The organism is Methylacidimicrobium sp. AP8 (genome assembly GCF_903064525.1).
Taxonomy (GTDB): Bacteria; Verrucomicrobiota; Verrucomicrobiia; order Methylacidiphilales; family Methylacidiphilaceae; genus Methylacidimicrobium.
On sequence record NZ_LR797830.1, the window covers coordinates 1,459,561 to 1,908,872 of the forward strand.

400 protein-coding genes, 9 tRNA genes, 2 other RNA genes, 19 pseudogenes and 2 riboswitches (2 of these 432 only partly in view) are annotated in these 449,312 nt (G+C 65.8%); of the genes and pseudogenes, 209 read left to right on the top strand and 221 right to left on the bottom strand.

The window, feature by feature from the left end; all coding sequences use genetic code 11:
- Positions 1 to 506: the final stretch of a molybdopterin-dependent oxidoreductase gene (locus MTHMO_RS06830; protein ID WP_202214114.1), read on the top strand. 808 nt of this gene lie to the left of the window's left edge; 506 of the gene's 1,314 nt are visible here — the last part of the coding sequence; the start codon falls outside the window, past its left edge; its stop codon occupies positions 504 to 506.
- On the top strand, positions 503 to 970 hold the full coding sequence (locus MTHMO_RS06835; protein WP_202214115.1) for a cytochrome C: 468 nt from the start codon (positions 503 to 505) through the stop codon (positions 968 to 970). The genes MTHMO_RS06830 and MTHMO_RS06835 overlap by 4 nt, the downstream gene beginning before the upstream one ends.
- Before the next feature lie 66 nt (positions 971 to 1,036).
- Here the strand turns inward: MTHMO_RS06835 and ahcY are convergent, their stop codons facing one another.
- Both ahcY and metK read right to left on the bottom strand, forming a co-directional pair.
- Positions 1,037 to 2,383, bottom strand: a complete 1,347-nt coding sequence (ahcY, locus tag MTHMO_RS06840) for an adenosylhomocysteinase (RefSeq protein ID WP_202214116.1) — start codon at positions 2,381 to 2,383, stop codon at positions 1,037 to 1,039.
- A 30-nt stretch (positions 2,384 to 2,413) separates the two neighbouring features.
- Positions 2,414 to 3,592 (bottom strand): methionine adenosyltransferase, encoded by a 1,179-nt coding sequence (gene metK / locus MTHMO_RS06845; RefSeq protein WP_202214117.1) that lies wholly within the window; start codon positions 3,590 to 3,592, stop codon positions 2,414 to 2,416.
- A 65-nt stretch (positions 3,593 to 3,657) separates the two neighbouring features.
- On the opposite strand from metK, the gene MTHMO_RS06850 reads away from it, so the two are divergent.
- Positions 3,658 to 4,701, top strand: coding sequence for a metalloregulator ArsR/SmtB family transcription factor (locus MTHMO_RS06850; protein ID WP_202214118.1), 1,044 nt, complete (start codon positions 3,658 to 3,660; stop codon positions 4,699 to 4,701).
- On the opposite strand, the gene MTHMO_RS06855 is transcribed toward MTHMO_RS06850, so the two are convergent.
- From MTHMO_RS06855 to MTHMO_RS06930, 16 genes are all read right to left on the bottom strand, one after another.
- On the bottom strand, positions 4,691 to 5,152 hold the full coding sequence (locus MTHMO_RS06855; RefSeq protein ID WP_202214119.1) for an acetolactate synthase: 462 nt from the start codon (positions 5,150 to 5,152) through the stop codon (positions 4,691 to 4,693). The two genes, MTHMO_RS06850 and MTHMO_RS06855, sit on opposite strands and share 11 nt — an antisense overlap.
- 131 nt (positions 5,153 to 5,283) lie before the next feature.
- Positions 5,284 to 6,540 carry an aminotransferase class I/II-fold pyridoxal phosphate-dependent enzyme gene (locus MTHMO_RS06860; RefSeq protein ID WP_202214120.1) on the bottom strand — a complete coding sequence of 419 codons (1,257 nt, stop codon included), beginning with the start codon at positions 6,538 to 6,540 and terminating at the stop codon, positions 5,284 to 5,286.
- 11 nt (positions 6,541 to 6,551) lie between these two features.
- Positions 6,552 to 7,052: an Lrp/AsnC family transcriptional regulator gene (locus MTHMO_RS06865; RefSeq protein ID WP_202214121.1), complete on the bottom strand. Its 501-nt coding sequence runs from the start codon at positions 7,050 to 7,052 to the stop codon at positions 6,552 to 6,554.
- Positions 7,049 to 8,020, bottom strand: a complete 972-nt coding sequence (locus tag MTHMO_RS06870) for a ribose-phosphate pyrophosphokinase (protein ID WP_202214122.1) — start codon at positions 8,018 to 8,020, stop codon at positions 7,049 to 7,051. The genes MTHMO_RS06865 and MTHMO_RS06870 overlap by 4 nt, the downstream gene beginning before the upstream one ends.
- A gap of 93 nt (positions 8,021 to 8,113) precedes the next feature.
- A complete protein-coding gene (locus MTHMO_RS06875; protein ID WP_202214123.1) occupies positions 8,114 to 8,272 on the bottom strand; it encodes a hypothetical protein in 159 nt (52 codons plus the stop codon).
- Positions 8,273 to 8,349: 77 nt separating this feature from the next.
- Positions 8,350 to 8,907, bottom strand: coding sequence for an elongation factor P (efp, locus tag MTHMO_RS06880; RefSeq protein WP_202214124.1), 558 nt, complete (start codon positions 8,905 to 8,907; stop codon positions 8,350 to 8,352).
- Between the two features lie 28 nt (positions 8,908 to 8,935).
- Positions 8,936 to 9,907, bottom strand: coding sequence for an SIS domain-containing protein (locus MTHMO_RS06885; protein ID WP_202214125.1), 972 nt, complete (start codon positions 9,905 to 9,907; stop codon positions 8,936 to 8,938).
- A 53-nt stretch (positions 9,908 to 9,960) separates the two neighbouring features.
- A complete protein-coding gene (gene mgtA / locus MTHMO_RS06890; RefSeq protein WP_202214126.1) occupies positions 9,961 to 12,723 on the bottom strand; it encodes a magnesium-translocating P-type ATPase in 2,763 nt (920 codons plus the stop codon).
- 145 nt (positions 12,724 to 12,868) lie between these two features.
- Positions 12,869 to 14,932, bottom strand: a complete 2,064-nt coding sequence (locus MTHMO_RS06895; protein WP_202214127.1) for an NAD(+) synthase — start codon at positions 14,930 to 14,932, stop codon at positions 12,869 to 12,871.
- A gap of 719 nt (positions 14,933 to 15,651) precedes the next feature.
- Positions 15,652 to 16,821: a FecR family protein gene (locus MTHMO_RS06900; protein ID WP_202214128.1), complete on the bottom strand. Its 1,170-nt coding sequence runs from the start codon at positions 16,819 to 16,821 to the stop codon at positions 15,652 to 15,654.
- Positions 16,822 to 16,952: 131 nt separating this feature from the next.
- Positions 16,953 to 17,810, bottom strand: a complete 858-nt coding sequence (locus MTHMO_RS06905; RefSeq protein ID WP_202214129.1) for a hypothetical protein — start codon at positions 17,808 to 17,810, stop codon at positions 16,953 to 16,955.
- A gap of 6 nt (positions 17,811 to 17,816) precedes the next feature.
- Positions 17,817 to 18,626, bottom strand: coding sequence for a hypothetical protein (locus MTHMO_RS06910; protein ID WP_202214130.1), 810 nt, complete (start codon positions 18,624 to 18,626; stop codon positions 17,817 to 17,819).
- Between the two features lie 80 nt (positions 18,627 to 18,706).
- Positions 18,707 to 20,341 (bottom strand): hypothetical protein, encoded by a 1,635-nt coding sequence (locus tag MTHMO_RS06915; RefSeq protein ID WP_202214131.1) that lies wholly within the window; start codon positions 20,339 to 20,341, stop codon positions 18,707 to 18,709.
- Between the two features lie 28 nt (positions 20,342 to 20,369).
- Positions 20,370 to 22,736: a site-specific DNA-methyltransferase gene (locus tag MTHMO_RS06920; RefSeq protein WP_202214132.1), complete on the bottom strand. Its 2,367-nt coding sequence runs from the start codon at positions 22,734 to 22,736 to the stop codon at positions 20,370 to 20,372.
- 940 nt (positions 22,737 to 23,676) lie between these two features.
- Positions 23,677 to 23,757, bottom strand: a tRNA-Leu gene (locus MTHMO_RS06925).
- Positions 23,728 to 23,865 carry a hypothetical protein gene (locus MTHMO_RS06930; protein ID WP_202214133.1) on the bottom strand — a complete coding sequence of 46 codons (138 nt, stop codon included), beginning with the start codon at positions 23,863 to 23,865 and terminating at the stop codon, positions 23,728 to 23,730. The genes MTHMO_RS06925 and MTHMO_RS06930 overlap by 30 nt, the downstream gene beginning before the upstream one ends.
- A gap of 120 nt (positions 23,866 to 23,985) precedes the next feature.
- Between MTHMO_RS06930 and MTHMO_RS06935 the strand changes: the two genes are divergently transcribed.
- On the top strand, positions 23,986 to 26,442 hold the full coding sequence (locus tag MTHMO_RS06935) for a glycogen/starch/alpha-glucan phosphorylase (protein WP_202214134.1): 2,457 nt from the start codon (positions 23,986 to 23,988) through the stop codon (positions 26,440 to 26,442).
- Here MTHMO_RS06935 and MTHMO_RS06940 read toward each other — a convergent pair.
- Genes MTHMO_RS06940 through MTHMO_RS06950 form a run of 3 tightly spaced genes read right to left on the bottom strand, consistent with a single transcriptional unit; the run spans position 26,439 to position 30,412 of the window.
- Positions 26,439 to 27,965, bottom strand: a complete 1,527-nt coding sequence (locus MTHMO_RS06940) for an MFS transporter (RefSeq protein WP_202214135.1) — start codon at positions 27,963 to 27,965, stop codon at positions 26,439 to 26,441. The genes MTHMO_RS06935 and MTHMO_RS06940 overlap by 4 nt on opposite strands.
- 12 nt (positions 27,966 to 27,977) lie before the next feature.
- Positions 27,978 to 29,273 carry an HlyD family secretion protein gene (locus tag MTHMO_RS06945; RefSeq protein ID WP_202214136.1) on the bottom strand — a complete coding sequence of 432 codons (1,296 nt, stop codon included), beginning with the start codon at positions 29,271 to 29,273 and terminating at the stop codon, positions 27,978 to 27,980.
- On the bottom strand, positions 29,270 to 30,412 hold the full coding sequence (locus MTHMO_RS06950) for a TolC family protein (protein WP_237394813.1): 1,143 nt from the start codon (positions 30,410 to 30,412) through the stop codon (positions 29,270 to 29,272). The genes MTHMO_RS06945 and MTHMO_RS06950 overlap by 4 nt, the downstream gene beginning before the upstream one ends.
- 102 nt (positions 30,413 to 30,514) lie before the next feature.
- Here MTHMO_RS06950 and MTHMO_RS10960 point away from each other — a divergent pair, with 102 nt between their 5' ends.
- Positions 30,515 to 30,688 carry a hypothetical protein gene (locus MTHMO_RS10960; RefSeq protein ID WP_237394814.1) on the top strand — a complete coding sequence of 58 codons (174 nt, stop codon included), beginning with the start codon at positions 30,515 to 30,517 and terminating at the stop codon, positions 30,686 to 30,688.
- Positions 30,689 to 31,156: 468 nt separating this feature from the next.
- Here MTHMO_RS10960 and MTHMO_RS06955 read toward each other — a convergent pair whose 3' ends face one another.
- The 4 genes from MTHMO_RS06955 to moeB form a co-directional block, all read right to left on the bottom strand.
- Positions 31,157 to 31,894, bottom strand: a complete 738-nt coding sequence (locus MTHMO_RS06955; RefSeq protein ID WP_202214137.1) for an alpha/beta hydrolase — start codon at positions 31,892 to 31,894, stop codon at positions 31,157 to 31,159.
- 108 nt (positions 31,895 to 32,002) lie between these two features.
- Positions 32,003 to 32,521 (bottom strand): DUF2017 family protein, encoded by a 519-nt coding sequence (locus tag MTHMO_RS06960; RefSeq protein WP_202214138.1) that lies wholly within the window; start codon positions 32,519 to 32,521, stop codon positions 32,003 to 32,005.
- Complete coding sequence (gene clpS, locus MTHMO_RS06965; RefSeq protein ID WP_202214139.1) at positions 32,518 to 32,817, bottom strand: ATP-dependent Clp protease adapter ClpS; 300 nt, start codon at positions 32,815 to 32,817, stop codon at positions 32,518 to 32,520. Before clpS ends, MTHMO_RS06960 begins: the two co-directional genes overlap by 4 nt.
- A gap of 194 nt (positions 32,818 to 33,011) precedes the next feature.
- A complete protein-coding gene (moeB, locus tag MTHMO_RS06970; protein WP_202214140.1) occupies positions 33,012 to 34,187 on the bottom strand; it encodes a molybdopterin-synthase adenylyltransferase MoeB in 1,176 nt (391 codons plus the stop codon).
- Positions 34,188 to 34,329: 142 nt separating this feature from the next.
- Here moeB and MTHMO_RS06975 point away from each other — a divergent pair, with 142 nt between their 5' ends.
- From MTHMO_RS06975 to MTHMO_RS06990, 4 genes are all read left to right on the top strand, one after another.
- Positions 34,330 to 35,472, top strand: a complete 1,143-nt coding sequence (locus tag MTHMO_RS06975) for a ribonuclease D (RefSeq protein ID WP_202214141.1) — start codon at positions 34,330 to 34,332, stop codon at positions 35,470 to 35,472.
- A 110-nt stretch (positions 35,473 to 35,582) separates the two neighbouring features.
- Positions 35,583 to 36,350 carry a YebC/PmpR family DNA-binding transcriptional regulator gene (locus MTHMO_RS06980; protein ID WP_202214142.1) on the top strand — a complete coding sequence of 256 codons (768 nt, stop codon included), beginning with the start codon at positions 35,583 to 35,585 and terminating at the stop codon, positions 36,348 to 36,350.
- 8 nt (positions 36,351 to 36,358) lie between these two features.
- A complete protein-coding gene (alaS, locus tag MTHMO_RS06985) occupies positions 36,359 to 39,103 on the top strand; it encodes an alanine--tRNA ligase (protein WP_202214143.1) in 2,745 nt (914 codons plus the stop codon).
- 11 nt (positions 39,104 to 39,114) lie between these two features.
- Positions 39,115 to 39,327 carry a DUF2905 domain-containing protein gene (locus MTHMO_RS06990; RefSeq protein WP_202214144.1) on the top strand — a complete coding sequence of 71 codons (213 nt, stop codon included), beginning with the start codon at positions 39,115 to 39,117 and terminating at the stop codon, positions 39,325 to 39,327.
- Between the two features lie 81 nt (positions 39,328 to 39,408).
- On the opposite strand, the gene MTHMO_RS06995 is transcribed toward MTHMO_RS06990, so the two are convergent.
- Together MTHMO_RS06995 and pdxH are read right to left on the bottom strand one after the other, a co-directional pair.
- Complete coding sequence (locus tag MTHMO_RS06995; RefSeq protein WP_202214145.1) at positions 39,409 to 39,936, bottom strand: cytochrome c; 528 nt, start codon at positions 39,934 to 39,936, stop codon at positions 39,409 to 39,411.
- 77 nt (positions 39,937 to 40,013) lie between these two features.
- A complete protein-coding gene (pdxH, locus tag MTHMO_RS07000; protein ID WP_202214146.1) occupies positions 40,014 to 40,658 on the bottom strand; it encodes a pyridoxamine 5'-phosphate oxidase in 645 nt (214 codons plus the stop codon).
- Between the two features lie 169 nt (positions 40,659 to 40,827).
- Here pdxH and MTHMO_RS07005 point away from each other — a divergent pair, with 169 nt between their 5' ends.
- Positions 40,828 to 41,820: an N-acetylmuramoyl-L-alanine amidase-like domain-containing protein gene (locus MTHMO_RS07005; protein WP_202214147.1), complete on the top strand. Its 993-nt coding sequence runs from the start codon at positions 40,828 to 40,830 to the stop codon at positions 41,818 to 41,820.
- 37 nt (positions 41,821 to 41,857) lie between these two features.
- Here the strand turns inward: MTHMO_RS07005 and bioD are convergent, their stop codons facing one another.
- Positions 41,858 to 42,505 carry a dethiobiotin synthase gene (gene bioD, locus MTHMO_RS07010; RefSeq protein WP_202214148.1) on the bottom strand — a complete coding sequence of 216 codons (648 nt, stop codon included), beginning with the start codon at positions 42,503 to 42,505 and terminating at the stop codon, positions 41,858 to 41,860.
- A gap of 119 nt (positions 42,506 to 42,624) precedes the next feature.
- On the opposite strand from bioD, the gene MTHMO_RS07015 reads away from it, so the two are divergent.
- The 8 genes and pseudogenes from MTHMO_RS07015 to MTHMO_RS07050 all read left to right on the top strand — a co-directional run bounded on the left by MTHMO_RS07015 (position 42,625) and on the right by MTHMO_RS07050 (position 50,163).
- Positions 42,625 to 42,903 carry a ferredoxin gene (locus MTHMO_RS07015; RefSeq protein ID WP_202214149.1) on the top strand — a complete coding sequence of 93 codons (279 nt, stop codon included), beginning with the start codon at positions 42,625 to 42,627 and terminating at the stop codon, positions 42,901 to 42,903.
- Positions 42,904 to 43,126: 223 nt separating this feature from the next.
- On the top strand, positions 43,127 to 44,038 hold the full coding sequence (locus MTHMO_RS07020) for an RluA family pseudouridine synthase (protein ID WP_237394815.1): 912 nt from the start codon (positions 43,127 to 43,129) through the stop codon (positions 44,036 to 44,038).
- Between the two features lie 282 nt (positions 44,039 to 44,320).
- Positions 44,321 to 44,908 (top strand): uracil-DNA glycosylase, encoded by a 588-nt coding sequence (locus MTHMO_RS07025; protein WP_202214151.1) that lies wholly within the window; start codon positions 44,321 to 44,323, stop codon positions 44,906 to 44,908.
- 77 nt (positions 44,909 to 44,985) lie between these two features.
- On the top strand, positions 44,986 to 46,920 hold the full coding sequence (gene ftsH / locus MTHMO_RS07030) for an ATP-dependent zinc metalloprotease FtsH (RefSeq protein WP_370568275.1): 1,935 nt from the start codon (positions 44,986 to 44,988) through the stop codon (positions 46,918 to 46,920).
- 891 nt (positions 46,921 to 47,811) lie between these two features.
- A complete protein-coding gene (locus MTHMO_RS07035) occupies positions 47,812 to 48,075 on the top strand; it encodes a hypothetical protein (RefSeq protein WP_202214152.1) in 264 nt (87 codons plus the stop codon).
- A 37-nt stretch (positions 48,076 to 48,112) separates the two neighbouring features.
- Positions 48,113 to 48,451, top strand: a pseudogene (gene trxA / locus MTHMO_RS07040) (thioredoxin); the annotation flags it as partial.
- Positions 48,452 to 48,549: 98 nt separating this feature from the next.
- Positions 48,550 to 48,626: transfer RNA gene (locus MTHMO_RS07045), tRNA-Met, on the top strand.
- Between the two features lie 148 nt (positions 48,627 to 48,774).
- Positions 48,775 to 50,163: a dihydrolipoyl dehydrogenase gene (locus tag MTHMO_RS07050; protein WP_202214154.1), complete on the top strand. Its 1,389-nt coding sequence runs from the start codon at positions 48,775 to 48,777 to the stop codon at positions 50,161 to 50,163.
- A 39-nt stretch (positions 50,164 to 50,202) separates the two neighbouring features.
- Here the strand turns inward: MTHMO_RS07050 and MTHMO_RS07055 are convergent, their stop codons facing one another.
- Together MTHMO_RS07055 and MTHMO_RS07060 are read right to left on the bottom strand one after the other, a co-directional pair.
- Positions 50,203 to 51,171 carry a hypothetical protein gene (locus MTHMO_RS07055; RefSeq protein ID WP_202214155.1) on the bottom strand — a complete coding sequence of 323 codons (969 nt, stop codon included), beginning with the start codon at positions 51,169 to 51,171 and terminating at the stop codon, positions 50,203 to 50,205.
- Positions 51,172 to 51,338: 167 nt separating this feature from the next.
- The gene (locus MTHMO_RS07060) at positions 51,339 to 52,292 is read right to left on the bottom strand and encodes a PDZ domain-containing protein (RefSeq protein WP_202214156.1); all 954 of its coding nucleotides are present in this window, start codon (positions 52,290 to 52,292) and stop codon (positions 51,339 to 51,341) included.
- A gap of 233 nt (positions 52,293 to 52,525) precedes the next feature.
- Here MTHMO_RS07060 and MTHMO_RS07065 point away from each other — a divergent pair, with 233 nt between their 5' ends.
- The 3 genes from MTHMO_RS07065 to MTHMO_RS10965 all read left to right on the top strand — a co-directional run bounded on the left by MTHMO_RS07065 (position 52,526) and on the right by MTHMO_RS10965 (position 55,921).
- The gene (locus tag MTHMO_RS07065) at positions 52,526 to 53,308 is read left to right on the top strand and encodes a class I SAM-dependent methyltransferase (protein WP_202214157.1); all 783 of its coding nucleotides are present in this window, start codon (positions 52,526 to 52,528) and stop codon (positions 53,306 to 53,308) included.
- Positions 53,309 to 53,435: 127 nt separating this feature from the next.
- Entirely contained in the window at positions 53,436 to 55,115 is a 1,680-nt protein-coding gene (locus MTHMO_RS07070; protein ID WP_237394816.1) for a TonB-dependent receptor plug domain-containing protein, read from the top strand.
- A gap of 32 nt (positions 55,116 to 55,147) precedes the next feature.
- Positions 55,148 to 55,921 carry a hypothetical protein gene (locus MTHMO_RS10965; RefSeq protein WP_237394817.1) on the top strand — a complete coding sequence of 258 codons (774 nt, stop codon included), beginning with the start codon at positions 55,148 to 55,150 and terminating at the stop codon, positions 55,919 to 55,921.
- Here MTHMO_RS10965 and MTHMO_RS11140 read toward each other — a convergent pair.
- The 5 genes and pseudogenes from MTHMO_RS11140 to MTHMO_RS07095 form a co-directional block, all read right to left on the bottom strand.
- Positions 55,918 to 56,148, bottom strand: a complete 231-nt coding sequence (locus MTHMO_RS11140) for a dienelactone hydrolase family protein (protein WP_202214158.1) — start codon at positions 56,146 to 56,148, stop codon at positions 55,918 to 55,920. The genes MTHMO_RS10965 and MTHMO_RS11140 overlap by 4 nt on opposite strands.
- Positions 56,149 to 56,197: 49 nt before the next feature.
- A pseudogene (locus tag MTHMO_RS11250) lies at positions 56,198 to 56,623 on the bottom strand (dienelactone hydrolase family protein); the annotation flags it as partial.
- A 38-nt stretch (positions 56,624 to 56,661) separates the two neighbouring features.
- Positions 56,662 to 57,462, bottom strand: coding sequence for a class I SAM-dependent methyltransferase (locus MTHMO_RS07085; protein ID WP_202214159.1), 801 nt, complete (start codon positions 57,460 to 57,462; stop codon positions 56,662 to 56,664).
- A 127-nt stretch (positions 57,463 to 57,589) separates the two neighbouring features.
- Entirely contained in the window at positions 57,590 to 58,573 is a 984-nt protein-coding gene (locus MTHMO_RS07090) for an NAD-dependent epimerase/dehydratase family protein (protein ID WP_202214160.1), read from the bottom strand.
- A gap of 59 nt (positions 58,574 to 58,632) precedes the next feature.
- On the bottom strand, positions 58,633 to 59,919 hold the full coding sequence (locus MTHMO_RS07095; RefSeq protein WP_237394818.1) for a WcaI family glycosyltransferase: 1,287 nt from the start codon (positions 59,917 to 59,919) through the stop codon (positions 58,633 to 58,635).
- 766 nt (positions 59,920 to 60,685) lie between these two features.
- Here MTHMO_RS07095 and MTHMO_RS07100 point away from each other — a divergent pair.
- From MTHMO_RS07100 to MTHMO_RS07115, 4 genes are all read left to right on the top strand, one after another.
- A complete protein-coding gene (locus tag MTHMO_RS07100; protein ID WP_202214161.1) occupies positions 60,686 to 60,952 on the top strand; it encodes a hypothetical protein in 267 nt (88 codons plus the stop codon).
- Between the two features lie 288 nt (positions 60,953 to 61,240).
- Complete coding sequence (locus MTHMO_RS07105) at positions 61,241 to 61,549, top strand: hypothetical protein (RefSeq protein ID WP_202214933.1); 309 nt, start codon at positions 61,241 to 61,243, stop codon at positions 61,547 to 61,549.
- 288 nt (positions 61,550 to 61,837) lie between these two features.
- Positions 61,838 to 62,167: a hypothetical protein gene (locus MTHMO_RS10975; protein WP_237394819.1), complete on the top strand. Its 330-nt coding sequence runs from the start codon at positions 61,838 to 61,840 to the stop codon at positions 62,165 to 62,167.
- A 287-nt stretch (positions 62,168 to 62,454) separates the two neighbouring features.
- Positions 62,455 to 62,847 (top strand): hypothetical protein, encoded by a 393-nt coding sequence (locus tag MTHMO_RS07115; protein WP_202214934.1) that lies wholly within the window; start codon positions 62,455 to 62,457, stop codon positions 62,845 to 62,847.
- 843 nt (positions 62,848 to 63,690) lie between these two features.
- Here MTHMO_RS07115 and MTHMO_RS07120 read toward each other — a convergent pair.
- From MTHMO_RS07120 to MTHMO_RS07130, 3 genes and pseudogenes are all read right to left on the bottom strand, one after another.
- Positions 63,691 to 65,310, bottom strand: a complete 1,620-nt coding sequence (locus tag MTHMO_RS07120) for an IS1634 family transposase (RefSeq protein ID WP_202214162.1) — start codon at positions 65,308 to 65,310, stop codon at positions 63,691 to 63,693.
- Positions 65,311 to 65,423: 113 nt separating this feature from the next.
- Positions 65,424 to 66,665, bottom strand: a complete 1,242-nt coding sequence (locus MTHMO_RS07125; RefSeq protein ID WP_202214163.1) for a transposase — start codon at positions 66,663 to 66,665, stop codon at positions 65,424 to 65,426.
- Between the two features lie 28 nt (positions 66,666 to 66,693).
- Positions 66,694 to 67,255: pseudogene (locus tag MTHMO_RS07130) on the bottom strand (IS607 family transposase).
- 204 nt (positions 67,256 to 67,459) lie between these two features.
- Between MTHMO_RS07130 and MTHMO_RS07135 the strand changes: the two are divergent.
- Positions 67,460 to 67,732 carry an AbrB/MazE/SpoVT family DNA-binding domain-containing protein gene (locus MTHMO_RS07135; protein ID WP_202214164.1) on the top strand — a complete coding sequence of 91 codons (273 nt, stop codon included), beginning with the start codon at positions 67,460 to 67,462 and terminating at the stop codon, positions 67,730 to 67,732.
- On the top strand, positions 67,729 to 68,154 hold the full coding sequence (locus MTHMO_RS07140) for a PIN domain-containing protein (RefSeq protein ID WP_202214165.1): 426 nt from the start codon (positions 67,729 to 67,731) through the stop codon (positions 68,152 to 68,154). Before MTHMO_RS07135 ends, MTHMO_RS07140 begins: the two co-directional genes overlap by 4 nt.
- 64 nt (positions 68,155 to 68,218) lie before the next feature.
- Here the strand turns inward: MTHMO_RS07140 and MTHMO_RS07145 are convergent, their stop codons facing one another.
- From MTHMO_RS07145 to MTHMO_RS10990, 5 genes are all read right to left on the bottom strand, one after another.
- Positions 68,219 to 68,950, bottom strand: coding sequence for an FkbM family methyltransferase (locus tag MTHMO_RS07145; protein WP_237394820.1), 732 nt, complete (start codon positions 68,948 to 68,950; stop codon positions 68,219 to 68,221).
- 69 nt (positions 68,951 to 69,019) lie between these two features.
- The gene (locus MTHMO_RS10980; RefSeq protein ID WP_237394821.1) at positions 69,020 to 69,433 is read right to left on the bottom strand and encodes a hypothetical protein; all 414 of its coding nucleotides are present in this window, start codon (positions 69,431 to 69,433) and stop codon (positions 69,020 to 69,022) included.
- 30 nt (positions 69,434 to 69,463) lie between these two features.
- Positions 69,464 to 70,672 carry a transposase gene (locus MTHMO_RS07150; RefSeq protein WP_237394822.1) on the bottom strand — a complete coding sequence of 403 codons (1,209 nt, stop codon included), beginning with the start codon at positions 70,670 to 70,672 and terminating at the stop codon, positions 69,464 to 69,466.
- A complete protein-coding gene (locus MTHMO_RS10985; RefSeq protein WP_237394823.1) occupies positions 70,665 to 71,024 on the bottom strand; it encodes a recombinase family protein in 360 nt (119 codons plus the stop codon). The genes MTHMO_RS07150 and MTHMO_RS10985 overlap by 8 nt, the downstream gene beginning before the upstream one ends.
- Positions 71,012 to 71,230 carry a hypothetical protein gene (locus MTHMO_RS10990; RefSeq protein ID WP_237394824.1) on the bottom strand — a complete coding sequence of 73 codons (219 nt, stop codon included), beginning with the start codon at positions 71,228 to 71,230 and terminating at the stop codon, positions 71,012 to 71,014. The genes MTHMO_RS10985 and MTHMO_RS10990 overlap by 13 nt, the downstream gene beginning before the upstream one ends.
- A gap of 212 nt (positions 71,231 to 71,442) precedes the next feature.
- Here MTHMO_RS10990 and MTHMO_RS07160 point away from each other — a divergent pair, with 212 nt between their 5' ends.
- From MTHMO_RS07160 to MTHMO_RS07170, 3 genes are all read left to right on the top strand, one after another.
- A complete protein-coding gene (locus MTHMO_RS07160) occupies positions 71,443 to 72,069 on the top strand; it encodes a GNAT family N-acetyltransferase (RefSeq protein WP_237394825.1) in 627 nt (208 codons plus the stop codon).
- Positions 72,070 to 72,277: 208 nt separating this feature from the next.
- The gene (locus MTHMO_RS07165) at positions 72,278 to 72,739 is read left to right on the top strand and encodes a hypothetical protein (protein ID WP_202214166.1); all 462 of its coding nucleotides are present in this window, start codon (positions 72,278 to 72,280) and stop codon (positions 72,737 to 72,739) included.
- Positions 72,736 to 72,933 (top strand): hypothetical protein, encoded by a 198-nt coding sequence (locus tag MTHMO_RS07170; protein WP_202214167.1) that lies wholly within the window; start codon positions 72,736 to 72,738, stop codon positions 72,931 to 72,933. The genes MTHMO_RS07165 and MTHMO_RS07170 overlap by 4 nt, the downstream gene beginning before the upstream one ends.
- Before the next feature lie 69 nt (positions 72,934 to 73,002).
- Here MTHMO_RS07170 and MTHMO_RS07175 read toward each other — a convergent pair whose 3' ends face one another.
- Entirely contained in the window at positions 73,003 to 74,076 is a 1,074-nt protein-coding gene (locus tag MTHMO_RS07175; protein ID WP_237394826.1) for an IS1634 family transposase, read from the bottom strand.
- On the opposite strand from MTHMO_RS07175, the pseudogene MTHMO_RS11255 reads away from it, so the two are divergent.
- Positions 74,077 to 74,298 (top strand): annotated as a pseudogene (locus MTHMO_RS11255) (transposase); the annotation flags it as partial.
- Positions 74,299 to 74,326: 28 nt separating this feature from the next.
- Positions 74,327 to 75,223 (top strand): annotated as a pseudogene (locus tag MTHMO_RS10995) (IS3 family transposase); the annotation flags it as partial.
- 26 nt (positions 75,224 to 75,249) lie between these two features.
- Here MTHMO_RS10995 and MTHMO_RS11000 read toward each other — a convergent pair.
- The 3 genes from MTHMO_RS11000 to MTHMO_RS07200 form a co-directional block, all read right to left on the bottom strand.
- Complete coding sequence (locus MTHMO_RS11000) at positions 75,250 to 75,432, bottom strand: hypothetical protein (RefSeq protein WP_237394922.1); 183 nt, start codon at positions 75,430 to 75,432, stop codon at positions 75,250 to 75,252.
- 937 nt (positions 75,433 to 76,369) lie between these two features.
- Positions 76,370 to 77,491: a YCF48-related protein gene (locus MTHMO_RS07195; protein WP_202214170.1), complete on the bottom strand. Its 1,122-nt coding sequence runs from the start codon at positions 77,489 to 77,491 to the stop codon at positions 76,370 to 76,372.
- Entirely contained in the window at positions 77,488 to 78,297 is an 810-nt protein-coding gene (locus tag MTHMO_RS07200; RefSeq protein WP_202214171.1) for a hypothetical protein, read from the bottom strand. The genes MTHMO_RS07195 and MTHMO_RS07200 overlap by 4 nt, the downstream gene beginning before the upstream one ends.
- 336 nt (positions 78,298 to 78,633) lie before the next feature.
- On the opposite strand from MTHMO_RS07200, the gene rmuC reads away from it, so the two are divergent.
- A complete protein-coding gene (gene rmuC, locus MTHMO_RS07205; protein WP_202214172.1) occupies positions 78,634 to 80,118 on the top strand; it encodes a DNA recombination protein RmuC in 1,485 nt (494 codons plus the stop codon).
- A gap of 884 nt (positions 80,119 to 81,002) precedes the next feature.
- Here the strand turns inward: rmuC and MTHMO_RS07210 are convergent.
- Positions 81,003 to 81,413, bottom strand: a complete 411-nt coding sequence (locus MTHMO_RS07210) for a hypothetical protein (RefSeq protein ID WP_202214173.1) — start codon at positions 81,411 to 81,413, stop codon at positions 81,003 to 81,005.
- A gap of 82 nt (positions 81,414 to 81,495) precedes the next feature.
- Between MTHMO_RS07210 and MTHMO_RS07215 the strand changes: the two genes are divergently transcribed.
- Positions 81,496 to 82,257, top strand: a complete 762-nt coding sequence (locus MTHMO_RS07215) for a C40 family peptidase (protein WP_202214174.1) — start codon at positions 81,496 to 81,498, stop codon at positions 82,255 to 82,257.
- Positions 82,258 to 82,477: 220 nt separating this feature from the next.
- On the top strand, positions 82,478 to 84,028 hold the full coding sequence (locus tag MTHMO_RS07220; RefSeq protein ID WP_370568278.1) for an IS1182 family transposase: 1,551 nt from the start codon (positions 82,478 to 82,480) through the stop codon (positions 84,026 to 84,028).
- Here MTHMO_RS07220 and MTHMO_RS07225 read toward each other — a convergent pair.
- A complete protein-coding gene (locus MTHMO_RS07225; protein WP_202214175.1) occupies positions 84,025 to 84,420 on the bottom strand; it encodes a hypothetical protein in 396 nt (131 codons plus the stop codon). The two genes, MTHMO_RS07220 and MTHMO_RS07225, sit on opposite strands and share 4 nt — an antisense overlap.
- On the opposite strand from MTHMO_RS07225, the gene MTHMO_RS07230 reads away from it, so the two are divergent.
- Positions 84,404 to 84,847 carry a hypothetical protein gene (locus tag MTHMO_RS07230; protein ID WP_202214176.1) on the top strand — a complete coding sequence of 148 codons (444 nt, stop codon included), beginning with the start codon at positions 84,404 to 84,406 and terminating at the stop codon, positions 84,845 to 84,847. The genes MTHMO_RS07225 and MTHMO_RS07230 overlap by 17 nt on opposite strands.
- Here MTHMO_RS07230 and MTHMO_RS07235 read toward each other — a convergent pair.
- Entirely contained in the window at positions 84,844 to 85,038 is a 195-nt protein-coding gene (locus tag MTHMO_RS07235; protein ID WP_202214177.1) for a hypothetical protein, read from the bottom strand. The two genes, MTHMO_RS07230 and MTHMO_RS07235, sit on opposite strands and share 4 nt — an antisense overlap.
- Before the next feature lie 45 nt (positions 85,039 to 85,083).
- Positions 85,084 to 86,319 (bottom strand): cation:proton antiporter, encoded by a 1,236-nt coding sequence (locus MTHMO_RS07240; protein ID WP_202214178.1) that lies wholly within the window; start codon positions 86,317 to 86,319, stop codon positions 85,084 to 85,086.
- 121 nt (positions 86,320 to 86,440) lie between these two features.
- Positions 86,441 to 86,502, bottom strand: a riboswitch (Fluoride riboswitch).
- A 252-nt stretch (positions 86,503 to 86,754) separates the two neighbouring features.
- On the opposite strand from MTHMO_RS07240, the gene MTHMO_RS07245 reads away from it, so the two are divergent.
- Positions 86,755 to 87,648, top strand: a complete 894-nt coding sequence (locus MTHMO_RS07245) for a carbohydrate kinase family protein (RefSeq protein ID WP_202214179.1) — start codon at positions 86,755 to 86,757, stop codon at positions 87,646 to 87,648.
- A gap of 145 nt (positions 87,649 to 87,793) precedes the next feature.
- Here the strand turns inward: MTHMO_RS07245 and MTHMO_RS07250 are convergent, their stop codons facing one another.
- The 5 genes and pseudogenes from MTHMO_RS07250 to MTHMO_RS07270 form a co-directional block, all read right to left on the bottom strand.
- Complete coding sequence (locus tag MTHMO_RS07250) at positions 87,794 to 89,311, bottom strand: efflux transporter outer membrane subunit (protein WP_202214180.1); 1,518 nt, start codon at positions 89,309 to 89,311, stop codon at positions 87,794 to 87,796.
- Positions 89,312 to 89,349: 38 nt separating this feature from the next.
- Positions 89,350 to 89,769, bottom strand: a complete 420-nt coding sequence (locus tag MTHMO_RS07255; RefSeq protein WP_202214181.1) for a universal stress protein — start codon at positions 89,767 to 89,769, stop codon at positions 89,350 to 89,352.
- 78 nt (positions 89,770 to 89,847) lie between these two features.
- Complete coding sequence (locus tag MTHMO_RS07260) at positions 89,848 to 90,993, bottom strand: efflux RND transporter periplasmic adaptor subunit (protein WP_370568363.1); 1,146 nt, start codon at positions 90,991 to 90,993, stop codon at positions 89,848 to 89,850.
- Between the two features lie 201 nt (positions 90,994 to 91,194).
- Positions 91,195 to 92,794, bottom strand: a pseudogene (locus tag MTHMO_RS07265) (MFS transporter).
- A gap of 105 nt (positions 92,795 to 92,899) precedes the next feature.
- Positions 92,900 to 92,971: riboswitch (Fluoride riboswitch) on the bottom strand.
- A gap of 137 nt (positions 92,972 to 93,108) precedes the next feature.
- Positions 93,109 to 93,501, bottom strand: a complete 393-nt coding sequence (locus MTHMO_RS07270; RefSeq protein ID WP_202214182.1) for a DUF302 domain-containing protein — start codon at positions 93,499 to 93,501, stop codon at positions 93,109 to 93,111.
- 204 nt (positions 93,502 to 93,705) lie between these two features.
- Between MTHMO_RS07270 and MTHMO_RS07275 the strand changes: the two genes are divergently transcribed.
- The gene (locus tag MTHMO_RS07275; protein WP_202214183.1) at positions 93,706 to 95,127 is read left to right on the top strand and encodes an alkaline phosphatase; all 1,422 of its coding nucleotides are present in this window, start codon (positions 93,706 to 93,708) and stop codon (positions 95,125 to 95,127) included.
- A gap of 148 nt (positions 95,128 to 95,275) precedes the next feature.
- On the opposite strand, the gene MTHMO_RS07280 is transcribed toward MTHMO_RS07275, so the two are convergent.
- Together MTHMO_RS07280 and MTHMO_RS07285 are read right to left on the bottom strand one after the other, a co-directional pair.
- Positions 95,276 to 96,151 carry a phosphoribulokinase gene (locus MTHMO_RS07280; protein ID WP_202214184.1) on the bottom strand — a complete coding sequence of 292 codons (876 nt, stop codon included), beginning with the start codon at positions 96,149 to 96,151 and terminating at the stop codon, positions 95,276 to 95,278.
- Between the two features lie 16 nt (positions 96,152 to 96,167).
- Positions 96,168 to 97,232: a class 1 fructose-bisphosphatase gene (locus MTHMO_RS07285; RefSeq protein WP_202214185.1), complete on the bottom strand. Its 1,065-nt coding sequence runs from the start codon at positions 97,230 to 97,232 to the stop codon at positions 96,168 to 96,170.
- A gap of 253 nt (positions 97,233 to 97,485) precedes the next feature.
- Between MTHMO_RS07285 and MTHMO_RS07290 the strand changes: the two genes are divergently transcribed.
- The 3 genes from MTHMO_RS07290 to MTHMO_RS07300 are packed head-to-tail and all read left to right on the top strand — an operon-like array spanning position 97,486 to position 99,628.
- The gene (locus MTHMO_RS07290) at positions 97,486 to 98,166 is read left to right on the top strand and encodes a LemA family protein (RefSeq protein ID WP_202214186.1); all 681 of its coding nucleotides are present in this window, start codon (positions 97,486 to 97,488) and stop codon (positions 98,164 to 98,166) included.
- Positions 98,163 to 99,080: a YgcG family protein gene (locus tag MTHMO_RS07295; RefSeq protein WP_202214187.1), complete on the top strand. Its 918-nt coding sequence runs from the start codon at positions 98,163 to 98,165 to the stop codon at positions 99,078 to 99,080. Before MTHMO_RS07290 ends, MTHMO_RS07295 begins: the two co-directional genes overlap by 4 nt.
- The gene (locus MTHMO_RS07300) at positions 99,080 to 99,628 is read left to right on the top strand and encodes a TPM domain-containing protein (RefSeq protein WP_202214188.1); all 549 of its coding nucleotides are present in this window, start codon (positions 99,080 to 99,082) and stop codon (positions 99,626 to 99,628) included. Before MTHMO_RS07295 ends, MTHMO_RS07300 begins: the two co-directional genes overlap by 1 nt.
- A 191-nt stretch (positions 99,629 to 99,819) precedes the next feature.
- Here MTHMO_RS07300 and MTHMO_RS07305 read toward each other — a convergent pair whose 3' ends face one another.
- Complete coding sequence (locus tag MTHMO_RS07305) at positions 99,820 to 100,890, bottom strand: hypothetical protein (RefSeq protein ID WP_202214189.1); 1,071 nt, start codon at positions 100,888 to 100,890, stop codon at positions 99,820 to 99,822.
- 124 nt (positions 100,891 to 101,014) lie between these two features.
- Here MTHMO_RS07305 and MTHMO_RS07310 point away from each other — a divergent pair, with 124 nt between their 5' ends.
- Together MTHMO_RS07310 and MTHMO_RS07315 are read left to right on the top strand one after the other, a co-directional pair.
- Positions 101,015 to 102,169 carry a hypothetical protein gene (locus MTHMO_RS07310; protein ID WP_202214190.1) on the top strand — a complete coding sequence of 385 codons (1,155 nt, stop codon included), beginning with the start codon at positions 101,015 to 101,017 and terminating at the stop codon, positions 102,167 to 102,169.
- The gene (locus MTHMO_RS07315) at positions 102,166 to 102,900 is read left to right on the top strand and encodes a methyltransferase (RefSeq protein WP_202214191.1); all 735 of its coding nucleotides are present in this window, start codon (positions 102,166 to 102,168) and stop codon (positions 102,898 to 102,900) included. Before MTHMO_RS07310 ends, MTHMO_RS07315 begins: the two co-directional genes overlap by 4 nt.
- Before the next feature lie 12 nt (positions 102,901 to 102,912).
- Here MTHMO_RS07315 and MTHMO_RS07320 read toward each other — a convergent pair whose 3' ends face one another.
- Positions 102,913 to 104,247: a hypothetical protein gene (locus MTHMO_RS07320; RefSeq protein ID WP_202214192.1), complete on the bottom strand. Its 1,335-nt coding sequence runs from the start codon at positions 104,245 to 104,247 to the stop codon at positions 102,913 to 102,915.
- Positions 104,248 to 104,417: 170 nt separating this feature from the next.
- On the opposite strand from MTHMO_RS07320, the gene MTHMO_RS07325 reads away from it, so the two are divergent.
- Positions 104,418 to 104,490, top strand: a tRNA-Arg gene (locus MTHMO_RS07325).
- A gap of 559 nt (positions 104,491 to 105,049) precedes the next feature.
- Positions 105,050 to 106,399, top strand: a pseudogene (locus MTHMO_RS07330) (IS1380 family transposase).
- Positions 106,400 to 106,626: 227 nt separating this feature from the next.
- Here MTHMO_RS07330 and MTHMO_RS07335 read toward each other — a convergent pair.
- The 5 genes from MTHMO_RS07335 to MTHMO_RS07355 all read right to left on the bottom strand — a co-directional run bounded on the left by MTHMO_RS07335 (position 106,627) and on the right by MTHMO_RS07355 (position 109,450).
- The gene (locus tag MTHMO_RS07335) at positions 106,627 to 106,932 is read right to left on the bottom strand and encodes an IS3 family transposase (RefSeq protein WP_202214193.1); all 306 of its coding nucleotides are present in this window, start codon (positions 106,930 to 106,932) and stop codon (positions 106,627 to 106,629) included.
- Between the two features lie 27 nt (positions 106,933 to 106,959).
- Positions 106,960 to 107,484: an IS3 family transposase gene (locus MTHMO_RS07340; RefSeq protein ID WP_202214194.1), complete on the bottom strand. Its 525-nt coding sequence runs from the start codon at positions 107,482 to 107,484 to the stop codon at positions 106,960 to 106,962.
- Positions 107,481 to 108,689, bottom strand: coding sequence for an ISL3 family transposase (locus MTHMO_RS07345; RefSeq protein WP_202214195.1), 1,209 nt, complete (start codon positions 108,687 to 108,689; stop codon positions 107,481 to 107,483). Before MTHMO_RS07345 ends, MTHMO_RS07340 begins: the two co-directional genes overlap by 4 nt.
- A gap of 93 nt (positions 108,690 to 108,782) precedes the next feature.
- Complete coding sequence (locus MTHMO_RS07350; protein ID WP_202214196.1) at positions 108,783 to 109,226, bottom strand: transposase; 444 nt, start codon at positions 109,224 to 109,226, stop codon at positions 108,783 to 108,785.
- Complete coding sequence (locus tag MTHMO_RS07355) at positions 109,223 to 109,450, bottom strand: DUF302 domain-containing protein (protein WP_237394831.1); 228 nt, start codon at positions 109,448 to 109,450, stop codon at positions 109,223 to 109,225. The genes MTHMO_RS07350 and MTHMO_RS07355 overlap by 4 nt, the downstream gene beginning before the upstream one ends.
- Positions 109,451 to 110,105: 655 nt before the next feature.
- Between MTHMO_RS07355 and MTHMO_RS07360 the strand changes: the two genes are divergently transcribed.
- On the top strand, positions 110,106 to 112,811 hold the full coding sequence (locus MTHMO_RS07360) for a TonB-dependent receptor domain-containing protein (RefSeq protein ID WP_202214197.1): 2,706 nt from the start codon (positions 110,106 to 110,108) through the stop codon (positions 112,809 to 112,811).
- Between the two features lie 418 nt (positions 112,812 to 113,229).
- Here MTHMO_RS07360 and MTHMO_RS07365 read toward each other — a convergent pair.
- The 3 genes and pseudogenes from MTHMO_RS07365 to MTHMO_RS07375 all read right to left on the bottom strand — a co-directional run.
- Positions 113,230 to 114,579: pseudogene (locus tag MTHMO_RS07365) on the bottom strand (IS1380 family transposase).
- 73 nt (positions 114,580 to 114,652) lie between these two features.
- The gene (locus tag MTHMO_RS07370; RefSeq protein ID WP_202214198.1) at positions 114,653 to 114,940 is read right to left on the bottom strand and encodes a hypothetical protein; all 288 of its coding nucleotides are present in this window, start codon (positions 114,938 to 114,940) and stop codon (positions 114,653 to 114,655) included.
- A gap of 130 nt (positions 114,941 to 115,070) precedes the next feature.
- Positions 115,071 to 115,358, bottom strand: a pseudogene (locus tag MTHMO_RS07375) (transposase); the annotation flags it as partial.
- Between the two features lie 190 nt (positions 115,359 to 115,548).
- Here MTHMO_RS07375 and MTHMO_RS07380 point away from each other — a divergent pair.
- A complete protein-coding gene (locus MTHMO_RS07380) occupies positions 115,549 to 116,757 on the top strand; it encodes an ISL3 family transposase (protein ID WP_202214199.1) in 1,209 nt (402 codons plus the stop codon).
- 12 nt (positions 116,758 to 116,769) lie between these two features.
- Here the strand turns inward: MTHMO_RS07380 and MTHMO_RS11005 are convergent.
- From MTHMO_RS11005 to MTHMO_RS07450, 13 genes and pseudogenes are all read right to left on the bottom strand, one after another.
- Positions 116,770 to 117,555, bottom strand: a pseudogene (locus tag MTHMO_RS11005) (IS3 family transposase); the annotation flags it as partial.
- The gene (locus MTHMO_RS07395) at positions 117,534 to 118,568 is read right to left on the bottom strand and encodes an IS481 family transposase (RefSeq protein ID WP_237394832.1); all 1,035 of its coding nucleotides are present in this window, start codon (positions 118,566 to 118,568) and stop codon (positions 117,534 to 117,536) included. The pseudogene MTHMO_RS11005 and the gene MTHMO_RS07395, both read right to left, overlap by 22 nt.
- A 176-nt stretch (positions 118,569 to 118,744) precedes the next feature.
- Positions 118,745 to 119,637 (bottom strand): annotated as a pseudogene (locus tag MTHMO_RS07400) (IS3 family transposase); the annotation flags it as partial.
- A gap of 257 nt (positions 119,638 to 119,894) precedes the next feature.
- The gene (locus MTHMO_RS07405) at positions 119,895 to 121,448 is read right to left on the bottom strand and encodes a transposase (protein WP_202214202.1); all 1,554 of its coding nucleotides are present in this window, start codon (positions 121,446 to 121,448) and stop codon (positions 119,895 to 119,897) included.
- Between the two features lie 39 nt (positions 121,449 to 121,487).
- Entirely contained in the window at positions 121,488 to 123,014 is a 1,527-nt protein-coding gene (locus MTHMO_RS07410) for an IS1182 family transposase (protein WP_202214203.1), read from the bottom strand.
- Between the two features lie 70 nt (positions 123,015 to 123,084).
- The gene (locus MTHMO_RS07415; protein WP_202214204.1) at positions 123,085 to 123,645 is read right to left on the bottom strand and encodes an IS607 family transposase; all 561 of its coding nucleotides are present in this window, start codon (positions 123,643 to 123,645) and stop codon (positions 123,085 to 123,087) included.
- A gap of 184 nt (positions 123,646 to 123,829) precedes the next feature.
- Positions 123,830 to 124,876: a VWA domain-containing protein gene (locus MTHMO_RS07420; protein WP_202214205.1), complete on the bottom strand. Its 1,047-nt coding sequence runs from the start codon at positions 124,874 to 124,876 to the stop codon at positions 123,830 to 123,832.
- Positions 124,873 to 125,685: a hypothetical protein gene (locus tag MTHMO_RS07425; RefSeq protein ID WP_202214206.1), complete on the bottom strand. Its 813-nt coding sequence runs from the start codon at positions 125,683 to 125,685 to the stop codon at positions 124,873 to 124,875. Before MTHMO_RS07425 ends, MTHMO_RS07420 begins: the two co-directional genes overlap by 4 nt.
- A gap of 24 nt (positions 125,686 to 125,709) precedes the next feature.
- Positions 125,710 to 126,786 carry a vWA domain-containing protein gene (locus tag MTHMO_RS07430; protein ID WP_202214207.1) on the bottom strand — a complete coding sequence of 359 codons (1,077 nt, stop codon included), beginning with the start codon at positions 126,784 to 126,786 and terminating at the stop codon, positions 125,710 to 125,712.
- A complete protein-coding gene (locus MTHMO_RS07435) occupies positions 126,783 to 127,076 on the bottom strand; it encodes a hypothetical protein (RefSeq protein WP_202214208.1) in 294 nt (97 codons plus the stop codon). The genes MTHMO_RS07430 and MTHMO_RS07435 overlap by 4 nt, the downstream gene beginning before the upstream one ends.
- A complete protein-coding gene (locus MTHMO_RS07440; RefSeq protein WP_202214209.1) occupies positions 127,043 to 128,299 on the bottom strand; it encodes a hypothetical protein in 1,257 nt (418 codons plus the stop codon). Before MTHMO_RS07440 ends, MTHMO_RS07435 begins: the two co-directional genes overlap by 34 nt.
- On the bottom strand, positions 128,296 to 129,177 hold the full coding sequence (locus MTHMO_RS07445; protein WP_202214210.1) for a DUF58 domain-containing protein: 882 nt from the start codon (positions 129,175 to 129,177) through the stop codon (positions 128,296 to 128,298). The genes MTHMO_RS07440 and MTHMO_RS07445 overlap by 4 nt, the downstream gene beginning before the upstream one ends.
- Positions 129,178 to 129,186: 9 nt before the next feature.
- The gene (locus MTHMO_RS07450) at positions 129,187 to 130,419 is read right to left on the bottom strand and encodes a MoxR family ATPase (RefSeq protein WP_202214211.1); all 1,233 of its coding nucleotides are present in this window, start codon (positions 130,417 to 130,419) and stop codon (positions 129,187 to 129,189) included.
- A 329-nt stretch (positions 130,420 to 130,748) separates the two neighbouring features.
- On the opposite strand from MTHMO_RS07450, the gene MTHMO_RS07455 reads away from it, so the two are divergent.
- The 4 genes from MTHMO_RS07455 (at position 130,749) to MTHMO_RS07470 (ending at position 135,355) form a co-directional block, all read left to right on the top strand.
- Complete coding sequence (locus MTHMO_RS07455) at positions 130,749 to 132,059, top strand: DEAD/DEAH box helicase (protein ID WP_202214212.1); 1,311 nt, start codon at positions 130,749 to 130,751, stop codon at positions 132,057 to 132,059.
- Positions 132,060 to 132,291: 232 nt separating this feature from the next.
- Positions 132,292 to 133,314: a phosphogluconate dehydrogenase (NAD(+)-dependent, decarboxylating) gene (gene gnd, locus MTHMO_RS07460; protein ID WP_202214213.1), complete on the top strand. Its 1,023-nt coding sequence runs from the start codon at positions 132,292 to 132,294 to the stop codon at positions 133,312 to 133,314.
- Between the two features lie 88 nt (positions 133,315 to 133,402).
- Positions 133,403 to 134,356, top strand: coding sequence for a sugar phosphate nucleotidyltransferase (locus MTHMO_RS07465; protein WP_202214214.1), 954 nt, complete (start codon positions 133,403 to 133,405; stop codon positions 134,354 to 134,356).
- A 3-nt stretch (positions 134,357 to 134,359) separates the two neighbouring features.
- Complete coding sequence (locus MTHMO_RS07470; protein WP_202214215.1) at positions 134,360 to 135,355, top strand: aminoglycoside phosphotransferase family protein; 996 nt, start codon at positions 134,360 to 134,362, stop codon at positions 135,353 to 135,355.
- A 37-nt stretch (positions 135,356 to 135,392) separates the two neighbouring features.
- On the opposite strand, the gene MTHMO_RS07475 is transcribed toward MTHMO_RS07470, so the two are convergent.
- Positions 135,393 to 135,782: a hypothetical protein gene (locus MTHMO_RS07475; protein WP_202214216.1), complete on the bottom strand. Its 390-nt coding sequence runs from the start codon at positions 135,780 to 135,782 to the stop codon at positions 135,393 to 135,395.
- 33 nt (positions 135,783 to 135,815) lie between these two features.
- Entirely contained in the window at positions 135,816 to 136,181 is a 366-nt protein-coding gene (locus MTHMO_RS07480) for a hypothetical protein (RefSeq protein ID WP_202214217.1), read from the bottom strand.
- A gap of 121 nt (positions 136,182 to 136,302) precedes the next feature.
- Between MTHMO_RS07480 and MTHMO_RS07485 the strand changes: the two genes are divergently transcribed.
- Positions 136,303 to 137,124, top strand: a complete 822-nt coding sequence (locus tag MTHMO_RS07485; protein ID WP_202214218.1) for an alpha/beta fold hydrolase — start codon at positions 136,303 to 136,305, stop codon at positions 137,122 to 137,124.
- A gap of 70 nt (positions 137,125 to 137,194) precedes the next feature.
- Here the strand turns inward: MTHMO_RS07485 and MTHMO_RS07490 are convergent, their stop codons facing one another.
- The 3 genes from MTHMO_RS07490 to MTHMO_RS07500 form a co-directional block, all read right to left on the bottom strand.
- The gene (locus MTHMO_RS07490; RefSeq protein ID WP_202214219.1) at positions 137,195 to 138,538 is read right to left on the bottom strand and encodes a sigma-54 dependent transcriptional regulator; all 1,344 of its coding nucleotides are present in this window, start codon (positions 138,536 to 138,538) and stop codon (positions 137,195 to 137,197) included.
- Positions 138,523 to 140,010 carry a HAMP domain-containing sensor histidine kinase gene (locus MTHMO_RS07495; protein ID WP_237394833.1) on the bottom strand — a complete coding sequence of 496 codons (1,488 nt, stop codon included), beginning with the start codon at positions 140,008 to 140,010 and terminating at the stop codon, positions 138,523 to 138,525. The genes MTHMO_RS07490 and MTHMO_RS07495 overlap by 16 nt, the downstream gene beginning before the upstream one ends.
- 126 nt (positions 140,011 to 140,136) lie before the next feature.
- Positions 140,137 to 140,289, bottom strand: a complete 153-nt coding sequence (locus tag MTHMO_RS07500; RefSeq protein WP_202214220.1) for a hypothetical protein — start codon at positions 140,287 to 140,289, stop codon at positions 140,137 to 140,139.
- A 1,454-nt stretch (positions 140,290 to 141,743) separates the two neighbouring features.
- On the opposite strand from MTHMO_RS07500, the pseudogene MTHMO_RS11260 reads away from it, so the two are divergent.
- A pseudogene (locus tag MTHMO_RS11260) lies at positions 141,744 to 141,965 on the top strand (TIM barrel protein); the annotation flags it as partial.
- A 116-nt stretch (positions 141,966 to 142,081) separates the two neighbouring features.
- Here the strand turns inward: MTHMO_RS11260 and MTHMO_RS11145 are convergent.
- Entirely contained in the window at positions 142,082 to 142,210 is a 129-nt protein-coding gene (locus MTHMO_RS11145) for a hypothetical protein (RefSeq protein ID WP_255535371.1), read from the bottom strand.
- Here MTHMO_RS11145 and MTHMO_RS07510 point away from each other — a divergent pair.
- A complete protein-coding gene (locus MTHMO_RS07510; RefSeq protein ID WP_237394923.1) occupies positions 142,195 to 142,434 on the top strand; it encodes a cation transporting ATPase C-terminal domain-containing protein in 240 nt (79 codons plus the stop codon). The two genes, MTHMO_RS11145 and MTHMO_RS07510, sit on opposite strands and share 16 nt — an antisense overlap.
- On the opposite strand, the gene MTHMO_RS07515 is transcribed toward MTHMO_RS07510, so the two are convergent.
- From MTHMO_RS07515 to MTHMO_RS07530, 4 genes are all read right to left on the bottom strand, one after another.
- On the bottom strand, positions 142,431 to 143,084 hold the full coding sequence (locus MTHMO_RS07515; protein ID WP_202214222.1) for a hypothetical protein: 654 nt from the start codon (positions 143,082 to 143,084) through the stop codon (positions 142,431 to 142,433). The genes MTHMO_RS07510 and MTHMO_RS07515 overlap by 4 nt on opposite strands.
- Complete coding sequence (locus MTHMO_RS07520; protein WP_202214223.1) at positions 143,081 to 143,752, bottom strand: hypothetical protein; 672 nt, start codon at positions 143,750 to 143,752, stop codon at positions 143,081 to 143,083. The genes MTHMO_RS07515 and MTHMO_RS07520 overlap by 4 nt, the downstream gene beginning before the upstream one ends.
- A 326-nt stretch (positions 143,753 to 144,078) precedes the next feature.
- A complete protein-coding gene (locus MTHMO_RS07525; protein WP_202214224.1) occupies positions 144,079 to 144,639 on the bottom strand; it encodes an IS607 family transposase in 561 nt (186 codons plus the stop codon).
- A complete protein-coding gene (locus MTHMO_RS07530) occupies positions 144,636 to 145,100 on the bottom strand; it encodes an efflux RND transporter permease subunit (protein WP_255535451.1) in 465 nt (154 codons plus the stop codon). Before MTHMO_RS07530 ends, MTHMO_RS07525 begins: the two co-directional genes overlap by 4 nt.
- A gap of 117 nt (positions 145,101 to 145,217) precedes the next feature.
- On the opposite strand from MTHMO_RS07530, the gene MTHMO_RS07535 reads away from it, so the two are divergent.
- From MTHMO_RS07535 to glgB, 6 genes are all read left to right on the top strand, one after another.
- On the top strand, positions 145,218 to 145,934 hold the full coding sequence (locus MTHMO_RS07535) for a 4'-phosphopantetheinyl transferase superfamily protein (protein ID WP_202214225.1): 717 nt from the start codon (positions 145,218 to 145,220) through the stop codon (positions 145,932 to 145,934).
- Positions 145,935 to 145,957: 23 nt separating this feature from the next.
- Positions 145,958 to 146,719, top strand: a complete 762-nt coding sequence (locus MTHMO_RS07540) for a metal-dependent transcriptional regulator (protein ID WP_202214226.1) — start codon at positions 145,958 to 145,960, stop codon at positions 146,717 to 146,719.
- A complete protein-coding gene (locus tag MTHMO_RS07545) occupies positions 146,709 to 148,064 on the top strand; it encodes an Nramp family divalent metal transporter (RefSeq protein ID WP_202214227.1) in 1,356 nt (451 codons plus the stop codon). Before MTHMO_RS07540 ends, MTHMO_RS07545 begins: the two co-directional genes overlap by 11 nt.
- A 43-nt stretch (positions 148,065 to 148,107) precedes the next feature.
- Positions 148,108 to 150,096: an alpha-1,4-glucan--maltose-1-phosphate maltosyltransferase gene (locus MTHMO_RS07550; protein WP_202214228.1), complete on the top strand. Its 1,989-nt coding sequence runs from the start codon at positions 148,108 to 148,110 to the stop codon at positions 150,094 to 150,096.
- Positions 150,097 to 150,168: 72 nt separating this feature from the next.
- Complete coding sequence (locus MTHMO_RS07555; protein ID WP_202214229.1) at positions 150,169 to 151,728, top strand: hypothetical protein; 1,560 nt, start codon at positions 150,169 to 150,171, stop codon at positions 151,726 to 151,728.
- Positions 151,725 to 153,704: a 1,4-alpha-glucan branching protein GlgB gene (gene glgB / locus MTHMO_RS07560; protein WP_202214230.1), complete on the top strand. Its 1,980-nt coding sequence runs from the start codon at positions 151,725 to 151,727 to the stop codon at positions 153,702 to 153,704. The genes MTHMO_RS07555 and glgB overlap by 4 nt, the downstream gene beginning before the upstream one ends.
- Here the strand turns inward: glgB and MTHMO_RS07565 are convergent.
- Complete coding sequence (locus MTHMO_RS07565; protein ID WP_202214231.1) at positions 153,701 to 154,264, bottom strand: hypothetical protein; 564 nt, start codon at positions 154,262 to 154,264, stop codon at positions 153,701 to 153,703. The two genes, glgB and MTHMO_RS07565, sit on opposite strands and share 4 nt — an antisense overlap.
- A gap of 173 nt (positions 154,265 to 154,437) precedes the next feature.
- Here MTHMO_RS07565 and MTHMO_RS07570 point away from each other — a divergent pair, with 173 nt between their 5' ends.
- The 7 genes from MTHMO_RS07570 (at position 154,438) to MTHMO_RS07600 (ending at position 164,909) form a co-directional block, all read left to right on the top strand.
- The gene (locus MTHMO_RS07570; protein ID WP_237394834.1) at positions 154,438 to 156,996 is read left to right on the top strand and encodes a TonB-dependent receptor; all 2,559 of its coding nucleotides are present in this window, start codon (positions 154,438 to 154,440) and stop codon (positions 156,994 to 156,996) included.
- Between the two features lie 69 nt (positions 156,997 to 157,065).
- On the top strand, positions 157,066 to 158,517 hold the full coding sequence (locus MTHMO_RS07575) for an ATP-binding protein (RefSeq protein ID WP_202214232.1): 1,452 nt from the start codon (positions 157,066 to 157,068) through the stop codon (positions 158,515 to 158,517).
- Positions 158,507 to 159,898: a sigma-54 dependent transcriptional regulator gene (locus MTHMO_RS07580; RefSeq protein ID WP_202214233.1), complete on the top strand. Its 1,392-nt coding sequence runs from the start codon at positions 158,507 to 158,509 to the stop codon at positions 159,896 to 159,898. Before MTHMO_RS07575 ends, MTHMO_RS07580 begins: the two co-directional genes overlap by 11 nt.
- Positions 159,899 to 160,074: 176 nt before the next feature.
- Positions 160,075 to 161,937 (top strand): methanol/ethanol family PQQ-dependent dehydrogenase, encoded by a 1,863-nt coding sequence (locus MTHMO_RS07585; protein ID WP_202214234.1) that lies wholly within the window; start codon positions 160,075 to 160,077, stop codon positions 161,935 to 161,937.
- A gap of 21 nt (positions 161,938 to 161,958) precedes the next feature.
- Positions 161,959 to 163,575 (top strand): quinoprotein dehydrogenase-associated putative ABC transporter substrate-binding protein, encoded by a 1,617-nt coding sequence (locus tag MTHMO_RS07590; protein ID WP_202214235.1) that lies wholly within the window; start codon positions 161,959 to 161,961, stop codon positions 163,573 to 163,575.
- 37 nt (positions 163,576 to 163,612) lie between these two features.
- The gene (locus tag MTHMO_RS07595) at positions 163,613 to 164,089 is read left to right on the top strand and encodes a c-type cytochrome (RefSeq protein ID WP_237394835.1); all 477 of its coding nucleotides are present in this window, start codon (positions 163,613 to 163,615) and stop codon (positions 164,087 to 164,089) included.
- Between the two features lie 133 nt (positions 164,090 to 164,222).
- Positions 164,223 to 164,909, top strand: a complete 687-nt coding sequence (locus tag MTHMO_RS07600) for a hypothetical protein (protein ID WP_202214236.1) — start codon at positions 164,223 to 164,225, stop codon at positions 164,907 to 164,909.
- Positions 164,910 to 165,118: 209 nt separating this feature from the next.
- Here the strand turns inward: MTHMO_RS07600 and MTHMO_RS07605 are convergent, their stop codons facing one another.
- Entirely contained in the window at positions 165,119 to 166,216 is a 1,098-nt protein-coding gene (locus MTHMO_RS07605) for a beta-propeller fold lactonase family protein (protein WP_202214237.1), read from the bottom strand.
- Between the two features lie 134 nt (positions 166,217 to 166,350).
- On the opposite strand from MTHMO_RS07605, the gene MTHMO_RS07610 reads away from it, so the two are divergent.
- Both MTHMO_RS07610 and cynS read left to right on the top strand, forming a co-directional pair.
- A tRNA-Leu gene (locus MTHMO_RS07610) sits at positions 166,351 to 166,432 on the top strand.
- A 35-nt stretch (positions 166,433 to 166,467) separates the two neighbouring features.
- Positions 166,468 to 166,911 carry a cyanase gene (gene cynS / locus MTHMO_RS07615; protein ID WP_202214238.1) on the top strand — a complete coding sequence of 148 codons (444 nt, stop codon included), beginning with the start codon at positions 166,468 to 166,470 and terminating at the stop codon, positions 166,909 to 166,911.
- 35 nt (positions 166,912 to 166,946) lie between these two features.
- Here the strand turns inward: cynS and MTHMO_RS07620 are convergent, their stop codons facing one another.
- A complete protein-coding gene (locus tag MTHMO_RS07620; protein ID WP_202214239.1) occupies positions 166,947 to 167,153 on the bottom strand; it encodes a dodecin in 207 nt (68 codons plus the stop codon).
- A gap of 131 nt (positions 167,154 to 167,284) precedes the next feature.
- Between MTHMO_RS07620 and sixA the strand changes: the two genes are divergently transcribed.
- A complete protein-coding gene (gene sixA, locus MTHMO_RS07625; protein ID WP_202214240.1) occupies positions 167,285 to 167,770 on the top strand; it encodes a phosphohistidine phosphatase SixA in 486 nt (161 codons plus the stop codon).
- Positions 167,771 to 167,949: 179 nt separating this feature from the next.
- Here the strand turns inward: sixA and MTHMO_RS07630 are convergent, their stop codons facing one another.
- Positions 167,950 to 169,305, bottom strand: a complete 1,356-nt coding sequence (locus MTHMO_RS07630) for an aminotransferase class III-fold pyridoxal phosphate-dependent enzyme (RefSeq protein WP_202214241.1) — start codon at positions 169,303 to 169,305, stop codon at positions 167,950 to 167,952.
- A gap of 5 nt (positions 169,306 to 169,310) precedes the next feature.
- Positions 169,311 to 170,315, bottom strand: a complete 1,005-nt coding sequence (locus tag MTHMO_RS07635; protein WP_202214242.1) for a trans-aconitate 2-methyltransferase — start codon at positions 170,313 to 170,315, stop codon at positions 169,311 to 169,313.
- A 193-nt stretch (positions 170,316 to 170,508) separates the two neighbouring features.
- Between MTHMO_RS07635 and MTHMO_RS07640 the strand changes: the two genes are divergently transcribed.
- Complete coding sequence (locus MTHMO_RS07640; RefSeq protein WP_202214243.1) at positions 170,509 to 171,132, top strand: gamma-glutamyl-gamma-aminobutyrate hydrolase family protein; 624 nt, start codon at positions 170,509 to 170,511, stop codon at positions 171,130 to 171,132.
- On the opposite strand, the gene MTHMO_RS07645 is transcribed toward MTHMO_RS07640, so the two are convergent.
- On the bottom strand, positions 171,102 to 172,712 hold the full coding sequence (locus tag MTHMO_RS07645; RefSeq protein WP_202214244.1) for a hydantoinase B/oxoprolinase family protein: 1,611 nt from the start codon (positions 172,710 to 172,712) through the stop codon (positions 171,102 to 171,104). The two genes, MTHMO_RS07640 and MTHMO_RS07645, sit on opposite strands and share 31 nt — an antisense overlap.
- A gap of 68 nt (positions 172,713 to 172,780) precedes the next feature.
- Positions 172,781 to 173,530, bottom strand: coding sequence for a 2,3-diphosphoglycerate-dependent phosphoglycerate mutase (gene gpmA, locus MTHMO_RS07650; protein ID WP_202214245.1), 750 nt, complete (start codon positions 173,528 to 173,530; stop codon positions 172,781 to 172,783).
- Positions 173,531 to 173,660: 130 nt separating this feature from the next.
- Between gpmA and MTHMO_RS07655 the strand changes: the two genes are divergently transcribed.
- The 8 genes from MTHMO_RS07655 to treZ all read left to right on the top strand — a co-directional run bounded on the left by MTHMO_RS07655 (position 173,661) and on the right by treZ (position 191,290).
- On the top strand, positions 173,661 to 174,992 hold the full coding sequence (locus MTHMO_RS07655; protein ID WP_202214246.1) for a TolC family protein: 1,332 nt from the start codon (positions 173,661 to 173,663) through the stop codon (positions 174,990 to 174,992).
- A 3-nt stretch (positions 174,993 to 174,995) separates the two neighbouring features.
- Entirely contained in the window at positions 174,996 to 176,258 is a 1,263-nt protein-coding gene (locus MTHMO_RS07660; RefSeq protein WP_237394836.1) for a TolC family protein, read from the top strand.
- 33 nt (positions 176,259 to 176,291) lie between these two features.
- Positions 176,292 to 177,131, top strand: a complete 840-nt coding sequence (locus tag MTHMO_RS07665; RefSeq protein WP_202214248.1) for a hypothetical protein — start codon at positions 176,292 to 176,294, stop codon at positions 177,129 to 177,131.
- Between the two features lie 49 nt (positions 177,132 to 177,180).
- Complete coding sequence (locus MTHMO_RS07670) at positions 177,181 to 180,369, top strand: efflux RND transporter permease subunit (RefSeq protein ID WP_202214249.1); 3,189 nt, start codon at positions 177,181 to 177,183, stop codon at positions 180,367 to 180,369.
- Between the two features lie 73 nt (positions 180,370 to 180,442).
- Complete coding sequence (locus MTHMO_RS07675; protein WP_202214250.1) at positions 180,443 to 183,664, top strand: efflux RND transporter permease subunit; 3,222 nt, start codon at positions 180,443 to 180,445, stop codon at positions 183,662 to 183,664.
- Positions 183,665 to 183,842: 178 nt separating this feature from the next.
- Entirely contained in the window at positions 183,843 to 187,241 is a 3,399-nt protein-coding gene (treS, locus tag MTHMO_RS07680; RefSeq protein ID WP_202214251.1) for a maltose alpha-D-glucosyltransferase, read from the top strand.
- Entirely contained in the window at positions 187,234 to 189,405 is a 2,172-nt protein-coding gene (gene glgX / locus MTHMO_RS07685; protein ID WP_202214252.1) for a glycogen debranching protein GlgX, read from the top strand. The genes treS and glgX overlap by 8 nt, the downstream gene beginning before the upstream one ends.
- Before the next feature lie 64 nt (positions 189,406 to 189,469).
- Positions 189,470 to 191,290, top strand: coding sequence for a malto-oligosyltrehalose trehalohydrolase (treZ, locus tag MTHMO_RS07690; protein WP_202214253.1), 1,821 nt, complete (start codon positions 189,470 to 189,472; stop codon positions 191,288 to 191,290).
- Positions 191,291 to 191,365: 75 nt separating this feature from the next.
- Here the strand turns inward: treZ and treY are convergent, their stop codons facing one another.
- A complete protein-coding gene (gene treY / locus MTHMO_RS07695; protein ID WP_202214254.1) occupies positions 191,366 to 194,158 on the bottom strand; it encodes a malto-oligosyltrehalose synthase in 2,793 nt (930 codons plus the stop codon).
- A gap of 339 nt (positions 194,159 to 194,497) precedes the next feature.
- On the opposite strand from treY, the gene pgi reads away from it, so the two are divergent.
- On the top strand, positions 194,498 to 196,144 hold the full coding sequence (pgi, locus tag MTHMO_RS07700) for a glucose-6-phosphate isomerase (protein ID WP_202214255.1): 1,647 nt from the start codon (positions 194,498 to 194,500) through the stop codon (positions 196,142 to 196,144).
- A gap of 96 nt (positions 196,145 to 196,240) precedes the next feature.
- On the opposite strand, the pseudogene MTHMO_RS07705 reads toward pgi, so the two are convergent.
- Positions 196,241 to 197,094 (bottom strand): annotated as a pseudogene (locus MTHMO_RS07705) (ROK family protein); the annotation flags it as partial.
- 232 nt (positions 197,095 to 197,326) lie between these two features.
- Here MTHMO_RS07705 and MTHMO_RS07710 point away from each other — a divergent pair.
- The 3 genes from MTHMO_RS07710 to MTHMO_RS07720 are packed head-to-tail and all read left to right on the top strand — an operon-like array spanning position 197,327 to position 200,169.
- Positions 197,327 to 197,938, top strand: coding sequence for a DUF123 domain-containing protein (locus MTHMO_RS07710; protein WP_202214256.1), 612 nt, complete (start codon positions 197,327 to 197,329; stop codon positions 197,936 to 197,938).
- Positions 197,928 to 199,373: an NAD-dependent malic enzyme gene (locus MTHMO_RS07715; RefSeq protein WP_237394838.1), complete on the top strand. Its 1,446-nt coding sequence runs from the start codon at positions 197,928 to 197,930 to the stop codon at positions 199,371 to 199,373. The genes MTHMO_RS07710 and MTHMO_RS07715 overlap by 11 nt, the downstream gene beginning before the upstream one ends.
- Before the next feature lie 43 nt (positions 199,374 to 199,416).
- The gene (locus MTHMO_RS07720) at positions 199,417 to 200,169 is read left to right on the top strand and encodes a hypothetical protein (protein WP_202214257.1); all 753 of its coding nucleotides are present in this window, start codon (positions 199,417 to 199,419) and stop codon (positions 200,167 to 200,169) included.
- On the opposite strand, the gene MTHMO_RS07725 is transcribed toward MTHMO_RS07720, so the two are convergent.
- Both MTHMO_RS07725 and MTHMO_RS07730 read right to left on the bottom strand, forming a co-directional pair.
- Positions 200,094 to 203,381 (bottom strand): exodeoxyribonuclease V subunit beta, encoded by a 3,288-nt coding sequence (locus tag MTHMO_RS07725; protein WP_202214258.1) that lies wholly within the window; start codon positions 203,379 to 203,381, stop codon positions 200,094 to 200,096. The genes MTHMO_RS07720 and MTHMO_RS07725 overlap by 76 nt on opposite strands.
- 11 nt (positions 203,382 to 203,392) lie before the next feature.
- A complete protein-coding gene (locus tag MTHMO_RS07730; RefSeq protein WP_202214259.1) occupies positions 203,393 to 206,134 on the bottom strand; it encodes a PD-(D/E)XK nuclease family protein in 2,742 nt (913 codons plus the stop codon).
- A 254-nt stretch (positions 206,135 to 206,388) separates the two neighbouring features.
- Between MTHMO_RS07730 and MTHMO_RS07735 the strand changes: the two genes are divergently transcribed.
- From MTHMO_RS07735 to MTHMO_RS07755, 5 genes are all read left to right on the top strand, one after another.
- On the top strand, positions 206,389 to 207,060 hold the full coding sequence (locus tag MTHMO_RS07735) for a TraR/DksA C4-type zinc finger protein (protein WP_237394839.1): 672 nt from the start codon (positions 206,389 to 206,391) through the stop codon (positions 207,058 to 207,060).
- Positions 207,061 to 207,082: 22 nt separating this feature from the next.
- Positions 207,083 to 207,313: a 30S ribosomal protein S18 gene (gene rpsR, locus MTHMO_RS07740; RefSeq protein ID WP_202214261.1), complete on the top strand. Its 231-nt coding sequence runs from the start codon at positions 207,083 to 207,085 to the stop codon at positions 207,311 to 207,313.
- Positions 207,314 to 207,327: 14 nt separating this feature from the next.
- Positions 207,328 to 207,594: a 50S ribosomal protein L28 gene (rpmB, locus tag MTHMO_RS07745; protein WP_202214262.1), complete on the top strand. Its 267-nt coding sequence runs from the start codon at positions 207,328 to 207,330 to the stop codon at positions 207,592 to 207,594.
- A gap of 66 nt (positions 207,595 to 207,660) precedes the next feature.
- Complete coding sequence (locus tag MTHMO_RS07750; protein WP_202214263.1) at positions 207,661 to 207,864, top strand: hypothetical protein; 204 nt, start codon at positions 207,661 to 207,663, stop codon at positions 207,862 to 207,864.
- Positions 207,865 to 207,923: 59 nt separating this feature from the next.
- Complete coding sequence (locus MTHMO_RS07755; RefSeq protein WP_202214264.1) at positions 207,924 to 208,814, top strand: Kdo hydroxylase family protein; 891 nt, start codon at positions 207,924 to 207,926, stop codon at positions 208,812 to 208,814.
- Positions 208,815 to 208,885: 71 nt separating this feature from the next.
- On the opposite strand, the gene MTHMO_RS07760 is transcribed toward MTHMO_RS07755, so the two are convergent.
- Entirely contained in the window at positions 208,886 to 209,563 is a 678-nt protein-coding gene (locus tag MTHMO_RS07760) for a polymer-forming cytoskeletal protein (protein WP_202214265.1), read from the bottom strand.
- Positions 209,564 to 209,693: 130 nt separating this feature from the next.
- Between MTHMO_RS07760 and MTHMO_RS07765 the strand changes: the two genes are divergently transcribed.
- Positions 209,694 to 210,005 carry a Dabb family protein gene (locus tag MTHMO_RS07765; protein ID WP_202214266.1) on the top strand — a complete coding sequence of 104 codons (312 nt, stop codon included), beginning with the start codon at positions 209,694 to 209,696 and terminating at the stop codon, positions 210,003 to 210,005.
- Positions 210,006 to 210,317: 312 nt separating this feature from the next.
- Here the strand turns inward: MTHMO_RS07765 and MTHMO_RS11010 are convergent, their stop codons facing one another.
- From MTHMO_RS11010 to MTHMO_RS11025, 4 genes are read right to left on the bottom strand one after another with little or no spacing between them, the layout of a single operon-like run.
- Positions 210,318 to 210,716 (bottom strand): ATP/GTP-binding protein, encoded by a 399-nt coding sequence (locus MTHMO_RS11010; protein ID WP_370568364.1) that lies wholly within the window; start codon positions 210,714 to 210,716, stop codon positions 210,318 to 210,320.
- A 57-nt stretch (positions 210,717 to 210,773) separates the two neighbouring features.
- Positions 210,774 to 211,118: a hypothetical protein gene (locus MTHMO_RS11015; protein WP_237394840.1), complete on the bottom strand. Its 345-nt coding sequence runs from the start codon at positions 211,116 to 211,118 to the stop codon at positions 210,774 to 210,776.
- 20 nt (positions 211,119 to 211,138) lie between these two features.
- Entirely contained in the window at positions 211,139 to 211,558 is a 420-nt protein-coding gene (locus MTHMO_RS11020; RefSeq protein WP_237394841.1) for an ATP/GTP-binding protein, read from the bottom strand.
- A 12-nt stretch (positions 211,559 to 211,570) separates the two neighbouring features.
- Complete coding sequence (locus MTHMO_RS11025) at positions 211,571 to 211,744, bottom strand: hypothetical protein (protein ID WP_237394842.1); 174 nt, start codon at positions 211,742 to 211,744, stop codon at positions 211,571 to 211,573.
- A 262-nt stretch (positions 211,745 to 212,006) separates the two neighbouring features.
- Here MTHMO_RS11025 and MTHMO_RS11265 point away from each other — a divergent pair.
- Positions 212,007 to 212,336, top strand: a pseudogene (locus MTHMO_RS11265) (ATP-binding protein); the annotation flags it as partial.
- Positions 212,337 to 212,468: 132 nt separating this feature from the next.
- Here the strand turns inward: MTHMO_RS11265 and MTHMO_RS07775 are convergent.
- Positions 212,469 to 213,833, bottom strand: a complete 1,365-nt coding sequence (locus MTHMO_RS07775; protein ID WP_202214267.1) for an aspartate aminotransferase family protein — start codon at positions 213,831 to 213,833, stop codon at positions 212,469 to 212,471.
- 137 nt (positions 213,834 to 213,970) lie between these two features.
- Between MTHMO_RS07775 and pdhA the strand changes: the two genes are divergently transcribed.
- The 3 genes from pdhA to nth are packed head-to-tail and all read left to right on the top strand — an operon-like array spanning position 213,971 to position 216,700.
- Positions 213,971 to 215,023: a pyruvate dehydrogenase (acetyl-transferring) E1 component subunit alpha gene (gene pdhA / locus MTHMO_RS07780; protein WP_237394843.1), complete on the top strand. Its 1,053-nt coding sequence runs from the start codon at positions 213,971 to 213,973 to the stop codon at positions 215,021 to 215,023.
- Between the two features lie 9 nt (positions 215,024 to 215,032).
- Positions 215,033 to 216,007, top strand: coding sequence for an alpha-ketoacid dehydrogenase subunit beta (locus MTHMO_RS07785; RefSeq protein WP_202214269.1), 975 nt, complete (start codon positions 215,033 to 215,035; stop codon positions 216,005 to 216,007).
- 33 nt (positions 216,008 to 216,040) lie between these two features.
- Positions 216,041 to 216,700: an endonuclease III gene (nth, locus tag MTHMO_RS07790; RefSeq protein ID WP_202214270.1), complete on the top strand. Its 660-nt coding sequence runs from the start codon at positions 216,041 to 216,043 to the stop codon at positions 216,698 to 216,700.
- A 22-nt stretch (positions 216,701 to 216,722) separates the two neighbouring features.
- Here the strand turns inward: nth and MTHMO_RS07795 are convergent, their stop codons facing one another.
- On the bottom strand, positions 216,723 to 217,070 hold the full coding sequence (locus MTHMO_RS07795; protein ID WP_202214271.1) for a DUF3088 family protein: 348 nt from the start codon (positions 217,068 to 217,070) through the stop codon (positions 216,723 to 216,725).
- Between the two features lie 140 nt (positions 217,071 to 217,210).
- Between MTHMO_RS07795 and MTHMO_RS07800 the strand changes: the two genes are divergently transcribed.
- A complete protein-coding gene (locus tag MTHMO_RS07800; protein ID WP_202214272.1) occupies positions 217,211 to 220,783 on the top strand; it encodes a DUF6537 domain-containing protein in 3,573 nt (1,190 codons plus the stop codon).
- A 20-nt stretch (positions 220,784 to 220,803) separates the two neighbouring features.
- On the opposite strand, the gene MTHMO_RS07805 is transcribed toward MTHMO_RS07800, so the two are convergent.
- Both MTHMO_RS07805 and MTHMO_RS07810 read right to left on the bottom strand, forming a co-directional pair.
- Complete coding sequence (locus tag MTHMO_RS07805; RefSeq protein ID WP_202214273.1) at positions 220,804 to 221,538, bottom strand: tetratricopeptide repeat protein; 735 nt, start codon at positions 221,536 to 221,538, stop codon at positions 220,804 to 220,806.
- Entirely contained in the window at positions 221,531 to 222,373 is an 843-nt protein-coding gene (locus MTHMO_RS07810) for a hypothetical protein (protein WP_202214274.1), read from the bottom strand. The genes MTHMO_RS07805 and MTHMO_RS07810 overlap by 8 nt, the downstream gene beginning before the upstream one ends.
- A gap of 287 nt (positions 222,374 to 222,660) precedes the next feature.
- Here MTHMO_RS07810 and MTHMO_RS07815 point away from each other — a divergent pair, with 287 nt between their 5' ends.
- The 3 genes from MTHMO_RS07815 to MTHMO_RS07825 all read left to right on the top strand — a co-directional run bounded on the left by MTHMO_RS07815 (position 222,661) and on the right by MTHMO_RS07825 (position 226,596).
- On the top strand, positions 222,661 to 223,917 hold the full coding sequence (locus MTHMO_RS07815; RefSeq protein ID WP_202214883.1) for a pyruvate dehydrogenase complex dihydrolipoamide acetyltransferase: 1,257 nt from the start codon (positions 222,661 to 222,663) through the stop codon (positions 223,915 to 223,917).
- Between the two features lie 21 nt (positions 223,918 to 223,938).
- Complete coding sequence (lpdA, locus tag MTHMO_RS07820) at positions 223,939 to 225,327, top strand: dihydrolipoyl dehydrogenase (RefSeq protein ID WP_202214275.1); 1,389 nt, start codon at positions 223,939 to 223,941, stop codon at positions 225,325 to 225,327.
- Positions 225,328 to 225,453: 126 nt separating this feature from the next.
- On the top strand, positions 225,454 to 226,596 hold the full coding sequence (locus MTHMO_RS07825) for an NAD(P)-dependent oxidoreductase (protein ID WP_255535373.1): 1,143 nt from the start codon (positions 225,454 to 225,456) through the stop codon (positions 226,594 to 226,596).
- Positions 226,597 to 226,695: 99 nt separating this feature from the next.
- On the opposite strand, the gene MTHMO_RS07830 is transcribed toward MTHMO_RS07825, so the two are convergent.
- On the bottom strand, positions 226,696 to 227,067 hold the full coding sequence (locus tag MTHMO_RS07830; protein ID WP_202214277.1) for a 4a-hydroxytetrahydrobiopterin dehydratase: 372 nt from the start codon (positions 227,065 to 227,067) through the stop codon (positions 226,696 to 226,698).
- Positions 227,068 to 227,124: 57 nt separating this feature from the next.
- Positions 227,125 to 228,972: a PQQ-dependent dehydrogenase, methanol/ethanol family gene (locus tag MTHMO_RS07835; RefSeq protein WP_202214278.1), complete on the bottom strand. Its 1,848-nt coding sequence runs from the start codon at positions 228,970 to 228,972 to the stop codon at positions 227,125 to 227,127.
- Between the two features lie 157 nt (positions 228,973 to 229,129).
- Between MTHMO_RS07835 and MTHMO_RS07840 the strand changes: the two genes are divergently transcribed.
- The 3 genes from MTHMO_RS07840 to rnpB all read left to right on the top strand — a co-directional run bounded on the left by MTHMO_RS07840 (position 229,130) and on the right by rnpB (position 231,534).
- On the top strand, positions 229,130 to 230,359 hold the full coding sequence (locus tag MTHMO_RS07840; protein WP_202214279.1) for an MFS transporter: 1,230 nt from the start codon (positions 229,130 to 229,132) through the stop codon (positions 230,357 to 230,359).
- 67 nt (positions 230,360 to 230,426) lie between these two features.
- The gene (locus MTHMO_RS07845) at positions 230,427 to 231,053 is read left to right on the top strand and encodes an HAD family phosphatase (protein WP_202214280.1); all 627 of its coding nucleotides are present in this window, start codon (positions 230,427 to 230,429) and stop codon (positions 231,051 to 231,053) included.
- Positions 231,054 to 231,097: 44 nt separating this feature from the next.
- Positions 231,098 to 231,534: RNase P RNA component class A (rnpB, locus tag MTHMO_RS07850), an RNA gene on the top strand.
- A 24-nt stretch (positions 231,535 to 231,558) separates the two neighbouring features.
- Here rnpB and MTHMO_RS07855 read toward each other — a convergent pair.
- The 3 genes from MTHMO_RS07855 to modA form a co-directional block, all read right to left on the bottom strand.
- Positions 231,559 to 232,596 carry a molybdenum ABC transporter ATP-binding protein gene (locus MTHMO_RS07855; RefSeq protein ID WP_237394844.1) on the bottom strand — a complete coding sequence of 346 codons (1,038 nt, stop codon included), beginning with the start codon at positions 232,594 to 232,596 and terminating at the stop codon, positions 231,559 to 231,561.
- A gap of 131 nt (positions 232,597 to 232,727) precedes the next feature.
- On the bottom strand, positions 232,728 to 233,393 hold the full coding sequence (modB, locus tag MTHMO_RS07860; protein ID WP_202214281.1) for a molybdate ABC transporter permease subunit: 666 nt from the start codon (positions 233,391 to 233,393) through the stop codon (positions 232,728 to 232,730).
- A 24-nt stretch (positions 233,394 to 233,417) separates the two neighbouring features.
- Entirely contained in the window at positions 233,418 to 234,209 is a 792-nt protein-coding gene (modA, locus tag MTHMO_RS07865; protein ID WP_202214282.1) for a molybdate ABC transporter substrate-binding protein, read from the bottom strand.
- A 119-nt stretch (positions 234,210 to 234,328) separates the two neighbouring features.
- Here modA and fdhD point away from each other — a divergent pair, with 119 nt between their 5' ends.
- Genes fdhD through MTHMO_RS07880 form a run of 3 tightly spaced genes read left to right on the top strand, consistent with a single transcriptional unit; the run spans position 234,329 to position 237,737 of the window.
- Positions 234,329 to 235,210, top strand: coding sequence for a formate dehydrogenase accessory sulfurtransferase FdhD (gene fdhD, locus MTHMO_RS07870; protein ID WP_202214283.1), 882 nt, complete (start codon positions 234,329 to 234,331; stop codon positions 235,208 to 235,210).
- A gap of 26 nt (positions 235,211 to 235,236) precedes the next feature.
- Entirely contained in the window at positions 235,237 to 236,778 is a 1,542-nt protein-coding gene (locus MTHMO_RS07875; protein WP_202214284.1) for a hypothetical protein, read from the top strand.
- On the top strand, positions 236,778 to 237,737 hold the full coding sequence (locus tag MTHMO_RS07880) for a hypothetical protein (RefSeq protein ID WP_202214285.1): 960 nt from the start codon (positions 236,778 to 236,780) through the stop codon (positions 237,735 to 237,737). The genes MTHMO_RS07875 and MTHMO_RS07880 overlap by 1 nt, the downstream gene beginning before the upstream one ends.
- A 16-nt stretch (positions 237,738 to 237,753) precedes the next feature.
- Here MTHMO_RS07880 and MTHMO_RS07885 read toward each other — a convergent pair whose 3' ends face one another.
- Positions 237,754 to 238,176, bottom strand: coding sequence for a hypothetical protein (locus MTHMO_RS07885; RefSeq protein WP_202214286.1), 423 nt, complete (start codon positions 238,174 to 238,176; stop codon positions 237,754 to 237,756).
- A gap of 32 nt (positions 238,177 to 238,208) precedes the next feature.
- Entirely contained in the window at positions 238,209 to 239,198 is a 990-nt protein-coding gene (locus tag MTHMO_RS07890) for a hypothetical protein (protein ID WP_202214287.1), read from the bottom strand.
- Between the two features lie 246 nt (positions 239,199 to 239,444).
- Between MTHMO_RS07890 and MTHMO_RS07895 the strand changes: the two genes are divergently transcribed.
- Entirely contained in the window at positions 239,445 to 239,882 is a 438-nt protein-coding gene (locus MTHMO_RS07895; RefSeq protein WP_237394845.1) for a peroxiredoxin, read from the top strand.
- A gap of 209 nt (positions 239,883 to 240,091) precedes the next feature.
- Here MTHMO_RS07895 and MTHMO_RS07900 read toward each other — a convergent pair.
- A tRNA-Pro gene (locus MTHMO_RS07900) sits at positions 240,092 to 240,165 on the bottom strand.
- A gap of 74 nt (positions 240,166 to 240,239) precedes the next feature.
- Between MTHMO_RS07900 and nadD the strand changes: the two genes are divergently transcribed.
- The 8 genes from nadD to MTHMO_RS07940 all read left to right on the top strand — a co-directional run bounded on the left by nadD (position 240,240) and on the right by MTHMO_RS07940 (position 247,427).
- Complete coding sequence (gene nadD / locus MTHMO_RS07905) at positions 240,240 to 240,845, top strand: nicotinate-nucleotide adenylyltransferase (RefSeq protein ID WP_202214289.1); 606 nt, start codon at positions 240,240 to 240,242, stop codon at positions 240,843 to 240,845.
- The gene (gene rsfS, locus MTHMO_RS07910; RefSeq protein ID WP_202214290.1) at positions 240,842 to 241,195 is read left to right on the top strand and encodes a ribosome silencing factor; all 354 of its coding nucleotides are present in this window, start codon (positions 240,842 to 240,844) and stop codon (positions 241,193 to 241,195) included. Before nadD ends, rsfS begins: the two co-directional genes overlap by 4 nt.
- Before the next feature lie 64 nt (positions 241,196 to 241,259).
- On the top strand, positions 241,260 to 242,336 hold the full coding sequence (locus tag MTHMO_RS07915) for a TrkA family potassium uptake protein (RefSeq protein WP_202214291.1): 1,077 nt from the start codon (positions 241,260 to 241,262) through the stop codon (positions 242,334 to 242,336).
- Positions 242,337 to 242,424: 88 nt separating this feature from the next.
- The gene (locus MTHMO_RS07920; protein WP_202214292.1) at positions 242,425 to 243,453 is read left to right on the top strand and encodes a UDP-glucuronic acid decarboxylase family protein; all 1,029 of its coding nucleotides are present in this window, start codon (positions 242,425 to 242,427) and stop codon (positions 243,451 to 243,453) included.
- Positions 243,450 to 244,514: a tRNA (adenosine(37)-N6)-threonylcarbamoyltransferase complex transferase subunit TsaD gene (tsaD, locus tag MTHMO_RS07925; protein WP_202214293.1), complete on the top strand. Its 1,065-nt coding sequence runs from the start codon at positions 243,450 to 243,452 to the stop codon at positions 244,512 to 244,514. Before MTHMO_RS07920 ends, tsaD begins: the two co-directional genes overlap by 4 nt.
- A gap of 82 nt (positions 244,515 to 244,596) precedes the next feature.
- The gene (locus tag MTHMO_RS07930) at positions 244,597 to 245,766 is read left to right on the top strand and encodes a nucleoside-diphosphate kinase (RefSeq protein ID WP_202214294.1); all 1,170 of its coding nucleotides are present in this window, start codon (positions 244,597 to 244,599) and stop codon (positions 245,764 to 245,766) included.
- Between the two features lie 36 nt (positions 245,767 to 245,802).
- Positions 245,803 to 246,966 carry a pyridoxal phosphate-dependent aminotransferase gene (locus tag MTHMO_RS07935; protein WP_202214295.1) on the top strand — a complete coding sequence of 388 codons (1,164 nt, stop codon included), beginning with the start codon at positions 245,803 to 245,805 and terminating at the stop codon, positions 246,964 to 246,966.
- A gap of 89 nt (positions 246,967 to 247,055) precedes the next feature.
- Positions 247,056 to 247,427: a YidH family protein gene (locus MTHMO_RS07940; protein WP_202214296.1), complete on the top strand. Its 372-nt coding sequence runs from the start codon at positions 247,056 to 247,058 to the stop codon at positions 247,425 to 247,427.
- 192 nt (positions 247,428 to 247,619) lie between these two features.
- Here the strand turns inward: MTHMO_RS07940 and MTHMO_RS07945 are convergent, their stop codons facing one another.
- Positions 247,620 to 249,794 carry a hydantoinase/oxoprolinase family protein gene (locus MTHMO_RS07945; RefSeq protein WP_202214297.1) on the bottom strand — a complete coding sequence of 725 codons (2,175 nt, stop codon included), beginning with the start codon at positions 249,792 to 249,794 and terminating at the stop codon, positions 247,620 to 247,622.
- A gap of 54 nt (positions 249,795 to 249,848) precedes the next feature.
- Between MTHMO_RS07945 and MTHMO_RS07950 the strand changes: the two genes are divergently transcribed.
- Together MTHMO_RS07950 and MTHMO_RS07955 are read left to right on the top strand one after the other, a co-directional pair.
- Positions 249,849 to 251,468, top strand: a complete 1,620-nt coding sequence (locus MTHMO_RS07950; protein ID WP_202214298.1) for an AAA family ATPase — start codon at positions 249,849 to 249,851, stop codon at positions 251,466 to 251,468.
- A 245-nt stretch (positions 251,469 to 251,713) separates the two neighbouring features.
- Positions 251,714 to 252,025, top strand: a complete 312-nt coding sequence (locus MTHMO_RS07955) for an AbrB/MazE/SpoVT family DNA-binding domain-containing protein (RefSeq protein ID WP_202214299.1) — start codon at positions 251,714 to 251,716, stop codon at positions 252,023 to 252,025.
- Positions 252,026 to 252,245: 220 nt separating this feature from the next.
- Here the strand turns inward: MTHMO_RS07955 and MTHMO_RS11150 are convergent, their stop codons facing one another.
- The 3 genes and pseudogenes from MTHMO_RS11150 to MTHMO_RS07970 form a co-directional block, all read right to left on the bottom strand.
- The gene (locus MTHMO_RS11150) at positions 252,246 to 252,632 is read right to left on the bottom strand and encodes an ATP-binding protein (RefSeq protein ID WP_305061168.1); all 387 of its coding nucleotides are present in this window, start codon (positions 252,630 to 252,632) and stop codon (positions 252,246 to 252,248) included.
- Between the two features lie 337 nt (positions 252,633 to 252,969).
- A pseudogene (locus tag MTHMO_RS07965) lies at positions 252,970 to 254,323 on the bottom strand (IS1380 family transposase).
- Between the two features lie 562 nt (positions 254,324 to 254,885).
- Positions 254,886 to 255,152, bottom strand: a complete 267-nt coding sequence (locus MTHMO_RS07970) for an AbrB/MazE/SpoVT family DNA-binding domain-containing protein (protein ID WP_202214300.1) — start codon at positions 255,150 to 255,152, stop codon at positions 254,886 to 254,888.
- Between the two features lie 178 nt (positions 255,153 to 255,330).
- On the opposite strand from MTHMO_RS07970, the gene MTHMO_RS07975 reads away from it, so the two are divergent.
- From MTHMO_RS07975 to MTHMO_RS08025, 11 genes are all read left to right on the top strand, one after another.
- Positions 255,331 to 256,248: an ISNCY family transposase gene (locus tag MTHMO_RS07975; RefSeq protein WP_202214301.1), complete on the top strand. Its 918-nt coding sequence runs from the start codon at positions 255,331 to 255,333 to the stop codon at positions 256,246 to 256,248.
- Positions 256,249 to 256,659: 411 nt separating this feature from the next.
- Positions 256,660 to 257,121, top strand: coding sequence for a hypothetical protein (locus MTHMO_RS07980; protein WP_202214302.1), 462 nt, complete (start codon positions 256,660 to 256,662; stop codon positions 257,119 to 257,121).
- Positions 257,122 to 257,145: 24 nt separating this feature from the next.
- Complete coding sequence (locus MTHMO_RS07985) at positions 257,146 to 258,633, top strand: DNA polymerase Y family protein (RefSeq protein ID WP_202214303.1); 1,488 nt, start codon at positions 257,146 to 257,148, stop codon at positions 258,631 to 258,633.
- A gap of 144 nt (positions 258,634 to 258,777) precedes the next feature.
- Complete coding sequence (locus MTHMO_RS07990; RefSeq protein WP_237394846.1) at positions 258,778 to 259,176, top strand: Uma2 family endonuclease; 399 nt, start codon at positions 258,778 to 258,780, stop codon at positions 259,174 to 259,176.
- 121 nt (positions 259,177 to 259,297) lie between these two features.
- Complete coding sequence (locus tag MTHMO_RS07995; protein WP_202214304.1) at positions 259,298 to 262,393, top strand: DNA polymerase III subunit alpha; 3,096 nt, start codon at positions 259,298 to 259,300, stop codon at positions 262,391 to 262,393.
- Between the two features lie 128 nt (positions 262,394 to 262,521).
- Positions 262,522 to 264,708, top strand: coding sequence for a polyphosphate kinase 1 (gene ppk1, locus MTHMO_RS08000; RefSeq protein WP_202214305.1), 2,187 nt, complete (start codon positions 262,522 to 262,524; stop codon positions 264,706 to 264,708).
- Positions 264,709 to 264,840: 132 nt separating this feature from the next.
- A complete protein-coding gene (locus tag MTHMO_RS08005; RefSeq protein WP_202214306.1) occupies positions 264,841 to 265,416 on the top strand; it encodes a c-type cytochrome in 576 nt (191 codons plus the stop codon).
- A gap of 7 nt (positions 265,417 to 265,423) precedes the next feature.
- Complete coding sequence (locus MTHMO_RS08010) at positions 265,424 to 266,836, top strand: cbb3-type cytochrome c oxidase subunit I (RefSeq protein WP_202214307.1); 1,413 nt, start codon at positions 265,424 to 265,426, stop codon at positions 266,834 to 266,836.
- A complete protein-coding gene (locus MTHMO_RS08015; protein ID WP_202214308.1) occupies positions 266,833 to 267,135 on the top strand; it encodes a hypothetical protein in 303 nt (100 codons plus the stop codon). The genes MTHMO_RS08010 and MTHMO_RS08015 overlap by 4 nt, the downstream gene beginning before the upstream one ends.
- The gene (locus MTHMO_RS08020; RefSeq protein WP_202214309.1) at positions 267,132 to 267,485 is read left to right on the top strand and encodes a hypothetical protein; all 354 of its coding nucleotides are present in this window, start codon (positions 267,132 to 267,134) and stop codon (positions 267,483 to 267,485) included. The genes MTHMO_RS08015 and MTHMO_RS08020 overlap by 4 nt, the downstream gene beginning before the upstream one ends.
- Positions 267,486 to 267,534: 49 nt before the next feature.
- The gene (locus tag MTHMO_RS08025) at positions 267,535 to 268,755 is read left to right on the top strand and encodes an NnrS family protein (protein ID WP_202214310.1); all 1,221 of its coding nucleotides are present in this window, start codon (positions 267,535 to 267,537) and stop codon (positions 268,753 to 268,755) included.
- 46 nt (positions 268,756 to 268,801) lie between these two features.
- Here the strand turns inward: MTHMO_RS08025 and MTHMO_RS08030 are convergent, their stop codons facing one another.
- The 3 genes from MTHMO_RS08030 to MTHMO_RS08040 form a co-directional block, all read right to left on the bottom strand.
- The gene (locus MTHMO_RS08030) at positions 268,802 to 269,113 is read right to left on the bottom strand and encodes an FmdB family zinc ribbon protein (protein WP_202214311.1); all 312 of its coding nucleotides are present in this window, start codon (positions 269,111 to 269,113) and stop codon (positions 268,802 to 268,804) included.
- A 23-nt stretch (positions 269,114 to 269,136) separates the two neighbouring features.
- Positions 269,137 to 270,933 carry a GreA/GreB family elongation factor gene (locus tag MTHMO_RS08035; RefSeq protein WP_202214312.1) on the bottom strand — a complete coding sequence of 599 codons (1,797 nt, stop codon included), beginning with the start codon at positions 270,931 to 270,933 and terminating at the stop codon, positions 269,137 to 269,139.
- Positions 270,934 to 271,029: 96 nt separating this feature from the next.
- A complete protein-coding gene (locus MTHMO_RS08040; RefSeq protein WP_202214313.1) occupies positions 271,030 to 271,773 on the bottom strand; it encodes a metalloregulator ArsR/SmtB family transcription factor in 744 nt (247 codons plus the stop codon).
- Positions 271,774 to 272,004: 231 nt separating this feature from the next.
- Between MTHMO_RS08040 and serA the strand changes: the two genes are divergently transcribed.
- From serA to MTHMO_RS08055, 3 genes are all read left to right on the top strand, one after another.
- Entirely contained in the window at positions 272,005 to 273,600 is a 1,596-nt protein-coding gene (serA, locus tag MTHMO_RS08045; protein ID WP_202214314.1) for a phosphoglycerate dehydrogenase, read from the top strand.
- A gap of 108 nt (positions 273,601 to 273,708) precedes the next feature.
- Entirely contained in the window at positions 273,709 to 274,095 is a 387-nt protein-coding gene (locus MTHMO_RS08050; protein WP_202214315.1) for a hypothetical protein, read from the top strand.
- 5 nt (positions 274,096 to 274,100) lie between these two features.
- The gene (locus tag MTHMO_RS08055; RefSeq protein WP_202214316.1) at positions 274,101 to 274,487 is read left to right on the top strand and encodes a DUF488 domain-containing protein; all 387 of its coding nucleotides are present in this window, start codon (positions 274,101 to 274,103) and stop codon (positions 274,485 to 274,487) included.
- Here the strand turns inward: MTHMO_RS08055 and MTHMO_RS08060 are convergent.
- From MTHMO_RS08060 to MTHMO_RS08085, 6 genes are all read right to left on the bottom strand, one after another.
- Positions 274,484 to 275,179: an HAD family hydrolase gene (locus tag MTHMO_RS08060; RefSeq protein ID WP_202214317.1), complete on the bottom strand. Its 696-nt coding sequence runs from the start codon at positions 275,177 to 275,179 to the stop codon at positions 274,484 to 274,486. The genes MTHMO_RS08055 and MTHMO_RS08060 overlap by 4 nt on opposite strands.
- Before the next feature lie 5 nt (positions 275,180 to 275,184).
- Entirely contained in the window at positions 275,185 to 275,829 is a 645-nt protein-coding gene (locus tag MTHMO_RS08065) for a histidine phosphatase family protein (RefSeq protein WP_237394847.1), read from the bottom strand.
- Between the two features lie 3 nt (positions 275,830 to 275,832).
- Entirely contained in the window at positions 275,833 to 277,890 is a 2,058-nt protein-coding gene (tkt, locus tag MTHMO_RS08070) for a transketolase (RefSeq protein WP_202214318.1), read from the bottom strand.
- Positions 277,891 to 278,140: 250 nt separating this feature from the next.
- Positions 278,141 to 279,097 carry an AAA family ATPase gene (locus MTHMO_RS08075; protein WP_202214319.1) on the bottom strand — a complete coding sequence of 319 codons (957 nt, stop codon included), beginning with the start codon at positions 279,095 to 279,097 and terminating at the stop codon, positions 278,141 to 278,143.
- Positions 279,098 to 279,120: 23 nt separating this feature from the next.
- Positions 279,121 to 279,540 (bottom strand): ribulose bisphosphate carboxylase small subunit, encoded by a 420-nt coding sequence (locus tag MTHMO_RS08080; protein WP_202214320.1) that lies wholly within the window; start codon positions 279,538 to 279,540, stop codon positions 279,121 to 279,123.
- Positions 279,541 to 279,563: 23 nt separating this feature from the next.
- Entirely contained in the window at positions 279,564 to 281,018 is a 1,455-nt protein-coding gene (locus MTHMO_RS08085) for a form I ribulose bisphosphate carboxylase large subunit (RefSeq protein WP_202214886.1), read from the bottom strand.
- A gap of 434 nt (positions 281,019 to 281,452) precedes the next feature.
- On the opposite strand from MTHMO_RS08085, the gene rplU reads away from it, so the two are divergent.
- The 4 genes from rplU (at position 281,453) to MTHMO_RS08105 (ending at position 283,545) form a co-directional block, all read left to right on the top strand.
- Positions 281,453 to 281,782: a 50S ribosomal protein L21 gene (gene rplU, locus MTHMO_RS08090; RefSeq protein ID WP_202214321.1), complete on the top strand. Its 330-nt coding sequence runs from the start codon at positions 281,453 to 281,455 to the stop codon at positions 281,780 to 281,782.
- A gap of 8 nt (positions 281,783 to 281,790) precedes the next feature.
- The gene (gene rpmA / locus MTHMO_RS08095; RefSeq protein WP_202214322.1) at positions 281,791 to 282,045 is read left to right on the top strand and encodes a 50S ribosomal protein L27; all 255 of its coding nucleotides are present in this window, start codon (positions 281,791 to 281,793) and stop codon (positions 282,043 to 282,045) included.
- Positions 282,046 to 282,109: 64 nt separating this feature from the next.
- Complete coding sequence (gene obgE / locus MTHMO_RS08100) at positions 282,110 to 283,195, top strand: GTPase ObgE (protein WP_202214323.1); 1,086 nt, start codon at positions 282,110 to 282,112, stop codon at positions 283,193 to 283,195.
- On the top strand, positions 283,192 to 283,545 hold the full coding sequence (locus MTHMO_RS08105) for a hypothetical protein (RefSeq protein WP_202214324.1): 354 nt from the start codon (positions 283,192 to 283,194) through the stop codon (positions 283,543 to 283,545). The genes obgE and MTHMO_RS08105 overlap by 4 nt, the downstream gene beginning before the upstream one ends.
- Before the next feature lie 23 nt (positions 283,546 to 283,568).
- Here MTHMO_RS08105 and MTHMO_RS08110 read toward each other — a convergent pair whose 3' ends face one another.
- The 13 genes from MTHMO_RS08110 to pyrF form a co-directional block, all read right to left on the bottom strand.
- Positions 283,569 to 283,985 (bottom strand): YraN family protein, encoded by a 417-nt coding sequence (locus MTHMO_RS08110; RefSeq protein ID WP_237394848.1) that lies wholly within the window; start codon positions 283,983 to 283,985, stop codon positions 283,569 to 283,571.
- Positions 283,967 to 284,584 (bottom strand): ribonuclease HII, encoded by a 618-nt coding sequence (locus MTHMO_RS08115; protein WP_202214325.1) that lies wholly within the window; start codon positions 284,582 to 284,584, stop codon positions 283,967 to 283,969. The genes MTHMO_RS08110 and MTHMO_RS08115 overlap by 19 nt, the downstream gene beginning before the upstream one ends.
- 157 nt (positions 284,585 to 284,741) lie before the next feature.
- Positions 284,742 to 285,080, bottom strand: coding sequence for a 50S ribosomal protein L19 (rplS, locus tag MTHMO_RS08120; protein WP_202214326.1), 339 nt, complete (start codon positions 285,078 to 285,080; stop codon positions 284,742 to 284,744).
- Positions 285,058 to 285,804, bottom strand: coding sequence for a tRNA (guanosine(37)-N1)-methyltransferase TrmD (gene trmD, locus MTHMO_RS08125; protein WP_237394849.1), 747 nt, complete (start codon positions 285,802 to 285,804; stop codon positions 285,058 to 285,060). Before trmD ends, rplS begins: the two co-directional genes overlap by 23 nt.
- Positions 285,801 to 286,079 carry a 30S ribosomal protein S16 gene (gene rpsP, locus MTHMO_RS08130; protein ID WP_202214327.1) on the bottom strand — a complete coding sequence of 93 codons (279 nt, stop codon included), beginning with the start codon at positions 286,077 to 286,079 and terminating at the stop codon, positions 285,801 to 285,803. Before rpsP ends, trmD begins: the two co-directional genes overlap by 4 nt.
- A 24-nt stretch (positions 286,080 to 286,103) precedes the next feature.
- Positions 286,104 to 287,432 (bottom strand): signal recognition particle protein, encoded by a 1,329-nt coding sequence (gene ffh, locus MTHMO_RS08135; protein WP_202214328.1) that lies wholly within the window; start codon positions 287,430 to 287,432, stop codon positions 286,104 to 286,106.
- Between the two features lie 24 nt (positions 287,433 to 287,456).
- The gene (locus MTHMO_RS08140) at positions 287,457 to 288,866 is read right to left on the bottom strand and encodes a proteasome accessory factor PafA2 family protein (RefSeq protein ID WP_202214329.1); all 1,410 of its coding nucleotides are present in this window, start codon (positions 288,864 to 288,866) and stop codon (positions 287,457 to 287,459) included.
- Between the two features lie 3 nt (positions 288,867 to 288,869).
- Positions 288,870 to 289,649, bottom strand: a complete 780-nt coding sequence (locus tag MTHMO_RS08145) for a proteasome subunit alpha (protein ID WP_202214330.1) — start codon at positions 289,647 to 289,649, stop codon at positions 288,870 to 288,872.
- Positions 289,650 to 289,837: 188 nt separating this feature from the next.
- The gene (locus MTHMO_RS08150; RefSeq protein WP_202214331.1) at positions 289,838 to 290,632 is read right to left on the bottom strand and encodes a proteasome subunit alpha; all 795 of its coding nucleotides are present in this window, start codon (positions 290,630 to 290,632) and stop codon (positions 289,838 to 289,840) included.
- Between the two features lie 4 nt (positions 290,633 to 290,636).
- Positions 290,637 to 290,813: a ubiquitin-like protein UBact gene (locus tag MTHMO_RS08155; RefSeq protein WP_202214332.1), complete on the bottom strand. Its 177-nt coding sequence runs from the start codon at positions 290,811 to 290,813 to the stop codon at positions 290,637 to 290,639.
- A gap of 32 nt (positions 290,814 to 290,845) precedes the next feature.
- The gene (locus MTHMO_RS08160; RefSeq protein WP_202214333.1) at positions 290,846 to 292,396 is read right to left on the bottom strand and encodes a proteasome accessory factor PafA2 family protein; all 1,551 of its coding nucleotides are present in this window, start codon (positions 292,394 to 292,396) and stop codon (positions 290,846 to 290,848) included.
- A gap of 38 nt (positions 292,397 to 292,434) precedes the next feature.
- Positions 292,435 to 294,084, bottom strand: a complete 1,650-nt coding sequence (locus MTHMO_RS08165) for an AAA family ATPase (protein ID WP_237394850.1) — start codon at positions 294,082 to 294,084, stop codon at positions 292,435 to 292,437.
- A 95-nt stretch (positions 294,085 to 294,179) separates the two neighbouring features.
- Complete coding sequence (gene pyrF, locus MTHMO_RS08170) at positions 294,180 to 294,878, bottom strand: orotidine-5'-phosphate decarboxylase (protein WP_237394851.1); 699 nt, start codon at positions 294,876 to 294,878, stop codon at positions 294,180 to 294,182.
- Here pyrF and ispE point away from each other — a divergent pair.
- From ispE to MTHMO_RS08185, 3 genes are all read left to right on the top strand, one after another.
- The gene (gene ispE / locus MTHMO_RS08175; protein ID WP_202214335.1) at positions 294,877 to 295,755 is read left to right on the top strand and encodes a 4-(cytidine 5'-diphospho)-2-C-methyl-D-erythritol kinase; all 879 of its coding nucleotides are present in this window, start codon (positions 294,877 to 294,879) and stop codon (positions 295,753 to 295,755) included. The two genes, pyrF and ispE, sit on opposite strands and share 2 nt — an antisense overlap.
- A gap of 120 nt (positions 295,756 to 295,875) precedes the next feature.
- Positions 295,876 to 297,051 carry an NAD(P)/FAD-dependent oxidoreductase gene (locus MTHMO_RS08180; RefSeq protein ID WP_202214336.1) on the top strand — a complete coding sequence of 392 codons (1,176 nt, stop codon included), beginning with the start codon at positions 295,876 to 295,878 and terminating at the stop codon, positions 297,049 to 297,051.
- A gap of 14 nt (positions 297,052 to 297,065) precedes the next feature.
- On the top strand, positions 297,066 to 297,746 hold the full coding sequence (locus MTHMO_RS08185; RefSeq protein WP_202214337.1) for a radical SAM protein: 681 nt from the start codon (positions 297,066 to 297,068) through the stop codon (positions 297,744 to 297,746).
- A 19-nt stretch (positions 297,747 to 297,765) separates the two neighbouring features.
- Here MTHMO_RS08185 and MTHMO_RS08190 read toward each other — a convergent pair whose 3' ends face one another.
- The 5 genes from MTHMO_RS08190 to MTHMO_RS08210 form a co-directional block, all read right to left on the bottom strand.
- Complete coding sequence (locus MTHMO_RS08190; protein ID WP_202214338.1) at positions 297,766 to 297,990, bottom strand: hypothetical protein; 225 nt, start codon at positions 297,988 to 297,990, stop codon at positions 297,766 to 297,768.
- Between the two features lie 111 nt (positions 297,991 to 298,101).
- Complete coding sequence (locus MTHMO_RS08195) at positions 298,102 to 298,842, bottom strand: hypothetical protein (protein ID WP_202214339.1); 741 nt, start codon at positions 298,840 to 298,842, stop codon at positions 298,102 to 298,104.
- Positions 298,843 to 298,946: 104 nt separating this feature from the next.
- Positions 298,947 to 299,774, bottom strand: a complete 828-nt coding sequence (locus MTHMO_RS08200) for a PDZ domain-containing protein (RefSeq protein ID WP_202214340.1) — start codon at positions 299,772 to 299,774, stop codon at positions 298,947 to 298,949.
- The gene (locus tag MTHMO_RS08205; RefSeq protein WP_202214341.1) at positions 299,771 to 300,118 is read right to left on the bottom strand and encodes a DUF167 domain-containing protein; all 348 of its coding nucleotides are present in this window, start codon (positions 300,116 to 300,118) and stop codon (positions 299,771 to 299,773) included. Before MTHMO_RS08205 ends, MTHMO_RS08200 begins: the two co-directional genes overlap by 4 nt.
- Positions 300,115 to 301,041, bottom strand: a complete 927-nt coding sequence (locus MTHMO_RS08210) for an aldo/keto reductase (RefSeq protein WP_202214342.1) — start codon at positions 301,039 to 301,041, stop codon at positions 300,115 to 300,117. The genes MTHMO_RS08205 and MTHMO_RS08210 overlap by 4 nt, the downstream gene beginning before the upstream one ends.
- A gap of 220 nt (positions 301,042 to 301,261) precedes the next feature.
- On the opposite strand from MTHMO_RS08210, the gene queD reads away from it, so the two are divergent.
- The 4 genes from queD to MTHMO_RS08230 all read left to right on the top strand — a co-directional run bounded on the left by queD (position 301,262) and on the right by MTHMO_RS08230 (position 303,847).
- On the top strand, positions 301,262 to 301,633 hold the full coding sequence (queD, locus tag MTHMO_RS08215; protein ID WP_202214343.1) for a 6-carboxytetrahydropterin synthase QueD: 372 nt from the start codon (positions 301,262 to 301,264) through the stop codon (positions 301,631 to 301,633).
- 9 nt (positions 301,634 to 301,642) lie between these two features.
- Entirely contained in the window at positions 301,643 to 303,097 is a 1,455-nt protein-coding gene (gene lysS, locus MTHMO_RS08220) for a lysine--tRNA ligase (protein ID WP_202214344.1), read from the top strand.
- Between the two features lie 89 nt (positions 303,098 to 303,186).
- Positions 303,187 to 303,259, top strand: a tRNA-Ala gene (locus MTHMO_RS08225).
- Between the two features lie 45 nt (positions 303,260 to 303,304).
- A complete protein-coding gene (locus MTHMO_RS08230; RefSeq protein ID WP_202214345.1) occupies positions 303,305 to 303,847 on the top strand; it encodes an O-acetyl-ADP-ribose deacetylase in 543 nt (180 codons plus the stop codon).
- A 31-nt stretch (positions 303,848 to 303,878) separates the two neighbouring features.
- Here MTHMO_RS08230 and MTHMO_RS08235 read toward each other — a convergent pair.
- The 4 genes from MTHMO_RS08235 to MTHMO_RS08250 form a co-directional block, all read right to left on the bottom strand.
- Positions 303,879 to 303,951: transfer RNA gene (locus tag MTHMO_RS08235), tRNA-Ala, on the bottom strand.
- Positions 303,952 to 304,042: 91 nt separating this feature from the next.
- Entirely contained in the window at positions 304,043 to 304,396 is a 354-nt protein-coding gene (locus MTHMO_RS08240; protein ID WP_202214346.1) for a tetratricopeptide repeat protein, read from the bottom strand.
- 49 nt (positions 304,397 to 304,445) lie between these two features.
- Complete coding sequence (locus MTHMO_RS08245; protein ID WP_305061212.1) at positions 304,446 to 305,510, bottom strand: 3-deoxy-7-phosphoheptulonate synthase; 1,065 nt, start codon at positions 305,508 to 305,510, stop codon at positions 304,446 to 304,448.
- A gap of 16 nt (positions 305,511 to 305,526) precedes the next feature.
- Positions 305,527 to 306,585: an A/G-specific adenine glycosylase gene (locus tag MTHMO_RS08250; RefSeq protein ID WP_202214348.1), complete on the bottom strand. Its 1,059-nt coding sequence runs from the start codon at positions 306,583 to 306,585 to the stop codon at positions 305,527 to 305,529.
- 22 nt (positions 306,586 to 306,607) lie between these two features.
- Here MTHMO_RS08250 and rnhC point away from each other — a divergent pair, with 22 nt between their 5' ends.
- The 9 genes from rnhC (at position 306,608) to MTHMO_RS08295 (ending at position 316,303) form a co-directional block, all read left to right on the top strand.
- Positions 306,608 to 307,684 carry a ribonuclease HIII gene (gene rnhC / locus MTHMO_RS08255; protein WP_202214349.1) on the top strand — a complete coding sequence of 359 codons (1,077 nt, stop codon included), beginning with the start codon at positions 306,608 to 306,610 and terminating at the stop codon, positions 307,682 to 307,684.
- 238 nt (positions 307,685 to 307,922) lie between these two features.
- Positions 307,923 to 309,458 carry a trypsin-like peptidase domain-containing protein gene (locus tag MTHMO_RS08260; protein WP_237394852.1) on the top strand — a complete coding sequence of 512 codons (1,536 nt, stop codon included), beginning with the start codon at positions 307,923 to 307,925 and terminating at the stop codon, positions 309,456 to 309,458.
- A 99-nt stretch (positions 309,459 to 309,557) separates the two neighbouring features.
- On the top strand, positions 309,558 to 310,394 hold the full coding sequence (locus MTHMO_RS08265; RefSeq protein ID WP_202214351.1) for a rhomboid family intramembrane serine protease: 837 nt from the start codon (positions 309,558 to 309,560) through the stop codon (positions 310,392 to 310,394).
- Positions 310,395 to 310,487: 93 nt separating this feature from the next.
- Positions 310,488 to 311,261 carry an ROK family protein gene (locus MTHMO_RS08270; protein WP_202214352.1) on the top strand — a complete coding sequence of 258 codons (774 nt, stop codon included), beginning with the start codon at positions 310,488 to 310,490 and terminating at the stop codon, positions 311,259 to 311,261.
- A 31-nt stretch (positions 311,262 to 311,292) separates the two neighbouring features.
- Positions 311,293 to 312,366 (top strand): DNA polymerase IV, encoded by a 1,074-nt coding sequence (dinB, locus tag MTHMO_RS08275; protein ID WP_202214353.1) that lies wholly within the window; start codon positions 311,293 to 311,295, stop codon positions 312,364 to 312,366.
- Positions 312,367 to 312,426: 60 nt separating this feature from the next.
- Positions 312,427 to 313,062, top strand: coding sequence for a Slp family lipoprotein (locus MTHMO_RS08280; RefSeq protein WP_202214354.1), 636 nt, complete (start codon positions 312,427 to 312,429; stop codon positions 313,060 to 313,062).
- A 47-nt stretch (positions 313,063 to 313,109) separates the two neighbouring features.
- Entirely contained in the window at positions 313,110 to 315,137 is a 2,028-nt protein-coding gene (gene ligA / locus MTHMO_RS08285; RefSeq protein WP_202214355.1) for an NAD-dependent DNA ligase LigA, read from the top strand.
- 145 nt (positions 315,138 to 315,282) lie between these two features.
- Positions 315,283 to 315,753 (top strand): LysM domain-containing protein, encoded by a 471-nt coding sequence (locus MTHMO_RS08290; protein ID WP_202214356.1) that lies wholly within the window; start codon positions 315,283 to 315,285, stop codon positions 315,751 to 315,753.
- 64 nt (positions 315,754 to 315,817) lie between these two features.
- Positions 315,818 to 316,303, top strand: a complete 486-nt coding sequence (locus MTHMO_RS08295) for a YajQ family cyclic di-GMP-binding protein (RefSeq protein ID WP_202214357.1) — start codon at positions 315,818 to 315,820, stop codon at positions 316,301 to 316,303.
- Positions 316,304 to 316,575: 272 nt separating this feature from the next.
- Here the strand turns inward: MTHMO_RS08295 and MTHMO_RS08300 are convergent, their stop codons facing one another.
- The 3 genes from MTHMO_RS08300 to MTHMO_RS08310 are packed head-to-tail and all read right to left on the bottom strand — an operon-like array spanning position 316,576 to position 319,498.
- Entirely contained in the window at positions 316,576 to 317,409 is an 834-nt protein-coding gene (locus MTHMO_RS08300) for a type III pantothenate kinase (protein WP_202214358.1), read from the bottom strand.
- Between the two features lie 6 nt (positions 317,410 to 317,415).
- Complete coding sequence (locus MTHMO_RS08305) at positions 317,416 to 317,916, bottom strand: 3-hydroxyacyl-ACP dehydratase FabZ family protein (RefSeq protein ID WP_202214359.1); 501 nt, start codon at positions 317,914 to 317,916, stop codon at positions 317,416 to 317,418.
- 22 nt (positions 317,917 to 317,938) lie between these two features.
- On the bottom strand, positions 317,939 to 319,498 hold the full coding sequence (locus tag MTHMO_RS08310) for a Do family serine endopeptidase (protein WP_202214360.1): 1,560 nt from the start codon (positions 319,496 to 319,498) through the stop codon (positions 317,939 to 317,941).
- A 296-nt stretch (positions 319,499 to 319,794) separates the two neighbouring features.
- On the opposite strand from MTHMO_RS08310, the gene MTHMO_RS08315 reads away from it, so the two are divergent.
- The 4 genes from MTHMO_RS08315 (at position 319,795) to MTHMO_RS08330 (ending at position 323,818) form a co-directional block, all read left to right on the top strand.
- The gene (locus tag MTHMO_RS08315) at positions 319,795 to 320,277 is read left to right on the top strand and encodes an NYN domain-containing protein (protein WP_202214361.1); all 483 of its coding nucleotides are present in this window, start codon (positions 319,795 to 319,797) and stop codon (positions 320,275 to 320,277) included.
- 105 nt (positions 320,278 to 320,382) lie between these two features.
- The gene (trpS, locus tag MTHMO_RS08320) at positions 320,383 to 321,345 is read left to right on the top strand and encodes a tryptophan--tRNA ligase (RefSeq protein WP_202214362.1); all 963 of its coding nucleotides are present in this window, start codon (positions 320,383 to 320,385) and stop codon (positions 321,343 to 321,345) included.
- A 141-nt stretch (positions 321,346 to 321,486) separates the two neighbouring features.
- A complete protein-coding gene (locus tag MTHMO_RS08325) occupies positions 321,487 to 322,371 on the top strand; it encodes a chorismate mutase (protein ID WP_202214363.1) in 885 nt (294 codons plus the stop codon).
- A complete protein-coding gene (locus tag MTHMO_RS08330; RefSeq protein ID WP_202214364.1) occupies positions 322,349 to 323,818 on the top strand; it encodes a hypothetical protein in 1,470 nt (489 codons plus the stop codon). Before MTHMO_RS08325 ends, MTHMO_RS08330 begins: the two co-directional genes overlap by 23 nt.
- 334 nt (positions 323,819 to 324,152) lie before the next feature.
- On the opposite strand, the gene MTHMO_RS08335 is transcribed toward MTHMO_RS08330, so the two are convergent.
- On the bottom strand, positions 324,153 to 324,908 hold the full coding sequence (locus tag MTHMO_RS08335) for a type I 3-dehydroquinate dehydratase (RefSeq protein WP_202214365.1): 756 nt from the start codon (positions 324,906 to 324,908) through the stop codon (positions 324,153 to 324,155).
- Between the two features lie 242 nt (positions 324,909 to 325,150).
- On the opposite strand from MTHMO_RS08335, the gene MTHMO_RS08340 reads away from it, so the two are divergent.
- The 14 genes from MTHMO_RS08340 to htpX all read left to right on the top strand — a co-directional run bounded on the left by MTHMO_RS08340 (position 325,151) and on the right by htpX (position 340,800).
- Positions 325,151 to 326,185 (top strand): rod shape-determining protein, encoded by a 1,035-nt coding sequence (locus MTHMO_RS08340; protein WP_202214890.1) that lies wholly within the window; start codon positions 325,151 to 325,153, stop codon positions 326,183 to 326,185.
- 55 nt (positions 326,186 to 326,240) lie between these two features.
- Positions 326,241 to 327,134 carry a rod shape-determining protein MreC gene (gene mreC, locus MTHMO_RS08345; protein ID WP_237394853.1) on the top strand — a complete coding sequence of 298 codons (894 nt, stop codon included), beginning with the start codon at positions 326,241 to 326,243 and terminating at the stop codon, positions 327,132 to 327,134.
- Between the two features lie 88 nt (positions 327,135 to 327,222).
- The gene (gene mreD, locus MTHMO_RS08350) at positions 327,223 to 327,798 is read left to right on the top strand and encodes a rod shape-determining protein MreD (protein ID WP_202214366.1); all 576 of its coding nucleotides are present in this window, start codon (positions 327,223 to 327,225) and stop codon (positions 327,796 to 327,798) included.
- Positions 327,789 to 329,846 (top strand): penicillin-binding protein 2, encoded by a 2,058-nt coding sequence (gene mrdA, locus MTHMO_RS08355; RefSeq protein ID WP_237394854.1) that lies wholly within the window; start codon positions 327,789 to 327,791, stop codon positions 329,844 to 329,846. The genes mreD and mrdA overlap by 10 nt, the downstream gene beginning before the upstream one ends.
- 13 nt (positions 329,847 to 329,859) lie before the next feature.
- Positions 329,860 to 331,029, top strand: a complete 1,170-nt coding sequence (rodA, locus tag MTHMO_RS08360) for a rod shape-determining protein RodA (RefSeq protein WP_202214367.1) — start codon at positions 329,860 to 329,862, stop codon at positions 331,027 to 331,029.
- 204 nt (positions 331,030 to 331,233) lie between these two features.
- Positions 331,234 to 332,805, top strand: a complete 1,572-nt coding sequence (locus MTHMO_RS08365) for an Rne/Rng family ribonuclease (protein WP_202214368.1) — start codon at positions 331,234 to 331,236, stop codon at positions 332,803 to 332,805.
- An 18-nt stretch (positions 332,806 to 332,823) separates the two neighbouring features.
- On the top strand, positions 332,824 to 334,095 hold the full coding sequence (serS, locus tag MTHMO_RS08370) for a serine--tRNA ligase (RefSeq protein WP_202214369.1): 1,272 nt from the start codon (positions 332,824 to 332,826) through the stop codon (positions 334,093 to 334,095).
- Positions 334,092 to 336,254 (top strand): carboxy terminal-processing peptidase, encoded by a 2,163-nt coding sequence (locus MTHMO_RS08375; protein WP_202214370.1) that lies wholly within the window; start codon positions 334,092 to 334,094, stop codon positions 336,252 to 336,254. Before serS ends, MTHMO_RS08375 begins: the two co-directional genes overlap by 4 nt.
- Positions 336,255 to 336,281: 27 nt before the next feature.
- The gene (gene infA, locus MTHMO_RS08380) at positions 336,282 to 336,569 is read left to right on the top strand and encodes a translation initiation factor IF-1 (RefSeq protein WP_202214371.1); all 288 of its coding nucleotides are present in this window, start codon (positions 336,282 to 336,284) and stop codon (positions 336,567 to 336,569) included.
- A 30-nt stretch (positions 336,570 to 336,599) separates the two neighbouring features.
- Positions 336,600 to 337,469: an MBL fold metallo-hydrolase gene (locus tag MTHMO_RS08385; protein WP_202214372.1), complete on the top strand. Its 870-nt coding sequence runs from the start codon at positions 336,600 to 336,602 to the stop codon at positions 337,467 to 337,469.
- Positions 337,470 to 337,653: 184 nt separating this feature from the next.
- Positions 337,654 to 337,727 (top strand) — tRNA-Asp (locus tag MTHMO_RS08390).
- Between the two features lie 12 nt (positions 337,728 to 337,739).
- Positions 337,740 to 338,552: an MBL fold metallo-hydrolase gene (locus MTHMO_RS08395; RefSeq protein ID WP_202214373.1), complete on the top strand. Its 813-nt coding sequence runs from the start codon at positions 337,740 to 337,742 to the stop codon at positions 338,550 to 338,552.
- The gene (gene purD / locus MTHMO_RS08400) at positions 338,549 to 339,877 is read left to right on the top strand and encodes a phosphoribosylamine--glycine ligase (RefSeq protein ID WP_202214374.1); all 1,329 of its coding nucleotides are present in this window, start codon (positions 338,549 to 338,551) and stop codon (positions 339,875 to 339,877) included. The genes MTHMO_RS08395 and purD overlap by 4 nt, the downstream gene beginning before the upstream one ends.
- A gap of 14 nt (positions 339,878 to 339,891) precedes the next feature.
- Positions 339,892 to 340,800, top strand: coding sequence for a protease HtpX (htpX, locus tag MTHMO_RS08405; protein ID WP_202214375.1), 909 nt, complete (start codon positions 339,892 to 339,894; stop codon positions 340,798 to 340,800).
- Here the strand turns inward: htpX and MTHMO_RS11035 are convergent.
- Positions 340,797 to 341,135 (bottom strand): zinc-binding dehydrogenase, encoded by a 339-nt coding sequence (locus tag MTHMO_RS11035; RefSeq protein WP_237394926.1) that lies wholly within the window; start codon positions 341,133 to 341,135, stop codon positions 340,797 to 340,799. The genes htpX and MTHMO_RS11035 overlap by 4 nt on opposite strands.
- Positions 341,136 to 341,760: 625 nt before the next feature.
- Between MTHMO_RS11035 and MTHMO_RS08415 the strand changes: the two genes are divergently transcribed.
- On the top strand, positions 341,761 to 342,189 hold the full coding sequence (locus tag MTHMO_RS08415; protein WP_202214376.1) for a molybdopterin-binding protein: 429 nt from the start codon (positions 341,761 to 341,763) through the stop codon (positions 342,187 to 342,189).
- 15 nt (positions 342,190 to 342,204) lie between these two features.
- Here MTHMO_RS08415 and thiE read toward each other — a convergent pair whose 3' ends face one another.
- The 4 genes from thiE to rpsB form a co-directional block, all read right to left on the bottom strand.
- Positions 342,205 to 342,882, bottom strand: coding sequence for a thiamine phosphate synthase (thiE, locus tag MTHMO_RS08420; RefSeq protein WP_202214377.1), 678 nt, complete (start codon positions 342,880 to 342,882; stop codon positions 342,205 to 342,207).
- A complete protein-coding gene (gene accC / locus MTHMO_RS08425; RefSeq protein ID WP_202214378.1) occupies positions 342,879 to 344,249 on the bottom strand; it encodes an acetyl-CoA carboxylase biotin carboxylase subunit in 1,371 nt (456 codons plus the stop codon). The genes thiE and accC overlap by 4 nt, the downstream gene beginning before the upstream one ends.
- 145 nt (positions 344,250 to 344,394) lie before the next feature.
- The gene (gene tsf / locus MTHMO_RS08430; RefSeq protein ID WP_202214379.1) at positions 344,395 to 344,997 is read right to left on the bottom strand and encodes a translation elongation factor Ts; all 603 of its coding nucleotides are present in this window, start codon (positions 344,995 to 344,997) and stop codon (positions 344,395 to 344,397) included.
- Positions 344,998 to 345,077: 80 nt separating this feature from the next.
- Positions 345,078 to 345,842 carry a 30S ribosomal protein S2 gene (gene rpsB, locus MTHMO_RS08435; protein WP_202214380.1) on the bottom strand — a complete coding sequence of 255 codons (765 nt, stop codon included), beginning with the start codon at positions 345,840 to 345,842 and terminating at the stop codon, positions 345,078 to 345,080.
- 303 nt (positions 345,843 to 346,145) lie between these two features.
- On the opposite strand from rpsB, the gene MTHMO_RS08440 reads away from it, so the two are divergent.
- From MTHMO_RS08440 to MTHMO_RS08450, 3 genes are all read left to right on the top strand, one after another.
- Positions 346,146 to 346,928 carry a hypothetical protein gene (locus tag MTHMO_RS08440; protein WP_237394855.1) on the top strand — a complete coding sequence of 261 codons (783 nt, stop codon included), beginning with the start codon at positions 346,146 to 346,148 and terminating at the stop codon, positions 346,926 to 346,928.
- A gap of 186 nt (positions 346,929 to 347,114) precedes the next feature.
- On the top strand, positions 347,115 to 347,660 hold the full coding sequence (locus MTHMO_RS08445) for a ribonuclease H-like domain-containing protein (protein ID WP_202214381.1): 546 nt from the start codon (positions 347,115 to 347,117) through the stop codon (positions 347,658 to 347,660).
- A 19-nt stretch (positions 347,661 to 347,679) separates the two neighbouring features.
- Entirely contained in the window at positions 347,680 to 348,054 is a 375-nt protein-coding gene (locus MTHMO_RS08450; RefSeq protein WP_202214382.1) for a Fur family transcriptional regulator, read from the top strand.
- On the opposite strand, the gene MTHMO_RS08455 is transcribed toward MTHMO_RS08450, so the two are convergent.
- Positions 348,051 to 349,517: a sigma-54 dependent transcriptional regulator gene (locus MTHMO_RS08455; RefSeq protein WP_202214383.1), complete on the bottom strand. Its 1,467-nt coding sequence runs from the start codon at positions 349,515 to 349,517 to the stop codon at positions 348,051 to 348,053. The two genes, MTHMO_RS08450 and MTHMO_RS08455, sit on opposite strands and share 4 nt — an antisense overlap.
- Before the next feature lie 122 nt (positions 349,518 to 349,639).
- Here MTHMO_RS08455 and MTHMO_RS08460 point away from each other — a divergent pair, with 122 nt between their 5' ends.
- Positions 349,640 to 350,131 carry a thioredoxin family protein gene (locus tag MTHMO_RS08460; protein WP_202214384.1) on the top strand — a complete coding sequence of 164 codons (492 nt, stop codon included), beginning with the start codon at positions 349,640 to 349,642 and terminating at the stop codon, positions 350,129 to 350,131.
- 104 nt (positions 350,132 to 350,235) lie between these two features.
- Complete coding sequence (locus MTHMO_RS08465; RefSeq protein ID WP_202214385.1) at positions 350,236 to 350,604, top strand: hypothetical protein; 369 nt, start codon at positions 350,236 to 350,238, stop codon at positions 350,602 to 350,604.
- 126 nt (positions 350,605 to 350,730) lie between these two features.
- On the opposite strand, the gene MTHMO_RS08470 is transcribed toward MTHMO_RS08465, so the two are convergent.
- The 5 genes from MTHMO_RS08470 to MTHMO_RS08490 form a co-directional block, all read right to left on the bottom strand.
- Positions 350,731 to 351,048 carry a hypothetical protein gene (locus MTHMO_RS08470; RefSeq protein ID WP_202214386.1) on the bottom strand — a complete coding sequence of 106 codons (318 nt, stop codon included), beginning with the start codon at positions 351,046 to 351,048 and terminating at the stop codon, positions 350,731 to 350,733.
- Between the two features lie 329 nt (positions 351,049 to 351,377).
- A complete protein-coding gene (locus MTHMO_RS08475) occupies positions 351,378 to 351,620 on the bottom strand; it encodes a hypothetical protein (RefSeq protein ID WP_202214387.1) in 243 nt (80 codons plus the stop codon).
- An 84-nt stretch (positions 351,621 to 351,704) separates the two neighbouring features.
- Positions 351,705 to 353,546 (bottom strand): cbb3-type cytochrome c oxidase subunit I, encoded by a 1,842-nt coding sequence (locus tag MTHMO_RS08480; protein ID WP_202214388.1) that lies wholly within the window; start codon positions 353,544 to 353,546, stop codon positions 351,705 to 351,707.
- A 259-nt stretch (positions 353,547 to 353,805) separates the two neighbouring features.
- On the bottom strand, positions 353,806 to 354,618 hold the full coding sequence (locus MTHMO_RS08485) for a glycosyltransferase family 2 protein (RefSeq protein ID WP_202214389.1): 813 nt from the start codon (positions 354,616 to 354,618) through the stop codon (positions 353,806 to 353,808).
- Between the two features lie 34 nt (positions 354,619 to 354,652).
- Positions 354,653 to 355,426, bottom strand: coding sequence for a polysaccharide deacetylase family protein (locus MTHMO_RS08490; protein ID WP_202214390.1), 774 nt, complete (start codon positions 355,424 to 355,426; stop codon positions 354,653 to 354,655).
- Positions 355,427 to 355,496: 70 nt separating this feature from the next.
- On the opposite strand from MTHMO_RS08490, the gene MTHMO_RS08495 reads away from it, so the two are divergent.
- The gene (locus tag MTHMO_RS08495; RefSeq protein ID WP_237394856.1) at positions 355,497 to 356,519 is read left to right on the top strand and encodes a glycosyltransferase family 2 protein; all 1,023 of its coding nucleotides are present in this window, start codon (positions 355,497 to 355,499) and stop codon (positions 356,517 to 356,519) included.
- Entirely contained in the window at positions 356,512 to 357,699 is a 1,188-nt protein-coding gene (locus tag MTHMO_RS08500) for a glycosyltransferase (protein WP_202214392.1), read from the top strand. The genes MTHMO_RS08495 and MTHMO_RS08500 overlap by 8 nt, the downstream gene beginning before the upstream one ends.
- On the opposite strand, the gene MTHMO_RS08505 is transcribed toward MTHMO_RS08500, so the two are convergent.
- From MTHMO_RS08505 to folK, 4 genes are all read right to left on the bottom strand, one after another.
- Positions 357,689 to 358,951 (bottom strand): FIST signal transduction protein, encoded by a 1,263-nt coding sequence (locus MTHMO_RS08505; protein ID WP_202214393.1) that lies wholly within the window; start codon positions 358,949 to 358,951, stop codon positions 357,689 to 357,691. The two genes, MTHMO_RS08500 and MTHMO_RS08505, sit on opposite strands and share 11 nt — an antisense overlap.
- 70 nt (positions 358,952 to 359,021) lie before the next feature.
- A complete protein-coding gene (locus MTHMO_RS08510; protein ID WP_202214394.1) occupies positions 359,022 to 359,816 on the bottom strand; it encodes a hypothetical protein in 795 nt (264 codons plus the stop codon).
- Positions 359,817 to 359,912: 96 nt separating this feature from the next.
- Positions 359,913 to 360,698: a 3-methyl-2-oxobutanoate hydroxymethyltransferase gene (gene panB, locus MTHMO_RS08515; RefSeq protein ID WP_202214395.1), complete on the bottom strand. Its 786-nt coding sequence runs from the start codon at positions 360,696 to 360,698 to the stop codon at positions 359,913 to 359,915.
- Positions 360,658 to 361,149 (bottom strand): 2-amino-4-hydroxy-6-hydroxymethyldihydropteridine diphosphokinase, encoded by a 492-nt coding sequence (gene folK / locus MTHMO_RS08520; RefSeq protein ID WP_202214396.1) that lies wholly within the window; start codon positions 361,147 to 361,149, stop codon positions 360,658 to 360,660. Before folK ends, panB begins: the two co-directional genes overlap by 41 nt.
- 90 nt (positions 361,150 to 361,239) lie before the next feature.
- Between folK and MTHMO_RS08525 the strand changes: the two genes are divergently transcribed.
- Entirely contained in the window at positions 361,240 to 361,872 is a 633-nt protein-coding gene (locus MTHMO_RS08525; protein WP_237394857.1) for an SIS domain-containing protein, read from the top strand.
- A gap of 45 nt (positions 361,873 to 361,917) precedes the next feature.
- On the opposite strand, the gene MTHMO_RS08530 is transcribed toward MTHMO_RS08525, so the two are convergent.
- Both MTHMO_RS08530 and MTHMO_RS08535 read right to left on the bottom strand, forming a co-directional pair.
- Positions 361,918 to 361,993 (bottom strand) — tRNA-Phe (locus tag MTHMO_RS08530).
- Between the two features lie 67 nt (positions 361,994 to 362,060).
- Entirely contained in the window at positions 362,061 to 362,819 is a 759-nt protein-coding gene (locus MTHMO_RS08535; protein WP_202214397.1) for a polysaccharide deacetylase family protein, read from the bottom strand.
- A gap of 185 nt (positions 362,820 to 363,004) precedes the next feature.
- Between MTHMO_RS08535 and MTHMO_RS08540 the strand changes: the two genes are divergently transcribed.
- Both MTHMO_RS08540 and MTHMO_RS08545 read left to right on the top strand, forming a co-directional pair.
- Positions 363,005 to 364,144: a citrate/2-methylcitrate synthase gene (locus MTHMO_RS08540; protein ID WP_202214398.1), complete on the top strand. Its 1,140-nt coding sequence runs from the start codon at positions 363,005 to 363,007 to the stop codon at positions 364,142 to 364,144.
- 100 nt (positions 364,145 to 364,244) lie between these two features.
- Positions 364,245 to 366,254 carry a hypothetical protein gene (locus MTHMO_RS08545; protein WP_202214399.1) on the top strand — a complete coding sequence of 670 codons (2,010 nt, stop codon included), beginning with the start codon at positions 364,245 to 364,247 and terminating at the stop codon, positions 366,252 to 366,254.
- 240 nt (positions 366,255 to 366,494) lie between these two features.
- On the opposite strand, the pseudogene MTHMO_RS08550 reads toward MTHMO_RS08545, so the two are convergent.
- A pseudogene (locus MTHMO_RS08550) lies at positions 366,495 to 367,247 on the bottom strand (IS1380 family transposase); the annotation flags it as partial.
- Between the two features lie 14 nt (positions 367,248 to 367,261).
- On the opposite strand from MTHMO_RS08550, the pseudogene MTHMO_RS08555 reads away from it, so the two are divergent.
- Positions 367,262 to 367,930 (top strand): annotated as a pseudogene (locus MTHMO_RS08555) (transposase); the annotation flags it as partial.
- Here MTHMO_RS08555 and MTHMO_RS08560 read toward each other — a convergent pair.
- The 4 genes and pseudogenes from MTHMO_RS08560 to MTHMO_RS08575 all read right to left on the bottom strand — a co-directional run bounded on the left by MTHMO_RS08560 (position 367,927) and on the right by MTHMO_RS08575 (position 374,250).
- Positions 367,927 to 369,453, bottom strand: a complete 1,527-nt coding sequence (locus MTHMO_RS08560; RefSeq protein WP_202214400.1) for a tol-pal system YbgF family protein — start codon at positions 369,451 to 369,453, stop codon at positions 367,927 to 367,929. The pseudogene MTHMO_RS08555 and the gene MTHMO_RS08560 overlap by 4 nt on opposite strands.
- Positions 369,450 to 370,460 carry a tetratricopeptide repeat protein gene (locus MTHMO_RS08565; RefSeq protein ID WP_202214401.1) on the bottom strand — a complete coding sequence of 337 codons (1,011 nt, stop codon included), beginning with the start codon at positions 370,458 to 370,460 and terminating at the stop codon, positions 369,450 to 369,452. Before MTHMO_RS08565 ends, MTHMO_RS08560 begins: the two co-directional genes overlap by 4 nt.
- A pseudogene (uvrA, locus tag MTHMO_RS08570) lies at positions 370,457 to 373,311 on the bottom strand (excinuclease ABC subunit UvrA). Before uvrA ends, MTHMO_RS08565 begins: the two are co-directional and overlap by 4 nt.
- A gap of 108 nt (positions 373,312 to 373,419) precedes the next feature.
- Positions 373,420 to 374,250: a TlyA family RNA methyltransferase gene (locus MTHMO_RS08575; RefSeq protein WP_202214402.1), complete on the bottom strand. Its 831-nt coding sequence runs from the start codon at positions 374,248 to 374,250 to the stop codon at positions 373,420 to 373,422.
- A 100-nt stretch (positions 374,251 to 374,350) separates the two neighbouring features.
- On the opposite strand from MTHMO_RS08575, the gene MTHMO_RS08580 reads away from it, so the two are divergent.
- Positions 374,351 to 376,375: a quinol:electron acceptor oxidoreductase subunit ActD gene (locus MTHMO_RS08580; protein ID WP_237394858.1), complete on the top strand. Its 2,025-nt coding sequence runs from the start codon at positions 374,351 to 374,353 to the stop codon at positions 376,373 to 376,375.
- Here the strand turns inward: MTHMO_RS08580 and MTHMO_RS08585 are convergent.
- The 6 genes from MTHMO_RS08585 to MTHMO_RS08610 form a co-directional block, all read right to left on the bottom strand.
- Positions 376,356 to 376,823 (bottom strand): hypothetical protein, encoded by a 468-nt coding sequence (locus tag MTHMO_RS08585; protein ID WP_202214403.1) that lies wholly within the window; start codon positions 376,821 to 376,823, stop codon positions 376,356 to 376,358. The genes MTHMO_RS08580 and MTHMO_RS08585 overlap by 20 nt on opposite strands.
- Before the next feature lie 58 nt (positions 376,824 to 376,881).
- Positions 376,882 to 377,352 carry a hypothetical protein gene (locus tag MTHMO_RS08590; protein WP_202214404.1) on the bottom strand — a complete coding sequence of 157 codons (471 nt, stop codon included), beginning with the start codon at positions 377,350 to 377,352 and terminating at the stop codon, positions 376,882 to 376,884.
- A gap of 399 nt (positions 377,353 to 377,751) precedes the next feature.
- Positions 377,752 to 378,648, bottom strand: a complete 897-nt coding sequence (locus MTHMO_RS08595; RefSeq protein ID WP_202214405.1) for a DUF72 domain-containing protein — start codon at positions 378,646 to 378,648, stop codon at positions 377,752 to 377,754.
- 19 nt (positions 378,649 to 378,667) lie between these two features.
- Positions 378,668 to 379,690 carry an NAD-dependent epimerase/dehydratase family protein gene (locus MTHMO_RS08600; protein ID WP_202214406.1) on the bottom strand — a complete coding sequence of 341 codons (1,023 nt, stop codon included), beginning with the start codon at positions 379,688 to 379,690 and terminating at the stop codon, positions 378,668 to 378,670.
- Positions 379,687 to 381,171, bottom strand: coding sequence for a menaquinone biosynthesis decarboxylase (locus MTHMO_RS08605; protein ID WP_202214407.1), 1,485 nt, complete (start codon positions 381,169 to 381,171; stop codon positions 379,687 to 379,689). Before MTHMO_RS08605 ends, MTHMO_RS08600 begins: the two co-directional genes overlap by 4 nt.
- Before the next feature lie 88 nt (positions 381,172 to 381,259).
- The gene (locus MTHMO_RS08610) at positions 381,260 to 382,042 is read right to left on the bottom strand and encodes a phosphoadenylyl-sulfate reductase (protein WP_202214408.1); all 783 of its coding nucleotides are present in this window, start codon (positions 382,040 to 382,042) and stop codon (positions 381,260 to 381,262) included.
- A 23-nt stretch (positions 382,043 to 382,065) separates the two neighbouring features.
- On the opposite strand from MTHMO_RS08610, the gene cysD reads away from it, so the two are divergent.
- Positions 382,066 to 382,872, top strand: a complete 807-nt coding sequence (gene cysD, locus MTHMO_RS08615) for a sulfate adenylyltransferase subunit CysD (protein ID WP_202214409.1) — start codon at positions 382,066 to 382,068, stop codon at positions 382,870 to 382,872.
- A gap of 16 nt (positions 382,873 to 382,888) precedes the next feature.
- Positions 382,889 to 384,802 (top strand): adenylyl-sulfate kinase, encoded by a 1,914-nt coding sequence (cysC, locus tag MTHMO_RS08620; RefSeq protein ID WP_202214410.1) that lies wholly within the window; start codon positions 382,889 to 382,891, stop codon positions 384,800 to 384,802.
- 426 nt (positions 384,803 to 385,228) lie between these two features.
- Here the strand turns inward: cysC and MTHMO_RS08625 are convergent, their stop codons facing one another.
- Genes MTHMO_RS08625 through MTHMO_RS08655 form a run of 7 tightly spaced genes read right to left on the bottom strand, consistent with a single transcriptional unit; the run spans position 385,229 to position 390,667 of the window.
- Positions 385,229 to 385,651 (bottom strand): molybdenum cofactor biosynthesis protein MoaE, encoded by a 423-nt coding sequence (locus tag MTHMO_RS08625; protein ID WP_202214411.1) that lies wholly within the window; start codon positions 385,649 to 385,651, stop codon positions 385,229 to 385,231.
- A 3-nt stretch (positions 385,652 to 385,654) separates the two neighbouring features.
- Complete coding sequence (locus MTHMO_RS08630; protein WP_202214412.1) at positions 385,655 to 385,900, bottom strand: MoaD/ThiS family protein; 246 nt, start codon at positions 385,898 to 385,900, stop codon at positions 385,655 to 385,657.
- A gap of 4 nt (positions 385,901 to 385,904) precedes the next feature.
- On the bottom strand, positions 385,905 to 386,885 hold the full coding sequence (moaA, locus tag MTHMO_RS08635; RefSeq protein WP_202214413.1) for a GTP 3',8-cyclase MoaA: 981 nt from the start codon (positions 386,883 to 386,885) through the stop codon (positions 385,905 to 385,907).
- Between the two features lie 42 nt (positions 386,886 to 386,927).
- On the bottom strand, positions 386,928 to 387,314 hold the full coding sequence (locus tag MTHMO_RS08640; RefSeq protein ID WP_202214414.1) for a DUF1844 domain-containing protein: 387 nt from the start codon (positions 387,312 to 387,314) through the stop codon (positions 386,928 to 386,930).
- Between the two features lie 47 nt (positions 387,315 to 387,361).
- Positions 387,362 to 389,917 (bottom strand): pitrilysin family protein, encoded by a 2,556-nt coding sequence (locus MTHMO_RS08645; protein ID WP_202214415.1) that lies wholly within the window; start codon positions 389,915 to 389,917, stop codon positions 387,362 to 387,364.
- Positions 389,918 to 389,975: 58 nt separating this feature from the next.
- Positions 389,976 to 390,443 carry a Minf_1886 family protein gene (locus tag MTHMO_RS08650; protein WP_202214416.1) on the bottom strand — a complete coding sequence of 156 codons (468 nt, stop codon included), beginning with the start codon at positions 390,441 to 390,443 and terminating at the stop codon, positions 389,976 to 389,978.
- 11 nt (positions 390,444 to 390,454) lie between these two features.
- Positions 390,455 to 390,667, bottom strand: coding sequence for a hypothetical protein (locus tag MTHMO_RS08655; protein ID WP_202214417.1), 213 nt, complete (start codon positions 390,665 to 390,667; stop codon positions 390,455 to 390,457).
- A gap of 119 nt (positions 390,668 to 390,786) precedes the next feature.
- Between MTHMO_RS08655 and MTHMO_RS08660 the strand changes: the two genes are divergently transcribed.
- The 6 genes from MTHMO_RS08660 (at position 390,787) to MTHMO_RS08685 (ending at position 397,309) form a co-directional block, all read left to right on the top strand.
- On the top strand, positions 390,787 to 391,647 hold the full coding sequence (locus tag MTHMO_RS08660) for a hypothetical protein (protein WP_202214418.1): 861 nt from the start codon (positions 390,787 to 390,789) through the stop codon (positions 391,645 to 391,647).
- Between the two features lie 76 nt (positions 391,648 to 391,723).
- Positions 391,724 to 392,977 carry a tetraacyldisaccharide 4'-kinase gene (lpxK, locus tag MTHMO_RS08665; RefSeq protein ID WP_202214419.1) on the top strand — a complete coding sequence of 418 codons (1,254 nt, stop codon included), beginning with the start codon at positions 391,724 to 391,726 and terminating at the stop codon, positions 392,975 to 392,977.
- A complete protein-coding gene (gene waaF / locus MTHMO_RS08670; RefSeq protein ID WP_202214420.1) occupies positions 392,974 to 393,960 on the top strand; it encodes a lipopolysaccharide heptosyltransferase II in 987 nt (328 codons plus the stop codon). Before lpxK ends, waaF begins: the two co-directional genes overlap by 4 nt.
- Positions 393,957 to 395,648: a murein biosynthesis integral membrane protein MurJ gene (gene murJ / locus MTHMO_RS08675; RefSeq protein WP_237394859.1), complete on the top strand. Its 1,692-nt coding sequence runs from the start codon at positions 393,957 to 393,959 to the stop codon at positions 395,646 to 395,648. The genes waaF and murJ overlap by 4 nt, the downstream gene beginning before the upstream one ends.
- Before the next feature lie 39 nt (positions 395,649 to 395,687).
- A complete protein-coding gene (locus MTHMO_RS08680) occupies positions 395,688 to 396,497 on the top strand; it encodes a BtpA/SgcQ family protein (protein WP_202214421.1) in 810 nt (269 codons plus the stop codon).
- Complete coding sequence (locus MTHMO_RS08685) at positions 396,494 to 397,309, top strand: L,D-transpeptidase (RefSeq protein WP_202214422.1); 816 nt, start codon at positions 396,494 to 396,496, stop codon at positions 397,307 to 397,309. Before MTHMO_RS08680 ends, MTHMO_RS08685 begins: the two co-directional genes overlap by 4 nt.
- 12 nt (positions 397,310 to 397,321) lie before the next feature.
- On the opposite strand, the gene MTHMO_RS08690 is transcribed toward MTHMO_RS08685, so the two are convergent.
- From MTHMO_RS08690 to nuoB, 7 genes are all read right to left on the bottom strand, one after another.
- Positions 397,322 to 398,452 carry a complex I subunit 1 family protein gene (locus MTHMO_RS08690; RefSeq protein ID WP_202214423.1) on the bottom strand — a complete coding sequence of 377 codons (1,131 nt, stop codon included), beginning with the start codon at positions 398,450 to 398,452 and terminating at the stop codon, positions 397,322 to 397,324.
- A 9-nt stretch (positions 398,453 to 398,461) separates the two neighbouring features.
- Positions 398,462 to 400,144: a molybdopterin-dependent oxidoreductase gene (locus tag MTHMO_RS08695; RefSeq protein WP_202214424.1), complete on the bottom strand. Its 1,683-nt coding sequence runs from the start codon at positions 400,142 to 400,144 to the stop codon at positions 398,462 to 398,464.
- 25 nt (positions 400,145 to 400,169) lie between these two features.
- A complete protein-coding gene (nuoF, locus tag MTHMO_RS08700) occupies positions 400,170 to 401,561 on the bottom strand; it encodes an NADH-quinone oxidoreductase subunit NuoF (RefSeq protein WP_202214425.1) in 1,392 nt (463 codons plus the stop codon).
- An 11-nt stretch (positions 401,562 to 401,572) separates the two neighbouring features.
- The gene (locus MTHMO_RS08705) at positions 401,573 to 402,130 is read right to left on the bottom strand and encodes an NAD(P)H-dependent oxidoreductase subunit E (RefSeq protein WP_202214426.1); all 558 of its coding nucleotides are present in this window, start codon (positions 402,128 to 402,130) and stop codon (positions 401,573 to 401,575) included.
- Positions 402,131 to 402,149: 19 nt separating this feature from the next.
- On the bottom strand, positions 402,150 to 403,382 hold the full coding sequence (gene nuoD / locus MTHMO_RS08710) for an NADH dehydrogenase (quinone) subunit D (protein ID WP_202214427.1): 1,233 nt from the start codon (positions 403,380 to 403,382) through the stop codon (positions 402,150 to 402,152).
- Complete coding sequence (locus MTHMO_RS08715) at positions 403,379 to 403,966, bottom strand: NADH-quinone oxidoreductase subunit C (RefSeq protein ID WP_202214428.1); 588 nt, start codon at positions 403,964 to 403,966, stop codon at positions 403,379 to 403,381. Before MTHMO_RS08715 ends, nuoD begins: the two co-directional genes overlap by 4 nt.
- 64 nt (positions 403,967 to 404,030) lie before the next feature.
- Positions 404,031 to 404,540: an NADH-quinone oxidoreductase subunit NuoB gene (nuoB, locus tag MTHMO_RS08720; protein WP_202214429.1), complete on the bottom strand. Its 510-nt coding sequence runs from the start codon at positions 404,538 to 404,540 to the stop codon at positions 404,031 to 404,033.
- 415 nt (positions 404,541 to 404,955) lie between these two features.
- Here nuoB and hisC point away from each other — a divergent pair, with 415 nt between their 5' ends.
- From hisC to acs, 8 genes are all read left to right on the top strand, one after another.
- Positions 404,956 to 406,086, top strand: coding sequence for a histidinol-phosphate transaminase (gene hisC / locus MTHMO_RS08725; RefSeq protein WP_202214430.1), 1,131 nt, complete (start codon positions 404,956 to 404,958; stop codon positions 406,084 to 406,086).
- Positions 406,083 to 406,943, top strand: coding sequence for a prephenate dehydrogenase/arogenate dehydrogenase family protein (locus tag MTHMO_RS08730; RefSeq protein WP_202214431.1), 861 nt, complete (start codon positions 406,083 to 406,085; stop codon positions 406,941 to 406,943). The genes hisC and MTHMO_RS08730 overlap by 4 nt, the downstream gene beginning before the upstream one ends.
- Positions 406,940 to 408,232 (top strand): ABC transporter permease, encoded by a 1,293-nt coding sequence (locus MTHMO_RS08735; protein WP_237394860.1) that lies wholly within the window; start codon positions 406,940 to 406,942, stop codon positions 408,230 to 408,232. The genes MTHMO_RS08730 and MTHMO_RS08735 overlap by 4 nt, the downstream gene beginning before the upstream one ends.
- The gene (locus MTHMO_RS08740; RefSeq protein WP_202214432.1) at positions 408,225 to 409,037 is read left to right on the top strand and encodes an ABC transporter ATP-binding protein; all 813 of its coding nucleotides are present in this window, start codon (positions 408,225 to 408,227) and stop codon (positions 409,035 to 409,037) included. Before MTHMO_RS08735 ends, MTHMO_RS08740 begins: the two co-directional genes overlap by 8 nt.
- 44 nt (positions 409,038 to 409,081) lie before the next feature.
- Entirely contained in the window at positions 409,082 to 410,011 is a 930-nt protein-coding gene (gene ilvE / locus MTHMO_RS08745; RefSeq protein ID WP_237394861.1) for a branched-chain-amino-acid transaminase, read from the top strand.
- Positions 410,008 to 410,496 carry a UvrB/UvrC motif-containing protein gene (locus tag MTHMO_RS08750; protein ID WP_202214434.1) on the top strand — a complete coding sequence of 163 codons (489 nt, stop codon included), beginning with the start codon at positions 410,008 to 410,010 and terminating at the stop codon, positions 410,494 to 410,496. Before ilvE ends, MTHMO_RS08750 begins: the two co-directional genes overlap by 4 nt.
- A gap of 68 nt (positions 410,497 to 410,564) precedes the next feature.
- Positions 410,565 to 411,008, top strand: a complete 444-nt coding sequence (locus MTHMO_RS08755; RefSeq protein ID WP_202214435.1) for a ribose-5-phosphate isomerase — start codon at positions 410,565 to 410,567, stop codon at positions 411,006 to 411,008.
- Between the two features lie 151 nt (positions 411,009 to 411,159).
- The gene (gene acs, locus MTHMO_RS08760; RefSeq protein ID WP_202214436.1) at positions 411,160 to 413,154 is read left to right on the top strand and encodes an acetate--CoA ligase; all 1,995 of its coding nucleotides are present in this window, start codon (positions 411,160 to 411,162) and stop codon (positions 413,152 to 413,154) included.
- Here acs and lpxA read toward each other — a convergent pair.
- From lpxA to miaA, 4 genes are read right to left on the bottom strand one after another with little or no spacing between them, the layout of a single operon-like run.
- Positions 413,151 to 413,972 carry an acyl-ACP--UDP-N-acetylglucosamine O-acyltransferase gene (gene lpxA, locus MTHMO_RS08765; RefSeq protein ID WP_202214437.1) on the bottom strand — a complete coding sequence of 274 codons (822 nt, stop codon included), beginning with the start codon at positions 413,970 to 413,972 and terminating at the stop codon, positions 413,151 to 413,153. The two genes, acs and lpxA, sit on opposite strands and share 4 nt — an antisense overlap.
- On the bottom strand, positions 413,969 to 414,610 hold the full coding sequence (gene radC, locus MTHMO_RS08770) for a DNA repair protein RadC (RefSeq protein ID WP_202214438.1): 642 nt from the start codon (positions 414,608 to 414,610) through the stop codon (positions 413,969 to 413,971). The genes lpxA and radC overlap by 4 nt, the downstream gene beginning before the upstream one ends.
- Positions 414,543 to 415,928: a GTPase HflX gene (gene hflX, locus MTHMO_RS08775; RefSeq protein ID WP_202214439.1), complete on the bottom strand. Its 1,386-nt coding sequence runs from the start codon at positions 415,926 to 415,928 to the stop codon at positions 414,543 to 414,545. The genes radC and hflX overlap by 68 nt, the downstream gene beginning before the upstream one ends.
- Positions 415,929 to 415,958: 30 nt before the next feature.
- Positions 415,959 to 416,885, bottom strand: a complete 927-nt coding sequence (miaA, locus tag MTHMO_RS08780; RefSeq protein ID WP_237394862.1) for a tRNA (adenosine(37)-N6)-dimethylallyltransferase MiaA — start codon at positions 416,883 to 416,885, stop codon at positions 415,959 to 415,961.
- A gap of 6 nt (positions 416,886 to 416,891) precedes the next feature.
- Between miaA and MTHMO_RS08785 the strand changes: the two genes are divergently transcribed.
- Positions 416,892 to 417,242, top strand: a complete 351-nt coding sequence (locus MTHMO_RS08785; RefSeq protein WP_237394863.1) for a sulfite exporter TauE/SafE family protein — start codon at positions 416,892 to 416,894, stop codon at positions 417,240 to 417,242.
- A 30-nt stretch (positions 417,243 to 417,272) separates the two neighbouring features.
- Here MTHMO_RS08785 and MTHMO_RS08790 read toward each other — a convergent pair whose 3' ends face one another.
- The gene (locus tag MTHMO_RS08790; protein WP_202214442.1) at positions 417,273 to 418,043 is read right to left on the bottom strand and encodes a hypothetical protein; all 771 of its coding nucleotides are present in this window, start codon (positions 418,041 to 418,043) and stop codon (positions 417,273 to 417,275) included.
- 192 nt (positions 418,044 to 418,235) lie between these two features.
- On the opposite strand from MTHMO_RS08790, the gene MTHMO_RS08795 reads away from it, so the two are divergent.
- The 3 genes from MTHMO_RS08795 (at position 418,236) to MTHMO_RS08805 (ending at position 422,298) form a co-directional block, all read left to right on the top strand.
- Positions 418,236 to 419,477 carry an LL-diaminopimelate aminotransferase gene (locus MTHMO_RS08795; RefSeq protein WP_202214443.1) on the top strand — a complete coding sequence of 414 codons (1,242 nt, stop codon included), beginning with the start codon at positions 418,236 to 418,238 and terminating at the stop codon, positions 419,475 to 419,477.
- Positions 419,478 to 419,632: 155 nt separating this feature from the next.
- Positions 419,633 to 421,513 (top strand): ATP-dependent DNA helicase, encoded by a 1,881-nt coding sequence (locus MTHMO_RS08800; protein WP_202214444.1) that lies wholly within the window; start codon positions 419,633 to 419,635, stop codon positions 421,511 to 421,513.
- 29 nt (positions 421,514 to 421,542) lie between these two features.
- Complete coding sequence (locus MTHMO_RS08805) at positions 421,543 to 422,298, top strand: RluA family pseudouridine synthase (RefSeq protein WP_202214445.1); 756 nt, start codon at positions 421,543 to 421,545, stop codon at positions 422,296 to 422,298.
- 30 nt (positions 422,299 to 422,328) lie between these two features.
- Here the strand turns inward: MTHMO_RS08805 and dnaJ are convergent, their stop codons facing one another.
- From dnaJ to MTHMO_RS08825, 4 genes are all read right to left on the bottom strand, one after another.
- A complete protein-coding gene (gene dnaJ, locus MTHMO_RS08810) occupies positions 422,329 to 423,492 on the bottom strand; it encodes a molecular chaperone DnaJ (RefSeq protein ID WP_202214446.1) in 1,164 nt (387 codons plus the stop codon).
- The gene (locus MTHMO_RS08815) at positions 423,489 to 424,091 is read right to left on the bottom strand and encodes a nucleotide exchange factor GrpE (protein WP_202214447.1); all 603 of its coding nucleotides are present in this window, start codon (positions 424,089 to 424,091) and stop codon (positions 423,489 to 423,491) included. Before MTHMO_RS08815 ends, dnaJ begins: the two co-directional genes overlap by 4 nt.
- Before the next feature lie 15 nt (positions 424,092 to 424,106).
- Positions 424,107 to 425,303, bottom strand: a complete 1,197-nt coding sequence (locus MTHMO_RS08820) for a PP2C family protein-serine/threonine phosphatase (RefSeq protein ID WP_202214448.1) — start codon at positions 425,301 to 425,303, stop codon at positions 424,107 to 424,109.
- Positions 425,304 to 425,390: 87 nt separating this feature from the next.
- Positions 425,391 to 425,897, bottom strand: coding sequence for an STAS domain-containing protein (locus MTHMO_RS08825; protein ID WP_202214449.1), 507 nt, complete (start codon positions 425,895 to 425,897; stop codon positions 425,391 to 425,393).
- Between the two features lie 159 nt (positions 425,898 to 426,056).
- On the opposite strand from MTHMO_RS08825, the gene MTHMO_RS08830 reads away from it, so the two are divergent.
- From MTHMO_RS08830 to MTHMO_RS08850, 5 genes and pseudogenes are all read left to right on the top strand, one after another.
- Positions 426,057 to 426,857: an MBL fold metallo-hydrolase gene (locus MTHMO_RS08830; RefSeq protein ID WP_237394864.1), complete on the top strand. Its 801-nt coding sequence runs from the start codon at positions 426,057 to 426,059 to the stop codon at positions 426,855 to 426,857.
- Positions 426,858 to 426,859: 2 nt separating this feature from the next.
- Positions 426,860 to 427,645 (top strand): TatD family hydrolase, encoded by a 786-nt coding sequence (locus MTHMO_RS08835; RefSeq protein ID WP_202214450.1) that lies wholly within the window; start codon positions 426,860 to 426,862, stop codon positions 427,643 to 427,645.
- 35 nt (positions 427,646 to 427,680) lie between these two features.
- A complete protein-coding gene (ilvD, locus tag MTHMO_RS08840; protein ID WP_202214451.1) occupies positions 427,681 to 429,429 on the top strand; it encodes a dihydroxy-acid dehydratase in 1,749 nt (582 codons plus the stop codon).
- A gap of 135 nt (positions 429,430 to 429,564) precedes the next feature.
- On the top strand, positions 429,565 to 431,184 hold the full coding sequence (locus MTHMO_RS08845; protein ID WP_202214452.1) for an IS1634 family transposase: 1,620 nt from the start codon (positions 429,565 to 429,567) through the stop codon (positions 431,182 to 431,184).
- Between the two features lie 154 nt (positions 431,185 to 431,338).
- Positions 431,339 to 432,688, top strand: a pseudogene (locus tag MTHMO_RS08850) (IS1380 family transposase).
- A gap of 1,240 nt (positions 432,689 to 433,928) precedes the next feature.
- Here the strand turns inward: MTHMO_RS08850 and ssrS are convergent.
- From ssrS to MTHMO_RS08875, 5 genes are all read right to left on the bottom strand, one after another.
- Positions 433,929 to 434,113: non-coding RNA, 6S RNA (gene ssrS, locus MTHMO_RS08855), on the bottom strand.
- A 92-nt stretch (positions 434,114 to 434,205) separates the two neighbouring features.
- Complete coding sequence (gene pheT, locus MTHMO_RS08860) at positions 434,206 to 436,509, bottom strand: phenylalanine--tRNA ligase subunit beta (protein ID WP_202214453.1); 2,304 nt, start codon at positions 436,507 to 436,509, stop codon at positions 434,206 to 434,208.
- Complete coding sequence (locus MTHMO_RS08865; RefSeq protein ID WP_202214454.1) at positions 436,506 to 437,150, bottom strand: tRNA (guanosine(46)-N(7))-methyltransferase TrmB; 645 nt, start codon at positions 437,148 to 437,150, stop codon at positions 436,506 to 436,508. The genes pheT and MTHMO_RS08865 overlap by 4 nt, the downstream gene beginning before the upstream one ends.
- Positions 437,143 to 437,523 (bottom strand): dUTPase, encoded by a 381-nt coding sequence (locus MTHMO_RS08870; RefSeq protein WP_202214455.1) that lies wholly within the window; start codon positions 437,521 to 437,523, stop codon positions 437,143 to 437,145. The genes MTHMO_RS08865 and MTHMO_RS08870 overlap by 8 nt, the downstream gene beginning before the upstream one ends.
- Before the next feature lie 78 nt (positions 437,524 to 437,601).
- Positions 437,602 to 438,036, bottom strand: a complete 435-nt coding sequence (locus MTHMO_RS08875) for a thiol-disulfide oxidoreductase DCC family protein (RefSeq protein WP_202214456.1) — start codon at positions 438,034 to 438,036, stop codon at positions 437,602 to 437,604.
- Positions 438,037 to 438,143: 107 nt separating this feature from the next.
- On the opposite strand from MTHMO_RS08875, the gene lexA reads away from it, so the two are divergent.
- From lexA to MTHMO_RS08895, 4 genes are all read left to right on the top strand, one after another.
- Complete coding sequence (lexA, locus tag MTHMO_RS08880) at positions 438,144 to 438,752, top strand: transcriptional repressor LexA (RefSeq protein ID WP_202214457.1); 609 nt, start codon at positions 438,144 to 438,146, stop codon at positions 438,750 to 438,752.
- 203 nt (positions 438,753 to 438,955) lie between these two features.
- Positions 438,956 to 439,696: a glycosyltransferase gene (locus MTHMO_RS08885; RefSeq protein ID WP_202214458.1), complete on the top strand. Its 741-nt coding sequence runs from the start codon at positions 438,956 to 438,958 to the stop codon at positions 439,694 to 439,696.
- Positions 439,671 to 440,450, top strand: a complete 780-nt coding sequence (locus tag MTHMO_RS08890; protein ID WP_202214459.1) for a polysaccharide deacetylase family protein — start codon at positions 439,671 to 439,673, stop codon at positions 440,448 to 440,450. The genes MTHMO_RS08885 and MTHMO_RS08890 overlap by 26 nt, the downstream gene beginning before the upstream one ends.
- Positions 440,447 to 441,616: a glycosyltransferase family 87 protein gene (locus MTHMO_RS08895; RefSeq protein ID WP_202214460.1), complete on the top strand. Its 1,170-nt coding sequence runs from the start codon at positions 440,447 to 440,449 to the stop codon at positions 441,614 to 441,616. Before MTHMO_RS08890 ends, MTHMO_RS08895 begins: the two co-directional genes overlap by 4 nt.
- An 81-nt stretch (positions 441,617 to 441,697) precedes the next feature.
- Here the strand turns inward: MTHMO_RS08895 and MTHMO_RS08900 are convergent, their stop codons facing one another.
- The 7 genes from MTHMO_RS08900 to trpA all read right to left on the bottom strand — a co-directional run bounded on the left by MTHMO_RS08900 (position 441,698) and on the right by trpA (position 447,322).
- Positions 441,698 to 442,939: an aspartyl protease family protein gene (locus tag MTHMO_RS08900; RefSeq protein WP_202214461.1), complete on the bottom strand. Its 1,242-nt coding sequence runs from the start codon at positions 442,937 to 442,939 to the stop codon at positions 441,698 to 441,700.
- Positions 442,940 to 442,997: 58 nt separating this feature from the next.
- Positions 442,998 to 443,771, bottom strand: a complete 774-nt coding sequence (hisF, locus tag MTHMO_RS08905; protein WP_202214462.1) for an imidazole glycerol phosphate synthase subunit HisF — start codon at positions 443,769 to 443,771, stop codon at positions 442,998 to 443,000.
- Entirely contained in the window at positions 443,761 to 444,267 is a 507-nt protein-coding gene (locus MTHMO_RS08910) for a tRNA (cytidine(34)-2'-O)-methyltransferase (RefSeq protein WP_202214463.1), read from the bottom strand. The genes hisF and MTHMO_RS08910 overlap by 11 nt, the downstream gene beginning before the upstream one ends.
- Positions 444,268 to 444,269: 2 nt before the next feature.
- On the bottom strand, positions 444,270 to 445,148 hold the full coding sequence (gene truA / locus MTHMO_RS08915) for a tRNA pseudouridine(38-40) synthase TruA (protein WP_237394865.1): 879 nt from the start codon (positions 445,146 to 445,148) through the stop codon (positions 444,270 to 444,272).
- A 134-nt stretch (positions 445,149 to 445,282) separates the two neighbouring features.
- Positions 445,283 to 445,981 carry an acyloxyacyl hydrolase gene (locus MTHMO_RS08920; RefSeq protein WP_202214464.1) on the bottom strand — a complete coding sequence of 233 codons (699 nt, stop codon included), beginning with the start codon at positions 445,979 to 445,981 and terminating at the stop codon, positions 445,283 to 445,285.
- A 62-nt stretch (positions 445,982 to 446,043) separates the two neighbouring features.
- On the bottom strand, positions 446,044 to 446,466 hold the full coding sequence (gene ruvX / locus MTHMO_RS08925) for a Holliday junction resolvase RuvX (RefSeq protein ID WP_202214465.1): 423 nt from the start codon (positions 446,464 to 446,466) through the stop codon (positions 446,044 to 446,046).
- The gene (trpA, locus tag MTHMO_RS08930) at positions 446,447 to 447,322 is read right to left on the bottom strand and encodes a tryptophan synthase subunit alpha (RefSeq protein ID WP_202214466.1); all 876 of its coding nucleotides are present in this window, start codon (positions 447,320 to 447,322) and stop codon (positions 446,447 to 446,449) included. The genes ruvX and trpA overlap by 20 nt, the downstream gene beginning before the upstream one ends.
- Positions 447,323 to 447,535: 213 nt before the next feature.
- On the opposite strand from trpA, the gene gltB reads away from it, so the two are divergent.
- Positions 447,536 to 449,312, top strand: partial view of a glutamate synthase large subunit gene (gltB, locus tag MTHMO_RS08935; protein ID WP_202214467.1) — the start only. The gene runs 2,789 nt beyond the window's last position; 1,777 of the gene's 4,566 nt are visible here — the first part of the coding sequence; its start codon is at positions 447,536 to 447,538; its stop codon lies off the right edge, out of view.

The following is a 449,312-nucleotide window of genomic DNA, read 5'->3' on the forward strand; positions in this document are numbered from 1 at the left end:
ATCTGAGCTCGATCGAAGCCCTTTCCGAACCCGATCGGAGCCACTGGATGGTGGACGCCTATCGGCTTCCCGACAATCCGCTCCATACCACGACCCCGGCCGAGGTCGCCGCCGGAAAGCTCCTCACCATCGCGGCCACCAGCACGCCGATGCCCGTCCGCTCGTTTTTCGTCCGGCCGGACGGCTCGTCCAAGCTGGTGGCTCGCCTCCCGATCGAGATAAAGGGGATTGCGTTCAGCGGCTGCGGCGGCATCCGGTCGGTCGAGGTCTCGACCGACCGCGGGCGGAGCTGGCGGACCGCCCGTCTCGATTCGGAGCTGGGCCCCTACTCCTTTCGCGGCTGGCGCCTTTCCTGGACCCCGCCGCGGCCGGGGGTCTACGAGCTCCGATGCCGGGCGACCGATAACCAAGGGCAGACGCAGCCGGCGGAGCCGATCTGGAATCCCGGGGGATACGCATGGAATGCGATCGAGACACAAACCGTTTACGTGGGGGAGGCCGCATGAGCCGGCGCCGGATTTTGGCGTCCGCGGCGGTGCTCCCGCTCCTTTGGTGCTTGTCGGCCGGCGCCGACTCCGGCCCCGCAGGCGGAAACGGGCTTTCCGAAGCCGGGGTCTACACCCTCGATTCCAGCGGGCTGATCGCTCCGATCTGCCCGTATCCGGGGAATACGGGTCCGACCTACTCGGTGGGGGCTTATCCCCTGGCGCCCACCCCCTTGCGGCGCGGGAAAGGGCAGGAGCTGGTCGAAAGCTACTGCTCCATCTGCCACAGCGTCACTCTTATCAGCGCCCAGCCCCGCTTCCCGGCCGAAATTTGGAAGAAGGAGGTCGAGAAGATGATCCACCTGGGGGCTCCGATTCCCCCGGAGCTGGCCGCGCAGATCGTCGATTATCTCCAGCAGAACTACGGGCTAATGCCGAATAAGGAGGATCCTCCGCGGGATCCTGCGACGAAGCCGGCTCCCTGAATCCCTCGGCCGATCCCGATCGGCGGACCGCGACGCGGTTCGGGTCGGCTCCCGTCGCCCTCCCGCTTAGTACCGGTAGAAATCCGGCTTGTACGGCCCGTCGACGGGGACGCCCAGATATTCGGCCTGCTCTTCGGTCAAGCGGGTGAGCTTGATCCCCAAGTGCTCGAGGTGGAGCCGCGCAACGCGCTCGTCGAGGTTCTTGGGAAGCACGTAGAGGCGGCCCCGCGCATAGCGCCCGCTCTCCCGTTCCCTCCAGAGCTCCATCTGGGCCAGCACCTGATTAGTAAAGCTCGCGCTCATCACGAAGCTCGGATGGCCCGTGGCGCAGCCGAGGTTCACGAGCCGCCCTTCGGCCAGGACGAAAAGCCGCTTGCCGTTCGGCCAGACGAAGAGATCCACTTGCGGCTTGATCTCGACCCGCCGGAGGGTCGGATCGCCGTAGAGGGTAGCCACGTCGATTTCGCTGTCGAAGTGGCCGATGTTGCAGACGATCGCTCCGCTTTTCATCCGGTCCATGTGCTCCCGCCGGATCACGTGGATGCAGCCGGTCGCGGTGACGAAGATGTCCCCGGTCGACACGATGTCCTCGAGCACGGTCACCTCGTATCCTTCCATCGCCGCCTGCAAGGCGTTGATCGGGTCGATCTCGGTGACGACGACCCGCGCCCCCATCCCCCGGGCGGACCGGGCGCACCCCTTGCCGACGTCGCCGAACCCGCAGACGACGACCGTCTTCCCCGCGATCATCACGTCGGTCGCCCTCTTGATCCCGTCGAGGAACGACTCCCGGCAGCCGTAGAGATTGTCGAACTTGCTCTTGGTGCAAGAGTCGTTCACGTTGAACGCCGCAGTACCCAGGGTCCCCTTGGCCGCGCGCCGGGCCAAGCGGTGGACTCCGGTCGTGGTCTCCTCGGAGATGCCATAGATGCCCGGCAGCAGCTCGGGATGCTTCTCGTGCACCAGCTCGGTCAGATCCCCTCCGTCATCGAGAATCATGTTGAGCTGCGAGCCGTCCGGCCAGCGCAGCGTCTGCTCGATGCACCAGTAGTATTCTTCCTCGGTCTCGCCTTTCCAGGCGAACACGGGGATCCCTCGGGCCGCGAGCGCGGCCGCCGCGTGATCCTGCGTCGAGAAGATGTTGCAGGAGCTCCAACGCACCTCCGCGCCGAGAGCGATCAAGGTTTCCACGAGCACCGCAGTCTCCACCGTCATGTGGAGGCAGCCGGCGATGCGCGCGCCGCGCAGGGGCTGGGCCGGGCCGAACTCCTTGCGAAGAGCCATCAGCCCCGGCATCTCCGTTTCGGCCACCTCGATTTCCTTCCGGCCGAAGTCGGCCAATCCGATGTCCTTGACTCGGAAATCCCCGGCGCGGGAGAGCTGCTTTTCCTTCGTTTCCACGGTTGTCGTCATGGCAAATCCTTTCTTCGCTTCTTCCGTTGTCTAGAGGTTGAGCCGCTTTTGGAGGATCACGGCACGATCAGTCCGCTCCCAGGTGAACGTATCCAGCTCGTCCACGCGCCCGAAGTGGCCGTAGTTGGTCGTCCGCCGGTAGATCGGCCGCAGTAAGGCGAGCTCCTCGATGATTTCCGCCGGCTTGAGCCGAAACGTCTCCCGGACCGCGTCGACGATCTTCTGCTCGTCCACCTTCCCGGTCCCGAACGTATCGACGGCGATCGAAACCGGATCCGGATGGCCGATAGCGTAAGCTAGCTGCACCTCGGCGCGATCGGCCGCTCCCGACGCCACCACGTTCTTGGCGATGTATCGCGCCATGTAGGCCGCGCTCCGGTCGACTTTGGAGGGGTCCTTCCCGCTGAAGGCCCCGCCGCCGTGGCGACCCATCCCGCCGTAGGTGTCGACAATGATCTTCCTTCCCGTCAAGCCGCTGTCGGCCTCCGGCCCGCCGATCACGAACCTCCCGGTCGGATTAATGAAATAGCGGGTCGATCGATCCAGGAGATCGGGCGGGATCGCCTTGGCGATCACCTCGGAGAGGATGACATCGCGAATCGTGTCCTGTCCGACCTCCCGGGCATGTTGGGTCGAGACGACTACCGTCTCGACACGGATCGGCCGATAGCCTTCGTAGAGGAGGGAAACCTGGGCCTTCCCGTCGGGGCGGAGCCAGGGCACCACCCCCCGATGGCGAAGCTCGGAGAGCCGGCGGCAGAGGCGGTGGGCGAAGATAATGGGAGCGGGCATCAGCTCGGGCGTCTCGCGGCAGGCAAAGCCGAACATCATTCCCTGATCGCCCGCCCCCTGTATGCCGGGAGTCGCGGTGTGGGTGCCGTCCACCCCCTGGGCGATGTCCGGGCTCTGTTGCGTGAGCGCGTAGACGATCTGGAGCTTGTCGGCGTGGAAGATCTCGGCCGGCTCGTCATAGCCGATCTCCCGGACCCGCTCCCGGGCGATCCGGACATAGTCGAGCTTCGCCCGCGTAGTGACCTCCCCGGCCAGAACCAGGAGATTGCTCTTGACAAGCGTCTCGCAGGCGACCCGGCTGTCCGGGTCTTGCTCCAGGCAGGCATCCAGGACGGAATCCGAAACGGCATCGCAGACCTTGTCGGGATGCCCTTCGGTCACCGATTCCGAAGCGAATACGTGTTTTCGAAAAGTCACGCCGCCACTCCTACAAAGAAAGGGAAAGGTTGGCAAGCCATTTATTGATTGATAAGCATATTCCGATGCATGACAAATCCTATCCTGCGCCCGCCGGTCGCGGCGACCGTCTTCGCCGCCTCTGGTCGCTGCTCGGGGATCTCACCCGACTGCGCATCCTGGCCCTCTTGCAGAAGCAGGAACTTTCGGTGGCCGAGCTGTGCGAAATCCTCCAGGCGAGCCAGCCGGCCGTCTCCGGCCATCTCGCGCTGCTGCGCGCCGAAGGCCTGGTCCGGGTCCGCAAGCAAGGCCGAAAGGCTTTCTATTCCCTCCCGGCCGAACGGAGAGAGGATGAAGCCCGCCTCTCCGCGACCGCCCTCCTGCTGCTGGAGGAGTCGGAGGAGGCCGGCCGCGATCCCGAGCGGCTGCGCAAGGTGATCGAAAGGCGCAAGCGGCAAACCCGCGCCCATTTCAACCGGATGGCGGGACGCTTGGGCGGAGCCGGCGGCTGCCCCGGCCGAGGATGGGCGGCCGTGGGCCCCCTCCTCGCCCGCCTCCTTCCTCCTGCAGTAATCGCCGATCTCGGCTGCGGGGAAGGATGGCTTTCGCAGCTGCTCGCCGAGCGGGCGAAACGGGTGATCGCGGTCGACATTTCCCCGCGGATGGTGGCTTTCGCTACCCGGGAAGCCAAGAAGAGGAGCTTTACGAACCTCGAGTTCCGCCTCGGGGATCTCCAAGACCCTCCCATCCCGCCCTCGAGTGTCGATGTCGCCGTCCTCAGCCAGGCGCTCCATCATGCCCCGAGCCCCGATCAAGCCGTGGCGGCGGCGTTCCGCATTTTGCGGCCGGGGGGCATCCTCGCCGTTCTCGACCTCTGCGAGCACTCCTTCGAAGATGCCCGCACGCTCTACGGCGACTACTGGCTCGGCTTCGCGGAGAGCGACTTGGAAAAGTGGTTGCTCGCCGCTGGGTTTACCGAAATCCGCATCCAGCCCCTCGAGCCCGACGCCGACCCTCCGCACCTCCGCGCCCTCTTGGCGAGCGCGACGAAGCCGAGCCTCCTCCCTGCGGAGGCCGGCGGTCGGCCACCGCAGCAGGTCGGCGAAAACAGCCGAGGCATCAGCGGCTGATGTCCTTTTGCGAAAGCACCCGGAACTGATTGCGGATCAGAACCGAGGTGGCCAGCTCGTCGTCTTCCACCCGTAGCGCCAGAACCGCCTTCCCGTAGGGGCGCGTCATCAGCGGATAGCTGAAGTAGATGTTGATCTCCGCCTGCAGGAGGGTCGCCAGCAGCTTCCGCAAGTCTTCCGCGCTTTGGGGAAGCTCGACGGCGACCAGGGTCGACTCGTTGAAGGCGATAGTATGCTCCTGCAGAAGCGAGCGGGCATTGGTGGGATCGTCGACGACCAGCCGGATCACCGCGGCGTCGATCGAATCGAGGATCGTGAAGCCGACGATGTCGACTCCGCCGCCGGTCAGGATGCGCACCAGATCGAGCAACCGACCCGCCTTGTTTTCGACATAGACAGAGAATTGGGTGATTTTCTCCCTCTCTCCTTCCCGAGCCGTTTGCAATCCCACAGCTGTCCCTCTCCGTTACCGCTCCTCTCGCCGGCCTATCCCGGACTCTTCGAACCGGAACGGGAGGCGGAAGTGCCTCTTTTGGAAGCTAGTATGCAAGGCACTGATCCCCAAGGCAAGCAGCGCCGCTTCTATCCCGTTCCTCCCCGATCCTCCGCGGCCAGGCTCTTCCTCGGGAAGTTCTTCCGCATCCACCAGGACATCCTTCCGACAGCCTCCTCCAGATCCTCCATCCGCGGGCTGAAGCTGCACCGGAGATACCCTTCACCGGAAGGTCCGAAAGCCGTCCCGGGAACCACAGCGACCCGCGCCTCGCGCAGGAGGCGCAGGGAGAACTCCTGGGAAGAGAGGCCGAAAGGAAAGACCGCCGGGAAGAGATAGAACGCTCCTTCCGGACAATGGCAGGGGAAGCCCAAGGAAGTGAGGGCGCGCCGGAGGTAATTCCTCTTGCGCCGGTAGGCCCGGCGCATCGCTTCGACTTCCCCCGCCCCGCGCTCCAGCGCCTCGATGCCGGCCTCTTGGCTCACGATCGGCGCGCAAAGCATCGCATATTGATGAATCTTGACCATCGCGGCGATCAAGTGGGCCGGGCCGCAGGCCCAGCCGAGACGAAAGCCGGTCATCGCGAAAGCCTTGGACAACCCGTTGAGCACGATCGTCCGGTCCTTCATTCCCGGAAGGGCGGCCACGGAACGATGGCTCTTCTCATAGGTCAACTCGGCATAGATCTCATCCGAGAGAACCACCCAATTCTCCTTCCGGGCGATCGCCGCAATCTTCTCGAGGTCGTCCGCTTCGACGATCGACCCCGTAGGATTCGCCGGAGAATTGAGCAGCAACGCTTTGACTCCGGGTGCCGCCTTCTCCGCCACCTGTTCCGCCCGCAGCCGGAACCCGTCTTCGAACTGTGTCGGAATCCCGACGGGCACCCCGTGGGAGAGCACGATGCCGGGGGAGTAGGCGACGTAGCCGGGCTCGGCGAAAAGAACCCTTTCCCCCGGGTTGAGGATCGCGCGCAAGGCGCAGTCGAGGGCTTCGGAGACTCCGACCGTCACCAGGATTTCCGCTTCCGGATCGTAGCGCACCCCGGTCAGCCGCTCCATGTAGGTGCTGATGGCCCTCCGCAGGCGAAGCAGGCCGAGATTGGAGGTGTAGCCGGTCTTTCCCGACTCGAGGGCGAAGATCGCCTGCTCGCGGATGCTCCAAGGGGTCGCCTCCCCCGGCTCTCCGATCCCGAGCGAGACAACGTCTTCCATTGACTGCACAAGGTCGAAAAAGTCGCGGATTCCGGAGCGAGGAAGATCGCGCACATGCCGCGCCACCAGCTGCTCCCCGCTGGGGAGGAACGGGAGGATGTTTTCCCCGCGGGCTTCAGGGGCTGGTCGCATCAGGTTTCCCTTCACGGGCTGACCGGCAGCCGCTCCGGGTTCGGGGAGTCCCCAACGAGCACTCCCTGCTCCTTATAGGTCCGCAACATGAAATGCGTCGCCGTGGAGGTCACTCCGCGCAGGGTCGCCAGCTTCTCCGAAACGAAGAGCGCGATATTCTGCAAGGTCGAACCTTCCAGGAAGACCAGCAGATCGTATCCCCCGCTCATCAGAAAGCAAGACGTGACCTCCGGATAGCGGGCAATCCTCCGGGCTAGCCGATCGAATCCTCCTCCCCGCTCCGGAACGACCTTGACCTCGATCACGGCCTTCACCGTCCGGCGCTGCGCCTTCTCATCGTCGACGATCGCCTTGTAACCGAGGATCACCTTTTCTCTTTCCAGCCGGGCGATCTCCTCCCCGACGGCGGCCGGCTCGCAGTCCAAGAGCTTCGCCAAGGCTTCCGGCGAGCGCAGAGGGTTTTCCTCGAGCAGGCCGAGCAGCTCGGCCGAAAAGGAAGGGGCCTTGCTCATAGGAACACCATCTTTCCGTCCACACGGAAGAGCGAAGAAACCGATTGACCGTTGTGGATCCGCTTGATCGCCTCGCCCAGCAGGGGAGCGACGTCGAGAACCGTCACCTTCAGCCCTTCGACCGGATGAATCGGCACGGTGTTGGTGGTAATGAGCTCCTCCAGGCAGGATTCTTGCAGCCGCTTGATTCCCAGCGGGTTGAGAACCGCGTGGGAGATGCCGGCGAAGATGCGCCTGGCCCCCCTCTCCTTGAGGATCCGCGCCGCCGCGGTCACCGTCCCGGCCGTCTCCGTCAGGTCGTCCACGATGAGCACATCCCGGCCCTCCACCTCACCCACCAGGAATTGCGCCTCGGTATGCTCCGCGTCGACGCGGCGCTTGACGACCAGCGCCAGCCCGGCTCCCAGCAGCTCCGCGTAGCTCGACGCCAGCTTGATCCCGCCCACGTCGGGAGAGACGACGACCAGGTTGGACAGGCCCTTGGCCGCTAAGTACCGGTAGAGCACGGGCGCCGCGTAGAGGTGATCGACCGGGATATCGAAAAACCCCTGAATCTGCTGGGCGTGCAGATCGACGGTCAGCACGCGATTGACCCCGGCGGCGACCAGCAGATTGGCTACCAGCTTCGCGGTGATCGGCACCCGCGGGCGGTCCTTGCGATCCTGCCGGGCGTAGCCGTAGAACGGGATGACCGCCGTGACCCGGGCCGCGCTGGCTCTCCGGGCCGCATCGATCATGATCAGCAGTTCCATGATGTTGTGGTTGGTCGGCGGGCAGGTCGGCTGCACCAGGAAAACATCCCGCCCCCGGATGTTTTCGTCGATCTTCACGAATGTCTCCCCGTCGGGAAACGAGGAGATCGTGGCCACCCCTAACGGGATGCCGATCGACTCCACGATCCGTTCCGCCAGCGGCCGGTTGGCGCTTCCCGAAAAGACCAGGAGCGGATTCCCTTTTTCTCCGTTCATCGGTGACCGGGCCTCATTGTGCCGAGGTACGTCGGGGGCTTTTCCCCGAGACCCGGGTCATGACATCCAGCCGGAGAAGCAAAGGCCCGGGGCTCATGGCCGGCCGTTCTCCTCGGTTACGCCGGCGAAGGGAGAAAAATGCTCGACTACGGCGAAAAAAGCCGTGCGGGCCTTCCCCCGGCCGGCCGGCCGCTTGCCCGTCCCTCCCATGCCGATCCGAGCGGCTTCCAGGATCTTGACCCATTCGGGCATAGGCGCCTGCATGATTGTTGGCCGGTCGCCGCTTTCCGGGGGCTTCCGGGCTGTTCGGACGTGCCCGAGGACCTCCTCTACGCGCGGCTCAAGTACTTCCCCTCGGCCGTGCTCACCTTGATCTTCTCCCCCTCCTTGATAAAGAGGGGAACCTGGACGCTCAAGCCGGTTTCGACCTCGGCCACCTTCATCACATTGGTCGCCGAATCCCCGCGGACCCCTTCCGGAGAGCTGACCACCTTCAAGGTCACCGTGGGCGGCAGCTCGACGGCGGCCACCGCATCGTCGGTGAAGAGGAGATCGACCACCTGGTTTTCGGTCAGATAGTCTTTCGCCCTCCCGACCAGCTCCTCCGGAACCGATATGCTCTCATAGGTCTCCGGATCCATGAAGACGTAATCCTTGCCTTCGCGGTAGCTGTATTCGCACTTCTTCCGCGTCACCGTGACCAGCTCGACCTTGTCCGAGGAGCTGAACCGCTCCACCGAGGACCTTCCGGTCTTCAGGTTGCGCAAGGTCATCTGGACAAAAGCGCGCAGATTCCCCGGAGTCCGGTGCTGGGTTTCCAACACGAGGCAGACCGCACCGTTGTGCCGGATCGCCTGCCCCTTGCTGACATCGCTTGCGTTCGTCATATGCGATCTTTTTTCTACGATCTTTTCTCTACATCAACTTGTGCATGGCCAGATCCCGGGAATCGACCATCCCTACCGGCCGATTCTCCGCGTCGACCACGATCAGATCGTCAATGCGATGGGCTTCGAAAAGATTGAGCACTTCCACCGCAAGCTTGTCAACCCGCACCGTGACCGGATGTCGGGTGATCACCGCCGAAAGCGGCAGATCCCCCACTCGGGGATCCCGCTCGTACCCGCGCACGAAATCTCCGTGCGTGAAGATCCCGGCCAGCACTCCGGCTCCGTCGACGACGACGGCCGCCCCCGCCCTCTTGCGATTCCACTGGTGCAACGCTTCCTTCACCGAGGCCCCCTCGGACAGCACCACGATCTCCTCGCGCGAACGCATGATATCGCCGACGCGGAGCAAGAGATGGCGCCCCAAGGTTCCGCCCGGATGCAGGCGGGCGAAGTCTTCCTTTTGAAACCCCCGCTTTTCCAGAAGGACCATCGCCAGCGCGTCGCCGAGCGCCAACATCGCCGTCGTGCTCGACGTCGGCGCCAGATTGTGGGGACAGGCTTCCTTCTCGATCCGGACGTCGAGCACGGTGTCTGCGTTCTGCGCCAGAGTCGAGCGCAGATTGCCGGTAATCGCGATCACCGAAACCTTCATCCGCTTCAGATAGGGAAGCAGGCGGACCAGCTCCTCGGTCTCGCCGCTGTAGCTCAGGGCCAAGGCGGCGTCGCCTTCGCAGGCGATGCCCAAGTCCCCATGAAAGGCGTCTACGGCGTTGAGCACCACGCTCGGCGCTCCCGTGCTCGCCAAGGTCGCCGCGATCTTCTGGCCGATATGGCCCGATTTGCCGACTCCCACCACGATGATCTTGCGGTTGGCCGCCACCGCGTCGCACAGGCGCTGCACGGCCTCGGCAAAAGAGGCGCTCAGCTTCTTTTCCACCAGCCGGAGGGCGTCGATTTCGATTTCGAACACCCTCCTTCCCATCGCTACCAGGTCCATGAAGGGGCTTGATCGTACGGCCTGGCGGCCGGAAACACAACGGCCAATTCCGCTCAAAGCCACTCGCCGAAGCGGCGCACGTACCAGTTCTTCACAATTTGGGTCAGCACGCAGTAGGAGAGGAGAATGGCCCAGAGCCAGAAGTAGAAGGAGATCGGCAGCGGCACCAGCCCCGCCGCCGCGCCGAACGGAGTGACCAGGATCAGTTGCCCGAGAATAAAGACGAGGATCGTCGCCACGACCAGCGGCCAGGCGGCCACGCTTTGGAGAAAGGGAATCTTTCGTGTCCGGATCATGTGGACGATCAAGCTCTGGGAAAGGAGGCTCTCGACAAACCAACCGGATTGAAAAAGGGCTTGGCGCTCGGGGGAGTTCGCCTGGAAGACGAACCAGAGGACCGCAAAGGTGACGTAGTCGAAGATCGAGCTGATCGGCCCGATGAAGGCCATGAAGCGGCCGATGCTTTCGGCTTCCCATTTCCGCGGCTTGGCGAGGAACTCGTCGTCCATCCGGTCCCAGGGAATGAGCGTCTGCGACAGGTCGTAGATCAGGTTGATGATGAGAAGCTGAAGCGGCTTCATCGGAAGGAAGGGAAGGAGCAGCCCGGATCCGAGGACGCTCAAGACGTTGCCGAAGTTCGAGCTGGTCGTCATCTTGATATACTTGATGATATTGCCGAACATCCTCCGGCCCTCGATCACCGCCTCTTCGAGAATCAGGAGGCTCTTCTCCAAGAGGATGATGTCGGCCGACTCCTTGGCGATATCGACGGCGGTGTCGACGGAAATGCCGACGTCCGCCTCGCGGAGGGCCGGAGCGTCGTTGATGCCGTCCCCGAGAAAGCCGACGGCATGTCCGCCCGCCCGAAGCGCCCGGATCACCCGGGCTTTCTGCAGTGGAGCCATCTTCACGAAAGCCGTCGTCTTTTCGGAGGCGGCGATCAACTCCTCGTCGGAAAGCTTCTCGATTTCGAAGCCGCGGAGGATCCCTTTGATCTCCAGCCCCACCCAATCGCAGATGCGGGAGGTTACGATCTCGTTGTCCCCCGTGATCACTTTTACCTCGACCCCCGACTTTTGCAGCGCCCGGATCGCCGGTCCCGCATCGTGCTTCGGCGGGTCGAGAAAGGCGATGAAACCGCAGAAGGTAAGGTCCTTTTCGTCGGCGGCCGTGACCGTCGCGCTGTGCGCCGGCAGCTCCTTGTAGGCGACCGCGACCACCCGCATCCCGTCGCTGTTGAGCTCGTCCCGCATCGCCAAGGCACGGCGCTTCATCTCCTTGGAAAACGGGATGACCTCCCGCCCCTTTTTCACGTGGCTGCAGATCCGAATCATCTCCTCCACCGCCCCTTTGGTGATCAGCCAGTCCACTCCGGTAGAGACCTGCCTGGCCACGACCGACATGCGGCGGCGCTCGAAATCGAACGGGATCTCGTCGACCTTCTGGAAATGCGAGACGAGGCGCAGCCCGACTTCGCGCTGCTCGAGCACGGCCGCGTCGAGAAGGTTGCGCAGGCCGCTCTGATAGTAGCTGTTCAGGTAGGCGTACTCGAGCACCTCCGGGCTCTCCTCCCCGTCCACATCGAGGAATCGCTCCAGGATGATCTTGTCATGAGTCAAGGTGCCCGTCTTGTCCGTGCAGAGCACGTCGATCGCTCCGATGTTCTGGATCGCGTTGAGCCGCTTGGTGATCACCTTCCGGCGCGAAAGGCTGATCGCGCCCTTGGCCAAGGCTCCGGTGACGATCATCGGCAGCATCGCCGGTGTCAGACCGACGCCGATGGCCAGGGCGAAAAGAAAGGCCTCGGTCCAGTTCCCCTTCGTCAGCCCGTTGAGCAACAAGACGATCGGTATCATGGTCCCGATCACCTTCACCAGAAGCCAGCTCACGCGGCTGACGCTCTGATCGAAGCTCGTCGTCGCCCGATAGCCGCGAACCCCCTTGGCAAGAGCCCCGAAATAGCTCGAGGAGCCGGTTCGCAAGGCTACGGCGGTCGCGGTGCCGGAGATCACGTTGGTTCCCAGGAATGCGATATTCGGCAGGCTGAAGACATCGACGGGGCCCTCGGCTCCGCCGCCGGGCGCCATCGGAGAGTCGAATTTCTCCACCGGGAAGGCCTCTCCGGAAAGGGCTGCTTGGCTGACGAAAAGATCGCGGGTCGAGAGGAGCCTGACGTCGGCGGGGATCATGTCCCCGGCGGACAGATAAATGATGTCCCCGGGGACGATCATCCGGAGCGGAATTTCCCGGCCCCGGGCCATTTCCGGCGCCGGCAGATCGCTTTCCGTCTCTGTCCACCGCCGCCGGACCATCGCGGTCGTGCGAACCATCGCCTTGAGCTTTTCCACCGCTCGGCTCGACTCGAACTCCTGGAAGAAGCGGAGCAGAACACTGACCCCGATCATCATGGACATGATGAAGACCCCGTACCACTCTCCCAGCCACCCGGCCATGACGGCCATGACCGAGAGAAGGACGGCGAACGGGTTGAGGTAGCTCCAGAGAAGCATCTGCGCCCAGCTCGGGGGCTTCTCGGAATGGACCTCGTTGTACCCGATCTCTTCCAGCCGCCTCTCCGCTTCCTCCTCCTCGAGCCCGGCCTCGGATGTGCCTAATTCCTGCAGGAGTTCGGGGATCGGAAGGCAGCTCAAGCGCCAGAGATCCCGGGCGATCGCCTTTTCGGTCTCCCGCAGGGCGGATTCCCTGGCACGCTCCTTACTTTTCCTCCGCTCGAGCACCCAGCGCCAGAGCCCCAGCGGGAAGCCGGCGAGGCTCCTGTAGAGCGAATCGGTGGTGTTGGCCGGGGATCTGCTCATGGGTTCCCTTCCGTTCCCCCGGCTCGCCGTGCGCCGCGGCACCCGCTCATCCCGTCCCGTCGCGGAGCCGCCAGGGGAGGCCGCAGAAGCACCCCTCTTATCCAATCCCGCCCCGGGAGGAAAGCAAAAGTCTTCTTCCCGCGCCTCAATCCAGGCAGGAAGAGGAAGGCTCCCGCTCCGGGATCGCGTCGCAAGCGGCCAGCCAGACCGTGGCCGGACTGTCGCTCGGCGCTCGGTAATCCCCGCGGGGAGAGAGGGAACCGCCGGTGCCGACCTTGGGAGCATTCGCGATGCAGCTGCGCTTGAACTGGCTCTCCGCGAAGAAGCGGCGCAGGAAGAGGCGCAGCCACTTCTTGATCTCCGCGATCGAATACTGCGCCCGCGGCTCCCCCCGCGGCCATTCCCCCTGCGTGCAATCGTGCCAGGCCGTCCAAGCCAGGAAGGCGACCTTCGCCGGCTCGTACCCGAAGCGGAGAATGTAATAGAGGTGGAAGTCTTGCAGGGAAAAGGGCCCCACGACGTCTTCGGTCCGCTGCGCCGGCTGGCCGTCGGTCCTTCCGGGAATCAGCTCGGGGCTGATCTCCGTGGCCAGGATCTCCCGCAGCAGCGCGCTCGTCTCCTCCCCCAGCGCCTCCCGCTCGGCTTCGGAGGCGATCAGATGCCGGATCAGGGTCTTGGGGACGCTCGCGTTGACATGATAATGCGCCATCTGGTCTCCCACGCCGTACGTGCACCAGCCCAGGGCCAGCTCGCTCAAGTCGCTCGTTCCCACCACCAGCGCGCCGTTGGCGTTGGCCAGCCGGAAAAGGTGGCTGGTCCTCTCCCCGGCCTGGACATTCTCGAATGTCGTATCGTAGACCGCCGCCCCCTGCGCGGCCGGATGGCCGATGTCCCGGAGCATCTGCCGACAGCTCGGCCGGATATCGATCTGGTGCGCCGTGCAGCCCAGGGCCTTCATCAGCCGGTGCGCCTGCGCCAGGGTGCGCTCGCTCGTCCCGAAAGCGGGCATCGTGTAGGCCAGGACGTTGCTCCGGGGCAGCCGGAGCTGATCCATCGCCCGACAGGCAACCAGAAGCGCTTGCGTCGAATCGAGGCCGCCCGAAATCCCCAAAACCGCCTTTTGGAGACCAGCGGCCTGAAGGCGCGTGGCCAGACCCTGGACCTGGATGCGGTAGATCTCCCGGCAACGCTCTTCGTTTTTGCGCAGGTCGCTGGGCACGTAAGGGAAGCGGTCGTAGCGGCGCGCAAGGAGCAGAACCCCGTCCCGGGCGAGCTCCGCCCGGAAGGAAATGCTCCGAAAAACCTCGATCTGGGCCAGATGCTGCAAGCGGCACTGGGTGAAGCTCCCTTGGCGACGGCGATCGGCCGCCAGCCGCTCGAGGTCGACCTCGGCGGTGACAAGCTGGTCCCGGTCGAGGAAACGCTCCGTTTCGACCAGCCGCGTGCCGTTTTCGTAGATCATCCCGTGCCCGTCCCAAGCGAGGTCGGTGGTCGATTCGCCCCAGCCGGCCGCGGTGTAGACGTAGGCGGCCAGACAGCGGGCCGACTGGTTGCCCACCAGCTCCCGGCGATATTCTTCCTTTCCTACCGTAATGTTGGAGGCCGAGAGGTTGACCAGCACGGTGGCTCCGGCCAGCGCCGCGTAGCACGACGGGGGAATGGGAACCCAGAGATCCTCGCAGATCTCCACCGCAAACGCAAAGAGCGGCTCGTCCGAAGCGGCGAAAAGCAGGCGGCTTCCGAACGGGACCGTCTCTCCGCCCAGGAGAATCTCCCGTTCGTGCGCGCACTCACCCGAAGCGAACTGCCGCAGCTCGTAGAACTCCCGGTAATTCGGCAGATAGGTCTTGGGGACCACCCCGAGGATCCGGCCGCGATGGACCACCGCGGCGCAATTGTAGAGGGCCCCATCGAGCTCCAGCGGCAGCCCGACGACGGCCACCACGGGCAAGCCGGCGGACGCCTCCCGAACGCGCAGGAGCGCTTCGCGAGCGGCCCGAAGAAGAGCGGATTGAGCAAAGAGATCCTCGCACGAGTAGCCGCAGAGGCCGAGTTCGGGGAACGCCGCCAAGGCGACCCGCCGGGCCGCCGCCTCTTTTAAAAGCTCGATCGTCCGCTCCGCATTCGCAGCCGGATCCGCGATGCGCACCACCGGAATTCCGACGGCGAGGCGGACGAACCCGTGGTTGTAGAAATTAAAAAATTCCACGCTTCCTCGGAAGGAGGAAACATGGCAAAGGAGCGAGCCGGGCGAAAGCGATTTTTCCCCGAGCGGCGGCCGATTCGGTCCCAGGCCTACCGGCGGCCGCCGCCGTGGAATCCGCCGCCGTGGAATCCGCCGCGGAATCCGCCGAATTGGCCGCCGCGGAATCCGCCGCCATAGGCACCCCGGAAGCCGCCCCTCGGAAGCCCCGGTTCCCGATCGGTGCGCCGTGGAAGGTCCCGCCCCAACCGCGCATCCCTCCGGCCCGCCCACCTGCGCCTCCGCGCCACGTACGGCCGCCCGCTCCGGCGAACCCGCGCCCGGCCGTGCCGTGGAAATGGGAAACCCTCCCCGCCCGGACCACCCCGCCAGGAGCCCGATTCGCTGCGAAAGCCGGCGGCGCCGAACCGGCTCCAGGAACCGGCCCGGGCTCCCGAGAAGCTTCCTCCCTCGGCCCGGCTTCCCGCGCCGCCCCCAAAATGCCTCCAGCCCCCATTCCCGCTTCCCGCAGCTCCCGCGAACGAGCGCGAAGCCCCGCCGTTCCGGCGGCTCCGGCCACCCCGCCGAAGTGCCTCCATCCTCCCGCAGCCCCGCCTCCGGCATGGTCGGCGGCTCCCGGCCCGTGCCCGGTTCCGACCGCGGCTCCCGTGCCGCTCCCCGCATGACCGCCGGCCGCGGGGTGGCTCCCAAGCGGGAGGCTTCGCGGGCGCCGCCGGCGGTCGCTTTCACCCCGGAGCGCCGCCGGGTCCGGCAGCCCCGCCGTGGATGCCGGCGACATGTCCGGCCGCCGCCGACCCGCTTCGGCTCATGACATTCCGCATGTTGTTGATATTGTTGATATTGTTTATATTGCTTATGTTATTTATATTTGTGATGTTCGTCCGGTTATAGAATGCCATTCCGCCCCAGCCCCAGCCGAACAAGGGCCAGCCGAAACCGAAACCAAACAGCGGCCAGCCGAAACCAAACAGCGGCCAGCCTATACCGATACCGATCCCGATGCCGGGCCAGCCGAAACCGAAACCCAAGCCGAAGCCCAAGCCCCAGCCCCACGGGTAGCCCCAGCCCCAGGGGCCCCAAAACGGGTAGTAAGGCATGAAGGGGGCGGCCGCATAGTAGCCCAATCCCACGCCAGGCCAGCCGGCGTAGCCGTAGGACCACGGGGGCACGGTGGCTCCCACGAAGATGTTGGTCACGTTACGGCCGACGTCGTCGGAATAGCCGTGGTAGACCGGGTAGTCATCCCACAAGGCGGAAGAAGGAGTCGCCTCCGTCTTCGCGGCCGCCATCTCGTCCGCGTCGCGCTTCTGGTTCCACCGGTCCCACGCATCCGTCGCCGGAGCATCCAGGATTTGATATTCCGGATCGGTCGTTCCCTGAATCACCATCATCTTTCCCGCCGGCAGGTCCTCCGATCCCTGGGCGGAGACGACCCGCGCATCCCCCTTGCGCACGATCGCCGTCGCGGTCTCGCCCTCCACCTTCACCCGGTAGTCCCCTTCCTGAACGGGCTGGACGCTCGCCCCGGGCGTCCGGATGGCGATGTCGCGCCGGTTGCCGCTGAAAACCGAATAGGTCGCCGTCCCCCGGACCAACTCCACCTGGATGGCGGAAGGACTCAGGTTGCCGATTCGCAGCTCGCCCTCCTCTCCCAGCCGGACGAAGTTGTTGGAGTCGATGCGCACTTCGGCCCGTGAACCGGGTCCGGTCCGAATGCGATCGCCGGGATGGAGCACCTCGCGGGGGGAACCCGGTTCCCAGCGCTCCGATCCCGCCTTCTGCACCGAGAGGGAACCCTGGTAATAGGAAAGCCGGGCGGTCTCCGAGGAGGGCGCGCCGGCGAGGGATAGGCTCGATACGGCTAAGAGTATGCCGACCAGCGGCAGGCGCTTCATAGCACTCTCCTTTGCCCTCCAGAGGGTATCAGGCTGCCGCCGATTGCAAAGAGAAATACGCTTTCCCCAGGGAGCAATCCGGCGGGCGCGATCCGGTCTCTCCCCTCTTCCGGTTCCCCATCCGAAGGCGATCAGTCGATCCGGAGAGGCGTCTTTTTCCAGACCAGGTGAATCAGGCCGAAGAGCTCCCATCCGAATGGCGGATATCCCAAGTAGCCCGGCAGCGGCATGGCGAAGAGGTGCCAGAAGTCCAAGAAGGGGATATGATACACCCAGCGGGGATTCGATCGGCTGTTCCAGAGCTCCCAGAAGAAGCCGCAGAAGAGCGCGGCCAAGCCGAAGACCACGATCGGCCGCCAGTCCCCCCTCCCTATCGCGACCAACAGCGACGGTCTCTTCCTGCCGGCGTTGAGGGGATCGATCAGGCAGACGAGCGATGTCCAGAGAAACGGAAAGAAGATCCCCGGAAAGAGGAGGAAGAGAGCGAGCATCGCGACACCCCCGAAAAAGACCGCCGGCAGCCACCGGTCGACCCGGAACCCGGCTCCTCTGCTGCGGAAGCGGCGGAGCCAGGAAAAGCTCCCGATCCATTCCGCCGTGACCAGGACGGCGGGCAGCACGGTCGAAAAGCTCAGGGAAGAGCAGAGGAAGTAGAGCCAGGGGGGGAAACCCTCCAATCCGACGTATTCCCAATTCCGGCCGCGGAGGTTGAGGAGCTCGAAGAGCCACCAGATTGCGGCGGATAGGGGGAAGAGTGCCGCGAACCAGCGCCGGTCGCGGGCGAGTAGCGAGCTGCCGGTCCTCCGGTGGACCAGTCCGTCCATCGCCAGGATATAGCCGAACCAGAGCGGAAAGAAGAGCCAAGCGGTCCGGGCTCCCGGCAGCGACCAGTCCAGAGGCCAAAACACGCCGATCAAGAGCAGGCCGACCGCCAGCTCCCTGCGTCCGATCGCCGCCGGCCCACCTTGCGTCCCCCTGCGCTCCTCCATTTCCGCCTATCGCGGCCCGCTCTTCCGGTGATGACTCCTTTTCCGGCCGGCACGCGCCGACGGGAAGCTTGCCTGCTCGCTGGGTGCCCCGTCCTTCGCCTTGATCGCCTGGTAGAGGATGGCCTCTTCCAAGTAGGTGATCCATGGGCCCGGGGGGACGTCCCGCCGGTCGACGAAGCGCCAGTTGACCTTGTCCCGGCCCCGCAAGCCCAGATACTCCTTGACCGCCGGAGAAACATCGATGCCCGCGGAAGCCCGCGGCCGTTGGTTTCCGAAGACGTAGGCCGCATCGTCGGTGACGAACGGCCCTGCGTCCATCCATTGGGCGAAGATCCGCTTTCCGTTCGGTCCCTCGATCTCGACCCAGCGCCCTTGGCAGCGGGATTTCCCGTCCGGAGCTTCCGAATCGTTCCAGGGAACCCACCTCCTGGCCAGCCCCGGATGGGCTAAGTCGTTGAAAGGCAGGGCTACATAAAAAGGATTCAGGGTCGCCGCATGCGTGCCGGGCAACAGCCCCGCCCGCGCCTCCGGGCTGTCCTCCCCCCCGTAATGGCGCACCCAGTGGGCGTCCCAGGAGCTCCGGAAATTTCCGCTGGGGCTCTGCGGCGCCCAGTCCGTTCCGATCCAAAACACGGTCGCGATGATGCCGCGGTGCCACGGATAGCCCGAAGGACGCCGGGACACCTCCTTTTCCGGTCCCTTTCCGGCGTGCGCCGGCTGGGCCGTCTCCGTTGCGCAGAGAAGCAGAAGGCTCCAGAAAAGGACAACAGCTCCTTTCGGCCACCGCGGCGCCGGCTTGATTCGTTTCGGACTCATGGAAAAAGGAGCTTTTTCCCCTGGGAAAAAGCCGCGGAGGACGGGCTAAACGACCCGGGAGCCGCGCTCCGGCCGACGTTTCATCCGCCGATCAAGTTCGCAATCTGCCGGCGCACGCGATGGATCCCCCGAATCACCTCTTCCTCGACAGAGGAGCCGCCGCGCCGGTGACGGACCGCCTTTCTTTTTCCCTCGACCGTCTTGTTTGTGCCGCTTCCCCGATTCCGGGCGGCCGTTGCCGGCCGCTCATCCGGTTGCTCTTCGGCGGTCTCCTCCGGTGCCGGATTGAACGGCTCCTCCGTGGCCGGAGCATGGCCTGTGGAAGCGGTCCAGGCCGTCCGGCTGCTCGGAGGCGGTTCCGCCTCCTCCCGGGCCGCCGCTCGTCCGCCGGCCCCCGCTCCGGCGGAAGCCGGCTGCGTCGATCGGCTCCGGTTCATCTCCGCCTGCAGGTCCGCCACCCGGGCCTGCAGATCGTTGCGCTGGCTCGTCACGGAGGTCAACAGCCGCTCCTCCCGTTGCCTCGTCCGGGCCAGCTCGTCCTCGAGCTTCCGGACCCGGTCCTTGAGGGCCGCCACTTCCGAGCTGTTTGCCGTGGTCGTGGTCTCCAAGCGGCGAATCTCCTTTTTCGCTTGCAGCCGCGTCAGCTCCGCCTGCAGGCGCTCCATTTGGGAACGGAGCTGCGCCACCTCCTGGAACTGCGCGACCTGCGGGCTTTCCGCCTGGAGTTGGCGCTGCTCTTTCTGAGCCTGGGCCAACTGGCTCTCCAGCCGCTGGACCGTCGCCTCGAGCTGAATGACCCGCTCGGCTCCCTGCCCACCGCCCCCGGCCGCCTGGGCGGCCGCCTCCTGAGCGGCCTTCACCCGGGACAGCTCCGCCTGCAGCGTGACCACCTGCCCGCCTAGCTCCTTCATCTTCTCTTCGACCGCCCTCCGCTCCTTCGCCTTCTCTTGGGCCGTCCTCGCTCGGGCCAGCTGTCCCTCGAGATCCTCCAGCCTCTTTTGCAGCCGGGCGCTCTCCTCCCGGTTCTTGCCTTCCTTGTTGAGCTCGGCGAGCTGCGCGCGCAGCGCGGCGACCTCCCCCGAGAGCGAGCCGATCTTCGCAATCTCGGCTTGGATGGCCGCATCCTCGGCGAGCTGCTTGGCCCGGGCCGCCTTCAGCTCGGAAAGCTCTCCCTGGAGGTTCCGCAAGAGATCGCGAAGCTCGAAGAGCTGCCGGTTCACCGCGGCCTTGTCGGCGATGTTTTCCTGGCTCGCCTCGAGCTTCGCCAGCTTGTCCTCCAGCTCCTGGAGACGTCCCTCCACGGGCGAACCCGGCGGGTTGGCGGAAGCGGCGGGCCCCCCCGCCATCCGCTTCTCCACCTCGGCGAGCTGCTTGCGCACGTATCCCAAGCGATACTCCACGATCTGCCTTTCCCAGTTCGGATACGCCTCCTGGAGCTTCTCCAGCGCCGCCTGCGCCTCCCGGTATTGTTGCGCCGCCTTCGTATAGTACCCCTGCCCGGCGGCGCGGTCGGCGTTTTGGATCTCCACGTAAATCTGCAAAAAGCGATCCTGCGGCGAGTTGCCGGCCGTCGCGGGCAGAGCCCTCAGCGGCCATACGGCCGCGAAGCCGGCGGCGCCGAAAATTACCAACAGGCTCCCGAAACGCCGTCCCTGCTGCCTCATGTGGCGACCGATCCCGCTCCCTTTGCCCATCGTCGTCTCCCCGGCAAACATTACTTTAACGATCCGGAGCCATCCTTGGCTATGCCCGAGGCGCATCCGATCCTACCGTTTTTCGTGGCATTGCGGAATCCGTGGCTGCGCCTGGCCGCCGCGGGCCCCTCTCCGGAAGGCGCCGCACGGTCAGGAGCTCGGTTCCCCGCTCGTCGATCGTCTTGACCGCGATCCGCCGATGCGTTCCCGGCTCGAAGAAGGCGCTCCGCCTCGCCTCCGGACCCTCCTGCCGCTCGGCCTCCGCCGTTTTCCGCAGCAGACGCCGCACCTCCGCCCACGCATCCGTCCGCGGAAAGACCGCCTCCCCCGGCCGGAAGCAGACCCCGTCGTAGTCGGCGTCGAGGAACCACGCAGGCAACTGTTCGCCCCGGCAAATCTCGCATGCGCCCGTCAGCGGGTCGATCCGTTTCATGCCGAGCAGATCGACTCTCCACCTCTCCGGATCACCCGCTCGCGGGGCGCGCCGCAGCCGGATCTCGGGGACCCCGCTCAAGCTGAAGAGCTGGCTGGCGCGCGTCGCCTTGAGCCGCCCGCCCATGAGCAGATCGAGGCTCGCCTGCACGTAGGAGAGCCGCCGTCTTCCCCGGCTCTCCTTCCGCAGCCGCTCCAAACCGCCGGCGTCGATCGCAAATCCTACCAGGAAGAGAATCCGGTATCCTTTTCGCGCCGCTTCCCGCGCGGCGTCCCGCACCAAAGCCTCCCCGACCGGGTCCTTTTCCGTCCCGAAGGCGATCCCCACCCGCTCGCCCGCCAGCTCGGCCTCTGCTCCCAAAACCGAGGGCCGGTCGGGGGCGCGGATCTTTTCCAGAACGATTCTCTTCCGGCCGGCAGCCTCGAAGACCGGGGAGCGGCGGAGCGCCTCCCGCATCTGTTCGGCAAACAAGCGGTCCGCTCCGGTCGGCTCCCGGCACGGCGCGCTCGCCGGCAGGATCCCCTCCACCGAAAACGGTCCGGAGAGCCGGATTCCGGACGCCCGCTCCGGCCGGTCGACCAGCAGCTCCTCCGCCGCCGGCCGGCCCTTGGCGAGCGCTCCCAAGGTCAGGTGGGGCACGATTCCGCCGACCTCCTCCCCTTCCGGTTCCGCCGCCGCGCGTAGACGAATCCCCGCCGGCCCCCGCTCGGGCAGGCGCAGCGCGTAGTCCGGATGGGCGGCCGTCAGCAGGCGCATCCGGATGAGCGCGATGGAAACCGGAGCCGCGTCGATGCAGATCCAGCGCCGTCCCCAGCGCTCGGCGACCAGCGCCGCCGTCCCGCCGCCGCCGGTCGGATCGAGAAGAAGATCTCCGGGGTCGCTCGTCATGAGCAGGCAGCGTTCCACCACCCTTGCGACCGTCTCCACGACGTAGCCGCGGTTCCGCTGAAAGCTCGGCCGCACATCCGACCAGTGATTGGTCAGGCCCGCCATCGGGAAATCAGACAGATAGCGCTTGTACATGAGCGTCCGGCCGCTCACTACGAGCCGCCCCATTTCCGCCAGCCGCTCCATCCCTTCCCGCGTCGTCTTCCAATGGCTGTTCGGGTAGGGCCGGAACGTCCGGCCGGCGAAGGAGAACGCGAAGCTCCCCCGCTCGCTGGCTCCGGCGCTCCGCAAGTCGCCGAGGGCGAACACCTTTGCTCCCGGCGGCAGGAGTCCGGGATGGGCCTCCTCGGCCGGGGAGAGCTTGCGGTGGCTTCCGTCGGGCAGCTCCACCCAGCGGTAGTGCAAGGCCCCTTCGGCCCCTGGTCGCTTTGCCCGGTACAGGGGGCGGTATTTGACCAGCTCCTTCCGCTTCGCATACCAGAGCAGATAATCCGACACCCCGGGCAGAAGGTTTCCGGGGAAGGCCGAGGTCTTCCGAAACGAGATGAGGCTCACAAAGTTCTTCTCGCCGAAGACTCCGTCCAGCACGAACCGCACGTGGTGGAGATTCTCCTCGCCGATCTGGAGAAAGAGGCTGCCCGTCGGGTGGAGCAGATCCCGACAGAGAAGGAGCCGTTCCCGCAGGTGGTCCAAATAGGAGGAAAGTCCGTATTGCCACGCATCGCGGTAGGCCTTCACCCGCTCCGGGCCGCGCTCGGCTTCCCCGTCTTTCCGGGCAAACGGCTCGAAGCAGGAAGAGAAGTTCACCCCGTACGGAGGATCGAAATAGATCGTCTGCACCTCACCTTTTCGCCCCTCGCGCAGGAGAAGGGATTCCATGACGCGCGCCGAGTCCCCCCAGATCAGCCGGTTCTCCCAGCCGCCGGGAAACCGGTAGCTTCGGAGGGCCGGGCGCGATCCCTCGGCAGCCCCTCCCCGGAACCGGCCCGCCACGATCCGCTCGGCGGAGATCCGTTCCCGGCAAAAGAGGGGGCAGGACTCTCCAGGGCCGCAGCCGATCGGCGGCCGCACGACAGGAAGAACATCGCTCTGCATCCCGGCTCGTCTCTGGCTGCCTACTCCCTCGGCAGCCGGGGAGCAACGTTTTTCGTTAGGATTGTCGTAAGCAGACCAGGCGAAGACCGCGAGGAGGGGTGAGGCTATCGCTGGCGCTGCCCGGCCGCGGTGCCGAACCGCCGGCCGATCCTCCCCCTCGCCGGTCGACTCCCCGTCGGGGGGCGGCCCGGCGGACCGCTTCTTCCCCAGGCGCCGCTCCCGGTCCGTCCCGAGGGAAAGCAGGGGTTGGGCTTCGCGAGGCCCCGAGCAGGCCTGAATCGCTTCCGACCGCCCGATCCCGGGATACCGGGCGGGGGACGGAAGGAGCGGCGCGCTGCCTCAAGCCTCGGAAGCTTTCCCGGCAGGCGAATCCCCGAGCGCTTCAGGGTGAGGGGGCGTCGGCGGGGAGTCCGCCCTCCCTCGATCCGCAGACGGCTTCCCGGCCAATCGCATTCGGTGCCGAAACGGGGGAGGGGTCGGCGGGGACCACCGGATCGCCGCATAAGAGACGACGCCGACGTACCGGATGCGGTAGGGCGTCGCGAGAGCCACCGCTTCCGTTCTCGGCGAGCCGAAACCGCCGCTGCGGGCAGAAATCAGCCCGACTACCTTTACTAGGGCTTGGCGGGGGCGGTGCGGGAAACCGCCATCCCTTTTCCCATGCAGTCCTCACCGGAGCCCGCCTTTCCTTCCGTCGGCTACCGGAGCGGTTGCCGGATGGCTCCGACAGCGGCCGCGCCGGGCGTCCCGGCAACCGCCCCGCATGCCGCCGGAAGCGCGAGGAGCGCGCCATTCCGGAGGGCCATAAATTGGCGCGGCCTTGATCGCCCACCAAGAATCGGGCCGCGAATCGGCGGAATGCTTTCTTGTTTTCTAGGCATTCGACGTGCCGGCGGAAAAGGCGTCTGGCTTGCCGGGACGGAGCGGATCGTTCTCCGGGTGCGCTCGAGAGGATTTGAACCTCCACGGGTTGCCCCACTAGAACCTGAATCTAGCGCGTCTGCCGTTCCGCCACGAGCGCGAAGCTGAAAGATAGCTTGGCGCGGAAGAGAGCCTCCGTCAACCCTTTCTCGGGCGCCTTTTCCCGGTCGCTTCCGGCATGAGTCCTGCTATCCGATGCCCAGACCATGTGCGTCCCAACAGCGAGGGCGATCCGGCATGGGAGGCCGAAGGAGCTTCCGTTCGGCCGACGCGCCGCCCTCGATTGGGGCTTGACCGCCCGCGGTTGCCGCCAAAGATTTCTCCTTTCATGACCTCCTGTCCCGGATCCTTCCGTTTCGTCAAGGAAACCACCCCGGACGCGATCCGCGAATGCGCCATCGCCCACCTACGCTTCACCCTGGCCCGCTTCCCCAAGAGCGCGACGCCGCGGGACTGGTGGCTGGCCACTTCGCTCATGGCGCGCGATTTCCTGGTGGAACGCCTGCTCGCGACGCAGGAAGCGCACAGGGCGAGCGGCGTCCGCCGGGTCTACTACCTCTCGCTCGAATACTTCCTAGGCCGCCTGCTGCGCCAGAATCTGCTCAACTTGGGCCTCTGGGACCTCACCTCCGAGGCGCTCCGGCCGGTCGGCGTCGACCTCGAGGAGATCTGCCAGGAGGAGGCGGAGATGGGGCTCGGGAACGGCGGCTTGGGCCGGCTCGCCGCCTGCTTCCTCGAGTCGCTGGCCACCCTGGGGCTGCCCGCGATCGGCTACGGGATCCATTACGAGTTCGGTCTCTTCCAGCAGGACTTTCAACGGGGCTACCAGATCGAACGGCCGGATGATTGGCACCGGTTCGGGACTCCGTGGGAAATCCTCCATCCGGAGCTCTCCCAGACGGTCCACCTCTACGGGAGGACCGAACACCGGGAGGGAGGCTGTTATTGGACCGACTACCGCGACATCCTGGGCCTTCCCTTCGACATTCCGATCGTCGGCTACGGGGGAAAGACGGTCAACTTCCTCCGCCTCTGGAGCGCCAAGTCGACCAAGGAGTTCGACCTCGAAGCATTCAACCGGGGAGGCTACTTCGAGGCGGTCGAGGAAAAGAGCTTCGCCGAATCGATCACCAAGGTCCTCTACCCGAACGACAAGACCGAGAACGGCAAGGCGCTGCGCCTGGTCCAGCAATACTTCTTCGTCGCCTGCTCCCTTCGGGACATTCTGCGGCGGTTCGAAGCGGAGCATCGCGACGGGACTCTTCTTCCGGACAAGGTTGTGATCCACCTCAACGACACCCATCCGGCCCTCGCCATCGTCGAGCTGATGCGGATCCTGATCGACGAGAAGCGGATGGCATGGGAGAAGGCGTGGGATTGGGTCACCCGGATCTTCGCCTACACCAACCACACGCTGCTTCCGGAAGCGCTCGAAACCTGGCCGGTCCCCCTCTTCCACCGAGTCCTTCCCCGCCATCTCGAGATTCTCTACGAGATCAACCGGCGGCTGCTCGACACCGTTTCGGAGACGGGCGAAGCCGCGGACGCCCGGCGCCGGGCGATCTCGCTCTTCGAGGAGAGCCATCCCAAGGCGGTCCGGATGGCCCATCTAGCCGTGGTCGGAAGCTTTTCGGTCAACGGCGTCTCGGCTCTCCACTCGGAGCTCCTCCGGAGCCGCCTCTTCCCCGAGTTCGCGGCTCTCTTTCCCGGCAAGTTTCGGAATGTGACCAACGGGATCACCCCTCGGGTCTGGCTCCTGGGGGCCAACCCGGGGCTGGCCTCCCTCTTGACGGAGACCCTGGGAGAGGGGTGGATCACCGATCTCTCGCGCCTCGAGGGGCTGCGGACGTTCCTTGACGACGCCTCCTTCCGGGAGCGGTACGCCGCGATCAAGCGGGCAAACAAGCTCCGGCTCGCCGACCGCCTGCGCGACTGGTGCGGCCTCGACGCCGACCCGAACGCGCTCTTCGATGTGCAGGTCAAGCGGATCCATGAATACAAGCGGCAGCACCTCAACCTCCTCCACATTCTCTGGCTCTATCGGAGGATCCTCGAGAACCCCAGGGAGGAGTTTCCGCCCCGCTTATTCCTCTTCGCCGGCAAGGCCGCCCCCGGCTACGACCTGGCCAAGTGCATCATCAAGGCGATCCACGCGGTGGCGGACCGGATCAACGGCGACCCCTTAGCGTTCGGACGGCTGCAAGTCGCCTTCGTCCCGAACTACGGCGTCTGGCGCGCCTCCCTCATCATCCCCGCCGCCGACCTTTCCGAGCAGATCTCGACTGCGGGCAAGGAAGCCTCCGGCACCGGCAACATGAAGCTGGCCCTCAACGGAGCGGTCACGATCGGCACCTTGGACGGAGCCAACGTCGAGATCCGGGAAGCGGTCGGCCCGGAGAACATCTTCATCTTCGGGCTAACGGCCGAAGAGGTCGCCGACCGGGTACAAAAGGGGTACAACCCCTGGGAGATCTACGAGGCTGATCCGGAAATCCGGGCGATTCTCGACTGGATCGGCTCTGGCGACCTGACCCCAGGGGAGCCGGCCTCGGTGCTGGCCCCTCTCCGATCGAGCCTCCTCGAGGGGGGGGACCCCTTCCTGGTGCTCGCCGATTTCGCGGCCTACCTGGCCGCCCAGCGTCAGGCCGAGCGCGCCTACCGCGATAAGTCCCGGTGGCTCTCGATGGCCGTGCAGAACACCGCTTCGGTCGGGCGGTTTTCGAGCGACCGCGCCATTCGCGAGTACGCGGAAGGCATCTGGCGGATCGCCCCGGCGGCCGGTTAAGAGGACGGGGGGCGCTTCTTGGCGAGCGGGGTGCAGACCAGGATCGCCAGGCCGAGGAAGCACCAGGAGCAGAACCGGAAAACGTCCTCGGTGGCCAGGATTGCGGCATGGCTCGCGGCATAGCGGCCCAGGAGCCCGATCGCCTGCAGCGGGGAGGCCCCCGTCTGAAGAAGCCGGTCGGCCGCCCAGCCGAAGGCGGGGTCGCCCCAGGGCGCGGTTTCGACCAGGCGGGTCTGCTGGAAGGCCGTCCTATGGGTCAACAGGGCTCCCAGGAGGCCGGGCCCCCAGCTCATCGCGTACGTGCGCACCAGGACCAAGGTTTGGCTCGCCGCGCTTTCCCGGTGGCGAGGAGTGCCTTGCAGGGCGACCGCGGTCAGGGTGGCGACCCCTCCTAGACAGAACCCCTGCAGGACCTGCGATCCCAGCAGGTAGGTATACCAAGATCTCCTTCCGAAGTAGTCATAGGTGCTCACCCAGTAGGCGTAGGCGGCGAAGCCGGCGAGATAGAACGCCGAAGGCCAGCGCGGATCGACGTGGCGGTTGAGATAGGTGGCGAGAATCCAGCCGGCGGGAGCTAAAAGGAACACGGAGAGCATCGAACGGGCGGCCAGATCCGGGGTATAGCCTTCGAGGGTCTGGAGATTGCCCAGGAGCAACGAGAGCATGCCGAAGGCGAGCAGGAGCAGGGTCGAGCCAGCCAAGACACCGATCGTGTAGTGCGGCTGCAGGAAGATCCGGACGTCGATGAGCGGCTCCTTCTCCCCCAGCTCCCAGATCGCGAAGGCGACCAGGGAAAGCACGCCCGCCGCGGCCAGCGCGACCACGAAGGTCGAGTTGTACCAGTCTTCGTCCTGCCCCCGGACGATCAGGGTTTGGAGGGAGAGCATCGAGATGAGCAGCAGCCCGAGTCCCACCCCATCGAACCGGTAGGGGACGGGCTCCTCCCGGCGCCGGGGCAGAACCGCCCAGAGAAGGCCGCCGAGGAAAAGATGGAGAAGCGCCGCGATGAAGAAGAACCCGCGCCAGCCCACCGCTTCCTCCAAAACGCCGCCGACGTTGGGGCCGAAGGCGAAGGTGCTCCCCAAGAGCAGGCCGAAGCCCGTGATCACGTTGGGCCACCGTTCGGGGGGATGGAAGCGCAACGTGAGGAACTGGGCGAGGATCATCGCCGTTCCGGAAAAAAAGCCGAGCACCAGCCGGAGCACGAGAAAGAGGTAGAAATCGCCGGTCAGCCCGCAGAGGAAGGAGACCGCGCTGAGGCCGTAGCAGGAGGCCAGGAGCGACGGAACGCTCCGGAAGCGGCGGGAGACAAAGGGCGCCAGGAACATCCCCAAGCCCCTTCCGGCGAAGAAGACCGCCGAGGTCCAGGTCGCATGGCTCGGGCTCTGCCCCATATCGCCCACCGTGTAGAGGGTGAACGCCGCATAGGAGGAGGAGCCGTAAAGGGCGAGGAGGAACTCCAAGGGGAGGACGAGATGAACGGCCCAGAAGCGCCATCCGCGCAGAGGGATTTCGGGCTTCATCGAACCGGCGTCTTATGGTCTTCCTTGCGGCGCCGCCGCGGGAGCCGGCGTGCCGGAAGGTTCCCTGTTCTCCCGAATGCCTTCGGCCGAAGGATGGGCTGCGTGCCGGTTGGCGGCGATGATCCGCGCGATCCTCTCCTCGGCTCCCTGCAGCTCCTGTTCGTAAAAGGGGGCTTCGTATTTTTCCTTGGGAAACTCGGTGAGCGACGCAAGCACCGGGCTGCCCCGTTCGCTCACGTGGATCGCGGTGACGGCGGAGAGCCCCGGGCGCAGCGGATGGGCGCGCAGCTCGTTTTCGGAGATCCGGATTCGGACCGGCACCCGTTCGACGATGTGGATGTAATTTCCGGTCGCGTTTTCCGGCGGGAGCAGCGCGAAGACGCTCCCGGTCCCCGCGCCGATACCCTCGACCACGCCGTGATAGCGGAGGCGGCGGCCGTAGAGATCGATCGAAATACCCACGCTTTGGCCGGGCCGGACCCGCCGGAGCTCCCTCTCCCGGTAATTGGCTTCCACCCAGAGGTAGTCTAGCGGCACGACGGCCATGAGCGCCGTGTCCGGGTGAACCTCGTCTCCGGGCTGCACGCGGCGGTTGGCGATGAACCCGGTGACCGGAGCCCGAACTTCCCGGCGGACGAAATCGAGATAGGCCTTCTTGAGGACGCTCGCCGCTTCGAGCACTTCCGGATGCGTCTCGACGGTGGTTCGGCTGATTTGGGCTTCGGCCGACTGGAGATCCGCCTCGGCTTCCCGGACGCTCGCCTCGAGTTCCCGGACCTGACACTCGGTGTCATCGACCAGCTGAGCCGGGATCGCCCCGTAGGGAGCCACCTGCCGGTATCGCTCCAGGTCGTGGCGGAGCCGTTCCAGCCGCGCCTTCTGGGCCAAGATGCGCTGCCGGTCCAGAGCCGCCTGGCTGAAAAGCGTCTCTACCCGCCGGACCGCCTCCCCGAGTCTCGCTTCGGCTCCCTCCAAGGCTACCCGGGAATCGAGGCCGTCGAGCCGGACGAGCACGGCCCCTTGCCGGACGAACTGCGTGTTCTCGTAGCGCACCTCGACGACCCTGCCGTTGACTTGGGACTTCACCGGCACGAGATTGCCGGTCACATAGGCGTCGTTGGTCACCACCCACCGGCTGGCGAAAAGCCACCACCACAGGAAGAGGACTACCGAACCCAAGGCCGCGAAGCCCCCGAAGAGAAAGAGCCGCCGGTTCCGGAGCACCCGCCGCCGGAAGCGCGGGGGCGTGCTGGAGAGCAGCCGGCGGGAGAAGGCCCTTTCCCACCGTTCCCAAAGCATGCCGCTCATAACCGCTTGTCCGGGAACTCCGGCGTCAAGGGGGGCTCGAAGCCTCCGCCCAGAGCGACCAGAAGAGAAACGGCGGCATCCACGTGCTGGGCGCGGCGCGTGCTGAGCCGGCTCTCCTCTTCGGCCAACCGGTACTCCATCTCGAGCAGATCCTGGCGCATGTTGAGCCCGGAGCCGAAGAGCCGGCGGGAAAGCTCGAGGTTGGCGGCGGCGGCCGCCACCGCCCTCTCCTGCGCTTCCAGGTCCTGGATCGCTTCCTGCCAGTAGGCGAGCGCGTCGGCGACCTGCTGCAGCGCCGAGAGGAGGACGCTGTTATACCGTTCCACGGCGATATGATACTCTTCGGTAACGGCCTCGAGCTGGGCCGTCAGCCGCCCGCCTTCGAAGATCGGCAGCGTGAGCGCGGGCCCGGCCATGTACATGAGCGGGACTCCAGGGGAAAGGAAGAGCGTCGGAAAATTGAGGGTCTGGAAGCCGAACCAGGCGACCAGGTTGAGATTCGGGTAGAAGGCGGTCTTGGCCACCTTCACCCGGTTGGCGGCCGCCTGCGCCCGCCATCGGGCGACGGCGACGTCGGGCCGATGGCCCAGCACATCGAAGGCGATCCGCTCCGGCAGGGGAAAGCGTCGGGGAAAGCTCGCCTCGGCCACCGCCAGCGACCGGCCCCAGTCCGGTCCCTGTCCGGCGAGCCGGGCGATCTCATTCCGCAGGCTTAGGCTCTCCCGCTCGAGCCCGGCCGCCTCCTGGCGCGCCGCCTCCACCCTTTCCTCCGCCGTATGCACCGGAATGAGGCTGTCGATTCCCCGGCCGCCGCGCACCCGCGAGAGGGAGAGCAGCTCTCCGGCGATCGCCTCGCGCCGCCGCGCCAGCCGGAGCTCGTCTTCGACCGCGGCAAGACGAATGAAGCGGCGGGCGACGGTCGCGGCGAGGAGCAGCCGGGCCACGGCGACTTCGGACTCCGCCGCGCGCGCCTCCCCGCGGCCGCGCGGATCCGGGCCCGATCCTCTCCCCAGAGATCGACGTGATAGCTCGTGAACATGGGGAGGATATCCCAAAAGAAGAACGAGTTCTCGCCGAAGGGGCCGAAGAAGCTCGAGCCCGGAAAGCCCCAGACCCCGAAGATCGAATTGGCTAGCCACGGGCGCACCTGCGCCGAGGGAAGATAGCGGCTGCGCTCGCCCGCGGCCATCACCCACGCCTGGTGGACCCGGTCGAGGGCGGCCCGGAGATCCGGGTTGCTCGTGAGCGCCAGCTGCATGATCCGATCGAGCTCCGAACATTCGAGCTTGCGCCACCAGAAGTTCCGCGGCCACCCGTCCGCGACGGAAACCGCCTCCGGGGCTACGGAGGCGACGGTCTTGGCCATCGCGGGCGGGTCGATCGGGGTCGCGGGCCGGCTATCTTTCGGCAGGTAGGCGCAGCCGGCCGGCAAAAGAGAAGCTACCCCGACCCAGAGGGCACGGGGGAATCGGCACGCCCGCGGCCGCGCGCGTCCCCCGCCGCTTCGACGGCGGCGCCGCACCCCTTTGGTCCTCTCCCGCTCTCCCCGACTTTCGATCGGAGCCCCGAAAAGGGCGCGCACGGATCGCGGCCACGCCAGCTGACAACAAACCGCCATTTGCGCACGATGCGCACTTACGGAAAGTATGCGCTTACTTATCCAACGGTGCTCTCTATTACCTTCCCCGCTTCTCTCCGCAATCCGCTCCCCTTGTGACCCATTTCTGCACTGCGCGGTAGCGCAATCTCGGGGCGCGGCCGCAAAAGTCAAGCGAGCGCAAGAGAGCCGCGAAGGCAGAGCCCTTGCGCTTCTCCAGGGCGGCCCCGGGCCAGGGCGCGGCCCGAGGCCGCCCCAAAGGCGGAATTCCTCTCGCCCGGCCGGGCTAGGGCTTCACTTCCTCGAGCCACGCGGCGACCGCATTCGCCATGGTCGTGGCGTGGGCATCCGGGAAGAGGTGATCCGCCTCCGGAATTTCGACAAGCCGCTTCGGTCCGGATGCGACCGCGTAGAGATCCCGGGAATCCTGCGGCGGAACCACGTCGTCGGCCAGGCCATGGACGAAAAGCCAGGGCACACGGATCTTCCGCGCGGTCTCCACGACATTGTCGATCCGGTTCATGTCCTCGATGAACGCCCGCGAGAGCGGAAACTGCGGCATATCCCACATACAGCCCTCTCCCGGCGTCACCCCGCCGAACTCGCGCTTGGCAAAGGCGGCCGAATGGGCCATCCCGGCGATCGAAATCAGGAAGCGGATCCGCGGATCCTCGCTGGCGCGCAGGACGCCGACGAGCGCGCCTAGGCTATGCCCGGCATAGCCCACGTGCCAGTCCCCGAGCGTGTCGAGAACCGCGCCGAGATCCTCCACTTCTTTGTGCGGCGTCGATTCCTCGAATTTCCCCTCCGAGGCCCCGTTGCCGGAAAAGGAAAAGCGCAGAGTATGGATGCCGTGACGGAAGAGCACGTTGGCCAGTTCGATCAGCATCGGCCGGTCCTTGTGGGCGGTGATCCCGTGGCCGATGACGACCAGCACCGGATTGTCGGCCGAGCCCCCTTGGTAGGCGAAGTTGAGTCGTTCCCCTCGGGCATTGCGAATTTCGTTCGGAATGGATCGTTTCATGCCATGGGTTTACCATGGCCGGAGGGGTTACCGCAACCACCGGCCTTCGGATTCCGGGCGCGCACGCAAGCGGGGGCGGAACGCCGGGAAAGCCGGACGAAGCGCTTTCTACTCCTCCAGGAGCGCCGAGATGCAGCTTTCCTGGAGATAGGCCAGAAAATGGATTTCCCAGAGCGATCGCTGGAGGTCGCGCGACTTGACCATCAGCGGATTCCACTCCATCTGCTCATCGGTAATCCCCTGAGCGATCGCGAGCGTGAGCCTCCGGTCGTTGAGCATCGAAAGAAATTCGTCGATCTCTCCTCGACTCAGCCGCAGGGAGGGATCCAAAGGATTGTGGAGGGAACTCTCCGGAGCCAGCCACCGGTTGAGCAGCGCAACCCGCTCCGGGCGCCAGCTGAGTCGCTCGGCCTCCAGCACATCGGCCCCGTCGGCCATCTCCTCGTCATCCTCGATCCCCTCGCTGCGGGTCAGCACACCCCGCCAGTACTGCTGCAGCGGCTCCGACAGCTGGGAAACGTCGGTCTGGTAGTGCTTGCGCAGCTCCAGGAGAGAAGATACGAGGATCTCCCGCTCCCCCGGATCGAAATGGAGCACGGCAGCATCCGGATGCCGTTCGATCTTCACCCGCGTTCCATGGTCGCCTGCAACCCGAATCGCTGCAGCTGATGTACGAGAAATTCGGCGCGCTCCCGGGTTTCCTGGGCGACCACACTCCTCCCGTTATGGTGGACCTCCAGCATATGCCGGGTTGCCTCCTGCTTGCTCATCTTGAGCACGCGCTGGAAAACATAGACCACATAACTCATGAGGTTGACCGGATCATTCCAGACGACCACACCCCAGCGACGCTCAAAGGCGTCGCGGACTTTTTCGTCGACAACCTCCTCGTGGATCGTCTCCGGGAACGCTACCTGCTGCATCGTATCCGTAACTCCTAACGTTTCCGGGGTTGAGCCCACTTTGCAAGCAAGGAAATATAGCATCGGCGGCGCAGTCCACAACTCCGAAAGCATCCCCTTCTTTCCGCCGGCCGGAAGCCCCGGGGAGCGAAGGAAAGCGGCCCAGCCCGGCTTTCGGTACACACTCCGTGCCGGCCGGCGGCCGGAGAGGCGGGCTAGTAACGCGGCACCGACGGATCGATCTCCAGGCTCCACGCATCGATTCCGCCCGCGAGGTTCTGCACCTTTCGGAACCCCGCGTCCAAGAGCAGCCGGCAGGCCTTCGCGGAGCGGATGCCGGCCTTGCAGTGGACCACGATCTCCCGCGACGGGTCGAGCTCGTGCATGCGCCGGGGGAACTCCGAAAGGGGGATCATCTTGGCCCCGGGAATCCTCGCGATCTGCTGCTCGTGGGGCTCGCGCACGTCGATCAGGTCGAAGTCCGCCATCTGGTCAAGCCGCCGCTTGAGCTCCTGGACGCTCAGCTCCGGCAGCCCCTCGGAGACGGCGGGAGCCGTCATCCCGCAAAAGGCCTCGTAGTCAATCAGCTCCCGGATCGTCCGCTCGGCTCCGCAGATCGGGCACGCCGGATCCTTCCGCAGCCGGAACTCGCGGAACTCCATGCCGAGGGCCTCGAAGAGGAGCAGCCTTCCGATCAGGGGGTCGCCGAGACCCAGGATCAGCTTCACGGTCTCGATCGCCTGCACTATGCCGATGAGTCCCGGCAGAACGCCGAGCACGCCCCCTTCGGCGCAGCTCGGTACCATGCCTGGATCGGGGGGTTCCGGGTAGAGGCAACGATAGCAAGGCCCCTTTTCCGCCCAGAAAACCGTCGCCTGCCCCTCGAAGCGGAAGATGCTCCCGTAGACATTCGGCTTGCCCAAGAGGACGCAGGCGTCGTTGACCAGGTAGCGCGTGGGAAAATTGTCGGTGCCGTCGACGATGACGTCGTAGTCCCGGAGGATCTCGAGCGCGTTTTCCGAGCGGAGAGCCGTCGGATAGGGCACGACCTCCACGTTGGGATTGAGATCACGGATCGCCTCGATCGCCGACTCGATCTTCGGTTTGCCGACGTTGCGGGTCTTGTGGATGATCTGGCGCTGCAGGTTCGAATCGTCGACCGTGTCGAAATCGACGATGCCGAGCCTCCCCACGCCGGCCGCGGCGAGGTAGAGGAGCAGGGGCGAGCCGAGCCCTCCGGTCCCGACGGCGAGCACGCGCGCGGCCTTGAGCTTCTTCTGCCCGTCGAGGGTGACCTCGGGCATGATCAGGTGCCGGCCGTAGCGCCGGATCTCCTCGCGGGAAAAGCCCGCGGCGGGGAATACCTTATCGATACGCGGCAAATAACTCATCCATCCTCTCCTGTTCTCTCGCTTTCCGGGCTTGCGGCCGTGCGGACTCCCGCCCCTTCTGCGGGCCTCCTCCACCTCTTTTTGACCCTTTTCTACCTCCTAAGGCTTGCGAAAGAGAAATTCTACTCATCTACTGCACGCAATGACGTTTCGCAAGTTTCTCCTTGGAAGGTCCGAAACGACCTCCCGAGCGGCACCGCAGGCCGTGGCCTGGATCGATTCGGTTCCGGAACTCTCCGCCTTTTCGAAAAAGCTTCGGCCGGGCCTCCCGATCGCGATCGATGCCGAATCGGCCTCCTTCCATCACTACCAGGCTCGACTCTGCGTCCTCTCGATCCGGCAGGGCGAGGTCGCGGCCGTGGTCGACACGCTCCGGCTCGACCCCGCGCCCTTGTGGGAGCCGCTTTCCCGATCGCCCTGGATCCTCCACGGGATGGATTTCGATCGGAGGCTCCTGCGGGAGGCAGGCGCGCCCGATCCCCCCTCGGTCTTCGATACGATGATCGCCGCGCAGCTTTGCGGCCTTCCCGCCATCGGCTACGCGGCCTTGGTCCAGCGGTTCTTCGGTGTGGAGATCGCCAAGCAGAGCCAGAAAGCCGACTGGGCCAGGCGCCCCCTTTCTCCGGCGATGCTCGACTACGCCGCCCAGGATGTCCGCTACCTCGAATCCCTCCAAGAACGGCTCACGGGCGAGCTCGACCGGTTGGGACGGCGCGAATGGCACCGGGAGAGCTGCGCCCGCCTCTTGCGCAAGACGGGCGAAGCCGCGGCGGAGAAGTCGGGCGCTTGGCGGATCCGGGGATGGCGCGACCTTCCTCCCGAGGCGCTTCCGTTTCTCCGCTCTCTCTGGGAATGGCGGGAAGAGGAGGCCGCCCGCCGCGACCTGGCTCCGTTCCGGCTGGTCCCTCCGGAGCTGCTGCTCCGATTGGCGGCTTGGGCGGCCGCCCGCAGGGGGCCCCTCCCGGGCAGATGGCTGCCGCGCCACCTGGGCGAGGCGGAGCGCTCCCGGTTGGCCGAGGCGCTCTCCCATCCGAAGGGAACGCCCGAGGAGCTCCTGCCCCCGGCGAAGCCGAGGCTGCGGCTGACCGCGGAAGCGAAGCGGCGGCTGGAGGCCCTTACGGCGACCCGCTCCCGCCTGGCCGCGCGGCTGGGGATCGATCCGGGAGTCCTGGCCCCCAAGCCGATCCTTCTTGATCTGGCTCAAGATCCGCAAGGCGCGCCGGAACGGCTCGTGGCCGAAGGGCGCTGGTGCCGCTGGCAACGCGACCTCTTCGTCGGCGTGTGAAGTGGCAATCCGGAGCCGGGGCCCCTGCGCGCGGAAGGACCTCCGTAGGGCGTCCGCAGGGTTGACTTTGTCCGGTCTCTCCCGCCAATTGATACAGGAAGGGAGGCGGGATGGCGGGACATAGCCACTGGGCGAAGGTGCGGCACCAAAAAGGGGTGACCGACGCGCGGAAAGGGAAGCTCTTTAGCAAGCTGGCGCGGGAGATCGCGCTGGCCGCCAAGCTCGGCGGCGGGGATCCCGACTTTAATCCCCGCCTCCGGCGCGCCATCGAGGCCGCCAAGAGCGAGGGGGTGAGCGCCGAAAGCATCGGAAGGGCCATCCAGCGGGGCACGGGCGAGGTCGCCGGCCAAGCCTACGAAGAGATCCTCTACGAGGGCTACGCCCCCGGCGGCGTCGCGGTCCTGGTCGAAGCGGCCACGGACAACCGCAACCGAACGGCCGCCGAGATCCGCAGCCTCTTCACCCGCCACGGGGGGAACCTGGCCGGATCCGGCAGCGTTTCCTGGCTTTTCCAGCGGAAGGGCGTCATCCGCGTCGACGCGAGCCGGGCCTCCTTCGACCGCGTCTTCGAGATCGCCCTGGAAGCTTCGGCCGACGAGGTCGAGCCCGCCGACGGATCGATCGAGATCTTCTCCGCCCCCGACCGGCTGGAGGAGATCGTCAAGAGCTTGGAAGCCGCGAAGGTCCCCGTCCAGTCGGCCGCCCTCGCCTACGTGCCGCAGACCCTCGTCCCGGTCCAGGACGTGGAGGTGGCCCGCTCGCTGCTTCGCCTGCTCGAGGCGCTGGAGGAGCACGACGACGTCCAGCACCTCTTCGCCAACTTCGAAATGACGCCGGAAACGATGGCCGTTGCGGAAGCCTCGGTCCCGGGGAAATAAGAGAGGCGATGACCTCGTCGGAAATTCGCGAGAGCTTTCTCCGCTTCTTCCGGGAACGGGGTCACACGATCGTCCCCTCGGCCCCGCTCCTGCCCGATTCGCCCAACCTGCTCTTCACCAACGCGGGGATGAACCAGTTCGTGCCGATCTTCCTCGGCCTCCGTCCCGCTCCCTATTCCCCGCCCCGCGCCGCGGATACCCAGAAGTGCATCCGGGCCGGGGGGAAGCACAACGACCTCGAAGAGGTGGGATTCGACACCTACCATCACACCTTCTTCGAGATGCTGGGCAACTGGTCCTTCGGCGACTACTTCAAGAAGGAAGCCATTTCCTGGGCCTGGGAGCTGCTCACGGGTTGGTGGGCCTTCCCCCCGGCCAGGCTCTACGCCACGGTCTACGCGCCCGGCCCGGGCGATCCGGGCGAGTTCGACGCCGAATCCTACGAGATATGGGCGGCTCTCTTCGCGAAGGCTGGCTGCGACCCGGCGATCCACGTCGCGAAGTTCGGCAAGCGCGACAATTTCTGGATGATGGGCGACACCGGCCCCTGCGGCCCCTGCTCGGAAATCCATGTCGATCTCACCCCGGAAGGGAAGAGCCTCGGGCGGCTGCTCAACCGGGGAGACCCGCGCTGCCTCGAGGTCTGGAACCTCGTCTTCATCCAGTACGATGCGCGCGGCGACGGCTCCCTCTCCCTCCTGCCGGCCCGGCACGTCGACACGGGCATGGGGCTCGAGAGAATCGCCTCGATCCTGCAGGGAACGGCGGGCTTCCGCAACTTCCCCGAACGGATCTCCAACTACGACACCGATCTCTTCCGCCCCCTCCTCCGGACCCTCGAAAAGCTTTCCGGGCTCCCCTATCGGGGTACCGTGCCCGAGCCCGGCGGCCGCGCAGAGCCGAGCGATATCGCCTTCCGCGTCATCGCCGACCACTTCCGGGCGCTCGCCTTCGCGATCGCCGACGGCATCCTCCCCGGCAACGTCGGGCGGGGCTACGTCCTGCGCCGGATCCTCCGCCGGGCGACCCGCTTCGGCCGCAGCCTGGGCCTTCAGCCCCCTTTCCTCCCCGAGCTTCTGCCCGCCCTGCTCTCCGCGATGGGGGACGCCTTTCCGGAGCTGGCCGCGCAGGAGTCGCGGATCGCCGCTGTTCTCGCGGCTGAGGAGAGCCTCTTCGCCCGGACCTTGGAGAGAGGACTCTCCCTCTTCGAGGACCTCGTCGCGAAGGCCGCCGGACGCCCGGAGCGGAAGATCACCGGAGAGGAAGCTTTTCTCCTGTACGACACCTACGGCTTTCCGCTCGATCTGACCGAGCTGATGGCGCGCGAGCAGGGTCTTTCGGTCGATGCGGAAGGCTTCGCCCAATGCATGGAAGCGCAGCGGAGCCGCTCGGCGGCGGCCCGGGAGGACGACCTCCTGAGCGTCGCGGCCCGAACTGATTTCGTCGGCTACGAGGAGCTGGAGGCCGAGGGGGAGGTCGTCCTCCTTCTGGCCGGGAACCGCGCGGTCTTCGACCGGACGCCGTTTTACGCCGAGATGGGAGGCCAGGTCGGCGACACCGGCACGGTGGAGCTGCCGCTGGAGGGGCGCCGCCTTCCGGTCCTCGATACCGTCCGTTCGGCCGGCGGCGCGCACCTCCACCGGTTGGCGGAGCTCGACGGGCTGGAGCCGGGCTGCCGGGCGGTCCTCCGGGTCGATCGGGAGCGCCGGAAGCGGATCGCCATCCATCACACGGCGACCCATCTTCTCCACTGGGCCCTCCGCGAGGTTCTCGGCCCGCAAACCGTCCAGCGGGGCAGCTACGTCGGCCCCGATCGCCTCCGTTTCGACTTTTCCCGCACAGGCCCGCTCTCCCCCGACCAGATCGCGTGCGTGGAGCGGCTCGTCCAGGAACGCATCGCCGCGGACGAGCCGGTCCGCTGGGAAGAGCGCCCCTACTCGGAGGTTAAGAACGACCCCCGCATCCTCCAGCTCTTCGGCGAAAAATACGGCGAGCGCGTCCGGGTCGTCTCCATCGGAGACTTTTCACAGGAACTCTGCGGGGGGACCCACATCCGCCGCACGGGCGAGATCGGCTTCTGGAAGATCCTGACCGAAACTGGGGTGGCCGCGGGCATCCGTCGGATCGAGGCTGCGGGCGGCGCCGCTCTCCTCGACTTCCTGCGCGACCAGGCGGAAGCTCAGGAAAAGGCGTGGGAAGGCCTGCGGCGAAAGGATCCGGCCCTTCCCCCGCTCCCGCCCTTTTCCGTCGAAGGGGAGCCCGCGCTGGCGACCGATCGGCTGGCGCAGCGGCGCCAGACGCTGCGGGAGCTGGAGCAGCGGGTGCGCGAGGCCGAAAAGCAAGCGGCTAAGAGAGCCGAAGAAGCATTGCGGGCCCGCGCCGACCGGGACGCCGAAGCAGCTCGGAGCGCCGCCGAGCGCTACGGCTCTCTTCCGGTTCTTGTTTTCGACTGCGGCTCCGCGCCTGCGGCGTACCTCCCGCTCCTTTGGCAGGCCCTTCGCGCCCGTTGGGGAGGAGTTGCGGTCCTCGCCTGCCGCGACCAAGGACGGGCGGCCTTCCTGGTCGGGGTCTCCCCTTCCCGCGCTTCCCGGGTCGACGCCGCCCGGCTCCTCCGGGAGATCCTCGCGCCGATCGCGGGCAAAGGCGGAGGCCGCCCCGAGCTCGCGCAAGGAGGAAGCGGGCGGCCGGAGAGCATACCGGCGGCCTTGGCGCACGCCCGGGAGCTTCTCCGGGCGATCGGCGGGGCCCTCTAGACACCCTTGTTATGCAACCGATCGGACGCTTTCTGGTGATCGCCGGCCTTCTGCTCGCCGGAATCGGGCTGCTGATCAGCCTCGGAGTCGGCACCAAGTGGATCGGGAGGCTGCCGGGGGATATCCGGATCGAGAAGGGCGACGTCCACTTCTACTTCCCGATCACCACCTGCCTGCTTGCCAGCCTCCTGCTGAGCGCGATTCTCTGGCTTTTCCGGCGCTGACCCGGATACGGGATCCCCCTTCCCCGGCGGGAGCTCCGCCGGAAAGCCGGGATCCCGCCGGGGCCGACGACGACAAGCCGGCTACGGCTTGATGTCTTCGTCCGGAATCGCGTTGAGGTCGGCCTCCGTCAAGGGGGTGGTGCGCTGGGCGTACTCCGCACGGGCCGCCTTCACCTGCTCCGGGGTCACCGGGGTTCCCTTGTTGCCCCAGGCCTGCCGGGCGTAGGTCAAGATCGCTGCGATCTTCTCGTCCGAGAGGATCGCTTTCCAGGGCTGCATCGGCCCGTTGAACTGCATCCCGTTGACCGTGATCGGGCCCTGCAAGCCGTTGAGGACGATCGCCACCGCCCGCTTGGAGCCGCCCGTCATCAGGGGGGAGCCGGCCAGCGGCGGATAGACGGCCGGGATCCCGGCGCCGTTCGGCTGGTGGCAGGCGGCGCAGTTCATCATGTAAAGCTGCTCGCCCTGCTTCACGTCCTGGGCGGAGACGGCCAGCGGAGCCAGCAGCAGCGCTCCGCCCGCGAGGGCGAGCCGCCGGCTTCGCCGGGCTGCTTCCGGAGAAAGAAACGGGAGACGAAAGCCAATCCGATCGGGCAAGGGTGTCTTCATCGTAACCCACTGATGAGTCGGTTCGTTATGCCTTTTGTCAATCCCAAAGCGCCGATGCGCTTTATTTCCCCGACGGCCTACGGCGCCAGCCGCTGGATCTTCCATCCCCCGGTCGGCGCGCGCAGGTACTGGAAGCGGTCGTGCAGGCGGTTGCTCCGGCCTTGCCAAAATTCGATCTCGTCGGGCAGCAGGCGGTAGCCCCCCCAATGGGGAGGAAGGGGAATCTCGCCGGAGGCGAACCGTTCCTCCATCTCCCGAAAGCGCCTCTCCAAGAATGCGCGCTCGGGGGGGATCGGCTCGCTCTGCGGGGATGCCCAAGCGGAGAGGCGGCTCGCCACCGGCCGGCTTTGAAAATAGCGCGCCGACTCCTCCGCGCTCGTCTTTTCCACGGCGCCGCGGGCGCACACCTGCCGCCGGGAAGCCGGCCAGAAGCAGGTGAAGGCCGCCTGGGGATTCTCCTCGAGATCCCTCCCCTTGCGGCTGCGGTAATTCGTAAAAAAAATAAAGCCCCGGTCGTCGACCGCCTTGAGCAGCACCATCCGGTTCCGCACTCTCCCCTCCCGGGACGCGGTGGCCAGCGCGGCCGCGGAGGGATCGCCCGCCTCGAGGCGCCGCGCCTCCTCGTACCAGGAAAGAAACTGCCGCAAGGGGTCGTCGTCGAGATCCGCCCGTTCCAGCGGGGGCCCCGCCAGCTCCTTGCCCGAACCCTCGAGATACCTCATCGCCGTTTCTCCTTTCTTCCCGCCGAGTCCCGCGGCCCGCGCAAGGCTATCCCGCCTCCTTCGGAGCGGCAAGAAAGGGTTGCGATCGCGACGCGGGTTGCCGTCCCGGAGGAGATCGGCGCGCAATCTCCTTTCCCCCCGAGCGGTGATAACGTATTCTCGGTCCTGCATGGCAAGCCGATCCGCCTTTCCGCTGCTGTTGCTCCTGCCGCTGCTTCCGGTTTCCGCCCGGGCTGCCCAGGACGGCTCCGGCCCGTCACTGCCGCGCTCAATCGTTTTCCGGGGGGAGGAAATCTTCCTGCGCCTGGTTTCGGAAGCGGAAAGGGGCGGCTGGCGGGCGCTCCCGATCGGCGACCGGACGGCTCGGGTCGGGTTGGCGCTGGTGGGAACCCCCTACAAGAACTGGACGCTGGAGATCGACGACCATATCGAAGCCCCTTCGGTCGATCTTTACGAGATGGACTGCTGGACCTTCTTTGAGATCGCGCTCGGCTTCGCCCGGATGCTGCGGCAAAAGGCGGACGGCTACCGGCCCGAAGACCTCCTCCGGATGATCGAGCTCGACCGGTATCGCGGGGGGCATTGCGACGGAACCTACTACTCCCGTTTGCACCACCTCGAGGACTGGATCCGGGACAATGCTCGCCGGGGCCTGGTCATCGACCTGACCCGGCGGCTGGGCGGAGTTCCGATGACCGGCCACTCCCTCCATTACATGGGCGAGCACTGGCAGGAGTTCCGTTATCTCCGCCACAACCCCGATCTCATTCCTCGTTTCCGCGAGCTCGAAAGACGGATCTCCTCCCAGCCGGTCTACTACGTCCCCAAGGACCGGGTGCCGCCGATCGAGCCGGAGCTCCGGAACGGGGATGTGATCTGCATCGCAAGCGCCTGGCCGGACACCTTCACCTCGCACGTCGGGTTGGCCTACCGCGACCCCCGGGGCGTCCTCCATTTCCTCCATGCCACCTCGGTCCGGGCCGAGCGGCGCGTCGTGATCGGTCCCCGGCTCAGCGACTACCTTTTCGCCCACCCGAAGGCGGCGGGCATCCTGGTCGCCCGTCCGCTCGATCTTCCCGCCCCGGGCTCTCCGCAGCCGCCGGCCGAGGCGGCGGGAAAGCGGCCCTCCGGCGCGGAAGCCCCCTCCGGCCTCGGCTCCTGAACCCAGGGGAGCTTGGGCCCCGGCAGCCGGGAAGCGATCACCTCCGCCCTTCCGAACGGCGGAAGGGCGGCAGGAGCCAGTCCGGGGGATCGGCGGCGAGCGCGTCCGCGTCGGGAAAGCCCGCCACCGGCAGCCCCGTGAGCCGCCGCAATAACGCGGCGGTTTCCGCGAGGGTCTCGGGCGAGGTCTCCGGGAAGCCGTTGAGAAGGATTCCGGCCGTGCGCAAGCCGGCCGCGCGGATGCTCTCCACGGTCAGCAGCGCATGATTTAAGACCCCGAGCCGGCATCGGGCGACGACCACCACGGGAAGCCCGAGGCGCGCAGCCAGGTCGGATACCGCCTCGGCGGAGGTCAACGGAGTTTTCCATCCCCCGACTCCCTCGACGATCGCGCAGGAAAAGCGGGCGAGCAGCGGCCGGAGCCGGGCTTCGACCTCCGGAAGGGCCAGCTCCCGCCCCTCGGCCTCGGCGGCGAGGGCCGGAGCCGCTGGACGGCGAAAGAAAAAAGGATTAATTTCCGATAGGGACAGAGGAGTTCGGGCCGCTTCCTGCAGGCGGAGGGCGTCGGCCCGGGAACCGGTCGCAATCGGCTTGAGGCCGATCGCCGGCAGCCCCGAAAGGCGCCAGGCGGCAAGCAGCGCGGCGCCGAATCGGGTCTTGCCGACGTCGGTGTCCGTGCCGGTCATGAAGAGATGGAGTCGATTTTCGATTTGCAAACCCCGAGACGCTCCGTAAGCTTACTCGATCGATCCGGGAGGCGGTAGAACGGGATCCTTCCGGAAAGCAAATGGAAACACAAGCGAATATGGCTGATCTCACCAATCGATACCCCGACAACGTTCCCGGAAAGTACTACGTAGATTCCCAGTGCATCGACTGCGACCTATGCCGGGAAACCGCCCCGTCGAACTTCAAGAGGAACGACGACGGCGGGCATTCCTACGTCTACAAGCAGCCGGAGACCCCCGAAGAAGAGGAGCAGTGCCGCGAGGCTAAGGAAGGATGCCCGGTGGAAGCGATCGGAGATGACGGGGACCTGGCCGCCGAGGTAGGGACGCAGACGGCGGGAGCGCGGCAGGACTGACGATTCCGGTTGGCGCCCAGGCTGCGGCCGACGACGGCCGGAAGAGCCGCGATGGCCTATTGCGATCGGCGGTGCGCATTTGCGATCCGTCCGCTCCCCGCCGCCCGGCACCGTACGCAATCGGCGGGAGGAGACGCTGATGCCAGCCCCGGTGGGAGCAGCTTGCAGCTCGAGCGGTGCGCCGGAACCCCTTTGCGGGAATCCCGCATTTTCTCGGGAACCGGTGGTTCTCCGCCCGGACCGCTCCGGACAGCGGCTTGACCGCTACCTAGCGGCATCCCTCGGCCTGTCGCGGGCGGCCGTGCAGCGCCGACTCCGGTCCGCGGCCGTCCGCATCCGGGGACTCGCAGCGATCCCCTCGGCTTCCTACCGGCTTCGGGGAGACGAAGAGATCGAGGTCGATCTCTCCGCGCGGGCATCCCGCCCGGAGGAGCTTCCGCCCGCGGCGGAACCGATCCCGCTGGCGGTGGTCTACGAGGACGACGATCTCCTCCTGATCGACAAGCCTTGGGGGCTGGTCGTCCATCCGGCCTACGGCCACCGGACCGGAACCCTCGTCAACGCCCTGCTCGACCGTCTCCCGCGGCTGCCCGGAGCGGAAACGATCCGGCCCGGCATCGTCCACCGGCTCGATCGGGAAACCAGCGGGCTTCTGGTCGTGGCGAAGACCGAGGCTGCGCGCAGGAGCCTGCTCGATCAGTTCGCCGCGCGCACGGTCGAGAAACGGTATGAGGCGGTGGTCGAGGGCGTCTTTCCCCCGAATCCGATCTCCTGCTCTGGGAACATCGGCCGCGATCCGCGCAACCGCCGCCGGATGGCGGTCCTCGCCCGCGGGGGGCGGCCCGCGCTCACCGAGTTCCGCCTGCTCGCGCAGCATCGGGACGCCGCCCGGATCGAATGCCTCCCGCGGACCGGGCGGATGCACCAGATCCGCGTGCACCTGGCTTCGCTCGGCCATCCGGTCGTCGGCGACCCGCTCTACGGGAGGAGGCAGCGGCCCGCCCCGCGACTGCTCCTCCACGCCTGCAGCCTGGGCTTCCTGCATCCGCGCTCGGGGAGGAGGGTCCGCTTCGAGAGCCCCCTCCCGGAAGAGTTCCTAACGTGGCTACGGAGGAAGGATGCGGAAGGACCCTGAGGCCTTGCGCGCGGCCCTCCTCGCCTATCTCGAGGCCCTGCGGCGCACCGGCCGACGCTCGATCCGCCTGCCTTCGGGCTGGCAACGGGCCCTGGGCCCAAGCCCACCGCCGAATGTCGCCCCCGGACGGCCGCCGGCCGCTTCCCTCCGCAGCCGCCCACGACCTCGCCCTCTCCGCGGCCTCCGGCGCCCCCGGCCGCGACTCCGCCGGCGGCCGGAGCCGAGGCGGCCGCCGCGCGGGAAGATCGCGCCGCGCGGCTCGCAGCGCTCCGCGCCCAGACAATGGGCTGCCGCCGCTGCGCGCACCTCGCCGCGTTCCGCTCCCAGGTGGTCTTCGGCGTCGGCAATCCGCATGCCCGCCTGCTTTTTGCCGGCGAAGCGCCGGGAGCCGAGGAAGACCGGCTGGGGGAGCCGTTCGTCGGGCCGGCCGGAAGGCTCTTGACCCGCATGATCGAGGCGATGGGGCTGACAAGAGAAGAAGTGTATATCGCCAACGTCCTCAAGTGCCGCCCCGACCTTCCCCCGGGAGCTCCGGGCAACCGGAAACCCACTCCGGAAGAGATGGAGACCTGCCTCCCCTATCTCCGCAGCCAGATCGAAATCATCCAGCCGGAGGTCATCGTCGCATTGGGGACGACCGCTCTCGAAGGATTGACCGGGCTGCGGAGGGGTATTAGCACCCTGCGGGGCACCTTTCTCGACTTTCAAGGGATCCCGCTTCTCCCGACCTTCCATCCCAGCTATCTGCTCCACAATCCGAGCTTGCATCTCAAGCGGAAGGTCTGGGAAGATCTTCTTCTGGTGATGGAGCGGCTCCGGCTCCCGATCAGCGAGCGCCAGCGCGGCTTTTTCCTGCCGAAGAAGGGCTAGCGGTGGCGGTGCACGAGAGCCTTCGATGTCTTTTTTTTCGACAATCGGTCTTCGGGACGGAAAGCTTCTTTATATTGATGATGAGGATCCCCCCCTCGGCGGGAAAGCCGCTTCCTCCCCGCAAGGACGGCCCGGATAAGAAGCAGCCGGAGAGCTTCTTGGGCGCTCCCTGGCAGATTCTCATCCAAGTCTTGGTCGCCCTCCTGCTCGTCTGGCTCTGGCAGGAGAGCCTCCAGCGGGCGACGGTCACGACGATTCCCTACAGCACCTTCCTCGACAAGCTCGCCAAGAAGGAAATCCTCGAGTGCACCATCACCCCCGACGAGATCCTCGGAAAGATGGCCGTTCCCGGCACGGCGAAGCCGGGAGAAAGGGCCAAGCCTGCGCCGAAGACGGCCCTCTTCCGGACGGTCCGGGTTGAGGATCCCAACCTGGTCGCCGAGCTGCAGAGCGCCGGCACCGTCTATGCCAGCGTCCGGCCGAGCCTCCTCTCGCAGCTGATCTTTTCCTGGATCCTTCCCATCGGCATCTTTTTCTTGATCTGGGTGGGCCTGAGCCGCTGGATGACGCGCGGAACGGGCTACTCCCTCCTTAACATAGGCAAGAGCCGCGCCCGGCTCGTCGCCGAGGAGGGCACCGGCGTCACCTTCGCCGATGTCGCCGGATGCGAGGAAGCGAAGGTCGAGCTGCAAGAAGTCGTCGATTTCCTCCGGAGCCCCGGCCGGTACCGGGCGCTCGGCGCCAAGATCCCCAAGGGGGTACTGCTCATCGGCCCTCCGGGCACCGGCAAAACCCTTCTGGCCCGCGCGGTCGCCGGAGAGGCGCACGTGCCCTTCTTTTCCCTCAGCGGGAGCGAGTTCGTCGAGATGTTCGTGGGCGTGGGCGCCTCCCGGGTGCGCGACCTCTTTGCGCAAGCGAAGGGGCGGGCACCCTGCATCATCTTCATCGACGAGATCGATGCGATCGGACGCCAGCGGGGGATGCGGATCGCCATGGGACACGACGAACAGGAGCAGACGCTCAACCAGCTTTTGGTGGAGATGGACGGCTTCGATCCGAACGAGGGGATCATCCTTCTGGCCGCCACCAACCGTCCCGACATCCTCGACCGGGCCCTCCTGCGCCCGGGGCGCTTCGACCGGCACGTCGTGGTCGATCTCCCGGACGCCCAGGGCCGGGAGGCGATCCTCGCGGTCCACGCCCGCGGAAAGCCCCTGGCGCCGACGGTGAACCTCTCCGAAATCGCGCATGCCACCTCCGGATTCTCGGGCGCCGATCTGGCCAACGTGATGAACGAGGCGGCCCTTCTGGCCGCCCGGCGGAAGGCGCAGCAAATCGAGCAGTCCGATCTTCTCGAGGCCTTGGAGAAGGTGGTCGCGGGCCCCGAACGCCGCAGCCTGCGCCTCGCGGAAGCCGAAAAGCGGCGGGTCGCCTACCATGAGGTCGGCCACGCCCTGGTGGCCGCCTTCACTCCGGGGGCGGATCCGGTCCGCAAGGTCAGCATTATCCCCCGCGGCCGAGGGGCCTTGGGCTACACCCTCCAGCTCCCTCCTGCCCAGCAGTACCTCATGACCCGCACCCAGCTGCTCGCCAAGATCCGGTGCGCCATGGGAGGGAGGGCGGCCGAAGAAGTGGTGTACGGGGAGGTGAGCACCGGCGCCGAAAACGACCTGGAGGTGGCGACCACCCTGGCGCGCCAAATGGTCTGCCTCTACGGCATGAGCGAGTCGGTCGGCTTGGCCCACCTGATTCCGAGCCGCCCCGGGATGCCGGAGATGCCGGGGGTCAACGGTCGCGTCGAATATAGCGGAGAGACCGCGCGGCTGGTCGACCAGGAAGTCCGGCGCCTGCTGGAGACCGCCTACCGGGAAGCCAAGGCGATTCTCCAAGAGGAGCGCCCGACGCTGGAGGCGGTGACCGCCGAGCTCCTTCGGAAGGAGACGCTGGACGCCGCGGAGTTCTTCGCCTTTCTGCCCGACTCTGCAAAGAAATCCTTAACCACTCCTCCATAGCATCTTAGCAGGCATTTTTCATTTCCGATTGACCTGCTTGCCGACTCTCCCTTATCTTTCCGGACCGGATGAGTGCCCTTCCGCCAGAGTCCGACGCGGGTCAGGTTCCCCCGTTCCCGGGGAATCCACAGGCTTGGCCCCCGCCGGAGGAGGAAGCGGCTCGGCACGAGAACGGCGGACCGCAGCCTTCCGCGGAATCGACGCCGGCGCCGACCTCCCCCTGGCCTCCGCCGTTTTTCCTCCGCCCGAATCCTCCCGGCCCGCAGGCTGAGCGTCCTCAGCCGGCACCGCCTCCGCCGGGCACCCGTCCGTCCTCCTATCCGCCGGTGGATCGGGCGGCTCCGCCGCAGAACGGCGGGAACGGCCATCCGCCCCCCTGGAAGCTTTCTTCCCCGACCCGGGAGGGGCATGCGCAATCGTGGCGGCGCCCCGTGCCCGTCGCCTCTCCGGTTCCTCCGCATCCGGGACCCGCCCGGCAGCCGGGGGCCTACTCCCCGCCGCCGCAACCCGGACCCCAGCTTCCTCCCCCAGGTTCCTGCCCCGCAAGCGTTCCGGCCCTCTCCGGCGCAGGAGCGCCCGGCACCGGCGCCGCAGGCCTACGCGCCCCCGCCGCCGCCATACCCGCCGCCCGTCCCGCGGCCGAGCGCCTATCCCCTCCTCCCGCGCCCGTGCATGCGGCGGTCCCGCCGCCTCCCGAGCGCCCGGCATCCCCGCCTCCGCCCTATCCGGCACACCCCGCGCATCCGGCGCCCGCCCGGCAGCCGGGGCCTACTCCCCGCCGCCGCAACCCGGACCCCAACCCCTTCGCAGGCCGCGGCGCCCCTGCACCCGAATCACCGCTCCGCACCGGCGCAAGGAGCGTCCGCCGCTCATCCCAACGGAACCCAGCCCGTGAGCCCCCCTTCTCCAAGCCGGGGTTCGATCGCCTCTGCTAGGGGCTCGGAGCCTCCGCCCTACGCGGTGCGGCCGCCCGCGCGCACGGGGGAGAAGTCCGCCACGACCCGCGAACGCGCAAAACCGAAAACCCCGGACCTGGAAGAGGCGGGCGGCGGGTCCAAAGGGAGGTTCGGCGACGTTGCGCTCGCGCTGGCCGCCGCGCTGATTAGCACCCTTACCGCGATATATCTTGCCCTCGTCTACGCCGACGTGTTCTAAACCATAAAGCGCCGCCAAGCGGCAGCGAACCCGACTCTGGAGGTTGCATATGACCGGTTCCGTACAAGAAATCACCCAAGCCGATTTTGACCGCGAGGTCCTCCAATCCCCCATTCCCGTCGTTCTCGATTTCTGGGCGGAATGGTGCGGGCCCTGCCGCATGGTGGCACCGGTCATCGACGAGCTCGCCAAGGAGTTCTCCGGAAAGGTGAAGTTCGGCAAGGTCAACGTCGACCAAGAGCAGGAGCTCGCCCGGCGCTTTTCGATCCAGTCGATCCCGACCCTTTTGATCCTGAAAAACGGCGAGGTCAAAGGCCGTCAAGTAGGAGCGGCCTCCAAAAGCCACATCCTTGCCAAGATCCAACAGGCCCTCTAGCCGCCGTTCCCGCCAAGGGCGTCCCAAAGGCGGCTTGAGCTGTTTTTTTTTGCTTGCGGAGCGCCGGCTCCTATCGCAAATTCAGCTGCGCACGACACCGCGGGGTGGAGCAGCCCGGTAGCTCGTCAGGCTCATAACCTGAAGGTCGGAGGTTCAAATCCTCCCCCCGCCACCAATTTCTCCCGCAACCGTCTGCCGGAATTCCCAAGCGTCTCCCGTAGCGGCCGACCTTCCGGGCTTTCTCCAATCGGGTAGACATCACAAGTCCGGGCATGGTAGCTTCGTCGCCGGCGCGGGCTTGCCCGCCCGCCGGAGGAACTGCCATGGCCGTGGAATTCAATGTCGATGTGATGATCCTCGGGGCGGGCGGAGGCGGATATCCGGCCGCCTTTCGTCTGGCCGCCGCCGGGCGGTCGGTCGTCATGGCCGACCCGATCGGGAATCTCGGCGGGGACTGCCTGGCGGAGGGCTGCGTCCCTTCCAAGACCGTCCGGGAGGCCTCCCTCGCCCGCACCTGGCCGGATAAGTATCCCCTCTTCGGCTTGCGGGGGTCGAAGCCGGAGGCCGACTGGCGCGCCGTCCTCGCGCACAAGGACCGGGTCCAATCGCTCCGGTACGCCCAACACCGCAAGCAGATCGAGGAATCGCCGCTGGTCTTCCACAAAGGGACCGGCCGCATCGTCGACGAGCGGACGGTGGAGGTAGCCGCCGAGGGCGGGGAGCTCTACCGCTACCATGCCAAGCACCTGATTCTGGCCACGGGCTCCCGGCCCCATATCCTTCCGATCCCGGGCGCGGAGCTCGCCGTCACCTCCCACCATTTTTTCCGGCTCGGCGCCGATCTCCCCTTTCCGCGCCGGCTGGTGGCGATCGGCGGAGGCTACATCGGCCTGGAAACCGCCTCCATGCTGCAGAACCTCGGCGCCGAAGCCACCGTCCTGGAGGCCACGGGGGAAATCCTCCCCGGGGTCGACCTCGCGATCGCCCGTTTCCTCCACCAGGCCCTCGCCCGGCGGCTCCGCATCCTGGTCCACGCCAAGGTGACGGCGATCGAGCGGGGGGCGGCCGGCGATCTTGTCGTCCGGTACGAGCAGGCGGGGGAGCCGAAGTCGATCGAGGCCGACTGCGTCCTGATGGCGACGGGGCGCGAGCCGGTCCTCCCCGAAGGGTGCTCCCTCCTCGGCCTTCCGACCCAGGGGAAGATCGAGGTCGACGACCGGCTCCGCACCAAGCACGCGCACATCTATGCCCCGGGCGACGTCAACGGCCGGAGCATGCTCTTCCACTCCGCGGTCTACCAGAGCCTGGTCGCGGCCGACGACATCCTCCGCGAGGGGCGCGGCCATCAGGCGATGGACTTCCGGTCGGTCCCCTTCACCGTCTTCACCGAACCCGAGGCCGCCTGGGTCGGGCTCACCGAGGCCGAAGCCGAGCGGGAGGGCCTGGAGACCTTCGGGGCGACCTATCCGTACCGGTCGGATACGCGGGCCCAGATCTTCGACGAGGACGGCTTCCTCAAGCTGCTCTTCGAAAGGAAGACCGGCCGGCTGATCGGCGCGCAGATTGCGGGGATGGACGCCGCGCAGCTGATTGCACCCCTGGCCCTTGCGGTCCGGCAGGGAGCGACCGCGGAAACCCTCAGCTACATGGCGTTCCCGCACCCGATGCTCAGCGAAGGGATCAACCACGCCGCCCGGGCCGTCGGTTTGTGAGGCGATCGAGCCGGGCCGCCGGCTTCCCGCCCCCGCCGCTCAGGGGGAAAAGAGCCGCACCAGCGGCGAAAAGAAGTCCTTGGCGCCGTTCTCCCCCCCAGGGGGTTCGATCTTGGGCCTTTCTTCGAGATCGAGCCGCACCAGCAGCCCTCCGGCCGGCACGATTTCCCGGACCGGAGCCGGATGCTCCTTGTCGATTTCGATCACCGCCTTCCGTTCGATCCGCAAGCCCGAAAGATGCGAGGAGAAGATGGCGGTATCGAAGCGCTCGCCGAAGGGGAAGATCGCCGCGCTGGCGAGCAATCCTTCGATTGTCCGCCGCGTCGCCAAGCCCGCTTCATGGGCGATGAAGAGTCCTCCTTTCGCATCGGTATCGACGAAGAACCGGCCATAGACCCAGGTCTGGGCCGGATGGCTTCCCCGTTCCTTCCAGACGCGCGCGATGTCGGAGAAATGCAGGAGGATCGGGTGGTTCGCAGGGCCGGCCTTCCCCGGCCTCCGGCGACGATCGGCGCTTTCCTCCGGTTCGGCTCTTTCGGCTGCCGACTCCGCTCCCGCCTCTTTCCCGTTGCACTTCCAGAGCGGTTCGGGCGGCGCCGAAAGCCGGAGCCGCGCATAAAAGGACCTTCCCTGCAACATCTCCAGGACCTGGGCCGGCGCGTCCCGCGCGATGGCGAAACGCCTCCCTTCCTGGAGCCCGGGGATCGGAAACTCCGTTTCGCAAATGACGATTTGCACGATGGGCTCTGTCGGCAGGACGGAGAACGACGAGATCTTTTGCAGCACGGTGTAGCTCAAGAGCCGAGGAAAACTGGCGGCAAAGACCCCTTCCCGGACGGGCCCCCAGGCGGTGAACTCGCCGTAGGTCCAAAGATTGCGCGGCCGGTTGCCGAACTTCGCGATTTTTTTGTGGAGCTCGGGGAAGGGCAGCACGGCATCCTGGGCGCCGTGGGCAGGGGCGCCGGAAAGGACCGGCCAGCCGAGCAGCGCGAAGGCGAGCCAGGCCATGGCCGGCCCGCCTCTTCTCTTTCCGCCGGAAGTCCTTCGCGTCCCGTGCATTCGAACCTTTGCGCAGAAGGTTGTATCAAGATTCGGCTAAGAACACATTCCTTTTTCCGGCAGGCCGCCGGCCGCGTCCCGCCCGGGCACCCGCATCCCCCCGCATCCGGCCGGCCCTACCGCTCCGGCCCGTCGAGGAGACTCCCCTTTGACACGGGAGGCAGAGGCACGGTCAAGGAAACCGGGGCGGGATTCCCCGCCCGCGCGACGGCCAGGGTCAGCTCCGTTCTCCCGGCGGCCCTCTCCCGCCGATAGAGGGCCAAAAAGGCCGAGAGCTTCCGGGGGCAAGGCTTCCCGTCCAGGGAAACGATTCGATCCTGCGCCCGGAGACCCGCCTGCTGCCCGGCGCTCCCGGCTTCGACCGCGAGCACGGTCGGAGCCCCCCGGCGCTCAGCCAGGAGCAAGCCGAGCGGGAGCGCCAGCGGCTCGTCGCGGACCCGCCTCCTCCCCTTCCGCCGGTCCTTGCCGGGCGTGCTTCCCCTTTCCGCCGCCTTTCCCGGATGCTGCGGCGCCGCGGCGGGAAGGGAGAAGACCAGCCGCAGATCGGAGCCGTCCAGCCGGTCCAACGCCTCTCGGAAAGCTGCGGCGGAAGTCCAGGCCTCGGTCCCTCCGGCCCCGCCCTTTCCGTTCCCGTTCCGGCCCGTTCCCCGCATCCCGGCGGTGATGCCCATCGGCAGCCCCCCGAGCCGGATGCCCCCGAGCGGCATCGGCAGGCGCCGGGGCGCCTTCCCCGTCCGGTCTTCCCCGTCGGAATCCCGGGCGTCCTTCGGTCTCGCATACAGGCGGTGCAGCCGGGCCTCGGGAGGAACGACGGTCCGTTCGTTGACGGCTAGGGGATAGCGCACGCGGACCTCGGGCCCCCGTTGCACGAGCGGAAAGGCGGCGGAGAGCGGAGGGACGGTTTTGAGCGGAGCGGTTTCCTGGGCCGGAACCGAGGAAACGGTCCACCAGCCGGAAAGGAAGAACGCCGCCATGGCGGCCGCCGCCCGGCGGACGGCACCGCCCGGCAAGCAGGGCCTCTTCTCCGGCCGCCGCATCCGCCATCGCTGCATCCGGCACCTCAAAGGCATCCCCATCGCGACCTCACAACCTAGCCGGCCGGTTGCGCCAAAGAGCAAATCTCTTGCCACGGTCGCTTCGCTCCGGGCAAAACCTTTCTTGCGCGAGACGGATCAAGATGGCCTGTATCGGCCGATCGATGCAACCGCCGCGATCGTCCTTCCCGAAGAGCCGGTTCCGGCTGCTCCCGGCCTTCACCTTTTCCTTGTTCCTTTTCGCGAACGCAGCGGCGCCGGGCAAGCCCGTGGTCTGGGATTCCCCCCGCCTCGCGCGGGAGTACGAACGGAAGAGCGGGGCGCAATACGAAATGGGCATCCGGCTCGTCGCCCTCCTGGGGATTTCCCCGGGCAGCTCCGTTCTCGACCTGGGCTGCGGCACGGGGGAACTCGCCTCCGCCGTCGCCCGGATCGTCGGGCCCCGGGGCAAGGTCCTCGGCATGGATCCTTCCCCCTACCGGATCGCCCTCGCCGAGCGGCGGGCGCGGAAGGGCCTCGCCTTCGCCGTGGGCGGCTCCGAGGATCTCCGCTCCTTGCCTTCTCGATCGTTCGATGTCGTCTACCTCAATTACGTCTTGCACTGGATCGACGACCGGCGCCGGACGCTCCGAGAGATCCACCGGATCCTCAAGCCCGGGGGCAAGCTCGGGATCAGCTTCGAGGACACCAGCCGGCCCTCGGAGATCGATGCGATCATCGAGCGGTCGGCCAAGGAGGCCCTGGGCACGCTTCCTTCCGGCCTCTTCCTGGCCACGGCTCCTTTAGGCCGCGCGCAGCTCGAGGAAATGCTGCGGGAGGCCGGCTTCCGGCTCCTTCGGATCCAGGCCGTCCAATCGGAAGATTGCGCCCGGACGCCCGCGGAGCTGCTCGCCTTTTGGCGGGCGAGCAGCGCAGGGAGGTTCCTCTCGGGCGTCTCCCGGGAGGAGCGCCGGCGGATCGAAGCCCGGATCTCCGAGCGGCTGGCGGCCTTGGCCGGCTCCGAGATCCGCATCACGAGCGAAACGTTTCTCCTCGTGGCCGAGCGAGAGTAAGCCGGCAGACGGCTCGGCTCCGGCCTTCGGAAAAGAAGGCAAGCGCGCGCTAAAAATTGGCAAGCCGCCGTTAGCGGCCGGGCGGAGGGCTCCGCTATTCTCTCCCATCCGCAGTCCCCCAAGGAAGATGGTTCGAAAATACAGCGCCGCCTGCTGGGCCTGCCTCAGCCTCCTGGCCTCCGTGGGCTTCGCGGAAGCTCGGGACTCCGCGTCCGACCTGAGCTCCTCTCCGCCCTATGCCGAACCGACCCGGCTTCCCGAGGTGACGGTCAGCGCCGTCCAGGAACAACCCCCCGCTCCCGCCCGGGAAGCGACCTCGGTCTACGGGCCCGACCTCTCCATTATGGATACTCCCCGCGACGTTCTCCCGGTCTCCCGGGAGGAGCTCGATACCGTGATGGCCCAGCAGGTCAATGACCTGGTCGCCTTCAGCCCCTCGGTCAACCCCACCGAGGCGACGGGAAACGTCGTGAGCGAGCCCGTGGTCCGCGGGCTCCCCGCGACAGCCTTCCGGAACGGGATGCTCGTCGGCTTCTCCAGCGGAGGGAACTGGGGACCGCTCCTCAACATCAACGCCGACGATTCGCTCGACGTCGTCACGGGGCCGGTGAGCATCGTCTTCGGCCCCCAGGAGTTCGCCGGAGGGTATGTCAATGAGGTGACCAAGCAGCCGTTTTTCGACCGCTTCCGGGGCGACGCTTACTACAGCTTGGGGATGTACGACACCAACCTATGGAACATCGATATCGGCGGCCCCGTCGGGAAGGACAAAAAGCTCGCCTACCGCTTCGACTACTTCGGCCAGGAAGGCTATGCGCCTTACAACTATTACGATGGTTCCTACTTGGACCGGGAGTGCGCCTACCTCGCCCTTTCCTGGAAGCCGACCGAGGAGGTTCAGGTCGACTGGAACGGAGAGATCGACCGGAATTCCTTTCTCCCCTACGCCGGGGTCAATCGACCGACCCAGGCCCTGATCGACAGCGGCCTCTACCAGAGCGGACCCTGGATCGGCTACTACACCCCTCCGGCGACCGCGGCGCAGCCCTTCGGCCGGTTTCATCCCGGCCGGGGGACTCCCCCTCCGGGCTCCGGATATGCTGTCGCCTGGGGACCCGAGGTTCCGATCGGCGGCCGCGCCAACCTTTTCGACACCTCGCTCGACTCCTCGCGTCAGCTCTACGCCGTGAGCCAGGCAATCGCCACGATCCGGCTCAATGAGCGGTTGACCCTCGTGAACAACACGCTTTTTGAGTATTTCCAAGCGAACGCCGCCCAGCCGGTCCCCGACCCGACCTGGGTCGTCCTGCCCTACGGGGTCGATCTGGCCGACCGGCTCGAAATCCGCTGGGAACCCGAACAAAAGAGTTCCTGGTTCTCGCAAAGCGTGGACGGCGGCCTCGCCTTCCGCTTTCTGAGCGACGAGGAGTATTCGGGAAGCTGGCACCCGACGAGCAACCAGGCCGACATGAGCAAGCCGATCACGGCAAGCGACGCCTCGCTCCCCGTTCCTTACTCCCTGGCGATCAGTCCCGCCTACGACAACCCGTTCCTCACCGACATCCCGATTCCGGGCTATCCGGGAGAATATTACAACGTCGACAACTTCGCCTCGACCCGGTGCAACTTCCAGGAGATCTCGCCCTTCCTCCAGGACATCCTCCATTTCGGAGAAAAGGCGACTCTCTTCCTCGGAGCCCGGCTTGACGCCTACTTCGTCGACGCCCGCCCCCGTCCGGCACCCCCGCCCTGCTCATCGGCCCCGCCTATGACGCCACCGCGACGAGCGCCCTCCTGCCGCAGCTGACCGCCAGCCCCACCTACCGGATCTTTCCCTGGATGTCCTGGTATGCGACCTACTATTTCGGGCAGACGACCGCCCAGTCGATCTTCGGCTCCTTCGCGCCCGAGTTCACCAGCACCTACTACCATCAGACCCAGACCCTCTACGAAACCGGCCTCAAGTTCTCCCTCCTCCGGGACACCCTCTTCCTCGCCCTCTCGGCCTACGCCCAATCGGGCTTCATCCCGGCCTTCGTCCTCCCCGGAGGCGCCACTCCGACCGTGTCGGCCAACGTCCAAGGAGTCCAACTCGAGGGGAGCTACCGGCCGAGCCGCCGTTTTTGGGCGAACTTCGGCTTCAACTACATGCAAGGATACGAAAACTGGACCAACACCGACGGCGTCGGCCCCACCACCTTCACCCCCTATCCGGCCGACGTGGCCGCGCAGTACGGCCTTCCGGTCAGCCAGATCGTCTCCCTCGCCCCGGGCATCTATCCCTTCATCGGCTTCCCCAAGGAGTACGGCAACCTGATGCTCACCTACAAGACCGACGCGGGCTTCGGTGCCTCCTTCTGGGCGATCGGGCAGGGCGGCCAGTTCCTCTCCTACGACTACGCGGTCCGGGCTCCGGCCTGGTACACCCTGAACGCGAGCCTCTTTTATGCCGCCGAGCACTGGGAGGCGCGGATCTGGCTCTACAACCTCACCGACAACCACTACTGGATCGCCGGGGCGCCGGGCTTTACCCCCGCCCGGACCGCGAACCTCGAATATGCCGCGCTCCAAATGCCCTTTTGGGTCCAGGCCATGATCCGCGTCTCCTTCTAGCGGAGGCGATGGCCGAAAAACTCCAGGAGGAGCAGCCAGGACATCCGCGCCGCCTCGGGCTCGTAGCTGCCCCGATCCTCGCAAAAGAATCCGTGGCCCGCCTCCGAAAAGCTCACCTCGATGAAGCTCTTCCCCGCCGCCCGAAGCGCGTCGGCGGTCGCGCGCGCATCCGCCGGCGGCACGTGCTGGTCGCGCCCTCCCCAGAAAAGCAGAAGCGGCGCCTGCACATCCTTCGCCCGCCCCAGGAGCCCCGGCGCGATCCCCGCCGTAAAAGGAGCAGGCGGCGCGCAGGGGAGCGACCGTGCTGCTCAGAAAGGCGACCCGGCCCCCGAAGCAGAAGCCGACCGCCCCGACCGCTCCGCTCCCGTTGACGCTCAGCCACCGGTAGCCGCCTTGCACGTCGGCGGAAAGCTGCTCGAGGGTAACCTGCCGGAGATGGGCGAGCGCTTGCGGAAAGTCCTCGTAGCTCCCCTCCCACCGCGGAGCGCTCCGGTGGTAGAGATCCGGGGCGAGCGCCAGATAGCCCTCTCCGGCGATCCGCTCGGTGACGTTCCGGATGTGGTGGTTGACCCCGAAGGCCTCCATGAAGACGAGCACACCCGGATAGGCTCCGGGAGCGGAGGGCCGCGCCAGGAAACCCGAAAACCGGCTCCCGTCGGCGGCTTCAAGATCCACCCAATGCGAATCGACTTCGGTTTTCATCGCCGCGCCCTTCCCTTAGGTTTTTCCAAAAGCCGCGCTTAGTCCTTACGCTCGGCGACCAACAGCAGCCGCCGGAATCTTCTCTCGATCCCTCGTGCCGTCCGGAGCTTTTCGAGCTCTCGGCGGATTCTTCCCGTGACTGCCGCCCGGCGCTCGGCGGGAACTAGGGCCAAAAAGTTTCCGAAGCTGCTCGCTTGAAAGAATTCGAGGAGATCGTCCACGCGATCCACAAAGTCGCTGTGGAGGGTAGACTCCACCTCGACGAACGGAAAGCCCGCCGCGAGGACCAGCGCGCGCAGCTCCTCGGCCGAAAGCAGGAAGGGAGAGATCCGCGCGCCCTCCGGAATCCCGCCCATGACCGAAGCGATCGCCTCCCGGATGATCGCAGAAAAGGGATTGGGCTGCTCCTTGTCTCCGGTCGCGATCCCGAGCCTCCCGCCCGGCCGGAGAATCCGGCGGATCTCCCGCAGCGCCTCCTCCTTCCGTTCGATCCAGTGGAAGACGCTGTTGAGGCAGACGGCATCCCACGACCGGTCGGCGAAGCGGGGGAGATCGTCGCTCCCCCCGAGCGCGAAGGAGAGGCCCGGCCGGGCCCGCTTCCGGGCGATCTCGAGGCGAAAGGGGAGCGGGTCGATCCCGAGGACCTCTCCGGAAGGGCCGACCCGCTGCGCCAGATGCTCCGCCAGCCGGCCCGTGCCGCAACCGACGTCGAGCACCCGTTGCCCCGGCCGGATCCCCAAGCGGTCGACCAAGAGCGTCCCGAAGCGGAACTGCGTGTCGCTCAAGCGATCGTAGCTTTCGGCAAGCTCCCGCGTATCCAAGTCGAATTGGGTCGTCATCCCGCCCAATGTATGTACGCCTCCGCGGGCGGCCGGGCGAATGCAAAGGGCCGGATCGGGCCTCCCCGTCGCGGAGGATCGGGGCGGCCGGCCGGCGCCCAAAGGAAATCCCGGGGAGCGCGACGCCCTACCGGGCGGACTTTTTCCTTTCCCGATCCCGCGCCACCTGCTCGGAGATCCAGGCGTAGGTGCGCGCGATCCCCTTTTCCAACGGCTCCGAGGGCGCCCAGCCGAGCTTTTCCCGGATCAGCCGGTTGTCCGAGTTCCTTCCCCGGACTCCCAAGGGGCCGGGAATATTCCGGATCGAAATGCTCTTGCCGGCCACCCGGGCGATCAGCCGGGCCAAGTCGTTGATCCGGATCATCTCCTCGGAGCCGACGTTGACCGGTCCGGGGAAATCCGACCGCATCAGCCGGCGGGTGGCCTCCACGCATTCGTCGATGTAGAGGAAGGAGCGGGTCTGCCGGCCGTCCCCCCAAACCTCGATCTCCCCCCCGTCGGGGACCTCCGCGATCTTCCGGCAGAGGGCGGCCGGAGCCTTCTCCCCCCCCTTCCAGGTCCCCTCCGGCCCGAAGATGTTGTGGTAGCGCGCCACCCGCACCTCCATCCCGTAGTTCCGGGCGAAGGAGAGGTAGAGGCGCTCGCTGAAGAGCTTTTCCCAGCCGTACTCGCTGTCGGGCGCGGCGGGGTAGGCGCTCTCCTCGGCGCAGAGGGGATTCTCGGGGTCTTCCTGGTTGTAGGCCGGATAGATGCAGGCCGAGGAGGAGTAGAAGATCCGCTTGACCCGCCTCCTCCGGCAGGCGTCGAGCATGTTCAGGTTGATGGTCGCCGAATTGTGGAGGATGTCGGCGTCGTGCTCGCCGGTGAACACAAATCCCGCCCCCCCCATGTCGGCCGCAAGCTGGTAGACCTCGTCGAACCCCCGGTCGACCACGAGCCGGCAGAAATCCTGGTCCCGCAGATCCCCCTGCACGAAATCATCGGCCTCGGTCGGGGAGAACTCGGGGAACTTGAGATCGACCCCCCGGACCCAATAGCCCTCTCTCTTGAGCCTCCGAACCAAGTGGCTCCCGATGAACCCTCCCGCTCCGCAAACCAGCGCATCCGGCATAATTCCTCCTTGTCGGCCCGCCTCCGCTCCTCCTCTTCTGCGGCGCAAAGGCCCTCCGGTCAAGCCCGGCGAACTCCGGACCCTTCCCGGGGATCGGGCGCTATCCGGCTCCTTTCCGGGAGGCCAGCTCCGCGAGCGCCCGCTCCATCCGGAAGAGAGCGGCCTCCCGCGACCAGCGGGCCTCGGCATAGCTCCGGCCCGCCGCCCCCATCCGCCGCCGTCGCTCGGGATCCCGCCGGAGGTTCGCAAACCGCCTCGGCCAGCGCCCCGCCGTCCTCCGCCGGGACGCGCACCCCCGCACCCGCTTCCTCGGCCACGCGCGCCACCTCGCTCCCCGGGCTCACCGAGACGACCAGCGGCCTGCCGGCCGCCAAAAGGGTCATCACCTTCGAGGGGAAGACGATATCACCCACCTCGCGCTTCTGGGTGACCAGGCAGAGATCCGCCGCAGCCAGCATCCGATGGAACTCCTCGCGCGGCAGGAGGGGCAAGAACGCCAGATTCGCCAGCCCCAGCGCGCGCGCCCGCTCCTCGAGAGCCGGCCGCGCCGCCCCGTCTCCGACGAGCAGGTAGAGAATTCCGGGATCGTCCACCGTAGCCCGGGCGGCCGCGAGCACGACCTCCAGCCCCTGTTTGACTCCCATGTTGCCCGAGTGGACGACCAGGAAACGACCCTGCCACCCTCTCTCCTCGCGGAAGGCGCCGCCCCCGCCCTCCAAGGGGATGGCAAAGAGGCTCGGATCGGCCCAATCGGGAAGGAGCAGAACCTTATCCGGGGCCAAGCCTTTCCCGAGGATTCGCCGCCGCATCCCCTCGGTCAGGGTGCCTACCCTTCCGGCCCCCGTGTAGGCCGCCTTCTCGATCCCGTAGAGCAAGGAGAGGAACAGCCCCGGCCGGAGCATCCCCAAATCGCGGGCGGCGTCCGGCTGGAGGTCGGCGACGTGGAAGAGATAAGGCGCTCCCCAAAGCCGGGAGAGGAGCCGCGCCGCCAGGCCCAGGGCCAAGGGGGGCGAGGCCACCCAAAGGACCTCCGGCTTCCCGGAGCCGAGGGCCCGCAGCGTCGCCGAGGCGACGAAGCTGGCCTCGTGGAGGATCCGCTTCTTGGCGTCGACCCGCTCGGGCACGTAGAGGGGAGCGCGGAGGATGCGGACTCCGTTCCGCTCTTCGGAAACCAAGCCCCTGCCCCGGTACCCTTCGGCCACCTTCCACCGGGGGTAGTAGGGGAGGCCCGTGACCATCGTCACCTCGTGGCCCCGGCCCGCCAGATATTCGCAGCGGCCGGTGTTGAAGACCGCGATCCCGGTCTCCTCCGGCCAGTAGTTGATGCCCAGGAAAAGAATCCGCATGGCTCGCCGATCCGCCGGCCACGCGGCGGACGCCGGCCGCGACCTCCGGCAGAGGATACAAGCCCCCGCCCCGTTTGACGAGACGTATCGGAAAGCCGGCTCCCGCCCGGACCTCCTCCTGCCGCGGGGGAAGCCGGACCTGCCGGCCGATTCTCGGGGCAGCCGGATCTTTTTTGAACGCCGCCGCCCCATTCCGCGTCTCAACCACCAGAAACCTCGAAGAATCGTTTTCCTCCTCAAACGATTCCCGAAAAGAGCGGCGCGGCGCAAAACCGCGCCGCTTCTTTTTTTCCGCAGGACGACCGCGCACGGCCGCAGCCCGGGGCGGTTGCGGCCTTCCGCGGGCTCCTCCCTTCCTTGGGCGCTACAAATAATAAGGAACGGACCGGCCGCCAACCCTCACCCTCCTCGGCGGCCCAGCCCCCCTTCTCCGGAGCCTTTTCCATTCGTCCGGCAAGCGCTTCGAGCGGGTCGACAAGAGAATGGGCGGCTTGCGGGCCGTCCCCGCGAAGCTGCTGCCGGAGGCTCTCGGAAGGAACGCCGGCAGCCGCGGGGCTGAGCGGACAAAGATTTTTTGAACCTCTCCGCACCGAGCCGCGTCTCAACCGGCAGAAGCTTCCAACGAATCGTTTTCCTCCTCTTGACGATTCCCGGAAGGACGGCGCGGCGCAAAACCGCGCCGTTCTTTTTTCTCTCGAGTCCTTGCGCACGGCGGGCTTTGTTCCGGTTGCCCTCCCCCCCCTTCCGCGCTAAAAAGAAGTAAGACATGGATTGGCCCCAAACCCTCACCCTCCTCGGCGGCCTAGCCGCCATCCTGTTCAGCCTCTTCCATCAGTTCGACAAGCGCTTCGAACAGGTGGACAAGCGCTTCGAGCAGGTCGATAAGAGAATTGACGACCTTCGCCTCGAAATGGTGCAGCGCTTCGCGCAGGTCGACAAGAGGATCGACGACTTGCGCGCCGATACGACCGGCCGCCTCGATCGGATCGAGCGGCTCCTCGAGCGCCTCCTCAAGCCGGAATTGAAGCCCTGAAGATCCGGCCCGGGCCGCCTCCGCAAAGGTTCTTCTCCCGGGGCCCTTGCGGCGGTACCGGGGCGGCCGTGAGAGAGGCGGGCGCGCGAAGAAATTTTGAACCTCTCCGCACCGAGCCGCGTCTCAACCGGCAGAAGCTTCCAACGAATCGTTTTCCTCCTCTTGACGATTCCCGGAAGGACGGCGCGGCGCAAAACCGCGCCGTTCTTTTTTCTCTCGAGTCCTTGCGCACGGCGGGCTTTGTTCCGGTTGCCCTTCCCCCCCTTCCGCGCTAAAAAGAAGTAAGACATGGATTGGCCCCAAACCCTCACCCTCCTCGGCGGCCTAGCCGCCATCCTGTTCAGCCTCTTCCATCAGTTCGACAAGCGCTTCGAACAGGTGGACAAGCGCTTCGAGCAGGTGGACAAGCGCTTCGAACAGGTGGACAAGCGCTTCGAGCAGGTCGATAAGAGAATTGACGACCTTCGCCTCGAAATGGTGCAGCGCTTCGCGCAGGTCGACAAGAGGATCGACGACTTGCGCGCCGATACGACCGGCCGCCTCGATCGGATCGAGCGGCTCCTCGAGCGCCTCCTCAAGCCGGAATTGAAGCCCTGAAGATCCGGCCCGGGCCGCCTCCGCAAAGGTTCTTCTCCCGGGGCCCTTGCGGCGGTACCGGGGCGGCCGTGAGAGAGGCGGGCGCGCGAAGAAATTTTGAACCTCTCCGCACCGAGCCGCGTCTCAACCGGCAGAAGCTTCCAACGAATCGTTTTCCTCCTCTTGACGATTCCCGGAAGGACGGCGCGGCGCAAAACCGCGCCGTTCTTTTTTCTCTCGAGTCCTTGCGCACGGCGGGCTTTGTTCCGGTTGCCCTCCCCCCCCTTCCGCGCTAAAAAGAAGTAAGACATGGATTGGCCCCAAACCCTCACCCTCCTCGGCGGCCTAGCCGCCATCCTGTTCAGCCTTTTCCATCAGTTCGACAAGCGCTTCGAACAGGTGGACAAGCGCTTCGAACAGGTGGACAAACGCTTCGAACAGGTCGACAAACGCTTCGAACAGGTCGACAAACGCTTCGAACAGGTCGATAAGAGAATTGACGACCTTCGCCTCGAAATGGTGCAGCGCTTCGCGCAGGTCGACAAGAGGATCGACGACTTGCGCGCCGATACGACCGGCCGCCTCGATCGGATCGAGCGGCTCCTCGAGCGCCTCCTCAAGCCGGAATTGAAGCCCTGAAGATCCGGCCCGGGCCGCCTCCGCAAAGGTTCTTCTCCCGGGGCCCTTGCGGCGGTACCGGGGCGGCCGTGAGAGAGGCGGGCGCGCGAAGAAATTTTGAACATCGTCGCCGGCAGCTGCGTTTCAATGGTTAGAAGCCTCGAACGAATCGTTTTCCTCCTCAAACGATTCCCGGAAGGACGGCGCGGCGCAAAACCGCGCCGTTCTTTTTTCTCTCGAGTCCTTGCGCACGGCGGGCTCCGTTCCGGTTGCCCTTCCCCGCCTTCCGCGCTAAAAAGAAGTAAGACATGGATTGGCCCCAAACCCTCACCCTCCTCGGCGGCCTAGCCGCCATCCTGTTCAGCCTTTTCCATCAGTTCGACAAGCGCTTCGAACAGGTCGACAAACGCTTCGAGCAGTTCGACAAGCGCTTCGAACAGGTCGACAAGCGCTTCGAACAGGTGGACAAGCGCTTCGAACAGGTGGACAAGCGCTTCGAACAGGTCGACAAACGCTTCGAACAGGTCGATAAACGCTTCGAGCAGGTCGATAAGAGAATTGACGACCTTCGCCTCGAAATGGTGCAGCGCTTCGCGCAGGTCGACAAGAGGATCGACGACTTGCGCGCCGATACGACCGGCCGCCTCGATCGGATCGAGCGGCTCCTCGAGCGCCTCCTCAAGCCGGAATTGAAGCCCTGAAGATCCGGCCCGGGCCGCCTCCGCAAAGGTTCTTCTCCCGGGGTCCTTGCGGCGGTACCGGGGCGGCCGTGAGAGAGGCGGGCGCGCGAAGAAATTTTGAACATCGTCGCCGGCAGCTGCGTTTCAATGGTTAGAAGCCTCGAACGAATCGTTTTCCTCCTCAAACGATTCCCGGAAGAGCGGCGCGGCGCAAAACTGCGCTGTTCTTTTTTTCCGGAAGCCGCCATCCTTGCGGCGCCGCTCCTCTCACCTCCTTTCGGCCGGCGGGTTCCCTTCCGGTTGCTCCTCGCTCCCTTTTCCGGCGACAAGGAAGCAAGCCCGGGAACGGGCGCAAAACCTCGGCTTGCCCGCTGCGGCGGCTGTCCTCTTCGGCCTTTTCCGTCGGTGCCGCAAGCGCTTCGCGCAGGTCGACAAGAGGATCGACGACTTGCGCGCCGATACGGCCGGCCATCTCGATCGGATCGAGCGGCTCCCCAAGCCGGACGGGAAGCCCCGAGGATCCGGCGCGGGCCGCCTCCGGAGGGATTCCACCCCCGACTCCGCGGAAACCGGCAGCTTCGCAAGGCGGGCGGGGAACGAAACTTTGAACGTCGCCGCCGGAAGCGGCGTCTCACTCATTAGAAGCCTCGAACGAATCGTTTTCCTCCTCTCAACGATTCCCGGAAGAGCGGCGCGGCAAAACCGTGCCGCTCTTTTTTGCAGAGCTTGCCCGGCGAGGAAGGCGCCCCGGTCGACTCTTTCGGCTCGGGGCCCCTTCCCACGCTCCGGGCAAAACGGAACCGAACTTCCGCTGTGTAGTGTCGCAAGTGATTGTAGCAGAACGTTAAGACTTTTTCGTTCTGCCTACATGGCCCATTTGGGCGGGCGAGCAAAGAGGGGGAGCAGGTCGAGCTTTTGGAGCAGTGCGTTGATGTCGGCGGGGATCTTGGAGAAGAACCCGATCAAAGGCCGTCCGTTTGGGGCAAGCCGGATCAAGCGGATCGCCTGAAGGCGGCGGAGCACCTTGGGCACCTCTTCGGTAAACCCTTTGGCCACCCATTCGGTCCTGAGGCGGGCATTCATCCAGAAAGCCAAGAAGCAGATTCTCACGTGGTTGCGGACCCGATCGGGCCGCCAATGATAGACCGGACGGACTTCGAGGTAGCTCTTGAGTTCTGAAAAAGCGGCCTCGACCTCTGCGAGCCGCTTGTAGTGGGTCAGCACCTCCTGAGGAGAAGCCTTGGCGGACGGGAGGTTGGTCTCCAAAAGATACCAGCCGCCCTTCGCCTCTTCTTCTTTGACCCGCTCTTGGTCAAGCTTCCACCAGAACCGGCCCTTGGCGTCGACTCCATACTGAAAGTACTTATGGGCCTGGATCCGCTGGAGCGCCCGGCCGATCCGGCTGCCGAGCTCGACCGGGTCTGCCCCCTTGCGCGTTGCCTTGGCAATCTGGCGCAGCTCTTCCTCTCCTCGGGCGATGCGGCTCTGCCGCCGCTCCCGATCGCGCATCGCGCGCCACTCCCCTCCGGCAACGACGTAGCGAACCCCTTGGTGCTCGATCTCCATCACCCGGGTTCGATCCGTCAGCCAGAGCTGCCGATCTTTGGGAAGTCGCCGAACGATCTCCTGGAGCTTGGTCCCAGTTGATCGGGTCACGTACTCAAGCTCCATGCCGGTGAGCATCTCCAGATTCCACCGGCTCTTCATCCCGCCATCGAAGACGAAGGTAGCCTCTCGGATCCCGAGTCGGCGTCTGAGAGTCACCAAGAGCCCCGTCAGCGTCGTGCTCTCCGCCCGGTTCCCCCGCAGGACCTCCACATGGATCGGGATCCCCCGGGCATCGGTGGCGACCGCAAGAAGCACCTGCCGCCGATCTTGCCGGTGATCCCGGCTGTAGCCGTACTGCGCCAATCCCTCGGGGCCGTCCCCCTCGAAGTAGACACTCGAAAGGTCATAGAGCACCAAGCTCGCTCCCTCTGGTTGGGCTTCCCGGTAAAGCTTCTTCTCGATCCCGCTCCAAACGCCGTTGAGCCCATCCATCGCCCGGTAGAGATCGTCTTCTTCCAGGTCCTTCTCCTCCAGCCCGCATACCTTAGCCAAAAGCGTCCCGCCTGCTTCCTCCCGAAGGGCGAGCTTGGAAGAGGAAAAGAGAATCCGTCCAAAGATCATCGCTTTCAAAAGCCGCCCCTTCCGCTCCGAACCCACCCCGGAAAGAACCTGATCGAGTCCAAATCGCTGCCACGCTTGCTCGAGGACCGCGATTCCTCCGTAATCCAGAGCTTCCTGCCCGTCCAGTCCGTCCAGGGGCACCAGCTTCTTCCCCTGCAGCAGCGCTCGGACCGCCTGCTGGACCTCCACCGGCATCCGGGTCAGATTGGACAGGATCCTCGTCTTGACCTGCTTGCCCACCCGATACGACTCCCGGACAAGAACGGATCGGTAGACTTTGCCCCTCTGGCAAGTGCGCACCTCTTGCACGTACATGCCTACAATATGCCAAGAGCATGATGCTTATGCAAACAAATGTTATTCACATTGTATTCGCATTACACGTCCTACATTATTTTGCGTAAGTCCTTCATCTGCCGAAACAATCCTCAAAATTGTGCGGAAGATGGGTTGACCGCGCCGATCACGGAAGTGTAGGCCGGGTCGACTTCGATCCGTTTGACTCCGGCACGAAAGGAAGCCGCCTTGAGCATGGAGATCGTCTTGGCGTAGGCGAAGGATGAGAGCGAGCGAGCCCGGACGCAATCGACCGCCTCCAGCTCGGCCCTCCGCTTGCGAAGATCCAATCGCTCGATCACGAGCGGCTTGCCCGATTCGGCGCAGGCCCGGGCGATCTGCCGGCACGCATCGCCGATCGCGGCTTTCGCCTGCTCCTCGCTCTTCCCATAGAGATGCAATCCGATCCGGCGCATTTCCACGAGATTCCCGAAGCGATCCGTTTCGGCCAAGGCAAGATGATCCGGGTTGCTGTCAACGCCGATTGCTCCGGCAAGGCGGCGTGTCACCAGGGCAACCGGTTGCGCCTCGACGCTTGCGAACAGCCGCCAGCCCTTCCGGTCCCGCACGAAGCGGTAGCTCACGGCAGCTCCCTCCCGCTTGCGGAAGAGCTTCCCCGTCTTGGTTTGTGCGGTCACGACCCGGCCGGCGGAGAGGGCCTGGAGGATTTCCTCCTGGCCGTAGGCCAAGCGCACGCCCTCGAGCACCAGGTGTTTGCTCGTGCTTCCCCATCCGTACGGCAGCCGCAACCGCAGCCGCAGGCTGCCCTCCGGAGCGACTGCGGCTTGGCAGGACTGGTTGCCCGAGGCCTCGTCCTTCGATCCGAGCACGAAGAACTGGCTGCTCCGCTCTGCCTGCCAATCCTTCTTCCATGCGGCATGGTCCGCATAGCCGTTCTTTTCCCGGGCAAAGTGCTTGCGGAAGAGGCGTCGGGAACCGAAACAGAGCCGGACCCGGCCGGACTCCTGATCGGCCAGAAGCGCCTCGAGCTTCGCCCGCAGGACGGCAAGCCGCCGCTTTTTCTGGTGCACGACATCCGATCCCGGATGCTTCTTCTCCAGCCGGCCGACCGCCTCTTCCGCTTTCTGGATCCGCCATTTGGCTTCCTCTATCAACTCGGGCCGCCTTTCCCGGATCGAGGCGATCTTGCCTTCGAGCTCGACCCGAATGGCGTTGAACTGCCGGGCGGTGAGGCCGAACCGGCGCAGAAACGACCGCTTGAGCTCGTTTATGGGAACGCCCGCCCGCATCCTGGCCAAAAGAGTCCGCTGCGCCCGCCCGTAGAGCGCCGCATAGGCGTCAAGACACGAAGTCTGCTCATGCGTCAACCTCAACCGGGTCTAGTAGGTGAAAACAGGGAGCTTACTCATGGATCGCTTTGAGCGCCTTCTCGGCGCGGTCCTGAGCGGATCGCTTCCCGTAAAGCCTGGCACACATCGAAACGATGACCTCATGCAGGTCGCCCACGATGTCATCAGTCCTGTCGTCCGACTTCACCACCAGGACCGATCGGCTCTGCGCGGCCAATGCCGCTTCCACGTACTCCAAGCCGAAGCGCATCAGCCGGTCGCGATGCTCGACCAGGATGACGCCGATATTCGGATCACGGAGCAGCTCGATCAGGCCCTTCCGATGGCCGTTCATTCCGGAGCCGACCTCCTTGACGGCCTTGACGATCGGCAACCGTTTGCTTGAGCGCAAATTCGGTCAGCCGAGCCAATTGCCGGTCCAGATCCGCTTTCTGATCGGAGCTCGATACCCGTGCGTAAAGGGCGACCCCATTGGGTTGTGAGGGCTCCGCATGCACGATCACCGTTCCGGTCGGCAACTGCTCAGCCGGGACGGGCAAACGCCCTTCCTTCCACATCCGCCAAGCCGTCTTGTAGCAAATGCCCTGCCGCTTGGCCCAGACACTCAACTTCACTCGGACATACTGCCATTAAACTGGCTATGTGTCCATATATTGTTTAGCTGCTGGCAGCCCCTCTTCCGCGATCCTCGCCTGAAGCCGATTTCCCGATTCGATCCGAACCCGTCCCCAAAAACCCGATGCTCCACCTCCGAAGACGGCCTCCCGCATGCGAGACTTGGCAAAGATCCTTATCTTATGGTAAAGCAATTGCCAATCATGAGTACCAGAATCACTTTGGACAAGTTGGGCCGGATCGTGATTCCGAAGCCCGTTCGCGAGGAGCTGCAGCTCTCTCCGGGTGACCAGCTGGAGTTGGAGAAGCTCGACGAGCAGATCCTCCTTCGTCCGTTACGCGGCACAGCGCCGCTGCGGAAAAAGCACGGCATCTGGGTCTTCCGTTCCGGAGAACCGCTCTCCGCCGAGACGGTCGAGAGAACGATCGCGGCGGTACGCCGGGACCGAGACAGCCAGAACCTGGGGACCCATTGAGGGCTCTTTTCGATACATCGGTCCTGATTCCCGTCTTCCTGGAGGATCACGAGCATCACGAACCGAGCCTGCAAGCCTTTCTCGACGCCGAGAAGAGCCTCGACTGCTGCGCAGCGCACAGCCTGGCCGAGGTCTACTCCGTGATGACCCGCTTCCCTGGCCGGCACCGGCTCAGCGGCGAGCAAGTTCTTCTCTTCCTCGCACAGATCCGCGAGCGGCTAACCCTTGTTGCTCTTAGTCCGGAGGAATATTACACGGCCGTCGAGCGGGCCGCCGACGCGGGGATCGTGGGCGGAACGGTCTACGATGGACTGATCGTGCACTGCGCCCGGAAGGCGAAGGCGGAGGCAATCTACACCTGGAACAAGAGGAACTTTGCGCGCTTCGGCCCCGAGATCGAGGCACGCCTCCGGATTCCCTGACGCCGATCCGCGCGCTCTCAGCCGGTCGAAGTTCGGAGATCCGGCCCGATGCGCCTCCGCTCTCTTATCGGGACCGGCGCACGAAGAAGAAATCCCCCTGGATCGCCCTTCCGTCCGGGGCATAAGCAAGGTTGTAGACACCCTCCAGCCGCCACCCCCTCTCCCGCAAGAACGAGACGACCTGGTCCGCAAGCTCCTGGCCTTGGTAGAGTTCGACGAACGACGCCTCGACATAGACGTAAGCAAAACGCTCCAGGAGCCCTTCACAACCGCGCAGGACTTCCGCTTCGAATCCCTGGACGTCGATCTTGAGAAAAGCCGGGCTCTCGATCTCCTTGGCCGAAAGCCACTCCCCCAGGGGACCCACTTCGACGTCCACCCGACCGGCCTCCTCGGTTCCGGGGAAGAACTCGGCCTGGGCACCGATCGGCAAAAGAGAGGAGGAGTCCTCCTTCCGGGAGAGATGGATGGTGCGGCGCTCCCGCTCGGGCGCGATCCCCGCCGGGAAGAGACGGACCCGGGAGTCCCCGGCGAAGAGCTTCCGGAAGCGCCGGCAAGGCTCCGCCAAGGGCTCAAAGGAGTAGATCCGGGCCTCGGGCCAAGCGCGCCGCGCGACAAGCGCAAACTGCCCCCGGTTGGCTCCGACATCGACCAGTGTGGAGCAGGAATGGCACGCTAAAAGCCGCTCATGCTCGATCCCGGCCGCGACCCCGAACCGGAGCCCCCGCCGGTAGAGCGGCTCCTGCAAGAGGGCCGCAAGCTTAATCCCCTTCCGGATCAGCTCCCGGCCCCTCACCGCCGCTCCCCCTTCCCGCTCCCGCGGCCTCCGGCACAATTTCCTCCCATGGTCCTCGGCACGCCGTTCCTAAAACCATAGACAACCATTCCCCCACCAGGGGAGATCGTCCACGACGTCGGCCGAACAGTGCTGCCGGCGGTTCGCGTGCCGGGGTTTCGCCGGCAAAGTCCGGGTAGCGCCCAATGCTCGCGCTTTCGGGGACAGAGGCGCGGGAGGCAAGCGGTTGCCTCCCGACCGGGCATGCGCTGCATGCGCGGCTTTGAGCCCCTTTCGAACGGCCGCCCAGAACGACCATAGATGCTTCGCCCGATTCGTCGCGGGTAGGGCGAAGGTGAGATGGCCGCCATTGCGGGTCGGCACGACCGCCTCCCGCACGGACGGGCGCTCGGATAGGCCCAATCCTCTCCGGGCGACGGCGTAGGCCGCGCCCTGGTGAGAACCGATGCCATGACGGCGCGCGTGGTTGACCGCGCCGATCACGGAAGTGTAGGCCGGGTCGACTTCGATCCGTTAGACTCCGGCACGAAAGGAAGCCGCCTTGAGCATGGAGATCGTCTTGGCGTAGGCGAAGGAAGAGAGCGAGCGAGCCCGGACACCATCGACCGCCTCGAGCTCGGCCCCCCGCTTGCGAAGATCCAATCGCTCGATCACGAGCGGCTTGCCCGATTCGGCGCAGGCCCGGGCGATCTGCCGGCACGCATCGCCGATCGCGGCTTTCGCCTGCTCCTCGCTCTTCCCATAGAGATGCAATCCGATCCGGCGGATTTCCACGAGATTCCCGAAGCGATCCGTTTCGGCCAAGGCAAGATGATCCGGGTTGCTGTCAACGCCGATCGCTCCGGCAAGGCGGCGTGTCACCAGGGCAACCGGTTGCGCCTCGACGCTTGCGAACAGCCGCCAGCCCTTCCGGTCCCGCACGAAGCGGTAGCTCACGGCAGCTCCCTCCCGCTTGCGGAAGAGCTTCCCCGTCTTGGTTTGTGCGGTCACGACCCGGCCGGCGGAGAGGGCCTGGAGGATTTCCTCCTGGCCGTAGGCCAAGCGCACGCCCTCGAGCACCAGGTGTTTGCTCGTGCTTCCCCATCCGTACGGCAGCCGCAACCGCAGCCGCAGGCTGCCGTCCGGAGCGACTGCGGCTTGGCAGGACTGGTTGCCCGAGGCCTCGTCCTTCGATCCGAGCACGAAGAACTGGCTGCTCCGCTCCGCCTGCCAATCCTTCTTCCATGCGGCATGGTCCGCATAGCCGTTCTCTTCCCGGGAAAACTGCTTGCGGAAGAGGCGTCGGGAACCGAAACAGAGCCGGACCCGGCCGGACTCCTGATCGGCCAGAAGCGCCTCGAGCTTCGCCCGCAGGACGGCAAGCCGCCGCTTTTTCTGGTGCACGACATTCGATCCCGGATGCTTCTTCTCCAGCCGGCCGACCGCCTCTTCCGCTTTCCGGATCCGCCATTTGGCTTCCTCGATCAACTCGGGCCGCCTTTCCCGGATCGAGGCGATCTTCCCCCCAAGCTCGACCCGAATGGCGTTGAACTGCCGGGCGGTGAGGCCGAATCGGCGCAGGAACGACCGCTTGAGCTCGTTCAGGGGAACGCCCGCCCGCATCCTGGCGAAAAGAGTCCGCTGCGCCCGCCCGTAGAGCGCCGCATAGGCGTCAAGACACGAAGTCTGCTCATGCGTCAACCTCAACCGGGTCTGGTAGGTGAAAACAGGGAGCTTACTCATGGATCGCTATCAGCGCCTTCTCGGCGCGGTCCTGGGCGGATCGCTTCCCGTAAAGCCTGGCACACATCGAAACGATGACCTCATGCAGGTCGCCCACGATGTCATCAGTCCTGTCGTCCGACTCCACCACCAGGACCGATCGGCTCTGCGCGGCCAATGCCGCTTCCACGTACTCCAAGCCGAAGCGCATCAGCCGGTCGCGATGCTCGACCAGGATGACGCCGATATTGGGATCACGGAGCAGCCCGATCATGCCCTCTTCCGATGGCCGTTCATTCCGGAGCCGACCTCCTTGACGGCCTTGACGATCGGCAACCGTTTGCTTGAGCGCAAATTCGGTCAGCCGAGCCAATTGCCGGTCCAGATCCCCGCTTTTTGATCGGAGCTGGATACCCGTGCGTAAAGGGCGACCCCATTGGGTTGTGAGGGCTCCGCATGCACGATCACCGTTCCGGTCGGCAACTGCTCAGCCGGGACGGGCAAACGCCCTTCCTTCCACATCCGCCAAGCCGTCTTGTAGCAAATGCCCTGCCGCTTGGCCCAGACACTCAACTTCACTCGGACATACTGCCATTACACTTGCTATGTGTCCATATATTGTTTAGCTGCTGGCAACCCTCTTCTCCCGCGCGCCCGCGCGGCCTCCCCGGACTCCGCATCCATGAAGGAACTCTGTCGGGATGTCGAGGGGAGAGTGGGCGCCGGCGGCTCGGCCCCGGATCCCCCGAAGCCGGATTGCCAACCGCCCCGGCTTGCCCGATGCTTGCGGCATGGAAGCCGACGCCGCCTCGCCGGATCCCGGGCCGCCCTCCCCTGCGGCGGCGATCCCCCCTCTGCCGGGAGACTTCCCCATCCTCCTCGACCGGATCCTCCTGCGGCCGCTGGAAGAGGGCGACAAGGAGAGCGTCCGCGCCTTCGCGGGCGATCCGGAGATCTCCCGCTTCACCCGCTCGCTCACCTATCCGGAAGATCCCGAGAAAGCCGCCGCCTGGGTGGAGGAGCACATCGCCATGACCCGAAGCGGCCGGACCGTGAGCGCCGCCATCCTCGAGAAGGAGCCCCGCCGGTTTGCGGGCGCCGGGATCCTTTTCCTAGAGCCCAACCACCGCCGCGCGGAAATCGGCCTCTGGCTGGGGAGGCCCTTCTGGGCCCGAGGCTATGGGCCGGAGGCCTCCCGCGGCCTCATCGATTATGCGTTCGCGGTCCTCGGGCTCCGCAAGATCTGCGCCTACTGCCTGGCGAGCAACCTCCGTTCCCGCCGGCTCATCCAGAAGCTCGGCTTCCGGTGGGAAGGCACCCAGCGAAAGCAGCTCCTGGTCCGGGGCGTCTTCGAAGACCTGCTGCTCTTCGGCCTGCTGGCCGAGGAATGGGCTCCTCTCTCCCACCGGAAGGGCTGACCGCTTCTTCTGCTGCCCGCGGGGAGCAACCGTTTCCACGGCGCAGGAAGAATCGCGGCTACCGTCGCGAGCCGTCGGTGCGTTGTCTAGTCTCTCCGCCGGAAGGATTGGCTAGAGTCGATCCTTTGCGCTAAAACCCGGCGGAGGGGGAAAAAGCGAGGCCGGAAGAGGAAGCGCAAGCGGAATTGAGACATCGGCAATCCGTATCATGAGCTTCCGATACCGCTCTGATCAGATCATCGAAATCGTGCGGGCGGAAAAGGTCTTCCGGCATGGTCAGACCGAATTGACGTTTACGCGTTATGGAGAAAAAGGACGTCGATTTGACGCGGATCTCGATCTTAAGGAAGGTATCCTTGTCGACTTGCGGTTGCACGTGCGGGGAGGGGTGGTGGACGAGCCGGCGACCTACGAAGCCGCGCTGCTCCCCGCGGGCGTGCGGGTCCGAGGAATCGGCTACTCGCCAACGCGGCGGCGAAGATTCCACAAGGACTACGTCCCGAAGGGATGGCATGAAAACCGGATCGATCCGAGCTTATCGGGTCGAGATGCGGGGCGCAACCGGCACGAGCCTCTCGCCGATTTTGCTCCGACTGACTTGATAGATTTCTTCCGAAAGGTCTGCCATCACTGGCGCATTCAGTCGATTCCGGAGGGAGAGCTGTTATGAAAAGTTTCGAAAGCTTGCTGACCGTGGATCGATGCCGTGAGACGCTTCTCCGCTTTTGGACCGAGCAGACCGACGTGGACCAGGCAGGCGAAGGGCTCGCCATCGCGCTCCCTCTCCTCTATCCGGATGGATGGCAGGTCCAGGTCTTCGTGGAGCCGATCTCCCCAGCCCATGTTTGGGGGAAGGTCTCGTAAGTCGTTGCGAGACAGTATCCGTTATTTCCAATTGGCACTACAGGGCCCATTTTTGCCCTTTGCGGTCGGCTACGGCTCCCGGGCAGAGATGCGTAAGGTAGAGAGGATTTGCCGGGCCTGATGATTCCCGGCGGTGACCCCACGACGTTTTTCACTCCCGAAGGCGAACTCCACCAGATGGATGGTTCGGAGGGCAACCCAAGCTTGCTCGCTGGAGAAGGGCAGATTGGCCGCCTTGAGTTTCTTCTCCAGGAGCCGGTCGAGCAGGAAGGCCAAGGCGGCGACGAAGACGTGCGCCCGCACCCGTTGGGGATTGTGGTGGTAGATCGGACGAAGCTCCAGGACGTCCTTGAGCTTCCGGAAGGCTCTTTCCACCTCGGAGAGCTCCTTGTAGGCCCGGACCGCCTCGAGCGGGGAGAGATCCTTTTCCTCGGTGAGGATCACGTACTTCCCCTCCAGAAGCTTTTCGGTCTCCACCGGCTCTTCGGACACTTGGAGCTTGCCTGCCCGCAGACTCCAGCGGAAGTAGCGGTGGCCGCGATGGAGAGAGAGGATTCGGGCGACGGAGCTGCCGATCTCTTCCCGATTCCGAAGCTCTCCTTTTTCGATACGCTTGGCGAGTTTGCCCAACTCTTCCCGGGTCTTCGTGACATCCCTCTCCCGCATGGCCTGCTCGTAGGCCAGCCGCTCGGCGCTTTCGACCACGAAGATCCGCTGCCCGGGAAGCGCTCCCTCGACTTCGCAGACCCGATCCTTTTCCTCCGGAGAGCAGGGCTGCCAGGAACCGCTCTGGGCCTTGCGGACATACTCCAAGACCTCCGGGCTCCTTCGTCGGCGTAAGCCGAACAAAAACCCATGCCCCTGGCTCCACAGGAAGCCCAAGTTGGCCGTGCTCACCATCCCCCGGTCCCCGACGAAGACGATCCGACGCAACCCGAAGCCTTTCTCCAAATCGGCGACGATCGGCAGAACTGTTTCCGAATCGTGCCGATTGCCCCGGAAGACATGGTGGGCAATCGGCCAGCCATTGGCCATGACGACCCCCAAGAGGATCTGCCGGTTTCCCTCCCGCTGATCCCGGCTGTATGAAGTTTCTTCGATTTTGCGGACAGGGGCTTTGGGGGTTAGAAAGGAAAACTCCAAATGAACAACGGAAAGAGCAGCAGCAAGTTCGCGCGGCGTTATGACCGCGAGTTTAACGAGAATGCGGTGGCCCTGGTGCGAGGGGGGCGTTCGATTCACGAGGTAGCTCGCGATCTGGGCGTTTCCCATTGGTCGCTGAATCTGTGGGTCAAGGAAGCCCAAGGCGGTCGGGCTTTCAGCGATCCCAAGACGTTGGCGGCCGAATCGCCCGAGCAGCGCGAGCTGCGGAGGTTGCGCCAGGAAAACGACTATCTGCGCCGTCAGCGCGACATTTTACAAAAAGCATTGGGTCGGCCGAGATGCCTGCCAGCGATATGCGGTGATGCAAAAAATGACCAAAGATTATTGCCTCACCGAATTGGCCGAAGCTCTGGAGGTTTCCCGGAGCGGCTTCCATGCTCACCGGCACAAGGACCGGGGAAGCCGTCGGCAACGGGACAAGCAACTGCTTGCGGCCATCCATCCAGTTTTCCTGGAAAGCCGGAGAACCTATGGCAGCCCGCGCATCACCTGGGCACTGCGTAAGGCCGGAGAGCCTTGCGGCAAAAATCGGGTGGCCCGCTTAATGCGGGAGCTCGGTCTGCGCGCGAAACAAAAACGCCGCTTCCGTCCCCAAACCACCGATAGCGCTCATCGCCTTCCGGTCGCCGACAACTGGCTGGCCCGGATGCCCGCGCCGGATCGCCCCAACCAGATCTGGATCGGTGACATCACCTCCATCCTCACCGCCGAGGGCTGGCTTTCTCTTTCCGCCATCCTCGATGGTGGTTCCCGCCGGTGTGTCGGCTGGCATGCCGAGGACTCGCTCTCTACGTCTTTGGTGACAAGAGCCTGGAAGAAGGCCTGGAAAAGCCGGCGCCCTGACCCAGGGCTCTTGCACCATTCCGACCGCGGCGTCCAGTATGCCAGCGGAGAGTTCAACGCACTACTGCACTCCTGCGGTGCCGTCGCCTCCATGAGCCGCAAGGGACAGTGTTATGACAATGCCATGATGGAATCCTTCTGGGCCACGCTCAAAACCGAGTGCTTCGGCTCCTTCCTCCCGAAAACAAAACAAGAGGCCAAGATCATGATCTTCGATTACATTGAATGCTTCTACAACCGCCGCCGCCTTCATAGCGGCCTCCATTACCAATCCCCGCTGGACTTCGAAAATAATGCCTCCTCGCTGTTTCATGTGGCCAAGGCGGGAATATCCAACCTCAGCTTTCCGGCTTTGAGGAAAGCGGCGATTCGCAAGCACCGGAAGCTTCGGAAGCTTCCGGTCATCCTTTTGGCAAGCTGGATAAGGCCGCATGTCGCCTCGATGAGGCCATTGGTCACCCGGCTCTGGAGGAGACCAAGGACACCGTCCATGTGCTCTTTGATCGTCTTGGAAAGTTTTCGGAAGGGAGCAAAGCAAGACCGCTGCGGTCGGCCCACTGGAGACAAGAGCTTCGCTCTTGGACATTCGCATGGATAAGCATCTTTTGCCGAGCCGCCCGTAGCCCATGCCAGTCGCGGGTAGGCGGCGGAGATGAAAGTTCGCGGACTCTTCTGCTCTCCGCTCCGCGTCCATTCGTTGCCTCACGAAGCCCAGAGGCTTCCCTTCTGCGGCAGGCCCTGACGCGCGAGCTCATTGCGCACCTGGTCGACGGTCTCTCCCGCCATCGGCATGCGGGAGAAGCGGTCAAAAAAAAGACCTCCGCCCTAAGGAAGCGCTCCTTGGCTCCGAAAATGTAGGAGGTACCCATGTCCATGGAGATGCGCTCGATCGGCTCGGCATCCGCTCCGTGCTCGCGCATCCCCTTGGCCGATGCCTGCAAAGTCTCCTTCCCTTCGCCCTTCGCCAAGAAGAGGAGCTTCCGGCTCTCTGCGGCGGTACGGCGGCACCTTCCGGTGGTCACCTTTCGTTCCGGACTCAACGGTAAGGTCATTGCAGAAAGCTTGTCCGCCTGCCTGCCCAAAGCATCGGAAAAGGCCCCGAGCTTGGTCATCCGCCGTCAAGGAGGATCGACGAAGTCGAAGTGTCCTTCGGCGAATCGCCTAGACGCAAAATCCCGCATAGACGGATGGCAAGAACACCGTTTCTTGCCATCCCTCATTGGCAAATCTGCCCCCTCCATCCACTCCACACAGCGAAGAGCTCTTTTCTCGTTCGCCGTCCGCTCTCGAACCATCCCATGCCCGTTCCATGACGAACCGTGCTTCTCCACAGCTCCTCCGCAGCAATCCTAAGAGGCCACGCCGGCAGCTTCCCAAAACCGCTTCCGCTCTCCCTACCGGCGGCCAAAGTGCACCGGCTACCCTTCTCTCACCGCTCGAAAAAGACCACCAGATCATTCCCGACATAGCCCGGCACGCTTCCCACCCCCCAGACCGAATCCGGCCCCAGCGAAAAGAAGGCATTGACGTTTTTTGCGCCGTCCAGCAGTCCTCGCCACGTTTGCCCGCCGTCCGAAGTAGCGAACACGGCCGTGCCGAGCCGCCCAAGCTGGGAATTCTCCACAGCCGCATAGCCGCGGCCCAAGGAATCGAACCAGAGCGCTTGGATCGCACGCCTCTCGGGAAAAGGCAGCCTCCGCCAGCTCTCTCCTCCATCCTTGGTAGCTAAGAGCACCCCGTCCTCCAATCCGATCCATCCCTCTAGGCTCGTGGAGAAAAAAATCGTCCGCGGCCAGGGAAGCCCTTGGAACAAGACCAACTCTTTCCACGACCGGCCCGAATCGGTGCTCTTGAAGACTTGGGGTGCGCGCGGTTGCTGTGGGCCGCCGGCACAAAGGACATATGCAATGAATCCCGCTTCCGGCCGGACGTCCCCGGGGACGGCCGCCCGGATCACTCCGGTGAAAGGGAGCGGTTTCCAGGTCTCCCCCCGATCAAGGCTCCAAAAGCTCGTGAAGTCCCCGCAGAGAACCGCTCTCAGATTGCCTCTGCAGACAAGGTCGCTGGCGCTCCGGAGCTTTCCCGGTAAAACTTCACTCCACGACCTGCCGTCGTCCGTCGAATGCCAGAGCCAGGCTTGGGGTTGCCCGTGGACCCCTTCGAGCAGCCAGATCTCCCGGGGGCCGGTCATCTGCAGATGATACCATCCACCCCGGGGCTTTTTTCGAATCCAGTGCCAGCCGCCGTCCCGCGTTTGAAAGACCCCGCCAAAGCCACAGGCCCAGCCGATCTCCCGGTTCCAAAAAAAGACATCCCAGAGATGATCGTGAACCGGTTCGGATTCCGACCCTTTGCCCCCGGTATTGGTATTGGTGATCCAATAATGAAGTGGGCGCGCCGATGACGCCGCGGCAGCCTCTGCCTCCTCCATGCCCTGCCACTGGCCCTGCCCATAGCCTGACTCCGCCGCCAGCCAGACGCCAAGCGCGATCAGCAGAGCCCATGGCCTGTGCCGTAGCGGAAGAGTCGATCGGGATTCGGCCGGATTCATCGCTCGATCGAGAAAAGCCCCCATTGGGAGGGATCTATCGCCGCCTCGGTGGCCAGGTCGCTGACCATGCCTGTCCGGCGGTTGGCCCAGAACATCCGCAACTGGTCGCCGGTTCCCGTGGGATCGGAGTAGATGACGCCAAAATCCCCCCGATAGACGCTGCCGGGAACCGGATGCACCCCGAGGGCGGCAAGAGGGATGGCCGCATAGAGGGAGTACCCGCCGCCCTCCCGCTCCCACTCGACGCGTGCTTCGGCGATTCGCTCGACCCGGTCGATCCGCGTGACCCCGATGGGAGAGGCAAACTCGACGGGCTCCCGGACTCCGGGTTCCCGATACCGGTAGAGGACCGCAATCGGCTTCCCCTGGTAGACGCTCAAAAGGAGGCGCAGATCCCCTTCCTGGAAGGTGGACGTCTCCCCGGAGCGGCTCCTTCCAAGCTCGAAGACCAGGCAGTCCCCGGTTTTGAAGAGCCGGGTCGGATCCTTGCCCAGATTGATCATGGGCGTGGAATCCTTGACCGATCGAAAGCCAAGGTAAAGGAAGCGGTCGTCAAAGGTCCAACTTGCCGAGGCGCAGTGGCTTGGGTCAAAGGCCCAGCGGGCAACCCGGGCGGGGGAGGACCAGTCAAAGAGCCCTGAACCCGGAACGCCTCCCGCCGGATTCTTTAGGGGAACGATCGAAAGACGCGGCCGCTCGCTCTCTCCGCTGCTTGTCTGAGCCGCTGCCGGGGGCGCCTCCGCCAGATGAATGGACCGGGTCGGCAGCCGATGAATGCTCTCCAGCCCGCGGACCCGGGCGATCACGGAGCACTCCCGCGCCTCGGAAACCGGCCCGCAAAGGTTCTTCTTCTTGCGCCCGCGTTTTTCTCTGGCGGGGAAAGACGCCCGCCGGCCTTCCCGAACCCGACTCCCGGCTGCCGACCCGGTGCGACCGGGAGGCTCGCCGCCGCGGCCGTCCGTGCAGAGGACACCCCGCCTCTTCGGGGATCCTCCGCCGGCGGGCCCGGGACCCTTTCCCGGAAGCCGGGCCGAACAGGCGGCCCGGCGCCGTTGCCTTTGCCCGTCCCCCGGGCACGAGGATCGTTTCGGGTTTTCCGTTGACCGGTACGGATCTTGGGGAGACTCTGCCGGAGAGCGGCTATGGACGGCTGGTGGATAGGCTTGGCGGGGGCGGCGGCCGGGGCGGCGGCGGCCTGGCTCTGGGCGCGGGGCGGCCGGACGGCCCTGCGAACCCGGATCGCGGAGGAGGAGCGGAGCCGGGCCCGGTTGGAAGCCGACCTTGCGGAAAGCCGGCGGGCCGGGGAGGAGGCTGCGGAGGCGCTGCGGCGGGAGACCGAACGGCGGGCGGCGGCCGAGGCGAAGGCGGGCCGGCTGGCGGAAATCGAAGCGGAGCTTGCGGAAGCCCGAAGGGAGCTCGGGGAGGCGCGGGCGCGGCTGGCCGAGCTGGCGAGCCGGCTGGCCGAGTCGGAAAAGGCGGCCCGGGAAAAGCTCCAGCTCCTCGAGGAGGCCCGGGCCCGGCTGGGCGAGGCCTTCCGCGGCCTCTCGGCGGAGGCGCTCCGGCAGAACAACGAGGCGTTCCTGGCGCTCGCCCGGGAGAACTTCGCCCGGTGGCAGGAAGGGGCGCAGGCCGAGCTCGAGGCCCGCAGGAAGGCGGTCGAGGCCCTGACCGAGCCGATCCGCGAATCGCTCCAGAAGGTCGACGGGAAGCTCGGGGAGATCGAGCGGAGCCGGATCGGGGCCTACAGCGCGATCCACGAGCAGCTCAAGGCCTTGGTGGAGACCCATCTGCCCCAGCTCCGCAGCGAGACCGCCAGCCTGGTCAAGGCCCTCCGGCAGCCGGTGGCGCGCGGCCGGTGGGGCGAGATGCAGCTCCGCCGGGTCGTCGAGATGGCGGGGATGGTCGAGCGGTGCGACTTCCTCGAGCAGGCGAGCGTGGAGGCGGAAGCGGGCCGGCTGCGGCCCGACCTGGTCGTCCGGCTTCCCGGGGGAAAGCAGATCGTCGTCGACGCGAAGGCGCCGGTCGCCGCCTACCTGGAAGCGGCCGAGGCTCCCGACGAGCCGACGCGGCTCGCCCGGCTGGCCGACCACGCCCGGCAGGTCCGGGAGCATATCGCCAACCTGAGCAAGAAGGCCTACTGGGAGCAGTTCGCGCCGACGCCCGAGTTCGTCGTCCTCTTCCTGCCGGGGGAGATGTTCTTCTCGGCGGCCCTCCAGCAGGACCCTGGGCTCCTCGACTACGGGGTCGGCAAGCGGGTGATCCCGGCCACGCCGACGACCTTGATCGCGCTTCTGCAGGCGGTCGCCTACGGCTGGCAGCAGGAAGCGCTCGCCGAGAACGCCCGGGCGATCAGCGAGCTGGGCCGGACCCTCTACAAGCGGATCGCGACGCTGGCCGGCCATTGGGCCGGGGTCGGCAAGGGGATCGAGCAGGCGATCAAGGCCTACAACAAGGCGACGGCGACCCTCGAATCGCGGGTGCTCGTGACGGCGCGGCGGTTGACCGGGCTCCAGGCGGCCCCGGAAGGGGAGGTGATCGAGACCCCGGAGCCGGTCGACCACTCCGCCCGGCTGCTGCAGGAGCCGGAGCTGCGGGAGGAAGGCCCGGGGAACGGAGGGGCCGGATAGTCCGGCGCGCGGGCGGGTTCCGATCCCGCTCCGGCTTCTCTTGCGGAGAGCCGGCAAGCGCACACGATTCCGCCGGAGGGAGAACAGTTCTCTGCGGGGCCAGCATGCCTCGCCACCTCAACCATCGGGGCTACACGCCTGCCGCCATTGGCGACCGGATTGCGCGCGGCCGCCGTCCCGGCCGATCCTTCTCTCCTGGACGTCGTCGAGCGGGTCTGCCGCGCGTGCACCGCGGATCCCCGGGCGCAACGCTGCCGCTTTTGGATGCGCTCTGTCGAAGAACACCGCTCCCTTGCCTGAGCGGGAGAGGGTCTTGTCGCCGGCGGGAAAACCGCTCGAGTGCGGCGTCCGGTCCCAATCCAGGCCGTCTCGACGGGATCGAAACCGGAGCGCGCCGGCTCATCCGGGAGGAACCGCCGGAAACGACCGCGGTAGACTATCGCGGGGAGCAGATCACCATCCCGGCGGAAGCGGAGATTCCGCGGATCGAGACTGCGTGGATTCTTTGGCGGAATGCGACGCGAGACTGCATCGACTTCCTCGCGTTCGCGGATCGCATGGGTGCGGAGCGCGTCGCGGAGGCGATCTTCGATCGGATCTCCGATTGGGAGATCGCCACCCGGCTGCCGCTGCCGCGGCCAAGCCGGGATGCTGATCCGGCTTTGGAATCGGGCGAGCGCCGACGGATGGGGACGCGCATGAGCGGGCCGTTGCTTCGCGAATCCGGCAAGGCAATCCGCCCCCCTCCGCTCCCGCCGCCGGCCGGCTCGGGCGGTTGCGGCAGGGAATCGCCCCGGCTCCCCGCGCGGCGGAGCCGGCGGAGCCCCCGCGCCGACTTGGCGGGGCGGCCGGACACAAAGCGCCCGCGCCGCCCCCGGACCGGCTTATTTTTTGTTCACCGAGTACATCTCGGCCAGCAGGTCGATGTAGGCGTTGGCCGCCTCCGCCAGCTTATGGGTGTAGGCCATTTCCCGGCTCTCCCCCTGCCCCTGCTTGTGGAGCTCGGCCATCGCCTTGCTCTCCATCACCTTTTTGACCAACGCCTTGGCTTCGCGGATCGCCCCTTTTCCGTGCTCGGCCGCCAGCTCGTCGGTCCCGGGGGCCATCCGCATTTCGCCGAGCATCACCAGGTTGGAGCCTTCGGCCGCCATCTCGACCGCATGGTTGATCACCGCATGCATGTGATGGAGGGCCATCGCGTTGTCGGCACGGGTCTCCTGGGCACGGAGGGCGGGGGCCGCCGCTCCGATGCCCAAGAGCAGGGACAAAGCCAAGAGAAGGGTCGGTCTGTTCATGGTCTGCGTTCTCCTTGTTTTTTTGCGGGTTGTTCCGGGAAAGGAATGTTTTCCTCCCGGCGATAGCCTATCGTAGCGGCCGGTGAATCCCAAGCCGCAACCGCAACCGCCGCGGCTTCCCCGTCCCGGCCCGCGGACCGGAGCGGGCCCCCTGCTCCTCGCCCTGCTCCTGAGCGTGGCGCCCGCCGGGGCGCAGGAGAGAGAGCCGGCGGCCGGCGAGGAGAAGCGCCCCGCGGGGATGGCGCCCGACGCCTCCCTGCGGCCCGAGGATCTCGCCGACTTCGACCGGCAGCCGGCGCCGGTCCGGGAGCTGATCCGGCAAGCGCTACTCTTGACGGGGATGGATCTTACCTACCGGTACGGCTCGGCCGATCCGGCGACGGGCGGGATCGACTGCTCGGGCTTCGTCTACTTCGTGCTCCGCCGGTGCGGAATCCGGGATGTCCCCCGGACCGCGAGCGGCCAGTACGCCTGGGTCCGGAAGGCCGGCAACTTCCGGGCGGTCCTCAGCCCGAATCCCGACTCTTTCGAGATGGACGAGCTGCGGCCGGGAGACCTGCTCTTCTGGGAAGGGACCTACGCGACCAAGAACGATCCTCCGGTCAGCCACTCGATGATCTACCTCGGCCGGGAAAAGGCGACCGGGGAGCGGGTGATGGCCGGGGCGAGCGACGGCCGGACCTACCACGGAAAGCCGCGATGGGGGGCGAGCGTCTTCGACTTCCGGCCGAAGTTTCCGGGACCGGAGGAGGCTCCGGGCGGCAGCCGGTTCGTGGGCTACGGGAAGATTCCGGGATTGGAGAGCGGAAACGGGCTGCGGGGACCGGAAGAGAGGGAGGAGTAGCGGGTTGCGGGGCGGCCGGGTTTCTCGAGCCGCCGGTTCCCGGGTCAGGATGCGGTTCCCGCGCTCCCGAGGCTCGCGCTCGGGAGCCGTTCCCGCCCCGGGCCGGGCCGGCCCGCGCCCGGTCCGCGGGGGAGCGACTCGGCGCCGGCGGAGCGGATCGCGACTCCCCTAGCAGCCTGTCGGACTTTCCTTTTCCCTCCGGAATATGGTAAAAGAGGGCATGGCTGAGCGATTTGTGACAGTGGATCGGATGACGCCGATGCTTTTGCCCGAGGACCTGCGGAATTGGGTGGATGAGGACGACTTGGTGCATTTTGTCATCGAGGCGGTGGAGAGGATGGATCTGCGGGGATTTCGAGTGAACGTGCGCGGGACCGGAGACGCGCAGTATCCGCCCTCGATGATGCTCTCGCTTTTGATTTATTGCTACGCCAACGGGATCTTTTCGAGTCGACGGATCGAGGCGGCGACGCGGCGGGATGTGGCGGTCCGTTACCTTTGTGCGAATACCCATCCGGATCACGATACGATCTGCCGGTTCCGGCGGGAGAACTTTGCTGCGGTGGCCGACTGTTTTTTGAAGGTCTTGGAGCTGGCGCGGGAGATGAAGCTTTTGAAGGTGGGGGTGGTGAGTGTCGACGGGACCAAGATTCGGGCCAACGCCAGCAAGCATCGCAATGTGACCTACGAACGGGCCGGAGAACTGGTGGAGCTTCTGCGGGCGGATGTAGCTGAGCTCTTGGAGCAGGCGGAGGAAGCGGACCGGAGAGAGGAAGCGGATCCGGGCAAGCTGCCCGAGGAGATCGGTCGGCGGCAACGGCTCAAGGAAAAGCTGGAGGAAGCGCAACGCCGGCTGGAGGAGCGGGCCAAGGAGCGAGCGGAGCGGGAGCGAGCGGAGTACGAGCGGAAGGTAAAAGAACGGGAAGCGCGCAAGGGAAGTGCCAAAGGCCGGCACATCCAGCCTCCGGAGGAGAAGCCTGGGGCGGAGGAGCAAGCCAACCTGACCGATCCCGAGAGCCGGCTGATGCGCAGGAGCCGAAACGAAGCCTTTGAACAGAGCTACAATGCGCAGGCGGCTGTCGATGCGGACGGGAGTGCCTTGGTGCTTTCGGCTCGGGTGAGCGTCTGCGCCAACGACATCGGCGAGTTGGAAGCCGACGTGCGGGCCATTCCTACGGAAGCCGGTCGGGTCCGTGCAGTGCTGGTGGACACCGGTTATGCCAATGGCGAACAGGTCGAGGCTCTGCAGGCGGAGGGAATCGAAGTCTACTGTGCGATGAGGGCCGAAGCTCTGGAATGTCGTCGGCGATACGAGTTCCGACCCGCCGATCGTCGTCGGGAGAAGCCTGTTGAATATACCGCCCCGTGGAGACGGAAGATGATCGAAAAGCTCGCCAGCCCGGACGGCCGCCGCCTTTATGCTCGACGCAAGCAGACCGTCGAACCAGTCTTCGGCATCATTAAATCGGTGATGGGCTTCCGAGCGTTTCGGCTCCGCGGGCAAGCCAAAGTCCAGGGCGAATGGTCGTTGGTCTGCTTGGCGTACAACTTCAAGCGCCTTTGGAAGCTTATGGGAGGACGCCGAATCGGGCCTAGCCAAGGAGGGATTACCGGATCTCCCAGCATCGCCTCGCTCTCCACCCTCCTCGGCGCGCTGGTTGCGGTCTCGACTTCTGCGCTTTTGGGCTTCGGCAGGAAAATTCTTGCCACCCCGGAAGGGAGGTTTCGCAACCATTGCGGCTCTCTCGCATTAACCCCGACAAGCTGCTAGCGGCCATTTCTCACAAATTTCGTAGCCGAGGCGCCGCAAATGGGCTTGGGTGCGAGGCGGGCGCAGGTTTTCCACCGGAGCTGTATGAAGACATACTGCGAGGATGGAAAACCAAGCGGGAGCGAAGCAGACGAGCCCGTTTTGCAAGCCGTAGGAGAAAGCTTGTGAGAAATGGCCGCTAGGCCGACTTCCTCCCCTTTTTCGTAGAGATAGCCCACCTGCATCAAGACAACCTCGTCGGCCCCCAGCTTGGCCGCCTCCTTGGCGAGCCGCTCGGCCGCGCCCTTGAGGCTGTCGGCCCGGCCGACGACGATGCCCAGCTCCGCCGCCCCGACGTGCGAACGGGAGGCCGCCGCACGGAGTATGTAAGGTAAGATGAAGCCGCGGGCCATCCCGCCGGGGAGAATCATCAAGACCCGCATCCAGATCGAGGCCTCCCGGGAGGCGGTCCGGAGCGAGCCGGCGGACTTCCCCTCCTATCCCGACTGGAATCCGTTTTTCTCTGCGGTCTGGGGCGAGCCGCTCCCCGGAGCCGACCTCCGCGTCTCCCCTCCCGGATCCCGGCCCGTCACGCTCCGCGCCGAGCTGCGCCGGGTCGTCCCTTGCCAGGAACTCCGCCGGTTCGGCTCCTGGGTATCTCCGGGACTGGTCGACTGGGACCACCGCTTTCTTTTAGAACCGCGCGGGCCGAAGGCGGAATCCGTGCCCAGCAGGGCCGCCGGGAGATGGACATTGCGTGCGCTCGACCGGGGCGGGAATTCCCGCGTCCAGGGGGCGCCCGAAGAACGAAGCCTCCCGGGAAAAGCCGAGCCGGGCTAGGAAGAGCGGTCGCTCCCCTTCTCACTTGCGCTTCCTTTTTCGCAGGAGCCCTTCTTCTTGCCGCACTTTGCTTTGCCGGAGGCCTCCGAGCACCCATGGCCCGAGCAGGCGGGCGCGGCCCCGGCGGGCAGCGCGTAGGAGAATCCGGCGGCGAGCAGCAGGCAACAGAGGGCGAGCTTCTTGATGGTCATGAACGCAAAGATACTCCCGGGCCCCTTCCCGTGGCCAGCCCGATTTCACGAAGGGCTCGATTCCTTCTTCGCGCCCGGGCCGCCCGAAGCCCCCTTCGGCTTCTCTGCGGGGTGCGGATCGCCCGCCTCCGGCTTCGGCAGGAGATGGCGCGGGAGGAAGAAGGTGTTGGCGATCACCGTCGGGATGATCGCGGTGCCGATGATCGCGGCCACCAGGGTCGAATACTGCCCCTTGTCGATGATCCCGTTGGAGAGCCCGTAGAGCGAGGCGATCGTCCCGAAGGTGAGCCCGGAGGACATCAGGAGGGTGGTGTACATCGCCTCCTTGTGGGTCGACCCGTAGAACTTCGCGACCGGATAGACGCTGCCGATCTTGGCGATGCCTTCGGCCAGGAGGAAGAAGAGGACGCCGGCCGGGGCGGCGATCACGGCCGGAATCGAGACGAGGTAGCCGGCGCGGGTGAAGTAGAACGGGGTGAGGAGCCCGATCGTCACCGTGCGCAGCCGCCGGATCAGCAGGTGGTCGCGTCCGACGCTGCCCGCCAGCGTCATCCCGATCAGATAGGCCGGCAGGACCGCTTCGCTCCCGGCCCAGGAAGCCAGCGCCCCCATCCCGAGCAGGCAGAGGAGCAGGAACTTGGCCTCGAGCTCCGAGGGCTTCTCCCCGTAGCGCCGGAAGAGCTGCCGGGTGATCCAGGGGAGCCCCACGAACACGGCCGCCAAGGCGGCCACGAAGATCAGCGTCTTGCGCGTGAACGGGGCGAAGACTAGCCCGAGGGTCACGACCGTGCCCAGATCGGTGACGAAGCAGGCGGCCAGGATCGTCTTCCCGAAGTCGGTTCGATTGAAGCCGAACTCCATCATCACGGTGTAGACGACCGCGACCGAGGTCGCCGCGAGGGCGATGCCGGCGAGGATGCTCGGCATGAGCTTCCAGCCGAGAAGGTAATGGCCGGCGGCCGCGCAGCCGAGCGAGGGGAGCAGGAAGCTCGCCAGGCCCACCGCCGCCGCCTCCTTCCACTTCCGCCGGAAGACGTGGGGATCGATCTCGGCACCCGCCAGGAAGGTGAGCAGGATCGCCCCGACGCCGGCGAAGACCTTGATCCAAGGCTCGTTGGGCCGGAGCGCGTCGGGGCCGACGGTCGCGCCGAAAAGGATCGAGGCGGCCATCCCGACCATGATTTCGGCGAGAGCCGTCGAAATCCGGAGCCAGTTCGCCAAGAGGCTCGCGACCAGGGCCAAGCCGAACCAGAATGCCGCAAGCGCCCAGATCGCCGTCACAGCCGCCCCCCCTCCCGGAGGGAAACGCGGCCGGCTCCCGGGCCCGCGCAAGAGCCCGGCGTCCCGATCGGCCCAGCCGCCACCCGCCGCATGACCATAGCTACTCCTTTTCCTGCAAGCGCAACCGGTAGGAGTTATCAGCCGAGGCGGCGGTTTGCGGGGAACTCCATCCCCTTGGCGCAGACATCCTAAAGGGGAGCCGGTCCCTGTCAAGGGGCAAACGCGGCGTGTCGTCAGCAAGTGAAGGGACCGCTTCGGCGTCGAAGCGGGGTAGCCGGGCGCGCGGGAGTGGCTTGCGGCCGGCAAGAGCACGACCGCGCTGCGAGCCGCCGGTTGACGAATCGGAGGCCCGGAGGCAGCATGGCCGCCGGTTCCTGCGGGCGCCGATCCGGCCCGGGACGCCGGCGGCCGGCGGGAACCGGAGGGGAAGCGGCGATGGATGTCGATGTGCTCTGCGTCGGCCATGCGTGCTACGACCTCGCGCTTTCGGTCCCCCGCCACCCCGGTCCGGACGAAAAGCTCTTCGCCGAGCGGCTCGCCCTCGGCGGCGGCGGTCCCGCGGCCAACGCCGCCGTCGCGGTCCGCCGGCTCGGCGGGTCGGCCTCCTTCCTGGGCTATCTCGGGAACGACGATTGGGGGGAGCGCCACGCCCGGGAGCTGGCGGCGGAGGGCGTCGACACCTCGCTCCTCGTCCGCGGCGACGCCCCCACCCCTCTGGCTGTCAGCTTGGTCAAGCCGGACGGGGCGCGCAGCGTGGTCAACCACAGCGCGGCGACTCCGAAGCTCGAGGCCGAGCCCGCCGGCCGGCTCCGGCCGGCGGCCCGGGCCGTCCTCTTCGACGGCCACGAGCCGAAGGTCTCCCCGCCGATCGCCGCCGAGGCCCGCCGGCGCGGGATCCCCACGGTCCTCGACGCCGGCTCCTGCCACGAGGGGACCCGGACGCTCGCCGGGATGGTCGACTACCTCGTCGCCTCGGAACGGTTCGCGGCGCAAGCCGCCGGCGCGAGCGACCCGGAGGAAGCCCTCCGCCGGCTCGGCGCCTCCCACCCCTGCGTCGTCGTCACGCTCGGCGAGCGGGGGCTGCTCTGGTCCTTCCGGGGCGAGCGGGGCCGGCTCCCCGCCTACCGGGTCCGCTGCCTCGATTCGACCGGCGCCGGCGATGCCTTTCACGGGGCGTTTGCGCTCGGGGTCGCCCGCCGGATGGATTGGGAGTCTCTCCTCCGCTTCGCGTCCGCCGCCGGGGCGCTCGCCTGCACCCGCTTCGGAGCGCGGCAGGGGTTGCCCTCGGCCGAGGAGGTCGCCGGGCTGCTCGGGCGGGCGGGCCGGTAGGCGGACCTCCGGCTACTCCTCCCGTCGTCGTCGGAGGAGGAGGGCTCCCGGCAACGATCTTTCGCTCGGGCTTGCGGAAGAACTGGCCCGAGTGGGGATCGGAGGTCGCGTCGGCCTCCGGGCCCGGATTTTCAACCCGGTGGGCCTACCGCGGCGCCGGGGCGGGCTCCCCGAGGGCGGCCGTCCGGACCGCCCCGCCCGGCTCCGGAGCGCTCCCTCCCAGCGGCGCCGCCTTGGGCGGCAGGGGACCGAAGGAGGCGTCCTCCCATCCCCCGCCGAGCCCTTTGACGAGCAGCGCGGTTAGCACGAACCGCTTGCCCAGGGTCTGGGCGTCGTCCCGCTGGCTGGTCAGCCACTCCTTGTTGGCCTGGACGATCTCGAAGTAGTTGGCCAGCCCCCGCCGGTAGCGGTCCATCGTCATCTCGACCTGCCGGCTCGAGGCCCGGACGGCCGCGCCGAAACGCCGCTGCTGCTCCGCAAGGATCCGGATCCCCGAGAGATAGTCCTCCACCTCCTGGAAGGCGGCGAGAACCTCCTTCCGGTACGCCTGGACCGTCGCCCAGTAGCTCGCCTTGGCCGCATTCAAGCCGGCGATCAGCCGCCCGCCTTCGAAGATCGGCACGTCGAGCAGCGGGCCGGCGGCCCAGTAGGCGTTGTGCAGCGTCAGCAGCGTGTTGAAGAAGAGGCTTTGAAAGCCGCCGAATCCCGCAAGGTAGAAGGAGGGGTAGAAGGCGGCCCGGGCCACGCCGATCTGCTGGTTGGCGGCCGCCATCAGCCGCTCCGCCCGCGCGACATCGGGTCTCCTTTCCAGCAGGTCGGAGGGCAGGCCCGGAGGCACCTCCGGCGGCTCGCCGGAGAGCGGACGCGGCCGGAGGTGGAAGCTGGAGGCGGATTGGCCCGTGAGGGCCGCCAGCCCGTTCTCGACCTTCGCCCGGCTCCACCGGATGCCCTCTCGCTCCCCCTCGACCTGCTCGAGCTGGCTTCGCGCCCGCTGCACGTCGAGCTGCTGGCCGAGGCCGAGCTTGGTCCGCTCTTCGGTCAGGCGCAGGTCGGTCCGGAAGACCTCGATGATGTGGTCGAGAATCGAGAGCTCCAGGTCGATCTGCCGCAACAGATAGTAGTTCTGGGCGACTTCCGAGGTGAGCGAAAGCCGGATCGCCTCGAAGGCCGCCTGGACCGCCTTGGCCTGCTCCTTGGCGGCCTGGAGCTGCGGCAGCTGGCGCCAGAGGGAAAATTCATAGTTGGTGTCGCCCACCACCGCCCAAGGGTCGAGCTGGCGGGGGAACGGGGGAACCGGCCATTGGCCCTGCGCCGCGTTGGAGACCGACTTTAGCCAGGGCGTGAAGTCGAGCGTCGGGTAGAACATCGCCTTCACCCCGAGGACTTCGGCCCGCGCCTGGATCATCCGGGCGAAGGCTTCGGCCAAGGTCGGGTTGGCCGTCAGCGCCGCCGTCTCCAGCCGGTCGAGCTCCGGATCCCGGTACATCTTCCACCAGTCCCCCTTTCCGATCAGGTGCTCCCGCGGCTCGGCCACCTTCCACGCGGGCCCGGGCGGACCGTTTACCGGCTTGGCCGGCGGCGCCCACTTGTAGTGCGGCGCGGTCGGCACCGGCGGCCGCTCGAAGGCGGGGGTCAGGCAGCCGGCGAGCAGGAGCGGAGGCAAGGCCGCCAGAAGCCACCGGAGGCTGCGAGCCGGCTCGGCTAGGCGGAAGGCTCGACCACGAGGACCGGGCAGGGCGAATGGCGAATCACCTGCTCGGAGACCGAGCCGAGGATCCAATAGACCGGGCGGGCGAGCTTCCGCCGGCCGACGACAAGCAGGTCGTATCGGCCACGCCGGGCCGCCTCGAGAATCCGCTGGGCCGGGTCTCCGGTCTCGATCCGCTCGGAAAACGGCACCTTCTTTTCCCGGGCGCGCTCGGCGCACCGTTCCAGCGGCTCCCGCAGCAGCGCCCGCTCCTCGGCGGCCGCCAGGTCCCAGTCGGTCACCGAGGGAGGGAGGACCGCCAGCAGATCCACGGACGCCCCGAAGCGGGCGGCGATCTCGAGGGCCAGCCCGAAAGCCGCTTCGGCCCCCTTCGAGCCGTCGAACCCGACGAGAATCCGCTGGAACCCCGGCATCCGTCTCCCCCGTTCTCCATCGTAAGGAAAGCCGGAGCCGCCACAAGCCCCAATCCGATCGCTTCCCCCCGCCTCTCCTCATGGGCCGCTCCTCCCTCCGGCCGGCGGCGCCGGCGCGTCTCCCTTCCGGTTCCGGTTCGCCTCGATGATCTTTCGAATCCGCCCCTCGATGGCGGTCAGCTCCTGGAGATAGATTTTCGACTCGTAGTCGGCCTCCCGGGCCTTCCGGGGCACCTCGGTGATCGGCGAGCGGATCGACCGGTCCACCCGGGTCAGGTGGACGGAGGTCACCATGGTGAGGCCGAGAACCAGGGGATGGCGCTCGAGCTCCTTCGGATCGAGCCTGATCCGAACCGGAACCCGCTCGACGATATGGACGTAGTTGCCCGTCGCGTTGTCGGGCGGAAGGAGGGAGAAGACGCTGCCCGATCCCGGCTCGAGCCCTTCGACGACGCCGTGGTAGCGGACGCCCCAGCCGTAGAGGTCCGACTTGAGCACGACCGGCTGGCCGGGGCGCATCCGCCCGAGCTCCCTCTCCCGGAAGTTGGCGACCACCCAGATGTAGTCGAGCGGCACCACGGTCATCAGCAGCTTTTCCGGAGTGATCTGGTCTCCGGGCTGGACGGTCCGCCGGGCCACGTAGCCGGTCACCGGGGAGGGGACGTTGCGCCGGTACCAGTCGAGCCAAGCGTCGCGGACCGCCTGCGCGGCCTGGAGCACCAGCGGGTTGGTCTCGACGGTGGTTCCTTGGACAAGCGCCTCGTTCCCGCGCAGCTCCGCCTCGAGCGCGGCGATCGCCTGCTCCGTTTCCTGGACCTTCCACTGCGCGTCGACCGACTGCTGTTCGGAAATCACGCCGGTGGCGGTGCCGCCGCGGTAGAGGCCCAGGTCGTACCGGTAGCGCCCGAGGGCCGCCTTCTCCTCCTCGATCCGGTGGCGGAGCCGGCTGACCTGGCTGAAGAGGTTCTCGACCCGGCGGACCGCGGCCGCCAGGTCGGCTTCCGCCTTGCGAAGCGCCACCCAGGACTTGAGGCCGTCGAGCCGGACCAGCGTCTGCCCCTTCTCCACCCGCTCGGTCTCCTCGACGCAGACCTCGACCACCGTCCCGGCGACCTGGGATTTGACGGGGGCGACGTTCCCGGTCACGTAGGCGTCGTTGGTCACGACCCAGTTGCGCAGGAAGAGGGCCCAGAAGAGGACTCCGAAGGCGACCAGCCCGAGGATCCAGCGCCGGGCCGCCCCCGGGCCGCGCGGCCGCTTCCCCCCCCCCGCCGCCGGCCTGGAGCGAGCGGATCAGCCGCCCCCAGATTCTCTCCGGAGCCAGCCGCAGCGCCCGCGGCGGCCGGACGCGCGGCTCCCGCAGATCCCAGGAGCCCTCCCCGCCGACCTCGGGCTCGGGAGTCGGCCATTCCCATCCTCCGCTCCTCATCCTCCTCCCCTCCCCGCATCCGCGAGCCGGTCCGGGCCGGGACCGGGTCCCGGGGAAGCGGGAGGCCCCGGGCAGAAGAAGGCCAGAGCCGCCAGGAAAAGGAAGGCCCAAGCGGCGACCCGGAAGAGATCCTCGAAGGCGAGGACCTGCGCATGGGCGAGGGCGTCCCGGTCGAGAAGCCGCAGGCCGACTTCCCAGCCGATCCCCTCCTCCCGCAGGCGGGCGCGCAACGGATCGAGCAGCGGGTGGGCGGGCGGCATCCACTCGACCAGCCGCCTCTTGTGAAAGGCGGCCTTGTGGTAGAGGACCGTTCCGAGCAGCAGCGACGCCCACCCTTGCGCGGCGACCCGGAAGCTCCCGGCCAGCTCAATGGCCATCGCCTGGTTTTTCGGAGAGAGGCCGTGCGAGAGGAAGTTGGTCGCCGGGGCCAGGAAGATCCCCAGAGCGACCCCCTCCACCAGCTGCGGTCCCACGAATTCGAGCCAGAGGTTCCTCTTGCGGTGGATGTCGTAATAGCTCGTCCAGAGCGCGAAGCCCGCGAAGAGGAGGAGGCTGGCGACCAGCAGAAGCCGGTTGCGGCCCCAGGCGACGACGCGCGCGCTCAGGAGCGCGAAGGGGATCGCCCCCGCCGCCAGCGAGAGCATGACCAGGCCGCCGAGCCACGGGCCGTAGCCCCAGACCGATTGGAGGCGGACCAGGAGCAGGCTCCAGAGGCCGTAGAAGAGGAGGAAGCCGCCGCAGAGGCAGGTCATCCCCACGACGAACCGGGGGCGGAGGAAGAGGGTCAGGCGGACCAGCGGCTCCCGGAACCGGAGCTCCCAGCCGAGGAAGGCGAGCAGGGCCAGGAAGGCGATCCCCATCAGGACGTCGAGAAGGGAAGAGTTGTACCAGTCGTAGTCGTCCCCCATGTCGATCGCGGTCTGGAAGGCGAAGAAGACAGTCGCCAGCAGGCCGAGCCCCACCCAGTCGAAGGGGCTTCCCGGGCGGACCGGAGGCCGGGGGGCCAGGAGCCGGGAAGCCTCCGCCGTGCAGAGCAGGACGGCCAGCCCGTCGACCAGGAACCAGAGCCGCCAGCTCGCCGCTTCCCTCCCCCACCGCTCCTCGAGCCAGCCGCCGAAGAGCGGGCCGAACACAAAGGGGACGACCGCGACCACGGCCCAGAGCACCGGGGCGAGGCCGCGCAGGCTCGGCCGGTACTCCTCGAGGAGAAGCACCGGAGCCAGGAGGATCAAGACCCCTCCCCGCCCCCAGCAGGATCCGCGCCAGCAGGAAGAGCACGAAGCCCGGCGCGCCGGCGCAGAGGAAGCCGCCCAAGGCCGTCAGCCAGCCGGCCGCAAGGAAGAGGCGGAGGGCCCCGACCCGCTCCGCCAGCGGGTTGGCCAGGAGCATGCCGAGCGCCTGGGCCGCGAAGAACTCTCCGTTCATCCAGGCCCCATGGCTCTGGTGCTGGCCGAGCTCGGCCACGCTGTAGGGGATGATGCCCGTGAAGGCCCCGGTGTTGAGCAGCGAAAAGAGGCTCGCGCCGACCAGCGCCAGGTGCAGCCGCGCGAACCGCCCGGACGGATCCCGGGCGCCGGAGGCGTCGGCGGGGCTCACGGCTCTCCTCCCGCCGAAAAGGGGGCGCCGCGCACGCGCCCCGACCGCTCACCCTTCTTCGCCATGCTCCCGCTTCCCCTTGCAAAAGGCCATAGCCCTTCCGAACCTGAAGTAGGAGCTATCAGCTCGGGCTATGCGAGCGGTCTTTTCCGGGCGAGCCCCATCACCTGGAGAAGGGCAATTACCGATTCTCCCGACGCCCTGTCAAGGCTTTCCGGCAAGGGATCGTGCGCAAAAAAAAGCGCGGCCGGGCCTCGGGGTTTCCCCGGTCGCCCGGAGGCGCCGGCGGAGAGGAGAAGAGGGAGGCGGCTCCACTAGAGGGAATCGAGCACCCGCTGGAGGCGCGCCTTGGCCTCCGCGGCCAGCGGCTTGACCGCTTCCTGGGGCAGCATGGTCGACATCACCTCCGGGTCCATCACCTCGACGTGGACCTTGCCCGCCGCGTCCTGCCGGACGACCGCGTTGCACGGCATGAGCAGCCCCACGGTCGGCTCGATCTCGAGCACCTGGTGAGCCAGCTGCGGATGGCAGGCTCCCAGGATCCGGTAAGGAGGCATCTCCTTCCCGAGCCGCTTCTTCAAGGTCGCGGCCACATCGATGTCGCTCAGAATGCCGAATCCTTCCCGCTGGAGGGCCTCCACCACCCTGGGCACCGTCTCCTCGAACGAGGTCGAGACTTCCTTGCCGAATCCATACGCGTTCTTCATTCGATCCTCCCTGGCCTGGTCTTCTGCCGGCCCCGGCTTCGCAACGCCTCGCGCCGGAAGCGGCGCCGCCCTGTTATAACAGCATAGTAGCCGGCCGGGGGAGGCCGGGCAAGCGGGACCATCCGGCGCCCGATTGCGGCTCCCGCCCGAAACGGTTCGGATTGGCTTCGGGCGCCGCATCGCCTACCCTCGGCTCCGGCTTCCATGGTCTTCCGCCCGGCTCCCGCTTCCGGCGCTCCGCTCCTGGCCGCCCTTCTTCTGGCTCTCCTCCCGGCCGCGTCCGGCCGCGCCGCCGACCCCTTCTTCCCCTACGGGGTGGCCTCCGGCGATCCCGAGACCCATTCGGTCATCCTCTGGACCCGGATCGAGAGCGGCAAGCCGAGCGTCTCCCTCCGCTATGAAGTGGCCACCGACCCCGACTTCCGCCGGGTCGTCGCCTCGGGAGAGGTGGAGACCGGCCCGGCGCGCGACTACACCGCCAAGGCGGACGTCACCGGGCTCGAGCCGGGCACCCGGTATTTCTACCGGTGGAGCGGCGAAGGGCACCGGAGCCCCACAGGCCGGACCGAGACACTTCCGGAACGGGCCGACCGCTTCCGGATCGCCGTGGCGAGCTGCCAGCACTACGGAGCCGGCTTCTACACCGCCTACCGCTCGATCGCCGCGGACCAGCCCGACCTTCTGGTCCATCTAGGCGACTGGATCTATGAGTTCCCCACCTACGGAGCGGCCGCGGCCCGCCCGGACCCGGTCGGCGTCGCCGAAGACCTCTCTTCCTACCGGGCCAAGCACCGCCTCTACCGGAGCGATCCCGATTTCCAGCGGGCCCTCCAGTCGGTGCCCGTGGCCGCCATCTGGGATGATCACGAGGTCCAGAACGACTATTCGGGCAAGGCCGCCCGCTTTTACGCGCCCCGGCGGCTCCAGGCCGCCTACCAAGCCTACTTCGAGTACGTGCCTATCCGGCCGCAGGAGGAGTTCCGGATCTACCGCAGCTTCCGGATCGGCGACCTGGCAGAGCTCTTTCTTACCGACGGCCGGCAGTACCGGGACGAGGACGTTTGGCACCCGGCCTTCTTCCCCCCGCCCGACGCCGCCCGGCAAGCGCTCGCCCCCGGCCGGTCGATGCTCGGCGCCGCCCAGCGCGACTGGCTCTTGACCGGCCTTTCCCGGAGCCCTGCCCTCTGGAAGCTGATCGGCAGCGGCGACCTCATGATGGACCTGCGGCTCCACGGGCTTCCGGTCAGCGTCGACTCCTGGGACGGGTTTGCCTGGGAAAAGGAGCAGATCCTGGCGGCGATTGCCGCGAAGCAGATCCGCAACGTACTTGTGCTGAGCGGCGACACCCACGTCTTTTCCTACGGGGAGCTCCGCTACCAGGGAAAGCCCGTCGCACTCGAGGTGGGGACTGCGGGGATCTCTTCGCCGGCCGGCAAGCTCGAACGGGCCGCGGAGGTCGAGGCGGCCAATCCCCACATCCTCTTCTCCGACCGCGACCACCGGGGCTACGTCCTCCTCGACATCGGCCGCGAGGCGATCGAGGTCTCCTTCTACGGCTTCTCGACGGTGTTGGAACCCGACGGCCGACGCATCCTGCTGCGGCGATTCCGGATCCCGCGCTCCTGAGGCGTGCGGTAGCCGCCTTTTTTTCCCGGAAAAAGACGGCTTTCGCCTTTCCCTTCCCCCGCCCGGCGCCGGATCCGCTGCCGCGAAAGCCGAATCGGCGCCCTTCCTCCACGATCTACGGGAGCGCCGGCGCGGCACGGGCTCCTTCTCAGCGGATCTGCCGTTTCTGGTGCACCAGCTTCCAGATCATCGGGGTCAAGATCAGCTCCATCGCCAGCGGCATCTTGCCTCCGGGACAGACGATCGTGTTCGGCCGGGACATGAACGAGCCGTGCAGCATGGAAAGGAGGTAGGGGAAATCGATCTCCTTCGGGTTCCGGAAGCGGATCACGAGCATGCTCTCGTCCGGGGTGGGGATATCCCGCGCGATAAAGGGATTCGAGGTATCCACGGTCGGCACCCGCTGGAAATTGACGTGGGTACGGGAAAACTGCGGGCAGATGTAATGGACGTAATCAGGCATCCGCCGGAGGATCGTGTGGACGATCGCTTCCTGGGAGTAGCCCCGCTCCTTCTTGTCCCGGTGGATCTTCTGGATCCACTCGAGGTTGATGATCGGCACCACCCCGATCAGCAGGTCGGCGTATCGCGCCACGTTGGCTTTGTCGGTGACGACAGCGCCGTGCAGCCCCTCGTAAAGCAGGAGGTCGGTCCCTTCGGGAATATCCTCCCATGGCGTGAACATTCCCGGCTGAAGGTGGTAAGGGGCGGCTTCCTCCTCGTTGTGGAGGTACTTCCGGACCTTGCCGGTCCCGGTCTCCCCATAGGTGCGAAAGAGCTCTTCGAGCTCTTCGAAGAGGTTCGCCTCCGGTCCGAAGTGGCTGAAATGGCGGTTGCCCTTCTTCTCCGCCTCTTCCATCCGGGCCTTCATCTCGGCCCGGTCGTACCGGTGAAAGGCGTCTCCCTCGACGATCCAGGCGTTGATCCCCTCCCGGCGGAAGATGTGCTGGAAGGCGGTCTTGACGGTCGTGGTGCCGGCTCCGGACGAGCCGGTGACGGCGACAACAGGATGCTTGGCGGACATGCGATGAATCCTCTGGTTAGCTTTTATAGATCGATCGGCTGGCGAAGAGCGGAGACTTGAACGAAAGGTCCTCTCCCCGATCGTAGGCTTGGTGATAGCGGACCAGCCGCTCCACCTCGTTGCGCGAGCCCAGGATGACGGGGATTCGCTGGTGCAGCTCGGTCGGCTGGACCTCGAGGATCCTCTCCCGCCCCGTCGAGGAAGCCCCGCCCGCCTGCTCGACGATCAGGCTCATCGGATTGGCCTCGTAGAGCAGCCGCAACCGGCCTCCCTTGCTCGGATCCTTCGTATCCCGCGGATAGAGGAAGACGCCTCCGCGGATTAGGATCCGGAAGACCTCGGCGACCATGGAGGCGACCCAGCGCATGTTGAAGTCGACGCCGCGCGGCCCGCTCTTTCCCAGCTTGCACTCCTCCACGTAATGGCGGACCGGGGGCTCCCAGAACCGCTCGTTGGAGGCGTTGATCGCAAACTCCCGGGTATCCTCCGGGATGCGCAGGTCGGGATGCGTGAGGAAGAAGGTGCCCACCTCGCGATCGAGGGTGAACCCGTGGACGCCGCGACCGAGGGTCAGGACCAGCATCACGCTCGGCCCATAGAGGGAAAAGGCGGCCGCCACCTGGGAGACGCCCGGCTGGAGGAAATGCTCGGGCTTGAGCTCCTTGACCCCTTCCGGGGCCCGGAGCACCGAAAAGATCGAGCCGACGGTCACGTTCAGATCGAGGTTGGACGAGCCGTCGAGGGGGTCGTAGACCAGCAGATAGCGCCCGTCGCGGCTCTCCGGGATCGGATAGGGACCCTCCAGCTCCTCGGAAACCACCCCGAGGAGATGCTCGCAGGACTCGCAGGTCTGCAGGACTAGCTCATTGGCGATGACGTCAAGGGGCTTCTGCTCCTCGCCCTGGATGTTGATCCGGGTGCTCGCCTTCGCCTCGGCCAGCTTGCCGCGCGAGACCGCCGCGGCGATGTACTTGCAGGCGACCTCGATATCCTTGATCAAGCCCGCCAGCGCCGGATCGAGCGCGGGCGTCTTCCGCCGTTCGTTCAACAAGAACGCGCTCAATGTGACTCGATGGGCCATCGCTTCTCCTCCCTTTCTACTTCCCCTGCGGGGCGACCGTTTCCATCCCGAAATCGTAAATCGCAATCTCTCCGGGGACGCAAGCTTTACTCCCCCCGCCCTCGGAGAAAAAGGACACGCGCATCAATTAGCGCGCTTTTGCTCCGCTCTGGCAATCGCCTTTTTTACCCGGGGGTACGATTCCCGGACCGGACCGGGAAGACCGATCCGGATGGCTTGCTTCTCGGTCTTATCCGGACTATGTAGCGGCAGCATGCATCCCCGGCAACGGTTTGCGCTTCTCTTCGGCGTGGCGGCGGCGCGGCTCCGGGCCCGCCGGCTTCTCGGGCTGCTGGTCCTTCCGCTCCTGCTGGGCGGCTGCGGATACAACCGGATCCAGGAGGAGGATGAGCAGGTCAAGGCCGCTTGGGCGGAGGTCGTCAACCAGTACAAGCGGCGGGCCGACCTCGTCCCCAACCTGGTGGCGGTTGTCAAGGGATATGCCGCCCACGAGAAGGAGGTTCTCACGCAAGTGACCGAGGCCCGCGCGCGGGCGGGCGCGCTCACGGCCGGCCCCGAGCTCCTCCAAAACGAGGAGGCGATGCGCCGATTCGCCGCGGCGCAGGGCGAGCTCGGCACGGCCTTGAGCCGGCTGATGGCGGTCGCCGAAAGCTATCCCCAGTTGAAAGCCGACTCCGTCTTTCGGGACTTGCAGGCCCAGCTCGAAGGGACCGAAAACCGGATCGCCGTGGCGCGCCGCCGCTACATCCAGAGCGTGCAAGCCTACAACACCCTGATCCGCTCCTTCCCCACCAATCTCACCGCGCTCGTCTTCCACTATTCGGTCAAGCCGACCTTCTCGGTCGAAGACGAGGCGCAGATCGCCCGGCCCCCTTCGGTCGATTTCCCGGGAGCCGCTCCGGGTTCCTCCGTCCCCGGCTCCTCGCCGCGATGAACGCGCCCCGCCTCGGATGGGTCCTCGGGCTGCTGTTCGCCCTCTTCTGGTTGGACGCCGGTCCCCTCGCGGCCCGAGAGGAGAGCGAGGAGCCCCAGGTCGCGCCGATCCCTCCCTTTGAGAGCTATGTCGTCGATCGGGCCCGGCTGCTTTCCGCCCGCGAGCGCGCCTCCCTCGACCGGAGGTTGCGCCTCTTCGCCAAGCGCAAGGGGAGCCAGGTGGCCGTCCTGATCGTCCCCTCGACCCGGCCCGAGTCGCCCGAGAGCTACGCGATCCGCGTCGTGGAAAAGTGGAAGCTCGGTCGCAAGGGGATCGACGACGGCGTCCTCCTCCTGATCGTGACCCAGGAGCGGGTCGTCCGCCTCGAGGTCGGCTACGGCCTGGAAGGGGCGATTCCGGACGCGGAAGCCAAGCGGATCATCGAGGAGCGGATCCTCCCGTTCTTTAAGAAGGATCTCTTCTTCACCGGGATCTCGGTCGGGCTCGACGCGATCTGCGCCAAAATCGCCGGGGAGCCGCTCCCGCCCCTTAAGCCGCCGCCGGAGGCCCCGGCGCGGGCGGCCGAGCGCGGGGACCGGAGCGGAGTCCTCGGCGGGCTCTTCGTCCTGGTCTTGATCGTGAGCAGCCTCTTCGGGCCCTTCCTCGGCGCCGCCCTCGCCGGGGGCCTCGGCCTCCTGGCGGGATGGCTCTTTCTGGGCGGGTTCTGGACGGGGCTGCTCCTGGGCTTGCTGGCCGCCGGGGCCGCCCTCTTCCTGGCCGGCTTTCTCCGGGGCCGAGCCGGCCCGGTCGTCTGGCGGGACGGCACCGACCTCTCCGGCTGGGGCTATTGGACCGGATTCGGCGGAGAATCGGGCGGCTTCCGCGGCGGAGGGGGCGGTCAATTCGGAGGCGGCGGCGCCTCCGGGAGGTGGTAATGGACTGGAGGGAAACCCTGGGCCGGTTCTTCCGCCACTGGCGCGCGGGCACGCGCTTCGGCCACCGGCCCTTCCCGCCGGGCGCCCTCGAGCGGATCGAGGCGGCCGTCACGCAAGCGGAGCAGCGCTACGACGGGGAAATCTGCTTTGTCGTGGAATACGCGCTCGACTGGCCGAGGCTCTGGCGCGGGATGACCGCGGCCGAGCGGGCCCGCGAGCTCTTCGCGCAGCTCGGCGTCTGGGACACCGAAAAGAACAACGGGGTGCTTCTCTACGTCCTGGTTCCCGACCGGAGCATCGAGATCGTCGCCGACCGGGCGATCCACCAGGCCGTCGGGGAGGCCGAGTGGAAGGCGATCTGCGCCCGGATGGAGGCGGAGTTCCGGAAGGGCCGATTTCTGGAAGGAAGCCTCGAGGCGATCCGCACCGTGGCGGACCATCTCGGCCGCCATTTCCCCAGGCGCGAGGGGAAGAGCAACGAGCTTCCCGACCCTCCTACCGTCCTCGATCGGGGCAATCCCGTAGCCGAGGGGGAGGGGGGATACTAGCGGCCATTTCTCACAAGCTTTCTCCTACGGCTTGCAAAACGGGCTCGTCTGCTTCGCTCCCGCTTGGTTTTCCATCCTCGCAGTATGTCTTCATACAGCTCCGGTGGAAAACCTGCGCCCGCCTCGCACCCAAGCCCATTTGCGGCGCCTCGGCTACGAAATTTGTGAGAAATGGCCGCTAGCGGCCCTGCTCACTTGTGGGCGATGACGAAGAGCAGGGCCGTGTCGAGCACCATCCAGGCGAAGGAGAGCATGAGGAGGATCTCCACCGCGATGAAGAAGTTGGTGGAGATGAAATTCTGCGCCGAGCTGTAGCACTGCTCGATCCGGTCGAGCTTCGCGTTGACCGCCTTCGAAAGGTCTCCGATGTCGAAGACCTGCTCGACGTAGCGGTAGATCGTCCGCAGGTGCCAGTCCGAGTCGATCCTCAGCACATTGCCGAACACCTGGTAGATCGACTCGACGATCGCCAGCTTGTCGCGAACGAAGTCCATCGCCTCGCTCGAGAAGCGCTCGTACCAGCGCGGCATCACCCAGAACTTGTGCCAGGGCGGAAGGTGGGCCACGAGGGTCCGGGCGCGCCCGATCTCCCGGTCGAGCAAGGAGTTGTACGACCGCAGGTTCCAGTAGACGGCATAGGCGAGCCGGATCATATCGAGGATCGTTTCGGCCTCGAAGGAGGAGATCACCGCGCCGAACCGCTTGATGAGGATCAACTCGTTTTCGTAGTAGCCGAAGTTGACCAGCTTCTCCTGCTCGAGGACGAAGGAGGAGAGCATGTCGTAGCTCGGCTCCCCCGAGACCATTCCGTATAAGGTCTTCCGGTTCTCGCGGAGAAAGACCTCGGCGTCCCCGATGACCCCCGGCTCCAGGGAAAGGATCGGGAAGACCTGGATCTCCTCCAGCCGGACCTCGTACTGGTAGGTGGCGAACTGCTTCGCCTCCCCGAGCACCTCGCCAACGGTCGCCCGTGCCCACTCGGCGATCGGAGCCGAACCGACCCGGAGCAGATCGATTCGCGAGGCGAGGTTGGCGTAGAAATCGAGATCCACCTGGACAAAGAAGGAAACCTGGAGGAGGCCCACCCCGAAGTTGTAGATCCGGGCCACGGCGTCGCCTTCGGCCAGGGGCGTTCCCCGGAACGAGATCGGCTCGGTCCTCGGCCGGGCGAACTGCTTCATCAGACCCTTGGTCACCGGCTCCCGGAAGTCGAGCTCCAGCCCCATGTCGAAGGGGATCAGAAAGAACACCTGCGCTTTCATCGGTCTTGCATTTGTCTATCTTATCACTTCTCCTGGTTTCTTCCAGTTTCCGGCTGCCCGTCCTCGCTTTTTCGGCCGGCAACCTCTTCTTGCCCGAGGCGGGGTTCTCCCGTTTACTGGAGCGATGCATCCGGCTCCGAGCGCCTTTCCCCGGTTCGACCTCTCGCGGCTCCTTCGGACCGTCTTCGCCCCGCGCCGCGCAGAGCGGATCGCCCTCCTCATCGATCTACCGGATCCGCGGCGGGTTCGCGGCTTCGCCTTCCTGGACGACCCGTCCCTCTCGGTGCAGCGGCTCGCCTACGAGGTCTTTTTCGAAGGGCTGCGACACGGGGTCCGGGACGAGCTGGGCCTGGCCGGCGGCGACCTCTTCGCCTATGCGGAGACCGGGGGCAGCAACCTCGACCTGCCCTGCGAAGCCTTCGACGTCTCCGGCAACCGGCTCCTCTTCGACCGGGACCTCTACCCCCGCTTCGATCTCTTCCTCTGCTTCTCCCGCTTCTCGGCGACCGCCCCCCTGACCGCCAAGGCCAAGGCCTTCGGCTTCCGCGGAGCGACCCTCCACGGGCTTAACCGGACGATCCTGGCCAGCGGCCTCTCGGTCGACTACGAGGCGGTGAGCCGGCAGGCGGAGATCCTCCGTTCCGGCCTCTCCGGGGCCGATCGCTTCCGCATCGACTACCGGATCGAGGGCGTCCCGCTCTCGCTGACCCTGGAGACCGCCGGTGCGGAGGCGCAGAAGAGCCACGGCCTCTGCCGGGGGGAAAAGCCGGATATCGTCAACCTGCCGGCCGGGGAAGTCTACTTTGTCCCTACCGGAGCCGAAGGCGCGTTCCCTTATCGCTGGGAGGACGGAACCATCGCGATCGTCGAGGTCTTCGGCGGACGAGCCCGCAGGGCGCGCCTGCTCCGCGGCGATCCCGCCCGGGTCGAGCTCTACAACCGCCGCCTGGCCGAGGATCCGGCCGCCGGGGAGGTGGGCGAGCTCGGCTTCGGCACCCAGGAGCTGCCGCCCGCCGGCGCGGACATCCAGGACGAGAAGATCCTCGGCACCTTCCACATCGCAACCGGGCGGTCCGACCACCTGGGAGGCCCGCTGGGCCCCTCGGCCTTCCGCCAGCCCCGGAACGCGACCCACGACGACATTCTCTTCGCCCCATTCCAGACTCCCTACGTCGAGGCCCCCCAGGTGCGGATGGAGCGAGGGGCCGAGACCCGGATTCTTCTCGAGGAGTACCGGCCCGGGCCCTATTTCCGCCAGCTGCTGGGCCGCCGGGAATGAGCTCCTCCTTTTACGAAACGGAGCGGGCCCTCGCGCAATACATGATCCTCCACTACGGGGCGCCCGAGTGGCAGCTGCCGAGCGGCGCCCCGCCGGAGCTGGCCGACTTCCCCGTCCGCTGCGTGCAGGAGGGTTTCCGCTGGGAGGAGCTCCCCCCCGATCCTACCGCCCTCGAGCTCGGCTGCGCGGTCGGGCGCTCCTGCTTCGAGCTCTCCCGGCGCTGCCGCCGCGTCCTCGGGGTCGACCGTTCCGCAACCTTCATCCGGGCCGCACTCCGCCTCCAGGCGGAGGGGTCGCTCCGCTGCCCGGTCCCCGGGGAAGGAGAAGAGGCTTCCGAGCAGCGCTTCTCCCTTCCGCCACGCGTCCGCCCGGAACGGGTGGTTTTTGCGGTCGGCGACGCCCTGTCGGCCGGCCGGGACGAGCCGTTCGATCTTCTCCTCGCCGCCAACCTCCTCGACCGGCTTGCCGATCCGGCGGCCTTCCTCGACCGGCTTCCTTCCCTCGTCCGCCCCGGCGGACAGCTTCTCCTCACCTCCCCCTACAGCTGGCTCCCGGAATACACGCCGCGGGAACGTTGGCTTGTTCCAGGCTCCAAACGGGTCGCCTCGCTGCTGGAGAGGAGGTTCACCCTCCTGCGCCGGTGGGAGCTGCCGCTTGTTCTCCGCGAGCATCCCCGGAAGTTCCAGTGGTGCCTCCCGGAGGCCACGCTCTGGCGCAGGAACTGGGACTAGCGGCTCGGGCCTTCAGGGGCGCTTGGGCACCGCCCGCCGGAGGATGCGCTCCCCCTTCCGCTCGATCGGCGTCGGCACGCTTTTTTTGAGCGCCCAATCGATTCTCGGCGTCAGGTCCTCCTGTACATTGTCGCTGGTGCCCGAAAGCCGCACCGTCGTCCAAAAATAGCCTCCCGGCCCCGGCTGGAAGAGCCCGACGTCGACCCGAGGCGCCAGCTGCGCCAGATCGGACCGGACCCCGACGTTGAGAACCCCGGACACCCGCTTCCCCACGACCTCGGCCCAGCCGTTGAGAGCCATCGCATCCCCCGATTGCACGTCGATGTCGGTGATGCGCAGCCAGTCTCCCTTCCCCTCGACGTGGCATTGCGCCCGGCTCAGCGTCAGATCCTGGAGCGCGGACACGCGCAAAAGGGAGTCGATGGCGATCAGGAAAGGAATGCCGTGCAAAGAACCGTCATCGAGAAAGAGGTCCCCCCTGGCCTCGGCCGGCTCCGCCCCTTTGGCCACCACCTTGCCGAAGCCGTGAATCGTGCCCGTCACCCGGTGTTGCCACGGGCCGGGGAGAACGGCCTTGGTGGGCACCGCGCGGATCTGCCAGGAAAGGTCGGTCGACTCCGTAGGGAAGAGCGCCAGCTTCCCGGTTCCCGCAATCAGCGCCTCGGGCGCGCTCCGAAGGTGGAGTTCGGCCGACTCTACCCGTACCGTCCTTCCCGCCAAAAGACCATGCGCCTCGGTTAGCACCAGCTCCGGCAGCTCCGCCACCCGGACATGCCCGCCACGGGCCCGCAGCGCGATGCCCTCTTCGCTCCGCTCTCCGCGCAGATCGATCTCGTCGGCCATCCCGCCGCCGCCGAGCTCCGCCGGCCACCTGACGCTCAGGTGGGAGACGCGGAACCGCTGGGGCAGCACGCTCGCCACCTCCCTCCCGATCCCTCCCGGCGAGCCCGGAGCCGCCGCCTCCTCGGCGGAGGCCTTCTGCAATAGGATCTTGAGCCTGACGATCGAGGCCCGGCGCACCTCCAAGGAAAGGCGGAGCAAGGCGAGCGGATCGATCTCGATCCGGATGTTTTTGGCCTGGATCGAGGCGAAATGGGAGCCCGGCGCACCTTTCCCCTGATATCCCTTGGTGGCCAATCCGAAACCGGCAAAGGCAAAGGGCTCGAAAGTCCCCTGGCAGCCGGTCGCCCGCTCGATCAGATCCGCGGCATAGCCGGCGAACCGCTTCCCCCGGACGAAGCCGTTGAGCCAGAGTGCTCCCGTCCCCCCCGCTCCCAGGAGGACGACCAGCAGAGTCAGCGCTGCAATCCGGAGCCAGCAAAAGCAGCGTTCTTTGGAAATGGCCATGCGGCTCCATCCTATCCAATTGCAGCCGGAAGCATAGCCAACGGGTGCTTCCCGCCCGATGCTTTTTTGGCCTTTCCTACCAGGAAAATGCGGCCGCTCTTGCCAAAATCGGGAAAATCCCTTCTCTTCTCCCCCGGAGCGCCCGCCGTGCCGCCGGCTTCCCGCGTCAGGCACCCGTAGCTCAGGGGATAGAGCAGCGGATTTCTAATCCGTTGGTCGCAGGTTCGAATCCTGCCGGGTGCGACTAGATTAAAATCGACTTCCGAAAGCTATTTCCTCTGGAATCGCAAGCATAAGCCGATTTTGCCATAGGCGCACTTGTATAACCCAAAGAGACCCAAAAACACCCATACGCGCTCCCCAAAAGTGGCGAGAAAATGGCGAGAAGATTGGCGGGAGAGGACAGCGGTTCAGCCCCAACACTGTCCTCTCCAGCTCCCCATTCCACCAGCCTTCGAGGGGTGCTCCTATACGCGCGTACACTATTTTCGGATCTGCGTCGGGCGGGATGCTTCCCGCCCCTACGTCAAGCCCCGGCGGTGCGGTGGCCTTGCCGAGAGGATGCCTCCTCCGCTGCCAAATGGCTGTGACGCCGACGCCAGCGGCTTCGGCCCGGGACGGCGGGTGATCTTTCTTCGAAAACGTGGACGGGGCTTCGGAGGGTTTAGCCCCGATATCTCACCAATAGCGGGCATAGCGGAGGGCAAAAAAGCCGACAAAAGGGCATAGGAAAGGCCGTCTTTCCCTGGTATAAGTGCGTTAAGAAGACGTTACTACAACCAGAAAAAAGAAACGGCCTTCCATGACAGAGTGTAGCCAAGAGACTTTTGCGTTTACAGATCATTTTTCGCGACGGGTGGAAGCGGGATTTACCGCGGGTCGGATCTCCAGCGATGGGGGCGCAATTCTGTTGCGGGAAGCGGATCGGAAGATCGGTTTGTTAAGACGGTTAGAGGGTTGCTTCGTGGATCGACGCCATCCGAAACGCATTGTGCATCGGGTACGGGAGATGCTTGCCCAGCGCATTTTCGGGATTGCGATGGGCTACGAAGACCTCGACGACCATGAGCAGTTGCGGACCGATCCGCTGGTTGCTCTCCTGAGCGGGAAAAGCGATCTGGAAGAGGATCTGGCGGGCAAGAGCACCCTCAACCGGCTGGAGCTGGTGGGTCGAAGCGAGCGCTACCACAAGATCGACTACTCGGCCGAAGCGATCGACCGTCTTCTGGTCGATCTCTACCTCCAATCGCATCCCCAGCCCCCTGAGGAGGTGGTGCTCGATCTGGATGCGACCGACATCCCCCTTTACGGACATCAGCCGGAGCGCTTCTTCCATGGTTACTAGGACTCCTACTGCTATTTGCCGCTCTACATCTTTGCTGGCGATCAACTCCTTGGCGTCCGGCTTCGGCCATCGAACCAGGATGCGTCGGCGGGCTCCCTTACGGAGGTGAGCCGGATCGTGGAACAACTCCGTACCCGTTGGCCCGGAGTCCGGATCGTGCTCCGGGCCGATTCGGGCTTCTGCCGGGAAGAGATCATGGCTTGGTGCGAAGCCAATCAAGTCGACTACCTCTTCGGCTTGGCCCGCAACGAGCGCTTGTGCCGGACCATTCAGGGGTCGATGGAGCAAGCCCGTCGTCTGCACGAGTCGAGTGGCAAGCCGGCCCGCTTCTTTACCGAGTTTGCCTACCGCACCTTGAGCAGCTGGTCGAGGGAGCGCCGGGTGGTCGCCAAAGCCGAGTACCTGGAAAGAGGGGAGAATCCGCGCTTTGTCGTGACCTCTCTCTCCACCGAGGAGTGGCCCGCCCAAAACCTTTACGAGAAGCTCTACTGTGCTCGTGGCGACATGGAGAATCGGATTAAGGAACAACTCTACCTCTTTGCCGACCGGCTCTCGACCGCGCAAATGGCCAGCAACCAACTTCGCCTCTACTTCTCGGCTCTCGCTTACACCCTGGTCGAAGCGCTGCGACGGCTCGGTCTGCGAGGAACGGACTGGGCCGAGGCCCAGGTCGACACCCTCCGGCTCAAGCTCTTTAAGATCGGCACGCTGGTCCGAGTCAGCGTCCGCCGCGTCTTCCTCTCGATGAGTAGCGCCTATCCTTGGAAGAGCCTCTTTACCCACGTCTTCCGAGTGCTGCGTTGTTGAGCAGGTATCAAAACCCCACCTTCTTCTCCTTCCGCAAAGCCTACGATCGGGCGGAGCCTTGCTCCACAACCGGCTTTTTGCGCTTTGCAGCGCTCGCGTTAAGGCAAATCGAATGAAAATCTTGCTCGATCCTGCCTCACGAAGAGCTCTGCGCGGCCGGAACTGCTCGCAAGCGACTCGATCGGCACCTCTCTCGCCCGAAAGCTCGTACTGGTGAGAAATGGGGGTTAGTTGTTTAGGTTAGCGAGATTATTTTCGAAGTCCAGCGGGGATTGGTAATGGAGGCCGCTATGAAGGCGGCGGCGGTTGTAGAAGCATTCGATGTAATCGAAGATCATGATCTTGGCCTCTTGTTTTGTTTTCGGGAGGAAGCAGCCGAAGCACTCGGTTTTGAGCGTGGCCCAGAAGGATTCCATCATGGCATTGTCATAACACTGTCCCTTGCGGCTCATGGAGGCGACGGCACCGCAGGAGTGCAGTAGCGCGTTGAACTCTCCGCTGGCATACTGGACGCCGCGATCGGAATGGTGCAAGAGCCCTGGGTCGGGGCGTCGGCTTTTTCAGGCCTTCTTCCAGGCTCTTGTCACCAAAGAGGTAGAGAGCGAGTCCTCGGCATGCCAGCCGACAGACCGGCGGGAACCACCATCGAGGATGGCGGAAAGAGAAAGCCAGCCCTCGGCGGTGAGGATGGAGGTGATGTCACCGATCCAGATCTGGTTGGGGCGATCCGGCGCGGGCATCCGGGCCAGCCAGTTGTCGGCGACCGGAAGGCGATGGGCGCTATCGGTGGTTTGGGGACGGAAGCGGCGTTTTTGTTTCGCGCGCAGACCGAGCTCCCGCATTAAGCGGGCCACCCGATTTTTGCCGCAAGGCTCTCCGGCCTTACGCAGTGCCCAGGTGATGCGCGGGCTGCCATAGCTTCTCCGGCTTTCCAGGAAAACTGGATGGATGGCCGCAAGCAGTTGCTTGTCCCGTTGTAGACGGCTTCCCCGGTCCTTGTGCCGGTGAGCATGGAAGCCGCTCCGGGAAACCTCCAGAGCTTCGGCCAATTCGGTGAGGCAATAATCGCCTCCTCGCTGTTTCATGTGGCCAAGGCGGGAATATCCAACCTCAGCTTTCCGGCTTTGAGGAAAGCGGCGATCCGTAAGCACCGAAAGCTTCGGAAGCCTCTGGCCATCCTTTTGGCAAGCTGGATGAGTCCGTTGATCGCCTCGATGAGACCATTGGTCACCCGGCTCTGGAGGAAAGCAAGGACGCCGTCCAGATGGTCTTTGATCGTCTTGGAAAGCTTTCGGAAGGGAGCAAGCCGGCTGCGGTCGGCCCACTGGAACCACCAGCGGAGCTCTTGGGGATCCTCTTGGGCGAGGATCTCTTGCAGAGCCTCCCGCAACCCAATGGCTCTTCCCAGTCGGGGGTAGGCTGCACAAAGGGAAGCACGCAGACTCTTCTGCTCCCTGCTTCGCGTCCATTCGTTGCCTCGCAGCGCCCAGAGGCTTCCCTTCGGCAGCAGCCCCTGACGCACGAACTCCTTGCGTACTTGGTCGACCGCCTCTCCCGCCATCTGCATGAGGTGGAAGCGGTCAAAGACGATCTGCGCCTTGGGGAAGTGCTCCTTGGCTCCGCAAATGTAGGAAGGGCTCATGTCCATGCAGATTAGCTCGATCTGCTCGGAACTCGCTCCATGCTCGCGCATCTCCTTGGCAAATGCCTCCAAGGCCTCCTTCCCTTTGCCTTCCGCCAGGAAGAGGAGCTTCCGGCTCTCCGCGTCGGTAACGGCGGTCACGTAGCGGTGACCCCGCTTGCTGCTGGTCTCGTCGACCAAGATCCGCTTCACCCCGCTCCAATCCTCCTTCCGATAGGCCTTTTCCACGTAATGCTCCAAGATTCTCCACAGCCGGGTGTCCTGCTCCTTGAGCATCTTGGCCACCTGGGAAACCGGCATCTCCTGGGAAAGCATCAGGATGACCGCCTCCATCATCAAGGTAAACCCGCTCCCCGGTCTGGCCCAGGGAACTTCCGCCAACCGCACTCCGTGCTCCGGACAGTCCACCCGAGGAACCCGCGCCACCAGCTCGGTCTTGTACTGCCAGAAGTTCATGTGCCTCCACCGCTTCTCCACCGTGTCGTGCGCAGGAGAAGGACGCCCGCATTCCGGACAGGGGAACCGATGGCCCTCGCGAAAATCGAGCCAGATCTTCAAGGTGTGATCCACCGCAGACAGTTCGCTTCGAGTCACCTTCCATTCCGGACCCAACTGTAAGGCCATCCCAAAAAGCTTGTTCGCATCCATGCCCGAAGAATCGGAAAACGAGGCGAGCTTGGCAATCCGCCGTCAAGGAGGATCGACGAAGTCGAAGTGTCCTTGACGGCAATTCGCCCGGACTCAAAATCCGTCGAAGACGGATGGCAAGAACACCGTTTCTTGCCATCCCTCAATGGCAAATCTGCCTCCTCCGCCCATTCCATTCAGCGAAGAGCCCAATAATCTTTGGTCATTTTTTGCATCACCGCATATCGCTGGCAGGCATCTCGGCCGACCCAATGCTTTTTGTAAAATGTCGCGCTGAGGGCGCAGATAGTCGTTTTCCTGGCGCAACCTCCGCAGCTCGCGCTGCTCGGGCGATTCGGCCGCCAACGTCTTGGGATCGCTGAAAGCCCGACCGCCTTGGTCTTCCTTGACCCACAGATTCAGCGACCAATGGGAAACGCCCAGATCGCGAGCTACCTCGTGAATCGAACGCCCCCCTCGCACCAGGGCCACCGCATTCTCTTTACACTCGCGGTCATAACGCCGCGCGAACTTGCTGCTGCTCTTTCCGTTGTTCATTTGGAGTTTTCCTTTCTAACCCCCAAAGCCCCTGTCCGCAAAATCGAAGAAACTTCAATGCGATACGGGGGCATCTCCTTGCCCAACTTGCTCCTGAGGGTCGCCGCCACATCGATTTCGCAGAGGATGCCAAATCCCTCCTTGCGCAGAGCCTCTACCACCTTGGGGACGGTTTCCTCGAACGAGGTGGCCACTTCCTTCCCAAATCCATGCGAGGTCTTCATCTCACGCTCCCGTTTTCGGCTCGCGCCGCATCCTGCTTCCGAAGGGAAGCGTCCGGCGACCCAGCCTACTTGTCATGACAGTATCCTCTTCCCTTTCGGGAAAGAGCGCAAGGGGATTCGTTGGAGCTGCTGCGGCGCCGGTCCCGTGCCTATTCCGCGCTCGAAAGTACTCCATTCTTCCGGCGATTCACTTCCCATCCGCAAAGAATCAACGGTGAAAACCGCGCGGTTATGCGAGCGACTCCGCAGTTGCCGATTCGTCTTCCCTTTCCCGGCTCCACGGGCCGCTCGACTCGTCTCTTCGCCGCAAAGCCGCTCGCGGAAGCTTTCCCTAGAGAGGCCTGGCATTGATTCATTAGAAGACTACCTACGGCCAATTAGCCTACTTCATCGTCCTCCGCTCGTCCGCGCGATGCCACACAACCGTCACAAGATCGCCATACAACCGTAACATTTCCGTAACCATCGCGTCACTTCTCCGTCCCGTTCCAGTCACTTTCATGACATAGTTCTGTCATATAGTCGTAACATATTTGTAACACTATTTTCCTTGCTCACAATTCTTAACGTACCTATTGTGCAGGTCATTTCTTGCGCCTAGTTGACATAGACATGGATGGAACTTGCGCAGACAGTAGGAGGACCAGATTCAGATATGAGTGCCGAAGAGTTGTTGGATACGATTCATGCTTGGAGATGGCCCGCTGCCCGATCCTTCTGCCTGCTCTTCCTCGCTTTTCTGCTGAGCATGCAAGAGACGCGAGCCAACGACCCCGGAATCCCGAAAGTGAACGACAGCCTCTCGGGACCGCAGGAAAGCACAGGCGAACCCATCGCTCTGGGCGGGGGTCCGGACTCCTGGGATGCCGCTCCGACTGCCTCCACCGGGCCCTCCTCCGTCTACGGCGCCAGACCTCCCGGATCGGATCTAGCCGATATTCAGCCTCTTCTCGCCGCCAACTCCCCCAGCCCGAGCGCCTCCTCCGGAGCAGAGAGCGAACCGAGCGCGCCGGACAGCAACGGCGGCGCCATCCAGATGCCCACCACCGAAGTTACGGCGGGCCCCGACAACCCTCTTCTCGACGCGCCCACCGACCTCGTGCCGGGAGCATCGCAAGCGCCGACCCAGGAACAGATCTTCCGGTCCGGGGCAACCACCCGCGTGATCGACAAGAACATGGCGGCCAGCGCCGGTCCGGTGGCCGGCGCGGCCCAGGTGCTCCAGTTTTCACCGGGCGTGAACGTCAACGGCTACGGAAACACCGGGGCCACCAAGTACACCGTCTCGATCAATGGAATCGGGAACGGCTGGAGCGGCTTCGGGGGGTATACGGGCGGGGCCTCGATCATGATGACGCTCGACGGGGTGCCGATGAACAATGTTTCGACCGGCCTCTGGCAGTCGCCGTCGGTCCCGATCATGCAGATGATCTCGAGCACCACCGTCACCTACGGCCCGGCAACGGCGGCCGGCCGCTGGTATGACAATGTCGGCGGCATGGTGGAGTTCACCCCGATCCAGCCGACCGAGCATTCGGGCGCCGATCTCAACATCATCTACGGAAGCTTCAACCAGAAGTTGCTGACCGCCGACTACCGGACCGGAAACATCCACGGCTGGTCGACGGTGATCTCCGGTGGAGTCGGCGACGGAAACAACTTCCGGATGTCCCCGGACGGATTCCGAAGCCCGAGCTACCAGTACGCGGCCTACGTAAAGACGATCAAGAACTTCAACCATGGCGACATCAGCTTCGGTGCCTGGTATGCGGATGCGGGCGGCTACCGGCCCACCATTATTCCCGTCGGCGCCAACCCCTACGTGACGGTCAACGGCCAGAGCGCGAGCGGCATGCCGATTGCCGGAACCCCCTACAGCCAGGCGACCAGCGGCTACTATAGCAATCTCAACTACGATACTTGGCGCAAGTTCGACAGCCAATCGACCCAAATCGCCTATGCCAAGCAGAACATCTACCTCGACGACGACAAGAAGACGACCCTTCACAACATGCTTTTCTACAACGGTTCCAACCGTATCCACAGCCGTTATTACAACTTCTTCGAAAATGCCGCCAACGCGTATGAGTACAACAATCCGTCCGAATCGGACTTCGGGGACCAGATCGGATTGACCAAGATCCTCCCCTACAACACGGTCGACGTCGGAGGATATTACATCTCCTCGACCTACAACAGCCGCAATGCCTTCTACAATCCGAACTACTTCCTTCCCGGAACGACGATTCCCGGCGGGGAGCTGACCCCGAACAACCTCTATCGGAACGATTACTGGGACCAGACCGATATCGCGGTCTATCTCCAGGATACGATCGAGCCGATCAAGGCGCTTCAGATCGTTCCAAGCATCCGCTACGACGTCTTCACGACTGCTTATTCGATGAACGCCCAGGAGCAGTTCCCGTTGGCGTTTCAATACAACCCCGGAAACAATCAAGGAAAGTTGCCGAACGCCACACGCCACCTCGGCGGCCTTGAGCCTTCGATTCTTCTCAACCTGGAGGTGACTCGTTGGCTTGCCCTTTACGGCAGCTACTCGGAAACTTACGAGACCGACACGGTCGGAGGCGGGGGCGGTATCTTTCAAGCCATTCCCGCCTCCTACTACGGGCTGTCGCTGGCGCAGTACGCGATTGCGGGCGCCAAGACTCATTTCGAGAAGCTGCCCGGACTCAACAATATGCTTTTCGGCGCCAACTACTTCTGGCTTCGATTCGCCGAACAGGCGATCGACATGGTCAACTTCGTCGGTAAGCCGATCACCGGGCTCGGGACCTCGATCTACCAGGGAGCGGACTTCTTCCTCGATGACAACCCGATCGGCACCTTTCACCTCTACATGAATGGTGCGGTCGAGAACGCCACCTACAGGAGCTACGTCGTGAATTCGAGCCCCACGCAGAAAATTAACTACGATGGCCGCCATATCCCCTATGTGCCCAGCGTCATGCTCACCGGAGGCATCTATCAGATCCAGCAGATCGGCAAGGTCTCCCTGCGCCTCAGCCTCTGGTTCATCTTCAACGGGGAGCAGTACGTCTTCAACAACGAGATCGGGGCGCCGAGCAATCAGACGATGCCCCAGTATTACACCCTCAACGCCTCGATCAACGCGGCGGTCCCGATGCGCCTCTTCGAGCGGGAGAGGATGATCAACTTCAACCTGACCCTGATGAACATCACCGACCTCAACTACAACGGCTACGAATACATCACCAGCGGCGGCTACTACGGGACCGCGGGAAACGCCAACGTGCCCTCTGCCTATCAGTCGGGCTACATGCTCGGCTATCCGGGAGCACCCTTCACGCTCTACGGGAGCATCGGTGCCAGCTTTTGAGCCGCCCATGCCCAAGAAGCCCATGACAACACCCAGGATCTCCCGACTCGGCAGACGGTCTCTTTCGCGCAGCCTGCGCCTCCTCTGCCTTCTCCTTCCGCTCTTCCGCGCACTGGCCGCAGGCGCCGCGCTGCTGCCTCCCACCGAGGCGCCCGTCGACCACTTCATCCTTCTCTTCCAGGAAAACCATAGCCCCCATTTCTCACCAGTACGAGCTTTCGCGCGAGAGAGGTGCCGGTTGAGTCGCTTGCGAGCAGTTCCGGCCGCGCAGAGCTCTTCATGAGGCAGGATCGAGCAAGATTTTCGTTCGATTTGCCTTAACGCAAGCGCTGCAAAGCGCAAAAAGCCGGTTGTGGAGCAAGGCTCCGCCCGATCGTAGGCTTTGCGGAAGGAGAAGAGGTGGGGTTTTGATACCTGCTCAACAACGCAGCACTCGGAAGACGTGAGTAAAGAGGCTCTTCCAAGGATAGGCGCTACTCATCGAGAGGAAGACGCGGCGGACGCTGACTCGGACCAGCGTGCCGATCTTAAAGAGCTTGAGCCGTAGGGTGTCGACCTGGGCCTCGGCCCAGTCCGTTCCTCGCAGACCGAGCCGTCGCAGCGCTTCGACCAGGGTGTAAGCGAGAGCCGAGAAGTAGAGGCGAAGTTGGTTGCTGGCCATTTGCGCGGTCGAGAGCTGGTCGGCAAAGAGGTGGAGTTGTTCCTTGATCCGATTCTCCATGTCGCCACGAGCACAGTAGAGCTTCTCGTAAAGGTTTTGGGCGGGCCACTCCTCGGTGGAGAGAGAGGTCACGACAAAGCGCGGATTCTCCCCTCTTTCCAGGTACTCGGCTTTGGCGACCACCCGGCGCTCCCTCGACCAGCTGCTCAAGGTGCGGTAGGCAAACTCGGTAAAGAAGCGGGCCGGCTTGCCACTCGACTCGTGCAGACGACGGGCTTGCTCCATCGACCCCTGAATGGTCCGGCACAAGCGCTCGTTGCGCGCCAAGCCGAAGAGGTAGTCGACTTGATGGGCTTCGCACCAAGCCATGATCTCTTCCCGGCAGAAGCCCGAATCGGCCCGGAGCACGATCCGGACTCCGGGCCAACGGGTACGGAGTTGTTCCACGATCCGGCTCACCTCCGTAAGGGAGCCCGCCGACGCATCCTGGTTCGATGGCCGAAGCCGGACGCCAAGGAGTTGATCGCCAGCAAAGATGTAGAGCGGCAAATAGCAGTAGGAGTCGTAGTAACCATGGAAGAAGCGCTCCGGCTGATGTCCGTAAAGGGGGATGTCGGTCGCATCCAGATCGAGCACCACCTCCTCAGGGGGCTGGGGATGCGATTGGAGGTAGAGATCGACCAGAAGACGGTCGATCGCTTCGGCCGAGTAGTCGATCTTGTGGTAGCGCTCGCTTCGACCCACCAGCTCCAGCCGGTTGAGCGTGCTCTTGCCGGCCAGATCCTCTTCCAGATCGCTTTTCCCGCTCAGGAGAGCAACCAACGGATCGGTCCGCAACTGCTCATGGTCGTTGAGGTCTTCGTAGCCCATCGCAATCCCGAAGATGCGCTAGGCAAGCATCTCCCGTACCCGATGCACAATGCGTTTCGGATGGCGTCGATCCACGAAGCAACCCTCTAACCGTCGTAACAAACCGATCTTCCGATCCGCTTCCCGCAACAGAATTGCGCCCCCATCGCTGGAGATCCGACCCGCGGTAAATCCCGCTTCCACCCGTCGCGAAAAATGCGCTGTAAACGCAAAAGTCTCTTGGCTACACTCTGTCATGGAAGGCCGTTTCTTTTTTCTGGTTGTAGTAATGTCTTGCTAACGCACTTATACCAGGGAAAGACGGCCTTTCCTATGCCCTTTTGCCGGCTTTTTTGCCTTCCGCTATGCCCGCTATTGGTGAGATATCGGGGATAGCTTCGACAACCTCCTGGGCGAGTTCCCGGGTTGAAGTTTCTTCGATTTTGCGGACAGGGGCTTTGGGGGTTAGAAAGGAAAACTCCAAATGAACAACGGAAAGAGCAGCAGCAAGTTCGCGCGGCGTTATGACCGCGAGTTTAAAGAGAATGCGGTGGCCCTGGTGCGAGGGGTTCAGTGGACCCCGATGGCAAGACAGATTTCCTCTGAATTTAAGCTGCATCTATTCCTTCAGTCGCAGCGGAACAGCGCTGCCCTGTTGTTGCGCGGGGAGAATCCCCTGCGCAGCGTAGCGGAGCAGGGCGTTCTCCCCGCGTTCCGCCGAAATGATCCGGGATGCTGGCCCCTCCTCCATTGCCATCCGCATAAACGGCGTTCGGTGTTCGGTAGCCCAGCGACTGGTGCGGACGCTCGCCGTTGTAGAAGGCAAAATACTCCTCCAGCCCGAGCGTCAACTCGGCCACCGTGCCGTACCCCTTCAGATACACATCCTCATGCTTGAGGCTGCGCCAGAGCCGTTCGACAAAAATATTGTCCAACGCTCGACCCCGTCCATCCATGCTAATCGCAATGCCTGCGCCCTTGAGCATGCCCGTGAACGTAGCGCTGGTGAACTGGGAGCCCTGATCGCTACTGAAGATCGGCTCTTCGCTGAATGGAATGGGCGGAGGAGGCAGATTTGCCATTGAGGGATGGCAAGAAACGGTGTTCTTGCCATCCGTCTTCGACGGATTTTGCGTCCGGGCGAATTGCCGTCAAGGACACTTCGACTTCGTCGATCCTCCTTGACGGCGGATTGCCAAGCTCGCCTCGTTTTCCGATTCTTCGGGCATGGATGCGAACAAGCTTTTTGGGATGGCCTTACAGTTGGGTCCGGAATGGAAGGTGACTCGAAGCGAACTGTCTGCGGTGGATCACACCTTGAAGATCTGGCTCGATTTTCGCGAGGGCCATCGGTTCCCCTGTCCGGAATGCGGGCGTCCTTCTCCTGCGCACGACACGGTGGAGAAGCGGTGGAGGCACATGAACTTCTGGCAGTACAAGACCGAGCTGGTGGCGCGGGTTCCTCGGGTGGACTGTCCGGAGCACGGAGTGCGGTTGGCGGAAGTTCCCTGGGCCAGACCGGGGAGCGGGTTTACCCTGATGATGGAGGCGGTCATCCTGATGCTTTCCCAGGAGATGCCGGTTTCCCAGGTGGCCAAGATGCTCAAGGAGCAGGACACCCGGCTGTGGAGAATCTTGGAGCATTACGTGGAAAAGGCCTATCGGAAGGAGGATTGGAGCGGGGTGAAGCGGATCTTGGTCGACGAGACCAGCAGCAAGCGGGGTCACCGCTACGTGACCGCCGTTACCGACGCGGAGAGCCGGAAGCTCCTCTTCCTGGCGGAAGGCAAAGGGAAGGAGGCCTTGGAGGCATTTGCCAAGGAGATGCGCGAGCATGGAGCGAGTCCCGAGCAGATCGAGCTAATCTGCATGGACATGAGCCCTTCCTACATTTGCGGAGCCAAGGAGCACTTCCCCAAGGCGCAGATCGTCTTTGACCGCTTCCACCTCATGCAGATGGCGGGGGAGGCGGTCGACCAGGTGCGTAAGGAGTTCGTGCGTCAGGGGCTGCTGCCGAAGGGAAGCCTCTGGGCACTGCGAGGCAACGAATGGACGCGAAGCGAGGGGCAGAAGAGTCTGCGCGCTTCCCTTTGCGCCGCCTACCCCCGACTGGGAAGAGCCATTGGGCTCCGGGAGGCTCTGCAAGAGATCCTCGGCCAGGAGGATCCCCAAGAGCTCCGCTGGTGGCTACAGTGGGCCGATCGCAGCCGGCTTGCTCCCTTCCGAAGGCTTTCCAAGACGCTCAAAGAGCACCTGGACGGCGTCCTTGCTTTCTTCCAGAGCCGGGTGACCAATGGTCTCATCGAGGCGATCAACGGACTCATCCAGCTTGCCAAAAGGATGGCGAGAGGGTTTCGAAGCTTCCGGTGCTTGCGGATCGCCGCTTTCCTCAAAGCCGGAAAGCTGAGGTTGGATGTTCCCGCCTTGGCCACATGAAACAGCGAGGAGGCTGAAGATCTCCGGCTTCCCGTACAGAGCCAGCGCATCCTCCAGGCAGTCGACGCAGAACGAGCTGTCCAGGCTGTTGCTGATCCGCCAGCCCAGTACCCGCCGCGAGTACCAGTCGATGATCGCCACCAGATAAACAAAACCTCGCAGGAGTTGAATGTACGTAATGTCGGAGCTCCAAACCTGATCGGGCCGGCTGACCTCCACGCCGCGCAGCAGGTAGGGATAAACAGCCTGCTCGGGATGTCCCACGCTCGTCGAAGGCCCCGGCGCCATCCCAGCCAACCCCATATGGCGCATCAACCGCTGCACCCGCTTGCGGTTTGCAACATATCCCAGTCGCCCCAGAAAAACCACCATCCGCCGGCTGCCGTAAAACGGCCGCCGCGTGTATTCCTCATCCATCAGCCGGCACAGCAGCAAATCCTCCTCGCTTTGCTCGCCAGACGCCCCCCCGCCCGTAGAACGTAGCCCGCGCCACCCCTGCCAGTTCGCATTGCCGCACCACCGCCAGTTCCGCCTCTCGCTCTATCCAGCCTATCCGTGCCTCGCTGCTCATAGTCCGGACTTTTTTTTAAGCCAGTCCAGCTCCATCTTCAGCCGACCAATCTCCCCATACAGCCGATCTTCATCCGCATGCGCAGCCGGCTTCGGCCCTCGCTTTCCTTCAAAAATCGTCGCCACCCGCTCCAGGAGCTCTTTCTTCCAATGCCCGACCACGACTGGATGCACCCCGTACTGCTGCGCAATCTCGTTGAGCGTCTTCAACCCCCGGATCGCTTCCATTCCCACCTTCGCCTTGAACTCCGCGCTATGTGCCTTGCGCTTCCTGCCTTCGTGTCAGGTCCCGCATGATTGCGTACTGCTTTTTGGAAGAGATGCGGATGGGATTGTTGCCATGTTTTTAGGGCCTGAAGTGGGGTTTGGTGATTGAGCGATTTTTGAGGGTGGTGTTCGTTGTAGAGCCAGGCGTAGCGGTGGAGCGTGGTTTTCAGGTCGAGGGAGCTTTGGAAGTGATGAGTACGGAGGATCTGCGCCAGTCTTCCGTTGAAGCGCTCCACCATGCCATTGGTGCGAGGCGACTTTGGCTTGGTCAGGCGGTGCTCGATTCCCAATGCTTGGCAGAGCGCGTCGAACTCATGGGCTCCGGTAGCATCCTTGGCTGCTTGGCCGAAGACGCGATCGGTGAACTCCTTGCCGTTATCGGTGAGGATGGTTCGGATTTTCACGGGTGCCGCCTTGGCCAGCGCCTGGAGAAAGCTGCGGGCGGCCGCTGGGGTCTTTGCACGCTTGACCGCCAAGAAGACCCAACGGGTGGCTCGATCGATGGCGACGAAGACATAACGGCGAGACGTCTCGTCGGCCATCTGGGGCAGGTATTTGAGGTCCACATGAAAGTAGCCCGGCAGGTAAACTTTAAAGGGTTGAGTGGGATTGGCCGGTTTTTCCGGTTGAGGCAGCCGGGAGTGGCCTCGGCGCCGCAGGAGCCGGCCCAAGGCCGAGCGGGTCATGGAGGGTTCGATAAATTCGCGGATGACGGCCAGCAGATCGTCCAGCGGCAGCCGGAGCTGCGTGCGCAAGTAGATCACCAGCTCTTCCTGTCCCGGATTGAGTGTCGTCGGAAGATGATGCGGGGTGTGGCTGGCATCCTCGACAAAATCCCGCTTCCGCCACCGACGAATCGTCTCCCGAGTCACGCGAAACTGCCTCGCCAACTCGTAATCGCTGCCCTTCGCCCGTTGAATCGCCGTGCGGATCGCCGGCGTAGTCGTCGCATTTTTGTGCAGGGTGATTCTCATATCTTTACCTCGGCTTTCCAGCTTGCCACAACCTCCCGAAGCACCGCACGCCCGATCAGCAACGGACGGCGATTTTCTAGAAGGTAATCATGCGAACCCCAACACCTTCGCTCATGCCATCACCCTCCCAAGATGGCAGCTTAAATCCCTCTCTCAAAATCGGGGTCCACTATACCCTTGAGCATGCCCGTGAACGTAGCGCTGGTGAACTGGGAGCCCTGATCGCTATTGAAGATCTCCGGCTTCCCGTGCAGAGCCAACGCATCCTCCAGGCAGTCGACGCAAAACGAGCTGTCCAGGCTGTTGCTGATCCGCCAGCCCAGTACCCGCCGCGAGTACCAGTCGATGATCGCCACCAGATAAACAAAACCTCGCAGGAGTTGAATGTACGTAATGTCGGAGCTCCAAACCTGATCGGGCCGGCTGACCTCCACGCCGCGCAGCAGGTAGGGATAAACAGCCTGCTCGGGATGTCCCACGCTCGTCGAAGGCCCCGGCGCCATCCCAGCCAACCCCATATGGCGCATCAACCGCTGCACCCGCTTGCGGTTTGCAACATATCCCAGTCGCCCCAGAAAAACCACCATCCGCCGGCTGCCGTAAAACGGCCGCCGCGTGTATTCCTCATCCATCAGCCGGCACAGCAGCAAATCCTCCTCGCTTTGCTCGCCAGACGCCCCCCGCCCGTAGAACGTAGCCCGCGCCACCCCTGCCAGTTCGCATTGCCGCACCACCGCCAGTTCCGCCTCTCGCTCTATCCAGCCTATCCGTGCCTCGCTGCTCATAGTCCGGACTTTTTTTTAAGCCAGTCCAGCTCCATCTTCAGCCGACCAATCTCCCCATACAGCCGATCTTCATCCGCATGCGCAGCCGGCTTCGGCCCTCGCTTTCCTTCAAAAATCGTCGCCACCCGCTCCAGGAGCTCTTTCTTCCAATGCCCGACCACGACTGGATGCACCCCGTACTGCTGCCCAATCTCGTTGAGCGTCTTCAACCCCCGGATCGCTTCCATTCCCACCTTCGCCTTGAACTCCGCGCTATGTGCCTTGCGCTTCCTGCCTTCGCTCATGCCATCACCCTCCCAAGATGGCAGCTTAAATCCCTCTCTCAAAATCGGGGTCCACCATATGGTACTGTATCGCAACGACTTACGAGATCTTCTTCCAAACATGGGTTGGCGTCGACTCCGTGCGGAACGTACTTATGGGCCTGGATCCGCTGGAGCGGCCGGCCGACCCGGCCGCCGCTCCCGATTCCGCATCGCGCGCCGCTCCCCTCCCGCAATGACGCAGCGAACCGTTCCTAAAACTATAGACAACCATTCCATTACCAGGGAAGATCGTCCAGGACGTCGGCCGAACAGTGCTGCCGACGGTTCGCGTGCCGGGGTTTCGCCGGCAAAGCCCGGGTAGCGCCCAATGCCCACGATTTCGGGGACAGAGGCGCGGGAGACAAGCGATTGCCTCCCGACCGGGCATGCGCTGCATGCGCCGCTTTGAGCCCCTTCCGAACGTCCGCCCAGAACGACCATACATGCTTCGCCCGATTCCTCGCGGGTAGGGCGAAGGTGAGATGGCCGCCATTGCGGGTCGGCACGACAGCCTCCCGCACGGACGGGCGCTCGGATAGGCCCAATCCTCTCCGGGCGACGGCGTAGGCCGCGCCCTGGTGAGAACCGATGCCATGACGGCGCGCGTGGTTGACCGCGCCGATCACGGAAGTGTAGGCCGGGTCGACTTCGATCCATTTGACTCCGGCACGAAAGGAAGCCGCCTTGAGCATGGAGTTCGTCTTGGCGTAGGCGAAGGATGAGAGCGAGCGAGCCCGGACGCAATCGACCGCCTCCAGCTCGGCCCTCCGCTTGCGAAGATCCAATCGCTCGATCACGAGCGGCTTGCCCGATTCGGCGCAGGCCCGGGCGATCTGCCGGCACGCATCGCCGATCGCGGCTTTCGCCTGCTCCTCGCTCTTCCCATAGAGATGCAATCCGATCCGGCGGATTTCCACGAGATTCCCGAAGCGATCCGTTTCGGCCAAGGCAAGATGATCCGGGTTGCTGTCAACGCCGATCGCTCCGGCAAGGCGGCGTGTCACCAGGGCAACCGGTTGCGCCTCGACGCTTGCGAATACCCGCCACCCCTTCCAGTCCCGCACGAAGCGGTAGCTCACGGCAGCTCCCTCCCGCTTGCGGAAGAGCTTCCCCGTCTTGGTTTGTGCGGTCACGACCCGGCCGGCGGAGAGGGCCTGGAGGATTTCCTCCTGGCCGTAGGCCAAGCGCACGCCCTCGAGCACCAGGTGTTTGCTCGTGCTTCCCCATCCGTACGGCAGCCGCAACCGCAGCCGCAGGCTGCCGTCCGGAGCGACTGCGGCTTGGCAGGACTGGTTGCCCGAGGCCTCGTCCTTCGATCCGAGCACAAAGAACTGGCTGCTCCGCTCCGCCTGCCAATCCTTCTTCCATGCGGCATGGTCCGCATAGCCGTTCTCTTCCCGGGAAAACTGCTTGCGGAAGAGGCGTCGGGAACCGAAACAGAGCCGGACCCGGCCGGACTCCTGATCGGCCAGAAGCGCCTCGAGCTTCGCCCGCAGGACGGCAAGCCGCCGCTTTTTCTGGTGCACGACATCCGATCCCGGATGCTTCTTCTCCAGCCGGCCGACCGCCTCTTCCGCTTTCCGGATCCGCCATTTGGCTTCCTCGATCAACTCGGGCCGCCTTTCCCGGATCGAGGCGATCTTGCCTTCGAGCTCGACCCGAATGGCGTTGAACTGCCGGGCGGTGAGGCCGAACCGGCGCCGAAACGACCGCTTGAGCTCGTTTAGGGGAACGCCCGCCCGCATCCTGGCGAAAAGAGTCCGCTGCGCCCGCCTCGCACCCAAGCCCATTTGCGGCGCCTCGGCTACGAAACTTGTGAGAAATGGCCGCTAGCAGCCTGTCGGCCTTAGTACGAGAGTTTGCCACGATGCGGCGACGGTCCGATGCGGCATGGGGAGCGATTGTCTCGGGAATCCTAAAAACCAAGACAATGCGACGACCGTTTTTCCGGCGGAGAGCGACCATAGGGATCCAATCGGAAGGGAACCGAGCTTGCGGGCTCCCCCAAGCTTCCAAAGTCGCTTGAAGTTGTACGCCAAGCAGACCAACGACCATTCGCCCTGGACTTTGGCTTGCCCGCGGAGCCGAAATGCTCGGAAGCCCATTACCGATTTGATGATGCCGAAGACCGGTTCGACCGTCTGCTTGCGTCGAGCATAGAGGCGGCGGCCTTCCGGACTGGCGAGCTTCTCAACCATCTTGCGTCTCCACGGGGCGGTATATTCCACGGGCTTCTCCCGTCGACGATCGGTGGGCCGGAACTCGTATCGCCGGCGGCATTCCAGAGCTTCAGCCCTCATCGGACAGTAGACTTCGATTCCTTCCGCCTGCAGAGCCTCGACCTGTTCGCCATTGGCATACCCCGTGTCTACCAGCACCGCACGGACCCGACCGGCTTCCGTAGGAATGGCCCGCACGTCGGCTTCCAACTCGCCGGCATCGTTGGCGCACACACTCACCCGAGCCGAAAGCACCAAGGCACTCCCTTCCGCATCCACGGCCGCCTGCGCATTGTAGCTCTGTTCAAAGGCTTCGTTGCGGCTCTTGCGCATCAGCCGGCTCTCGGGATCGGTCAGGTTGCTTTGCTCCTCCGCCCCAGGCTTCTCCTCCGGAGGGTGGATATGCCGCCCTTTGGCACTCCCCTTGCGAGCTTCCCGTTCTTTTACCTTCCGCTCGTAATCCGCACGCTCCCGCTCCGCTCGCTCCTTGGCCCGTTCCTCCAGCCGGCGTTGCGCTTCCTCTAGCTTTGCCTGGAGCCGCTCCCGCCGACCAATCTCCTCAGGTAGCTTGCCCGGATCCGCTTCCTCTCTCCGGTCCGCTTCCTCCGCCCTCTTCAAGAGATCTGCCACATCCGCCCGCAAAAGCTCCACCAGTTCTCCGGCCCGCTCGTAGGTCACATTCCGATGCTTGCTCGCGTTGGCCCGAATCTTCGTCCCGTCGACACTCACCACCCCGACCTTCAAAAGCTTCATCTCCCGGGCCAACTCCAAGACCTTCAAAAAGCAGTCCGCCACCGCAGCAAAGTTCTCCCGCCGAAACCGGCAGATCGTGTCGTGATCCGGATGGGTGTTCGCACAAAGATAACGCACCGCCACGTCCCGCCGCGTCGCTGCCTCAATCCTCCGACTCGAAAAGATTCCGTTGGCGTAGCAATAAATCAAAAGCGAGAGCATCATCGACGGCGGATACTGTGCGTCCCCAGTCCCGCGTACGTTCACCCGAAAGCCCCGCAGATCCATCCTCTCCACCGCCTCGATGACAAAATGCACCAAGTCGTCCTCCTCCACCCAATCTCGCAGGTCCTCGGGCAAAAGCATCGGCGTCATCCGATCCACCGTCACAAATCGCTCAGCCATGCCCTCTTTTACCATATTCCAGAAGGAAAAGGAAAGTCCGACAGGCTGCTAGTAGGTGAAAACAGGGAGCTTACTCATGGATCGCTTTGAGCGCCTTCTCGGCGCGGTTCCGGGCGGATCGCTTCCCGTAAAGCCTGGCACACATCGAAACGATGACCTCATGCAGGTCGCCCACGATGTCATCAGTCCTGTCGTCCGACTCCACCACCAGGACCGATCGGCTCTGCGCGGCCAATGCCGCTTCCACGTACTCCAAGCCGAAGCGCATCAGCCGGTCGCGATGCTCGACCAGGATGACGCCGATATTGGGATCACGGAGCAGCTCGATCAGGCCCTTCCGATGGCCGTTCATTCCGGAGCCGACCTCCTTGACGGCCTTGACGATCGGCAACCGTTTGCTCAGCGCGAACTCGGTCAGCCGAGCCAATTGCCGGTCCAGATCCGCTTCCTGATCGGAGCTCGATACCCGTGCGTAAAGGGCGACCCCATTGGGTTGTGAGGGCTCCGCATGCACGATCACCGTTCCGGTCGGCAACTGCTCGGCCGGGACGGGCAAACGCCCTTCCTTCCACATCCGCCAAGCCGTCTTGTAGCAAATGCCCTGCCGCTTGGCCCAGACACTCAACTTCACTCAGACATACTGCCATTAAACTTGCTATGTGTCCATATATTTTTTAGCTGCTGGCAACCCCTTGGTGCTCGATCTCCATGAGGTGCTCCGAGTACGTCCGGCCGGCGGAAGCGGTTTTGGGCAGGCAGGTCCCGCTGTCCGCAAAAAAGGGGGAAGGTCCCCGCTTCCCGCGGCAGGACCGCCCTCACCGGCGGCTCCAGAGCGTGGTCAGCAAGGCCAGGATCCCCAGCCCGGCCGCCGCCCAGACCCGTCCCGCTTCGGCTCCGCCCGAGCCGGGCTCCCATTCGGGGCGGATCCCGTGCTTCTCCAGCCGCTGGGCGACGGCGCGGCCGATCTCTTCCGGGGAGCTCTCCTTCGCCCGGAAGAAGAGGCCGCCTGTGGTTTCGGAGACCGCCTCCAGAGGAGGATCGAAGCGCGCGGTCCGCAGCGGTCCCTTCGCGGGCTCCCCCTCCGAGGAGGGCTCCTCCGGAGCCGATTCGTCGGGCACGGCCGTCTCGCGGTCCCCGCCGACGGCGACGCACACGAAAAGCACGCGGGGAGCGGCGGCCTGCACCTCCTTGGCGGCCTCGCCGATTTCGGCGATCGGAACTTCTCTCCCCTCCTCCCTGCCCCCGTCGGAAAGCAACACCGCCACCGGCATGGGGGACTCGGGGGGATTTTGGCTCCACTCGGCCGCCAGCGCCCGCAGAGGCTCGACAAGGTCGGTCCCCCGCGATTTCGGCACCGCCGCCGCGCTCCGGAGGTAGTAGGTAAAGGCATTGTGGTCGCTACTCGGCAGCAGCAGCACCGACGCGTCGCCCGCGAAGGGGACGATCCCGAACCGGGCGCCCGGGAAGCCCGAGAACAGATACGAGCAGAGGCGTTGGGCCCATTCCAGGCGCGAGAGGGAGCCGCTCCGCCCCCCGGCCGCATCCTCCGCCCGCATGGAAAGGGAGGTATCAAGGAGGAGCCAGAAGTCGCAGCGGCGCCACCGTGCCGCCGGCGCTCCCCAATCCCAGCGCAAGCCGGCCATGCCGGCGGCGGTCGCCAGCAGGGCCAGGCAGAGGAGCAGGGTCTCTCCCCGGCTCCCCTGCTTCGGCCCATGGTGCGCCTCCGGCCCCCCGTCCAGCGCGGCCCGCTCTTGGGCAAGGGAGCGCCGCCGGCTTCGCTGCCAGATCACGATCAGCGGCAACAGGCCGACGGGAAGGAGGCCCCAAGCGCTTTCCGGCTTCAGGTAGAGCGACCCGATCACATCTTCCCCTTGGGAACCGACGGGGCGTGCCCTTGCCGCTCGGGGAGAGGCGGGGCTTCCTCCGGCTTTTGGACATCTTTTTTCCCCGGCTTCTCTCCCCCGCCCTGCACCTGGGCGTGGCTGAGGGTCGGGCGGAAGGTCGAGCCGAGCACCTCGAGGTTTTCCATGGTCCAAGGATCCTCCGGCGCTTCCTTGAGCGCGGCTGCGCTCTCCGAGACCGCGGCAAGCCAAGACTCTACCTGCCGCTGGGCATCGGGCTCCAAACCGGCGATCCAGGCATCCAAAAGCCCTTTGGCGTAAAAGATCTTGTGCCGGCATTGCGCCGCGTCGGGAACGCCGGAGGGGGGCAGGCCCGCGGCGAGCAGCGGGAAGGCTTGCGTCCGCAAGGCCCGCAGCCGGAGGAGCAGCTCGGCCAGGTGGGGGTGGTCGGGCTCCTCCCGGCGGTAGACCGCCGCCTCCGCGGAAAGGACGGAAGCCTGCCGGAGGAGGACCCAGGCGGCTTCCCGCGCGATCCCTCTGCGGATCTCCTCGGGGAGCGAGAGCTCTTCGAGGCGATCTTGCAATCGGCGGCCCGCCTCGGAAAGCTCCTCGCCCCGCTCCGCGGCGCTCTGCAGCCGTGCGACGGCGGCGCGGGCTTCCGCCGCCTTGGCCTCGAGCGAGATCCGCGCCGCGATCGCTTGCCTTGCCCGCCGGTCCTCGGCTCCCCGCCAAGCGGCGCCGGCCGAAAGAAAGACGACCCCTAAGCTCACGAGCAGCCAGCCGAGCCGGCTCCGACTCTTACTCTTCCCTCTTGCCTCCGTTTCTTTCATGAGACGGCCTTCTCCTCCGGAATGTCAAGGCCCCCGGGGGATCGCCCGATTCCGAACCCAGGCGGAACCGGCGACGCACGCGCAGGCGAGCGCAAAGAGGCCCCGCTCCCAAGGGTTCTGCTCGGCGACCTTCCACTCCATCCGGGGACGGGTCTCCTTGCGGGCGATCTCCTCATACAAGCTCTGGAAGGCTTCCTCATTTTCCGGATCGATCCGCGTCATCGTCCGGTAGGCGTTCGTCGCGACTTCCGCCGGAAGGTCCTCCACGCTCAAGCAATAGACACGCACCTCGAGCGCGCGGGCGAATTCCAGGACCCGGGCGGTGGGGAGGCTCTCGTTGCGGACCATGCCGTCGGTGAAGGCGACAATCGCCGCATCCGCATGGCTGCCGAAGATCCGGCGGAGCGCGGCTCCGTCCGGAAGGGGCGCGCCCCGCCCCAGCGCCTCCTGCGCTTCCCGCCAGCGGCGCCGGAGAACGGCGTCCTCCCACCGGCCCGCGCGCACGATCGCCTCCAACCCGGCCCAGATGCCCAGCCCCAGCTCGGTGCCCATGCCCATCCCGGGATCCTTGGTGGACACCGACCGGACGACGCGTTGGAGCCGGGCGGCCGGCTCCGGACCCCCGCCCTCCGGAGCGAGCGGCACCAGCGGCAGCCGGACGGCGGCGCTGCCGGAGAACTCGATCAGCCCGAGGCGGACCCGGCCCGCGGCGGGCCCGCGGACGGCGGCCAGAAAACGGAGATTGGCCCGGCGCAAGCTTTCCTCCTTTTTCCCCTGCATGCTTCCGGAAAGATCGTCGACCAGGACGAGCCTCCTCTCCCAGTCGGATGCCGGAGCCGGCTCGCGGCGCGCGCCGAGATGCCCGACCACCGCAAGGAGCGCGGCCCAAGCCAGCCAGAGTAGGAGAAGCGGAGCGAGGTCGGCGAGCAGCAGGAGCGCCCGCGCCCGCCCGGGAAGCGCGCGCAGCGTTTCGGCGTAGAGGGAGAGGCCCCCGTGACGGCTCCAAGCCGCCGGCCGCCTGCGGCTCCGCGCCCACAACCCGAGCCAAAAGGCGGCCGGCCCCAAGAGCGCCGCGCAGTACCCGAGCGATTCCCCGCTCATGCTCCGCCCTCTTGCCCCGCCTCGCGCTCGAGCCGGCGCAAAAGCTCGCCTACCCGGCTCTCCGCGGCGCCGCCGACGGCTGCCGTGCCGGCCCCGTCGGCAAAAAGCACCTCGCTCTGCGCCAAAAGAGAGCGGCAAAGCTCTTCGGCCGGCGCGGAGAGCTCTCCCGACCGGCGCTTCTCCAGCAGCCGCCAGGCGAACCTGCGCACGGATGCCAGGTCCCGCTCCCGCTCCCAGCTCTCCCTGGCTTGCCGGATCAGCAGCGGGGCGGCCGCCTCCGCGGCCGGCATTGCACCCGCCGGCGCACGCTTGCCGGTCCGGTGCGCCCAGGCGAGGCAAGCGGCTCCGGCAGCCGCCAGGAAAGCCCCCAGCCCGAGCAGCAGTCGCGGCCCCGGGGATTCGGCCCGGCCGGCCGGGGCTGGCGGTTCCACCCAGCCGGGGGGGGTTTGAGGGGATGGAGGCTGCCAGCACCGCCCGACAAGCCGATCACCCGCAGGGTCAGGGGCGGAGCTTGGACCGACCGAATCGGATGGTCCGCCTCCCGGTAGGCGACGCCGCCCGGCTCGATCCGAAACTCCCCGGTCCGATAGAATCGCAGCGGCAGCCGAACCTCCCGGCTGGGCCCCCCGCCCTCTTCCTGCGGCTCGCCCCGTTCGAGAAAGGCCGGAAGAAGAGCCTCGCCGCTCACCGGGCGGATGCTCAGCTCGGAGAGGCTCCGCGAGGCCGCATCGGGTTCGACGCGCGCAGTGGGACCCACCCGCACCGCCACCCGGAGGGTAATCAGGTTCCCCAGGAGGACGGTCATGCTCTCCCCCTCTTCTCCGCCGGGCCGCACCAGAGCCGCCCTCACCTCGACCGGGCTGCGGAGCGGATCGAGCACGGGAACGGCCCACCGGATTCCCTTCGCCTGGGAAAGGGCCAGCCGGCGGGCCACAAGAATGGGGTCGGGAACCTCGACCGCCGTCCCCTTGCCCTCCGCCAGCTTCTCCACCCGGCCGGACCAGCCGGCTCCGAAAAGGTCGAGAAGCTCTCGGTGGATCTCCCGGCAGATTTCGTCTTTTTCCTGCTCCGAAAGCCGCGGGTCGAAAGCGAACTCCACGCGGGGGAGAGGCACGCAGGGGCCCGCGACGGTTTCCACCAGAGGATAGACAAACCGGATCGACTCCCGGCTCCGCAAGGAGGCCGCCGACGCGAAGATCTCTTCGGGAGGCGTGTCGGCGGGAAGGCTCACCAGAACGCCGGCGCCGCGGGCCTCGACGCTCTCCGCCCATAACGGGCCCAGCGCGGCTTTCCAGGCCTCCGTCCAGTCGCGCGAGCCGGCGGGGAGGACGCGCCGGATCTCTACGTAGAGGCGCGGCAGCGGGGTCGCGACGCAGAAACGGAGCTCCCGGTCATAGAAGAAGAGAGCCCGGTCCTTCCGCGGCTCTCCCCGGGCCGTGTCGACGCCGAGCGGGAGCTGCCCGACGGCGATCCCCAGCAAAAGGCCGAGCCCGGCGGCCCACAGCAGCTTCATGCCGGCACCCTCCGTCGAAAGGCGGCCATCCGCCCGATCCGCTCCCTCAGGGAGTCCCCTTCCTCGACGATCTCCCACTCCACGCCGCGCCGAAATCCCCAAAACGCGAGCCGGCTCGCCAGCTCCCGCAACCGCCGGCCGGCGTGCGCGCAAAAGGCTTCCCGGAACCGCCGCGAGCCGAGCGGGGCGCGCAGGCAGAGCCCGGAGGGATCGCGGAACGCCCAGAACGCCCGGGGGGAAGGCAACCGCAATTCCCAACGGCCGGCCAGCGCGAAAAGAAGCACCTCCCGGCCCGGAGCCCGCAACCGGGCCAAGGGCCGCGCGAAGCCCGGGTCTCGGAAAAGGCGGCCGACCGGCACCAGGACAACGACCGCGGAAGCCGAGGGGAGCCACGGCCGCGCCGCGGCCAGCAGCCGGGGAAGCTCCTCCTCCCCGTCCCCCGCTTCCGACGACAACCGCCGGAGCTTCCCCAGGATCCGATCTTTCCAGGCCGGTCCGGCGTGCAGGGGCTCCCGGACCAGCGCCGGGCGCCGGCCGGCGACGGCTCCGATCCGGCTTTCCGGGTCCGAGGCCGCGATCTCCTCCCACAAGAGCTCCGCCAGATCGCAGGCGATGCCCCCGAGCGGGGACGCCTTGCGGCAACAGCCCGCATCGACCAGAAGGAGCCCCGGCGCGCGCGACTCCTCGGCCAGCCGGACCAGCTTCTCTCCCCATCGCCGCGACTGGATCCAATCGATCCAGCGGACGTCCTCTCCCGCCCGGGCCTCCCGGAAGGCCTCGAACTCCAATCCCCCCGGCATCGGATCGGCCGGCCACGCGCCGGGGATCGGCGAGGCGATCCGCCGCCGGGGGAAAAAGCCGCAAGGGAGGGAGGCCATGAGGAGAGGCTACTCGAGGTCCGGGACCCGATAGAGGACCTCCTGCAACAGGTAGCGGACGACGACCTCCCGCGGCAAGAGGGCGGCGAGGCTCGAAAAGCTGCGGCGGTCCTCCTCCGACAATTTTTCCAGCAGATGCGGGGCGAGCTTCGGGCAGAGCACCTCCAGCTCTTCGGAAAGCCGGATGCGGTGGTTCATGACGTCCGGGTAGATTTCCCGGACGTCGGAGGGGGCCACCCAAAGCCGGGGGATCCCGTCCGCGGGCCCGACTCCGCTCCCCCGCAGGAAAGCCACCACCTTCGAGGCGCCGAGCAGCCCCAAGGCGGGCCGTTCGGCCAAATAGCCGGAAAATAGGGCGGAAAGAGGAACGCCCGCCAGATCCTCCAACTGCCGCCGGACGGGCGCCAGCCTCGCCTCCAGCTGCTCCACCTCGGTCAGGCGAACCAGATACTCCTTGAGCAGCCGGCTCGCCGCCACTTCGGTCCAGATGAAGGAGCGGATCTCCTCGAACTCGCCGGGGGTAAGCGGCTCTTCGGCGCCGTCCTCGGCCGCCTCGCCGTCGAGAAAGCCTTCCGCCCGCTCCAAAAGCCGAATCCGCTCCTCCGGCCGCAGGGGCGCAAAAAAGATCTGGAAGAGCGAGCGATCCCGATCCGCGTCTCCGATCTGGTAGAGGCCGGAGACCTCCATGGGGTTGAGCGTCATGAAAATGATGTTCGGCCGAGGGAGGGGAAAGGCGCGTTCCTCCCCGAAGGTGACCGAGACGAACCCCTCGATCTTCGCCTGCAGCACGCCGCTGCGCGCTTTTTCGGGCGCCCGGTTGTATTCGTCGCAGAGGACGACGTTGGCGAAGAGGGGGCCTCTTTCGAAGACGAGGCTCCCCTCCTTTTCCACAAAGCTCCCGGTGAAATCCCTGGGCAGAAGGTCGGCCGTGCACTGAATCCGGCTGAAGGTGCCGCCGATCGCCCGTGCGAGAACCGACGCCATCGTGCTCTTGCCGGTTCCGGGCAGGCCGATGAACGTGCAATGCCCGTTGGCCGGAAATCCGCCTACATTGGGTTGAAAGACCGAGAGGGAGCCTACCAGCCCGCGGAAGACGGCCGCTTCCTGGCCGACGATCACGCCGGCTACCTTCCGCCAGATCGTCGCTATCCTCCGCTGGTAGTGGAGGTGCCTCTCCCGGATTTCCGCAGCCCCCCGCTCCTCCGCACGATGCGCTTCCCCGCCTCGGCTCGCCGGTCCCACGGCTCCAAAGAAGCCTGTGGGAAAAAAAACGCAACGAGAATTCCTTCCCGGCCGGCCTCTGCGGCCGCCCGCGCCCCGTCTCCCGGGCCCTCCCGCCCCGCTGCCCGAGCGGCCGCTCCTTTGCTTCCAACAAAAGGAACGAATTTTCTTGCCGGCGGGAAGCCGGCGGCCTTAGGGTTCGGGCCAGCTCTGTGAAGGATCGCGCGTTGCCATCCTTTCGGGAATGGCAACATTCATAACTAACCAACCACCTCCGCGTTCGGAGGTTTCCTCTTCTGTAAGCCGCCTTCCGGCCCACCAAGGGGATAGCGCAGGGCCGATGGGTCATTATGTCGTCTTCTCTCTCCTTTCGTAGCTTCCCCTTGGGAACCAAAATCTGGCAGGCGGTCGAAGAGGCCGGGTACGCCCGGCCCACTCCGATCCAAGCGGCGGCGATTCCCCTCATTCTCCAAGGCCGCGACCTGATCGGCATCGCCCAGACGGGAACCGGAAAGACCGCGGCCTTCACCCTGCCGATTCTCGCCAAGCTCTGCCCGGAGGGGAACATCCCCGCCCGCAGCGGCACCCGTGCGCTGATCTTAAGCCCGACCCGGGAGCTGGCGGCGCAGATCGAGCAAAACGCCCGGACCTACGGGAAGCACCTGCCCCTGCGCATTGCAAGCGTGCACGGAGGCGTGAGGGAACGGCCCCAAGTGGCGGCGCTCCGTTCCGGCGTCGACCTGGTCGTCGCCTGTCCCGGCCGGCTGCTCGACCTGCTGGAGCAGCAGCACGGCAACCTTGCCCGGCTCGAGTTCCTGGTCTTCGACGAGGCGGACCGGATGCTCGACATGGGCTTTCTGCCCTCGATCCGGCAGATCATGCGGTGGGTCTCCCGCAAGCGGCAGACCCTGCTCTTTTCGGCCACCTGCTCGCCGGAGATCGAAACGCTGGCCCGCGACTTCCTCTCCGCGCCGCAGATCGTCCGGATCGGCCGCCGGGCCGATCCCGCCCAGGCGGTGGTCCAGTCGGTCTACGAGGTGGCGCGGGAGCAGAAGGCGGAGCTGCTCTGCCGCCTCCTCCAAGCCGAGGAGCTCCGGAGCGTGCTCGTCTTTTCCCGGACCAAGCACGGGGCGGACCGGATCGGGCGGGTCTTGGAGCGGGCGGGGATCCCGACGGCGACCATGCATGCGGACCGTTCGCAGGGCCAGCGGACCCGCGCCTTGGAGGCCTTCAAGGCGGGGGCCGTCCGCGTGCTTGTCGCGACCGATATCGCCGCCCGCGGCATCGACGTCGACGGCATCTCCCATGTCATCAACTACGATTTCCCGGCGACGCCCGAGGATTACGTCCACCGGATCGGGCGAACGGGCCGCGCTGAGGCCACCGGGGATGCGATCAGCTTCGTCGCCCGGGAGGAGCTCGGAGCGCTCCGGGCGCTGGAACGGTTGCTCGGGCGGACCATCGAGCGGAAGCAGATCGCCGGCTTTGCGCCGGAGGGATGCTCCGGGGGGTCCTCCGCCGGGGGGCAGCAGAGCCCCGCTTCTCCCGAACACCGTCCCGCCGGAAGGAGCCGGGCCTCCCGCGCCGACCGGAGAGGCCGTTATCGAAGCGGCGGCCGCGGAAGCAGCCGGCACGAGCCGCGCTCCTTCCGGCCGGCATAGCCCCCGCCCCGCAACGGGCTCTCCCCTCGCCGTCCGCGTTCCTCCTGCAAGGGCGCCGGCCGCAAGGCGGCGCGGCCTGCGGGGGAGGCGCCAATTTTCCCTTTCCGGGTCGCGGGCCGGCCGGTAGGCTCTACCGGAGAAGGCGGAGGGGCGGCCTGTGGAGCCGCCCGGTCGGGCGGAGCGGGCGCGGCCGGGAGAATCGCGAACGAACGATCGGGAAGGAGGAAGAGCCATGGAAATCGGTGTCATCGGGTTGGGGCGGATGGGAGCCAACATGGTCAGGCGGTGGCAGAAGAAGGGTCACCGCTGCGTGGTCTACGACCTCCATCCGGAGGCCGTCGAAGCGTTGGTGCGGGAGGGGGCGACGGGAGCTTCCTCGCCGGCGGACCTGGCGCAGAAGCTGAGCAAGCCCCGGGCGGTCTGGCTAATGGTGCCCGCGGGGGCCGTCGATTCGATGCTCAACGAGACGGCCGCGCACCTGGAGCCGGGAGACATCCTGCTGGACGGGGGAAACTCCTTCTACCAGGACGACATCCGGCGCGCCAAGGAATTGCAGGCGCGCGGGCTCCACTACGTCGACGTCGGCACCAGCGGAGGCGTCTGGGGGCTCGAGCGGGGCTACTGCCTCATGATCGGGGGAGAAAAGGAGATCGTCGAGCACCTCGACCCGCTTTTTGCCGCGCTGGCGCCGGGCAAGGAGGCGGCCGAGCCGACGCCTGGACGGGAAAATAAGCCGGGGACCGCGGAAGCGGGGTACCTCCACTGCGGCCCCAGCGGAGCCGGGCATCTGGTCAAGATGGTCCATAACGGGATCGAGTACGGCCTCATGGCCGCCTACGTGGAGGGCCTCAACATTCTCCGCCACGCCGGCGAGGGCAAAGCGGGCCGGGCCGTCGACGCGGAGACCACCCCGCTGCGCAACCCGGAACACTACCAGTACGATATCGACCTGACCGAAGTCGCCGAGGTCTGGCGCCGGGGCAGCGTCATCCGATCCTGGCTCTTGGACCTGATCGCCCGAGCGCTGCTCGAAGATCCCAACCTCGACCGCTTCTCCGGCCGGGTTTCGGATTCCGGCGAAGGCCGCTGGACGGTGGAAGCGGCGGTCGACCTGGGCGTTCCCGCGCCGGTGATCAGCAGTGCGCTCTTCGCGCGCTTCGGCTCGCGCCGTCACGACGAATTCGCCAACAAGCTTCTCTCCGCGATGCGCTACGAGTTCGGAGGCCATTTGGAAAGGAAAGAAGGGGCCTCCTAGGAGGCTCCCGCACGAAGGAACGGCCGGCGACGGCACCCGGGGAGATCGGCCTCCTTTCGCGCCGTCCCCTTCCGCCGCCGACGCGGTCATGGCACCGTTTCCCTCTCTGGCCGCCGAAGCGTTCGTGCTGGGCGCCGGGCTCGGCACGCGGCTGCGGCCGCTGACCGACGAGCGGCCCAAGCCGCTCATTCCGATCGCGAACAAGCCCTTGCTCACCTTCGTCTTCGATCGGCTGATCGAGGTAGGGATCGAAGGATTTATCGTCAACACGCACCACCGGCCCGAGGCCTACGCGAAGGCATTCCCGGAGGCGAGCTACCGGGGCCGGCCGATCCGTTGGAGCCACGAGCCGATCCTGCTCGATACCGGAGGGGGGATCCGCAAGGTCGGCGGATGGTTCGGGGATCGGCCGTTCCTGGTCCACAACGGGGACATCCTTACCGACCTGCCGATCGCGGAGGCGGTTCGGCAGCATCTGGCGGGCGACGATCTGGCCACCCTCGTCCTCCGATCCGGCGGCCCGGCGCTCCACGTCGGCTTCGACCCGATGGAGCGGAAAGTCGTCGACATCCGCGGCATCCTGGGAAGGGAGGATGCGCCCCGGTTCCTCTACACCGGCATCGCCGTCCTCTCCCCCGGCTTCCTCCGCTGGATCCCGGAGGGCGGCCCGGTCTCGCTGATCCCCGCCTTCCTCGACGCCATCCGCCGATCGGGCAGGGTCGGGGGAATCGTCCTCGACCAGGGCCGGTGGTTCGACCTGGGGACCCGCGAAGCCTATCTCTCGGTCCACCGGGAGCTGGCCCGGGATCCGGGCCCCTGGGCCCCTCTCTGCTGGATCGACCCTTCCGCCCGCCTGGCTCCGGACGCCGTGCTCGAAGGAGCCACCGCGATCGGGCCGCGATGCCGGGTCGGGTCCGGGGCGCTTCTGCGCGACTCTATCCTTTGGGAAGACGCCGAGGCCGCACCCGGCAGCCGGCTCGAGCGCTGCGTCGTCCGGGACTCCCGTCTTGCCAACGGGAGCCTCGCGGACGCAGATATTTGAGCCGTGCTTCCCGACCAGCTTCTGGAGGAAACCGCCCGCCGCTTGCCCTTCGGCCGGTTGGACCGGGCCTCGATTACCAAGCTGGAAAAGGGGGGTTCGGACCGGAGCTTCTACCGGATCCGGATCGATCCGAAGGATTCGCTGATCCTGGTCCGCTACGGGGAGAGTCGGCCCGAAAACGCGCGATACGGCCTCCTGGGCAACTTTCTCCGCTCCTTGGGAGTTCGTTGTCCCCGGATCTACGGCCAGGACCCGGAGCGCGGGCTCCTCTGGCTGGAGGACCTGGGAGACGCCGATCTGTGGAGCTATCGCCATGCCCCTTGGGAGGAGCTGGCCCCCCTTTATCACTCGGCCTTGCGGGAGATCTTCCTCCTCCACTCCCGCGGCGCCGAACGGCTCGACGGGCTAGCGACCGAGCCGCCGTTCACCCGCGAACTCTACGTCTGGGAGCAAGGTTATTTTTTCCAGAACTGCCTCGGGCGCTTCTTCCGCCTGGAAGCGGACACGATCTCCCGCCTCTCCGCCCTTCCGAGGCTCGCGCAGGTCGCCGAGATCCTTTCCGCCTTCCCGCGCCGGCTCATCCACCGGGACTTCCAATCCCAAAATATCCTGATCCGTGCGGGGCAAGCCTATCTCATCGACTTCCAAGGCATGCGGCTCGGGCTGGCCTCCTACGACCTGGCCTCGCTCCTCTACGATCCCTACGTCGCCCTCGACGCGGGGCGGAGGGAAGAGCTCCGGAGCTACTACCGCTCGCTCTGGCGCGAGGCCCTCCTCCCTCCCCCGGAGGATCTCGAAGAAGCCTTCGAATGGGCGGCCCTCCAGCGGCTGATGCAGGCGCTGGGCGCCTACGGCTATCTCGGATTGGTCAAGAAAAGAGAGGAGTTCCTCGGCCACATTCCCGTCGCGTTGCGCCTCCTGGTCGAGGTGCTCCGGCGGATCCCCGGCCTCGAGCCGCTCCGGGAACGGGCCGAGCTCTGCCTCGGCGCGGCGCGCTAGGCGACCTCCGGCGGAAGCGGGAGGCGCGTCCGGCTGCCTACCGATAGCACCAGACCCAAAGCTGGTCGGAGAGATCTCCCGGCACCGGAGAGTAGCGCTTCTTCTCCGCCGGGGTGAACAGGATCAGCCCGCGGGCCCCGTGCGCGACTGCCACCCGTTCGACCGGACGCCAAGTCGAGTCGATGAGCCGGGTCTCGTCGATGTAGATCGCCCCTATGATGTGGTAGCGGGCCGGCGTGCCGCGGAGATAGATCGGGATGCCGGGCTCCTCGTCGAACTCGGGGCCGATCTGCTTGATGACCGGACCCTTGGCGGCGGCGCGGGAGACCTCGATCTCATACCAGTACGCCTTGGACGCCCATGCCGAAGGAATCAGCAGCAGCCAGATCGCCGCAATCGCAACCGCATGGCTCCGCCGGAGTTGCATGGACTCCTATCGAATGAGGATCGCGAGCAAAGGTCAAGCCCGGAACGGCGGCGGACGCGGTCTTAGGCCGCACGGGGAAACGGCCGGCACGAGAGCCGGAAGGCTTGCGCACGGGCCGGAAACCGCCCGCGGGAACCCTCGGGCGTAAAGAAAGCCGTTCTTCCGGACCAGGAGATTCTTATCGAGCAGGAGCGGATGGAAATAGGCCCGGCCGACGCGGACCGCGTAGTCCTTCAGGCGGCTGTTCATTTGGCGCTCCAAGTAGGCCCGCAGGGTTTCGCTGCCGAGGAAGTGGGAGAGGATGGCCGTCAGGAGGAGGAGGAGGAGGAGGACGGCGGCGAGCGCCGCGATCAGCGCAAGAAGAGGAACCCGGTGTTTGGACAAGGAAGGAAATCGCATCGGCCCATCGGAGCTTTTATTAAGATTGTGTTAATCAGGCGCCCCGTCAAGGAACCCGGACCGGCTCATGGCTCCCCGCGATGTCTCGAATCCCCCGGCCCTACGCGGTAGGATTCCGCTCATGACCTTCTCCTCCCGCGACGCCGATCTTTTTTTCACCGTCCTGGGCGAGGGCACCCCGCTGGTGCTGCTCCACCCCACGCCGGTCGACCACCGCTTCTGGCTGCCGGTCGCCCGCCTCCTGGCCTCCGAGCATCGCGTCATCCTCCCGGATCTGCGCGGCCACGGACGATCGCAAGCCGGCGCGGGACCGATCACGGTAGAAAAGCTCGCCGAGGATGCCGCCGCGCTGCTGGATTTCCTAGGCATCGAGAAGGCCTTCTTCGGAGGATGTTCGATCGGAGGATACGCCCTCTTTGCAATCTGGCGCCGAACGCCCGGCCGCGTCCTCGGCCTGGCTTTCTGCTGCTCGCGCCCGCAGGCGGACGACGACGCGGTCCGCTCCCGCCGTCAACGGAACATCGGGTTGATCCGCGCCGGGCAGGCGTCGGCCTTCGTCGAGGAGCAGCTCCGGACTCTCTTCGGGCCGACGGCCCGCCGCCGTGCCCCCCAAGCGGTCGAGCAAGCCCGGGAGATGATGGCGGCCGCTTCCCCGGAAGCCCTCGTCGCGGTTCAGGAGGGCCTGGCCGCCCGGCCCGACTCGATCGCCACCGCCCGGACGATCCGGGTGCCCTGCTGCGTAATCGCCGGCGGGGAGGACACCGCGAGCCCTCCCGACGCCATGCGCCTCCTGGCGGACGAGATCCGGCGCGGCGGAGGCATCGTGGAGTATTCCGAAATTCCGGATGCGGGCCATTACGCTCCCTTCGAGCAGCCGGAGCGCGTAGCCGCCATCCTCCGGCGCTGGCTCGACGGCTCCTCCCGCATCCGCGCCGGAGCCTGAAAGCCGCCCCGGCGAAGCGGAGGCCCGGGAAGGAGGCATCGCAACCGCCTCCGGCCGGCTCTTCGGCCTCCTACCCGTCTTCGAAGGGGTGTCCCGGCCTGCCGTCGGCGGGAAGGAGGCCGTAGCGCCGCATCTTGGTGTAGAGGAGCTGGCGGTGGATGCCGAGGGCGCGGGCCGCCTCAGCCCGGTTGCCGCGGCTGCGCGCCAGCGCCCGGCGGATCAGCAGCTCCTCGAGGCGCGCGATGGCCGAAGGCAGATCCTCGTCGGGCCAGTCGAACCGAGCCGGGCTCTCCGCCTCCGGGGCGAGCGCCAGGTCGGAAGCGGCGATCCTCTCGCCGCGCGCGAGCACCGCCGCTCTCTCAAGGACGTTGCGCAGCTCCCGGACGTTGCCCGGCCACGGATACCGGATGAGGAGCGCCGCCGCATCAGCAGCGAGCGACTTGCCGGAACGGGCCAGGAAATGCTCCGCCAGCGGGAGGATGTCGGCGATCCGCGCCCGGAGGGGAGGCAGCTCGATGGGCACGACGTGGAGCCGGTAAAAGAGATCTTGCCGAAAGGCGCCTTCGCGCACGCGCTCGGCGAGGTCGCGATTGGTGGCGGAGATGACGCGGACGTCGACCGGGACCGGCTTGCCGCCGATCGGAGTAATCACCCGCTCCTGGAGGGCGCGGAGGAGCTTCGGCTGCATCGAGAGCGGCATTTCGCCGACCTCGTCCAAAAAGAGGGTTCCCCCGTCGGCTTCCAGGAATGCGCCCTTCCGGTCGGCATGGGCGCCCGTGAAGGCGCCGCGGAGATAGCCGAAGAGCTCGCTCTCCCATAGGTCGGCGGGAACGGCCGCGCAGTTGACCGCGACGAACGGCTTGTCGCGGCGACGGCCGTGGTCGTGGATCGCCCGGGCGACCAGCTCCTTGCCTGTTCCGGTCTCTCCGAGAATGAGGACCGTGGCGTCGCTGTCCGCCACCCTGCCGATCGTCTTTTGGACCTTTCGCATCGCTTCGCTCGAGCCGATGAACTCCGCGGGCCGGGCTTCGGACCGGGCGGCCTCGAACCGGACGCTGGCCGTCTCCATCTCCCGGAGGAGCCGCGCCAAGTCGGCCCGGCCGATCGGCTTGGTCAAGTGGTCGAAGGCCCCCAGCCGCATCGCCTCGATCGTATTGGCCGCGGTGGCGTGGGCGGTCAGCACCGCGACGGGCGGCGCTTCGGGCAGCCGCCGGATGCGCGCCAGCACCTCGAGGCCGTCCATCCCCGGCAGCCGGAGGTCGAGCAGGACCCCGTCGATCGGTTCCGACCCCAAGGCGGCCAGCGCTTCCGCCCCGGATCCGGCGGTCCGGGCCTGGTGGCCGAGGCTGCGGACCGTTTCGGCCAGCGCTTCGGATAGCGCGTCGTCGTCGTCGACGATCAGGATGCGGCCCATGGCAGAACCAGCTCGAAGGTGGTGCCCGGCCCTTCGTCGAGAAGGCGTGCCGTCCCCCCGTGCGCGGCGGCCGCCTCCCGGACGATCGAGAGCCCGAGGCCGGTTCCCCCCGCCCGCCCGGAGACGAAGGGCTCGAAGAGGTGCGCGCGGATCGAGGCGGGCGGACCGCTCCCCTCGTCGTGCACCGAAAAGCGCACACCCTCCGGAAGCGCCTGCGCCCGCAATCGGACCTCCGTTCCTTCCGGCGCGGCTTCGATCGCGTTGCGCAAGAGGTTGTCGAGGGCGCGGCGGATCTGCGCCGGATCGAAGGACGCTTCCTTCAGGTCCGCGGTGGCTACCAAGGAGACGCCCTTGGCCTTCGCCAGCTCGGCAAGCGTCGAAGCGCAGGAAGCCAGAAAAGGCTCGAGCTCCACCTCTTCGCGCCGAACCCGCTCCCTCTCGCTCACCGACAGGAGGCGGCGGAGGAGCGCGTCGAGGCGGTCGACCTGGCTTAGGATCATGCGCAAAGCGCCGTTCTTGGCCGCCTCGTCGCCGTGCAGCGCGTTTTCGGCCTTAAGCCGCATGGCGGCGATCGGGTTGCGGATCTCGTGGGCGATCCCCGCCGAGACGCGTCCGATCGCCGCCAGCCGCTCGCCGGCCGCCATCTGCCGCGCCAGCCGGTCCGCTTTTCTTCTCGCCTCGGAGAGGCGCGCCCCGGCCTCGTTGAGGGCGGAGACGATCCGGTCGAGCTCCCGCTCCCCGGTCGGGGGCAAGACGGGCAAGTCGGGGATATCGTGGGCCTGGAGGGCGCTTTCGATCCGCCGCAGATGGCGCGACCAGATCAAGGTAAAGCGCGAGAGCAGAAGGGAGGCGAGGAAGACGTTCGCGAAGAGGATCGCCAGGCCGGCCATCAAGAGCCGATAGCTCCGGCCGGCAAAAGGGAAGATGCGGGTCATCGTCCAGGCCGTCCACCCCGGCACGGGGCCCCGGAGAGGAGTGGCCGTGACCAGCAGGATCTGGGAAGCCGCGGCATAGCGCACGGCGACCGGGCGGTTCTCGGAGAGCGCGGCATGGGTGACCCTTTCGATCCGGGGCAGCTCGGCCTCCGGCACGTCGGTCTTCGGCCTTTCGCCCGGATAGGTGGGGTAGGCATAGGCGAGCGAGCCCCTCCCCTCCTCCCAGATGCCTCCTTCGATCCCCGGCCGGTCGTGCAGCGCGGCGCGGACCGCCTCGGCGAGCCGGGCACGGACCTCCGGTCGCACCGCCTCGGAAGAAGATTTCGGGAGCAGCGCCCCCAGGCTCCGGATGCCCTCGGCGATGTCTTCGGCGGCCCGGCTGCTTTCGGCCTGGGCCTGGGCGGCCCGGGCGGAAGCCGATTGGCCGAATAGGCCGATCATCAGCATGGCCGCGGAGGCCGTCGCGCCGATGAGCAAGAGCAAGAGGACGATCAGCCGTCCCCGCATGGAGCAGAACATAGGAAAGATCGGCGGCATGCTCGCCTGGGCCCCGGTATTTTACGCAAACTTTGCTCTCCGAGGCGAGCTTCCGATCGTTCCGCCCCTTCCCCGCGTTCCCGGAGGAACGCGCGCGGGCTCGCGCGCACGGCGTCCGAACCGCCTTCAGCTCTTGTGGTCGAGCGGCTGGTAGGTCGGAGCGGGCGTCGGCTGCGCCGGCTGGGGCTTGGGCTTTTCCGAGCAGGCGACGACGGCCAGGAGCGAGGCGGCGGCCAGGATCCTGCCTAGGACCGTGAGAAGAGAGACCCGGGTATTCATGCTCGAAGAGCATGCCCGTTCCCGGCAGGCGGCGCCACCAAATTTCGCGGCGCGTCGCATTTTTATGTTTCTTGAACGAAGCGACTTACGCGCGCCGGCGGCGGCCGGGGCGCTTCGGGCCCGTAGTCCGGATTTCCGCGCCACCCCGTCGGCCAAGGATCGATTCGCTCCTTTCGCGACGCAGCGAATGGAGGCAGCTTACCTTACGATGACGACACGCGCCGCCCGGGAGTACTACGCCCACGCTCCGGTGCGCCGGAGGATCGCCGAATATTGCGGCGGAGTCCCGGAGGATCCGGGATCCTTTTCCTGCGTCTACCTCGTCGGTTACGGCGCCGCCATGGGCCGACGGCCTTCGGCCGAGCCTCATGCTTCGGTGGAGAAGCGGAACTTTCCCGACCTGCTGGAGGCCGGGGTGGATATCCTCCGCTCGGTCTGGGATCGGAACGCGCTCTTGGGGATCCTCGACATCGAATACGTCAACTGGGACTACCCGGCCGAAGTCTTCTTCCGGCCGCCGGAGGTCTTTTCCCGGGTCGAGCCGCTCTACCGGGTGATCCGCCGCTCCTTCGGCGCCTACGGGATCGAGCCGCTGACCATCTTGACCGGCCAGGGGTACCATTTCGTCTTGCGGATTCCCAAGGATTCGAAGGCCTTCCCGCTGCTGGCCGCCCGCGGCTCGGCTTCTCCCCGCCTGCTCGAATGGGGCGACCGCTTCGCGGCCCGCTTCGGGCGCTCCCTGCCTTCCCCGGAAGCGGCGGCCTACGAGACGTTGGGCCGACTTCTCGAGCACTTGGTCCACCGGATCCTCCGTGAATACGAGTCGCTCCCTCCGGCCGGGAGCGAGCCGCTCCCGGCCGTTCCGACCGACGCCGCCGTCGGGCGGATCGGCTCCAGAGGCTGTCGCGAGGCGGTTTCCCTCGACCTCTCCCTCTTCGGCGATCCGCTGCCCCGGCGGGCGACCCGCTGCCCCTTTTCGGCCTATCAGAAACACCGTGTCCTCCGGGAAAAGTACGGGGAACGGGCCGGCCGGCAGCTCCCCGTTCCGCTTCTTCTGCCGCGATTCCCCGGCTCCCGGCTCGAAGATCTCCTCGAGGCCCGGACCGATGGGGAACGGGCCGCGCGGTTGGCCGAGGACTGCTCGGTCGCCATCCCCGATGCCGCCCCGTCGATCCCCGCGTGGCTTGCGGACTACGAGGGATCCGCGCTGGCCGAGGTCCATCGGGAAATCCGGGAGATCCGGCGCGACCGGACCGCCCCGCCGCCCGGGCTGCCGCCCTGCGTCGTCCACTGCCTGCGCGACCCCAACCCCCACCTCCTGAAACCGACCAACCTGCAAGCGCTCACCCGCGTGCTGCTCGCCCTCGGTTGGGAGCCCGCGCAAATCGCCGGTCTGGTCTGCGCGCTACGAGGAGGAGCACGGATGGGGAGATCTCTGGGACAAGTACGAGGCGGTGACCCGCGCCCAGAGCGTCGCCATCGCCCTCGAAACCCTCCTGCCGCACCTTTTTACCGCCGATCCGGGTCTCCTGCGCGAGCTGGTCGAGCCTTTCCCCAAGGAGGAGGTGGGGATCTGCTTCGACACGGGGCATTGCTTCTTGTGGCGCTCCCGGCCGCTCGAACCGGCTTACGAGCTTCTCGCCGACCGGGTGATCGCCCTCCATGTCAACGACAACCGAGGGGTGACCGATGACCACCTCGCCCCCGGCCAAGGGAAGATCGACCGGCCCCGCTGGGTCTCCTTCCGGATCGCCTCCGCAGGCCTCTCCCTTTTTGCATGGATCCGGACCGCTCACCAGGCCACCTTCGCCGAGGCGAGAACGGTGACCGCCGACGCCGTGGTGGCGATGGACGCCTTCTCCCTCTTCTCCTGCCGTTCGCTCACCCGGCCCCTCCCTGCGGGCCATCGCCGCCAACCCATGGGTTCTCGGGGGAGCGCTCGCGACGGCCCTCCTCCAACTCGCCTTCACCTACCATCCCGTCATGAACCGGATCTTCGGCACCGAGCCGATCCACCCGGCCTACTGGGTCTATCCGGTTCTCTGCGGCCTCGGATCGGCGCTCCTCGTCGAGGCCGAAAAACGGCTGCGGCCCTGTGCGCGGGCGGAGCGGCACGGGTCTCCTTCCGGAAGGAGCTCCGGCTAGCCGTTCCTAAAACCATAGACAACCGTTCCCCTACCAGGGAAGATCGTCCACGACGTCAGCCGAACAGTGTTGCCGACGGTTCGCGTGCCGGGGTTTCGCCGGCAAAGTCCGGGTAGCGCCCAATGCCCGCGATTTCGGGAGCAGAGGCGCGGGAGGCAGATGGTTGCCTCCCGACCGGGCATGCGCTGCATGCGCCGCTTTGAGCCCCTTCCGAACGTCCGCCCAGAACGACTCGTCCGATTCCTCGCGGGTAGGGCGAAGGTGAGATGGCCGCCATTGCGGGTCGGCACGACCGCCTCCCGCACGGACGGGCGCTCGGATAGGCCCCATCCTCTCCGGGCGACGGCGTAGGCCGCGCCCTGGTGAGAACCGATGCCATGACGGCGCGCGTGGTTGACCGCGCCGATCACGGAAGTGTAGGCCGGGTCGACTTCGATCCGTTTGACTCCGGCACGAAAGGAAGCCGCCTTGAGCATGGAGTTCGTCTTGGCGTAGGCGAAGGATGAGAGCGAGCGAGCCCGGACGCCATCGACCGCCTCCAGCTCGGCCCTCCGCTTGCGAAGATCCAATCGCTCGATCACGAGCGGCTTGCCCGATTCGGCGCAGGCCCGGGCGATCTCCCGGCACGCATCGCCGATCGCGGCTTTCACTTGCTCCTCGCTCTTCCCATAGAGAGATGCAATCCGATCCGGCGGCTTCCCACGAGATTCCCGAAGCGATCCGTTTCGGCCAAGGCAAGATAATCCGGGTTGCTGTCAACGCCGATCGCTCCGGCAAGGCGGCGTGTCACCAGGGCAACCGGTTGCGCCTCGACGCTTGCGAATACCCGCCACCCCTTCCGGTCCCGCACGAAGCGGTAGCTTACGGCAGCTCCCTCCCGCTTGCGGAAGAGCTTCCCCGTCTTGGTTGCTCCGATCACGACCCGGCCGGCGGAGAGGGCCTGGAGGATTTCCTCCTGGCCGTAGGCCAAGCGCACGCCCTCAAGCACCAGGTGTTTGCTCGTGCTTCCCCATCCGTTCGGCAGCCGCAACCGCAGCCGCAGGCTGCCGTCCGGAGCGACTGCGGCTTGGCAGGACTGGTTGCCCGAGGCCTCGTCCTTCGATCCGAGCACGAAGAACTGGCTGCTCCGCTCCGCCTGCCAATCCTTCTTCCATGCGGCATGGTCCGCATAGCCGTTCTCTTCCCGGGAAAACTGCTTGCGGAAGAGGCGTCGGGAACCGAAACAGAGCCGGACCCGGCCGGACTCCTGATCGGTCAGAAGCGCCTCGAGCTTCGCCCGCAGGACGGCAAGCCGCCGCTTTTTTTTGGTGCACGACATCCGATCCCGGATGCTTCTCCTCCAGCCGGCCGACCGCCTCTTCTGCTCTCTTGATCCGCCCTTTGGCTTCCTCGATCAACTCAGGCCGCCTTTCCCGGATCGAGGCGATCTTGCCTTCGAGCTCGACCCGAATGGCGTTGAACTGCCGGGCGGTGAGGCCGAACCGGCGCCGAAACGACCGCTTGAGTTCGTTTATGGAAACGCCCGCCCGCATCCTGGCCAAAAGAGTCCGCTGCGCCCGCCCGTAGAGCGCCGCATAGGCGTCAAGACACGAAGTCTGCTCATGCGTTAACCTCAACCGGGTCTGGTAGGTGAAAACAGGGAGCTTACTCATGGATCGCTTTGAGCGCCTTCTCGGCGCGGTCCTGAGCGGATCGCTTCCCGTAAAGCCGGGCACACATCGAAACGATGACCTCATGCAGGTCGCCCACGATGTCATCGGTCCTCTCGTCCGACTCCACCACCAGGACCGATCGGCTCTGCGCGGCCAATGCCGCTTCCACGTACTCCAAGCCGAAGCGCATCAGCCGGTCGCGATGCTCGACCAGGATGACGCCGATATTGGGATCACGGAGCAGCCCGATCAGGCCCTTCCGATGGCCGTTCATTCCGGAGCCGACCTCCTTGACGGCCTTGACGATCGGCAACCGTTTGCTCAGCGCAAATTCGGTCAGCCGAGCCAATTGCCGGTCCAGATCCGCTTTCTGATCGGAGCTCGATACCCGTGCGTAAAGGGCGACCCCATTGGGTTGCGAGGGCTCCGCATGCACGATCACCGTTCCGGTCGGCAACTGCTCGGCCGGGACGGGCAAACGCCCTTCCTTCCACATCCGCCAAGCTGTCTTGTAGCAAATGCCCTGCCGCTTGGCCCAGACACTCAACTTCACTCGTACATACTGCCATTAAACTGGCTATGTGTCCATATATTTTTTAGCTGCTGGCAACCCGTCGCAATCGGCGCGAGCGCCGGGGAAAGACCGGGCGGGATCTGATCCGCCGCGCGAAGCAGCCGCTCGCTGACCAGCTGGCGGCTGCGGTAGATGTCCGTTCCGTCGCGAAAGATGAGCGTGACCTGGGAGAGGCCGAACTTGCTGATCGACCGCACCTCCTCCAGGTGCGGCAGCGCGGAGAGCTCCCGCTCCATCGGCATCGTGACCAGCTTCTCGATCTCCTCGGGGGCGAGCGAGGGGACGACCGTGTTCACCTGGACCTGGACGGTCGAGATGTCGGGAACGGCGTCGATCGGCAGGCGGAGGGCGGCCCAGATCCCGAAGCCGATGAGGGCTCCGACCGCCAGCAGCACGCCCGATCGATGCCGTAGGGAAAAGGCGAAGATTCGTTCGAGCACCAAGCCGGCCCTGACTCTTAGGGGAGTGGAGGAAGCGTCCCAGACGGGAAAGGATCCTGCAAGCCAATCCCGCAAAAGCGCTTGCCTCGGGCCGGCAGGGGAAGGAATGGTGGGAGGATGGCGACGGCCGACCGCATCGTCCCTTCCGCGGTCCGGATCTTCGCCGCCCGGCTTTCCGGGTTTCCGCCGCCGGATGCGGGCAGCGGAGCGCTCCCGGGGCGCGTCCGGGCCGGGCGCAGCGAGGAGCTCTTGCGCCGCCTCCTCTCCCGCTTCACCGGCATCGCCCCCGAGCGGCTTCCCATCGGGAGAGGGTGCTGGGGAAAGCCGCTCCTCCCGGAATCGTTCGGCCTCTGGTTCAACCTCTCGCACTCCGCGGACCGCTGCCTCGTGGCCGTCGCCCGCTTCCCCGTCGGCATCGACCTGGAGGCCGACGTGCCTAGGAGAGATCCTGTCGGGCTCGCCCGGCGATTTCTCCCGGCCGAGGAGGCGGCCGTGGCCGCGGCCGCTCCCCCGGCGGAGCGCACCTTGAGCTTCCTGCGGGCTTGGACCAAGCGGGAGGCTTTTCTCAAGGGATGCGGAACGGGCCTCTTCCGCTCCCCCCGCTCTTTCCGCCTCGTCCGGCGCGACGGATCCCCCTGGGAAGAGGTCGACCCCCCGGAACCGGAGGGCGCCCGCTGGGCGGTCCGAAGCCTAGACTGCGGAGCCGGTTTTGTCGGCGCTCTGGCCGTCTCGCACCGGTCACCCGATGCGGTGGTTCCGACCATCGAGGAGATTTCCGCGGCCGATCTGGCTTTCGACCCGGTGCCGACGCTTTCCGTTGACGCGAAGGATTAGGAGAGGCTAAATTTTTTGTCGAAATGAAGCAGGGCCTGGAGGAAGCGGAAGGCAGAAAAGGCTCGCCCGTCCCCAGCCAAGCCCAGCAGGACTACCTCAAGCAGATCCTTCTTTTGGACGAGAACCCCCGGGGGGCAACCACCCAGCTTCTGGCGGACCGGATCGGAGTCCGCCCCGCTTCGGTCACGGGGATGCTCAAGAAGCTCGCCGAAGAGGGGCTGGTGGAGCGGGCGCCCTATCGCAGAGTCCGGCTGACCGAGGCGGGCCGGCGGATCGCGGTCGAGATCGTCCGGCACCACCGGCTCTTGGAAGTCTTTCTCTTCCGGATGCTCGGCTACCGGTGGGACGAGGTGCACGAGGAAGCCGAGGCGCTCGAGCATGTGATCAGCGAACGCTTCGAGCAGAGGGTGGCCGAGGTTCTTTCCCACCCCGAGCGGGATCCGCACGGAGACCCGATTCCCACCCCGGAGCTGGCCCTGGGGGAGGATCGACATCTGGTCCCGCTCGCCCGCCTCGGCCGGGCGAGCCGGGCGATTATCCGCCGGGTGACCCTGCAGGACCAGGATGCTCTCAACCTGGTGGAAAGGCTCGGCCTCCTTCCGGGAACGGAGGTCGAGGTGGCCGACAGCCACCCGGACGGAGTCTCCCTCCTTGTCGCCGGCAGCCGCTTTCTGGTTCCCAGGCTTCTCGCCTCCCATCTGCTGGCCGAGACCCTCTCCGGCTCGGCTTCCTCCGATCCGCCGCCCGGAAGAAAGGCGGGACGGCCCGGGATCCATGAGCGCTGACCCCTCCAGCCATCCGGCGGGGACGCGAACGAAGCTCGAGCCGGCGGTCGCCGCCTCCGCGGACGGGTGGGACGCCCGGGTGCGGGAGCGGGCGGCAACCGTCCTCGGCGGCGAGGCGACGGGAAAAGCCGACCGATTCCTTCCGTTTCTCGGGCCCGCATTCATCGCGGCCATCGCCTATGTCGACCCGGGCAACTACGCGACCGACATCGAGAGCGGAACCCGCTACGGCTACCAGCTCCTCTGGGTGGTGCTCTGGGCGAACCTAATCGCCCTTTTCGCGCAAGGCCTCTCCGCCAAGCTCGGCATCGCGACCGGAAAAAATCTTCCCGAATGCATCCGGGAGGCTCTCCCCCACCCGCTCTTGCGCATCGCCTACTGGCTCCAAGCCGAGCTGATGGCGGTCGCGACCGATCTGGCCGAGTTCCTAGGGGCCGCCCTCGGATTGCAGATCCTCTTCGGGATCCCGCTCGGAATCGGAGCCGTCCTCACCGGCGCCCTTTCTTTCCTGATGCTCGGGCTGCGGCCCAAGGGCTTCCGCTCTCTCGAGCTCCTTCTCACCGCCTTCGTGGGCTTCATCGCCGCCTGCTACGCCTTCGAGCTCTTCTGGATCCATCCCTCGCCCTCGGCGTGCCTCCGCGGCCTCCTCGTTCCCTCTCTTCCCGGGACCGAAGGCGCCTACCTGGCCGCCGGCATCCTGGGAGCGACCGTGATGCCGCACGCAATCTATCTCCATTCGGCTCTCACCCAGGGGAGGATTCCGGCCCGGCGGGTCGAGGAGAAGCGGAAGCTGATCCGCCTCTCCTTTCTCGACGTCTCCCTGGCCATGGCGATCGCCGGGCTCATCAACCTGGCGATGCTCGCCGTGTCGGCGGCAGCCTTCGCGGGCTCCGCGCCCGCCGGAGGCAACACGATCCTCCAGGCGTACCGGGCGCTCTCGCCCATGCTGGGCACGCTGGCCGCCGGCGCGTTCGCGCTTTCGCTGCTCGCCTCCGGCCTCTCGTCCTCGGCGGTGGGGACGCTCGCCGGGCAGGTCATCATGCAAGGGTTCGTCGGCTTTCGCATTCCCATCTGGGTCCGGCGGCTGGTGACGATGGCGCCGGCGGTCCTGCTGATCGCCTTGGGCATCGACGCGACCAAGATCCTCATCGCTTCCCAGGTGATCCTCAGCTTCGGCATCGGCTTCGCGCTCGTCCCCCTCCTGCTCTTCACCCAGAGCCGCCGCCGGATGGGGCCCCTGCGCAACTCTCCCGGGACGACGATCGCCGGATGGCTCGTCTGCGCCGCCGTCATCGGGCTCAACGCTTTTCTGCTTGCCCGGTTCTTTGGCTTCCTCTCCCAATAGGACAGGAGCCGTCCGGAAGGCGCCCGGACCCTTCCCTGCGATCATGGAAGCTTCCCACCTTCGCCTCTGGCCGTCCGACGGGAGGCGGCGTGTGGTCATCAGCCGCATCCTGCCGGAGATCGACGACCCCCGGTTTCCCGTGAAGCGAGGGCTCGGCGACACGCTCGCGATCCAAGCACACGTCTTTGCCGACGGTCACGACCGGATCGAGGTCCGCCTCCGCTATCGGCACCAGGATGATTCCGACTGGCGAGAGGTGGCGATGCGGGAGCTCGGGAACGACGAGTGGCAGGCCGAAATCCGGCTCGAGAAGCTCGGCTTTTACGAATGCCGGGTGCATGCCTGGATCGACCACTTTCTCACCTGGCTCGAAGGCTTCCACAAGAAGGCCGACGGGGGCGAACAGATCGAGGTCGAGCTCCAGATCGGCGCCGACCTGCTCGACGCGGCGGCAGGGCGGGCTCCCGAGCCGGAGCGCAAAGAGCTTGCGGAATGGGCCGCGCTCCTCCGGAACCGCTCCCTGCCGATCGGCGAGCGCGCGCTCGTGGCGCGGAATCCCGCGCTGGCGGAGCTGGCGCGAAGGTTTCCCGACCGGAGCCTGGAAAGCGTCTCGCCCTTTGCGCGGAAGGTCCTCGTCGACCCTCCCCGCGCGCTCTTCAGCTCCTGGTACGAGCTTTTCCCCCGGTCGTGGGCTCCCGAGCCGGGCCGCCACGGGACCTTCGCGGACTGCCTGCGGCTCCTCCCGGAAATCGCCGCGCTCGGCTTCGACGTCCTCTATCTCCCGCCCATCCATCCGATCGGCTCGCATTTCCGGAAAGGAAAAAACAACAGCGTCGTCTGCGGCCCCGATGACGTGGGCAGCCCGTGGGCGATCGGCTCGGAGGAGGGCGGCCACAAGGCGATCCATCCGGCGCTCGGCGGCTGGGAAGACTTCCACCGCCTGCAGGCCCGTGCCCGGGACTTCGGCTTGGAGATCGCGCTCGACATCGCCCTCCAGTGCAGCCCCGACCACCCCTATGTCCGCGAGCATCCCGAATGGTTTCGCTGGCGGCCGGACGGGACCGTCCAGTACGCCGAAAACCCGCCCAAAAAGTACCAGGACATCATCCCCTTCGACTTCGAGTGCGCCGAATGGCGATCGCTCTGGGAGGAGCTTCGGAGCATCTTCGTCTTTTGGATCGAGCGCGGCGTCCGGATCTTCCGCGTCGACAACCCCCACACCAAGCCGATGGCGTTCTGGGAGTGGCTGATCGCCGAACTCAAGGCGGACTACCCCGAGGTGATCCTCCTCGCAGAGGCGTTCACCCGCCCCAAGATTCTCTACCATCTGGCCAAGTGCGGCTTCTCCCAAGGCTACACCTACTTCACCTGGCGGTCGACGCCCGCGGAGCTGCGGGAATACCTGACCGAGCTGACGAGTCCGCCCGTCCGGGAGTTCTTCCGGCCCAACTTCTGGCCCAACACCCCGGACATCCTTCCGGTCTACCTGCAGCAGGGAGACCGCTCGACCTTCCTGCAGCGGCTCATCCTGGCCGCGACCCTCTCCGCCAACTACGGCATCTACGGACCGGCCTTCGAGCTCTGCGTCCGGGAGGCCCTGGTTCCCGGGCAGGAGGAATATCTCGACTCGGAAAAGTACCAGCTCCGCCGCTGGGACTGGAACGCGCCCGGAAACATCAAGGCCGAGATCGCCCGCGTCAACCACATCCGCAAAACCCACCGCGCCCTCCAGGAAACCAACAACCTCCGCTTCTGCGACACCGACAACCCCTGCCTGCTCGCCTATGCCAAGGCGAGCGCCGACCGCGGGGACCTGATCCTGGTTGTCGTCAACATGGATGCCCGCCCGCAATCGGGCTGGGTCCGTTTCCCGGCGGGCGACTTCGGCATCGATCCCCGGAAGCCCTTTCAGGTCAACGACCTGCTCGCCGACACGAGCTATACCTGGCACGACGGGAGCAACTACGTCCGCCTGGATCCGGCGGTCAGCCCCGCGCACCTCTTCTGGGTGACCCAGTATGCGCCGGATTAGCCGTAGCCGGCCGCCGGGGGAAGGCGCGCGGGCCGTCTTGCCGAGCGACTCCGGCTTTGGCAAGCATAGGGAATGTCTTCGGACCCCGATCCGCTGGCCGAGAAGTTCTGGTTCTCCCCCGCCGGAGGGCGTCTAGCGGCAAACCTCTTCCCATCCTTCCTTCTCGGCCGGCGCTGGTTCGCGGGAAAGGCCCGGGGCCTCGAGGAGGTCTGGGTGGCCGACGCGTTTCGCCTCGGCCGCCGGGAGGAGGGGCTGCGGCTGCTCCTCCTCCAGGCCCGCTTCGCCGCGGGCGAGACGGCCCTCTTCTCGCTGCCGGTCCGGATGGCCGGGGATCATCCGCCGGCCGGCTTGGCGGAGGGGGACCGGATCGGTCCGCTCTCCCCCGCCTCGCCGCAGTGCCTTTGGGAGGCGACCGGGGACCCGCTTTTCGGCCAGGCCCTGCTCGATCTGCTGGCCGAGGAGAAGGAGGTGTTGGGGCCGCAAGGCCTCCTGCGGGGAAGAAGGGGACCCCTGCTGGCCGAGCTCGGCGCCTCGGGCGACCTTCCGAAAGATTGCCGGCTGCTCGGCCGGGAACAGAGCAACAGCTCCCTCCTCTTCGGAAGCCGCCTTTTTCTAAAGCTCTACCGGAAGCTCGAGGGAGGCCCGAACCCCGACGCCGAGGTCCACGAGCGCCTCTCGGGCGTCCTCGGTTTTCCGCACGTGCCCCGCTACGGAGGCAGGCTCGACTACGAGCCGCAAAGCGGCGCTCCGATCCTGCTCGGGCTGCTCACCGAGGCGGTCCCCCACCGGTCGGACGCCTGGACTCTCGCCCTGGCCGAGGCGACCGGGTCGCTGGACTCCTCGGGCGCCCCTCCTCCTCTTCCGGACTCTTCCCGGCCGAGCTGGGAGCTGCTGGGCAGGCGCACCGCCGAGTTCCATCTGGCGATGGCGGGGTCGACGGATGATCCGGCCTTCGCCCCCGAGCCCCTGGCCGCGGAGGAGATTCCCCTCGTTTTCGCGGAAGCCCTCGAGCTGCTTCGCCGCTCCTTCGGGATGCCGCACGGCCCCCCGGCCGTGCCGTCGAGCCCCGAAGAGGAGCGGCTGGCGTACCTCTTTCCGCGGATCGAATCCCGCTTCCGCTCGATCCTCGACCTGCCGGCCGATCTGGTGAAGATCCGGATCCACGGCGACTACCATCTCGGCCAAGTCCTGGCCACCGAAGACGATTTCGTGCTGATCGACTTCGAAGGAGAGCCGGAGCGGTCGCTGGCCGAAAGGCGGCGCAAGGCCTTGGCGCTCCGCGACGTCGCGGGGATGGTCCGCTCCTTCCACTACGCCGCGCTCGCCCCCGTCTTCCTGCCCGGGGACGCGGGAGAGGAGCGAGGCCGGCGGCTGGCCGCCGCCGACGGTTGGCGGCGGCGGGCGACCCGGCGGTTCCTCGAAGGCTACTTCGCGGCTGCCGGCCCGGCACCCTTCCTGCCGGCAACACCGGCCGGATGCCGGACCCTCCTCGAGTTCTTCGTGCTCGAGAAGGCGGTCTACGAGGTGGGCTACGAGCGGAACAACCGGCCGGCCTGGGAGGAAATTCCGCTGCGGGGCGTCGAAGAACTCCTGGAAAGCGGCCGGAGTTCCGAGGAGAATGGGAGTCTATGAGGGAGAGAGAAACCGATCCGAAGGCCGCCGCAACCGAACCGGGGCGCATCGCAACGGCTCCGGCCCCCGGCCGGAAGCTTCCCGAGGTTTGGGGGGAGACCGACACCTACCTCTTCCGGCAAGGCAGCCATACCCGGCTCTATGAAAAGCTCGGCGGCCGCCTGCTCACCTGGAACGGGGAAAAGGGCGGCTATTTCGCCGTCTGGGCTCCCAACGCGGAGGCGGTCTCCGTGGTCGGCGACTTCAACGGCTGGGATCCGGACGCCTCTCCGCTCACGCTGCGCGGGGATCAAACCGGCGTCTGGGAGGGGTTCGTCCCCGGGCTCGGAAGCGGAACCCTCTACAAATACTGCATCCGCTCCAAACACCACGGCTCGCCGCTGCTGAAGAGCGACCCCTACGCCTTTCTCTGGGAGGTTCCGCCCCGGAGCGCCACGATTCTCTGGGACATCTCCTACGAATGGAACGATCGCCGCTGGATGGAAGAGCGCGCGGCCCGCAACGCGATCAATGCCCCCTGGTCGATCTACGAGGTGCACTTAGGCTCGTGGCGACGGGTTCCCGAGGAGGGCCACCGGCCGCTCTCCTACCGGGAGATCGCCCCGCAGCTGGCCGCCCACGTCAAGGCGATGGGCTTCACCCACGTCGAGCTCCTGCCGATCATGGAGCATCCTTTCTCGGGCTCCTGGGGTTACCAGACGATCGGCTACTTCGCGCCGACCAGCCGCTACGGCACGCCGCAGGATTTCATGTATTTGATCGACTATCTCCACCGGGAGGGGATCGGAGTGATCCTCGACTGGGTCCCCTCCCACTTTGCCACCGACGGCCACGGGCTGGGGCTCTTCGACGGCACCCATCTCTACGAGCACGCCGATCCTCGCCAGGGGTATCATCCCGATTGGGGCAGTTACATCTTCAACTACGGCCGCAACGAAGTCCGCGCCTTTCTGCTCAGCAGCGCCCGCTTCTGGCTCGAGAAGTACCACGCGGACGGCCTCCGGGTCGACGCGGTCGCCTCGATGCTCTATCTCGACTACTCCCGCCGGCCCGGGGAATGGATCCCCAACCAGTACGGGGGCAAGGAAAACCTCGAGGCGATCCGCTTTCTGCGCACCTTGAGCGAGCAGCTCTACCAGGACTTTTCCGGCATCCAGCTCATCGCCGAGGAGTCGACCTCCTACCCGATGGTGAGCCGCCCGACCTACATGGGAGGCTTGGGCTTCGGGTTCAAGTGGAACATGGGGTGGATGCATGACACCCTCTACTACTTCTCCCGCGACCCGATCTACCGGAAGTATCACCAGCACTGCCTCACCTTCAGCGCCTGGTACGCCTGGCAGGAAAACTTCATCCTCCCCCTCTCCCACGACGAGGTCGTCCATGGGAAGGGTTCGCTGATCGCCAAGATGCCGGGGGACGACTGGCAGAAGTTCGCCAACCTGCGGGCGCTCTTCGGCTACATGTTCTTTTTCGTCGGCCACAAGCTGCTCTTCATGGGCGGAGAGTTCGGGCAGCGCAACGAGTGGTGCCATGAGGCCAGCCTCGACTGGCACCTGGCCTCCGAAGGAAGGCACAACCAGCTGCTCCAGTGGGTCCGCTCCCTCAACCACCTCTACGCGGGGGAGCGCGCGCTCCACGAGGACAACTTCACCGGCCAGGGCTTCTCCTGGATCGACTTCAGCGATGCGGAGAAGAGCGTCCTTAGCTTCCTCCGCAAGTCGAAGGACGGGCGGGAGCTGATCCTTTGCGTCTTCAACCTCACTCCGGTCCCCCGCATCGGATACCGGGTGGGCGCTCCCTTCGCCGGCTACTGGCGGGAGATCGCCAACAGCGACGCCGTCGAGTTCGGAGGCAGCGGAATGGGGAACCTGGGCGGCCTCGAGGCCGACCAGCTTCCCTGGCAGGGGCAGCCCTGCTCGCTCAACCTCACTCTCCCCCCCCTGTCGGCGCTCGCCTTCAAGAAGGTCCTCTAGCGTGCTCTCTCTTTGCCCCGCTCCCCGGGTTTCCGGCCTTCCGGGGAAAGGTGGACGCTTAGCGCGCCGGCCGCCCGCGCCCCGAGCGCGCCGAGAAACGTCCCGCCGGCCCAGGCCGCGACCGCAGCACCCGGTCCCGCTTCGGCACCGAGCATCCCTCCGACCACCGTGCCCAGCCCCAGCGAGCCGACCCGCAGGCCCGCTTGGACCAGGTGGATCGCGGAATCCCGGAACCGCTCTTCGGCCAAGGCCCGTACCGCCTTCTGCCACTCTTCCGATTGGAGAAGCTCCGAGGCCCATCCGAAGCGCCCGGAATGGCGAAAGAACTCCCGGCGCCACCGCCGCAGCCTCTCGGAAGAGGAACCGGCGGTCTTTTCTTCCCTCCCTCCCGGCTTTTCGCCGCCCCGCCGGGCGCGGCGGAAGGCCTCCGCCTTGGCCTGCTCGATGGTGCGGCCGCCCGCCCGCGAGGGTTTTTCCCCCCGGCCGGCGCTACCGGAGATCCATCGGGCCGCCTCCGCGACTACCTGCCGAGCCCGCCCGGCTAGATCCGCAAAGCTCATCCTGACCGTGCTTTTCCCGCTCGATTGTCTGTCCATGGTTCGCGGTGGGGCGATCGACCCGGCCCGCGCAACCCCTTTCCGCCCTCCGAGCCGCCGGCTTCCGGGCGAAAATCGAGCCCCTTCCCCCTTCCTTGGGCGAAGTTTCACCCGGTTCCGAGTCGGCTGCCCCGGCGATGGGAGTACTCCTGCGGTCCGGTTCCCGCCGCGCCCCGCTTCCCGGACCTGGAAGCGACGGTTTGCCCAAGACCGTCTCCTCTTTCGGCCTATTTCCTGCTCGCCTCACCCTCGCCATGCTACGGACAAAGTCGCCACGCTTCCCGCTCGGTGCTCTTGTCGCCCTCTTCTTCGCTCTCCTCTCCCTAGGACACGCCGATCCGCCGGCCGACCCGCCCGCCGACTCCTCCGGCCCATCCGGCGAAGCGCCGTCGCTCGCAGGAGACACCGCCGGCGACCGCAAGCTCCGCAGCGCCCTCCAGCAGCCGAAGCATCCGGAGACCGGCCGATCCGACCTGGAAAAAGCGATATCGCAGCTGCCGGAAGTAGAGGTGGTCGCCGTCACCCCGCTGCCGGGAATGGGCCAGCCTCTGCAAAACCTGCCCGGCGATTACCAGATCCAGCAGGGGAAGACCTGGCTGCAACAGGAGGAGTTCAGCCTGCCCGAGTTCCTGGAACGGAACATGGCGAGCGTGAACGAGGTCAACATAAACGGGAATCCGTTCCTTCCGAACATCAACTACCGGGGCTTCGCCGCCTCCCCCGTCCCCGGCACCCCCGTCGGGATCTCCGTCTTCCTGGACGGTGTCCGGATGAACGAGCCCTTCACCAACAACGTGCTCTGGGATTACATCCCGCAGCTTGCCGTGCAAAGCATGGAGGTGGTGCCGGGCTCCAACCCGATCTACGGCCAGAATACCCTAGGCGGGGCCCTTGTCCTGCAGACCAAGAGCGGCCGCACCAACCCGGGCTCGATGATTCAGGACTATGCGGGGGACTGGGGCACCAACGACCTCGAGTTCCAGCACGGCGGCTACAAGGGACACTGGGATTGGTTCTTGAGCGGCAACTGGATGAGCATGGAGGGCTGGCGCCAGCAGAGCTCGAGCTACGTCAAGCAGCTCTTCGCCAAGGTCGGATACCATATGGAGGAGACCGACGTGCACCTGGAATACCTGGGCGCCGACAACCTGCTGAACATCCTGGGGCCCACGCCGGCGGACATGCTCGGGGGAGCCTTCGGAAACTCGATGATCTACACCGGGCCGAATCCCCAATACGACAATCTCCAGATGATCAACCTGCTCGCCTCGCAAAAGCTCACCGACGAGCTCACCCTGGGAGGCAACGCCTACTTCCGCGAGTCCAACTACTCCTTCAACAACGGCAATATCGCCAACGACGTCTACCAGTTCCTGGGCTTCAACTATCCTCTGAACGGGCAGGCGTTGAATGCCGAAGGGATGCCCATTCCGGCGGGAGAGTGGGATTTCGGAACGATCGACCAGACCGGCGCGGGAGCCCGGCTCCAGCTCCAGTGGGAGAAGAGCTTTGCCGGCATGGAAAACTACGCGGTGGCGGGGGCCAGCTTCGATTGGGCGCAGTCTTTTTTCGACTCGGGCTTCTACCCGGCCGCGATGGGCCCCAACTACAACAACATCACGATTCCGGGGTATCCCTTCGAGAACCAGTTCGCCGTGCCGACCTTCACCGACTACGTCGGCCTCTACCTGACCGACACCTTTTCGCCCACGCCCTGGTTCCACCTGACGGGCGCCTTGAGGGATAACTACGCGCAGATGGTGATCGGCGGCACGGGGGTGGAAACCAGCGGGGAGATGGTCTCCCTGGCGGCGGCCGAACGCTTCCAGCAGGTCACCCCGGCCGCGGGCTTTACGTTCCAGCCGCTGGCCGCCTTCGGAGTCGCCGATCCGAACCTCAAGGATCTCACCTTCTTCTTCAACTACAGCGAGAGCTTCCGGCCGCCCATGCCGGGCGAGATCACGGGGGCGAACCCCGCCATCCCGGTGATCCTGCCGGTCGCCCAGCTGGGCGATCCGGTCCTCTCCCCGGTGCTGGCGCAGACCTTCGAGAGCGGCTTCCGCGGCTCGCTTGCTCCGGGGAACGTCGACTGGGCGTTGTCCTTTTATCGGACCGGCATCTCCAACAACATCATGTTCGAGCAGACCGGCCATTCGGCCGCCGGCTTTTTCCAGAACATCGGCGAAGAGCAAAATCAGGGGGTTGAAATCACCATCCAGGGGAGCTACAAGAAGCTCACCTGGTTCGCGAACTGGTCCTTCCTCGAGGCGACCTTCCAAAGCCCGCTGGTCCTCCAGAATGCCGTAAGCTCCGCTGTGCCTGTCCAACCCGGGAACCGGCAGCCGAACCTGCCCGAGCAGATGGTCAAGGCGGGGATCACCTACCAGATCCTGCCGCAATGGCAGGTCTCGATGGACTTCCAGTACTATTCGAGCCGGGTCCTCTACGGAGACTGGTCGAACATCTACCCGATGCTCACCGGCTTCGCCGTGCTCAACGTGCAAACCTATTATACGCTCAATAAGCACTGCCAGATTTTCGCCTATGCGACCAACGTCTACGACGAGCACTATGCGAGTGCGGGCCTCATCAGCCAAAACGTCTTCACGGGAGCCCCCAACGGCGGAACCATCATTCCCTTCCTCACGCCGGGATCTCCCTTCGGCGTCTGGGGCGGCGTCCGCCTCCAGTTTTGATCGCTCCGCCGATCTCCTCCGGCGCCGGCCCGAGGAAGGAAGCGCCGCTCTGCGGCAAAACCGGCCGCTATGAAGATCGCGACACGGATCCGCCTCGTCTCGGCCGCCTTCTTCCTCCTGGTGGGCGCGCTCTCGGTCGAGGCGGCCTGGATTGCCCTGCGCGGCCAGAAGCGGGTCGAGCAGGTGGGCGAGGAGTTAGCCCAGCTTTCGCGGCTAAGCGATCTGGAGCTCTTCGCGCAGCGTGAGGTCGCCGAGGTGGCCGATGCTCTCGGGGGCAAGGATCCCAAGGCCCGCGCCCAGTTCCTCTCTTTCGCCGGAGAGATGCGCGGGCTCCTCGGCCGCTGCCGCCCCCTCGCCCGCGGGGCGGAGGAAAGGGAAGCTCTCGACGCCGTCGAGCGAAACGCGCTCCTGCTCGAAAGGCGGGGCCGGGAGCTTCTCGACCGGCCCCCTCCTCCCGGCGGCGAAGGTTCGTTCGCCGGTGTCGACGCGCTGGAAGCCTTTCTCGACGGTCCGTTGCGCCAATCGGTCCAAACTCTGGAGCGGCTTTTCCACCAAGGGGCGATCGAGCGGGCGCGGGAGAAGGCCCGCCTGCTCAAGGAGACCGCCGCGCTGCTGGTTCCCCTCTGCTTCCTTGCCGGTCTCGGCCTGGCGGGGCTCGTCTCGCTCTGGCTCGCACAAGGAATCGGGCGCCCCTTGCGCAGTCTGGTCGAATCCGCCCAGCGGATCGGCCGCGGCGAGCTCGAGGCCATTCCGGAGATTTCCGCCTCGGGGGATCTCCGCGAGCTCGCCTCCGCCTTCCGCCAGATGGCCGGCGAGCTTAAGACCTCGCAGGAGAAGATCGTCCAAACCGAGCGGATGGCCTCCATCGGGGCGACGGCCGCCGCCGTCGCGCACGGAATCCGCAACCCGCTGGCGAGTATCCGGGCGCTGGCGCAAGTCGCTCTTCTGAAGCCCGCCCCCTCCGCCGCGACCGCGGATACCCTCGCGGAGATCATCCGCGAAACCGACCGGCTCGATCGGAGAATCCGCCAGCTGTTGAACTTCGCCAAGCCGCTCTCGCCCAGGCCGATGATCGGCAGCCTCAATGCGCTCGCCCAAACCGTCGTGCCGTCTCTGGCCAAAGGAAAGGATGTCGCCATCGACCTCTCCCTCGACCCCGGGCTCCCGCCCGTCCGTTTCGATCCGGCCCAAATGGAGCAGGTCCTGCTCGAAGTTTTGGAGAATTCCCTGGCGGCTGTCGGAGACGGCGGCCGGATCCGGCTGAGCTCGGGGGTCCGGCCGGACGGCCGTGTCTTCCTGGAAATCGAAGACGACGGGGAAGGGATTGCCGAGGAGAACCTGCCTCGGGTGACCGAGCCCTTTTTCACGACACGGCCCGAAGGTTCCGGCTTGGGTCTGGCCATCGCGGAACGCTACGTTAGAGGAAACGGAGGCGAGATGCGGGCCGAAAGCCGGCTCGGCCGGGGAACGCGGATCACCCTGCTCTTCCCCGCCGCCTCGGAAGGGGGCAATGGGGCTTAACATCCTCCTGGTCGAAGACGAACGGAACCTCGCGCGGTCGATCGGCGAGCTTCTCACGGCCCAAGGCCATGAGGTGGCCCTGGCCTTCGACGGCAACGAAGGGCTCCGGCAAGCCGAACTCTCCGCTCCCGACCTGCTCCTCCTCGATGCCCGCCTGCCGGGCCTTCCGGGACCCGAGCTCCTCCGCCGAGCGCGGGCGATGCACCCCGCCCTGCCGGCGGTGGTCTTCACCGCCTACGCCTCCGTCGAGGACGCGGTCGCCGTGATGAAGCTCGGCGCTTTCGAATATCTGCAAAAGCCCCTCGACCTCGATCGGCTGCGCATGCTGGTCGACCGGGTCGAGGAGACCGTCCGCCTCAGGCAAGAGCTCGCCTATTACCGGAGCCTCGACGAGCCGGTCCTGCTCGGGGAGTCGACGGCGATCCGGTCGCTGCGCGAAAAGATCGACCAGCTGGGCCGGCTCGACGGCGGCCGGGGGCTTCCTACCGTTTTGCTCTCCGGCGAGACCGGAACCGGAAAGGATGTCGTCGCCCGGCTCCTCCATCACCGGAGCTCGCGCCGGAACGAGGCCTTCCTGTCGATCAACTGCGTGGCGCTGCCCGAGAGCTTGGTCGAAGCCGAGCTCTTCGGCTACGAGCGGGGAGCGTTCACCGGCGCTTCGTTCGCCAAGCTCGGCCTGATGGAGGCGGCGGACAAGGGCACCCTCTTCCTCGACGAAATCGGGGACCTTCCCCTCGCCCTGCAAGGGAAGCTCCTGACGGCGATCGAACGCAAGACGGTGCGGCGCCTGGGAAGCGTTCGCGATCGCAAGGTCGATCCCTGGATCCTCGCCGCCACCAACCGATCCCTGGAAAGCTTGGTCCGGGAAGGAGCCTTCCGCGCCGACCTCTACTACCGACTCCGCGTCGTCCATCTCGAGCTGCCTCCCTTGCGGGAGAGGACCGAAGACATCCCTCTTCTGGCAAATCACTTCCTCCGCGTCCACGGCAGCCGCTACGGAAAGGGGAACCGCACGCTCGCCCCGGATGCCGTGGCGGCCCTGCAAAAATATCCCTGGCCCGGCAACGTCCGCGAGCTTTCGCACGCGGTCGAGCAGGCGGTTCTCTGGTCCAAGGGAGAAATCCTGGGCGCCGCCGACTTCGCTTGGCCGGGGCCGCCCGCCCCCGCCCGCCGCGAGCCTCCGAGGAGCTGCGAGGAGGCGATCGGTTGGCTCCTGCGGGAGGGGCTCCCCTTTTCCGAAATCGAAAAACGGCTGCTCCAGCAGGCGCTGGAAGCCACGCGGCAGAACGTCTCCCAAGCCGCCCGCCAATTAGGCATGACCCGGGACATCCTCCGCTACCGGATGGAAAAGCACGGCATCGCCGTAGGAGAGCGTTCCTGACGGAGGCGTGTCCGGAGAGCGCCACGACGCATTCCCTCCTCCTCTATCTATTTTGCTCCTCGGCGCCATTTTTGCGCTTGACCGTCAACCGCAAAGAAGTTATCGCGTCCCTTGCAGCTTGAGGAGAAGTGCCCTCCCGGCACCTCTCCCGCAACCCAAACGGAGGAGGTTACCAAATGAGGTTCCTGAAACGTAAGAAAAGTCTCTCTGCCGGGATGCTCCTGGCACTGGCGGTCGGGTCCGCGGCGTCGATCCCGTCAGCCTATTCCAACGACGATGTGTTGAAGCTCACGGAGAATCCCAAGAATTGGGCGGCTCCGGGCAAGGATTACGCCAACACGCGCCACTCGCCCCTCAAACAGATCAACACGCAGAACGTCAAGGGCCTGCACATGGCCTGGTCGTTCTCGACCGGCGTGCTGCGCGGCCATGAAGGACAGCCGCTCGTGATCGGCGACCGCATGTACGTGGTGACTCCTTATCCCAACATCGTGTGGGCTCTCGACATCTCCAAGGGGAATTCCTACGAGGTCCTTTGGAAGTACGCGCCGCGGCAGGATGACAAGGCGGTCTCGACGGCCTGCTGCGACACGGTCAACCGCGGGGCTTCCTACGCCGACGGGAAGATCGTCTTCAACACCCTCGACGGATACGTCGTCTGCTTGGACGCCAACACGGGGAAAGAGCTTTGGAAGACCAAGTTTGCGGACGTGAACAAGGGCGAGACGAGCACTCCCGCGCCCATCATCGTCAAGGACAAGGTCGTCACCGGCTACGGGGGGGACGAGTTCGGCGCGCGGGGCCGCTTCGCCGCCTTCGATCTCAACTCGGGCAAGATGGTCTGGCAGGCCTACAGCAACGGTCCCGACTCGGACGTGCTGCTCGGGCCCGACTTCAACAGCAAGCATCCGGAGTACGGGCAGGCGGGCCAGGACCTCGGCGTCAAGACCTACCCCGACGAGGAGTGGAAGCGGGGCGGGGGCTGCGCCTGGGGCTGGTACAGCTATGACCCGAAGCTCGATCTGATCTACTACAACACCGGCAATCCCGGTCTCTGGAGCCCGAGCTACCGGACCGAGGCCAAGACCCATGAAGAGGCCAACGAGCCCTGGAAGTGGGACAACAAGTGGTCGATGACCATCTTCGCCCGCAAGCCCGACACGGGCGAGGCCGTTTGGGGCTACCAGATGACGCCGTTCGACCAGTGGGACTATGACGGCATCAACGAGGACGTCCTGGTCGACATCACCGTCGACGGCTCCAAGAAGCCCTGCCTGGTCCACTTCGACCGCAACGGCTTCTGCTACGTCTTGAATCGAACCGACGGCACGATCATCCGCGCCAACAAGTTCGTGACGGTCAACTGGGCCGAGAAGATCGACATGAAGACGGGACGCCCGGTCAAGGTCAAGGAGCACTCCCCGTTCGAGGTCGGCAAGGCCGTGCAGGCCTACCCCTCCGCGATGGGAGGAAAAGACCAGCAGCCGGTCGCGGTCGATCCGAAGGAACCCAACGTCTTCTATGCGCCTACCAACAACTGGGGCATGACGCTGGAGCCGATGGAGCGCGCGCACACCAACCAGGGTAGCGTCTACGTCTTCGCCAACGTCCTGATGAAGCCCGAAAAGCCCGGCGTCATGGGCCGCTTCAAGGCGTTCGACGTGATCACCGGCAAGGCTCGCTGGGATATCCCGGAGCGGTTCCCGACCTGGAGCGGAGCCTTGGTCACCGACGGCGGGCTGGCCTTCTACGGCACCCTCGACGGCTGGTTCAAGGCGGTTGACCGGAAGACCGGCAAGGTCCTCTGGCAGCAGAAGCTCGGCTCCGGCATCATCGGCAACCCGATCTCCTACGAGGTGGGCGGCAAGCAGTACATTTCGGTCCTCTCCGGCATCGGCGGATGGATCGGACTCCCCGTCACTGCGGGCCTCGACCCGGCGGATCCCTACGGCGCCCTCGGCGTCTCGGGGATGGCGGCAGAGAACGGGTTCTACAACATCCCGATGGGCGGAACGCTCTATACCTTCTGCGTCCAGTAGGCTGGTAGATCGCTCCGATCCATGCATCTCACGGAAAAGGGCGGGCCGAACCGAAGGGCTTGGTCCGCCCTTTTCCTCATTCTCTTCCTGGTCCTCCCGCCGGCCCTCTCCGGCCAGTCGGCCGAGCCGCCGCTGCGCGTTTGCGGGGACCCGGGAAACATGCCGCTCTCCAACAGCCGCGGAGAGGGCTTTCAGAACAAGATCGCCGAGCTGCTCGCCGGCACCTTGGGCAAGCCGCTCGAATACTTCTGGTACACCTATTACGAACGCGGGCTCGTCCGGGCGACCCTCAACGCGAGCCGCTGCGATGTCCTTTTCGACATGCCGCCCGACTTCGAGCCGGCTCTGCCGACCAAGCCCTATTACAAGTCGACCTTCGTTCTGGTCACCCGGAAGGACCGCAACCTCCATATCCATTCTCTCGACGACCCGGTCCTTAAGAACCTCCGAATCGGCGTCTTCCAAGCCTCGGCCGCGCGCGACGCCCTTCGCAACCACGGCATCCAGCACAACACGGTCGTCCATTACATCTTTTATGATTCGCGGGTGCACCCTGAGCAGCATCCCGCCGAGCAGGTCGAGCAGGTGATCCAGGGCACTCTCGACGCCTGTGCGATCTGGGGGCCCATGGCCGGATACTACGTTGCCAAGGCCAAGGCCCCCCTCGACATCACTCCGTTGAACACCATGGAGGACACCGTCCCGCTCGAATACGCGATGGCGCTGGCCGTTCCCAAGGGCGCCAAGGATCTGCGCGACGCCCTCAACCAAGCGATGGAGGCGCGCAAGGCCGATATCCGGCGGATCCTGACTGAATACGGCGTTCCGCTCGTCCACTGCCCGGAATGCATCGTGGACGGCGACCTTCCCGCGCATTCCGGCGGGTACAAGCCGCTGCCCCCGCCCCCCGCTCCCCAAGCCGCATCCACCGAGCACGATTCTCTGCAGGACTGCGTTACTGCGGACGACCTCCCGGCGGCCGAACGGTTGCTTGCAAAGAATCCGAAGGCCGTCGACGGGAAGGATCCGCTCGGCTTTACTCCCCTCTTGAACGCGATCCGCATGGAGGAATGGCCGATGGTCCGGCTCCTCCTGCAAAAGGGAGCCGACCCCAACCTGCCGGATCCCGAGGGGTGGACCCCGCTGCTCTTTGCGGTCTCCAAAGGGAATCCCGAGACGGTCCGCCTCTTGCTGGAGCGCGGGGCGCGCGCCACGGTAACGGCCAAGGACGGATGGACTCCCCTCGCTCTTGCGGCGAGCGGTTCGGACCCCGAGCTCGTCCGCATCCTTCTCGACCATGGGGCTCCGATAAACGGGAAGAGCGGCCCGGGAGGCTATACTCCGCTGATGTTCGCAGCCGCTTCCGGCTCCGAAGCGGTGACCCGCTTGCTCCTTGCGCGCGGAGCCGATCCGAACGCCGCCAACCCTGCGGGAGTCACCGCGCTCATGCTGGCGGTCTCCCGCAACCGGCCGCCGATCGTCGAACTTCTCCTGCACGCGGGTGCCCGCCCGGACCAGCGGAACCGTGAAGGGAAGACTGCGCTTGCCCTCGCGCAGGAAAGGGGCTATCAAACGCTCGCCTCCCTCTTGGAAAGAGCGAGCGGCCCGACGAAGACGACCATGCCTCCCGCCCGGTAGCCTCGGGGAGAATCGGAGGCGACAACCACCGGAGATCATGAAGAGAGGAAAACGCACTACGTATTGGACACGCTATCTGCTACCCGGGTTGGCCGGACTTTGGCTCACCGCAGCGGGAGCGCAACAGCCATCAGCGGCCACGCAGCCCGCCGCGGGCGCGGGCGGCGCTATGAAAAACCCCTATACCGACAAGCCGGAGGCCATCGCAGAGGGAAGAAAGCTCTGGTTCAGCCGCAGCTGCAACGGATGCCACGGAGGAATGGGGGGAGGAGGGATGTGTCCGCCGGTCATCAACGACACGTGGGTCTACGGCAGCGACGACAAGACCCTTTTCGAGCTCATCAAGTACGGCAGCGTCGAGCTCCAGAAGAAGGGCTACACGCGCATCGGACGGGAGAACGTCGTAGGGCCGATGCCTCCCTTCGGCAGCGTCCTGAGCGACGACGACATTTGGAAGGTGCTCGCCTACGTGCGCTCGATCTATCGCGGGGATCCCAAGCTGCGGAACTGGTAGCGGCGCCCGGGCCGAGGCGGCCGGCAGGAAACAGCGCGGTCGGTTCGTTTGCGAAACAGACTCTCCGGATCTTTCCATGGCCGCCTCGTCCGCTTCCCCCGCGCAGCCCCGCCGAAATCGCTCCGGTATCTTTTTGCGCCCCGCCGGCGCCGTCCTGCTCTGCGTCCTGATCTTCTCCGTACCGATCGACCCTTCCCTCGCCCAATTCGTTCAGCTCGTTTCCGCCCGGAAATACTACACGCTCTACCTTTCTTCGGGACCGAACGGGGGGCAGGAGCCGCTGCTGCGCGAGATCTTCCTTTCCCGGTTCCGCAACTTCGGCCCGACCTTCCTCAACTCCGTCTGGCACGACGAGCTGCCCGGGCAGCCTTATCTCGAATACCGGGATTCGATCGACGGGAAGCCGATCCCGGCACGGAAGATCGGCAACGCCTATTGGGATCAGGTGGCTTTCCCGGGCGGCCGGGAAATCGAGCTGCGCACCGACGCCCTCCAAAGAGTGCTGCCGCGCGATCCCGCCCGAAAGATCGACTTCTTCGAGGATTCGATCCAATGGAGCGGCTGGCGCCCGCCCATCGAGGATTACTGGATCGTCGTCGATCTGGGAAAGATGTACGCTTCCTTCCGCCGAGCCCCCGCCTTCGGCCTGGGGGGCTCGGCCCCGCCGGCTTTTCCGGAGTTTCTCGCCAATCAAGTGGTCCGGGTGCTTCCCGCCGGTTACCGGGTTCAAGGAAGCACGATCTGGTGGCACTTCCGCCGGATTTACGCCCCGCAAGGGTTCACGACGCTCCACGTCGAGTGGAAGGCTTGGTATCGTTAGCGGCCATTTCTCACAAATTTCGTAGCCGAGGCGCCGCAAATGGGCTTGGGTCCGAGGCGGGCGCAGGTTTTCCACCGGAGCTGTATGAAGAGATACTGCGAAGATGAAAAACCAAGCGGGAGCGAAGCAGACGAGCCCGTTTTGCAAGCCGTAGGAGAAAGCTTGTGAGAAATGGCCGTTAGCCTTCCGCCTCTCCCCCTCTCCTCCTTTCAGGGCAGATCGAGACTCCCGTAAGCGCGGGGATAGGTGAAGACGCCCCAAGGCAACGGGATCCCTCCGAGGACCTTGCGAAGCCGGTAGCTCTCCGCGTCGAAAACCAGCAGCTCGTTGGAGCGGCCGCAGGCGGCCAGGATCTTCCCTCCGTCGGGAGTATAGGTAAAATGCCAACAGCGGTCTCCGACCGGCATCTCCCGGACGAGCTTCCGGGTCTTGGCATCGAAAACCTGGAGCTTCTTGGCGCGCGAGGCGGCCACGAGGAAGTGCGCCCCCTGCGGATCAAAGGAAATCCCGTAGGGCCCGGCCCCGGTCGCCACCGAAGCGAGGAAGTGCAGGTCCCTGTCCAGCACGACCACGTTGCCCGAACTCTCGAGCGAGACCAGGTACTGGTTGCCGTCGGGAGAACGCTTGACCCCCCGCGGCCGATGTCCGTACGGCCGGAGATCGACCCGCTCGACTTCCTTGCCGCTCTCCAGGTCGTAGACCCGCAGGGAATCCTCCGACTCGTTGGCGCACAGCATCCTCTTCCCGTCGGCCGACAGCTCGATCCCCTCGGTATCCACGCTCGCGGGGAAGGTCCGCACGATCTCCCAGCTCTCGACGTCGATCTCGACGATCCGGGCCGCGGTTTTCGCCCCGGCCTCTTCCTGCCTCTCCTGTTCGGCCTCGCTCCGCTGCCGCTTGGACGGCGCGCCCTCCGATGCCGGCTCATGGGCGACGAAAAACCGGCGGCCGTCGAGGCTGAACTTGAGGAACTCGGGCTTGGGCCCAATCGGGATCCGACGAACGACGTGCCGCTTCTTAAGATCGATCACCGTCACGTCCTGGGTCCCCTTGTTCGCCGTCACGACAAAGCGGCCGTCCCGGGTGACACCGATTCCGCGGGGACCCGCCTTCGGCAGCGGGAAGCGCCGGGTCACCGTCATCTTCTCCAAGTCGATCGCCACGACCCCGAACGGCTCCGAGCTCACGTAAGCGACGGCGGCAGCTCCGCGATTGCCGGCGAGCAGCCAGAAAGCGGCCATCAGCACGCCGGCGGCCTGCCCGAACCTCCGCAGCCGACCCGGGGAGACAAGACCCATTTTCTTCATAAGTCCTTTTACCTATGGGTACCGGCGGTCACAAGAGACCGCCGCGCCCCGCCCGCGGATTCCCCGGCATCCACGGCTTTTTGGTTGCGCGGAACTTCCGGGCGAACGTAAAGTGTCTGTTACGTCGGACGCAAGCGCTCGTGGCGGAACCGGCAGACGCGCAAGCTTGAGGTGCTTGTGGGGAAACCCGTGGAGGTTCGAGTCCTCTCGAGCGCAGCCTCTTCCGCAAGTCCGTCCGAGAGCGGCCAACCATGACTCGATCGGATCTCACCCAACGGATTCTCGCCGCAAAGACCCGGAAAGGCCTCCGATGGGAAGCGATCGCGCGCACGCTCGGCAAGAGCAAGGAGTGGGTCGCCGCAGCCTGCCTCGGCCAGATGGCGTTGACGCGCGAGCAGGCTCGATCCCTCTCCACCCTTCTGGATCTCCCCGACGAAGCGGAAGCGCTTTTGCAGGTCGCCCCGTACAAGGGATCGCTGCCGTCCGCCGTTCCCACCGATCCGCTGCTCTACCGCTTCTACGAAATCCTCTCGGTCTACGGGGCGGCGCTCAAGGAGCTGATCCACGAGGAGTTCGGCGACGGCATCATGAGCGCGGTCGACTTCCGCATGCACGTGGCCCGCGAGCCCGATCCCCAAGGGGATAGAGTTCGCATCGAGATGAGCGGTAAGTTCCTACCGTACAAGGCGTACTGACCGGTGTTCGGCGGCCGCCGCCGCGCCTCCCCGGCCTATTCGTCGAGACGAAAGCCGATCCGGACCGCGACCTGAAAGCGCGGTTCGCCGTTATGGATCGCTCCCCGGATTTCCTTGACCTCGAACCACTGCAGGTTGTGCACCGTCTTCGCCGCGCGGTGGATGGCGTTCCGCACCGCTTCATGGACGTTCACGTCCGAGGTTCCGACGACTTCGATGATCTTGTAGATAGGATCGGACATTGTTCTTGCTCCCTTCGGCCGCTTGCCTTCTCCGCCCAGCGTGCCGCTCGATCTTCCTCGAAGGCAAGCAAGAATCGACAAAAGATGCTTCGCCGCTTTCCTCGCCGCATCCGCCGGATTATCTTCGGCCCGTGACGCTCTACTTTCTCCGCCACGCGACGGCCGCCCGCGAAGCCCCGACGGATGCCGAGCGCCCGCTGACCAAGGAAGGCCGTCACGAAGCCCGCATTGCGGGGAAAGCGCTCCATCGGCTCGGGGTGCGGCCGAATTTCCTCTGGTCCAGCCCGTTGCTGCGCGCGCGCCAGACGGCGGAGATCGCCGCGGAAGCCTTCACCCATCCCCCCGCCGTGGAAATCAAGGCGGAGCTCGCAAACGACACGCCCACTTCCATGCTTCTGGCGCTGCTCAAGCCGTTGCCGCCCGATTGCGAAATCATTCTGGTCGGGCACATGCCGAGCCTCTCGGAGCATCTGGCCGCCCTCCTCGGCGCGACCTCGCCTGAGAACTTTCCCTTGGATAAGGGAGGTGTGGCCGCCCTGCGGCTCGACGCGATCCAGCTCGGAAAGGCCGCCCTCCGCTTCCGGCTCCGGAACGAGCAGCTCGAGAAGATCGCCTGACCCGGGCTTTTTGCCCGGATGGCGGAAATACGCGGGATCCGAATGGATCTACGATCCTCGCACCTTTCTTTTCATAACGATAACGATCTCTCCGGCATCGACGACGCCTCGATAAGCCTGCCCGACTTCCGGATCTCCACCCGCCGTCGCCGCCCGCGGCAGTCGAGGAGCAGGCGGGATCAACAGCTTTCCGGCAGATCGAACGACGGCTCCCGGCACAGCCGGCGGAGCGTCTCTCCGAGCTGCTCGATTCCGGTCTGCAGCTCCTCCTCCGTGATCGTGAGCGGAGGGGCGACGAGCAGCACGTTATGCTTGCAAAAGAGGTAGACCCCGCGCGAAAGCAGCTGCTGCTGGAGCCAGCGGACTTCCGCCGAGGGCGGCTTATGCCATAGGGAAAGCGGCTCCCGGGTGTTTTTATCGCGGACCAGCTCGACGCCGAAGAAGGCTCCCATGCCGCGGACCTCGCCGATCAAGGGACTCTGCTTTTCGAGCTCCCGCAGCCCCCGGCGCAGCCACCCCTCGATCGTCCGCGCCCGCTCGAAAAGCCCTTCGTCCCGGTAGGCGGCCAGCGCCCCCAGCCCGGCCGCCATCGCCAAGGGGTGACCGGAATAGGTATGGCCGCACCAGAGCTGCTGCTCGTCGAAGGTCGCCGCAAGCCCTTCCCGCACCAGGACCCCGCCGAGGGGCACGTAGGCCGAGGTGACTCCTTTGGCGAAGGTGACCATGTCGGGAACGACCCCGAAGCGGCTCGCTCCGAATGCCGCCCCCAGCCGGCCGAACCCGGTCATCACCTCGTCCAAAATGAGCAGAATGCCGTACCGCCGGCACCGCTCGCTTACTCCGGCGAGGTATCCCTCCGGGGGGACGAGGACTCCGTTGGAGCCGACGACCGGCTCCAGAACGACGGCGGCCACCCGGCTCGGATCTTCGTGGAGCAACACCAGGTCCAGATGCCGGAGCGCCCGCTCGGTCTCCTCGGCTTCGCTCGCCGAGAAGAAGGGACTCCGGTAGAGGTACGGCCCCCAGAAATGCACCACTCCCGGAATCCCCGGCTCGCCCGCGAACCGCCGATACTCCCCGGTGAGCGTGCCCGCCCCCGAGGTCGAGCCGTGGAAGGATCGATAGGCGGAAAGGACCTTGTGACGGCCGGTGATCATCCGCGCCATCTTGATTGCGTCCTCGTTCGCCTCGGCGCCGCCCGTCGTAAAGAAAGTCCGCGCACCTTCCGGCCACGGCGCGCACTGACTCAACTGCTGCGCCAGCAGCGCTCTCTGATCGTGAAAGAAGGCCGGGGAGGCGTAGCAGAGGCGGGCCGCCTGCTGCTGGATCGCCCGGACCACCTGCTCCTTCCCATGGCCGAGATTGACGGCTACCAGGCCCGCGCTTAAGTCGAGGTAGCGGTTCCCCTCGGAGTCGTACAGGAAGCTCCCTTCGCCGCGGACGATCATCGGACCGGAGACCCGCTTCTGGATCGCCCAAGGGGTCAAGACGTGCTTGGCGTGAATCTCCGAGAGCTCCTTCGTCCAGCTTCCCATTTTGCTCACTTTCTCCTGCCCGCGACCACCAGCTCCGCTCCTCCTGCAAAGAAGTCGGCTTCCGCCCTCCAGCCCGCTTCCTCGACGGCCCCGATCAGCTCCTCCGCAGAGAGGAGCCGCGCGCCCTGGGCGTACTCGTGCAGATTCTGAAAAGCAAGGCTCCGCCGCGCGGGCTTGCGCAAGGAAACCAGGTCTTCCGGCCAACAGGGCTCCCAAACGAAGATCGCCCCGTCGGACCGCGTGATCCGATCGAGGAGGGCGAAGAGCTTCCGGCGGTCCTCCCAGAGATGGTGGACCACCCGGCTGACGACCACTAGCCGAGCCTTCTCCGGGCCGCTCCAAGAAAGAAGATCGGCCTCGATCCACTCGATCCGCCCGTCGAGCTCCTCCTCCCGCGCCGCTTCTCTCCCCTCGGCGAGCCGCGCCGCCTCACGATCGATACCGATCCCCCGCCACCGCGGAAGGTGCCGGAGCAAGCGGCGCAGGAGCCAGCCGTTTCCGCAGCCCAGATCGAGAACCAGCCCCTCCTCCTCGGCCAGCTCCGCGAAAAGCGCCGTCGCGGGAAGGATCTCTTCCTCGAATAGCGAAGCATGCTGCTCCTCCAAGAACCGCCCGAACCAAGGGAGGAGCTCGGGATCGATCAAAGCTCCCGGCCCCGGCCGGACGCCGGTCCGAAAAAGCGGAAGCAGGCGCAGGGCGACCGAAGGAGCGAAGACCGCTTCGATCGCGGCTAGCAGAAAGGAGCTCCCCTTGCCCGTCCCCGCGAGTCCCGCCTCGGCCGCAAGACAAAAGCGCCCCGCCTCCTCCTCCAGGTAGCCGAAAGCGAACCCGGCCCGGCACAATTCTTTCACGTAGCCGGAATCGAGCCCCGTCCGGCTTGCGATCTCCGCCGGGTCATGAGGACCCTCCCGGCGGAGGAAGTCGAAGAGCCCCGTAGCGATCCCCAAAAATCCGACGACCAGCCCTATCCGCTCTTCCCGGGCCGCGGCGATCGCCTCCTGCTCCGCCATATAGGCAGAGACTACGGGAACGGAGCTTCACCGACAATGCTTCTCCACGCTGGGGAACCCCCTTCCCATCCCGGGATGAGGCAGGCAGGCCTGTGGGGAGGAGCGAAAGAGACGGTCCGGGCCGCCGCCTCGCCCTCGATTCCTGCAAAAAAAAAAGGGCTGCGGCCCCGCCTTTCCTGCGACAGTATTGCGCATGCTCACCGTCGCTTCCTGGATCCGGGCCGAGGACGAAGCGCTATACGCCCGCATCTTCGAGCCGGCAGGCTTCTCGCTCCGCAACGCTCGGACCGAAGAGGTTTCGCCGGGGAGCGGGCATGGGCTGCTGCTAACCGGCGGCACCGACATCTCGGCTCCCTTTCTCCGCCAGGAGATCGACGCGCCGGATAAGATCCGCGCGCCCGATCCGAAGCGGGACGAGTGGGAGTTCGCCGCCCTCCAGTCGGCCTTGGCCCGGAGGCTTCCGGTGCTCGCGATCTGCCGCGGCGTTCAGCTCCTGAACGTCGCACTCGGCGGGAGCCTCCACCTTGACGTTCCGGGCCATGAGAACCTCGAGGACTCCCATACTCAGCCGCTCCGGCACGCGGAAGGGGCCGCCTTCCGGTTCCCCTTCGTCAACAGCTCCCACCATCAAGCCCTGGATCGGTTGGGAGCGGGGGTTATTGCGGAGGCTTGGTGCGCCCTCGACGGAATCGTCGAGCAGGTGCGGGTCGAAAGCTACCCATTCGTCCTCGGCGTGCAGTATCACCCGGAACGGGATCCCGACCGCTACCGCCCGCTCTTCGCGGCCTATTTCGCGGCGCTCCGAGGGGAGGGCTGACTGTCTCCGGAGACCGAGGGGCGGCCCCATCCCCCGCCGCCCGGCGTCCGAATCGAAAGGATCTGCCCCTTCCTACCCCGGAAGCTGATCTTGCCGGGAAGCGGCGTCTCCCCGGCTTCGTCGATCAGAAGGTTTTCGCCGCGCTCTCCGTTGGCACCACCTTGGAGCCCGTAGGGAGGAAAGCGCCTCCGGTCGGACAGCAGGGTGACATCCATGTCGCTCAAGAACTCGATCTCCCGGATCAGCCCGTCTCCGCCCCGGTGTTTGCCGGCTCCCCCCGAACCCCGCCGCAGCCGGTAGCGGACGACGCGGACCGGCAGCGCGTGCTCGAGCTCCTCCACGGGGGTGTTTCTCGAGTTGGTCATATGGGTGTGGACTCCGCTGTCTCCGTCTCCCCGGGGTCCGCCGCCCATACCGCCGGCGATCGTCTCGTAATAGGCGAAGGGGGAGCCCGAATCCGGGTGGATGCCGCCGAGAGTCAGATTGTTCATCGTTCCGCCACCCGCGGCGGGAATCCTTCCGGGGAGGGCTTGGGCCAGCGCCCGCAGCAGGACGTCGACCAGCCGTTGGGACGTCTCGACGTTGCCCGCGGCGACCGCGGCCGGAAAGAGGGCGTTGACCACCGATCCCGGAGGAGCCACGACCCGGATCGGGGCCAGAAGTCCCGCATTGGCCGGAACGTCCTCCTCCAGCAAGGACCGCACGACGTAGGAGACGGCGGAGAGCGCAATCGCCAGCACCGCGTTCACGCTCCCCTGGACCTGGGGCGCCGAGCCCGTGAAATCGACAAGAGCCTCCTCGCCCCGTTTGGCGATCGCCACCCGGATCGGAATCGGCTCCTCGCGGAAGCCGTCGTCGTCCAGGTAATCGACAGCCTGGTAGGTGCCGTCGGGAATTTCCGCCAGGAGCTTCCGCACCATCCGCTCCGTATAGTCGATCAGCGCCTCGGACGCCCGCTGCATCTGCTCCTCCCCGTACCGGCTCAGCATCTGCCGGAGCCGGCCTTCGCCGGTCCGGTTCGCCGCGAGCTGGGCCGCCAGATCCCCTTCCCGTTCCCCCGGGGTCCGCACATTGGCAAGAATCACTTGCAGCAGGGCCTGGTTCCATTTCCCGCCTTCCATGAGCTTGACGGCCGGGATCCGCAACCCTTCCTGGAAGATCTCGGAGGAGGCGGGCATCGAGCCCGGGGTCATCCCTCCGATGTCCGCGTGGTGCGCGCGACTGGCGACGTAGAAACGCGGGGAACGGGCCTCTTGTCCCGGGCCGAAGACCGGACTGACCAAGGTGATGTCGGGAAGGTGGGTCCCGCCTTCATAAGGATCGTTGAGGATCACCGCGTCGCCCGGGCCCATCGGCACCGCTTGAATCGCCCTCCGGACGGCGACCGGCATCGAGCCCAGATGAACGGGCATATGGTCGCCTTGGGCGGCCAGCCTGCCGCTCGCGTCGTAGACGGCGCAGGAGTAGTCGCGGCGCTCCCGGATGTTCGGCGAGAAAGCGGTCCGCCGCAGGACGTTCCCCATCTCCTCGGCCACCGAAACCAAGAGTGCCCGAAAGATCTCGAGTTGGATCGGGTTCATCTCCACATTCGCCAAGGGGCTTGCCCGCTTCTCCGGCGCCATCTCCAAGTCGAGGGGACCAAAAATCCTCAGCGTGCCCGGCCTTGAGCCGCCACGCACGCCGCGGCCTTGGCGACCTCGTCCTCCGACGCCAGATAGCGGTGGCTGACCGCCCGCAAATCCGAGTCGAGCTCGTAGATCAGGGGCATGCCGGTCGGGATGTTCAGGCGGACGATCTCCTCGTCCGAGAGCCTGTCGAGATATTTCACCAGCGCCCGCAGGCTGTTGCCGTGAGCCACGACGATCAGCCGCCTGCCCGCCAGAATCCGCGGCGCCAGTTCGGCTTCCCAGTAGGGGATCACGCGCTCGAGGGTATCCTTGAGGCTTTCTCCCGCGGGCAGATCCTTCAAGGGGACCGACGCATATCGGGGATCGTGGCGGGGGTGCCGCGGATCGTTCGGAGAAAGCAAGGGCGGGCGGATATCGTAGGAGCGCCTCCAGAGCAACACCTGCTCTTCCCCATACTTGCGCGCCGTCTGGCTCTTGTCGAGCCCTTGGAGCGCGCCGTAATGGCGCTCGTTGAGCCGCCAAGTGCAGACCGTGGGAAGCCACATCTGATCGAGCCGGTCGAGCACGCACCAGAGCGTGCGGATGGAACGCTTCAGAACGGAGGTATACGCTTCATCGAACCGAAAGCCGGCTTCCCTCAGGCGGTCGCCGGCCCGCAGCGCCTCCTCCTTTCCCTTCGGGGAAAGATCGACGTCCGTCCAGCCGGTGAAGAGATTCTCTTGGTTCCAGATGCTCTCTCCATGCCGCAGCAAGATCAGACGGAAGCTCATCCGTCCCTTGTAGCCGCCGCGGAGAGCCTCCGTCAAGCAGGCGCCCGAAGGGCGCGGGCCACCGCTACCGGTCGAAAAGAGCTTTCACCGCTCCTTGCACCGTCTTAAGACTCTCCGACAGCGCCTTGCCATGAACCTCCCGAGCCCTCTCCTCCTGCGTATCGCCGCCTGGCTCTCGGCAGGCTCGCTCTCGCTCATCGCCCCCTGCGCCCGAGCGGAAGCCGGCCTTCCGCCGGAAGCGGTCTTGCGAGCTCTGGCCGCCGAGTCCCGAGCCCAGAATTCCGAGTACCGCTCCTACGAAGCGGCAATCCAAGCCGCCGAGGGCCAGCTCGTCCAGCTAGGAATGCTTCCCAAGCCTCAGCTCATCGCCTTCGTCGGACCGTATTTGAGCACCGGAGGCGCGGGTCAGACGGTGCTCGGGTACCAGCAGGAGTTCGAGCTTCTCCAGCCCTTCTATTTTCCGGGCAAGGTCTCCCTCCGGAAGGCGGTCGCCCGCCGCGACGTTCTTCTAGCGCAGCTCCTGCTCAAGCAGTTCGGCCTTTCGCTCGAGGTGGCCGTCCGGTCGCTCGCCCACCAGCTCGCCGTCACCGTCGCCACCGCGGGAGTCGCCCAGGAGATCGCGGAGCGGACCAATTCGGTCATCGCATTCCTCGAGAGCCGCCCCAAGGCGGGCATCCTCGGGTACCTGGACGCCCGCATCCTGACGGGAAGCTTGATCGGCCTCGAGCAGGAAGTCCGGTGGCTCGAGGAGAGGCGCTGGTCGCTGGCGGCGCAGCTCAACGCCTACTTGGGGCGGCCGGCGGGTACCCCCGTCCCGGAGTTCCTGCTCCCGCCGGAATCCTTTCCCCCGCTCTCCGTCGAGCGGCTTTCCACGCTGGCGCAACGCCACAACGTCCTCCTGGAGATCCACCGGGTGATGATCGACCGGGCCCGCCGGCAACGGAAGGCGACGGAAATCGCCGGCTATCCCGACTTCGCCATGGGGCCCTTTTGGATGGCCTTCCAAGGGGTCAACTTCGACGCCGGGCCGGGGATCACGCTTACGGTCGGCTTGCCGGTCGGGAAGCCGGAAGTCCCCGGCATCGAAGGCGTCGCCTGGGCGGGCCAGCGCGGCAACTTGGCCACAGCCAAGGCGCAGGAGGAGCAGGCGATGGCCCTCTTCCCCGCGGCCGAGCGCAACGCGCAAAGCCTCCTCTACGCCCGCTTCTCCGCCTACGAGGCGGTGCGGAACCAGCTGGCGGTCCAGCCGCCCTCCCTGATCGCCTCGCTGCGGGATGCCGCCGCGCTCGCCGAGCGGCAGTATCGGATCGGGGCGATCGACGTCCATCGCTTCCTCGCCGCCCAGCAGCAATACCTGGCCGCCTTCCGCTCGGTGCAGGCCGCGCGGCTTGACGCCGCCCTGGCCCGGCTCGACCTCTTCTTCTTGACGGGAGGAGAGCTGGCGCCCAATGGTTCCCGCTAAATGATGGAAGCGCGCCTTTCCCTTGCCCTTATCTTCCTGCTCCCGGCCGCCTTCGGCGCGCCCGCCCCGGCGGCGAAGCCCAAAGGAGCGCTCGAGGCTCTTGTGGAGGAAGCGCTGGCGCGCAACCCCGAAATCGCCTATTACGAAGGGGCCATCGGTGCGGCCAAGGGACAGGTCGTACAGGCCCGGATCGTCCCCTATCCCCAGATCGAAGGATTCGCCGGACCCTGGTACAGCACCCCGACCGGGGGGGGGACGGCCCACGGCTGGATGCAGGAATACGCGATCTATCAGCCGGTCTTCTTCCCCGGAAAGATGTCGCTGGCCAAGGCGATCGCGGAGAAGGACGTGCGGGTGGCCGAGCTGGGGCTCCAGCAGTTCCGCCTGAGCTTGGCCACGCAGGTGCGCACGCTGGCCTACAGGCTCGGCGTCGTGACGGCCAATGCGCGGATCGCACGCGAGATCGCCGAGCGGGCGGCCGGCCTGGTCGACTTCCTGCGACGGCGGCCCGCCACTGGCGTCCAGGGGTATCTCGATCTCCGCATCCTCGAAGGCAGCCTGGTCGATCTCCAGCGGCTGGCGCGCGAGCTCGAGCAAAATCGGAGAGCCATCCAATCCCAGATCAATGCGCTGCGGGCCCGGCCGGCGGCGGCACCGGTCCCCGACACGATCTTCCCGCCGGCGCAAGCCCCTTCCCTGGACCTAGCCAGCCTTCAGGAACAGGCCAAGAACCGGAACTACGCCCTGCTGATGCGCCAGACCGAAATCGACCGTGCGGCCAGGTCGCTCGACGCGGCCAAGCTCGCCGCTCTCCCCGACTTTTCGGTCGGCCCCTTCTGGATCGGAGAAAAAGGGACCAACTTCGATCAGGGCCCGGGCCTGGTCTTTACCAGCGGGCTTCCGTTCTGGAACGACAACAAGGGCAACATCCTGACCGCCGAAGCGCAGCAGCGGCAGGCCGAAGCGCTCCACCGATCGGCGATCTGGAGCGTCCAGAGCGCGGTCGCCGCCGCCTTCGGCACCTACTTGACCACCCGCCGGCAGCTCGGGCAACAGCCGCACGACGTCATCACCCGGCTCCAGCGTGCCGCCGAGCTCGCCGACCGGCAGTACCGGCTGGGAGCGATTCCGGTGCAGACCTTCCTCGAAATGCAGCGTCAATATCTCTCCTCCGCCCAAGCCCTGTACACGGCCGCATTGGACCTGCAAACCGCACTCCTCGACTTGGAAAACCTGACGGCGGGGGCCATGGTCGCGCCCCGATGATCCGCATAGCTCCCCAAGAGGCCACCCGATACCGTGATCCCGCTTCTCACCGCGCCCCGGAAAGGAATCGCCTGCGCTTTCGGCTCCTGGCTGATCCTCTCGCCGCTGGCGGCGGCCGCCGAAAGCGGCGATTCCCCCGGCCTTTCCTCTTCGGGAGAGCCGAAGATCGTCCTCGAGGAGGCCCACCCGAAAAAGGAGGCCGAAGAGCCTCCCCGCCTTGTCGCGGGCAAGGGGCTCCTCCTCAGCGAGGTGACCCGCACGGCTCTGGGGATCAAGACCGTTCCGGTGATCGTCCACAACTTGACTCCTCTCCTGAGCGGAAGCGCGCAGGTCTACCAGGCCGCCGCCGAGCGAGCTCGGCCGAGCAGCTCGACGCGGCCCGGGGTCGCCTACGCTACGGTCTTCATCGATCCGAAAACGGCGGAGAAGCTCAAGGTCGGCAATCCGGTGCACGTGCGCCGCAAGGGTCAGCCGGCGCCGGGGGAACCCGAGAGGCCGGGGAAAATCTTTCAGATCGACCGGCAGCTCGTTCCGGTGACCGGGCAGGCTGAGCTCCTGATCGAGTTTCCCGACCCCGCGAACGACTTTCCGGTCGGCGCCTGGATCGAATTCACGACACCCCTCGGGGAAGATGCCTCCTATCCGGCGGTTCCCCAGAGCGCTCTCCTGGCGACGCCCGAAGGCAACTTCGTCTACGTCTGGGACGGCCGCTTCTACCGGAGGACGCCGATCGCCGTCGCCTTCTCGTCCGACGGGCTGGTCGCCTTCGTAGGCGATCCGCCCGCCGGCACGCCGGTCGTTTCCCGCGGGGCGGAAGACCTCTGGCTGCTGGAGCTCTCGCTCCGCCAGGGTGCAACCCAGGGTTCGTATTGAAGGCGAATTGTGCTAGCCTCGGTTTCCTTCCCGGACCAGGGGGATTGCAATGATCCGGCGGATTTTGGCGTTGGCTTTGCACCGGAGGCAGCTCATCCTCTTGGCCGCCGTCGGGCTGTGCGCTGCCGGCTTCTGGTCGGCCCTCCGGATCCCGATCGACGCGGTGCCCGACATCACCAGCCCCATGGTGCAGGTGAACACCGCCGTTCCGGCCCTGGCCCCCGAGGAGATCGAGAAGCTCGTCACCTTCCCCTTGGAAATCGAGCTTTCCGGCATCCCCGGGATGGAGACGATGCGCTCGCTCTCTAAGTTCGGGCTCTCCCAGATCACGATGATCTTTCGGGACGGAACCGATCTCTACCGGAGCCGCCAGCTGGTGAGCGAGCGGCTCCTGACAGCCGCCGGCAAGCTGCCGCGCGATTTGACTCCCACCATGGCGCCGATCGCCACGGGATTGGGGGAAATTCTCTACTACACGCTCGCCTACCGGCCGGACGCCAAGGAAAAGCCTCCCTCCGAGATGCTCCAGCTGATGGAGCTGCGCCTCCTCCAGGAGTACACCGTCAAGCCGCTCCTCCGCATGGTGCCGGGGGTAGCCGACGTGAACACCAGCGGAGGCTACCAGAAGCTCATCCTGGTCGAACCGAGCCCGGAGAGCCTCTTCCACGCCGGCATCACCGCATCCGATCTCGCTTCCCTGATCGGAAAGAACGTGGAGAACGCGGGAGGAGCGGTCATCGACCAAGCCGGTCAGCAGCTCTTCGTCCGCTCGCTCGGCCGCGTCGAGGACATGGCACAGATCGAACGGCTGCCGGTCAAGTACGGGGGATCGGCCAAGCCGATCCTCGTTCGCGACCTAGCCCGGGTCACCGTCGGGCCCAACATCCGGACGGGGGCGGCGACCTGCAACGGAGAGGAGACCGTTCTCGGCACCGTGCTGATGCTCATCGGAGAAAACGCGCTCACGGTCGCGCGGCACGCCAAGGAGAAAATCGCCGAAATCCAAGAGCGCCTCCCCCCCGGGGTCGAGATCCGTGTCGTCTACGATCAGTCCGACTTAATACGCCGGACGATCCACACCGTCATCCGCAACCTCTCGGAAGGAGCGCTGCTGGTCATCGGTGTCCTTTTTGTCCTGATCGTCGATGTCCGCGCCAGCCTGCTCGTCGCCTCGGTGATCCCCCTCTCCTTTCTTTTCGCGCTCTGCCTGATGCCGCCGCTCCATGTTTCGGCGAACCTCATGAGCTTGGGGGCGATCGATTTCGGCCTGCTCGTGGATGGAGCGGTCGTCATCGTGGAGAACACGATCCGGGAGCTTGCCCGTCGCCGGCGGGAGCTCGGCCGGCCGCTCACCCCTGTCGAAAGGCGTTCGGCCGTCCTCTCCGCAGCCGAGCAGGTCGGCCCCTCGGTCTTCTTCGGCGTGCTCGTGATCGCCGTCGTCTACCTTCCGATCCTCGCCTTGGGCGGGATCGAAGGGAAGATGTTCCGGCCGATGGCGCTGACCGTGATCCTGGCCCTCTCCGGCTCCCTGCTGCTCGCGCTCACCTACGTGCCCTCGGCCGCATCGCTCTGGCTGAGCGACAAGCTCCAGGACCGGGAAAGCCCGCCGATCCGATGGGCGCGCGCCCTGTATACGCCCGCGCTCCGGTGGGCGCTCGGCCGGGGCGGGCCCATCCTGGTGCTCTCGGTCTTCGGCCTCTTCGCGTTCTCCCTCTTCCTCTTGAGCCGGATGGGTGCGGTCTTCGTCCCCCGGCTCAACGAGGGCGCCTTCACCGTGATGATCTACAAAGCTTGGTCGACGGGGTTGCCCGCTTCGCTGGAGATGGAAAAGCAGACCGAAAAGATGCTCCTGGCGCGCGTCCCGGAGATCTCCCTGGTCTTCTCCCGGGCCGGCACTCCCGATATCGCCACCGACCCGATGCCGCAGAACGAGAACGACACCTACATGATCCTCCGCCCTCCGGAAGAGTGGCGGAAGGAAGGAGGGAAGCCGATCAGCCGAGACCGGCTGATCGAGATCATTCAGCGGGAGATCGCCACCCGGGCTCCGGGGCAGCAGACGCTCTTCGGCCAGCCGATCGAAGTGCGCTTCAACGAGATGCTGGAGGGAGAGAAGGCCGACCTAGCCGCCAAATGGTACGGGCCCGATTTCGACGTCCTCGAGCCCCTGGCGGTCAAGACTGCGGAGATCCTCCGGAAGATCCCTGGGGCGATCGAGGTCGAAACGCAGTCGGCCGGCCGCGCGCCTTCGCTCGAATTCTCTCCCGATCGGTCGGCGATGGACCGGTATACCGTGGAAGCCGGCGAGATCAATTCCGCGGTGGCGACCGCGATGGCCGGGCAGGTCGCAGGGACGATGATCGACGGCGAGCGCCGCTACCCCGTCGTCGTCCGCCTTCCCGAAACCTTGCGCTCCGATCCGCGGGCGATCCTCCGGCTGCCCGTGCGCAGCGAATCGGGGGGATTGCTGCCGCTGGGAGAGGTCGGGAAGTACAGCGTGGAAAACCGGGTGCGGATCATCCGCCGATCGGGAGGAATCCGCTACCAGCCGGTACAGGTCACCTTGGGCAGCCGGGACGTGGTCGGCTTCGTCCGTGAGGCGCAAAGCCGCATCGCCCGTCAGATCGAGGCCCCCCGGGGTTACTTTCTGGAATTCGGCGGACAGTACCAGAACCTTCTTCGCGCCCAGGCCCGTCTTTCGGTGATCGTTCCGGCCGCCCTCCTCCTCATTTTCTTCCTGATCTTCACGGCCCTGGGCGATCTCCGGCAGACAATCCTCGTCCTGCTGAGCGTGCCGGTTGCGATCACCGGCGGCGTCTTCGCGCTCCGGTGGGCCGACCTCCCCTTCAGCCTCTCCGCCGGAGTCGGCTTCATCGCCCTCTCGGGAATCGCGGTCCTCGCCTCCCTGGTGCTGGTCGCATTCTTCAACCAGCTCCGGCACCAAGGATACCAGGTGGCCGACGCCGTCCGGGAAGGATGCCGGATCCGCCTCCGCCCGATCCTCATGACGGCCACGGTCGCCAGCCTGGGCTTCCTGCCGATGGCGATGGCTCACGGCGCGGGGGCGGAGGTCCAGCGCCCTTTGGCGATCGTCGTCATCGGCGGGGTGCTCTCCTCTACGCTCCTCTCCCTCCTCCTGCTGCCGACCCTCTACTCCTGGACGGAGCAGTGGCGGGAAGGTGCGCGGACAAGTCGGCCGCCCGCCGAGGAAAAGATCTCCCGGTCTCTGGAGGGATGAAGAAAAACCCGCTTCCCCCGCTTCCGCTCTCACCGAAGGAGCCGCCCCGAGGGGATCCGGCACGGAAGGCGTCGTGATTTTCTCTTTGCTCCGCTTCGCCGTCCGCCGCCGCGAGTTCATCTTCCTCGCCTCGGCAGGCTTGCTCGCGATCGGCCTCTGGGCGGCTTTCCGCCTTCCCATCGACGCGGTGCCCGATATCACCAGCCCCATGGTGCAGGTGAACACCGCCGTTCCGGCCCTGGCGCCGGAGGAGATCGAAAAGCTGGTCACCTTCCCGTTGGAGGTCGAGCTTGGCGGCCTCCCCCGGCTCGAGGTGATGCGCTCGCTCTCCAAGTTCGGCCTTTCCCAGGTGACCCTGATCTTCCGGGACGGGACCGATATCTACCGGAGCCGGCAGCTCGTCGCCGAGCGGTTGCTCGCGGCGAAGGCGAAGCTCCCGCCTGGCCTGACCCCCACCTTGGCCCCGATCGCCACGGGGCTGGGAGAGATCCTCTACTACTCCCTAGCCTACCGTCCGGAGGCGAAGGACAAGCCTCCCTCCGAAATGCTCCAGCTGATGGAGCTGCGGCTGCTGCAGGAATACACCGTCAAGCCGCTGCTCCGGGCGATTCCCGGAGTCGCCGACGTCAACACCAGCGGCGGCTACGAAAAGCTGATCGTCGTCTCGCCCACCGCCGAGAGCCTTTTCCACGCTGGCATCACTCTTCCCGAGCTCGGCGCGCTCGTCGGCAAGAACGTCGAGAATGCGGGCGGAGCCGTCATCGAAGAGGCGGGCCAGCAGCTCTTCGTCCGCTCGCTCGGACGGGTGGAAGACTTGGGGCAGATCGAGCGGCTTCCGATCAAATACGCGGGAAGTCCTCGTCCGCTGCTGGTAAGCGATTTGGCGAAGGTCGCGGTCGGGCCGAACATCCGTACGGGGGCGGCGACCGTCAACGGCGAGGAGGCCGTGGTCGGCACGGTGCTCCAGCTGATCGGAGAGAACGCCCGGGCGGTCGCGGCGCGCGTCAAGGATAAGATCGGCGAAATCCGCAAGCGGCTTCCCCCCTCCGTCGACCTGCAGATTCTCTACGACCAGTCAAAGCTCGTCGACCGCACGATTCGCACGGTCGTCGAGAACCTCACCGAAGGCGCCCTGCTCGTCATCGGGGTCCTCTTTCTCTTGGTCGGCGACGTCCGGGCAAGCCTGCTCGTCACCTCGGTCATCCCGCTCTCCTTTCTTTTCGCCCTCCTCGCTATGGGGCCCCTGCACATCTCCGCGAACCTGATGAGCTTGGGCGCCATCGATTTCGGCCTGCTCGTCGACGGCGCGGTCGTCCTGGTCGACAACGTCTTGCGGGAGCTGGCCCGGCGCGATAGCCGCCTCGGCGCGCCGCCGGATGCCCGGAGGCGGCTCGCGACCGTGCTGCGCGCCGCCGAGCAGGTTGGGCCCTCAGTCTTCTTCGGCGTGCTCGTGATCACCGTAGTCTACGTCCCGATTCTCTCCTTGGGCGGGATCGAGGGGAAGATGTTCCGTCCTATGGCATTCTCGGTCATCCTGGCCCTTTCGGGCTCTCTCCTCCTGGCGCTCACCTACGTTCCGGCAGCCGCCTCGGTCTGGATCCGGGGGAGCGCCCCGGGTCAGGAGACATGGCTCATCCGGCTCGCTCGGAGGGCCTACCAACCCATCCTCCGGTGGACGTTGGACCGCGGCGGGTCCCTGGTCGTGGGCCTCTCCTTCGCGGCCTTCGCCCTGGCTCTCTGGACGCTTGCGCACATGGGATCGGTTTTCGTCCCGCGCTTGGACGAGGGGGCCTTCACAATCGAATTCTACAAGGCGCCGTCGATCAGCCTGGAAGCTTCGGTCGCGATCGAAAAGGCCACCGAGAAGATGCTCCTCTCCCGGATACCGGAAGCCGAGATTCTCTTCTCGCGTACCGGCACCTCCGAGATCGCCACGGACCCGATGCCTCCCAACGAGAACGATCTCTACATGATGCTCCGGCCCCGCGCGCAGTGGCGCAAGGAGAACGGCCGCCCCATCACCCGGGAACGGCTCATCGAGATCATCTCCCGGGAAGTCGAAACGCGGGTTCCCGGGCAGACCATGCTTTTCGTCCAGCCGATCGAGATGCGCTTCAACGATATGCTCGAAGGCCAGCGAGCGGAGCTCGCCGTCAAGTGGTTCGGCCCCGACTACGACATCCTCGAGGGGCTGGCGGCGCGGACCCAGGAGATCCTCCGGACGATCCCGGGGGCCCTGGAGGTCGAGTTCCAGTCGGCGGGCCGCTGTCCTTCCCTGGAGTTCATCCCTGACCGAGCGGCGATGGAGCGATATGTCGTCCAATCGGCGGAGATCAACGCCGCAATCGCCTCCGGGGTCGCGGGAGAGCCGGTCGGGACCGTCATCGACGGGGAGCGCCGGTATCCGATCGTGATCCGGCTCCCCGAGGCGGATCGGAGCGATCCCGGCAAGGTCCTCTCCCTGCCCGTCCGGAGCGAGAACGGCGGCTTGCTGCCGCTCAAAGAAGTCGCCGGCTACGCGGTCCGGGACCGGGTCCGCATGATCCAGCGGGGGAGCGGCATCCGCTACCAGGTGGTGCAAGTGACCCTGGGCAGCCGAGACCTGGAAGGGTTCGTCCGCGAGGCGAAGTCCCGGATTCTGCGCGCCGTGCCGCCGCCGCCGGGCTACTTCCTCGAGTTCGGAGGCCAGTACCAGAACCTCGTGCATGCGCAGGCCCGCCTGGCGGTCATCGTCCCGGCGGGCCTCCTGCTGATCTTCTTCTTTCTCTATACGGCCCTGGGCAGCATCCGGCAGACCCTGCTGGTGCTCCTCAGCGTCCCCGTCGCGGCGACCGGCGGGATCTTTTCCCTCCGGCTCATGAACCTGCCCTTCAGCCTTTCGGCCGCTGTCGGCTTCATCGCCCTCTCCGGCATCGCCACCCTCGCCTCGCTTGTGCTCATCTCCTTTTTCAACCAGCTGCGGCTGGAGGGGAAGCCCGTGCGGGAGTCGGTCTGGGAAGGCTGCCAGATCCGGCTGCGCCCCGTGCTCATGACGGCGGCCGTCGCCAGCCTCGGCTTCCTGCCCATGGCCCTCTCGCAAGGCGCCGGGGCCGAAGTCCAGCGCCCTCTGGCGCTGGTGGTCATCGGCGGCATCCTCTCTTCGAGCCTGCTCTCGCTCCTCCTTCTGCCCACGCTCTACTGCTGGACGGAGCAGGAACGCAGGAGGCCGGCAGCTCTGGAGCCTCCGGCCATAGCGGAAGAGATGCTTTCCGCCGGCGGCCGGATGTCCGTTCGTCCGGACGGGAAGCCGTCCTGAAGCCGCCGCCCGGCTCCCGCAAGCAGAGCTCCGATCCGCGCCTTCCCGCCCCCTTCCGCAACGGAGGCGGGAAAATCGCCCTCGCCTCGCTTTTCCCTCCCCCTTTGCGGCCGAGGAGCCGCGCAAACCGCTTGCCGTTTGCCCCAAACTCAAGCACCAATCAAGGAACGACACGACCATGCCCGGCGCAGCCACAGACGAACAGCGCAACGGGGAAACCCGACCGGCCCTTCCGGCTCCGCCACGCAGGCGCAGGCGTCGGGGCGTCTTAGCCGCCCCTTTGGTCGAGCCGCCCCCGCACTGGTGGCTCGACGCCGTCATCTACGAAGTCCACGTCAAAGCCTTCGCCGACGGCAACGGGGACGGCATCGGAGACTTCGTCGGCCTGGTCGAAAAGCTCGATTATCTCAAGAAGCTGGGCATCACCGCGATCTGGCTTTTGCCCTTCTATCCCTCGCCGCTGCGCGACGACGGCTACGACATCGCCGACTACTACGGCGTCCATCCGAACTACGGAACCCTGAAGGACTTCGTGCGCTTCCTGGAAGAAGCCCACCGCAGGAACATCCGCGTGATCACCGAGCTTGTTCTCAACCACACCTCCGACCAGCACCCCTGGTTCCAACGGGCGCGCCGCTCTCCGCCCAAGAGCCGGTGGCGGAACTATTACGTCTGGAGCGATACCCCGAACCGCTACACCCAGGCCAGGATCATCTTCCAGGATTTCGAGAGCTCCAACTGGACGTGGGATTCCACGGCCCGGGCCTATTTCTGGCACCGTTTCTACTCCCACCAGCCGGACTTGAACTACGACAGCCCCGACGTCCGGAAGGAAATCCTTGCAGTGATCGACTTCTGGCTCGGCTTGGGCGTCGACGGGCTCCGGCTCGATGCGGTGCCCTATCTCTTCGAGCGGGAAGGCACCAATTGCGAGAACCTTCCCGAAAGCCATGCCTTCCTCAAGGAGATCCGCCGTTACATCGACAGCCGCTACGCCAATCGGATGCTCCTGGCGGAGGCGAATCAATGGCCGGAGGATGCGGCCGCCTACTTCGGACAGGGAGACGAATGCCACATGGCGTTCCACTTTCCGGTGATGCCGCGTCTCTTCCTAGCCATGCACATGGAGGAACGCTACCCGATCGTCGATATCCTGGAGCAGACGCCGCAGATCCCGCCTGGCTGCTGCTGGGCCACCTTCCTCCGCAACCACGACGAGCTTACGCTCGAGATGGTGACCGACGAGGAGCGGGACTACATGTTCCGGGTTTATGCCAAGGATCGGCGAGCCCGCCTCAATCTCGGGATCCGCCGCCGGCTCGCCCCGCTCTTGCAGAACAACCGGAGGAAGATCGAGCTGCTGACGATCCTCCTCGTTTCCCTGCCCGGCACCCCGATCCTCTATTACGGGGACGAGCTCGGCATGGGAGACAACATATATCTCGGGGATCGCGATGGGGTGCGCACCCCGATGCAGTGGAGCGCGGACAAAAACGCCGGATTTTCCCGGGCCAACCCGCAAAAGCTCTATCTGCCGGTCATCATCGACCCGGAATACCACTACGAGACGATCAACGTCGAGCTCGAGGAGAACAACCCCTCTTCCCTGCTCTGGTGGACGCGCCGCGTCATCGCGATGCGGCAGCGGTTTTCCGCTTTCCGCCGGGGAACCCTCCGGTTCGTCCATTCCCAGAACCCGAAGGTACTCTCGTTCCTCCGCACCGACGGGACTCAGAACATTCTCGTGGTCATCAACCTCTCCCGGTTCAGCCAGGTTGCGCTCCTCCCGCTGGCCGACTTCCTCGGTTGGGTTCCCGAAGAAGTCTTCGGATGCGCGCGCTTCCCCGAGATCAGCGACAAGCCTTACCTCTTCACGCTCAGCCCCTACGCCCATTTCTGGCTCCAGCTCCACCCTCCGGCCACGACCGCATCGATCTCGCGGGATAGGATCCCGTTGATCGCCGAGCCGCCGACGATCGACTTTTGGCTCTCGGAGCGGGGACAAGCTTTCGCGAGGGAAGCCCTTCCCGACCACCTCGGTAGGAATCGATGGTCGCCGCGATCCGTTCGCCGGCTCACCCAAGCGGTTGCGGAGGATGCCGTCGAGGTCGAGACGCTCCGGCCCTTGGGGCAGCCCGTGCAGGCGGTCCTCTTCCGCCTCGCCTATTCCGAAGGGGAAGCCGGGCTGGCGTTCTTCGTCTGGATGCCCATCGAGGGCGAGGAGGCCGAGCGCCTCATCCAGCGCGAGCCGCAAAAGGTCTTCGCCCGCTACGTTCGCGACGGCAAGACGGGTGTCCTGATGGACGCTTTCCTCGACCCGGCTTTCCGCGCCTGGGCGCTCGACTGGATCGCTTCCCGCCGGCGCCTTTCCTTAAAAACAGGCGTCGTCCAAGCCCGCCCGGCGGCCTACCTGGAAGAGCTCCGCCGCAAGGGAGAGCTTCCTACCGATTCGGAGCTTCTTCCCGATGCCCCGCAGAGCCGCACGGTCCTCTACGAAAAGAGGTTCGCCCTGCGATGCTACACCAAGCTCGAGGAGGGGCCGAATCCCGACGTCGAGATGGCCCGCTACCTGGCGGAGCATAGGCTTTTCCCCTTTGTGCCCCGCTACTCCGGCACCCTCGATCTCCACACGCGGCAGGGAGGTGTAGTAGCCCTGGCTCTCCTGCAGGAACTCCCTCCGGTCGAGACCGATGGCTGGTCCTTGGCGCTGGATGCGGCGAGCCGCTTCCTGGAAAGAGCCCTGGGCCAGAGGTCGGTTCTGGCCGATCTCTCTCCGCTCTTGGGTTCCGCGCCGGAGCGTTGGCCGCAACCGGTGATTCAACTCCTCGAAGGCATCTTCTGCGAGCAGCTCCGCCTCCTCGGCGGACGGACCGCGGAGATGCACCGGGTTCTTTCGAGCGAGACGAGCGATCCCGCCTTTTCCCCGGAGCGGTTCACCCCCTGGTCCCAGCGTTCGCTCTTCCAAGTGGCGCTGGAAACCCACAGGCGCATCGGCCGCTGGTTCGACCTCCGCCCGGAAGCGGAAGCCGAGCGCCGGGAATGGCAGGCCGTCTCCGCCCCGCTCGAAAAGGCTCTGGCCTCCTTCCTCGGCCCCGTGATCCCCGCGACGAAAATCCGAGTGCACGGCGACTACCATCTCGGAAGATTGCGTTTCACCGGCAAGGACTTCCTGGTCGCCGACTTCGAAGGAGAGTTCTATCGGCCCCTTTCCGAACGGAGGCTCAAGCGGCCCGCCCACCGGGACGTGGCGAGCCTCATCGCCTCCCTCCACGCCGCCGCCTTCGCCGCGCTCCACCGAAACGGAAGCCTGCCGGAAGCCGACCATAGGTGGTTGCAGGGGGCCGCGGAAGCCTGGTGGTTCTATGCAAGTCACGTCCTCTGGCGGAGCTATCGGGAACGGCTGGAAGGAGCGCCCTGCTGCCCGGCTTCCAAGGAAGATTCCGCCCGGCTTCTCGGGTTCTGCCTTGTGGAGCGCGGCCTCACCGAACTCGACTTCGCGCTGCGTTGGGAGCCCGAGGCGGCAGCTACCCGCCTCCGCTTCCTGAAAACCATCCTGGAGCACCGCTTCTATGTTTGAACGGATCCTGCCGGGAAATCCCTACCCCTTGGGCGCTTCCTGGGACGGCCGAGGAGTCAACTTCGCCCTTTTTTCCGCGACCGCCGAAAAGGTCGAGCTCTGCCTCTATTCCGAAGACCGCCGCGAGCTCCAGCGGATTCCGCTGAGCGAATCGACCGGCGAGGTCCGGCACGCGTACATCCCCGGAATGCTGCCGGGCCAGCTCTACGGCTACCGGATTTCCGGCCCCTATGAACCTGCGCACGGCCACCGGTTCAATCCGAACAAGGTGCTCCTCGACCCCTACGCGCGGGAAATCGGCGCCGATCTCCAGTGGGATGACTCCCTTTTCGGCTATTCCATCGGTCACCCGGACCAGGATCTGAGCTTCGATTCCCGCGACGACGCCGCCTTCGCGCCGCTGGCCCGGGTCGCGCACACGGTATTTCCCTGGGGAGAGGACCGTCCGCCGCAGGTGCCCTGGCACAAGACGATCATCTACGAAGCGCACGTCAAGGGCCTGACCCGGCGGCACCCGAAGATTCCGCCGGAGCTCCGGGGCACCTACCTCGGCCTAGCCCACGACGAGATGATCCGCTACTTCCTCGCGCTCGGCATCACGGCGATCGAGCTTCTGCCGATCCACCATCACGTCGATGAAAGAGTCCTAACCGAGAAAGGGCTTTCCAACTACTGGGGCTACAACACGATCGCTTTTTTTGCTCCCGATTCCCGCTACGCGGTTCCTAACTGCAGCCTGACGCACACCGAGCAGTTCCAGTCGATGGTCCGCTCGCTTCATCTTCACGGGATCGAGGTGATCCTCGACGTCGTCTACAACCACACGGCGGAGGGCAACCAGCTGGGACCCACCCTCTCGTTCCGGGGCATCGACAACGCCTCCTACTACCGGCTTTCGCCGGAAGATCCGCGCTACTATGTCGATTTCACCGGCACCGGAAACACCCTGAACATGCGCCACCCTCGCGTGCTCCAGCTTATCATGGACAGCCTCCGCTATTGGGTGACCGAAATGCATGTCGACGGCTTCCGCTTCGATCTGGCCAGCAGCTTGGCCCGCGAGTTTTTCGAGGTCGATCGCCTTTCGGCCTTCTTTGACCTGATCCAGCAGGATCCGGTCCTCTCCCGCGTGAAATTGATTGCGGAGCCCTGGGATCTGGGTCCGGGAGGTTACCAGGTCGGGAACTTTCCCGTCGGCTGGGCGGAGTGGAACGGCAAGTACCGGGACTGCGTCCGCCGCTTCTGGAAGGGAGAAGGAGGGGTGGTATCCGAGCTGGCCAGCCGCCTCGCCGGATCGAGCGATCTCTACGAGGCGAGCGGAAAGCGCCCCTACGCCAGCATCAACTTCATCACCTGCCACGACGGATTCACCCTCCAGGACCTGGTCTCCTACGAACGGAAGCATAACGAAGCCAACGGAGAGGAAAACCGCGACGGCACCGACGCCAACTGGAGCTGGAACTGCGGCGCCGAAGGGCCGACGGACAATCCGGAGATCCTGGCGCTGCGCACCAGGCAGAAGCTCAACTTCTGGCTCACCCTGCTCACCTCGCAAGGAGTGCCGATGATCCGGGCCGGCGACGAGCTCTGCCAGAGCCAGTCGGGCAACAATAATGCCTACTGTCAGGACAACGAGCTCTCCTGGCTTGATTGGGAGCCGACGAAGGAAAAGCTCTTCTTCATCCAGCTCGTGCAAAAGCTCATTTGGCTGCGACGCAAGGAGCCGGTCTTTCACAGGCGCCATTTCTTTCAAGGGAGATCGATCTACGGGGCGGACATCCGCGACGTGGTCTGGTTAAACCCGTCCGGAAAACCGATGGACGAAGCGGAATGGAGCTCTCCGGGAACCAAGTGCCTCGGAGTCCGGCTTTCCGGCGACTTGACCGGCGTTGTCGACGAATTCGGGGCTCCGGTCCAAGGCAGCTCGATGCTCGTGCTCTTCAACGCTTCCAATGCGCCGGTCCGCTTCGTGCTTCCCAAGAGGCGCGCGGGTCTGAGCTGGGAGCTGGTCATCGATACCGCCCAGCCGACTTCCGCCCCTCCTCCGCCCGCGGCGGGAGGGGAGTACACGCTCGAAGGGCATAGCAGCGCCCTCTTCCGGGGAGAACGGCCGGCGGAGCCGCTGCCCCCCGGAGAATTTTTGGAACCGATTCCCGGCGAATGACGCCCCGTCACGGACGACCCAGCCCGGAAAGAAAAAGCAAGGCCGAACACAACCAGGAGGACTTATGAATCCAGGCACGTTTCTTACCCCGGACGGATGCCGCTTTTGCGTCTGGGCTCCGGACCGGTCGCGCTGCGAGCTGGTCCTGGTCGGCCCTGCCGAGGGGATCTATCCCATGGAAAAGGACAGCGCCGGCTATTGGACCGTGACGATCCCGGGGGTGCAACCGGGCTGGCTCTACCGGTACCGGCTGGACGGCCGGGAGGAGTTCCCGGATCCCGCTTCCCGGTGCCAACCCCAAGGAGTCCACGGCCCCTCTCAAGTCGTGGACGATTCGTTCCCGTGGACCGACCGGTCCTGGCGGGGGCTCGCCCTGTCCGACTACGTCCTCTACGAGCTCCATGTCGGCACGTTCACCCCGGAGGGGACTTTCGCCGCGATCCTCCCGAGGTTGCCCGAGCTGCGCGAGCTGGGAATTCGGGCTCTCGAGATCATGCCCGTGGCCCAGTTCCCCGGAAGGCGCAACTGGGGCTATGACGGCGTCTATCCCTTCGCCGTGCAGGTCTCCTACGGAGGAATCCACGGCCTCAAGACCCTAGTGAACGGCTGCCACGAGGCCGGGCTGGCGGTCGTCCTCGACGTCGTCTACAACCACTTCGGCCCCGAGGGCAACTACCTGGCCCGATTCGGCCCCTATTTCACCGACAGCTACCGGACCCCGTGGGGGCCCGCGGTCAACTTCGATGGAGCCGGGAGCGACGAGGTGCGCCGCTTTTTCCTGGAGAACGCCCGCAGCTGGTTCTTCGAATTCCACGTCGACGCCCTCCGGCTCGACGCGGTGCATGCGATTCACGACGAGTCGGCCTTCCCCTTCCTCGAGGAGCTGGCCCTTCGGACGCAAGACTGGGAACGGGAGCTCGGCCGGCCGCTCGTCCTCTTCGCCGAGACCGACCGCAACGACCCGCGCCTCGTCCGCCCGCGGCCCGGCGGCCTCGGCTTGCCCGCCCAGTGGTGCGACGACTTCCACCACGCGCTCCACGCCCTACTGACCGGAGAAAAGCACGCCTACTACGTCGATTTCGGCGGCATCGCCGACCTCGCCAAGGCCTTTTCCCAAGGATATGTCCTCGACGGGCGTTTTTCCTCCTACCGGCGGCGGCGGCACGGCGCTCCTCCCGACGGGATCCGGCGCCATCAGCTCGTCGTCTTCGCCCAGAATCACGACCAAGTCGGCAACCGGGCGCGGGGGGACCGGCTCTCGGTTCTGGTCGATTTCCCTTCCCAGAAGCTGGCGGCCGCCGCCCTCCTCCTTTCCGGCTTCCTCCCTCTGCTCTTCATGGGCGAGGAATACGGAGAGCGCCGTCCATTTCCCTATTTCGTCGACCACGAGAATCCGGAGCTCCTGGAGGCCGTTCGGAAGGGGCGGCAGCGGGAGTTCGCCGCCTTCCACGACGTGGCGGGGACGGAGATCCCCGACCCGGCCGCGGAGGCGACCTTCGCCTCCGCCGTCCTCCAATGGGAATATCGCCACGACGGAAGCCACGGCGTTCTCTGGGAACTGCACCGGGAGCTGCTCTTACTGCGCCGGCGCTTCCCGATTCTCCAGCCGCGCGAATCGATCGAGGTCGCCGCCGCGGCGGACGAGCCGTCGGGCCTCCTCCGCTTCCGCCGGCGGAGCCCGGAGGCCGAAGCCGAGGTTTTCTTCAACTTTTCCTCCGGTCCGCGGCCGGTTGCGATCGAGACTGACCGGCCGCCGGCGGGGAAGCTCTTCGATAGCGAAGAGCCGCGCTGGCTGGGGACGGGGGCCGTCGCTCCCGGTCGCCTCGAACCGGGAAGCGTGCTGATCCTCGCTCCGCGCAGCGCCGTCCTCTACATAAGAGAGTGACGCTTCGGGCCAAGCTTTTTCCATCGTTTGCGCGCTCCGCGGCCAGCCGTGCCCGCCGAAGGCGCACCCGAGCGGTCAGCCTTCGGAAATCCAGAGCGCGACGGGCAGCTCAGCCATCGCCTCCGCGAGCGGCGCCCCGCCCTGCCAGCGGCGCCGGTTGCCGGTGAATGCGCACCGCCAGAACGCGGCCAGGGATTCCGGCAGAACGGCCGAGGTGTCGCCCCAGGTCTCCGCGCCGACCGGCGCTTGCTCGGGGGGGACGAGCGCGGTGACGAATCGGGGCACGATCGCCAGCAAGTGCTGTCTCCCCCAGGAGCGTAGAAAGCCGAAGGCATGATCGGCCTTGGCGCCCGCAAAGGAGAGCGGCTCGTAGCTGCCCGAACCGAAGAGCTCCGGAGCGAGCCGCCGTGCCTGCAGGGCCTTGTGGGTGAGAAAGAGCTTGATCTTGCCGTCCTCCGGATGCGCTAGAATCTCTCTCCGGTATTCCGGCCTGTCCCCCTCTCGCCGGATCTCCGCCAAGGTCCTGCGGCGCAGCTCGAAATCGACCGGCCTCCGGTTGTCGGGATCGACGAAGGAGAGATCCCAGAATTCGGTCCCTTGATAAAAATCGGGAACGCCGGGCGCCGCCACCTTCAAAAGGAGCTGGGAAAACGAGTTGTAGACCCCATACCGGGCGATCTTCCGCTGGAACGGGAGAAAGGCCGCGAGAAACTCCTTACCCTCCTCCGCATCGAGAATGCGGTCGATAAAGGCGCAGCATCCCTCCTCGTAGAGCCGGTTGGGCCTCTGCCATCCGGAAAAGCTCCGTGCCTCCCGGCTCGCCTTGACGAAATAGGCTTTGAGGCGCTCGCGGAACTCCTCCATCTCCTCGCTCCTCCACGGCCAGCTTCCGAGGAGCGCCTGATAGATGAGATACTCCGCATTGGCGTCAGGAACGAGCAGGTCGCCGATCGTGGCCTTCTTCCCCGCGTTGATCCGGTTCCAGCGCGCGAGCAGCTCCGCCCACTCTTCGGGAAGCTCGGCCAGGACGTTCAAGCGGGCGCGGGCGTCCTCTCCCCGCTTCGCGTCGTGCGTCATCGTCGCATTGAGGGTGTGGGGCCAGCGGACCCACCGGTCGCGGAGAAAGCGATGAAGCTCCTCGGGCTCGATTCCGAAGCGGGAGGGATCGCTGCCCACCTCGTTGAGGGAGAGCAGCCGGTTGTAGACGTAGAACTGGCAATCCTCCAAGCCCTTCGCCATCAAAGGCCCGCTCAATTGCTGAAACCGGAGGACGAAGTCGAGCGCCTGCACCCGGTCCTCCTCGGCCAACTCGTGCGGCATTTCGCCGAGGAGAAAGCGCCGGATGAACTCGAGCTCGGCCGAGAGCTGCGGCAGGTTCTCCTCCGCGGTCCGGATGGCTTCGTCGATCCACTGCCGGTCCTCCGGACTGGGCCCGTTCGCGTCGACATAGGAACGGTAGACCGGAAAGCAGGAGAGCACCTCGACCAACGCCCGGCGAACCGCGTAGATCGTCACGTCCGGCCCGAACCAGAGCCGGGCGCAGAGCGAATGCATCATCAAGGCGATCCGATCGAGATCGCCCGCCAGCCGGCGGGCGATGACGAACCGCTTCTTTTCCCGCAAGAGCCGGCCGTAATTCTGCGGCTGCCCGAGAAAATCCTCGTAGCAGCGGGTGAACGCGTCCGCGTTCCTCGCGGGGCAGAAGAGCTGCGTCACCATTGCCAGGAAGTCGTAGCCGGTCGTGCCTTCCACCGGCCAGTCCTTCGGAAGCTCTTCCCTCCCGAATCCGAGGATCTTCTCCACGACCGTGTAGGTGTCGGGGAGCGCCGCCCGCAAGGTTTCGAGGTAGGCGCGCGGCCGGTAGAGCCCGTCGATATGGTCGATCCTCACCCCGGTGACCTTCCCCTCGGCGACCAGCCGTCGAATCAGCCGGTGGACCCGCTCGAAAACCTCCTTCCTCTCGACCCGGACCGAGATGAGATCGTTGACCGTGAAGAAGCGCCGGTAGTTGATCTCCTCGGAAGCGACCCGCCAGTGGGCGAAGCGGAAGTGCTGCTCGGAAAGAATTTGATCCAGCAGCGCGAGCGACTGCGGGGTCGGCCGCTTGGGCGAGATCAGCTCCAGGCTCCGATCGAGAGAGCTGCGGATGAAGCCGTTCTTCTGATAGAGCTCCTCGAGGACCCATTTGACGAAGGTCACTTGATCGGCCCTCTCCTCCGGATTTCCCGCCGAATCCAGATTGCGCACGGTATAGATGACTCCGAGGAGCTTGAGGTAATCCGGGTCCCGGCGCTCCAGGCGGTCGTGGATCTGCTGCTGCACCAGCGCCAGCACCGTTCCGTAGCTTTCGATGCGAAGGGGGAATCGGTGATCGAAATAGGAAACCCAGAATCCGCCCTTCTCGAAGGACAAGCGGATCTCGCCCTTTTGCAACGCCTCGCCGTAATGCGGCCCAAGAAAGGGGGCTAACACCCGGCCGCGCAGCGTCGGGAAGGGGTGGTTCCACTCGATATCGAAGAACTCATAGAACTCCGAATGCGGGCCGTTCTCGAAGACGTCCATCAGGAAGCGGTTTTCCTTGTCGTAGGCCATGTGGTTGGGAACCACGTCCTGCAGCCACCCCATTCCCCGAGCCCGGACGTTCTCGATAAGACGGACGAAGGCTTCGGCCGAGCCCAGCTCCGGATGGAGCTCCTCCGGATCGACGACGTCGTAGCCGTGGCTGCTGCCCATCCGCGCACGCGTGATCGGGGAGGCGTAGATGTCGCTGATCCCAAGATCGTCGAGGTAGGCTACGACCGGCTCGAGCGCGGCGAACCCGAGCTCTTTTCGTAGTTGCACGCGGTAGGTGGACACAGGAATGCGCATACCGTGAACTTCCCTCGAACCCATCGCGCAAGCAGCCGCGCCCGCCTTCCGGCGGATCGCCGCCCGGCCGACGGCCGGAAAGCATGGCAAAGGCTCCCCCGGAAAGCAAGATCTCCCCATGCCGCGGGCGCGCCCGAAGCCGCTCCGGAGGCCGACCCTTTCGGCACCGGGCGGAAACCGAATGGGCTTGCGCCCGGCCCGCCCGGCCCGTTAAGAGTGTTCCCGATCGACCTTTTTGACCTTTCGGCGCAAGAGGGGCGTCGACCGGTTCCCCGAGAAAGGGTGAGCCCTAGCTACACGAGAATCGGAATTCCAACCCACCTGCCACCACCTACCCCTATGAGCCTTCCCACCTCCTTGCCTTCCTGGCGCAAGCTCGAAGAGCACCACGCCCAGATCCGTTCTCTCCACCTCCGGGATCTCTTCCGCGAGGATCCGGAGAGAGCCGAAAGGTTTTCGGTTTCCCTCGAAGACATCGTCTTCGACTACTCGAAGAACCGGATTACGAACCAGACCCTCGACCTCCTGCTTCAGCTCGCCCGGGAGGCGGAGCTGCCCCGCTGGATCGAGAAGATGTTCGCGGGGGAAAAGATCAATGTCTCCGAACGGCGGGCGGTGCTCCACATCGCTCTCCGCAAGCCGCGGGGCAGCTCCGTTTTCGTCGACGGCAAGGACGTGATGCCCGAGGTGCACGCCGTTCTCGACCGGATGCGGGAGTTCAGCGAATCCGTCCGCACCGGCCGTTGGCATGGCTATACGGGGCGGCCGATCCAAGACGTGGTGAACATCGGCATCGGCGGATCCGACCTCGGCCCCATGATGGTCACTCGGGCCCTCCGCCCCTACCACTCCTCGCTACGGCTCCACTTCGTCTCCAACATCGACGGAACGCACCTGGTCGAAACGCTTCGCGGCCTCGATCCGGAGACCACCCTCTTCCTCGTCTCCTCGAAGAGCTTCGGGACGCTCGAAACCCTCACCAACGCGCGATCGGCCCGCGCCTGGTTCCTCGACAAGGCGAAGGATCCCGCAGCGGTCGCCAAGCACTTCGTGGCTATCTCGACCAACGAAAAGGCGGTCGTCGCCTTCGGCATCGACAAGAAGAACATGTTCCCGTTCTGGGATTGGGTGGGCGGCCGCTACTCTCTCTGGTCGGCAATCGGGCTCTCGATTGTGCTCGCCATCGGCATGGACCGTTTCGAGGAGCTTCTGGCCGGCGCGCACGCCGCGGACGAGCATTTCCGCACAGCACCCCTGGAAAAGAACATCCCGGTCCTCATGGGCCTCCTGGGCATCTGGTACAACAACTTTTTCCAGGCTTCGACCCACGCGGTCTTCCCGTACGACCAGTATCTCGAGTTTCTTCCGGCCTATCTCCAGCAGGCCGACATGGAGAGCAACGGCAAGCACGTCCAGAAAGACGGAACGCCGGTCGCCGTGACGACCGGGCCGATTCTCTGGGGCGCGCCGGGCACCAACGGGCAGCACGCCTTTTTCCAGCTCCTCCATCAGGGCACGAAGCTGGTGCCCGCCGATTTTCTGGTTCCCGCCCAAAGTCACAATCCCCTGGGACCGTCGGACGAGCATCACCGCATGCTGCTGGCCAACTGCCTGGCTCAGACCGAGGCGCTCCTCCGGGGAAGGACGGCGGAGGAGGTGCGCGCCGAAATGGAAGCGGCCGGATTGGCGGCCGAGGATATCGCCAGGCTCACCCCCCACCGGGTCTGCGAGGGGAACCGGCCTTCCAACACTTTCCTTTTTCGGAAGCTCACCCCGCGAACGCTCGGCAGCCTGATCGCCCTCTACGAGCACAAGATCTTCGTTCAAGGAACGATCTGGAACATCGACTCCTTCGATCAATGGGGGGTCGAGCTCGGCAAGCAGCTCGCCCAGAACCTCCTGCCGGAGATCAGCGGGGAGCCCGCCCGCAAGCCGCACGACTCGTCGACCGAACGCCTACTCCGGCTCGTCCGCGGCTGGCTCTGATCGGCCCCTCCCCGGGGGGGCCGCAGTGCCGGCGCCGTCCCACAGCCGGGCCGCACCCCGCACTCCGCTCGAGTCGCCGTGCCGGGGAGCGAGAAGCCTGGTGAGGACGGAGTCCGAGAAAATCCATCGGCTCCAAAGAGCGGGGACCCGGCGATAGAGCCGCGCGATGTTGGAGAGGCCCCCGCCGAGAACGATCGCGTCGGGGTCGAGCACGTTGATCACATGCGCCAGGCCTCTGGCCAGCCGCTCCTCGTAGCGCCGGAGGGTGGCTTCACAGTCCGGGTCCCCGGCGGCGGCGCGCCGGACGATCTCCTCCGGATCCGAGCGCGCCCCCGTGGCGCTTTGGTGATCCCGGGCCAGCCCCGGACCGGAAAGGAAGGTTTCCAGGCAGCCCCTTCTTCCGCAGTAGCATTCGGGGCCGGGCAGCTCTTCCGGGCGGGGCCAGGGCAACGGGTTGTGGCCCCACTCCCCGGCGATCCCGTTGATCCCGGAAAGGATCTTGCCGTCGACCACGATTCCGCCCCCACCCCGGTCCCCAAAATGACGCCGAAGACCACGGCCCGGCCCCGAGCCGCCCCGTCCCAGGCCTCGGAAAGGGCGAAGCAATTGGCGTCGTTGGCGATCCGGACGGGCCTGGCCAGGACCCGCTCGAGGTCGACGCGCAACGGCCGGCCGGAAAGGCAGACGGTGTTGGAGTTCTTGAGCCGGCCGGCAGGCTCCAGCAGCGTCCCGGGGGAAGCGACGCCGACCGGCAGCCTCGGGAGGCCCAGTTCTTTTTCCACCTCCGTCACCAGCCGGCGGACTCCTTCCAGAATCGCCTCATAACCTTCGCGAGGGGTGGGGATGCGGCGGCGCACCAGCTCTTTCTCCCCCTCGAGGACGAGGATCTCGATCTTGGTGCCGCCCAAATCGACGCCTAATCGGATCTTCGCTTGCTCCCCAGCCGGCATGGATCCTCCGCCGCCTCAACGTTCCTCACCGGCCCGCCGACCGGGGCTTCCGCGATTTTTCCCCGCCCCCTCGCTCCCATCCTCGGCGGGTGATCCGGCCGAGCGCCGCTCCCGCACGAGCCGGACGGTCTCCACGGTTCGGCCGCAGAAATCCCGATCCTAGGGCTTCCATGTGTCATGGCATGGACGATACTATCGCCGCACACGGCCGCCAATTTCGAAGACCGTCGCCATGGCAACCGCCCGCACGCCAGAGTCCCGGCCGACTTGGATCCGGCTATCCGCCGGCGGCAAGCTTTCGGACCCGGAGCAGCTCCCGCGCACTCCCGGTTCCTATCTCCTCCTCGTGGCCCTGCTCCGGGACACAAGGCTGCCGGTCGGGCGTTTGGGCATATGCACCCTTCCTCGGGGCTTCTACGCGTACTGCGGATCGGCGTTCGGAACCGGCGGAATCCGCGGCCGCCTGGCCCGCCACCTCCGCGAGGGCCTCCCCCTCCACTGGCATATCGATTTTCTGCTCCGCTACGCCCGGCCGATCGCCCTCGCTTTCCGGGAAGGCGATCCCTCCCTCGAGTGCGTCTGGAGCCAAGCGCTCGGCCGGCTGCCGAACGCCTCCTTCCCGGCTAGGGGATTCGGCGCTTCGGATTGTCGGCGGCACTGCCCCTCGCATTTGGTCTTGCTTTCCGGGACGGACGCTCCCGCGCGGCACCCGGCAAGCCCCAGGCCGGAGGCGCACGCTTGCGGGACGGGCCGGCGGGCCAAAGAAAGAACGTGCGCCGAAGGATGGCAGGCCGTAAAAGAGGCTCTTCTACCCCTCTTGGAGACATCGCCCCATGGCGCCTGAATCGTTGAACCCGTCCGCCAGCCACAGCTTCCTTCTGCGTCTTTCCTATCCGAACAGGATCGGGATGTTGGCGAAGGTCGTCCGCGCGCTGAGCGAAAACGGCGGCGATCTCGGCGCGATGGACATCGTCTCGGTCCATTCGGGCCAGATGATCCGGGAGATCGCGGTCAACGCGCGCAGTGCGGAGCATGCGAAGCGGCTGCAGGAAGAGGTCGCCAAGCTTCCCGAGGTGACCGTCCTGGCCGTCTCCGACCGGGTCTTCCAGCTGCATCAGGGCGGCAAGATCCAAGTCGAGAACAAGGTTCCCCTGAGCAACCGCGACACCTTGTCGATGGCCTATACGCCCGGCGTCGCGCGCGTCTGCGAGGCGATCGCCGCTCGGCCCGAGCTCGTCTACGAGCTCACCATCAAGAGCAACTCGGTGGCGGTGGTGAGCGATGGATCGGCGGTCCTCGGCCTCGGAGACATCGGTCCGGCGGCGGCCATGCCGGTCATGGAAGGGAAAGCGATGCTCTTCCGCGAATTCGGCCGCATCCACGCCTATCCCATCTGCCTGGCCGCGCGCGGGATCGACGAGATCGTCGACACCGTCGCCCGGATCGCCGTCGGCTTCGGCGGGATCAACCTGGAGGATATCTCCGCACCCCGTTGCTTCGACATCGAGCAGAAGCTCCAGGATCGGCTGGATATTCCCGTCTTCCACGACGATCAGCACGGGACCGCCATCGTCGTGCTGGCCGCCCTGATCAACAGCGCCCGCCTGCTGGGGCGCGATCTGCAATCCCAGCGCTATGTCATCCTGGGAGCGGGAGCGGCCGGTGTGGCCGTCGCGAAGATGCTCCTAAAGGTCGGCTGTCGGCGGATCATCGTCTGCGACCGGCGCGGGATCATCCATCCCGCCCGCTCGGATCTGACCCCGATCAAGGCATGGCTAGCCGGCCACACCAACCCGGACGCCGTATCCGGAACGGTGGGCGATGCGATGAAAGGCGCGGACGTGTTCATCGGGGTCTCTTCGGGCGGGCGCATTTCCGCCGAAGATGTGCAAGGAATGGCCGAGCCGCGGACCGTCTTTGCGCTGGCCAATCCCACGCCCGAGCTCATGCCGGAGGAAGCAGCGCAGTACGCGTACATCGTGGCCACGGGGCGCAGCGACTATCCCAACCAGATCAACAACGTTCTGGCCTTCCCCGGGATTTTCCAGGGCGCTCTTTCCGTGCGGGCCTCCCGGATCACCGAAGGAATGAAGCTGGCGGCGGCCGAAGCGATCGCCTCCTGCATCCCGCCATCGGAAGCTGCACCCGAGTATATCATCCCCAGCGTGTTCAATCGGGAAGTCGCGGGCCGCGTGGCGAGCGCGGTTGCGCTGGCGGCGGAGAAGGACAGGGTCGCTCGGATGGAGAGAGACCGGATTGAACCGACCCCCCTTCCGTAAAAAAGGCTGGACGATCCTGCAGCCCTTCCTGCCATGCCCGCCGATGCCGGCGCGACCACCGGCTCCCCGGCTCCTTCTGGTCGTCCTCCTCTTGACGGGTCTCTTGCCCGCTTCCGCGTCGGCGGACGCGCCGCCGGTACAGCTCGTCAGCGCCCGGCGCTACTATACCCTCTTTCTCTCGACCCCGAGCCGTCCGGGCGAGGCTGTCCATCCCCGGATCCGCTATCAAGGGGTCTGGGACTGCGTCAATTGGGGGGCGGACGAGGAGATCTCCCTCTTTCAGCAGGAGCCGGCCCACCTCCCTTACCTCGAATTCCGGGCGAAAGCCAACGGAGTCCCCATCCCGGTCGAGAAGCGGGAGGGCCGCTACTGGGTCCCTCTCCATTTCTCCAGCGGACAGAGGGTCCGAGTGGAAATCGAATCGCTGCAGCAGGTGCTCCCGGTCGATCCAAGCCGGAAGATCGATTCGTTCGAGGATCTAATCCAACCCACCGGTTGGAGGCCGCCGGTCGTCAACTACTGGATTGTCGTCGACCTCGGCCGTCTCTTCGGCGCCTTCCTCGCGCACGAGGGAAAAAGCCCGGCGTTCGGCCTCTCCCCCTCGCAAACCGGGCCGGGTGCTCCTCCCCCGGACGCCTTCCCGCAATTTCTCGCCAACAAGGTTCTCCAAGTAGCCCCGGGCGGATACCGGATCGAGGGCAGCAAGATCTGGTGGTATTATCACAACCTGGGAGACCCGGCCTCCTCGCCCGCGCTCGGCACCCTCCGCGTGGTCTGGCAGGCTTGGTATCGCTGAGCGGCAGGAATGGGGCCTTCACTTTCGCGCGCCGGTTCGGGCTGGACCTCAAGGAGACGCCGCGATACCACCCAGACCAAGAACGCGCGCACCCGGTCGACGGGAAGCGAGATCATCTGGGCGAGCGCCGTCCGGTAGAGCCCGATCTGCTCCCGGTAGCGGGCTAGGAGCCGTCCTTCGCCGCATTCGGCCCCCTCCCCATCCGTCTTGAACTCGTAAAGGGTCGCGCCGGCGGGCGATCCGTCGGAGCCAGGGAAGAGATGCACCCGGTCGAAGATTCCGCTGATCCAGCGGCCGGAGACGAGGGCCTCAAACGGCCTCTCCCGCCAGACGATCGTTCCCGCCGGCGGAAGAAAAACGGCCCGGCACTCCTCGCTTTCGATGCAGGAGAGCACGGCCAGAGCCGCCTGCTTGGCCGGACCGTCGGGTGCGGCGCGGGCCTCCCGGCGGAGCGCTTCGCGCGTCGGCTCATCCCCCCTCTCCACCCCCGCGAGCCGCTCGTGGACACGACTGCCCCACTCCCGGGCCGCCGCGCGGGCAGCAATCCAGGCGCCCGCCGCCGTCTCCTCCTCGGATCGCGACGGCGCCACCGGAGTTAGGCGAACGGAGCGCGGCGGGAAGAGCAACGGTCCGACACGTCCGGGTTCCTCTTCCCGGGAGATGCGCTCGCCCCGCTCCGGGTCGCTCCGGACGCCACGCTCAAACCGGATTTCGACATTGCTCTCGCCCCAGAGCGGGCGGACCTCTCCGCCCCGGAGAGTCCGGCGCAGCAGATCGCGGAGGGTGGGAGCGCCCGGCTCCGCGCCCTCCGGGGATCTCCGCCGCCCGGCCCGCGGAGCCTCCGCGAGGACGTAAAGCTCCCGTCGGGCCCGGGTCAAGGCGACGTAAAGCACGCAGAGGCGCTCGAAGAGCTCCTTTTCGCGGGCCTTCGCCCACGCCGCCGCCAGCGCGGGAATCTTGGCGACCACGGCTTTTCCCGGGGAGAGAAGTCGTCCGGCCACCCCACCAGCGCTCTCTACCTCCAGCAGGTCTGCCCGCACCGAGAGGGAACGCTCGAGCTCTGTGACCACCACGACATCGAAGCCGAGGCCTTTTGCCTTATGGACCGTCATGACTTGAACGGACCCCGTCGTCTCGGAAAGCCGCACGGGCTGCTCCCGCCAGAAACGCAGAAACCGTTCCACGTCCCGGGAACCGGTCCGGTCGAACCGGCACGCCATCTCCCGCAGCAGGCCCGCCCTCTGCTGCCCAAATTCGTCGAGCTTCCCGGGCAGGCGTCCCAAGATTTCCGCGACCACACCGGAAAACCCCTTTTCGTGGAGCAGCCGCCATCCGGTTTCCTCCCATTCCCGGCGGAACCGATCCCCAAGAGGAGAAGCGTCCAACCACCCTTTGGCCAGCGTGTCCGCCGGGTGCGCCAGGCTCTGCAGGGCGGCGGCCACCAGCCGCCCGAGCTGGTTGTCCGCGCCGGGAAAGACCTCGCCTTCGAGGAAGATCGATCCCACCTTCTCCCTCCGTAAGCGATCCGCCAAGCGGCGCGCCCAGCTGTTGGTTTGGACCAGAACCGCGCAGGAAAGGCGTCGCTCGGCGGGCCGGATGACTTCGCGGACCAGGCGGGCCAGCACCCCATCGACGGCCGAGGCGGAAGCTTCTTCGCCCTCTTCGGCCTCTCCCTCCGGCACCGTGCCGGTCGCCGCGGATGCCTCCAAGCCCGTCCCCACCTCAAGATAGCAGCTGTATCCGCCGGCTCCTTCCAAAGCCGAGGAGTGCCGGTCCCACCCCTCCGCCCAGGAAGCTCCCGCCTTCCCGTAGAGCTCCTCGAGGGCCGCCTTGTCGCCGAAAACCGTATTGACCAGCTCGATCACGGCGGGCCGCGAACGATAGGAAACGGCCAGCCGCTCGACCTCGATGCCGCCGGCATACCGGGAAGCGATTTCCTCGAGGAGCAACCGGTCTCCTCCCCGCCATCCATAGATCGACTGCTTCCCGTCTCCGACGCAAAAAAAGGTCTTCGTTCCCTCCGTCGACTGAATCGCTTCTTCGACCAGGAGCTGCAGGGCCTGCCACTGCGCGCGGCTCGTATCCTGGAACTCGTCGAAGAGCCAATGATCCCACTGGGAGTCGAGCCGATAGGCGACCCGCAACCAATCGTCCCTATCCATGCCTCCACCCCTCGCCCCGAGCTGCCGAAGGAGCCTCGGCGCATCGTCGAACGCGATCCGTCCTTGCCGGCGGAGGGCATGCCGGTAACGGGCCTGAAAGTCCGCCAAGAGCGAGAGGAGCCCGCGCGTCCGCCGGCAGGCGGCTTCGATGCCGTTCCGGAGCCAGAACCGGACCAGCCGGCCGAAAAGCAGGGCTGCCTCCGGGTCCGGGACGATCTTCTTGCGTTGCCAGTAAAACGCCCCGCAGCAGCCGGAGGCCGGATCGTAGCTCTCCACGATATTCCGGATCACCCGATCTTCCGGGCCATACCCCCGGTACGCCAAAAGAAGAGGGCGGAGCTTCTCCCACGCCTCGGCCCTTGCCGGCTCCAGAATCCGGAGCTTGCGGCCGATCTCCTCCCAAAGTTCCCCACCGTCCTCCTCCGGCGGTCCGGGATCGAGCGACCGGCAGAGCGCCTCCCCCCCCCAGCGCTCCCGCTCGGGCTCGTCCGCGAAGGCGTCCCCGAAACGGGCGATCCATCGATCGGCGGCGCTCCGGATGCTTTTCCCATCGTCTCCCCAGCGCAGCCGTCGCATCGCCTCCGCCAGCCTCTCTCCGGCCGATCCGTTCTCCGCGAACATCCGGGAGAGGAGCCAGCGGCGCAGCTCCCGCGCCTCGAACTCGTCCATCACCTCGAAATCTTCAGGAAGCCCGAGCTCCATCGAGCAGACACGGACAATCCGCTGGAAGAGGCTGTCGATCGTCCGCAGATGGAGCCGCGGCAGATCGGCCAGAAAGACCTGGAGGGAGGCGAGCGCGCTTCGCGCGCGGCCGCCGCCGTCCGCGGCCCCGCGCTCGGCATCGGCTTCCGCCTGCTCGATGAGCTTGCGCAGAACCCGATCGAGGATCTCCGCCGCGGCCTTCCGCGTAAAGGTCACCGCGACGATCCGATGAGGATCGACCCCGGAGCGGAGCAGATCGACAATCCGCTTCGCCAGGGCTTCGGTCTTGCCGGTGCCGGCCGAGGCCCGGATCAGGCAGCAGCGCGCGATCGGAAGCCCTCGCCGCATACCCCCCCTTCCTAGCCGACGGCGGAGACAGGGGATACGATTTCCCCCGGGCGGCCGTCGAACCAGCTCCGCCATGGTTCCCTCCGCCAAACGATCGATTCCGAAGGAGGCCAAAAGCGCCCTTCCTCCACGGCGCGTAAAACGCGGCCCGCGCACGATTCCGCTTCGGTTTCGAGCGTGGGGCTCCACTCCTTCCACTCGAGAATCCCCGCCTGCGCCCGCTCGCGCGGAAGCGCGAAGTAGGCGACCTCGACGGCGGAGCACGCGGGATGGCGGCGGCGCCAAGCCGCGGCATAGAGGGGCAGCTGCAGATCCCGCCACCGCAGTCGCTTGCCTTTCCACTCGAAGACGGCCTCCTCGGGTCCGGTGCTCTCGGAAGCCGGACACAGATGGGCCGACCTCGGGCTCCGCGCACGCTCGGCGCTCTTGAAGTCCAGGAGGCGCACCCTTCCGTCCGGATCCCGATCCACCCGGTCGATCCTGCCGACGATCTCCCAGGCTCCGATCGAAAACGACACCGGCTCCTCCACCGAGACGGTCGTCCACCCCCGCCGCACTTCTTCGGCCTGCGCGCGGGCGAATCCCGCCAGCCGGCCCTCGAGCGCTGCGGCCTGAAACATGATCGCGGGGGGGATCCCGTCCGGAAAACGCCGGTGCAGCCGCCGGGAGAGCAGATCCCGCAGGCAGTCCTCCATCTCCTCCCTCCGATCGCACCCCTTCATCGCCTCCTCCCGTCCGAAATCGGCCAAGACCTCATGCAGCAGGCCGCCGAACTCCCGGTCATTGAGCTCTTCGGGCGGCTCCTCCACGAATTCCCAACGGCGAACGTGGCGGAGGAAGAAGAAAAACGGGCAGGCCAGATAATCCCGCAAGCCCGTGATCGAAAGCTTCCTCTCTCCTGCCCACACGAGGGGACCGATCCGCAGCAGAAAGGAGTCGGTCGCCGCCGGCTGCCGGCGCGGCGGAGGCTGCTGCCCGTCCAGGACCCGCCGGACGCGCCCGGGCAGCTCTTCCGGTGGGCATCGAAACAGGAGCCGCGAAGGGAAGAGAGGCTCCCCTTCCCGGGTGAAGCGGCACGCCAGCAGATCGACCCTCCCGCGCCCTCTCCGTTGCGCCAGAACCGCCTCGAAGAGATAGGCGTCCCTGGCCTCCCGCTCCGCGTTGGTCCGCAAGCCGAGCCGCTCGCGCAGGGCGGGCGGGAGCAGAAAGTGATGCGTGACGGATTCGGGAACCGAGCCCTCTTGAAATCCGGCCAGCACGAGGTGGGGCGCATCATCCCAGAGGAGCTCAAGCCAGCCGCGGAGCTCGACCGCTTTTTCCGGGCGCTCTTCGGGAAGAGAGAGCCCGGAGAGGCGATCGATCAGAAGAGCGAGCACCTCCGCGGCCCCCAAGGGGCGTTCCACGGAGGGCGCAAGCGCCTCTATCTCCTGCAGAGCGGCCGCCAGCTCCTCGGCAAGGATATCGTCGCCCTCGCCGCAGCGCTCCCCACCGAAGACCTCCGAAAAGGGCTTCCGGAGGGCGGCCAGCGGCTCGGCTCCCGCCGCGGAAAGAAAGCGTTGCGCCCGCTCGACGCAAGGCTTCAGAACTTCTTCCCGCGCCGCCGCCCGGAAATCCTTCCCCGGGCTGCGCGCGGCGGCCCGGTCGAAGGCCTCCAGCAGGGCGCGCACGCTCTCTCCCGGCCCCACACCCAGCCAGCCCGCCGCCGGGTGGCAGAGGAGCCGGCGGAAGGCCGCGAGGCTCCCCTCCTCCAGAAGCTCCCGGATATCGGCAAGCAGCGGCAGCCAGCTCGACTCCCGCCCGGGAACGCCGCCGGGATCGAAGGCCGGGATCTTCCTCTCCGCCAAGGCGAGCCGCAAATAGGGGAGCAGGCGGGATGCGCAGACCCCGATCGTGACCGCCTCCCGAATCCGGTTCGCCTCCACCAGAAGCGCGGCCCTAAGGGCGACCTGCCCCTCCTCGGCTTCGATCCGCGTCGTGGCCGGAAAGGGCAGGCGCCTGCTCTGCCAAAAGGCCGGTTGGGGCCTGCCCCACTCGTCGAAGCCGTCGGCGATCGTTTCCGGAGCGTGGATCCATACCGAGCAGGCCCGATCGGGCAGAACCGCTTGCAGCAACCGCAGCGCCAGCGGATGGGGATCGGGGCAGCCCACGAGGGCCACCGAATCCTCCGCGAAGCGCCAGACACCTTTCTCCAGAGCTTCCAAACGGCCTTCGGTGGGGTCTCGCAATCCCGAACGGCGCAAGATCGCCCGGTATCGCTCTTCCCATCGGGCCAGTCGGACCCAAAGATCCGGCTCGAGATCTCCGGCCGCCTCCCGAGCGGTGGAAAACGTCAAGCCCCCTTCGGCGAGGAGATCCTGTGCCTCGCAGAGGCTCCGGCCCACGCCGAGAGCCCAGGCAAAATCCCGCCGTCCGGGGTCGCAGGGAAAAGGAGAGCCCTCTTCCGGCCCTGGCTCCGAGAGGACGACCTCCGTCCAGGCCCGGATCCGAGCCGTCCGGCCTGCCCACTTTTCGGAAGGCCCCCGCACCCAACCAAAAAGCTCCATAGGCGTGACGACCCGGGGAGCCAGAAGGCCTGCCGGCCTGCGCAGGCAGAGCGATCCCCGCAGCATCCTTCCCGACTCGCGCGTCGGGACGATTACAAGCCAGCGGGAGAGATCAGCCCAAGGGCCCGGTCCGCATCGCGCCAGGAGCCGGTCCGCCGCCTCCTCGACCAGAGGGCGATCCCACCCGAGGAATACCCGTTCCGGGCGCATCCGATCAACATAATCCTTCGGCTTCTCCGTGCCCAGCCCCCCGATTGTCTCGAAGGCCCCGCCGGCGCGGCGTCCGGGAGGACCTTCGGGCGGAGATCCCGGCCGTTCCGGAGTGCCAGGTCCGAGGGGGAAAAGGTCACGACAAGCCGGAAACGGGGAAAAAGTCCTTGGCAAAGCCCCAGCACACTCGCATATTCTCCCGCATAATGCCTGGCAAAAGCAGCAAGAAGACTTCGAAGCCGACGGAGAAAGACGTGGAGAAGGGCAAGGAATCGCCTGCGGCCGCTTCCTCCGTAAAAGGAACGCACGCCAAAAAAAGGACTGCCAAGAAAGGCGGCCGCGCCGGGTTGTCCGGCGAGGTCTCCTCGGAAGAAGAGGCGGCGGCGACCGAACCTGGCGACGCCTCTTTCGAGGCGGAGTCCAAGCTCACCCTGGCCGATCTGCCGCCCAAACGCCGGCAGGCTTTCCTTGAAAAGCAGAAGCATCGGCTACTCGAGTTGCGCGACGAAATTCTCGGGCAGATGCAGGGCATTGCCCAGGACTCCCTGCGCGTGCCCCCGGAAGGCGGCGAGGCGAGCGGCCTCGGCATGCACCAAGCCGATGCGGGAACCGAGGCGTACGACAAGGACTTCGCTCTGAGCTTGCTTTCCCAGGAGCAAGATGCTCTCTACGAGGTCGAGGAGGCCCTCAAGCGCATCGAGAACGGGACCTACGGGATCTGCCAAATGTGCGGGCGGCCGATCCCGTTGCAACGGCTAGAAGCGGTCCCACATGCGCGCTTCACCGTGGAATGCCAGCGACAGGTAGAGTTGCAGCGCCGTTTCGAGCGACGCTGGGAGTCGGTCCCGCAGTTCGCCGACCTGGCGGAAGCCAGGGGCGAAGAGGATGAGGATGCCTCCGAAGAGAGAGAGAGTCCTGCGGAATGAGGATCGGGCGTAAAGTGAGAAAATGAAAAAACAGAAAAACAAGCGGACCGGCCGCCCCGCCGCTCGCGAGAGCCAGCGCAGGATCGATATCAACGTCGAAGCGATCGACTTTCGCAATACCGATTTGCTGCGCAAGTTTACCACGGAAAGCGGGCGCATTCTTCCTCGACGGATCACGGGTATGCCTGCCAAACTTCACAGAAGGTTAACGAGAGAAATTAAAAGAGCGCGCAACGTACTTCTCATGAAGTAACGGAGAGAAGTTCCATGGCCCGTCGATGTTGTATTTTAGGTCGGCGCCCGGCTCGCGGCCGGAGGATCCGGCGCAAAGGCAAGCCGAAGAAAGAAGGGGGGATTGGCACGCACGTGACGGCGAACACGCCGCGGGTGTTTTTCCCCAACTTCCGGAGAAAGAAGCTATTTGTCCCGGAACTCGGCCGATGGGTTTCGTTGCGCCTTTCGGCCCGCGGACTCAAGACGCTGAGCAAGAAGGGATCGTATGCCACGCTCCGGGAAGCGGGCGTTTTGCGGTAACGATATGCGGAGGCAAGAGGTAAGCGTACAACGTGCTGAATAGTGATAGTGAGGAGGAAAAAAAGTATGCCGTTCCAAGTTGTTAGCAAAAAGTCCGGAAAAACCTATTACCTACATGCTCGCGAACAGACCCTGCGCAACGGCCACAAGGTCACTCTCTACTTTTTCTCCACCGAGCCCCGAGAGGGAGCGATCGACGCCCTTCCCAAGGGATACGTGGTGTCGGAAAGCAACCGGACGGGCCTTCCGATCCTCAAGAAGAGCCGCTAGCCGGCCGGCCGGCGGGATGGTCGCCCGGGCCTTTCGCAGTGGTTCCCGCTTGGAGTACTATGAACTCGATCGTTGAACTGCCCGGAGATTCCTGGACGCAGGCCGTGCCCCCCGACGTGCAGAATCGGGCTATCGAGGACCTGGAGCAAGGGAGGGTTCTGTTTTTCCCCCGCCTCGCCTTCACCCTTCTGCCGGAGGAAGAGGCGTTCCTGAAGCCGGAGTGGGGCGCCGGCGGCGCCAAGAACATCAGCTTCGAGCGCGAGACCGGAAAAATCTGGGGAGCCACCGGCAGCGAGGCCGAGAAGACCGCCCTTTCCCGCATGCTCCGCCGCTATGCGGACAGCACGCGGGAGTTTCTGCAGAATCTCTTCCCCACCTATGCCGCCTCCCTTCTGCAGGCGCGGACAAGTTACCGGCCGATCGAGATCGCCGGCCGCCCGTCCTCCTACCGGAAGGACGATACCCGACTCCACGTCGATGCTTTCCCGTCCCGTCCGACCGGCGGCCGGCGGATCCTACGGGTCTTCAGCAACATCAACCCGGAAGGCAAGCCGCGCTGCTGGCGGGTCGGAGAAGGCTTTCGGGAGTACGCCCAGCGGTTCGTGCCTCGGGTGTCCGCGCCGATACCGGGCTCCCGGTTCCTGCTCTCCCTGACAGGCATCACCAAGGGCTACCGCAGCCTCTACGATCATTACATGCTCGGACTCCACGACCAGGGCAAGCTCGATATCGAATATCAGAAGCAGAGCCCGCAGGAGGCGTTCGCCTTCCCCCCGAATTCGACGTGGATCTGTTTTACCGACCAGGTCCTGCACGCCGTGGACTCGGGGCAGTACCTGCTTGAGCAGACCTTCCACTTGCCCCGTGCCGCCTTGCGGCACCCCGAGCTATCCCCGCTTTCGGTCCTGGAGAGCATCGTCGGGCGCCCCCTTTGCGCTTCGAGCCTCTGAAGAGTCCCGAACTGCTCCTTCGGCTGTGCTCTCCCTCCGTGGTGCCGCACGATGCTGAGGACTACGGCGCTTCACGGTAGAATCGCAGCCACCCGCACGGCGGTGAAAAATCCGTAAAAATTGGACGGGCAGGCCGCCTTCGCCGCCTCGCCGGGCGCCGGGCGGAAGCATTCACACGGGCCTTGGAACACGGCCTCTTCGGCGATCAGCAAGCGGAGGCATCGGATCGACCCCTGCACGTCGGACCCGTTCCGTAATTCGAGCGACTTCCGAGCCGAGAGGCTGCCCCGCACCTTTCCTTCCACCACCAGGTCCAAGGCTTCGATGTCCGCCCGTACGTTCGCTTCCGGGCCGATCCACAGGCATCCCTCCGCCGCGTGAATCGAACCCGAGAAGCCGCCGTTCAGGGTCATCTTCCCGCGGAAGGCTAGCTCTCCCCGCAGCTGCGTCCCGACCGCGACGACGCTCGCTTCTTCCTTGCTCTCCGGCCGCTCCGGCGCCGCTTTCCGATTCGAGGCTCCCCCGCGCTCCTCCGCGCCGGCTGCCGACGGCTCGAGCCGATCTTCCTGCCTCCGGGGACGAGAAGGAATCGGCGGTCGCTCCGCAGGCGGCGGAGGAGGAGGAATCGGCGCCGCTACGGCCGCGTTCGGGGGGGATGGCACGCTCGGGCTCGGGGAGGCCTCCTCGGGACGATCGACTCCCTTCGAATGTTTAGCCGGCTCCCACTTCTTCAAGAGCTTGCCGAACATCGAAGCAAGCTTTGCCGCCGACCGGCAAGGCTGTCGAGGAAATTTGCTTTTGCCCTTTCCCTATGCTAAGAGCAGCGGGAAAGTCCCGTCAGATGATCGTAGGCGGAGTTTTGCATTCGACAAGTTTTTCATGATTCATCATATCTGCTTTCTGGAAACGCTCCCTTCCACTTCTCCCGCCGAGCTCGATCAACTCTTAATCGAGATCCGAATCCTCCTGCTCAAGCTCCCGGACATCCACAACCTGCGCGTAGGCCGCAACCTCGATGCGGCCGATCCGTTCTCTCTCTTCCTCTCCTTCGACATCGATTCGCTCGAAAAGCTCGCGTACGTGCAGCGCAATGCGATCTACTATCAATTCGAAAGGCAGATCCTCGATGCGCATGCCAAGCGTGTCGTCCGCTACAACTTCGACATGGACAGCGGCAAGGAGACCGGCTAACCGTTGCTCAAACCACGGACCATCCTTCCTCCGCCAGGGTAGATCGTCCACGGCGTCGGCCGGACACTGCTACCGGCGGCTCGCGTGACGGAGTTCCGCCGGCAAAGCCCGGGTAGCGCCCGATGCCCGCGCTTTCCGGGGCAGAGGCGCGGGAGGCGCGCGGTTGCCTTGCCTCCCGACCGGGCGGGCGTTCGGATCGACCCGATCCTCTCCGGGCCACGGCATAGGCTGCGCCCTGGCGAGAGCTGATGCCGTGCCGATCGGGGAAGTGTAGGCCGGATCGACTTCGATTACCTCGGGGACGGCACGAGCTCAGCCCCTTGCTTCCGAACCGTACGAGCTGCTCAATGCGCCTTGAACGACAATCCGAGGGATCCCACCGAGTCTACCCTGCAGGTAGCTCTTCCGGATATCCTTGTCGTAGCGGACGCCCTTGTAGTCGCTGAACCAAAAAAGCCTGGAGACCCCGCCGGCGTCCCGCTCCGTCACCCACATTTCGTCGCGGCGCAGGAGTTCTTGGTCCATGAGCAGGACATCATGGGTGGTGAAGAGCAGCTGCCTTCTGCTCCGGGGGGAGCATCCCGCAAGGTAAGCCTCGAGCAGCCGGCGGAGGAGCAAGGTATGCAGGCTGCGGTCGACCTCATCAATCAGGTAGACTTTCTTGGAGTCCTGATCGCAAAGATCGCAAAACGCCGGAAGGAGGTCGATCAGCCGCCGGGTGCCGTCCGATTCCTGCTCGAGGGTGAACTTCGCCTCTTCGCCGTCCTCCTACGGATGATAAGCGACCACCTTTTGCAGGATGAGCTTTCCGGCTTTCCGGCTCACGACCAGCATTTTTCCCGTCCCATCGCCGATGGAGGCGGTTTTTCCTTCCTCCATCCGCTCGACCACATCGTTCCGGACCGGCTCGGGAAGCGCAGCCTCATCCAGCGGAATCTCCTCGGCACCCAGCCGGGTAATTCCGGTATCGAGCCGCCATAGCTCTTCCGCCACGGCCGAAGAAAGCTTCTCCTCCGGGTCGATCAACCGTGCCACGCGGACAAACCGTGACTCCGGTCCGATGCACACGAGGTTCTCCGGACACCAGTCATAGACCGGTCGGAACCGATCCACCTTCTGGGATACGGAGTTGCTCAGGAAAAGCTGGTTGTCCCACGTGCCCTCGAAGGCAAACCCCAGACGCTGATCCTGCTCCAGCGCCGGAGCAAAGTTGGGCTTCCCCCCCCGCGCCGGTCGTAGAGGGTCGTCTCCGTTCGGGCGTCAATCACCACGAGCTTTTCCTCCACCACCTCCTTGCGCGTCACCGCGAAGCTCAACTCGTAGATCTTTTCGTCGATCAGGAGCTCGAAGTGAAAACGCGACGGTTTTTGCCCAGATGTTCTGTCCAGTAGCAACGGCACGACCGGAATGGCGCTATCCGGTGCCACTCCTGGGACGACGAGCTTGCTTGCGAACTGCAGCGCTTGGAAAAAGTTGCTCTTGCCCGATGCGTTGGCGCCGTAAAACGCGGCGATCGGCAGTACCCTCGTCCGGTAGTTGCGGACTTGAGGCACCCGGTTTCCGTGCTAGCGGCTGGCGACCATGGAAAATTCGACCGGATCGCGGAACGACTTCCAGTTTTCCAGGGCAACTTTGACGATCATCGCGTCTCCCCCCAGGGACAGCCGCCTCCTCCCTCCTGCAAACGAACTTGCACCTTTTTGGCCCCGGATGCCGCAATAATCGAGAAATGATCTCATAAAATGCTTTCTTGAAGAAGAACGAGAGCCACTCCATGCGGGTTCTCCACCCGTTGCAAGAGCCAAAGCGGACTGCCGCCGACGGGGCTGCCGGCGATCCAAACGGTCGAGGAGTTCGATTGGAACCATGCCGGACGAGCGCCCGAGGCCGAATCATCGAGTCGTCGAACCCGGCCTTGATCGGACGCGCCGAAAACCTCCTCTTGCCGGGTCCCGGCGGGGCAGGCAAGACCTATATCGCCCTGCCCCCTATCGGGCGGCCATGGCCGGACACAAGGGGCGTTTCCTCTCGGCGGCCAAGGGAAAGGGGCAGCGCAAGGAGTATTTTGCCCGCGCGCTCCTCGCACCCGAACCGCTGGTCATCGACGCAATCGGCTCTCTTCCCTTCGACCGTGAAGAGGCCGGCCTATTTTTGTCGAGTAGTGGCCAACCGCTATGGCAGGCCGTCTGGATCTCGACGGGCAACTTGGCCTTCACCCGCCGGGCGACCGCCTTTGCCGGCGGCCAAACCCTGACGGCGGCCATGCTTGGTCGGCTGCTTCACCATGCCCATATCGTCCGGAGCGCCGGCGAAAGTTGCCGCCTCAAGGACAAGCGGAAAGCAGCTCGGATGCCCGGAAGCGATCGAGGAAGCCCTTTCTCTCACCGCTTGGCGCCGGCCCAGGGCCAAGGTTGTTTCCGGCCGCGGGAACAACTCGAGGAAAGTTGTTCCCGGTCATGGCGGCTAACCGACCACCCGCCCCAGAACGGAACGCAGGGTGCGGAGCGACCAATCCAGCTCTTCCGAAGTGATGATCAGCGGAGGAGTGAAGGAGAGCACGTGGCGATCGGTGCCTCCCGCCAGCAGAATCACCCCCGCTTTCAGCAGGCTGGCGACCAGCTTTCCGGCCAGAGCGGGGTCCGGCCGCCCGCCTTCGTCGGTCACCTCCACTCCGACGAATAGACCGGCGCCGCGGACGTTCCGCAGCGGCGATCCCGCCGCGGCCATCTCGCGCAGTCCGGCAAGTAAAGCTGCGCCCTTTTCTTCCACGGCCAAGCCCGGGCGCTGCTCCTCGATCGCTTCCAAAAAGGCACAGGCCATCCGACAGCCGAGCGGACTTCCGAGAAAGGTGCTCGTGTGCAACGCCTCTCCATCCGACTCCGGCCATGCGTCCATCACTTCCTTCGGGCCGATGCAGGCCGATATCGGAAAGCCCCCGCCCAGCGGTTTGCCCACGCAGAGCAGATCGGGCACGACCTTCCAGCGCTCGCACGCAAACCGGGGTCCGGTGCGAAAAAATCCGGTGAAGATCTCATCGAGGATCAAAAGAACGCCTTCCTCGTCGGCCGCCGCGCGCAGGAACGGCAGAAACCAGTCGGGGGGCGGGATCATCCCTCCGCGGCCGAGCATCGGCTCGACGAGAATGGCCGCCACGCGAGCCTGCGAAAGGATCGTCTTCAGCTCGGCCGCCAGGGCAGACCGGCATTCCGCATCGCAGTCCGACGGCGAACGCGCCCCCCGGCCCCAGGGACATCGCCAGCAGTCGGGAAACGGCAGGAAGCGGACCCGCCCGGCCATCTGCTCTCGGAAGGGCTTGCGGAAATTACCCATCTCGGTCGCTTCCAGCGCTCCGTAGGACAAGCCGTGATAGCTTCCCCGGAAGGCGATGATCTCGGGTCTCCCCGTCGCCAGGCATGCGGTCTTCATCGCCGCCTCCACCGCATCGCTGCCCGAGCAGCCGAGGATCGACTTCGCGCCTCCGCGGCCCCAAGACTCGAAGGTCAGCCGGGAGAGAGCCTCCAACAGGGCGACTTTCGCCAAGGAAGGGTGGACATCCCCCATGCCGACAGGAAGCCGCTCAAGCTGGGCCGAGGCGGCGGCGGCGATCCCGGGCGCCGAGTAGCCCAGGGCGGCGACGCCGAATCCCGCCGTCAGATCGAGATAGCCGTTTCCGTCCACGTCCCAGACGTTCGCTCCTTCCGCCCTCTCCCAAAAGACGGGAAAATCCGCGGAAAGAAACGTCACGTTCCGGGACTCGCACCGGCGCAGGCGAGCACCGAGGTCGATGGAGCCGGGCCCCGGAATCTGCGTCTTTTGCACGGGAATCATAGGCGGCTCATTGCCAATGGGTCCGAAATATGCTTTGTAGGAGGAGAAAGCACAAGAGGAGCGGCGATGTGCAGACCGAGACGCGCCGCGACCGCGAATCCCGCTTTGCAACAAGGAGGCAAGGAGAGCTTATGGTAATGGAAGGTCCTGGCGTAGCCATAGCGGAGCCGAAACCGGCCGCCGCGTCCCTGAGCCCCGAGGTTCAAATCGAGCTCTATCGCCAAATGGTTCGCATCCGCCGCTTCGAAGAGAAAGCGGCCCAGGCCTTCATGCGGGCCCTCATCAAGGGATTCTGCCACCTCTACATCGGGCAGGAGGCAGTCGCGGTGGGCGCGCTCTCGGTTCTGGAATCGCGGGACGCGGTGATCACCGCCTATCGGGATCATGGGGTGGCGCTAGCCCGGGGAATGACAGCTCGGGCCTGCATGGCGGAACTCTTGGGAAAGCGAACGGGCTGCTCCCGGGGGATGGGCGGGTCGATGCATCTCTTCGAACGCGCGAATCATTTCTACGGCGGGCACGCGATCGTGGGAGCGCATACCCCCGTCGCAGCCGGGCTGGCCTTCGCCCAGCAATACGAGAACACTGGCGGGGTAACCCTCTGTCTTCTCGGCGATGGAGCCGTGAACCAGGGAGTGTTCTCGGAGACCCTCAACTTGGTCTCCCTGTGGAAGCTGCCGATCGTCTTCCTGATCGAGAACAACGACTACGCGATGGGGACCAACGTTTCCCGCTCTTCGGCCGGACTCCCGTTGGTCAATCGAGGAACGGCCTTCGAGCTGGCCGGACGAACGGCCGACGGCATGGATGTCGAAGATGTGCGGGAGAAGGTGGCGGAAGCAGTCAAGCTCGCGCGCACCGAGCGCCTGCCGACTCTCTTGGAAGTCAATACCTACCGCTATCGCGGTCACTCCATGTCCGATCCCGACACCTATCGGACCAAGCAAGAGATCGAGGAGCACAAGAAGAACGACCCGATCCTCCGCTACCGGCGACGGCTCGAGGACCGGCGGGTTCTTTCCGAGGCCATGGCCAAGCAGATCGACGGAGAAGCCCGGGCCGAAGCCCAGGACGCCCTTGCTTTCGCCGAAGCGAGCCCGGAACCTGATCTGGATCTGGCTTTCTCCCTCGCCTTCTCGCCCGAGGATCAGATCGAACCGATTCCCAGGCCCCGCTACAGCGACATTTAGGGTCCATCCATGGCGAAAATCACCTATCGTCAGGCCCTCAACCAGGCCATGGCCGAGGAGATGGAGCGGGATCCGTCGGTCTTCCTGATCGGAGAAGAGGTCGGCGAGTACCAGGGGGCCTTCAAGGTTTCTCAGGGGCTTTTGCAGCGCTTCGGCGCCAAGCGCGTGCTCGATACGCCCATTAGCGAAGCCGCCTTTTCCGGGCTCGCCGTGGGGGCGGCCCTTTACGGCCTGCGTCCGATCGTCGAGTTCATGAACTGGAGCTTCTCCTTGGTCGCGTTCGACCAGCTCGTCAACAACGTCGGATCCCTCCGGTTCATGTCCGGCGGGCAGTTCGATCTTCCCGTGGTCTTCCGCGGACCGAGCGGGGGCGGCACGCAGATCGGTGCAACCCACTCCCACTGCCCCGAAAACTGGTATGCCGGCGTTCCCACCCTGACGGTGGTGAGCCCCGCCTTTCCCGACGATGCCAAAGGATTGCTCAAGAGCTCGATTCGCTCGAACAACCCTGTCTTCTTTTTCGAGGGGGAGCGGCTGTACGGGATCGAGGGCGAGGTTCCCGAGGGGGAGCATCTCACCCCGATCGGGCAGGCCCGGCTCTGCCGGGAAGGTGCCGACTTGACGATCGTCAGCGGCGGCTACGCGACGCACACGGCTCTTTCGGCGGCGGAGGTCCTCTCGGCGGAAGGGAAGGAAGCCGACGTCATCGACCTGAGAACGATCAAGCCTTACGATTTCGACCGGATCGCCCAATCGGTTCGCAAGACCAACCGGCTGGTGATCGTCGAGGAGAACAAACCCTTCGCCGGATGGGGAGCGCAGATCGCCTATGACGTCCAACGGCGGCTCTTCGATTGGCTCGACGCTCCGATCCTCCGGGTGACCGGTCTCGATATTCCGCAGCCCTACAACGCGAAGCTCGAGGCCGAAGTTCTTCCGAACGTCGACCGGATCGTCGCCGCGGCACGAAAGGTGCTTGCCTAGACGGGCGCAACCGATCTCTGTCCGGACCGTCGCATGGGAAGGGAATCGACCGAAGCCAAGCGCCGCCGGGTCGCCGAGATTCTTCAGGTGCTCCGGCGCCTCTATCCGCAAGCCAAGCTCGCCCTCGCCTACTCCAATCCCCTCGAGCTATTGGTGGCGCTGATCTTGGCGGCTCAGGCCCGGGATGAGCTCGTCAACGCGGTCGCCGCCCCGCTTTTCCAGAAGTATCGCACCGCCGCCGACTGGGCCGCCGTTCCCGAGGAGCAGCTCCAAGAGGAGCTACGCAAGATCAACTTCTACCGCAACAAGGCCCGCGCGATCCAAAAGGCCTGCCGCGCTCTTGTCGAGCGGTTCGGCGGAGAGGTGCCCGGCCGGCTCGAGGATCTCCTCACACTCCCCGGAGTCGGCAGAAAGACCGCGAATATCCTTCTGGGCAATGCCTTCGGTCAACCGGCGATCGGCGTCGACACCCACGTCGCGCGGGTTTCGGCGAGGCTCGGTCTTAGCAACGAGACGGATCCCGACAAGATCGAGGCGGATCTGGTCGCGCTCGTGCCTCCGGAAGAGCGGGTGGCCTTCTGCCATCTCCTGCAGGCACACGGCCGGGCGGTCTGCCGGGCGCGCAAGCCCGACTGTCCCCGCTGCGAGATCCGGAACCTTTGTCCCTACCCGAAGGGCGGGGATCTCTCGTAGCCGGAGCCGCGCCGCAGTGCCGTCAACGGTGGGGACGCGGGATTCCGTAGGCGCGGGAAAGGTAGTCCCCGATCGCGAGAGGATCGTCGAGGAAAAGCCGCTCCCGCGCTTTCCGCCAAGGAAGATCGCGGCAGGAATCCGGAAGTTCCCGCCCGAGAATCAGGACCGGACACGATTGATGTTCGGCTCCCAGAAGCTCGACGATCTCCCGCCGGGGGCGGGGAAATGCCACGCGCCGGACGTCGAGCTCCTGCCCGAGCTGCGGGTAGAGGGCGAGCAGCCCCTCGAAGATCGCACAATAGGGGCAGTAGTAGGGCGCCCCTTCCCCGTCCTGGAATCCCGGAGCCAGCAGGAACAGGCGGTCTTTCATGCCGCACATGCTATCGACGGCGATCCTCGCGCGCACGCCGATTCTTGCCCCCGGCATCCGGAGGCGCGACGGCGCGCCCAGGGACCGGAAACTTCAGCGTTTACAGAAGGCCCGGCTCCCTCTATGGAAGGAGAGACTCGATGGCGACCAAAAGCGTCATTTCCGCCGCCGATCCGCGCTTTCTCCGGGAAGACGGCTGGGAAGTCTTCACCGGTAACGAGGCGATCGTCAAAGGGTTGCTGGAAGCCGAGGGAGGCACCCATCTTTGGACGGGCTATCCCGGCTCCCCGGTCTCCGGCATCTTCGACACGATCGAGGCCATCGCGGGCCTTTTCCAGGCCCACGGGATGCGGGCGACCCTCGCCAACAACGAGGCCCTTGCCGCCGCGATGCTCAACGGCTCGCAGATGCTCGGGTTGCGGGCGGTGGCGGTCATGAAAAGCGTAGGCCTGCACGTGGCGGCCGATGCGCTGGCCTTGGGCAACCTGAGCGGAGCGCATCGGGAGGGTGGGTGCCTTGTCATCGTCGGCGACGACCCTTGGAACGATTCGACCCAGGTCCCCGCCGACTCCCGTTACCTCGCCCGGCACCTCCACATGCCCGTGCTCGAACCGGAGACGCTCCAGGAGATCAAGGATTGGATCGATCTCGGCTTTGAGCTTTCCCGAAGGGCCAACCTCTTCGTAACCTATCTCGTCACCACCAACCAGGCTGACGGGGGCGGCTCCGTGCAAGTCCGCCGCAACCATTTTCCCCGAGTCAACTCGCTGAGCCCGGTAGCGCTGGATACGGCCGCGATCGACTACGAATCGCGGGTGCTGCTTCCTCCGAGGACGGGCCGGCGGGAGGAAGACCTCCCGGCGAGGTATCGTCGGCTTTGGGCCGTCGCGCAAGAACGGGGCATCGACCGGATCCTGCCCTTCGACCGCTCCCGCACACGGCCGCGATTCGGCCTGGTGAGCTCCGGGTTGGCCGCCGGGTATCTGGAACAGGCCCTGCAGGAGCTTGGGCTCGCCGGCGAATTTCCGGTCCTGAAGCTGGGGCTCACTTATCCGATCGATCCGCAGACTCTTCTCCGTTTCGCCCGCGAAGCAGAAGAGATCGTCGTCGTGGAAGAACGCCGCCCGTTCCTGGAAGAGGCGATCTCGCATGCCCTGCAGCAGGCCGGCGTCCTCCAGAAGGTCTGGGGTAAGGTCTTTCCCGGCAATCTGCCCGGCATCCCGTCCCACGGCGGACTCCACCCCTCCCTTCTCGCCGAGCGGCTCGGACCGCTGCTGGCTCCCGAGAGCGGCCCGTCCCGCCGCAGGGCCGTCGAGCAGCGCCTCGATCGGCTGCGAAGGGCATCGGGGCCTTCCTGGCAGCTCCCTGCGAGAACTCCGACCTTTTGCCCGGGATGCCCCCACCGGGATTCGGCCTCGGTCTTCCTGGATATACAGCGGGACTTCCGCGATCCGGAGTACATGCGCCGCCGGCATCGGCGGGAGCCGGTCGACCTCGTCTTCCACGGAGATACCGGCTGCTACACCATGTTGATGTTCGAGCCGACCAAGTCGCTCATGCACAATTACAGCGGCATGGGCCTCGGCGGCGGCACAGGCCTGGGCATCGATCCGTTCATCCGCAACAAGCAGGTCGTCTTCATGGGCGATTCGACCTTCTTCCATTCGGGACAGATTGCGATCTCCAATTCGATCAAGAATCGGCAGGACATCGCCTACATCATTCTCGACAACCGCACCACGGCGATGACGGGCCACCAGACGACCCCGGGCGTGGAGAAAGACCTCCTGGGGAACCCGACGTTCACGCAGAACATCGAGAAGATCGTCGAGGCGATAACCGCCGAAGAGAAGTGCGAGGTCATCCGGGTCAACCCCGGCTTGCGCGATCAGTATCGGGCCCTCCTGGAAGAGGCTGTTCTCCGGGACGGGGTGAAGGTGATCATCGCCGACAAGGAGTGCGGCATTCTCACCCACCGGCGGGAAAGCCGCCGGGAGCGCGAGGAGATTCGGACAAAGGGCTTCCTTCCGCAAAAGCGCTACATTCACATCACCCCGGAGGTCTGCGAATATTGCCTGGCCTGCACCACGAGCACCGGCTGCCCGGGGTTGACCTTCACCGAGACCGATTTCGGCCGGAAGGTGCAAACCGACCTTTCCTGGTGCGTCGCCGACGGCGCCTGCACGAAGCTTTACGCCTGCCCCGCCTTCGAGGAGGTCACGGTGGTGCGGGGCAGCCGCCCCCGCTCAATCCTCGACTCCCTCCCCTTCGATGCGCTCCCGCCTCCTCCTCCGCGCAGCTTCGCCCACACCTACCGTCTTTTCCTGACCGGGGTAGGCGGGATGGGCATCGCCAGCACCGCCGCCGTGCTCGTGCGCGCCGGGCATCGGGAGGGATACCGGGTCCTCTTTTGCGATCGCAACGGCCTGGCGATCCGCAACGGTGCGGTCTACTCGCATCTGGTCTACCAGCGTCAAGGAGCGCCTCCGACGACCGCGATTCCTTTGTACGGCGACGTTGACGTCGTCCTGGGACTCGATCCGCTGGAAACCGCCCGAGCTCTCGACGGTTCCGGCCGGCTGCGCATCGGCAGCCCCGACCGAACCGGCGTCATCCTCAACACCGCCAAGACCCCCACGGTGCTCACCTTGCTCGGCCGGGATGATTTTTGCGTCCGGGAGCTGGAAGAAAAGATCCGGCAGGCGACCGATCCGCATCGCTTCTTCCGATGCGAGGTCTCCGCCCTCGCCGAACAGGTCTTCGGCACCAAGCTTTACGCCAATACCATTCTGATCGGAATCGCTTTTCAGCGCGGAGAGCTCCCTCTTTCGCAGGAAAGCCTCGAATGGGCCATCCAGCAGACCATGGGCAGCTCCGCCGCCACCAATTGGAAAGCCTTCCTTTTCGGCCGCTACCTCGCCGAGCATCCCGAAGAGTTCGCCCAGCCCTCGACGCCTGCCAGCCCGCAGCGGGAGATCGAAAAGAGTCTCGAAGACCTGGAGGAGGAAGGCCCCTCGGGCAAGAAGCGCGGCCAGCGCCTCTGGCAGTGCATAACCGGGGGCATCGCCGGCCTCCCCTTGGATGAATCGGACCTGCGCGATTTCATCATCCGGATCCGGGATCTCTTCCACTATGAAGACGCCGCTTACGCGGAGCGATACGTATCCCTCGTCCGGGCGGTCGCCGCCAAGGATTCACCCCAGTTCGGGATGGCGGCCACCAAGGCTGCGATCTGGGGCGCGCACCGGGTGATGGCGATCAAGGACGAGGTCGAGGTCGCCCGCCTGCTCACGGCGAAGGCGAAGCTAGCCAGAGACCGGGAGCACTTCGGGATCGATCCGGCCCGAGGCGACCGCCTCGTCTACCGGCACATCACCCGTCCGGAGTTCATCCTCGGACCCATCCGCCTCCGCTTCCGGATGGAGTCGCGCAACTGGATGCTCCGGTTGATGCGGCGGGCCAAGTTCCTCCGCCGGATCCTCGTCGGATGGCATCAGAAGGAACGGAGCTTCCGCGACTGGTATTGCGGGCTCCTCGAGCGCTTCTCCTTCTCCTCTCCCTCCGAATATCAGCGGTGGCTCGAGATCCTCCGCCTCCCCGAGTCGGTGCGCGGATACCGTGAGATCCGGTACCGCAAGATGGAGGAGGCTCGCGCGCGGGCCGAAAGCCTCCTGGCCGAGCTGCCGGCCGCCCGATCCTCGGTCGCCCGATAGCCGGCGACCGGGAACCATCGTTAATGGATGGCGCGCTCCAGCGCGATATCCTTGGACATGCCCAGCGCCAGCGCCGAGCGGTAGTGCAGGAGCGCCTTCTTCCTTTGCGGGGGAACTTGGGAAGCGTAGAGGAGCGCGAGGTTGAAATGGCTCTCCCCGTCGTTGGGGTCAAGTGCCAAGGCCTTCAGCAGCTCCTTCCGGGCGGCGAGGGGATTCCCGCTCGCGGCATAGGCCAAGCCGAGCTCCCGGCGAATCCGGGCGTTGTTTCCGTCGATCGCCGCTGCGCGCTCCAGGACCGCGACCGCCAGAGGGTATTTTCCGCTTCGATAATAGGCCATGCCGAGCACCGCGTAAGGATAGGAGTCCGCCGGCTGGAGCTCGATCGCTTCGCGAAGCGCTTCCGCCGCCTGGTCGTAGCGTTGCTGAGCGAAGCGAACCACTCCGAGATTGCACCAAGCGATGACGTTGCGCGCCTCTTTCGCCAGGACCTGCTCGTAAAGATCGGCCGCCTCCGAAAGGCGGCCCCGGGCGTAACAGCGCGCCCCTTCGTTGAGGAGCCTGCTCAGCTCCGCGACGGAAAGGGCGCTGGCGGCTCCGCCGGAGGCATTCTGCGGAACGAGGGCGGAACCCTCGGCGCTCCGGGACCCGCTCGCGCCCCGGTCTTCGGCGCGCTCCTCCGCACCTCCGGAGAGCCCCTGCGGCCCGATCGAGCTCGTTTCGGTGCTGCGCCGGAAGCCGCGGCGAAACTCACTCAAGATCAGCCGCTTTTCGCCTTCCAGCCGCTTGGCCTGGTCGGAGAGGTCGGCGATGGCCGCCCGGAGGAGAAGGTTCTCTTGCCGCAATGCGGCCTGATCGGCCGATTCGGGCGGGCGGGAAACGCCTTGGCGGGGCCGGCGGGAGATCGGCGACCTCCTGCCGCAACCGGCCGAGCACGTTTTGCAGCGACCGGTTTTCTTTCTGGATGGCGCTTACCGTATCGAGCGACTGGCTTACGCTTTGCTCCAACCGCTTGGCCAACCGCTCCACCTCTTCCCGCTCTAACGGGCGGGAGGCCGCGGGAGCCCCTCCGGTAGCCGGAGCCCGCTCCGTAGCCTCCTTTCTCCACCGGGAGAGGTCGGCGAAGAGTTGCTCTCTCTGCGCCTGCGAGCGTGCGAGCTCTGCTTGGAGCTCCGCGATTCTTGACCTGAGCATGACCAGTTCCCGGAGGTCTTCGGGTGCCCGTCCCGAGCCTCCTTCCGGAGGGCGAGGCGGGGAACCCTGCCCGGCTGCCGCCGCCTTCTTGGCTGCGTCGGCCAAGCGCCCCGTGGCGTAGCGGATCCGGTAGCGGATCACGGCCGGCTCCCAGTCCGGATAGTTGCGTCGGATTTCGGAGAGTTGCGCAAGGGCCTGCTGATACCCGCGCTCCGCTCCGGCGTAATCCCTGGCGGCCGCCAGCCGATCGGCTTCCCGCAGCGTGACGTAGGCTTCCAAAAAGCGATCCTGCGGCGAAACCTGGACGGCCCGCGCGTGGCCGGCCCACGGGGATCCCGCAACGATCGTCCAGATCGCCGCGGCCGCACCGACGAGAACCGAGCCGCCTACTTTTCTCATCGCTTGCGCACCGAGCTTCGACCCTTTCGCCGCTTTCCAGCATACGCCCACGGTCGCTCGGCAGGCAAGGGCGCGATCCATGATCAGTGAGCCAGGAAAACTTCCGGGCAACCGGCGAGCCGCAGAAGCAAACATCCGGCCGGACTCCCCCGGCGATCGCCGCCGGTCCGCCTCACGCACGGAAAGGCGGACCGCCGGAAAAGAACTTGACCCCTCGTCTCGGCTATCCCTACGGTGCGCAGACGAAGGACGGGCGCCCGGCGCAGCCGGAGGCCCCTGTCGTTGGTATGGCAAAGACAATCACGATGCCGCAATTGAGCCCCTCGATGGCAGAGGGCCGGCTGGTCGCCTGGCGCAAGAAGGAAGGGGAGCCGATCGAAGAGGGTGAGGTCATCGCCGAGATCGAAACGGACAAGGCGGTGATGGATCTGGAGGCCTTCGAGTCCGGGGTACTGCGGAAGATCCTGCTTCCCGAAGGGGAGCGCGCAGCGGTGAACACTCCTATCGCCATCCTGGGATCGGCCGACGAACCGATCGAAAACCTTCTCGCGCCGAAAGCGACCTCCCCTTTCCCCGGGGCTTCTCCGCCCGCCGCCGAGGGCAAGCCCGGCTCCCCGGCGCAGGCGGCACCGGTCGAGGCCGGAATCCCGGCGACGGAGCGCGAGGGGGAACGCGTTAAGGCATCCCCCCTGGCCAAGAAGATTGCGGCCGAGGGAGGGCTTCCGCTTTCGGGGCTATCGGGCAGCGGTCCAGGCGGGCGCATCGTCAAGCGCGACGTCCTTCAGGCTCTGGCCGGCTCCCGACCGGCCGCCCCCGCCCCTCCGGAGCGGGCTCCGGCCGCCGCGGGGGAGGAACAGCTGCTGCCGGTCTCGCTCATGCGGGAGCAGATCGGCGCCCGCCTCTTGGCCAGCAAAACTTCGATCCCGCACTACTACTTGGAGATCGAGGTCGATGCCTCCCGCTTGCTCGCCCTCCGCGCCGAGATCAATGAAGCCCTGGCCGCGCTGCCTTCGCCGGAAAAGCTGAGCATCAACGACTTCTTTCTCAAGGCGACGGCGGAAGCCGCCCGCCGGGTCCCGGAAGTGAATGCCTCCTGGCAAGAAAAAGGAATTCGCCGTTTCGCAACTGTCGACCTGGCCGTAGCGGTGGCGGTGCCCGACGGGCTCATCACGCCCGTCATCCGGAGAGCGCACGAGAAATCCCTCCGGCAGCTCGCTCAGGAAGCAAAGGAGCTGGCTGCACGGGCTCGGGAGCGCAAGCTCATGCCGGAGGAGTACACGGGAGGAACCTTGACCCTATCGAACCTGGGCATGTACGGGATCGAATCGTTCGCGGCGATCATCAATCCGCCCCAAGCCTTGATACTGGCCGTCGGCGCGTTGACCAAGAAGCCGGTGGTCGACGACCAGGACCGGATCGTGGTCGGCCACCGCGTCCGCCTGGTCGCCTCCTGCGATCACCGGATCGTCGACGGAGCGCTGGGCGCCCGCTTCCTCCAAGAAATCAAGCGGCTGCTCGAGCAGCCGCTCGGCCTCTTGCTCTAACATCAGGGATCTTCCCCGCCTATGCCAGAGTCTTACGATCTGATCGTCCTCGGAGGAGGGCCGGCGGGCTACGTCGCCGCTCTGCGGGCCGCCCAGCTCGGGCGGAAGGTCGCCTGCGTCGAGCGGGAAAAGCTCGGCGGCACGTGCGGCAATTGGGGCTGCATCCCGAGCAAAGCCCTCCTCAAGAGCGCGGAGGTGTTCGATCTCTTCCGGCGCGCCGAGGAGTTCGGGCTCCGGTCGAGCGGGCACGCTTTCGACTTTTCGGCCGTCATCGGCCGGAGCCGATCGATAGCGGACAGGATGGCCAAGGGCGTCGATCATCTCTTCTCCTCCCGCGGCGTAAAGCTCTTCCGCGGGCAGGGAACCCTTTTCCCCGATCGGAAGATCCGGGTCGTCCAAGACGGCTCCGAAGAGATGCTAGCGGCCAGGCACATTCTCCTGGCGACCGGATGCCGGCCGAAAACCCTGCCGTTCCTGCCCGTGCAAGGGGAGCGTGTCCTGACCAGCCGTCAAGCGCTGGCCTTGACGGAGCTTCCCGAATCGATCGCCATCATCGGAGGAGGGGCGATCGGAGTCGAGTTCGCCTACTTCTATTCGGTATTCGGAAGCAGAGTCATCCTCATCGAGCTCATGCCCGGGCTTCTCCCCGGCTGCGACGGCGAGGTGTCCAAAGGATTGGCGCGCGATCTTTCCAAGCGGGGAATCCAGATCCTGACCTCCGCGAAGGTGGAATCCGCCCAAGTCGGAGAGAAAAGCGTCGTCCTGGAAGTCGCGGGCCGCGTCCGACAGAGGCTGGAGGTCTCCTCGGTCCTCGTCGCCATCGGCGTCGAGCCCAACATCGACGACAGCGTGGCTCCCGGTGTCGAGTTGGAGCGCGCCGGAGGTTTCCTCAAGGTCGACGCCCGCTACGAAACTTCCTATCCCGGCGTCTTCGCCGCCGGCGACCTCATCGGCCCTCCGCTCCTAGCCCACGTCGCCTTCCGGGAAGGCTTGGAAGCGGTCGAAGGCATCTTCGTCCCCGGAAAGGTTCCCACCCGCGTCGAGTTCTTCCCTTCCTGCGTCTATTGCCAACCGCAAGTCGCGATGCTCGGCCTGACCGAGGAGCAGGCGCGCGAGCAAAAGCTGGCATTCCGGATCGGACGTTACCCGTATACCGCCAACGGCAAAGCGATGGCTTCCGGAGATTCGGCCGGCTTCGTCAAGATTCTTTTTGCCGAGCCGCACGGCGAAATTCTCGGAGCCCACATCCTCGGCGCGGAGGCAAGCGAGCTCATCGCCGAGCTTTCCGTCGCGATCGCCTGCGAAGGAACGTCGGCCGAATTGCACGAAGCGATTCATCCGCATCCGACCCTTTCCGAAATGATCGGAGAGGCCGCCCTGGTCGCCGAAAACCGGCCGTTGCATATTTAGCGTGAATCTCGCTTGCAAGGGTTCTCCTCCGGAGCCGGGAAATCCCGCCTCCGATGATCGTCGAACCGCCGCGGAAGTGCGTCCCGCACACAGAGAGGCTTGCTTCCCGCCCGCAATGCTGGCTAAATGAAATCTCCTTCGGGCGCTAGGCGGCCGAAAGCGGGTCGGAGGGGCGGCCTCGGCCAGGGGGGGCGTCGAGGATGCGGTCCCAGGATAGGGCGCATCGCGAATCCGGGCGGGTGCTCCGGAGCGGTCGGAAGCGCCATCAAGCGAACGGAGAGAGTGGACAGCGTTCTGCCGGGTAACAGGGTTGCCTCGGGCTCGCAGACGATTCGGAGTGAAACTTCTGGAAAATTGGAGGAAGCAATGAGCGAGAAGATCGGTTTTGTGGGAGTCGGACGCATGGGGGCCAACATGGCCCGCTGTCTGCACGATAAGAAATTCAATGTCACCGCGGTTTACGACGTCCGGGCGGAATCGGCCCGGGAGCTGGCGCCCGAAATCGGCGCCACCGCCTGCTCGACGCTCGCCCAAGTATCCGAGCTGGCCGACATCATCTTCACAGTGGTCACCGATGATAAAGCGCAGCTGGCCGTCTTCGAGTCGCCCGAGGACAACCTCCTCAAGGGCAAGCCCGCCGGAAAGATCTTCATCAACTGCGCGACCGTCAGCCCGAAGGTCCACGTCGAGGTGGAAAAGCTCGTGGAGCAAGTCGGCGCTTCGAGCCTGGAGGGCTGCATGGCCTCGAGCATCCCGCAAGCCCGGGAAGGAAAGCTCTATCTGATGGTCGGCGGCAAGGAAGCTGTCTTCCAGAAGGTCAAACCGATCCTCGAGGCGCTGAGCGTCGCGCTCACCTACGTCGGAGGCGCCGGGAAGGCGGCCCAGGTCAAGGCCTTGGTGAACATGGTCATGAACATCAACACCCTCGCTCTGGCGGAGGGATTAGGCTTAGGCCACGCGCTCGGCCTCGATCTGAACATGCTCCGCAACGTCTTCAGCCAGACCGGGGCGGCTTCCCGGGTTCTGCAAACCGACGGCGAGGACATGCAGAACCGCGAGCATAGCTGCTTCTTCTCCGCCGAGCATGCCGCCAAGGACTCGGGGATCGCCTTGGCTCTCGCGCGGGAGATCGGCCTCCATCTTGCGCTCGCCGACGCGACCAAGTGCCAATACGATCGCTTGGTCAAGCTCGGCTGCGGCCAGCTTGACAAGTCGGCGATCTCCGAGCTCACCTTCCTCGACCGGAGAGCCCGCGAGGTTCCCCTCTAGCCGGGAGCAGCCGGCATGGTCGGCGTTCCGGCCTCGGGCGAAAGGGGCCGGAAGGACGGAGATGGCCTTCCCGGGCGGGAAGGCCATCTTGTTTTCCTCTCACTCCGTCGGAGCCCTCCCGCCCGCTTCGGCCTCGTACAGGCGATCGGTCTTCGCGGCCATGATGAAGTCGTTGCGGTGCAAGCCGCGAATCTTGTGGGTCCACCAGCTCACCGTCACTTTCCCCCACTCGACTAGCAGGGCCGGATGGTGCCCCTCCTGCTCCGCCAGCTCGCCGACCCGCCGTGCGAAGCGCATCGCTTCGGCGAAATCGGGAAAGAGGAAGGCTCTTTCCAGGATCGGGATCCCGTCTCTCTGCTCGATCCGCCATTCCGGGACCTCGTGCCGCATCGTCTCGATTTCGGCGTCGGTCAGCCTTGGGGCGTCCTTTCGACAGGCGGTACAGCGCTCATCGGTCAGCGTCGTTTTCATGCGACAAGCTACGCGGGCGCCGTCCGCTGCGCAAACAATCCCGGGAACGGGCGCCGCCTACTCCAAGCCGAAGACGACAAGCTCGCCTCCCGGGGTCGTCGAACCCGGGAGCCCGGAGTCATACGCCGCTCCCGAAGCGCCCATGGCCCCCTGCCGATCGCCCCTGGGCAGATCGAGGGCGGCCGGCAGTCCGAACCAGCCGCCGACCCCGGAATAGACAGCGACATATTCCTTGTTGTCGGGACCGAGAAAGGCGATCGGGCTGCCCACGATGCCCGAGCCGAGCTTCTGCTGCCATAAGAGGACGCCGGTGCGCGCATCGACCGCCTTGAACCAGCCGTCGAGAGTCCCATAGAAGACCAGGCCGCCGGCGGTGGCCAGAGCGCCGCTGCAAACCGGGAATCTTTCCTGGAGTTCCCAGGCGCGCCTCCCTTTCACCGGGTCCCAGGCGATGAACTCGCCGTAATATTTGTCCCGCCCCTCATGACCGGAGTAGATCGTTAGGTTGGCTCCGATGTAGGGGAGTCCCAAAACATAGCGGGCCTCCGTGGCCTCGATGTCCATGCAGAGGTTGTTCGTCCCGAGGTAGAAAAGATGGGTCTGCGGCGCGTAGGCCGCCGGCTGCTGATTCTTCCCGCCCATGGCCGAGGGGCAGACTCCTTTGATGTCGATTCCAGCCTTCGCCCTCTTCTCCGGAACTTCGATCGGCCGGTCATCCCCGCGGTTGATCCCCTTGGCCCAGTTCACGTATACGAAAGGGGCCGCCGAGAGCACCTCTCCGGTCGCGCGGTCTAGCGTGTAGGCAAAGCCGTTCTTGTCGAAGTGGACGGCGCATCGGCGCACGCCTTCCCCGATCCGCAGGTCGACCAGGACGAGCTCGCTGGTGCCATCGTAGCCCCATGAGTCCCAAGGAGTCATCTGATAGGCCCACCGGGCCATCCCCGTAGCCGGCCGGCGGCCCCAGAGGGTGCAGGCCCACTTGTTGTCTCCGCCTTTTCTTTCGTCGGGGTTCCAGGAGCCCGGGTTGCCGGACCCGTAGTAGAAGAGGTCGAGCCCCGGGTCGTAGCTGAACCAACCCCACGTCGTCCCTCCGCCCAACTTCCACTGCTCCCCGGGCCAGGAACGGGTGCCCTCACCCGGCCCGCCGTGGCGCGGGCATTCCTTGTTGAAATCGCGCTCGAGCAGGATATCGTCGTCTGGCCCTTGACTATAGGCCACCCAGCGAGCCTTGCCGGTGTTGATGTCGTAGGCGTTGACGCGACCCCGGACGCCGAACTCGCCCCCGGAGATCCCGACTAGCACCATGTCCTTGATGACAATGGGGGCTCCGGTGATCGTCTCCCCGCGACCGATTTCGCCCTGCTTCACCTTCCATATCTCGTCGCCGGTGTGCGCGTCCAGGGCGATCAGCTGCCCGTCCAGGGTGCCCAGAAAGATCTTCCCCATCCCGTAGGCGACTCCCCGGTTGACGGTGTCGTAACAGGCCTCCGTGATCGCCCCCGGCTTTTGCGCCGGGGTGTACTTCCACAAGATCGCGTATGGCTTTCGGGCCAGGTCCAGGGCGTAGACCGTGTTCGGGAAAGGCGAGTGCACATACATGGTGCTGCCGACGACAAGCGGCCCGCCCTCATGGCCCCGGAGAGCGCCGGTGCAAAAGCTCCAGGCAACGTGCAGCCGTTCGACCGTTCTCGTGTTGATCTGGTCAAGCTCGCTGTACCGCGTGGCCGCGTAATTCTTGCCCGCCATCGGCCATTGACCGGGATCCGCCCCCAGCCGAACCAGCTCCTCGTTGGCCCGCGACCGGGACGGCGTAGCCAAAAGGACGATCACAGGGTATACCCAGATCGTCCGAAGGCCACGTCCATGGTTCCCCTTCCTCTCCGTCGTCCGCCGTTCGACTCCCATCCGCGCTCCTCTCCCGCTCCTGCTCGCCGTTTTCGGCCGGCGGCGTGCCGCGACCTCCGCCCGCCTCCCCGGCTCCTTCCGTGCTTCCTCCCGGCGAGCCGGGCCTCTCTTCCGGGAAAAAACTGAGCGCATTTTATCCGGCAGCAGGCACATGCCCATGAAGTTTTTTCCACAGCCGGCCCCTTTTCGATCCGCCGCCTTCCGGATGCTCTTCTTCGGACAAGCCGCTTCCTTCGTCGGCAGCTGGGTCCAGAACGTAGGGCAAGGATGGCTTGTCTACCAGATGACCGGCTCGCCATTTTGGTTGGGTCTTTTCGGTTTCGCCGGCTCCCTTCCCCTGCTCCTCTTTTCCTTGCCCGCCGGAGCCTTGGCGGATCGGTTTGCGCGCAAGCGGATCGTGATCCTCGCCCAAACCGCGGCTCTCTTTCTGGCTTCCAGCCTCGGCCTGCTCGCCTTCCTCCACCTCCTCTCTCTCCCGGCTCTCGCCCTTATCGTCTTCGGCCTGGGCCTGGCCGGCTCCTTCGAGCTTCCCGCCCGGCAAGCCCTCTTCCTCGACGTCGCCCCGGACGGAGAGATCCGCGCCGCCGTCGCTTGGAACTCGGTGCTCTTCAACGGAGCCCGTCTGATCGGCCCCGCCATCGCCGCCTACGTGATCCCCTGGCTGGGCGTGGCCGCCTGCTTCTGGATCAACGCGCTTTCCTACCTGATCTCCCTCGCCTGCCTTTTCCGTGTTTCCTCTCCGCCTCGAGGCTCGCCGGACAAACCGGTGCTCCCCTCTTTTGGCGAAGCCTTCCGCTACCTCACCGCAAGGAAGCCCCTCCTCGGTCAAGCCTGCCTGATCGGCCTCGTCACGATCTTCGGCTGGTCCTACACCGTGCTGCTCCCCTTTTTCGCCGAAAGCCTTCTCCATAGCGGCCCCAAGGGCCTCGGGCTGCTGATTTCCGCCAACGGAGCCGGATCCCTCGTAGGCGGACTGGCCGCGGCCGGGCTCGTGCGCAGGTTTCCGCTGCCCCGGCTCGTTTTCGTCGGCCTCGGCCTCTTCCTCCTCTCCGCCGCCTCCTTTGCAGTCTCCCGCTTGTTTTTCCTCTCGATGGCGCTGCTCGCGCTGGCGGGCTCGGGGCTGGTCATCTTCCTTTCGGCCGGGAATGCGTTCCTGCAAGAACAGACGGCTCCGGAGCTGCGCGGCCGAGTGGTCGGCGTCTCGGCTTTTCTTTTTCAAGGTCTTTTCCCCGTCGGCAGCCTCTTTGCCGCGCTCGCCTCCCGGCTTTGGGGCGCCCCGGCTGCGGTCTTGATCGGCACGGGCCTCTGCGGCCTCGGCGCGCTCGGGGTCGCGGCCTGGAGCTTCCGATGCCCCTGCGGGAGCCGAGCCTCCGCCAGGCGGGAATAGCGCGTCCCGGGCGCGCGGCGCGCGCTTGCCAACCGGAGCCAAATGGGAAAGAGTGGCGTCCAATCCTATGAGCAGCGCGCCGATCTCGACTCTCTTCTTGGATCTCGGAGGAGTCCTGCTGTCAGACGGCTGGAATACTGCCTGCCGGAAGAAAGCGGCGGAAACCTTCGCGCTCGACGCTCGGGAAATGGAGGAACGCCACCACCTGACCTTCGACACCTACGAAGTCGGAAAGCTCTCTCTCGACGGCTACTTGGAACGGGTCGTCTTCTACGAGAGCCGGCCGTTTACCATGGAGGAGTTCCGGCGGTTCATCTTCTCCCAGTCCTACCCGTTTCCGGACATGATCGAGCTGATCCGCAAGCTTAAGGAGAAGTACGGGCTCAAGCTGGCGGTATTGAGCAACGAAGGCAGGGAAATCCAGATTCACCGAATCCAAGCCTTCGATCTCCCCTCATTCATCGACTACTTCATCGTCTCCTCCTTCGTCCACCTGCGAAAGCCCGACGAGGACATTTACCGGTTGGCGCTCGACGTTTCGCAGACCCCGCCGGGGCAATGCGCCTACATCGAGGACCGCCCGATGTTCGTCGACGTGGCTCGCAAGCTGGGGATCCAAGGGATCTGCCATCGGGGCTACGCGACCACGAAGGCGGCTCTAGCGGGCCTTTCCCTCTCCCTGGAATCGGCTTGACCCCGCCGATTGACGCCGCCTCCTCGCGGTGGTTAGCTATATTCGGCGCCGGAAGAGACTGTCGCTCCGCCTTCGGGTGGAGAGGAAAGTCCGGACGTCACCAGGGAAGCGGGCCGCGGGCAACCGCGGGCTCGGGCGGCGCAAGCCGCCCGGGACGGAAAGTGTCACAGAGAAAAGACCGCCGCGTCGAAAGATGCGGCAAGGGTGAAACGGCGGGGTAAGAGCCCACCGCTCGGCTCCGGCAACGGCCGAGGCACGACAAACCCCCCGCGGCGCAAGGCCAAACAGAGGTGCCGGTTCCCTGGCCGCCCGAGGCCGGGGGTGCAAGCCCCCGAGTCTTGGGGCACACCTCGGGTTGGGCCGCACCGCGACGGTTCGCCGTCGCGGACCGACCGCCGGCGGGCGATCGGTAGAGAAATGACAGTCACCGGGAAGCAATGGCTTCCCGGAACAGAATCCGGCTTATCTTCCGGCGCCGGTTCCCCCGGCGGCCCTTCGCCCGAACTCAACGGGGCACCAAGTGGACCGCATGGGCCTTGATCCAGCCGTAGAGCGGCTTGCCGACGGCCAGCCCCAACTCCTGGCCGGCCCCGCGGGTGACCCGGGCGACCAGCGGAAATCCGCAATCGAGCACGACCCGGATCACCTGCCCCTCAGCCTCCAGCTCGGTCACACGGCCATGGAGTCGATTCCGGGTGCTCATGGGAAAGCTTCCCTCCTCGGTCGAGAGGACGACATCCTCGGCGCGCACCATCGCGTAGACCCGCTCGGGCAGGGGCTCCTCGCCGGCGACCGCCCAAAGCCTGCCGCCCGGCACCTCCACTTCCGCAACCCCCTCGCGAACAGAAACGCAGCGGCCGGCCACGACCGTTTCCACGCCCAGGATTTTCCCGGACTCACGACTCGCCGGACGAGCGAAGACCTCCGCGAGCGGACCCGTCTGGAGCACGCGTCCCGCCCCGACTACGGCCAGATCCGTCCCCAGGAGAACCGCTTCCCTCTGCTCATGGGTCACGAAGACGGCCGGAAGCGACCGCTCCCGGATAGTCTTCCGGATCAACACCACCAGCTCGCTGCGGGCGCAGGGGTCCAGGCCTGCGAACGGCTCATCCAGGAGCAGGAGCCGGGGCCCGGAGGCCAAGGCCCGTGCCAGCGCGACTCTCCGTCGCTCCCCCCCGGACAGTGTGGCTGGAGCGCGTCCGGCCAGCGGGGAAAGGCCGCAGCTTTCCATGGTCTCTCCGACCCGGCGGCGCTTTTCGTCTCCGGATAGGCCGCGCAGCCCGAAGGCCACGTTCCCAGCCACGCTCAGGTGCGGAAAGAGCGCGTCGTGCTGGTCGACATAGCCGATCCTCCTCCGCTGCGGAGGCACCCAGAGCCTCCTCTCCGTATCCACCCAGACCTCATCGCGGAATCGGATGCTTCCGAAGCTCGGTCGGCCGAGCCCAGCCAGAGAGCGGAGAATCGTCGTCTTACCGGCTCCGGAAGGTCCGAAGAGCACGAGGACTCCCGCCGGATCGAGGGCGAAGCAAAAGGCAGCTTCCACCCATCCGCCCCCCTCGTGCCGAAGGCGAAAATCAGCCGCCAGCTCTTCCGTTCCGCCACCGCGCACACCTGAGCATAGCACGGGCTTCCCGCGTCCGGCCAGACCGGGGGCACGCCGCGCCCGGTTCCGCCTCAGCCGAGCGGAACCCTCTTCTGCAACCGGTAGGCGGCGGAAAGCAGAAGAAAGGAGAGGGCAAAGAGCAGGAGCGCGGTGCGGGTTGCCGAAGTGTAGTCGAGGGATTCGACGGCGTCGTAGACCGCGATGGAAAGAGTCCGGGTCACCCCCGGAATGTCGCCCCCCACCATCAGAACGACACCGAACTCCCCCAAGGTGTGCGCGAAGCTCAGGACGACCCCGGAAACGATTCCAGGCCAGGACAGCGGCAGGATGACCCGGAGCAACGTCTCGGTTCGTCCCGCACCGAGGATCCATGCCGCCTCGCAAATCCGCCTGGGAACCCCGCACATCGCAGCGGCTACCGGCTGGACGAGAAAAGGGAGGCTGTAGAGGACCGACGCCACCCACAGCCCCTCGAAGGAAAAGACGAGGGATCCCCCGCCGGTCAGCCGCTCATACCATCGCCCGAGCCACCCGCCGCGCCCGAGACCGACGAGCAGGAAGAAACCGAGCACCGTCGGCGGCAGGACCAGCGGCAAGGCGATGATCGCCTCGACGGCGGGCCGGATCCGGCTCGGGGAGTAGGCGATCCAAGAGGCCATCGGCATCCCGATCACGAAGAGCGTGAGCGAGGTTACTCCCGCAAGCTTTAGGCTCAAGGCCAGCGCCGTCCAGTCCATGGGCGATCGCGAGAAAAAAATCGTTCAGAGGCCGTGCGATCGAAAGAGCTTCTGTCCCTCGGGACCGACCAGAAAGTCCCGAAAGGCCTCCGCCCACTCCGGATGGCGGCATCGTTGCAAAATCACCCCGCCTTGCTCCAGGACCGAAAAGGCCTCGGCCGGGAGCTCCGCAAAGCGGCCCTCCTTTTGGGCGGGCGGAGCCAAGGCGAGCGAGCGGGAGATCAAGCAAGCGTCAGCCGCCCCCTGCTGCGCGAACTGAAAGGCCTGCACGACGTTTTCTCCGAAGACCAGCTTCGACGCAAGAGCGGGAAGCAGGCGGGCCCGGCGGAGCCCCTCCTCGGCCGCGCGCCCGTACGGGGCGACCCGGGGATTGGCCAGCGCCAGGCGCCGGAGAGCCGAGCTCCGGAGGGCTGCCAGGGCATCTCCGGCCTTCCAGATCGGAGATTCCCTCTTCGCCCAGAGGACGACCGACCCGTGCGCATAGACGAATACAGGTCCCCGGGCCGCCCCTGCCAAGATCAGCCGTTCGGGATATTCCCGGTCGGCGGCCAGAATGAGATCCCAGTCGGCGCCCTGGAGCGCCTCGGCGTAGAGCTTGCCCGAAGAGGCGTACGTCGCTTCGATCCGGACATCTTTTCCCGCCTTTGGAAAGGCAGCGATCGCCTCCGGCAAGGCATAACGGAGATCGGCGGCTGCTCCAATCCGGAGGGCCGCCTCGGGAGCCCCTTCCGCCGCTTCCAGACGTTCGGAGAAGAAGGGCGCCGCCGGTGCCGAAGCCAGGGCCAATAGAACGAGCGTTAACCAAAGAGGACGCATAGCGACTTAATAGAAGTCCTCGGAGGCGAAGAAAAGCGTTTCGCGGCCCCCTCCGCCGATCGGCCCTCCGCTCCTTCTCTCCGTTGCCCCTCTTCTCCGGGCGGGCGTATAGTGGCTGCATGGCGATCCGGCCCGGGGGCAAATCGAACGTCGAGCTGTGGACTTGGGAAAAGGCGAGCGTTGTGCTCCGCACGGATACGGTCGCCGTGGAAGAACCCTTGGAGATCCGTCTTCGCGCCGGAGGGGAGGAGCGAATTGTCGCCATCACGATGCGCACCCCCGGCGCGGATTTCGAGCTTGCCGCAGGTTTCCTCTACGGGGAAGGGGTGGTGCGCGATTCCCGATTGATCCGCTCGATCTCCTACTGCGTGGATCGGAGGAGGAAGGAGGCGCAGCACTACAACGTCGTCACGGTCGAGCTGACCGCCGACCGACTCCCGGAATTCGGCGGGCTCGAGCGCCACTTCCTGACCACCAGCGCGTGCGGGGTTTGCGGACGCGCTTCCCTGGAAGCGCTCCGCGATCGCGGCTGCCGCCCCCTCCCTTTCGCCTGGAGCATCCCCGCCTCGCTCCTGCCCGCTCTGCCGGAGCGGCTCGGCTCCCGCCAGGGGATCTTCCGCGCGACGGGCGGCCTCCACGCGGCTGGCCTGTTCAGCAAGGAAGGCGAGCTGATCGCCTTGCGGGAGGACGTGGGCCGCCACAATGCCATGGATAAGCTCGTCGGATGGGCTCTGCTCCAGGGCCGGCTCCCCCTGTCGCACTGTCTGGTCCTGGTGAGCGGGCGCGCCAGCTACGAGTTGTTGCAGAAGGCGCTGGCGGCGGAGCTCCCGGTCTTTTGCGCGGTGTCCGCCCCGAGCAGCCTGGCCGTGCACCTGGCCCGGGAGTTTTCCCTCACGCTGGTCGGATTTCTCCGCGGAGAGCGCTTCAACGTCTACGCGGGCCGGGAGAGGATCCTCCCCGCGGAGGCCGGTTGTTTGCCACAAGCCCCGGGAAATGGTTAATTTAGCCCGGCGGTAGGGTGACTCTCATGAATCGGTTGTCTGGCTGGAAGGGCTGGACGGCGCTGCTTGTCTTCGTGTGCCTCCTGGCGGCGGCAGGAAACTGGGCGGCGACGGCATGGAGGAACGCCGCGGAGCGCAAGGCGATCGTTACCGGCTTTCAGACCCGCGTCGCGCGGGCTCTCCCCCAGGTGGACGCCCTTCGCAGCGAGCTCACCCAGCAAAAGCATCTGCTCGAGAAGCTGCTCGCCCAAGGAGAAGCCGCCACCGAATCCCAAGGGATTCCTACGGATCTTCTCCAGACCGCCGCCGCACGATTCCGCGAATTGCTGGACCGGGCGTCGGCCCTCGCCAACCAGATCCAGGCGGAGGCGGATCAGGCCGCAGCCCAGCTCGGCCTCCCATCCTCCGACAGTCTTTTTCCTAGCTCGGCGGCACCGTCCTGGAGGGCCTTCCTGACCGAGATCAACGAGGACCGCCAATGGGACGAAGCGACCCGCCAGCGCATTGCTCTCCTCGAGGAACGATGGACCATGCTGGCGGCCCGGGAGCACGCCGCCGCACAGCAACCCGGCTACTCGCCGGAGGACCTGGCGGCGCCTCCTCCGGACGTTCCCGCCACCAACCCTCCCGTCGGAGGCTACGGCGGCGGGGGGGGCGGCGATTCCTTCGTGGGCGACACCGAGGCGAAGACCACCTACGGGGGCTACGGAGGCTATCCCTATTGGGGAATGGGGATGTGGGGCTGGGGCTGGTGGGGCATCGGCCTCTGGTGGCCGTTTTTGGGGCTTTTGGCCGTTTTTCCCAGTGATCATCGAGCAGCAGCAGATCACGAAGCAACAACCGGCGCATCCGGCCCAGCACCAGGCGGCGGCGCAACTCTCCCCGGGTCACACTTCCCTCCCGCCCACCATGGGCTGGCGCAACACGGCATCGACCGCGACCCCCGAGCCGGCTCGGTCCCGCCGGGCCGCGGACCGGCTCACACGCCGGGGCCGCTGCACCCGGAGGCTCACGGCGCCCACGGCGCCGCCGCGGTCGCGCACGGGGGCTCCGGCTTCCAATCCGCCGTGCATCCGCAGCACCTCTTCAGCCCGGGGATTCATGATGTCGCCGGCCATCCGGTCACCGCCGCGTCTCTCCACGGCGCCAACTTAGGCTCGGCAGCCTACGCCCACGGCTTTCGGTCGGGCGGCCCCGGAGCCGGCTTCGCAGGACACACGGGATTGCCGCCGGCGCCGACCGGAGGCTTCCATGGAGCCGCCGGACTCCCCCGCGGCGGGGTCTTTCACGGCGCGTCCGGGCTAGGGCATGGAGGCACGTTCCACGGGGCCGCCGGCCTGGCTCACGGCGGGCTCTTTCACGGCGCCACGGGTCTTTCCCACGGGGGCATGTTCCACGGGGTCGGCGGATCCGCGCATCTTTTCCATGGAGCCACGATCGGTCCGGGAGGGATGCATGGAGTCGGAGGATTTCACGGCATGCCGGGAGGGTTTCACGGGGGAATGGGCGGCTTTCACGGCGGCTTCGGCGGCTTCGGCGGGTTTCACGGCGGCGGAGGGCATCGTTGATGCTAGGCCTCGAGGCACCGTTCGCCTTCCGCCCGCGCGTCTTCTTGCGGCCGCGGCCTGCGGGCGCCGCGGCGGCGCTCATTCTTCTCGCCTGCTGGGGCGGCTTGCCGCCGGGACGCCGCGCGGCCTTCGCAGCCGAGCCGGCCGGGATCGGCGTCGCACAGGAGAGCCCGGTTCGAGGAGCGGACGCTCGTGAGGTTTTTTCCTGGATCGACGACGCGCTCCGAATCCAGCCGGCAACCGTTGCGCGTTTCCAAGCGATGGTCGGAGCCCCCTTTCAGCGAATCGAAAGAAACGGGTGGATCGCGGTCTACGAAACCTCCGGTTCGAGCCGCCCCTGGATTCGACGCACGGAGCTCCGGCTGCCGGAGAGAGCCGACGAAGGATGGTCGTCGTTTCTCATTCTCGACCTCGATCCGGCTCGGGTCGAGGTCCTGCCTTCCGAGGCTATAGGCTATCGCCCCGGAGCCCGCGTCGGGCTCAACCCGCCGATTCCGCCCGGATGGCGGGAGATCGGGAAGTATTGGCAGGCCTCGGCCCCGGATTTCCTGGTTTGGGAGGGCTCCGATGCCACGATCGTCTTCCGCTTCCGCTCCGAAGGCCCCCGGAAGTTGGCGCAGTGCAGCCTCTACCGGAGGCCGGCGGCCTCTTCCCCGGCAGGCGCGAATGCCCGCCGGATCGGAAGGAGCAGGCTCCTCCGGGCGGAAACCGGCCTGGGCCCGGCCATCGACTCCCTCCTTGACCAGTCGCCGGACGCGGCCGCGCAAGTTCAGTCCCTGCAAGCCGCAGGATGGAGGCTCATCTGGTCTCCCTGGATGATCAGCGCGGTCGACCTCGTGCAGAAAGCGATTCTGCTTCCCAAGGATAAAAATCCGCGAAAGGCGTACGGCTGGCTCCTGTGGGAGCTCACGCAGATTCCCAGGCCGGAGGGCGCTTTCGCGACGCGCCCCGGCGGGTAGCCCGCGAGACGGCGGCTCAGGGCCCGGCGGGCGCGGCTTGTCCGGAACGGCTCGCTTGCTCCAGAGCGTCTTGGAGCTTGGCCGCCTCCTCCTTCAGCTGACCCGCTCCCTTTCCCAAGGACCGGGCCGCATCCCGGATCCCGGATTGCACCGAATCCTTCACTTCCTGCAGCTCCCGATGGAAAGCCGATCGCTCGTTGTGCAGCTCCTTGGCGAGCGACCGGGCGAGATCGTCATGCTTTTGCCGGATCGCCTGGTCGATCTGATCGATCTTCCGATTGAGATCGGAATCCCGCTTGACCAGATCGGCCAGCTTCTCCTGCCAGCTCTTCGGAGGATTCCCGGGCGCGCTGCCTTCGGGCGCCGAATCGGCTGCCGAGAGCGCGGAAGCTCCCGAGAGGAAAGCAAGGCCGGCCGCGATTACGGCTATCCCCTTCATGGCCGGATTGGAACCGATCGGAAGCCCTTCCGTCAATCGTTCTTTGCGCTCCGCCGCCCGGACTTCGCCGATGGGGAAGGACCGGCGCCCGAAGCGTTTTTCCGCTCCGCGGCAAGCTTGGCTCTCTGCTCCTCCGCCGCTGCCTTCAGCCGGCGCTCATACTCCTCGTAGGGGCTGCGCGCCCCGGCGGACGGCGGCTCGCCCTCCGCAGGCGGACTCCCGGCTCCGCCGGGTCCGGAGAACACCGGCCCGGGTGCCGGAACCGGAGCGGCCGGCAGCGCCTTTGCCACCCTTTCTCCCGAAAGATCGCGGTGCGGTCCGGAAGCGGCGGCTCGCTCCTGCGACGCAAGCCTCCGCCCTCCTCCTTCCGGCGGAAGGAAGGAGCCCCCTTCCCGGATTCTCGCCAAGGTGCGGACCATCGTCTCCCAGACGGATCGTTCTTCCTTCTCCACTTCCGCCACTTCATCTTCGGCAAATACCCGGCCCCATTCCTCGAACGGAAGCGCTCCGGCTTTTTCCAGGCTCCACCGGCCCCCGGAATAGACCGCCCGCTCGATGGCCCAACGCACGACCATGCTCTTCCCTTTCGTGGCGACGGCCATCCGCCGGTTCACCCGGTAGCAGGAGCCGGGCTCGAGATCGGGATAAAAGATCAGATAGGAAGCCAGCTTCCTCTGCAAGGCGTCGGCCCCTTTCGGCGGCTGGAACGGTCCGACCGGCAGGCGGAACCAGGAGACCGACGACACGAAGCGGAGGCGATAGCCGGCGGAAAATGAGCCGTCCGGCTGCTCGCGAAACCAGGCCGGCTCTATGCGCGCCAAGACCATTCCGTCCGGCAGCAGCGACCCGATGAACTCGCGGACGGCCCCTTCCGCCACGGCGGTCGGGGCCGGCTCGCCGCGAGCCGGCGCCCGTCCGGACGGGGAGAAAAACGCGCCGTCGCGGATCGCAAAGACGTAGATGCTCCCGGCCAGCATGCCGAGAACAAAGCCGATCCCCGTCCAGCGCAAGATCCTCTTCATCGCCTTCCGGTTTCCGGCCGCCCCATCGGCACGCGCGGAATCGCGCCCCGTCTTCGCGAAACAGGAAAAGTTCCTTTCGGGCAGCATATCAGGGCCCGGCCGCCGGAAAAACAAGAATGGAGCCTTCTTCCTCCCGGACGGCCCGCCCCGGAAGGAGGCTTTTTCCGCAAGAAAGTCCTTGGTGTCGTCACTTTTTTCGCATTTTATTCCTTCGTGAATACGAATTTAGCGACAGCACCCCTACCCGTGGGCGCGCCCGTGCCGCCGGTGACGGCGACGGATCAGGACGGGAACGAAGTGGACCTAGCGGAAGCCTCGCGGCAGGCAACCGTGCTTCTCTATTTTTATCCCAAGGCGGATACGCCCGGATGCACGAAGGAATCCTGCGGGCTGCGCGACGCCTACCAAAAATTCGTCGATCTCGGAGTCCGCGTCTTCGGCGTGAGCATGGACCCCGCGACGGCCCAGAAGCGGTTCGCCGAAAAATACCATCTCCCCTTCACCCTACTTGCCGATCCGGAAGGGAAGATCGTCGATGCCTTCGGAGTGGCCAAGAGGAACGGCCATGCAACCCGCCAATCCTTCCTCATTCGGCACGGCAAGATCGTCTGGCACAACCCGAAAGTGAACCCGGAAAGCCACGCGGAGGAGGTGCTGCGGGAGATCGAGAAACAGGCCGGTTGAACGCCGCCTTCGCGGACGCGCCCTTTGGGAGACATCTTCGTCTGCCGCCGCTCCGCTCCGTGCGACGACCGTCTTTCCGGACGCCGGGCTCCGCTCGTTCCGAACGGGCGGCTTCCGCCGCGAGCCCGGATCGGCGAGGACCACACCCGACGGCGGTTTTCTCCTCGTTTCGCGCTTCGAATAGGAAGGCGAACGGATGCCCGATCGCATCGGACCGGCGAGATTTGAACTCGCGACCTCTTGCACCCCAAGCAAGCGCGCTACCAGGCTGCGCCACGGCCCGTTTGACGTAATCGGTCAAAAAAGCTAACAGATTCCCGAAAGCAAAAGCAAGTATCGATACGCGACGGCGACACGATGGCCAAGAAACACCCTCCCCTCCTCCGTCTCGGACTCTTCGGCGGCAGCTTCGACCCGATCCACCACGGCCATCTCGTCAGCTCCTGGGACGCTCTTGAGCAGATGCGCCTCGATCGGATCATCTTCATTCCCTGCGCCCTATCTCCGCACAAGTCCGAGCCTCCGGTCGCCTCCGGAGAGGAGCGGCTGGCGATGATCCGGCAGGCCATCCGCGGATGGCCCTCCTTTTCTACCTCGGACTGCGAGCTGGCGCGCGGAGGGCCCTCGTATTCCGTGGACACCGCCGAGGAGATGCGCCGCCGGTTCCCTTCGGCCGAACTGTTCTGGATCATCGGCTCGGACCAAGCAAAGAGCCTTCCTTCCTGGCGGGATTACCCTCGCCTGTGCAAGCTCCTTACCTTCCTGGTCGTTCCCCGGCCCGGAAACATCGAGATTGCGCTGAAAAACGGCATGGCGCTTCTCCCTTCTCCCCACATCGTCGATATTTCTTCCACGGAGATCCGGGAGCGCGCGCAGCACGGCCTTCCCATCGGCCATCTCGTGCCTCGGCCGGTAGCCGCCCATATTGTCAAACGGCATCTCTACGAGAAGATTTCCGGATGAGGGAAGATTCTTCGGAAGACGCGTTGGCTTTGGCGCGCTTTTGCCGGGACGTCATCCTGGAAGGCAAAGCGATCGCGCCGGTCATCCTCGACCTCCGCAAGCTTTCGGCCTTCACCGATTTCTTCCTGATCTGCTCCGCGGCTTCGCGCCCGCAGCTCAAAGCGCTGGCCGCTTCCGTCGAGCGCGAGGTCGAAAAGGCCCACGGCCTCCATCCGCGGTCGCTCCAAGGCTCTCCGGCCAGCCACTGGGTCGTGCTCGATTACGGGGCGCTGCTCATCCACCTCTTCCTCGAAAAGGAGCGGGCGTACTATGAGCTCGAGCGCCTCTGGGGAGATGCACCCGTACTCTGAAGGCGATCCGGCGCGGACGCCCTGCGCCCCGGTCGGCCTCTTCCGCGGCGACTCGCCCTAGACGATGGCCTCGTCCCGGACATCTGCCTCCCCGGGGCAGCCTCCCCTGCCGCCGGCCGTCCGCCACCCCTTTCGCCATTTTCTGGGTGCGCTGATCGTTCTGCTCCTTCTGGTGGCCGCCGGCACGTTCGGCTACCGGAGGATCGAAGGGATGTCTCTGCTCGACGCGCTCTACATGACCGTCATCACGCTGAGCACCGTCGGCTTCGAAGAGGTCCACCCCCTCTCGCCCCAGGGCCGTCTCTTCACCATCGGGCTGATTGTCGGCGGAGGGGCCCTGGCGGCTTATGCCGCGGGAAGGGCGCTCAACTATCTCTTTTCCGTCGAATGGCGGGATTTCCTTGCAGCGCGACGCCAAACCCGAATGCTGAAAGGAATGAAGGACCATTATCTGGTCTGTGGTTTCGGCCGGGTCGGACGCCATGTCACCCAGGAGATGATCGAGCAGCGCCAGCGCGTGGTCGTCATCGATTCCGATCCGGAGGCTCTTTCGCACCTCCGGAGCCGGGAAATCCCGGCGATCGAAGGCGATGCCTCGGACGAAGCGGTCCTGCGGGCGGCGGGCATCTCGCAGGCGAAGGGACTGGTGGCTTGCGCAAGCAGCGACGCGGAAAACCTGCTGATCGTCCTGACCGCGCGCCTGCTCTGTCCCGGATTGCCGATTGTCGCACGGGCTCTCGACGAGGCGTCCGAATTTAAGCTCAAGAAAGCCGGAGCCGATCGGGTCGTCCTCCCCTACCAGCTCGCCGCCTACCGCATCATCACCTCCCTCGTGCGACCGGCGGTCGCCGATTTCCTCTGGGAAGTGGCGCACGTGGGCGGAGTCGAGCTTTTTTTGGAACAGATTCCCGTCCGGAGCGGCTCCTGCTTGGTCGGCCAGACGTTGGGACAGGCCCAGCTGCGGAACCGATTCCATGTCACGATCGTCGGATGCCGGATGCCCGACGGGACGCTGGCGGTTCGGCCCACTGCGGAGACCGTCCTCGAAGCGGGCCAGGAACTCATTGCGTTAGGGACGCATGCGGAGCTGCAGGCGTTCGCCCGGCTCGCTTCCGGTCAGGATCCGGGCCCGGCGGCATAGGTAGGCCGCACCGCCGGCCACGGAAGGAGCGGAAGACGTGCGCGAGTGGTTTGCACTTTGTTTCCTACCCCATTAGAGTGCATCGGTCATGCCCTTCGCGGTCGTCACCGGAGCTGCGGGTTTTTTGGGAAGCCATCTGGTCGATCGGCTGCTCGAGGCCGGGTACGAGGTCCTCGGGATCGATAACTTTGTGACCGGAAATCCCAACAACCTAGCCCATCTTAAGGGAGAACCCCGGTTCCATCTCCTCGTCCAAGACGTGACGGAGTATCTCGACATTCCCGGAAAGGTCGATCAGATCTTCCATCTCGCCTCCCCGGCGAGCCCCGTCGACTATCTCCATCTTCCGATCCAGACCCTGAAGGCCGGGGCGCTGGGAACCTACCGCGCCTTGGGGCTAGCCAAGGCGAAAGGGGCGGCCTTTCTCCTGGCTTCCACTTCGGAAATCTACGGCGACCCTCTGGTCCATCCCCAGAACGAGGAATATTGGGGCAACGTCAACCCGATCGGTCCCCGGGGCGTCTACGACGAAGCCAAGCGGTTCGCCGAAGCGCTCACCATGGCCTACCACCGGACTCACGGGGTAAGGACCCATATCGTCCGCATCTTTAACACCTATGGGCCGAGAATGCGGCTGCACGACGGCCGCGTCGTGCCCGCCTTTATCGGACAGGCGTTGGAGGGGAAGCCGCTCACGATTTTCGGGGACGGTTCCCAGACACGCAGCTTCTGCTACTGTTCCGACCTCATCGAGGGGATATTCGTGCTAGCGCAGTCGACCACGGCGGACCCGGTGAATATCGGAAATCCGACCGAGCTATCCATCCTGGAGTTCGCCCGGATCATCTGCCGGCTGGCGAACATCCCCGAGCGGTTGGAGTACAAGCCGCTCCCGGTCGACGATCCCAAGCAGCGCCGCCCGGATATTTCGCGGGCGCAAAAAGTCCTCGGGTGGCGCCCGAAAGTCGATCTGGAAACCGGGCTGCGGGAAACCATCGCCTGGTTCCGGGCTCATCGGCCGAACGCAGGAAAGCAAGAAGAGGGAACGCGCACCCCGCCCGGATCCCTCGGTCGTCCTCCGGCCCGGCCGTCCAACCATCTCGAAGAGCCTTCGTGAAGACGGGCGATCGCGGCGCGCGCGCGGGAAACGGAAACTTTCTCTGGCTGGGCATCGAGACCTCGTGCGACGAAACGGGGGTTGCCCTCGTGGAGGAGCGTGCCGGCCGGATACGGGTGGTCGGCGCTCTTTTGACCAGCCAGGTCAACCGGCACCGACCTTTCGGAGGGGTCGTTCCGGAGCTGGCGGTTCGCGAGCATGCCCGCAACCTGCCGCTGCTCGTGACGCGCCTTCTCGAGGAGGCGGGACTCCGCCCGCAGGACCTCCGGGGGATCGCCGTCACCCAGGGGCCGGGGCTCGCTTCGTCCCTTCTCGTCGGCAACGCCTATGCCCGGGCGCTAGCGGCATCCCTCGACCTGCCGGTCTTCGGGATCAACCACCTGGAAGGCCACCTCTTCTCGCCTTTTCTCGAGGGAGACGGACCGATCTCGTTCCCTTTCCTTGGGCTGATCGTCAGCGGGGGCCACACGCTTCTGGCCGCCGTAGAGGGATGGAACCGCTATCGGATCGTATCCGCGACCACGGACGATGCGGCCGGCGAAGCCCTCGACAAGATCGCCCGTCTCCTCGGCCTCCCTTACCCCGGCGGACCCGAGATCGAGCGGCTCGCACGGCAGGGGGACCCCAAGGCGTTTCGCTTTCCCCGCGGGTTTCCGGAAGAGGGCGACCTCCGCTTCAGCTTCAGCGGGGTCAAGACGGCGGTCCGCTACTTTCTCGAGCAGCATGCCGAAAGGCGGTCCGATCCCCGCTTCCTTGCGGACGCGGCCGCCTCGCTCCAGGAGTCGATTATCCGGACTCTCTGCGAAAAGACTCTTCAGGCCGCACGGCAGCGCAGCTTCCGCACCGTGGCGGCATCCGGCGGCGTCGTGGCGAACCGGAGGCTGCGGCAGATGCTGGAAGAGGGATGCCGCGACGCGGGCCTTTGCTGTCGAATCGCCCCCTCCGGCCTCTGCACCGACAACGCCGTGATGATCGCCGCGGCGGCGGCCTGGAAACACGCCGCCGGGATACCCCCTTCGCTCGGCACCGACATCGACCCGGGCCTGCCTTTGGCCCTGTGAAATTCCCATTGACGCCTCCAGCGGGGACCGCTTAGGGTGTCCATTCGACCGAAGGCCGCTAATCTCTTTCCTTTTCTCTCTTATGGCACGTGAACTGAGCTACGTCATTATCAACCCCTATTCGCTGCAGAAATCCCGCACGGGCGCGATTATTTCCCGATTGCTCACCCGAACGGGCCTGGAGCTGGCGGGCGCCTCGATGTTCGCCCCGAGCCATGAGCTGGTCCGCGAGTACGCCAAGATGATCGTGACAGAAAACGATCCCCAGGACCGGCAGATCCAACAGCTGATTCGAGACTACATCCTGGAAAATTACGCTCCCGATCCGGTGACCAAGCTCCGGAGACGAGTCATGGTCTTGCTCTTCGCGGGGGAAGACGCAGTCGCCCGCACGCGCGAAGCGGTGGGCAACATCAGCCGGATGAGCAGAGGCGGGGAAACGGTCCGCGACACCTTCGCCGATCTGGTCTTCGCCCGGGATGGCTCGGTCCGCTACTTCGAGCCGGCCGTCCTGGCCGCTCCGACGGTAGAGGAAGCGGCGGCCAAGCTCCGGCTTTGGAGCCGATACGCCGCAACCGATGCGGGGCTCGTCTCCGCGGCGCTCCCCACCGTCAACGATCCCGGGCACCAGCGAACGCTGGTGATCCTCAAGCCCGACACAATCCGGTTTCCGGGGGGGAGACCGGGCAACGTGATCGATCTTTTCTCGAAAACGGGCCTCGCGATCACAGCCATCAAGGTTCACCGGATGAGCGTCGCCGAAGCGGAGGAGTTCTACGGCCCCGTCCGGGCGGTCCTGCGCGAGAAGCTGGTCGGGCCGACCGGGGAAAAAGCCAAAGAGTTGCTTGAATCCGCCCTCGGCATCACCGTCGATGCCGAATTGAAGGAGCAGCTCGGGCGGCTGCTCGGACCGAAAGCGGCCGATTACCAGTTCGATCTGATCATCCAGTTCATGACCGGCCATAACCCCAAGGACTGCTCGGAGGCGGAACGCCGACTTCCCGGAAAAGAGAAATGCCTCATCCTGGTCTACGAGGGGATCGACGCCGTAAGGCGGATCCGCGAGGTCCTCGGGCCTACCGATCCGGCCAAGGCGCCGCCGGGATCGATCCGCCGCGAATTCGGCCAGAATATCATGGTCAATGCGGCGCACGCTTCCGATTCGGAGGAGAGCGCCGAACGGGAAATGCAGATCCTACGCCCCGGAGAAAGCAACTTTTCCTCTCTGGTCGCCGAATACTACGGCGCCTGACAGCACCGCCATCCGTCAATCAACCGAAAGGGTCCCATGGAACCATCCTCTCGCGCCGCCCGCATCACCCCATCTCTTACCCTTTCCTTGGGAAGCAAGGCGAAGGCTCTCCGGGCCAAAGGCGTGGACGTCATCAACCTCGCATCGGGGGAGCCGGACTTCGACACCCCGGAGTTCATCAAGGCGGCGGCTATGGGATCTCTGGATGCCGGATTCACCAAGTACACTCCTTCCTCGGGCATTCCGGAGCTGCGGCAGGCGATCGTGGACAAGCTCAAGGCGGACAATAACCTTTCCTACGAGCCTGGACAGATCACGGTCAGCTGCGGCGCCAAACATGCCTGTCTCAATGTCCTCCTGGCAACCTTGGATCCCGGAGACGAGGTCATCATCCCGGCGCCCTACTGGTTGAGCTATCCGGAGATGGTCAAGATCGCCGACGGGGAGCCCGTGATCGTTCCCACCCGGCTGGAGAACGGCTTCAAGATCACGCCGGAAGAGTTTGCGGACGCGATGACGCCGAAGACCCGGATCATCATCCTCAACAGCCCGGGGAATCCCACCGGGTCGGTCTACACGCGCGAGGAGCTCGAAGCCCTGGCCCGCGTCGCCGCCGAAGAGGACATCCTGATCCTCTCCGACGAAGTCTATGAGAAGATCCTCTTCGACGGCCTCAAGCACTGGAGCGTGGCTTCCCTCGATGCCGCGTTCTACCCGCTCACCTTCACGGTCAACGGCTTCAGCAAGGCCTATGCGATGACCGGATGGCGGCTCGGTTATGTCGCCTCGCCGCCCTGGGCCGCGGCGGCCGTCGAAGCGATCCAGAGCCATTCGACATCGAACGTAACCTCATTCGCCCAGAAGGGCGCGCTCGCCGCCTATCGCGGCCCGCAGGAGTGCGTGCAGGCCATGACCGACGAGTACAGGAGGCGGCGGGATTACCTGGTGGCGCAGCTCGGCTCCCTCCCCAAGATCCACTTCCTCCGCCCCCAGGGCACGTTCTATCTGCTGCTCGAGATCGGCGAGACGGGGCTCTCCTCTTCCCATTTCGCCGACCGCCTCCTCGAGGAAGAGAAGGTCATGACAGTCCCCGGGATCGCGTTCGGAGACGACCGCACGGTGCGCCTCTCCTATGCTACCGACATGGAAAGCCTGCAACGAGGGGTCGAACGGCTGGCCGCCTTCCTGAAGCGCCTCTAACCCCATTTCGAGCGCGCGACTTCGCCCTTTCCCGGTGTCGGACCGCTGCGGGAACGCAGCGGATGAGGAGGCCCGGCAAGCGGTTTCCGATGAAGAAAAACTTCGGGGATCACTCGGCGAACGAACGCACGTTTCTGGCCTGGGTGCGCACGAGCATCGGGCTGATGGCATTCGGCTTCCTGCTCGAGAAGTTCACCCTCTTCCTCAACTATCTGCGCCTCGCGCTCAACCAGCCGCCGACCCAAGAGCCGGCTACCCGGGTGATCGGACTCGCTTTCCTGACCCTCGGCGCCGTCATGATCGGGATGGCGGCCCTCCGATACCGGCTCAACGCCCGGCAGATCGACAGCCCGGAATTGGAAAGAAACAGCTTCGTTCTCTTCGACACGATCCTCGGCGCTTGCCTGGCCGGCGCCGGCATCCTCCTCGGCCTCTACTTGGCCCTCGGGATCGCCCTCTAGCGGCCATTTCTCACAAATTTCGTAGCCGAGGCGCCGCAAATGGGCTTGGGTGCAAGGCGGGCGCAGGTTTTCCACCGGAGCTGTATGAAGACATACTGCGAGGATGGAAAACCAAGCGGGAGCGAAGCAGACGAGCCCGTTTTGCAAGCCGTAGGAGAAAGCTTGTGAGAAATGGCCGCTAGCGCCGCCGCCTTATTCTTCCCGGCGCGTCAGAAGCAGTCCGCCGTATCGATCCACGTGCGCCTTCCAAGAAGGAGGGACGACCGTGGTCCCGCTATATTCCAGGATGACCGCCGGTCCTTCGATCCGGTTTCCGGGACGGAGCCGCTCCCTCCGGTAAAAGCGTGTCGGAACGACACGCCCCCCGAACCAGACAGGGGCCTCGTACAACAGGCTATCCTTGCCGGGCTCGGGACCCGTTTCCTCCTCCGGGACAAGGACGGGCTTCCGGGGCATGCCCCGAGCCTGCACCCGCAGCGCGACGATCTCCGTCTTTCTGCCCCAATCGGCATAACCGAACCGGAGCTCATGCAACCGGTGAAACTGCCCGGCATATTCCTCGGAATACGGGACCATCAGCTCATGCCCTTGGCCCGCGTAGCGCATGTCGACGAAAAAGGAGAGAGCGCGTTCACGCCGGCCAAACCCCTCGGCATCCAACTCTTCCTCCGCCCGGCCCGCCAGCCGGCCGAAGATCCTCCGCAGATCCTCTTCGTCGGCCCGCTCCTGGGGACAGAGCAGGGTCTCGACATACTCCTTCACAAAATCCGAGAAGAGGCCGCCAAGCGCGGAGAAAAGTCCCGGATTCCGCGGGACGAGGGCCTGCGGGATTTCCAAAGCTTCCGCCAGATCGCAGGCGTGCAAGCCGCCGGCCCCCCCATAGGCCAGAAGGCTGAAATCGCGCGGATCCCGCCCGCTCTCCGTAGCAACGAGCTGGATAGCGCGAGCCATCCGGACATTGATCACATCGAGGATCCCTTGAGCCAGCCGCTCCACCGGGTGATCCTCTTCGGACGACGCACTCCAGCGCGGCGCCATCCGATCCCGCCAGAACCGAGCGAAGAATTCCCTGGCCCGGTCGGCATCCAGGGGCATCTCTCCGCCCAGCAGGCCGGCGGATCCCAACCGTCCGAGGCAAAGGTGCGCATCGGTCACGGTGATCTCTTCCCCTCGGCCATAGCAGACCGGACCGGGATCCGCACCCGCGCTTTCGGGACCTACCCGGAGGGCCCCGCCAGCGTCGACGCGGGCGATCGAGCCTCCCCCCGCCGCGACCGTCTGAATGGGAAGCAGCGGACTCCCGATCGGGTATCCGCCGACGCTGCCGCCGCGCTCGGGGAGCGGATCCTCCCCGGCGAGGCAGACATCGGTCGAAGTGCCGCCCATGTCGAAAGCGATGATATGCGGGAAACCGACCAGGCGTCCCCAAGCGGCGGCTGCGACCGCCCCGGCCGCCGGCCCCGAAAGCAGCGTCTCGATGGGCCGCTCCCCTGCACCCCGCGCTGAAAGCGCACCGCCGTTCGAGCGCATCACCCAGAGGGAAGTCGACCTAGGCGTACCGTCCGCTCCTCTCGTCGCCATCCAGTCTACCCCTTCTTCGGCGCGGCCCAGGTAGCGGCGCAGCACGGGAGCGATGTAGGCATTGAGGACGGTCGTCGACATCCGCTCGTATTCGCGGTGTTCCGGAAGCACATGGGCGGAGAGGGAAATGGGCAGCTCCAGATGCCGGAGCAGCTTCCCCGTCTCCTCTTCATGGCGAGGATTGGCAAACGAAAAGAGGTAGACGACTGCGACGCTTTCCACCCCCGCATCCCGCAGGGTTTTCCCGATCGCCGAAACGGCCGAGCCGTCGAGCGGGCGAAGAATCTCGCCCCGGGGCCCCACCCGCTCGGGGACGCCAAAGCGCCTTTCGGCCGGGACGAGAGGGGCGGGCTTGGACGGGCCCAGGTCATAGAGCTTCGGCCGGTTCTGCCTCCCGATCTCGAGCAGATCCTCGAAGCCCTCGGTCGTCAGCAGAGCGGTGCACGCCCCTTTCCGTTCCAGGACCGCGTTGGTGCCGACCGTCGTCCCATGAATGATCTCGATCCGGTCGGGATTTTTGTTTTCCAACAGGCGGCGAATCCCCTCCAAAAGAGCGGTTTCGGGAGCGTGGGGCGTCGAAGGGAGCTTCCAGCAAAGCAGCCGCCCTTCCCAAAGCGCGATGCAGTCAGTGAAGGTCCCTCCGGTATCCACGGCGATCCGGATCAGGGATCTTCCCGAGTCCTCTGGCGCCGCTCCCGAAGCCCCTTTCTCCAGGAGGGCGTCACCGCGCCGCGCTTCCTCCGGAAACCCCGGAGGCTGCTCGGCGCTTCCGCTAGATTTTGCCATTCGGGCGATCTTCCGCTACAAGTTCCTGGCAAGCATACCAGGAACTTTCGATACATGCCTAGTCACGAAGCCCCCATCCCCCCATCGGCCTCCCCGGAAGAGCTTCTCGCTTTCTTGCGCGATCCGCGTTCCTATCCGCACCATCCTGAGCGGGTCGACTTCCTTCAGACCCATGCCTCCTATGTCTTCGTCGTCCCCCCTTACGTCTACAAGGTCAAAAAACCCGTCAACTTCGGCTTTCTCGACTACTCGACCCTCGAAAAGCGGAAATACTTCTGCGAGCAGGAAATCGCCTTGAACCGGGAGCTCTGCTCCGAAGCCTACCTGGGTGTGATCCCGATCGTCCGGCAAAGGGGCTCGCTCCGCTTCGGCGGTGACGGAGAGCCGGTGGAATACGCCGTACAAATGGCCCGGCTTGCCGAGGAGTTCTTCGCGAAGCGTCTTCTGCTCCAGGGGCGGTTCGGGGAACCCGAACTCGACCGGATCGCCGAGCGGCTAGCGGCGTTCTATAGCGGCCAGCAGCCCGACCGGGCGACGCTCGATTGGGGCCGGGTCGAGAAGCTGAAGATCACCTCCGATGAAAACTTTGCGCAAACCGAGGTCGATATCGGCAGGACGATCGACCGGATGACTTGGGAAACGCTCCGATTTTTCACCGAGGAGTTCTACCGGCGGCAGGCCGCGCTCTTCGAGCGGCGGATACGGGAAGGTTGGATCAAGAGCGGACACGGAGACCTTCACCTCGAGCACATCCACATTTCTCCGAAAAGTCTCTGCATCTACGACCGGATCGAGTTCAACGAACGCTTCCGTTCGGTGGATGTCGCCAGCGACGCCGCCTTCCTGGCGATGGACCTCACTTTCCAAGGGCGGGTGGACCTTTGCTGCTACTTCCTCGAACGACTGGCCCGCTGCTTGGACGACCCGGATATGCTCAAGCTTTCGGATTTCTACTGCTGCCAGCGAGCCTACGTGCGGGGGAAGGTCGAATCGATGACGGCCCGCGATCCGTTGGTCCCGGGCGAGGCCCAGGAAGCATGCCGGCGGCGCGCCCGGCGCTACTTTGCGCTCGCCCTCCGGTTCGCCACGGTCGGTTTCCGACCGGCTGTCCTCGCAGTCATGGGCCGAATCGGGTCCGGCAAATCGACCCTCGCCGGCGGGCTGGGACGCGCCATCGGGTGGCCCGTGCTCGCCTCGGACCCGATTCGCAAAGGGCTGGCCGGCCTCCCTCTCGAAGGGAGGCCGAGCGCAGAGGTGCGCTCCTGGCTCTATTCCCCGGAGTTCTCCGAGAGGACCTACCGGGAACTGCTCCGGCGCGCCGGGGAGACGCTGCGGACGGAGCACGGCTGCCTTCTCGACGCCACTTTTGCCCGGCGCGACGATCGGGAACGGCTCCGGGAACTCTGCCGGCAGGCCGGAGCGGATCTCCTGTTCCTCGAAGCACAAGCCGGCGAAAACGCGCGGAAGCAACGGCTTTCCGCGCGCGCCGACAGACCGGATGTCGTCTCCGATGCGCGGGCGGAGGACCTAGCCTTCCTCGACGGGCGATACGAGCCGCCTGCCGAGCTGGCCGACGGCGCCCTCCTGGCGGTCCCCTGCGGGGCCGATCCGGAATCCTCCCTTTGCGAAGCCCTCCGGGCGCTGGCCGCCCGGAAGGCGGCCGCCCGCCCCTGACGCCGACTCTGCCGAGCCCTCCGCAGCATGCGCCCTCAAACCGTTCTTCCGCTTTTCTTCCTCGGCCGCCCCGCACCGGGAATCCCGCAAAAACGCAAAAGCGTCCCTCCCGGGGCAGGAAAGCCGCTGCGCCTCTCGGAATGCAGCTTCTTACATGTTGCCACACTTCGATTTTTTTCGTTTTGTGACAAGTTTGTGACGAAAAGTCCGTTGACAATGCCCTATTGGCATAGTAAGTGCTTACCATGACTTCAGCTCTGCACGACAACTCCGCCAAGGCTAATTCCCGTAAGGGGGCGCGAAGAGCGTCCTCGTCGAAGCGGAGCGCGCGGACTGCCGGCACCACCCGGCTGAGCGTCAAAGGGCAGATCGTGATTCCCGAAGCCGTTTGCCAACGGATCGGCCTCAAAAGAGGCGATCAGTTTCTGGTCCTCGCCGACAAGGAGACGGTCTGTCTTCGCCTGCTGCGTCCTCCCTCGAGCCGTGAGTGGTCCCAGCTTCGGGAGCTAGCGAACGTCCTGACGGCGGGAATCAACCGTTCGGCTTCCGCGGCCTGACTTCGCTCGGCTTGGCGCTGAAGGACATTCCGCGGGCAAGCCGAAAAGGAGGCCTCCGCCCCGGCACGAATCCGAATGCGGACGCCTCTTGTCCGGGGGAACGGGCGGACGGTCTCGTCCGCCGGGCCACGATGGCTCGGAACGGCGGGATAGTGTCAACGCCGATGGAAAACCGGCCCGCTTTTTCCGGAATCGCCGATCGAAAATCGACCTGCTTGCATTAGGGGGAACGGGCGCAACCCGTCGAGGACACGGGGGGGTTCCGGCCGCCGCAGCCGAGGACGCGAGGCCTCCTCCCGCCGGCGGGCCGGCGCCCAGCGGCGGGAGAAAAAGGGCTTCCTCGATCGCCTCCGGGCATCCATGCCGCTTTCCGCTTGTCCTTGAGGCGGCAACTTTCGCCGGCGATCCGGACGATATGGGCATGGTGCAGCAGCCGATCGAGCACGGCCGCCGGCCCCACTGGACTGTCGGGTCGGCCGCCGAGAGGAAGCGCCTCTTGGGTCTTGCCCGCCCCGCCGGGACCGGGCAAGGGGAGGTTTTCGGCGCGCCCGATCAAGGCCAGGTTCGCCGACTCGAGGATTCGGGGCCTCGGGCGCCCCTCCGGCATGGTTCCAGTCGAAGTCCTCGACCGTTTGGATCGCCGGCGGCAGGATCCGGCACAAGACCGGAAGCCGCCGTGCGCGCGGCCGGCGGCCTGAGGACGCTTCCTTGGAGATAGCCGCCATTTCTCACCAGTACGAGCTTTCGGGCGAGAGAGGTGCCGGTTGAGTCGCTTGCGAGCAGTTCCGCCCGCGCAGAGCTCTTCGTGAGGCGGGATCGAGCAAGATTTTCATTCGATTTGCCTTAACGCGAGCACTGCAAAGCGCAAAAAGCCGGTTGTGGAGCAAGGCTCCGCCTGGTCGTAGGCTTTGCCGAAGGAACAGATCTGCGGTTTTGGCAGATGCTCAGCAACGCAGCACTCGGAAGACGTGGGTAAAGAGGCTCTTCCAAGGATAGGCGCTGCTCATCGAGAGGAAGACGCGGCGGACGCTGACGCGGACCAGCGTGCCGATCTTAAAGAGCTTGATCCGAAGGGTGGGTGTCGACCTGGGCCTCGGCCCAGTCCGTTCCTCGCAGACCGAGCCGTCGCAGCGCTTCCACCAGGGTGTAAGCGAGAGCCGAGAAGTAGAGGCGAAGTTGGTTGCTGGCCATTTGCGCGGTCGAGAGCCGGTCGGCAAAGAGGTAGAGTTGTTCCTTAATCCGATTCTCCATGTCGCCACGAGCACAGTAGAGCTTCTCGTAAAGGTTTTGGGCGGGCCACTCCTCGGTGGAGAGAGAGGTCACGACAAAGCGCGGATTCTCCCCTCTTTCCAGGTACTCGGCTTTGGCGACCACCCGGCGCTCCCTCGACCAGCTGCTCAAGGTGCGGTAGGCAAACTCGGTAAAGAAGCGGGCCGGCTTGCCACTCGACTCGTGCAGACGACGGGCTTGCTCCATCGACCCCTGAATGGTCCGGCACAAGCGCTCGTTGCGGGCCAAGCCGAAGAGGTAGTCGACTTGATTGGCTTCGCACCAAGCCATGATCTCTTCCCGGCAGAAGCCCGAATCGGCCCGGAGCACGATCCGGACTCCGGGCCAACGGGTACGGAGTTGTTCCACGATCCGGCTCACCTCCGTAAGGGAGCCCGCCGACGCATCCTGGTTCGATGGCCGAAGCCGGACGCCAAGGAGTTGATCGCCAGCAAAGATGTAGAGCGGCAAATAGCAGTAGGAGTCGTAGTAACCATGGAAGAAGCGCTCCGGCTGATGTCCGTAAAGGGGGATGTCGGTCGCATCCAGATCGAGCACCACCTCCTCAGGGGGCTGGGGATGCGATTGGAGGTAGAGATCGACCAGAAGACGGTCAATCGCTTCGGCCGAGTAGTCGATCTTGTGGTAGCGCTCGCTTCGACCCACCAGCTCCAGCCGGTTGAGCGTGCTCTTGCCCGCCAGATCCTCTTCCAGATCGCTTTTCCCGCTCAGGAGAGCAACCAACGGATCGGTCCGCAACTGCTCATGGTCGTCGAGGTCTTCGTAGCCCATCGCAATCCCGAAGATGCGCTGGGCAAGCATCTCCCGTACCCGATGCACAATGTGTTTCGGATGGCGTCGATCCACGAAGCAACCCTCTAACCGTCTTAACAAACCGATCTTCCGATCCGCTTCCCGCAACAGAATTGCGCCCCCATCGCTGGAGATCCGACCCGCGGTAAATCCCGCTTCCACCCGTCGCGAAAAATGATCTGTAAACGCAAAAGTCTCTTGGCTACACTCTGTCATGGAAGGCCGTTTCTTTTTTCTGGTTGTAGTAACGTCTTCTTAACGCACTTATACCAGGGAAAGACGGCCTTTCCTATGCCCTTTTGTCGGCTTTTTTGCCCTCCGCTATGCCCGCTATTGGTGAGATATGGCGGATAGCCGTCAAACCGCTCGGCTTTGCCCCTGCTCTTTACCCGGTGGGGCCGACAGAGACGGAAAACCCGCAGAGCTCCGCCGCTTCCCCGGAGCCGGCCGGACCTGGAGCTGACGGATGCCCCCGTAGAGCCCCGCTCCCGAATCCCGATGCCCCGCCGCCTCCCTAGCCGGACCTCCCTCGCCGCCATCCGCAGCCTCCCGGCTGCCCGTGTCAGCCAAATAGGTCAGTTTTCCTTCGACGATCCGCGTCGGTTTCGCATCGGCGCTGGCAGGATAGCCTCGGCGGCTGTCACCGCCGGGCGCTCGGGAGGCTTATCGGCCGTAGCCGTTTTCGATTCCCTGGGCCGGCGGAGGATTTGCACCTCGAAGCAGCAGCCGTTTCCCCCTCCCCTTCCCCGGCCGAGAGAGCGCGTATACGGATTGCTGCCTAGACCCGTTTCAGGAAGATCAAGTCGTTAAGGGCAACGACCACGAACTCGTCTCCCGGCCGCATGCCGAAGTCTTTCCGGATCTGCTCGGGGATCACGACCTGCCCCTTGGTGGACAAGTGAGTGGTCCAACAAGTCGGCTTGGCTTCCCCCGCTGCGGATTCTGCATCGTTCTTCTGCGCGGCGGCCGCCTTCTCCGACTCGGAAGGGATCGAACCGGCCTGCGACGAGTGAGAATTCCCTTCGGGATCAGGCGCGACAGACATAGGCGAAGTAAAGGGTAATACGAGCTTACGGGCCATTGACGAGTTAAACAAGTCGATTCCGGTGGATGAGTCAAGGCCTATTTTGCTCGGGTGTCGTAAGCAAGTGAAGTGACCGCCGCGAGAACAAGTGAAGTGACCGCTTGGGTATTGGGGGCTGGAGGGTCCATGAGATGGGGGCATGGACGGCTTTGGCGAAGCGGAAGGATGGCGAGTCAGGAAAGTTCAGGAGGTGATCATGCGGGCGATGGCCAAGCGGATCAGTTGGTTGGATGCGGCGGAGATTTTGGGATGGAGTTCTCGGACCCTTCGGCGGTGGCGCGCTCGGTACCGGATTTGGGGATACGACGGGCTTTTTGATCGGAGGAAGCGGAGGCCGATGCGGGGGATGTTCTTGCATGTGGACGGGAGCACTCATGATTGGATTCCGGGGTTGGGATGGCAGCCGGATCTGATCGCCTTTGTGGACGATGCGACCAGCGAAGTCTACGAGGCCTTTTTGTGCGAGGAGGAAGGGACCAAAGCGATCCTTTCGGGCTTACGGAGCGTCATTGAGAAAGAGGGGCTTTTTTGCAGCCTCTACACCGACCGGGGCAGCCATTTTTTCCACACGCCCGAGGCGGGAAAAGGGGTAGACCGAGAGCAGTTGACGCAGGTCGGCCGGGCGCTGGCGCAGTTGGGCATCGAGCACATTCCCAGCTACTGTCCACAGGGCCGAGGACGGATGGAGCGCTTCTTCGGCACCTGGCAGGGGCGGTTGCCGCGGGAGATCCAGGCCGCGGGCATTCAGACCCTGGAAGCGGCCAACGAGTACATCCGGAAGAAGTTTCTTCCCTGGCATAACCGCACCCTGGCCGTAAAGCCCAAGGAAGAGGAGAGCGCCTTTATCCCGGCCGGAGGAGCCGACCTGGATGGGATCCTCTGCGTTCAGGACGACCGAATCGTCGGCAACGACAACACGGTCCACTGGGGGCGGAAGAAGCTCCAGATCTTGCCCCAAAGCTGGCGCAGCGGCTTGGCCAAATGCCGGGTCCGGGTCTGTGAGCATCTCGACGGCAACCTCAGCGTCCGGTACGGCCACCGGATCGTCGGCTGGTAGGACTCGGAGGGCAAGCCGCTGGAGCTACACCAAACCAAGGCGGCTTAAGAAGAGCAGAACTTTGCCCTTGGCCCGGGGCAAGGGCAAGAACCCCAAAGGAAAGAACAATCCAATACCCCGAGCGGTCAGATCACTTGTTACCAAAGCGGTCAGTTTGACATGTCTTCAACAGCTTCTTTACAAGTATAATACATTTGTATACTCTTCTTCCATGCTTCCGTCGCAGCTGCTCGAAATCGCCCGCCGGCTGGGCCTTCTTGAGGCTCCGCAGCCGCCTCGGCGCAAGCGCCTCTCTTTTCTCGAGGAGAGCCCCGACCCTTGGCTGCGGCGCGGGGTCCTTTCCCATGCGCTCACCGAGATGGTGGCCTCCGGCCCGGGGGCGGGGCTCCTGCTTTCGGCCGCTCTCCGCTTTTGCGCCCGGATCGGCCTCCCGGTGGCGCTGGTCGACGGGGCCGATTCGTTCGACCCCAAGAGCGCCCTGGCCGGACCCGCCCCTCCCTGCTCTGGATCCGCTGCCGCCTCCCCCGGGAGATCCTCCGCGCGGCCGACCTTCTGCTCCGGGACGGGAGCTTTCCCCTGGTCTGGATCGACCTCGGCCGGCTTCCGCTTCCCGATCTCCGCCGGATCCCCTCGACAACCTGGCACCGCTTCGGCCGCCTGACGGAAACAAAAGGGACGGCCGCGCTCCTGAGCACCCCGGTCCCCGCGATTCCCGCGGCCCGGGAGCGCTACCGGATCGAGTCTTCCCTCTCCTTGGCCTGCCTGGAGGAGCCTAGGGAATCCCTCTGGCAGAGGCTCCGGCTTATCCCCTTGCGGCTCTCCGGCGCCGCAAACCCCGAATCGCCCGCCCGCCCGGCGACGGCCGCCGGGTAGAGGGGCAGGGATGGGAGCCGTCCTATGTTTGCCGCGCTGCTTCTGCCCCGATTTTCTCTCCAAGCCGCCCGGCGGGCCCGACCGGTTCCCGGAGGGAAGCCCGCCGCTCTGGTGGAAGGCGATGGGCCGAAAGCCAAAATCCGGGAGGTCGATCCGGAAGCCCGGGCGGAGGGAGTCGAGCCGGGAATGAGTCCGGCCCAGGGGCTGGCACGATGCCCTCGCCTGCTCTTCCTTTCCCGGAATCGTCGGCAGGAAGAAGCGCTCGGCCGCCTCCTCCGGGATTCGGCCTACCGGTGCTCGGGGCAGGTCGAGGAGCGGGCTCCCGGCCTTTGCCTCCTCGACCTCCGCCGCCACCCGAAATTCCAAAAGGAGTCGCCGGTAGGGCCGGGATCCGGGGCCGATGCTTCCGATCCCACGGCTCTTCCTGCGCTCTTCCAAGACAGCGGCTACAGTCTCCAAGTCGGGATCGGGCCCACGCCCGAGATCGCCCTTTGGGCGGCCCGGGTCGCTCGTCCCTGCCGCATCGTCCGGAGGGCGGAGGAGATCGCGGGCGAGCTTCCGATCGAAGAGGTCGCGTCCGATGCCGAGCTTGCCTCGCTCCTCCGGCTCTGGGGAGTGCGAACCCCCGCCGAGCTGGCCGCCTTACCCCGGGAAGGGGTGGTCGAGAGGCTCGGACCGGACGGTCTCTCTCTTTGGGAACGGACCCAAGGGAAGGAAGGCGGGCTTCTGCAACCCCTCCTCCCGGAGGAGCCCTTCGAGGCGGAGCGGGAGTGGGAGCCGCCGATCGAGGAGCTCCGTCCTCTGCGGGAAGCCTTGCGCTCCTCCCTGTGCTCTCTGGGCGAGCGGCTGGAGCGGGAGGGCAAGGCGGCCGGCTCTCTCTCCCTGGTTCTCCGCCCGGAGGAGGAAGCTCCGCGGGAATATTCTTTTTCGGTGCCGGCCCCGACGGCGGAGCCGCAAAAGCTTCTCGAGCTTCTCGATCCCTTCCTGGAGAACTGCCGCACCGCTTCTCCCCTGGCGGGTTTTCGCCTCCGGATCGCTCCCGCCCTTCCTCCATGGCACCAGCCGGCCTGGGAAAGAGGGACGATCCCCGATCCCGCGCGGCTTTCGGCGACCTTGGGACGGCTCTTGTCGCTCATGGGCGAGGAGCGGGTGGGCCTGCCCCTACCCTCCTCCGACCATCGACCGGAGGGCTTTCTCTTGGAGGCATTCGATCCCCGGCTTCGTCCCGCCCTATCCGCACCCACGACTCCTCCGGTTTTGGGAGCCCCCCTGCGCCGCTTCCGCCCGCCGGTCCCGGCGGCGGTGCGGCAGGAGAAAGGGAGACCTAGAGAGCTGCAAACCCCGGAGGGAACGTGGAAGATCGAAGGCACGGCGGGGCCCTATCCCCTATCCGGAAGGTGGTGGGAGGAGGAGTGGACGCGGCAGGAGTGGGATGTCGCCCTCCGCGGCGGCAGGATCCTCCGGCTGGCGGAGCTGCCGGAAGGCTGGCGGATCGAAGGAGAGTACGGGTGAGCCGCGCCGCCGCCTCCCCTCCCTGCCGCCGGCGCATGCCCCCGCCCCTCCTTGCCCTTTTCCAGGGGGCGCCGGTATTCCGGCAGCGGCAGGAAACGAGGCCATCATGCCCACGACGACTCCCGGCCCGCACACGGCAAAGGATTGGCTCGCGACTCCCGAGGGAGAACATCGGGAGCTCATTCCCGGGAATCTCCTCATGGCGGAGGAAACGGCCGGCTGGGACGACGACGCGAACGTCCGGGAAGGGCGATCCCCGCGCTCGCGGCCGGGATCCTCTCGCCTTCCGCCGCCCGCATCGGCTTGGTCGGCAAGGCGGACATCCGCCGCCGGGCGGGAGTCAAGGAATACCGGATCTTCGGCCGGCGCCAGGAAACGGTCCGCATCTCCCGCTTCCCGCAAGACGCGGAAAAGCCGGTTGCCGTCCATTCCTTCGCGGAGACCTTGCGGACCCCGCTCCCGCCGGAACTCTCCCTGGAGATGCCGAAGGTCCGGCAGGCCCTGCGCTTCGGCGGAGAACGAAGAAAAAAGGAATCCCGATAGGTTTCTCCGCCGGCTCCGGCGGCGCAACGGCGGGCGATCCGGCGACAGCGGCATTCTTCCCGGGAGTTCAGCATTGCTATATAATACATATGTATTATATCCATTGGGAAAGTTTGTTCCCATGCCCCGCCGGTTTCCCTATGTCGAGCTCCACGCCCGGAGCGCCTTCAGCTTCCTCCGAGGGGCTTCCCGGCCGGAAGATCTGGCTCGGGAGGCGGCCCGGCTGGGCCTGCCCGGGCTTGCGCTTTGCGATCGGGACGGGGTGTACGGGATCCCCCGCTTCCATGCCGCCGCGCGGGAGGCCGGCATCCGCGCGCTGGTCGGGACGGAGATCACTCTCGAGGACGGGTCGATCCTGCCTGTGCTCGTTGAAACGCGCGAGGGCTACCAAAACCTCTGCCGGCTCCTCTCCGAGGCCAAGCTGCGCAGCCCCAAGGGGGAAGCCCGGGTCCGGTGGGCGGAGCTGGAAGAGGCCGCTCCGGGACTCCTGGCCTTGACCGGGGATGAGGAGGGCCCGCTTTTGCGGACGCTCGCCCGAGGGGAGGATCCGAGAGTGCCGGCGCGACGGCTCCTCAGGCTCTTCGGACCGGATCGGCTCTTCGTCGAGCTGCAACGGAGCGGGCTGCGCGGCGACCGGTTCCGGACGCGGCGGCTCGCCGCGGTCGCCCGGGAGCTCGGCCTGCCCGTCGTGGCGACCGGAGGGGTCCTCTACGCGAAGGCCGAGGAGCGTCTCCTGCTCGATGTCTTCCACTGCCTGCGGGCGCATACCACCCTCGAGGCGGCAGGGTCGCTGCTCTCCGCGAACGACCAGAGGCATCTCCGGTCTCCCCAAGAGATGGCAGCCCTCTTCGCCGATCTTCCGGAAGCAATCGAGGAGAGCGCGCGGATCGCCTCCCGGATCGATTTCTCCTTGGAGGACCTGGGCTACCGCTTTCCTCGCTATCCCACTCCGGCGGGGGAAAGCGAGGAGGAGTTCCTGGAAGGAGTGGTCTGGGCCGAAGCGCCGAAGCGCTACGGCTCTCTCTCCCCGGCGGTCCGCCGGCAGCTCCAGCACGAGCTCGAGGTGATCCGGAGGCTTGGCTTCGCCGGCTATTTCCTGATCGTCTGGGACCTGGTCCGCTGGTGCACGCGGGAGGGGATGCTGGTGCAGGGCCGGGGGAGTGCCGCCAACAGCGCGGTCTGCTACAGCCTGGGGATCACCACGGTCGACCCGGTCGGAAGCCGCTTGCTCTTCGAACGCTTCCTGAGCGAAGGAAGAAAGGGCTGGCCCGACATCGATCTGGACCTGCCGAGCGGAGAGGCCCGGGAGCGGGTCATCCAAGAGGTCTACCGCCGGTACGGGCGCCGGGGAGCGGCGATGACGGCCAGCGTGATCTGCTTCCAGGGACGGAGCGCCGCCCGCGACCTCGGCAAGGTCCTCTCCCTGCCCACGGAGCTCCTGGATCGCTTCTCCGCCCTCTTCCCGGGAGGAGACTATCCGCACACGCTTTCCTGGGAAGAACACGGCCGGCAGAGCGGGCTCTCCCCGGCCGATCCACGGCAGGCAGCCTTTCTCCGCCTCTACCCCAAGCTCCTCCACCTGCCGCGCCACTTGGGCCAGCATCCGGGAGGAATGGTGATCGCGCAGGGCGAGCTCGACCGGATCGTCCCTTTGGAAAATGCCGCCATGCCGGGCCGCTCGGTCCTCCAATGGGACAAGGATGATTGCGAGGAGCTCGGGATGGTGAAGATCGATCTGCTGGGGCTCGGGATGATCGCGGTGATCGAGGAGGCGGCCGCGCGGTGCCGGTCGCGGGGGCTACCGGTCGATATCGCCCGCCTGCCCAAGGACGATTCCGCGACCTTTGCGCTCCTGGAACGGGCGGAGACGGTCGGGGTCTTCCAAGTCGAGAGCCGCGCCCAGATGTCGATCCTCCCGCGGCTCCGCCCCCGATGCTTTTACGACCTAGTGGTGCAAGTGGCCATCGTCCGTCCGGGACCGATCCACGGAGGGTTGATCGGAAGGTATCTGGCCCGCCGCTGCGGCCGGGAGCCGATCCGCTATCCCGACCCTCGGCTGGCGCCGATTCTCGAGCGGACCCTGGGGATAGTGCTCTTCCAGGAGCAGGCGCTCCAAATCGCGATGGTGCTCGGCGGCTTCTCGGCGGCCCAAGCCGAGGAGCTGCGGCGGGCGCTCGGATTTCGCCGGGATCCCCGGCGGATGGAGCAGGCGCTCGGCAACCTCGCCCAGGCGATGCGGGCGCGGGGCATCGCCCCCTCCACCATCGAATGGGTGGCTCGCTCCCTCTCCTCCTTCGCTCTCTACGGCTTTCCCGAAAGCCACGCGATCGCCTGGGCGGGCCTCGCCTACGCCAGCGCCTATCTCAAGGCCCACCACGGACCCGAATTTTACGCAGCCCTCCTCAACCACCAGCCGATGGGCTTCTATTCCCCGGACACCCTGATCCAAGAGGGGAAGCGGCGGGGGATCCGCTTCCGGCCGATCTCGGTGCTGGCTTCGGAAGACTCCTGCACGATCGAGGAAGACGGCTCGGTCCGGTTGGGCCTCCGGCTGGCACGAGGGCTCAGCGGCGCGGCGCGCGAGCGAATCCTCTCCGCGAGGGCGGAGGCACCCTTCCGGTCGCTGGAGGAGTTCCGGCGCCGCGTTCGGCTCAGCCGGAAAGAGCTGCGCCTCCTGGCTTCCTTAGGCGCCTTCCAAGGGCTCGCCGCCCACCGGCGGGAGGCGCTTTGGCAGCTCGAGCGGCCTCTCTTTTCCGAGGAGCTCTTCCCCGGACCGACCGAAGGCCCTTCCCCGCTATCGCCCATGACGCCTCCCGAGCGGCTGCAGGCGGACTACGCCGGGACGGGGATCACCTTAGGGCCTCATCCCATGACCTATTTGCGCCCAAGGACACCGGCCGCCCGAAAAGCCGCCGACCTTCGCGGGCTTCCCCACGGGATGCGCGTGCAGGTGGCCGGAGCGGTGATCTGCCGGCAAAGGCCGGGCACGGCCAAGGGCTTCCTCTTCCTTTCCCTGGAGGACGAGACGGGGATCGCCAACGTGATTATCCCTCCCGATCTCTTCGAAGCCCGCCGCCTTCTCCTTTCCGTAGAACCGTTCCTCCTGGCCGAAGGGATCCTCGAGAAGGTCCGTGGCCACGTCCAGATCCGGGGAGAGAAGATCGCCTGCTTGCCTTCCCCAGGCCTGCCCCGGCCGGGCTCGCATGACTTCCGGTAGACGGTGAGGCCGGCAGGGGCGTTCTCTTCGGCCGGAAGCGCCCACGCAGAAAGGCGGCCACCTCAAGATTTCCATCGGCGGGCGGCCCGGATCATGCTTAACTAACATATTTCGCTAAAGAACCGCCGATGAATAACGGCTTCGAGAATCCCGCCTACTTCATCAACCGGGAGCTCTCCTGGCTCGAGTTCAACTCCCGGGTCCTGGAAGAAGCGGCGGATCCGACACAGCCGTTGCTCGAGCGGCTGCGCTTCCTCTGCATCTTCAGCTCGAATCTCGACGAGTTCTTCGAGATCCGGGTCGCCGGAATCAAGCAACAGGTCGAAAACCAGAGTGACCAGACCGGGCCCGACGGCCTGAGCCCCGAAGAGGTCTTCGATGCCATCCAAAGGCGTGCGCACCAGCTGGTTGCGCGCCAGTACGAGATCTGGCGCGGCGAGGTCGAGCCGCTGCTGCGGAAGAACGGCATCGAGCTCTGTCAAAGAGACGACCTTACCGCGGAGGAGAGAAGCTGGGCGGAGCGCTACTTCACCGACGAGGTCCTGCCCGTGCTGACCCCGCTGGCGGTCGATCCCAGCCATCCGTTTCCCCAGGTAACCAACAAAAGCTTCAACCTGATCGTCACGCTCCGCCGGCCGGTGTCGGCCCACTTGGCGGATTTCGAGATCGTCCAGGTACCGCACAGCCTGCCGCGGCTGCTCACGCTGCCGGGCAGCGGCCAGGGCCGATATCGCTTCATCCAGATCAAGGAAGTCATCGCCCTCTTCCTCGGCAGCCTTTTCCCCGGGGACGAGATCAGCGACATCAATGCCTTCCGGGTGACGCGGAATAGCGACCTCTACATCGATGACGAGGAGGCGGAGAACCTGCTGGAAACGGTCGAGGAAGAGCTGCGCAAGCGGAACCGAGGGAACGCGGTCCGATTGGAGATCGAAGAGAGCTGCGCTCCGCAAATGGAGGAGTTCCTCCTCAAGGCGCTGCGGTTGACGAAGGAGGACAGCTACCGGCACTTCGAGCCCCTTAGCTTTCTCCATCTCCTGCCGATCTGCGCCCATGAAGCCTTCCCGCACCTGCGGGACCGGCCGTGGACGCCCGTGATTCCCAAGGACCTGGCCTCGCATTCCGATCTTTTCGAGCTGTTGCGCCGCCGGGATGTCCTGCTCCACCACCCGTTCGAGAGCTTCGGGATCGTCGTCGACCTGGTGCGAAGGGCAGCCGTCGACCCCGCCGTCCTCGCCATCCGGATCACGCTCTACCGCACGGGGGGGGATTCTCCGATCGTCCGCGCACTGATGCACGCCGCGGAAAACGGCAAGCAGGTCATCGCCTTGGTCGAGATCAAGGCACGATTCGACGAGGCGAACAACATCATCTGGGCGAGGCAGCTTGAGGAGGCCGGCGTTCACGTGGTCTACGGCCTCCTGGGCCTCAAGACCCATTGCAAGATGCTTGAGATCATCCGCCGGGATTCGGACCGGATCCGCCTCTACGTCCAGCTGGGCACGGGCAACTATCACGTCGGCACGGCCCGCCTCTACACCGACCTGAGCCTGTTGACGACCCGGGACGACCTCACCAAGGAGGTAGGCACCCTCTTCAACATCCTCACCGGCCTCTCCCGCTTCCACGGGATCCGCAAGCTCCTGGTCGCCCCGTTCCGCATGGCCGAAGAGTTTCAGGAACGGATCGCTGCCGAGACGGAGTTTGCCCGGCAAGGGAAGCCGGCGCGGATCATCGCGAAAATGAACGCCTTGGTCGATCCCGAGATCATCAAGGCTCTCTACCGCGCCTCCGCGGCCGGCGTCCGGATCGATCTGATCGTCCGCGGCATCTGCTGCCTCCGTCCCGGGCTCCCCGGGGTGAGCGAGCATATCCGTGTCGTCAGCATCGTCGGCCGCTTCCTGGAGCACTCCCGCATTTTCTACTTCGAGAACGGCGGCGACCCGAAGATCTATCTGAGCAGCGCCGACTGGATGCCGCGCAACCTCTACCGCAGAATCGAAGTCGCTTTCCCGGTCGAGGATCCGGAGATCAAGAAACGGCTGAAAGACGAGATCCTGGAGACCTACCTGGCCGACTGCGTCAAAGCCCGGGTCCTCCAGCCCGACGGGACCTACTTGCGACTCAAGCCTGCCCCCGACCGGAAGCCGGTGCAAGCCCAGTATCAGTTCCGCCAGCTCGCCCGGGCACAGCTTGCCTTGGACCGCCTCCAGAGCCGCGAGAATATCGCCATCGTCCCCCAGCGGCGGCCCGACCCTCCTCCGCCGCCCAAGGAGGCTTCCTCTCCGCTCCCGGAGGAGCCCGATCTTTTCTAGCTCCTTCCGGCGGCCTCGGCGGAGCGGAAATGTCTTGCTCGGGCTCGGGGAGCCGATCTAGGATCGGCGTACGCCGGCAGGAAGGCACGCCGATCGCCCGAGGCGCTTCTTGGAAGCAGCCCGGAGGCCCGCATGATCGAGGACCCTAAGTTTTGGCGCGCCGGAGCGATCAGCGCCTCGGCGGTGATGCTCGCGGTGCTGGCTATCCTTTCGATCGACACGCTGCGGGCAATCCGCGCCGGAGGGCGGAATGTGCCCGAATACACGGTAATCAACCGGCGGATCGACTACCGCTTCGATGCGGCGACCAATCAGTCCCATCCTGTCCTGGGCGCAGAGGAGCTTCTCTTCGGCCGCCGATACACCCCGCGGGAAGCGGAGGAGCTCGTGCGGCGGGGAAAATTGGTCATCCAGACGCGGGCCTGCCTCGACTGCCACACGATCTTCGGCATCGGAGCCTACTACGCGCCGGATCTCACGAAAAGCTGGCTCGATCCCATCTGGGCATCCTGGCAGGCGATGACGGGAGCCTCGAGCCGGGAGGAGGCCATGGCCCGCTTCCTCCGCGATCCCGATCGGTTTCCGATCGGCCCTCGCCTCATGCCCAATCTCCGAATCGATCAGGCGGACGCGGAAGCGCTGGTCGCCTACCTCAAATGGGTCTCCTCGATCGAAACCAACGGTTTTCCCGCGCGATTCGGAGAATAGGAAACCAATGACACTCTACCGCTCCCAGCGATTGGCCCTACGCTATTTCCGGGCGGCCATCCTGCTCTTCGGCGTCATGATCGCGGCGGGCCTGCTCACGGCCGTCTACTACCAGCGCTTCGGGTTCCTGCTGAACACCTTCCACTTCAGCACGGCCAAGATCCTCCATATCGACAGCCTCGTTCTTTGGCTGCTCATGGGGTTCCTAGGTGCGGTCTACTGGTTCTTGCCGCTGGAATTGGAGCGGGAGGTCGAAGGGATCGGGCTCGCCGAAAAGGCCTTCTGGGTCTTTGTCGGGACGGTGGCCGCCGTCGCGGCCACCTTGATCGTCTTCCAGCACGGAGGGACGGATATCTCCAGCCTCTGGCTGATCAATCAAGGGAGAAAGTTCGTCGAGGCCCCCCGCTGGGCTTGCCTGCTGATCGCCGGGGTCATCGTCCTCTTCGGCGTTAATGTGGCGGCTACGGCGATTCGGGCGCGGCGGATGACCGGCATTCTCGCGGTGCTCATCGCCGACTTGGTCCCGCTGACGGTTCTCTTTCTCAACGCATTTTCGTTCGAGCCGAACATGTCGAAGGATCTCTTCTGGTGGTGGTGGCTGATCCACCTATGGGTGGAAGCGACATGGGAGGTCTTCATCGGGTGCGTGCTCGCTTGGTCGCTCCTCCATCTGCTCGGCGCTTCGCGGGCGATCGTCGAATCCTGGCTCTACGTCGAGGTCGCCCTCGTGCTCGGCACCGGCATCCTCGGCCTGGGCCATCACTATTTCTGGATCGGAACGCCCTCCTATTGGCTGGGGATCGGAGGGTTCTTCTCGGCCCTGGAGCCGCTTCCCCTCCTGGGGATGGTGATCCACGCCGTCTACGATGCGGGCGCCCATCAGCACCAGCTGACCAACCGGCCCGCCTTTGCGTGGCTCCTCGCCGAGGCCTTCGGCAACTTCCTGGGCGCCGGGGTCTGGGGCTTCATGATGACACTGCCCCAGATCAACCTCTTTGCGCACGGCACCCAATGGACCGCTTCGCACGCGCACTTCTCCTTTTGGGGCGCCTACGGATGCGCCGTCCTTTCGGTCATCTACCTGGTCCTCCAGAAAGCCCGTGCCGGAAACGGGCCTTTCGAGAGCCGCGCCTGGAAATGGGCGTTTGCCCTGCTCAATCTCGGGCTTGTCGGAATGGCCGGCTCCCTCCTGATCGCCGGAATGGCCCAGGCTTTCTACGAACGGGCGATCGGGGGATCGACCTTCCAGGCTTTTCTGCTGGGGCAAGCCAATCGGTGGGTCGCCGAGGGGCTCCAGGCGCGGACCTTGTTCGGGCTGGTGTTCGCCGCCGGGTATTTCGTCCTCCTTTTCGATTTGTGGACCATCGGCAAGGGCAGCCGGGCGCCGCGGATCCCCGCTTCGACGGAGGCGGCCCGATGAAGCCCGAAGAACTGCTCTTTTCTTCGCTCCTGCTGGCGCTCTTCGCCTTGGCGGGCGGAGCCTACGGAAGCTTCTTCGCCGTCGGAAAGCTCAACCGGTCCCGCCGGCTCCTCCTGGTGGGCAGATGCTTCTTCGGCCTGCAAGCTCTCGTCTGCCTGCTCCTCCTTCGAACCGGCTCGCTCCATCTCGGCTGGAAGATCTTTCTGCTCGCGGGCCTGATCGGCTATGCGGTGCTCCCTCCGCTCGCCTGGGCAGGCCTGGAGCGGCTTCATGGAAAGGAGGACGAAAAACGGCCGTGATCGGCAACCTGGGCAACACCGTCTTGGGCATCTGGGTGACGGCGGTCGCCGTGCTCGATCCCTCCCTCTTCGCACGCCGCGCCTGGCTTCTGGCCCTCTCCGGGCTGATCGCCGTCGGCGCGGCCGCGCTGGCGGGACGGCAAGGCGCGATGCGGTGGAGCGTTCGGGCGAGCCAAGGGGCGGGCTTGGCGCTGCTGCTCCTCGGCGCGGGCCGGCCCTTCGTCCCCTCCGGGGTCTTTGCGTTTTGGATCGAGCTTTGGGCGGGGATCCTCCTCGCGGTGGCGGCGCTCTGGGCCGCGCTCTACCGGCCGCCTCCGCCCCGGAAGGCGGAGCACCCGCAGCGGGCGTAGGCGACACGATGCAAATCGGTCCAGCTTTCCGAGCGATCGGAACCGGAAGATGAATGCCGGCCCGGAGTCGGCGGGCACCCGCCCGCTCCCGTGGAAGGAATGGATCGGGCTGGCTGCCGAGGAGCCGTTCCGGATCCTCTTTCCCTTGGGCATCTTTCTGGGCGCGGCGGGAGTCGCCGTCTGGCCGCTCTTCTTGTTTTGGGGAGTGGCTTGGGCTCCGCCTCCGGTCAGCCATCCCCGGATCCTGATCGAGGGCTTCGTCGGCAGCTTCGTCGTCGGCTTTCTGGGGACATCGATCCCGCGCCTCCTGGAGGTGCGGCCGCTTCGCCGCTGGGAGACGGGCGCGCTCGCGGGCGTTCTCCTCCTCGCCAACGCCCTCCACTGGTTCGGGCGGACCGGCTGGGGCGACGGCCTGTTCGGAGGCGCCCTCCTCTTTTTCCTATGGAGGCTCGCCGGACGGCTCCCGCAACGGAAGGACAACCCTCCTCCCAGCTTTCTGCTCGGCCTCCTGGGGGTGGCGGGCGCCGCGGCCGGAGCCTGGCTCGAGTCGGCCGCGGAGATGGGGCTGGTTCTCCCCCCTCCGCTTCGCAACCTGGGCCTGCTCCTGCTCTATCAAGGGCTTGCGCTTCTGCCCATTTTGGGCGTGGGCGCCTTTATTTTCCCGCGTTTCTACGGCTTGGAAAGCCGCGAAAGCCTCCCGGCGGCCGTGGTGCCGACACGAGCCTGGCTGAGCCGCGCGCTCGCCGCCCTCTGCACCGGGCTGGTCCTCTTCCTGAGCTTCCTCTGGGAAGCGACGGGAGGCGCGCTCGGCGGGCCGCTCCTCCGCACCGGCACGGCCGTCGCCTATCTGCTCTTCGCAATCCCGATCGCGCCCGAGCTCTCGGCCAAGGGCACCGTAGCCGGTTGCACCCGCTGGGCGCTGGCTCTCGCCGTTTCCGGGCTCCTCTTCTCCGCCTTCTCGCCCGTTTCGCGGACCGGAGCGCTGCACCTCTTTTTTCTCGGAGGAGCCGGCCTTCTCATCCTCACCGTCGGCGCCCGGGTCATCTTGGGATTCAGCGGGCGCGGCGAGCTGCTGGCCGCCCGGTACTGGCCTCTCCGCCAAGCGAAATGGTGGACCATCGGCGCCGTCGTCCTCCGAGCGGCCGCCGACCGGCTGCCGTTCCGAAGAGATCTCCTGCTCGCCGGCGCAGCCCTTCTCTGGATCGGAGCGCTCCTGATCTGGGCGTGGCCTGTCCTCCCGAAGGTACGCTGCCCCGACACCGAAGAGTAGCGCCGTATCTGCCAGCCGCCCCGGAGGGTCGACGGAATAGGAGAGCTTATGCCGACGGCTTGGCTTCCCCGGCGGACGGTTGTTTCTGCTCGCCCGCTTTTCCGCCGGCAGCAAGCTCCTTTTCGGCCTTGGCGGCCTTCTTGTAGCTCTCGCTCCGGTAGTCGGTCAGGTAGAAGCCCGATCCCTTGAAAAGGAGGCCCGCCCCTCCGGAGATTCTCCGCTTGAGCCGGCCCCCGCAGCGACCGCTCCCTTCTCCGGAGACCTCTTTCGGGCACTCCTCCAAGGGCGGGTCGGAGATCCGTTGGAAGACCTCGAGAACCGCGCCGCAACGCGTACACTCGTACTCGTACGTCGGCATAACCAACTCCTCTCGCCGATTCCTTAAGCCGGAATCGGACCCGCCGGCTCGATCCGCTCGATACGCACGATCGAGCCTTCCCCCTTTCCCTCCGACGGCAGCACGACTTCTTCGCCGGGCTTGCGTCCCAGAAGAGCTTGTCCGAGAGCGGCGAGGTACGACACTATTCCGGCCGCCGGATCGCTGTCCCAAGCTCCGAGAACGGTGACCTGCCGCTCTGCGCCGGTCGCCAGATCCTTGAGGGTCACCCGGGTCCCGACGTTCACGGCATCGGTCGCCACCTCGGAAAAATCGGTCGCGCGCGCACGCGCCAGGGCCGCTTCCAGCTCGGCCTTCCGGCGCAGGAGGACTCCCTGCATCTCCTTGGCCGCCTTGTACTCATGGTTCTCGCGAAGATCTCCGTAGGACCGCGCGATCGCAATTTCCCGCGTGTTCGCCGGAATCTGCTTGGTGATCAGGGTTTCGAGCTCCTGCTTCTTCTGCGCCAAGCTCCTCCACGAGACGATCAGAACCGACTCCTCGTTCTTCTGCTGATCGCCGACGACCAGGTCCTGAACGCCGGGATGCCTCTTAATGATCGCCCCCAGCAGCGAGCGCTTATCCAGCTCCCGGAGAGCGGGGCTCCCAAGCGCCGCGCGGGCGAGATCCCGCGCATCGGTCGGCTGCGCATGCGTGAGAATCGTGTGCAAAACCTCTAGCTTGCTACCCGTGAGCAGCTCGTAGAGTTTCGATCCCATTTTGGCCACGCCGCTGCCTTCCCGTTCGAGGAGGTACAGGATGCAAAAGAAGAGATCCGGACCGAAAAGCGGGCGGAAGAGCTCGTCACGAGTACGGCAGACCCAGGCGAGGACGTCCGGCCCAATCGTCCTCTCGCGGATGGCGCTCGCGAGGCGTTCGACAACTTCTTTCGCCTGCCCCGCTTCGGCCAAGACCGTGACAATGGCGTCCGCGGTCCTCGCCGACGTGGCGGGAAGCAGGTCGAGGAGCAAGGCGACCGCCCCTGCCCTCTGCGCGAGAAGGTGGCGCAGCACCACTTTCTGCGCTGAGGAAGCCATAACCGACAAGCACTTCTGCAGCCCCTGCTTGTCTTTCGGAAGCCAGCGGGCGAGCGCGAGCTCCCCTTGCTCCGGCTCTTTCCCTAAGGTCGTCAGGAAATCATCGCGGATGACCGCCAGCTCCAGCAACTCTCCCCAGCTCGAGTCTCCGAGCGAAGAAAGGATCCGATCGATCGCCGCGACCACCTGCTCGCGGCCGGTCGGGGGAATCTTTTCGGCTTTGGCCAGCGCTCGGGCGGCCTCGACGGCATCCTTGCCGGCGACCGACCGCTCCAATTCCTGGAGCAGCTTTTGCCAGACGGGAAGGGCGGTGGCGGACATGCGGATGGGCTGGTTTTTCCGATTCGGAACCTCGAATCGGCCATCCCGCCGCAGTATCCGCCGCACGCCATCCCACCATTTCTTCCACTCGCTCGAAGAGATGACCGCGGGGACCAACGCCTCTTGGATCGCCTCCGGGGTCGCTCCTTCGCCGAAGCTCCGGATACAGCGTTCCACCAGCGCGATCGGGTCGGAGGCCGCCTGCTCCCGGAGAACGGAAAGCTTCTCGGTCTTCCAAACGAAGATGTGATCGGAAGAAATCGGCTCGAGGGATTGGAGGGCGTACTCCCACTGCATTCGATGGGAGGGCTTGTCCTGGAAATCGACGACGACAAGACCGGAATCCGGAGAAAGCTCCCGGATTCGTCCGAAGCCCCAACTCCGGTGGATGCAGTAATCGCCTACCGACAGGGGCAATTTTTCCGCGGTAGGAATCGAAGCCATTTTTTTAACAAATGAACAAGCCTATCCGGAGGACATGCTTTCATTATATCTAATATATCTAATAACAAGAGACTTTATTTGCCGCAACGATTTTTTCTAACCCTCCGCCTCGTTGGAGCGGGAAGGGTTTGCACCAGACTCACGGTCCGCCGCTACGGCCGGAGGCGTGCGGTCGGGTTCATCCTCCGGCGGCCGGCCTTCGGCGCCGGACACCAGAAAGACCACCTTGCAACCGCCTCCGGATCGCTCCTCCCTCCTTTCGACCCGCGCACCCAGAAGCCTCTCGAAAAGCCTCCGCTCGAACTCGCGCGCTCGCGGGTATCGATCGAGGATCTCCAGGATAGGCGAGTGAAACTCGAGGATCCGCCCGGACGATTCTCCCTCCGGCTCGTACCGGCTTAGGCAGCCTTCTTCTTCCCGGACTTGGACCAGCTGCCGAACCCGTTCCGCCAAGTCGGCGCCGCAGACCCGCAGTCGCAATGCCTCGGCGCGGCGACGATAGAGCCGGTAGAGGAGCCGCTCGACAATCAGGGGACCGTAGATCTCCTCGACCGACTCCAAGAGTTCCAGGGCGAAGGGCGCCCCTTTTTTGGGAAAAAACTCCCCGGCCTTCTCGGTCAGAACGTAGACCTTCTCCGGACGTCCGACCCGCTTCGCTCTTCGCTGCGTCGAGAGATAGCCTTCCTTTTCCAGAGCGTTGCAATGCTGCTTGACCCCCATGTAGGAAAGATTCAAGCGCTCCGCCAGCTCGCCCACGGATAGGCCGTGGCTCCGCTTGATTTCGAGGAGGATCGAATACTTCTGGTTCCGAATCGGCGATGGGAGGTTGGCGCTGTCCATAAACCGGCGAGGAGGATGCGCCTCGGCCTTCCTCTTGTTTAGCAGAGTCGGGCTCTCCCCGCTAACCGCTTTTTGCAGAAAAGGCGGGAAAAGGAGCGGCCTTCGGCCTTCCGATCCCGGTCCGAAGCCGGGCAGGCGGCCCCGGCGCGGAGCAGCTATCCATCCGACGGGAAAAAGAGAACGACAGCTTTGACGGAAGGCCGTCTTCCCCGGTAAGCTGGATAACTTCCTATGACCGCTACATTCACCATTCTGGTCGCCGATTCGATCAGCCCGAAGGGGATCGAACTTCTCTCCTCCCATCCTTCCGTGCGCGTCCTCGAAAAGCCGGGCCTTACCGAAGATCAACTGCTCGAGATCGCTCCGTCGTGCGACGCGATCCTAGTGCGAAGCCAAACCAAGATTACGCGACGGATCCTGGAGAAAACGGAGCAGCTGCGGGTCATCGGCAGGGCCGGTGTCGGCGTGGACAACATTGATGTCGCCGCGGCCACGGAGCGCGGCGTCGTCGTCATGAATACGCCCGGGGGCAACACGATCGCCACGGCCGAGCATGCGATAGCGCTCTTGCTCGCACTGGCGCGGAGCATCCCCCAGGCCGATGCCTCGATGCGGGCCGGTGCGTGGAACCGGAAGGCCTTCGAAGGAGTGGAACTCTGTCATAAGGTGCTGGGAATCGTAGGAATGGGACGGGTGGGCACTGAGGTGGCTCGGCGCGCGCTCGGCTTCAACATGCGGGTGATCTGCTTCGATCCCTATCTCTCTCCGGCCCGGGTACAGAACCTTCCCGTGCAGGTCGCTGACGACCTGGAGACCGTTCTGAAGGAGGCCGACTTCCTTACCCTCCACTCCCCTCTGACTCCCGAAACTAAAAGGCTTCTCGACGCCCGCCGGCTCGCCCTCTGCAAAAGGGGCGTGCGGATCGTCAACTGTGCGCGGGGCGGCCTGATCGACGTGGCCGACCTACGCCGGGCGCTCGACTCAGGCCAGGTGGCCGGAGCCGCCCTCGACGTGTACGACCCCGAGCCGCCTCCCGCCGACTTCCCTCTGCGATCTCTGCCGAATGTGATCCTGACGCCGCACTTGGCCGCGTCGACGGCGGAGTCGCAGGAACAAGTCGGGATCGAGATTGCTCAAGCCGTCCTGGATCTTCTGGTGAACGGAACAATTCGCAACGCCGTCAACGTCCCCAATGTCGACCCCCGCACGGCCGCCCTCCTCCGCCCTTATCTTTCGCTTGCGGAACGGCTGGGCCTCTTCATGGGTCAGTGGGCACCGAACCGAATAAGCCGGGTGATCCTCTCCTACGCCGGGAGGCTCAACGAGCACGACACGACCCCCGTCACCCGGGCCGCCCTTAAGGGACTGCTCCGGAAGGTAGCGGGATCGGAGGTAAACGAAGTGAATGCCGCCTACCTCGCGGACACCTTAGGAATCGTCGTCAGCGAGACCAAGACGACTCAGGCCGGCGAATATACCGATTGGATCGGGATGGAGATTCAGGTGGATTCGACCACGCTCCAGGCGGGGGCAACGTTCTGGGGAAAGGCGCAGCGGCTGGTGCAGATCAACGGAAATCCGATCGAGGCGCCTCTCGAAGGCTCGCTGCTCGTCATGGAAAACCGCGACCGGCCCGGCATCGTCGGAAGAGTGGGCACTATCCTAGGGGAACGCTCAGTGAACATCGCCTCGATGTCTCTGGCCCGCGCCGAGAGCGGAGCCCGTGCGGTCAGCGTGCTTCACGTCGACGGCGCCCCGCCGCCCGAGGTTCTCGAAGAAATCCTCCGGGTGCCCGACGTCTACTCGGTTCGCTTGGTCCAGATTTAATCGTTGTCCGCGCAGGCGTTCCCGGGGGACCGGGCCCGGGCGCAACGGGGTCCCCGGCCTCGGGTCCTCTTGACCAGCGGCCGGGCTTGCCGTTTAAACTATAGAAACATGCGTATCGCCCTGATTGGTTGCTTGGGCTTTTTCCTCGCAGCAGGCCTCCTGATTGCGCAACCGCCCGAGGAGTCCGGATCCGTCGGCGCGCCGCCTCCCTCCGCTTCGGCGCCCCACCGGATCGAAAAGAGGCCGGTCGTCCCGGCACCCCGCGAAAAAGCGAGGAAACCTGGGGAAGCGCAGCCGCCCAAGCTCAAAGGAGTCGTTCCGGAAGGCATACGGAACGGCCCGAACATGATTAATCCGCTGGCGCCTAAAGAGTACGGATACGGACGCCGTTTCCTCTCGAAATCTCCGATGACTCCGCACATCCCGTACTCCGCAGGCATGACCGAAGTGATGACCCCGGGAGGCGGGCTCGAGCTGTTCACCTGGGAGTGGTAGCGGTTATGCCCGCTCGAGTCCGAATCCGGCGCGTCTATGAGGCTTTAGGGGAGCCAGAGGGCTATCGCGTCCTGGTCGACCGGATTTGGCCTCGGGGCCTTTCCAAGGATAAAGTCCCTTTCGATCGCTGGGCGAAGGATCTTGCCCCCAGCCCGGAGCTTCGGAAGTGGTTCTCCCATGACCCTAGCCGGTGGGAGGAGTTCCGGATCCGCTATCGTCGTGAGCTGGCCTCTCGCGAAGGGGAGCTGCAGGATCTCCTGCGGGCGGCCGGTCAGCGCCCTCTGACGCTGCTTTACGGCGCTCGGGACAAGGAGCACAACCAAGCGGTCGTGCTGCGCGAGGTGCTGGAGGAGCTGGCCGCAGGCTCTCGAAGCTTTTCGGCTGCGGATTAGGCTGCCGGCATCTCCCGGTCCAGCCGCTCGAGCGAATAATCGGCGAAGCTGGCTCCTCTCCAAAGCGCTCCCGTAAAATCCTGGTCCGCCGTGTAGTCGTTGTAGATGATCACGCAGGGCATGCCCGCGGCGCGCGCGGCGCGCAATCCCACGGCCGAGTCCTCGATCGCCAAAACCCGCTCGGGCCGGAATCCCCACTCCGCGAGGCATCGCCGGTGGAGCGGAGCATCGGCGGCAGTCTTGCGCCCCGATTCCTTTCCCAAGATCGGAGAAAACCAGCCCGCCTCCTCCGGCAGGTGCAGCGCCAGCAGCGCCCGGATCTGCTCCTCGTCGCTTGTCGAGACGATCGCCTGCCGGATCCCCCTTGCCTGCGCATCCTGGATCCATCGCCGCACTCCCGGCCGAAGCCGGGTATAGGGAAGAAAGCGTTCAAGATAGATTTCCCGCTTGAGCTTGCCGAGCTTCTTGGCCGTTTCCTCGAGACCGCTCGGCGGCGGGCGAAGGGCTTCCAGCGCCCGCCTCATGCGCAGCTCGTTTCCCGGAATGGCCAAAAGGCTTTGAAACTCTTTCCAACTCCACGAAATCGGCAAGCCCAACGCCGCAAAGGCGGCGTTGCAGGCCGGGAGATGCCCCTCCCTCTCGGTCAGGGCGATCGTCCCGTCGAGGTCCCAGATCAGTCCGTCCCAACGCACAATGCTTACCGGCAAAGGCTTCGCAGGAGAGACGACGGCAGCTCGGAGGGGATCGTCGACTCGACAATCTCCCCGGCGAAGCAGGAGAGCGGCAGGTCGAAGACCGCGCAGTGGAGGAGCGCGCGGATATACTTGTGGAGCACCAGCAGCACTCCCCGCTCGGGCCTACCTTCCAACGAGCAGAGAGCCTCGACCACGCGTTTGCGTGCGCTGCCGAGATCCTCTCCGCCGATCGGTAGAAGAGAGACCTGGGAGGGATCGGCCAGCCACCGGTCATATTCCGCAGGCTCCCGGGCCGAGAGGTCCGCATGGGTGTGGCCCTCCCACTCGCCCATGTTCAGCTCGATCCACTCGGGCCAAACCTCAACGGGTACCCCCAGCGCCTCCCCGTAGATTTGGGCCGTCTGCCGGCTGCGGGCCAGCGGACTCGCAAAGATCCGGTCAATGGGAAGCCCGCGCAGGAGCGCACAGTTGGCCTTGGCTTCCGCGATCCCCTCCTCGCAAAGAGGGATATCCGTTCGTCCCTGTATCCGCCGCTCGAGGTTCCAGGAGGTCTTGCAATGTCTGGCCACGAAGACCCGGGGGAACCGAGCGCCCCGATCCCCAGCTCGGGGCGCTTCCTCCACCGCCGCGCTTTGGTTTTTGCTCAAGCCTCACCCTCGTCGGGTCCGTGCCAAGGTGCGGCGGGCTGCCTCCGCAACCGCCTCCCCCGTCAGGCCGAACTCCTTGTAGATAGTCGCGTACGGAGCCGAGGCACCGAAGTGGTCGATGCCGACGGCTTCCCCTTCCGGCCCGATCCACCGCGGCCAAGCCATCGTCACTCCGGCTTCGACCGAGACCCGGGCCCGGATTGCGGCGGGCAGCACCTGGTCCCGATAGGATTGGGGCTGCTGCGCGAAGAGTTCCCACGAAGGCAGGGAGACCACCCGGGAGCGGATCTTCTCGGCCGAAAGAAGATCCCGGGCCGCCAGCGCAAGCGCTACCTCGGAGCCCGTAGCGATCAGGATGACCTCCGGATCCTCATCCCCGACGAGCACGTATCCACCGCGCCTCGCCTCCGAGGCGGGGGCCAAGCGGCTCCGGTCAAGAACCGGCAACGCTTGACGCGTCAGGATCAAGGCCGTCGGGCCGTCTTTCCGTTCGATGGCGACGCGCCAGCCTTCGGCAGTTTCCGTAGCATCGGCGGGACGGAAGACCACAAGGTTGGGGACGGCGCGGAGCGCGGTCAGCTGCTCTACGGGCTGATGGGTCGGACCGTCTTCCCCCAACCCGATGCTATCATGGGTAAAGACATAGACCACCGGCACCCGCATCATGGCGGCGAGCCGGATGGCTGGCCGCATGTAGTCCGAAAAGATCAGGAAGGTTCCGCCATACGGGCGGATTCCTCCGTGAACCGCCATCCCGTTCATGATGGCGCCCATCCCATGCTCGCGGACTCCGTAATGGATATATCCGCCCTCGAAATCTCCCGGCCGGATCGCCTTGACTCCCTTCGGCAGGGTGTTGTTGGACGGGGTCAGATCCGCCGAGCCGCCAAGCAGATAGCCGACCTTCTCGAAGATTCCGTTGAGGACCGCGCCCGAAGCGGCGCGCGTCGCCAGCGGCTTCTCGACTGGGAAGTGCGGCATCCCCTGATCCCATCCCGGCGGCAGGTCGCGGCGCAGGGCCATCTCGAACCGCTCCGCTTCCCGGGGAAACTCCTTCCGGTAGCCGGCTAAGGCCTCCAGCCAGCGGCTCCGCTCGGCCTGCCCTCGCTTGGCCGCAGCACGGAAGAAGCTCCTCACCTCTTCGGGAACATAGAAGGTCTGATCGACCGGAAGACCGAGGCGCGCCTTCGCCAGCTTCACTTCTTCGGCTCCCAAAGGCTCGCCGTGGGCCTTGGCGGTGTTCTCCCGGTTCGGGCTCCCGAAGCCGATGACGGTCCGGCAGGCGATGATGGTCGGCCTCTCCTCCTGGGAGGTGGCCCAGGTCAGCGCCGATTCCACTTCGGAGCGGTCGAGCCCGTTGATTCTCCGGACGTTCCAACCGTAAGCCGCGAAGCGGCCGAGAACATCCTCGCTAAAGGAAAGCGAAGTCGGCCCGTCGATGCTGATGTGGTTGTCGTCGTAGAGCACCACAAGCCGGCCCAGCCGTAGATGGCCGGCAAGGGAAGCCGTCTCGTGGGAAATGCCCTCCTCCAGATCGCCGTCGCTCGCGATCACGAAGGTCCGGTGGCGGACGATCTCGTAGCCCGGCCGGTTATATTTTCCGGCCAGCCACCGTTCGGCGAGCGCCATCCCGACCGCGTTGGAGATCCCCTGGCCCAAGGGGCCGGTTGTCGTCTCCACACCCGGGGTGTGGCCGTATTCCGGATGGCCGGGGGTACGGCTTCCCCACTGGCGGAAGCGCTCGAGCTCCTCGAGCGGTAAATCGAAGCCGCAAAGGTGGAGCAGGCTGTAGAGCAGCATCGATCCGTGTCCGGCGGAGAGAACGAATCGGTCGCGGTCCGGCCATTGCGGGTCGGCCGGATCGAAGCGCAGGAAGCGGGTCCAGAGAACGACAGCGGCATCGGCCATCCCCATGGGCATGCCGGGATGGCCAGAATTCGCCTTTTGGACCGCGTCCATCGCCAGACCGCGAATGATGTTGGCAGCGAGCGCGGCCAGACGGTCTTCCTCGGATGCAGGTGACGAGCTGGGAACAACTGGGGGATTTGTCGTGCTACTCATTTTCCATCCTTTTTCTAGCGAGTTGTTGTTGTCGGCGAGCTGGAGGATCAGGCTTCGACCGGCGCCGGGCAGGCAAATCGGTGACACCCCCCCTCTTCAGCTCGGAGCAGAACGTTATGCCGAGGAAGCGACCCGCTTAACGCGAGCGTCGGGCTTGGCCACGGCCCACCGTATCGGCCGTATAGCTCCGCCCGCAGGCGGTGTCAAGCCGCGGCGGGCTCTTTTCCCAACCTTCCTCGAACGGGTCCGGTCACTTCTTTCCGCCCGTTGCGGCCTGCCCCGCTTCCGGCTCCACGAAGACCCGGCTCTGCCGGATATCCGACTCGTCGATCCGCATGAGCTCCTCCGCGGAAACCTTGCCCCCGGCGGCGACCAACCGGGCAGCCTGCCGCAGCTTGATGCGGTCGATCGCATTGCGCACGCTCCGCGCGTTGGCGAAGAGCGGCTGCTTCCGCCGGAGCTCGAGGTATTCCCGGAACGCTTTTGCGGCGGGCGGATCGAAAAAGTAGCCCTGCGACCGAACCATCAGCTCTCCGATCGACACCAGCTCCTCGAAGGTGTAATCGGGGAAGTCGATGTGATGGGCGATGCGGGAACGGAGGCCCGGGTTCGAGGCGAAGAAGGCCGCCATCCGGTCCCGATACCCCGCAAAAATCACAACCAGGTCGTTGCGATAATCCTCCATCGCCTGCAAAAGAATCGCCACCGCCTCGATCCCATAGTCGCGCTCGCTCTCGGGCCGATAGAGGGAGTAGGCCTCATCGATGAAGAGAACCCCGCCCATCGCCCGCTTGATCGCCTCCTTGGTCTTCGGGGCGGTATGGCCGACGTACTGGCCGACCAGATCGTCCCGGGCGGCAACGACCAAGTGGCCTTTCCGCACGTAGCCCAGCCGGTGGAGGATCTTGCCCATCCGCATAGCTACCGTGGTCTTCCCGGTCCCCGGCGAACCGGTAAACGACATGTGCAAGGTCGGCGGCTGGGTCTGCAGACCGACGGAGCTCCGCAGCCGCTCCACCAGGAGAAAATCCGCGATCTCCCGAACCCGGCGCTTGACCGGCTCCAAACCAACGAGCTCGGCGTCGAGTTCGGCCAGAATCTCCTCGACCCCGGAGCCCCCGAGCGCCTGATCGATATCAACCAATCCACCGCCGGCAGCGGCCGCCAGCGAGGCGGCCGCCTGGGGTGTCTTCCCCTCTTCTTCCATGGCTGTCGAGGTTCGCCTCCCTCCTAATTATACCGGTGGCCGGGAGGCTTCTGGGCGGCATAAGGCCGGGCCGTGTAGCGGATCTGCCTGTCCGCGACCTCCATCCGGTCGAGGAAGAACCCCGGCTCCTCCTTCGGCCGCTGGACCAGGAAGGAGAGCATCGTCGTCTGGTACCCTTGCTGCCGGTTGTAGCCGTTGATCCGAATGTACTCGTGCGGATGGGCCTTCCGGCATTCCGCCAGCTCGTGCATCACTCCCGCCGCGTCCTTCAAATCGAACATCGGCAGCCCCCACATCTCCCAGTAGACGTTCCGAGGATGCGGGTCGTCGGTGAACTCGATGCTCACCGCCCACCCGTTGCGCAGGCAGTACTCCACCTGCGCCCGGATCTGCTCGTCGGTGAAATCCGGCAGGTACGAAAAGGTCCCTTGTGTCAGTCTCATCGCTTTTTTCTCCTTCTCCTTCCTTACACCAGCTCCGGAGTCGCCACCGCATCGGGTACGTCGGTCGATTCGAACTCGAAGCTCACGTCCTTCCACACCTCCAGCGCCTTCTTGAGCGAGGGCGAATGGCGGGCGGCCTTCTCCAGGATTTCCGGCCCTTCGTGCAGGTAGTCCCGGCCTTCGTTGCGTGCCTGGATCATCGCCTCCAGCGCCACCCGGTTCGCGGTCGCGCCGGCCGCAATCCCGTCCGGATGCCCGATGGTCCCGCCGCCGAACTGCAGGATGCAGTCCTCGCCCAGGTAGTGGAGCAGAAGGTGCATCTGCCCCGCGTGGATCCCGCCGGAAGCCACCGGCATCACCGCCGGCATCGAAGCCCAATCCTGCTCGAAGTAGAGCCCAAGCGCGGGTTCCGCTTCGGTCCTGTCGCAACGCAAGGTCCGATAGTAGCCCTGCACCGAGTGGACATCCCCTTCCAACTTGCCGACGACCGTACCCGCATGGATGTGGTCGACTCCCGCCAGACGCATCCACTTGGCGATCACCCGGAAGTTGACCCCGTGGCTCTTCTGCCGGGTGTACGTGCTATGGCCCGCCCGGTGGAGGTGAAGCAACAGGCCGTTCCTCCGGCACCACTTGGCCATCGACTGGATCGCCGTGAAGCCGGCGGTCAGATCGACCATCACAATCACGCTTCCCACCTCCTTGGCAAATTCGGCCCGCTCGTACATCTCCTCCATTGTCGCCGCGGTCACGTTGAGGTAGTGCCCCTTGATCTCCCCCGTCTCCGCCTGCGCCCGGTTGACCGCCTCCATGACAAAGAGCCACCGGTCCCGCCACCGCATGAAGGGCTGGCTGTTGATGTTCTCGTCATCCTTCGTGAAGTCCAGGCCCCCGCGCAGCGCCTCGTACACCACCCGTCCGTAGTTGCGCGCGGAAAGCCCCAGCTTCGGCTTGACCGTGGCGCCAAGCAGCGGCCGCCCGTACTTGTTCAGGTACTCCCGCTCCATCATGATCCCGTGCGCCGGCCCCTGGAAGGTCTTGGTGTAGTGGGGCGGAATCCGCAGGTCCTCGAGGCGGAGCGACTTGAGGGCCTTGAAGCCGAAAACGTTGCCGATTATCGAGGAAGACATGTTCGCGATCGAGCCCTCCTCGAAGAGATCCAGGTCGTAGGCGATGTAGGCGATATACTGGTCGGTCCCCGGCACCGGGTCCACACGATAGCACTTGCCCTGGTAGTGCTCGTAGGCGGTAAGCCTATCGGTCCAGACCACCGTCCAGGTAGCCGTCGAGCTCTCCCCGGCGACCGCCGCCCCCGCCTCCACTGGCTCGATTCCGGGTTGCGGCACCAGCCGGAACGCCGCGAGAATGTCGGTATCCTTCGGCTTATAGTCCGCATTGTAGTAGCCCATTTCCGCATACGGGGTCACCCCCGCCGACCAGCGGCTCTTCTTCTGCCCCTGTCCATCGTGCTTCACCATCGCCATAGCTAGTTCTCCTGTTCGGTTTCCGGCCGGACGCTTTCTTCCCGCCCCGGCCGCATCTCTTCTGCTTATACCGCAAGCTCCGAAATCATGCGACTTGATTGTTTTTATTCTATCGATAGGAATTATAAATGACCGTGTAACCGTTGCCGCTCGCGGAGCCTGGTGGGTCTCCTCGCAACGGGCGGCGGCCGGAGGTCCGCCCGCCGGTCCGAGCGACGCACGGCATGGTAATGTGCTGGACAGCTTCTTCGAAATGCCTATGATTGCCCGACGACTTGCTCGCCGCGGTTGAAGCCGCGGGGTTCCGGCAACCCGCGTATGGCCGGATCGAAGACGGCTTCTCCGTCGCGGAACGGGCCGAGTCGCGTCCGTAGCGTCCTACAATATCGGGTAGGACAGCCGGTCGGAGGGGAGTAGATCGGAGGAATATGACTGCAGTAATTCGCGCCGGCGGGAAGCAGTACCGAGCCGAAGAGGGAGCCATCCTCGAAATCGAGCTTCCGCACAAGGGCCTTGCCGCCGGAGAGAAGGTGACCACAGAAGAGGTTCTCCTCATCGAGACCGACGGCGAAACCCAAGTCGGTACGCCCCGGGTGGCGGGAGCTAGGGCGGTGCTCGAAGTCCTGGGGGAGATCCGGGCCCCGAAGGTCGTGGCCTTCCGCTACAAGCGCCGCAAGGGTTACCACCGGACGGTAGGCCATCGCCAGCGCCTGGCGCGCGTACGCGTCGTGGAGATCGCCCTCGACAAGAAAGGATAACTGAGCGCATGGCACACAAAAAAGGACAGGGAAGCACGCGGAACGGGCGCGACAGCAACAGCAAACGCCTGGGAGTAAAGCGCTACGGCGGAGAGCGTGTCCGCAGCGGCAACATCTTAATCCGGCAGCGGGGCAACCGCTTTCACCCGGGAGAAAACGTCGGGCAGGGACGCGATTTCACCTTGTTTGCACTGATCGACGGTATCGTGCATTGGGACCGTCGGAACCGTAAGGTGCGCGTCGAGCCCGAGGCTCTTGCCTGAAAGCGGCCGGCACCGCGTCCTAGCGATCGGCTTGCGCGCCCGGCGGGCGGGGACGGAGAATCCCATGTTTGTCGACCGAGTGAGGATTTTCGCAAAGGCGGGAGACGGCGGTCGCGGGTGCGTAAGCTTCCGGAGGGCTCCTCATGAGCCGCGTGGCGGCCCGGACGGGGGCGACGGAGGGAAGGGAGGAGACGTCGTGCTCGTCCTCGATCCGCATCGTGACGATCTCTCGCATCTCTTGCTCTCCCCCCACCAGATCGCTCCGAACGGACGGCCGGGCATGGGTGCGACCAAGGCCGGGCGCAAGGGGCCCGACCTCGTTCTGCCGGTCCCGCCCGGCACGGTGGTGAGCCGGATCCGCAGCGCACCGGAGCGGGGATCCAAGCTCCTCCCCCTGCCGGCGCATGATGCGGAGCTCGATCGGGTCGTCGACATGGCGCCGCCGATCGAGCGGTTCGTTCTCTGCCGCGGAGGCCGCGGCGGATGGGGCAATTGGCACTTCCGCGGCCCTCGGAATCAGGCTCCTCGGCATGCCGATCCCGGCCGACCGGGGGAGTCCGGGCAATTCGTGCTCGAGCTCAAGCTGCTTGCCGACGTCGGGCTCGTCGGGTTTCCGAACGCGGGGAAATCGAGCTTGCTGCGCCGGCTCACCTCGGCAGAGCCGAAGGTTGCCGACTACCCCTTCACCACACTTGCGCCGATGGTCGGCGTCCTCGAATGGCCCGACGGCTTTCGGCTCACCGTAGCGGACATTCCCGGATTGATCCGGGATGCGCACCTCGGAAAAGGGCTCGGAGACGAATTTCTCCGCCATGTCGAGCGGTGCCGGCTCTTGCTTATGGTCCTCGACCTCTCCGGAGCCAAGCCGATGGACGATTTCCTTCTGTTGCGGCGAGAGCTGGAGTCCTACGGCCGCGGGCTTTCCGAGCGGCCGTTCTTGATCGTGGGGAACAAGACCGACTTGCCGAGAGCGCGGCGGGCCGCCGTGCGCTCCACCCGCGCCGACGGAAGCAACCTCGTTCTTGTCTCGGCCTTAACCGGAGAGGGTATCACCGAACTCATCTCCGCGTTGCGAAAAGAGCTGACTCGGAACCCTCGCCAGGCGCCTTGCGCCGCAGCCGCCAGCCTATCGGCCCAGGACAGCGAATGAAAGAGGTCGCCCGGTGGCTGATCATCTATGGGCTGGGACTTGTCGCTCTGGGGACCACCGGGTACCTCTCCAATCCGAAAAAGGCGAAGACCGCCCTCTACTCCGGGGGAGGCTTCGGAGTCATCACGATCTGCCTCGGCATCCTGACCCGCCGCGGGGTCTCCTGGGCCTTGCCGACAGCCTTTCTCCTGGTAGCGCTCTTTTCCCTTCTCTTAATATGGAGATCGACCGTCGTCTGGAAAGCGGTCGCGGCTGGAGAAAGAAGAAAGACGTTCGTGGGGGCGCTGCTTGCGCTGATGCTTCTTTTTTCGATCATCCTGCTCCCATACCTCTTTCTCGCTTGGCCTTGAGCAAGTTCTCCGGAAAGCGCCGGTCAGAGGCTAGGCGGACCGAAGGCATCCGGCAGGTGCCGCAGCTGCGCTTTTCCCGGCGCCCGCACGAGCACCTCGACAATGTCGAAGCGGTAGGTGATGTCGGCTCGTCCCAACTCTTCCAGATAGCTGTAGGCGGCCCGCACCAGGCGCGCCCGTTTTCCGGCATCGACCGCCTCAAACGGTTCTCCATGGTTCGTCGAGCTCCTGGCCTTCACCTCGACGAAGACGAGGATGCTCCCATCCCGGCAGACAAGATCGATCTCCCCTCCCCCGATCCGCACGTTGCGCAGCAAAACCCGGTAGCCCTTGCGGCGCAGGAACCGGGCGGCTTCCCGCTCGCCCCACTTTCCCAGGTCGAGCTCCCACGGCCGCGATCGTGGGAAGAGCCGGCGCATGTTCAGGCGCCGCGGTCCCACGGGAGATCGGGCGACCAATCCGCGGAGAGCCGGCCGAGGAAGCTGCGCCGGTGAATGGGAGTGGGGCCGTGACGCCGTAGCGCCTCCCAATGGCGCGCCGTCCCGTAGCCCTTGTGGCGGGCGAAGCCGAAGCGCGGGTGCTCCTGATCGATCTCGGCCATCCACTGGTCGCGCCTGACCTTAGCCAGGATCGAAGCCGCGGCGATGCAAGCGCACCGGCCGTCACCGCCGACGACCGTGAGGACAGGGACGTCCAGAGGCGGAGCCTCCCGCCCGTCCACCAGCACGATTCCCGGCCTCCGGGCCAAGGCGAGAACGGCTCGGGACATCGCGAGCATACTCGCCCCAAGGATGTTCCAGCGATCGATCTCCTCCACGGCGGCGAAACCGACCCCGTAGGCGACGCCCGGCAAGCCTACGATCCAGCGGTAGACTTCGGAACGGCACCGGGCATCGAGCCGCTTGGAATCGTCTAGCTTCGGATGGAGCCGGATCGCCGGAGGCAGCATCACCGCCGCGGCGACGACGGGGCCCGCCAGGGAGCCGCGGCCGACTTCGTCCACGCCCGCAGCGGGCTCCAAGCCTTGCCCGGCCAGCATCCGCTCGAGCCGCCGGTCTACTCCCCGAGCTCTCGATCGGGACGCCGGCGCCGCCTTCCGCACCGAATCAGTATGCGGTTCGCGCCGTTCCGGAGCAAGCCCGGAGCGGATGGGAGAAAAAGGAAAGAGGGAAGGGAAAGGCCGGAAGGCCCGCCGCCTATCTCCGCCCCAGGACGGCATCTTTGCCCTTCCTGCTCCGCAGATAGTAGAGCTTGGCCCGCCGCACCTTTGCGCTCCGTTCCACCTCGATCTTTTCGATCCAAGGGGAGTGGAGGCGATAGATGCGCTCGATTCCTTCCCCGTAGCTGAGCCGGCGAACGGTGAACGCAGCATGAATTCCCCGTCCCTTGCGAGCGATCACGATCCCCGTAAAGACCTGAATGCGCTCCTTGTCGCCCTCGCGAATGCGCGAGTGCACCCGCACGGTATCGCCGACCGCAAAGCGGGGAAGCTCTTTCTTGAGCTGCTCCTGCTCAATCCGCTCGATCACGTTCATGGCTCTTTCCTTTTTCTTTCTTCTCCCACAAATCCGCTCTCACACGCCGGGTCTTCTCCTCGGCCATGCGCAGGCGCCATCGCCGGATCGCTTCGTGATCCCCGGAGAGGAGGATTTCCGGCACCCCCAACCCACGGAAGAGGGCGGGCCGAGTATATTGCGGACCCTCAAGCAGAGCATCTTCGAACGATTCCTGCAATACCGATTCCGCATTTCCCAAGACGCCGGGAAGCAGACGAGCGACCGCGTCGATAATGGCGAGCGCGGCCACAGCTCCGTTGGCCACGACAAAATCTCCGATCGAAATCTCCTCATCGACCCAATGGTCGATCACCCGCTGATCGACCCCTTCGTAATGGCCGCAGACGAAAATCAGCCGGGAAGCGCGCGAAAACTCCCAGGCCATCGCTTGATCGAAGGTCCTTCCTCCCGGCGAAAGGAGCAGGACGCGCGCCTTCTCCGCCATCGCTTGGACCGCCTCGATGGCTTCGACCAGCGGCTCACACTTGAGCACCATTCCCGGTCCGCCGCCATAGGGTCGATCATCCACGGTCTTGTGCCGATCGCGGGCATAGTCGCGCAACTGGTGGACCCGAAGGACCAGCTGGCCGCTCCCGATCGCCCTTCCCAGTATGCTCTCCCGCGCCGCCGCCTCCAGGAGCGCGGGGAACAGGGTGATGACATCGATCCGCACGACTCTCCCCCCCCCGCGAGAAAGGGTCACGACGCCGCCGGGGAGTCTCCTTTCCGCGCGGTAGGTGCGCGCTGAGCCGTCTTCACGATGTGCGCAACGGTCTCGCTCATTTGCGCTCCCTGCTGTCTCCAAAATTCGATCCGGTCGAGCTTCACCTGAACCCCGCCTTCCTTCAGGAACGGATCATAGGTTCCGACCGCCTCCAGGAACTTGCCGTCCCGGGCTGCACGCCGGTCGGCGACGACAATGCGAAAAAAGGGCCGGTTCCTGCGCCCTTCTCTCCGTAAACGAACGACCACTGCCATATGCCTCTCTTTCTTCCTTGCTCTTCATCCGGATCGGGCGCCGGGGAAGCCGAATTTCGACCAGCCCCTACCCTCTCCCTTGGAAAGTTTCCGCATCATCTTCCGCGTCGCATCGAACTTGCGCAACAGATCGTTGACATCGCTGACCTGCGTTCCGCTCCCGCGCGCGATCCGCAGCCGCCGCCGTCCGTTGAGGATCTCCGGCCGGCGGCGCTCTTCGGGCGTCATCGAGAGGATGATCGCCTCGATTCTCTTGATCCTCTTCTCGTCGACCTTGACCGCTTCCTTGCCGGGAAAGCCCGGCAGGAGCCCCAATATGCTCTCCAGAGGGCCCATCTTCTTCAGGAGCCGGAGCTGCGCGAGGAAATCCTGCAGGGTGAATTCGTTGCTTTTGAGCCGCTTGGCCACCTCTTCCATCGATTGGGCATCGATTTCCGACTGCACCCGATCGACCAGCGCCACGATGTCTCCCATCCCCAGAAGCCTTCCGACGAATCGCTCGGGCACGAAGGGCTGCAACGCGTCCGGCTTTTCTCCCACGCCGAGGAACTTGATCGGGATGCCGGTCACCTGCTGGATCGAGAGGGCCGCGCCACCCCGGGCGTCTCCGTCGGCTCTCGACAGAACCAAGCCGGTAATGGGCACTCGGGCGGCAAAGGCCTCCGCCACCCGTACCGCCGCCTGGCCGGTCGCCGCATCCACGACCAAGAGCGACTCCCCCGGCTCCCAAATCCCGGCCACGGCGGCCAGCTCCTCGAGCAGTACGCCATCGACATCCAGACGGCCGGCGGCATCAAAGATCAGGACATCGACTCTTTCCCGCTCGCCGCGCGCCCGCCCTTCTCGGACGACCGTCTCGAGCGCGGTTCCCTCCGGCCACGCATAGACGGGAACCTGGATCTGCTCGCCGAGCCGCTCGAGCTGCTCCCGGGCGGCGGGCCGGGTCAAATCTCCGGCGACCATGGCAACTTTCTGCCGTTGCTTCCGAAACCAGAGCGCCAGCTTGGCGGCCGTCGTGGTCTTCCCCGAGCCGTTGAGCCCGCAGAGGAGAATGCGGAGGGGACGCTCGCGCCGGATCTCCCGCACGCCCTCGCCGAGAAGGCGCACCAGCTCGTCGTGGAAGATCTTGATGAACTGATCCCCGGGCCGAATGCTGGCCAGCACTTCCCGCCCGAGCGCCCGCTTCTGGATCTCCTCGCAGAGCCTCTTGGCCACCGGATAATGGACGTCCGCGGCGAGCAGGGCGAGGCGGATCTCGCGGAGCGCGTCGGCAACGTTTGACTCGGAAAGCTTCCCGTATCCCCGAAGGTTGCGGAAGACCGATTCGAGCTTTTTCTGGAGGAGTTCGAGCATACGAGGAGCCGGGCCGGCCGGGAGTTATGGCGAGCGGAGCTCCATGTCCTCGCAGAGGCCCGGCAGCTCCGCCTTAGGCGGTACCGTGCTCACGAAGGGATCTTCCAAGGAGTAGTAGCCGCTGTTGCCGACCTGCACATAGTCCCAGTCGATCACATACGAGATCTTGCCGGCGGCCACTCGTCGCATGAGCTGGCTGCGGGCATGGGCTCGGGTGTTCCGGGGAGCCTCCTGCTCCGGATCCCGGCTTCCGGGGCCGGAGCAGGCGAGCGCTTCGAGCGTCGGCTGGGGGATCAGGCCCGCCAACCTCCGCTTTTCGTCGAGGTTATGGTACTCGAGATCAAGGCTTTCCATCCACGGATCATCCCAGCCCACCCCCTCCCGGCTTCGAAAGAGCTCGAGCAGGTGACGCTTCGTGATCCAGTCCACCCTGCCCAGGAGCGCCTCGGTGTCTTCGCGCAGACCCCGCAAGACCTCCTCCCACGCAAGACAAGTCCAGGCCGCGTCCCGATCCCCTTCCCTGCCCGACCGCGATACCGCCGCCAGGAAGTGCTCCAAAAGCTCCACGGCCGTCCACCTCCTGCCGTCGGAGAGCTCGATGAGCCACGGGCCGTCGGGGCAATGGCTGATCTGATGCATCGTGCGCACCGGATCGGCCAGGGCGACCTGGGGCATCCTGTCCTCCTCCAGAAGATCAAGAACGAGCGAGGTGCTGCCGACCTTCAGGGCCTGGCTGAACGGCAGCATGTTCGAGTCCCCGAGGAGGAGGTGGAATCGACGGAAGCGGCTGGGGTCCCCCAGCGGCTCGTCCCGCGCGTTGATCAGCGCCCGGTTGAACTGCACCCACTCGTAGATCTCGGTCTGGATGTAGTCGGCCCGTTGCATCACCTGGAACGGCAGAGCGCGCGTTCGGGCTCCCCGGTCGACGCCGCGCGGTACCATCACTGTGCCGACCCGACCCGCTCCGACCATCAGTCCCCGGACAGCCAGGAACGCGAGCAGGGAATCGACGTTACCCTGGGTGAGCGGCGCGTCGCGCTGGAGCAGATAGTTTTCGTGGCAGCCGAAGGTCGCACCCGTGTAGTGATCGATGTTATTCTTGATGAAGGAGGTCTCCCCAGCGATGCCCAAGTCGTTCAAGGCCCGTTGCAGCAGAATTTCCCCCGCCCGATCGGAGGCCAGCAGATCGCCGAGGAAGAGGCATTCGGCGGTGCAATACTCGATATGCCCCATGTCGAGATAGAGCCGCCCGCCGTTGAAAAGGAATCCGCCGTTGCCCGCCGGCTCGTCGTAATCCCGATCATGCACATCGATCAGGCCCACCTGCTTCCGGTAGAAGAGATAGTCCCGGACTCGCTCCGGCACCGGCATTCTGTCCTGGGATCGCTGCGATAGGCAGCCGTACTCGGTTTCCAGCCCCGCAATCCGACGCATCTCCTACTCCTTTTGCCCTTCTTCCCATCCCAATTCCCAGGACTCGGGGACGAGAAACGCCGGGCCGCCGCCGGTGGCAGCCTCGCGGGAGAGCGCCCCGACTTCGAATCGGTCCGCGAGCTTGGGGGCGAACCAAGCACTCGGCGGTGTAAACTCTTCCCACGGAATCCGCTTCTCCCCATCCGCCTGGGCGGCCCAAGCGAGCACGGCCAGCGCGTGCCCGGCTAACTCCTTCCAGCTTTTGCCCGGGATAGGGGGAAATTTCCGGCTCTCCTCCCGCCACAACGTCCAGAGATCCTTCCGGGCCCCGAGCAGAGCGCCGCGCCGCAGCTGCTCGGAATCCACCCCGGCATAGCCGCCGTCGTATTCGATCAGCCATCCTTGATCCGCGGAGGCCGAGCTTCCCAACTCCACGAAAATGCCCCGGAACAGCAACGGCGCGGCGAAGATCTGCTCGAAGGCGTTTTTGAGCGCCCCGGCCAACCCATAGCTTACGATCCGCCGCGCGCTCACGTCGGCTCTCGATCGGGAGAAGCCCTCGACGTGCGCCGTCTCGATCGCGGTCTGGCGGATCTTTTCCAGATCGGCGGGATGGCCGATTCCCGCGAGCGCCAAATGGTCGTAGATCTCGAAGATCTTGGGAGTGGACGCCTTGCCGGCGACCAGCAGGATGCCCGGCTCCCCGCTCAGAGCGACGACGGGTGCGGCACCTCGCAGTTGATCCTCGATGTACTCGCGTCGATTCTGGACCGCTTCCAGCCAGCGATAAGGTTCCTCGATCACGCTCAGCCTCTTCCCCTCGCACCCGCTGCCGCTTGTTCCGGCAAGGCGAGGAATCCTCCAAGACCCCTCGTCCGCAGGGACACGGAAAGAGTAAGCTTATCACGCCCGCGACGTAGTGCAATGCAATTGCATCCCCTGCCGCCCGGTTCCGGGGATGCTCTCGCCCGAGCGCGGCCCGGCGAAAGCATCTAGGTCGTCGGAAGAAGACGGCCGAGCTGCTCTTCCGGAATCGATTTGACCCCCGACCGCCGGACCAATTTGACCTGCGGATAGATTCGCGTCCGCCGATCAATGCCTCCCGTGGCGGTGTCGGATTCCGCCGCTACATCCAAAAGCTGGAGCGAGAGAGCGATCGCCTCTTCTTCCCCGCGCTCGGCCGGAGGCGATCCGCTCCACCGGTTCAGATATTGCAAAACAGCGCGCGCCGCCGGCGATCCCGAACCCGAAACGGCGAAATCGACCGCCTCGAATTGCGCTCCCAAGGCATCATAAAAGAAGATCTTCGGTCCCCCTTTGCCCAGAGGATCGACCAGGGCGAGGATCGGAACCACGACCCCGACTCCTTGGAGGGTCATCGCGAGGTTCTCCTTGAGAAGCTTGCCGACCATTCTTACCTTCGCGTCGACCGACAAGGGTTGAAGCTGGCTCCGCCGGTAGTACTCGAAGGAATGCTGAAGGACGCGCGCGATTTCGTAGGCGATCGCCGGAGCCCCGGCGATCGCCATCACCGTCGACCGGTCGATCTCGATCACCTTGTCGGCTCGATCATGAATGACCGTGTGCCCCATCGTGGCCCGCCGGTCTCCGGCAACGATCACCCCGTCCCGATAATGAAAGCTGAGGACGGTGGTCGCTTCCGGCATCGGTACCGCCGCTGCCCCCGGCGCCGTGCCTTTCCCTTCCGGGAAAAGAAGGTTCCTCGCACGGAGGACGGCGAGGAAATCCCCGGTCAGAGCCCCGGCGGAAACGCCGACGGTCTCCACGACCTTATTCTCCGGTACGCTGTCGATAGCGCTTCGCCTGATCGGGATCGACCTTGCGCATCCGCTTGAGGATTTCTTCGGTGTTCGGCCGATCGATTCTCGGCACCCTGGGCCCCGGCCCCTCTCCTCCCGGACCGGAACCGGGACCGACCGGATGTGTCTTTTGGACTTGTTCTGGCATCAGCATGGCTCTCCTGGTGGGTTTACGAAACTCTAACCGCCGATCGGCTCCAGGTGCAATTCCTCGATCATATCGGAAACGGCTTGCGCCCGGTCGATCACCTCGCAATAGCGCTCCAGGTCGACACCCGGAAAGGCCGAGGACAGCTCGACCCGATAAGTCTGCCCCTTCCAGCGAAAGGCGATGTAGTCCCACTGAACGTTGACCAGGTCTTTGGCGAACTTTTGAATGCACTTGCCCCGGATATACGCGCGGGATGCCGTCGGCGGCTGCTGGATCGCCCGATAGATATCCTCCTCCCGGGAAATTCGGCTGATCTGGCCCGCGGATTCCAGCGCGTAATAGAGCCCGCGCTCCCTATCCATCAGATGGTATTCGAGATCGACACTCTGGAGCCACGGGTCATCCCAGGAGAGCTTCTGCTCCTCGCGGAAGGTCTCCAGAAGGGAGCGCTTCGCCACCCAATCGAGCCGGTCCCGCAAGGCATCGGGATCCTTCTGCAACAGTTCGATGGTCTCTTTCCAGCCCTTCCAGACCGCTCGTTTCTCCGGGTGGTCGAGATCGACGTAGCGGCCGACCCAATCCGCGTAGTCGTTCTGCAGCTCGGTCGCGGTAGTCTTCCCCGCATGCGCGAGGCTGATCTCCCAACGGTTGGTCGGATCCCGGGAGATGCTCCGGTGCGCGTGGAGCGGGTCGAGCAGAAAAAAGCGGCGTGGCGCACGCTCGTACTGCAGCGCCTCCAGCACCAGTGCCGTGGTCCCTACCTTCAGCCAGGTGGCGTATTCCGAAAGGTTGGAGTCACCCACGATCACGTGGAACCGCCGGTAGAGCTTGGGGTTCGCGTGGGGCTCGTCCCGCGTGTTGATGAGGGGCCGCCGGTTCATGGTGTCGATACCGACAAGCTCGGTGAAAAAGTCCGCGCGCTGGGAAATCTGGAATCCTCCGCCCATCCCCAGGTCTTCCTTCTCCCAGCCGAGCTTCCCCGCGCCGCCGAAGATCTGCCGGGTGACCAGGAAGCCCATCATCCCCTCCACGATTCGATCCCAGGGGATCATTCGCGGGATCAGGTAATTCTCGTGGCAGCCGTAGCTGTGTCCTGCGAAGTCGCTGTTGTTCTTATAAAGGCACACCGTATGATTTCGCCGCCGGCTGGCCGCCCGGGCGCACTCCTCCAGAATCCGCTCCCCCGCCTTGTCCTGCGCCACCAGCTCCAGAAGGGTGGAGCATTCGGGTGTGGAGTATTCGGGATGCGTATGATCGTTGTAGAAGCGCGCCCCGTTGCGTAGGACGAAGTCGCTCTTGATCTCCTCGAAGCTGTAGGGCCGCTGGCGATCCTGGGAAAAAAAGTTCGCCTCGTCCCCGTCCTGGCGCAGCTCCTTCGCCCGGAAGCCACGGGCGTCGCGATGGGGATCCTCCCGGGTGTAATCCCAGAGATTCGGGCTGCCGAGTTGCGCAGCGGCCCGGACGAGGTGAATCGACTCCTCGACCACGTCGATTTCGGCGTTTTCCCGAACCGCGATCCCGAACTCGGTCTCCAATCCGAAATAGATCGGCCAGGCTGGAATGGGTCTCTGCTTGTCCATGGCGTCGCGCTTTCCTCCGGTATCTAATTCCCGAATCTTCAAACGACCTGACGCACCGTCGCTTCCTCCCGCCGCATCACCGGCGCCAGCCGAACCACGTTCTGGGGATCACAGTCCACCAGCTTCAACCAGTCTTCCGTGATGTCCGACGGCGGGAAGATGTCATTCTCAAGATACTCGATATCGAGCGCTGTCAACAGGTCCTCCAACCGCAAGCCGTAATCGGACGGATCGGCGATCGCCCGCTTGATCGCCAACTCCTTGGCCCGCTCGACAATCGACGCGATGATCGCTCCGCTGATCAGGTCGCCCCGATAGAGATATTCCTTTCTCCCGCTCCGGTAGGTGATCTCCAGGAACCGGTTCCGCTCGACCCGGGCGAACTGCGCCTCTAGCACCCCTTCGATCAGGATTTCGATCGCCTTTTGCCTATCGTTGCCCGCCTGCCTCAGGAGATCCGGAGAATAGGGCAGATCCGTATCCAGATAGATGCGGTAGATCTCTGCCGAGCCGGCGCGGTCGGGTCGATCCACCTTGATCTTCCGGTCGATCCGGCCGGGCCGCAGGATGGCGGGATCGATCAGGTCCGCCCGGTTGGACGCCAGGATGATCACCACCTCGCGCATCGACTCAATGCCGTCCATCTCAGCGCAGAACATGGGAACAAGCGTGTTGAGGATGCCGTGGTAGCGGCCCGCGCGCCGGGTTCCCAGGATGGATTCCGCCTCGTCGATGAAAAGGAACGGGAGGTACCCTTCCCGTGCCAGCTCCCGCGCCTGCTCGAAGAGCTCGCGGACCTGCCGCTCCGATTCGCCGACCCACATGTTCAGGATCTCCGGTCCCTTGACATGGAGGAAATACTCCTTCCGGTCCTCGCCGGTTTGTTCTCGGAGCCGACGCGTGAGATTGTACGCCGTGGCCTTCCCTAGGAGCGTCTTCCCGCACCCCGGCGGTCCGTGGAGCAGAAATCCCTTGGGAACATGGTGATGGTACTTGGCGAAGAGGTCCGCATGGAGGAAAGGCAGCTCCACCGCGTCGCGGACGGCGCTGACCGCCCGTTTCTGCCCTCCGACCTTTTCCCACGGAAGCTCCGGAACCCGATCGAGCAGACGGTACTTGGTCTTCGAGGTCGCCACGACCTCGACGGCGACCCGGGAGGAGGAGTCGACCCGAACTTCGAGCCCGGCCTTGATCCGCTCTTTAGCCAGCGGCGTGGAACGGACCACGACGAAGCTTCCGCCGACCCCTTCATGGCCCACGCGCAGCCGGTTGTCCGGCAGCACGTCGATCACCTTCACCACAGGGCCCGATACATCGAAGCCGAGATCGCCCACGACGACATAGGCCTCGTTGAGCAGCACCCGGGTTCCAACCATGAGGGTCTCATGGGCCAACCGGGGGTCGATCAGGCAATAGAATTCGGTTCCGCCCTGGATCACGAGCGCGATCTCTTTCTTGGGCAGGGCGAGGAGGGTGCCCACCCGGTTCGCCGGGGAGGAAAGTTTCTCGACCGCGTCGTTGAGCTTTTCCAAAGCCTGGCGGGCCTGCTCGTTGGTCTCCTCGAGCTCCGCCACCCGGCGGCGGAGATAGAAGAACGCCTCCCGCGAAACCGCGTCAAAAGCGAGCCTTTGGCCGATCAAGTCGACGATCTGAAGAGCGGAGGCCGACTCCAAGCTTTCGAAAGACATAGGCATGTCTGCTCCGAATCCTTTTTCCTTTCTCGCCATGCCTCACACAATAGGCGCATATGCTTCCCGCTGCAAACCGGCCCCCTAGGCGCTCCCTAAACGGGGCCATTTCCCTCCCCAAGCAAATTCCGCACCAACTCGACCGGGTCCGCCGATTCCAGCACCGGCCGGCCGACGACGATATGGGTCGCCCCGAGGGCGAACGCCTCACGCGGGGAGACTGTGCGACGCTGGTCGTCCGCCTCCTGCCGCGCGAGCCGGATTCCCGGGGTGACGATCAGCTCCGGCCGGATGCCCGCCTTCTGCAAGAAAAGGAGGTCGCGCGCCGAGCAGACGATGCCGGGAACACCGTTCTCGGCCGCCAGCGCGGCCAGAGAGCAGACGCGCCGGCCGATGCTTCCGGGCAAGCCGATTTCGGAAAGCTCTTCTTCGGTGAAGCTCGTCAGCACCGTCACCGCAAGAAGCCGGGTGGCGCTGCCTGCGGCGGCTGCGGCGGCGGCCGCCAGCATCCGCCTTCCGCCGAGAGCGTGGACGGTCAGCAGCCCGACCTCCATCTGAACTCCGGCCTCGACCGCCTTACCCACCGTCGCCGGAATATCGTGGAGCTTTAGATCGAGAAAGACCTGCGCTCCCAATGCACGGAGCTCCGCCACGACGGCGGGCCCCCCGCGCAAGAAAAGTTGACTTCCTACCTTGAACCAACTGACATACTCCCGCAGCCGGAGCGCCAGGGAAAGAGCCGCCTCCACCTCGAAGAGATCCAAGGCCACGATGAGCCGATCCGCTAAGGGCATGAAGGCCACCTCCGGGGGAATTCAACTCTTCGCACCGGCGAAAATCAACCTCGACCTGAGGATCCTCGGCCGTCGATCGGACGGCTTTCACGAGATCTCGACGCGGATGGCGCCGATCTCGCTGGGCGATCGCTTGCGCGTGATTCCTCGCTCCGACGGGGAGCTGGCCTTCCACTGCGACGATCCGCGGATCCCGGGGGGGGAGGAGAACTTGGTCCTGCGGGCCGCCCGCCTGTTCGCCGCGTCGTTCGGCCTCCCTTGCGGCTTCACCTTCCTGCTGGAAAAACGGCTTCCGTCCGGAGCCGGACTCGGAGGGGGCAGCAGTGATGCGGCCGCTACCCTTCTGGCTCTCCGCAGCCTGCTGGGGTATCCCTCGTCGGTGAATGCGCTGATGCCCGCGGCGGCCTCCTTGGGAAGCGACGTTCCCTTCTTCCTCGTCCAAAGGTCCGCGCTCTGCCGCGGCCGGGGAGAAATCGTCCACCCCGAGCCATGGCCCGGCCCCAGGCACGGCCTGGTCCTCTTCCCCGGTTTTTCCGTGCCGACTCCGTGGGCCTATCACGCTTACGCCCGCAACCCCCGCCCGGGCGAGGAACGGGGCGCGCCGCCCTGGGGCCCTGTCCGGAACGATCTGGAGCCCGCCGTCTTCCGGAAGTATTTGTGGATCGCCGAGGCCCAGAAATGGCTCCGGAATGAGGCGAAAGCCGCCCTCGCGATGATGAGCGGCAGCGGAAGCTCGGTCTTCGGTCTCTGGGATCGCGCTCCCGATCCCCATCTGCTGGCTCGGGCTCGGCTCTTTTTCGGTCCGGAAGCTTGGATCGAACCTTTTTCCATCCTAGACGGCGGGACCGCGCCGCCCCTCCGCGGCGACTCGTTTTGACTGCAGCCGTCCAAGTTTTCCTTAAGGAGCAATCCGGAAGCTGGACTCGCCCGGAAAAAGAACTAGTATAAGGATACCAACGAGCTACCGTCCAGCGAATTATCTTACTTTTTCTTGCAAATGCCCCACTATACTTACCTGATCATCGGCGGAGGGATGACGGCCGATGCGGCCGTTCGCGGAATCCGGGAAATCGATCCGAACGGGCCCATAGGGCTGCTCACCGCGGAGCCCGAGCTCCCCTACAATCGGCCGCCCCTCTCCAAGGGGCTCTGGAAGGGGGAGGCTCTCGATTCAATCTGGTGCCGCACGCCCGAGGCGGGAGTCGTCTTTCACCGCAGCTGCACCGCCCGCTCCCTGGACCTTTCGTCCAAGACGGTCACCGCAGAAAACGGGACGACCTTCTCCTTCGATAAGCTGCTGCTGGCAACAGGAGGCGACGCACGCCGCCTCCCCACGCCGAGCACGAAAATCCTCTATTATCGTACGCTGGCCGATTACCGGAAGCTCCGTGCCTGGAGCGAAGCCGAGGAGAGAATTTGCGTGCTCGGCGGAGGCTTCATCGGCTCGGAAATCGCGGCCGCCTTGGCCCTCAACGGCAAGCGCGTGACCCTCCTTTTTGCGGAGGCGGGAATCGGCGGCAGGATCTTCCCCGAAGCGCTATCTCTTTTCCTCAATGAATACTACCGCAAGAAGGGTGTCGAGGTGCTCCCCCGGCAGACGGTCTCCGCGATCGAGGAGCAACAAGGCCTCCTGCACATCCATCTCGGCCAAGGGAGCCTTTCGGTGGGAGCCCTGGTCGCGGGCATCGGCATATCGCCGAACGTAGGACTGGCCAAGGATGCCCGCCTCGAGGTCGATAACGGCATCGTGGTCGACGAGTATCTCCGCACTGGTCACGCCGACGTCTACGCGGCGGGAGACGTAGCCGCATTTTTCCAACCCGCCCTCGGGCAGCGGCTCCGCTTCGAGCACGAGGACAACGCGCGCCAGATGGGCCTCGTGGCCGGCCGCAACATGGCCGGCCATGCGGCGAAATACGATCACATCCCTTTCTTCTATTCGGATCTTTTCGATTTCGGCTACGAGGCCGTCGGCCTGCTCGATCTCCGGCTCGAGATCTTCTGCGACTGGAAGGAAGAGTTTCACACGGGGGTCGTGTATTACCTGGACCGCCGGCGGGTCCGCGGAGTGCTCCTCTGGAACGTCTGGGGACAGGTCGATGCAGCTCGGGCGCTTCTCGCCGAGCCCGGGCCGTTCCAGCCCGCCGACCTCCGCGGGCGGATCCCGTTCTAGCCGCCTGCCGGACCATGGTTGCCTCCCGACCCGACCCGCCCCCGGCGGAAGCGGCGGTCGTAGTCAACGAGATCTTCCACAGTATCCAGGGGGAGAGCAGCTTCGCCGGCGAGCCGTGCGTCTTCATCCGGCTGACGGGATGCGATCTCCGCTGCCGCTGGTGCGACACGGAGTACGCCTTTTTCGAGGGGAAGCGGATGCCGCTGAGCCGGCTCTTGCCGGAGGTGCAGCGCTTCGGCTGCCGACTCGTCGAGCTGACCGGCGGAGAGCCCCTCCTGCAGAAGAACAGCCGCCTTCTCCTCCGGCAGCTTTGCGATGCGGGCTACACCGTTCTCCTGGAAACCAGCGGCGCCCACTCGATCGCCGGGGTCGACCCGCGAGTGCACCGCATCGTCGATTGCAAGTGCCCTTCCAGCGGCGAGTCCTCCCGGAACCTGCCCGCCAACTTCGACCTCCTGGGGCCGCGCGACGAGGTGAAGTTCGTGATCGGCACCGAAGAGGACTACCGGTGGGCCCGAGACCGGCTGCACAACGCGCCCTGGGTGAACCGGGTGCGCGCCATCCACTTTTCGCCGGTGCACGGAGAACTTCCATTGGAGACCCTAGCCGGCTGGCTACTCCGTGACCGGCTGCCCGTCCGCTTGGGTTTCCAGCTTCACAAGTTTATCTGGTCCCCCGACCGCCGGGGCGTTTAGCGGCCGATCTCCCCGCGGGCTAGTAAGGAGCGCCGGGAGTGGTAGCTCCCATGCCGCCCAAGTACGCTCCGGCCGCGCCCGCCTGCTGCCAGGAGGGAGGCCGGTTCCACGGAAGGTCGGACACCCGTTGCCCCTGCTTCGCCGCCTGCTTTTTCGCAGCCGATTGATTGCTATTGGAAGAGGCACAGCCTCCCAACAAAACTGCTCCCGCCACGAGCACTAAGCCCAACTTTGCCTTTGTCATCGTCATCCGCCTCGTTGTCGATCTCCGGGACGAGCTACTCGTCTCCCCTTCGCGCGGCGCAGCCACCTTCGGATGCGGGCCCGCCCATGAGATGATCCCAAAATCCACCGCTTAATTCAACACATCGTCGCCGGGTTGTATTCCATTCGGACTGGATCCCGCCTCGATGTCCGCGACGGCCGTATTAGCCTCCGTGGAGACGATCTTCACCTTGCCGACCGGCTGGCCTCCCCGGTAGACGTTGAGCAGGCCGTTTTCCACCAGGCCGTCCTTTTCGCCGACGTTAAGGACGACAAAGTTCCAGTTGCGGTTGACGGACACCACCTTGCCGCGAATTCCCGACCGCATCGCCACCGCGCGGGCGGCGGTGGGAGCCACCTCGCGCATCCGCGCGAGCTCATTATTGAGCTTGGCGATGTTGTCCTCGAGCGCCTGCTTCTCCTTGAGCAGGCTCTCCACCTTGGCGGTCGCCGCCTCGTTGGCCGCCTTCTCCGACTCGAGCTTGCTCCCCAGATCCTCTATTTCCGCCTTCTCCTGCTGCGCGCGCAGCTCGGCTTCCTTGGCCCGCCTCTCCGCTTCCTCGAGTCTGCTGTCTCCGCTTCCCGCCTGGCTCTCCGCCTGCGCCAGCTTTTCGGTCGCCTCGGCGATCTTGGCGCGCAATTCTTCGACCTTCTTCTGGCTCTCCGCAACCTGAACCTTGCTCTCCTCAGCCTGCTCCGTCACGGCCTTGAGCTGAGCAGCCGTCTTTTCATATTCCCGCCGCATGGCATTCCGCTGGTTCGCCACCATGTACCCGAGCACGGCGGTCGCCAAGCTGCCGATCAACGCAATTCCCAAAAAGAACTTGATCACAGCTCTTCCCCTCTTTGCTTCCGCTCCGGTTTTCCGCCGAAAGTTTTTTTACTCATCGCGTCCGGAAACTCGATCGAAAAACTTTCCCGCCCCCCTTCTGGCACTCACTCCGAGCGTCCATGTCCCATAGCCGGGGGAAAATCCAGGAGACTCTCTTGCAAGCTGGGAGGCAGGGGAAGCGAGACGGCCACCGGCTCCGCATGCCCCTCCCGGAAGACAGTGAAGCGGAGCGAGGGGATCTCTCCGGTCCTCCGCCCGAGATTGGCTCTCCGATAGATTTCCAGGAATTCCTCCAGCGATCCGGTAAATGGTTCTCCCTGGACCGTGATGATCCGGTCTCCCGGCTGAAAGCCGCCGCGCTCTCCTTTTTGACCCGGCTGGACAGCGAGGACCGTAATCCGCCCATCGATCGAAGCCAGCAGAAGGCCGGCGGGCAGGCTGACCGGCTCGTCGCGGACCTCCTTCCGTTCGCCCCGCTCGTAGATCAAGCGGATGTCCGAACCGTTCAAGACCTCGAGCGCCTGGAGAAAGGTCGTCTTGGAAGGCCAGACCGTCCGAGTGAACTTTTCCAAGGCGCGCTCCGCCGGAGTTAGGCTCAAGGGATCGGGCATAGGCTTCCGGGAGTAGGCCGCCTCCTTATGCTCCTGATTGTGCTGGGCTTCCTCCACTTTTTCCTCAAGCTCGGGCTTCACGTAGAGGGTCCGGAGCTTTTCCTGCGGGTGGACCACGGTCAGATCGTTGATCGCAACCGGATAGCGGAAGTGCACCCCATCCGGTCCGTCCTCCACAGGGAAGACGGCGATGATTGGCGGGTTGGTCAACAGCGGCCCTTCGGCCTCCTGCCCGAAGCTGGCAATCGTAATCGAGCTCCAACACAGGAGCAGACGGGGGAGGAGCATCGACCAACGGCTCTGCCGGTCCCGCGCGCTCATCCCTTGCCTCCCGCACTCGCGGCGCGCGTCGCCCGGCGCATCGCGCCGCTTGCAGCCAGCTCGAGCCTCGGCTCCGTCCGGTCCCATCCTTCGATTTCGACCAATTTGTCCCGCGATTTTTCTCCCCGCAGGATCACGATCTGCGATCTGCGCGTTCCGAACAACTCCGCCAGGAATCGAATCAGCTCCTCGTTGGCCCGGCCTTCCACGGCGGGCGCTTGGAGCCGCACCCGCAGGACCCCGTCGATCCATCCGGCGACTTCACTCTTGCGCGCATTGGGAACGACCCGGACGGCCAAACGGTTCCGACGGGCCGCCGCCGCATCCGCCGTCCTCGCCTTCATCGCAGAGCCTCCCACCGTTCGCCCGCCCGCCGCTCGGCTTGGGCGAACGCGCGGCGCAGGCAAGCCACCAGCGCTTCGGGCAGGGGCCCGCGGCGGGCGGCCTCCAGGTTCGCAAAAAGATGCCCCAAGCGAACGCTCCCGGCCAGAGCGACATGAACTCCCGGCTGGGAGAGTACAAAGCGGAGGAAGATTTCCGCCCATCCCATCTCCTCGACCCCCAGCTCGGCCAGGGTGATTCCCAGCGCCCGGAAGCGATCGACGTAGGGACGCGCATATTCGCGGTACGGCTGGGCGATCTCCTCCCACGGCCGCCAGGCCCCGTTGGCCAGCGGGCGCTTGGCAAGGACGCCGATACCGGCTTGGCGGGCCGCGGGCAGCACGACGTCGATGTTCGCCTGGTCGCAGAGATTGATGCTGGTTTCGATGACGGCGATCCCGTCCAGCCGGCAGGCGAATGCGGCGGCCTCGACATCGCCCGAATAGCCGAGGAACCGCACCTTGCCCGCTTCCTGCGCCCGCTGCAGGGCCGCCAAGGCCTCGCCGCGCTCGAGAACCGCCCGGTCGCAGGAATGGAGGAGCATCACGTCGATATGGTCGGTCCGCAGACGCCGGAGCGACCGGTCGATCGAGCACTCGATCTGGCCCGCCGTCCAGGATGCCGGATCGTCCTCTCCTCCCTCTCCCCAACCGCACTTGGAGACAAGCACGCACTGCCGCCGTCGCGGACCGAGCGCCTTCCCGATCCGCTCTTCCGAGGTCTTGTAGGCGGCCGCCGTGTCAATCACGTTGACTCCGTGATCGACGGCGAAATGGAGCAGCTCGGCGGCCGCCGCCTGCCCGATGTCCAGAAAGCCGATTTCGGCCGCTCCCAGTCCGAGCGGAAAAACCCGAAGCCCGGTTTTGCCAAGCTCTTGGAGCTGCATCGCGCCGGGTAGCCTAACGCGACACGGGCAGCCTGGCGACCCGGAACTTTTCGAATTCCCGTCCCCTCCGGCACAGCACGCACCGGTTAGGCCCATCGCGGAACGGACCGCGAAGAAGGAGCCGCCATCGCTTTCCGGCGCAGGGAGACCGCCTTCGGCCTCGCCGCAGGCTTGCACCCACCCGGGCTTCGCTCCATAACGAGACGAAGAGAATCGGTCTATGCGCGTAACCCTGGAGAAGGATTTCGGCTTCGAGGCAGCGCAGCAACTACCCTCCTTTCCCGAAGGCCACAAGTGCCGCCGGCTGCACGGCCACAGTTTCCAAGTCCGCGTCGCGGTCACGGGCGAGGTCGATCCCGCGTCCGGGATTCTCTATGATCATGCCCGCATCTCCCGGGCGATCGAGCCGTTGTTGGCTCAGCTCGATCACCGGCTGCTCAACGAGATTCCCGGCCTCGAGAATCCAACCATCGAATCGATGGCCCGCTGGTTCTGGGAACGGCTCGAACCGCTCCTCCCGGGCCTTTCCCGGATCACGATTTGCGAAACGCCCCAGGTGCGCTGTCATTATGACGGCCCGAGCCGGTCCTGAGCCCGGATCATGAACGAAAGCGAAGCGACAAGCGAGCTGCTCCGCCTGCGCCGGGAGAAGCTCGCCGCCTGGCGGAGCCGCGGCGTCGACCCTTTCGGCCATGCCTTCCCCGGCACCCAGCCGATCGAGAAGATCCTGGAGGACTTTACCGAGGGACGCGAAGCCCGATTGGCGGGCCGACTCCTGTCGATTCGGGAAATGGGCAAGAGCATCTTCGCCCACGTTCAGGATGCGAACAGCAAGATCCAGGTCTACGCCAACGTCCAATCGGTGGGAGAGCGATTCGCCGACCTCAAGCTTCTCGACCTGGGCGACATCGTCGGGATCGACGGAGAGTGCTTCCGGACGAAGACCGGGGAGAAGACCGTGCGGATCCGCAGCTTCGTCCTTCTCTCCAAGTCCCTTCGCCCCCTCCCCTCGAAGTGGCACGGGCTGCACGACGTGGAGGCGCGCTACCGCCAGCGCTATCTCGATCTGATCATGAATCCCGAGGTCCGCGAAGTCTTCCGCAAGAGGATCCGGATCGTCCGCGAAATCCGCCGCTTCCTCGAAGAGCGCGGCTTCCTCGAGGTGGAAACGCCGATGATGCAACCGGTTCCCGGTGGCGCCGCCGCCACCCCGTTCTCCACCTTCCACGAGGCCTTAGGCATTCCGCTCTATCTCCGGATCGCGCCGGAGCTCTATCTCAAGCGACTGCTCGTCGGAGGCTTCGAAAAGATCTTCGAGCTCAACAGGAACTTTCGGAACGAAGGGATCTCCCGCAAGCACAACCCGGAGTTCACGATGCTGGAGGCCTACTGGGCCTACGCGGACTACTCGCGGATGGCGGAGCTGCTCGAATCGCTGATCTGCCATCTGGCCCGAACCGTCTGCGGAACCCTCCGCCTCCCTTCGCCGGGTGGAGGCTTTCCGCCGATCGACCTGACCCCGCCCTGGCCGAGAAAGCGGTTCGCCGACTGCCTTCGGGAAGCGACGGGGACGGACTGGTTCGCCCTCTCCCCGGGCGAACGCCGCAAGCGGGCCGGAGCCCTGGGGGTCGAGCTGCATCCCGAGGCCGAGGATATCGATGTGACCCGGCACACCTTCGAAAAGCTGGTCGAGGCCCGGACCGCCGGACCTCTCTTCGTGACCCATCTTCCCACGGAGCTTGTTCCCCTAGCCCGGCAAAACCGGGATGACGCGTCGGTGGTCGACGTCTTCGAGCTGATCATCGGAGGGCAGGAAATCGCCCCTGGATACAGCGAGCTCAACGATCCGATCGTCCAGCGCGAGCGGCTCGAGCACCAAGCGGGGCAAGAGAGACAAAAGATCGACGAAGAGTTCCTCACCGCCATAGAATACGGGATGCCCCCGGCCGGAGGCATCGGCATGGGCATCGACCGCCTGACGATGCTTATGGCCGGAAAGGACTCAATCCGGGAGGTGATCCTCTTCCCCCTGCTCCGCCCCAAGGAGACTCTCTAGGCTGCGGGAAGCCGAGGCTTCCTTATGCGAAATTGCGGTTTCCAACGGCCGAATTCTTTTATACTATTACGCTGCGGCAGAAATCTCGTGGGGGTTTAGCTCAGCTGGTAGAGCGTCTCGTTCGCAATGAGAAGGTCGGGGGTTCGAATCCCCCAACCTCCACAAAAAGCATTCTGCTCGCGCGTAATCGGCGGGGCTTTTCGCGGCATGGATCTCCCGCTCGCTCGAATCGAGATTCTCTCCGGGGATATCACCCGGCTCCCGGTGGATGCGGTGGTCAATGCGGCCAATTCCAGCCTGTCCGGCGGAGGTGGGGTCGACGGAGCGATACACCGGGCCGCGGGCCCGGAGCTGCGGGAAGAATGCCGCGGGCTCGGCGGCTGCCCGGTGGGCAAGGCGAAGGTGACCAAAGGATATCGGCTTCCCGCCAAGTGGGTGATCCACGCCGTGGGGCCGATCTGGCAAGGGGGATCGCAAGGAGAAGACGCCGCGCTGGCCAGCTGCTACCGCGAGGCACTCGGCATCGCCGCGGCGCTCTCCGCCCGCTCGATCGCCTTTCCGGCCATCAGCACCGGAGCCTATCGCTTTCCGGCCGACCGGGCCGCCGACATCGCGCTGACAGAGATCGCACGCTTTCTCGTCTTCCATCCGCTTCCGGAAAAGGTCCTTCTGGTCTGCTTCCGCGACGACACCCTGCTCGCGTGCCAGAAGGCCTACGCCCGGCTCCGCGAGGGAGGATGGACCGCATGAAGATCAGCCATGCGGAAAAGGAGGAAGCCGCTGGAGCCTAGGGGACTCGAACCCCTGACCTCCTCAATGCCATTGAGGCGCTCTACCAGCTGAGCTAAGACCCCGGCGAAGCTTCCCATCCGTGCCATCGTCGCGGCTCGATGTCAAGAGGGAAGGACCGGCGCTGCGGCCAGCCCCCACCCCCGTCGTTCCGCTCTAGCGGACCGAAGGCCGCGAAGCCTTTTCCTCCAACTGGGAAAGCTCTTCCTTGGCCTCAGCTTCTCCCTGGGCGGCCGCCTTCTCGAGCCAGGCTTCCGCCTCTTCCCGATCCGGCTCGAACCCCAGCCCCTCCAGGTGCGCTGCGCCCAATCGGTATTGCGCACCCGCGTCTCCGCGCTCCGCGGCCCGCTCCGACTCTTGCCGATCTTCAGAGCTGATTTCCCCTCCTCCCGACGGAGGGCCGGCGGTCGCCGCCACCGCATCGAGGCGGCAAAAAAAACGAGCACCGAACCGGTGACCCAAAGGAGGGAGAAGGCCCCGGAGCGCCGAAGGCCGCGGGAAGGGATTCATCGGCAAGAGGAAAGTTCTCCCGCGAAAACGCCCCGCCGCTCCCGCCCTCTCACGACTCGACCGAGCGCGCTTCCTGGAGGCGCAGGCTGCTGCGGCGGAGCAGCTTCTCGGTCGTATCCCAGGAAAGGCAGGGGTCTGTCACCGAGACACCGTAGCGAAGCTGCGCGCGGTCTTCGGGAATCCTCTGGCTGCCTTCGAAAAGGTTGCTTTCGAGCATCGCCCCGATGATCGCGGTCGTTCCTCGGATCCGCTGCTCAAGGATGTTCGCGAGCACGGCCTCCTGCACGGCGGGCCGCTTCGCCGAATTGGCGTGGCTGCAGTCCACGATCACCCGCTGCGGCAATCCTGCCTTGGAAAGCCGGGTGCAAACTTCCTGGATGCTCTCCGGGTCGTAATTGCTCCGCTTATGCCCGCCGCGCAAAACCACGTGCCCCCACGGATTTCCCGAGGTCCGGATGACGCTCGTAACCCCTTCCTGGTCGATCCCGACGAAGCTGTGCGGGTGCAGCGCGGCGCCCAGCGCGTCGACGGCGATCTGCAGCGAGCCGTCGGTCCCGTTCTTGAAGCCCACCGGCATCGAAAGCCCGCTCGCCATCTCCCGATGGAGTTGGGATTCCGTCGTCCGGGCCCCGATCGCGGCCCAGCTCACCAGATCGTCGATATACTGCGGGGTGATCGCATCCAGGAACTCGCTAGCCGTCGGAAGGCCCATTTCGTTGATCTCGAGCAGAAGCTTCCTGGCCAGCCGCAATCCCTCCTGGATGTTGCAGGAGCCGTCGAGAAAGGGGTCGTTGATGAGGCCCTTCCAGCCGAGCGTCGTCCTCGGCTTTTCAAAATAGGCGCGCATCACCAGAAAAAGCTCCCCGGCGAGCTCGTCCTGCAGGGAACGAAGGCAACGGGCATATTCCAAGGCCGCCACCGGATCGTGGATCGAGCAAGGGCCGACGATCACCAGAAACCGCTTGTCCTCCCCCGACAGGATCTGCTGGATGGTAAGGCGGCTCCGATACACGGTCTGGTTCGCGACCGCGGTCAGGGGAAGACTTCCCTTGAGGACGCGCGGCGAGACCAAGCGCTCGACGGCGCGAACGCGCAGGTTCTGGATCGGAAACATCATGGCGGCGATTAACCTAGCGCACGGTCTCGGCAAGAGCAACCGCTTCCCCAGGCCGGGCTTCGTCCTGTTCCGTCGGCATTTCGCCGGAAGATCCCCGCCGCACGGCCATCGCCAAGGCCCTTCGATGAGGAGCGGGCAGCGGCAGGCGCGCCAGCTCTTCCCGGGAAACCCATCTTCCCTCTCCCTTCTCCGCGGCCCGCCACTCGGCCCGGAAAAGCGTGAGCCGCACCCGATAGCGAGTGATGGAATACCAAAGGCAAGCGGCTTCCCCGAGGTTCCTCATCGAGTCCGGATCGAAGCTCGGGAACCGCCAAAAGCCGCGATACCGCGCTTCCCGCGACGGCTCGAGCCAGATCCGGCCGGCTTCGGCGAGCAGAGCAGCGCTCTCCGCGCAGGGAGTTGGGGGAGGCTTGGGTCGCGAGGCGACCACTTGACCGCGGCTGGGGCAGAGCCCCGCCACCGGACAGACCGGGCAGTCGGCCTTCCGCGGCTTGCAGACCGTGCGGCCCATCTCCATCAGCGCCGAGTTGAAGGCCGCGCAATCCTGCGCCGCCGGCAGAAGGGCGGCGGCGATCTCCCATAGAGACTCGGCCGCCCTCTCTTCCGGCAGCGCGAAGAGCCGGCGAAAGAGACGGCGGACGTTCGCGTCGACCAGCGGAGCTCTCCGCCCGAAGGCGAGGCTGGCGAGGGCACCCGCCGTATAGCGTCCGATCCCGGGAAGCCGCTCGAGCTCTTCCACCTTCGACGGCAGCCGGCCTCCGTGCTCGGCCACCAGCAGACGCGCGATCCGCAGGAGATTGCGCGCACGGGCGTAGTAGCCAAGCCCCTCCCATAGCCGAAGCACCTCCTCCTCCGACGCCGCCGCCAGGGTGAAAAGGTCCGGAAAGCGCTCCATCCAGCGCCGGTAGTAGGCGACGACCGTTGCCACGCGCGTCTGCTGCAGCATCAGTTCGGAAACCAGAATCGAATAGGGATCGGCGCTTCGTCTCCAGGGAAGATCCGCGGCCCGCTCTCGATACCAGGCAAGCAAGCGCCGGTGCAACTCCCGGCGGAATTTCCTCTCGATCTTCATCGGGATCCGCTAGGTTAGCTACGTGCTCCCGTTTCTGGCGCGTACGATCCTCCGATCCAAGGATTTTTTCTCCTCGGGCGGCGCCGGTTCGTGCCCCCCTCCTCCGCCGCCGTCCACGTTTTCCTTCTCGCTGGCGCCCGAGCAGATCAACGAGCTGCGGGAGCGGCTGCGGCAGAAGGGATTTGAGATGCGGAGCCTACCGCACGGCCTCTTCGATGCGCGAGGGCCCTCGCTGGTCGTCCGCGCCTACCGGACCGGGACGGTACTCATCCAAGGGCGAGCGGCGGCCGATTTTGTTGAGATGTTCCTGGAACCGGAAATCCTCCGCGAAGTGCGGATCGGACCGCCGGAGACCGGCAAGCCCGAGGACGACTCGCCGCACGCCGGTTCGGACGAGTGCGGGAAAGGCGACTTCTTCGGACCCTTGGTCGTCGCTGCTGTGTACGTCGATCCTCAGACCGCGCCCGCGCTGCGCCGCCTCGGGGTGCGGGACAGCAAGGAAATCAAGAGCGACGCACAGGCCGTCCGCCTCGGGGAAGAGATCCGCAAGGCGGTGCGCGGACGGTGCGCCGTGGTCGCCATCGGACCACCCAAGTATAACGAGCTCTACGCGCGTTTCGGCAATCTCAACCGGCTGCTCGCTTGGGCGCATGCTGCCGCCCTCGCCGAGATCGCGCGCAAGGTCCCCTCCTGCCCGCGCGCGCTGGTCGATCAGTTTGCCAAGGCCCCCGTCCTCGACCGGGCGATCCGGCAGCAGGGGCTCTCCCTCCGGGTCGACCAGAAACCCAGGGCGGAATCCGACATCGCGGTGGCAGCCGCCTCGCTTCTGGCGCGAATGGAGTTTCTCCGCCGGCTCGTCCTTCTCGGGAAGGAAGCGGGAAGAACTCTCCCGAAGGGAGCTTCGTCCCCTGTTCTGGCGGCGGCGCAGGAAATCGTCCGCAGCCAAGGCGCCGACCGCCTCCGGGCCTTGGCCAAGGTACACTTCCGCACCTTCGGCCGGGCGGCGGCGGTCGGCGCCTCCCTGGAGATGCGCAGCTCCGGGCCCCCCGAGGAGAGGGTCTCGCCGCCGCTCTTGCGCCCGTCTCCCGAGCAAGTATGATGAAGTCTACCCGATTGGAAGGAATCATGACGCCGCGGGGAGGGAGCCAACCGAGCTTGGAGGAGCGGGACGGCCTCCCGCCGGTTTTCTGTCGAAGCGATCGGGGGAAGAAGCGGGGAGGAGCGGAGCGAAGGGGCGATGCGCAACGCATAGGCGTCCGCGCACGCGATCATTCCTGGCCTAGGGCCGGGCCAAGGGAGAGATAGACATGTACCGCCTTATGGACGGGCAAACAAAGTTGAAGACCCCCTGGAAGCGGGGAGCGGTCCTCGTTTTGGTCGCTCTGCTGGGAGTCGGTCTAGGCCTCGTGATCCGGGAATGGATCCTCCCGTCCCCCAAGCCGGTGCCACCGCCCCCGGCCGCCTCGGAGCCGGTGATTCCCCGCGCCATCCCCGTGCCGCAAGGCTTGGAATCCCATGCCGCCGGCGGCCTCTTGCAGGAGATCAATCGGGAATATGTCGAAATTCTCTCGCGGATCGTTCCGAGCGTCGTGAATATTTTCACCGCCAGACCCGTCAGCGTCGACGTAGGAGAAGCGGTGCCCTCGACAGAATCCAGCCCGCGCAATCCGAAGCGCGCGCCCCTGGACGAGGAAACCTCGCTCGGCTCCGGAGTGATCCTCAGCCCCCAAGGACACATCCTGACCAACGCCCACCTCGTCAAGAACGCCCGGGAAATCCGCGTGCAGCTTTTTGACGGACGCCGGTACCAAGCCAAGCTCATCGGGCTGGACGAGCCTGCCGATATCGCCGTTCTGAAAATCGAAGCCAAAGGGCTCATCCCTGCCCTGTGGGGGGACTCGGACCGGCTCGAGGTGGGCGATCAGGTTTTCGCCGTGGGCAACCCGTTCGGCCTGAGCGGCTCCGTGAGCCGGGGCATCGTGAGCGCCAAGGGCCGCAACCCCAACCTCTCCGCCTCGGGCTTCGAAAACTACATCCAGACCGATGCGGCCATCAACCCGGGGAATTCCGGCGGAGCCCTGATCAACGTGGAAGGGTTGCTCGTGGGGATCAATACCGCCATCTATTCGCGCAGCGGCGGGTCCAACGGCATCGGCTTCGCCATCCCGAGCAAGATCGCCCGCTTCGCCTATGAGAGCCTCGTCGCCCGCGGAAAGGTCGTGCGCGGCTTCCTCGGCGTCGAAGCCCAGGACGTCGACGAGGACATGCAGCAGGCCTTCAACCTTCCGGACACCTCCGGCGCCTTGGTAACGCGGGTCGAACCCAATTCTCCGGCCGCCAAAGCCGGGCTTCGGCGCGGGGACGTGATCGTGCGATACCACGGGATGAACGTGCGCGATCCGGCGGAGCTGCGGCTCTACGTTTCCGAAACGTCGGCTTCGACGGTGGTGCCCATCATCTTCTACCGGGATGGGAAATCCCTCACCGTGCAGGCGCAGATCACGGAGCAGCCGGACCAAGGCGCCCGAACCGAAGAGGGCTCACGGTGGCAGGTGGTCCGGACCGGGGAGCTCGGCAACGCCTTCGCCGGTCTCCAGATCGTCAATCTGGACGACAGCCTGCGCGCCCAGCTAGGGCTTCAGTCCCACGCCTCCGGCGTGTACGTGGTCGACGTGGAGGAAGGGGCTCCATCACTCGACCTCCTCCAACCCGGAGATCTGATCGAGGAGATCCGCAAGGTCGGGAAGGCCGCGGAGAAGGTGCGCAACACGGCCGATCTTCTGCGGATTGCTACGGCCGAGCGGGCGAAGGAACCGGTTCTCTTCTACATCCGCCGAGGGGGGGCGCAGACCTTCGTGCTGGTTCGACCCTAACGCAAGATCTTTTTGCCGTGGAGAACAATCCGTTGATTCTTCGTTTGTTGAAAAAAAGAGAATTTACGATCGAGCCAAGATTCGGCAGAGTTTAAGTATATGGGATACTGGCCCGGAGACGGCCGGGGAGAACCGGTCTTCCGTTTGCAGGGCAGACCGGTTTACCTGACCGACATTTTCATTGCGTTTCATTGCCTTTCGTTCGTGGTAGGCGTCCTATCCGTCGCCACCTACCGGCTCGCTTGGTTCCAAGAGCTCTCCTTGAGCCCGCAAGCGGTTCTCACGCAAGGAAAGGTCTGGCAAGTCTTCACTTACGCCTGGATTCATTCCCCTTCGCTCTGGTTCGCCCTCTGGATGCTCATGTTCTTCTGGTTCGGCCGGGAGGTAGAATTCGCGCTCGGGCTTAAGAAGTATTTTTTCCTTTACCTCTCGCTGATCCTCGCCCCCGCGATCTGCGCCGTGCTCTTCAGCTTGGTCGACCAGACGGGCGGCACCTTCTACGGCCCCGACGAGGCGCACATGGCGATCTTCGTCGCTTTCGCCGCTCTGTCTCCTGGGGCGGAGCTCATGTTCGGCATCACGGCCAAGTGGTACGCGATCGTTCTGCTCGCCCTCTACGTGCTCATCGACATATCCGCCCATGCTTGGACTCCGCTGCTCATGCTGAGCGTCGCCTCGGGCATTGCCTATCTCTCCGTTCGGATGCCGGACATTTCCTGGATTCGCTCCTGGAGACAGGGGTGGGGGCGGCGCGGACGTCCTGCCGCCTCCTCGCATACGTTTTTCCCGTCTAAAGCAGCCGGTGCATCCGCCGAATCGATCGACGCGATCCTGGACAAGATCTCCCGAAAGGGCATCGGAAGCCTGACCAAGTCGGAACGGGAGGCGCTCGAACGGGCCCGCAAGGCCCTTTTGCGCAAAGAACAGCGGAAGTGATCGATCGCCTCCCGAGCACGGCCCGTTGGCCAGCATCCGGTGCACGGCGGCCGGTGCGAGCCCTCGGACGGGCCGACGGGCGTTCTTGAGGCCATGAAGGTCCTCGTGATCGACATCGGCGGACACAACGTCAAGCTCCTTGCTACCGGCCAAGAGCGTCCCCGGAAGATTCCCTCGGGTCCAAGGTTCACGCCTAAGGATCTGGTCGAACGCCTTCCCCAGGCGGTGGAGGGATGGTCTTTCGAGGCGATCTCGATCGGATACCCCGGGCCGGTGATCGGCGGACGGCCCGCCGCGGATCCGTGCAACCTGGGTCCGGGATGGGTCGGATTCGATTTCGCGCACGCCTTCGGCGTTCCGGTCAAGGTGGTGAACGACGCCGCGATGCAAGCATGGGGCAGCTATGCCGGCGGAAGGATGCTCTTCCTGGGCTTGGGCACCGGGCTTGGGACCGCGCTGGTCCTCGACGGCCTCCTTCATCCGTTGGAAGCGGGCCATCTTCCCTATAAGAAGGGCAAGACCTATGAAGAGGTGCTTGGAAACGCTGGCCTCTTGCGCTTGGGCAAGAAGCGGTGGCGGGCGGAGATCCGGCACGTCATCGAACTGTTCCGGAACGCCTTTCAGGTCGACTATCTAGTGATCGGCGGAGGCAACCGAAAGCTCCTCGCCTCCCTGCCCCCTTACGCACGCATGGGCGACAACGCCTTCGCCTTTTTGGGAGGCTTCCGCCTTTGGGAGGCATCCGGCCAAGGGCCGCCCGCGCATCCGGAATCGGCCCCGGCATCCCGCGAGGCGTCATCCGCCCCGCACCGCGACTCCGCATGCCGTTCCTCCTCTTCGGACGACATGTCCAGTCCGTTGGGGTAGCTCCAGGGCAGCCTCACCGCAAGGAGCGCTCGTGAACCCGGCGCGTTGGATCCTGCACCTCGATTTGGACGCTTTCTTTGCCGCAGTCGAGCTCCTGCGCCGCCCGGCGCTCCGGAACGAACCGGTGATCATCGCCGTCGGCCATCCTGGCGATCGCGGGGTCGTCTCGACCGCGACCTACCCTGCGCGCCGATTCGGAGTGCGCAGCGGGATGCCGCTGCGCCGCGCCCGCGCGCTCTGTCCGCAGGCCGTCGTTCTCCCCGCACGCCACCACCTCTACGCGGCCTATGCGAAAAAGGTCCGTCACCTGCTTCACGCCCGATTCGCCCGGGTGGAGGCCCTTTCGATCGACGAAGCTTGCGCGGAGCTGCCGGGAGGAGCGGATCCGGAAGCGGTGGCCCGGGAGGTGCAGGAGGAAGTGGAGTGCCGGCTCGAACTCTCGTGCACGGTGGCCGTGGCGGCAAGCAAGCTGCTGGCCAAGATCGCATGCGATACGGTCAAGCCGCACGGAAGGATCGTCGTCCCGCAAGGCACCGAGCAGGCGTTCCTAGCCCCCCTGCCCGTGGAGAAGCTGCCCGGAGTGGGTCCGCGTACGCAGGAACGCCTCCTCGGCCTCGGCATCCGCACGATCGGCGATCTGGCCATCCAGCGTCGGGAACGAATCATCGCGGAGTTGGGAAAGCACGGTGCCTCCCTATGGGAGGCCGCCCACGGCAACGACACCAGCCCGGTCCAAGCGGAATGGGAACCCAAGTCGATCAGCCGCGAGACGACCTTCGCGAGGGACCTTGCCGACCTGGCCGTTTTTCAAAAGGTTTTGGGCCGGTTCAGCCGCGAGGTGGCCGAAGAGTTTCGTAGGGAGCAGCTGCTGGCGAGAACGATCACGGTGAAGCTCCGCTACGGGAACTTCGAAACCTTCTCCCGGCAGATCACGCTGCCTATTGCCACGGCCGACGCCGAGGAGATCGCCGCATTCGCGATCCGCCTGCTGCGCGCCGCCTGGCGAAGGGAGAGGCCGCTTCGCCTCATCGGGCTCTCACTCTGCGGATTCGTCCGGCACTGGCCGAAACCCGGCCGCGATGCTCCGGAGTCCCGGCAGGCGTAGCCGGGGAAAAGCGGCGGGCAAAGATTGTGCGGATCCCCTCCGACGGATACACTGGATCTTGTGCAACCCCGTTGCCGCCCCCTGCGCGCTCGTCCGCTTTCCCTTGTCTTTTCGCTTCTGGCGGTCTGGCAATGCGCCTGTCCCGCGGGCACGAACGCCGCGTCGGTTCCCGAGTGGTACCGCCGACAGGCCAAGGTCCAGCCGGCGTTTCCCGAGCTGCTGGCCAATCCCCTCGCGTACGACGGTCGTGTCGTGATTCTCGGGGGAAGGGTCGTGCAGGCCAAGAACGCGGATGGCGTGTTCTGCCTACAGCTGGTCGAACAGCCTCTCTCAAAAACATGGGGCTCCTACAGGCCCATAAAAGGGGAGACCTCGACCGGATGCTTCTATGCGATCATCCCCGGCTTCGTAAAGCATTCCGATTTCTTTCCGGGAGCGGAAATGACCATCGCCGGCACGGTGAAAGGTGCTAGGCCCGGGCAGCTCGGAGAGCAGAACTATCTCTTTCCGGTGGTGCGCGCTTCCTGGATGCACATTTGGAACCCCCGGCATCGAGCCTTGACCGACCGCACGGCGGGCGAGGCGGGCGGTCCCGCAGCCATGGGCATGTATGGACCCGGAGGCATGTACGGTCCTATGGGGATGTTCGGCCCGATGGGGATGTTCGGCCCGATGGGGATGGGCCCTTGGTACTGAGCCGTGGAGGGGATCCCAAGAAGATCGGATCGAGATCGAAATCCACGATGACCAGAGAGGAAGCGGCGCGACGGCATGCATGGCTCGTCAACGAGATCCGAAAGCACGATTACGCCTATTATGTGCAAGCCACGCCGCTGATCTCGGATGCCGAGTACGACGCGCTCTTCGACGAGCTCCGCGCGCTGGAGGAGCGGTATCCGGATCTTGTCACCCCGGATTCCCCGACGCAGCGAGTCGGAGGGGGTCCGCTGCCCGGGTTCGCCCCGGTTGTGCATTCGATCCCGATGCAGAGCCTCGACAACACCTACTCGCTCGCGGAGCTCTTCGCCTTCGTCGATCGGGTGCAACGCGCGTTGCCGAACGAGCGGCCGACTTATGTCGTGGAGCCGAAGATTGACGGGGTTTCGATCAGCGTCGTCTATCGGAACGGCCTCTTCGACCACGGCGCGACCCGGGGGGACGGTCGGACCGGTGACGACATCAGCGCCAACCTCCGCACGATTCGGGCCCTTCCGCTTCGCCTGAACTTTCGCGAACCGCCGGAGCTGCTGGAAGTGCGCGGGGAGGCCTACCTGCCCACCCGGGCATTCGAAGAACTGAACAGAGAACGCGCGAGGCGGGGCGAGCCGCTCTTTGCAAACCCGCGCAACGCCACCGCGGGCACCCTGAAGCAGCTCGACCCCCGAGTCGTGGCGCAGCGTCCGCTTTCCGTCGTCTTCTACGGAGCCGGGGAGCTGCGGGGCATCGCTTGCGATTCCCAGGAACATTGGTATCGGATCCTGGCGGAGGCCGGGCTGCCCGCCCCTTCCCGCCACTGGCTCTGCCGAACCAAGGAGGATTTGTCCGAAGCCGTGGAGGCTCTGGACGATTTCCGGAAGGGCTTGCCCTACGCGACGGATGGAGCCGTCGTGAAGGTAAACGAGTGGCGGTTCTACCGAATCCTCGGTGCCACGGCCAGAGCGCCACGCTGGGCGATCGCATACAAATACGGAGCCGAACGCGCCCGGACCCGGCTCCGCCGCGTCCTCTTTCAAGTGGGCAGGACGGGAGTCATCACGCCGGTCGCCGAGATGGACCCCGTCTTCCTGGCCGGATCGACAGTCAGACGCGCGACCCTGCACAATTTCGACGAGGTCAAGCGCAAGGGGGTCCGGATCGGCGACTGGGTGTACATCGAAAAGGCGGGGGAGGTCATCCCTGCGGTCGTCGAGGTCGATCGTTCCGCCCGCACCGGGCAAGAAGAGGAAATCGTGCCGCCGGAACATTGCCCTTCTTGCGGGAGCAGCCTCCGCTGGGACGGAATCTTCCTCCGCTGCCCGAATCCGAAGTGTCCCGGGCAGCTCAAGGCTCTGCTCCGCCATTTCGCGGGCCGAAGAGCCATGGATATCGAAGGGCTCGGCGAATCGTTGATTCACCAACTGGTGGACAAGGGATTGATCAAGGATTTGGCCGATCTCTACTCTCTTTCGCTCGAAGATCTGCTCCCGCTCGAACGAATGGGAAGGAAATCCGCGGAAAATCTGCTCTCGGCGATCGAAGCGAGCAAACGCCGAGGGCTGGGTCGGCTTCTCTTCGGCTTGGGCATCCCCCACGTCGGCGAGACGGCTGCGGAAGCGCTTGCGTCCCGGTTCCAAACGCTCGATCGGCTCCTGCATGCCACGGAAGAGGAGATCGAGAGCATTCCCACCGTCGGACCGACCGTCGCCAAGAGCGTCGCCGACTACTTCCGCGATCCGGTCAACCGCGCGCGACTCGACCGGCTCCGGCAAGCCGGAGTGGTGACGGAGGCCGAACGCCCGCTCGCCGCGCACGGGTCCCTTCAAGGGAAGACGTTCGTGATCACGGGCACGCTCTCCGAGCCGAGGGAACGGATCGTGGAAAGGATCCGCGAGGCGGGAGGGAGGGTCACCGAAAGCGTCTCCCGAAAGACCAGCTTTCTGATTGTCGGAAGAGATCCGGGATCCAAGCTCAACCAAGCCAGGAAGCACGCAGTGCGCGTGATTTCCGAAGCAGAATTGCGCAGCCTCCTCGAGGGAGGGACGAACGAGGATGAAGCCGCCCGAGCCGGATGACCGAAAACCTCCTGCGCGTCGGCGCTGGATAGATCGGCTTCGCTTCTGCCTACTGCTTGGCCTGCTTTGCGGAGGGAAGCCTTCGACATGGGCGCAGACGCCCGAGCTCATCCGCCAACAAGAGGAAGAAGAAGCCCGCCGGAAAGTGCTCCGAGCCTCGGACATTCTCGATCAGATGGAGGGCACAGTCGAGGGGCATACCCGCGAGCTCCAGCAGCTGCAGCAGGAGCTTTCCCGGATCAAGGAGGAGCTCCGCGGCCTTCGGGAGCGTCTCGCCCAAGCATCCGCCGCGTCCTCGGAGTCCGAGAAAGCGAAGCCCAAGGGAGAGGCGCCGGCCCCCGGCCCCTCTCCGAGCCGGCCGACCTCGCGGATGGATGGCGGTCCCCAACCGAGGGTGGTGACCGGCTATTATTATCAAGTGCAGCCCGGCGACACGATCTCCGCCATCGCCGAAGCCTACCGGCAGAGCGGGGTCCCCGTGACCGCCGCGCAGATCCGCGCGGCCAACGGCCTCTCGAAGAAAGAGAAATTGCGGCCGGGGCAGAAGCTTTTCATCCCGAAGACAGGCATCAAGAAGGGCGCGACTCCGGACACAGGCACCGCACCGTCCTCCTGAGCCGAAAGCCGACCAGGGTCGTTTCCGGATTGCCGGACCGATTCCGGTAAGCAAAAGTAGGACAATGCCTTCGTTCGATATCGTTTCCGAAGTGGATGAGCAAGAGGTCGCCAATGCGCTCAACCAGGCCCGCAAGGAGATCACCAACCGGTTCGATCTCAAAGGATCCGGGGCCGAGCTCGACTACGAGCGGCCTACGCTTCATTTGCGGGCGAACGATGCGTTCAAGCTCTCCGTTATTCGGGAGATCCTCCTTGGCAAGCTGGCCCGCCGGAACGTGAGCCTCAAAAATCTCGATATCAAGGCTCCCGCGGTCTCCTCGACGGGCAGGGCTTCCCAGGAAATCGTCGTTCGACAGGGGCTCGACTCCGACGTCGCCCGGCTGGTCATTCATGCCGTCCGCGAACTGGCGCTCAAGGTTCAGGCGCAGATCCAAGGGGACCACGTCCGGGTCACGGGAAAGAACCGGGACGATCTCCAGCGGGTAATCGCGGCCCTGCGGGCCAAGGAGTTCCCTCGCGCCCTCTCGTTCCGCAACCTGCGAGATTGACCGATCGGCGTCGCCGGCAGCGGAGGATATTGGTATCTCCACTCCATGGCGCCCGTCTTGCGGGAAATGCAAGGGCCGGTAAGATTCGAAACGAGAAACGATTTGATGCTGGAATCTTACTGCGATGACAGACACGGATTTTTGCGATTCGAGGTGAGCCCGTCGGAGATCGCCTGCGAATATCTCACCGTGCCGAGGCCTCATGAATCCTGGAGAGCCGGTCCTATGCTCTGGGATCGCTTCAGGCTCGATCGCAAAACCAAAACCTTGACTTAGCCCGCCTCTCCTGCCGGCACTCTCGAAGGGGAATCGGAAGCCGCTCCCGCCTCGCCGCTAGCGGACGGCGGAGGAGATACGCGAAGCGAGCCGCCGAGCCACCGCCGGCCCAGTATCCGCAACCCCTCCAACGTGAGATGGGGACGCACGCAGGCGATTTCCGGCAGGCCGCGCGCGACCAGGGCCGCATGGCCGCCGGTCGCCACGACGGTCAATCGGCTCGCGCCGAGCTCCTCGCGGATTCCCTCCAGCAGGCCGCGGATCATGGCCCGATAGCCGCAAACCGCCCCCACCCGGATCGCCTCCACGGTGCTCCGGCCGAAACGTCGCTTCGGTTCGCGCAACCGAACTTTCGGTAGGAGCGCTGTCCGCTCGTGAAGATAGTCGGTCGTCAGGTCGAGGCCGGGAGCGATGACCCCGCCGCAGAACGCCCCGGCCGCGTTCACGATGTCGAAGTTGGTCGCGGTCCCGAAATCGATGACCACCGCGGGAGGCTTCCAGAAGTGGAGGGCCGCGGCCGCGTTGGCAAGCCGGTCGGCTCCGATTTCCGAGGGGTTAGGATAATCGATCGGAAAGCCGAGCGGGGCCCGCCCATGAACCAAAAAAAGGGAACAGGAAAAGAAAGCCGTGAAGATTCCGGTTTTTGCCGGGACCACGCTGGCCAGGACCACGGGAATGCTCCCATACCGCGCGGCAAGGGAACGGACGTAGGCAGGATCGAGATCCGCCGTGGGCTTCCGTTCCACGCCGACGAGCCTTCCCCTGCGTACGCTCGCGATCTTGGTCACGGAGTTGCTGATGTCGATGACGAGCATCGGTTCAGCCGGCATAGACCGTCAGCCTAGCTCCGGTCGGCTCCCATCCAAGACGATCAGCGTGAGCCGCTTCACCCGGGCGACCTCGAGGCCGCCTACCCTCACAATGCCCGAAAAGCAGGCCGCCCTTCCCAACACCCTTGCGACACGCAGTTCCAGCGCAAGCCGATCGCCCGGACCGGTCTTCCGAAGGAAGCGGGCGCCGTCGCTCGCGGCAAAAAGAATCTCCCCCGATCTTCCCTTCGCGCCCACGGTTCTCAGCCATAGGCAACCCGCCTGACCCAGCGACTCGAAAACGATGGCGGCGGGGGTCGTGGGATTGCCCGGATAGTGGCCGCGAAAAAAATCTTCCTCGCCCCGGAGGAGGTAGCCGGCCCGCACGCCCCGTTCTTCGACAACCGCCTCATCCAAAAACAGAAACGGCGGCTTCTGCGGCAAAAGACTCTCGATCTGGCTGCGGGAGAAGACAGAACTCGCCGGAGGGCCGTTCGCTGCCGCCCGCCCGGGGCCTTCGTCTCCCATTCCCGCAGTCTCTCCACCCCGCCTATCGTTTCACGACAACAAACCGCGTCATCCCATGAGACCAGACCTGCAGGAGGACGTCGCCCTGGCTGGCGTTCGCCGCTTCCTGCGCTTCGCGCACGTTGTGAACAGCGCGATGATTCACTTGGAGGATGACATCGCCGGGCTGCAGCTGGTTCCGCCCAGGCCGCCCCGCCGGGGAATCCTGGTCAACGTTGGTCACGACCACTCCCTGGACCTCCGACGGGATCTCCAATTGCTGCCGAGTCGCGCTGTTGAGATCTGCAATCTCGACGCCGGGAAGGAAGGCCCCCTGCTCCCCTCCAGGAGCACCCCCGCCGGCCAGCGGCTCGTTCGGACGCTCCTTGAGCACGGTCTGCACCGTCAGCTCCTTCCCGTCGCGCCAGATTTTCAAGGTGATCTTCGTGCCGGGAGGCGTCTCCGAGACGGCCAGCCGGAAGGCGCGAGGATCGACCACCTTCTGGCCGTTGAACCCGATGATGACGTCTCCGTCCTTGATGCCGGCCTGCGCCGCGGGCGCGCCCGGGGTAACCTGCTCGACCAGTGCCCCGTACGGCTCGGGCAGCTTGAAGGCCCGTGCCAGCTCCGGAGTGACCTCGGAAATGGTGACCCCGAGGAATCCGCGAATTACCCTGCCATGGGTGACGAGCTCCTGCATGACTTTTCGGGCCATGTTCGAGGGAACAGCGAAGCCGATCCCGAGATTGCCGACCCGCCCGGGGCTCACGATCGCTGTGTTGATTCCGACAAGCCGCCCCTCGACGTCGACCAGCGCCCCTCCGGAATTCCCCGGATTGATCGCCGCGTCGGTCTGAATGAAGTCCTCGTACTCCTCGATGCCGATGTCCTTCCGGCCCTTGCCGCTCACGATCCCCATCGTCACCGTCTGGCTCAGCGCGAAGGGGTTGCCGATCGCGAGCACGATGTCGCCGACCTCGACCTTGTCGCTATCCGTAAAAACCGCTGCCGGGAGATCCTTGGCGTCGATCTTTACCAGGGCGATATCGCTGTAGGGGTCTTTCCCCACCACCTTGGCGGCATACTCCTTCTTGACTTCGCCCAGCAACACCTTGATCTCTTCGGCGACCTCGACGACGTGATTATTGGTCAAGATGTATCCGTCCGGGGAAATAATAACCCCGGATCCTAACCCGCTTTGGCGGCGGGAGCGCGGAGGTTGCGAGGGAGCCTGTCTTCGGCCTCCTTGATCTTCTCCATCCGGCGGGCCGAAAAAGCGGCGGAACGGAGGCTCGTTAAAGAAAGGGAAGGGGGGGAACGGAAAGGGCCAGCCTTCCGGAGCCTTGACCCGTTGGGTCGTTGTGATCTGGACCACGCTTGGGACAACCTTCTTCACGACAGGAGCGAAGCTCGTCACAAGGCCGACGCCCTGCCGGGATAGCGAGGCGTCGTCGACCTGAATCGAGAACGAGTTCTCCTTGCTCTGCTTCGAAGGAGCCGCGAGCGTGAGCAACTGCACGGCCGCCGGCGACCGGACGGGGAAGAAGAAATGGAAAAAGGCGAAGAGAAGCAGGCTGGCGCCGGCGAGCCGAGGAGCTTTCATAGGGAATTGGATATGTAAGTGGCGGTAAGGCGGACTTCCGATTTTTTTTCGCTGAAGTTGAACGGAAACGCGCTTTGCTTTCAAGCGTGAAAGCGGGTAGCCCTAGACCAAGAAGGAGACATGCGACCTTTGTCGACAGTTGGCCCTTGACAGAGCGCAAGGATTGCGCCCACTAACGGGTATCGTGAGCAAACAGTGGAATAAGGTGGAAAAACGGCGGCGGCGCAAGGCCTATCTGAAGAGGAAGCGCGAGAAGGCCTCGGCGACGACGGCGACACCCGGAAAGAAGTGAGGGGATGAAGGCCGAATCCGCCGCCGGGAACGCTCCCGCCGGTCCGGTGCTGGTCGTCGACGGCCACAGCGTGATTTTCTCATGGAAGGATTTGCGCGATCTCCATGCGCGCGCGCCACGTCAGGCGCGCAGCCTTCTCGCGCAGCGGCTGCAGCAGCTGCACGACACGAGAGCCTGGATGGTGATCCTGGTTTTCGACGGGCGGTTCGGCTCCCATCGGGAGCGGATCGAGCCGGTGCCGGGAGAGATGGTCGTCGCCTATTCCTCGCCCGATTGCACGGCGGACGCGCTGATCGAGGCTTTCGTCGCGCAATGGAAGGATCGGCGGCAGGTGACCGTGGTCACCGCCGATCAGGCGGAGCGACGCACCGTCGAAGCCCTCGGCGCCTGGTGCTTCTCGCCCGAATGGCTCTCCACGGAACTGCACGAACGGCAAGGCGAGCTGGAGGAAGCTTTGACTCGCGTCCATCGCAGGGCGCACTGGTGAGTCCGCCGGCTCGACGCGCCCGGGCCGACGGCAACCGCCGACCCGGCGGGAATCATCGAATCGAAAAGTCCTTGCTCCGTTAAGGCGGAAACCGGCCACCCACCCATGCGCATCTTATCCGGCATCCAACCGTCGGGGTTTCTTCACTTGGGAAACTACTTCGGAATGATGCGGCGGGCCATCCAATGGCAAGAGAAGGGAGAGACCTTCCTCTTCATCGCGGATTTCCACGCGCTGACCACGGTCGGCGATCCCGAGGCCTTGCGCCGCAACGTCCGGGAAGCCGCGCTCGCGTTCCTGGCCTGCGGGCTCGATCCGAAGCGGACGGTCTTTTTCCGGCAGAGTGCGGTACCCGAAGTCCTGGAGCTTGCGTGGCTGCTTTCTTCGGTCACCCCGGTCGGCCTGCTGGAACGATGCCACAGCTACAAGGACAAGCTCGCCAAGGGGATCGTTCCGACTCATGCTCTTTTTGCCTATCCGGTTCTCATGGCCGCCGATATCCTGCTCTACCGGGCGGACGTCGTTCCGGTCGGGATCGACCAGAAGCAGCATCTGGAAGTGACTCGGGATCTGGCCGCCAAGTTCAACCAGGCCTTCGGCCCGGTCTTCGTGATGCCGAAGGAAGACATCGAAGAAAACGTGGCCTCCGTCCCGGGCATCGACGGACAAAAGATGTCGAAATCCTACGGAAACACCCTCGAGCTCTTCGGGGACCGGGAAGAGTTCCGAAGAAGGGTGATGGCGATCCGGACCGACTCGACGCCCATTGAGGAGCCCAAGCCGATCGCCGGTTCCGTCCTGGTTTCGCTCTACCGCCTCGTCAGCGAGCCGCAGGAATTCGAGGAATTCGTCGCCGCCATGCGGCGCGGCGGGGTCGGCTACGGGGCGCTGAAGAAGGAGCTTCTTGCCAAGCTCGAGCGTTTTTTGGAGCCTTTCCGCCGGCGATATGAAGAGATAAAAGGCAAACCGGGCTTCGTGGAAGAGATCTTGGAGGAAGGCGCGCGGACGGCGCGCGCGGCGGCCGCTCCTACATTGGAGTCAGCACGGAGGGCGGTCGGCCTTCTCTAGGGGGAAGAAGTTGGGATTGGCGGGGGGAGCCGGGCCGCACCGTGATGGATGTCAGGATCGATCCGAGGAAACAGGGGGCTGGCTGTGGGTGCGTTTTCCCGCCGCCGGATCCATTCCCACCAGAGATCGCCCATGGATGAGATGAGCCCATCGGAGCGGGAGATCGCCCGGCTTCGCCTCCAGATGGGCGAAATCGACGCCCGGCTTCTGGCTCTTCTCAACCGGCGCATGGAAATCGCGCGGGCTGTCGGCGATTGGAAGCGCCGGAATGGTTTCTTGATTTTCGATCCGATCCGGGAAGAAGCGGTGATCGCGGATCTGATCCGGCGCAACGCCGGCTCCCTCTCCGAGCGGGCGATCCGGGCGATCTTCCTGGAAATCTTCTCCAGCGCGCGGGCCGAGCAAGGAGTGCTGCGCATCGGGTGCGCCGGCGGGGCCGCCGGGTTGCTCGCAGCCCACAGCCGCTTCGGTGCCTCCGATCGCTTCCGTCTGGTCCGGTCCGCGGCCGAGGGCAAGAGGCTGCTGGCGGCACAGTCGATCGATGTCCTCGTTGTCCCCAAACAGGGACTGCTCGATCTTCCGACCGCGCCCCGCGAAGCTTCCCCAGCCCTGCCCCCTTGCTGGACCATCCGGGGCGAGATCGATTGCCCCTCCGCTTTCCCGCACAGCCGGGCGGCCCGCTTCGGCTTCTATATCGTGACGGCCGGCGGGGGGCAGCCGCTCCCTCCCGACGTTCCGGAGCCGCACAAGGCCGTCTTCTTCCTGGCGGGAGCATCCAGGGAATCGATGGACCGCTGGACGCGTCGCTGGGGAGGTTGCTGGATTCGGGCCGACGCCCGGAAAAGAGGCAGGGACCCGGCCCGCGAGCCGGAGTCGGCCGCCCTCTGGGAAGTGTCGGTGCCGCCTCCGCCAGATGCGGTGCAGGCCTGCTGCCGGGAGGTCTGTGGAGATTCCGCTTGGATCGTGCGCTTGGGGACTTACGCTATAGCGAGCGTCACCTGCAATGAGCAAGCCACCCGGCAATAGGGACGGAAAGCTCCAATCGGAAGACTCCGAAGCCCGGGCCGTCCGCCCCCCCCTCGCCTCCCGGAGGGGCCCGCGGGGCAATGCCCCTCCCTGGATGGCGGCAGGTCGGGGAACGCACCGCCCGCCTCGCTCCTTATCCGGCTCGAGCCCGAGCGCATCTGCAACGAAGGCCGGCGGTTCCGCGCCGGCCGCTCGCCGGCATGCCCCTTCCGATCCGTTCGCCGCTCCGGGCAGTTGGGAAGGAACGGGAGCATCCCGCCTCCGTTCGTCGACCGCCGTTTCCGACGAGGAGCTGCGCGAGGAGGTTCTCGGAAAGGGAAAGGCGGCGAAGCCCTGTGTCAGCCGCGGACTCTGGATCGCCGTTTTTGCGCGCCTCTTCTTCTACAGCGCGGTGGCCGCCACAGGGTTCGGAACCTATTATTCCCTGCGTGAAACGCAGATCGACGGTCAGGTCTTTTCCGGCAGGCTTCCCATGCCGGCCAAGGCGTATATCGTCCACGACTTCTCCGGGGACATACGCGCCTTGCGCCGCGATTGCGGAACCTCGTTAGAGCCCTATAGCCAGACCGTACACAACTGCGAGCTGGCGCTGCAGCACGTCCGCTCCGACCTTGTGGCCCAGCAGGAACGCATCCGCTTGCTGAAGGAACAGCTGCATTCGGCCGAAGAGGAGCTCAAGAACGTCGGGAAGGAGGCCCAGGAGAAAGGAAAGGAGCTTTGGGCGACGGAGGGGGCCGCGCTGGAGCGAGAGTACGATGCCGTCAGCGCGCAGATCGAGTCGAAGTTCCTCGAGCGGAGCAAGCAGATCGGCATACCGCTAGAAGAGAAAGACATCGCGATCCGCGCGCCCGAGGCATGGGCGAACGCCTACGAGCTGGCTCTCTATTCCGCGCCTCCTTCCGTAAACGTGACCGAAGAGCGGAAGTGGGCGGAAGAGGGTCTTAAGGTTTGGCACGAATTTCAAAGCAATTACGAGCGGAAGAAGCGGGAACTCAAAAAAAAGACCGAGAAACTCCAGGAGCAGGTAGCCCCGAAGGTGGCGGAGATCCGCAATCACATTTCTCTCCTGGAAGGACGCATTGCGGAGTCGGAAGAGGAGATGGTGCCTCTCCAGCAAGAGTTCACGACGAACCAAGCCGAACTGGCCGCCGCGGCGGAGCGGGCGGCGGAGGCGCGGGCGACTTTTCAGAAGCAGTTGCTCGCCCTGCCCCGACACTCGATCATCGCCACGATTCCGATCCGGGCCGACGGTCACTTCGAATGGCGCCGGCTTGATCAGAACGGGCGCTTCCAGAGCGGCCGTTATTTTCTCTGGCTCGTGACCGAGGAAGGAGGCCAGGAGTATTGGAGCCTCTTTCCTTTCACGATTTCCCCGTACAAGAAGACGGAAATCATCGTACGGGCCAGCAACTTTCTCCCGGTCCATCTACTCTGGGAAGGCTTGTAGTCGCCCGTTCGATCGAACGAGGTGGGCGGGAGGCGCCGGTCGGAGAATACGTCGATATCCCGGACCCGCCGGATCTCTGGCCGGCTTCTTGACGGTTTCCAAGGAACCACGACCACGGAGGACATCCGTCGGCAGAGGAAGCTTTCTGGGCCCGGTCACCGCCGGAGGTGACCCGACCGGGGTCGACTTCCGGCGGCTGCCGTCACCTGGATTGGGCGAGGCGTGTCAACGGCCCGATCGCTTGGTTCGCCTGGCTGGCCATCCACTTGGTCTTTTTGATCGGATTCCGCAACAAGGCAGTCGTCCTCTTGGAATGGGCCTGGGCTTACCTCGCTTACCGCCCGGGAGCCCGCATCATCCTCCGGCCGGACGATGCTCCCAGTCCCCAGGAGCGCAGCCCGAGCGCGAGCTCCGCCACCGAGGGCTGGCCGGGGGCCGCCGGCTCGTCCAGATAGCCATAGACCAGCTCGCTTCCGAGGGCGGAAAGCACCAGGCGCGAGAGTCCCGCCCACGGTCCCAATCCCATGAGAGCCCACGCTTGAGATCGCCGTTCGAGCAACACCCGCGCCAGGCAGCGGAGGTCGCCGGGTTCGCGAAGGCGAAGGGCGATTTTCCCCCAGTCCGGCATCGCACGTTCCAGGGAGGAGCAGATCTCAAGGATCTTTTCCTCGCCCGGGCTGCGCTCCAGCCAATGGACGGAGAGAATCCGCCACTTCCGCTCCGCCCGCGCCCGTTCCCACCATGCCCGCCACGGCTCGAGGGACCGGTATTCGACATCCAGGGCATCCACAACCGGGAAAAGCTCCGCGAGCAGCCTTTCTCTCTCTCCCTCCGACCAGCGCCGTCTTCCCCCTTCTTCCGGCGTTCGGAGCGTCAAGAGAGCGGGCCGGCGGCGTGCCGCCAGGGAAGCACGCACGTAGCACTCGGGAACTCCAGCTTCTCTCAGGGCGTCGAGCCGGATCTCCACCAAATGGACGGGCGACTCTTCTCGGAGAAAGGACAAGCCGGCGGCTGTGGTGACGGTGCCGACGATCCATGGAGCGGGTGGCCCTCCCTCCTCGCCGCTCCCTGGCTCCGCCATTGCTTCCATGACGCCGATCCGCCGCATTCCCCGTGCCCCCGCGATCGATACGGAATCTTCCCGATGGAGCCGCCGAGATGCCGAAAGAGGCCGAGGAAACGACGCCGCGCTTTTTTCTAGCAATCCGATCCCTTTTTTTTCAAGCTGCAATTAGACTCGTGAATATTCCTCCGCTTCTCGAATCCACACCGCCGAAGCCGGCTGGGCCTCCTTCGGAACGGGGCCACTTCGGCAGGCGGCTCTCACCGCGCCTGTGGGAATGGGCATCCTCCGCGCTCACCAACGACATCGGCATCGATCTCGGAACGGCGAACACCTTGGTCTACATTCGCGGCAAAGGCATCGTCCTGCGGGAGCCTTCGGTCGTGGCGGTGCACCCGGCAACCAAGCAGGTCGTGGCCGTCGGCGGGGAAGCCAAACGGATGCTGGGCCGCACTCCCGGGAACATCCAAGCGATCCGCCCTCTGAAGGATGGAGTCATCGCGGACTTCGACCTCGCCGGCGAGATGCTCAAGACCTTCATCCGCAAAACACAAGCAAGGTTTATGTTCCGGCGGCCGAGGGTCGTCATCGCCGTGCCCAGCGGGATCACGGAGGTCGAGCGGAGGGCGGTAGAAGAGTCGACACGGCAGGCGGGCGCTCGGGAAGTCTATCTGGTCGAGGAGCCGATGGCGGCGGCGATCGGGGTGGGGCTTCCCATCCAAGAGGCGTCCGGCAACATGATCGTCGACATCGGCGGCGGGACCACGGAGGTGGCGATCATATCCCTTTCGGGCATCGTCTACTCGCGCAGCGTGCGGGTTGCGGGCGATGAGCTCGACGAGAGCATTTCCAATTATCTCCGACGCGCCTATAATCTGATGATCGGCGAGCGGACGGCCGAAGAGATCAAGATGCGGATCGGCTCCGCCCATCCTCTGGAGACGGAAACCTCCATGGAGGTACGCGGGCGCGATCTGGTCGCCGGGCTTCCGAAGACCTTGACGATCACCTCGCAAGAGGTGCGTGAAGCCATGATGGAAACTCTTTCGGTGATCGTCGAGTCTGTCCGCATCACCTTGGAACGATGCCCTCCGGAGCTCTCCGCCGATCTTTTGGAAAGAGGCGTCGTGCTGGCGGGAGGGGGCGCTCTCCTGCGCGGGCTCGACCGCTTGCTGACCGAAGAGACCTCTCTGCCCGTGCATGTCGCCGAAGATCCGCTCAGCGCCGTCGCCGAGGGCACCGGAGCGATTTTGGAGGAATATTCGATTCTCAAAAAGGTCGCCCGGGCGGAGGGTCGTCGCTAAGATTGAGAGCATCCTTGCCGTAGGCGATCGCCGCTATCTGAGTTATCTTCGCATCATGCCGGTCGACGAAGATTCGCCGCCATCCGCTCACCGGGAGCCGGCCGTCGGGTTCCCCCGAAGAATCGGGCGAGTGCCGCTTTACCTGGGTGTCGCTTCCCTGTTCCTGGTCCTGATCGGACTGGCCCTCCCGCGCGCCTGGGAGCGGCAGCTGCACAAGATCGGGCTGGAAATGGCCTCGCCTTTCCTCTCGATCTGGGATCGTTGCGTGAAGTTCTGGGACGATTTCGAGCTGGGCACCAAGACACTGAACCAGATCCAGGGCGAACTCAAGCAGCTGCGCGTCCGAAACGCAGAGCTGGCGATGCAGAACAGCTATCTGAGCCACCTAAAGGAGGAAAATGAGCGCCTCCGGGAAATGCTTTCCTTCCGGCACAACTCATCGTTCCACCTGCTATCCTGCCGCGTCATCAGCCGGGATCCCTCGAATTGGTGGAGCAACATTTACGTCGATATCGGCTGGGGGGATGACGGGCGCCTCTCTTCGGATCTTCCGGTCGTCACTCCTCGCGGAGTCGTGGGCAAAACCGGGATCATCGCCCGTAACTTAAGTCAGATTATATTACTCACCAATGAGAATTGCAAAATCTCCGCCGTGAGCGAGGTCTCGAAGGATCAAGGGCTGGTCGTCGGCGCGGGGACCCCGGCGGACAACAAGCCGTACGCGCGCATGATCTATCTGCCGAGAAATGCCCAGGTGGCCGCCGGAGAGCGGATTTTGACGAGCGGCCTAGGCGGCGTGTTCCCCGCCGGGCTGTACGTAGGCAGCGTGACGCAAGTGCTGCCGCTAGAAGCTTCCCGATCCTTCGGGCTCTATCGCGAGGCCACGGTTGACCCGGGCGCCGATCTGGCGCAGGTTTCCGAGGTGTTCATCGTTCTGCCGGAGCGGTAGGCGAGAGGGCCCTGCCGCTGCTTTCCATTGCTATGGCCTTTTGAAGGCGCTATAGAGGAAGGCGAACGATGCGGGTAGAGGAGTCACGATGCGCTGGTTAGGCGCTGGCCTTGGCCGTAAGGCGCTCTACACGGTGCCGGCCCTTCTTTGCCTTCTACTTTTCGTTGTGGCCACGCCCGTGCAAATGGTTCTCCCGAACCTGCCTCTGCTGCGTGTGAAGCCGGATCTGCCTGCGCTCCTGATCGCCTATGCCGCCTTCCGCCTTCCCATCATCGTCTCCTTCGGCCTTGCGGCGGCCGCCGGATTCTGGCGGGATCTGCTCACGGCCGGGCCGATCGGTCCGAGTGTGTTTGCCTTTACGCTGGCCGCCATCCTGGTCTTTCTACTCCGGGAGTCGCTTTCGTGGCGCAGCCTCCCATTTTTCCCTCCGCTCGCCGGCCTGGCCACCTTCGCCGTCCTGGCATCCTCGCACGCGGTCCGGCTGCTGGAACTGCGCCACTGGGGCGGGATTGCGGCCGCGTGGGGCGAATTCGGAATCGCGTCGGCGCTGACGGCCGTGATCAGCTTTCCCGTCGGATGGGCTTTCGACTGGAGCTTCCGACTGCTGCAGGCCAAGGCGCCGGAGGAGCAGGAAGAAGATCTGGTGGAGATCGAATGGCTCTGATGGAACCGCTCGCTTCCCCTCCGCCCTACCGGCCCAAGCTGCGCATCGGCATCGTCGCCATCCTGATCACGGCGTGCCTGGGGCTCCTGGTCGCCCGCCTGTGGGTCCTGCAAGTCGTGGAAGGACAGACGTACGCCAGCCGGCTACGCAACCAGACCACGATCGCCCTCCGCCTGGACGGCGCCCGCGGCCCGATCCTGGATCGAAACGGGATCGCTCTTGCCGAGAACCGCGCCACCTACGAGATCGATCTCTACCTCGACCAGCTCGTGCGCGACTACCCGAAGCGCCATCGGGGCCGGGTGCCTCGCATCCTGGTGGAACGGAGAATGGGAGGTGCGACCTTGCTGCGCAAGGAGCCCGACATCTACCGGATCGTCATGACCGATCTGATCCCGATCGCCAACGCCTTGCACCTGGAAGTGAAGCTCGATCCGAATGAGCTTCAGCGCCACTACTTCACAAGCCCGAGCGTCCCCTATCGCTTCGCTTCGGACCTTAGCTACGTCAGCGTCGCGCGGTTTGCCGAGCAGAACTTGGGCGTTCCCGGCATCGACGTGGCAGTGCGGCCGGTGCGCCACTACAATTTCGGAGCCTTCGCTTCGCATATCCTCGGCTATGTGGGACCTCCGGCAGAGAAGGAGGACCTCGGACCCGACGGAAACGAGCTGGAAACGATCGGCCGCATCGGTGTCGAACGGCTGATGGATGGACAGCTGCAAGGGAAGCCTGGCGGGAGGATTCTCCGGGTCAACTATCGCGGCTACATCGTAGCGGAGGAGGCCTACAAGAGCCCCGGCCTCGGCTCTTCGGTCTATCTCACCCTCGACGCGCGGATGCAGGCGATCGTGCAAGAGGCTCTCCGTGACGTGGGTCGAGGGGCGGCCATCGTCATGGATCCGAACACCGGGGATATCTTGGCCATGGCCTCCGTCCCCGATTTCGACCCCAACGTGTTCATCCCCAGGATCAGCCACGAAGACTGGACGAGGCTGACCACCGATCCGACGCGCCCCCTCCTCAACCGGAGCGTCGCCGCGTACTCCCCCGGATCCACGTTCAAGGTGCTGGTCTCCCTGGCCGCCCTGAAATACGGGGCCATCACACCGAGCACCCAGATTTATTCTCCCGCCGCGATCGACATCGGCGGGCACCTCTTTCACGACTGGACCAAGACCGGACGCGGGAACATCAACCTCGTGGAGGCGCTCCAGTATTCGTGCAACACCTTCTTCTATCAGGTGGGCATCCGCACGGGGATCAAGCATCTGGACGAGATGGCCGCCCTTTGCGGCTTCGGGCAGCCGACCGGGCTTTCCTATCTCGGTGAAGCCTCCGGCATCCTGCCGGGGCCGGAATGGATGAAGATCCATCACCCGCTCGAGCGATGGACGACCGCGCATACGGCCAACCTCTCGATCGGACAGGGCTTCCTCGAAGTCACCCCTCTGCAAATGGTGCTTTTGATCAGCGCCGTCGCCAACGGGGGCACCCTTCTCTATCCCCGGCTGGTCGTCGGCGTCAGCGACGCGCAAGGCCGCCAGATCGCTTCCATCCCTCCCCGGCCGCGCGCCGATCTCGGAATGCGCAGAGAAGATCTCGACGCCGTCCGGAAGGGCTTGCTCGCCGTGGTCGAAAGCGGAACCGGCCATTCGGTGGCGATCCCCGGAGTCGCCATCGCCGGCAAGACCGGCTCCGCCCAGGCGAAGCGGAAGTGGAAGGGGAAGCTCTACAACGATACTCGGGCCTGGTTCGTCGGCTTCGTCCCGTACGATCGTCCGAGGTACGCCTTCGGCGTCCTGGTCGAAGGGGGCATCAGCGGCGGAGCCACGGCCGGACCGATCGCCCACAAGATCGTAGAAGGACTTTTGGCCTTGGAGCGCACGGGGACCGCTCCGCAGCTTGTCTACTTCACTCCGGCTAAGGGCAACTTCAACGGCCTCACAGAGATTCAACCGAAGACCGACACGGGCCAGCCGGTCCGCCCCGCCGTTCCGGTCCGCGAAGAGGAAGACAGCCAGGAGGACTCTTCATCGGATCAAGGGTAGGAAACAAGCAGCCATGGGGGAAAACGAGCACCTGAGCTTCCTGACCAAGGTGACGCGGTTCGACTGGTCGCTTCCGCTGGTGGCAGCCGCCCTGGCAGCTTTCGGAATCGTCGTCGTCTATAGCGCTACCTACTCGAGCGAAAGCCAGGATTTCCGCAACGCGGCCTTTTCGCAAGCCGCTTGGTTCCTAATCGGCATGGCGGCCTTCTTCGTCCTTTCCTTCATCGATTACCGCGTCTGGGTAAAATGGGGATGGCTTTTCTTTCTGGCCTCTCTTCCTGCGCTTGCGGTCGTGCTCATGATCGGCCAGACCGTCAACGGGGCCAAGAGCTGGCTCCACTTCGGCCCGATTAGCGTCGAACCCGCCGATTTCACCAAAATCAGCTTCGTCCTCCTGGGGGCTTGGTGGGTGGACCGGACCAACCATCGCGGGCTCCTTTTCGCGGCCCCGCTCGTGGCGGCCATGCTGGTCCCCATGATCCTTGTTCTGAAGCAGCCGGCGCTTGGGTCCGCCGGCGTATTCCTGCCTCTCTGCTTCGCCATCCTTTTCGTCGGCGGTTTGAAGATGCGTTATGTCCTTCTGGGCCTGCTCGGCCTGCTGGGGGTGCTCGCCTATGCCTACATCGGGGTCGGCAAGCTCGGCTGGGACATCCCCGGACTCAAGCCGTACCAGATGAACCGAATCCGCACGTTCTTCGATCCCACTCTCGATCCGCTCGGCGCGGGCTGGACGATCAACCAATCCCTCATCGCGATCGGTTCCGGCGGGTTCTCCGGCAAAGGCTATCTCAAAGGCACCCAGAACATGCTCGGGTTTCTGCCGAAGAACATCTCCTACACCGACTTCATCTTCTCGGTAGTGGGAGAGGAGTGGGGCTTTCTCGGGGGAGCGGCGGTCATCGCCGGCGAGTGCCTCCTGCTCCTGCTCTGCCTCCGGATCGCCTTCGGCGCTCGGGAGGCGGCGGGCCGCGCCCTCGCCGTGGGGATCGCCACGATTCTTTTTACGCATATTTTCGTGAATGTCGGGATGACGATCAAGGTGGTGCCGATCACTGGCATTCCCTTGCCGTTCATCAGCTATGGAGGAACCTTCCTCATTACCTGCCTTGCGGGATTGGGCCTGGTGGAGAGCGTATGGATCCATCGGAAAACCGAAGACAACCGACCATCGCCCGACACCTGAAGAGGCTGAGCGGCGCCCTTGTCGCGATTGCCCGCCGATTCGTCCTTCCCGAGGAGGGAGACGGAGCGGGTGATCCGCCGCCGGCCGCCCAGCCGCGCCCTCGATCCATTCTGGAGAAGACTTCAGCAAACCGCCATCGGCCGGCATGCCGCTCCACCGGCGGCTCCCGGCAGAGACGATGGCAAGAAAAGAAGGAGACCAATCATGTTTTTCGACCGAATCCGGCGTTGGGTCCGTCTGAAGCCGAACGCGAACACAAAGGAAATCGCCATCAGCTGCGAGCCGCTGGAGTACCGGGTCGCCCTCCTGGAAGATGGCCAGTTGGAAGAGTTGGCCATTGAACGGCGCGGGCAGCGCGGGATCGCCGGCAACATCTACAAGGGGCGCGTCAACAATGTGGAGCCCGCCCTCAAAGCGCTCTTCGTCGACATCGGGGTGGGGAAAAACGCATTCCTCCACTATTGGGACGCCATTCCCGCCGCCCTCGATGCAAGCTTCGAAACGGTCGAGCGGCGCAGGCGCAAAAGCAAAGCCCGTCCTCCTCGGGCCGACGACATCCCCAAAATCTACCCGGCCGGCTCCGAGGTGGTCGTCCAGGTCACCAAAGGCCCCATCGGAACCAAAGGGGCCCGTGTCACCACCAATATAAGCCTGGCCGGCCGATATCTGGTGCTCACCCCGTTCAGCGAGCAGTTCGGCATCTCCCGAAAAATCGAGGACCCGAAGGAGCGTGCGCGGCTCCGGAAGATCCTCGACTCGCTCGACGTTCCCGAAGGAATGGGGTTGATCTTCCGCACGGTGGGGGAGGGCGCGCGAGCGCGCTATTTCGTCCGGGATCTGGCCTTGCTCCTCCAGCAATGGCAAGAGATCAACGATAAGATCCGCTCCCTGCCCGCTCCGAGCCTTGTCTACCAAGAGCCGGATCTCATCCAGCGGACGGTGCGGGATTTTCTGACCGACGACGTGGAGCGGATCCTCATCGATGACGAGGAGGAAGCCAAGCGCGTCCGCGAGATGGTAGGGCTCATTTCCTCCCGATCGCAGAAAAAGATCGTCTCCTACAAGGATCCCACCCCGCTCTTCGAACGGCTCAACATCGAAAAACAGATCGACACCGCCTTCGGCCGAAAGGTGGAGCTCGCCAGCGGCGGCTACATCGTGATCGATGAGACCGAGGCTCTCGTCGCCATCGATGTCAACACGGGGAGGGCCCGCTGCGGACGGGACCAAGGAGGAGCCATATTCCAGACCAATATGGAGGCCGCGCGGGAAATCGCGCGGCAGCTGCGCCTGCGCAACATCGGAGGCTTGATCGTGATCGATTTCATCGACATGAAGAGCCGCCGGGAAGGAGAAGCCGTCGTGCAGAGGCTAAAGGAATGCGTGCGGCGCGACAAGGCGAAGATCAACATTCTGCCTATGTCCGACTTCGGCCTCGTCCAGATGACCCGACAGCGCGTCCAGGAAAGCATCCGGCACTCCCTCTATGTTCCGTGCCCCACCTGCCAGGGACGGGGGATGGTCAAGTCTCCGGAAACCATGAGCATCGAGATTCAGCGGGCCATCGTCCGGGCCATGCGGCTCCATCCGGAGGTCAAGGAGCTTCGCGTCCTCGTCCTTCCTTCGACTCTCGAACGATTGAAAACCGAAGATGAGGAGCTTCTGCTCGACCTCGAGCGGCGGCTTCAGGGGAAGCTCTATTTCCGGACCGATACCCGCCTGGGAGCCGAGCAGTTCACGCTTCTCAACGCGATCACGGGCGAAGAAATCACCTGAGGCGATCCGGGTTGTCCCATGCTCGACATTCACTGGCTCCGTCAGAACCCCCAAGAAGCTCGCGAGCGCCTCCGGACCCGAGGCCGTGGAGACGACGAGCTGGTCGACCGGCTCCTCCAGCTCGACGAGAAGCTCCGGGCGGTCATCCACTCGGTCGAAGGGATGCGGGCCAAGCGCAAGCAGGTGAGCCGGGAAATCGGATTGCGCCGCGGAAGGGAAGAGCCGCCCGCGGAGCTCCTGATCGATATGCGAAATCTGGGGAAAGCGATCGAGGAGCTCGAAGGTAAGCGGCAGCAGCTGGAAGCTGAGGTCCGCGGTCTGCTGCTGCTTCTTCCCAACCTACCCCATCCCACCGTGCCGCTTGGAAACGACTCGGCCGCCAATCAGACGGTCCGTTCCTGGGGGAACCCGCGCTCGTTCTCCTTTCCGCCTAAACCCCATTGGGAGATCGGACAAGCACGCGGCTGGCTGGATTTCGCCGCCGCCGTCAAGCTGGCCGGCAGCGGCTTCGCACTCTACCGCGGCGAGGGAGCCCGCCTGCAGCGAACGCTTCTGCGCTTCATGCTCGACCTGCACGTGAGGGAACACGGATACACGGAAATCTGGCCGCCGTTTCTCGTCCGGGGCGAGGTCGCCGTCGGCAGCGGCCATCTCCCGAAATTCGCCGAGGAGATGTACCGCATCCCGGCCGATGACCTCTACCTCCTTCCGACCGCGGAGCTGGCGTTGGTGAACCTCCACCGGGAGGAAATCCTTCCGGAGTCGGCGCTTCCCCTCCGCTACGTCGCCTACAGCCCCTGTTTCCGCCGAGAAGCGGGAAGTGCTGGGAAGGACACCCGCGGTCTGCTGCGCCTCCATCAATTCGAAAAGGTCGAGCTGGTCCAGGTGGTGCATCCAGAACGCTCCTACGAGGCTTTGGAAGATCTCGTGCGTCACGCCGAAGAGGTCCTCCGGCGGCTCGAGATCCCCTACCGCGTCACCCTGCTCTGCTCCGGCGACATGGGGTTCGGGGCGGCCAAATGCTACGACCTGGAAGTGTGGGCGCCGGGAGTCGGTGCATGGCTGGAGGTCTCCTCCTGCAGCAACCTGGAGGATTTCCAGGCCCGCCGGATGAACCTCCGCTGCCGGCCTGATCCCGCCGGCAAGCCGCGCTACTGCCATACCCTCAACGGATCGGGCACCGCCCTGCCGCGCCTTCTGGCGGCCCTCCTGGAAAATCATCAGCAGGAGGACGGGCGGGTGTTGCTTCCCGAGGCGTTTCGCGCTTATTATGCAAAGGAATTTTTATGAGGGGTATTTTGCGTCATTTCTGGCTCTTCGTTCTGCTCCTCGCGCTGTCGCCGGCGGCCTTCGCCGACATGGACCAGACGCAATGCGGCAAGGTCGCGAAGCTCGTGGCGATCTTCCTGCAGCAAGCCCATTTCTCCCAAAAGCCGTTCGATGCCAACGTATCGCAGACGGCCCTCCGCAACTATCTCGATGCCCTCGACTTCAACCATTCGATATTTCTCCAGTCCGACATCGACGAGTTCGAGAAAAAGTACGGGACCACTCTGGGAGAATACACCCGTAGGGAGGACATTTCGCCGGCTCTGGACATCTACAATCGCTTCCTGATGCGCGCGGCGGAGCAGGAACGCGGCATCGAAACTCTCCTCGCGGAGCCGCATGACTTCTCCAAGGAGGAAACCTACCGGCCAGATCGGAGCAAGCTGCCCTGGCCGAAGGACGCCGCCGAGGCGCATGAGCTCTGGAGAAAACGAGTCAAGTTCGAGCTCCTCCAAGGCTTGCTGGCCAAGGAAAACCCGGCCCAGACCCGAAAGACCATCGCCCGCCGGTACAGCCGCTTCCTCAAGGAGATGCGGGAAGCTGACACCGAGGAGATTCTCGACTACTACCTCAACGCCCTGGCTCACGCCTACGATCCGCATTCGGATTACCAGTCCCCGAGCGAGGCGGAGAACTTTGAGATCAACAGCATCAAGCTCTCGTTGACCGGCATCGGAGCCGTGCTCAAATCGGAGGACGGGTATCCGAAAATCGTCAGCCTGGTTCCCGGCGCTCCGGCCGATCTGGACAAACGGCTCAAACCCAATGATCGGATTGTGGCCGTGCAACAGGAGCACGGAGAGCCGGTCGACGTGGTTGACATGAAGCTCAGCAAGGTCGTCGAGCAGATCCGCGGTGAACGCGGGACTAAGGTGACTCTGATCGTGATTCCGGCCGATGCCACCGACGAATCGGTGCGCCGGACAATCTGCCTCTCCCGCGACGTGGTCAAGCTCACGGAGCAGCAGGCACGGGCGCTCGTCTACGAGCGAACCGACGCTCAGGGACATCCGACCGAACGCTTCGGCGTGATCCAGCTGCCCGGGTTCTATGAGAAGTGCAGCGAAGACGTCGCACTCCTGCTCAAACGGCTGGAAAAGGAGCGGATTTCCGGCCTCATCCTCGATCTCCGCCGAAACGGCGGCGGCATGCTCGAAGAGGCGATCAACCTCACTGGCCTATTCCTGCGGGAAGGGCCGGTCCTGCAAGTAAAGGATTACCGGGGACGCATCCAATCGTTTCGCATCTCCCGGGATCACCTTTCCTATACCGGGCCAATGGTCGTCCTGGTGAGTCGATTCAGTGCTTCCGCATCGGAAATCGTAGCCGCCGCTCTCCAGGACTACGGTCGGGCCGTGGTGGTCGGCGACCAGGCCACGCATGGCAAGGGGACGGTGCAAACCCTTCTGCCGCTATCCGATTATGTTCCCTGGGATTTCCACGGGGATCCGGGCAAGCTCAAGGTGACCGTGCAGAAGTTCTATCGGGTGACGGGGCTGAGCACCCAGCAGCGGGGCGTGGCCTCGGACGTCGTCCTCCCCTCGGTGGACGATTATCTCGACCTCGGCGAATCGTCGCTTCCGAACGCCCTTCCCGCCGATGCTATCCCGCCGGTCTTCTATCAAAAGGTCGGCGAGGAGGCGCCGTTCATACCCATCTTGCAGAAGCGTTCCTCGGAACGGGTGGCGGCCAATCCCGACTTCGCTTACGTGCTGACCCAGATCGATCTCCTCAAGCGCAAGAACGAGGACAAAGCCGTTTCCCTCAATCAGGCAGTCCGCCTCAAGGAAAAGCAGGAGGCGGAAGCGAGCAAGGCGGCCCTGGAGGCTAAGCGGGCCCGTCGACCGGCTCCGAACGAAAACATCTATTTCCTGGATATCGAGTCTGCGCGGAGCCGGAAGCCCATGAAGCTTCTGCCTCCCTCGACGGCGAAGAGTTCCGCTGCGGACGGGGCCGGAGATCCATCGTCCATCCGGGAGATGGAGGAGAGGAACTGGGAAGACGGAACTCCGCAAGTCCGCAACGACTTCACCCTTGAGGAAGCGCTGAACGTATTAGGCGACTACGTCGCCCTCTTGCAGAAGCCGGGCGGTTCCTTGGCTCTGCACAAGGATCCGTGAGGAAGTTCTCCGGTTTCGCCGCCAATAATGACTACACCGAACACCATCGAAGTTGAAGGTACGATCGTCACCATCCTTCCGGGCACGATGTTCCGAGTGGAGCTGGACGAAACCCAGCATCAGGTGCTCGCGCACATTTCCGGCAAAATGAGGAAGCACTTCGTCCGCTTGACGTGCGGAGACCGCGTCAAGTTGGAGATGTCGCCCCACGATTTGACCAAGGCGCGCATTCTCTATCGCCTGGATCGTCCCTCTCCGGATGGTGCATCCGAGCGCAGGAGCCAGAGATTCCCGCGCGGGGGCCGCAGGTCCTAGCCGCGCCTAATCCAAGGCCATCCCCGCACGGTGCACAGATCCCAGCGGCCGAAGAAGGGGCGGCGGAACTTTCTGCTCGATGTCCTGTTGCCTTCGCTCTTCGCCCGCCGCGAGGGCGTACGTCACTCGCCGTCCTTCCCGAGCCTGAGCGAAGGGCAGGTCTGCCTCACTTGGGTCGGCCATGCGTCGTTTCTTGTCCAGACGCCTCGACACAACATCCTGATCGATCCGAACTGGGCCAATTGGATGCTCGTGATCCGCCGGCTCAAACGAGCCGGTATCGCCATCGAGGACCTGCCGGCCATCGACCTGGTGCTGATCACCCATGCGCATTTCGACCATCTCAACCGGCGCTCGCTCCGCGAAGTCGCCACCCGTCAACCCGCCGTAGTCCCCTCGAAGGTCGGCAGCCTCGTGCGCGGCCTCGGTTTTGACCAAGTGCGCGAGATGGCTTGGTGGGATCGCTGGGACTTCGATGGACTCTCCATCGTATTCACACCCGCCCGTCATTGGGGCGCCCGCTACCTCGCCGACAGCGATCGGGGATACGGGGGCTATGCGCTCTCCTACGGCGGCCGCACGATATACCACTGCGGCGATACCGCCTACTTCGACGGGTTTCCGGAGATCGGGCGGCGGATCCGACCGGAAATCGTCCTAATGCCGATCGGCTGCTACGATCAACCGTCGAAGCGCGTGTCCCACATCACGCCGGAAAAGGCGATACAAGCCTTTCTGGAGCTTCAGGGCAAGATACTCATACCCATGCATTTCGGAACTTATCGGATGAGCTATGAGCCGCCTCATGAACCGGCCTATCGGCTGCTCGTCGCCGCGAGCCAGGCGGGCATTCTTTCGCAAGTCCACTTTCTCCATGAAGGGCTCCCACGAGTGTTTTGATCGGGGGAGGACTCCGCGCGGAACCGATGCGCTCCCCGGACCCGCTGACGGCATCGGGCCGGCAGAGAGATTTCCATTGTCAGCCACGGGAATCGTGGAATATGGTGGCTATTCTTCCATGGGATGGAATCCCTGCGAAACGCCTTCCGCCGGGCAGGACGGATAGGCGCATCGAACAAACCAGGGAGCCATAGCTCAATTGGTTAGAGCGCTGCCCTGTCACGGCAGAGGTTGCGGGTTCGAGACCCGTTGGCTCCGGTTCGGCGGATTATGTGGCTAAGAACACGGCGCGACCAGAAGAGTTCTCTCTCCGGCCGCCGGAGGCGCCGCTTTCCCGGATTGCGGAGCTATCCAGTCCTCCTCCTGGTTGCCGCCCAAGCGGTCTTCCTATCCTTTTTCCCTTCGAGCCACGCGGAGGCGCCCGGCGTTCTCGTCCGGTGGTACGGTCATGCCTTCATCTATCTCATCGCCTCTTCCGGGATCCGCATCGCCATCGATCCGTTCGGGGATGAGACGGTCCACTACCATTTCCCGGCCGCACTCCAGGCTGATGTGGTCTTGATCAGCAATGAAGCGAACGATCGGTCGGCCGGCGAACGCATCCAGGGATCGCCTCAGGTCTTCCGCAGCGTGGCCGCCACGGGGACGAACAACGCCCGCGGCCTTCTCTTCCGAGGAATCACTACGTTTCGGGACAAATCCCAGGGAGCGATACACGGGCATAACACCGCTTTTGTCTTTGATCTCGATGGAATCCGCTTTGCGCACCTGGGGGACCTGGGACATCCTCTCACCCCGGAGTTGCAGGCGGAATTCGGCAAGGTGGACGTTCTCTTTCTTCCCGTCGGGCGGGATACCTTGTTGGTTTCCGAGCTGGACAAGATCGCGAGCGATCTTTCCGCGCGCATCATCGTCCCCATCGCCTACCGGACGGAGCTCAGCGGCGACTTAGAATTGCGGCCTCTCTCGGAATATTTGGACAGCCGCCCGAACATCCGGTGGATCGACGGTTCGGAATTTTCGCTCACCGCCTCCGAGCTCCCCTCCGCTCCGATGATCTACGCATTTCGAGGCACGCCGTGAAGGTTTTGGTTGTGGGAGGGGGTTCGCGTGAGCACGCGCTCTGCTGGTCGCTTCGCCAGGACCCCTCGGTCGAAAAGATCTACGTCGCCCCCGGCAATGCCGGAACGGCGTTGTTGGCCGACAATCTGCCGATCGCCGCCGCCGACATCGACTCGCTCGTTCGCCACGCCCGGGAGCTGCGTCCCGACTTGACGGTGGTAGGGCCCGAGGCCCCCCTCTGCGCCGGCATCGTCGACGCGTTCGGCCGCCATAACCTTCCGGTCTTCGGCCCCGCCCGCCGTGCGGCACAGCTGGAAGGAAGCAAGGTATGGATGAAGGAGATCGCGCAGCGCTACGGCATCCCGACAGCCGAAGCCCGCTCTTTCGACGACCCGCGCGAGGCGATCGCGTTCAGCCGCGGGTTCCCTTTCCCCCAGGTGATCAAGGCCGACGGACTCGCCTCCGGCAAGGGGGTCTTCATCGCAACGGATTTTACGCAATCCCGGCATGCGATCGCCGCTCTGATGGAGCGGCGCCTCTACGGATCGGCCGGCCACCGCATCCTGATCGAAGCCTTTCTGGAAGGAGTGGAGCTCTCGGCCTTCGCCCTCTTTGATGCCAAGCAGTATACGGTCCTTGGCTTTGCTCACGACTACAAGCGGATCGATGACGGAGATCGCGGACCGAACACAGGGGGCATGGGCGCCTTTCTGCCGAGCCCGTTGGTCTCTCCCTCCTTGTTGCGGCAGATCGAGCAGTCGATCTTTTCGCGGCTGCACGCCGCCTGCCTCGGGGAGAAACTCGACTATCGCGGAGTCCTCTATGCGGGGCTCATGATGACCCGGGAAGGTCCTTTCCTCCTCGAGATCAACGTCCGCTTCGGAGATCCAGAGGCACAGGTGCTCCTCCCCACCCTGGGGACCCCGCTCAGCGAAATCGCCCGCGCGGTCTGCCGGGACGACCTCGGCGATCTCCGCCTCATTCGGCATCCCCTTTCCGTGGTGGGAGTCGTCATCGCCGCTTCCGGCTATCCCGACAACCCCCGGCTAGGGGATCCAATCACCATTTCCGAATCCGCCGGATCCGGCGCGGACCGCCAGGGCACCCTCTTTCACGGAGCTACGAAACGGGACCAAGGATCTCTGCAGGTGGCCGGCGGCAGAGTGTTCACCGCCGTCGGCTGGGGCGACCATCTCGCCGAGGCTAGGCGGCAGGCCTATGCGCAGGTAGACACGGTGTCCTTCCCCGGAATGCACTTCCGCAAGGACATCGCCGCGTTCCTGGCCGGGCGTCCGGTGGGGGATCTGTCGGCCGACCCGCCCGCCTTGCTTTCCCACCGACCCTGAATATACTACAGCCCATGATCAAGCGAATTTTGCTGCTGACCCTCACCAATGTCGCGGTCCTAGTGCTGCTGACGGCCGTCATTTCGGTCTTGCATCTGGACCGGTGGCTCACCGCAGCCGGGATCAACTATCCGCTGCTGCTGGCCTTTTCGTTGGTCGTCGGCTTCCTCGGAAGCTTCGTCTCGCTGGCCATCTCGAAATGGATGGCCAAGGCGGCCTATGACATCCAGGTCATCGATTCTCCCCAGACCGAGGGCGAGGAATGGCTGGTCAACACCGTGCGGGAGCTCGCGGCCCGCGCCCGCATCGCGATGCCGGAAGTCGGCATTTACGAGAGCCCGGAAGTCAATGCCTTCGCCACAGGTCCTTCGCGATCCAATGCGCTCGTCGCGGTCAGCACCGGGCTTCTTTCCCAGATGGATCGCCGCCAGATCGCAGGGGTTCTCGGTCACGAAATCACGCACATCGCCAACGGAGACATGGTCACCATGGCCCTCCTCCAAGGAGTCGTGAATACCTTCGTGGTCTTTCTGTCGCGGATCATCGGGTTTGCGATCGATAGCTTCCTCAACCGGGGCGAAGACGAGCGCCGGGGCGTGGGTATCGGCTTCTACTTCGGCATGTTCCTATCCGAGATCGTCTTAGGCTTGCTCGCCTCCTTGATCGTCGCCTGGTATTCTCGGCAACGGGAGTTCCGGGCCGATGCGGGAAGCGCCAGGATCGCCGGCCGAGGGGCGATGCTCTCGGCCCTGCGGGGCCTCCAGGCCCTGACGGAAGGCGAACCGGTGCTCGACGAGCGCTCGGCCAGCCTGAGCGCCTTCAAGATCAATGGGAGGGCAGGCGGCTTCCTCGCGCTCTTGGCTACCCATCCTCCCCTGGAGGAGAGAATCGCCGCCCTGGAACGCCTCCCGGAGACGGCTTAGCCGTCTGCGACCGCAGCCGGGGGAACCAGGATGATCTTCCCGAAGGCTCCCGGCTCCATCACGAGCCTCTGCGCCTGCGCCGCGGCGCTCATCGGCAGGAGAGCGCGAATGACGGGCCGGAGCACCCCGTCCTGTCGCCGGGCCGCCACCCCCGCCGCGATGATGCGCCGTTCGGCGGGAGAAGCCGAGAAGAGCGACATCCCCAGGATGGAAAGATCCCGGGGAATCCATCCCCGCGGGTCGATCTCGACCAGGCCGCGGCAACCGATGACGACCGCCTTTCCCCCGGGGCCGGTAATGTCGCAATCCTTGCCGAGGTTGGCATTTGCCAACATTTCCGGCACGACATCGGCTCTTTTTCCTCCGGTGATCTCCAGGAACCGGCGGAATGCTCGGGCAAGCGGTGATCCAGGGCATAATGGGCGCCTTTCCGGGCGATAAGACCTCGCCCTTCCTCCCCGCCCGCCGCCCCGATGACGACCAGTCCGGCAGAGCCCGGGCGAGCTGAACCGCCGCCAGGCCCAAGCTTCCGCTACCACTCGGCCGGCATACGAGCCCGTTTTCTCCCGCAGGGAAAAATAGACGCGGTCTCCCGCGCGGAAGCGGCCGACTTCGTCCCCGCTTCCTCGACCCGACCGGCTCCGTCGAACCCCGGGATCAGGGGCAACGCAACGCCGTAATGCCCGCCGCAGCGAATAGCGACGTCGATCGGATTGACTCCTGCCGCGCCTCCACCGAGACAAGGATCTCGCCGGGCCTCGGACGCGCTTCCTCGCACTCCTCCCAGGACAGAACCTCCGCGCCTCCGAACCTTTTCATGTCGACGGCGTGCCTGCGCCCGATCCTGAATGCGGCCGGAGGTCGAGACAAGGCCGGTCTTACCGGAGTGGAGGGTGATTCGCCAAGCAACCCGATTTTGACTTCCCCCGCGGCAAAAAACCCCCTAAGGTGCGGTTCGTTATGCAGACCAGCGCGCGCAACTGTTTTTCCGGCAAGGTGGTGGGCATTAAAAAAGGGCCCATCCTCGCCGAGCTGGAAATCGCCGTCAGCCAACAGACCTTGGTCGTTTCGCACATCCCCTTCGCCACCCTCTCCGAGATGGGGCTGGCCGTCGGTTCCCCGGTGCGAGCCCTCATCAAGGCTTCCCAGGTGATCCTGTTCTCCGAGGACCCCGAGCTTCGTCTGAGCACGCGAAACCGGTTCTGCGGATCGGTGTCCGCCCTCCACCAGGGTGCTGTCAACACCGAGGTGATCGTCCAGATCGAAAACGACCTCTCCCTGGTTGCGATCGTCACCAACGAGTCGGCAAAGGAACTCGACCTCCAGGTCGGCGGCCGAGTAGGCACCGCGTTCACTCCGTCCAGCGTGCTGCTCGCCGCCGAGGCGTAGCCGAGCCGCGCCGGGCTAGCCTCCCGCCAAAAGGCCCTTCGGGCCGAGCATCGCCGCGACCTCGCGGCAATATCCCTCGATATCCGGAGCCTGCAGTATCGCCGAGACCATCACGACTCGATCCCCCCCGGCGTCCATCACCTCGCGCAGATTCTCCTTCCGGATTCCTCCGATGCAGAAGAACGGCTTCTTGATCCTCCGCCCCACTTCTCGGATCAGGGGCAGACCGACGGGCCGGGCTTCCGGCTTTGTCGGCGTGGGGAAGATGGGCCCCACTGCAATGTAGTCCGCCCCGTCCCGCTCCGCGGTTAATGCCTGCTCGAGCGAATGCGTCGACCTTCCGATTAGCTGGCCCTCCGCTAAAATCCGGCGCGCCTCCTCGTTCCGGAGATCCTCCTGACCGAGGTGTACGCCGTCCGCGTTGCTCCGGCGCGCCAGCTGGGGCCAGTCGTTGACGAAAAAAAGGACCCCACCCGCCTCGGCGATCCCTTGCAAAGCGACGGCGAGCCGCTCCACGGACTGCGGCGCGCAACCTTTTGCCCGCAGCTGGAGGATGTCGATCCCTCCGGCTACCATTTTCTCGGCCGCCGCCAGCGGGTCGCGCGTCCCTAGCACCCCCAGATCGATAATTCCATAAAGGCGTGCCTGCCGAAGCCGCAGCTTGCGCAGCCACCGTCTTTCTTCCGGGTTCACGGCCGCTCTCCCCTTTCCGCGCCCTTGGAAGCCAGCAGCCGCGGCAGGAACGCGGTCGAGTAGCAGCCCCGGCGGAAGTCGGGGTCTTGAAGGATGGCCTTCCCCAAGGGGACTGTCGTCTTGACCCCTTCGAGCACAAACTCGTCCAAAGCCCGCTCCAAGCGCGCCAAGGCATCTTCCCGCGTCTGGCCAGAAGCAATGATTTTTGCTAGCATCGAATCGTAGTAGGGGGGGATCGTCGCTCCGGGAAATAGATGGGAATCGACTCGGACGCCCGGGCCGCCGGGGAATTGCAGCGCTTCGATCCGCCCGGGAGACGGCCGAAAATCCTGCCAGACATCCTCGGCGTTGATGCGCATCTCGATTGCGTGCTGCACGGGTTCCCGTCCTTCCCAACTCCTGTCCAGCGGGTAGCCCGCGGCGATCTTGATCTGCTCCTTCACCAGATCGATCCCGTAGGCCTGCTCGGTTACCGGATGCTCCACCTGGATGCGGGCGTTCATCTCGATAAAGTAGAAATTCCCCGCTCCGTCTACGAGGAACTCGACCGTGCCCACGTTTTCGTAGCGGATCGACTCCGCCAAGCGTACGGCTGCCCGGCCCATTTTTTTTCGCAGCCCGGCATCCAAGATCGGCGACGGCGCCTCTTCCAAGAGCTTTTGATTCTTCCGCTGGATCGAGCAGTCTCTCTCGCCCAGATGGATGACCCGCCCCTTCTGATCCCCGACGACCTGAATCTCGACGTGGTGGGGATCCTCGATCAGCTTCTCCACGTAAAGGCTTCCATCCCCGAAGGCCTTTTCCGCTTCGATCCGCGCAGCATGAAACCCTTGCACGAGGCTCACCTCGTTGTGGGTCACCCGCATGCCCTTTCCGCCACCCCCGGCCACAGCCTTGAGCACGACCGGGAAACCGATCCGTCGCGCGGCCTTCAACGCTTCCTGTTCGCTTTCGACGATCCCTTCGCTCCCGGCGGGAACAGGAACGCCGATCTTCCGGGCATGGAAGCGGGCCTGCACCTTGTTGCCGACCTTCGCGATCGCGGACGCCGACGGCCCGATGAACCGGATGTTGCAGCTGGCGCAGATCTCGGCGAAGTTGGCGTTTTCCGCAAGAAATCCATATCCCGGATGAATGGCATCCACATCCCCGATCTCTGCGGCGCTGATGATCCGATCGACACGGAGGTAGCTCGACGCCGCCGGGCCGGGTCCGATGCAGATGGCCTCGTCCGCCCAACGTACCGCCAAGGAATCCCGATCCGCATCCGAATAGACGACCAAGGTCCTCACCCCGAGCTCGCGACAGGCCCGGATGATCCGGACGGCGATCTCCCCTCGGTTCGCAATGAGGACCTTGCTAAACATGCCTATGGCTCGTCCCTGCCTTGGCCGTCGCTTCCGGGCGGAAACAGGCCTGCCGACGCTTCGGATACCGGGGAGAACTGGCTTCCTCTCTTTGCGACCGGAATGCAGTCATCTTTCGGGGAAGCTCCCCCGGATCTCTCCGCAATCAGGACAAAGGCTCGCCTAGTTGGTAGCGGACAAACCGCCGAACGACGATATTTTCCCCGATCTGGCCAATCTTCGCCGCCAGCACGTCGCGCACCGTCGCGTTCTGATCCTTGATGAAGGCCTGCTCCAGGAGGCAGTGCGTCGCAAAATACTTTTCCAGCCTTCCGGTCACGATCTTCTCCAAGATCGCGGCAGGCTTTCCGGCGTTCTCGGCGGCAATTTCCCGGCGCACCCGCTCGATTTCCGCTTCGGGCACCTGGTCCCGGCTCACATAGCGGGGATTCGCGGCGGCGATTTGGAGGGTGATATCCTTGACCAGATCGCGGAAAGCGGAGTTCCGGGCCACGAAGTCGGTCTCACAGTTCACCTCCACAAGAACGCCTACCTTCTCCCCGACATGAATGTAGGAAGCGATGACCCCTTCCGGGGTTTCGCGCGCGGACTTTTTCTGCGCCTTGGCGATCCCCTGCTTCCAGAGCCACTTCTCGGCAGCCTCCAACTCCCCGCCGGACTTCTCGATCGCCCGCTTGCAGTCCATGATGCCCGCTCCGGTTTTCTCCCGAAGCTCTTTGATGAGTTCGACCCCGATCGGTTCTTTCATGTTCCTTTCACTCGTATTCCGCCCGCATCTGCGGTGCGCCGCACGCGGAGAAGCCCTTGGCAGCCGCACCGGTGGAGCGCCTATGCCGCGGTGGCGTCCGCTACGGGCCTCGGAGAAGTTTGCCCGCCAGCGCCGGTCTCCCCGGCGGGGCCGGACGGAGTCCATCCCAGCCGGGTCTTCCCTTCGATGATCGATTGATTGAGCTCCTGAAGAATGAGCCGGATCGAACGGACCGAGTCGTCGTTGGCCGGAATCGGAAAGTCGATACCGTCCGGGTCGGCGTTCGTATCGACGATCGCCACGATAGGGATGCGCAGCTTCCTGGCCTCGGAGACCGCGATCGCTTCGCGCACGACGTCCACCACGATCAACGCCTCCGGAATTCTTTCCATTCCGCGGATGCCCCAGAGATGCCGACGCAGCTTGGTGTTCTCCCGGCGGAGAACCGCCACTTCTTTCTTGGGCATCCGATCCATCAAGCCCTTTTCCTCGAGATGATCGATCCACCGCATCCGCTCGACCGATTTACGGATCGTCACGAGGTTCGTCAGGGTTCCGCCGAGCCAACGGTGGTTCACGTAGAAGGAATCGCTGCTTTCGGCGCACTCCTGGACGACCGCCTGCGCCTGCCTCTTGCATCCGACGAAAAGCACCTTGCCGCCCTCCTCGGACAGCTTCTCCAGGAACCGTGCTGCGTTTGCCAGCTCCTCCCGGGTCCGCTCCGGATCGATCCAATGGATGCCGCCCCGCGACCCAGCGAGATACCGCTTCATCCGCGGATGCCACTTGTCCGTTCGATGGCCGAAGTGCACCCCGGCCTCGACCAATGTCTTTACGTCCACCATTTCCTATCCGTCCGTTGCTGCGCGCATCTATTCCCTAGGAGCCTCCGCGCCTTTCTTTGGCCCGTTCCGCCGGCCGGAGGCGATTCGCAAGCCCTCTTTTCCCGCGCACCGCTTCGGAGCTTGTCCGCTTCCGCATTCGCTGCGAAGTTCCTAGGCTAAGCGACGAATCGAGCCCTTGCCAAGCCAAAATCGCGGCGGCGCGCCCTCTTCCGATCCGCCACCCGCCGAAAAAAGAAAAAAGGCAGGGAAATGAGTTTGACAGCGCGGGCGCCAGGAGCTAGCAGAAAATGAACTTTTATGCGGATGGCACCCCGATCGCCTCTCAGCCATCGCAGGGAAAGTGTTCTCCTATGGCTCTGGGGGCTCGTCTTAATGCTCCTCCCGGGCCCCTATGCGAAAGCCGCTTCGGATTATGCGAAAGGCGCATCGGAGAAAGGAGCCTACCCTTGGCATAAGAACATTGTGACGACGGTCTTTTGGATTGGCCAGGGCCGAACTCCGATCAGCGCCGCCACGAATGTAGCCAGCGCTTGGGATGTCCACTGGACACGCAACTACGGCGGACTCGACGACCCGAACCGCCGTGTCGGCTTCCTTCCGCGGCGTTTCGCGGTCACCCTCAATCCCTTTTACGTGGCGCTACCGTTCAATGACGTCGCCTACCCCGATCTCGCCCGCCGATGGGTGCCTTGGTATCGGGAGCCCTCCCGCGCCAATCGCTACGTCTCGCAATGCAAGGGCCACTGGGTGCAGATCCGGCACAAAGGGAGGGTCGCCTACGCCCAATGGGAGGACGTCGGACCGCTTCGCGCCGACTTTCCCTCCTACGTCTTCGGAACGGACCGCCCCCGGGGGTACAACGGGGCCGGCCTCGACGTCTCGCCTGCGGTCCGGGACTACCTGGGCTTGCACGGGCTTGATCTGACCGATTGGCGCTTCGTCTCCGAAGAGGACGTCCCGCCGGGGCCGTGGATGAAGTATGGGGAGCAGGCGATTCTGCTGCGCGCCATCCTCAACGAAGAGCGGAGAGCCGCCGCGCAAGCCTCCTCGATGTTGGCCCCGGCCTTGTTCCCCGGCCGACGGTAGCGCCCGGCCCTCCCGCTTCCCGCCCTTCGCCTTCGCCCCCAATCGACTTGTCCTCGGTGCAGGCGGAATGCTACGGTTGCCGCAGGCCGCACGCCTGAGCGGTGCGCCTTCCCCGGCACGAGGAAAGCCCCGGCTTGCGGGGAGACCGGAGCGCTCGCCGACGTGGGCTATGGGACAGGGCAGGCCATGCGCAACGTCGTCTACTTTGACCTCGAGACCCAGAAAGGAGCCAATGAAGTCGGCGGGTGGCGCAACAAGGGCGCGATGCGGATGTCCCTGGGAGTGACCTACGGCACGGCTCGGCAAAGCTACCGGATCTACGCCGAGCCGGACATCGAAGAGCTTCTCCGGGACCTCCGGAGCGCGGACTTGGTAGTCGGATTCAATATTGTCGGATTTGATTTCCCCGTTCTCGAAGCGTACACCGTATTTGATCTTCAAGATCTGCCGACGCTGGATCTTCTTCGGGACGTCGAAGCCCGGACCGGACGGCGGATGAGCCTGGAGAACCTGGCCCGAGCGACCTTAGGCCTCGGGAAGACGGCGGAAGGGGTTCAGGCGCTGCGGTGGTGGAAAGAAGGCAAGCTCTTCCAAATCGCGGAATACTGCTGCTATGATGTGAAGATCACCCGCTTGCTGCATGAGCACGGCGCCCGCCATGGACAAATCTACTACTTTAACGAGCAGACGCAGCGGAAAGAAGTTATCCCGGTCTGCTGGAACCCTTCCTGAAGAGACGAAAGGAGCGTCCATGGGACGGACCACGCAGCAGAAGCTCGCGATCGCGGCGGTTCTCGAGGACGCGGAAAGCCCGCTGACCCCCCCGGAAATCCTCGCCCGGGCTTCCAAAGCGGTGCCGCGCCTGGGCGTGGCCACGGTCTACCGGGCCCTCCGCTCCTTGCGGAAGGAGAAGAAGATCGTCATCGTGGAGATTCCCGGCGAGCCCCCCCGGTACGAGACCGCCGACCGCGGCCATCATCACCACTTCTTTTGCCATGGCTGCCGGCGCGTCTTCGAGGTTCCCGAATGCTCCGCGAAATTGGCTGAGCTCGCCCCGCCTCGCTTCGAGGTCCTGGATCACGAAATCATCCTCTACGGAAACTGCCCCGATTGCCGGCCGGCTTAATCGCGCGGAGTCTCTGCCACGGCCAGTCTCCGAAGATCGGTCAAGCGCAGCCCGAGAGCCTCCGCCGCCTCTCTCTCCCCACCCCCTTGCCGGGTGGCGATTCGCTCGACCAAGCGGCTTAGCAGCTTGGGGACCAGATCGGTGGGGCGGTTCTGCAGCACCAGATCGGTCAAGACCTGCACCGCCTGATCCAGCCCGCGCTCTTCCGCGGAGCGCCGCTCATCAGGAGTCGGAGAGAGTTCCGCCTGAATCTCTTCCGGGAGATTGCCTACCTCGATCGTCGTGCTCGCGGCCAGCACCATGGCGCGCTGAATGACGTTCTCCAGCTCCCGGATGTTTCCCGGCCACCCGTAGGATTGCAAGGCCCGCATCGCGTCGGGAGCGATCCGCGTCGCCGCCTGCGGCAGGTATCGCCGGTGCTTTTGCAGAAAGTGCGCCGCGAGGGCGGGAATGTCTTCGGCACGGTCGCGCAGCGGAGGCAAGGAGATACGGACGACGTTGAGGCGATAGAAGAGGTCGGGCCGGAATTCCCGGCGCTGCACCGCGACCCCCAGATCCTTGTTCGTCGCGGCGATGACGCGCACATCGATGCGAATCGACTCGTTGCTCCCCAACCGGGACACTTCGCCCTCCTGCAGAACTCGCAGGATCTTGCTCTGCGTCGTCAACGGCATCTCGCCGATCTCATCCAAAAAAATCGTCCCGCCGTCGGCCTGCTCGAACTTGCCGATCCGCTGCGCCATCGCCCCCGTAAACGATCCGCGCTCGTGTCCGAAAAGCTCGCTCTCCAGCAGATTCTCGGGAATGGCCGCACAGTTGATGGCGATGAACGGTTTGTTCGAGCGCATGCTATGCTGATAGATGGCCCGGGCGATCAATTCCTTGCCCGTGCCGCTCTCGCCCGTGATCAGCACGGTCGCATTGGTCTTCGCAACCTGCCCGACCAGCTTGTAGACCTTCTGCATGGGCGCGCTGTCTCCGACGAGCGAAAGCCCCTGCCGATCGGCGATCGTCGCCGACGTCTGACCTTCTTCCCGGGCGAGGCGTGCGGCCACGACGGAACGCTCGATGAGGCGGCGCAGCTCGGGGACGTCGAACGGCTTCAGGATGTAATCGTAGGCTCCGAGCTTCATGGCCTCGATCGCCGTATGCGAGGTGCCGTACGCGGTCATCATAAGCACGACCGCCTTCGGCAGAAGACGCTTCACCTCCCGGAGCGTCTCCAAGCCGTTCTTGCCGCCCATCCGAATATCCATGATCACGACGTCCGCCGGCTCCTTGCGCAGGAGCTCGATGGCGGCTTCGCCCGATGGGGCGGCCCGGATATCGACCGGCAGGTCTTCCAGCAATCTCTGGAAGGAATAGTGGACGTCGCTCTCGTCATCCACGACGAGGATAGACGGCCGGCGGGCCGGATTTTCTTCCGCATTCCCCGGAGGCCGACTCTCTTTGCGAGTGCTCACGGCAAACAAAAATGAAGCCCTTCGCGGGTGGAGCCAAGAGGAAAAAAATTTCTCCTGGATCCCCGCTCCGAGGAACGGCCGCTACATTTGCCAAACAGGCGGACCACATGTATCTTGCTTGAATGGACTTATCGCAGGCCCGTTGGCGGCGGAGCCGGCTGTCGGCGCTGCTCGCCGGTTGTTTTCTTCTCCTGTTCGTATCGGCAAGCGCTCCGGCGGAGACGGCGCATTGGCTGACCGATTTCTCCGCCGCGCTCAAGGAAGCCAAGGCCCAAAACAAGCTGGTTCTGATCAACTTCACCGGATCCGACTGGTGCCCATGGTGCCAAAAGCTGGACAAGGAGGTGTTTACCACTCCCGATTTTCAGAAGTATGCCAAGGAGCACCTCGTATTGGTCGAAGCCGATTTTCCGCAACGCAAGCCGCAGTCCGAGGCCTTGAAGCGGCAGAACCAAGAGCTGGCCGATCGCTACCAAGTCGAAAGCTTTCCGACGATCGTGCTGCTCGACCCGGAAGGGCAGCCGTTAGCGTCCCTCGGATACATGCCCGGGGGACCGCGACCTTTTCTCGACAAGCTCGAGCAGTACCGCCGGAAATCCGCAGTCGGCGGTTGACGGGGTGCCCGCCGCTTCTTCCCGCCCGCTGCAAAAAGTGCTTCCTCCCAACGGGCTTTTTCGTCTAGGATCTGTTCGTCTCAATTGCCCATAACCGATTCATCATGAAACTCCCATTGACCCTTGGGGCGAAGTCCCTGTCGGTGAGCGCCCTGGCGCTCGTTCTCGCCTCTCCGCTGCGTGCAGAGGATATTTCCGGATCCTCCGAACCGGCGCCCAAGCCGCACTCTTCCCATTATCACCGGCTGCACAGACAGGCGCGGGAAAACCACGAAAAGATGCGCCGCCTCATGGAACGACAGGATGCTGAGCTCCAACGCCTGACTGAAGAGATGAACCAGGCTCCTGCCGACAAAAAGCTCGATCGGGCCGTCGCCGTTATCAACAAGCTCGTCGAACAGCGGCGGGAGATGCATGCCGAAATGGAGGGGATGCATCAGAAGATGATGCGCCAGATGGAGGAAGGAAAGTAGCCTCCCTGCGGCGCACCGGGGCGCCTCCCGGCCCGCGCAGCAGGAACCCGCCGGACCGTTCCGAATAGCCGGTCGCATGTTCCGATCCCCGATCGATTTCCGATCCCGATCCGTTGGGCGCGTCGGCTACCGGCGGGCCGACCCGTCTTTGACGAATCGATCGGGCATTCTCTTCTCTTGATCCTTTCCCCCATGCGACATCGCTCCGCCGTCAGCGACGGCCGCCTGAGGCCTTGCCGGCGGCTCGTGTTCGGGGTCGCCGCGCCGGTTCTCGCCGCCGTCCTCTCCCTCTCCTCTGGAACCGCGCAGCCGGTTGCGCCACCCTCCGGCCCTCGTCCGCCGACTCCGAAGCAGCGCCGGCAGATCGAGCAGATGCAGGAGCACCTGCGGCAGACGGTTCGCGAGCAGGACGAGGAGCTGGAGCGCCTCCTCTCCGAGCTCCACGGCGCGCCCCGCGACAAGAAGATCGACCTACTGACCCGGATCGTCACTCGCCTGATCGAGCAGAGAAAGGCGTATCACCAGGAGGCCGAGTCGATCCGCCTGCGGATTCTCGATATGCAGAACCCACCGGCCCCCCTGCCGCGGACCGACGTTTCGCCCCTGCCGGCGCCCGCCGCCGGGAGCCGTCCTCCGGCTCGCCGAGCGAGGCCGCGCCGCCCGTCGGCGGTCAAGGATACGTGCCCCAGCAGGAGCCGCAGTAGGGCAGCCCCGGGCGCTGGCCGAGCGGACGGAGCGGCAAGCCGCGGAGAGCGACCCGGAGCGCCGCAGGGCTACCGCCCACCCTCGTCGAGCTCCGCATCCACTTCCTCGATCGGGTCCGGATCGAGAAACTCCGCGTAGGCCGGCGGCGGCTGCTTCTCCCGTTTGCGGAGGCGGTATCCCCCCCACGCGAATGCCATCGATACGGCCAATCCGAGCGCCGGTAGAAAAAGCGCGGCGACCAGACCGCCGTCGGACCGGCCTTCCGTCGAGGCGAAGATCGCGGGGCAGCCGAGAAGCACGAGCCACTTCATTTTTCCCGAGTCCCGAACCGGCCTCCATGCCCCGCCCACGGGGCGTCGCCTTGCGGCTTCCGGGCCGAGGACACCGACCCGCGGCTACACGCGAGCCGCCTCGGCCGGTGCCTTTCCTTGAGCCTCCGGTTCCCACTGCGGAAGAAAATCCCGCTTCGCGCTGGGGGCGCTGTACTCGTAGGGGCCGCGATAGACGCTCACAGCCGCCGGGAAATTGCCATGGGCCAGCGGCGGAGTCGGAGCCGCCCATTCGAGCGTCGTCGCTTGCCATGGGTTATCGGACTCCACCCTGGCTCCGTGTCGTGCGCTCCAAAAGAAGTTAATGACGAAGGGAATCTGCGCAAGGGCCAGCAGCCAGGCCGAAATCGTCATCACCTGGTTGAGCCAGAGAACGTTCTGCGCAAACTGCCATCCGGCCCCACCGTCGTACCAGCGCCGGTGGACGCCATTGAATCCCTGGATCAACATCGGGAAGAAGACCCCGTTGAAGAAGAGGAGCGTCGGCCAGAAATGGAGCTTTCCGAGGAATTCGTTCATCATGCGTCCGGTCACCTTCGGGTACCAGTAGTAGATCCCGGCGAAGAGCGCCATCAGCGAGGTCGGCCCCATCATGTAATGGAAATGCCCGACCACGTAGTAGGTATCGTGAAGGACGAGATCCGACGAGCTCCAGCCGTTCGGGAGCCCGGTCAGTCCGCCGATGGCGAAGAGGGGCAGCCAAGACAAGGCGAAGAGCATCGGCAGGTTGATGCGGATCGACGCCCCCCACAGGGAAAGGAGGAATACGGTCCCGATCAGGACCGAGGGGATCGAGATGATCGTGGTGAAGAGCTGGAAGAAGGTCGTCACCCCCTGGCCCATGCCGGTCATGTACATGTGGTGCGCCCAGACGATCATCCCGACGAAGCCGATGGCGATCTCGGAGTAGACGACCGCGCGGTAGCTCCAGAGCGGACGGCGCGTGTTGTTGGTCCAGATTTCTGCAATGATCCCCATGGTCGGAAGGATCTGGACGTACACCTCGGGATGACCGATAAACCAGAAAAGATGCTGCCAGAGAAGGGGGGCGCCCCCTCCGCTGACCGCCACGCGCTGGCCTCCGACGACCAGGCCGTCGGGGGAGAAGAAGCTCGTTCCCGCCAGCCGGTCCATCAGTTGCATGACGGCGGCGGCCTCGAGCGGCGGAAAGGCCAGGAGCATGAGAAAGGCGGCAACGAGCTCGGACCAGACATAGATCGGCAGGCGCATCCAGGAAAGGCCCGGGGCGCGGAGCTGGAAGATCGTCGTGATCATGTTGATCACCCCCAGCAGGGAGCCGGTGATGTTGAAGGCCATCCCGAGGAGCCAGAGGGTCTGCCCGTTGAGCACGGGATGAAACCCGGGACCGGAATCGGCAAGATCGGCGAGCGGCGGGTAGGAGGTCCAGCCCGACTTCGCCGCTCCCCCGGGGACGAAGAAGCTCCCCACCATGATGACGACTCCTGCGAAGAAGCACCAGAAGCTCGCCATGTTGAGCCGGGGGAAGGCCATGTCGGGCGCTCCGAGCTTCAAGGGGACGATGTAGTTTCCGAACCCGGAGAAGAGCGCGGGCACCAGCGCCATGAAGATCATGACCGTCCCATGGATCGCTCCGAAGGAATTGTACAACTGCGGGGTCATGACCCCGCCGGGCGCCATGTTCGGGCCCGCGAGCTGCTGCAGGAGGCCGGCGAAGAAGGGAACGGGCTTCCCGGGATAGGAGAGCTGCCAGCGCATCAGGATCATGAGCCCGAAACCGAAGGCGGCCATCAGCAAAGAGGTGATCATGTACTGGATGCCGATCACCTTGTGATCGGTGGAGAAGACCCACCGCCTCCACCAAGGCAGATGCGCCCCATGCCCCTGCTCCGCCGGTTGCACCGGGTTTTGCGCCGTATTCCCGTCCATCCCTCTTGCTCCTCCCCTTTCTCGACGTTCGCCGGGCCGCTTCGGGATCCGCACGCCGGACCCATCGGACTGAACCTCCCGTCTCGGGCAATACGGTAGGCGATCACGGCGGCGCGGGGTATCCTGGTGATCTCCTCTTCTTCCACCCCGGAAAAGACCGAAGGCGGGGGACCGAACTGCCCCGTTCGCCTATCAGGGTTTTGATACCGAGGAAACCGGGACCGAACCCCGTAATAGGGCCAACGGATGCGGCGATGCCCTACTGGCGGGAGAGGGCGCCGGGAGAGCGTTCCGCGACAGCCGGCGGAGGCTGCTTGCCGAACTGGCGCTCGTAGAGCTTGGCATAGCGGACGAAGGTCGCCAACGCGGTGACTGCAGCGATGTAGAAGCCCGGAAACCCGTCGAGGAAGCCGAGCCGAAGGAGATAGCCGCGCACAAAGCGCCAGAGAGGCCGCAGGAGCAGATCCGACCAGCGGAATCCGGTCCCCCTTTCCCGCCGCTCGTCGGCGAAGGCCGCGACGAAAGTGGGAATCTTCCGCACGTTGTCCTCGACCGCCGGAAACGAATAGTGGAGGAGCTCCGCCCGCTCCTTCTTGACCCGGCCGTCGAGAATCAGCTTGTCATGCTCCCGATTCCCTCCCCAGCGCCCGCGCTCCCGGCGGAAGAGGCGCAAGTTATAGTCGGGATACCAGTCTCCGTGGGTGATCCACCGGTTGAGAAACCAGGTCTTGCGCCGGAAAGCCACACCGTCGAACCTCCGGTCGGCTCCGGAGAAAAACTCTTCGATCGCCCGCCGCATTTCGGGCGAAACTTCCTCGTCGGCGTCGAGCCCGAGGACCCAGGGCCGGGTCGCCAGCGCGAGCGCAGCGTTCTTCTGGTCGCGACGGCATGTCCAGGCGCGCTCCTCGACCCGGGCTCCGAACTCGCGTGCGATCTGGGCCGTGGCATCGGTGCAATCGTTGACCACGACGATGATCTCCTCGACCCAACCGGCGACGCTTCCGAGGCTTCTCGGGAGGTTCCGCTCCTCGTTGCAGGCGATCATCGTCACTGAGATCGGCAGCTTCCTCATCCCCTCGGATTGCCTCTCTCCTCCGACAGCGCTTTCATCCGGGCATGAGCCCGAAGAGGGTCCGCAGCGTGCGCGGCGGACGGCAAGCCATGATGCGCCGGAGGAGGAACGGGTCGGTGCCCGGGCCGTTGATCCCCCGCTCCACCGTGCAGGCGGTCCGATACCCCGCTTCCTCTACCAGGTCCCGAATCCGCGCGTTCCAATCCCCGTAGGGATAGGCGAAATGTTCGATCCGCCGGCCGAACCGATCTTCGAGCTTTTTCTTCCCATCGAGGATCTCTCGCCGCGCCTCGTCCGGCGCCAGCCGCGGAAGGGACGGATGGGTAAGAGTATGGCCTCCGATCTCATTTCCGGCTTCGATCCACTCCCGGATCTGCACCTCGTCCATCAGGGCCGCCGGCTTCTCCCCGATCGCCGTGTCCCACTCATTGGAACCTCCGACCCGGTCCGCCACCAGGAAGACGATCGCTCGGAATCCCTGTTCGCGCAAGAGCGGCAAAGCCTCTTGATGCACGCTGGCGTACCCGTCGTCGAAGGTCAGGCAGACCCGTCTCCGCAGGGGTTCGCGCGGATCGATGAACTCTTCGAGGCCCACGGCCACCCATCCGTTCTCCTTCCATTCGCACAGCTGCCGCGCCAGGAGCCAAGTAGGAAGGTAGAGGCCGCGGAAGCGGGCGTCGGGGGGAGGTGAGCCGATCTTGTGATACATCAGGATCGGAGCCGCTTCCGCAAAGCGCTTCCGGTAAGCCCACAGGCTGGTATACGGGGGAAGGGCGTCCGGCGAAGCGATAGCGGAAAAAGAGGCCATGTCCCCGGCTACTCTAGATGAAGAGGGATCTGGTTCGCAAACCTCCTCTGCATTTTGCCAAGATTGCGGCGTGCAAGAGGAGCAAAGCCGGAAGCGGGCGAGCCCGAAGGCGATCTTGCCGGCCGGCGCCGGCGGCGAGAAGGAAAGCCGGGAACCGCTGCTTTCGGTGATCATCGTCACCCGGAACACTCGTGACCTTGTTTGCGCGGCGATCCGCTCCGTCGAAGAGAGCGATGTCCCGTTCGCCGTAGAGACGATCGTCGTCGACAACGGCTCGACCGACGGCACGGCCGAGGAGATCCCCCGCGCTTTCCCGAAGGCCGCCTATCTCCGCTTTCCCCGCAACCTCGGCTTCGCCGCCGCGGTCGACCGTGCGGCCGAGCGGAGCCGGGGGAAGTACCTGCTGCTGCTCAACAGCGATGCCCGGCTCGAGCCGGACGCGCTGGCGCGCGCGCTGCGGTGGATGGAAGCGCATCCCGGATGCGGCGTCGCCGGAGCCCGGTTGCTGAACGAGGACGGCACCCCGCAGAACTCGATCGCCAACTTCCCGAGCCTCTGGACTGAGCTGGGGAACAAGGCGCTCCTCCGGCGATTGCTCCCCCGTCTCTATCCCGGGAAGGAACGGCCGCCGACGGTGCCGACCCCCGTCGACTCCGTCATCGGCGCCTTCTTCCTCACGCGCGCCGATCTCTGGCGGCGACTCCACGGCATGGACGAAGGCTTCTTTTTCTTCCTCGAGGAGACCGATTTCTGCTACCGGGCACGGCAAGCGGGCTTCTCGGTCTACCACCTTCCCGACGTCCGCGTCCGGCACGGCCAGGGACGAAGCGCAGCCGCCCTCCCCGCGGCCGCCCGGATCGAATATTGGCGATCCCGCTATCGCTACTTTTCCCTGCACGCGCCACGGTCGCACCAGATTCTCCTGCGCATCGCCCTGCCTCTGCGCCTCGTCGCGGAATTGGCCGGCGACCTACTGCTCTTCCCGTTTTGCGGAACCCGTACCCGCTTCCGGCAAAAAATGGGCGTGCGTTGGGCCCTCCTCCTCTGGCACTTAGCGGGCAGGCCGGATCGCATGGGGCTGCCTCGTGACTGAATTTCCCTCCGTCCTCCAAGTCGACTCCCTGCTAAGCGGAGGCGGCACCGACGCTCAGGCGATTCTTTTGGCTTTCGGGCTTCAGCGATCGGGCTGCCCGGTCGCCTTGGCCGGGCCCCCCTCTGGTGCTTTGGCCTCCGAGGTGACGCGCCGGGGCATCCGGCTCCTTCCGACCGGGCGGGGTAAGGCGGGTCTGGTCCTCTCCCTGGCGCGCTGGATCCGCGAGGGCGGCTTCTCGATCGTCCACGCACATCACGGCCGGGACTACTGGCCGACCATCCTGGCCGCGCGCCTGGCCGGAGGAGCCCTCGTGCTGCTGACCCGCCACATGGCCAAAAGCCCGAGCTCCTGGCCCAGCCGGAAATTTCTTCTGAACGCGTCGGACGGCATGATCGCGGTTTCGCAATTCGTCCGCCACGTGCTGACGGAGGGCGATTATGAGCCGAAATCGACCGATCGGGAGCGGCGCTCCCGCCCGCCGATGGCAGGAGACTTTTCTAAGATCCACACGATCCTTCCCGGAATCGATGTCGAACAGTTCCACCCCGCTGACGGGGCCGCGGAGCGGGCTGCGTGGGGCTTCGACTCCGGCCACCGGGTCTTCGCTCTCGTGGGGGGCTGCTCCTTCCCGTACGGCAAAGGGCAGGAGGTCTTCCTGGAAGCCGCTGCCGCCGTCCGAGCCCGCCTCCCGCAAGCCCGTTTCCTCCTGCTGGGCAGCGGCAACATGCAGGGCTACCTCGCCGAAAAGGCGCGCGCCCTTGGGCTCGCGGGCAAAGCCATTTTCCTGGAACGTTGTAACCGGATGTCGGCGTTCCTCAATTCGATCGACTGCCTCGTGCGGCCTGGCATCGGGACCGAGGCTCTAGGCTTGGTGATTCTCGAAGCCTTGGCCTGCGGGAAGCCCGTCATCGCCGGAGCGATCGACGGCATCCCGGAGGCCTTCGTTTCGGAGCGGGCCGGTTGCCTCCTCGATCAGTCGACGCCACAGGCCCTAGCTTCCGCCATGACGGCGATGGCCGAGCGCGAGCCGCTCACCTCCGCAGAGAGATGGGCGCTCCACCGAGAGGTGGCCGCCCGCTTCTCCACCGAGATCCTTGCCGAAAGGACCCTGGCGCTCTACCGCCGGCTCGCCGCCGGATCGGGCCGACGGCGGACCGCGGCCCGGCCGGCTACTGGGTGATTAGCTCGTCGGCCAAGAGCCATAGGGTAATCGTTTGGTTGTGGTGGCCGATCGTCCCGGCGACCGTCGTGCCGGTCTCCCCGTAGGTCGAGGCGCCGACCACCGCCACGTGGTCCCCCAGCTCTTCGCGGATCGCGCGCACCTCGCCGGCGCCGGATCCCAGGCGGAGCGCCTGCTGGTGGCAGAGGATGCAATTGAATGCGACCACCGCCGCCACCCGCTTCGGGTTGCCGGCATCGGCCAGCGCCCGCCGGACCGCGATCCGAACGGATTCGACGCGGCTCTCCACATCCGATTCCAGGAGAGTCAGCCCGCTCCCCTTCGGAATCGCCGAAAAGAAGACGATCGAGCCATCCTCCCGGATCGCCGCCGGGCTCCGCACCTGCCAGTAGTTCGCCGTGACCTCGATAATCCCCATCGGATGGCTGTTGAAATGCTCCTGCGCTTCCTGCCAACTGGAGGCTCCGACCAGCTCCGCATAGACGTCGGCGGCCGGCCGATGGTTGAGCGTCTTCACCACCCTCCCTTCGCTCTCGGTGACAAAAGCTCCCTTGGCGCCTACCGGCCGGAAGGCGTTGGCCATGCCGACCCCGTTTTTCAGGGTGGTAGCGATCGCCAAGAGGGAAAGGGAGCCTTTGGCGCTCGCTCCGTCCCCATGGGCGAATGTCTCGGTGACCCGTTCGAGATAGAGCCGGTCCGCCGCGGTTCCTCCCACCACCCGGGCGCCTCGGCCGACGGCACGGGAGATCCCCCGCAGGACGGCCTCCTCGGTGCCGACGCTCGAATGGCCCACCAGCAGGGTGAACGGATTGGTCTGCAGCAGCCGGGAAGGGCTCTTGCCCGTGAAGGCCACGTAGAGGAGCTCCGGGCTGAAAAGTACGCCGTCGAAGGCCTGCCGAGTCAGTTCCGCGGCCCTTTCCTCCTCCGCCCCGTGGAGCTCGCCCATCACGACCGACGGGGCAAGTACCTCTCCGTGCTGCTCGATGGCCAGCAAGAGGATCCCCTCGGTTGAAAGATCGCCCACCGCCCCGTTGAAGTGGCCGGCGCACGAAAAGCCCCACGAATGGCCCTCTAGGTTGGAACGGATCTCCCGGCCGATCCACTCCTGGTCGAGCGAGCTCGAGGCGAAGAGGATCGTCAGCGTCGGATTCCTGATTCCCTGCCGCCGCACGCTTTCCAAGACCTCGTAGACGTCCGTTCCGTACGCCACGGCGGTCCGAACGAAATTTCCCGAATCCTTTGGCTCATCCATGCTCCGGTTCCTTTACTCTGTTCGTTAGCACATGTAGAACAAGCCGACTTCGCTATCGATCTCTTTTTCCCTACCGGCCGAACGCATAGCCGAGCCCGACGACCACGTTGTTGCTGAGCATGTGGCCCGCGACCAGCTCCCCGGAGGGATAGGTATAGGTAACTGTCCCCGTCCATCCGAAGAAGGACTCAAAGCGCAACGACCAGCGGGCGTCGAAATGATAGCGTACCCCCAAGTCGACGAGAAGCACCGGCACCACGGCGGTCGACGACGATTGCCCTTGGCTCTCCGAGGTGAAAAAGCCGGCGCCGGCCCCGAAGCCGATAATCGGCTCCCAGGCGTCCATCCGGTAGCCCACCGTGCCGAAAAGAACGGTGAAGCCCCCTCTTTCGGCTTGGGCTCCGCCCCGGCCCCCGATCTGGGTCGAGCTCCCCAGGGCGTTGTAGGCGCCCGTCAGCTCCAGCGTGAAGCTGAAGTGGCCGGTCTTCCGGGGATCGTACCAGTAGTAGCCGCCGGTAGGCGAAAGAATCGTCGTGCCCTCCTCGTGGGAGTGGACCGGGGCGCCCGTGGCGGGCACCAATCCGGAAGGGAAGCGATTCCACTGGGTTCCGACGAATCCGGCGATAAACCATGAGTTTTTTTGGTCTCCTTCCGGCGCCGGATTCGCCGATTGCGGGTTGAGGATCACTCCTTCCCCTCCGTCCCCGCTCCAGCCGAAGGCTCCACGGGCCGACGCGGCCAGGAGGACAAACGCCAGGAGCCCGGCTCTACCGACTCCTGCCGTCCAACCCAGGAGCGGGCCGCTCCGGACGGCGCGGCGGATGGAACCTTTCACCGTCCCCTGCCGGAGCAATCTCCGGGCCATCCGCAGCTCCTCGAGGCTGTCGTCGGCTCCTCCCGGGCACGCCTCGGGCCTCCGTACGAAAGGCAGACATCCGCAGTCCGGAAAGAGGACGCAGAATCAGCCCGGGACCACCGGCGCGTTCCGCCGGACTTCCGCGAGGTATTCCCTGGCTGCCGCGTGGATCGCACGGGCCAGATCGGCCTTGGGCTGCACGAAGTTCGGGCGGAACCAGGGGAAGAGGCCGACCAGGTCGTGAAAGACCAGGATTTGGCCGTCGCACCCCTCCCCCGAGCCGATCCCGATCGTCGGAATCCGGAGGCTGCGGGTGATCTCGGCCGCCAGCCTGGCGTCAACGGCCTCGACGACCACGCTGAACGCCCCCGCCTCCTCGACCGCCCGCGCGTCCGCGAGGAGCTTCTCCCGCTCCTCCGGGCCCCGCCCCACCTTGCGGAACCGCCTGCCGGCCAGCTGGGGAAGGAGCCCGATATGGGCCATCACCGGGATCCGGGCTTCGGTCAGCCTCCGGATGGTTCGGCTTTGCTCGACCCCCCCTTCCAATTTCACTGCTTCGGCTCCCGCCGCAATCAGGGCCTTCCCGGTCTGCCGGGCGTCATCGGGGGTCGAGTAGGTTCCGGCCGGGCAATCGGCCACGACGAGTGCTTTGGGCTTGGCCCGCGCGACGGCGGAGACGTGCGGGAGCATCTCGTCTAGCCGAAGAGAGGTGGTATCCGGGTAGCCCAGGACCACCATCGCCAGGGAGTCCCCCACGAGGAGCACCGGGATCCCCGCCTCGTCGAGCAGCCGGGCCGTGGGATAATCGTAGGCGGTCAGCGCCGCGATCTTCTCCCCGGTCTCCTTCCGGCTACGCACCCACTCGGGGGTGATTTTCGCTGAGTCGCTCATAAAGCTCCCGGACGGTCAAGGAAAAGCCCGGCAGGCGAAGCTCCGGCGCGATTTCGGCCAACGGCCCGAGCACAAAGCTCCGGCGGGCCAGGCGAGGGTGGGGCAAGGTCAGCTCCGCGGTCTTCCTCACCAAGTTTCCGCAGTAGAGCAGGTCAAGATCGATCGGCCGGGGAGCGTTGCGCGGCCTCGTTTCCGCCGGGGGTCGGCCCGCCCTGCGCTCGAAGGCGAGCAGGGCGGCGAGGAGCTCCTCGGGGGAACCCTCCCAATCGATCTCGACGACGGCGTTCAGGAATTCCGGGGACCCCGGGGGGCAATCGACCGGTTCGGTTCGCCATAGGGAAGAACGGAGGAAATGGGCGCTGCACGAGAGCGTGCGGAGGAAGGCCGACGCTTCTTCCATCCGCACCGCGCTCTCTCCGAGATTCGACCCCAAGGCGATGCCCGCCCGCATCCTTCCTCCTCGGCTAGGCTTGCGAATTTTTCCGTCTCAGGCAAGCATGCTCGCCATGCCCGTGCTGCTTTTCTCCTATAGCAGAAGCTCGTGCCCGAAGCGAAGGAAATGGGCGGGGGGGCGAGGACCGGTGTCCTGATGTCCAAGGAGATCGCGTCCCTAGTCCGCGCCGGCGCCGAGGAGCTGGCGGCGACCCTACGCCTGGCGCAGGAGAGCTTCCCGATCCTCGAAAGGGCGGCCGCCTTGTGCGTCGACTGCCTCCGGCAGGGAGGGACCGTGTTCACGGCGGGCAACGGCGGCAGTGCCGCCGATGCGCTCCACCTGGCCGAGGAGCTTCTGGGGCGCTACCGCGCTGATCGCCGCCCCTTGCCCGCGATTTCACTCGCGGCCGATCCGACGACCCTGACCTGCATCGCGAACGATTTCGGCTTTGCGGAGGTCTTCTCCCGCCAGCTGGCCGCGTTGGCCCGACCGGGAGATCTCTTCCTCTGCTTTTCGACGAGCGGGGCCTCCCTCAACATCCTCTCGGCTCTCCGCATGGCCAGGCAGCGTTCGATCTGCTCCATCGCTTTTCTCGGCAAGGACGGGGGTCCGGCCGCCGCCGAAGCCGAGGTCGCCTGGATCGTTCCGAGCCGGTCCACAGCACGCATCCAGGAGCTGCACACCTGGGGGCTGCACGTAATCCTCGAGTGCGTGGAAGCGGCGCTGGGCCCGCGCGGATAAGAACACACGATGCCCGCCCCGCGCTTGGCGCGCGGCCCGCTTTGTTGGTGGCTGGGGTCGGAATCGAACCGACGACACGCGGATTTTCAGTCCGCTGCTCTACCGACTGAGCTACCCAGCCCTCTCTGCTCGCCTACGCAGGCAAGACGGCATTCTCCCGCGAAAACCGGCGCTGTCAACGCCGGGCTTTATGCCGGCTGCGGGCTTCCCAGGAAGCCCGAGATCGTCGTGAAGGCGAATCCCCGTTCGAGAAGGCCGTCCAAGATGCTGGGGAGCACCTCGGCGGTCTGGAGGTGGAGGTCGTGCATGAGGACGATCGACCCTGGCCGCGTCTGCGTTAGGACGGTCTCCCGTATCCGCTCCGCCCCCGGCCGTGCCCAGTCGCGCGTGTCGACGCTCCAGAGCACGACCCCCAGGCCTTCCTGTGCCGCCAGCAGGGCCTGCGCCGGCCGGAAGGAGCCGTAGGGAGGCCGCATCCAGCGGGGTCGGAAGCCGGTGGCCTGCTCGATGGCCGCCTGCGTCCTCTCCAGCTGAGCCAGCACTTGCGGAGCGGGCAGGCGCCCGAGCTGCGGATGCGTATACGAGTGGTTCCCGATCTCGTGCCCCTCTTCCCGGACGCGATGTGCCAGGGACGGTGCCGCCGAGACCCGCTCTCCGATCATGAAGAACGTCGCCGAAAGGCCCCGTTCGCGCAGGGCGGCCAACACCTTCTCGGTCACGCCGGGCGTCGGCCCGTCATCGAAGGTGACCGCGATCCGCCGGCCCAGCCCCGGTCCATGATTCACGAAACGGACGCCGGGGGAGCCGGAGGCTGCGGCCGGGGCCGCCCGACGGGCGATCCCGCTGCCCGTCGGCGCCGCCGGCACGGCCCAAGCGACCGCCGGGGCGGCGAGGCCCGCGCCCAGCACCGCCAGCTTCTGCAGAAAATCGCGTCGAGAGAGTTCCATGGTTGAATTCGAAAACCATGCCCAGGATAATGGCCGTAGCCCCTCGTTGGCAATCCTGCTCTGCCGCCTCCGTGGACCGCACTGGCGCCTTGCCCGGGATTGCGGGCCTTGCTAGGGTGCACGGCACGATCCGGCGGGAAGGCGGCGCGGAGGCGGCCGCTTACCGCGGGTCGACGGAGAACACGATGAGCGATACGGCGAGTGCGCAGAAGGCCGTAAGCGGGTTGGAAGGGATCGCCGCGGGAGAGACGGCCCTGAGCACTGTCGGCAAGGAGGGACTCGACCTCACCTATCGGGGCTATTCGATTCGGGACCTGGCGGAGCAAGCCTCCTTCGAGGAAGTGATCTACCTCCTGCTCTACGGGAAGCTGCCCGCACGGGCCGACTTGGACCGCTACCGGAGCCTGCTGATCAGCTTGCGGGACCTTCCCACCCCGCTCCGAGTGATCCTGGAGCAGCTCCCTCCTACGGCCAACCCGGTGGACGTCCTGCGGACGGGCTGCTCCGCCCTGGGTACCCTAGAGCCGGAAGAAGACGGTCGCGACGCTCATGCGATCGCCAACCGGCTCTGCGCCTCCTTTCCTTCGATGCTCCTCTACTGGTTTCACTTCCACCGCAACGGCCGGCGGATCGAGACGCGGGCGGAAGCACATCCGACCGTTGCCGAACAGTTTCTCTACCTGCTCCACGGCGTCCCCCCTTCGGCGCTGCACGCGCGGGCCCTCGATACCGCTTTCATCCTCCACGCCGAGCACGAGTTCAACGCGTCGACCTTCACCTGCCGGGTGATCATTTCGACTCTTTCGGACTCCTACTCGGCCATCACCGGCGGAATCGGGGCGCTACGCGGACCCTTGCACGGAGGAGCCGACGAGGGCGCGATGAAGCTCCTGGAACGGTTTTCCTCGCCCGACGAGGCGGAGGTGGGCATCCGGAAGATGCTCGCGAAAAAGGAGAAGATCCTGGGCTTCGGCCATCGGGTCTACAAGCACGGCGACCCTCGCGCTCCGATCATCAAAGGGTTGGCGAAGCAGCTGGCCGAGGAAGCAGGCGATCGTCGGCTCTTTCCCATCGCCGAGCGGATCGAAAAGCTGCTCTATTCGGAGAAGGGTCTCTATCCCAACATCGATTTTTACAGCGCGCTGGCTTATCACTTCCTCGGCATTCCGACCTTCCTCTTTACCCCACTCTTCGTGATCGCCCGGACGTCCGGCTGGTCCGCCCACATTCTCGAGCAGCGGGCCCACAACCGGCTTATCCGGCCGGTGGCCGTCTACACCGGCCCGGCGCCGCGGCCGTTCCCGGCCATCGACCAGCGATCCTGACCGTTTTCCCTGGTAGAGACCCCCTCCCCGTAGATCGAAAGTGCCCCCCTCTCGGTCGACCGCCTCCGCCGCCCCCTTCGCAGCTGAGGCCGTCATCCCCATGCAGACCAATCCGTACTGGCCGGCGATCACCGTCGACCCGCGCAAGCTCGACGCCGCCTGGCGGCCGCTTTTCGATGACGCGCTGGCGCGAGTGTCAGCCGAGTTCGCCGCGCGCTTCCCGGAGCCGGAAGGCGGGTGGCCGCCGGGCAGCACTCGGCTTCGGGGCCGACCCGCGCTTTTTCTGGGCGCTCCGGCCGGAGGAGCCGGGATGACCACCTTCCTCGGAACCCTGTTCCGGAAGCTGGAGGGCAAGGCCCTGCCGATCTACGTCCGCCCCTTCCGCAACCCACTCGGCCCCTGGAAGGCGCTGCTCGAGGCGATCGGCCGGGAGATGAGGCTCCCCGACCGCCCGGGCGCTATCCGTCCTTGGCCCGAGGAGCCGACCCGGATCCAGGTTTTCGCCAACGACATTCTCGGCTCGCTCGCCTCCCGGCTCGTCAGCCAAGGCCTGATCCGCGATTCCCGCCTCCGCTCCGCGGTCCGCTTCCTGCGCCGCCATTCCGCCAAGGTCTTGCTCGAAGGCCTGGTTCCGGAGTGGGTGCAATGGCTCCGCCTCAACTTCGCGCGGATCGTTCCGGCTGCCGAGGAGCTGCTTTCGGAGCTTGGACCGTGGGCAAGCCCGCCGCAGAATTGGCTTTGGGCGATCCACGGGCTGGCGGTGCGGACCGAAGACCGCGTCGTTCAAGATGCCTGCCGCCGGTGGGCTTTCGGCGAGCCCATCGATTGGGCTCAGGCCGTTCGTGCTAACCTCGCCGTCGCCCCGAGCGAAGGAGCGGGGGAGCGCCTCGGGGAGGACGAGAGCCGTTGCCGGGGCCGCGTCGAGGATCTGCTGCGGCTGAGCCTCTTCTCGAAGCCTTTCCTGCTCGCCTTCGACAATGCGGACGCTTGGGGGACCGAGCCGGCGCTCGCCATGGCCGCGGGCCGCCTTTTCGAGGAGTTGCAGGAGGCTCCGCCGGCCTTCGTCCTGATAGGGGCCCATAGCGGCCGATGGGTCCGCTCGGTTCTCCCGCACTGGTCCCCAAGGCAGCGAAGCCGCCTTTCCCCCCTTCCGCCGCTTCGCGAGGTCGCAATGCCGGAAGCCGCGGACCTCTTGGCGGAGAGAAGCCTGTCGTCGGCGGGGCGCCCCGCGCGCGCCGTCCCCGAATGGATCGGGGCGGCCTACCGGGACCGGGAGTCCTTGCCCGTCCGGTGTCTGCTTCTCGCCTGTGCCCTCCGTTGGGACGAAGAGCACGGGCTTGGCCAGGCGGCGCCTTCCCCCGCCGTCCGGTGGTTCCGCGACTGCCGGCTGCAGTGGGAGATCGCCGGCCTCGATCTCCCCTACCGGTGGATCGCCGAATGGGCGCTCCTTCCCCCGGAGCCGCCGGCCGATTTTTTGTGGCGGCGGGAGGAAACCGGCCCCCTCGGTCTCCTTTGCGCGCGCCGGACGCTGCCGGAAACCGATCTCTTGCTCTTCCCCCAGCCGGAGATCCCCGGAACCGGCATCCAAGCTTTGCAGGCCTTCCTCGAGAACGCGGCCGCCGCCGCCGAAGGCCGTTCCCTTGCCGCCTTCGGCCTGCTCCCTGCGCGGGCCGACCCCTCCCGCCGGGGCGCCTCCGGGGAAGGGAGGTCCGGCTTGCCGCTCTTGCACGTTCCCGCCGAGCCGTTCCTCGATCTGGCCGCCGCCGTCTCCCTCGCGATCGCCTTCCGCCGGGAGGAGGGCGCCACGCCGGCCGAGGAAGAGGCTCGCGCCCGGGCCGAGGAGATCCTCGCTTCCTGGCGCGCCCAGCTGCCGGCGCCTGCTCCCCCCGCTGCCGGCAGCCGCCGGGCCGAGGAACTCACGCTACCGCTCCTCGAGGCGATCCGCGACGCGGTGCGCGCCCGGCAGGCCCTCCCCTTGAGCGAGCTCCAGGATCGCATGCCCCGGCGGATCGGCCGCGCGCAGGCGCTCTCCTCCGTCGCCGTCCTTTCCGAGGTTCAAGTGCGGACGGGGGCAACGCCCGAGCCCATCTTTTGCTGGCAGCCGGCCTAGGCCGCGGCCGCTAGCGGCCATTTCTCACCAGTGCGAGCTTTCGCGGGAGAGAGGTGCCGGTTGAGTCGCTTGCGAGCAGTTCCGGCCGCGCAGAGCTCTTCATGAGGCAGGATCGAGCAAGATTTTCATTCGATTTGCCTTAACGCGAGCGCTGCAAAGCGCAAAAAGCCGGTTGTGGAGCAAGGCTCCGCCCGATCGTAGGCTTTGCGGAAGGAGAAGAGGTGGGGTTTTGATACCTGCTCAACAACGCAGCACTCGGAAGACGTGAGTAAAGAGGCTCTTCCAAGGATAGGCGCTACTCATCGAGAGGAAGACGCGGCGGACGCTGACTCGGACCAGCGTGCCGATCTTAAAGAGCTTGAGCCGTAGGGTGTCGACCTGGGCCTCGGCCCAGTCCGTTCCTCGCAGAGCCAGCCGTCGCAGCGCTTCGACCAGGGTGTAAGCGAGAGCCGAGAAGTAGAGGCGAAGTTGGTTGCTGGCCATTTGCGCGGTCGAGAGCCGGTCGGCAAAGAGGTAGAGTTGTTCCTTAATCCGATTCTCCATGTCGCCACGAGCACAGTAGAGCTTCTCGTAAAGGTTTTGGGCGGGCCACTCCTCGGTGGAGAGAGAGGTCACGACAAAGCGCGGATTCTCCCCTCTTTCCAGGTACTCGGCTTTGGCGACCACCCGGCGCTCCCTCGACCAGCTGCTCAAGGTGCGGTAGGCAAACTCGGTAAAGAAGCGGGCCGGCTTGCCACTCGACTCGTGCAGACGACGGGCTTGCTCCATCGACCCCTGAATGGTCCGGCACAAGCGCTCGTTGCGGGCCAAGCCGAAGAGGTAGTCGACTTGATTGGCTTCGCACCAAGCCATGATCTCTTCCCGGCAGAAGCCCGAATCGGCCCGGACCACGATCCGGACTCCGGGCCAACGGGTACGGAGTTGTTCCACGATCCGGCTCACCTCCGTAAGGGAGCCCGCCGACGCATCCTGGTTCGATGGCCGAAGCCGGACGCCAAGGAGTTGACGTGGATGCGGAAGGGAGTGCCTTGGTGCTTTCGGCTCGGGTGAGTGTGTGCGCCAACGATGCCGGCGAGTTGGAAGCCGACGTGCGGGCCATTCCTACGGAAGCCGGTCGGGTCCGTGCGGTGCTGGTAGACACGGGGTATACCAATGGCGAACAGGTCGAGGCTCTGCAGGCGGAGGGAATCGAAGTCTACTGTCCGATGAGGGCTGAAGCTCTGGAATGCCGCCGGCGATACGAGTTCCGGCCCACCGATCGTCGACGGGAGAAGCCCGTGGAATATACCGCCCCGTGGAGACGCAAGATGGTTGAGAAGCTCGCCAGTCCGGAAGGCCGCCGCCTCTATGCTCGACGCAAGCAGACGGTCGAACCGGTCTTTGGCATCATCAAATCGGTAATGGGCTTCCGGGCGTTTCGGCTCCGCGGGCAAGCCAAAGTCCAGGGCGAATGGTCGTTGGTCTGCTTGGCGTACAACTTCAAGCGACTTTGGAAGCTTGGGGGAGCCCGCAAGCCCGGTTCCCTTCCGATTGGATCCCTATGGTCGCTCTCCGCCGGAAAAACGGTCGTCGCATTGTCTTGGTTTTTAGGATTCCCGAGACAATCGCTCCCCATGCCGCATCGGACCGTCGCCGCATCGCGGCAAACTCTCGTACTAAGGCCGACAGGCTGCTAGGAGCCTTCCTCGAAGAGGAAGTGATCCCGGCGGAGCCGGTTGACCGTCTCGTGGAACTCCTCCCGGGTAGGCCCGCCCAGCTTCTCCATCTTGCGGTAGATGCTCACCGCCCCCCGCCAATCCTGGGCTTTCTCCTTGAGGGCGGCCGCTTGGATCCCTGCTTCGATCCGCCAGCGGATCTCGGGCGCGCTCCGCTTCTCCGGCCTCTCCTTGGTCGACTCCAAGCGGCCGTCGAGAACGTCGAGGAAGACCGCCAGGGCGTCCTCCTCCCGGCCCTGCTTTTCCAAGCAGACCCCTTGCTTGAACCCCGCCTCGTCGCGCTCTGACGGATCCGCCCCTTTTTCCTTGAGGACTGCGGCGTACACCTTCGCCGCCTCCCCGAAGAGCTTCGCGTCCGCCGCCCCCTGCGCAAAGAGGCAGTCCCCTTTGCGCAGCAGGGCTTCGGTCCGGATCGGCCCGGAGTCGCTCTCCTCCAACGCCGCGTCGAAAAGGAGGATCGCGTTGGCGTATTCGCCGAGATCCTGATCGATCTTCCCTTGCAGGAGCCTCGCCTCCGCCTTCCAAGAGGAGCTCTCGGGGATACGATCCAAGAGATGGAGAGCCTCCACCAGGTCATGCCGGCCGATCGCGGCCTTGGCCGCCCAGTAATACGCCGAGTCGGCCAAAGCGTTCTGGGGGTAGTCCTGCGCCAGGCGTTCGAAGCTCGCCTGCGCGTCCGCGTAGTCCTGGGCATTGTAGTAGAATTGCGCCGCCCCGAAGAGTGCCTTCGGAGCCAGGGAGCCGGCCGCCTTGTCGGATGCCAGATCGGCCAACCGCTGCCTCGCCTCCGCCTCGCTCAGCTTTCCGCACCGGTAGCCGGCGAAGGCTCCCCGGTAGATCGCCTCGGGCACAAGCGGATCCCCCGGGTAGTTCCGAACCAGCCGCTCGTATTCCGCAAACGCTCTGGCCTCCTCTCCGGATTCCTCGTGGAGGGTGGCCAGCTGCATCAGGAACCGGGGATGGGAGGAGCGGAGCGCCGGCTCCCGGAGCCCTTCTTCCAGCGCTTCCTCCGCCTCTTTCCCCCGCCCGAGCTCCTGCAAGAGCGCCGCTTCGAGCAGCAGCAGCCGTCCCCGCAAGGGGCTCCCGGGGAAACGTTCGACGAAGGCCTTCCTCGCCTTCCGGAACTCCTCGAGCCTCTTTTCGCGGGCCAGCGCGATCAGCCGGTTGAAGAAGCTCTCCTGCGCGAAGACGCCGGCCGCTTCCGCGGCCCGGAACTTTTCCTCGGCAGTGGCGGCGTCGCCCCGGGCCAGCGCGATCTCCCCCAGGCGGTAGGCCGAATAGGGAGCCAGCTCTCCGCCGCCCTTCTCGACCTGGCGGAAGGCGCGGGCGGCGGCCTCCCATGCCCCGTCCTCCTGGTAAAGTCGTCCGAGCGTATAACAGATGCTCCCCTCAGGCTTGGGTCCGAGCTTCCGTCTGCCGGCCTCCTCCAGGAGGGCCTTGGCCCCCTCCCTGTCGCCGCTTTCCGCCCGCGCCTGCGCCGTCACAAAGAGCAGCCGCCCCTCCTCTGCGGGATCCCGCCCCTCCCCGGCAGCTCCGCGAGCTTCTTTTCGGCTTCCGGAAGGCGTTGGAGCGACGCTGCGCTCTGCAAGTAGCGCTCGCCGGCCCGCAGCCGGAGAATCGGCTCCTTCTCGAGCGCCAGCGCCCGCTCGAAGGCGTTCATCGCCTTGCCGGTCTCGCCCAGCTTCTCATAGGTCTCTCCCAAGCCGAACCAGGCCAGGGCGAGCAGTTCCTGCGGAGCCCGTCCCGCCCGCACCACCGCCTCGTAGAGCGCAACGGCGCGGGAGGGGTCCTCCTCCCGCCGCAGCTCGGCCAGCCAGAAGCGCGCCTCGCAGAAGGCCTCGTCCATCCGGTCGTCTTCCCGCACCATCTGCGCCAAGAGGGACTCTGCGTCTTCGCGGCGCCCGAGGGAGAGGGCCATCCGGGCGAGCAGCAGAAGCGCATGCGTCCGCGGGCCGCCGGCCGAACCCCGCGCCAGCGCTTGCCAGACCGCTTCCGCTTCCCGCACCTTCCCCGCCCGCCACAGGCACCAGCCGAGAGCCAGCCGCGCCCGCTGGGCGAGGGAGGCGGGGAGCGGCCCGGCGAGGGCGGCCCGATAGTTGGGGATGGCCTCGGACCACCGTTCTAAGGCGCAAAGGCATTCGGCCCGCCAGAAGAAGGCTTCCTCCGCCGCGGCCTTCGGCAGCCGGTTCGACCCGACCGGAGCGAGCAATTCCTCCGCCGCCCGGTACCTCCCGAGGAAATAGAGCGCTTTGGCCTCGAGCAGCGCGGCACTCGCCGAAAGGGGGCTGCCGGGAAACCGCTTCCGAAAACGCTCGACCTCCTGGACGCAGCGATCGAAGAGCCCGTCCTCGAACGCGGTGAGCGCCGGCGTGAGGACCTCCTCCTGCGCCCCGGCCCGGCCCAGGACGCCCGCCCAGCCAAGCAATGTCAGGGCGACGCCGAAGAGGACCCGCCCGAAGCCGACCCTCAGGAACCTTCGTCTCTGTTTCATGCTCCCCCGGCCCGCGCCGCCTCTCTCTGCTCGCGGAGGAACCGGCCCGTCCAGCTCGCGGAAACTGCGGCCACCTGGGCGGGACTACCTTGGGCGACGATCCGCCCGCCCCCCTCGCCCCCTTCCGGGCCCAGGTCGATCAGGTAGTCGACCCGCTGCAGCACGCGCAGGTTGTGCTCGATCAGAATGATCGTGTTGCCCGCGTCCCGCAACTCGATTAGGACCTCCATCAGCGTTTCGATGTCGGCCAGGTGGAGTCCGGTCGTCGGCTCGTCCAGGATGTAGAGCGTTTTGGCCGATGCCGGCCGGCCCAGCTCGGCTGCCAGCTTCAGCCGCTGGGCCTCCCCGCCGGAGAGGCTCGTCGCCGATTGGCCGAGCCGGAGATAGCCGAGCCCGACCCGCGCGAGCATCTCCAGCTTCCCCGCAACGGCGGGAACCGCGCGAAAAAAATCGCGCCCCTCGTCGACCGTCATCTCGAGTACCTCTGCGATGCTTTTCCCCCGATAGGTGACTTCCAGGGTCTCCCGGTTGAACCGTTTCCCCCCGCACGACTGGCACGGAACGTAGACCGGGGGCAGGAAGCTCATCTCGACCTCGATCACCCCCTGACCCTGGCAGCGCTCGCACCGCCCGCCGGGGACGTTGCAGCTGAACCGCTCCGGCCCGTAGCCCCGCACCCGGGCGGCGGGGAGCCGGGAGAAGAGCATTCGGATCTCCTGAAAGGCTCCCGAGAAGGTCAAGGGATTCGAGCGCGGCGAGCGCCCGATCGGCGTCTGATCGATGACGACCAGCCGGTCCAGCGCCTCGGCGCCCTCGATCCGGTCGTGGGCCCCCGGCTCGGTGTGCGCGCCGTGCAGCCGCCGCTGCAAGGCCCGGCAGAGCACGTCGTTGACGAGGGTGCTCTTGCCCGAGCCGCTCACTCCGGACACCGCTGTCAGACATCCGAGCGGGAAGGCCACCGTGATGTTCTGGAGGTTGTTGGCCCGGGCCCCGACCACGCGCAGCCATCCCGCCCCGGGCGGCCGCCGGCTCCCTCGGGCGGGACCGCCGGCTTGCGCAGGCAGCTCCCCGTGATCGAATGCGGCCGGCTCAAGACCTCCTGGGGGGCCGCCCCCCGGATCCGCCCTCCCAGCGGCCCCGCGCCCGGCCCCAGCTCGACCAGGTAGTCGGCCCCCAGGATCGTCTCCTCGTCGTGCTCCACCACCACCACCGTGTTCCCCAGGTCGCGGAGCTCCGCCAAGAGGCCCAGGAGCCTCCGGTGGTCACGCGGGTGGAGGCCGACGCTCGGCTCGTCGAGCACGTAGAGGACCCCGCTGAGGCGTGCGCCCAGCTGCGTCGCCAGCCGGATCCGCTGGGCCTCTCCCCCCGAGAGAGTCCGCGTCTCCCGGTCGAGGGTGAGATAGCCGAGCCCGGCCCTCCCCAGGAACTCGAGCCGCTGCCCGAGCTCGCGGAAGATGTCGGCAGCGACCGCCTGCTTCTCCGGAGGCACCGGGACGGCCCGGAGCCAGCGCTCCGCCTCTTCGACCGAAAACCCGGTCACCTCATGAATGTTCCGCGGCGGCCAGCCGCGCGCGCGGATCGTCACCGCGAGGACCTCCGGCCGAAGGCGGGCGCCCCGGCAGGAACGGCAGACCCCGGCGGAGAGAAACGGGCGGAGCTTGGCGCGCAGCGCCGAGGATCGCGCATCCCGGTACAGGCGCTCGAGGCCGGGAAGCACCCCTTCGAAGGAGATCGCCGGCTCCCCACCCTTTCCTGCCGGGCTCCCTCGGCCGGCTGTCCCCTGCAAGACGGCCTGCCGGAACGTTTCCCCGCACTGCTCCCACGGCCGGGCGATGTCCTCGCCGAACGCCTCGGCCAGCTTCTCGAGCTCCTTCCGGTAGAACGCCTGGAGGGCCTTGCCCAGCTTCCGCCACGGAGCGATCGGCATCTCCGCGAGCGGGAGCGACGGGTCGGGAACGACCGCCTTCGCGTCGAAGGCGAGCTCGGTGCCAAGCCCGTGGCAGGCTGGGCAGGCGCCCAGCGGATTGTTAAACGAGAAGTGGCGAGGGGAATATTCCGGGAAGCGGAAGCCGGTTTCCGGATCGAAGTGGCGATCGCTGAAGAGCCGCTCCCCGCTTTCCCCCGCCGGGGTCCGGTAGAAGACGACGACCACGCCTTCTCCAACCTGGAGCGCCAGCTCCAGCGAATCGTGCAGCCGGCTCCGGGCTCCCGGATCGCAGGAGAGGCGGTCGACGAGGACCTCGAGCGTGTAGGGCCCCTTCCCGCGGCCGTCCACCTCCTCCTCGAGATCGACCAGCTCCCCGTTGAGCCGGGCCCGGATAAAGCCCAGGCGCCGGGTCCGCTCGAGCGATCGGCGGAGGTCCTTCCGGCTCCCACCGCGCAGCACGGGGGCCAGCAGCTGGATCGACGTCGCGGACGGGAGCCCGAGGATCTCCTCGATCATCTCCGGGACGGTGTAGCGCCGCAGCGGCTTCCCGGTCTCCGGATGGTGGGGCGTGCCGAAATGCGCGAAGAGAAGCCGGAGGAACTCCGCGATGTCGGTGGCCGTGGCGACCGTCGACCGCGGGCTGCCTCCCGAGGTCCGCTGCTCGATCGCGATGGCGGGGGAGAGCCCCTCGATCCGGTCGACCTCTGGCTTTTCCCAGGTTCCGAGGACCTGCCTGGCGTACGCCGAGAGGCTTTCGACGTAGCGGCGCTGTCCCTCGGCGTAGAGCGTGTCGAAGGCCAGCGACGATTTCCCCGAGCCGCTAACCCCCGTGATCACCACGAGCCGGTTGCGCGGGAGATCGACGTCGACGTTCTGCAGGTTGTGCTCCCGCGCCCCGCGTATCTGGATCCACTGATCTCCCATGACGGCCGGGCGGCGGCCTCGCGCGTCCGGAACAGGGGACAACTTATCACTCCGCCCCAGGGGGTCAACCTTCTAGCCGCCGGCCGGCTCCCGGCGCGATCCGCCGCCTCACGCGGGAGTCTCGGCGGCTTTCCGGCGCAAGGCCCAAAGAAACTCCTGGTTCCCGGAGCCGCCCAAGACGGGCGAGGGGATCGCCCCCCGATCCTCGAGCCCGGGGAAGCCGCGCAGCCAACCCCGCAGTCCGGCCACGACGCGGTCGCGCACTTCCGGATCCCGGACGATCCCGCCCTTCCCGACGTCGGCCCGCCCGGCCTCGAACTGGGGCTTGATCAGGGCGAGGATCCAGCCCTCCGGCCGGAGGAGGGGGAAGAGGGCAGGAAGCACCAGCCGCAGCGAGATGAAGGAGACGTCGACCGTGGCAAGGTCGACATTCTCTCCGAGGTCCTCCGGGCGGAGGAACCGGGCGTTGATCCTCTCCCGCACGACAACGCGCGGGTCCGCCCGCAGCTTCCAGTGGAGCTGTCCATGTCCGACGTCGAGCGCGATCACCCGGCGGGCCCCGTGCTGGAGGAGGCAGTCGGTGAACCCGCCGGTCGAGGCTCCGACATCCAGGCAGGTCCAGCCTGCCGGGTCGAGCGCGAAGTGGCGGAGCCCGGCCTCGAGCTTGCGGCCGCCGCGGCCGACATAGCGGTCGAGCGGCTCGAGCCGCAGCAGCGCCTCAGGACCCACCCGGCGGCTCGGCTTGTCCGCGCGGGCCTCCCCGATCCGGACCCGCCCGGCCAGGATTGCCCGCTGCGCCGCGTCCCGGCTCTCGCAGAGCCCTCGCTCGACAAGGGCGAGGTCGAGCCGGAGCTTCCGGCCGGCCCCGTCTTGCCTCCCCCTCGCGGCGCCGGCCTCCTGCTTGTCCTCCGCTCCGCTCTTCTTTCCTTCCGCGCGCATCGATTTTGCTCTAAATATACAGCCTAGGCGTTGCTCGGGGAACAACCGGGCGCCGGCCGGGCGCCCGGAAGCGATCGCCGGCGGAAGGACAGAGGGTCAGGTGAACGAACACGGCTCGGTCTGGATGTCCCGGCGGCATTCCGCCGAGGCGGTCGTCGCTCCCCTCGCTCGCCCGCCGCTGCTGGAACCGCCCGGGACGCTCGCCTCGGTCACCCGGGGCGTCTGCCAATTCCTGGAGCGGCCGGCGCCGCGCTGGTGGGGGCCGGCCACTCTCGTCACGGGCCTGATGGCCACCCTCGTTCTGGGGGCCAACGCCTACCTGGTGGGCACAGGGATCGGCGTCTGGGGGGTCCAGATGCCCGTCGTCTGGGGCTTCGCCATCATCAACTTCGTGTTCTGGATCGGCATCGGCCATGCCGGAACGCTGATCTCGGCGATCCTCCTGCTCACCCGCCAACGGTGGCGGAACTCCCTCAACCGGGCCGCAGAGGCCTCCGCCATCTTCGCCGTCGCCTGCGGAGCGGTCTTCCCGCTAATCCACATCGGCCGCCAATGGATGGCCTGGTACCTTTTCCCGATCCAGGAGAACATCGCAATCTGGCCCAACTTCCGGGCGCCGCTCCTCTGGGACGTGTTCGCAGTCCTCACCTACCTCACCGTCTCGGTGCTCTACTGGTACCTGGGCATGATCCCCGACTTCGCGACGCTGCGCGAACGGGAGAAACATCCCTGGCGGCGGAAGCTCTTCGCCGTCCTCTCGATGGGCTGGTCGGGCTCGGCCCGGGAGTGGAACCATTACGAGATGGGCTACCTCTGCCTGGCAGGCCTCCTGGCCCCCCTGGTCCTTTCGGTCCACTCCTTCGTCTCGTGCGACTTCGCGGCCACGATCCTGCCCGGCTGGCATGCGACCATCTTCCCCCCCTACTTCGGCGCGGGTGCGATCTTCGGCGGCTTCGCCGTCATCCTCGTCCTCCTCATCCCCCTGCGGGAGCTCCTGCCTGAACTCAAGAAGTTCATCCTTCCGGTCCACATCGAGCAGATGGCCAAATGGCTCCTGGCGACCGGCTCCCTGGTCGGCTACGTCTACCTCACCGAGCTCTTTATCGCCTGGTACGGTGCGAACCCCTTCGAGCGCTACGCGTTCTGGAACCGCATCACCGGCCCCTACGCGCCCGAGTTTTGGGGCATGCTCGCCTGCAACGCCCTTGCGCCGCAGATCCTCTGGTTCCGGGCTGTCCGCCGCCGGCCCTGGGCGGTCTTCGGGGTCGCCATCCTCGCCAACGTCGGCATGTGGCTCGAGCGCTTCGTGATCATCGTGATCTCCCTCCACCGGGATTTCCTGCCCTCCTCTTGGAGCCTCTACCACCCCACTTGGGTCGACATCGGGCTCCTGGTCGGCTCGGTGGGCCTCTTCCTCTTCCTCTTCCTCCTCTTCCTCCGCTTCTTGCCCGTCATCGCCATGTTCGAGGTGAAGGCGCTCTGCCCGCCCGCCGAGGAGGACGCCCCGGCCGCCCCTCGGGACGCGGCGGGCTCCACCCTCGACCTGAGCCGGGCGACCTTCGGGCTGGGGGCCCGCTTCCCCTCGGCGGCCGCACTCTGCCGCGCCGGCCGCCGGTTGCGGGCGCTCGGCTTCCGCCGGATCGAGCTCTATTCCCCCTATCCTTTCCACGGGCTGGCGGAGGCGGCCGGCCACCGAAAGAGCTGGGTCTCGGCCTGCGTGCTCGGAGGAGGCCTGTTCGGCTTCTGCCTTGGAGCCTCCCTCGAGCTCCTCACCTCAATGCCCCGCCCCGCCTTCCTGCGCAGCGTGCTCGCCAGCCACCTGCTCGACCTCTTCTACCCGCTGGTCGTCCAGGGAAAGCCCTACATCAGCCTTCCGGCGTTCTTCGCGGTGGTCTTTGAAACGACCGCCCTCTTCTCCGCCTTCGGGGCGGTGGTGGGCATCCTGCTGGCCAGCTCGCTTCCGCGCTTCTACCGGCCGATCTTCCACTGGGAGCTTTTCAGCCGCCGGAGCCAGGACGACGGCTTCTTCCTGGTCGTCGAACGGCGGGATCCCCGATTTTCGGCCGATCTCCCCGGGATTCTGGCCGGAATCGGAGCCCTGGAGATCAGCCCGATTCCGGAATGAGCGGGCGGAAGCCGGCTCCCCCGGTCTCGGGAGCCGGGGACACGATCGGGAGCGGCCGCTCTCCGACCTTCTCGTTGTTCACCAGAATGACGACCGAGTAGACCGCCGCCTGCGGCACCAGAAAGGGAGGCATCGGGATCGGCAGGTCGAGAACCGCCTGCTCGTCGAACGGCGGGGCCTCCGCCGGGAACTGGATCTGCCCCGAGGCGCTGGCCAGGACGTGGCCCGACTTCGGGTCTTCTATCCGGGCCGCGATGTCCAGCTGCCCCACACGGCCCCGCAAATGGGTCAGCCAGACCGTGATGAAGAAAAGAGGGGTGGGAAACGGAAACTTGGGAAGCCGGAGCTGCCCGAAGGTGTTCACCAGCGTGAGCTTATCGGTCGCCTTCTCCCGGACCACCAGGTCGGAGAGCAGGATCGCCGGACAGAGGACGGGCTCCTGGTCCACGGCCCCCACCTTAGGGAGGGCCGCCGCAAGAAGCAAGCGCCTCCCGCCCCGCCGTTTACTATCCCTCTTGGGAAGCGAACTCCGCCCGGAGATCCTTTTCCATCTTTTCCCGCAGCGCCTTCCGCTCTCCCTCGGTCTCCTGCCAGAGGCGGCGGGCGATCTCCTCCCGGCGCTGCCAATACCGCCGCTCGAAGGCCGCCTTCCGATCGCCGGAGAGCTTCAGGCCGAGCCGCTCCGCTTCCCGCTCGGCCTCCCGGTGTCGCTCCACCCGCATCCGGGCGATCCGCTCCAGCAGCTTCCCCTTGCGGTCGAGGTCCATCTGCTGGAACCGCGGCCACTTCTCGAGCTCGGCCAGCAGCCGGTCGTCGGGCAGCTCCAGGAGCTGCCCGATCTTCTGCCGCAGCTCCCACCGGCTCTCCTCCGGCGCCGGGCCGTTCGGCTCGGGCCGCTCGCCTGCCCATAAGGACCTTCCTCCGACCACGACCGCCGCACCCAAGCAGGCGGCTAAAACGAGTCTGGTTCTTCCCATAGAATGCTTTCTCCCGGTTCTCCCGGCTCCGCCGAGAGCTGTTCCTGAAGCCATCGGGCGTCGTCCACTCCCGGATGGGCCTCGATCGAGGCGAAGGCGACGCGCGTCCAGCCCGCCCCCTGCCTCTGCTCGTGGTGGACGAGCCATGCCGCGCACCCGCCTCCCCGGCCGCGAGCAGGAGGGAGAGGGCGCAGAGCCTCGCCAACTGGCGCCGGCGCCGGCGCCGGCTCTTCTCGACCACCAGGCGCGCCAGCGTCCGGGCGGCGAGCGATCCCTCGGGGGCGGCGGGAGGCGCCTGCCGGAGGAGATCCCAAAGCGGGTCCGGTTCGTCCATTCCTTCCGATCCAACCCGGCCTCGGCCGGCTTGTCGCGGGATTTTTCGCCCCCGCCCGCCAAAAATCATGATCCGCTGCCCGCGAGGAGCTCCTGGAAGCGGGCGGCGTTGCGCACCCCGTAGTCCCGGTAGCAGTTGTTGAAGAGCACGTGGACCTGCGTCGCGCGCAGCGACCGGACCTTGCGCACCAGCTGGCGCAGCTCCTCCTCGCCGTAGAGATACCGGAAGCGCTCGGCGGCCGAGGGGAGATTCCGGGCCGTCCAGGTCTCCCGGTTCCGCCCGTGGAGCCGGACCACGGCGATTTCGCAGGGCGGAACCTCCCAGATCGCCGGAACGCTCGCGCGCGTCCCCTGCGGCTCGTCGACGACCACCGGAATCCACCCCTGCTCGGCCTCCCACCGGAGTGTCTCCTCGGCCCGCCCGCCGGCAAACCAGCTCGCGTGGCGGAACTCGACGGCGATCCGGAACCCCTCGAGCCTCCGCGAGCACTCGAGCAGGTGCTCGACATTCTCCGGCCGGCGGGTGAACCAGGGAGGAAACTGGAGGAGAACCACCCCCAGCTTCCCGGCCGCCTGGAGCGGGCCGAGGCCCTCGCGGAACCGCCGCCAGAGCTCCTCCCGGGCCTCCGCGGGCAAATCTCGGTAGTAGACCGGCTCCTCGGACCGGCCGGCCGCCCGCGGCCGCAGGTCGGGGGGGAGGGCATCCGCCGGTGTGAGATGGCGGGTGAAGAGGCGGAAGACCTTGCAGTCGAAAACGAAGCCGGCCGGCGTCCTCTCCGCCCACCGCCGGGCGTTTTCCGGCCGAGGCAGCGCGTAGTAGGTCGCGTCGATCTCGACCAGCGGAAAGTGGGCGGCGTAGTAGCGCAGCCGCGAGGCCGCATCCCGGGCTTCCGCCGGATACCAGCCCGAGCGGAGCAGGGTGGGATCGGTCCACGAAGCGGTTCCGACCAGAATCAACACCATCTCCCGGTCTCCCGCCCGCTTACGCGTCCGGGAGGTGCGCCGCGACCTCCCGGTACCAGGCGACGAACCTCTCGATCCCTACGGCGAGCGGCGTGCGGGGGGTGAACCCCGCCTCCTGCTCGAGCTCGGTCGTGTCCGCGGCCGTCGCGGCCACGTCGCCCGGCGGCGGCGGGGCAAAGCGGAGTACCGCCCGCCGGCCGGAGGCCCGCTCGATCGCCGCCACCAGCTCGCGGACGGAGAGCGGGGTCCGGTTGCCCACGTTGAAAAGCCGGTAGGGTGCGGAGCTCCGCGAAGGGTCCGGACGGGCCGGATCCCAGCCGGGGTCGGGGGAAGCCGGCCGGGGGAGGAGCCGCGCCACCGCCTCGACCACATCGTCGACGTAGGTGAAGTCCCGCCGCAGCTCCCCTTGTCCGAAGACCGTGATCGGCTCCCCGCGCAGGATCGCCCGCGTGAAGGAGAAGTAGGCCATGTCGGGCCGGCCCCACGGGCCGTAGACCGTGAAGAAGCGGAGGCCGGTCGCGGGCAGCCGGTAGAGGTGGCTGTAGGAGTGCGCGAGCAGCTCGGCCGCCCGCTTGGTAGCCGCGTAGACGCTGGCGGGATGGGAGGCGGGGTCCCGGACGGTGAAGGGGAGGGCCCCGCTCAGCCCGTAGACCGAGCTCGAGCTCGCATAGAGAAAGTGCGGCAGGGGGGAGAGCCGCCGGGCCGCCTCGAGCAGGTGTACGCTGCCCAGGACGTTGTCCGCCACGTAGGCAGTCGGCTCGCGGAGGCTGTAGCGGACCCCGGCCTGGGCCGCGAAGTGGACGACCGCCTCCGGCCGCTCCCGGGCCAGCAGCGCGCCGATCGGTTCCGGCTCGCGCAGGTCGAGCCGCTCGAAGCGGAACGAGGCGGCTTCCGCCAGCAGCCGCACCCGCGCCTCCTTGAGGGCCACCGAATAATAGGGGTTGAGGTTGTCGACGCCGATCACCTCCTCGCCCAGCGACAGGAGCCGGCGGGCGAGCGAGAACCCGAGGAAGCCCGCGCAGCCGGTGATCAGGACCTTCATGGCCGGGCCGCCCGCTCCTTCCGGGGGAACCGGGCGTAAATCTCCCGGCGGAGATCTTCGGGCAGCGCCGCCTCTTCCGGCCAGGGCCGCGGATAGCCCTCGGCGGGCAGCTTCCGCGTCGCGTCGATCCCCACATGGCTGCCGACGTTCGGAGTCGCCTGCGCGTGGTCGAGGCTGTCGCAGGGCCCGCGGGTGAAGAGAAAGTCCCGCTCCGGATCGACGTTGGCGCAGAGATGGAAGAGCACGTCCGAGGTGTCGTGGACGTTCACCTCCGCGTCGACCACGACTAGGATCTTGGTGAACATCATCTGCCCCATCCCCCAGAGGCCGTGCATCACCTTGTAGGCCTGGTAGGGATACTGCTTGCGGATGCTCACGAAGGCGAGGTTGTGGAAGACCCCTTCCGGGGGCAGCGCCAAGTCAACGATCTCGGGGAAGGTCGCCTGCAGCACCGGGAAGAGGAGGCGGACGCTCGCCGTTCCCAGGTAGAAATCCTCCATCGGAGGCTTCCCCACAATTGTCGCCGGATAGATGGCGTCCTTCCGGTGGCTGAGGCAGGTCAGGTGGAAGACCGGGTAGGAATCGACCGGCGTATAGAACCCGGTGTGATCCCCGAACGGCCCCTCGGGGCGGAGCTCCGGAGGCTGCACGTAGCCTTCGAGCACGAAGTCGGCCGTGGCGGGGACCTCGAGGTCGACCGTCTCGCAGCGGACCAGCGGGATCCCCTTCCTCCGCAGGAAGCCGGCGAAGAGCAGCTCGTCGACCCCGTCGGGAAGGGGGGCGGTAGCCGCGAAGGTCAGGATCGGGTCGCCGCCCAGGCAGACGGCGACCGGCATCCGCTCCCCCCGCGCCCAGTAGCCTTTTCCGTGCCGGGCCCCCACCTTGTGGATCTGCCAGTGCATCCCGGTGGTCGTGCCGTCAAAGACCTGCATCCGGTACATGCCGACGTTGCGCTTCCCCGTCTCCGGGTCCCGCGTAAAGACCTGCGGCAGCGTGATGAAGGGGCCTCCGTCCTTCGGCCAGGAGCGGAGCACTGGAAGGCGGAGCAGGTCGATCTCGGCCGAGGGCCCCATCCGCACGACCCGCTCCCGGCAGGGCCCGTTCTCGACACGGACCGGACGGCTCTGCGCGAGCGCAAGCCCTTTTTGCAGGAGCTGCCACCCCTCCCGGAACGAGCGGGGCGGCTCCACCTGGAGCAGCGCGCGGATCTCCCCGACGATCTCCTCCACGGGCCTTCCCAGGACGAGCGCCATCCGGCGCTCGGAGCCGAACGCGTTGATCAGCACCGGAAAGGGCGAAACCGACCCGTCCGGGAGCACCGGCTTTTCCACCAGGAGGGCGTACCCTCCCCCCGGCGACTTCATCTCCCGGTCGGCCAGCGCCGTGATTTCCAGATCGGTCTTGACCGGCTCCGCGATCCGGACCAGCTCCCCTTCCTTTTCCAAAAGCCTGACGAACTCGGCAGACGATTCACACGCCATCGATGACCTCTCTCCCCGCGCAAGGCCAAGGAGTGAGTCAGGATACCCTGCAGGCGGGGAAAAAAAAGCAGAAGGAATCGCCGGCCCCCTACGTCGCCGTGGCCGGCCCCGGCCGGGAGTGGAGGCCGCACTCCCGCTTCCACCCGAAGAAGCGCGTTTCCTCCGGCAGCATCCCCTCTTCCCACCGGCGGCTGGTCGGAACGTCGCCCACCGTGACGTATCCCTGCGCGGCCAGCGGATGGCGCGGAATCCCCCACCGGTCGAGATAGGCTTCGACCTCCTGGTCGCTCCAATCGACGATCGGGTGGAGCTTGGCCAGCTTCCCCCGCCACTCGAGCACCGGCAGGTCCGCCCGCGTCCTCGCCTGCGCGCGGCGGACACCGGAGAGCCAGCACCGGGCCCCGAGCTCCTCCAGCGCCCGGCGCATCGGCTCGAGCTTCCGGAGCTCGTGATACCGGTCGAGGCCCTCCACCCCCTGCTCCCAGAGGCGTCCGTAGCGCGCCTCGAACCAGGCGGCCGACAGGGGCGCCTGGGCCACGTGGAGCCGGAGGCCCAGACGCTCGACAAGCAGATCCGCGTACCGGTAGGTTTCGGGGAAAAGATAGCCCGTGTCGACGAAGATCACCGGAACCTCGGGCCGCAGCCGCGTGGCCAGATGGAGCAGCACACCGGCCTGGATGCCGAAGCTCGAGCTGACGACCACCCGGTCGCCGAACCGGGCAAACGCCCATCGGATCCGTTCCTCGGCGCTCTGCGCCTCGAGGAGCGGCTCCCCGGGCTCGCCGCTGCTTTCTTCCCGCGCCCGCCCTCCGTCCGGATCCGGAGAAACCGACCCTTCGCTCCTTGCTGCGAATTCGTTTGGCTTTGCCATATCTCCTGTTAGTCTATAGACTCATGAACCATTTGAGCAAGCTCGAATCCCAGAGCATCTTCCTCCTCCGGGAGGCCTACCGGAACTTCCCCCGCATCGGCATGCCCTGGTCGATGGGCAAGGACTCGAACGTGCTTCTCTGGCTGGCGCAAAAAGCCTTCTGCGGCCGGATCCCCTTCCCGGTCCTCCACATCGACACCACGTACGAATTCCCCGAGATGATCGAGTTCCGCTCCTGGGCGCAGCGCCACTACGGCTTCAAGCTGATCGTGAAGGTCAACGAAGAGGCGATCGCCCGCGGCATCGGCTACGCCACCCATGATCCGGTCACGGTGACCCACGAGCTCAAGACCGTCGCTCTCCAGCAGGCCCTGGCCGAGCATAAGTGGGACGCGCTGATCACCGGCATCCGCCGCGACGAGGACCCGACACGGGCCAAGGAGCGGTACTTCTCGCCGCGCTCCTCGGAGGGGGAGTGGAACTACAAGGACCAGCCCCCCGAGTTCTGGAACCAGTTCGCGCTTCCCGCCAAGGGCGCGGGCGGGCACGTGCGCGTCCAGCCGCTGCTCGACTGGACCGAATACGACATCTGGCTCTACATCCGGCGGGAGAAGATCCCGATCCCGCCCCTCTACTTCGCCCGCAACGGCCTGCGCTTCCGCTCGATCGGCTGCTGGCCGATTACCCACCCGGTGCCGAGCACGGCGGCGACGGTCGACGAGATCATCGCCGAGCTCTACGCGACGCGCGTCCCCGAGCGGGCCGGAAGAGCCCAGGACCACCACGAGCGGAACGCGATGCAAAAGCTTCGCGCTAAGGGATTCCTATAAAGAGGGAAAATCCGCCATGCATTTTTCCGAAGAAGTCCTGCCGATCGTCGTGATCGGCCACGTCGACCACGGAAAATCGACCCTCATCGGCCGCCTGCTCTTCGACACGGGCTCGGTTTCCGAGGGCAAGGCCGAGGAGCTGGCCCGAGCCGCTGCCGCCGAGGGGGTGCCCTTCGAGTACGCCTTCCTGCTCGATTCGCTCCTCGAGGAGCAGGCTCAGAACATCACGATCGACACCACCGAGATCCGCTTCCGGACACAGAAGCGCCGCTACGCGATCATCGACGCCCCCGGCCACAAGGAGTTCCTTAAGAACATGCTCTCCGGGGCGGCCCGCGCCCAGGCCGCGATCCTCGTGGTCGACGCCCGGGAAGGGGTCCGCGAGCAGACCCGCCGCCACGCGATGCTGCTGCCGATCCTCGGGATCCGCCACATCCTCGTGGCCGTCAACAAGATGGACCTGGTCGACTTCTCCGAAGGCCGCTATCGGGAGATCGCCGCGGCCTTAAGCTCCCTCTTTGCGGAGCTGGGACTCCCGGAGCCGACCTCCCTCCCCCTCTCCGCCAAGCAGGGGGAGAACGTTGTCGCTCCGAGCGCTCGGATGCCGTGGCACCCGGGACCGGCACTCCTCGAAGCGCTCGATGCGGTCCCCTCCCCATCCCTCGAAACGCTCCCGCTCCGCTTCGTGGTTCAGGACGTCTACCGCCGCGGGGAGGAGCGGCTGATCGCCGGCCGGGTGGAGACCGGCCGCCTCCGCGTCGGCGAAGAGCTCTTCTTCTGGCCCGGCCGCAAGCGGGCGCGCCTCCGCGCCTTCGCCGAGTGGCCTCCGGAATCGACGCCGCAGGAGGCCTCCGCGGGCCGGTCGACGGCCCTGATCCTCGACGAGGAGATCTTCGTCGAGCGGGGCATGATCGCCAGCTCCCGCGAAAAGCCCCCGATCGAGGCGACCGAGTTCCCCGCCAAGATCTTCTGGATCGGAACCGATCCCCTCCGCATCGGCGAGCCCTACGAGCTGCGGCTGGCGACCCAGTCGGCGGGAGCCCGCGTCACGGAGGTCGACCGGGTCCTCGACGCAGAGACCCTCTGCGTCCAGGATTCCGCGAAGCCCGGAGTCGAGGCCAACGAGATCGCCGAAGTGCTCGTCCGGACCCAGCGGCCGCTCGCGCTGGACAATGCTTCCGAAATCCCCCAGACCGGCCGGTTCATCCTCGCCCGCGACGGGCGCATCCTCGGGGGAGGCATCGTCCTGGGCGCCCGCTATCCCAAAACTTCCCTACCCCCGGCCCACCGGAGCAGCCCCCTCTTCTGGACCGAGGGCGAGATCGACCGGAACGAGCGGGCCCGCACCCTCGGCCACCGCGGGGCCGTTCTCTGGTTGACCGGACTCTCCGGAGCCGGCAAATCGACCCTGGCGGTCCGGCTGGAAAGGGCACTCTTCCGCCGGGGGATCTGGGCCTACGTCCTCGACGGAGACAACCTGCGCCACGGCCTCTCCAGCGACCTCGGCTTCAGCGCCGAGGACCGGAGAGAGAACATCCGGCGGGCGGCCGAGGCGGCCCGCCTCCTCGCCGACGCAGGTGCGGTCGCGATCGTCGCCTTGATCTCCCCCTTCCGGGCCGACCGCCGGAAGGCCCGCGAGATTGCCGAAGCGGCTGGTCTGCCCTTCCGGGAGGTCTTCGTCCACGCCCCGCTCGAAGTCTGCCGCTCCCGGGATCCCAAGTCGCTCTATGCCCGGGCCGAACGCGGGGAGATCCCCGAGTTCACGGGCCTCGATTCCCCCTACGAGGTCCCCGAAGCACCCGACCTCGAGCTCCCCACCCACCAGCTTTCGCCCGCCGAGTGCGTCGAGCGCCTGGCCAAGCTCGCCCTCGAGGCGATTGCCCTCCCGAACCGGCCTTCCCTGCGCGAGGACCCGGCCGCGAACATTTAGCCCGGCGCCACCGAAGCCTCCACTCCCTATACGCCGCAAGCCACTCCAGGCAAGCGGCCGCGCGGGCCTTTTGCCTCGCGCCGCGTCCGTGCGGTCTCCTGCAGGCGATGAAGCGCCGCCGGCCTGATCGCGCCGCGCCGGGTTGCGTCGGAAGGGGCGTCGCCAGGGAATCGGAACATAGCGGCCATTTCTCACAAATTTCGTAGCCGAGGCGCCGCAAATGGGCTTGGGTGCGAGGCGGGCGCAGGTTTTCCACCGGAGCTGTATGAAGACATACTGCGAGGATGGAAAACCAAGCGGGACCGAAGCAGACGAGCCCGTTTTGCAAGCCGTAGGAGAAAGCTTGTGAGAAATGGCCGATAGGTCGCCCAGCCGGCATCCGGCGGCGTAGCTGTGGGCGTTGCTTGCTTCTACCCGCAGCCGCCCTCAGCGGCGTTCTCCTGGGGGAGAGGCCGCCGGGAGGCGGGACGGGACCGGGGCCTTCCAGATCGGGACGTCGGCCTTGAGCTTCTGGATCAGCTCTTCGGCGATCCGGAAGGCGGCCCCCCGCCTTTCGGCGGCGACGCGGAGGTAGAGGGAGGGCTCTCCGACGGGCACGATCCCCACCCGGTGGATGAGGACAAGGTCGTGGCAGCCCTCGCGGCGGGCCGTTTCCGCCGCGATCCGCTCGAGCTCCTTCCGGGCCATCGCCCGGTAGGCCTCGTAGTCGAGTGCGGCGATCGCTTTGCCCGCTTCCCGGCCGCGGACGACTCCGAAAAATTCGACCACGGCACCCGAGGAGCCGTCCAAGGGGAAGAGGAGCGAGGGACGGGCGATTGGACGGTCGACCAGAGAAATCGAGATACCCATCCTTCACCCTCCGCTCACCGGCGGCAGCACGGCCAGCTCTTCGGCCTCCCCGATCGGAGCATCCCAAGAGCTGTACTCGAGATCGAGGCTCACCCGGGCCCCGGGGATCTTCTCGAAGAAGCCGGGGGCGATCCGCTCGAGAAGCTGGCGCGGGGTCTCCTCGGGACGGACCGGGACCGCGCGTTCCCGGAAGCCGAGTAGTTCCCGGGCCTGCGAGAAGAGCAGGAGGCGGACGGTCCGTTCTGCCATCGGCCTACCCTCCCAAGGCCGTCATCGCCCGCGCGGGCTCGTAGTAGTCGCGGAAGGAGTGCTCCAGCGGCTTGCGCCGCAGGGTCTCGAGAAAGGCCGCCCGCAGCCCTGCCCGATCGATCGCCGGGCGGAGAAAGGGGCGGAGGTTGACCTCCATCTGGTTGCCCAGGCAGGGGCGGAGCTTCCCGTCGGCCGTCAGACGCATCTTGTTGCAGTGCTCGCAGAAGTGGAGGTCGCTCAGCGCGCCGATGAATCCGACAACGACCCCCCGCTTCTCCATCCGGAAATAGCGGGCGGGGCCGAAGCCGAGAGCCTGCCCGACCGGCTCGAGCCGGTCTTGGGCTTCGAGCCTTCGCCGAATCTCGTTGACCGAAAGGAAGTTCTCCGGGCGGAGCACCTCGCGGGAGGTTACCGGCATCAGCTCGATGAACCGGAGGATCAGCTTCCGCTCGGCGGCGAAGTCGAGCAGAGGCTCGATCTGGTCCTCGTTGCGGCGGCGCAGCAGGACCGCGTTGAGCTTGACCGAGGGGAGGCCGCAGCGGAGGGCCGCCTCGATGCCTTCGAGCACCGGGGCCAGATGACCCCCGGTGATCTCGTAGTAGCGCTTGGGGTCGAGCGCATCCAGGCTGATGTTGACGCCTGCAAGCCCCGCCTCCCGGAGCGGGGCGGCCAGGCCCGCCAAGCGGGTGCCGTTGGTCGAAAGCTTGACGCTGCGCACTCCCGGGATGGCTGCGATCCCGCGGACCAGGTCGGGGACTCCTGGGCGGACCAGGGGCTCGCCGCCGGTGATCCGGAAGTCGGTGAATCCGAGATCCGCGGCGACCGAGACGATCGCGCGGATCTCCTCGTAGGCAAGAAGGTCCCCCTGTCCGTTCCATCCGGAGAAATCCCGCGGAAAACAGTAGAGGCACCGCTCGTTGCAGCGGTCCGTCACCGAAATCCGCAGGTAGTGGACGGATCGCCGGAAGCTATCCTGGCAAGACATCTCCCCCTTTCCGTTCGCGAAGGGTCGCCGATCCCGCGGCGTTCATCCGTAGCTCTTGAAAAACTTCCTCTTCTCGTCCCCGGCCGGGGCCGCCGGCGGGGAGGGGCGGATCCGCAGGGGCCGGCGGAGGAGGGGAGGAGGAGTCGCCGCTTTCCCCCGGCTCGCCTCCACGTAGGCCAGACGGAGTTCGGTGAGAGCACTCGATAAAAACGCCTTCTCGCCCGGCTGGAGGTTGCCGCGGGTCTTGACCTCGAGGGCCTCGAGCTGGTCGATCAGCTCCCGCGCCTCGGCCAGCCGGGGCTCCATCGGCTGCCCGCCCGGAAGCGGAATGCGCCCCAGCAGCACGAGAACGTGCTCGATCTGCATCTGGAGAAGCCGGCTGAAACGGGCCTCTACTTCGGCCTCCGAGAGAATGACATCCATAGGCATCTCAACATTCCCTCTTTTCGGGCGTCGCTCAACTGCTTTCCGCGGATTTAGGGCCGAACCACCCCGACAACGTATCCCGGGCCTTGCAAATAGGTCCGGAGAACCCGGTTGACCTCGTCTAGCCCCATCGCCTGGAGGCGGAGGAGTCGCCGCTCGTCATAGTCCCACCCCAAGCCGAGGAGCTCGTGGAGCGCCGAGCCGCTCACCACCGCAGCGGGGTTCTGCCAGGACATCTTCTCCTCGCTGACGAGCTTAGCCCGGGCGCGGACGAACTCCTCCTGGGATAGGCCTTCCTGGGCGAGCCGGGCCGCCTCTTCCAGCAGAATCCGCTCCACCTCTCCCTCCTTGCCCGGCGCGGTTCCCGCGTAGAAGTAGAAATATCCGGCCTGCCGGCCGAGGAAGCGTGCGGCGCTCACGAAGTAGGCCAGCCCCCGCTCGTCGCGGACGCGGACGAAGAGCCGGGTTCCCAGGTCCGAAAGCGACTCGGCGGCGACGGCCAGGGGCAGCTGGTCGGGATGGGCGAGCTCGGGGATCGGGAAGGCGATCTCGACGATCGCCTGCTCCTTGCCGGGAATCCGCTCCTCGGCCCGCACGGGCCCGGAAGGCATCGGGGGGAGCGGCGGGAAGGAGGGCGACTCGGCCGCCCCGAGCCGGGGAGCGAGCTCCCGGGCGACGACCGGCTGCCAGGCTCCCGGTTCGACCGGCCCCGCCCCCGCCACGATCAGCCGGTGGGCTTGGAGGACCTTTCGGAGGAAATCCTCCACGTCGGCGACGCCGAGGGAGGCCAGGCTCTCCTCAGTCCCCAGCACGTTGCCCCCGTAGGGGTGGGCGCCGTAGAGGGTCCGGCGGACCAGGTTGCGGGCGACGGCCAGCGGGTCGTCCCGCTCGGCCTGGAGGAGGGAGAGCTGCTTGCGCTTTTCGATCGCGAGCTCCTCCGGGCGGCAGGCGGGCTCGCAGAGCATCTCGACGAAGAGGTCGAGCGCCGGGGCCCACTGGTCGCTCAACACCTCGAGCGAGAGGCCCGCCGAGTTGTTCCCCGCTTCGGCCGCCATCGACCCGCCGAGCTGCTCCACCGCACGGGCGATCTCGGCCGCGGTCCTCCTCCGGGTCCCCTTGAGCAGGAGCTGGGTCGCCAGGAAGGAGACCCCTTCCTTCCCTTCCGGCTCACAGAGGAGGCCGCCGTCGAAAGTCGCCCGGAAAAACTGGAGAGGGAGGCCGCCGGCCAGGGAAAGCATCCGGAAGCCGCCGCCGACCTTGGTCAGCGCGGGGCGCGCGCGCCCGCCCGCCGCCGCAGCCGCTCCTCCCTGTGGGCCGGGGAGAGGGCCCGAAGGGACGAGGTCGACCCGGTTCTCGGCATCGGGCACAAGGTAGCGCCGGGCTACTCGCTGCACCTCTTCGGCGCGCACCGCGAGCAGCCGGCGCAGGAACCGCTCCTTCCAGCCCGGGTCCCGGGCCAGGAGCCAGCCGGAGCCGACCGCCTCCGCCTTGCCCGCCATGGTCTTGAGGTCGGAGATCGCCCGCGCCAGAGTCAACCGGCGCGCCAAGGTGAGGTCCGCCTCCGCCGGCGGTCGCTCCCCGAGGGCGGCAATCTCCTCGCGGATCCGCGCGGCCAGCGCGGGCAGCCGCCCGGGCGCGCAACGGGCCTCGATGCAGAAGGCCCCTAGATCGGCTCCCGCCAGCGCGAAGGCCTCCACCTCCTCGGCCAAGCCCTCTTTTTCGACCAGGTTCTGGTGGAGGATCGAGCTACGGGCGTCACCCAGCAGCAGAGCGAGCAGCCGGAGCGCGGCCGCATCCGGGTCGCCGAACCCGGGCACCGGATAGAGGAAGAACACCCGGGCCAGCTCGCTGGGGAAGGTCTTCCGGAGGTAGCGGGGCCCGGCCTGTCGGGGCTCGGCCGGAAGGACGACGTCGGGGAGGAAGCGGCGCGGCTCGGTCCCTAGGCACTCCTCCGCGGCCGCGAAGATCTCCTCGGGATCGACCGCACCGGCGACCACCAGGAAAAGGTTCTGGGGGGCATACCGCTCCCGGTGGTAGGCGAGGACGTCTTCGCGGGTCAGCGCCCCGAAGAGGTCCAGCTGCCCGATCACGGGATAGCGGACCGGATGCCGGAGGAAGGCGGTCTCGAAGGCGGCCTGGAAGAGCTGGGTCTCAGGATCGTCCTCGACCATCGCGAACTCCCGCCGGATCACCTCCTTTTCCCGAGCGAACTCCCCCGGATCGATCTTAGGATGGAGCACGGCATCGGCGAGAATGGGCAGGGCCCGCCGCCAGGATTCCGCGGGGAGGTCGACATGGTAGACCGTCCGCTCATAGGTCGTGTAGGCGTTGAAGTGGCCGCCAAGGTCCTGGATCTCCTGGACCATCTGGATACCGCTGCGCGTCGGCGTCCCCTTGAAGAGCAGGTGCTCGAGGAGGTGGGAGATCCCCGAGCCGAGCCACCGGCCCTCGTGGATGCTGCCGGTGGCGCACCAGCACTGGAGCGAGGCCACCGGAGCCCGCTCGTCCCGGTTGACGAGCACCGCCAAGCCGTTCCCCAGGGTCTTCTGCTCCACGGCCAACGAAGGGAGCGGGAAGTGGGCGGAGGAGGGGACGGGGGTGCTCATGGCGGCGGGAGCCGGGGAGACCGCCTGGCGGAACCCGGCGGCCGCGGCCCGATCTCAGTCAGGCGGCCTGGGCCTTCTTCTGGGCCCGCCCGGGCTTTTCGGCCTTCGCCTCCTTCTGCTTGCGTGCCGGCCGCACCGTCCGCGCCGGACGGAACGGCTTAACGAACGCCGAGGTGAAGCTGAAGCCCTTCTTGAAATCCTTCCGGGTCCCCGCGCTCGTCCGGCCCAACACCCCGTAAGAAGCCAGGGAGAGGATCACGTCCCCCAGGTCCCGGCAATTCCGGATGCCCCATTCGCTCAGCACCAGCTTGCTCATGGGGCCGAACTCGCGCAACGCGTGCGTGCGCAGCACTTCCAGGATCTCCTTGCCCGACGCGTCGGGGGCGATCCTCCGCTTCCCCTTGCGCTTCCCGCCCTTCCCGGGGGAAAGCAGGGCCTCGCGGACGAAGTAGTACGCCTCGTCGTCATACCGCCCGTCCCGCTGGCAAATCTCCTCGACGATGCTGGCAAAGTTCCGCTTGCGCATGTTGTCCCCTGTTAATTCCGTGCTCCAAAACTGGCGTCCGTCGCCGAAGCCGCTCCGCGCGCGGCCGGGTCGAGATCCGGGCCGCCGAGAGATTCCCGCAGGAGCTTGACGATGCCTCCCAACGTCAGCAAGACGAGCAGGAAGAGCACCAGCCCCTGCTCCCGGCGGGTCAACCAGGCGTCCCGATTCCCCCACCAAGCACGCAGACCGGCCACCGTGTTCATATCTCTCCCGAACGCCGCCGCATTTCAAGCAGTTTTCCCGAAACCGCCGGGCCGCCTTCCCGGGGAGCCGTTCCGCTTTTTTCTTGCTTTTGCCTCCCCCCGCACCGATAGGCGATGCAATGCCCCAGTTCCGCATCCTCTCTCCCGCCCGGCTCCTCCCCCCCTGGCTCCTCGATACGCTGCGCTCCTCGGTAGGCGCCGAAATCGCGGTGCAAACCTACGCAGGGGAAGAAGAGAGCCGGAGCCTGCTCGCCGGGCACGCCTTCGAGCTGGCGGCGCTGCCCGACACGGCGATCCTTCCCTCGCTCCGGGAGAACCTCCTCCTCCCGCTCGCCGGAGCCGTTTCGGATCCGCTGCCGGGCGAGCCTGAGTTCCTCCACCACTATTTTGATCCGGCGAACCGGTTCGCCTGGCCCTTCGGCTTCACGCTGCTGGCCATCGGCGGCCCGGGGACCCCGGCCGAAGTGCCCGGCCACTGGAAGGATTTGGCGTCGGGCCGGATCCCCTTTCGCCCGCCCGACTCCCGGATCGTTTCCCGCTGCTTGCGCGCCGCGCTCGCCACCGGGTTCCCCCCCTCCCCCGCGGCCGTCGCCCAGGCCGGCCCGGAAAGCGGTCCGGCACCGGGAGACGCCCGCATCGAGGTCGATTTCGTCCAGCAGCTGGAGATCCGGAGACGGGCCGGCGGCTGGACCGTCCGCGTCCCGAGCGAGGGGTCATGGATCCGGCTCTTTCACTGGACCCTCCCCCGGGGGTGCGCCGACGCCAAGGCGGCCGGCGCGGTTCTCCAAGCGCTCTACCGGCCGGATAACCTAGGCCGGGCCACCGCGGAGGCGATGCTGGCGGTTACGGCGCGAGAAGCCCGGCAAGCCGTTCCTGCCGAGCTCCTCCGCAACCCCGAGATCTATCCGCCCCAGTCTCTTCTCGACCTCTGCGTCTTTGCTCGGGTAGACTGGCTGGCTCCTCTGGCCGGCGCCGCGTAGCCGGGGCGGATCTTGCGGAACCGGTTCCGGCCCCAGGGAACGGGCGGAAAGGCAAGGAAAAGGAGATCGGTCGCGCATGCCTCGGTGGACGGATCGCTTCGAACGCTTCGCCGTCGACGTCATCCTGGAGCGGCGCGACGGGAAGCGGGCGGCCGTCCTCCGGTGGCTCCTCTTCCTCCTCTCGCTGCTCTACGGCCGGCTAGTTCGGTGGCGGCTCTGGCTCTACAACCGGAATCTCGCCCATGCGCATTCCCTGGGCTGCCTGGTGATCAGCGTGGGCAACCTCACGGTCGGCGGCACAGGGAAGACGCCGGTGGTGGAGAAGCTCGCCCGGGAGCTCACCCGCGCGGGCCGGCGGGTTGCCATCCTCAGCCGCGGCTACAAGAGCGCCTCCGGGGGGATCCTGGGCCGGTGGCGGAGGGCCGCCTCCCCGGGGGAAGCGGTCCGGCCGGGCCCGCGGGTCGTATCCGACGGGAAGCGCGCCCTCCTGGGCCCGCTGTTGGCGGGCGACGAGCCCTACATGCTCGCCTCTAACCTGCAGGGGGTGATGATCCTGACCGGAAAGGACCGGGTCCGCTCCGGCTTGGCCGCCATCCGGCAGTGGGGGGTCGACACCCTCCTTCTCGACGACGGCTTCCAGTATCTCCCGCTCAAGGAGCGGCTCGACATCGTCCTGGTCGACCGGGAATCTCCCTTCGGCAACCGGTTCCTGCTGCCGCGGGGCACCCTCCGGGAGCCGATCAGCCACATCCGCCGCGCAGACATTCTCCTGGTCACCAAATGCGACGGCTCTCCGCTCGCCGCGCTCAAGTCGGAGCTGCGGCGGCTCAACCGTCACGCACCTATCGTCGAATGCGCCCACTTCCCCCGCTACCTCGTCCAGGTCAACACGGGCCAGAAGCGCCCCCTCCACTTCCTCGACGGGCTTCGCGTCGTCGCGCTTTCGGGGATCGCCCGTCCGGAAAGCTTCGAAAACGGGCTGCGGAAGCTCGGGGCGGAAATCGTCTACGCCCGGCGGTTCGCCGACCATCACCGATTCGCCGAGGCGGAGGTGCTCCGTGTGCTCCAGAGGGCCCAGGCCCGCGCCGCCGCTGCCGTCATCACGACCGAAAAGGACGCGGTCCGGCTCCCTTTCCTGAGGACCCCCCCTCCGGTCCCGATCTATTTCCTCCGCGTGGAAATCGAGTTCCTCCACGGCGCGGAGGCGCTCTGGAGCCGCATTCGGGAGAAGATGCGCCCGGAGCCCCCCCCCGCTCTTCCCCACTCCGGCCGAATCTCCTCCTTGGCCGAGGAGCCGGCCGCCAACGGAGCCGCCTCCGCCGTCCTGTGATCCCCTCCTCCCTCCTGGTCCGCTCCCCCAACTGGCTCGGGGACGCCGTCTTGAGCCTGCCCGCGGTCGCCAGCCTCAAGGCTTGGCTCGGGTCCAGGCCTCTGGGAGTCGCCGCGCCCCAAAAGCTGAGCGCCCTCTGGCGCCTCTGCCCCTTCGTCGACCGGGTCATCGAGATCGACCGGCCGAAGAGCCTGCTGCGCACGGTGCAGCACCTTCGCCGGAGCGGATTCGCGGCGGCCCTGCTGCTCCCCAACTCGCTGCGGTCGGCTCTCGAAGCCCGGCTGGCGGGCATCCCCGCCGTGTGGGGCAAGGCGGGGCGGCCCCGTGCCGCGCTCTTGAGCCGCCCCCTCCGGGGCGAACCCGGGGATCGGTTCCCCCGGCAGGCGGCCGCCTACCTGGCGCTGGCGGAGGAGCTCGGCGCCTCGGGCTCCCTCACTCTTCCCGAGCTGCGGATCCCCTCCGCCCGGCGGCCGCCCCCGGAGCCCTTCCTGGCGTTCTGCCCTGGGGCGGAGTTCGGTCCGGCCAAGCGGTGGCCCGAGGAATTCTACATCGAGTTAGCGCGCCGCTTGATCGCGGCCACCGGCTTCCCGGTCCGCCTCTACGGAGCCGCCGGCGACCGCGAGGTCTGCGGCCGGATCGCCTCGGCCGTTCCGGGAGCCGAGAGCCTTGCCGGCCAAACCTCCCTCGAAGAGTTCATCGCCTCGCTCGCCTGCGCCCGGCTGGTCGTCTGCAACGATAGCGGCGCCATGCACCTGGCGGCGCTGCTGCGGGTGCCCGGGGTGGCCCTCTTCGGCTCGACCGACCCGCTCCGGACCGGGCCGCTGGGGAGCTCGATCCGCGTCCTCTCCCGCCCGGTGGCCTGCGGGCCCTGCTTCCGCCGCCGCTGCCCTCTCGATCTGGCCTGCCTGCGCCGGATCGAGCCCGAGGAGGTCTTCGGCGCCTGCTGGGAACAGCTCCGCCTTTCCACCGCCCTCTCTTCGTGAGCGCTCCGAACGATCCCCACGGCCCGCCGCCAGCGGCCGCCCCCGCGCGCGGCTCCGGGGAAAGCAACGCGGCCGCCCACCGGGCGGCCGGGGTCGTCAGCCTCGCCGTCATGGGCTCCCGGATCTTCGGGCTGGTCCGCGAGCTGGTCTTCGCCGCCCTCTTCGGGGCGGGCAAGCTGCTCGACGCCTACTTGGCCGCCTTCCAGATCCCGAACCTCCTGCGGGATCTCTTCGCCGAGGGGGCCCTCTCCACCGCGTTCACGACCGTCTTCGCCAAGACCTGGGAGGAGCAGGGGAAGGCCAGGGCTTTCTCGCTCGCCAACCATCTGCTGGCCGTCCTCTTCCTCTTCCTTTCCGCGGTCTGCCTGGCCGGCATCGCCCTCGCCCCGCTCCTCATCGAGGTAACCAGCTTCGGGTTTCACGCGGTCCCCGGGAAGTTCGAGCTCACCGTCCGGCTCACCCGCATCCTCTTCCCCTTCATCCTTTTCGTCGCCCTGGCCGCGGTCGCGATGGGGATCCTGAACGCGGGCCGGATCTTCGGGCTGCCGGCCTCGGCGTCGACCGCCTTCAACATCGTCTCGGTGGTGCTCGGCGTCTTCTTCGCCTACACCGTGGACCCGCAGCGGGATCCCCTCCACCCCTCCTTCGGCGAAGCCGCCGTCTACGGGGTCTGCTTCGGAGTCCTGCTCGGCGGCCTCGCCCAGCTCTTGATCCAGGTGCCGGCCTTCGGCCGGATCGGCTACCGCTGGCGGTGGGAGCTCGACCCGAAGGATCCGAAGCTGCGGGAAATCTGGCGCTTGATGGTCCCGAGCATGATCGCCGGGGCGGCCGTCCAGGTGAACGTGCTGGTCAACGGGATGTTCGCCTCGGAGATCAACGGCGGCCGCTCCTGGCTCAACTGCGCTTTTCGGCTCATGCAGTTTCCGATCGGGGTCTTCGGGGTCGCCATCGCCACGGTGACCCTCCCCACCGTCTCCCGGCAACACGCCCGCGCCGACCTCGACTCCTTCCGGCGGACGCTCCGCCACTCCCTCCGGCTCGGCCTCTTCTACACGGTGCCGGCCGCCGTCGGCCTCGCGGTCCTCTCCGAGCCGCTGATCCGCCTCATCTACCAGCACGGCCGCTTCAGCAGCTGGGACACCCACCAGACGGCCGCGGCTCTCGAAGCCTACACGCTCGGCCTGGCGGGCTACGCCGGGATCAAGATCCTGGCCCCCTGCTTCTACGCGCTCGATGCGCCGGCGATCCCGCTCCGCGTCAGCCTTTTCGGGATCGGGCTCAACCTCCTGCTCAACCTCTTCCTGGTCAAGGTCCTCGCCTTCGGCCACGTCGGACTGGCGCTCACCACCTCGCTGGTCGCCCTCCTCAACGCCGCGCAGCTCTTCTTTTCCCTCGACCGGCGGGTCTTCCCCGGGGGAGCCGGGAGCTGGCTCTCCTTCCTCTGGCGGCTGGCGCTCGCCTCCGCCGCCTGCGGCCTGGCTGCGGCCGGGCTCGTCCGGGCCGCCGAGCGGTCGTCCCTGCCGGGCCTCCCCCTGGGCGACGCCCTCCTGGTCGCCGGGGCGGTCGCCGCCGGGGCGCTCGCCTTCTTTGCCGCCGCCCGTGCGCTCGGCCTCGAGGAGTGCCGCGAGGCGATCGACCTCCTCCGCCGGATCGTCTTCCGGCGGCGGAATGGGCGCGGAAGAGGCTAATCGCTTGTTCCGAAGCGCGCTCTCCGCAAAGATTCGGTCGTGGCCCGATTCGTGGAGCTGCCCCTGACCGCCGGCGGACCCAAGCTCTTGATCGGGCTTGTGCATCTTAAGCCGCTGCCGGGAGCCCCCCGGTACGACGGCCGGTTCGACCGGGTGGTCGAGGCCGCGCTGGCCGACGCGCACGCCTGGCAGGCGGGAGGGGCGGACGCGCTCTGCCTCGAGAACTACGGCGACGTCCCGTTCTGGAAGTCTTCGGTCCCGGCGGAGACGATCGCCGCGATGGCCGCCGTCGGCGCCGAAATCCGGAGGGAGGTCGGACTCCCGCTCGGCTTCAACGTGCTCCGCAACGATCCGCGGGCCGCGCTCGCGCTCTGCGCGGCTTGCGGGGGGAGCTTTCTGCGGGTCAACGTCCTGGCGTCGGCCCTCCTCACCGATCAGGGTCTCCTCGAAGGGGAGGCGGCTGGCCTCCTGCGCGAGCGGGCCCGGCTGGAGGCGCGGGTCCGGATCCTGGCGGATCTGCGCGTCAAGCACGCCGCGCCTCTCGCCGCCCGCCCGCTCGAGGAGGAGGCGATGGACCTAGTCGAGCGGTCCTTGGCCGATGCCCTCATCCTCACCGGGCCCCGAACCGGCTCCGAGGCCTCGCCGGAGGAGATCGAGCGGGTCCGGAGCGCTCTCCCCTGCACGCCGGTCCTGGTCGGAAGCGGGATCTCCGAGGGGAACCTGGCGCGCTACCTTCCGGCGGCCGACGGTTTCCTGGTGGGGAGCTCCGTGAAGGAGGGCGGCATCGAATCTCCGGTCGACAGGGAGAAGGTCCGCCGGCTCGCCCTCCTCTTCCACCGCACGGGATGAGGCTCCCTCCATGGCTGCCGTCCGCCGGCCCGCTCCGCCGGACGGCCTTCGCGGCGCTCCTCCTCGGGATCGTGATCGGAGGCGTCTGGCTCTGGCGATCGCTCCTCCTCTGGCCGTTTCGCCTCGAGCAGCGCGTAATCGTACTGGTTCCCGAGGCCGCATCCTGGCAAGGCCGGCTTTCCCGCTGGCAGCGGACTCTTCCCGGCGGCCGGTGGCAGCAGAAGGGAGAGGCGATCCCTGTACTCCTCGGCCGCAACGGAGTCGCCTGGGGCATCGGCTTGCATCCACCGCAGCCCGGCCTCCAGAAGGAGGAGGGGGACGGCCGGACCCCGGCGGGCCGCTTCCGGATCGGGCTGGTCCTGGGAACCGCTCCCTCTTTGCCCGCGGGGGCCAAGTGGAAGCTCTACCACCGGAAATCGGAACGGGATGCTTGGATCGAGAACCCCGAGCTTCCCCACTACAACCACCTGGTCACCGTTCCCGCCGCAGAGGATCCGCCGGAGTGGTTTGCGCAGGAGAGGCTCCGGATCGAGGACCCGGTGCTCGAATGGATGATCGCCGTCGAGCACAACTACCCGGATAGTCGGCCCGGCGCCGGCAGCGCGATCTTCCTCCACGGACGATACGGCGAGCGGGTCCCTACGTCCGGATGCCTGGCGCTACGGAAAGAGGAGATCGTCGAGCTGCTCCGCTGGCTCGATCCCCGCGGGAGGCCGGAGCTGGTGGTCCTGACCCGGGAGGATTACCTGCGCCTCTGGTCCGCCTGGCGGTTGCCCCGGCCGGAGCGGGTCGGAGCCGCGGACCGGCGATGATCCGGCCGCCGGTCAGACCGCGCCGCCGAAGACGGCAATCAGGACGGCCACGACCACGATGTTGGCCATCGAGATCGGCAGCAGGATCTTCCAGCCGAGCGCCATCACCTGGTCGTAGCGGAAGCGCGGCAAGGTCCAGCGGATCCACATGAAGAAGAAGACGAGCAGGCAGACCTTGACCAGGAAGACGAGCGCCTGGAGGAGAAAGGTGCCGACCGAGGAGGCCGTTCCCAGCCAGCCGAAGGGGAGGCTCCAGCCTCCCAGGAAAAGGGTGACGAAGAGCCCGCTGGCGGAGATGAGCGCCGCATATTCGCCCAGGAAGAACATCCCGAAGCGCATGCCGCCGTACTCGGTGTTGTACCCGCCCACGAGCTCCTGCTCGCTCTCCGGGAGGTCGAACGGAGCTCGGTTGGTCTCCGCGAAGAGGGTGACCAGGAAGATCAATGAGGAGAGGAGCAGAAACGGCCAGAAGAGAAGGAGGTGCCAATCCAGGTGCTTCCCCGCAAAAGGCAGGAGGAACCAGCCGCGCTCGATCTGAAACTCGACGATCTTGGGCAGGCTCAAGGCCCCGGAAATCAGGAAGACGGGGACCGCGGAGAAGCCGAGGGCGACTTCATAGGAGATCATCTGGGCGCTTGAGCGGATCCCCCCGAGGAACGCGTACTTTGAGTTGGACGACCAGCCCGCGAGCACGATCCCGTAGACCGCCAGCGAGGTGACCGCAAAGAGGAAAAGGGCGCCGATCCCGACGTTGGCGATCACCCCGGGCTGGGGGATCTCGACGGAGAGGCCGGGAAAGCGGATCGGATCGACTCCGGCGAACGGGATCACGCAGACCGTCAGTAGGGCCGGAAGGAACGAGAGGATCGGGGCCAGATTGTAGTAGAAGCTCCGCACGTGTCCCGGAACGAACTGCTCCTTGAGCATGAGCTTGAAGGCATCGGCCAGCGGCTGCCCGAGCCCCGCCAGGCGCGCCTGAAGGAAGGGAAGTCCTACCCGGTTCGGCCCGATCCGGTCCTGAATGGCCGCGCTTACCTTTCTTTCCGCCAGGACGGCGTAGGCGACCAACCCCAGGAGGACGGCGACCACCAGGAAGATCTTGACCAGCGTGCTGACGAGAAAGACGGCGAGCGTGGCTTCCATGGCCAATTCCTAGCGCGCGTCTCCGGGGAGCGGATGTCCCTGGTCTCCCAGACCCGCCCAGCTCAGGCCGCCGAAGGCGGGCACCGCCGCAGCCATCTTCGCGAAGATCTCGGCACTGCTCGCGCCGGGATCCTCCCCCCCCAAGGCGAGGAGGAGCGACCGGAGGATCCAGAGGTCTTCCCGGGCGCGCCCCGGTGGCGGGATCGCCCGCCCGAGCCGCTGGACGCGGCCGGCCCGGTTCACCATCGAGCCGCTCTTTTCGGCGAAGGAGGCGCCCGGGAGGACCCAGTGGGCCTTTTCGTAGGTCTTGTCCGCAAGCAGGCCTTGCCAGAGGAGGACGGAGAGCTTCTCCAGGCCCTCTTCGGGCAAACCGGCGGCGACCGCATCCTCGTGGAGGCAGAAGAGCCCCTTGACCGTTCCTTCCTCGATGCGCCGGCGTAGCTCCGGGAGCCGTTCGCCGCCGCTCCCGATCTCGAGGAGCCGCGCGCCCCGGCTGTTCGGGTTGAGGTCGTCGCTGCGCAGCAGGCCGTCGGCCTGCCCCTTCCGCGGAACGACCTCGGTGAGCACCGCCGGACCGCCGAGGAGGTCGCGCAGGCACCGGACCAGGAAGAGCTCCTCGTTGGTCAGCCGGGCGGAGGCTAAAATCGCGAGCGTGCCGGGCTCCAGCCTGCGCAGGGCTTCGGCCGCCTGCGCCAGGAGAAACGACCACTCGCCCGGAAAGAGCTGGTTCTCCTCCCGCCGGGCCGGCTCGAGGACCCGCTGCTTGCTATGGATGTAATGGAAGCCCAGACGCCCCTGGTCGCACATCCAGTGGGAGTTGACCGCTTCGTTGACCCGCGGGGTCAAGCGGTAGACGATCCCTTCCCGGCTGCCGATCGTCACGTTGCAGCCGGTGGCGCAGTCGACGCAGATGCTCTTGGTCTCCTTCAGGAACCAGACGCGCATCCGGAACCGGAAATCTTTGGAGGTGAGGGCTCCGACCGGGCAGATGTCCACCGTGTTGAGCGAGTAGTCGCTCGTAAACCGCTTCTGCGGGTGGATCGCGAGCCGGCTGACCCCGCCGCGCTCGGTGATCCCCAGGCAGTCATCACCCGCGATCTCCCGGGCGAAACGGATGCAGCGCGTGCAGAGGATGCACCGCTCGTCGTCGAGGACGATCCGGGGGCCGATGTCGACCCGCTTCGGCTTCCGGACCTTGTCCTCCACGAACCGGCTCCGGCCCTTGCCGTAATCGAAGGCAAACTCCTGGAGCTTGCACTCGCCCGCCTGGTCGCAGATCGGGCAATCGAGCGGATGGTTCGCCAGCAGGAACTCCATCACTCCTTTCTGGCAGGACTCGACCAGCGGGGAGCTCGTCCGGATCCCGAGTCCGGGAAAGGCGGTAGTCGCGCAAGCGATCTGCGGCCGCGGCATCCACTGGAGCACCGGCCGCCCCTCGCCGTCGAGGACCGGCTTCCGGTCGGGGCCGAGCTTGGGCGTGCCCATCTCGAAGAGGCACATCCGGCAGTTACCCGCGATGGAAAGCTTGGGGTGGTAGCAGTAGTGGGGGATCAGCTTGCCGAAGCGGCGGGCCACCTCGATCACGTTGAGCCCGGCGGGGACCTCCACCCACTGGCCGTCGAGCTGAACGGGCACCGGCCGGGCGTCGGCCGGCGGCAAATCGTGATCGAACGGATTTTTGATCAAGGCCATGGTTCTTCTCGGTGGCGGAGCCGGGTCAATGGACGGCCTCCAGGCGGCCGATCTCCTCGCCGGCTGCCGCCTTGCTTTCGAACTCTTCCCGGAACTTGCTCACGAAGCTCTCCACCGGCCAGGAGCACGCCTCCCCGAACGCGCAAATGGTGCGTCCGGCGATCTGGCCGGCCAGGTCGAGCAAAAGCTGCGGGTCCTCGGGCCTCCCCTTGCCTTCGGCCATCCGGTCGAGGACCTTGCGCATCCAGAGGGCCCCTTCCCGGCACGGCGTGCACTGCCCGCACGACTCGTGGGCGTAGAAAGCGGAAAGGTTCCGAAGGCACTCCACGACGTCGCGGGTATGGTCCATCACGATGATCCCACCCGAGCCCGACATCGACCCCGCCGCCGCGATCGTATCGAAGTCGAGGGGGAGATCCTCGAGCCGCATCTCGACCTCCTCGGTCTCTCCCGCGGCGTTCTTGCGGCGGATCCGGTAGACCTCGCCCGCGCGCAGCACCTTGGCCGAGGAGCCGCCGGGAATCAACGCCTTGAGGCGGTTGCCGTCGCGGATGCCGCCGCAGACGTCGTAGAGCAGCTCGCCCATCGTGATCGCTCCGCAGTCGTACTCGAAGTAGCCGGGCCGGCGGACGTCGCCGCTCACACACCAGATCCGGGTGCCCGTGTTGTTCGGAGTGCCGATCTTGGCGTACTCCGCGCCGCCCATCTCCACGATATGCTTCACGTGGCAGAGGGTCTCGACGTTGTTGACGATCGTCGGACAGAGATAGAGGCCCAACGCGGCCGGGAAATACGGCGGCTTGATCCGCGGATACGCCCGCTTCCCCTCAAGCGATTCGATCAAGCCCGTCTCCTCGCCGCAGATGTAGGCGCCGGCACCCCGGAAGACGAAGATCTCGAGATCGTACCCGCTGCCGAGAATGTTGGCTCCCAGGAAGTTCCTCTCGCGGGCCTCCGCCAGCGCCCGCTCCAGGATCTTGGCCCCCCGCGCCATCTCGCCGCGGATGTAGATGTAGCCCAGGTGGGCGCGATTGGCATAGCAGGAGATGATCATCCCCTCGATCAGCTGGTGGGGATCCTTATAGATGATCTGGCGGTCCTTGAAGGTTCCGGGCTCGGATTCGTCCGCGTTGCAGAGCAGGTAGACCGGCTTCCGGTTCTTCGTGTGGTCGATGAAGCCCCACTTGGTGCCCGTCGGGAACCCGGCGCCACCCCTTCCCCGCAGGCCGGACGCCTTGACCTCCCCTACGATCGCCGCCGGGTCCATGGAGAGGGCCTTGCGAAGCTGCGCGTAGCCGCCGTGCCGGAGGTAGCAGTCGATGTCGGTCGTGTATCCGGGCTGATCGACGTAGCGGAGGATCATCCGATGCTCCCGCGTCGGGTTGGCCGTTGTCGCTCCGTCTTGAGGCTGAGGCATGGGAACCTTTCTTAACCTTTCTCAGCGCCTTGGGCCGCGCCGTTTTGCGCCCTCCGCCGCCGCAGGATCTCCTCCACGGTATCGATCGTCGCCCGCTCGAACTCTTCCTCATCCACCATCATGGCCGGGGCGGACCCGCAGGCGGCCAGGCACTCGACGAACTCGACGGAGCAGGACCGGTCGGGGCTCAGGTAGAGGCCGTGGCCCGCGGGGACGGTCGCCCCGCACAGCTCCCGGATCCGCGCGAAGAGCTCGTAGCTGCCCGCCAAGGCGCAGGAAAGCGTGCGGCAAACCCGGAAATGGGTCTTCCCCACCGGCCGCCGGTGCAGCATGGGGTAGAAGGTCACCAGCTCCAGGATGTGGATCGGCTTGATCCCGAGCTTCGCCGCGATCCACTCGACGGCCCGCTCGCTGATGAAGCCGAACTCCTCCTGCCAGAGGTGAAGCAGGGGTAGCGAGGCGCTGCGCCGGGAGACGGGGTACTGGGCAATGATCTCGTCGGCCTTCCGCTCGAATTCGGCGCTCGGCACTTCGTCGCCGGGCAGCAGGGGCTGTTCAGGTTCTACCATGCCGGATCGTCCTCCCGCGCTAGCGATCGCACTCCCCCATGACGAAATCGAGGCTTCCGAGGATCGCCACCACGTCCGCCATCAGGTGGCCCGGGAGAAGCTTGGGGAGTATGCTCAGGTTCATGAAGCTCGGAGCCCGGATCTTCAGCCGGTGGGGAACCCCGCCGCCCTTGCTGACGATGTAGAACCCGAGCTCTCCCTTCGGGTTCTCCGCCCCGAAGTAGACCTCTCCGGGGGGCGCCGAGATCCCCTCGGTGACGATCATAAAGTGCTGGATCAGCTCTTCCATCTTCGTGAGAACCGCCGACTTCGGCGGGAGGTAGCTGCGCACCTCGTCGACGCAGATCGGGCCGTCCGGGATCCGGGAGAGCGCCTGCTGCAGGATCCTCCGGCTCTGGCGCATCTCCTCCAACCGCACCACGAACCGATCGTAGCAATCGCCGGCGCTCCCGACGACCGCCTCGAAGTCGTACTGCTCGTACCCGAGGTAGGGGAGCTTCTTGCGCAGATCGAGATCGACTCCGGAGGCCCGGAGGTTTGGGCCGGTAAGTCCGTAGTCGAGCGCATCGGCCGCGGAGATCACGCCCACGTCCTTGGTCCGGTCGACGAAAATCCGGTTGCGGCAAAGCAGCTTGTCGATCTCATCGACGCGGGCGCCGAACTGATCGACAAACGCCTGCGCCCGCCCGACCCAGCCGTCGGGCAGGTCGCGGGCCAGACCCCCGATCCGCGTATAGGTGGTCGTGAACCGGGCGCCGGTCAGCTCCTCGATCAGCGAGTAGATCTTTTCCCGCTCGGTGAAGGTGTAGAGGAAGACCGAAACCGCCCCGCAGTCCATGGCGAAGGCGCCCAAGCCGAGCAGGTGGGAGGAGATGCGGGCCAGCTCGCAACAGATCACCCGGATTACCTGGCAGCGCGGCGGCACGGTCCATCCCATCAGCTTTTCGACGGCGCAGGCGTAGGCGACGTTGTTCGCCAGCGGCGCCAGGTAGTCGAGGCGATCGGTGTAGGGGATGAACTGGTTGTAGTGCATGTTCTCGGCGATCTTCTCATCCCCCCGGTGGAGGTAGCCGATCACCGGGTCTGCCTTGACCACGGTCTCCCCGTCGAGCTCGACCAGGATCTGGAGCACGCCGTGGGTGCTCGGATGGGACGGCCCCACATTGACGATGAGCCGCTCGCCGGCCGGAGCATCCGAAAGATCCTCGCCAAGCGGAATTCTCTCCGTAACCAGACTCGCCTGACCCGTCATCCCTGCACCTCCTCCAGTTCATCCGCAGGATGGGCCCGCGGCTCTCGTTTTTCGCTCTCCTTGGCCGGAAGCGTGACAAAAGGACCTCCGTCCATCGGGGCCGGCTCGCTAAAGGCGACCGCGCCGGCGTCGCTCGCCTTCCCTTCCAACGGGAAATCCTTGCGCAGCGGATGGAACGGATATCCCTCCCACATCAGGATCCGCCGGAGGTCGGGATGGCCGGCGAATCGGATCCCCATCATGTCGAAAGCCTCGCGCTCCTGCCAATCCGCGGTGGCGTAGACCCCCGTGAGCGACGGCACGGTCGGCTCCTCGCCTCCCACCCTCCCCTTGAGCCGCAGGTGCTCGCCGGTCGCGTCCGAGAAGAAATGGTAGACCATCTCGAACCGGGGCTCTTCCCCCAGGTGGTCGACGGCCGTCATGTCGAGTAACATCCGGTAGCCTATCTGCTTGAGAAGCCGCGCCGCATCCACGATCCCCGAAAGGTCCAGCCGGACCGTCGTCTCGCCCCGGAACTCATCCACCCCGAGGATCTTGGCCCCCAGGTTCGAACGAAGGTTCTCGACCGCTTCCCGTTTCGTCATTGTCTAAATCCGCCCGGCAATAGGGATCCCTGCACGCTCGGGCCCGATCGATCGCCGTCTCCGGTCAGGCGACCTGCTTGAGGCGACGGAGCGCGGGCTCGCCGTCGATCTTGGCTTGGATCCGCAGAAGCCCGTCGAGCAGCGCCTCCGGCCGGGGAGGGCAGCCGGAGATGTACACGTCGACGGGAATGAGCCGGTCGATGCCCTGAAGGACCGCGTAGCTCCGGTACATGCCCCCGCTCGAAGCGCAAGCTCCCATCGCGATCACCCACTTCGGTTCCGGCATCTGGTCGTAGATCCGCTTCACTGCGTAGGCCATCTTGTAGGTCACGGTCCCGGCCACGATCATCAGGTCCGCTTGCCGGGGGGAAAACCGCATCACCTCGGCGCCGAAGCGAGCGATGTCGAAACGCGCGCACGAAGCCGCCATGAGCTCGATGGCGCAGCAGGCCAGCCCCATCGGCATCGGCCAGAGGGAGTTTTTCCGCATCCAGTTGATCGCGGAATCCACGGTCGTCAGGACGACGTCCCCCTCGACCTTGGAGTTGTAACCGAGCTCTTGCGTCTGGGCCATGTACGACCAATCTAATGAGGAAGCATCTGGCGGCAAGCAAAAAGGTCCGGGAAGAATGAAGGCCCATAGCGGCCATTTCTCACAAATTTCGTAGCCGAGGCGCCGCAAATGGGCTTGGGTGCGAGGCGGGCGCAGGTTTCCCACCGGAGCTGTTGGAATACATACTGCGAGGATGGAAAACCAAGCGGGAGCGAAGCAGACGAGCCTGTTTTGCAAGCCGTAGGAGAAAGCTTGTGAGAAATGGCCTCTAGCTCTAGGTTTCCACGGGAGTCGGCCGTCCCGCGCCCGCCCCCGTTCCGCCCTCTCCTCCGCCGCTGCTTCCCGGAAACGGAGCCGGGGAAGCCGATGCCCGCGTGCCGAACGGCTTGCCTGAGGGTTAATAAACCTTTAGCCTGGAGGAGATCCGCACCGAACCGTGACTACCCTCGAAGACCTCGTCAACCCGGGAATCCGTGCGCTGACCCCTTACGAACCGGGCAAGCCGATCGAAGAGCTGGCCCGCGAGCAGGGCTTCGCGCCGGAGGAGATCTGCAAGCTCGCCTCGAACGAAAACCCGCTGGGTCCTTCCCCGCTGGCTCTGGAGGCGATCCGGCAGGCGTTGCCGCGGGTCCATCTCTACCCCGACGGGGCCGGACGGCTCCTGCGGGAGGCGATCGCCCGCCATCACGACCTCTCGATCGAGAACGTCGTCCTGGGCAACGGCTCCAACGAGATCATCGAGCTGCTCTTCCACGTCTTCGTGTCGCCGCGGGCGCACGAGGTCCTCTGCTCCCGGCACGCCTTCGCGGTCTATCGCCTGATGGCCCAGCTCTTCGAGACTCCGTGCCGGGAGACGCCCGACCCCGGGTTCCGTCATGACTTGGGGGCGATGCGGAAGGCGATCGGGCCGAACACCCGGCTGATTTTCCTGACGAGCCCGAACAACCCCACCGGGACGCGCATCCCCAACGGGGAGCTCGCGGAGTTCGTCCGGACGATCCCCCGACACGTGGTGCTCGCCCTCGACGAGGCCTACGTCGATTTCCTGGACGACCCGCCGCCGAGCGTCTCCTGGGTGCGGGAGGGGAAGAACATCGTGCTGCTGCGGACCTTTTCCAAAATGCACGGCTTGGCCGGCCTCCGCATCGGCTACGGCCTTGCCCCGGCTCCGATCGCCTCCTGGCTGCAGCGGGCTCGCCAACCCTTCAACGCCAATCTGCTGGCGCAGGCCGCAGCCATCGCCGCGCTCGAGGACCGCGAGCATACGGAAGCCACCCGGCGCGTCGTCCGGGAAGGACGCCTGCGCCTGGAGGAATCCTTCGGCCGGCTGGGCCTCGAGTACGTCCCCTCGGCAGGCAACTTCGTCATGGTGCGGGTCGGCGACGGCGAGGCGCTTTTCGCCAGCCTGCTGCGCCGCGGGTGGATCGTCCGCCCCTTGCGCAGCTACGGGCTGCCCGAGTGGATCCGTGTGAGCGTCGGCACACCCCGGCAAGTAACGAATTTTCTGGCGATCCTTCCCGCCGCCCTGCACGACACCAGAGGAAGGGCGGCCCGCACAGCAGAATGAACGGTCCCTTCCCGCTCGCCCGCTTGGCCGTGATCGGCACCGGCCTCATCGGCGGATCGGTCGCCCGCGCAGCGCGCCAGTTCCGGCTCTGCCGGGAGCTGGCGCTCTTCAGCGTCGGCCCGGAAAGGGAGGCGGTGCAAGCGGCGCAGATCGCCGAGTTGGTATCCGACGATGCCGCAGAAGTGGTCCGGGGCGCGCAGCTCGTCGTCGTCGCCCTCCCCATCGCCGCCATGGCCACGATCCTCCGCGGCATCCGGGAGGCCGTCGATCCGCAAGCGGTAGTGACCGACACGGCCAGCGTCAAGGTGCCCGCCATGAAGCTCCTCCAGGAGCACCTCGAGGGGCGAACCCGCTGGGTGGGCAGCCACCCGATGAGCGGGAGCGAGCGGTCCGGATTCGGCTACTCCCGGCCGGACCTCTTCGCGGGAGCGATCTCCATCCTCACCCCTCCGGAAGATCCCTCAGAGGAGGCGGTCGCCCTCGTCGAAGCGTTCTGGCTCGCGCTGGGCGCCCGCACCCTCCGCCTCTCGGCTCCGGAGCACGACCGGCGGGTCGCCGCGGTCAGCCATTTGCCGCACCTCCTGGCGGCCGTCCTGGTCCGGTCGGTGGACAGCGGGGCGCTGGAGGTCGCCGGCCCCGGATTCCGTGACGTGACCCGGATCGCGGCCGGTCCCGCGGAGATGTGGAGCGAGATCCTGCTCGCCAACCGGGAGAATGTTCTGCCGGCGCTCCGCTCCTTCCTTGCCGGCCTGCAGAAAGCGACCGACGACCTGGAAAAGGGGTCGGGAACGGCTCTTAAGGACCTGCTGAGCGAAGCCGCGCTCCGCCGGCTCGCCTTCCGGAAATCTTCGCCATGACCCCATCCCCCTACGCTGCGGACGCGCCTCCCGGCCGAATGCCCCGGTCCCTGCCCGGATTCCTCGCCCTCCGCTACCTCCGGCCGCGCCGGAGCTTTGTCTCGGTCATCACGCTCCTCTCCCTGCTCGGCGTGACGCTGGGCGTGCTCGTCCTGGTCGTCGTCCTCGCGGTGATGGCGGGCTTCGAGCGGGAGTTGCAGGAAAAGATCATCGGCTTCAACGCCCACCTGGTGGTTTCCAACGGGGAGGTGCTGCAGCATCCGGAACGGGAGATCGCCCGGCTGCTCAAGGAGCCCGGTGTCGAAGGGGCGGCCCCATTCGTTAGCGGCCCCGTCCTCGCCGAGTACGCGGACCGGATCACCACCCCCATCCTCCGAGGGATCGATCCGGAGGCCGAGCTCGCCGTGATCCCCTTGCGCCGTTATCTGGTCGCCGGGAAATACAACCTCCAAGCCGACTCGGTGCTCGTCGGGGACGAATGGGCCAAGCGCAACGGGGCGACCGTGGGGGATAGGGTCGTCATTTACGCTCCGCGCCACCTGCAGGCGCTCCGTGAATCCGCCGATTCGGGCCGCAAGTCGATCCCGCTGCCGACCGAGCTGGAGATCTCGGGCATCTTCCGGACCGGACTCTTTGAATACGACTCGTCGTTCTTCCTAACCTCCCTCCGGAACGCCCAGTACCTCTACAGCCTCGGCCACGGAGTCCACGGGATCGCCTTGCGCGTCAAGGATCCGATGGCTGCCGACCGCCTCAAGGCCAAGCTTAACACCTCGTTCGCCCCTCCCATGGAAGCGATCACCTGGATGGACCAGAACCGGCCCTTGTTCACCGCGATCGCGGTGGAAAAAGCGACGATGGCGGTCATCCTCTTCTTCATCATCCTGGTCGCGGCCTTCGGGCTCTGCAGCACCCTCATCACGATCACTGCGCAGAAGCGCCGGGAAATCGGCCTGCTCAAGGCGCTCGGCGCCACCGACAGCCAGGTCCTCGCGATCTTCATCGTCCACGGGTTGGTCGTCGGCCTGCTGGGCACGACGCTCGGGCTCCTCCTGGCCGCCGTAACGCTGCCCAACCTGAATCTCCTGCGCGACCTGATCGAGCGGGTGGTCGGCATCGACCTCTTTTCGGCCGACGTCTACCACTTCGCCACCATCCCGGTGGTGATCGATCTGCCGCAGATCCTCGGAATCGCTTTCACGGCGATCCTTCTCTGCGTCTGCGCGGCGTGGATCCCCGCCTGGAACGCCGCCCGGATCCTGCCGGCGAACGCCTTGCGCTATGAATGAGACCAAGCGCGTCGAGAAGGGGGATTCCCCCCCGGTTCTCGCGACCGAGGCCATCCACAAATCCTTCCGCGCCGGATCGGTCGCCGTTCCGGTGCTCACCGGAGCGAGCGTGGTCTTCCGCGAAGGGCTCTGCTACACGATCCAAGGGGTCTCCGGATCGGGCAAGACGACGCTTCTCCACATCCTGGCGGGGCTCGAAGCCCCGGACTCGGGGCGGGTGCTCTACCGGGGCCAGGACATCTCCCGGTTCTCCCGCAAGCGGCTGGCCGGGTGGCGTGCAAAGGCGATCGGCCTGGTCTTTCAAGCCTACCACCTGCTCCCGGAGCTGAGCGCGCTGGAAAACGTGAACCTGCCGGCCCTGCTTCTCGGAGAGCGGGATGCCAAGCCGGGCTGGACCCTTTTGGAAGCCGTCGGCATGGCCCACCGATGCCACCACCGCCCGTGGGAACTCTCGGGCGGCGAGCAGCAGCGGGTGGCGATCGCGCGCGCACTCCGGAACGATCCCGAGATCCTGATCGCCGACGAGCCGACGGGCAACCTGGATGAGAAGACCGGCGGGGAAGTCATCGAACTGCTGCTCGACCTCCAGAGGAGCCGAGGCAAGACCCTGGTGATGGCCACCCATGATGTCCGGTTGGCCCGGAAGGGGGATCGGCAGCTGGTCTTAACCGGAGGGAAGCTGGAGCCCGCCGCCTGGCCGCGCGCCCCCGCGGAACCGCAGGAGGCTCAGGAGCCCGAAGCCTTTTCGGGCCGGAGCGAGAATTCGAGCTTGCTTCGCCCGCCGGGATCGGAAATGAAGCTCTGACCGCCTTTCGGAGGATGAGGCCGGGCTGGCGGCCGGGAAGGCCAATGAACGAGCAAAAGCCGAAGAAGATCTTTTTGGACGGGGCGTTCGTGGACGAAGCCGACGCCAAGGTGTCGGTGTTCGACCACGGCTTGCTGTACGGGGACGGCGTCTTCGAGGGGATCCGGGCGTACGAGGGCCGCGTCTTCCGCTTGGAAGAGCATCTCGAACGCCTCTTCGACTCGGCCAAGGCGATCCGCTTGTCGATCCCGCTGAGTCGGGCGGAGCTGAGGAGCGCGGTCCTGGAATGCTGCCGGCGCAATTCTCTATGGGACGGGTACATCCGGCTTGTGGTCACCCGCGGCAAGGGCGACCTTGGGCTTAACCCGGCGTCCTGTCCGCAGCCGACGGTCTTCATCATCGCCAGCGCGATCCAGCTCTACCCCGCCTCGGTCTACGAAAGGGGCCTGCGCCTCCATACTGCGGCCGTCCGCCGGGTCTCCCCGTCCGCCCTCGACCCGGCGATCAAGTCCCTCAACTACCTGAACAACATCTTGGCCAAGATGGAGGCGGCCGCTACGGGCGCGGACGAAGCCCTGCTCCTCAACGAGGCCGGATACGTGGCGGAATGCTCCGGGGATAATATCTTCGCGGTCAAGGGAGGGAGGGTGGTCACCCCACCGATTTCCGCCGGAGCGCTGCCGGGGATCACCCGGCGGGAAATCTTCCGGCTGGCGCAAAGCGAGGGGATCGAGGTCGCGGAGCGCGAGATGACCCGCTACGACCTCTTTGTCGCCGACGAGGTGTTCCTGACCGGAACGGCGGCGGAAATCGTCCCGGTGACCGAGATCGACGGCCGGACGATCGGCACGGGGCGCCCGGGTTGCTGGACGCAGAAGCTCCTGCTCCGTTTTCGCTCATTGACCCGGAGCACCGGCACCCTTATTTATGAATCAGGAGAGCCAACGGCAATGCGAGCCGCGCAGCAGCAATGAAGTGCCATTTCTGCGAGGCACCGGCCACCGTGCATCTCACGCAAATTGTCGGCGGCAAGGTGCAAAAAGTCCATCTTTGCGAAAAGTGCGCCAAGGAGAAAGGCGTGTCGGACCCCTCCGTCTTCTCGCTGGCCGACATGCTCCTGGGGGGTACGCCGGACGGGGAGCGCCTCCTCGCCCGGAACGAGCCTACCTGCCCGCAGTGCGGCTTCACCCAATCGGATTTCAAGAAGACCGGGCGCCTCGGCTGCGCCCACTGCTACGAAGTCTTCGCGGAGGCCGTCGAGTCGATGCTGCGCGATATGCACAAGGGCGTTATCCACAAGGGGAAGATGCCCCCCAAGTTCCTGCGCCATCAGTTTTACCAGCGGCGGCTGGAGGACCTCCAGGAAAGCCTGCGCCGGGCGGTCAGAGAAGAACGGTATGAGGAGGCCGCCCTCCTGCGTGACGAGATCGCGCAGCTGGAGACGCAGATCAACAGCTGAGGGGCGGGGGAACAAAAAAGGGCCTTTATCCCCGCAGTCCCTCGCGCTAGAAAAAAGAGCCGCCCCACATGAAAATCGCCATCGGATCGGATCACGCCGGCTTCGCCTACAAGGAGAAGATCAAGGAATTCCTCAAGAGCCTCGGCCACGAGGTGATCGACTGCGGCACCCATGCGCCGAGGCCCGACGACGACTATCCGGACTTTGTCCGGCCCGCGGCGGTGCTCGTCGCCGAAGGGAAGGCTGACCGCGGCATCGTCCTGGGCGGCTCGGGAAACGGTGAGGCGATGGTCGCCAACAAGGTCCGGGGGATCCGCTGCGCCTACTGCTTCAACGAGGAGTCGGCACGCCTCGGTCGCGCCCACAACGACGCCAACGTGATCGCCCTCGGCGAGCGGCTCATCCCCGAGGAGACCGCGCTTCGGATCGTCCGGGTCTTCCTGGAGACTCCGTTCGAAGGCGGCCGGCACGTCCCGCGCATCCGGAAGATGATGGCCGGGGAAGGGGTATAGGGATCGCCGTCGGCCGCGCCCCGTTCCGGATCCTCCGCCTTACCGGAACGGCCGCTGAAAACCAAGGGCCTCCGGGTTTGCTTTTCGGCTCCGGGGTTCCTATCGTGTCGACACCCCGGCAGCAGCGCCGGCCCGCCGGCGTCCGAAGAAAATGAGCGAAGCCGCCTCCGAGAGCACCACCGTATCGGCGCCCCCGCATCCGGCCCCCGTAGCGGGAACCGAGCCCGTGTTCCCTCCGCCCGCGGAGTTTGCCGCCTGCGCGCGGATCGGGCGCTTGGACGACTACCGCCGGCTTTACCGGGAATCGATCGAGTCGCCGGGTACGTTTTGGACGAGGATGTCGGCGGAGCTCGACTGGTCGGAGCCATGGAAGAAGCTCATGGCCTGGGATCCGCCGCACGCCCGCTGGTTCCTGGGCGGAAAGCTCAATGCCAGCTACAACTGCCTCGATCGCCACCTGTCCGGGCCCCGCAGCAACAAGGCGGCCCTCGTGTGGGAGGGGGAGCCCGGAGAGCTGAGGACGCTCACCTACCGGCAGCTCCATGCCGAGGTCTGCCGGTGGGCGAACCTGCTCTCCCGGAGCGGAGTGGCCGCCGGCGACCGGGTCGTCATCTACCTGCCGCTCCTTCCGGAAGCGGTGGTCGCCATGCTCGCGTGCGCGCGCCTCGGGGCGGTGCATAGCGTCGTCTTCGCCGGCTTTAGCGCCAAGTCGGTCCGAGACCGGATTCTCGACTGCGGTGCGAAGGTCGTCGTCACGGCCGACGGAGGATACCGCCGGGGACGAATCGTCCCGCTCAAGGAGCGGATCGACGAAGCCCTGGCCGATCTCCCCCAGGTCGAGCGGGTGCTGGTCGTCCGGCGGACGGGGGAGCCCGTGCCGATGCGGCCAGGGCGCGACTTCTGGATCGAGGAGGAGCTCGCCGAGGTCGACGACCGCTGCGATGCCCGCCCGCTCGACAGCGAGCACCCGCTCTACATCCTCTACACCAGCGGAACCACGGGGAAGCCGAAAGGGATTGTGCACACGACCGGCGGCTATCTTCTCGGCTGCGCCCTGACGACCAAGTACCTCTTCGACGTGCGGGAGGAGGATCTCTTCTGGTGCACGGCCGACATCGGGTGGGTGACCGGCCACAGCTACGTGGTCTACGGGCCGCTGGCGAACGGAGCTTCGGTCTTCCTCTACGAAGGCGCGCCCGACTTCCCGCAGCCCGACCGGTTCTGGCGGATGATCGCGCGCCATCGGATCAACATCCTCTACACGGCGCCGACGGCGATCCGGGCTTTCATGCGGTGGGGGGAGGCATGGACCGAGCCCTGGGATCTCTCCTCGCTGCGCCTCCTCGGATCGGTCGGGGAGCCGATTAATCCGGAAGCCTGGGTCTGGTACTGGGAGAAGATCGGCCGGGGGCGCTGCCCGGTGGTCGACACCTGGTGGCAGACGGAGACCGGGTCCGTGATGATCGCTCCCTTGCCGGGGGCGACTCCCTGCAAGCCGGGCTCGGCCACCCTTCCCTTCTTCGGCGTCGATCCCGCCGTTGTCGACGATCAAGGGAACCCGGTTCCCCCCGGCGCGCACGGGAAGCTGGTCATCCGCCGCCCCTGGCCTTCCATGCTTCGGGGCATCTACGGGGACCCGGACGGCTACCGAAGGACCTACTGGAGCCAGATCCCGGGGGTCTATTGCACCGGCGACGGCGCCCGCCGGGACGCGGACGGGTATTTCTGGATCACCGGCCGGGTCGACGACGTTCTCAACGTGGCCGGCCACCGCATCGGCACCGCCGAGGTCGAAAGCGCCTTGGTGAGCCACCCGAAGGTCGCGGAGGCGGCGGTGGTGGGCGAACCCGACCCGGAAAAAGGGGAAGCGCTCGTCGCCTTCGTCATCCTCCGGCAAGGGGAGACGCCCTCGGAAGCACTCAAGAACGAGTTGCGCCTCCACGTCGCCGAGGAAATCGCCGCGATCGCCCGCCCAAAGGAGATCTTTTTCACCACCGGCCTTCCCAAGACCCGCAGCGGCAAGATCATGCGCCGGCTCCTCAAGGAGCTCGTCCGCAGCGGCCGCATCCAGGGGGACACGACGACCTTGGAAGATCCCGCCACCGTCGCCGCCCTCGCCCGAGAGATCGGCCGGCCGGGGGATTAGGAAGGGGTTACGCTCCCCTCGGCTTCCGGCGCCGACCGCCGCCGGCGTCGGCGGGGCATGCAGATCCCCCGGCGGGAGCCGCGGATGAAGGCGATCATCCGCCGCACCTCGCCGTCGTCCGGCCAGCGCCGCTCCATCTCCTCCAGCGCCTGCGAGACGTTGCGGCCGCTTTCGTATAGAACCCGGTAGGCGTCCTCGAGGCGCCGGCGGACCTCCTCGGAAAACCCCGCCCTCCGCAGCCCGACACGATTGACGCCGCAGACCTCGTTTTCGTCCACCGCCATGAGGAAGGGGGGAACATCCATCCCGATCCGGATCCCGCCCCGCACCATCGCAAGCTCCCCGATCCGCACGTGCTGGTGAAAGACCGAGCCTCCGCCCAGAAACGCCCGATCCCCCACCTGAACATAGCCAGCCAGCAGGACGTGGTTGACGATGATCGTCCGGTCGCCGACGACGCAGTTGTGCCCGACGTGGCATCCGACCATCAGGTAGTTGCCGTCGCCGATCCGCGTTTCGGTCTCCGGCTTGGCCCCGCGGTGGATGGTGACATGCTCGCGGATCACGTTCCCTTCCCCCAGGACCACCCGCGAAGGGGAGCCGTCCCAAGAGAGATCCTGGGGCTCGGCGCCGAGAACCGCCCCGTAGCCGATCCGGTTTCCCGGTCCCATCCGCGTTCCCGCGGCGATCACCGCATACGCACGGACCTCGCACCGGTCGCCGAGCACCGTCCCGGCCTCGACGATCGCCCCGGGTCCGATCCGCACTTCTCGGCCCAGCTCCGCCTTGGGGCTGACCATGGCCGTCGGATGAATCATGCCCCTCCCCTCTCCCGAAAGCTGTAGTAGAGAAGCTCGCCCCTGCGAGATCCGCCGAGAATCAGGTGATCGACGACTTCGATGCCCAGGATTTCGCCTGCACGCTGCATCCGCCGGCTGATCGCGATATCCTCCGCCGAAGGCGTCGGGTCGCCCGAAGGATGGTTATGGGCGAAGAGCACCGAATGGGCTTTGTGAGCGATCGCCGCGCGGAAAGCCTCCCGGGAGTGGTAGAGGCTCTCGTTAAGGGTCCCCCGGGTGATCTCCTCGACGGCGAGCACCCTCCCCTTGGCGTCCAGCAGGACCGCCAGCAGCATCTCCACCGGCGAAAGCCGCAGGCGCGGCCCCAGGAACTCCACTGCATCCTTCGGCCGCTCGATCTTCCGGCCGAGAAGCTCCTCCTGAGCGGATCGGGCGCCCAGCGCGAAAGCCGCCGCAAGCCGCGCGGCCTTGGTCGGACCCACCCCCTTGCACCGGGCAAGCTCCGGCAGCGACGCCCTTCCCAAGGCCTGCAGGCTGCCGAACCGCTCGATCAGCTCCTCCCCCAGCCCGACGGCCGAGAGCCCGCGCCTACCGCTCCCCAAGAGAATCGCCAGCAGCTCCGAATCCTTGAGGCCGCCCGGCCCGCCCGCCGCCATCCGCTCGAGCGGGCGCTCCGCCGGCAACATCTCCTGAATCCGCCGCGCCACGCTCGGCGAGGATATAGGGAGCGAGGGCGGTTTGCAAGAAAGGCGGGATCCATGCCTCCACGTAGACCCCTTCGGGCCGGTAGCGGACGTCTACCGGCTCCCCTTCCCGATGAATCCGGGACAGCAGATCGCCGCGCTGGAGCGGCAGGCGCAAGCGCACAAAGAGCGACCTCCCCCGCAACCAATCTTCGATCCGGGAAAGCAGCTCGGGGATCCCCGAGCCGTCCCGGGCCGAAATCCCCAGGCTACCGGGATAAAGGCGGAGGAGGCGCCGGAGGGGCGCCGGGCCGCATAGTCGATCGATCTTGTTCCAAACCAGGAGCGTCGGCTTTTGCAGCGCCCCGAGCTCCTCCAGTACGCGGCGGACGTCGCCGATCCGCTCCTCTACGTTCGGATCGGAAACGTCGGCCAGATGGATGAGGAAGTCAGCCTCCTTGACCTCTTCCAGGGTCGCGCGGAACGAATCGATCAGGTTGTGCGGCAGCTTCCGGATGAAGCCGACCGTGTCCGTCAGGAATGCCCGCTGCTTTCCGCCCAGCGACAAGAGCCGGATGGTCGGATCGAGCGTGGCGAAGAGCTTGTCCTCGACCAGGACGTCCGACCGGGTCAAGCGGTTGAAGAGCGTTGACTTCCCGGAGTTGGTATACCCGACGAGGCAGAAGGTCGACCAGGGGAGCCGGTTCCTTCCTTCCCGCTGCACCGATCGGGAGCGCCGCACAGCCTCGAGCTCCCGGTGCAAGCGCGCGATCCGCTGCTGGACGCGCCGCCGGTCGACCTCGAGCTGGGTTTCCCCGGGACCCCGGGTGCCGATGCCCCCTGTCTGCCGAGAGAGGTGGCTCCATAGCCTGGTCAGCCTCGGGAGCAGGTAGAGGAGCTGTGCGAGCTCGATCTGGATCTTCCCCTCCCGGGTCTTGGCCCGCTGGGCGAAGATGTCAAGGATGAGCTGCGTCCGGTCCAATACCTTGCGGGAAAAGAGGTTCGCCAGGTTCCGGCTCTGTGCCGGGGTGAGCTCGTCATCAAAGATGACAGACTGGATGCCGTGCTCCTGGCACTTTCGCGACAGATCCAGGGCCTTGCCCCGGCCGATGTAGTACGGGGCGGTGGGCGTCGGAAGCCGCTGGACGACCCGGGAGGCGACCGTCGCCCCTGCGCTGCGGACGAGCTCCCCCAATTCTTCGAGGGATTCGGTCACCCGCGGCTCTTTCTGGTTCGGAAGCTCCAGCCCGACGAGCAGAACCTGCTCCGCGGAGCGATCGCTGGTTCTCATCCGGTCTGGATGACGACCCCGAGGACGACGCTACTCAGCGGACCGGGAACACCAAGGAAGAGGAGCATGCTCTTCGAGCATCAACCAATACCTCACACTAGACTCTTTTCGAAACCAAGTCAACTGTTTCTTCGCGTACCGGTAAGTATCCGCCGCGATCTCCTCCGCGAGGCGCTCACGGCTGCCGCCGTGCACCAGGAACCGCGCGATCCGGGCATAGCCGATCGCCGGGCAGCGGAAGAGGACATCCGGGCCCGCTTCCCGCAGCCGGTCAGCCACCTCTTCGATCCATCCCGAAGCGAGCATCGACCCGACGCGGGCGGCGATCCTCTTCCGCAACGCCCCCGCCGGCCGCTCCAGCCAAAGGGTACGGAACCGCCGCAACACGGGCCGAGTCGTCCGCGCCTGCCATTCCCGGATCGAGATTCCGCTCGCCTCCTTGACTTCGATCGCGCGGATGAGGCGCCTCGGGTTGCGCCGGTCGACGTCGGCGAAGGCTTCGGGATCGACGGCGGCCAGCCGCTCCGCCAGCTCCGACACCGAGAGCCTCTCCAGCTCCCGCCGCAGGGCCGGATCGCCGGGCGGGGCCGCGCAGAGCCCCCGCACCAGGCTCCGGTAGTAGAGGCCGGTGCCGCCGACCACGACCACCGGATGTCCCCGGCGCTCGCAAGCTTCCAGGAAGGCTTGCGCATGGTCCCGATATTGCGCCGCCGAAAAGGATGCGCGCCAATCCACCAGGTCGATGCCGCCATAGCCGAACCGCGCGCGCTCCTCCGGAGACGGCTTCGCCGTGCCGCGGTCGAGGCCGCGATACACCTGCATCGAGTCCATCGAAAGGAGGCGGGCTCCGCACCGCTCCGCGAGCTCGTGCGCGAACTCGGTCTTCCCGACCCCCGTCGGGCCGACCACGAAAAGGGGCCGGCCGGGCTCGACCTGCTCGCTCCATCTCCCTATCACTTGAGCATGCACCTTTTCGCGCTCGTTCTGCTCGGCCTAGCCGCCGGCTTCGCCAGCGGCTGCTTCGGCATCGGCGGAGGCAGCATTCTCGTCCCGGTCCTGATCCTCGCCTTCGCCGTCCCCTATCACACCGCAGTCGGCACCTCGCTCGCGCTCATCCTGCCCATCGCCCTGGCGGGAAGCCTCGCGAATTGGACGCTCAAGCAGATCGACTGGAGCCTCTTCACCGTGATCGCCGTTTCCGGGGCCGCCGGGGCCGCTCTCGGCTCCCTCTTCATTCAAGCCATCCCGGCGGTCTATGCCAAACGCGCGTTCGCGGTCTTCCTCCTCTATGCCGCCTACCGCCTCTGGCGATAGCGCGCGGCGGCCCGGCCGCTTCCTCCCGCTCTACCGGTACCAGGCCTGCCACTCGACCCGCAGCTTGGGGAAGGAGTGCATCTGCTCCTCATTCACGTCCTGAAAGCGCCACCAGATTTGGGTCCCGCGGCTCCGGTAGCCCGACGGAGAGACGCGGAAGATCCGGTTGAAAAAGGTCCTGTAGGAGAGCAGGGGCCGGCCCGGGCTCTCTCCGAAGCCGGGCGAGGCTTGGTACTGGGTATACATCTGCCCGAGATCGACCACGATCCACCAGTCCTCCAAGGGCGGGCGATAGCCGAGGAAGCCCCAGGTGTCCTCGAAGACATCGATCTTTCTGACCGGGTCGTGCCGCATTACCTGCTCGACATATTCGTAGGTGACCCGCACGCTTTCGCCCGCGTCAAAATGGATGCTGTATTCATCTTCCGCCCCCAAGCCCGGAAAGGCCCTTCTCTCGAAGGGGATTGGGTCCTGATTGCGCCATACGCGAAACTGGATATTCGGGTAATCCGGCCGCTCTCCGTGGGCCATCGGGAGCCGCACGGCAGCACCCCAGTTATGGAATTGCAGGTAGACCCGGCACCGCACGTACGGTTGGAGGGGGCCCTGGCCCGAGCGGGATTTGGCCAGGAAGAGCGTGTAATACTGGCGGGCCCAGACGAGCTGGACCGGCAGCTCAAAAGCCCGGGCTCCGGAAGGGCCGGCAGCGACGGCGATCCCGAAGCCGGCCGCCAGGAAGAGCGCAAGGGTGCGCAGGTGGGCGGGCCGGAATCGGGAGCCGGGTGCGGGGATGATCGCCAAGGAACCTCCGCCGGAGAGCGTACCAGGCCCGGCGCCGGATTCCCAACCCGCCGCTTGGAGAAAAAGGCGGGCCGATCGATCAGCCGCCGCGCCTGCGGGCGCAGCCCCGGCCCTCTCGGCCTGAGAGGGACGATTGCCTTTGCCAGCCCAGCCGCGTAAAAGTGGAGAAAGGATACACCCGTCTGCCAGCCTATGGATTCCTTTCCTGCCAGCGCCTTCGCGCAGCGAATCGGCGGAGCCCGGTTCGGCCAAGAGACCGAAATCTACAAGTTCGAGAAGATCAAGCGGGCCAAGCGGGCAGCACGCGAGAAGCATCCGGAAAGGGAGCTGCTCGACTTCGGCGTCGGCGAGCCGGACGACATGGCGCCGCCGGAGATCGTCGAACGGCTGGCCGAGGAGGCGCGCAAGCCGGAAAACCGGGGCTATGCGGACAACGGAGGGCCGCGGCTCAAGGAGGCGGCCGCCCGCTATCTCGAGCGGGTCTGCGGCGTCTCGGTCGATCCCGAGACCGAAATCTGCCATTCGATCGGCTCCAAGGCGGCCCTCTCCATCCTGCCGGCCTGTTTCATTGATCCGGGCGACGTCGTTCTGATGACCGTGCCGGGCTATCCGGTCTTCGGGACGCACGCCCAATATTACGGGGGCCGGATCCATCCGCTCCCGCTCCTGGAGAAGAACTCCTTTCTGCCCGACTTGGCATCGGTCCCCTCCGATCGGCTGCGACGCGCCAAGGTCCTGGTGCTCAACTACCCCAACAATCCCACCGGCGCCACGGCGACCCGCTCGTTTTTCGAACAAGTCGTCGCCTTCGCCCATCGCCATCGGATCGTCGTGGTCCACGATTTCGCCTATGCGGGCTTGGTCTTCCGCGGATCGCCCTTAAGCTTCCTCTCGATCCCGGGAGCCAAGGAGGTCGGCCTCGAGCTCCACTCGGCGAGCAAGAACTTTAACATGACCGGCTGGCGCTGCGGCTTCGTTGCCGGCGACGCCCGGCTCGTCCGCGCCTATGCGCACGTCAAGGACCACACCGATTCGGGCCAATTCCTGGCCATCCAGCACGCCTTCGCCTACGGCTTGGACCATCCGGAGATCACGCGGCGGATCGCGCAGAAGTATGCGCGACGGATGGACCTCCTAGCGGAGGCCCTCTGCCGGTTGGGCTGCCCGGTGCGCAAGCCGGACGCCTCGTTTTTCCTCTACGCGCCCGCGCCCCGCTCGGCGAGAACCGCGCACGGGGAGATCTTCTTCCCGACGGCGGAAAGCGCGGCAGAGTGGCTGATTACTGAGCGGCAGATCTCCACGGTCCCTTGGGATGACGCTGGCGCCTACCTGCGCTGGAGCGTCACCTTCTCGGCCCGGGGGGAAGAAGAGGAGCGGCGGGTGATCGCCGAGCTGGAAGAGCGGTTGGCCGACGCCCGCTTGCGATGGACGTAGACACCCCATCCTCCGGCCCGGAACGAAACGGCCGCCGCGCGCAAACCGCCTCCGGCCCAACCCTCTCCCTCGCGGACGAGGCCGCCGCATTCTTCTCGCCCGGGGGTCCGCTTGCTGCCGCCCGCCACTTCGAATTCCGCCCCCAGCAGCAACGCATGGCGCAGGCGGTGGCCGCGGCGCTGGAGGAAAAGGCCGTCCTGGCGGTCGAAGCAGGCACCGGCACCGGCAAGACCCTCGCCTATCTCTTCCCAGCGCTGCGCTGCGCGCGGAAGCGGGGTGAGCGCGGCGTCGTCTCGACCCACACCCTCAACCTGCAGGCGCAGCTCTTCCACCGGGACCTGCCTCTGCTCAGGAAGCTGACCGGCCCCTTCACCGCCGTTCTGCTCAAGGGAAGAAGGAACTACTTCTGCCCGCGGCGGATCGAGCAGGCGCTCCGCTACGGGGGAGACCTTTTCGCTCCCGGGGAGGCCGACGAGGTCGCGCGGATCGCCCGCTGGGCCTTCGCAACAGAAACCGGCTGCTGGGAGGAGCTCGATCCCCCTCCGGAACCCGGCCTCTGGAGCCGGCTCTGCTCGGAGCCCCAGCTCTGCACGGCCAGGAGCTGCCAGAACAATCCCCGCTGCTTCTACCAGCGGCTCCGCGAACGGAGTGCCGAGGCGGACATCACGATCGTCAACCATGCGCTCTTCTTCTCGCTGCTGGCGGGCGGGCTCGGCGCGGACCCGAGTGAGGATCTTTCCTTCGCCAAGGACTTCGTGATCTTCGACGAAGCCCACCAGGTCGAGGCGGTCGCCGCCCGGCATCTGGGCCTCTCGCTCTCCGAGGGGCAGACCCGCTCCTTTCTCCACCGGCTCCACTCGCCCCGGACAGGCCGGGGCCTTCTCTCGCTCGTGCGTTCGGGGAGTGCCGTCCGCACTCTCCGGGAAGTTCTCTCCCGCCTCGGCTCCTTCTTTGAGAGCCTGCACGCCGCGATGGGCGGCGCCAAGGGCCGGGAGTTCCGCATCCTCCGGCCCGGCCTGGTGCCGAACGTGCTCGACGAGCCCTTGGCCGCGCTCACCGAGGCGATCACGCAGGCAGCCCTGGAGACCGAAGATCGCGATCTGCGGCGCGAGATCGAAGACCATGCCCGAAAGACGGCCGGCCTGCGCGCCGCATTCTCCGCCTTCCTCGATCAATCCCTTCCGGATCACGTCTACTGGGTCCAGACCCAGGATCCCGGCTTTCCGGAGGGGACGCGGCTCGAGGCCGTTCCGCTCTCGGTGGCCCCCCTTCTTGAGCGGCTGCTCTATGCGGAGGGGCGCGCGCTCATCTTCACCAGCGCCACACTGACCCTGGCCGGCCGATTCCACTATTTCCAGAAGGCCTTGGGGCTGCGGGAACCCCGGACCCTTCTCCTCGATTCCTCCTTCGACTACGCGCGCCAGATGAAGGTCTACGTGCCGAGCCGCATCCCCGAGCCGTCGGAAGGCGCGGGCTACGAAGCGGCGATGGAGGCGTGGATCCGCTACTTCACCGCCCGGAGCGGCGGCGCGGCCTTCGTCCTCTTCACCAACCGGAAGACGCTCCTCAACATGGCCTCGCGTCTGGCGCCGTTCTTCCGGGAAAAGGGCTTCCCGCTCCTCGTCCAGGACGGGACCGCCGACCGGCACCGGCTCTTGGAACGTTTCCGCGCCTCGCCCGGAGCCGTCCTCTTCGGGGCGGACAGCTTCTGGCAGGGCGTCGACGTCCCCGGGGAAGCCCTCTCCTGCGTGATCCTCACGCGCCTCCCGTTCGGCACGCCGGACCATCCGCTGGCGCAGGCGCGGGCGGAGCGGCTCCAGGCCGCCGGGAGCGACCCCTTCCTCTCCTATTTCCTGCCGGAGGCGCTCCTCAAGTTCCGGCAGGGAATCGGGCGGCTGATCCGCAGCCGCCAGGATCGGGGCATCGTCGCCATACTCGATTCCCGCATCCTCACCAAGCGCTACGGCCGCTCCTTCTTCGCGGTCCTCCCCGATTGCCCGGTCGAGATCCTCGACGGCGATCCTCCGATCGTCTAATCTGCCGCTCCCCCCATCCGGCCCTCCTGATGCAGCAGCTGATCCTCGAGCCTCCTTACCCGCCGCGGGTGGTCCTCGAAAACGAGGACTTCCTCGTCGTCGACAAGCCGCCTTTCCTACTCTCCCACCCGACACGGCGGAACGACCGGCCGAGCGTGCTCGGCTGGCTCGGCAAGGAGCGGGGAGGAGCTCCGTTCTTCCTCGTCAACCGACTCGATCGGGAGACCAGCGGGCTGGTGCTCGTCGGCAAGAACGCTGCGGCCGCCTCCGCGCTCGGCCGGCTCATGGAGAAGAGGCTCATCGACAAGGAATATCTGGCGATCGTCCGGGGGAAGCTCGCCTGCGAATTTCTCCAGATCGACGCTCCCCTCGGCTATTTGGGCCTTTCCGCGGAGAATCCGGTGGCGATCCGGCAGGGTGTCCGGCCTGGCGGGGCCCCGGCCGTCACGGTGATACGCGCGCTCAGCTCGGGCGCGGAAGTCAGCCTCGTCCGCGCCTATCCCAAGACCGGGCGGCTGCACCAGATCCGAGTCCACCTCGCGTCGATCGGCCACCCGATCATCGGCGATAAGATTTACGGACCCGATCCCCACCTCTTCCTCCGGTTCGCGGAGCAGGGGTGGGGACCCGAACTGGCCGAGCATCTCGGCCTGCCGCGCCACGCCCTCCATGCCTCCCGGCTCCGCTTCCGCTGGCAAGGAAAGGAGTGGGAGGCCGCGGCCCCGCTTCCTCTCGACCTGAGGGGCTTCCTCGACCAGCGCGGCATCGCCGTCCCTCCGGGATGAGCAGCGGGCGCCGGCCCGGAGCCCGGCGACTCACTCCCCACCGAAAAACCGCTTGGCCCGCTCGAGAAAGCCTTGGTGCTGCGGATGGGTCCCGGGCGCGCAGCTGGCCGCGAAAGCCTCGAGCTTGGCGCGCTGCTCCGCGTTGAGGTGCGTAGGCACCTCGATCACCACCCGGACCAGCAGGTCGCCGATCCCGCGACCGTGGACATCGGCGACACCGCGGCCCCGCAGACGGAAAATCTGGCCGCTCTGGGTTCCGGGCGGAATCTTGAGCGTCGCCTTCCCGACCAGACAGGGCACGGTGACCTCCCCGCCGAGGGCGGCTTGCACGAAGCTGATCGGCATCTCGCAATAGAGGTCGTTTCCCTGCCGCTCGAATATCTCGTGCTTCCGGACGTGCACGACCACGTAGAGGTCGCCGGCCGGCCCGCCGAATGCCCCCCGCTCTCCGCACCCCGCCAGCCGCAAGCGGTAGCCGTCATCGATCCCGGCGGGAATCTTGATGGTCATCTCCGCCGTCTGCTTCATCCTGCCCTCCCCTCGGCAGGCAGTGCAGGGGCGCTCCACGACGGCTCCCGTGCCGTGGCACCGGGGGCAGGTCTGGGCCACGGTCAGGAACCCGCGCGTCACGCGCACCTGGCCCTGCCCGCGGCAGGTCGGGCAGGCCTTCCGCGCGGAGCCGGGGGCGACCCCGGTTCCCTCGCAGGCCGAGCAGACCTCCAGCTTGGGGAAGGCGATCTGCTTTTCGCAGCCCAAGACCGCCTCCTCAAAATCGATTTCGAGGTCGCAACGGAGGTCCGCTCCCCTTTCCTGGCGAGATCGCTTGCCCCCGCCGGAACCGAAGGCTTCCTCGAAGAGGCTCCCGAAGAGGCCCTCCCCGAAGAGGCCGGAGCCGCCGAAAACCTCCCGGAAAATCTCGAACGGATCGTGGAACCCGGCGGCCGTCGCCCCTGCTTGGGCCTCGAAGGCCGCAGGACCGTACCGGTCGTAAGCGGCCCGCTTTTCCGGATCGCTGAGCACCTCATAGGCCTTGCTCACCTCCTTGAACTTTTCTTCCGCAGCCCGATCGCCCGCGTTTCGATCGGGGTGATACTTGAGGGCCAGCTTGCGGTACGCCTTCTTGATCTCCTCGGTACTGGCTCCTTTCGCCACTCCGAGAATCTCGTAGTAATCATGGTCGCGCGCAGAGGTCATGGCGCCGGAATGCGGTTGGTCTCCGTTTCTTCCCTCTTTTCCTGACTGTCCCCGCCGGGCGCCGGCCTCCTGGCCACATAGACCAACGCCGGGCGGAGCAGGCGGCCTTTATATAGATAGCCGCTCCGCTTCTGGGTCGCGACAATCCCCTCTTCCAGCTCCTCAGTATCGACAAAGCCCACCGCCTCGTGCCGATGAGGATCGAACGGCTTGCCGACCGCCTCGACGGGCTCGACGCCCTCCTCGCGCAGGAGGGCTTGGAGCTGCGATAGGATCATCTTCATCCCCTGGGCGATCGACCGGCCATCGGTGGCCTTCTCCGCCGCTTCCACGCCGAGAACCAGATTGTCGAGGACAGGAAGGAGAGCTTGAAGAAAGGCGCCGTTGGCCAGCCGGATCGCCTCCTCCTTTTCCTTGGCCATCCTCTTGCGCGCGTTGTCCCAATCCGCCAAGGCGCGCAAGAGGCGATCCTGCAGCTCGTCCGCCTCCCGGGAACGCTGCCGCCAGCGCTCGATCCTCTCCCGGCTGACCACCAGAAAAGCCGGAGCGTCCTCCGCCTGAGGCTCCGGAGACACGGTCTTGCCCTCGTCGACAGTCATAACGGAACTTAAACCTTAGCTTCCGACCCGCTCGAGCGCAACAAGCGTCACGTCATCGGCCAACCCTCCGGAGGACCGAAAGGAGGCCAGCTCCCGAAAGAGCGCTTCGAGCGAAGCCCGCGCGTCAAGCCCCCCGGTCCTCGCGAGGGCGGCGACAAGCCTGCCCTTGTCGAACCTCGCGCCGCACGGGGCGAGCGCATCGATCATCCCATCGGTATAGAAGAGCAGGAGCTCCTCCGGCGCCAAAAACAGCGTTATATCCGCCAGAGCCGCATCGAAGGCCTCTCCCGAGTCGATCCCCAGGCAAAAGCCTGGCGCGTCGAGCTCGCTGACCCCAGAGGGCCGCCGCAGGAGCGGCGGCTCGTGTCCGGCCCGGGCCACGACAATCTCCCGGGTCTGCGTATTGACGACCGCATAGATCATGGCGACGAGGCTCCGCTCGACCAGGTCCCCGTACAGCAGGCGGTTGACGCGGCGCAACACGCCGGCCGGAGAAGGGCAGCCCGCAACCTGGGAGCGGACGGCGGTCCGGCACATCCCGCCCACCAGAGCGGCCGCCATCCCCTTTCCGGCCACGTCGCCGACCAGGATGCCGCAGTTGTGGGGATCGATGGGCAGGACATCACAAAAGTCTCCGCTCAGCTCTCCGGCCGGCAGATGGGCGATGGCCAGGCGAAAACCGGGCAGAGCCGGCAACGCTCGCGGGAAAAGGGAGGATTGAAAGAGGCTGGCGGCCATCAGCTCCGCCTCCAGGAGGCGCCTCTTCCTCCGGTTCTGCCTGGAAACCGGCCGGCTCAGCAGATGCAGAACCGCCTCCGCGACGGCCAAGGCAGCGGTGCGTTCCGGAGGCCGCAGCCCTCCGCCGGCGTCGCGATGAACGGCCAGCCAGCCGTTTCCGCGTAGCGGAAGGAGGGTCCAGGGCCCTTCGGCCGCGGCCTCCCTCTCTCCGCTCTCTTCCTTTGCCCGCATCCGCTCGGCGATCGCCCGCAACTCGTCCGATCGCTCCGGCGGCCCCCAGCATCCCTCGCTCGCTCCGGCCTCGCCGGAGAGCAGGCCGACGGCCGTAGCGTCGAGGAAGGCCCTCAAGCGCTCCAAGAGACTGGCAATCAGCGGATCCGGATCGGCCCCGGTTGCGAGGGCGCCTCCCAATTCGGCGACCCGCAGCAGACACTCGTGGTAAGAACCGGCAGGCTCTTCTCGTTCCGCTTCCACACCTTTCCTTGCCAAAAAAACAAAAGCTCCCGGACGGATCGCCCGCCACGCCGGAGAACGGGCAGCCCGGCTTCCGAGGCGGTCGGCTCAGCCGGGCGACGGGTCCCGCCGAGCGACTTCCGCGCCGAGATAGGAAACGAGGTCTTGAAACTTCGGCGCATTCCGGGGATCGCATGCCAGGAGGGTCTGGTGGGCCTGCAGAAGCAGCTCACCGGTCGTCTCCCTGCGGGGGACACCCGCCGCCAGCGGCCGCAGTCCCGCCCGATCGTAGGGAAGCGGGCTCTCCACGCACTCGAAGAGACGATCCAGCCCCAGCGTGCGAATCGATTCCAACACTCGGGGGCTGCCGCCGGCGACCTGAAAAGAGCCTCCGGCCTTCTTAAGCCGCAGCGCCGGACCCGCTAGAGTTCCTAGGAAGGTGCTGTCCAGATACGTGCACTCGGTCAGATCGACCAGCACCCTCTCCTTTCCCGAGGGAAGGGAATGATCGCAATATTGCCGCAGGGAAAACGAATGCTCGAAGGAACCCGCTCCGACGATCTTAATTACGACCACTCCCTGGCACTCCCCCGCCAGCACGACCCCTGTTCTCACTCGATAACACTATACCCGTCCGGCGGCCCGGTCCACCCGGCCGCCCCGTAACGCTCTTTTCGCTCCACGGTGGAAGCGGAAATCCTAAGCTCCCGGCCATGGCCGAGGCGAGAAAAATTCCTCGGCGGCCGTGTTGTTTTTTGGTAAGGGGCCCTCCGGATGTGTCGAACGACCGGATGTCTCCTGCGCGCCGTGGTGCTCGGCTCGGGGACCTCGCAGGGAGTGCCGATGATCGGTTGCCGGTGCGCAGTCTGTCGTTCGACCGATCCCCGCGATCAACGGACCCGGGCGTCCCTCTACGTGGACGACGGGGTCCTTCCATTTCTCATTGACACGGCGACCGACCTGCGGACGCAATGCCTCCGCGAGGGGATCGCCGACGTCGGCGCGGTCCTCTACACCCACCACCACGCCGATCATGTGCTCGGCCTCGACGACTTGCGGCGCTTCTGCGAGCTGCGCCGGGAACGCCTTCCGATCTTCGGCCCGGCCTCCACCCTGGATGTCCTCGCCCGCATGTTTCCCTACGCCTTCGAGCCGGCCGCGGATGCGTCCGGGTACGTCCGCCTCCGGCCGCAGGCCGTGGATGCCCCCTTTCCTCTCGGCAGCCTGACCGTGACCCCCTTGCCCGTCCCGCACGGCCGGATCACCACCTTCGGATACCTGCTTGAGCGCGACGGGAGAAAGCTCCTCGCATACCTGAGCGATTGCCAGGCGGTCCCCGAGAATATCCTCTGGACCATCCGCTCGGTCGAGGTGCTGATCATCGACGGCCTCCGGGACGAGCCCCATCCCACGCATCTGACGACGCAGGAAGCGGTCAAGGTCGCCCGGCAGGTCGAGGCGAGGCGAACCTACCTGACCCACCTCACCCATCACAAGAGCCATCGGCACCGGGAAGCCGAACTTCCCGAGGACGTCGCACCGGCGTTCGACGGGCTTTCGATCACCCTCTGTTGACCATGTGGATCGACACGCACGCCCATCTCGATTTTCCGGAGTTCTCCCGCGACCGGAAGGAGGTCGTCGCCCGCGCGCAGGCGGAGGGCATCGAACGGATCCTCCTCGTGGCCACCGACCTGGCGTCGAGCCGCACCTTGCTCGCCCTCACCCGGGAGCAGAAAATCCTCGCGGCCGCCGTGGGGATTCACCCGAAGAGCGCACACGCGGCACCGCCGGACTTCCTCGAGCAGCTGGACGCGCTCGCCGTGCAGGAGGGGGTAACCGCCATCGGCGAAATCGGCCTCGACTACCATCGCCTCCCCCCCGATCCGACAGCCGCGGCGGAGAAGGCGGCCCAGCGACGGGTCTTCCAGGCGCAGCTCGGATTGGCAAGGGAAAGGAACCTCCCGGTGATCATCCACCAGCGGGCCGCCTGGGACGACGCGCTGGCGCTCCTCGACGAGGCGGGCGATGCGGTCCGCTGCGTCTTCCACTGCTTCGGAGAAGGACCGGAGCGGCTATCCGAGCTGATCGGGCGCGGCCATTTCGTCTCCTTCACCGGAATCGTCACCTTCCCCAACGCGCCTCTGGCTCGCGCAAGCGCCCGAAGCGTGCCGGCGGACCGTTTCTTCGTCGAGACCGACTGCCCCTTCCTGGCCCCCGTCCCGTACCGAGGAAAACGCTGCGAGCCATGGCACGTCCGGATCGTGGGCGAAGAAATCGCCCGCCTGCGCGGAGAGTCCCCCTTCGCCGTGGCCGAGGCGACCTCGCGGAACGCCCGCGCCTTTTTTCGATTGACCGATTGAGCGGCCCCTCCGCAACCTCCGGAAAGGAAATCCCCATGTACCAATCTCTCGAAACGCCGCCTGCCCCCGAGGGCCGACCCTCGGGCTGCCACCGGGCCTACTCCCGCCGGATCTTCGACGGCGACTCCCGCGCGCCCAACCGCTCGATGCTCTATCCCTTGGGATTCCGCAAGGAAGAGTTCGCCCGCAAGGATCTGATCGGAATCGCCTCGACCTGGAGCCAGGTCACCCCGTGCAACATGCATATCGACGTACTCGCCCGGGAAGCGGCGGCGGGCGCGGAGGAATCCGGCGCCAAGGCGCTGATATTCAACACGATCACCGTATCCGACGGGATCTCGATGGGGACCGAGGGGATGAAATACTCCCTAGTCTCCCGGGAGGTGATCGCCGACTCGGTCGAGACGGTCGCCGCGGCGGAAGCCATGGACGGGCTGGTGGCGATCGGCGGCTGCGACAAAAACATGCCGGGCTGCCTCATCGCTCTGGCAAGGCTCAATCGGCCCAGCGTCTTCGTCTACGGCGGGAGCATCCTTCCCGGCTGCTACCGGGGGAAGAAGATCGACATCGTCTCCGTCTTTGAGGCGGTGGGCGCCGCAGCTAAAGGCGACCTCTCCCCCGAGGAGCTGGCCGAAATCGAAAGCCACGCCATCCCGGGACCGGGCTCCTGCGGCGGGATGTACACGGCCAACACCATGGCCTGCGCGATAGAAGCGCTCGGCATGAGCCTCCCGGGAAGCTCGACCGAGCTCGCCGTCTCCAAGGAGAAGCAGGCCGGCTGCCGCGCGGCCGGCAGAGCGGTCGCGCAACTGATCGACCGGGGAATCCGCCCCCGCGACATTCTCACCCGGAAGGCGTTCGAAAACGCGATCACGGTCGTGATGGCGCTCGGCGGATCGACCAACGCCGTGCTCCATCTCCTGGCGATCGCCCACGCCGCCGGAGTCGACCTGGCCCTCGAGGATTTCCGGCGTATCGGCAAGCGAGTGCCGGTGGTGGCCGATCTCAAGCCGAGCGGGCGCTTCACGGTCGCCGAATGGTCGGAGATCGGGGGGCTTGTGCCCCTCCTGCGGAGGCTGTTGGAGAAGGGCCTCCTGCACGGCGACTGCCTGACCGTGACCGGCGCGACCCTCGCGGAAAACGTCGCGGGGAGCCCCGATTATCCACCGGGCCAGGAGATCGTCTTGCCGTTCGAAAAGCCGATCAAGGCCGAAGGCCACATCGTGATCCTTCGCGGCAACCTCGCTCCCCTCGGCGCCGTGGCCAAGCTGACCGGAAAGGAAGGACTCCGGTTCTCGGGGAGCGCCCACGTCTTCGACTCGGAAGAGGCGGCCTTGGCCAGCATCCTGGACGGATCGGTCGTCCCGGGCGAGGTCATCGTCATCCGCTATGAAGGCCCCAAGGGCGGGCCCGGCATGCGGGAGATGCTCTCCCCGACCTCGGCCGTCATGGGACGGGGCCTCGGCAAGGATGTCGCCCTGATCACCGACGGGCGCTTCTCCGGCGGGAGCCATGGCTTCGTCGTCGGCCACATCTGCCCGGAAGCGGCGGCGGGAGGCCCCTTGGCGATCGTCCGGGACGGGGATCGGATCACCATCGATGCCGAAGCCGAGGAGATCCGGCTGGAACTCCCCGAGGAAGAGATCGCCCGCCGGCTCGCGTCCTGGACTCCCCCCGCCTCTCCGTACCGGCGCGGGGTCCTCGCCAAATACCGTTCTCAAGTAGGCTCGGCCCACTTAGGCGCAGTGACCGACGGGGAGGGGTCCGGCCGAGGGGCGAGCTAGCCCATCTTCCGCACAATTTTGAGGATTGTTTCGGCAGATGAAGGACTTACGCAAAATAATGTAGGACGTGTAATGCGAATACAATGTGAATAACATTTGTTTGCATAAGCATCATGCTCTTGGCATATTGTAGGCATGTACGTGCAAGAGGTGCGCACTTGCCAGAGGGGCAAAGTCTACCGATCCGTTCTTGTCCGGGAGTCGTATCGGGTGGGCAAGCAGGTCAAGACGAGGATCCTGTCCAATCTGACCCGGATGCCGGTGGAGGTCCAGCAGGCGGTCCGAGCGCTGCTGCAGGGGAAGAAGCTGGTGCCCCTGGACAGACTGGACGGGCAGGAAGCTCTGGATTACGGAGGAATCGCGGTCCTCGAGCAAGCGTGGCAGCGATTTGGACTCGATCAGGTTCTTTCCGGGGTGGGTTCGGAGCGGAAGGGGCGGCTTTTGAAAGCGATGATCTTTGGACGGATTCTCTTTCCCTCTTCCAAGCTCGCCCTTCGGGAGGAAGCAGGCGGGACGCTTTTGGCTAAGGTATGCGGGCTGGAGGAGAAGGACCTGGAAGAAGACGATCTCTACCGGGCGATGGATGGGCTCAACGGCGTTTGGAGCGGGATCGAGAAGAAGCTTTACCGGGAAGCCCAACCAGAGGGAGCGAGCTTGGTGCTCTATGACCTTTCGAGTGTCTACTTCGAGGGGGACGGCCCCGAGGGATTGGCGCAGTACGGCTACAGCCGGGATCACCGGCAAGATCGGCGGCAGGTGCTTCTTGCGGTCGCCACCGATGCCCGGGGGATCCCGATCCATGTGGAGGTCCTGCGGGGGAACCGGGCGGAGAGCACGACGCTGACGGGGCTCTTGGTGACTCTCAGACGCCGACTCGGGATCCGAGAGGCTACCTTCGTCTTCGATGGCGGGATGAAGAGCCGGTGGAATCTGGAGATGCTCACCGGCATGGAGCTTGAGTACGTGACCCGATCAACTGGGACCAAGCTCCAGGAGATCGTTCGGCGACTTCCCAAAGATCGGCAGCTCTGGCTGACGGATCGAACCCGGGTGATGGAGATCGAGCACCAAGGAGTTCGCTACGTCGTTGCCGGAGGGGAGTGGCGCGCGATGCGCGATCGGGAGCGGCGGCAGAGCCGCATCGCCCGAGGAGAGGAAGAGCTGCGCCAGATTGCCAAGGCAACGCGCAAGGGGGCAGACCCAGTCGAGCTCGGCAGCCGGATCGGCCGGGCGCTCCAGCGGATCCAGGCCCATAAGTACTTTCAGTATGGAGTCGACGCCAAGGGCCGGTTCTGGTGGAAGCTTGACCAAGAGCGGGTCAAAGAAGAAGAGGCGAAGGGCGGCTGGTATCTTTTGGAGACCAACCTCCCGTCCGCCAAGGCTTCTCCTCAGGAGGTGCTGACCCACTACAAGCGGCTCGCAGAGGTCGAGGCCGCTTTTTCAGAACTCAAGAGCTACCTCGAAGTCCGTCCGGTCTATCATTGGCGGCCCGATCGGGTCCGCAACCACGTGAGAATCTGCTTCTTGGCTTTCTGGATGAATGCCCGCCTCGGGACCGAATGGGTGGCCAAAGGGTTTACCAAAGAGGTGCCCAAGGTGCTCCGCCGCCTTCAGGCGATCCGCTTGATCCGGCTTGCCCCAAACGGACGGCCTTTGATCGGGTTCTTCTCCAAGATCCCCGCCGACATCAACGCACTGCTCCAAAAGCTCGACCTGCTCCCCCTCTTTGCTCGCCCGCCCAAATGGGCCATGTAGGCAGAACGAAAAAGTCTTAACCGCCATATCTCACCAATAGCGGGTATAGCGGAGGGCAAAAAAGTTGGCAAAAGGGCATAGGAAAGGCCGTCTTTCCCTGGTATAAGTGCGTTAAGAAGACGTTACTACAACCAGAAAAAAGAAACGGCCTTCCATGACAGAGTGTAGCCAAGAGACTTTTGCGTTTACAGCGCATTTTTCGCGACGGGTGGAAGCGGGATTTACCGCGGGTCGGATCTCCAGCGATGGGGGCGCAATTCTGTTGCGGGAAGCGGATCGGAAGATCGGTTTGTTAAGACGGTTGGAGGGTTGCTTCGTGGATCGACGCCATCCGAAACGCATTGTGCATCGGGTACGGGAGATGCTTGCCCAGCGCATCTTCGGGATTGCGATGGGCTACGAAGACCTCAACGACCATGAGCAGTTGCGGACCGATCCGTTGGTTGCTCTCCTGAGCGGGAAAAGCGATCTGGAAGAGGATCTGGCGGGCAAGAGCACGCTCAACCGGCTGGAACTGGTGGGTCGAAGCGAGCGCTACCACAAGATCGACTACTCGGCCGAAGCGATCGACCGTCTTCTGGTCGATCTCTACCTCCAATCGCATCCCCAGCCCCCTGAGGAGGTGGTGCTCGATCTGGATGCGACCGACATCCCCCTTTACGGACATCAGCCGGAGCGCTTCTTCCATGGTTACTACGACTCCTACTGCTATTTGCCGCTCTACATCTTTGCTGGCGATCAACTCCTTGGCGTCCGGCTTCGGCCATCGAACCAGGATGCGTCGGCGGGCTCCCTTTACGGAGGTGAGCCGGATCGTGGAACAACTCCGTACCCGTTGGCCCGGAGTCCGGATCGTGCTCCGGGCCGATTCGGGCTTCTGCCGGGAAGAGATCATGGCTTGGTGCGAAGCCAATCAAGTCGACTACCTCTTCGGCTTGGCGCGCAACGAGCGCTTGTGCCGGACCATTCAGGGGTCGATGGAGCAAGCCCGTCGTCTGCACGAGTCGAGTGGCAAGCCGGCCCGCTTCTTTACCGAGTTTGCCTACCGCACCTTGAGCAGCTGGTCGAGGGAGCGCCGGGTGGTCGCCAAAGCCGAGTACCTGGAAAGAGGGGAGAATCCGCGCTTTGTCGTGACCTCTCTCCCACCGAGGAGTGGCCCGCCCAAAACCTTTACGAGAAGCTCTACTGTGCTCGTGGCGACATGGAGAATCGGATCAAGGAACAACTCCACCTCTTTGCCGACCGGCTCTCGACCGCGCAAATGGCCAGCAACCAACTTCGCCTCTACTTCTCGGCTCTCGCTTACACGCTGGTGGAAGCGCTGCGACGGCTGGCTCTGCGAGGAACGGACTGGGCCGAGGCCCAGGTCGACACCCTCCGGATCAAGCTCTTTAAGATCGGCACGCTGGTCCGCGTCAGCGTCCGCCGCGTCTTCCTCTCGATGAGCAGCGCCTATCCTTGGAAGAGCCTCTTTACCCACGTCTTCCGAGTGCTGCGTTGCTGAGCATCTGCCAAAACCGCAGATCTGTTCCTTCGGCAAAGCCTACGACCAGGCGGAGTCTTGCTCCACAACCGGCTTTTTGCGCTTTGCAGTGCTCGCGTTAAGGCAAATCGAATGAAAATCTTGCTCGATCCCGCCTCACGAAGAGCTCTGCGCGGGCGGAACTGCTCGCAAGCGACTCAACCGGCACCTCTCTCGCCCGAAAGCTCGTACTGGTGAGAAATGGGGGTTAACGTTCTGCTACAATCACTTGCGACACTACACAGCGGAAGTTCGGCTAGGTTGCTTCCTTGGCAGTTTTGAGGTCGGGAGGATTGTCTGCGGCAACCGGCTCTTGCCTTTCCATCCTCCAGCAAAGGGCGTGGATCCACGCAACGGAGTGGGGATCGTCATCGGCCAAGGAGCCGGGCACGGCTACTGTGTGGGGAGGGGCCGCCGCAGCCGCCGGCCGCTTGTGTTCCTTCCGCTAAGAGAGGACGGCGAGGGAAAAGAGGGCCGGAAGGGAAAGGGCCACACCGGAGGAAGGCAGGCCGGCATCGGTGCGCCCGCCGGACATGCCCCGGCCGCCGGGAGTCCGGACGATACCGGAAGCACTCTTCGGTTTTGCCGACCCGATCAGTACCTGGTCATTGGATCCCTGTGCAGACTCCCCCTCTCCTCCCGCTCCAAAGAAACGCCCGCGCGCACAGCTCCCTCCCTGGTCCCGGTTAGGCCCTGCGCGAGCGGAGCGCCCGCCACCGCGTCAGCAGAGACTTAGGACCGCTTACGGGAAAGGAGCTTACCAAAGCCGGACAGAGCTCAGGCAAGCAGTTTATCTGTTACATTTTGGTGACAATTTTGTCGGATTCTCGTTAACGAAAGAACGCCCCGGCGCGTGAAGGGAAATGAGCCTTCCCGTTAGGGTGAGCGGGTAAGCTGCGGAAGATCTCACCTCAGCTTCGGGGCTCTGCGCAATGCGACGACCCGCCCGTGCGGGAAGCTTGAGAAGCCTTCTGCCCTCCCGCAAGGGGAGCTCCCCACGCATCAGGGATCTTCCGCAGTAAGCCCGCGAGGTAAGCTGATGGACGAGCCCTTCCGGAAGGCTCACCCTCGTCGGGCCGGAATTGCGGGAGATGGCCGCGCGCTCTTCGCCAAAGGCTAAGCGAAGGCACACACCTTCTGTTTCGCCGGCTTACCGGTGCCTCCGCGGTCTCAATGCGGGAGGCGCGCGGCCAGTACCATCTTCCCGATTCTTAATGAAATCCGTTTCCCCGTGCTGCCGTGTGGAAATGGGGCCTTTCGACCACTTTGCGTACAGGTGGGAGCCTAGCCGCGTGCCTCCGTCTTCCAGCAAAGGCCTGGCGTCGGCTGCGCGAGCCATGCCGGCTCCCGTAATGGAACTTATCGGAGGAAGGGCGCGCATTCCAAGCACGAGCAGCATAGGGAAATCCTTCGCACGCCCCGCCGTGCAAAACCGTCTTCGCCTCCGCCGCCCCGAGGTGTATCCGACCTTCGTCAAAGAACCCGCCGGCTGCGTGCTTTTATGCCTCCCGCAGCGACCAGCCTTGAGATCGCAGGGCGTTTTTGACGGCCTCCACCCACCCGTTGACCTCTTTGTCGGTTAAAGTGCGATCGGGCGCCCGGAAAGTCAAGGCATAGGCGAGGGACTTCTTCCCAGCGGGAAGCCGAGCCCCGGAGGGATCCCGAAACAGGTCGAAAAGGTGGACCCTCTCCAGGCACGGCGGCCGGCTCGCCTCGACCGCGCGGCGGACCTCGGCGTGGGTCACCGCCTCGTCGACGACGACGGCGATATCCCGCCGGACCGGAGGATAGATCGGCAAGGGACGGAAGACCGTCCTGGCCCATTCCTGCGCCAGCCAAGGCTCGAGATTGTACTCCAAGAGGGCGATTTCCGCGTCGATCCCCTGCTTGGCAGCCTCTTCCCGGGGAATGCGCTCCAGCCGAACGCGCGCCTCTCCGGGAAAGGCAAACGAGCCCTCGAGGAAATCGGCCAGCCCCTTGACGTCGTAAAAGTCGAGCCGCCGTCCCCCGGTCAACCAGTGGGGCTCTTGCGCCTCCTCGCCGGCGGCCAGAATCGCAAGGTGCTCCCGCTCTTCCACCCTTCCTCCGCGCCTGTGGAAGACCCGGCCGATCTCGAAGAGGCGCAGGCTCCGGTTGCCCTTCGCCCAGTTCATCCGGGCCACCACGAGCAGACCGGATGTGAGATCGGAACGGAGAAAGCGAAAATCGGCGTTCGCCGGATGCGACAGCTCAACCCCGTTCTCATCCGGCCGACTCGCCGCAAAGGGCAGGCAGAGGCACTCCTGCCACCCGCGCCCCGCCAGCGCGCTCCGCACCGCCTCCCGGCGGTCCCACCGGCGGTCGTCCCGGCTTTTCGTGGCCCAGCCGGCGGAGACCCGGGAAGGCAGCCCGGCCAGTCCGCGCACCCGAACGATCTCCTCCACCAGGTCGACTTCTCCCTCCAGGTCCGCCCGATGGCTGGGGACCTTCCAGAGCCAGCCGGCCTCCTGCTTTTCCAGGAGCTCCAGGCCCAGCCGGCCGAGGATATCCTCGATCTCGGCAGGCGGCGGAAGCTCCCCGCAGATCCGCTCCACCGTCCGTGCCTGCAGCCGGATCGGAGCCGGATCCAGCGGCAACGCACCGTAGGCCGACGTGCCAACCAGCCGTCCGCCCGCCAGCTCCGTGAGCAGATGGATCGCCCTCTCCCTCGCCGCCCAGACCACGCCGGGATCGACCCTTCGCTCGAACCGATAGGAGGCTTCGGTCGAAATCGAATGCCGGCGAGCGGCGGCGCGGATCACCTTGGGGAGGAACCAGGCGCACTCCAAGACCACGCGGCTGGTCTTCTCCGAAATGGACGAACGCCGGCCGCCGATCACCCCGGCCAGCGCCTCCGGCCCACGCCTGCTCGCGATGACCAGGTCGGCCGGATCGAGAGCGATCTCCTGGTCGCCCAGGGCGACCAGCCGCTCCCCCGGAGAGGCGCGGCGGACGAGGATCTCCCCGTCCGGGAACGCATCCGCGTCAAAGGCATGCAGGGGCTCGCCGAGCTCGAAGAGCACGAAGTTGGTGACGTCGACCACCACGTTCACGGGCCGTGCGCCCGAACGGCGCAGGTGTTCTTGCATCCAGGGAGGGCTCGGCTTGATCTCGATTCCCTCGAGCAGGGCGGCCGCATACCAAGGCGCGGCGTCCGAAGCCTCCAAAACGACCCGTCCCGGAAAAGGAGCGAAGGTGGAGGAGGAAGCGGCCGGGGGAGAGGGGAGCAGGCGGCCGCAGCCCAGAGCGGCCAATTCCCGCGCGATCCCCCGGTAGGAGAGAAGATCGGGCCGATTCGGCGTCACCTCCAGAAGGCATTCGATGTCGGTAGGAAGGACGGAAGCCACGGGAACCCCAAGCTCGCAGCCGGCGTCCAGAACCAGGATGCCTTCCGATCCCTTCTCCTCGAGCCCGAGCTCTTCGGCCGAGCAGAGCATCCCTTCGGATTCCTCTCCCCGGATCCGCCGCCGCGCAATCTCGACTCCGCCAGGCAGAACCGCGCCGGCGAGGGCTAGAGCGACCCGGTCTCCGCGATCGAAGTTCGCAGCCCCGCAGACGACGGACAGCTCCTGCCCGGGGATCCGGACGCGGACGAGCCGAAGCCGGTCGGCGCGCGGGTGCGGCCGCCAATCGACCACCTCCGCCACCACGATCCGCGGGTCTTCCGGTCCGCGACGGCGCCAGTGCGCGACCTCCAGGCCGCTCATCGTCAGGCGGTCGAGCGCTTCCTCGACCGGGACCGTCACTTGGCAGTAACGGCTCAGCCAACGCCAGGAAATTCTCATGATCCTCCGCCCTCCGGGCCCCCCTCACCGGTCTTCCACCAGACGCCTCCGTAGAGGGGATCGCCCCGGCTGCGAAAGACCTCCTCGAAATGGCTTGCCGGAAAGCCGCCGGGTTCCCCTCGCCGCTCGAATCTCGGCAGGAGGGAGATCGCCTGTTCGACGGCCGCAGCGTAGTCGGCGCTGTCGGTCAGGAAACGGAAAAAGCCGCCCGGCTCGAGCACGCGAAAAATCGCCGCCAGAACAGCGGGCTGGAGAGTGCGGCGCCTCCGGTGGCGCCGCTTGGGCCACGGATCGGGGAAGAGCACGTGGATCTCCCGGCAGGAAGCCGGCGGCGACCAGAAGAGCAAGAGGTCGTCCCACCCGAACCAGAGGACTTTTAGGTTGGCGAGCCCGCGCGCGGCGGCCGCGCGCTCGATCCGCCGCACCCGGGCGAGCTTCCTCTCGACCGCCAGCACGTTCCACTCCGGATGGAGCTCGGCGTAGGCGACCGCAAAGCGGCCCGTCCCCGCTCCCAGGTCGCAGACGATCGGCGCCCGGCGCGCGAAGATCTCTTCCCAACCTCCCGGTAGGACCAGGCCTCGCGCCTCGTCGCGCCCGGGCGGCCGTGCCGGCGCCAGGGACACCTTCACGAGCTCACACATGTCGACTGTCGTCGGGATCCTTTTGGCGGTAGCCGCCGGCGATCCGCTCCCGGTTCACCTGGTGCTTCCTCCGGTAGGCCTGGAAGAAGTCGTCGGCACTCATTCCCAGCACCTGCGCCGCCGACACCAGGAAGTGGAAGAGGTCGATCAGCTCGACGCGGGCATTTTGCAGATCGCGCTTCTGGTACCGCGCCCACCACTTCCAGGGCACGCTGTCGGTCAGCTCGGCGATCTCCTGGCTCATGGCCCGCGCGTAGTTGAGCAGCCATCGCTCCCTGCCCTCGTCGTCGAGCGATCCGGTTTCGATTCCGATCTGGCGATTGAGCTCTTCCTGCAGCGCGAAAATCGCCTCGAGCTTATCTTCCCGATTCACACCGATCTTCCTCCTTTTCCGCCTTTCCCGACAGGGCGGAGCAGCGGCCGAAAAAGAAAAGAAGCACTCTCCGCCGCCTCAATCGAGAAAATATCTCTTCTCTTCGCCGACCGGCGCCGGGCATTCGGTCATCCTCCCGAACCAGCGGTAGCGCCGGGCGGCCACCCGCTCGTAGAGCCGGTCGAGCCACCCCTCGGGGAGAAGGCCGAGCAAAACGGCCAGCCAGCGCAGCCGGGGAAGATGGCGCAACACCTGCACGACCGCCCGCCCGCGCACGAAGATCTCCCGCCGGCCGTCGGCCGCCTGCCAAAGAACGACCACCGAATCGGCACCGGCGGGAATCCCGCTCCCTCCCATCTCCCGGCGGAAGCTTTCGCCCTGCAGCGGCGCAAATCGGAAGAGGTGCCCGCGATCGTGCCGCAATACGAACCGGACAAACCGGTTGCAGAGGCAGCAGACGCCGTCGAAGTAGATCGTTCCGCTCGGCTCCCGGCTCATTCCGCGCCCCGTCAATCTGGTCCTCCGCCCCGCCCGGGCCAAGGGGAAACGCCGGGCGGAAGAGAACCCGCCTCCCGGGAAAACAGTTGACGAGGCGTTCCCGTTAGTTGCACAAATGGATTATGCTCGTAGACAAGCGGGGATCGCGGACGCGGGTCCTCCAGTTCATCGAATCCTACGTCCAGCGCCACCATCGTCCGCCAACGGTCCGGGAAATTCAACACGCCTGCGGGTTCCGCAGCACCAGGGCCGTCTCCTACCAGCTCGAGCGGCTGGAGGCGATGGGCTTGATCTCCCGGCAGAAGAACTCCCGGGGAATCCTGCTGCGGAAACCGATGGAGAAGGACTTCGCCGTGCCCTTCTTCCCCGCCATTCCCGCCGGCTCGCCGAGCCCCACGCAGGAGCCGCCCGAGGAAACGATGCGCCTGGGGCCGGAATCCTTTGGGATTTCCGATCCGTCGGCTTGCTTTGCGGTGCGGGTGCGCGGATCGAGCATGATCGGGGCGGGCATCCTGGATGGAGACATCGCCTTAATCGAAAAGAAGCAGCCGCGCGAGGGCCAGATCGTTGCGGCGCTCATCGATGGAGAATGCACGCTCAAGAGATTGACGCTCGATCCGGCCCAGGGTTACCTGCTCCGGTCGGAGAATCCCGCCTTTCCCGACCTCCGCCCCGCACGCGACCTCACGATCCAGGGTGTCCTGGTCGGAATCCTCCGAAAAGTAGCCTGAGGCGGAGGAGCCGCCGATCGGCGGCGGCCTCGCGCGCCCGCGCCCGTCTTTCCGCAGTTACGGCTTGCCAGGGAGACGGTCCAGCCTTTTCCTAGTCCCGGCGGCAAGATTGGCTCGACGGCGCGGGTCAAACGGCTTAATCCGCCGGGATCTTCGGCCGCGGTGGAACCAAATCGCTTCTCATTGCTACCGTGCACCCCTCTTTGAGCGTCGTCTTGCCGATCTACAACGAAGAGGATGTCGCGGCCTCGATCGCCGCGCGGATCGCGAGCTTCGCCGAAAGCCATCCCCATTACGAGTTCCTCCTGGTCGACGACGGCTCCACGGACGCGACACCGGCCGTCCTCTCCGAATGCCTCGGCCAGCGGACGCCTCCCAACGTCCGGTTCCTCGCCTATGCCCCCAATCGCGGGAAGGGGCACGCGATCCTCTTCGGATTCCGGCACGCCCGCGGCCGCTTCCTCTGCTTCACCGACGGAGATCTCGCCTACCCGCTGGCCGATCTGGATCGGATCGCTACGGAGCTGGAGAGGTCCGACGTGGTGATCGGTTCCCGCGCCGCGTGCCGCGCCTCCCGGGGCGATCCCAACCTCTGCCGCCGCTTCCTGGGCATCGCGTACAACCGGCTCGTCCGGCTTTTTCTTTCCCTTCCCTACCGGGACACGCAGGCCGGCTTGAAAGGCTTCCGCCGGGAAGCCGGGGAACGGCTCTTCGCCCTGGTGACCGCCACCGGCTTCTCCTTCGATGTCGAAGTGCTTTTCGTGGCGAGGAAGCTGGGGCTGCCGATCCACGAAATCCCGGTGGAGCCGGAGAAGGGACATTCCTACAAGACCGGCAAGGTGAAGCTCGTACGCGACTCCGCCGCGATGCTTGCGGAGCTCTGGCGGATCCGGCTGCGGGATTGGATGGGGCTTTACCATGAGCCGAGCGCGCGCACTCCTTAGCTTCGACCTCGAGGAGTTCGACATCCCGACCGAGTTCGGACGCGCGCTCCCCGAGCGGGAGCAGATCGAGGTGACGCTCGCCGGGCTCCGCCGGCTGACGGCCCTCCTGAGGGAACGGGGGATCGTCTCCACGTTTTTCGCCACCGCCGTCTTCGCGATGCGGGCCCGCGAGGAGATCCGAAGTCTGGGAGAATCCCAGGAGATCGCCTCCCACGGGTACGCGCATACGGGCTTTTCGCCCGCCGATCCGGCCCGCTCCAAGGAAATCTTGGAGGAGGTCACCGGCAAGCCGATCCTCGGCTACCGGAGCCCGCGCTTCCGGCCCGTGGCGGATCATCTCCTGCAAAAGGCCGGATATCTCTACAACTCCTCGGAGCACCCGACGTTTCTGCCGGGCCGCTATTGTCGCCTCTTCGCTCCGCGAAAAGCGTACCGGAAGGGCGGGCTCCTGCAGATCCCGGTTTCGGTCTCCCCCTGGATCCGCTTCCCCTTTTTCTGGCTGGCGTTCAAGAACACCCCGCCTCCGTTGTTTCGTGCCGCCGCGGCGTGGACCCTGGCGGAATCGGGCTATCTCCTCCTCGTCTTCCATCCCTGGGAATTCGCCGATCTCGCCGGCTACGGCCTGCCGCGCTGGATCTCCTCCCCTTGCGGTCCGGAGCTGCTCGACCGGCTCGCCTCCTTCCTCGACTGGCTCGGCGCCCGGGCGCGGTTCACAACCGTTGCGGACTTCGCCGCGGACTTCCTTTCGCGATGAACCCGGAACGCCGACAGGACCCTCTCCCGCCGGCCGGCCTTTCTCTCTGGCTCGGCTACTTCCTCCTCCTGTCCGTTGTGGTCGCCCACGCGCCGGAGCACGCGGTAACCCCCACCTACGCCGAGGCGAGCCGAGCCTGGTGGGCGCACCGGCCGCTCTACGATCTGCAGAGCGTCCACGGATTCCTTTACCTGCCGCAGTCGGCCATCCTCTACACCCCGTTTGCGCTGCTCCCCCCGGTGCCTAGGGAAATCCTCTGGCGAGCCGTCAATCTCGCCGTCCTGGCCGGAGCGCTGGCCCGCCTGGCCCGATTCTTCCCGAGGCCCTCCCGCTCCTTCGTCCTCCTCAGCCTTCTTTCGATTCCCGCCTCTCTGGCCTCCGCGCGCAACGGACAAACCAATTTTCCTCTGGCGGGTGCGATGATCCACGGATTTCTGGACGCCGCGAGCGGAAGAGCCTACCGGGCCGCATTCTGGTTCCTTCTCGGCTTGGTCTACAAGCCGGTCGCGATCGTCCCCTACCTGCTGGCCGCCGCCTTCTATCCCGGCCTCCGGCGGCCGATGGCGGCGGGCACCCTGCTCCTGCTGGCCCTGCCCTGGCTCTGCGGCCCCCCCAACTTCGTCCGCGACCAGTACCACGACTTCTGGACAAAGCTCCTCCTCTCGGGCCAGCCGCACGAACCGAGCTTTTCGGATATCTCCGGCCTCCTGACCGTCCTGCGCATCCACCTTCCTTCTTCCTGGATCTTCGCCTGCCGCGCGCTCGCGGTCCCGATCACCCTCCTCCTCGGGTGGACGGCTCTGCGACGCGATCCCCACCATGCCGCCCTCTGGCTCGACGCCCTCGCCGCCGTCTATCTGATGCTCTTCAACCCGAGAACAGAGGCCAATTCCTACATCCTCCTCGCGCCGGCGACGGCCTTTTGCGCCTTATGGGAGCTCTCGATCGGGGGGCGGGCCGCCGGCGCGGCCCTGGTCGCGATCACCCTCGGATTCGGCTCGCCTAGCTACGGGCCGGTCCACGGCTGGACCAACCTCTGGTTCCAGCCCCTGCTCTCCCTCCTCTTTTTGGGATATATCGCCTTCCGCTCCCTTCGGCCGCTGCCCGCCCCGGAGGCCGCGTTTCCCTCTTTGGGCGCCCGCCAAAACGAGGAGTCCGCCCGATAACGGCTTGTCCGCCTTCGCGGGAGAGCTCCGCAGGACGCGCCGGCGCTCCGATCCGGCCGGCGGCTCCCGACTCCTTCTTAATTAGGTTTCGCGTTCCGGCAGCGCCAGGAGGAGGCGCATCCGGGGAAAATCGATGGTCACCCGGAAAGGCCGGCAGAATTCGCTCCCGAGGAAGCCTCCCAGGGGAATCCCTTCTCCCTCCTCGATTTGCGCGGGGAACGGGGCAATCAGCCCCGGAACGTTGCGGGCCGAGAAGCCGGCGAACCGGAGATCGCGCAGGAGGATCGGCGAGGCGCGGTAGCCCCCGCCCACCCCGAAGTAGCGTTCTCCGCGGCGGAGCGGGGTGAGGCCCAACCGGCCCGCCGCCCGTCGGCTAAGCGCGAGGGCGGTCTCTGCCGCTCCGGTGTCGAGGAAGACCAGGAGCCTCTCCCGCGACGCCACCTCGATCGGAACGACGACGAGCCCTCCCGGGGTCAGCCGCAGGGGGACGTCGGCCACGAGGCGCCCGGCGGCCGACGGGCTGCTCGTTCCGGCTTTTTGCAAGCAGAGGCGCCGGCCCGGATAGTCGAGGGTCACGACGAAGTGCTGCAAAAACTCGGATCCCAAAATGCCCTGGAACGTCTCTTCCGCCTTTCCCGCCCGGCGGAGGTCGACCACCGCGACGGGAATGTCTCGGACCTCGGTGCCACCCAATCGGAGCGAAGGGAGCCGGCACAGCTTCCCTCCGGTGCTTCTGGCGCCCGCTCCGAGGAGGCGGGCCGATCCGACCGCAGCCAACCCGATCCGGTCGGCCAGGCGCCGGTCGAGGACCACGCAGGACGCTCCGGTGTCGACGAGGAAGTCGGCCTCGCGCTTCCCATCGACCAGGGCCGGGATCACGGGGCGCCAGCCGGACCCGACCCAGCTCAGACGGATCTCGTCGGGGCCCCTCTGCCGAAAGGGAGGGGCGGTGCCGAAGGCAGCCAGCTGGCTCGCTTCGGCTTCCCGGCCTAAGGATCGCAAGAGGGAAGCCGCCTCGCGAAAACGTCCCTGCCGCCGGCGGAGGAGCGCCAGCAGGGATGCGGCTTCCCCATCCTCCGGGTTCGCCCGCAACGCGTGTTCCAGCGCGTCTTCGGCTTCCGGCTGATTTCCCCGCTGGAGCGCGATCGCGCCGAGCAGGCTCCAGGCTTGCCCCTGCCCCGGATGGAGCGCCGCTTCCTTCCGCGCAAGCCGTTCGGCCTCTTCGAGATTCCCCGCCGCCAAGCTCCATCGGGCCCGGTTCAGGAAATCCGCCGCCTCCGCGCGCCAAGGCGGAGCCGCTCCCGAAACAAGACAAGCGAGCAAGAGAAACCGTGCCCCTATATGTAGACCCGCCGATCCGCACCGCCTATTCATGGGCAACTCAAGCCCGAACGGGGATGCCTCGGGCTTGCAGGTACCGTTTCACCTCGGAGATCGCAACCTCGCCGGAGTGGAAGATCCCGGCGGCCAGCGCCGCATCCGCGTGGCCCGAAAGGAAGACCTCGCCGAAATCCTCGATCCTTCCCGCGCCTCCGCTGGCCACGACGGGCACGGGCAGGGCGTCGGCCAGCCTGCGGATCAGCGAGCAATCGTAGCCGCTCTTCATCCCGTCGCAGTCGATGCTGTTGCAAACGATTTCCCCGGCACCCAGCTCGACCCCTTTCCGCGCCCAGTCGAGCGCCTCCCATCCGGTCTCCCGCCGGCCTCCGTGGCTGCAGACAAGCCAGGAACCGGGGCCGCTCCGCCGGACGTCGATCGAGAGGACGATGCACTGCGATCCGAAGCGTTCCGCTCCGGCGCGAATCAACTTCGGTTCGGCCAAGGCCGCCGTGTTGATGCTCACCTTGTCCGCCCCGGCAAGCAACATTTCCCGAATGTCGTCAAGGGTTCGGACCCCGCCCCCCGCCGTCAGCGGGATGAAGCAACGATCGGAAACCGCGCGCAGGACGTCGAGAAGCGCCGCCCGGCCCTCCACGCTCGCCGTGATGTCGTAGAAGACGAGCTCGTCGGCCCCTTGGTCGTTGTATCGGGCGGCCAACTCGATCGGATCTCCTACGTCCCGCAGGCCGCCGGATTCGGCCCTGCCGAACCGCTTTCCGCGCGTCACCCGCCCGGCATGGACATCGAGGCAGGGGATGATGCGCCTAGCCAGCATCGGACCCCTCCATGCTTCCCGGGATCTTCCTTTCCCGCTCCGCAATCTGGCGAAGCGCCTCGTAGAGAACGATCGACACCGCATTCGCCAGGTTCAGGCTCCGCACCTTCGGATTGGGAATCGGGATCGTGAAGAGGTTATCCCGATATGCAGTCAGGAGCCTCGGCGGCAACCCGCGGGTCTCCTGGCCGAAGAGGAGGATGTCGCCTCGCCGGTAGAGCGGCTCCGTATAGGCGGGATAGGGGCCCGTTTCAAAGAAGAAGAGCCTGCACCCCTCCGCCGCCGGCCGGAACTCTTCCCAGGATTCCCACCGCCGGAGGGTCACCTCCGGCCAATAGTCCAGCCCCGCCCTCCGCACCGCCCGCTCGCGCAACGAAAAGGGAACGGGCCCGATCAGATGAAGAATCGAGCAGGTGGCGGCACAGAGGCGAGCGACGTTCCCGGTGTTCGGCGGAATCCGGGGCGCGATCAGTCCGATCTCCAAAGCGGCATCCATCCTCACTCCCGCCTCGAGCGCACGCCCGAGTTCGACCAGTGGAGCGGCCCGCCGGCGACGGGCTTGCGCCGGATCGGACCGTAATAGACCCGGACCAGATAGAGTCCCCAGGGGGGGGCGGAAGCGGGGGCTCTCTTTCGATCCCGGCTCTCGAGAATGTCGCGGAGTCCCGCGAGGGATAGGCGTCCCTTGCCCACGCGGACGAGCGCGCCGACGATGTTGCGGACCATATGGTAGAGAAAGCCGTCGCCGGTGATCCGGATGCGCACGGAAGGCCCGCGATGGAGCAGGCGCAAATCGGAGATCGTCCGCACCGTCGAAGAAGACGGCTTCCCGGAATTGGTGCCGAAGGCGGAGAAATCCATCGTTCCGACAAAGAGATTCCCCGCTTCCTGCATCGCCGCAATCGCCAAAGGCATAGGAACGTGCCAGACCCGATCGACAAGAAACGGGTCGAGCACTTCGTGGTTCCAGAGGCGATATTCGTAGGTCTTGGCACGGGCGGCAAATCGCGCGTGAAAGGACGGGGCGACCGGATGGACGTCGCAAACCCGTATGGCTTCCGGCAGGTAGTAGTTGAGAGCCCGGCGGAGCTCTGCCGGGGCCAGCTTGGGCGGAGCGACGAAGGAAGCCGCCTGCCGCAGCGCATGCACTCCGGCATCCGTGCGGCTGGCGCCGGCAACCGGGATGGATCGCCCCCAGATCCGGGCTACCGCGGACTCGAGGGCCTCTTGGATCGACGGCCTACCCTTTTGGCGCTGCCAGCCGGAAAAGCCGGTGCCGACATAGGAAAGCTCGAGCCGATACCCGACAAGAGCAGGTCCCGCCGGCTCGACGGCGGATCTCGTCCCGCTTTTCCCCGCTTCTTTTCGAGCCGGCATAGACATTTCCTTACCGGTGCCCGGCATCTCTTGCAAGGAGCTGCATGCCCGTCCGCCAGGCACGGCCGTTGTTTTTTGGCGTCGCAGGGCCGCTCCTGCCGCCCCGTCGGCGGAGGACCGCGAAAGCACCGGCTCTAATCCGACCCGAGCAGGTACGAAAAGCCGACCAGGGCCCCCACCTCGTTCACGCCGATATTGCGCGGGGCCATGTCCGCGTTGGACATGTGATGGAAGAGCGCTTCGGCGTTGACCGACCAGTGCTTCGAAAGCATGTAGCGGAATCCGGCGCCGGCTTGCGGGGTGAACTCGATCGCCTGCCCGACCATGGATTGGTTCGGAACTGTATATGCATCGGTAAAGACAAAGCCGAGCCCGCCTTCGACATAGGGGACGACGCGCCAGTTGGGCTGGACGAAGTTGTACCGGACGAAGACGTTCGGCCCCACCACCACGTTCCCGCTCATGGGACCGGCGAAGATGCCGCTCGCATAGAGATCGACAAGCACTTCGACGTTGCCGCGGAAGATGCCGCGGCCTTTGGGAGTGGTGAGCATCCAACCCCAGCTCAAGATGCTCGGCGCCTCGTCGAACGTGTACCTCCCCCCCCCGCTTCCCAGCGAAAAGAGCGCTCCGGACATGAATTGAATTTCGTTGGTCCCCTCGCGATAGAGAGCCAGCTCGGGAATGCTTTCGGTGTCGAGCGCCACCCCTTCCTTTGCATCCCCGTTCCCGGCGGCAGCCGATGCCGGGTACGCGGTGCCGGACGCCGCCCCGGCCGCTTCTACGCCGCTCGCCAGCACAAGGGCTAAGGCGACCGCACACAACCTCCTCATTTGAGGAATCTTGCTAGCACCCGCAGAGCCGCGAGGGCCAGTTTTTTTTTTCGATTCCTCGCTCACGTCTTCCGCAGGGCCAGCTCGTCAAGATAAGACTGCAGGAGAACGGCGGCCGCAACGCCGTCGATCTTCTGGCGACCCGCCTTCTCCTTCCGCCCTGCCTCGCGCAAGTAGTGCGCGGCCAGTTTCGTCGTCAGCCGCTCGTCCCGCAATTCGACCGGGATCGGAATGAGCTGCTTGCACTTCCAGACGAAGTCCCGAACGCGCTCCGCGGCCGGGCCGTACGAGCCGTCCATGTTCCGCGGCAAGCCCACCAGGACAAGGCTGACCTCGTAGCGACGAATGAACTCCTTGAGCTGCCGGACAAATTCCCCGAAAGGCTCCGCCGGCAGGTAGCCGAGCGGCAAAGCCAGCGTCAGCGTCGGATCGTTGACGGCGACGCCGATCCGCTTGCTCCCGTAATCAAGCGCGAGAATGCCCAACCTTGCCCCTCTCCCCCATAGGCTCCCGAAGGAGATCTTCGGAAGCGCTTCTTCCCGATGCGTTATGGACGCTTTCCGCCAGCGGCCGCGCAAAATCCTCGACCCTTCGGAAGAGATCCGGCGCCGTACCCCAGGCGCCAATCCGCTCCACGAGGGCGCTCCCGACGACCACGCCATCCGCGTAGGCTGCCACCGCGGCGGCCTGTCCGGGGGTGGAAATTCCGAAACCGACGCAGGCCGGCAGAGCGCAGAGCGACCGCATCGAACGAACGAGAGCCTCCGCTTCGGCCGGAGCCTCGTCGCGCGCCCCGGTCGTTCCGAGACGGGCCACGCAGTAGATAAAGCCTGCGGCCGCTTTCGCGATCGCTCGCCGGCGGACCGGTTCGGTCGTAGGAGCAACCAGGTGGATCCGCGTGAGTCGGGCCTCCAACGACTCCAATCCGGGCAGCCTCTCCTCCAAGGGAAGGTCGACCAGGAGGACTCCGTCGACGCCCGCGCGGGCCGCTTCGTCGGCGAACCGTTCCAGACCGAGCCGCAACAGCGGGTTGAGGTAGCTGAAGAGGATGATCGGAATCTCGGAAACCTTGCGGATCGCGGCCACCGTCGCGATCACGCCCTCGACCGTGGCTCCCGACTTGAGCGCCCGGTGGGCGGCCGCCTGGTTAACCTCTCCGTCCGCCACCGGATCCGAAAAAGGGATTCCGAGCTCGATCAGGTCCGCTCCCGCCCGTTCTAGGGAGAGCACAAGCTCGAGCGTCGCGGAGAGCGCCGGATCCCCTGCCGTGATGTAGGGGATGAACGCCGACTTTCGCTCAAGGGCGAGGGAGCGGAACTTTTCCGCGATCCGTCCGCTCACCAGTCGGCTCCTGCTTTTTGCATCTCTCGACCCAAGGTCGGCGACGGCTGTCCCTTCCCGCTGCACAAAGAGAAAACTCGGGCCATAAGCTAGCGCCTCCGCTGCTCCCGCTCCAGCAATTTTCTCCTGGACGCCCGCCCGCCAGGGCACATGCTTCTCTATTCGTAAGCGGAATCCTTGCTTCCAAAGAATAATCCCGTAACTTTACGCCAAATGTCCGCCGGAAACCATGCGAAAGAGGACCATCCGGTCCCGACCACACTATGGCACTCCAGGACGGAGCGGTCCAGCTGCGGCGTCGGCTTCGTCACCACGTTGACGGGAACCCCTTCCCACAAAATCCTCGAGACCGCGCTCTCCTGCGTCTGCGCCCTTTCCCACCGGGGGGCGGTCGACGCGGATATGAAGACGGGGGACGGAGCGGGCGTGATGACCCAGGTCCCGGCGGCTCTCTTCCGGAAAGACATCGAGAAGTGGGGCGCAAAGTTGTATCGGGACGACGATCTGGCCGTCGGATTCTGCTTCCTTCCTCCGGATGACGCTTATGTGCAGGCGCATTGCCGCAAGCTCGTCCAGGAGGCGCTGGCTGAGCACGGGCTTTTCGTCTTTGGGTGGAGGAAGGTGCCGGTCCACAGAGATGCGCTGGGCGAGAAGGCCGCGCGCACCTGCCCGGAAATGGAGCAGGTCCTGATCGGCAAGCCGGAAGACCGCCCTCTCTCGTCCTTGGAATACGAGCGCACGCTCTACCTTTGCCGCAAGAAGATCGAGGGGCGGATCGCCCGGGACGGCGTTAAGGACTTCCACATCCCATCCTTGTCGAGCCGCACGATCGTCTACAAGGGACTTTTCGTCTCCCCGCAACTCCCGAAGTTCTATCGAGATTTGCGTGACCCCGACTTCCAAACGGCGCTGGCGGTCTACCACCAGCGCTACAGCACCAACACCTTCCCGGCTTGGCGGCTCGCCCAGCCGTTCCGCGTGCTCGGCCATAACGGCGAGATCAACACGATCTTGGGCAACCGCCTCTGGATGCGCGCCCGGGAAAAGGATCTCTCTGACTCTCTCTGGGTGGAGGAGGCCGCCCATCTCGCTCCGGTGCTGCTGCCGGCCGCAAGCGATTCGGCCCACCTCGACAATGCGGTCGAGCTTCTCCTCCACTCCGGCTACGATCTGCTGCACACCATGCTCATGCTGGTGCCGGCCGCGTGGCAGGCGGAGCCGCGGCTCTCTCCGGAGGAACGGGCCTTCTACGAATATCACGAGCTGTTGAGCGAGCCCTGGGACGGACCGGCGGCCCTGGTCTTCTCGGACGGCCGGACGGTAGGCGCCTGCCTCGATCGCAACGGCTTGCGGCCAATCCGGTACAAAATCACCGAGGAGGGGACGGTCGTCCTCGGCTCCGAGGTCGGGATCGGCGGCCTTGAGGAGAGAACGGTCGTCGAAAAGGGGCGGCTGGGGCCGGGCGAGATCATCGCGGTCGACACCGTCTCCCGGCGGCTTCTCCGCAGCCCGACCATCAAGAAGAGCATCGCCGACAGGCACCCTTACGGCGAGTGGCTCAGCCGCCACAGCCGCCGCCTGGCCTCGACGGGATCGGCCCCGACCCCTGCCGCCTCGAGGGAGCCTGCCTCCCTTTCGGAACTGCTCGCCTTCGGCTACGACGAGGAGGAGATCAAGCAGATCCTCAAGCCGATGGCCGAGAAAGGAGAAGAGGGGGTCGGGTCGATGGGCGACGACGCCCCGCCCGCCGTGCTGTCGCGGGAGCCCCGGATCCTGTACTGGTATTTCCGGCAGCTTTTCGCGCAAGTCACCAATCCTCCCATCGATCCGTTGCGCGAGCGGCTCGTCATGTCCCTGGAAATGTGGGTAGGCCGCCGGCCGAATCCGCTCGAGCGCCGCCAGCCGGATGACGACGTCATCCGGCTCACGAGCCCCTTTTTGACCTATGCGGAGCTCGCGCAGATGCGCAACCGGCACGAGCCTAGCCTCC

Coding starts and splice junctions, on each gene's coding strand:
- glgB (WP_202214230.1), top strand. CDS start 151,725: ATGAGGGAGAGAGAAACCGATCCGAAGGCCGCCGCAACCGAACCGGGG.
- MTHMO_RS07815 (WP_202214883.1), top strand. CDS start 222,661: ATGGCAAAGACAATCACGATGCCGCAATTGAGCCCCTCGATGGCAGAG.
- treY (WP_202214254.1), bottom strand. CDS start 194,158: ATGCGCATTCCTGTGTCCACCTACCGCGTGCAACTACGAAAAGAGCTC.
- MTHMO_RS07755 (WP_202214264.1), top strand. CDS start 207,924: ATGAACTCGATCGTTGAACTGCCCGGAGATTCCTGGACGCAGGCCGTG.
- MTHMO_RS11150 (WP_305061168.1), bottom strand. CDS start 252,632: ATGCCGGAGGGGCGCCCGAGGCCCCGAATCCTCGAGTCGGCGAACCTG.
- MTHMO_RS06905 (WP_202214129.1), bottom strand. CDS start 17,810: ATGGAGGAGCGCAGGGGGACGCAAGGTGGGCCGGCGGCGATCGGACGC.
- MTHMO_RS08335 (WP_202214365.1), bottom strand. CDS start 324,908: ATGGAAGCAATGGCGGAGCCAGGGAGCGGCGAGGAGGGAGGGCCACCC.
- MTHMO_RS08600 (WP_202214406.1), bottom strand. CDS start 379,690: ATGAAGGTCCTGATCACCGGCTGCGCGGGCTTCCTCGGGTTCTCGCTC.
- mgtA (WP_202214126.1), bottom strand. CDS start 12,723: ATGAGCAGATCCCCGGCCAACACCACCGATTCGCTCTACAGGAGCCTC.
- clpS (WP_202214139.1), bottom strand. CDS start 32,817: ATGCAGCAGGTAGCGTTCCCGGAGACGATCCACGAGGAGGTTGTCGAC.
- MTHMO_RS07635 (WP_202214242.1), bottom strand. CDS start 170,315: ATGGCGGAGCAGGAGGCGATCGCCGCGGCCCGGGAAGAGCGGATAGGG.
- MTHMO_RS08055 (WP_202214316.1), top strand. CDS start 274,101: ATGCCCGCTCGAGTCCGAATCCGGCGCGTCTATGAGGCTTTAGGGGAG.
- MTHMO_RS07950 (WP_202214298.1), top strand. CDS start 249,849: ATGCCTAGTCACGAAGCCCCCATCCCCCCATCGGCCTCCCCGGAAGAG.
- MTHMO_RS07235 (WP_202214177.1), bottom strand. CDS start 85,038: ATGACCATCAAGAAGCTCGCCCTCTGTTGCCTGCTGCTCGCCGCCGGA.
- MTHMO_RS07970 (WP_202214300.1), bottom strand. CDS start 255,152: ATGTCTGTCGCGCCTGATCCCGAAGGGAATTCTCACTCGTCGCAGGCC.
- radC (WP_202214438.1), bottom strand. CDS start 414,610: ATGGCGGCGGGCGGGCCGGGCGGCCTCAAGGATTCGGAGCTGCTGGCG.
- MTHMO_RS07810 (WP_202214274.1), bottom strand. CDS start 222,373: ATGAGAAAAGTAGGCGGCTCGGTTCTCGTCGGTGCGGCCGCGGCGATC.
- MTHMO_RS08160 (WP_202214333.1), bottom strand. CDS start 292,396: ATGGACAAGCAGAGACCCATTCCAGCCTGGCCGATCTATTTCGGATTG.
- glgX (WP_202214252.1), top strand. CDS start 187,234: ATGTTTGAACGGATCCTGCCGGGAAATCCCTACCCCTTGGGCGCTTCC.
- rpmA (WP_202214322.1), top strand. CDS start 281,791: ATGGCACACAAAAAAGGACAGGGAAGCACGCGGAACGGGCGCGACAGC.
- MTHMO_RS07025 (WP_202214151.1), top strand. CDS start 44,321: ATGGGCTGCCGCCGCTGCGCGCACCTCGCCGCGTTCCGCTCCCAGGTG.
- lpdA (WP_202214275.1), top strand. CDS start 223,939: ATGCCAGAGTCTTACGATCTGATCGTCCTCGGAGGAGGGCCGGCGGGC.
- MTHMO_RS08890 (WP_202214459.1), top strand. CDS start 439,671: ATGAGCCGAGCGCGCGCACTCCTTAGCTTCGACCTCGAGGAGTTCGAC.
- pdhA (WP_237394843.1), top strand. CDS start 213,971: ATGGAAGGTCCTGGCGTAGCCATAGCGGAGCCGAAACCGGCCGCCGCG.
- MTHMO_RS07475 (WP_202214216.1), bottom strand. CDS start 135,782: ATGCAACTCCGGCGGAGCCATGCGGTTGCGATTGCGGCGATCTGGCTG.
- MTHMO_RS07005 (WP_202214147.1), top strand. CDS start 40,828: ATGGCAAGCCGATCCGCCTTTCCGCTGCTGTTGCTCCTGCCGCTGCTT.
- gnd (WP_202214213.1), top strand. CDS start 132,292: ATGGAAATCGGTGTCATCGGGTTGGGGCGGATGGGAGCCAACATGGTC.
- acs (WP_202214436.1), top strand. CDS start 411,160: ATGAGCGAAGCCGCCTCCGAGAGCACCACCGTATCGGCGCCCCCGCAT.
- MTHMO_RS08685 (WP_202214422.1), top strand. CDS start 396,494: ATGAGGCTCCCTCCATGGCTGCCGTCCGCCGGCCCGCTCCGCCGGACG.
- MTHMO_RS06860 (WP_202214120.1), bottom strand. CDS start 6,540: ATGCGACCAGCCCCTGAAGCCCGCGGGGAAAACATCCTCCCGTTCCTC.
- MTHMO_RS07890 (WP_202214287.1), bottom strand. CDS start 239,198: ATGAAGAGGATCTTGCGCTGGACGGGGATCGGCTTTGTTCTCGGCATG.
- MTHMO_RS06850 (WP_202214118.1), top strand. CDS start 3,658: ATGCATGACAAATCCTATCCTGCGCCCGCCGGTCGCGGCGACCGTCTT.
- MTHMO_RS07830 (WP_202214277.1), bottom strand. CDS start 227,067: ATGAAAACGACGCTGACCGATGAGCGCTGTACCGCCTGTCGAAAGGAC.
- MTHMO_RS07095 (WP_237394818.1), bottom strand. CDS start 59,919: ATGCGGATTCTTTTCCTGGGCATCAACTACTGGCCGGAGGAGACCGGG.
- MTHMO_RS08705 (WP_202214426.1), bottom strand. CDS start 402,130: ATGGTAGAACCTGAACAGCCCCTGCTGCCCGGCGACGAAGTGCCGAGC.
- MTHMO_RS08300 (WP_202214358.1), bottom strand. CDS start 317,409: ATGCCGGCTGAACCGATGCTCGTCATCGACATCAGCAACTCCGTGACC.
- MTHMO_RS08205 (WP_202214341.1), bottom strand. CDS start 300,118: ATGAAGGCGAGGACGGCGGATGCGGCGGCGGCCCGTCGGAACCGTTTG.
- MTHMO_RS08450 (WP_202214382.1), top strand. CDS start 347,680: ATGGGACGGACCACGCAGCAGAAGCTCGCGATCGCGGCGGTTCTCGAG.
- MTHMO_RS08755 (WP_202214435.1), top strand. CDS start 410,565: ATGAAAATCGCCATCGGATCGGATCACGCCGGCTTCGCCTACAAGGAG.
- MTHMO_RS06910 (WP_202214130.1), bottom strand. CDS start 18,626: ATGAGTCCGAAACGAATCAAGCCGGCGCCGCGGTGGCCGAAAGGAGCT.
- MTHMO_RS08785 (WP_237394863.1), top strand. CDS start 416,892: ATGCACCTTTTCGCGCTCGTTCTGCTCGGCCTAGCCGCCGGCTTCGCC.
- ilvE (WP_237394861.1), top strand. CDS start 409,082: ATGAACGAGCAAAAGCCGAAGAAGATCTTTTTGGACGGGGCGTTCGTG.
- lysS (WP_202214344.1), top strand. CDS start 301,643: ATGAACGAAAGCGAAGCGACAAGCGAGCTGCTCCGCCTGCGCCGGGAG.
- lpxA (WP_202214437.1), bottom strand. CDS start 413,972: ATGATTCATCCGACGGCCATGGTCAGCCCCAAGGCGGAGCTGGGCCGA.
- MTHMO_RS07115 (WP_202214934.1), top strand. CDS start 62,455: ATGGATTGGCCCCAAACCCTCACCCTCCTCGGCGGCCTAGCCGCCATC.
- MTHMO_RS07935 (WP_202214295.1), top strand. CDS start 245,803: ATGGAACCATCCTCTCGCGCCGCCCGCATCACCCCATCTCTTACCCTT.
- MTHMO_RS08265 (WP_202214351.1), top strand. CDS start 309,558: ATGGGATACTGGCCCGGAGACGGCCGGGGAGAACCGGTCTTCCGTTTG.
- nuoF (WP_202214425.1), bottom strand. CDS start 401,561: ATGCCTCAGCCTCAAGACGGAGCGACAACGGCCAACCCGACGCGGGAG.
- modB (WP_202214281.1), bottom strand. CDS start 233,393: ATGGACTGGACGGCGCTGGCCTTGAGCCTAAAGCTTGCGGGAGTAACC.
- MTHMO_RS07840 (WP_202214279.1), top strand. CDS start 229,130: ATGAAGTTTTTTCCACAGCCGGCCCCTTTTCGATCCGCCGCCTTCCGG.
- MTHMO_RS08305 (WP_202214359.1), bottom strand. CDS start 317,916: ATGGGAGACGAAGGCCCCGGGCGGGCGGCAGCGAACGGCCCTCCGGCG.
- MTHMO_RS07945 (WP_202214297.1), bottom strand. CDS start 249,794: ATGGCAAAATCTAGCGGAAGCGCCGAGCAGCCTCCGGGGTTTCCGGAG.
- cysC (WP_202214410.1), top strand. CDS start 382,889: ATGCATTTTTCCGAAGAAGTCCTGCCGATCGTCGTGATCGGCCACGTC.
- MTHMO_RS07645 (WP_202214244.1), bottom strand. CDS start 172,712: ATGAACCCGATCCAACTCGAGATCTTTCGGGCACTCTTGGTTTCGGTG.
- MTHMO_RS08690 (WP_202214423.1), bottom strand. CDS start 398,452: ATGGAAGCCACGCTCGCCGTCTTTCTCGTCAGCACGCTGGTCAAGATC.
- MTHMO_RS07290 (WP_202214186.1), top strand. CDS start 97,486: ATGCATCCCCGGCAACGGTTTGCGCTTCTCTTCGGCGTGGCGGCGGCG.
- MTHMO_RS06915 (WP_202214131.1), bottom strand. CDS start 20,341: ATGTTTGCCGGGGAGACGACGATGGGCAAAGGGAGCGGGATCGGTCGC.
- MTHMO_RS07520 (WP_202214223.1), bottom strand. CDS start 143,752: ATGTCGTGCACCAAAAAAAAGCGGCGGCTTGCCGTCCTGCGGGCGAAG.
- MTHMO_RS07210 (WP_202214173.1), bottom strand. CDS start 81,413: ATGAACAGACCGACCCTTCTCTTGGCTTTGTCCCTGCTCTTGGGCATC.
- modA (WP_202214282.1), bottom strand. CDS start 234,209: ATGCGTCCTCTTTGGTTAACGCTCGTTCTATTGGCCCTGGCTTCGGCA.
- MTHMO_RS06995 (WP_202214145.1), bottom strand. CDS start 39,936: ATGAAGACACCCTTGCCCGATCGGATTGGCTTTCGTCTCCCGTTTCTT.
- MTHMO_RS11035 (WP_237394926.1), bottom strand. CDS start 341,135: ATGTTGGCAAATGCCAACCTCGGCAAGGATTGCGACATTACCGGCCCC.
- MTHMO_RS07120 (WP_202214162.1), bottom strand. CDS start 65,310: ATGTACGTGCAAGAGGTGCGCACTTGCCAGAGGGGCAAAGTCTACCGA.
- cysD (WP_202214409.1), top strand. CDS start 382,066: ATGAACCATTTGAGCAAGCTCGAATCCCAGAGCATCTTCCTCCTCCGG.
- moaA (WP_202214413.1), bottom strand. CDS start 386,885: ATGTCTTGCCAGGATAGCTTCCGGCGATCCGTCCACTACCTGCGGATT.
- MTHMO_RS08735 (WP_237394860.1), top strand. CDS start 406,940: ATGACCCCATCCCCCTACGCTGCGGACGCGCCTCCCGGCCGAATGCCC.
- treS (WP_202214251.1), top strand. CDS start 183,843: ATGCCCGGCGCAGCCACAGACGAACAGCGCAACGGGGAAACCCGACCG.
- MTHMO_RS07875 (WP_202214284.1), top strand. CDS start 235,237: ATGAATCGGTTGTCTGGCTGGAAGGGCTGGACGGCGCTGCTTGTCTTC.
- MTHMO_RS07245 (WP_202214179.1), top strand. CDS start 86,755: ATGGATGTCGATGTGCTCTGCGTCGGCCATGCGTGCTACGACCTCGCG.
- MTHMO_RS08310 (WP_202214360.1), bottom strand. CDS start 319,498: ATGAAAGCTCCTCGGCTCGCCGGCGCCAGCCTGCTTCTCTTCGCCTTT.
- MTHMO_RS08610 (WP_202214408.1), bottom strand. CDS start 382,042: ATGGCAAAGCCAAACGAATTCGCAGCAAGGAGCGAAGGGTCGGTTTCT.
- MTHMO_RS07370 (WP_202214198.1), bottom strand. CDS start 114,940: ATGCAGCTTAAATTCAGAGGAAATCTGTCTTGCCATCGGGGTCCACTG.
- MTHMO_RS11145 (WP_255535371.1), bottom strand. CDS start 142,210: ATGGGTTGGCGGCGATGGCCCGCAGGGAGGGGCCGGGTGAGCGAACGG.
- nuoB (WP_202214429.1), bottom strand. CDS start 404,540: ATGGCCCAGACGCAAGAGCTCGGTTACAACTCCAAGGTCGAGGGGGAC.
- MTHMO_RS08625 (WP_202214411.1), bottom strand. CDS start 385,651: ATGGGTATCTCGATTTCTCTGGTCGACCGTCCAATCGCCCGTCCCTCG.
- MTHMO_RS07720 (WP_202214257.1), top strand. CDS start 199,417: ATGCCGGCGCGACCACCGGCTCCCCGGCTCCTTCTGGTCGTCCTCCTC.
- MTHMO_RS08730 (WP_202214431.1), top strand. CDS start 406,083: ATGAACGGTCCCTTCCCGCTCGCCCGCTTGGCCGTGATCGGCACCGGC.
- MTHMO_RS07350 (WP_202214196.1), bottom strand. CDS start 109,226: ATGAACAACGGAAAGAGCAGCAGCAAGTTCGCGCGGCGTTATGACCGC.
- MTHMO_RS08465 (WP_202214385.1), top strand. CDS start 350,236: ATGAAACTCCCATTGACCCTTGGGGCGAAGTCCCTGTCGGTGAGCGCC.
- MTHMO_RS08115 (WP_202214325.1), bottom strand. CDS start 284,584: ATGCTGGCCGGGCAAGGCTTGGAGCCCGCTGCGGGCGTGGACGAAGTC.
- MTHMO_RS08155 (WP_202214332.1), bottom strand. CDS start 290,813: ATGCCAGAACAAGTCCAAAAGACACATCCGGTCGGTCCCGGTTCCGGT.
- pgi (WP_202214255.1), top strand. CDS start 194,498: ATGAGCCTTCCCACCTCCTTGCCTTCCTGGCGCAAGCTCGAAGAGCAC.
- rplS (WP_202214326.1), bottom strand. CDS start 285,080: ATGAACGTGATCGAGCGGATTGAGCAGGAGCAGCTCAAGAAAGAGCTT.
- MTHMO_RS07565 (WP_202214231.1), bottom strand. CDS start 154,264: ATGAGCTTTGCGGATCTAGCCGGGCGGGCTCGGCAGGTAGTCGCGGAG.
- nth (WP_202214270.1), top strand. CDS start 216,041: ATGGGAAGGGAATCGACCGAAGCCAAGCGCCGCCGGGTCGCCGAGATT.
- MTHMO_RS06900 (WP_202214128.1), bottom strand. CDS start 16,821: ATGAAGCGCCTGCCGCTGGTCGGCATACTCTTAGCCGTATCGAGCCTA.
- MTHMO_RS07495 (WP_237394833.1), bottom strand. CDS start 140,010: ATGCCGCCGATCTTTCCTATGTTCTGCTCCATGCGGGGACGGCTGATC.
- MTHMO_RS08845 (WP_202214452.1), top strand. CDS start 429,565: ATGTACGTGCAAGAGGTGCGCACTTGCCAGAGGGGCAAAGTCTACCGA.
- MTHMO_RS07220 (WP_370568278.1), top strand. CDS start 82,478: ATGGCTGAGCGATTTGTGACAGTGGATCGGATGACGCCGATGCTTTTG.
- hisF (WP_202214462.1), bottom strand. CDS start 443,771: ATGCTGGCTAGGCGCATCATCCCCTGCCTCGATGTCCATGCCGGGCGG.
- MTHMO_RS08535 (WP_202214397.1), bottom strand. CDS start 362,819: ATGGAACTCTCTCGACGCGATTTTCTGCAGAAGCTGGCGGTGCTGGGC.
- MTHMO_RS07225 (WP_202214175.1), bottom strand. CDS start 84,420: ATGGCCCGCGGCTTCATCTTACCTTACATACTCCGTGCGGCGGCCTCC.
- MTHMO_RS06870 (WP_202214122.1), bottom strand. CDS start 8,020: ATGAACGGAGAAAAAGGGAATCCGCTCCTGGTCTTTTCGGGAAGCGCC.
- MTHMO_RS07920 (WP_202214292.1), top strand. CDS start 242,425: ATGCCCTTCGCGGTCGTCACCGGAGCTGCGGGTTTTTTGGGAAGCCAT.
- MTHMO_RS10965 (WP_237394817.1), top strand. CDS start 55,148: ATGTCCTGGTATGCGACCTACTATTTCGGGCAGACGACCGCCCAGTCG.
- MTHMO_RS07070 (WP_237394816.1), top strand. CDS start 53,436: ATGGTTCGAAAATACAGCGCCGCCTGCTGGGCCTGCCTCAGCCTCCTG.
- rplU (WP_202214321.1), top strand. CDS start 281,453: ATGACTGCAGTAATTCGCGCCGGCGGGAAGCAGTACCGAGCCGAAGAG.
- MTHMO_RS08835 (WP_202214450.1), top strand. CDS start 426,860: ATGTGGATCGACACGCACGCCCATCTCGATTTTCCGGAGTTCTCCCGC.
- MTHMO_RS08650 (WP_202214416.1), bottom strand. CDS start 390,443: ATGCGCAAGCGGAACTTTGCCAGCATCGTCGAGGAGATTTGCCAGCGG.
- MTHMO_RS06835 (WP_202214115.1), top strand. CDS start 503: ATGAGCCGGCGCCGGATTTTGGCGTCCGCGGCGGTGCTCCCGCTCCTT.
- MTHMO_RS08015 (WP_202214308.1), top strand. CDS start 266,833: ATGAAGCCCGAAGAACTGCTCTTTTCTTCGCTCCTGCTGGCGCTCTTC.
- MTHMO_RS08105 (WP_202214324.1), top strand. CDS start 283,192: ATGAAAGAGGTCGCCCGGTGGCTGATCATCTATGGGCTGGGACTTGTC.
- MTHMO_RS07320 (WP_202214192.1), bottom strand. CDS start 104,247: ATGGCCATTTCCAAAGAACGCTGCTTTTGCTGGCTCCGGATTGCAGCG.
- MTHMO_RS08645 (WP_202214415.1), bottom strand. CDS start 389,917: ATGAGCACCCCCGTCCCCTCCTCCGCCCACTTCCCGCTCCCTTCGTTG.
- MTHMO_RS07660 (WP_237394836.1), top strand. CDS start 174,996: ATGGAAGCGCGCCTTTCCCTTGCCCTTATCTTCCTGCTCCCGGCCGCC.
- MTHMO_RS08030 (WP_202214311.1), bottom strand. CDS start 269,113: ATGCCGACGTACGAGTACGAGTGTACGCGTTGCGGCGCGGTTCTCGAG.
- MTHMO_RS08460 (WP_202214384.1), top strand. CDS start 349,640: ATGGACTTATCGCAGGCCCGTTGGCGGCGGAGCCGGCTGTCGGCGCTG.
- MTHMO_RS08605 (WP_202214407.1), bottom strand. CDS start 381,171: ATGGCGTGTGAATCGTCTGCCGAGTTCGTCAGGCTTTTGGAAAAGGAA.
- MTHMO_RS08040 (WP_202214313.1), bottom strand. CDS start 271,773: ATGGACAGCGCCAACCTCCCATCGCCGATTCGGAACCAGAAGTATTCG.
- MTHMO_RS08210 (WP_202214342.1), bottom strand. CDS start 301,041: ATGCAGCTCCAAGAGCTTGGCAAAACCGGGCTTCGGGTTTTTCCGCTC.
- MTHMO_RS07315 (WP_202214191.1), top strand. CDS start 102,166: ATGAGCTCCTCCTTTTACGAAACGGAGCGGGCCCTCGCGCAATACATG.
- ilvD (WP_202214451.1), top strand. CDS start 427,681: ATGTACCAATCTCTCGAAACGCCGCCTGCCCCCGAGGGCCGACCCTCG.
- MTHMO_RS08830 (WP_237394864.1), top strand. CDS start 426,057: ATGTGTCGAACGACCGGATGTCTCCTGCGCGCCGTGGTGCTCGGCTCG.
- mrdA (WP_237394854.1), top strand. CDS start 327,789: ATGGCTCTGATGGAACCGCTCGCTTCCCCTCCGCCCTACCGGCCCAAG.
- MTHMO_RS08740 (WP_202214432.1), top strand. CDS start 408,225: ATGAATGAGACCAAGCGCGTCGAGAAGGGGGATTCCCCCCCGGTTCTC.
- MTHMO_RS07885 (WP_202214286.1), bottom strand. CDS start 238,176: ATGAAGGGGATAGCCGTAATCGCGGCCGGCCTTGCTTTCCTCTCGGGA.
- MTHMO_RS08445 (WP_202214381.1), top strand. CDS start 347,115: ATGCGCAACGTCGTCTACTTTGACCTCGAGACCCAGAAAGGAGCCAAT.
- ispE (WP_202214335.1), top strand. CDS start 294,877: ATGAAGGCCACCTCCGGGGGAATTCAACTCTTCGCACCGGCGAAAATC.
- rpsR (WP_202214261.1), top strand. CDS start 207,083: ATGAAAAAACAGAAAAACAAGCGGACCGGCCGCCCCGCCGCTCGCGAG.
- MTHMO_RS08640 (WP_202214414.1), bottom strand. CDS start 387,314: ATGCCTATGGATGTCATTCTCTCGGAGGCCGAAGTAGAGGCCCGTTTC.
- MTHMO_RS11000 (WP_237394922.1), bottom strand. CDS start 75,432: ATGGACGGTGTCCTTGGTCTCCTCCAGAGCCGGGTGACCAATGGCCTC.
- rmuC (WP_202214172.1), top strand. CDS start 78,634: ATGGACGGCTGGTGGATAGGCTTGGCGGGGGCGGCGGCCGGGGCGGCG.
- MTHMO_RS08180 (WP_202214336.1), top strand. CDS start 295,876: ATGCCCCACTATACTTACCTGATCATCGGCGGAGGGATGACGGCCGAT.
- MTHMO_RS08475 (WP_202214387.1), bottom strand. CDS start 351,620: ATGAAGTGGCTCGTGCTTCTCGGCTGCCCCGCGATCTTCGCCTCGACG.
- MTHMO_RS07135 (WP_202214164.1), top strand. CDS start 67,460: ATGAGTACCAGAATCACTTTGGACAAGTTGGGCCGGATCGTGATTCCG.
- MTHMO_RS07090 (WP_202214160.1), bottom strand. CDS start 58,573: ATGCCGGATGCGCTGGTTTGCGGAGCGGGAGGGTTCATCGGGAGCCAC.
- MTHMO_RS07835 (WP_202214278.1), bottom strand. CDS start 228,972: ATGGGAGTCGAACGGCGGACGACGGAGAGGAAGGGGAACCATGGACGT.
- MTHMO_RS08085 (WP_202214886.1), bottom strand. CDS start 281,018: ATGGTGAAGCACGATGGACAGGGGCAGAAGAAGAGCCGCTGGTCGGCG.
- MTHMO_RS07195 (WP_202214170.1), bottom strand. CDS start 77,491: ATGAATCCGGCCGAATCCCGATCGACTCTTCCGCTACGGCACAGGCCA.
- accC (WP_202214378.1), bottom strand. CDS start 344,249: ATGTTTAGCAAGGTCCTCATTGCGAACCGAGGGGAGATCGCCGTCCGG.
- MTHMO_RS08165 (WP_237394850.1), bottom strand. CDS start 294,084: ATGTCTTTCGAAAGCTTGGAGTCGGCCTCCGCTCTTCAGATCGTCGAC.
- pyrF (WP_237394851.1), bottom strand. CDS start 294,878: ATGCCCTTAGCGGATCGGCTCATCGTGGCCTTGGATCTCTTCGAGGTG.
- MTHMO_RS07760 (WP_202214265.1), bottom strand. CDS start 209,563: ATGTTCGGCAAGCTCTTGAAGAAGTGGGAGCCGGCTAAACATTCGAAG.
- MTHMO_RS07285 (WP_202214185.1), bottom strand. CDS start 97,232: ATGGCCCATCGAGTCACATTGAGCGCGTTCTTGTTGAACGAACGGCGG.
- MTHMO_RS06990 (WP_202214144.1), top strand. CDS start 39,115: ATGCAACCGATCGGACGCTTTCTGGTGATCGCCGGCCTTCTGCTCGCC.
- MTHMO_RS07455 (WP_202214212.1), top strand. CDS start 130,749: ATGTCGTCTTCTCTCTCCTTTCGTAGCTTCCCCTTGGGAACCAAAATC.
- MTHMO_RS08240 (WP_202214346.1), bottom strand. CDS start 304,396: ATGAATCCCTTCCCGCGGCCTTCGGCGCTCCGGGGCCTTCTCCCTCCT.
- MTHMO_RS06920 (WP_202214132.1), bottom strand. CDS start 22,736: ATGCAGAGCGATGTTCTTCCTGTCGTGCGGCCGCCGATCGGCTGCGGC.
- MTHMO_RS07165 (WP_202214166.1), top strand. CDS start 72,278: ATGAGCTTCCGATACCGCTCTGATCAGATCATCGAAATCGTGCGGGCG.
- MTHMO_RS07050 (WP_202214154.1), top strand. CDS start 48,775: ATGGCCGTGGAATTCAATGTCGATGTGATGATCCTCGGGGCGGGCGGA.
- MTHMO_RS07940 (WP_202214296.1), top strand. CDS start 247,056: ATGAAGAAAAACTTCGGGGATCACTCGGCGAACGAACGCACGTTTCTG.
- rsfS (WP_202214290.1), top strand. CDS start 240,842: ATGAGGGAAGATTCTTCGGAAGACGCGTTGGCTTTGGCGCGCTTTTGC.
- MTHMO_RS07255 (WP_202214181.1), bottom strand. CDS start 89,769: ATGCCGGGGTTCCAGCGGATTCTCGTCGGGTTCGACGGCTCGAAGGGG.
- MTHMO_RS06945 (WP_202214136.1), bottom strand. CDS start 29,273: ATGAGCGGCATGCTTTGGGAACGGTGGGAAAGGGCCTTCTCCCGCCGG.
- MTHMO_RS07800 (WP_202214272.1), top strand. CDS start 217,211: ATGGCGACCAAAAGCGTCATTTCCGCCGCCGATCCGCGCTTTCTCCGG.
- lexA (WP_202214457.1), top strand. CDS start 438,144: ATGCTCGTAGACAAGCGGGGATCGCGGACGCGGGTCCTCCAGTTCATC.
- MTHMO_RS06865 (WP_202214121.1), bottom strand. CDS start 7,052: ATGAGCAAGGCCCCTTCCTTTTCGGCCGAGCTGCTCGGCCTGCTCGAG.
- MTHMO_RS07590 (WP_202214235.1), top strand. CDS start 161,959: ATGCATCTCACGGAAAAGGGCGGGCCGAACCGAAGGGCTTGGTCCGCC.
- MTHMO_RS07915 (WP_202214291.1), top strand. CDS start 241,260: ATGGCCTCGTCCCGGACATCTGCCTCCCCGGGGCAGCCTCCCCTGCCG.
- MTHMO_RS07300 (WP_202214188.1), top strand. CDS start 99,080: ATGGACTGGAGGGAAACCCTGGGCCGGTTCTTCCGCCACTGGCGCGCG.
- bioD (WP_202214148.1), bottom strand. CDS start 42,505: ATGACCGGCACGGACACCGACGTCGGCAAGACCCGATTCGGCGCCGCG.
- ftsH (WP_370568275.1), top strand. CDS start 44,986: ATGATGAGGATCCCCCCCTCGGCGGGAAAGCCGCTTCCTCCCCGCAAG.
- MTHMO_RS07555 (WP_202214229.1), top strand. CDS start 150,169: ATGTCTTCGGACCCCGATCCGCTGGCCGAGAAGTTCTGGTTCTCCCCC.
- MTHMO_RS07605 (WP_202214237.1), bottom strand. CDS start 166,216: ATGAAGAAAATGGGTCTTGTCTCCCCGGGTCGGCTGCGGAGGTTCGGG.
- nuoD (WP_202214427.1), bottom strand. CDS start 403,382: ATGACGGGTCAGGCGAGTCTGGTTACGGAGAGAATTCCGCTTGGCGAG.
- MTHMO_RS07485 (WP_202214218.1), top strand. CDS start 136,303: ATGACCTTCTCCTCCCGCGACGCCGATCTTTTTTTCACCGTCCTGGGC.
- MTHMO_RS07630 (WP_202214241.1), bottom strand. CDS start 169,305: ATGGGAAGCTGGACGAAGGAGCTCTCGGAGATTCACGCCAAGCACGTC.
- ppk1 (WP_202214305.1), top strand. CDS start 262,522: ATGAATAACGGCTTCGAGAATCCCGCCTACTTCATCAACCGGGAGCTC.
- MTHMO_RS07715 (WP_237394838.1), top strand. CDS start 197,928: ATGGCGCCTGAATCGTTGAACCCGTCCGCCAGCCACAGCTTCCTTCTG.
- MTHMO_RS07395 (WP_237394832.1), bottom strand. CDS start 118,568: ATGAGAATCACCCTGCACAAAAATGCGACGACTACGCCGGCGATCCGC.
- queD (WP_202214343.1), top strand. CDS start 301,262: ATGCGCGTAACCCTGGAGAAGGATTTCGGCTTCGAGGCAGCGCAGCAA.
- MTHMO_RS07585 (WP_202214234.1), top strand. CDS start 160,075: ATGAGGTTCCTGAAACGTAAGAAAAGTCTCTCTGCCGGGATGCTCCTG.
- MTHMO_RS07170 (WP_202214167.1), top strand. CDS start 72,736: ATGAAAAGTTTCGAAAGCTTGCTGACCGTGGATCGATGCCGTGAGACG.
- MTHMO_RS07480 (WP_202214217.1), bottom strand. CDS start 136,181: ATGCGATTTCCTTCCTTGTCCAAACACCGGGTTCCTCTTCTTGCGCTG.
- MTHMO_RS07845 (WP_202214280.1), top strand. CDS start 230,427: ATGAGCAGCGCGCCGATCTCGACTCTCTTCTTGGATCTCGGAGGAGTC.
- panB (WP_202214395.1), bottom strand. CDS start 360,698: ATGAGCGACTCAGCGAAAATCACCCCCGAGTGGGTGCGTAGCCGGAAG.
- MTHMO_RS07785 (WP_202214269.1), top strand. CDS start 215,033: ATGGCGAAAATCACCTATCGTCAGGCCCTCAACCAGGCCATGGCCGAG.
- rpsP (WP_202214327.1), bottom strand. CDS start 286,079: ATGGCAGTGGTCGTTCGTTTACGGAGAGAAGGGCGCAGGAACCGGCCC.
- MTHMO_RS08815 (WP_202214447.1), bottom strand. CDS start 424,091: ATGACTGTCGACGAGGGCAAGACCGTGTCTCCGGAGCCTCAGGCGGAG.
- obgE (WP_202214323.1), top strand. CDS start 282,110: ATGTTTGTCGACCGAGTGAGGATTTTCGCAAAGGCGGGAGACGGCGGT.
- MTHMO_RS08080 (WP_202214320.1), bottom strand. CDS start 279,540: ATGAGACTGACACAAGGGACCTTTTCGTACCTGCCGGATTTCACCGAC.
- ffh (WP_202214328.1), bottom strand. CDS start 287,432: ATGCTCGAACTCCTCCAGAAAAAGCTCGAATCGGTCTTCCGCAACCTT.
- MTHMO_RS07430 (WP_202214207.1), bottom strand. CDS start 126,786: ATGAGCGGGGAATCGCTCGGGTACTGCGCGGCGCTCTTGGGGCCGGCC.
- MTHMO_RS08630 (WP_202214412.1), bottom strand. CDS start 385,900: ATGGCAGAACGGACCGTCCGCCTCCTGCTCTTCTCGCAGGCCCGGGAA.
- MTHMO_RS08075 (WP_202214319.1), bottom strand. CDS start 279,097: ATGGAAGAAGAGGGGAAGACACCCCAGGCGGCCGCCTCGCTGGCGGCC.
- MTHMO_RS08185 (WP_202214337.1), top strand. CDS start 297,066: ATGGTTGCCTCCCGACCCGACCCGCCCCCGGCGGAAGCGGCGGTCGTA.
- MTHMO_RS08655 (WP_202214417.1), bottom strand. CDS start 390,667: ATGAACACGGTGGCCGGTCTGCGTGCTTGGTGGGGGAATCGGGACGCC.
- rpmB (WP_202214262.1), top strand. CDS start 207,328: ATGGCCCGTCGATGTTGTATTTTAGGTCGGCGCCCGGCTCGCGGCCGG.
- MTHMO_RS07465 (WP_202214214.1), top strand. CDS start 133,403: ATGGCACCGTTTCCCTCTCTGGCCGCCGAAGCGTTCGTGCTGGGCGCC.
- MTHMO_RS10975 (WP_237394819.1), top strand. CDS start 61,838: ATGGATTGGCCCCAAACCCTCACCCTCCTCGGCGGCCTAGCCGCCATC.
- MTHMO_RS08695 (WP_202214424.1), bottom strand. CDS start 400,144: ATGGCCTTGATCAAAAATCCGTTCGATCACGATTTGCCGCCGGCCGAC.
- MTHMO_RS07670 (WP_202214249.1), top strand. CDS start 177,181: ATGATCCGGCGGATTTTGGCGTTGGCTTTGCACCGGAGGCAGCTCATC.
- ahcY (WP_202214116.1), bottom strand. CDS start 2,383: ATGACGACAACCGTGGAAACGAAGGAAAAGCAGCTCTCCCGCGCCGGG.
- MTHMO_RS08270 (WP_202214352.1), top strand. CDS start 310,488: ATGAAGGTCCTCGTGATCGACATCGGCGGACACAACGTCAAGCTCCTT.
- MTHMO_RS07230 (WP_202214176.1), top strand. CDS start 84,404: ATGAAGCCGCGGGCCATCCCGCCGGGGAGAATCATCAAGACCCGCATC.
- MTHMO_RS07575 (WP_202214232.1), top strand. CDS start 157,066: ATGAAGATCGCGACACGGATCCGCCTCGTCTCGGCCGCCTTCTTCCTC.
- MTHMO_RS07445 (WP_202214210.1), bottom strand. CDS start 129,177: ATGGCCTCCCTCCCTTGCGGCTTTTTCCCCCGGCGGCGGATCGCCTCG.
- infA (WP_202214371.1), top strand. CDS start 336,282: ATGACTACACCGAACACCATCGAAGTTGAAGGTACGATCGTCACCATC.
- MTHMO_RS07655 (WP_202214246.1), top strand. CDS start 173,661: ATGAACCTCCCGAGCCCTCTCCTCCTGCGTATCGCCGCCTGGCTCTCG.
- MTHMO_RS07160 (WP_237394825.1), top strand. CDS start 71,443: ATGGAAGCCGACGCCGCCTCGCCGGATCCCGGGCCGCCCTCCCCTGCG.
- trpS (WP_202214362.1), top strand. CDS start 320,383: ATGCGCATCTTATCCGGCATCCAACCGTCGGGGTTTCTTCACTTGGGA.
- MTHMO_RS07355 (WP_237394831.1), bottom strand. CDS start 109,450: ATGAAGACCTCGCATGGATTTGGGAAGGAAGTGGCCACCTCGTTCGAG.
- MTHMO_RS08540 (WP_202214398.1), top strand. CDS start 363,005: ATGAGCGATACGGCGAGTGCGCAGAAGGCCGTAAGCGGGTTGGAAGGG.
- MTHMO_RS07410 (WP_202214203.1), bottom strand. CDS start 123,014: ATGGCTGAGCGATTTGTGACGGTGGATCGGATGACGCCGATGCTTTTG.
- pdxH (WP_202214146.1), bottom strand. CDS start 40,658: ATGAGGTATCTCGAGGGTTCGGGCAAGGAGCTGGCGGGGCCCCCGCTG.
- MTHMO_RS06955 (WP_202214137.1), bottom strand. CDS start 31,894: ATGAAACGATCCATTCCGAACGAAATTCGCAATGCCCGAGGGGAACGA.
- serS (WP_202214369.1), top strand. CDS start 332,824: ATGCTCGACATTCACTGGCTCCGTCAGAACCCCCAAGAAGCTCGCGAG.
- treZ (WP_202214253.1), top strand. CDS start 189,470: ATGAATCCAGGCACGTTTCTTACCCCGGACGGATGCCGCTTTTGCGTC.
- hflX (WP_202214439.1), bottom strand. CDS start 415,928: ATGAGAACCAGCGATCGCTCCGCGGAGCAGGTTCTGCTCGTCGGGCTG.
- MTHMO_RS08035 (WP_202214312.1), bottom strand. CDS start 270,933: ATGGCTTCGATTCCTACCGCGGAAAAATTGCCCCTGTCGGTAGGCGAT.
- MTHMO_RS08505 (WP_202214393.1), bottom strand. CDS start 358,951: ATGGATGAGCCAAAGGATTCGGGAAATTTCGTTCGGACCGCCGTGGCG.
- MTHMO_RS07995 (WP_202214304.1), top strand. CDS start 259,298: ATGCCCCGCCGGTTTCCCTATGTCGAGCTCCACGCCCGGAGCGCCTTC.
- MTHMO_RS08330 (WP_202214364.1), top strand. CDS start 322,349: ATGAGCAAGCCACCCGGCAATAGGGACGGAAAGCTCCAATCGGAAGAC.
- fdhD (WP_202214283.1), top strand. CDS start 234,329: ATGGCGATCCGGCCCGGGGGCAAATCGAACGTCGAGCTGTGGACTTGG.
- MTHMO_RS08490 (WP_202214390.1), bottom strand. CDS start 355,426: ATGGCCTCTTTTTCCGCTATCGCTTCGCCGGACGCCCTTCCCCCGTAT.
- MTHMO_RS08545 (WP_202214399.1), top strand. CDS start 364,245: ATGCAGACCAATCCGTACTGGCCGGCGATCACCGTCGACCCGCGCAAG.
- MTHMO_RS07795 (WP_202214271.1), bottom strand. CDS start 217,070: ATGAAAGACCGCCTGTTCCTGCTGGCTCCGGGATTCCAGGACGGGGAA.
- MTHMO_RS07270 (WP_202214182.1), bottom strand. CDS start 93,501: ATGAAGAACGCGTATGGATTCGGCAAGGAAGTCTCGACCTCGTTCGAG.
- MTHMO_RS07310 (WP_202214190.1), top strand. CDS start 101,015: ATGCATCCGGCTCCGAGCGCCTTTCCCCGGTTCGACCTCTCGCGGCTC.
- MTHMO_RS06940 (WP_202214135.1), bottom strand. CDS start 27,965: ATGAAGCCCGAAATCCCTCTGCGCGGATGGCGCTTCTGGGCCGTTCAT.
- MTHMO_RS08230 (WP_202214345.1), top strand. CDS start 303,305: ATGGATCTCCCGCTCGCTCGAATCGAGATTCTCTCCGGGGATATCACC.
- mreC (WP_237394853.1), top strand. CDS start 326,241: ATGCCGGTCGACGAAGATTCGCCGCCATCCGCTCACCGGGAGCCGGCC.
- MTHMO_RS08140 (WP_202214329.1), bottom strand. CDS start 288,866: ATGCGTCGGATTGCGGGGCTGGAAACCGAGTACGGCTGCCTATCGCAG.
- MTHMO_RS06975 (WP_202214141.1), top strand. CDS start 34,330: ATGACGTTTCGCAAGTTTCTCCTTGGAAGGTCCGAAACGACCTCCCGA.
- MTHMO_RS08005 (WP_202214306.1), top strand. CDS start 264,841: ATGATCGAGGACCCTAAGTTTTGGCGCGCCGGAGCGATCAGCGCCTCG.
- truA (WP_237394865.1), bottom strand. CDS start 445,148: ATGCCGGCTCGAAAAGAAGCGGGGAAAAGCGGGACGAGATCCGCCGTC.
- MTHMO_RS07775 (WP_202214267.1), bottom strand. CDS start 213,833: ATGATTCCCGTGCAAAAGACGCAGATTCCGGGGCCCGGCTCCATCGAC.
- MTHMO_RS06885 (WP_202214125.1), bottom strand. CDS start 9,907: ATGGACCTGGTAGCGATGGGAAGGAGGGTGTTCGAAATCGAAATCGAC.
- MTHMO_RS08375 (WP_202214370.1), top strand. CDS start 334,092: ATGAGGGGTATTTTGCGTCATTTCTGGCTCTTCGTTCTGCTCCTCGCG.
- MTHMO_RS07545 (WP_202214227.1), top strand. CDS start 146,709: ATGAGCGCTGACCCCTCCAGCCATCCGGCGGGGACGCGAACGAAGCTC.
- cynS (WP_202214238.1), top strand. CDS start 166,468: ATGACTCGATCGGATCTCACCCAACGGATTCTCGCCGCAAAGACCCGG.
- MTHMO_RS07620 (WP_202214239.1), bottom strand. CDS start 167,153: ATGTCCGATCCTATCTACAAGATCATCGAAGTCGTCGGAACCTCGGAC.
- MTHMO_RS08565 (WP_202214401.1), bottom strand. CDS start 370,460: ATGAAACAGAGACGAAGGTTCCTGAGGGTCGGCTTCGGGCGGGTCCTC.
- serA (WP_202214314.1), top strand. CDS start 272,005: ATGACCGCTACATTCACCATTCTGGTCGCCGATTCGATCAGCCCGAAG.
- MTHMO_RS07595 (WP_237394835.1), top strand. CDS start 163,613: ATGAAGAGAGGAAAACGCACTACGTATTGGACACGCTATCTGCTACCC.
- MTHMO_RS06980 (WP_202214142.1), top strand. CDS start 35,583: ATGGCGGGACATAGCCACTGGGCGAAGGTGCGGCACCAAAAAGGGGTG.
- MTHMO_RS08440 (WP_237394855.1), top strand. CDS start 346,146: ATGGCACCCCGATCGCCTCTCAGCCATCGCAGGGAAAGTGTTCTCCTA.
- moeB (WP_202214140.1), bottom strand. CDS start 34,187: ATGAGTTATTTGCCGCGTATCGATAAGGTATTCCCCGCCGCGGGCTTT.
- MTHMO_RS08485 (WP_202214389.1), bottom strand. CDS start 354,618: ATGAGGAAGCTGCCGATCTCAGTGACGATGATCGCCTGCAACGAGGAG.
- MTHMO_RS08480 (WP_202214388.1), bottom strand. CDS start 353,546: ATGGACGGGAATACGGCGCAAAACCCGGTGCAACCGGCGGAGCAGGGG.
- MTHMO_RS07825 (WP_255535373.1), top strand. CDS start 225,454: ATGAAATCTCCTTCGGGCGCTAGGCGGCCGAAAGCGGGTCGGAGGGGC.
- MTHMO_RS08245 (WP_305061212.1), bottom strand. CDS start 305,510: ATGTTTCCGATCCAGAACCTGCGCGTTCGCGCCGTCGAGCGCTTGGTC.
- MTHMO_RS08190 (WP_202214338.1), bottom strand. CDS start 297,990: ATGACAAAGGCAAAGTTGGGCTTAGTGCTCGTGGCGGGAGCAGTTTTG.
- MTHMO_RS07500 (WP_202214220.1), bottom strand. CDS start 140,289: ATGAATACCCGGGTCTCTCTTCTCACGGTCCTAGGCAGGATCCTGGCC.
- alaS (WP_202214143.1), top strand. CDS start 36,359: ATGACCTCGTCGGAAATTCGCGAGAGCTTTCTCCGCTTCTTCCGGGAA.
- MTHMO_RS06930 (WP_202214133.1), bottom strand. CDS start 23,865: ATGGTCTGGGCATCGGATAGCAGGACTCATGCCGGAAGCGACCGGGAA.
- MTHMO_RS07280 (WP_202214184.1), bottom strand. CDS start 96,151: ATGTCCGCCAAGCATCCTGTTGTCGCCGTCACCGGCTCGTCCGGAGCC.
- MTHMO_RS07490 (WP_202214219.1), bottom strand. CDS start 138,538: ATGGGCCGCATCCTGATCGTCGACGACGACGACGCGCTATCCGAAGCG.
- MTHMO_RS08920 (WP_202214464.1), bottom strand. CDS start 445,981: ATGAGGAGGTTGTGTGCGGTCGCCTTAGCCCTTGTGCTGGCGAGCGGC.
- MTHMO_RS07100 (WP_202214161.1), top strand. CDS start 60,686: ATGGATTGGCCCCAAACCCTCACCCTCCTCGGCGGCCTAGCCGCCATC.
- MTHMO_RS07550 (WP_202214228.1), top strand. CDS start 148,108: ATGGAAGCTTCCCACCTTCGCCTCTGGCCGTCCGACGGGAGGCGGCGT.
- MTHMO_RS08865 (WP_202214454.1), bottom strand. CDS start 437,150: ATGTGTGAGCTCGTGAAGGTGTCCCTGGCGCCGGCACGGCCGCCCGGG.
- MTHMO_RS07640 (WP_202214243.1), top strand. CDS start 170,509: ATGCTCACCGTCGCTTCCTGGATCCGGGCCGAGGACGAAGCGCTATAC.
- MTHMO_RS08415 (WP_202214376.1), top strand. CDS start 341,761: ATGCAGACCAGCGCGCGCAACTGTTTTTCCGGCAAGGTGGTGGGCATT.
- MTHMO_RS11025 (WP_237394842.1), bottom strand. CDS start 211,744: ATGAGATCATTTCTCGATTATTGCGGCATCCGGGGCCAAAAAGGTGCA.
- MTHMO_RS08250 (WP_202214348.1), bottom strand. CDS start 306,585: ATGAAGATCGAGAGGAAATTCCGCCGGGAGTTGCACCGGCGCTTGCTT.
- MTHMO_RS07730 (WP_202214259.1), bottom strand. CDS start 206,134: ATGCGCCCGGAACGGGTATTCCTCGGGTGGGATCGCCCTCTGGTCGAG.
- folK (WP_202214396.1), bottom strand. CDS start 361,149: ATGCGGGCGGGCATCGCCTTGGGGTCGAATCTCGGAGAGAGCGCGGTG.
- MTHMO_RS07305 (WP_202214189.1), bottom strand. CDS start 100,890: ATGAAAGCGCAGGTGTTCTTTCTGATCCCCTTCGACATGGGGCTGGAG.
- MTHMO_RS07425 (WP_202214206.1), bottom strand. CDS start 125,685: ATGAAAGAAACGGAGGCAAGAGGGAAGAGTAAGAGTCGGAGCCGGCTC.
- MTHMO_RS07975 (WP_202214301.1), top strand. CDS start 255,331: ATGGACGGCTTTGGCGAAGCGGAAGGATGGCGAGTCAGGAAAGTTCAG.
- MTHMO_RS07750 (WP_202214263.1), top strand. CDS start 207,661: ATGCCGTTCCAAGTTGTTAGCAAAAAGTCCGGAAAAACCTATTACCTA.
- ligA (WP_202214355.1), top strand. CDS start 313,110: ATGACCAGAGAGGAAGCGGCGCGACGGCATGCATGGCTCGTCAACGAG.
- MTHMO_RS08795 (WP_202214443.1), top strand. CDS start 418,236: ATGGATTCCTTTCCTGCCAGCGCCTTCGCGCAGCGAATCGGCGGAGCC.
- MTHMO_RS08750 (WP_202214434.1), top strand. CDS start 410,008: ATGAAGTGCCATTTCTGCGAGGCACCGGCCACCGTGCATCTCACGCAA.
- MTHMO_RS08715 (WP_202214428.1), bottom strand. CDS start 403,966: ATGACGAAACGGGAAGCGGTCGAGAACCTTCGTTCGAACCTGGGGGCC.
- MTHMO_RS08395 (WP_202214373.1), top strand. CDS start 337,740: ATGTGGCTAAGAACACGGCGCGACCAGAAGAGTTCTCTCTCCGGCCGC.
- MTHMO_RS07955 (WP_202214299.1), top strand. CDS start 251,714: ATGACTTCAGCTCTGCACGACAACTCCGCCAAGGCTAATTCCCGTAAG.
- MTHMO_RS08660 (WP_202214418.1), top strand. CDS start 390,787: ATGCCCCAGTTCCGCATCCTCTCTCCCGCCCGGCTCCTCCCCCCCTGG.
- dnaJ (WP_202214446.1), bottom strand. CDS start 423,492: ATGACCTCTGCGCGCGACCATGATTACTACGAGATTCTCGGAGTGGCG.
- tsf (WP_202214379.1), bottom strand. CDS start 344,997: ATGAAAGAACCGATCGGGGTCGAACTCATCAAAGAGCTTCGGGAGAAA.
- MTHMO_RS07015 (WP_202214149.1), top strand. CDS start 42,625: ATGGCTGATCTCACCAATCGATACCCCGACAACGTTCCCGGAAAGTAC.
- lpxK (WP_202214419.1), top strand. CDS start 391,724: ATGCCTCGGTGGACGGATCGCTTCGAACGCTTCGCCGTCGACGTCATC.
- mreD (WP_202214366.1), top strand. CDS start 327,223: ATGCGCTGGTTAGGCGCTGGCCTTGGCCGTAAGGCGCTCTACACGGTG.
- MTHMO_RS08595 (WP_202214405.1), bottom strand. CDS start 378,648: ATGGTGTTGATTCTGGTCGGAACCGCTTCGTGGACCGATCCCACCCTG.
- MTHMO_RS07275 (WP_202214183.1), top strand. CDS start 93,706: ATGGTCTTCCGCCCGGCTCCCGCTTCCGGCGCTCCGCTCCTGGCCGCC.
- nadD (WP_202214289.1), top strand. CDS start 240,240: ATGGCCAAGAAACACCCTCCCCTCCTCCGTCTCGGACTCTTCGGCGGC.
- MTHMO_RS07405 (WP_202214202.1), bottom strand. CDS start 121,448: ATGGGCTTGGGTGCGAGGCGGGCGCAGCGGACTCTTTTCGCCAGGATG.
- MTHMO_RS07340 (WP_202214194.1), bottom strand. CDS start 107,484: ATGAAACAGCGAGGAGGCGATTATTGCCTCACCGAATTGGCCGAAGCT.
- rpsB (WP_202214380.1), bottom strand. CDS start 345,842: ATGGTGGACGTAAAGACATTGGTCGAGGCCGGGGTGCACTTCGGCCAT.
- MTHMO_RS08575 (WP_202214402.1), bottom strand. CDS start 374,250: ATGCGCGCGGAAGGAAAGAAGAGCGGAGCGGAGGACAAGCAGGAGGCC.
- MTHMO_RS08910 (WP_202214463.1), bottom strand. CDS start 444,267: ATGGATGCCGCTTTGGAGATCGGACTGATCGCGCCCCGGATTCCGCCG.
- efp (WP_202214124.1), bottom strand. CDS start 8,907: ATGACGAACGCAAGCGATGTCAGCAAGGGGCAGGCGATCCGGCACAAC.
- MTHMO_RS07570 (WP_237394834.1), top strand. CDS start 154,438: ATGGGAGTACTCCTGCGGTCCGGTTCCCGCCGCGCCCCGCTTCCCGGA.
- htpX (WP_202214375.1), top strand. CDS start 339,892: ATGATCAAGCGAATTTTGCTGCTGACCCTCACCAATGTCGCGGTCCTA.
- MTHMO_RS07150 (WP_237394822.1), bottom strand. CDS start 70,672: ATGAGTAAGCTCCCTGTTTTCACCTACCAGACCCGGTTGAGGTTGACG.
- MTHMO_RS07105 (WP_202214933.1), top strand. CDS start 61,241: ATGGATTGGCCCCAAACCCTCACCCTCCTCGGCGGCCTAGCCGCCATC.
- gpmA (WP_202214245.1), bottom strand. CDS start 173,530: ATGAGCTTCCGTCTGATCTTGCTGCGGCATGGAGAGAGCATCTGGAAC.
- rodA (WP_202214367.1), top strand. CDS start 329,860: ATGGGGGAAAACGAGCACCTGAGCTTCCTGACCAAGGTGACGCGGTTC.
- MTHMO_RS08805 (WP_202214445.1), top strand. CDS start 421,543: ATGCAGCAGCTGATCCTCGAGCCTCCTTACCCGCCGCGGGTGGTCCTC.
- MTHMO_RS08365 (WP_202214368.1), top strand. CDS start 331,234: ATGTTTTTCGACCGAATCCGGCGTTGGGTCCGTCTGAAGCCGAACGCG.
- MTHMO_RS07055 (WP_202214155.1), bottom strand. CDS start 51,171: ATGGCCTGGCTCGCCTTCGCGCTGCTCGGCTGGCCGGTCCTTTCCGGC.
- MTHMO_RS08295 (WP_202214357.1), top strand. CDS start 315,818: ATGCCTTCGTTCGATATCGTTTCCGAAGTGGATGAGCAAGAGGTCGCC.
- MTHMO_RS08050 (WP_202214315.1), top strand. CDS start 273,709: ATGCGTATCGCCCTGATTGGTTGCTTGGGCTTTTTCCTCGCAGCAGGC.
- MTHMO_RS08590 (WP_202214404.1), bottom strand. CDS start 377,352: ATGGGAAGAACCAGACTCGTTTTAGCCGCCTGCTTGGGTGCGGCGGTC.
- MTHMO_RS07345 (WP_202214195.1), bottom strand. CDS start 108,689: ATGGATGCGAACAAGCTTTTTGGGATGGCCTTACAGTTGGGTCCGGAA.
- MTHMO_RS07085 (WP_202214159.1), bottom strand. CDS start 57,462: ATGACGACCCAATTCGACTTGGATACGCGGGAGCTTGCCGAAAGCTAC.
- MTHMO_RS07440 (WP_202214209.1), bottom strand. CDS start 128,299: ATGAAGCTGCTGTGGGCCGCCGGGCTCGGCCTTTTGCTGGGGATCGCC.
- MTHMO_RS08200 (WP_202214340.1), bottom strand. CDS start 299,774: ATGAGCGCGCGGGACCGGCAGAGCCGTTGGTCGATGCTCCTCCCCCGT.
- MTHMO_RS06935 (WP_202214134.1), top strand. CDS start 23,986: ATGACCTCCTGTCCCGGATCCTTCCGTTTCGTCAAGGAAACCACCCCG.
- MTHMO_RS07930 (WP_202214294.1), top strand. CDS start 244,597: ATGGCACGTGAACTGAGCTACGTCATTATCAACCCCTATTCGCTGCAG.
- MTHMO_RS08510 (WP_202214394.1), bottom strand. CDS start 359,816: ATGGCCCGGAGATTGCTCCGGCAGGGGACGGTGAAAGGTTCCATCCGC.
- MTHMO_RS07765 (WP_202214266.1), top strand. CDS start 209,694: ATGATTCATCATATCTGCTTTCTGGAAACGCTCCCTTCCACTTCTCCC.
- tkt (WP_202214318.1), bottom strand. CDS start 277,890: ATGAGTAGCACGACAAATCCCCCAGTTGTTCCCAGCTCGTCACCTGCA.
- MTHMO_RS07295 (WP_202214187.1), top strand. CDS start 98,163: ATGAACGCGCCCCGCCTCGGATGGGTCCTCGGGCTGCTGTTCGCCCTC.
- MTHMO_RS08895 (WP_202214460.1), top strand. CDS start 440,447: ATGAACCCGGAACGCCGACAGGACCCTCTCCCGCCGGCCGGCCTTTCT.
- MTHMO_RS06875 (WP_202214123.1), bottom strand. CDS start 8,272: ATGCCCGAATGGGTCAAGATCCTGGAAGCCGCTCGGATCGGCATGGGA.
- MTHMO_RS07985 (WP_202214303.1), top strand. CDS start 257,146: ATGTTTGCCGCGCTGCTTCTGCCCCGATTTTCTCTCCAAGCCGCCCGG.
- MTHMO_RS07725 (WP_202214258.1), bottom strand. CDS start 203,381: ATGCGGCGAGGGCTTCCGATCGCGCGCTGCTGCCTGATCCGGGCCTCG.
- MTHMO_RS07540 (WP_202214226.1), top strand. CDS start 145,958: ATGAAGCAGGGCCTGGAGGAAGCGGAAGGCAGAAAAGGCTCGCCCGTC.
- MTHMO_RS07880 (WP_202214285.1), top strand. CDS start 236,778: ATGCTAGGCCTCGAGGCACCGTTCGCCTTCCGCCCGCGCGTCTTCTTG.
- MTHMO_RS07435 (WP_202214208.1), bottom strand. CDS start 127,076: ATGCCGGCCGCGGAGGCGGCCGCCCCGCTGCTGATCCGGCAAGCCAGG.
- MTHMO_RS08325 (WP_202214363.1), top strand. CDS start 321,487: ATGAGCCCATCGGAGCGGGAGATCGCCCGGCTTCGCCTCCAGATGGGC.
- MTHMO_RS08010 (WP_202214307.1), top strand. CDS start 265,424: ATGACACTCTACCGCTCCCAGCGATTGGCCCTACGCTATTTCCGGGCG.
- MTHMO_RS07360 (WP_202214197.1), top strand. CDS start 110,106: ATGAGTGCCGAAGAGTTGTTGGATACGATTCATGCTTGGAGATGGCCC.
- MTHMO_RS07710 (WP_202214256.1), top strand. CDS start 197,327: ATGGCAACCGCCCGCACGCCAGAGTCCCGGCCGACTTGGATCCGGCTA.
- MTHMO_RS08315 (WP_202214361.1), top strand. CDS start 319,795: ATGAAGGCCGAATCCGCCGCCGGGAACGCTCCCGCCGGTCCGGTGCTG.
- pheT (WP_202214453.1), bottom strand. CDS start 436,509: ATGAGAATTTCCTGGCGTTGGCTGAGCCGTTACTGCCAAGTGACGGTC.
- MTHMO_RS07380 (WP_202214199.1), top strand. CDS start 115,549: ATGGATGCGAACAAGCTTTTTGGGATGGCCTTACAGTTGGGTCCGGAA.
- MTHMO_RS08025 (WP_202214310.1), top strand. CDS start 267,535: ATGAATGCCGGCCCGGAGTCGGCGGGCACCCGCCCGCTCCCGTGGAAG.
- MTHMO_RS07535 (WP_202214225.1), top strand. CDS start 145,218: ATGGCGACGGCCGACCGCATCGTCCCTTCCGCGGTCCGGATCTTCGCC.
- MTHMO_RS07580 (WP_202214233.1), top strand. CDS start 158,507: ATGGGGCTTAACATCCTCCTGGTCGAAGACGAACGGAACCTCGCGCGG.
- MTHMO_RS08800 (WP_202214444.1), top strand. CDS start 419,633: ATGGCGCAGGCGGTGGCCGCGGCGCTGGAGGAAAAGGCCGTCCTGGCG.
- MTHMO_RS07060 (WP_202214156.1), bottom strand. CDS start 52,292: ATGCCTTTGAGGTGCCGGATGCAGCGATGGCGGATGCGGCGGCCGGAG.